Here is a 341,394-nt window from a genome sequence, read left to right on the forward strand (position 1 = left end):
CTGCACAAGGGATTCGTCCCGCTCGCCGACTCCGGCAGCGTCCCGAGCTAGGGAGCAGCAAGCCAGCAGGCACCGGCAGGGCGCCGGCCTGAACCCCCAACCAAGTCCGCCCGAGGGCACCCCCTCGAGCGGAGAACCTGAACCACCAGGAGACATGAGCGTGGAGCTCCCCAAGACCGAACAGCGCCGGAAGGCGCGAAGCACTGTGGTGCCGGGCGGAACCGACGACCTCTTCGACGGTCCGAACTCCGACGTGCTGCGCGAGCGCCTCGACGCCGGATTGGCCGCGGTCGAGACCCGCCTCCGCGACGAAGTCCAGTACGCCGACGAGATCGCCGACGTCACCGCCCGATACCTCCTCAACGCCGGCGGCAAGCGCCTGCGTCCCATGCTCACCGTGCTCGCCTCGCAGTTCGGCGACACCCCCGGTTCGGACGAGGTCATCACCGCGGCTGCCGCGGTCGAGCTCACCCACCTCGCCTCGCTGTACCACGACGACGTCATGGACGAGGCGGAGCTGCGTCGAGGCGTCGCCGCCGCGCACCTGCAGTGGGGCAACTCCATCGCGATCCTCGCCGGTGACCTGCTGTTCGCCCGCTCGAGCCTCCTCTTCTCGGAGCTCGGCCTGCGCGCCGTTCGCCTGCAGGCGACGATCTTCGAGCGGCTCGTGCTCGGCCAGATGCGCGAGACGACAGGGCCGGCCGCGGATGTGGACCGTATCGACCACTACGTCGGGGTCCTCGCGGACAAGACCGGCTCCCTCATCTCCGCTGCAGCCCAGTTCGGCGCGATCGTGTCCGGCGCACCGGAATCCGTCGTCTCGGCGCTCGCCGAGTACGGTGAGCGCGTCGGCGTCGCCTTCCAGCTCGCCGACGACGTCATCGACCTGCAGCAGAACCCGGACGCGACGGGGAAGCTGGCCGGCACGGATCTGCGAGCCGGCGTCGAGACGCTGCCCGTGCTGCTGCTCGAGCGCCAGGCCGCGACCGACGAGGCGAGCCGCGACCTGCTGGAACGCATCCGGTCCAGGGTCGCCGGCGTCAACGAGCAGCCCGAGGAGACTCGCGCGAGCGAGGAGGAGATCTCGGGCATCATCCGCGAGCTCCGCGAGCACCGCGTGACGCAGCTGACGGTCGACGAGGCCCAGAACTGGGTAACGCTCGCCGTCGAGGCGCTGCGGCCAGTCAAGGCCGGCCCCGCGAAGAACGCCCTCGAGCGCTTCGCCGCGGAGGTCGTCAGCCGCGACCGCTGACCGAGCTGTTCGCGAGACAGCTCACCCCCTGACCCCTTCTCTGGAGGACATGTGACCACGCTCCGCCTTGCCATCGTCGGCGCAGGACCAGCCGGGATCTACGCGGCAGACATCCTGCAGAAGATGGAACGGCAGTTCGATCTCTCGATCGACCTGTTCGACAAGCTGCCGGCGCCGTACGGGCTCGTCCGGTACGGCGTGGCCCCTGACCACCCCCGCATCAAGGGCATCATCAACGCCCTCCGCGAGGTGCTCGAGTCGGGTGTCATGCGGGTCTTCGGTGGGGTCGAGTTCGGCAAGGACATCACGCTCGACGACCTCAAGCAGCACTACCACGCGGTGATCTTCTCGACCGGGGCCATCCGCGACGCCTCCCTTGACATTCCCGGCATCGACGCCCACGGCAGCTTCGGGGCAGCCGACTTCGTGAACTGGTACGACGGGCACCCCGACGTGCCGCGCACCTGGCCGCTCGAGGCGCGGGAGGTCGCCGTGATCGGGAACGGCAACGTCGCGCTCGACGTGGCCCGCATGCTCGCGAAGCACCCCAAGGACCTCCTGTCCACCGAGGTGCCGCAGAACGTCGTCGACGGGCTGGAGGCGAGCCCCGTGACCGATGTGCACGTGTTCGGGCGTCGAGGACCTGCGCAGGTGAAGTTCACGCCCCTGGAGCTGCGCGAGCTCGGGGAGATCCCTGACGTCGACATCATCGTCGACGAGGACGACTTCGATCGCGACCCAGCCGCGGCCGAGCTCGCGAAGACCAACAAGCAGCTCATGGTCATCGGCCGGATCATGGGCAAGTGGCGGGGCGAGCGCGAGCTCACCGCATCGCGGCGCCTGCACCTTCACTTCTACTCGAAGCCGGATGCGGTGCTCACCGAGGATGGGCCAGATGGCGAGCGTGTGCGCGCGATCCGCATCGAGCGCACGGAGCCCGACGCCGAGGGTGGCGTGCGGGGCACTGGGGAGTTCATCGAGCACCCGGTGCAGGCCGTCTACCGGGCCATCGGGTACTTCGGCTCGCCGCTTCCCGGGGTTCCCTTCGACGAGCACCACGGCGTCATCCCGAACCATGAGGGGCAGGTGTGGGACGACGACAACCAGCAGGTCAACGGCATGTACGCGACCGGGTGGATCAAGCGCGGCCCCATCGGCCTCATCGGGCACACCAAGTCGGATGCGCTCGAGACCGTCACGCACCTCGTCGCCGACCAGGGCAACTGGTGGACTCCGGCCGACCCGAGCGAAGCCTCCGTCGTCGAGCTCCTCGAGTCACGTGATGTGCGGTTCACTGACCTCGAGGGTTGGCGTCGTCTGGATGCACACGAGCTCGCGCTCGGCGAGGCGGCTGGTCGCGAGCGGATCAAGGTCGTGGACCGCGAGGAGATGACGCGCATTTCCCGCGGCGAATAGGGGTTCCACCCCCACCTGAGGAGGAGGGGAGTTCTCCCCATCGCGGAATGACGGTTCACCTCGTACGCTCGGAGTACACGCAGAGAGCGGAAGAAATTCCCGGGCGAGAATGGTCCGGGGCACAGACTTCAGCCGGCGGTTGAGCCGCGTCGCATCGGTCGTTCTGACCGCGGCGCGAAACTGGGGGAGCTCGCCGTCGGCTGAAGGTACTTTCGATCGTCCGGGTGGCCTCGATCGAGAAACGCGACTTCGAGCGGGTTCCTATTGGATGACGCTCGTCAGGCGGGCGACGTTGTCGAGCGCGCGCGTCAGGATCGGTCGCTGCCGCCACTCCTCGAGGGTCAGCTCGTAGCTGCGCTGCCGGTACCCGTTCTCGACCTCGCGCATCCGGTTCACGAACTCCTCGCCGTGCACCATGAGCATGAGCTCGGCGTTGAGGGTGAAGGAGCGCATGTCCATGTTGCTGGAGCCGATGAGCGTGACGGAGTCGTCGAAGGTGATGTGCTTCGAGTGGAGGATGTACGGGCGCCGGTACAGCATGATCTTCACTCCGGCCCTCAGGAGCGCCTCGTAGTAGGAGCGCTGCGCGTGGAAGACGAAGAACTGGTCGGCGATCTCGCCGACGAAGAGCTCGACGCTCAACCCTCGCTGCACGGCCGTCGTGATGGCGTACATGAGCGAGTCGTCCGGCACGAAGTAGGGGCTGACGATGACGATGCGCTCTCGGGCCGCGTAGAGCAGCTGGTTGAAGAGGCGGAGGTTGTTCTCGTTCTCATAACCTGGTCCGCTCGGCACGAGCTGGCAGGGGAAGACGTCTTCCTGGTCGCCCGCTTCGATCTCTGCTTCCGCTTCGTCGGGCTCGGGGGTGACGGGGTCGTTCTCGAAGACGTCGGTCAGCAGCTCCTCCGTCTCGGCGTACCAGTCGGAGATGAAGACGGCGTTGACTCCCGTCACCATGGGGCCCTCCATGCGGAGCATGAGGTCTTTCCATCTGAGGGCGTCGGTGCCGGGCTTGGGGCCACGGTGGTAGTCGCGGGAGATGAGGTTCTGCGAGCCGAGGTACGCGGTGCGTCCGTCGACGACGAGGAGCTTGCGGTGGTTGCGCAGGTCGACGCGCTGCATGCCGCCCTCCCACGGGTACAGCGAGAGCATGCGGTGCCAGTCGGCGCCGATCTCGGTGAGGCGCTGCTTCATCTTCTTGTAGCCCCGGTACCGCATGGAGCCGATGTGGTCGAAGAGCACCCGCACCTTCACGCCGCGTTGCACGGCGCGTTCGAGGGCATCGAAGAACGGGGCCGTGGCGTCGTCGTGGCTCATGGCGTAGAAGAGCACGTTGACGTAGCTCTCCGCCTGGTCGATCTCCCGAGCCATGCGCCTGATGGAGCGGTTGTAGCTGCCGTGGAGCTCGAGGCGGTTGCCGTCGGCGAGGGGGACCGCGGTGAGGTGCTCACCGAGCTTCGTGACCTGCTCGAACCAGGAGGGGTGCGTGATGGCGCGCTCCGCCGGGGCGATCTGGTCGGTGGCATCGCGGATGATGCCGTCGACCTGCGCCTGCATTCGCCGCCGCCTCGTCGGCAGCTGGTTGGTGCCGAACAGGAAGAACAGGATCACCCCGGCGTAGGGGATGAGGACGATCGTGATGATCCAGGCGAGCGCCGTCGTGGGCCGTCGGTTGCGGGGGATGACCACCACTGCCGTGACGATGATGAGCACGTAGATGGTGGCGACGAGCCCGAACCAGAACCCGGTCAGACCGAGTTCCGGGTACCACGGCATCAGCGCCCCGACGGCCATGCTCGGGTCGTAGCCGGCGCGGCCGCCTGCGACCCCGGGTGGCACTAGCGGCGGTTGACGAACTGGAGGTCGACCTCGACGTCGGCGGCCTTGAGCAGTGCCATGGTGGCCTGCAGGTCGTCGCGGCTCTTCGAGGAGACGCGGAGCTCGTCGCCCTGGATCTGCGCCTTGACGCCCTTGGGGCCCTCGTCGCGGATGAGCTTGGTGAGCTTCTTCGCGCTCGGCTGGTCGATGCCCTCCTTGAGGGAGGCCTCGATGCGGTACTCCTTGCCGGAGGCGTAGGGCTCACCGACATCGAGCGTCTTCAGCGAGAAGCCGCGCTTGATGAACTTGGTCTGCAGGACATCGAGCACCGCCTTCACGCGCTCTTCACTGGAGGCCTTGAGGAGGAGCTTCTCGCCAGACCAATCGACCGAGGCGCCGACGCCCTTGAAGTCGTAGCGCGTCTCGAGCTCCTTCTGCGCTTGGTTGACGGCGTTGTCCGCCTCCATCTTGTCGACCTTGTTAACGACGTCAAACGAGGAATCTGCCATGCCGTCCATGGTAGCGAGGCCCGCCGACAATCTCGCGAGCGTGGCGGTTCGTCGGGTCGTTTCGACAAACCGGGTGGAAGTCGGTAGTCTCTAGCCTGCACGTTTGCGCTTCGCGCTGTGCACTGGCGAGTTACCCAAGCGGCCAAAGGGATCTGACTGTAAATCAGACTGCTCAGCATTCGGGGGTTCGAATCCCTCACTCGCCACGAACACCATGACGCGAGACATCTTCGAGATGTCTCGCGTCATTTGCGTCTCCGGGATCATCCCCATCCCCATCCCCATCCCCATCCCCGCCCCCGCCGCCGAGGGCTGACTTGTGGTCGCTTCCGGGCGGTGTTGACGACCACTACTCAGCTTTCGGCGGCGGGGGCAGGGGCGGGGGCGGCGGGGGTAGCGCGTCGACGGCGCACCTTCGTCGCCGGGGCCTCGCTCGGCAGCCGCGCCTCGAGGAGCGGCATGGACTCGATGCGGCCGCGTTCGACATGAGCGGCCGTCAGCAGCTCTGCCACGTCGGCTTGGCCCGCCACGATCGCGTCGACGATCTCGCGGTGCTCGACCCACATCGCCGCGGTGTCGCGCTGCGGCGTGAGGCGGAAGAGCCAGCGCACGCGTCCGCTCATCAGCTTCGTGACCCGGCGCAGGAGCGCGTGGTCGGCGAGCGCGATGATCTCCTCGTGCAGATCGGAGTTGCGCGTCGAAGGCGGTGCGTCCGACTGGGCGTCGGAGATCGACCCGCCGTGTGCCGACTGCAGGGCCGCCAGCATCGGGCCCACGTCGGCGCCGGCCTGCGCCCGCCTGGCGGCGAAGGCGGAGGCCATCGGCTCGAGCTGTCGGCGCAGGTCGAACACCTCCATCGCGTCGGTGACGGTGAGGATGTGCACGACGGCGCCGCGACGCGGCTGCGAGGTGATGAACCCCTCGGACTCGAGGATCGGCAGCGCCTCCCGCACGGGGATGCGCGATACCTCGAGTCGCTCCGCGATCTCGCGCTCGTTGAGCTTCGACCCCATCGCGAGCTCGCCCGTGATGATCTGCTCGCGGAGGGCGTGCGCGATGCGTGCTGGGGTCGGCTCGAGGCTCATGGGGACCATTCTGGCACGGTCGCGATGTCACTTTTGGAATGCCAATGCCCCCTTAAGGCGGCCCTGGCAGCGCTGAATTGCCGTTTTGGTATGCAAACGTGACGCCAGGGTAAGAACTGTGTGACGAGCGTGTTACTTCGTGCCGAAGCGCGCAGGTGGTCGCATAGCGTCGCCGACGTGCTCCCGTTTATCGCCCGCCGACTGGCCCTCGCCGTCGCCACCGTGCTCGCCGTGGTGACCATCGCTTTCGCGCTCGGCCGCGCCACCGGTGAGCCCGGTGCGCTGCTCCTGCCCGACAACGCGACGCAGGCCGAGGTCGATGCGCTCAACACCGCGCTCGGCTTCGACCGCCCCCTCATCGTGCAATACCTCGACACCCTCGCCGGTCTTGTCACCGGCGACTTCGGCAGCTCGTACCGGCTGCACGAGTCAGCGCTCGGACTTGTCCTCGAGCGGGTCCCCGCGACGCTCGAGCTGGCCTTCTGGGCCTTCGTCATCGGACTCGTGCTCGCCGTCGCCGCAGCGCTTGCCATCCAGCTCACCGGCAGCCGGACCCTGCGCGCCGTGGTGGGGTGGGCCGGCGCCGTGCGCCAGTCGGTGCCGGACTTCTTCTTCGCGCTGCTCCTGGTGCTCGTCTTCTCGGTGCTGCTCGGCGCGCTGCCCTCGCTCGGGCGGAACAGCTACGCCAGCCTCGTGCTGCCCGTGCTCACGCTCGCCACTGGCCAGTTCGTCATGTACCTGCGCCTGCTCGACTCGTCCCTCAGCGAGCAGGCCGGTCAGGACTACGTGCGCACCGCCATCGCGCAGGGACAGCGGCGCTCCACGGTGCTATTCACCCGCATGCTGCCGAACGCGGCGCTGCCCGTGCTCGGCATGGCGGGTCTCAACCTCGGTGGACTGCTCGGCGGCACCGTGGTGGTCGAGGTCGTGTTCGCCTGGCCGGGACTCGGCCAGCTCCTCACCACGGCAGTGAGCCAGCGTGACTTCCCGATCGTCCAAGCCGGCCTCGTCTTCGTCGCGCTTGCCTTTGTCATCGTCAACACCGCGGTGGACGTGCTCGTCCGCCGAATCGACACGAGGACGGCCGCAGCATGACCGCTCAGATCACCCCCGTCACCCCCGTCAGCCCGGTCGCACCCGTGCCGCGTCGCCTGCGCCTGCGCCCAGGCGCCGTCGTCGGCGCGATCATGATCGGCGCCGTGCTGCTCCTCACGGCCATCGTGCCGATGCTGCCCGGCTTCGACCCGATGGGGCAGGACCTGCGCGCCGCGATGCTGCCCCCGTTCACCGATCCGGCGCATCCGCTCGGCACCGACGCTCTCGGCCGAGACCTCCTCGACCGCATTGCGCTCGCCTCGGCGGTCACGCTCGGCATGACCGTGCTCATCGTGGTGATGAACGCCCTCATCGGCAGCACCGTCGGCATCCTCGCCGGCTACTTCGGCGGGCGACTCGAAGCGCTCGTGACGCTGCTCAGCAACGTGACGCTGGCCATGCCCGTCGTCCTGCTGCTCATCGCCATCTGCGCCGTCCTGCGTCCGAGCGCTGGGCTCACGATCCTGGTGCTCGGCTGCACCTGGTGGGTCGGCTACGCACGGGTCACGCGCAACGTCGCTGCCTCGCTGCGACGCCAGGACTTCGTCGTCTCGCCACTGACCCAGGGCGGCGACACCATCTGGGTGCTCACCCGCCACATCGTGCCCAACATCTGGCCGCACACGCTCATCATCGCCGCCACCGACCTCGCCACGATCGTGCTCATCACCTCCTCGCTCGAGTACCTCGGTCTCGGCGTGCAGCCCCCGGTGCCGAGCTGGGGCGGCATGATCTTCGACGGCCAGCGCCACCTCGGCAGCGACCCCTGGCTGTCGCTCCTCCCAGGAATCGTCATGCTCCTCGCCGTCGGCGGAGTGCAGTTCCTGAGCCAGCAGTTCACAGCAGAGACCCGCGGCTCGCTGCTGCGGAAGGGAGGCATGCGATGAATCCGGTACTGCGCATCGAGGACCTGCGTATCGAGACGACAGGCGAGGCGCCACGCAGGCTCGTCGACGGCGTCACGCTCCAGGTCGACCGCGGCGAATCGCTCGGAGTGGTCGGGGAGTCCGGTTCGGGCAAGAGCCTGACCGTGCTCGCCGCGCTCGGCCTGCTGCCCGCTGGCACCCGCATCGCCGCCGGCCGCATCCTGCTCGACGAAACGGTGCTCGTCGACACGGAGGCCGACATCTGGATGCGCGAGCGCGAGCTGCGCGGTCTGCGCGGACGCACCGCCGCGATGGTGTTCCAGGACCCGATGTCCTCGCTCGACCCGCTCCGCGCGGTCGGCGCGCAGGTCGCCGCCGCGGTGCGGGTGCACCAGCCCATGAGCCGACGCGCGGCGCGCGAGCGCGCCGTTGAGCTGCTGACCGCGGTCGGCGTGCGGGATGCTGCCGAGCGTGCCGCCGCCCGACCCCACCAGTGGTCCGGCGGCATGCGCCAGCGAGCCATGATCGCGATGGCGATCGCCCACGACCCGCTCCTGCTCATCGCCGACGAGCCCACCACCGCCCTCGACGTGACGGTGCAGGCGCAGGTCATGGACCTGCTCGCCGAAGTGCGCGAGCGCACCGGTTCGGCGCTCGTGCTCATCACCCACGACCTCGGCCTGGTCGCCGAGAACAGCGACCGGCTCGCCGTCATGCACCACGGCCGGGTCGTGGAGACCGGCGTGACACGCGCCGTGCTCGACAACCCCGCCGAGGACTACACCAAGCGCCTCATGGCGGCCATCCCCGCCGAGAGCGAGCGCTCCGCGAGCGCCGTGCGCCCCGGAGAGCCGGACGCGCTGGTCGCCGACGGCGTCGTGGTCGAGTACCGAGTACACGGCCGCCGGCAGCCGGTGCGGGCTGTGGACGGCGTCTCGCTGCGGATCGCGGCAGGTGAGACGGTCGCCGTCGTCGGGGAATCGGGATGCGGCAAGTCGTCGCTGGCCAAGGCCGTGCTCGGCGTGCAACCCGCCGCCGCAGGCAGCATCGAGCTCGGCGGGGTCGCAGTGCACAACGAGCTCGCGGCGCGCAGCGCGGCGGAGCGGGAACGCGCGCAGATCGTCTTCCAGGACCCGTACTCGGCGCTCGACCCGCGACTGACCGTGCACGACCTCGTGGCCGAGCCCCTGCGCATCCGGCACGCCTACGACCGAGGGACCGTGACCCGCCTGCTCGCCGATGTCGGCCTCGACGAGCAGCACGGCGCCCGCCTCCCTGCTCAGCTCTCCGGGGGTCAGCGCCAGCGTGTGGGCATCGCGCGCGCCCTGGCGCTTCGCCCACGGCTGCTCGTGCTCGACGAGCCCGTCTCGGCCCTCGACGTGTCGATCCAGGCGCAGGTGCTCGAGCTGCTCGACGCACTCCAGCGCGAGCACGGGCTCGGCTACCTCTTCATCTCACACGACCTCGGCGTCGTGCGCAGCATCGCCGACCGCGTCGTCGTGATGCAGGAGGGGCGAATCGTCGAGGAGGCCCCGACTGCTGAGATCTTCACCTCCCCGAAGCACCCGTTCACCCGACAGCTCCTCGACGCCGTGCCCCGCCTCGACGGGGCGCGCCGCGGAGCGCATCCGCTTCCCGTCTCCTGACCCACCGACCCCCCCCCACCGAACTGAGGAACTCCATGCCCAAGCACGCCCTCCGACGTCGCCTCCTCGCGACCGGTGCATTCGCCGCCACCGGCACCCTCCTGCTCACCAGCTGCGCAGGTGGCTTCGAACCCACCAGCGCCGAAGGCGAGACGCCCACCAAGATCGTCGCCGCCATCCCCACCGACCCGAGCTCCATGGACCCGATCCGCTCGGGAGCTCTCGTCGTGCTGTCGGTGTTCTTCCACACCTTCGACCAGCTCGTCGCGATCACCGCCGAGGGCGAGCTCGCACCGAAGCTCGCCACCGAGTGGACCTCCAACGACGACCTCACGCAGTGGGACTTCACGCTGCGCGAGGGTGTCACCGCCAGCAACGGCGAGGCCATCACCGCCGAAGACGTCGCCTTCTCGTACCAGACGATCCTCGACGACCCGACCGGCGAGAACTTCGCCTACCTCAGCTCCGTCGCGTCGGTCGAGGCTGTCGACGAGCTCACCGTGCGCTTCACCCTCAACTCGCCGTTCTCGGCGTTCCCGCGCAACACCTCGCTCATCTCGATCGTGCCCGCCGACACCTACCAGGAGGCGGGCGCCGACGCCTTCGCCCAGGACCCCATCGGATCCGGCCCCTACGTCTTCGACAGCATCCAGACCGGTGTCTCCTACGACCTCGCTCGCAACGACGACTACTGGGGCGAGGCCCCCGCCATCGAGCAGATCTCGCTGCAGCCCGTCTCCTCCGACGAGTCGCGCGTCAACGGGGTGCTCTCCGGCAGCCTCGATGTCGCGCCGATCGGACCCACGCAGGTCTCCTCGGTCGACGGGCAGGGCTCCGCGCAAGTGTTCTCCGCCCTGTCGAACGGCGTCGTCTTCCTCGGCGTCAACTCCACCAGCGGAGTGCTCACCGACGTGCGCATCCGCGAGGCCATCGCCCTGGCCATCGACAAGGAAGCCATCACCGGCGGGCTGCTCGGCGGCCTCGCCGAACCCGCCAGCGCCATGCTCGCGCCGGCCGTCGAAGGCTACAGTGACGACGTGACTGACCCCGGCTACAACCAGGAGCGGGCTCGCGAGCTCCTCGCGGAAGCCGGCTACGCGGGTGAGTCGATTCCCTTCGACTACGCGACCGACGGACGCATCCCCCTCTCCTCGGAGGTCGCGCAGACCATCCAGGCGTCGCTCGCCGAGGTCGGCATCACCGTCGAGCTCCGCGGCGCAGACCAGCAGGCCCACACGCTGAAGGTCCGCAGCAAGGAGATGCAGGGCATCTACCTCAACACCTGGGCGCCCTCGACGGTCGACGGCGACCTCCCGCTGACCGACTTCTACGAGACCGCAGGCAACAACAACTACGCGCAGGACCCGCGCACCGCCGAGCTCGCGGCCGAACAGCGGGCCGTCACCGGCGAGGAACGCCTCGACGTCTTCGCCGAGCTCCTCAACTACAGCAACGAACAAGGATACTTCGTGCCGCTCTACGTGCCCATGAACAACTACGCAGCAGACCCCGACCTCGACTGGACGCCCCGCGCGGACGGCCTGTTCGACTTCACCCAGACGAGCTTCCGTTGAGCGCCGCGCTGATCCGCGACGCCCGCCCCTGGGGTGGTAAGCCGGCCGACGTCCGGCTGCAGGACGGCAGGATCGCCGCCATCCTGCCGCCCGGCACAGCACCGGAGCCGGGCGAGACGGTGATCGAGGGTCGCGGCCGCATCCTGCTGCCCTCCTTCGCCGACGTGCACGTGCACCTGGACTCCACGCGCATCGGCCTGCCGTTCCGCCCGCACACCGGCAGCCCCGGCGTCTGGGGAATGATGCTCAACGACCGCGTCAACTGGCGCGAGGCCGAGGCATCCATGGAAGAGCGGACGAGCGGAACGCTGGCGCGCATGATCGCCCACGGCACGACGAGCGCCCGCAGCTACGCGCAGGTCGACGTGGATGCGGGACTCGAGCGGCTCGAGGCGGTGCTCGCCGCCAAGCAGCAGCACCGCGACCGCGCCACCGTGGAGGTGATCGCCTTCCCCCAGGCCGGTCTGCTCCGTGAGGAAGGCTCCTTCGAGCTCCTCGAGGAGGCCATGCGCTCAGGGGCCGACGTGGTCGGCGGCATCGACCCGTGCCAGCTCGACCGCGACCCCGCCAAGCACCTCGACCTGGTCTTCGGACTCGCCGAGCGCTACGACGCCCCCATCGACATCCACCTGCACGAGCCCGATCAGCTGGCTCGCTTCTCCGCCGAGCTCATCGTGGAGCGCACCCGCGCGCTCGGCATGGCCGGACGAGTGACCATCTCCCACGGCTACGGCCTCGGCGAGCTGCCGCGCGAGCAGCTCGTCCCCCTCGTCGAGCAGTTCGCCGAGCTCGACATCTCCTGGGCGACCATCGCACCGGCCAAGCCCCTGCCGACGCTCCTGCTGGCGGAGCACGGCATCCGTCTCGGCCTCGGCCAGGACGGTCAGCGGGACTACTGGTCGCCGTACGGCAACGCCGACATGCTCGATCGCACCTGGCAGCTGGCCTTCACGAACGGCTTCCGTCGCGACGACGACATCGAGCACTGCATCGCCATCGCCACCATCGGCGGCCGCTCCGTGCTCGGCACCGCGCCAGCGCTGCAGGGCGCGCTCGACCGGCCGGGCGTGGCCGTCGGCGACCCCGCCGACCTGCAGCTCATCGAGGGGGAGACCGTGACCAGCGCGATCATGGACCGCCTCCCCGATCGCACCGTGCTCTTCGGCGGCGTGGTCGTGGCAGACGCGCTCGAACTCGTGGGCACCGCGTGATCGTGCTCACCGCCTCGCAGCTGGAGCCGCTGGTCGACCGACCGGCCACCGAGCGTGCCGTGGCGAAGATCTTCTCCGAGATCGCGCGAGGCAGCGCCGACCAGCCGCCGCCTACCTCCATGAAGACGGAGGCTGGCACCGGCCGCTACGTGCTCATGTCGGCACTCTCGGAGGCCACCGGCACCGCCGCGGTCAAGCTGCTCGCCGACGTCCCCGACAACGCGGCGCGGGGGCTGCCGACGCAGCGTTCCATGATCACCGTGCTCGACCGCGAGTTGGGAGCCCCGGTCGCCTTGCTGCACGGCGGGGTGCCGACCCGGGTGCGCACGGCAGCCGCGAGTGCCGTCGCCACGCGGGCCCTGGCCCGCGACGACAGCCGCGTCCTCGGCCTTGTCGGCGCCGGCGGGCTCGCGCGGGAGCACGTCGAAGCGCTGCGAGGCGTGCGCGACTGGGATCGCCTCGTCATCTGGTCGCGCACCAGAACGCGGGCGGTCGCGCTCGCGGAGTCGCTCGACTGGTCGGGGGCCATCGAGGTCGTCGACTCGTGCGAGCGCGTCTTCGGGGTGGCGGACACGGTGTGCACGCTCACCCCATCGGTCAGCCCGATCGTGCGAGGCGAGTGGCTGCGCCCCGGACAGCATCTCAACGTCGTCGGCGCCAGGCCGCGAGCCGACGAGCGCGAGGTGGATGCGCTGACCATGTCGCGATCGTCCGTGTGGGTCGACGACCTGGCGACGGCGCGCACGAAATCGGGCGATCTGATGCTTGCGGTCGCGGAGGGTGCGCTCAGCCTCGACGACCTCGTCGGAACCCTCGGCGAGGTGCTGGCTGGGCTGCGGCCCGGGCGGACGAGCGCCGACGAGATCACGTTGTTCGACTCCGTCGGCATCGGCGCTCAGGACCTCGCCATCGCGGACCTCCTCGTGCGTGAGGCCCGCGTGCGGGGTGTCGGGATCGAGCTCGATCTCAACGGCTGAGGATCGGCCAGGGCTCGGCTATCTGGCCCCGGCCATCACGGTCGCGTGCCAGGCATCCAGGAGGCGCGCGACCGTGCGGGTCTGCTCCCACGGCATGGCGCGCGACTCGAGCCGCCCGCCCCTGAGGGCGCGGGAGACCGCGTCAGCCTCGGCCGCGAACGGGTGGACCTGCGCCACCTCGATCGTGTCCCGCTGCCCGTCGTGGAAGTGGTCGAGGGTTTTCGGCGAGTGGTTCCGGTCGCCGAACGCGTTCTCGAGCGTGATCCAGCCCCCATCCCCGACGATGTCGGCCCGCTTGGACAGCTGGGTGCCGATGGAGCAGTCGACGTAGGCGGTGAAGCCCACCGCCGCCAGCCGTGCGGAGGCGTCCACGTCGACGCCCCTCTCGACTCGTCCGTGCGCGGCCTCGAGGGTTAGGCCCTCGAGCGCGACGCCAGCTGCAGCGGCCGCCGCGACCGCGAAGGAGACGGGGTAGCCGCCGACGTCGAAGATCGCCCCGCCTGCAAGCGCCGGGTCGAACAGCCGGCCGTCACTGCCGCCCGCTGCGAAGCCGAACTCTGCGCGCACCTGCATCGGGGCGGCGACCTGCCGCCGTTTCAGATGCTGGTCGATCGCGCGAGCGAGCGGACTGAAGCGGTGCTTGTACGCCTCGACGACGGGCAGGCCCGCGCGCTCGGCGGCGGCGAGGACACGCTCGGTCTCGGCGGCGCTCGGCGCGAGCGGCTTCTCGCAGAGCACGGCCTTGCCCGCCTCGAGCGCCGCGATCGCGAGCTCGGCGTGGGTCGTGTGCACCGTGGCGACGTACACGGCATCGACATCGTCGCGCGCCAGGATGTCCGCGTAGCTGCCGGAGACCTCCGCGTCGTAGCGCGCCGCGAAGGCCGCCGCGCGATCCGGGTCGCGGCTCGCGACCGCCCGCAGCTCGCCGTGCTCGGAGCTGGGCAGCCACGTCGCGAACGACTCCGCGATCGCACCCGGTCCGAGGATCGCCCACCTGGTCTTCTGCATGACGCGAAACTACCGGAGCAGGCTCGCACTCATCCACAGCCCGACCGCGAGCGTCGTGTTTGGCGGTAGGTTCTGGATGCAGCGGTGCAGGGGCAGGCGCCCCGATGGGAGTCAGGGAAGGGGCGGCGACGTGGCCGAGCCGAGACAGCAGGTGGTCGCCGTCGACCTCGCCAAGCGCGACCTGACGCTCGACCTCGCGCGCGTGTTCTGCGTGCTGCTCGTGGTCCTCATCCACCTCCTCATGGTCGGCCTCGGTGCGGATGCGAGCGGGCAGCTGGTCGCGTCCCGTCCGCTCGAAGCCCAGCCCTGGTTCGCGCTCGCCACCTGGGCCGGGCAGATCATGCCGCTGTTCTTCGTCGTCGGAGGCTTCGCGTCGATCACGGCCTGGCGCAGTGCCGTGCGTCGCGGCTCGACGCCGGCGGACTACGTGCGCTCGCGGGTGCTCAGGCTGGCTCAGCCGGCGCTGCCCCTGTACGCCTTCTTCCTCGTCGGCATCGGTGCGGCCACGCTCGCCGGACTCGACCCGGCGCTCGTCGACCTGGCCGCATCCGGTGCCGGCACACCCCTGTGGTTCCTCGCCGCGTACACGCTGTGCCAGGCAGTCGTGCCGTGGATGGCTGGCTGGCACGCCCGCGCCCCGCGGAGCACCCTGGGCGTCCTGCTCGCCAGCGTGATCGCGGTCGACGCGGCCCGCTTCGCGACTGGCGTTGCCGAGGTGGGCCTCCTCAACCTGTTCTTCGTGTGGGTGCTCGTGCAGCAGCTGGGATTCTGGTTCGCCGACGGGTGGCTCGACCGGCGGCACCCGCTCACGCTCCTGGCCATCGCCGTCCTGGCGTACGCGTCGCTCGCACCGCTCACGACGCTCGGCCCCTACTCGCCGGACATGCTCTTCAACCTCAACCCGGCGACGCTCCCGCTCGTGGTGCTCGCCGTCGCACAGGCGTGCATCCTGCGTCTCCTGAGGCCGGCGCTGGCGAGGCTCATGGAGACGTCGGGAGCGCGCGCGGTCGTGTTCCTCGTCGGGTCTCGGCTCATGACGATCTACCTCTGGCACCTGCCCGTGATCCTTCTCGTCTCAGGTCTCGCGCTCCTCATCCCGGGCGCGGCACCCGAGCCTGGCTCCACGGCGTGGTGGTGGAGCCGCATCCCGTACTTCCTCGTCGTGCTCATCTCGGTCTACGGGCTGTCGTTCATCGTGGGGCGGTGGGAGATGCCGCGGGAGGTGGGGCGCACTCCGCCGGGGTTGGTGGTCGCACTGGCCGTGGCCTGCGCCTTCACGCCGTCGTTCCTCGTGCTGCAGTTCCTCATGGACCTGCCCCTCGCCGCGACCGGCACGGTGCTGCTGAGCGCCGCCATCCTCCTGCTCGGGCGCTGGCCGTCACGCGCGCCTGTGCAACGGCCGAGGGGAACCTGACGGTTCGCCGCCACCGCTCGTGGGCAGGGCGATCGACCCGCCAGACTTGGCGCACAGCTCTCGACGAGGACCGGAGGCGACCGTGACCGCACCGAAGCAAGGCGAAGACCCCGTCAGCAGCTACCGTCCCCGCCTCGTGCCGTGGGCCCTCGGCATCGCGATCGGTGTTGCGATCGGCGCCGTGATCTCCGTCATCCTCTCGATGAGCGCCGGGTTCACGATCGCGTTCCTCTTCATGGGCGTCGCGATCGGCGTCGGCTTCGCGATCGCCCTGCAAGCCGCGTTCGACGACCTGGCGCGCAAGAAGAAGTAGGCGTCAGATCGTGGCCGCGAGGGCCAGCGTCGCGAGCGGGACGATGATCGCGACGCCGACCAGCCCGAGGGCCACGAAGCGGAGCCACGAGATCGTCACGCCGAGCGCCACGAGACGCTCGTGCCAGAGCAGCGTCGCGAGCGACGCCCACGGGGTGACGAGCGGGCCGAGGTTGACCCCGATGAGCAGCGCCACGAGGCGAGCCGGGCTGTCGGCCACCGGCTCGAGTGCCAGATAGGCGGGCAGGTTGTTGATGCCGTTGGCGCTCGCGGCACCGATCGCGGAGAGCTGCAGGAGACTCAGCGGGTCGTCGCCGCTTCCCGAGACCGCGGCGAGCAGCTCGCTCAGGCCGTGCGCGTGGGCCGCCTCCACCAGCACGAACAGCGAGCCCGCGATGCCCAGCGCCTGCCACGGCACGAGCCCGAAGCGCAGCGCCCCGCGGCGGCGGACGGCGAAGGCGACGATGAGCAGCAGCGCGGCGACTCCAGCCGGGATCGCCACCTCGACGCCGGTGACGAGCGCCGGGAGGAGCAGGGCGGTGACCACGGCGGCGAAGATCAGAAGCGGGCGGTCGTGGATGCTCGTCGGGGTCGGCATCCGGTAGCAGCGGTCGAGTTCCCTCCGGAAGACGAACGACAGGATGGCTGCGCTCGCGAGCACGCCCACGAGTGCAGGGGCCCACGTGATCGCAAGGAACTGCAAGGGCCCACCCTCGAAGGAGCGGGCAGCGAGCAGGCTCGTGAGGTTCGAGACCGGGAGGAAGAGGGAGGCGGTATTCGCGAGCCACACCGTCGCGAGCGCGAACGGGATCGGCGAGACGCCGACGTGCACGGCGAGCAGCACGACGACGGGCGTCACGAGCACGGCGGTCGTGTCGAGCGAGAGGAAGGCGGTGCTGACGGTGGCGAGCAGCAGGACGAGCGTCCACAGCAGCCACAGGCGCCCTCGCCCGAGCTTCGCGAGCCGATCGGCGAGCACAGAGAAGACCCCGGCGTCGCTCGCGAGCTCTGCGACGATCGTGATGCCGACGACAAAGGCGAGGACGGGGACCACACGCTCGCCCAGCTCCAGCAGCTCAGGGGCCGGGAGCACTCCGAAGGCCGCGACGACGACCGCCGCGACGACGAGCACGGCGGTGGCGATGATGGGGGCGACGCGGGCGACGCGGGACTGTGCCATGGCGGAGCAAGCATAGGCCCGCGAGGCGCTTGGGATGTCGGAGTCCGCTCGTAGGATTCGAGCATGACCTCGAACGGGGATGTTCCTGCGCGGAGAGCGGCCGTCATCGTGAGCGGGCTGCGCGTCCGTTCCCGGCCCGGCCTATCCGACCCGCCCGTTTTCGCTCGCGGATGCGCCGGGAACGCGGGGAGCGCGGGAAGCGCGGCTACTTCGCGGCGACGCTGTCGAGGTGCTCGCGCAGCGCGATGATGATGTCGTCGCGCGTCGCGTTGCGCGCATGGGCGAGCTCCTCGATGAGCCAGTCGAGGGTCATGTAGTTCGCGTGGAGCAGGTTCGAGAGCTCGATGTTGACCTTCACCTGGTTGGGGCCGCCGTCGGCGGGCTGCTCCGCATCCGGGTCCGTGTCGGCGTCGAGTCCCTGCCCCTGCTCGACCTTCACGACGAACGCGCCGACCTCGACGAGGCGCTCGTAGGCGAGCGCCGCCGCGTCCGGAGAGACCTCCGTGACGGAGACGGCGTCGAGCAGCACGTGCGCTGCTTCTCGACTGGTTGCTGGAGTGGACATGCAACGAGGATAGGCGTGCACTTCGCGCAGACAGTCAGGGTCCATCCATGCAAGGCACAATCGGGGGCATGAGCAGCAAACCCACAGCGAAGACCCGGCCGACCTCGGACGCGCCAGTCGTCGTCGTCGGCGATGCCATCGTGACCGAGCTGCGGGAGACCGAGGCGCGCGGCGGGCTCACGAGCCGCAGCTACGTGAGCGGCTCCGCGCTCAACGTGGCGATGGCGCTCGCCCGCCTCGGCGTGCCCATCGCGCTCATCGCCAGCATCGGCGATGACCCGGACGGGCTGCGCATCCGCGACCACCTCCACAGGTGTGGCATCCAGTTCGCGCCGTCCGTCTCGCTCGCCGGAACCGGGCGAGCCGTCGGCGAGTCCGCCGACGGGGAGCCCCTGTACACGTTCGACGACGCCGCGAGGGCGCGGCGCATCCGCTTCGACGACGAGCAGGTCGCTCTCATCCGGGCCGCGCCGTTTGTCGCGATCTCCGGCTTCGCGTTCGACGACAAGAAGCAGCACCGGCGCCTGCTCGAGGCGGTCATCCGACCGCAGGAGCGGCTGCTTCTCGACCCCAACCCGCGGCTCGGGCTCGTGGAGGACGCGGGCGCGTTCCTCGACAACTTCGAACGGCACGTGTCGAGTGCTCTCTTCGCGCACCTGTCCGACAACGACGCCGACCTGCTCTTCGACGCGCCCCTCGACGAGGCGACCAGCGACATGCTCGACCTCGGCGCGACCCACGTCCTCGCGACCGAGGGCACGCGCGGCGGCCGCTGGGTGAACCGGGCCGGCATCGACGTCGCCGAGCCGATCGTCGACCTGCCCGGTGACATCGTCGACACCATGGGCGCGGGCGACGCGGTGTTCGCGACCGCTGTCGCGTCGATCGCGCAGGGCGGCATCCCGAAAGATGTGGCGGATGCGCGGCGCATCCTGCAGCGCGCCATGACGGTCGCCGCCGCGACGGTCCGCGTCACGGGCAGCTTCCTCGCGGCCGACGACGACCTGCCGCCCGCCGCGGACGCGTAGGCCGCCCGCCGCTGCCGCTGCCGCTGCCGCTGCTGCGCTGCCGCTGCTACCTCGCGCCGCCGCGCGCCGCCGCGCGCCGCCGCGCGCCGCCGCGCGCCGCCGCGCGCCGCCGCGCCCGTCTCCCTGCCCGCCGTCTCGAGATGGCTTTCACGCCTGCGGATGGCTTGCAACCCATCCGCATGCGTGGAACCCATCCCGAGAGAGCTGGCCCCGCGAGAGCCGGCCCTCGAGAGAGCTCGCGGCGTGAGGCATCCGGACGCGCGGGGCGCATCCCGATTCGAGCTTTTCACTCACCCGAGTCGGGACGTCTGCCGATCTCTCTGCCGATCTCCCCACTTTCGGGATGGCTTTCACGCCTGCGGATGGTTTGCAACCCATCCGCATGCGTGGAACCCATCCCGAGAGAGCTGGCCCCGAGAGAGCCGGCCTTCGAGGGAGCCCGCGGCGTGAGGGATCCGGACGCGTGGGTCGCATCCCGATTCGAGCTTTTACTCTCCCGAGTCGGGACGTCTGTCGATCTCTCTGTCGATCTCCCCGCCTTCGGGATGGCTTTCACGCCTGCGGATGGCTTGCAACCCATCCGCATGCGTGGAACCCATCCCGAGAGAGTCGGCGCCCGAGACAACCGACCCCGAGAGGGCTACCGCCGCAGGAACCCGGGCGCCGCAGGAACCCGGCCCCGGGTGCATCGCTCGACCCCGAGAGAGCGCACCTTGGAGAGAGATCGCTGCGGGGGACGAGCTACTCCGCAGAACCCGCCGAGCCCGAGCCCGAGGAACGCGAAGCCACGGCCGCCGCCGCGCGCTCGCGCTTCTGCTTGCGCTGCACGTAGACGCCCGCGACGATCGAGATGCCGGCGATGACGAAGCTCGTGGTCACCTCGATGAGGCGCGTCTCTCCCGCGAAGAACATGTAGATGAGCAGCGCCGACAGGGCGATGATGACCACCCAGGTGAGCCACGGGAAGCCCCACATGCGGATGCTTCCCTTCGCCGCTTCGTTCGGGTCCTCGCCGGCCGCGACGGCGTCTTCCGCGAGGATCCGGCGCGAGCGGAGCTGGGAGACGGCGATGACGATCCACACGAAGATCGCGACGGCGCCCGTCGAGTTCACGAGGAACGAGAAGACGTACTCGGGGGTCGTGTAGTTGAGGACGACCGAGAGGAGGCCGACGACGGCGGAGGCGAGGATCGCGACGTACGGGGTGCCGCGCTTCGAGACCTTCCGGAACGCCTTTGGGGCTTCCCCGCGGCGGGAGAGGGAGAACGCCATGCGGGATGCCGTGTAGAGGGAGGCGTTGAGGGTGGAGAGCAGCGCGGAGAGCACGATGATGTCCATCGCGAGGGCCGCCCAGCCGATGCCCGCCGCGTTCAGCATGGTCACGAAGGGGCTCACGCCTGCCGTGATCTGGTCCCAGGGCAGCACGATGAGCACCACGAGGATCGACCCGATGTAGAAGAGCAGGATGCGCCAGACGACCGAGTTGACGGCCTTGCGGACGGCCTGCGCCGGCTGCTCGGATTCGCCGGCGGCGATCGTCGCGACCTCGGCGCCGAACATCGAGAAGATGACGGGGAGGAGGGCAGCCAGGATGCCCGCGACGCCGAACGGCGCGAATCCGCCGTCTGCTGGTGCGAGGTTGCCGAACGTGGCTGTGTTGTTGGGGATGACGTGCGCGATGAGGAGCGCGCCGACGATGATGAAGATGATGATCGAGACGATCTTGATCGACGCGAACCAGAACTCGAACTCGCCGAACGACTTCACGCTGATGAGGTTCGCGATGAGGAACACGAGCGTGATGATGAGCGCGGGGATCCACTGGGGGACCTCAGGCAGCCAGCCGCTGATGATGACGGCGGCCGCGGTCGCCTCGATGCCGACGACGACCACCCAGAACCACCAGTAGAGCCAGCCGATGGAGAGGCCGGCCCACGGGCCGATGAATCGCGTCGCGTAGGCGGAGAAGGAGCCCGTCTCGGGGGAGATCGATGCCATCTCGCCGAGCATCCGCATGACGAGGACGACGACGACGCCGGCGAGGGCGTAGGCGAGGATCACGGCGGGTCCGGCGGCGAGGATCGCGGTGCTGGAGGCGACCAGCAGGCCAGCGCCGATGACGCCGCCGAGCGCGATCATCGACAGGTGGCGCGGTTTGAGCGTGTTCGCGAGGGCCTCGCCCTGCTCGACGGGGCGGCCGTTGCCGCGCTGGTGGCCGCGTTCGCTGAGATCGCGGCCCTTCTCGGTGAAGACGGCCTCGGTGTGAGGCGCTGCTGCGCCTTCGGGAATCTTGCCGTCAGCGCTTGGGGACGTCATGGATCACGTTTCTCCTGGTGAAGGGGGCCCCGGGCGTCACGTGCTCGCTGAGGACTCAGCACGTGGGGGAGGAGCGCGGCGGGCGCCTCGAGGTCGGTACCGAGCAAGGGTAGGGCCCTGCGCGTGTCCCGTTCACCTTGTGTTCATAAGTGACGCGGCGGGGTGGGACTGGGCCCGTCCGGGATGGCGGTGCGCGTCAGCTCGCGGGCGAGTCGCCCGGCAGCATCTCGGGGTCGCTCGGCGCGACGCTGCCGCGCACGTCACGCTCCAGTGGAGTCTCCGACTTGGCCGCGTCTCCCACGTCGACCGTGAACCAGCGGATCGTGACGCCGCAGATGGGTCCGATGAGCAGCGCGAACGCGACGGTGCCGATGCCCACGTCTCCGCCGAGCATCCACCCGATGGCGAGCACGACGACCTCGATGCTCGTGCGCACGATCCAGATGCGCCATCCGGTCACCCGGTGCAGGCCCGTCATGAGGCCGTCGCGCGGCCCCGGCCCGAAGAGGGCGCCGATGTAGAGGCCCGTCGCGAGGCCCAGGGTCAGGATGCCGCCGGCGAGCAGCAGGATGCGCCACCACAGGTCGAGGCCGGGTGGGATGATCCACAGCCCCAGGTCGGCGAAGGGGCCGACGAGCAGCGCGTTCGCGAGGGTCCCGAAGCCGGGCCGCTGCCGGAGCGGGATCCACAGGCACAGCACGACGACGCTGATGAGCACCGTGATGAGCCCGAACGGCAGCCCGGACTGCACCTGGACGCCGAGCGTCAGCACGTCCCAGGGCGAGACGCCCAGCTCGCCGCGCACGATCATGGCGATCGCGAAGCCGTAGAGGAAGAGGCCGACGGTGAGCTGCGTGGCGCGGCGGGGCAGGCGGACGATGGAGCGCATCCGTGTATCTAAGCCTCAGCGCGCGCGGGTATCGCGGTCCACTCCGGAAGAGTGGATGGGTGGGTGCTCGTGCCCGCGTCCGGCCTAGCTGACGGCGCGCACCTAGCTGACGGAGCGCACCGTCGAGCGGATCTCCTCAGCCGAGGCGAGGAACTTCTCGAGCTCGCTCGGCGACATGGGGGTGTCGAGGATGCGCTCAACGCCTCGAGCGCTGACGATGACGGGGGTGGAGATGGCGACGTCGTCGATGCCCCACTGCCCCTGCAGGAGCGTGGAGACGGGCATGATGGCGTGCTCGTCGTTGACGATCGCCTCGGCGATGCGCGCCCCGGACAGGCCGATCGCGTAGTTCGTGGCGCCCTTGCCCTCGATGACCTTGTAGGCGGCGGTGCGCACGTCGTTCGTGATGCTCTCGAGTGTCTCCTCGGTGAAGGGGCGCTCGCCGTCGCGCTCCCAGTCGAGGATCGGCACGGGCCCGATCGTTGCCTGCGACCACAGGGCGAACTCGCTGTCGCCGTGCTCGCCGACGATGGTGGCGTGCACGCTCGTGGGGGCGAGGCCACCGGCGAGCTTCGCGATGATCCAGCGGAGGCGGGAGGTGTCGAGCACGGTTCCGGAGGAGATGACGCGCCCCGGCGGCAGGCCGGAGATGCGCTGGGCGACGACCGTGAGCACGTCGCAGGGGTTCGTGACGAGCACGAACACGGCGTCGGGGGCGAGCTCCACGAGTCGCGGCATGAGCGACTCGAGGATGCCGACGTTCACGCCGACGAGGTCGAGCCTCGTCTGCCCCGGCTTCTGCTTGGCACCGGCAGTGATGATGACGACGTCGGCGCCGGCCACGGTCGTGATGTCGCTCGAGCCGGTCATGACGCTCGAGCCCGTGAACTGGGTGCCGTGGGCGAGGTCGAGCACCTCCGCCTCGACCTTCTTCGTGTCGATGTCGTAGAGCGTGATCTCACGCGCGACACCGCGGATGAGGCAGGCGTACGCGAGCGAGGTGCCGACGCTGCCGGCTCCGACGATGGCGACCTTGGACTGCTTCTGCACTGGCATGGTGCTTCCTTCCACGAAGCCTCCGCGACGGAGACGCTGACTGAGGAGACCGTCACGGGCAGACGAACGCTGAGCAACGCGGCGTCGACCGTCGCTTCGGTCGGCAACGCTCTGATCGTATGGGCGCGGCCCGGCGCACTGCGGCGTGTCGCGGCGCGGCTCGGGTTGGCCCGAAGGTGCGCTGGTTACGCTCGTTCGCATGCGCATCCCGTCGGACCCCAGTGAAGAATCACGGCACGACGGCGCGACTTCCCCGAATACCGGTGCGAACGACCGTGGCACCGGTACGAACGACCGCGGCGATGGCGACCGCCGCGCTCGCGGACTCGAGGAGGTCGACGCCAGGCGGGTGCAGCGCGCCGATTTCGTGAAGCAGGTGCTCGCGAAGCGCGACGGCGGAGCGGATGCAGACCCCGAGTCGTCCGTGTCCGCCTCGAGCGAGTCGGCGCTCCCGGGGGCCGGTTCGCCCGCCGGGCAGCTCTCGCCGGACGAGACCGTGACGGTGGACGACTCGATCGTGCGTGCACTGCGCGCAGAGGGCCGGACGGCCTCGAGCGACCGGGACGCCGCGAGCGACGGTGCCGATGGCGTGGGTGTCGCCGGCACCGCTGGTCCCGACGCCGCTGGTCCCGTCGCAGAGCGCACCGTCGCCGTCGACGACTCGATCGTCGCAGCCCTGCGAGCCGAGGGGCGCACGGCGACGGGCGACCGCGACGCGAGCGACGCGTCCCGAGCCGCATCGCGAACAGCGGGCCCCGCAGCGCCGGGGACCCCGCCCACCTCGGCAGAACCAGCCGCCCCAGCGCGCAAGGCTCCGGTCGACGCCGCCCCGCCCACCGCGGCGATGCCCGTCGTGACGCAGCTCCGCGACGTGCCCGTCTCGGAGGCCCTGCCCGCGGCCCTCGCGACGCTGCGCGGCTGGCGCGAGCAGCTCGCCGCCTCCGACGCGCAGCGCGCGGCCGCAGTCGAGGCCGCCTCGAGCGCCAGGGCGAGACGCCGCGCCGACACGACCTCCGAGCTGGATCGCGTGCTCAGCGGACCAGACGGAGCAGACTTCCTGCGCTCCCTCATCGACGACGTCATCCGACCCGACGACGCCATCGCAGCCGGCAACGGCCTCGGCGACCTCGCGCCGAAGCTCCCCGCGAGCCTCTCGCCTGGCACGAAGCGCGCGTTCCAGCTCGGCGCCTTCGCGGGTCCCGGCGTGCCGTGGCTCGCAGTCCCGCTCATGCGCCGCGCCACGTCGGCGTTCTTCGGCGACGACACCGTCCGCAACGTGCCCGCCGAGATCTCCGCCGCCACCGAGCGCGCAGCCTCCAGGGGAGCGGTGCCGCGCATCCGCCTCCTCGGTGACGCTGTGCTCGGCGAGCGCGGCTCGAACGCGAGCCTCGAGACCTACACGCAGCTGCTCGCCGCTGGTCAGGTTCGCGAGCTCGAGCTGCGCGTCGCGGACATCGAGGCGCAGCCGGCCCTCTGGGACTTCGACGGCACCCTCGAACGGGTCGTCTTCAAGCTCGCCGCGCTCGGACGCGCGGCGCTCACTGCCCCGACCCCGCCGCTGATCATGCTGCGCACGCAGTCCTCGGCCGACCTCGAGCTGACCGTGCAGGCGTTCATGCGCGCCTTCGAGCAGGAGGAGCTGCGCGGCCTGCACGTCGGCATCTCCCTGCCGGCGCAGTTCCCCGAGACGACCGGCCTGCTGCGCCGCATCGGCGGGTGGGCGCACATGCGACGCGAGGACCTCGGCTCCGACATCACGGTCGCCATCACCAGAGACGCGAACCACGAGCTCGAACGCGCCGACGCCGTGATCAACGGCTGGCGCCTCGCGACCTACGCGTCCGAGGCCGACGTCGACGCCAACTTCGCGCGCCTCCTCGACGAGGCTCTCGCCATCGACCACGCCGCGGCGTTCAGGGTCGAGGTCGAGGCGGATGCACTCCGCGACGTCGCGCTCGCCGCGGCCATCGCGAAGGCGCGAGGCCTGCCGAGGCCGGTGCGCGTCGTCTTGCCGCGATCGAGCGACGAGGCGACGCTCGGTCGCATCCGCTCGGCAGAGGTGGAGGTCGTCGAGCGAACGCCCGTCATCACGGGCAGCACGCAGCGCCACGCGGCCAGCTATCTGCAGCACCGGGTGGACGTGCGGGCCAGGCAGCTCGGGGCCGACCCAGCCGAGGGCGCACCCGCCGCCACTGCCGGCCTCCCGGCCGACGCCGTGCATCCCGACGACGAGCGCCTCCTCAGCGCGACGGCGCGCATGCGGCAGATCGATTCCGGGCCCAACCGCGAGCAGGACCGCGTGCTCGCGGACGACGCCGCGACCGTCACGGCCAGCATCCAGCTCGAGCTCTTCCCCGAGGGCCTCTTCGAGGACGAGGAGCCAGCGGCCGAACGGCCCGCGCGAGTGAAGAAGCTGAAGCCAGCCTCGAAGCCCGTAATCGACGACGAGGAAGAGGTCACCGAGAACCCTGCCGACACCGGGCCGAGCCCCCGCCTCACCGAGGTGGTGCTCGGCCTGAAGCGCGGCAGGCTGCTGCGCAACACGTTCAGGAACGCGCCAGGCACCGACCCTTCGCTCGCCAGCAACCGCGAGTGGCTCCTCTCCATCCAGCGCCGCGTGCCGCGCAGCGAACTCGGCATCGACGAGGTCGAACGGCACCTGCTGCACGAGCCGGGCGACGTGGATGCGCTGCTCTCGCGGGCAGAGCGTGCGGCCGAGCCGTGGGCACAGAAGCCGGGCTGGGAGCGGGCAGCGGTGCTCGAGAAGGTGGCGAAGGCCCTCGAAGCGAACCGGGCGCGACTCATCGAGGTGGCCGTCTCCGAGACGGGGACCCCGCTGCCCGACGTCGACGCCGACGTGAGCCGCTGCGTCGACCTCGCGAACTACTACGCGCACCTCGCACGCCAGCTCGACCGCATGCAGGGGGCCGACTTCGAACCCGTCGCGGTGACCGTCGTCACGCCCTCCTGGGTCCCGGCAGTCGCAGGCAGCGCAGGCCACACGGCGCAGGCGCTCGCCGCCGGCAGCGCGGTCGTGCTGAAGCCGTCGCCTCGAACGCGCCGCACGGCGGCGGTCTTCGCGGAGGTGCTGTGGGACGCGGACATCCCGCGCGACCTCGTGCAGCTCGCGATCTGCGACGAGAGCCTCCTCTCCGACGAGCAGCTCGGGCAGATGCTCATCACCGACGACCGCGTGCAGCGGGTGCTGCTCAGCGGCAACTGGGAGACGGCCCGCTCGTTCCTGCGCTGGCGTCCCGACCTGCCGCTCATCGCCGCGACGAGCGGCAAGAACTCGATGATCATCACGCCGAGCGCCGACCTCGACCGGGCCGCGCTCGACGTCGCACGCAGCGCGTTCCTGAGCGCGGGACAGCGCCCGGGGCATGCGGGCACCGTCATCCTCGTCGGCTCCGTGGCCCGCTCGAAGCGCTTCCACGAGCAGCTCGCCGACGCCGTCGCCTCCCTGCGCATCGGCTACCCGAGCGACCCCGGCGCCGTCGTCGGCCCCCTCGTGTCCCCGCCGGACTCGCAGCTGCGCTTCGCGCTCAGCTCCCTCGGCGAGGGAGAGTCGTGGCTCGTCGAGCCGAGGCAGCTCGACGACACCGGGCGCCTGTGGTCGCCCGGCATCCGCGCCGGCGTGAAGCCAGGGAGCTACCAGCACGTCACCGAGTTCTTCGGTCCTGTCCTGAGCGTCATGCACACGCTCACGCTCGACGAGGCGATCCGCCTGCAGAACTCGACCCAGTACGGGCTGACGGCGGGCATCCACTCGCTCGACCGGACGGAGATCGCCGAGTGGCTGCGGCGAGTGGAGGCCGGCAACCTCTACGTGAACCGCGACATCCTCGGCAACACTCCCCAGCGTCAGCCGTTCGGCGGCTGGCTGCGCTCCATGGTCGGCACGGCGACGAAGTTCGGCGGCCCCAACTCGCTGCTCTCCCTCGGCACGTGGCGTCCGAACCACGGCGAGCAGTCGCAGACGCTGCACCTGAGGGGCATCGACGAGCAGGCGACGGCCCTCATCGAGTCGGCGGCTCCCTTCATGGACTACGAGACCTTCGACCGGCTGCGTCGAGCCTCGCTGAGCGACCAGATCGCGTTCAACGAGGAGTTCGGGGAGGTCTCCGACGTCTCGAATCTGGGGTTCGAGCGCAACCTCATGCGGTACATCCCGGTGCAGGCGACGGTCCGCGCCGCCGAGGACGCGACGCTCGCCGACCTCATCCGCATCGTCGTCGCGGCTCGCATCGTGCGTTCGAAGCCGCTCATCACGTCCGGCATCGAGGTGCCAGACGCGGTGCTCGCCGAACTGCAGGCCCAGAACCTGACGGTGCGGCGAGAGACGGACGCGGAGTTCGCCGACCGGGCGAGGGCCGGCGGCATCGAGACGCTGCGCGTGCGCCTCGTCGGCGGCAAGCGGCGTGAGTTCTGCGACGCCCTCGAAGGCGATCCGGACATCTCGATCTGGTCGGATGAGGTCACGCCGGCTGGTCGTATCGAGGCGCTCCCGTTCCTCCGCGAGCAGGCGATCTCCATCACGGCGCACCGCGGTGGGCATCCGGACCCGCGCATGCAGCAGCTCTTCCCGTACGAGCAGACGTTCGATCCGGACGCGCCCATCACGCAGGGCCCCACGAAGTCCCGCGGGTAGGCGCGCTGACGCAGCGGGCAGCGATGCAGGGGTCAGCTGTCAGCTGCCCAGCTGCCCAGCTGCCCAGCGACGCAGCGACGCAGCGGACTCCGGGGCGTGGGTGCTCCGTTCCGCGGGGCATCGCTGTTGGTCCTGCACGCTGTCGGCGCCACCGCTGTCCAACATGAGTGCGATTTCGGCGTTTGAGGCCAGTTGGAGGGGGTGGGGCGCTGTTTCTGCACTGATGTTGGTCAGCGGGGTCGACGCTGCGCGGGGTAGCTGCTGCGCGTGGCGGCGAGATGCGCGGCTCGCGAGGGCGCATCCGCTTCGCCTACGATCGGGCGCATGTCTGCCGATGTCGCCGGAGCGCCAAACACCCTGCACGCACTCGAATCTCTGCACCGTGAGCTGCCGGGACGGGTGGTGACGGACCCGGCGGCGCTCGAGCCGCTGCGCGTCGATCGTTCCGGTGTGGTCGCCGCTGGCGTGCCGGTGGCGCTGGTCGAGGCGGAGTCCGTCGCGGATGTGCAGGCCGTGTGCCGCATCGCGAGCGAGTTCGGGGTGCCCATCGTCACGCGCGGGGCCGGAACCGGCCTCGCTGGCGGGGGCGCGGGCGGCGCTGGCGAGATCGTGCTGTCGACGCTGCGCATGAACCGGGTCCTTGAGATCTCGGCGGCGAACCAGCTGGCCGTCGTGCAGCCGGGCATCCTCAACGGCGCTCTCAACGAGGAGCTCGAGGGGCACGGCTTCTGGTGGGCGCCGGACCCGGCGTCGAAGCACATCTCGTCGGTCGGCGGCAACATCGCGACGAACGCTGGCGGGCTGCTGTGCGCGAAGTACGGGGTGACTCGCGAGGCGGTGCTCGGTCTCAAGGTCGTGCTCATCGACGGTTCGGTCATCGACGTCGGCCACCGCACGGTCAAGGGGGTCACGGGCCTCGACCTGTGCGCGCTCATGGTCGGTTCGGAGGGCACGCTCGGTGTGATCGTCGAGTGCACGCTCAAGCTGCGTCCGCTGGTCGATGGGGTCGTCCCGACGATCGGCGCGTACTTCCCCGACGTGGGGAGCGCGGCCCGCGCGTCCGCTGCGGTGACCGCGTCTGGCATCCAGCCGGCCATCATGGAGCTCATGGACGGGGGCGTGCTTCGCGCTGTCTCGGCGTACACGGGTGTCGACCTCGCGTCTCACGGCGACTCGTACCTGCTCATCCAGACGGATGGGGCGAACGCGGTGGCGGAGGCGGAGGGCATCGTCGAGGTGCTGCGCGCCAACGGCGGGGCGGCGGAGATGACGACGGACCCGCAGTCGGCGCTCACGCTCGTGGATGTTCGGCGGCAGGCGTACGCCGCGAAGGAGGCGCTCGGGCAGGTGCTCGTGGAGGACGTCTCCGTGCCGAGAGACCGGCTGCCAGACATGTTCGCGAAGATCGACGAGGTCGCCGCCCGCACCGGGACGACGATCGTCACGGTCGCGCATGCGGGCGACGGGAACCTGCATCCGACGTTCATCTACGACCGGGCGGAGCCTGTCGTCCCGCAGGCGGTGTGGGATGCGGCCGACGAGCTGTTCACCTACGCCATCTCGATCGGCGGAACCCTCACGGGCGAGCACGGGGTCGGTGTGCTCAAGCGGCAGTGGCTCGGTGCGGAGCTCGGCGAGCGTCAGTATGAGCTGCAGCGCGGCATCAAGGGCCTCTTCGACCCGAAGGGGCTCCTGAACCCTGGCAAGGTCTTCGCCGAGTAGCGGGGCGGCGCGCCGCCCGGCCACGCACGTCTGCGGCTCTGCAGCCCACGCGGTCAGGTTTCGAGATGAGTTCCACGCTTCGGGATGGGATGCAAGCCATCTGCAGGCGTGGAACCCACCCTGAAACGGCGCGTCGGACGGGAGGATGCGTGCGGCAGGCGGACGCCACCCGTCCGCGCCCGGCCCGGCCCGCCTTGCCCTGGCCAACATCCGTGATGATTGGCCGCTTCGCCGCCTCGGGAGGCGAGCTCGGACGAAACGATCACGCAAGTCGGACGCGCGCCGCCCCAGGAAACTGCTCGATTGACGGGAAATTCTGCGGGACCCCGGGCGTGCCGTCCAGGCGAGCCCTCCGCGAAACAAGCGCGTCACATTGCGTCCACTAGTCTCGGGGCATGGGTGACCTCTTCGACGGCTACAGCCAGGCTCTGACCAGGCAATCCCAAGCGGCGCTGTCGCCGCCATTCGACGAGATGTTCATGGGGGAGGCGCCAGAGGGCGAGCTCGATCCGCGGCGCACGTACCGAGATCTCTACGACGTCCTCTCGGGGATGACGCAGGAGCAGATCCGGCACCGCTCCGACTCGCTCGCCGACTCGTACCTCGCCCAGGGCGTCACGTTCGACTTCGCCGGCGAGGAGCGCCCGTTCCCGCTCGACGTGGTCCCGCGCGTCATCGAGCGCGCCGAGTGGCAGAAGACGGAAGCCGGCATCAAGCAGCGCGTCCGCGCTCTCGAGGCGTTCCTCGACGACGTGTACGGCGACCAGCGGGCCATCGCGGACGGCGTCATCCCCGCGAGCCTCATCGCCTCCTCGGTGCACTACCACCGGGTCGCGAAGGGCATCCGCACGGCCAACGGCGTGCGCATCCACGTGTCGGGCATCGACCTGATCCGCGACGAGCACGGCGAGATGCGCGTGCTCGAAGACAACGTGCGCGTCCCGTCCGGCGTCTCCTACGTCATCTCGAACCGCCGTGCCATGGCGCAGACGCTCCCTGAGCTGTTCTCGCGCATGCGCGTCCGCCCGGTCGGCGACTACCCGAACCGCCTCCTCGGGGCGCTTCGGGCCTCCGCCCCAGACGGCATCGAGGACCCGACGGTCGTGGTCCTCACCCCCGGCGTCTACAACTCCGCGTACTTCGAGCACACGCTGCTCGCGCGCCTCATGGGCGTCGAGCTCGTCGAGGGCCGCGACCTGTTCTGCTCGGGCGGTCGGGTGTGGATGCGTACCACGGCCGGCCCGCAGCGAGTCGACGTCATCTATCGCCGCGTCGACGACGACTACCTCGACCCGCTGCAGTTCCGCCGCGACTCGATGCTCGGCTCGCCCGGCCTCATGATGGCGGCGCGCCTCGGCAACGTCACGATCGCGAACGCGGTCGGCAACGGCGTCGCGGACGACAAGCTCGTGTACACGTACATGCCCGACCTCATCCGCTACTACCTGTCGGAGGAGGCGATCCTGCCGAACGTCGACACGTGGCGCCTCGAGGAGCCGGACGCGCTCGAGGAGGTGCTCGACCGCCTCGACGAACTCGTCGTGAAGCCGGTCGACGGCTCGGGCGGCAAGGGCCTCATGATCGGGCCGAGCGCCTCGAAGACGGAGCTCGACGAGATGCGGGTGCGGCTGCTCGCCGACCCGCGCGGCTGGATCGCGCAGCCCGTCGTGCAGCTCTCGACCATCCCGACGCTCGTCGACGACGGGATGCGGCCGCGCCACGCGGACCTGCGCCCGTTCGCCATCAACGACGGCCACGACGTGTGGGTGCTGCCGGGTGGCCTCACTCGCGTCGCCCTCCCGGAGGGACAGCTGGTCGTGAACTCCAGCCAGGGCGGCGGGTCGAAGGACACGTGGGTGGTCGGCGCCGAGCGGAGCTTCTCCAAGCCGCAGCCGCACGGCGTCGAGGAGCTCCTCGACGACCAGGCCGACGTGTCGGAGACGCCGCACCCCGTGACGGGCGTGCTGCGCGTCATCCCGCACCGCCAGGACCACATGCCGCAGGACGCCCCGAAGCGCGGCGACCAGCAGCAGGTGCAGCAGCAGACGCAGGGCCGTCAGCCGCAAGCCCAGTCGCACTCGCATTCACAGTCAGAGCAGGTGCAGCAACAGCAGCAGGCGCGCGCTGAAGCGTCGCCGGCAGCCGCATCCGCCGGCAAGAACCCGAAGGGAACGGACGCATGCTGAGCCGTATCGCCGAGTCGCTCTTTTGGATCGGCCGCTATGTGGAGCGTGCCGACGGCACCGCCCGCATCCTGGACGTGCACCTGCAGCTGCTCCTCGAAGACCCGTGGGTCGATGAGGCGACGGCCTGCCGCTCGCTCCTCAGCGTCATGGGGGCGGCGGATGTGCACCCCGACACGGAGCTCACCCGCTCGGACGTCCTGAACCTCCTCGCGGTCGACCGCTCGCAGCCCGCATCCATCGCCTACTCGGTGAACGCGGCCCGCGAGAACGCTCGCCGTGCTCGCGAGATCGTGTCGACGGAGCTGTGGGAGTGCCTCAACGCCACCTACTCGCGCATGCCGTTCAGCGTGCGGCAGGAGAAGGTGCACGACCTGTTCGCGTGGGTTCGCGAGCGTTCGGCGCTCGCGGTCGGTGTCGTGAACTCGGCGGCGAGCCGTGACGACGCATACCAGTTCATGATGCTGGGGCGTTCCCTGGAGCGTGCCGACATGACGGCGCGGCTGCTCGCGACGCGTTCGCTCACCGAGGCCTCCGGGGCGTCGTGGACGACGATCCTCCGCTCGTGCGGTGCGTACGAGTCGTACCTGCGCACGTACCACGGCATGCCGTCGGCGGCCAACGCCGCGGAGTTCCTGCTGCTCGACCGCCTGTTCCCGCGGTCGATCCAGTACTCGGTGTCGACGGCCCTCTCGAGCCTCTACGACATCCAGCCGCGCCACGAGCGCGGTGGCCGCGTCGGCGTCACCGACCAGGCCCAGCGGCTCCTCGGGCAGATCTCCTCTGACCTCGAGTACCGCCCCATCCACGACACGCTGGCCGACCTGCCCCGCTACATGGATGGTGTGCAGGACGCGGTCTCCCGGGCTTCCGAGGCGATCCGTCAGCGCTACTTCCCGTCGATCACGGCACCGAGCTGGGTGGGAGACAACTCATGAGCCGCATCCGCATCCGCCACTCCACCGGTTTCCGGTACGAGGGCGACGTCACGACCTCGTACAACGAGGCCCGCATGCTGCCGATGGCCAACAACGGCCAGTTCGTGCTGTTCGGGCACCTCGATGTCACGCCGCATTCGTCGACGCACAACTACTCCGACTACTGGGGCACGAAGGTGACGGCGTTCGAGGTGCTCAACCCGCACTCGGAGCTGTCGCTGACCGCGTCGAGCCTCGTCGAGGTGCGCCAGCGGCCCGAGGCGGGTCAGCTGTCGCTCAGCTGGGATGAGCTCGCCCGCGAGCGGCTGCGCAGCGTCGAGCTCGTGGAGCAGACCGCGCAGACGCGCCTCACGATGCCGCCCGACGACGTGAAGGCGCTCGCCGCTGAGGTGAAGGGCGCCAACGCCGGACCCGCGTCCACCGCGATGGAGATCCTCCACCTCGTGTACGAGGCGGTCGCCTACGAGGGCGGCGTGACGGGTGTCCGCACGACGGCGGCCGAGGCGTGGGAGCACAAGCGCGGCGTGTGCCAGGACATCTCGCACATCGCACTCGGTGCGCTCCGTGCGGCGGGAATCCCGGCCATCTATGTGTCCGGCTACCTGCACCCGCGGCCGAACGCCGAGATCGGCGAGACGGTCAGCGGCGAGTCCCACGCGTGGATCGAGTACTGGGACGGCGAGTGGCGCGGCTGGGACCCCACCAACGACATCCCGATCGGCGAGCGCCACGTGCTCGTGGGCCGTGGCCGCGACTACAACGACGTGCCTCCGCTGCGCGGCGTGTACGCGGGCCCGTTCTCCTCGCAGCTGTTCGTGAAGGTCGACATCACTCGAGAGGCGTAGCCATGACGGGGTCGGGCACGGGTTCGCAGGGCGGTTCCGCCGGTGGGTCGCACGGCGGCTCGCAGGGGCGGGCGGATGCGCGCGGCCCAGCCTCCCCGAAGCCCGACCCGTCCGGCGCGCCGGCCTCGTTCGTCGTGCCGGTCGGTCATGGCATCGACGTGCACGTCTACGAGTGGGCGTGCGAGTCGCCGCGAGGCGTCATCCACCTGTCGCACGGCTCGGGCGAGCACGCGATGCGCTACGACGCGTACGCGCGCGATCTGGTCGCGGCCGGCTACGCGGTCGTCGCGCACGATCATCTCGGCCATGGGCAGACGGGCCTCGGCGCGCACGGGCTGTCGGTGCTTCCCACGACCGAGAACCGGGCCGCGCTCGAGGCGCTCGAGGACATCTCCGCGTGGGTGCGCGACCGGTACCCGAAGCTGCCGCTCATCCTGCAGGGGCATTCGTGGGGTTCGCTGCTCGCGCAGCAGCTGCTCGCCCACGACTCGGCGTTCTTCTCCGCGTGCATCCTGACCGGGACGACACTCGCGGTGCCGGGCTTCATCAACGCCGGGAATCTGAACAAGCGCTTCGAGCCGGACGAGACCGGCCTGCTCTGGTTGAGCCGCAACCCGGATGCTCGCCGCGCGTTCGCGTACGACGAGCTGTGCTTCGACATCGCGAAGATGCCCGTGTGGTCGGCGCGGGGTGCGCTGCAGCTGGCGCACATTCCGCCTCGGGCCGCCTCGGGCAAGCTCGATGACGTCCCGGTGCTGATCATGGCCGGGTCGGAGGATTCGATCGGATACGGTGAGCGGGGGCCACGCGCGCTCGCAAGGCTGTACCGGAAGCGGTCGAAGCTGAGCGATGTGACGCTGAGGATCTACCCGGAGGCGCGCCACGAGCTCCTCAACGAGCTGAACCGCGACGAGGTCATCGCCGACATCGTCGCGTGGCTGGACACCCGCATCCCGCTCCCCGCCTGACCCCGCGCGGCCTGCCCGCGCTCGCCTGCCCGCGAGCCTGCGCATCCGCCCGCCCGCCTGCGTGCCGACCTGCCCGCGCACCGGCACCTCCGCCTGCCTGCCTGCTCGCGCGCGCCCGCCTGCCTGCTCCCGCTCGCCTGCCCGCGAGCCTGCGCATCCGCCCGCCCGCCCCACCGCCAAATGGGGCGTTTTCGCCCCGTCTTCCGGGCCGCGGAGGGGCTAAACCGACCTATTTGGTGGTGGTGCGGAGATGGCGCGATGGCGGTGGCGGGAGGAGGCATGCGGCGGCCGGGTGAGCGCGGATGGGGCGTTTTCGCCCCGTTTTCGGGGCTTCGATGGGGTGAGACTGACCTATTCGGTGTGGCGGAGGCGGGAGGGGGGCAGGCGGTGGTTGGGGTGTGCGCGGCTGGGGCGTTTTCGCCCCGTTTTCAGGGCTGCGAAGGGGTTAAACCGACCTATTCGGCGATGGCGATGGCGGTGGCGATGGCGCGCGGAGGCAGGCGGCGGCCGGGTGGGAGCGGATGGGGCGTTTTCGCCCCGTTTTCGGGGCTGCGATGGGGTGAAACCGACCTATTCGGCGGTGGCGGTGGCGGTGGCGACGACGGTGGCGGTGGCGGGAGGAGGCGGGCGGAGGGCAGGTGCGAGCGGAGCGCCGTAGAGTGCTCTCATGCACGGTGAGTACAAGGTTCCTGGCGGGAAGCTCGTCACAGTCGACCTCGAGGTGGAGGGCGGTCGCATCGTCGATCCGCACCTCGCCGGCGATTTCTTCCTCGAGCCCGATGAGGCGCTCGACGACATCAACAGCGCACTGCGGGGGCTCGCCGCCGATTCGTCGGCGGAGGACATCTCGGCGGCGGTTCGGGACGGCCTGCGGGAGGACGCGACACTGCTCGGCGTCACGCCGGAGGCGGTCGGCGTGGTCGTGCGCCGTGCCGTCCTCGGCGCCAGGGACTGGCGCGCGTACGACTGGCAGATCCTGCATCCGGGCCCCCTGTCGCCCCGCGAGCACGTCGCGCTCGACCAGGTGCTGACGGAGGAGGTCGGCGCCGGTCGTCGGCCGGCGACGCTGCGGCTGTGGGAGTGGGATGAGACGGCGGTCGTGCTCGGCTCGTTCCAGTCGGTGAAGAACGAGGTCGACCAGAAGAACCTCGACAAGTACGGGGTGCAGCTGGTGCGGCGCATCACGGGCGGCGGGGCCATGTTCATGGAGGCCGGTTCGGTGGTGACGTACTCGCTGTACGTGCCGAGCGATCTGGTGCATGGCATGTCGTTCGCGGAGTCGTACGCGTTCCTCGACTCGTGGGTGCTGGATGCGCTGCACGGCCTGGGCATCAACGCGAGGTACGAGCCGCTCAACGACATCGCGAGCCCGTCGGGGAAGATCGGCGGGGCGGCGCAGAAGCGGCTCGGCTCGGGTGCGGTGCTGCACCACGCGACGCTCAGCTACGACATCGACGGCGACCGCATGACGGAGGTGCTGCGCATCGGTCGGGAGAAGCTGAGCGACAAGGGCACACAGTCCGCGAACAAGCGTGTGAGTCCGCTCCGCTCGCAGACGGGACTCGAGCGTTCGGCGATCATCGACCATTTCAAGCAGACGTTCGTGGAGCATTACGGCGGCACGCCGGGTGAGCTCACCGAGGACGAGCTGGCGCGTGCGCGCGAGCTGGCGCAGTCGAAGTTCGCTTCGCGGGAGTGGACGCACCGGGTTCCGTAGCCTGCGGGAGCGTTCCTCGTCAGAGGAGGGTGAGGCGCCAGCGGGCGTGACGTTCCTCGCCGGCTGGGCGCGCGAGGCATGTCGCGAGCACACCGGCCGGTCCGGCCCGGAGGAGCACCTCCGTGTGGTCCCCGTCCCTGGGCTCGACCAGCACGTTGCCGGCTGGGGTCGGGAACCGGAACGCCCGCGTCCAGGTGCGCCATGGCGCTCCCGCGATGCTCAGGCGCTTCGCGTCCGGCCCGTCGCCGAGGTCGATGTGCTGGGCGGTCGCCGGCACGAAGACGAAGACTGCGAGCTCGTCGGTGCCGGGTGCTCCTGTCAGATCGCTCAGGGAGATGTCGATCGCTGAGAAGTCGGCGTTCGGCTGAACGCCCCAGCGTCGTTCGCCTGCGCTGGCACCGTCGAGGGTGAAGCTGGCGTCGTGCGGCGCCCACTCGACGCCGTGGTCTGGCGTCGTCCGGTCGCGGAGGCTCGCGACCCAGGCTGCTGCTGGCAGGCGGTAGAGGGGCCCGATGGAGCGACTGCGTGGCTGGGAGGAGTCCAGCACGTGGATGCCGCGGTGCCGCCATGCGTGGAGGCCCGTCGCGGCTGACACGTCGAGGCCGCTCGCGGGAGTGAGGACGCCGGCCTCGTGTGCGGCTCGCGTCCATAGCCGCCGAGGCCGAGGCAGAGACAGAGGCGTCGGCGTCGGCGTCTGCGCCGCCATGGGCATGCACGTCTGCTGCCCGTCGCGGAGCTCGACGCGGTAGGCGATGGTGCCGCCGCTGCCGATTCGGGCCAGGTGCGGTCCTTCGACTCGCCAGGCGCCCGAGGTGAGCCCGGTCACGTCGATGCCGATTCCGCTGTGCTTCTCGTGCCAGCTCGCTCGCATCCCGAGCGCTTCGTACGTGTGGGCAGCGCCGACGGCGGGTTCGAAGTCGGTGGCCTCGGGAGGCCAGATCCCGCGCACGACGTGGGCCGAGCGCTTGTCGCGTCCGCGCGCCGCGATGCTCAGCTCGGCGTCGCGGAACCCGCTCCAGGGGGAGGCGGTGAGGAGGTGGCCGCAGTTCTGCGTGACGGTGAGCTCGATGCTCCCGCGCCGGAAGCTGACGACGCGGGTGAGGTGCTCCGAGGTGGTGGTCCACGTGCCGCCGTGCTGGCTGACGCTCACCCGCGTGACCGCTGGTCGCCGCACGCCTGCCGGGGTGTCGCCGCAGACGGGGAACGCATCGACGAGCAGCGGGCCGAGCCGGTCCCTGTGTCGAACGGTCAGGGCGCCCGTCTCGACGTCCAGCTCGGCGCTGAACCCGCCGAGCTCGTGGCGAAGCGGCGGATGCACGGCTCGGGAGGGAGGGGCGAGTTCCGCATCCGGAATCTCGGCTGGGTCGCCGTCGACCCTCCCGGAGACGAGTTCGCCCGTCTGGCCGTCCACGACCGCCTCGATCCGGCTCGTGCCGATGCGCAGTCTGTAGTCGATGACGGTCCGCCCGGCTCCGTCGATGCGGACACCGCCGGTGAGCGACTCCGCCCGAGCCTCCCGCAGCGATCGTGTCTCTGATCCTGGCGCGCTCGGGCCCACGAGGCCGGCCTCTCCGGGGACCAGGGCCGACGAGATCCCAGGGAGGTGGTTCACGAGTTCCAGGTAGCCGTCTTCGTCCGGCCTCGGGGAGGAGACGTTGCGGAAGCCGACGCGCACGTAGAGCGGGAACGCTCGCTGGTTGGCGGGGTCGACCTCGAGCCGCAGTGTGCGCAGGCCGAGCGAGGGGAAGCGTCGGAAGGACTCGGTGAACAGCTCGCCGACGAGGAAGCCGCCTCGCAGGGTGCGCTCGACGACGAACATGACGGCGAAGAGGTGGCCTTCTGGCGCCACCCGGCGTCCGGACATGCGCGCGTAGCCGAGGGTGCCGACGATCGTGTCTCGGCTCTCCGCGACGAGGAGGAGGCGCACCCCGGTCTCCTGGATGCTCGCGAGCAGGGATGCGCCGTCCAGCGGCAGTCCCGTCGCGGCGGGCCCGCTCCCGTGGTCGTTGATGAAGCGGGCGACCCGCTCTGCGTCCGTCGCGGCGTCGAAGGGTCTGATCCTGGTGGTCATCGGATCTTCGCGGAGAGGCGCCACACGCCGAGGCCCAGGAAGAGCGCGAAGACGGCGGCGAGGGCGAGGCTCGCGATGCTCGCGGTCAGCTCGAGCGTGCCGACGCTCGCGGTCATCCCGTAGAAGTCCCGGAGCCCGTCGAGCGCGGCTTGGTCGCCGCCGGCCAGGGCGCTGGCTGCCTGCTCGGTGTACGGACGCCGGATGAGCATGGCGGCCTGGGCGAACGGCAGCGTGTTGATCATCGTGACGACTCCGGCCGGGAGCGTGCCGGCTGGCACGTACGCGCCGGAGAAGAACCCGATGAGCGACCCGATGACGGTGGACACCGCGGTGAAGGCGCCGGCCGTCTTCAGGAAGGTGACGATGAAGGCGCCGAGTCCTGAGAAGGTCGCGCTCGAGAGGAGGACGAAGGCGAAGGTCGTCCCGAGGTTGCCCGGTGTCAGGGGCGGGTGCCCCTGCGCGAGCAGGTAGAGCTGGCCGATCACGATGATGACCGTGGTCATGATCACGGAGATGATGAATCCTGCGATGAGGTAGCCCAGCACCACCTGGGAGCGTCGGAGGGGCGACACCATGAAGTCCCGGAAGCGACCGGTGACGTTGTCGTCGACGAAGACGCCGAGTCCGGCGATGGCGGTCGTGAGGGTGGTGATCATCGTGATGCCCGCGAAGACCCACGAGTCGACGAACCAGCGCACGTCGGCGTCGGCGGCCTGCGGGAACGTGGTGCGGAGGATGTCGACCTGCAGTCCGCCGAGGAAGAGCGCGTAGAGCGCGATCAGGATGATCGCGGACAGCAGCGAGAAGAAGACGCCGATCCGGTCTCGGAAGAACAGACGGAGGTTGCGTCCCGTGAGGAGCCAGATGCTGCTCATGCGGCGACCCCCTTGAGGAGGGCGAGGAAGACGTCGTCCATGGTGCCGTGTCGGAACTCGAAGTCTCGGACTCGGAGGCGACGCAGGAGGTCGAGCGCCTCCGTCGATGACGAGACGGTGACCCGGAGGTCGTCGCCCTCTCGGCGCACGTCGATGCCGGAGGCCGCGCAGAGGCGGAGGGCTTCCGCGGGGTCGTCGAGGCGGAGCGTCAGCACGCTCGAGCTGAACTGGGCGCGAAGCTGAGCCGGTGTGCCTGCGGCGACGATCCGCCCCTTGTCGATGACGCACACCTCGTCGGCGTTCTCCGTCTCCTCCATGTAGTGGGTGGTGAGGAAGATGGTGGTGCCCTGTTCTCGGCGGATGTCGTGGATCGTCGACCAGATGAGCTCTCGCGACTGCGGGTCGAGTCCGGCGGTGGGTTCGTCGAGGAACAGCACGGTCGGTCGGTGCATGAGTGCCCGCGCGATGTCTGCCCGGCGCCGCTGCCCGCCGGAGAGCGGGCCGTACCGTCGGTCCAGGATGGGCTCGATGCCGACGAGGCCTGCGAGCTCGGCCGTGCGGGTTCTGGTCTCCTGCTTGCTGAGACCGTAGAACCCCGCCCGGATCTCGAGGTTCTCCCGCACGGTCAGGAGGGGGTCGAGCAGGGACGACTGGAAGACGGCTCCGATGGTGCGCTTCACCCGCTGCGCTTCCGTCTGCACGTCGAAGCCGTTGACGGTGATCGTGCCCGAGGTGGGCGTGAGCGTCGTCGTGATGCACCCGATGGTCGTGGACTTGCCTGCGCCGTTCTCCCCGAGGAAGGCGAAGACCGAGCCTCCGGGGACGGAGAGCGACAGCTCGTCCACTGCGACGAGCTCGCCGTACGTCTTGCTGAGTCTCTCGACCTCTACCGACACCAGTTCTCCTTCGTGCTTCGCGCCATGGCCGTGTGATGCTCTCGGCGGTCCGGCCCCGTCTGCGGGCCGTCGTCGTGGGCGGGGATCCAGCTGCCGTGCAGCCCCAGCGGGATCCGCGCGGGGAGGTGGATGCGCGCGAGCTCGTCGCCGCCGAAGTCCTGAGCGCTCAGGATCAGGAGGTCGCTAGCGTTCCGCTGCGGGTTGTGGACGTAGCAGAGCAGGTAGCCGTCGTCCTCCTCGGTACTCCCGGCTCGCGCGACGAAGATCGCCTCGCCGACTGCCGCATCCGTGCCGAGCCGCCGCGCCTGCGCGGAGCCGCGGTCCAGGTCGTGCTTGAAGAGCACGTTGTCGAACTGCGAGTCTGGGACGTCGTCGAGCTCTCTCGGCCCGGTCCGCCAGGTCGCGACGAGCTCGCCGGCGCTTGACGTGTAGGCGAAGCGGTTCCGGCGGCCGGAGCGGCGGTCGTCGATGCGCGGGAACTCCTGCGGGGTGTCGTCGAGTCGACGCCGGACCACGGTTCCGCGGGTGAGGTCGAGCGTGAATCGCTCCAGCGACGGGGTGCCGTGGCCTTCGATGGAACCGCGACGCGTGGCGAACATGGAGGGGTGCGTGATGGCGTCGAGGGTGATGACGTTGTCCGCCTCGAAGGCGTTGACCGTGTGGTAGATCCAGACGGGGTCGATGTCGAACCACGTCACGTCTGCGCGCTCGTCGCCTCGGGACAGGACACCGAGGCGCGCCTTCGCCGCCGAGCTCCATCTGAACGGGAAGGGGTCTCCGGCGGCGGCGGCCAGCGCGCTGAACTTGGCGGGCAGGTCGAAGAGGATCACGTGCTCGCTCGTGAGCGCGAAGTCGTGCATCATCGTGGCCGTGGGCAGCTCGATCGACTGCGAGCGGACCAGCTGACCGCGCGCGGACACGACGCAGTACTCGACGGAGGGCGACCCGGAGAAGTAGCCGACCGTATGGAGGTCACCGGTTTCCGGGTCCGTCTTGGGATGCGCGGACAGGCCGGCCCGCAGCGTACCGTCGAAGTCGTACGGGCCCACCGTCTCGAGGCTCGCGTCGAGCTCGAACGGGAGCGTCCCGCCTTCGCCGAGGGACAGGATCCTGCCAGCGTGCCCGACGACGTTGATGTTCGAGGCAGTGTCGACGCCGCCGAGCACCGAGTACGCGCGTCGGGGTTCGCCGAGCGTTCGCGTGACGGGGCTCTGCCGGACCCAGCGGTTGCGGTACCACTCGGCGCGGCCGTCCCTGAGGCGCACGCCGTGGATCATGCCGGCGCCGAGGAAGTAGTGGAACCTCGCGTGCTCGACGCCGATCGGATTGGGCCCGTTGCGGAGGTACCGGCCGTCGAGGTCGGTCGGGATGGATCCGGTCACCGCCAGATCGAAGGCGGTCACCTCCTCGGCGACCGGGGCGAACGACCCCTTCCGGAACGGGGAGCGAGCACCCGTGTTCCTCATGCGGCTTCCGCCATCTGCACCGGTGAGCGGGAGAGCAGCTTCCGGGCGGCGAGCGCGTTCGCCGCCTGCTGCGCGGCGATCATGAGTCCTCCGGTGAGCAGGACGTCCGAGGCCTTCAGTGAGGGTCGGAGCGTGTCGCCCCCGAACAGCTGCTGCCCCTCCCCGATCGGGATGCCGACGGCGCCTGCGATCGCGACGGCGACGATGGCCGCGACAGTGCCGATGATCACCATCCCGAGCCCGATGAGCAGGACCTGCATGGCGTACACCGTCTCGAGGTCCCTCGCGCTGAAGCCCATCGTCCGCATCGTCGCGAGTTCGCGTCGGTCGCGACGCAGGGAGAACCCGACGACGTTGCCGATGAGGACCGCGCAGATGAGCGCCGCGACGATCACGAGCGCCCACATGATCGCCTGCTGCGCGGCGAGGACCGTGAAGATCAGCCCGGCCGTCTCCTTCGACGTGAGGAACTGCAGCCCAGGAGCGTCAGCGCCGAGGGAGGCCGCCGCTGTCGCGGGGTCCACACCCGGGTCGAGGGTGATGAGCATCTGCGTGATGGCGTCTGGCCGGTCCAGGATCTCCTGCATGCCGGCGATGTCCATGACCACGGAGCTGGAGCGGAAGAGCCCGAATCGGCTGTTGTCGTACACGCAGACGACGTCGGCGGTGACGGGACCGGCATCGACGGGCGCGCCGGCGACCGAGAGGAGCACGCTCGTGCCGATGTCGATGCCGAGCTCGTCCCGCTGCGCGATGTTGATGCAGACCTGCGCGGCGCCCGCGGGCGCCTGCCCTGCGACGATCTCGTAGCCCTCCGCGGCGACGTCCGAGCCCACGAGGACGACCCCGGCATCCTGCGCCTCGGCCGTCATGCTCGCGCCGGCCGTGAGGCGCGGCCGCACCTGCTCGACGCCCTCGGCTCCCGCGACGCGTTGCACCGCGGACTCGGCGTCCGGGATGTAGGTGACGACGTCGGACTCGGGGTTGAGCATCGAGTACTCGTACCCGTCTGCGAATGCGGAGACGTCGCCGCTGATGATGTCGCTGGCTGACTGCGTCATCATGGTGCCCATCGCGGTGATCGCCGCGAACGAGAGCAGCAGTCCGAAGGTCGCGACGGAGACGCTCGTGAACGTCCGGGCGTTGCGGGGGTTCGCGCGGATCATGGACACCGCCATGTGGAGCTTGTAGCGCAGGTCGAGGCTCGCGCCCCGCCCTGGCGTCTCGCGCCTCGCAGCCGATCCGGGGCGCTCGGTGGGTTCAGGGTCAGTGGCTCGCGTCATCTGTCGGACTCTCCTTCGTCGTTCGGTCCTGCTCCGCGAAGTACCGCTCATCGCTGCGGAAGAGCCGCTTCGCGACTTCCGGGTGCTCGCGAAGCGATCTCCGGATGTCGACGCCGAAGGTCTCTTCCGGCACGTGCTCGCTCGGCGATTCGACGGCCGAGACGAAGGCGTCGAGGGATGCCCGCATGGCCTTGCCCGCCGCAGTGTCGCCGTAGTCGAACACGATCATGGGGCTGCCGATGTTGCAGACGTCGACGACGCTGGCACCGTAGCTTCCGAGCACTCGCCTGAGGTACTCGGCCGCGTACGGGGCATCGAACGGACTCGCGGACGTCGACATCGCGAGCGCCCCCTTGCCCGCCAGGAGCTGCCGGTGGCTCAGGCGCGTCGTCCGCTCGATGAAGCGCATCATCGTCGAGTTGACGTTCGCGCAGTAGTTCGGGCTCGCGAGGATGACGCCGTCCGCGGCGAGCATCGCGTCGATCAGGCTCTCCGCGTCGTCGACGAACGTGCAGCCATCTCGACGGAAGCAGCGGCCGTTGCCGTCGCACGTCGTGATCTCCAGGTTCCACAGCGCGGTCTCCTCGTACCGCCAGGCAGGGCGCCGCTCGGCGAGGTAGGAGCGGGAGGCTTCGAGCATCACCGCCGTGTGGCTGAGGTTCCTCGGCCGCGGGCTGGAGTGGATGGCGAGGATCTTCACGCCGCGAGCCGCCCATCGACGAGGTGCACGATGCGTCTCCCCGCTGCCAGGACTCGGTCGTCGTGGGATGAGACGACGATCGTCGTGCCGTCCCGTTCGTTGAGCAGGCGCAGGAGGTCGAGGACCCCGTCAGCGTTGCGCCCGTCGAGGCTCGCCGTCGGCTCGTCCGCGACGACCACCGCGGTTCCGCTCGTGACGGCGCGGATGATGGCAGCGCGCTGCTGCTGGCCTCCCGACAGCTGCCGTGGAAGCGCCGTGAGCTTGTCGCCGAGGCCGACTGCGGCGAGCAGCTCGCGGGTCCTGGCCGCCGCTCCTCGCGTGAGCCGGCCCTGGACCCGGAGCTGCAGGACGGCGTTCTCGTAGACGGAGAGGGAGCCGACGAGGTTCGACTTCTGGAACACGTAGCCGATCTGATCGCGGCGGAAGTCGGAGAGCTCGCGAGGCGAGAGGCGGGTCAGCTCAGCGCCGTTGACCGTGATCGAGCCCGAGGTCGCCGTGTCGAGTCCTCCGATGAGGTTGAGCAGGGTGGTCTTGCCCGATCCGGAGGGGCCCGCGAGCACGACGAACTCGCCGGCCGCGATCTCGAGGGAGATGCCGCGGTTCGCGCGCACCTCGCTCGTGCCCTCGCCGTAGGTCTTGGTCAGGTCATGCGTCGTGATCATGCGGTACGTCCTTCGAGGAAGCTGTAGGTGATGTCGGCGCTCGCGACGATGCGGTCGTCGACGGTCGCGGTCGCCTCGACCTTCCCCATGGAGGCGAGCGTCGCGATCGCCCGTGCGTCGAGGATGAGTCGGTCGCCGGGGATCACGGCGTTCCGGAAGCGGACGATGTCGATTCGGGCGAGGACGCAGAGCCGATCCCCGATGTCGAACAGCTGGCCTCCTGCCTGGGCCATCGCCTCGAGGATCAGGACTCCGGGCATGATCGGGTTCCCTGGGAAGTGGCCCGCGAAGTGCGGCTCGTTGACCGTGACGTTCTTGATCGCGCGGACCGAGGTTCCGGGATCGAGCTCCTCGATCCTGTCGATCAGGAGGAACGGGTACCGGTGGGGGAGCCTCGCCATGAGGTCGCGCGTGGTCGTGGTGCCACTCATGCCACTCATGCCGTGAGCCCGCCATCGGCGACCAGGCAGTGCCCGTTGATGTAGGAGGCACTCGGCCCCGCGAGGAACTGGACGACGTCCGCGATCTCCTCCGCCCGCCCGAAGCGGGCCTGGGGGATGAGCTTCAGGTACTCGTCGCGCGTCGGCTGAGGCAGCGAGTCGAGCATGTCGGTGTCGATGAAGCCGGGGGCGACCGAGTTCACCCGGATGCCGAACGTCGCGAGTTCCTTCGCGAGGGTCTTGGTGAGGGCGATGACGCCGGCTTTCGCGGCCGCGTAGTTGGCCTGCCCGATGGGGCTCGTGAGGGCGCTCACGGAGGCGATGTTCACGATGGTCCCGTGCTTGGCGGCGGCCATCAGCCAGGCTGCCTGCCTCGAGCAGGAGAAGGTCCCGGACAGGTCGGTGTCGACCACGGACCGCCAGGACTCCTCGCTCATCATGAGCGCGTACCCGTCCTTCGCGTGGCCAGCGTTGTTGACCTGCACGTCGAGCCCACCCCACGCGGTCTTGATCTCGGCGAACATGGCCTTCACCTCGGCGAAGGAGGAGACGTCCGCCTTGACCGGCAGCACCTGGCCCGGGTAGCGGTGCTCGAGGCGGTCGAGCACCGACATGGTCTCGCTCCGAGTGCTGCGGTAGTTCACGGCGACGCGAGCCCCGCTGTGCAGGAAGCGCTCCGCGATGGCGAGGCCGATTCCGCGGGTCGCGCCGGTGACGCAGACGCGGGTCGTGCCTGCGGGGTGACGATGGGCGTTCATGCTGCCGCCTTCCGGGTGATCGTCGAGGTCACGCCGCCGTTGACGGTCGCCACGGTCGTGAGGATGCTCGAGCCAGGCGCGGATGCCTGCAAGCCGATGACGTGGGCGAGGGCCTCGTTGCCGCCGAAGCACTCGCCGGTCGCGAGTCGCGGCAGCAGCACGCTGCCGCGGTGGCCGATGGCGCGGATGGCCGAGAGCTCGCTCCGCGTGAGGCCCTCGAGGCCGTTCGCGGTGCCGACGACCGTGTCGACCTCGTCGATGGTGAGGTTCGCGCGTTCGAGCGCCTGCCGCATCGAATGCTCGATGGTCGTGTCGTCTGGCTGCCAGTCCAGGTAGCTGACGCCTGCGCCTGCCGCCGAAGCCGAGGCTGTGCTCAGAAGCGTCGCGAGCGGCGTCGCACCGCGTGCCTCGGCCGACCGGGCCGACTCCAGGACGACGACGGCTGCCGCTTCCCCCGTGGCGAAGGTGAAGGCGACCCCTCTGGGGTACTCGAAGACGCGGTCGAAGTACTCGGTCATGATCTGGTTGGTCTCGTCGAGGGAGATGGCGAGCAGCGCATCCGCCTTGCCGGAGGCGAGCAGCAGCTCGGCGTAGGCAAGCGCTGACCCGCCGACGAGGGTCGAGTTGGCCCCCTTGAGGCCGAGGGCGAGGCTCGCCTGGCCGTTGGCCACGTTGTAGACGGTCTGCGTGAAGAGCCCGGGACTCGCCTGCTGGAGCCCGCCGCCGAGGAGACCGTCGAGGTACTCGCTGACGACTCGCTGCGGCCCGTACTCGGTGCCGGTGACCACGCCGACTCGCTCGAGGTCGGCTGGCCGTTCGCCGAGGCGGGCCGAGGTGAAGGCGACGGTGGCGGCCGCCATGGCGATCTGGCTGAAGCGCTTCTTGCGGCGGAGCCCAACGGGCTTCACGTAGTCCGTGATGCTGAAGCCCTCCGGAATCGGCCGGGTCTCGTGTCCGTGCTGCGTCGTCGAGCGGGACGCGAGGCGCTCGGCTTCGTCGATGTCGGCGAAGGCCCAGCCGAATCGGTCGAGCGCGCCGGCGGACGCCGCGTGGTCCTCGAGGCCCAGGCCGAGCGGCGAGATCGCCCCGAAGCCGGTGATGAGCGTGGGTGCTGTCATTGCTGTGCTCGCTTTCTCAGCCAGTTCTCTGCGAGGGAGATGGATCTCGCAGCGGATGCGATCAGCTGCGGGAGGCCCGATCCGTACTCGCCCCACTGGCCGGTGATGAAGGTGTTCTGCAGGCCGGTGCGCTGGCTGATCCGGCGCACCAGGTAGTTGTCGACGTCGTGGGCCCAGCCCGTCGCCGATCCGCCTCGGTGCCCGAACCAGCGCAGGTAGTCGAGCGGGGTCACGACCCTGCGGTAGACGCAGTGCTCGCGCAGCTCTGGCACCAGGCGCCTCGCGACGAGAGCTTCGACGACCTGCGCGTACTCGTCGTAGAAGGCCTCGTCGTGGGCTTCCTCGTCGTGGTACATGTCGACCTCCACGCGCAGGAGGTCTCGGCCCGGTGCCGCCAGGGAGGGGTCGATGCGGCTCGGGAAGTGCAGCTTGATCACCGGGTGGTGCGGCAGCCTGCCGGTCTCGAGCACCCGATAGGTCTCGAACACGTCGTCGGTGTCCGTGAGGTAGTGGCGGGCGGCGCCCGCGAACCGTGAGAGGTCGGCGCCCTCGAGCGTGAGGAACAGGCTCAGCGAGGAGTGCCCACGTCGTCGCCCCTCGACGGCGATGCCCGTGCCTCCGTGCTCGGCCAGCATCGTCTCGAGCGCGAAGACGTCGCCGTTGTAGAGGACGACGTCCCCTGCTCTCGTCGAGCCGTCCGCGAGCCGCACGCCATGCGCGACTCCGTCGGCGGCGAGGATGGCGGTGACCTCCGCGCCGAGCAGCACCTCGCCGCCCGACTCGGTGATGTACCCGACCAGGGCGTCGACGAGCGTGCGCATGCCTCCTCGGAGGGAGACCATCCCCTTCGCGTAGCACTCGGTGAAGAACCCGGCCATGATCATGAGCGACGACTCGTCGCACTGGATGCGCATGGCAAGCGCCGTGCGCAGCAGCGGGTCGGCGACGGTGGCCGTGCAGAACTCCTCGAAGCCCCGCCGGTAGTTCCGCATCATGAACCGGCCTTTGTCCTCGGAGCCGCCGTCGTCGCCGAGGAACTGGCGCATGAAGCCGAAAAACGCCGCCAGGTCGTCCGTGGACTCCGGGAACTGGACTCCGAGGCTCGTCTGGAGCCGGTCGAGGCCGGTCGGCAGGGTGACGCGTCGATCGCCGATGACCATGACGTCGGCGATGTCGACGGGTTCGAGGTGCACGGCGTGCTCGAGGTCGAGCTCGTGGAGCAGGGTGTGGAGTGCCCCTCCGGGGTGGCCGCCGAGCAGGTGCGAGACGGCGAGGTCGAAGTGGTCGCCGGCGTCGTTCCGGAACCCACCGAAGTAGCCGCCAGCCTGCTCGCGCTGCTCGAGGACGGTGACGTGGTGACCGTGCGCCGTGAGGCGGGCCGCCGCGACGAGACCGGCCATGCCGCTGCCGACGACGATGCACTCAGAGCCTGGCATCGAATTCCCTTCCGTCGGTGACCGCGTGCGGGTGCTCCGCGAAGAAGCTGTCCATGCGGTGCCTCGTCGACTCCGGCCACCTGAAGAGGAACCGGTTGGTGCCCCGGAGCACGACGTGCTCGGTCAGGCCGATCGCCACGGGGCTGCCGTCGCGCACCTGAGTGAGGCGGTAGTAGAAGACGAGCTTCGTGGTCGCCTGCGGCTTCAGGAAGGTCTCGAGACGGAGCTCGTCGCCGAAGCGTCCGAGGCCGAGGAACGAGACTCGCGTCTTGGTGACGGGGACGAAGAGCGTGTCCCCCTCGAGTTCGAGCAGGCTCCCGCCGCGGGTGAGCTCGTCGATGAGCGCGAAGCGTCCGACCTCGAACCAGGTGAACAGGTTGCTGTGGTGGAAGACGCCGGCCATGTCGGTCTCGCTGAAGCGCACGGAGAACCGGGTCTCGTTCACGCTGCGGCCGCTCATCGGAGCTCCAGCAAGGTGAGCGCGGGCTGCTTCGACACCCCATGGACCGGGAACCAGAGCACTGCCACGGTCAACGTGAGGCCGATGGCGAAGGGGGCGGCGAACGCCCACCAGCTCGGGTCGAGGTGGAGCTTCGTCGAGCCGACGGCGAATGCGAAGGCCGAGTCGGTGGAGGAGACCTCCAGGAGGTTCACGACGGCGACCGTGGCGGTGGCGAGGAGGGCGCCGATGGCGTATCCGACGATGAACTGGGCGACCACCTCCGCGAGGTACATCCGCCGCAGCGTCCCGCCGCGCGCTCCGACGGCTTTCAGCACGGCGAGATCGCCGACGCGGGAGAGCATGGCCGAGTAGATGAGCGAGGTGAGGCCGATGCAGATGACGACGTAGGTGAACGTGAAGACGGACACCAGGAGGATGCCCCAGATCTTCGGGCCGAGCATGAGAGCCGACCAGCTCGTCTCCGACCAGGAGGACACCGTGGTCGGGGTGCCCAGCGCGGCGGCGGCGGTTGTGATCCCGACTCGCGCCGACTCGTCGTCAGCGGCGTCGACGAGGATCGCGTTGACGCTGTCCGGGTCGCCGTGCACACGCTCGGCGAGGCTGTCTCGGTCGACGATCGCCCAGCTCTCCATGACGAAGCTCGGGGTGTCTGGGGTGACGACGTCGTCGACGGTGTAGGTGATCTCGACGCCGGCAACGGAGATGCTGACCTCGTCTCCCGCCATGACCCCGAGGCGGCTCGCGGTCTTCTCATGGAGTTCGATGTGCTGCGTGCCGATGCGCTCCGGTGGGAGTCCGAGGTTCTCGGCGAGCTGCGGTTCCGCGGAGAGATCGGCGCCGATGAGGCTCACCGATGCGCTCTCGGGGCGTGCGCTCGAGCCGTTCGGGTTCGAGACGTTCGCGGTGAGCTGCAGCCGGGGCCGCACGGATTCCGCGTCGCTCGCGGACGAGAAGCGCTCCGCGGTCGCTGCGTCGAAGCTGAGGGCGCCGCCGCTGTCGGCGCTCGGCTCGACGAGCCACGTCGCCCCGACGCTCCCGAAGACGAGCCGGTCGGCGTTCTGACCGATGGAGCCGACGAAGGACAGCGCGATGACGAAGAGCGCGATGCCGATGGCCACCTGGCTCACCACGCCCGCTGCTTCGCGCCGGTAGTGGACGACGTCGTGCAGCGCCAGTCTGATCATGCGGCTCGTTCCTTTCGATCGGTGGCTGCCGCGGCGGCGAGCTGGACAGCGGTCGGGGTGCGCCGGAGGACCGTGATCTCGCTGCCCACGGGGTGGGCCAGGATGCAGACGGCACCAGGGATGGTGAGGCGCGTGAACTCGACATCCGGGTGAGACGCGCGCAGTGCGGCTTCGTCGAAAGCGCCGAATCCGATGCCGAGCCCGCGCCCTGCGCGCTTGCCCCAGGACTCCTTGAGGACGAAGATCTCGAGCAGCCGAGCCGGTGACGTCGCGATCTCTCGGCGTTCTGCGGGGGTGAAGAACCCCGACCGCAGCGACGGCAGCTCACGGGTCAGCCGGTGCTCTCTGGGTGAGCCGACGGCTTCGAGGTCGATGCCGATGGGCTCGCGGGCGACCGCGCAGACGGACAGCTCGCCCGAATGCGACGTCGAGAAGTGGAGCCCGCTCGTCTCGAGCCGGGGCTTCTCGGGAGACCGCCTGGTCACCCGCGCATCGTGCACGCCGAACTCCGCGAGGGTCTCGGTCAGGAGTGCACGGCCCGCGGCTCGGCGCAGCTGCCAGCCACCGGTCGGCGCCGCTGCGCGTCGCATCTCCGCCCGGTCCAGCCAGCTGACCGCGATCACGAGGTGCCTCGGAGGAGGCAGTCGGCGAGCGATGAGAGCCGGGAGACGGCCTCGAGTTCCGCGCGGCGCAGTTCGCGCATCCGAGAGACGAGGTCACTCCAGCCGTCTCTCGGGTCTTCGGCCCCGGCATGTGCGCGGAGTGCCCTCGCGAACGCACGCCACCCTCGTCCGAGGCTCGCGTACTTGTCGGCGATCGGGTCGAGGTCGCCGTGTCCGAGGTGCCGCGCGCTTGCGCGCAGCCCGCGTGAGAAGAGGTGCCGACCGGCGCCGCCGCCGGTCCCGATCTTCTCGAGCATGGTCGAGATCGACAGCAGCTCTCCCCGCATCTGCTGGGTCGTGAGCACGTCGGGCATGGAGGACAGCTCGCGTTCGAATGCCTTCAGCGCCCGTTCTCCCTGCGTGTTGTTGGCGGGGTTGAGGAACAGCTCGGCGCTCTCCGCGAGGGAGACGATCAGCACCTCGTCGAGGTCGGGGACGAGCCTCGGCGGAACGATTCGCCCGACGGCGAACTTCCGCGCCGGCGCCGCCATGAGCAGGGACCCATCGCTCGGCATCGAGGCCGCGGCCGCCGCGCTCGCGGCGGACACCTCGACCGGTGTCGACCAGAGGTAGTCGTTGCAGATCAGGTCGCCGTTCGGCAGGACGGCCCTGACGGGAAGCGCGTGCTCGCCGAACGCATGGACCTCGTCCCAGGGGAGGACGCCCGCGAAGCTCGGGAGCTCGCGCGCCTCGCAGTACAGGTAGGGGAGGAGCCCCTGCTCCGACCATTCCCGTGCGCGCTCGGTCATCGTGTGCGCGTCCGGATGCGAGAGGAACTCGATGCGCGAGCCCGTGCGCCGCGCGAAGAAGTGCTCGAGGTCGTGCATGCGCGCGTTGACGTAGACGTTGCTCTCCTCACGGTGGAAGAGGAACCCGAAACCGCCGCCGATGACGTAGCAGAGCCCCTCGTCGAGGTCGAACCCGGTGCCCTGGAAGACGTTCGAGAGCATGGTGGAGAAGCAGTGCGACCCGCGGCGGTAGGTCTCGGGCCACGTCGTGCGCGCGGTGAGGTTCACGACTCGGTCTCCGCTGCTCGCCAGACGCGGACTGTCTCGAGGGCGGCTCGTTCGACCGCGACGATCGCGGTGAGCGCGGTGTCGTCACCGTCGAGGAATGCCCGGTGCAGTCCAGCGGACCGAAGGAAACCCAGCCTCGTGGCGTCGTGCGCGTTGGCACCGCCGTAGGTGTCGAGGGCGTCGACGAGGCGCGTGCGCCCGTAGCTGCTGTCGCCGCAGGAGACCGCGCGGAGTCGGTGGCGGTAGGCGGCGACGTCGCCCCGGCTGGGGCGCGTGGCCAGCCAGTCCGACAGCATGGACAGCCCGTCCTCCGCGACCCGCATGCGCTGGAGCGCGAGGCCGAGGGAACGCGCGGCCCGCCGTTCGAACGAGAATCGGCTCGGCGCGATGATCGCCCTGAGGGAGGGGACCGGCGCGGCGTACCCCCAGGACGTCAGGGACGCGCTGCTCAGCTCGCGGTAGCTGAGCGAGCGGTCGGCGTAGATCGACGTGACGCGGACCGACGCGGCGTCGAACTCGCTGAGTGCGACGGGGAGGAGGGCCCTCGAACCCGTCGCGGGATCCGTCTCCGGGTGGATGGCGTACATCGGCGCCGCTCGCCAGCGTCGCTCCGTCAGCGCATGCTCGCGCCGTGCGGCTTCGAGGAACTGCGCGCTGTCTGCGGTGCGGAACTGCTCGCAGTTGAACCCCGCGGCTTCGAACAGGTCGAAGGCGGCCTCCAGCCCACCGAACTCGTCTCGACCGTCGGCGATGGGCCGGACGTAGCGGAACGTGGAGGCCATGGCGCAGACCGCCACTGGCTCGATCTCGATGCCGAGGTGGCCGAAGACGAGCTGCGCAGGTGCGATGACGGGGTGCGCGATCTCTGCGATCTCGGAGGCCCTGATCTCGGAGGCCTTGATCTCGGAGGCCGGGACGGCGGAGCCCATCGGCTGAACGTGGGCCATCATGCCGGCGGCCGGAAGCTGCGCACGGCGATGCAGGTGTTGTTGCCGCCGAAGCCGAACGAGGTGGAGATGGCGACGTCCACGCGGTGATCCTCGAGGGTGCGCGTCGGCAGCTCGAGGTCTCCGAAGCCGCTCATGGCCTCTCGGAGGCCGAAGTTCCCCGGTACGAAGTCGCCTTCCATCGCGGCGAGGCAGGCGAGCAGCTCGATGCTGCCCGCGCAGCTGAGCGTGTGGCCGTGCAGCGGCTTCGTCGAGCTCACGGGGATGGCGCGGAGCCCGTCGCCGAAGACGCTCCGCAGCGCGGTCAGCTCCATGACGTCGTTGTACCGCGTGCCTGTGCCGTGCGCGTTGACGTAGTCGACGTCGGCGGGCAGCACGCCCGCCTGCTCGAGGCACTGTCGGATCGCGAGCTCCGCCCCTCGTCCGCTCGGGTCGGGAGCCGTCGCGTGGTGCGCGTCGTCGGAGAGCCCGTACCCTGCGACCTCGCCGTAGACGCTCGCGCCTCGTGCGAGGGCCGACGCCTCGGACTCGAGCACGAACATGCAGGCGGCCTCGCCGAGCCCGGTGCCGTCTCGGAGCTCATCGAAGGGCCGGAGCGCGTCGTGCGTCAACGACTTGAGCAGCGTGAAACCGGAATAGGAGAGCATCGAGAACGGTTCGGCACCGCCGGCGAGAGCCAGTTCGGCGTGGCCAGATGCGATGAGGTCGCAGGCGAGTCCGACGGAGTTGCTTCCTGCGGCACAGGCTGTCGACACGGATGCCTGGGGGCCGCGGAGCCCGAACTCGGATCGTATCGACGCCGCGACGGTCCCCGGCGTCCGCACGATGGTCGCCCCCGTCTCGAGAGTTCCCGCCAGCGACCGCTCCGCGTATGCCTGGTTGGTCTCGACGCCGGCGTTCGACGAGGCGACGACCACCGCAGTGCGAAACGGGTCGAGATCTTCGGAGGACAGGCCGGCGTCTGCGAGGGCGCGGCTCGCGCAGAATGCTCCGTAGTGCTGGGCCGTCTCCCATCCTGGTCGGTCCGCGACGAATGCCGCGAACGCGTCGGGCAGCTCTCTGATGGTCGCGCCTCGGTCGTAGGGGAACTCGGTGGTGTCGAAGGCCGTGATCGGCGCGAAACCTGAGTCGCCGTTCCGAAGCGAGTCGCTGAATTCCGTGAAGCTGTTGCCGATCGGGCTGAGCAGCCCGACGCCGGTGATGAGGATGCGCACTGCCGGACCAGCCGTCGGGCGACGCAGGCTAGGACGTGCTCGCGTCGAGGGGACGCGGCTCGCGGATATAGGCGGCGATGGCCCGCACGGAGCCGAAGATCTCAGGCTGGTCGTCCGGCAGCTCCACGTCGAATGCGCTGCCGAGGGCGAGGACGACCTCGAGGATGTCGATGGAATCGAGGTTCAGGGAACTCTCCTCGAACTCGGTCCCCTCGGCCAGGGCGGCGAAGATCGGCGCGTCGACGTCGACGTCGGCCGTTTCGATCTCCAAGCCCAGCCGGGCAACGATCGCCGCGATGATGTCGCGCTCGAGGTCAGTGTTCGCCATGATGGATTCCTTCTTGTCCGCCGCCCAGGAGGCTACGTTTAAGTAGCACTCCGGACAGTAGCAGGAAGAATGGCGAGTAACAAACCCGGCTTCGTGGCTGTGGAGGAGGCCGCGCTGTGCGGGGCGGCCGAGCGGCGGTGGCGGTGTTTGCGTGGGGCGGTCGATCGGCAGGGGAGAACTGCCCTTCGGGTGTCGCCGTTCTGCAGATAATCTGGCGATTCGTCCGAGTGCCCCGGAGGTTCCCAAGTGCCGCACCAGTCCCACGTGCCGTGCCAGCTCAGCAAGACCAGAGCCTGCCAGGAGGTGACCGCGTGACCGCGTTCATCGACCCGCTCTCCGACGAGCGAGGTGCTGACGGGGCCGGCGGCGGCTACACGGTCTACTGGGCGTCGGCGGAGCGCGTGACGCTCTCCAGGCCGTTGCAGCGCTTCCTCATGGACGCCCACGCCGCACGACTCCGGCCCGTTCTCGTCACCACCGACCACGCGCACGTCTCCACCTTCGTTGCGGATGCGTTCCAGGCCGCAGGCGGGTACTGGGCCGTCTCCTTCGAGGGCGCGATGTTCGACGCCTTCCGGGGAACACGCATCTCCAGCTTCGGCGACTTCTGGGCGCCAAGGGCCGACCGAGTGCCAGAAGCGCACCCGACGCTCTCTCGCCTTCGCGAGCACACCGTCCCCTCGTTCGTCTTCGACGTGTACGTGCGAGACCGGGCCGACGAGCGCACCCTGATCGGTGGTGTCGCCGACCAGCTCGTCGCTGGTCTCGGCGGGACCGGGCTCGAACGGTGGGGTGTGGTCGAACCGCTCGCCGGGCGCTGGTCTCATGCTGCCGTCACCGAGTCGATGCGGCGGCAGATGCCCGTCACCGAGCGCCACTACGCATCCGGTGACGACGGCGCGGTCGTGAGCCTCGCAGCGTCCCGGACCAAGACGGGACTGCTCGAGCACGTGCGGGGCACCGTGCCGATCCGCGACGCGGAGCTCTCCCCGCTCGCCAGCGTGCCGGGCGGTGCGCTCGCCGCGCATCCGCGAGTCCTCGACACCCTCCAGGCGCTGGCAGAGCGGGCACGCGTGAACGTCGCGCTCCTGTCCTGCGGCGAGGTCGAAGAGCGAGCTGGCTCCTCCGGGCGGCTCCCAGGCGTACGCAGGCCAGAGCAGCCATTGGCCGTCCTTCTCGGCGCCCGCGCCGTCCGCGACCTCGCGGTCGACGTCGAGGCGCTCGCCGAGCGACACGACGTCACGACCGTCGGCCTCCGCCGGGCTCCTGCGCTCGTCGTCCGCCTCTCCGGCGGCGACCCGCTGTGGCACCAGCTGCGCGCGTTCGCCTCCGACCTCGACCAGGAGCGCCTCGCGTCCGCACTCGCCCTCGAGTTCGCCACGGGCGACACCAAGGTCGGGAGGAGCTGAGCATGCCGATCGAACTGGTCCTGTTGAGTGAGGTGGCGCCGAGCGACGAGGTCGTCGCGCGCGCCATCGCGGAGACGCACCCGGAAGGGCAGCTCATCTCGTTCGAGGGCGGCGCGGTCCGCCACGCCGTCGACGGTGACGGCGCGTCGCTGCTCACGCTCTTCGAGAGCCAGCCGATCGTGGACGCGACGAGCGCGGCCGCGGCGCTGGCGCATCCGCCTGCCGCGTTCGGGCTCTGGACGGAGGTGACCGTGCCGAGGGGCGCGGCGCAGCAAGGGCGTGAGCTCGCCGAGCGGCTCGCCTCGGCGATCGGCGGCTCAGTGACAGAGAGGGTGTGACGTGTCCGACTGGAAGATCGATCCGACCGGCGTGCAGGGCGTGCTCACGAGCGTGCAGGCCACGCAGGGTGAGCTCGCGACCGTCATCACGGAGGCCGGCATGAACGGCGTCATGGCCGGGGTCGCGTGGGGCGGCGGCATCACCGCCGGAGTCTCCGAGGCACTCGCCGGGCTGCTCACGGAGCAGCAGTCGAATGTCACCGCGGTCGGCAACACCGTGAACGCGAGCGTCGCGGGTGTCGCCAACGCCGTCTACGCCTACAACAACGGGCAGGAGCAGATGGCGCTCGAGTTCCAGGGTGCCATCGCCGACGGCTCGAACGGCGACTTCAGCTTCTTCGAGCAGCACGGATACCAGGGGGACGCATGACGATCGAAGTCTGCACCGGGGACGGCCTCATCGACCCGTCTGCGTTCGTCTGCAAGAGCGCGGACCTCGACACCTCGGTCATCGAGGGTTCGGCGACCTCGCTCGAGGGCATGGGGAGCGGCCTCGTCGAGAAGGTGTCGACGATCAGCACGACCTGGGCGGGCATCGGCGCCTCGTACCAGGCCCCAGAGCAGGAGTCCGTGTACGCGGCGATCTCGCCGGCGACCAACGCGGCCTCCGACGTCGAGACGAGCTTCTCGAGCGCGGCCGGCTACCTGCGCACCTACGCTGAAGAGCTCGAGGGCGTCAAGACGACGCTCAAGGACCTCGAGGATCGAGCCGCCGCCTTCCGGCAGGAGGCGCTCCGGGGCTACAACGTTACGGTGTGGGATGCGCACGGGCTGTCGTGGGAGTGGGCGACGACCGACATCACGAAGCTGGGCGACAAGACCGAGCACATCTCGTGGACCGAGCACGGCCCCGCGCGGGACAAGAACGAGGAGCTGCTCGCCGAGTACGCCGCGATCATCGAGACCGTCTCCGCCGCCGCGACGACCTGCGCGGCCGGGCTCGAGACGCTCAGCACGGGCAGCTACGTCACGGAAGACGAGGCCATCACCGCCGAGGCGATCATGGCGTCGACAGAGCTGCCCTGGGGCTACCCGGCCGACGAGGACCGCAACTGCTCCGAGTCGGTCGCGCACGGCGCCGGCAATTTCTGGCACGGCACGTGGACGGGCGCGGCGTCGCTCATCGGCCGCGACCCCGTCTCCGGCGAGTGGGGCTGGGACAAGGCGGGCGCGGCCTGGGGAGGGCTCGGCAACTTCGCCCTCTCGACGGCCGTCGTGCTGTCGCCGACGACCTGGGCCGTGAAGCTCGTCGCTCCGGGATCGGAGGCCGATCAGTGGTTCGACGATCGCGTGAACGTCGCCGCGACCGGCTGGGGGAGCCTCATCGGCTGGGACCACCAGGCTGCGCTGGCAGGAGAGAACGGCTTCCACGCCTGGGAGGAGGACGCCGTCGCGACGGGCACCGAGACGCTCGCGAACATCGGCACGTTCTTCATCCCAGGGGCGAACATCGCCAAGGGCGTCTCGACGGCGGGCCGGGTCGGCTCGATCGTGACGCGTGCCGGTGCCTTCGCCGCCGACTTCGCCATCCCCGGCGGCTCGCTTGCCGTCGGTCTCGCGACGCGGGGCATCCGGTTCTCGCCGGACGGCCTGCGCATCACGCCGTACGTCGGGGCGACCGGGGTCGTGGATGCGCTCGCTCCCACGGGAGGGGTTCCTCCCGTGTCGAACGCGTTCGGCCTCGAGGCGCCCGGCTCGACAACCCTCCCGGGAACGGGAGCTGTGCCGGGAACTGGAACCCTCCCGGGAACGGGAGCTGTGCCGGGAACTGGAACTGTCCCGGGAACGGGAGCTGCCCCGGGAACCGGAACTGCCCCGGGAACAGGGACCGCGCCTGGCACCGGAACCCTCCCGGGCACCGGCCCGGGGTCGCCGACCGCGCCCACTTTCGACCCACCGCCTGCGCACGCACCGGATGGGCCGGGTTCGGCGGTGCCTGGCGGCGATGCGCCTGGCGGCGATGTGCCTCGCGGCGAGTCCCCGCGGACGGGCGCTCCGGTCAACTCGCCCGGCGTGGAGCCCTCGAGCATCGACCCGCACTCCGCGCACCGCACTCCGACGGACATCGGCGTCGACCGCTCGGCGGACTTCGACGGGCACCACAGCACGCGCTCCGAGCAGGAGGCGATCCGGCATGAGGCGCTCGAGACCCGCAACGAGCAGCTCGAAGCCCTGAATGACCTCGATCTCACGGTCGATGTCGACGGCGGGGCGCTCAACAAGAAGAACATCATGGCGACCATCGACGAGCTCAACGACCAGCTCGATGAGCTGGACCTGCCGCCGGAGGAGCACGCCGCCGCGGCGCAGGCGATCGCCGACCTCGAGGTCGCGGCCAGCGCCGAGCGCGAGGCCTTCGGGGCGCAGGTGGGCGCATCCGAGCAGATGGGCGACCAGGCGGCACGTGACGCGATCGCCACGCAGGGCGGAACGGTTGTGGTCGACGGCGACGGGGCTGGCCCCGGGACGTTCGATCAGATCGGTCTGCGCGTCGGCGAGGACGGAACGCAGACGCTCATCGTCGCCGAGGCGAAGGGCGGCAGCGCGCGCCTCAGCACGACGGGCCGGATACTCCCAGACGGCACGACGCTGTCCGACGGCACCGTGCTGCCGAACGGCAGCCGCGCGGCTCAGGGGTCCACGCTGTACTTCAACGATGTGTTCCGCAACGACGCCAACCTCGCCGCGTACCTCCGCGACAATCCGGCCCTCGCCGCGGGCCTGGCCGACGGCTCGGTCAGGGTCGACTACCAGCTCGTCAAGGCGAGCCCGGGTGGCAGCATCTCCGTCCAGAGGCTCGGCCTCAACCCTGCCGAGCTGAACCTCGGCCTGCCTCGATAGGATCAGCCCATGGATGCACTCTCGCGCGCGACAGACGAACAGGTGCGGGCGGTCTGCGCGGCCTTCGACGCGGTCGAGTGGCCGCTCGGTCGCGACGGCTACGCGGCGCTGGCTGAGGAACTCGGCTGGCAGCCGAAGCTGGAGACGTCGAGCGGCATCCAGCATCGCTCCGGTTACCCCGTGAGCCTCCCGACCGTGCGGTCGCTGGTCGCCGACGAGGCGGTCTCGCAGATCACGATCGCCGCGAGCGACAAGAGCGACGACTCGGCGGCCCTCTCTCAGGCGGCGAGCGCCCTTCGCGACGCGGTGCACTCGCAGCTCGGGGCCCCGTCGGGCCAGCAGCAGGGAGACCCCTACTGGGAGCTGGGCAACGGCGGACGCATCTGGCTGAAGTCGGTGCCGAAGAAGGTGCTCCTCGTGGTCCAGGACCAGCGCTTCGCCGACATCGAACGCGTCGAGGAGCGTCTCGGCATCGACCCGAGCCGCAATCCGGGCACTGCGGACGACAACCGGTAGCAGCCCGCTGCGTACTGCGCAGCGACACGGGACGACAGGAGACGGCGGCACGCGTGAAGCGTGCCGCCGTCTTGGGTGCGGGCGTCCCGTGCTCTGCCGAGCGGAAACTCGGCCGAGCACGGGAGGCGCGGCCTAGCTTGGGATCGAGGCGCGCGCAGCCGACAGGGCGCGGCGTGCGACGTCGTCGTTCTCGACGAGCGAGTTGCGGATGGCGGCGATCACGTCGCGCACCTGCTGGCCTGCGGAGTTCCACTGCTGCTCGAGGTGCGCGTACTCCTCGGAGACGCCGTCTGCCTGGTAGTCGCCCATGGCCTGCTTGACGTCGGCGTCGCGGCGGTCGAGCGCCGACTCGAGGCGCGCGGCGACCTGCTCGAAGTTCGCCTGCGTCGCCTCGGAGGAGCCGATGTTGTAGTCGTTGCGATCCATCTGGTTCGTGAACATGCGTGTTCTCCGGTTCTCGGGAAGGCTAGGCCTGCGGGCGGATGCGCGACAGGAAGGATTCGGAGCTGAAGTCGGTCGAGTTCGACGACGCCTCGTGGGTTGCCGCGCCGTCATCGGCGGCAGCGACGAACGCCTTGTTCTGGCCGCTGATCGACGTGACGATGCCGGCGAGCGCCGAGTTGAGGGCGTTCGAGATGTCGTCCGTCTTGGCCTTGAAGTTGTTGAAGCTGGCCTTCGCCGGTCCGTTGAAGGTGGACGCGAGCGGCTCCGCAGCATCGAAGAGCTGCTTGACGAGCTCGCCGAGGTCGTCCGATTCGGTCTGCGACTTGTTCCCGAGCGTGACCAGTGTCTGGTCTTCCATTGCGAACTTCATGGCATCCTCTCCAGCACCGCGGTCGGCGCGCGTTGTCCTCCGGAGACGTCAGTTCAGCATGATCGCACCGCCCTCGTCCAACTTTTTCGAGGGGAGTTCTCCCCTCCCGGGGTCAGGTTCGTCCGACTAGCCTTGCCACTCGTGTGGAAACAGGCCGATCTCCCAGCGGCGACCCGCCAGCGCGCCTGGTCGGTCGTGGTCGATGTCGCGCTCGGACTCGTCCTCGTGGCTGGCCTGTCGCTCTTGGCCGCGCGGATCAGCGGCGCGTTCGCCGCGCTTGTCGGAGCATCCGCGGCTCTTCTGATGCTCGGCCTCTGGTGGTGGCTGCGGTCGGCCCTCGGCACGAGCCCTGGCCACACGCTGCTCGGTCTGCGCACCGTCGCGCGCTCGACGGGGATGCCAGCGCGGCCGCTTGCCGGCGCGCGTATGACGCTCGACATCCGCGGAGGCCTCGACCCGCTCGAGCTGATGCCGGCTCCCATCGAGCTCGCACCGCCCACGCGTGTTCCCCAGCGCTTCTCGAGCCCGGACCTGGAGCTGCACTTCGACGACGGCTCGCGTCACGTCGTGCGCGGCGTCATCATCGTGGGTCGTGCGCCGCAGGTCACCTCGAGGGGGCAGCGGCCCGTCGCGGTCCCCGACTTCTCGCGGAGTCTCGCGCCGACGCACGTGCGCCTCGAGCCGAACTTCGACGGCGTGCTGGTCACCGACCTCGGCAGTATCGGCGGCACGTGGGCCTTCGCCGGCGGCGACCCGAGGCGGCTCCAGCCGGAGACCGCCATCACGGTTCCCTTCGGCACCGTGCTCGCCCTCGGGTCGCGGCGCGTGCGTCTCGGACGGCCCGGCGCGAGCATCGCAGGATCGGGGGTGGCGGCATGAGCGACACCGACCGCACCCTCATCGACACGACTCGCGCCCACCGCGAGCGGATGCTGGGCGCGCTCGCGCACGGACCGCAGGCGACGCGGCGGTCGGTCAACACCAACGTGGGGCGACTCCTCGGCTCGGTCATCCTCGGAGCCGTCATCTGCTGCGCGTGCCTCGGCACGAGCTTCGTCGTGAACCTCCTCGAGGACCGGAAGCAGCAGGAGGCGATCTCCGCGTTCCAGGCCGCGGCCGCCGCGAACCCCGTTCTGCCCGGCGGCACGGTCGTGAAGGATGAGGCCACGGGCTTCCTCCTCGACCAGGCGACGGGCGAGTACACGGACCCTCGGACTGGATTCGTCGTCGATCCCGTGACCGGCTACGCCACCGACCCGGAGGGCAAGCTCATCGACACGAGGATCGGCTGGTACATCGACCCCGCGACGGGCTACTACACGAACCCGACGAGCGGCATCACGATCGACCCGCAGACGCTGACGGTCGTCGAGTGAGCGGCCTCCGGATGATCACCCGTCGCACGACCCCTGAGGAGCACTGAGTGTCGTACACGCGACTCACCGTCATCGGCAGCGAGCGCAAGGCCGAGCTCGCACTCCCGAACAGCGAGCCCGTCGGGGTGCTCCTGCCGCACGTGCTCGAGCTCCTCGAGGAGACCCCGAGCGGGGGCGCCGTGCTGACGCTGACGACACTGACGGGCGCATCCCTCGACTTCGACGCGACCCTCGAAGAGCAGGGCGTGCGGCCTGGGGCACTGCTGCGGGTCACGACCGTGGATGATGCTCCGCAGGCGCCGGAGGTCATCGACATCACGGACGCCATCACCGAGGCTGGCGCTGCGAGGCGGGACGCCTGGACGCAGGCGCACACACGTTCCGTGCTCGCGGTGGCCGCCGGTCTCGCCGCCGCTGGAGCCGGGTTCTGGGTCATGAGCGCGTTCGCGCTGCCCGCCGAGTGGATGCTCGCCGCGGTCGCGCTGCTCGCCGCCGCTGGCGCGGGTCTGGCGCGGTCTGGCCAGCGGGCCGCGGTGGCTGGGGTGGCGAGCGCTGCGCTCGGCCTCGCCGTGCCCGCCGCTTTCGGCCTTGCCGCCGAGATCGGTGCGGCGAGTGGCCGCGAGGGCGGCTGGGACGCGCTGCCGACCGGCGTGCTCGTCGCGGCGATGGCGGCATGGTTCGTGCTCGGCCTCGTCTGGGGTGTCGGCTTCCAGCGGACCTCCGCGAGGTACGGGGCTGGGGTCGGGCTGCTGCTCAGCGCCGGGCTGTTCTTCGTCGACCTGGCGGGCTTCGACCGCGGTGGCGTGGCCGTGTTCGCCGCGGTGCTGAGCGTCGCTGTGCTCGGTCTCCTCCCCGGCGCGGCGCTCTCGCTGAGCGGGCTCACCGCCTACGACGACCGCATCATGCGCGGCGCGCGCGCCACGACGTCGGATGTCCGGGCGGCGATCGCGGAGTCGTTCGCGCAGCTCACCTGGACCGTCATCGCGGTGTCGGCCGTCGCGCTCCTCTCGCTCTCCGAGCTGCTGCTCTCGCAGGACCCATGGCGGCAGGGACTCGCCGCGTCCCTCGCCGTCATCGCGCTGCTCCGCATGCGGACGTTCCCCCTCGCGCCGCCGCGGATCGCACTTCTGCTGGCGGCCGCGGTGCCGACCGCGCTGTGGCTGCTCTCGACGACGCTCGTCAGCGACGAGGGGAAGGCGCTCATCGCGGGCGTCGCTGCGCTCGTCGCCGTCGTCGTCGCGGCGTGGGAGCCCAGCGAAGTCGTCGCCGCGAAGCTCAGGAGGTGGGCGGACATCCTCGAGCTGCTTGTCGTGCTCACGGTCGTGCCCCTCGCGCTCGGCTCGTTCGGCGTCTTCGCCGACCTCCTCGAGGCCTTCCGTTGAGTCGCCTCGACGGGTTCAGGCAGGCGCTCACGGCTCGCGGCGCGGCCGAGCTGCAGGACCTGCGCGAGCGGGCAGCCGTGCCCCTCGCGCTCCGGCGACGTGTCGGCGTCGCCTCCCTGGTGCCGGGCTCGGGATGCACGACCGTCGCCGTCGAGCTCGCGCGCTTCCTCTCCTCCGCGAGAAACGACCGGGTCCGCTTCGTCAGCGCTCAGGGTCCCAGCCCACGACCGGAGCGCGGCCTCGAGGGCACGAGCGTCGAGGCCCTCGAGCTCGCCCCGACCGAGTGGCCGGCGGACGTCGAGGCGTGGTGGCGGCTGCACCGCGCCTCGAGCGACCGGTACGACCTCACCGTCACCGACTGGGGTACCTCCCCGCTCGCGCGCATCCGCGACCTCGCCGAGCATTCTCACGTGCTCTGCCTCGTGACGACCGCCGAGCGCGCGAGCATCCAGCACGCCCTGGACATCGCCGCCGCCATCGGCGAGCGCACACGCGTCGTGCTCGTCGCCGTCGACGTGCATCGGAGGGCCGGCCTCGCCACCGAGAGGCTCGTCAGCAGGCTGCCGTTCCCCGCGGTGCTCGTGCGGCACGACCGGGCGCTGGGAGCGGGCGCGGCGCGCGGTCTCGACGGCGTGCGGATGCTGCGCCTCGGCGCCAGGGTCATCGACGCCGCCGCGGGCATCGCGGTGCCGCCTGCTCCTGTTCCTGTGCCTGCTCCTGCCCCCACGCCCCAGGCCCCGCCCCAAGCTCCGCCTCGCGTCCCGGCCCCGGCCCAGGCCCAGGCCAGTCAGGCTCCGCCGCAGGTCCCGCCGTCGGCGCCCCCGCACGTCCCCGCACCCGCCCAGGTGTTCCCGCCAGCACCCCACGCCGACCGACCAGGAGCGCGATCGTGAGCATCCGCGACGCCCACCGCCCCACGCGAACGGTCTTCCCCGCGCCCAGGCCCGAGGCAAGGCAGCTCGCCTCGCCCCCCACGCTCAGCGACGAGGCGAGCGCGACGCCGTTCCAGTTCCTCCTGCCGGTCGTCGGCGCCCTCACCTCCGTGACGATGATGGTCGTCATGCGCAACGGGCAGCCGCTGTTCCTCTTCATCGCGGGCATCGTGTTCGTCGTCGCGATCGTCTCGGGCGTCGGCTTCGCCGTCTCCGCGCGGGGCCGCGCCGGGCGCGCGCTCCGCCTCCGCCGCAAGCGCTACCTCGACTACCTCGAACGGCAGCGCAGCGAGCTGCGTGACGAGGCGACGGATGCGGTGCGGGCCGCGAGGCTCGTGCACCCCGACCGCAGCGGGCTCGCCTCCCTTGTGCACGACCCCGCGCGCCTCTGGGACCGCCGCAGAGGCGACGCCGACCACCTGCAGGCGCGCGTGGGAACGGCGACCGTGCCGTGGTTCCAGCTCGCGGTGGCCGCCGAGGATTCGCCCACCGAGCCCGCCGACCCCATCCTGCTCCGCGAAGCGCAGCTGCTCGCCGAGACGCACAGCGAGATCCCCGGCATGCCCGCCATAGCTGACCTTCGCGGCGCATCCGTCGTCGCCGTCATCGGGCCGCGGGAGCGGACCGTGCCCCTCGCCCGCGGCCTCGTCGCCCAGCTCGCAAGCCACCAGCTGCCCGACGACGTGCAGCTCGCCGCCGCCTTCGCCCCAGATCGCGGCGACGACTGGCGGGGCTTCGACCTGCTGCCGCACGCGCAGAACCCCCGGCTGTTCGACGGGCCCGTGCCCGCGCGTCGCGTCGCCCCCGAGCTGCGGCAGCTCGCCGCCGTGCTCGGCAGCGAGCTCCTCGACCGCACGCAGACGGCGGCCGCCGCGAGGCGCCGGGGCGGCAAGGCCACCGCGCTGACCAGCCTCGTCGTCATCGACGACCGCCACGGAGAGCCCGCCCGACCGTTGCAGCTGCCCGACCGCAGCTACACGCCGAGCGAGATCGGCGTCACCGTCATCCACCTCATCGACGATCGCCTCGACGAGCCCGACGACGTCGACGTCCGCATCGAGCTCGACGCGGACGGGGCCGCGCGCCTCACCCACGATGCCGGCGGCAGCGGACAGCGGACGGTGCAGTTCGACGCCGACGAGCTCACCGCGACCGCCTTCGACGGCCTCGCCAGGACCCTCGCCGCGAAGCGCACCTTCGCGGCGGCGGGCGCTCGCGACGACGAGGGCCCAGCCGCCGACATCGCCGAGATCCTGGGCGTGCCCCTCGACAGGCCCGTCTCCCTCGACCGCGTCTGGGCGCCACGGCAGCCAGCGGAGTTCCTCCGCGTCGCGTTCGGCGTCAACGACCAAGGGCGACCCGTGCACCTCGACCTCAAGGAGAGCGCGCAGCAGGGCATGGGCCCGCACGGCATCTGCATCGGAGCCACCGGGTCCGGCAAGTCCGAGATGCTGCGCACCCTCATCCTGTCGCTCGCCGTCTCCCACCCGCCGGAAGACCTCGCGATGATCCTCGTCGACTACAAGGGCGGCGCCGCCTTCGCGCCGTTCGAGGGACTGCCGCACCTGGCCGGCCTCATCGACAACCTCGCTGACGACCCGCAGCTCACGGTCCGCGCCAAGGCCTCACTGCAGGGTGAGGTCGTGCGCCGCCAGCAGCTCCTCAAGAGCGCCGACTCGTCGCCTTCGATCTCCCACTACCGCGAGCTGCGGCGCACCCGCCCCGAGCTGGCGCCCATGCCGCACCTGTTCGTCGTCATCGACGAGTTCGGCGAGCTCCTCACCGCCGAACCCGACTTCATCGACCTCTTCCTGCAGATCGGCCGCATCGGCCGCTCCATCGGCGTCCACCTCCTCCTCTCGAGCCAGCGCATCGAGGGAGGGAAGCTGCGGGGGCTCGACACCTACCTCTCCTACCGACTCGGCCTGCGCACCTTCAGCGAGGCGGAGTCCCAGGTGGTCCTCGGCTCCAACGATGCGTTCCACCTGCCGCCAATCCCCGGCTACGGCTACCTGAAGGTCGACACGAGCGTCTACCAGCGCTTCCACGCCGGCTACGTCTCCGGGCCGGTCGACGAGGTCGCCGAGGCGCGCCCTGCCTCCGACGACGAGCATCCGCGCATCGTCGAGGTCCCCGCCTACAACGGCATCGAGAGCGGGGGAGACCCGGATGCGCCGCTCGTGCTGCGTGCGCCGGAGACGCGGCGCACCCTCATCGACGACCTCGTCGCGCAGCTCGACCGGCCGCAGAAGGTCCGGCCGGTGTGGCTGCCGCCACTCGCCGAGCGCATCTCGCTGGGCGACGCCTTCGCCGCCGGATCCGGGCCCGCCGCCGAGCCGACGATCGCCGGCGCCGCCTCCCTCGCCGACCCGAGCGACGGGCATCCGCTGCGCATCGTCGTCGGCGTCGAGGACGAGCCCGCGAACCAGCGCCAGGAACCCTGGGTGCTCGACCTCACCAAGTCCGGCGGCCACATCGCCATCATCGGCGGGCCGCAATCGGGGCGCAGCACCGCGCTTCGCACGATCGCGGCCTCCCTCGCGCTGAGCGGGTCGCCGGGGGCCGTCGGCATCTACGGCATGGACCTCACGGGTGGTGGACTGCGCAGGCTCGAAGCGTTCCCGCACGTCGGCGGTGTCGCCGCTCGGGGCGACGACTCTCGCCTCGTGCGCCTCGTCGAGGAGCTCACCGCCATGCTCCGCATGCGCGAGGAGCTGTTCAAGCGCCACAGCATCGACAGCACGGCGCAGCTGCGGGCCGTGCACGCAGCCGGCAAGCTGCCGGAGCTCCCGACCGCCGACATCGTGCTGCTCGTCGACGGATACGGCGCGCTCCGTCAGGACTTCGAGCACCTCGACGGCCCCTTCACGAAGCTCATGCTGCAGGCCTCCAGCTACGGTATCCACCTCGTCGCGACGCTCGGTCGCTGGAGCGAGCTGCGCATGGCCCACCAGTCGCTCTTCGGCACGCGCATCGAGCTGCGCCTCAACGACCCCGCCGACTCCGCCATCGACCGGAAGCTCGCGAAGTCCGTGCCGCCCGACTCCCGTGGGCGCGCCCTCACCGACGCGAAGACGCTCGCCCAGTTCGCCCTCCCGGCGCTCGAAGCGGTCGACCCCGACCAGGTCGGCGAGGCTCTCGAGGAGCTCGCGGCTCGCGCCGCGGAGTCCTGGAGCGGGCCGGCGGCGGCCCCCATCCGCCTCCTGCCGAACACCATCGACCCGTCGACGCTCCCGGATGCCGCCGACGAGCCGACGGCCGTGCCCCTGGGGCTCCGACAGGACACCATGGACACCGCCCTCTGGGATTTCCTCGACTCCGACCAGCACCTGGTCGTGCTCGGGGACGCGAAGAGCGGCAAGTCGACGGCGCTGCGCGTCATCGCGAAGGGGCTCGTCGAGCGGTTCACGCCGGACGAGCTCGCCATCGCGGTCGTCGATCCGCGTGGCAAGGTGCCGAGCGTCATCCCCGAGGAGTACCTCGCGGCGCACGCCAGATCGGCCGCCCAGGCCAGCGGGCTGGCCGCCTCCATCGCGAGCGAGCTCGCCGAGCGTCCCGGACGCACCGCCGAGCAGCTGCGCAAGACGCCAAGGGTCGTGCTGCTCGTCGACGACTACGACATCGTCGCGGCGGGTGGCACGGACCCGCTCGGCGCGCTCGTGCCGCACCTGCCCGCGGCCCGGGACCTTGGCATCCACATCGTCGTGACGAGGCCGGTGGCCGGCTCGACGAGGGCCATGTACGCGCCGTTCCTCCAGAGTACGCGCGACACGGGCGGTGCGCTGCTGCTGCTCTCCGGCGACCGCAGCGAGGGCCAGATCGCGCCTCGCGTCTACGCCGAGCGGATGCCCCCTGGGCGCGGCAAGTACCTGCGCCGCGGCGAGGCACCCACGGTCGTGCAGCTCGCGAACCTCCCCGAGGCCCTCTGACCCCTCCGCCCTGCCCCCGCCCCGCCGAGGTCAGCGGGTGGTGAGGGCCTGGAACTCGGGGTTCTTGCGGATGAACGAGGCGACGTACGGGCACTGCGGCACGATCGTGAGGGCCGACTGCTCGCCGAGGGCCGTGAGCGCCGCATCCGTCAGGACGGCGGCGAGACCCTGCCCCTGGTAGGCGGGGTCGACGACGGTGTGGTCGATGACGATCGCATCGGCCGTCGTGACGTAGCTCAGGTAGCCGAGTTCGTTGCCGTCGCCGTCGTTGAGGGCGAAGCGCGAGCGATCCTGCTGGTGCTGGACGGTGTTTGACATGGCCAGAGGGTACGCCGTGCCGCGAACAGCCACCTCGATGTCGGCTGTGCCAGTCCCGTGCGCCGCTCGCGGCGAGGCCGTCCCTTGTATCCGCGCCACTCGGCCAGCCCCTGGGGCGCGTGCGCAAGGCTGTGCGAGGGTTGACCGGTGACTGAGGAGCAGCAGGGCCAAGCACCCGACGATCAGGGGCGTCGTGCTGAGCGCGCTGAGCGGACGGAGCGCACCAAGCGGGGAGTCTCCGCGCGGGTTCGCCGCAACAGGAAGATCGCAGCGGCGGCGCTGGCCGTGGTCGTCCTGCTCGGCGGCGGCTTCGTCTACTGGGCGGTCACCGCGGCATCGAACGGGGATGCGAACGTGCCGACGATCGCATCCACGACGCCGCCCGCGACCCCATCTGCCTCGGCGACCTCGACACCGACGCCGGAGTCCACCCCGACGGCAGACCCCACCCCGACGGAGACGCAGCCCCCTGCGGCGGCCCTGAACATCACGGACCCCAACAGCATCACGGTGCTCGTCAACAAGCAGACCCCGCTCTCCCCGGCCGATTATGCGCCGGGCGATCTCGTGGCGATGTCCGACATCGGCGTCCCCTCCGCCAACGGCCACTCGCTCCGCTCGGAAGCGGCAACCGCAGTGCAGACCATGTTCGCGGCGGCCAGCGCCGAAGCCGGCCTCACCCTCGACATGACCAGCGGGTACCGCGACTACGGGCTCCAGACGGAGCTGTACACCGGCTACGTCGCCGAGTTGGGGCAGGAAGCCGCCGACCTCACCTCGGCCCGGCCCGGCTACAGCGAGCACCAGACGGGGCTCGCCGCAGACATCTCCTCACAGGGAGAGGGCTGCGTCCTCGAGCAGTGCTTCTCGACGACCGCCGGTGGGCAGTGGCTCGCTGCCAACGCGCACCGGTTCGGGTTCATCCTGCGCTTCCCCGACGGAGCCACCGCGACCACCGGATACGAGTTCGAGCCCTGGCACTACCGCTACGTGGGCGCCGAGACATCGGCCGCGATGCAGGCGGCCGGCGCGACGACGTACGAGGAATTCCTTGCCGCTCCCGCGGCACCGGGCTACTGAGAAGACGATGCTCGGTAGAGTTCTGCCAGAGCTTTGGAAGCAGAAGCACTCCAAGACCAGGAGGTCGAGATGGCAACGTGCCCCACGTGTGGTGCCGAAGCGCAGGTCGGACAGAGATTCTGTGCCGAGTGCGGTACCAAGCTGACGGTCGCGCGTCCTCGCGCCACTGAGGGCGAAGGCAGCAACGCGGCGCCTCGCCGTCCCGCGGATATCGGTGCTGGGGGGTTCCGCTGGAACGCCTCCGCGCCCACTCCGCCCTCCGAGGTGGTGGGTCGTGCTCGCGAGGAAGCGCAGCAGGCGGCTCCACCGTCGAGCGACGGCGACGACTTCTTCGCACGGTACCGGCCGAAGGCCGCGTCGCCGAGCGCACCGGAGGCTGACGACGACGAGGCTGACGACGCCGAGTCGGCTGCCCCGGAACCGCAGTCGTACCTCCGCTCGCGCCGCCGGTTCAACCCCGACCTGCGTGCCACGGGTGAGCGCGACATCGTCGCCCCGAACCCGGTCGCAGCGGAGCCCTTCTCTCCCCCGACCCCCGCGGTCCCGAGGAAGCCGGCCGTTCCCACAGCGGTCGAGCCCCCCGTCGAGGAGCCGACGCCCGCATCGACGCCTGCCGCGGCGGATGCTCCAGCGGCGCCGGGCGCCACGGGTCCGGTTCGCGACGCGTTCGCCTTCGAGCCGCCGACCACGGAGTTCGATGTGCTTCCCATGAGCACGCCGACGCGCGCCGCCGGTCTGACCGGATCCTCTGGCAGCGACGACGAGGCCCGAGGCCAGGTCCCGAGCTGGTTCTCCGGCCTCGAGGGCACTGGCGACCCGGCTCCCGTGGCCTCGGCACCCGCCGAACCCGCAGCACCCGCAGCACCCGCAGCACCCGCAGCACCCGCTGCGCCAGTCGAGCCCGCAGCACCCCCTGCCGCAGTGCCGACAAGCGCGGCGCCGCAGTTCGGCCGCCCACCGGTGCAGGCCGAGGACTCCACGTCGGCAGCACCCGCGAACGCGGGGCCGCGCGAGGCCACGACGGCCGAGCCGCAGGCTCCCGCGAGCAGCCCCAGGATCCCGTCCTTCCGCGCTGACCCGCCGGCTGCACCCGCGCCGAGGGTGGTCCCGTCTTCGCCGCCGATGCCGGCGACAGGCGACCCCTTGCGAGGCGCATCCGCAGCCCCTGTCTTCCCGAGCGGGCCTGCAGTCGTGCCGGGCGAGCCGCCGCGCGCAGCACCCGCGGAGAGCAGCGCCTTCGATGAGCTCCTCGCCGGAGAGCGCAGCGACGGCAGCGTCCTGGACGACTCGGATCGCCCCATCGTCTCCCGCGACTTCGAGCAGACCGGTATCGTGCCGCTGCCCTCGCGAACCCGGGATAGCTTCGGAGGCGCACGAGAGTCCGAGCGGCAGGATGCGGCCGATCTCTTCGGCGCGCCAGCCACGCCAGCTGCGCAGATCCCGCCAGCGCCATCCGCCCCGCAGGCGCCCCAGGTCCCACAGCCACCCGTGGCCGAGCACGCGCCAGACGCCGAACCGCGGACTCGCGCGCTGCCGCGACAGGGTGCGAGCCAGGAGTTCGACCACGCCCCTGCTGACGACCGCGATCGGCAGGCAGCCGCTGGCACCGCAGCTGCGACCGCCGCCGGAGCCGCAGTTGCTGGGGCTGCTCCATCACTGCCCTCCGAGCGAGGCACGACGCGGCCGCCGCGGTCCGACGATGGCCAGCGCGAAGAGGACCCGGCCAGGGAACTCCTCTCGAGCTGGTTCGACGAAGACGACGCAAGCGAGCAGCCGTCGGCGCCCGCATCCGCCGGAGCGCGCGCGTCTCGCCGGCCCGCTCAGGCCGCCACGGCGTCTGCCGCACCGGCGGGAGCCCCGCCCAGGTCTCCTGCACCCACCTCCGCCGGACCGGTCGGCGACGGGCCAGACCTCGAGCCCTCCGACCGCAACCCGTTCGATCGGGTCGGGGCGGCCCTCGGCGGCGGCAACGGCGGTGGCGGCGGTCGCATGGGAGCGGCCGTCCGCGGCCTCGACAACCGCAACCGTCGCCGTCTCGGCGTCATCGCGCTCTCGGTGGTCGGCTCGATCCTGCTGATCCTGTCCGCCATCATGATCGGCAATGTCGTCGGCGCGAACCGCGACGAGCCGACAGCGAGCGAGACTGCGCAGGAACAGCCAGCGACCGAGGATCCGACGACGCCCGCCGTCCCCGCCGCCGTTGCCGACCCCAACTTCGCCCCGGTCACGTTCACGAGCGAGACCGGCAACATCCGCTGCCAGATCACGCCGGAGACGGGTGTCACCTGCCAGCAGTACACGGTTGGCTTCGAGGTCCCGGAACAGGCCTGCGAGGCGGGAGCGACGGGCGTCGTGGTCGGTCTCGACTCGAACGGCTACACGTTCCCCTGCCTCATGGACGACATCCCGACCGAGGGCGCCGTCGTACAGCCCTACGACTCACCCGTGGCGCTCGGCGAGTTCGTGTGCGAGATCACGTTCGAGACCGGCGTGACCTGCTTCAACGCATCTGGTGACATCGTCAGCGTCGAGTACTCGGCGGGAGTCGGTCAGGCCGGACGCCTGAGCGCGACGAACCCGACCCCAGCGGCAGGGCAGTAGCGGCCCGCACGGCACGACGAAGAACGCTGCCTGCGTCCGCACCTCCCGAGCTTGACCGGAGGTGCGAGACGCAGGCAGCGTTTTCGTGCGAGGACGCGCTGCTAGGAGCCCAGCGCCGCGTCGACGATCGCCTTCGCCTCCGCCTGCACGAGCTTCAGGTGCTCTGGCCCCTTGAACGATTCGGCGTAGATCTTGTACACGTCCTCGGTGCCGGATGGGCGGGCAGCGAACCACGCGTTGGCGGTCGTGACCTTCACCCCGCCGATCGCCGCACCGTTGCCTGGGGCGTGGCTGAGGCGCGCCGTGATGGGGTCGCCGGCGACCTCGACCGCGGAGATGGCGTCGCCGTCGAGCTTGCCGAGCACGGACTTCTGCGCCGGCGTGGCCGGGGCGTCGACTCGCTCGTAGGCGGGGCGGCCGAACTCCGCGACGAGCTCCTCGTAGCGCTGCGACGGGGTCTTTCCGGTGACGGCGATGATCTCGGCCGCCAGGAGGGCGAGCAGGATGCCGTCCTTGTCGGTGGTCCAGACGGTGCCGTCCTTGCGGAGGAACGAGGCCCCTGCGGACTCCTCGCCGCCGAACACGATCGAGCCGTCGATGAGGCCGGGCACGAACCACTTGAAGCCGACGGGCACCTCGACGAGCGTGCGGCCGAGCGAGGCGGCGACGAAGTCGATCATGGTGCTCGACACGAGCGTCTTGCCGATGCCTGCCGTCACCGACCATTCGGGGCGGTGCGCGCACAGGTAGTCGATGGCCACGGCCAGGTAGTGGTTGGGGTTCATGAGGCCAGCGTCCGGGGTGACGATGCCGTGGCGGTCCGCGTCTGCATCGTTCCCGGTCAGGATGTCGTAGTCGTGGCGGCGCGCGAGCACGGAGGCCATCGCGGACTGCGACGACGGGTCCATGCGGATCTTGCCGTCCCAGTCGAGTGTCATGAACGGCCAGCGCGCATCCACGTCCGGGTTCACGACGGTGAGATCGAGGTCGTACTCGTCTGCGATGGCCTGCCAGTAGCGCACGCTCGCGCCGCCAAGGGGGTCTGCGCCGATGCGCACGCCCTCGCGCTTGATGGCGTCGACGTCGATGATGTTCTTCAGGTCGCGCACGTAGTCGCCCTTGAAGTCGTGGCGGCCCACGTTGCTCGTGTCCGGAGTGCCGCGCTTCACACCGTCGAGGCCCGCTTCGATGAGCTCGTTCGCTCGATTCGCGATCCAGCCCGTCGCGTCGCTGTCAGCCGGCCCGCCGTGCGGGGGGTTGTACTTGAAGCCGCCGTCCTGGGGAGGGTTGTGGCTCGGGGTGACGACGATGCCGTCGGCCTGCTCGGTGTTGGCCGGGTCCGCGTTGTAGCGGATGATCGCGTGGGACAGCGCCGGGGTCGGCACCCATTCGTCGTCGAGGTCGGCGAGCACGGTGACGCCGTTGCCGACGAGCACCTCGAGGGCGCTGCGCTCGGCCGGCTCGCTGAGCCCGTGCGTGTCGCGGCCGATGAAGAGCGGACCCGTGATGCCCTGCGCCTCGCGGTACTCGACGATGGCCTGCGTGATGGCGAGGATGTGGGTCTCGTTGAAGGACGAGGTGAGGCTCGAGCCGCGGTGGCCGCTCGTGCCGAACGCGACGCGTTGCGTCGAGACGGCGGGGTCGGGGATCTTCTCGGCGTACGCAGCGATGAGTGCGTCGAGATCGATGAGGTCAGATTCAAGGGCGAGGCTGCCAGCGCGATCGTGCATGTCCACAGTCTGGCACCGCGAGGTGTCTCGTGGGGAGGAAGTCGAGCATCGGCATAGGCTGATCTCCATGACCGAAGCCAGTGCCGTGCCAGATGAGCGAGAGACGTACTCCTACCTCGGGCCGGCGGGCACCTTCACGGAGGCGGCGCTCGGCCAGGTCGAGGCGGCCCGGGGGCAGATCTGGCGGCCGGTGAGCAACGTCGGCGAGGCGCTCGCCGACGTGACGACGGGGCGCAGCGTCGCGGCGATGATCGCGATCGAGAACAGCATCGAGGGTGGGGTCACGGCGTCGCAGGATGCGCTCGCCACGATTCCGGGGCTCCGGATCGCGGGGGAGTACGAGGTCTCCATCTCCTTCAGCCTCGTGGTGCGCCCTGGAACCCGTCTCGAGGATGTCCGCACCGTCTCCGCGCATCCGGTGGCGTACGGGCAGTGCCGGAGGTGGCTGCACGCCCACGTCCCGGGCCACGAGCACGTCGCCGCGAACTCGAACATCGCCAGCGTCAATGCGCTCTTCGATGAGCGGGGTGACATCGACGCCGCGATCGCGCCGCGGGGGGTCGAGGGCCGCTTCGACGTCTCGGTGCTCTCCGAGGACATCCAGGACAACAAGATGGCGCGCACGCGCTTCGCGCTCGTCAGCCTGAGCCGCGAGCTGCCCGCCAGGACGGGCGCCGACAAGACGAGCCTCATCGTGGAGCTGCCCGAGGAGTTCCCGGGATCGCTCATGGTCATGCTGGAGCAGTTCGCGACTCGCGGTGTGAACCTGTCGATGATCACCTCGCGTCCGCTGCCCGACCGCATCGGCTCCTATCGCTTCGTGCTCGACCTCGACGGCCACATCGACGATGCGAGGGTGGCGGATGCGCTGCTCGGGCTTCGCCGGTTCAGTCCGCACGTCATCTTTCTCGGCTCGTACCCGCGTGCCGACCGGAAGCCGGTCGTCGTCGACCCCAAGTGGGGCGACGAGCACTTCGGGGAAGCGGTCGACTGGCTGAACTCTCTGCGCGGCTAGCGCGAGCCGGGATCGGGACCGCAGCTCTCGAGCAGGCTCGCCGCGAGGCGTCGGGCGCTGTCGACGGTGATGTCGAGGACGGGCCCGCCGTGGAGGAGGAGTGCGAGCCACGAGACGCGCTCGTGTGCCTCCTGATGCTGCACGAGCACAAGCGGGTCGACCGCGAAGGCGTGCTGTCGCCCGCCGGGGGATTCGTGGTCGGGCCTTCGCGACACGACCGACACCTCGCGGCTGAGGCTGTAGTGCAGGGTCTCGTCGGCGTCGAGGTGCAGTGCGACGCACCATTCTGGGCATCGCTGCGTGCCGGATGTCGTGGTCATGCGCGGGGTCTCCCTGCTTGCGTGCGACGATGGCGCTCCCGGTCCGGCACAGCCGGGAGAGTCGTCGCGTGTGGCGTACTCGGTCTGTCCGGACACCGTAGAGGCGACCACCGACGTTTCGCGCCCGACCGGGCGCCCGGGTCCGCGTCGCGAGGTCCAGGTCCCGAGCGGTCGCCTCTGAGAGACTTGGGTGCCCGCCCCGGCCTGGGGTCGCGTGCATTCTCGTGTCTGGAGGAGAGACAGCCATGTCGCCCACCACTCAGCGCCTGAGGCGTCTGCTGCGCACCGCGTGCCTGCTCGTCGCAGCAGCCTTCGCCGCCGTGCTCGTCCCCTGGGAGCCCGCGACGGCGCAGGCCATCGAGATCGGGACAGCTCAGACGGCGACCGTGCAGTCTGTTCCCCAGGCGGCCATCGTCACGATCGCGGTCCTCTCGACGCTCATCATCGTGCTGCTCATCGCCTTCGTCGTCTGGATGCGTCGGCGTGGGCACGCCGAGGACGTGGATGACGCGGACGCCGCGGGGAGCGACGGCGGCGTCGACTCGAACGAGGGAGTGTCAGACACGCGCTAGGCGCTGGTGTCCTCGGCGAGCGCCTGCAGGGTGCTGCCGAGGCGTGCGGCGCTGGCTGCGGTGAGGTCGAGGACGGCTGCCCCGTCGCGCAGGACCGCCACCCAGGTCTCCGATTCTCCCGCCTCCCGGTGCGTGACCAGCTCGAGCGTCGTCGGGGTGGCTGGGACCTCGGGTCGGAAGCGAAGCTCCGCGGAGGTCGGTCGCTGCAGGAGCTCGATGGCAAGACTCTCGCCGTAGTGCAGCGTCTCGCCGTCGAGGTGCAGCGAGACGCACCAGGTGGGGCAAGGGGTGGTGCCGGTGGGGTGCTTCATCGGTCGCTACAGGTGTCCGCGAGTCAGCGGATTGGCGTCGAGCAGACCCGGATGCTGAGGCGCGGAGCTAGGCGACCGGCGATGCCGTCGGCCCGGTGTCGCCTGCGTCGGCAAGGAGGTCCATCGGCGGCACGCCGAGGAGTTCCGCCATGCCCTCGAGGGTCTGCAGCGTGATGTTGCGCTCGCCGCGCTCGACGGATCCGATGTAGGTGCGGTGCAGCCCCACCACGTCGCCGAGCGCCTCCTGGCTGATACCGCGCGAGAGGCGGATTCGACGGATGTTCTTGCCCACGCTTCGCTGGAGTTCACCGACCATGCCCCAAATGATGGAATGCCGCTACTCATGAGTCTACAGAGTTATAAGTAGCATTCTCTGCCCCGAACGAACCAGGGTCAAGCGAAACGCGGCGGTCCGTGAGACAAGTGAGCTGCGGTACGCGCGGTCTGGGCCCCTCGATGCGGGGTTCGGGCGTGTCGTCCCTAGAGCGACGGCCGGCTCGGGCTGTTCTCAGGTCCGGTGATGCCGAGGCGACGCGCGAGGGTGCGGAGCCCCTCGTTCTCGGGCATGGGCTTCGGGGTGCGCACCGTGAGGCTGGCAGGCTCGATCCAGATGCGCGCAGCGGTGATCTGCCCCGCCGCATCCCCGTCGACCTCGAACTCCTCCGGGCCGGAGTCGAGGCGGAAGGTGACCTCCTCGACCTGCGCGTAGGTGAGGGCGCGCACGTGCTTTCGGCCCTCGAGGAGGATGCGCCTGCCGACATCGGTGCGCCGCATGATGCCGGACTGCACGACGAGGCGGCCGTAGATCTGCAGCCAGCCGATCAGGCCGTTGGGGCGCATGATGGCGAGGTCGAGCCTGCCATCGTCGATCTCGGCGTCGGGCAGCAGGTGCAGCCCGCCGGGCATGAGCCCGCAGTTGCCGACCATGACGGTGGCCGCCCGGAGCGACCGCGCATGCGTCTTGCCGTCGACGCGGAGACGCAGGTGGAAGTTCGGTCCGTTGGCGACGGAGCGGGCGATGCCGCCGAGGTACGCGACCCAGCCGACCTTCTTCTTCAGGTCCTCCGAGGTATTCGCGATCATGCCGGCGTCGACGCCGACGCCGCCCATGACGGTGAACGCCATGCGCTCGCGGGTCTTGTCTTCGCGTTCGACGGCGGCCCAGCCGACGTCGATGCGCGCATCCACACCGCCGAAGGCGACTTCGACGGCTCGGGCGAGCGTTGTCATGGGGAGCGTCGAGGGCTTCGCGCCGGGCAGGAGAGTGGATGCGTTCTGCACCATCTCGGACACCGTGTCGGTCACGCCTCCCGCGACCTCGATGCCGATGTTGCGCGCGAGGAGGTTGCCGGTTCCGCCCGGGACCACGCCGAGTGCGACGTCCGTGCCCGCCAGGGTCTCGGCGACGAGTCGAACGGTTCCATCGCCCCCGGCGGCGATGACCATCGTCGCGCCAGCTTCGATGGCCTCCTTCGTCTGCCCGGCTCCGGGGTCGTCCGCGGTCGTCTCGAACCACAGGGGCTCCGGCCAGCCGTACCGTTCCGCGCTCTCGGCCGCGGCTGCGCGGAGGGCTTCTGTATCGACCTTCACTGGGTTGACGACGATGGCGGCGAGCTTGTCTGAACCCTGTCGGGCGGTATGCGGCATGCAGTGAGCCTAAGTCAGCGGCGGTGTGCGTCTGCGGCGAACGCGCTCCTCTGCTCGCGGCACCCTCGACGACTAGGCTTGGACCGTGATCGACGCCCAGCTTCTCCGTGACCAGCCCGACCTCCTCAAGCGCTCTCAGATCTCGCGCGGCAACGACCCCTCGACGGTCGATGCGGCGCTCGAGGCTGACGCTGCTCGCAGGTCTGCGATCTCCGAGTTCGAGCGGCTGCGCGCCGAGCAGAACGCCGCCTCCAAGCTGGTCGCGAAGGCCAGCAAGGAGGAGAAGCCGGCGATCCTCGCCTCGGTGAAGGACCTGGCGGTGAGCGTCAAGGCGGCGAGCCAGGCCGCGAACGAGGCGAGCGCGGCTGCGGATGCGGCCATCGGGCGCATCCAGAACCTCGTCATCGAGGGCGTGCCGGCGGGTGGCGAGGAGAACTTCGAGGTCCTCAAGACGGTGGGCGAGCGCCCGGCGTTCGACTTCGAGCCGCGCGATCATCTCGAGCTGGGGGAGCTGCTCGGGGCGATCGACATGCAGCGCGGGGCGAAGGTCTCCGGTGCTCGGTTCTACTTCCTGCGCGGCATCGGTGCCCGCCTCGAGCTGGCCCTCATGACGTATGCGCTCGATGTCGCGATCCGCAACGGCTTCGTGATGCTCACGACGCCGACGCTCGTGAAGCCGGAGATCATGCGCGGCACTGGCTTCCTCGGCGAGCACGCCGACGAGGTGTACCACCTGCAGGACGACGACCTCTACCTGACGGGCACCAGCGAGGTGGCGCTCGCGGGCTACCACTCCGACGAGATCATCGACATCGAGGCAGCGCCGATGCGCTACGCCGGCTGGTCGACCTGCTACCGCCGCGAGGCCGGTTCGCACGGCAAGGACACGCGCGGCATCATCCGCGTGCACCAGTTCAACAAGCTCGAGATGTTCGTCTACGCGAAGCCGGAGGACGCGGAGGCGGAGCACGAGCGGCTCCTCGGCTGGCAGGAGGAGGTGCTGCAGTCGCTCGGCCTGAGCTACCGCGTCATCGACACCGCCGCCGGCGACCTCGGCTCCTCGGCGGCTCGCAAGTTCGACGTCGAGGCGTGGGTTCCGACGCAGGATGCGTACCGCGAGCTCACCTCGACCTCGAACTGCACGACCTACCAGGCCCGTCGCCTGTCGACGAGGTATCGCACCGAGTCCGGCAAGACCGCGCCGGCTGCGACCCTCAACGGCACGCTCGCGACGACGCGCTGGCTCGTGGCGCTGCTCGAGACGCACCAGCGCGCCGACGGGTCGGTGGTCATCCCCGAGCCGCTGCGTCCCTACCTCGGCGGCCTCGAGGTCATGGAGCCCGTCAAATGAGCGCGGTGAACCTGCCAGAGCAGGGCGCTGCGGGCGGGCGGATGCTCGTCGCGCTCGACATCGACGGCACGATCCTCGGCATCGACGGTGCGATCCCGGACGCGACGTTCGAGCAGGTTCGGCGGCTGCAGGCCGCGGGCCACGAGGTCATGCTCGCCACCGGCCGCAGCTGGGCGGACACGCGACCCATCGCCGAGCGGCTCGGCCTCGACTCGCAGTTCCACGTGTCCGCGAACGGCGCCATGACGCTCGAGCGCGACGCGGTCGCGCAGGGCGGGTACGCGACTCGCTGGATCGAGACGTTCGACCCCACCGAAGTGCTCGTCAGCCTGCGGGGAGCGCTGGAGAACGCGATGTTCGCGGTCGAGGACCCGCAGGGTGTGTTCAAGTACAGCGGGCACTTCCCCGACGGGAGCTTCGAGGCGCGCGGCGAGGAGGTTCCCTTCGAGGGGCTCCTCAACGCCGAGGCGACGCGACTTGTCGTCATCTCCCCTGACCATTCGATCGAGGAGTTCACGGCGGTCATCGAGCGTCTCGGTCTGCACGAGGTCAGCTACTCCGTCGGCTGGACCGCGTGGCTCGACATCGCGCCGGAGGGCGTCAACAAGGGGACAGCGCTCGAGCGGGTGCGCCGCGAGCTCGGCATCCCGATGGACCGGGTCGTGGTCGCCGGCGACGGGCGCAACGACATCGAGATGCTGCAGTGGGCGTCCAACGGCGGCACGGCCATCGCCATGGGCGACGCCCCGCAGGAGGTCATCGACGCTGGCACGGTGCTGGCGCCGGACTTCGCGCACGACGGACTCGGCGTGGCACTGAGCAGGCTCAGCTAGGCGACGGCATGACCGTCGACGTGCCGCGGAGGCGCCCGCTCGCCGCCATCGGCCAAGCGCTCGACGGCTTCTTCTTCGTCTTCGCAGGACTGGCAGCGATCTGGCTCGCGGTGCTCGTCGCCGATGACTCGTTCCAGGTCGGCTGGTGGGGGATCCTCCTGCTGCTCGCCTTCTGGGGCCTGCTCGCGTACCTCGTCCTGCCGCGCATCCACCGCATCCTGACGACCGTGTACGTGCCCGACTACTTCATCGGCAGGGCGCGGACCAGCGACGGCCTGCTCGGCGACCCCATCAACCTGGGGCTGCTCGGACACGAGGCCGAGCTGCATGATGCGATGCGCGCTGCCGGCTGGACGCGAGCCGACGACATCTCGCTGCGCACGAGCCTCGGCATCATCTCCTCGACGGTCACCCGTCGCAGCTATCACGAGGCGCCGGTCAGCCCGCTGTTCCTCTTCGGTCGGCAGCAGGACTTCGCGTACCAGCAGGAGGTCGCAGGCAACCCGGCGAAGCGGCATCACGTGCGCTTCTGGAAGTGCCCGGACGGCTGGCTGCTGCCCGGCGGCACCCGGGTCGACTGGCTCGCGGCCGGCACCTTCGACCGTGCTGTCGGCTTCTCGCTCTTCACGCTGCAGGTGACGCACAAGATCGACGCCGACACCGATATCGAGCGCGACCACATCGTCGCCACAGTGCTCGAGGGCACGCCTCGGGCGTCCGTCGCGGTGCTCAAGGACTTCTCGACGGGCTACCACTCGCGCAACGGCGGCGGCGACTCGATCCGCACCGACGGCAACCTGCCGGTGCTGCAGCTGCCGAGCACCTCCGATGCGCCGCTGACCGTCCCCGAGCCCGTGCTGCTGCCCTCGGCCAGCGGTGCTCCCGCAGATCGCCTCGAATCCGCTCCCCGCGACTCGACTCTCCCGGCGCCATCGGCGCCATCGACGAAGAAGCGCGCCGCCTTCGAGGCCATGAGCACCTCGAGCCCCATCGAGAGCTCGGTCGCCGAGGAGGTGCGCCGGCATGGGCGCCCCATCACCATCACGTTCGGCGCGATCGTCGTCTTCGGTCGGGCGCTGCTCGCTCTGCTCCTCTTCGGCGTGCTGGCGCTCATCGGGCCGGACGGCATGCGCGAGGTGCTGACGGATGCCGAGCTCTCCGGGACAGACGCGACGGCCCTCGCGGAGCCGGCCTGGATCGCCAGCATGGTCGTGGGCGGGATCGTCGTCTCCTCGACGCTGCTGCTCGGCATCCTCGTGCTGCGTGGCGTGAACTGGGCGCGCATCACGCTGCTGCTCTACGCGGCCGGGTCGATCGCCCTGCAGTTCGGCGGCTGGTGGGCAGGAGATGAGGAAATCAGGTTCAGCACTACCCTCGCGTTCACCGCTCTGGATATCCTGTCCTTGCTGGCTCTGTCAGGGAAGCCGGCGCGTCAGTACTCGCGGCAGCGTCCGTGAGTCTGCGTCGAACGTCCGGGTAACCAGATATTTCACTTTCGGTTACCATGGACACGCGAAGAGCTCGAAAACGATACTGAATCGTTGTCTGAGCACTTCTGGAGGGCTGTCCGAGCGGCCGATGGAGCTGGTCTTGAAAACCAGTGGGCAGCAATGTCTCGTGGGTTCGAATCCCACGCCCTCCGCCACCAATCCCCTGACGTGAGGAACACCGCCTGTGACGCATCCCGGACCATCCCGCGCTCGGCGCGGCTACGTTCCGGGCAAGGGCGTGCAGGAGGAGACCCCGAAGGTGACCTCTGCGCGCCACGGCAAGCAGCACGTGACGACGCCCACGAACTCGGTCGTCAAGACCGGGACGATCGCCCTCTGCGTCGCACTCGTCAGCGTCATGTTCGTCGGTGCGCTCGCCTGGATCAACCTGCAGTCGAAGGTCACGACCTTCGACATCGCCGACCCGTCCGGCTCGGAGGAGCCGGCGAGCTTCGCCGAGATCGAGGGCGGCATCAACGTGCTGCTCGTCGGCAGCGACGACCGAACCGGTCAGGGCGCGGAGTTCGGCGAGGGAGAAGCCGATGCGGACGGCGTGCTCAACGACGTCAACATGCTGCTGCACATCGCGGAGGACCGCTCGAGTGCGTCCGTCGTCAGCATCCCGCGCGACACGATCGTGAACCAGCCGGCCTGCACCAACGACCAGGGTGTTGCCATGGAAGAGGCCATCGAGGTCCCCATGAACAGCATCCTCGGCGAGGGCGGCATGAACTGCGTCGTGTCGACGGTCGAGGCGATGAGCGGCATCGAGATCCCCTACGCGGCGATGGTGAAGTTCCGCGGCGTCATCGAGATGTCGAACGCCGTCGGCGGCGTCGACGTGTGCGTCGCGAACGAGATCAGCGACGACTATGTCGGCCTGTACCTGCAGCCGGGCGACTACACGCTCCAGGGTGAGGATGCGCTGAAGTTCCTCCGCACCCGCCACGGCGTGGGCGACGGCAGCGACCTGACCCGCATCGCGAACCAGCAGGTGTTCCTGTCGGCGCTCATCCGCGAGGTGAAGAGCGCTGGAACGCTCACGAACCCCGTCAAGCTGTACGGCCTGGGCGTCGCGGCGACGCAGAACATGACCATGTCGAGCTCGCTGACCGACCCGAACACGCTCGTCAGCATGGCGATGGCGCTCTCGCAGGTGCCCCTCGACAAGATCACCTTCGTGCAGCTGCCGACCGCGGCGTACGACTCGGCGCGCGTGCAGCCACTCGAGCCGGACGCCTCCGCCATGTGGGAGCTGCTGCGCACCGACCAGTCGCTGGAGGTCGCGGGCGCGCCAGAGCCCACCGAGACGCCGGCCGACCCGAGCGCGACGGTCTCCATCGACCCGGCCACGGGCTGGGAGATCGACCCGACGACCGGCTTCCCCATCGACCCGGCGACGGGTATCCCCGTCGACCCCGCCACGGGGCTGCCGGTCGAGACGCCGCCGACGAGCGCCGTGCCGCAGCCCACGCTCGCGGGCCAGCGGGCCGACGAGGAGTCATGCTCCAACGCGAGCTCGTCGCTGTTCTGATCATCGACGCTTCCTGACCACCCGCGTCTGCTGGCATCCTGCGCGGGGTCAGGAGATCCATGTTCGCGCGCTCTATGCTGACGAACTCGACGTACGCTCCGGGGGAGGCCCGCACCTGTGACGACTTCTCGACGACGGGGAAGCAGCGCCCAGCGCTTCGACCGTGCCGGTGACGATGGCATCCTGCACCCGGATGCGCGGGGTGGGGTCGCCCAGCATGGCCGCCTGCCCGTCACCTCCGCCGCTCGCTCGCTCGGCAAGGGGCTGCTCGTCGCGCTCTCCGCGGCGCTCGTGAGCGTGCTCGCGATCGGCGGGATCGCAGCGGCGAACCTCGGCGGCAACCTGCAGCTGCTGCCGGACCCGGGCGGGGATGAGCCGCCCGTCGCGTTCGACGAGATCGAGGGCGGCTTCAACATCCTCCTCGTCGGCAGCGACGACCGCACGGGTCAGGGCGCCGAGTACGGGGAAGGCGACGAGGCGGCCTCCGGGGTGCTCAACGACGTGAACATGCTGCTGCACGTCTCGGCGGACCGCACGCACGCCTCCGTCGTCAGCATCCCTCGCGACACGATGGTCGACCAGCCGGCGTGCACCAACGACGAGGGGGTGCAGATGGAGGAGCGCTACGAGGTCCCCATGAACAGCATCCTCGGCGAGGGCGGCATGGGCTGCGTCGTCGAGACCGTCGAGGCGATGAGCGGCCTCGACATCCCGTACGCCGCGATGGTGCAGTTCCTCGGGGTCATCGAGATGTCGAACGCCGTCGGCGGCGTCGACGTGTGCGTGGCGAACGAGATCAGCGACGACTACGTCGGCCTCTACCTGCAGCCGGGCAACTACTCGCTGCAGGGCGAGGATGCGCTGAAGTTCCTCCGCACCCGCCACGGCGTGGGTGGCAGCGACCTGCAGCGCATCGCGAACCAGCAGGTGTTCCTTTCGTCCCTCATCCGCGAGGTGAAGAGCGCTGGCACGCTCGCGAACCCGACCAAGCTGTACGGACTCGGGGTCGCGGCGACGCAGAACATGAAGATGACGAAGTCGCTCGCGGATGTGCCGACCCTCATGGGCATGGCTACGGCGCTCAACAAGGTCGACCTGTCGAAGATCTCGTTCGTGCAGCTGCCGACGGGCGACTACGACGGTTCGCGGGTCATTCCGCTGGAGCCGGATGCGACGGCCATGTGGGACCTGCTGGCGGCAGACCAGCCGCTGTCCGTCGCCGGTGCGCCGGGCGATGAGGGCGCGGTCGCCGACGATGGGACCACCGGCGATGGCACGACCGGCGAGGACGCGGCGACGGATGCGCCCGTCGACCCGAACGCCCCCGTCGCGACCCCCGCGCCCACCTTCGCGGGCCAGGCCGCCGACCAGGAGTCCTGCTCGAACCCGACGACCCTCTTCGGCTAGCCAGCGCGTACCCTCCCCGCGCACCCGCGCTCCCGCCCGCCCCTCCGCTGCCCGAATGGGGCGGTTTCACCCCGTGTTGCGGCCGAGGACGGGGTGAAACTGCCCCATCCGCGGGGTTGGTCGTGCGAAATCTCGCGCTCAGTTCGGAAGTTGCGCCGCGACCCGCTACGATAGGTGAGTCTTGGAGACGTCGCATAGTCCGGCCGAGTGCACCACCCTGCTAAGGTGGAGTCCCCTTTGAGGGGACCAGGGGTTCAAATCCCCTCGTCTCCGCTCTGCAGAGAACACCAAGATGAAGCCCCGGTACGAGCCCAGCTCGGAGCCGGGGTTTCGTGCATTCGCGTGCACGTGCGTGCATCCACCTGCGTGCACCGCCCAGCCGGCTCGCTCCCCGCGCTTGCCGTCGAGCCTGGCGCAATACAATGCCCATCATGGGCGAATCCCGCAGGAGGAGCTCCTCGAAGGCACAAAGCTCCCCGACTCCTGGCATCTCGAAGGTCATCAACAACAACGTTGTGATCCAGATCGATGGGGCCGGGCAGGAGCGTGTGCTGATGGGGCGCGGTCTCGGCTTCCAGTTGAAGCCGGGTGACCTCATCGACCCCTCGAGGGTGGAGAAGACGTTCGTGCTCGCGACGGGCAGCGAGGGCGACCAGGCCCTGCAGCTGCTGAGCGCCGTGCCGTACCCCGTGGTCGAGGCGGTCATGAGCGCGGTCGACGAGGCCGAGCGGATGCTGGGACGCGACCTCGGCAAGCGGCTTCCCCTCGCGGTCATCGACCACATCCAGTACGTGCTCGAGCGGCTCGATCGGGGCATCCGCATTCCGGCGACGTCGATGCCGGAGCTGCGCGTGCTGCACCCGCAGGAGTTCGCGGCGTCGAAGCACATGGCGAAGGTCATCTCCTCGGCCCTCGACCGGGAGCTCCCGCCGGAGGAGGCCGTGTTCCTGACGATGCACGTGCTGAACTCGACGCGCGACGAGCCCGACGGCACTTCCGCCCTGCTCTTCCGCCGCGTCCAGCACGTGGTCGTGACCGTCGAAGCCGGCCTCGGCGTCGACCTCGACGTCGACAGCCACGACTACGCGCGCTTCGTGCTGCACATCCAGTTCCTCCTGCAGCGGCTCGTGTCGCGCAGCATGCTCCGCTCCACGGACTCGTCGTTCTTCGACTTCACGAAGCGCACCTACCCGCGCTCGTTCGCGATCGCCGAGCAGGTGAAGGGGTACGTGCGGGAGGCGACGGGGGTCGAGCTGACCGACGAGGAGCTCCTGTACGTGACGGTCCACATCGAACGGCTCGCGCAGCACATTGCCTATGGCACAGACGTGGAGCCGATGCTAGAGTGACTGCCGCAGGGCAATGAAGTCCTGCGGAATCCTTGGATTGTTACCGGTCAAGCGGGCAAAACCTGAACTCATATCGCCGAAATGGCGGTGTTCGAGTTCAGGTTTTTTTGTTGCCCAAAATCTGCCGGTTCGGCCCAGGGGCTCCAGACCGAATTGCCGCCGATGGCGGGAGAAGGAGAGCGGTCCCATGGATCACTCAAGAGTTGCAGCGGATGTGCTCAAGGGCGTCGGCGGCGAAGAGAACGTCAAGTCGGTCGTGCACTGCATGACCCGGCTGCGCTTCGCGATCAGGGATGACGCGAAGATCGACAAGGCCGCTGTCAAGGCCATCCCGGGCGTCATCACGACGGCCGAGGCCGGCGGCCAGTACCAGGTCGTCATCGGCAACGAGGTCCCGGAGGTGTACGCCGAGCTCGGGAAGATCTCGAACCTCGTCGCGGGCACGCAGACGGCGACGGTCGATCCCGACGAGCCGAAGAAGAACCTCTTCAACCGCTTCATCTCGATGATCGCGGCGCTGTTCACCCCACTGCTGTGGGCGCTCGCCGGCACCGGTCTGCTGAAGGCATTCCTGTCCGCCGCGGCGACCTTCGGCTGGATCGCCACCGACACGTCGACGTACCTCGTCCTCAACGCGCTCTCCGACGCGTTCATCAACTTCCTGCCGATGGCGCTCGCGATCACGGCGGCACGCTACTTCAAGGCCTCCGAGTGGACCTCGTTCGCGATCGCCGGCGCGCTGGTCTATCCGACGATCACTCCGCTGGTCGGAGCCGAGGGACTGACGTTCTTCGGCATCCCGTTCACGATGGTCAGCTACGTCTCCAGCGTCATCCCGATCATCCTCATCGTGTGGCTGCAGAGCTACGCGGAGAAGTTCCTCTACGCGAAGCTGCACTCCTCGGTCCGCCGCTTCCTGACGCCCATGATCGTGGTTCTGATCGCGGTGCCCCTCGTGTTCGTCGTCGTCGGCCCGATCTCCGCGCTCCTGAGCGGATGGCTCGGCGAGGGCATCGGCTGGATCTTCGCGAACGTCCCGTGGCTCGGCGGCGCGATCATGGGTGGTCTGTGGCAGGTCTTCGTCATCTTCGGACTCCACTGGGGCTTCGTGCCGCTGTTCACTCTCGAGTTCCAGGCAACAGGTCAGATCCTGCTGATCGGCCCGGTGTTCGCTGCCGTCCTCGCGCAGTCCGCTGCCGTCGCCGGCGTGTGGGTCCGCACCCGCGACAAGAAGCTCAAGTCGCTCGCCGCACCCGCCACGCTGTCCGGCTTCCTCGCCGGCATCACCGAGCCCGCGATCTACGGCATCAACCTGCCCCTCAAGCGCCCCTTCATCTTCGGCGTCATCGGCGGCGCACTCGGCGGGGCGATCATCGCCATGGGCGGCGTCTTCTCCACCGCCTTCGTCGTTCCCTCCGGGCTGGCGCTGCCTGCGCTCTTCGGCAACGGCAACATGGTCTTCCTCGGCCTCGGCCTGGTCGCGGCGATCGTGGTGTCGTTCCTCCTCACCGTCATCCTCGGCTTCAAGGACCCGGTGGAGGAGGAAGCTCCGGCCAAGGCCGCAAGCAACGACCTCGAGATCCTCAGCCCCCTCGACGGCACCGCGGTTGCGCTGTCCGAGGTCTCCGACCCCGTCTTCGCCGGCGGTGTGCTCGGCAAGGGCGCGGCGGTCATCCCCAGCTCCGGCGCCGTCTACGCACCGTTCGACGGTGTCGTGGCAGCCGCCTTCCCGACGGGCCACGCGGTGGGCCTGCGCCACGCGGACGGTGCCGAGGTGCTCATCCACATCGGTGTCGACACGGTGAAGCTGAACGGCCAGCACTTCACGATGAAGGTCGAGTCCGGCCAGGCCGTGAAGGCTGGCGAGCTGCTCATCGAGTTCGACGTCGACGCCGTCAAGGCGGCGGGCTACGACGTGACGACGCCCGTCATCATCACGAATTCAGAGCTGTACCCGGAGATCACGAGCCAGGTGACCGGTCCCATCTCGCACGGAGAGTCGCTGTACCTGGCCAAGTCGGTCGAGACCGTGGCGCTCGCCAAGTAGCCGCATCCACACCGCACGACTTCACGCACCAACGCATCGCAGAACGAAGGAGACACGCGAATGACGACAACGAACTTCCCAGACGGATTCCTCTGGGGCGGCGCGACCGCAGCCAACCAGCTCGAGGGCGGCTACCTCGACGGGGGCAAGGGCCTCTCCATCCAGGACGTCATGCCGAAGGGCATCATGGCGCCGCCGACCGAGGGGCCGACGGACGACAACCTCAAGCACGTCGGCATCGACTTCTACAACCGCTACGCGGAGGACATCGCGCTCTTCGCCGAGATGGGGTTCAAGACGTTCCGCTTCTCGATCGCGTGGAGCCGCATCTTCCCGAAGGGCGACGAGCTGGAGCCCAACGAGGAGGGCCTCGCGTTCTACGACCGAGTGCTCGACGAGCTGGAGAAGCACGGCATCGAGCCGCTCGTCACGATCTCGCACTACGAGACGCCGCTGCACCTCGCGCAGCAGTACGACGGCTGGGTGAGCCGCGAGCTCATCGGCTTCTACGAGCGCTACGCCCGAGTGCTGTTCGAGCGCTACGGCTCGCGAGTGAAGTACTGGCTCACGTTCAACGAGATCAACTCGGTGCTGCACGCCCCGCTCCTGAGCGGTGGCATCCTCACACCGAAGGAGCAGCTCAGCGAGCAGGACCTGTACCAGGCCATCCACCACGAGCTCGTCGCCTCGGCGCTCGCGACGAAGATCGCGCACGAGGTCGCCCCGAATGCGCAGGTCGGCTGCATGCTCATCGCCATGCCCGTCTACCCGCTCACGCCGAGCCCCGCGGATGCGCTCAAGGTCATGGACGTCGACCACTCGAACCTCATGTTCGGCGACGTGCACGTGCGCGGCGAGTACCCGGGCTTCGCGCTGCGCCTCTTCAAGGAGAAGGGCATCGACCTCAACATCACGGATGAGGACCGCGAGATCCTGAAGAACACGGTCGACTTCATCTCGTTCAGCTACTACATGAGCATCGCCGAGACGGCGGATCCCGCTGCCGGCGCCGGTGAAGGCAACATCATGGGCGGCGTGCCCAACCCGACGCTGGAGAAGAGCGAGTGGGGCTGGGCGATCGACCCGACCGGCCTGCGCATCGTCATGAACCAGTTCTGGGAGCGGTGGCAGAAGCCGCTGTTCATCGTCGAGAACGGGCTCGGGGCGAAGGACCAGCTCGTCGAGATCGACGGCGTGAAGACCGTCGATGACGGCTACCGCATCGCCTACCTCAACGACCACCTCGTGCAGGCAGGCGAAGCGATCGCTGACGGCGTCGAGCTGCTCGGCTACACGACGTGGGGCTGCATCGACCTCGTCTCGGCGAGCACGGCGCAGCTGAGCAAGCGATACGGCTTCATCTACGTCGACCGCAACGACGACGGCTCCGGCACGCTCGAGCGCTACAAGAAGAAGTCGTTCGACTGGTACGCCGAGGTCATCCGCACCAACGGAGGAAGCCTGCAGGCGTAACGGCCAGCATCCCGAGCTCCCGATATCCAGGTCCCTGCGACCCGGACGCCGGGGCCGGCACTCGCAGGAGGCGGGTCGCGCACATCGCGCGGCCCGCCTTTTCGCGTCGAGCGGGCGGGCGCGCGGGCGCGCAGGCTCTGCCGAACGGGTGCCGGGCGGGCCTGTCCAACATCAGTGCAATATCGGCCGTTGCAGGCCCCCAGGGCCGAGTTCGGCCACTTTCTGCACTGATGTTGGACAGTCGACGCGGGAAGCGACCGGTCGTCTTGGACCGCGCGACCGGATTCTCCGCGGCGCGACCCGCCGCGCGTGTTGCCTGTGAGGCAACTCGGGGTCGAGCGTGCGCCACTTCCTGACGTGGTTGATGACGCACCGTGACGCCGCCTGAAGCCCGACAACGTTCGGCGAAGGGAAGCGACGACGGTGCCTGTTCACGCGATGGGCGCTTCCGTACCTTTCGAGGGATCCTCCCGCCTCCCGTCGAAAGGCCAGCATGCCCACCGAGCTCGCCACCCCCGCGCCGACCGCGCCGCTCTCCTCGCTCGAGGGAGCGCAACCGCTGCAGCGGCTCATCGGCGAGCTGCAGGCGGAGCTGCCGCAGCTCGAGGTGCGCGTTCCCTCGGCGCTGACACGCGAGTACGCGGTGGATGCGAGCACCAGGGGCCGTCTCGCCGGCATCGACATCGGCCCGGCCGTCGCGTTCCCGAGCACGGCGGCGGAGGTGCAGGTGATCGTGCGTACGGCGGCCGAGCTTGGCATCGCGGTGGTGCCGCGCGGCGCTGGCTCCGGCCTCGCAGGAGGCGCGACCGCCGACGAGCGGCAGCTGGTCGTCTCGACGGAGCGCCTCGACCGGGTCGTCGAGGTGAGCCCGCTCGACGAGGTCGCCGTGGTCGAGCCGGGCGTCATCAACGCCGACCTCAACCGCCACCTCGAGCCGTACGGCCTCTTCTACGCCCCGGACCCGGCCAGCTGGGACATCTCGTCCATCGGCGGCAACATCGCCACCAACGCCGGCGGGCTGCGCTGCGCGAAGTACGGGGTGACGCGCGAGTCGATCCTCGCGCTCGACGTCGTGCTCGCCGACGGCGCCCTCGTGCACGTCGGCCACCGCTCCATCAAGGGCGTCACGGGCCTCGACCTCGTCTCCCTCTTCGTCGGCTCGGAGGGCATCCTCGGCATCGTCGTCGCGGCGACCGTGCGCCTGCGTCCGATCCCCGTCGCCCGCCGCACGGTGTCGGCGTTCTTCGCGACGACGGCAGCTGGCGCGGATGCGCTCGCCGCCATCACCCGCAGCACCGTGCGCCCGAGCGTTGTCGAGTTCTTCGATTCCCGCACGCTCGCGAACATCGACGCGCACAGCGGCAGCACGCTCACCGCCCGCGGTGGCGCCCTGCTGCTCATCGAGCTCGACGGCTACGGCATCGACGAGCAGTCCGCCGACCTCCGCGCGGCGCTCGAAGCCGTCGGCGGGCTCGTCACCGAGGAGAGCGTCGAGGACGGCGAGGCGCTGTGGGAGCTGCGCCGTTCAGGGCGCGGCTTCGATCCCGCCGAGTGGTTCGCGGGCGGCGACATCGCCGTTCCCAAGTCACGCATCCCCGAGATCTTCGCCCACTTCCCGGTCGTCGAGGAGCGCTTCGGCGTCACGGTGGGCGCTGTCGCGCACGCCGGCGACGGCAACCTGCACCCCGTCATCACGTTCCGCATCCCGGAGGGAGCTGACCCGGCCGTCGTCCCGCCGCAGCTGCACGACGCGGCCGCCGCCCTCGCCGAGTTCGCGCTCGAGCTCGGCGGAACCGTGAGCGGTGAGCACGGCATCGGCTCGTCGAAGCTCGACCTCGCAGCCCTCGAGCTGTCCGAGCGGAGCCGGGAGGCGCAGCACGCCATCAAGCACGCGCTCGACCCCGCCGCGCTCTTCAACCCGGGCAAGGCCATCTGACCCGGCGCCGCGAGCGCCCCATCCCGAGCATCCGCTCACCAGCACCAGCACCAGCACCAGCACCAGCACCAGCACCAGCGCCAGCACACGCACACGTACACGCACCCACCGACCGACCACCCGCAATCCCCAACGCAGACCCCGAGAAAGCAGCCACCACCATGTCGACACGACACCCACGACTCCGACGGAAACTCGCCGCAGCCATCGGCGTGCTCGCCAGCATGTCGCTCCTCGCAGCCTGCGCGACGTCCGACGCCGCCCCGGGAGCCGCGGGGGAGGGCGAGCCGAAGAACGGCGGCGACATCACGTTCCTCATCGACTCCCTCGGCGACAGCTGGATCCCCAACAACAGCGCCATCTCCAGCTACCAGGGGCACGTCTGGGGCCACGTCACCGACAAGCTCGTGTACGTCGACGGCGAGGGCAACGTCAGCCCGTGGGTCGCGGAGAGCTGGGAGCAGAACGACGACGCGACGGAGTACACGCTGCACCTCAAGGACGGCGTGACCTTCTCGGACGGCACCCCCGTCGACGCCGCGGCGGTCGTCGCGAACCTCGACATCTGGGCCAAGGGCGACCCCGACCGCGGCATCAACCGCATCGGGCTGTTCCCCGCCGCGAACTACGACGGTGCGACCGCGGTCGACGCGGCGACCGTCGAGGTGAAGTTCTCGAAGCCCACCCTCGGCTTCATCCCGACGCTCGGCTACCACGGCTCGATCCTCACCTCACCGGCCGTCATCGCGCTGCCGGCCGAGGAGCAGGCCGACCTCAGCAACTTCGTCGGCAGCGGCCCGTTCACGGTCGAGTCCTGGCAGGAGGGGCAGGACGTGGTCCTGACCAAGCGCGAGGACTACACCTGGGGTCCGGAGGCGCTCGAGCACACGGGCCCCGCGTTCCTCGACTCCATCACCTACCAGATCGTCGCCGAGCCGTCGCTGCGCACCTCCTCGGTGCAGGCTGGCCAGGCGGACGTCGCCTACAACACCTCCCCGCAGGAGCTGGATGCGCTCGCCGACGAGGGCCTCGAGGTCGCGGTTCCCCGCTACCTGGGCTTCGTCAACGGCTACGCGCTGAACACGCAGGTCGCCCCGTTCAACGAGACCGAGGTGCGTCAGGCATTCCAGCACGGCATCGACCGCGACGAGATCCTCTCCACCGTGTACACGGAGGACTGGGAGGCCGCGGAGTCGTTCATCCAGAGCAACGTCCCCGAGGCGACGGACCACAGCGACGCGTTCGCGTTCGACCCGGAGGAGTCGAAGAAGCTGCTGGATGCGGCCGGCTGGACGGCAGGCGCTGGCGGCATCCGCTCGAAGAACGGCGAGACCCTCGCCGTGACGCTCTACCCGAACCCCTACCTCGCCACCTCGCAGTCGGTCGACGAGCTCGTGGCGCAGCAGCTCAAGAAGATCGGCTTCGACGTGAAGATCGAGGCGTACGACGTCGTCACGTACGGCGAGCGTGTGCTCAACAGCGGCGTCGAGATCCAGGCCACCGAGATCACGCGCAGCTTCATCGACGTCGGCACGGTCGCGGGCATCCTCACCAGCCTCAACGAGGGCGACGAGGACTGGTTCGGCGTGGGAACGAGCGACGCGAAGCTCAACGAGTACGCCGAGGGCATCTCGAGCTCGAGCGACACCGAGGCACGCGCGGCGCTCGCCGACGAGCTGCAGGGGTACGTGCTCGAGCAGGGCTACTTCGCCCCGATCACGCAGATCGTGCAGCGCGTGTACGTGCAGTCGCCGAACCTGCACGGCGTCACGTACAACGGCGTCGCGTACGCCAACTACGCCACGGCCTGGGTCGACTAGGCCCCGGCCGGCGGGAGGGGACCAGCATGAGACAGAACTACACGCGCTTCGCGCTGAGGCGCACGGGCCAGGCGATCATCGTCGTGCTGCTCGCCTACGTCTTCACGTTCTTCGTCATCAGCGTGCTGCCGGGGGACCCGGTCACGAGCACGCTGCGCAACCCCGACAACGGTTTCACGGAGGAGGAGATCGCCCGCATCGTGGCCTACTACGGCCTCGACCAGCCGCTGCTCGTGCAGCTGTGGGGTTCGCTCACGAGGTTCGTCGTCGGTGACTTCGGCGTCTCGCTGCGCTCGAACCTGCCCGTCGCCGACCTCATCGGGGATGCGCTGCCCTCGACGCTCGCTCTCGCGGGCAGTGCCCTCCTCGTGGCGGTTGTGCTCGCCGTGCTCATCGCGTTCGGCACGCAGGTGCTGCCGGTCCGCTACGGCCAGGGCGTCCTGCGCGCCTTCCCGTCGCTGTTCCTGTCGGTGCCGAACTTCGTCATCGGCCTGCTCCTCATCAACGTGTTCGCGTTCGGCCTCGGCCTGTTCCGCATCGTCGACCCGGAGAGCGCGTGGGCGACGTTCTTCGCCGCCGTCGCCCTCGGCATCCCGGTCTCGGCGCAGATCGCGGAGGTGCTCATCACGAACCTCGACCACGCGTCCTCGCAGGAGTACGCGTCGGTGGCGCGCTCCCGCGGGCTCACGCAGCGGCGACTCTTCACGCGGCACCTCCTGAAGCCGTCGGCGCTGCCCGCGGTGACGGTGCTCGCACTCACGGTGGGCGAGCTGCTCGGCGGTTCCCTCATCACGGAGGCCGTCTTCGGGCGGAGCGGCATCGGCAGCATCGTGCAGCGGGCCGTCGCCAGCCAGGACCTGCCGGTGCTGCAGGCGGTCGTCGGCCTCGCCGCCGTCGTCTTCGTGCTCGTCAACCTGCTCGCAGACCTGGCCTACCCGATCCTCGACCCGCGCGTCGACATCGAAGGGAACCGCAAGAAGGGCGGGCCCGTCATCGGGGACGCGGACGCTTCGGCACCCAAGTCCTCCTCCACACCGTCCGACTCCCCGCTCAAGGAAGAGGCGAGCATCGTATGACCTCCGCAGTTCTGAACGCCGCACCGGGCGCGACCGGCTCCCGCAGTCCCAGGGCCGCGTTCAAGGTTCGCGCGATCGGCGTCTTCCCCCCGACGGTCGTGCTGTCGTTCGTCGTCATCGCCCTGGTGCTCGCCTGGTCGCTGCTGCCCGGCGTCTTCACCTCCTCCAGCCCGGTCGACGGCGTCCCCGCCGACAAGTTCCTGGCGCCCAGCCCGCAGCACTGGTTCGGCACCGATCACCTCGGACGCGACCAGTTCGCCCGGGTCGTCTTCGGCACGCAGTCCTCGATCTCGTCGGCGCTGGTCGCCGTCATCATCGGCGTCGTCGTGGGCGGCGCGATCGGTCTCATCGGCGGGTTCATCGGCTCCTGGACCGACACGGTGCTCGCCAGGTTCGTGGATGTGCTGCTCGCCATCCCCAGCTTTCTCCTGGCCGTCGTCATCGTCTCCTCCCTCGGCTTTCAGACCATCAACGCCGCGATCGCCACGGGCGTCTCCGCCGTGGCGGTGTTCGCCCGCGTCATGAGATCCGAGGTGCTGAAGACGCGGCGGGCCACGTTCGTGGAGGCCGCCTACCTCCAGGGCGGGTCGAAGTGGCACGTGCTCGGCCGCCACGTCCTCCCGAACGCGTCTCGCTCCGTCCTGGCGCTCGCGGTGCTGCAGTTCGGGCTCTCGATCCTTGTCATCGCTGGCCTCGCGTTCCTCGGCTACGGCGACCCGCCGCCCGCGTCCGACTGGGGGCTGCTCATCTCCAACGGCAAGGACTACCCGCGGGCGCCCTGGCTCGTGCTGTGGCCTGCCCTGGTAACCATCGCGACGGTGCTCTCCGTCAACCGAATCAGCCGGTGGCTCCGGCAGACGTCCTGACCGAACGCACGAGAGGCGCGCAATGACCCACGCATCTGCATCTGCATCCGCACCCGCTCCCGAATCCTCCGCCCAGCCCCTCCTGCAGGTCGAGAACCTGTCGGTCGCGTACGGCAGGAGCGAGGTCGTCTCCGACGTCAGCTTCACCTTGAATCGTGGCGAGAGCCTCGCGCTCATCGGCGAGTCCGGGTCCGGGAAGTCCACGATCGCCCGCGCGATCCTGCGTCTCCTGCCGGACGGCGGTCGAGCGGCTGGGAGCATCCGCTTCGAGGGGAAGGACGTGCTCGCGTACTCGCCGCGCCAGTTCCGCCCCCTGCGCGGTACCCGCATCGGCTTCGTGCCGCAGGACCCGGCGAACGCCCTCAACCCGGTGCGCACCATCGGCTCCCAGGCGCACGAGGCGGCCGACCTCGTCGACGGCCTCTCCCGCGACGAGCAGCGGGAGCTCATCTTCGCGACGTTCGAGCGGGTCGGCTTGCCCGACCCGAAGCGCGTGTACGAGTCCTACCCCCACCAGCTCTCCGGCGGCATGCTGCAGCGTGTGCTCATCGGGCTCGCCGTGCTGCCGAGCCCCGAGCTGCTCATCGCGGACGAGCCGACGAGTGCGCTCGACGTGACGATCCAGAAGCGGATCCTCGGGGTGCTCAGCGAGCTGCAGAGCGAACTCGGCATCGGGCTCGTGCTCATCACGCACGACCTCGCGATCGCGGCCGAGCGCACGCAGAAGATCGTCGTCCTCAAGGGAGGCGAGGTGCAGGAGGCCGGCGCGACGGAGCACGTGTTCACCGAGTCCACGTCGCCGTACACGGTTCGTCTGCGGCAGGATGCCCCCGCCCTGAACCCCGACCGCTACGGTTCGCTGCTGCAGCGCGACAGCCGCGGCGCCGCGACCGAGCAGGTCGCGCTCACGGGCGTATCGAAGAGCTTCTCGGTCGGGGAGCGACGGGTCGCGGCGTTGGACGACGTGTCGTTCGCGGTGAGGGCAGGCACGACGCACGCGCTCGTGGGGGAGTCCGGCTCGGGCAAGACCACGGCTGTCCGCATCCTGCTCGGCCTCGAGGAGGCGGACGCCGGCGAGATCCGCGTCGGCGACGAGCGAGTCGACGGCAGCTCTCCCAAGCAGCTCCGCGAGATCCGCCGCCACCTGCAGCTCGTCTATCAGAACCCGTTCACCTCCCTCGATCCGACGTGGCGTGTGGAGCGCATCGTGCGCGAGCCGCTCGACCGCTACAAGGTCGGCGACAAGCGAGAGCGCGCCGAGAAGGCTCGGGCCACCCTCGCGTCCGTCGGCCTGGGCGCGGAGTTCCTGTCCAGGAAGCCGTCTGCCCTCTCCGGCGGCCAGCGCCAGCGTGTCGCCATCGCGCGCGCCCTCGTGCTCCGACCGGACGTGCTCGTGCTCGACGAGCCGACCTCCGCCCTCGACGTGACCGTGCAGGCGGAGATCTTCGAGGTGCTGTTCCAGCTGCAGGCTGAGCTGGGGCTCACCTACCTGTTCGTCTCCCACGATCTCGCACTCGTCCGCCAGGTCGCAGACACGGTGTCGGTGCTCCAGGGCGGCAGGGTCGTCGAGTCCGGACGGGTTGCCGAGGTGCTCGCGCATCCCGAGCAGCCATACACGCGGGCCCTCATCGATGCCATCCCCACGCCCCGGTACGGGCATGCGGCTCCGCCGGCGGATGCGAACATGACGCCCGCAGTCCAGGTCCCGGCGCTCGTCTGAGCGAGCCGCACCTCCGAACTTCCAGCTGAACCGATCGAGGCCGAGCGCCTCGTGCGAGAGAGAACGACGACACCATGACAAGCACCGCCAGCACGCAGACCCTCCTGCAGAGCACGCCGCAGACCTCCCCGCCGACCTGGACGTCGACGGAGCTCGCGCGTGCCTTCAACGCGCCGAAGGGCTTCGGCGACGCGACCCTGCGCGACCGGCACCCTGACTCGATCGAGCTGCTCGGCGGCATCCCCGACCCGTCGGTGCTCCCCTCCGCCGAACTCGCCGAGGCGACCGCGCGGGTCCTGTCCGTGCCGGGCGTGCCGGCGCTGCAGTACGGGCGAACCGAGGGCGTGCCCGCGCTCCGGGAGTGGATCGCCGCACGCGAGGGCGTGCCGGTATCGCGTGTGCTCATCACGAACGGCGGGTTCCACGGCATCTCCCTCGCCGTGCAGCTCGTGGTCGAGCGGGGCGGCCTCGTCGCGGTCGACAACCCGATCTTCCCGCTGTTCCTGCGCGGCCTCGAACTCTCCGACGCGAGGATCCTGCCGATCACGGTCGGCCGCGATGGCTTCGACGTCGCCGAGCTGGAGGCCCATCTGGTCGCTGGCGCGCGTCCGGCGGCCGTCTACACGGTGCCCGACTTCCACAACCCCTCGCAGCACAGCTTGACTCTCGAGGGGCGCCGTGAGCTCGTGCGCCTCGCGGAGCGGTACGACTTCATCCTGCTGGCCGACAACCCGTACCGGGAGCTGCGCTTCCGCGGCGATGAGCTCGACTTCGAGATCTTCAACAGCTCCTCGCACGTGATCCACATCAACACGTTCACGAAGACGCTCGGCCCGGGCCTGCGCCTCGGCTGGATCGTGCTGCCGGAGCGGCTTGTCCCCGACTTCGTGTCGCTGCGCGCGCGTCAGGACTCGCACTCCTCGCAGCTCGTGCAGCATGCGGTCGCCGAGCTGCTCGGGACGACGCCCACGTTCTTCGACGACACGCTCGCGTCGGCGCGAGAGCTGTACCGGGAACGGGCGGATGCGCTCTCCGCCGCGCTCGAGGCCCACGCGCCCGGGGCCTTCGAGATCGACGCGCCAGATGGCGGCCTGTTCCTGTGGCCGCGCCTCGTCGACGACGCGATCGACGCGGACAGGCTCGCCGAGGATGCCAGCGCTGAGGGCATCGGCTACCAGCGCGGCTCGTTCTTCCCGTCTGGGCCGGGCACCGACGCGCCTCGCCGCCTGCGGCTCGCCTACGGAGACACCCCCGTCGAGCGCCTGCAGGAGGCGGCCGCGCGCCTCGGCCGCGCACTCGAGAAGCAATAAGCGGACTCGTGCCAAAATATTCGGGTGGCTTCTCCGCAACGATACCGGCGTCGGGGCAGGGGTGCGGCTGAGTTCGCCGAACTCAGCGGCTACCGCGTCGAAGGTGCGCAGGCGGAGTTCGCGGTCGATGTCACGGCCATCGACCTCGGCGATGTCGCCATGTGGCGGCTGCACCTCACGCCCGTGCAGGCCACGATCGCGGACGTCCTGCCTGGGGAGCTCGAGACGGTGCAGGTGCTCTCCACCGTGTCGGGGACGATGACCGTCAGGATCGCAGGAATCTCCCACGAGCTGACTCCGGGCTCGTACCTCCTCTTCGACCCGCGGCGGCCGCACGATGTGTCGAGCGCGGATGAGACGACCTCGTTTCTCTACTCGGTCCGGCGCTCCGCGGTCGAGCCGATCATCCGGGAGTTCCCCCTCAGGGTCGACGCAGACCCTGTCTACAGTCGCGCCCTGCGCGCGCTCGTCACGAGCATCCTGGACTCCGAGAGGGACTACTCCGGGCCTGGCGCGGGAAACCTGCGCATCGCGATCGAGTCGGCGCTGCTCGCGAGCATCGCGGAGGCGGTGGGGCGTTTCCGGGCGACCACGAGCGAAGGCGGCGACCGGTTCCTGGTCCTGATCGAGGGGGCCAGGCAGATCATCGCGGGAGAGTTCGCCGACCGCTCGCTCTCGGCGACCACCCTCGCGCGGCGCCTCAGCGTCTCGCGTTCCCTGCTGCACAGGGCGTTCGAGAGCGTCGGCATGACGCCAGCGGTGGAGCTGCGCAACGCTCGGGCGAGGCATGCCAGGCACCTCCTGGCTACGGGCGATTCGCCGACGCAGCGCAGGGCCGCGGCCAGGGCGTCGGGCTTCGCATCGGTGACATCGATGCTCGCGGCGATCGAGGCACTCGGCCGCGACTGACGCCGGAGCGGCCTGTTCTGTCGCGAGAATCGTCGATTCCGTCGCCGGACCGACCGGAAGGTCTATCCCTGCGCATAGAGTCGCGAGGTCGAACGCTCGTGTGCCCCCAGGCGACGTAGCGCGACCACGGACGCGAATCGCTCAGATGCGGTACGCCCACTCCCAGCACTCCGCAGCACCGCACTCCCACGCGGTGCTCGCTCGTGTGCCCAATTTTCGGAACCCAGAAAGTCGCGCAATGAACACCTCCCCCGAACCCGCCAACGTCGCAGCAACGCCCACGACGACCACCCGCCGCACCCTGCTCACCGCAGCCGCCTGGTCGGCGCCGGTCGTGGCCACAGCCATCGCGGCTCCCCTCGCAGCCGCCTCCACGCTGTGCGTCGACCCCGACGTCGGCATCAACTGGGGGCTCGCGACCGTCAGCGGAACCGCGGCGACCCTCGGCGCATCCTCGACCCTCGACCGCACGGCCGTCTTCCGCCCGCAGAACTCGACCCGGCCCACGACGTCCAACATCAGCGCCACGGTGCGCCACACCTTCAGCGGCAACATGCGGGCGGAGACGAACGACGGCACCGTCTCGGCGCAGAACGTCGGCGGCATCGGCCAGCGCGGCTACCAGATCAACCAGTTCAACGGCCCGAACGCCCTGACGCAGCCGTCTGCAAACGACTTCCAGACCGTCGTCTTCACCTTCGCTGAGGACCTCTGCAACGTGCGCTTCTCCATCACCGACATCGACCGGCTCTGGCGAGCGGGGAACGGCCTCACGCGCGACTTCCTCGACGGTGTTGTGCTCGAGTCCGCGGCGCCGAGGACGTTCTCGATCCCGAGCGGCTCCACGGTCACGGGCGCCGGGACCGCCACGAGCCCCTGGTACAACTCGGTCGACGGCAACAAAGCCGAGGACGCCCCCGGTGGCCAGGTCGACGTCGTCTTCGCCGGCCCGGTGCGCTCGTTCACGGTGCGCTACTTCAACCTCGGGTACATGCTCGGCACCACGAACAACACGGTGAACACCGACAACGACCAGACGATCTTCGTCACCGGTCTGCGGGTCGAGCGCCGGGCCGCCTGCTAGGGCAGTCCAGCTCGGTCGCCTCTCACCCTCCTCCGGCAGGCGAAGCTGAACCGTCGGTCGTCCCAGCCTCGGGCCCGGGACGGCCTGCGGTTCGCGGCCGCACACCGGGAGGCGCGCGACGTGGCGCTCGAGGCAGCGGGCCGCGCACTCGCCGAATCGGCGAGCGGGGCCCGCTGCTGCGAGCTGCTGCTGCGAGCCGCTGGACCAGTCGCTCGGTCCAGGCTGCTGAACCAGGCAGCGGAACGGAGGCGCCAGCACCGGCCGACGTCGGGGCGTTCTGCCCTGGATTTACTGCTCGGCGCTTGCGGGCGAGCCTGCGCGGGTCAGCCCGCGCTCGTCGAGCAGGCGGCGAGCCAGCACCGTCGAGCCGGCGACGGCAGCAGGCATCGTGAAGACGGCCCCACCAGGCACCATGAAGCAGAGCTGCGTCGCGACGCCGAAGCCGAGCAGCTGCGCACGATTCCCGCGGATGACGGAGGCGCGCTGCTCGCCGAGCAGCCGGCGCGCATCCAGTGCCCTGCCGGTGAGCTCCCGCGACAGGACCGTCCCGTTGAGCGTGACGCCGACGACCGCCGCGGCGACCGAGCCGATGAGCGGGATGACGCCCACGATCGCGACGGCGATGGCCGCGAGGATGCCCATGCCGACGAGCCACAGGCTGCCTCTGACCGCCGCGAGGAGCCCGAGCCCCTCGCCCGGGTTCTCGTCACCGAGGTCGCGCTCGACGGACAGCCAGATGCGCTCGTAGAACGGATCGCCGACGGTCAGCGTGATGGCGGTGAACGTCGTGACCGACAGGAAGACGCCGCCCGCGACGATGAGGGTCATGAAGGCGATGCGCAGGACGTTGCGCCACACCTCGTCCCACGACGCCGCCCAAGGGGTGGCCCACTCGACGAGGTCGTCGACGAAGAACAGGAGCGTGACGAGCGCGGCGCCAACGAGCAGGAAGACGATGAGCGCCGGGATGAGCCCGAGCAGCATCAGATGCGGCTTCTTCTTCCAGTACCCGAAGCCCAGGAAGAGCGCGCTGACGCCTGAGAAGAACTGCCCGATCATGCCACCGAGACTACTGAGGCGCGGCAGGGAAGCGGATGCGTGCATCCGTTCCCCCGCCGCGCCTCAGGAGGTGTGCGGTTCGAGCGAGGAGGACCTAGAGCGTGATGAGGCCGTTGGTCTTCGTCGTCGCGGCGTCGTAGCGCTGCTGCACGTTGTCCCAGTCCGCGATGTTCCAGAACGCCTTGATGTAGTCGGCGCGAACGTTGCGGTAGTCGAGGTAGTAGGCGTGCTCCCAGACGTCGAGCATGAGCAGCGGGACGAGCCCGAACGGCACGTTGCCCTGCTGGTCGAAGAGCTGGAAGATGGCGAGCTGCTCGCCGAGCACGTCGTAGGCGAGGACAGCCCATCCGGAGCCCTGCACGCCGAGCGCCACTGCCGTGAACTGCGCGACGAACGCATCGAAGGAGCCGAACTGCTCGTCGATCGCCGTGGCGAGCGAGCCAGTGGCCTGGCCGCCGCCGTTGGGGGAGAGGTTGGTCCAGAAGATGGAGTGGTTGACGTGGCCGCCGAGGTTGAACGCGAGGTCCTTCTCGAGCTTGTTCACGTTGGCGAGGTTGCCGCTCTCGCGGGCCTCGGCGAGCTGCTCGAGCGCCGTGTTCGCGCCCTTCACGTAGGTGGCGTGGTGCTTCGAGTGGTGCAGCTCCATGATCTCGCCGCTGATGCTCGGGGCGAGGGCGGAGTAGTCGTAGGCCAGGTCGGGAAGGGTGTATGCGGTCATGGTGTGACCCTCTTTCTGTCGTGTTCTGCGGTATTGGTGAGTTTGGGTGGTGTGAGGGGCGTCCGAATCGCGGGTTCGGTCGCGGGTTGATGCGGCGGGTTGCGGCGCGGGTCCAGTCGCGGGTTCAGTCGCCGAACGTGGCGGCGTCGAGGCGGCCGAAGCGGCGGTTCTGGTACATGAGCGGCGGGACCGTGCTGCCGTGCAGGACCTCGAGGACCTCGGCGAGCACGATGGTCGAGCCGCCGACCTTGACGGTGCTGGCGATGCGGCAGCGCAGCGTCTCGCGAGCCTCGGGGAGGAAGGGCTCGCCCGTGGGGAAGTGATCCCAGCCCTGTTCCGGAGTGAAACGGGGGGCGCCGCTGCGGGCGAAGTCGAGGGCGATCTGCTCCTGCTCGTGGCTGAGGAGGTTCACGGTGACGTCGCCGGCTTCGAGGAGTCCGCCGGCGCTGCCGGTGGCCCGCGTCACGGAGAACGAGAGCGTGGCGGGGTCGACGGCGACGGAGCTCACGCTCGATGCGGTGAGGCCGACGGGGCCGTTCGCGGTCTGGGCCGCGATGATGGCGACGGCTGCGGGGTGCTCCCTGAAGGCGGCCTTGAACTCTTCTGCCAGCGCTGCTTGGGGCAACGCCGCTGGGACTGGTGCCTCGGGGGCGGGTTCTGTCATCGAGTGGGCTCTCTGCCTGTTCTGGAGGACGGTGATCGGAGTTGCGTGTGCGTTTCCTCTTCGAGGCTAGAACCTAAAGTAAGGTTGAAGTCAATTCGAACGGTGGGATTTCACTGTGAGCGAGACACGCAAGGACACAGAGGCGCTCGATCGGGCCCCGGGGCAGCCGCACATCTCCGACGAGCTGCTCACGGTGAGCGACATGGTTCGTCGGACGGGCGTCGCCGCATCCGCGCTGCGCTTCTACGAGGAACTCGAGCTGATCGCCGCGGTGCGCACCGCTGGCAACCAGCGTCGCTACGCCCGCCACATGATTCGGCGAGTCTCGCTCATCTCGGTCGCGAAGCGCCTCGGCATTCCGCTGTCTGACGTGCAGGACGCGTTTGCCGACCTGCCGAGCGATGCGACGCCCAGCCAGGAGGACTGGCAGCGCGCTTCGCGGCGGTGGAAGCGGACGCTCGAGGAGCGGCGGCGCGGCATCGAGCGCCTCGAGCACGAGCTCATGGGATGCATCGGCTGCGGTTGCCTGTCGATGAAGGCCTGCGGGCTCCTCAACCCCGACGATGCCCTCGCCGGCGGAGGAGCCGGCCCTCGCCGCCTCGACTGAGCGCCGCCCCGCGCCGCGCCGCGCCGCGCCGCGCCGCCCCGCGCCGCGCCGTGCCGGCCCGCCCATCCACCTGCCCAATCCTGCGCACCCCCTCCGCTGCCCAGGGCTGACTTGTGGTTGTTTCGGGCCCGGAATGACGACCACAAGTCAGCCCTGGGCGCCGGAGGGGGCAGCGAGGGCCAGCGCGAGGGCGAGGGCGAGCGCGAGGGCGAGGGCGAGGGGGCTGGAGGCAGGGCGGCGGCTGAGGCGTCGAGTCGGTCGCGGGTCGAGAGGCGCGAGTCGAGAGGCGGGAGTTGAGAGCCGCGAGTCGAGAGGCGCGAGTTGAGAGGCGCGGGTCGGGAGGTCGGATTCGGGGTTCGCTAGCTGGGAATCGGAATCGGGATCGGGATTCCGAATTCGGGGTTCGCGAGCCGGGACTCGGGATCGCGGGTCGGGACTCGGGAGGCTGCAGCGGTATGGCCGTGGACGCAGGCGGTCGGGCCGTCGAAGCTCAGGCGTCTGCTGCGCGGAAGATCAGGCGTCTGCCGCGTCGAGGCCGTCGAGGTAGGCGTCGGTGGTGCGTTTCTGCGCGGCGCGAGCGTCTGCCTCGTCCGAGCCGGCAGCGATGGAGGCATCCGCCCACGATTCGGCGCTCAGCATGAGGAAGCTCCGCGCGTCGTCGCCCCGCACCCACGAGGTTGTCTCGAGGGGAACGGTCGCGCCAGCTTCGAGGTGGTGGGCGAGGCTCGCGAAGCTCAGATCCCAGCCGACTCCGGTCGCGCCGACGCCGAACTTGGGCCACGTCTCCTCGTCGGTCGGGGAGTGGTGTTCGAGGGTGAGCGTGGCGTGGGCCTCGTCGACCTTCGTGAAGTGGGCCTCGATGTGCGTGTGCTCGCCGTCGTACTCCCAGGTCAGCGTGAACGAGTCCGGGGCGTGGCAGCCGGTGATGTGCCCGTGCGCGTTGTCCTGGATCTGGTAGGTGCCGCCCTGGCGCAGGCTGCCGTCGACGGGCGCGAACCATTGGGCGAGGCGGGCGATCTCGGTGGCCGCCGACCACAGCGAGCTGCGCTTCGCGGCGAACGTCTGCGTGAGGGTGATGACGAAGCCGTCGTGGCCGTCGAGTTCCTGCATCCGCACCGAACGGGTGACGGCGGCCAGCTGGGTGGCGCTGTCGAAGGTCGATGTGCTGGTAGAGGTGGGCGCCTTCGTCATGTGCCCTCCTTCTGTGTCGGTGCTGGGTTGGGATGCGGTGCTGGGGCAGCGTGCCGGTGCCGCGTGCGTGGGGCGGCGTGTGCGCGCGTTCCTAGCGTCGCACTTCGGCGTTCACCTTGGCAGGCCCCGCGCGGGGTTGCCTGTGACGATTACGTGAAGTTGCGGTTGCGGACGTGCGACGACGCTGCGCGTTGGCGGGTCAGGGGACGCGAACCGCCTGGGTGGCGGCGGTCTCACCCTTCCAGGGGAGCAGGAAGAGGGCGAGGAGCCCGGCGATGATGGTGAGGCCACCGACCATCCAGATGACGCCCGGCCAGTCGAAGTGCTGGAAGAAGACGCCGCCGAGGAACCCGAAGAGGCTTGAACCGCCGTAGTAGCCGAGGTTGTAGAGCGCGGTTGCCTGGGCGCGGCCGCGGGTCGGGTAGGCGCCTGCCCAGCCGACGGCGACGGAGTGCGCGCCGAAGAAGGCGGCCGTGAAGATCGCGAGGCCGGTGATGACGAGCCACAGCTGCGGCGCGAGGGTGAGCGCGAGGCCGCCGAGGGAGACGGCTGTGGATGCGAGGAGCACGACCTTGCGTCCGTGGCGGCCGGCGAGGCGAGCGATGAAGGGCGAGGAGAACGAGCCAGCGAGGTAGGTGACGAAGACGAGCGACACGAGCCAGACGGGGAGGAAGTAGGGCGACTGGGTGAGGTGGAAGCCGAGGAAGTTGTAGACGGCGACGAATCCGCCCATGAGGAAGAAGCCCTGCGCGAAGAGGCCGAGCATCCTGGTGCTGGAGAGGTGCGCGGCGATGGCCTTCCATGCTCGGCCGATGCTCGCGCCGAGGGTTCCACCCGCGTGCTTGGCGAGCGGGGCGAACCCGCGCGGCTTGGGGATGAGCCAGATGAAGAGCACCGCCATGGCGACGGAGATGAGGGACACGGTGAGGAGGCCCAGCCGCCAGTCGAGGAGCTCGGCGACGGGGGTCGGCACGATGCGGCCACCGAGTCCACCGAGAGTGTTGCCGGCGACGAAGGTGCCGGCTGCTCCTGCAGCGGCAGTGGGGTGCAGCTCCTCGTTGAGGTAGGCGATGGCGCAGGCGGGGACGCCGCCGAGCGCGAGCCCCTCGAGGAGGCGCAGCGCGAGCGCCAGCTCGAAGCTCGGCATGAGGATCATGAGCAGACCGAGCACGGTGGCGCTCGAGATGGAGATCGTGATGGCGCGAACGCGCCCCATCCGGTCGGCTGCTATCGACCAGGGCAGGACGGAGATGGCGACGCCGAGGGTGCCCATCGACACCATGAGCGCCGCCGTCGCGGGGTCGATCGCGAAGGTCGTCGAGATCTCGGGCAGCAGCGCCTGTGGGGCGTAGAGCTGCGCGAACGTCGCGAACCCCGCGCAGAGCATCGCGAGTTGAATGCGTCGGTAGTCGCGGGACCCGCCGAGGTGTCCGAGCCAGGGGTTGCCGGTGGATGGGGGCTTCGGGGTGCTGGCGCGGTCAGGGGTCACTCGTTCGAGGGTACTCCGGGGGTTTCGTCCGAGCATTGTGCGTCTGCATGGGCGCGCGCGGATCGTTCGTGGTCTTGCCCGAAATGGCGGGCGACCCGCCGGGTTTGCGGTGCGCCAGGGTCGTGTGTAAGCTATCCCCTGGTCAATCGCGCAAGCGAAAGACTGGGCGCCCGTAGCTCAACGGATAGAGCATCTGACTACGGATCAGAAGGTTAGGGGTTCGAATCCCTTCGGGCGCACGGTACCAGAGCTTCCAAGCTCGAGTACGAAGCTCTGTGTTGAGACAGATGCAGGAAAGGCTCGCGAAAGCGGGCCTTTTTTGTTTGCCGTCGTGGGGCCGTCTCAGTCGCTCGAGGACGGAGAGCGTCGTGCGGCCCGGTTGGCTGACGCGTCCGTGCGTGCGATGCGCACGAGGGCGATCAGGCCAAGGACAAGCAGCACGAGCGCGCTCGCGGGCACCAGCATGAGGCCGGCGTAGCCGAGGCCCACGAGGAACTCGGCAGTGCCCGGGCCGGCCGTGTCCGGGTGGGCAGCCGCGAGGGCGCCGGCAGGACCGAAAGCGGCGGCAGCCGCGAGGGCGGCGAGGCTGAGCCCCAGCACGACGGTGACGATGGCGAGCGCACGCTTCATGCTCTCGAGCCTCCCACACAAGCGTCCCGAGCGAGCGGCCGAGCGCCTCGAGCCTCCCAAGCGAGCCTCCCAAGCGAGCCTTCCGCTCGAGCCGGAGGAGGTGTCCGAGTACTTCCCGTGGAGGCACGGATTCGGTAGCGTTCCCTCATGATCATCGTGACGACCAATGACGTTCCCGGCACATCCATCTCGAGCGTCATCGGCGAGGTCTCGGGCCTCACTGTGCGCTCGCGGAACATTGGTGCGCAGTTCGCTGCCGGTTTCAAGTCGCTCGGCGGCGGTGAGCTGAAGGGCCTCACGACGCAGCTCGAGCAGGCCCGGGCGGAAGCCGTCGCTCGCCTCAAGGCGGCAGCGGAGGCGGCCGGAGCGAACGCCGTCGTCGCGATGCGCTACGACTCGAACGAGATCGACCAGAACTACCAGGAGATCGTCGCCTACGGCACGGCCGTCGTCATCGCCTGAGCCTGAGCCTGAGTGAAACCCGGCCAGCACCTCTCGCGAATCGCCTCACGCTACGCGCGGCCCTTGAGGATGAGGTTCCAGTAGACCCACGGCAGCACGCGTCGGTCGAAGACCCAGGTGAGCCGACGCTCGCGCGCGAGTCCCTTCCAGAAGGGGATACTCGGGCGCTGCTGCCCGTCGGCGTCGAACTCCGCGAAGACCACGCGCGAGCGTGAGACCGTGAACGGAGCGACGGTGTAGCCGTCGTACTCGCTCCGCGCGCCGTTTCCGCCGAGCACGCCGACGAGGTTCTCGGCGAGGGCCTTCGTCTGCTTCCGCAGTGCCCCGCCGGAGCGCTGGCTCCCCGAGACGGCGGCGTCGCCGAGCGACCACACGTTCGGGTAGCGCCGGTGCTGCAGGGTGCGCCCGTCCACGTCGACGAATCCACCCTCGCTGCCAGTCAGCGGCACCGCCGCGGCGAGACCCGCCTCGGCGATCCAGGCGGGAGCCCGTTGCGGGGGTTCCACGACGAGGGCGTCGTAGTGGATGCGCTCGGGCTCGCCTTCGACGCCGGCCGTGGTGCCGAGAGTCGCCCTGCCGATGACCGCGGTGCTGCTGTCGGCGATCACCTCGCTGAGCCGCGATTCGCGGCGCACCTCGATGCCGTATTCGGCGACCTTGCGCTCGAGTTCCGCGTCGATCTCCGGCACGCCGAGCGGCGTCGCGTCCGGCAGCACCAGCACGACCCGAATGCGGTCGAGCACGCCCCGTGCGCGCCAGTAGTCGCACGCCAGGTACATGGGCTTCTGGATGGCGCCGGCGAACGAGGCAGGCTCGGGGGCCTGCACGAACACGGCGGTGCCGTCCCGCAGGTCGCGGAGAAGGTGCGAGGTCTTGTCGGCGAGCCTGATCTCATAGCTGGATGCGACGCGCGGCGACTGCAGGGCTGCGCGCAGGCCGGGGATCGCATCCCAGTCCTGCACGATGCCCGGGCAGACGATGAGGTGCTCGTAGCCGACTCGTCGGCCGGATTCGAGGACCAGCGATGAGGTCTCGGGGTCGACGGAGGCGACGGCGTCGCGGAGGAGCGTCACTCCCGTCGGCATGACGTCGGCCTGCGGTCGAGTCGCCTGGCTCGCCTTCGCGGTGCCGCCGGCGACGTGCGAGAGCATGGGCTGGTAGACGTGGTTGACGCGCGGCTCGATGACGGTGATGTCGGGGATGCCGGCTCGCTGCAGCCGGCCCGCGACGGAGAGGCCCGCGTTTCCGCCGCCGATGACGAGCACGCGGTACGTGGTGAGCGTGGGCTGCTGCGCTGCCTGCTGCGCAGGCTGCTTCGTTGGCTGGGCGTCGCCGTTCGAGGTGGTGGTCATCAGAGCGACGCTAGCCGCCGGACGGCGTCGCGGACCCGTGACCGGGGCATGGTCACGCAACTCCCAGCCTGCTGCCACGCTCAGGAAACAGCATCGTCAAAACATGCGGGTCGCTGCCGGGCGCCGGCCGCCGGCCCACCCCGGCCACTCCCTGCCTACGCCCGGCCGAGCCACCAATCGGGGGAGGCGGCGATGATCGTGCGGGCTGCCGCATCCACGTCGTCGACCTCCCCGGACCGGAGCCACTCCTCGATGGCGCTGACGGTGCCTCCGCCGGCGTAGGCGATGAGGAGGCGCGCGTGGCGTTCGCGGTCGATGCCGGGCTGGGCTGTCGGCGCGATCTCGGGGTGGCGGTCGAGGTGCGTGCGGAGGCCGGTCTCGATGCGGTCGACGAGGGTGTCGCGGACGGCCCCGGTGAGTCGCGGCGACATGGCGTTGCGGTAGATCTTCGCGTGGCGAGCGACGTGCCGCAGGAGCTCGCGCTCCGGTTCGTCGAAGACGCTGAGCTCGCTGCCGCTGCTGGCCGGCAGTGATTCGAGGGGTGCCATGAGGGTGTCGATCTCCTCGCCAAGGAACGCCGCGAGGAGGTGCTCTGGCGTCGCCGCGTGCCGGTAGAAGGTGTCGCGGGTGATGCTGGCGACTCTGGCGACTTGCGCCACGGTGACATCGGCGATGGGCTGCGCGGCCGCGAGCTCGTAGATCGCCGCGCGGAGGGCGGCGCGTGTTCGTGCCTGACGCGGATCCATCCGCCCACCCTATGGGCTGAAGGGTGGGTCCACAGCAAACTATCTGACAGGTGCCTGATAACCGGCGTACGCTGGAAACGCACGCCAACGACGGCGGGCAGAACGGAGTGAGCAATGTCGCAAGCAGCAGACAGGACGGCAACCGGCGCGGGCCGATTCGCCGGCAAGGTCGCGATCGTCACGGGAGGCGTCTCGGGCATCGGGGCGAAGATCACGGAGCGCCTCGTCGCCGAAGGCGCCAGTGTCGTCGTCGCCGACATCAACGCCGAGCTCGTCGCCGCAGCAGGCGAGACCTTCGGCGGCGATGTCATCGGCCGCCGCACCGACGTGACCGACGAGGACGACTTCGCAGGTCTGATCGCCGAGACGGTCGAGAAGTTCGGCACGCTGGACGCGCTCTTCAACGTCGCGGGAGGCTCCCGCTCGGGCACGCTCACCGACATCTCGTTCGCCGACTGGGACTTCACGGTCCGCCTCAACCTCTACAGCGCCTTCAACGGCACCCGCCTCGCGGCCCGCCAGTTCCTCGCCGAGGGCAAGGCTGGGGCGATCGTCAACGTCGCCTCCCTCAACTCGCTCGTGCCGATGCACTTCGGTGTCGGCTACACGGCTTCCAAGGCCGCGGCTGTCATGCTCACGAAGCAGGCGGCGCTCGAGCTCGGCGAGCACGGCATCCGCGTGAACGCCGTCTCGCCCGGCCTCGTCGCGACCCCGCTCACGAAGGGCCTCACCGACATTCCCGGCGTGCAGGAGGCGTACGACGAGCGCATCCCCTTCCGCCGCGCGGCGCAGCCGGAGGAGATCGCGTCGGCCGCGCTGTTCCTCGCGAGCGACGATGCTTCCTACATCTCCGGCGACAACCTGGTCGTCGACGGCGCCTGGTCGACGACCGGCTACCCCGACCTGCGGAAGTTCCTCGCATGAAGGCCGCGGTGTTCCACGGCAAGGAGGACGTGCGCGTCGAGGAGGTCGCCGAACCCACGCCGGGCCCGGGCCAGGTGAAGCTGCGCAACGCGTACGCCGGCATCTGCGGCTCCGATCTGCACGTCTACTACGCGCCGGAGAGCTCGGGCCTCGACTTCGAGCATCCGCACCCCGTCACGGGTTCGCTGCCGCCGCAGATCCTGGGCCACGAGTTCTCCGGAACCGTCGTCGAGCTCGGCGAGGGCGTCGACTCGGTGCAGCTCGGCGACCGCGTCGCGGTGTGGCCGATCTACGCGTGCGGCGAGTGCGCGGCCTGCCGTCGCGGCAAGCCGAACGTGTGCACGAAGATCGGCTTCCACGGCCTCTCCTCGCACGGTGGGGGCATGGCCGAATTCACGACGGTGGATGCGAGCAAGCTGCACGTGCTGCCCGAGAACGTCGACCTGCGCCTGGGGGCGCTCGTCGAGCCGATGGCGGTCGCATGGCACGCGGTCGAGCAGAGCGGCGTGCAGGCTGGGCAGACGGCGCTCATCTCGGGTGCCGGCCCGATCGGCATCGGCGTGTGGTTCGCGTTGCGTGCCAAGGGCGTCGAGACGGTCATCGTGTCCGAGCCGAGCGAGGGTCGCCGGTCTGCGATCGCCGGGGTCGGAGCGGCGAACCTCGTCGACCCGACGACGGAGGACCTCTCGGCTCGGGTTGCTGAGATCACGGGCGGGGATGGCGTGGATGTCGCCTTCGACGCTGCCGGAGTCGGGCCGGCTGTCGCGGCCTCGCTTGCGAACCTGACTCCCGGTGGGCGCGTGGTGGTCGTCGCCATCCACGAGCGGCCCATGGATTTCCTGCCGACGCAGCTCGTCATGGGCGAGACGGCGATCGTGGGCACCCTCGCCTACCTGCAGAGCGACTTCGACGCGGTCATCGCCGCGATGGCGGCTGGCGGATACACGGCTGACGGCTGGGTCGACGACGTCGCCGTCGACGACGTGGTCGGGGCGATCGAGAGCCTCCGCGCGGGCAAGGGCATGAAGGTGCTCGTGCGGGCTTAGCGTTCGTGCGGGCCTGATCTGCGTGTGGGCCTGGCCGGAGCGCCGGGAGCCGCGTCGCTACCCGCCGTGCACCCGAACGGTGCTCGGCGGGTTCGCGGCGAGCTTCGAGGCCGGGCGCACGGGGCGACGCTCGAGGTTGCCGCCGCAGTTCGGGCACGCCCGACCCTCGAACGTGGCCGCGCAGTCGCCGCACCACGTGCACTCGAAGGTGCAGATGTAGGCCTCAGCGTGCGGGGGCAGGTCGATGTCGCAGCATTCGCAGTTCGGGCGCAGCTCGAGGGCCATCAGGCGAGTCCGTTCTTCTCGGCGAACGGGTCCCAGCTCGCGTCCGTGTGCACGTCGAGTTCGGCGGCGTCGCTGACCCTCGCCGCGACGTCAGCGCCGTGGATCGAGGCGATGATGGCGGCGGTCATGTCCATCCCCGCGGCCACCCCGGAGGATGTCCACCGGTTTCCGTCCTCGACCCAACGCGCCTGCGGGATCCAGTCGACCGAGGTGCCGTGCGACGCCGCCCAGGCGAACGCCCGCTTGTTGGAGGTGGCCCGGAACCCGTCGAGCAGACCGGCCGCCGCGAGCAGCGCGGAACCGGTGCAGACGGACGTCACGAGGCGCGCATCGGCCGCCCACTCAGCGAGCCAGCCGAGGAACCCGGCGTCGACGGCGAGGGCTCGCGTGCCCTGCCCACCGGGGACGAGCACGATGTCGGGCCGCGTGGCGTCGGCGAAGCCGCTGGTCGCGATGACCTCGGGTCCCTGCGAGCTGCGCACCGGCCCAGCGTGCGGTGCGATCAGCTCGACGTCGAAGAGCGACGGGTCGAGCCGGAACAGCTCCACCGGGCCGAACACGTCGAGGAGCTCGAACCCCTCGAACAGGACAACGGAGATGCGACGCTTCGCTTCAGGCATGTCCGCATTCTCGCAGGAGGACGATCGTTCTGCGCTGGATTGCGGCGTTCGGCGATGGTTGCCCTGTGACGAGCCGCCTGCGAGGGAAATGTCCGAGTCGGGATATCTCCGAGACGGGGCCGCCGAGCGTGGACTCCTCCGAGCAGGTTCGTCTCTGAGCAGGGTCGTCTCTGAGCAGGTTCGTCTACGAGAAGAGCGGTGACGCTGGGCTTTCGCTGACACTCGCGACGAAGCTGGTGAGCAGCTCGCGGTCGCTCGCTGCGCTGCGATTCGCGTGGTCCGCCCCGAAGAGCAGATGCAGGGTGCGCACCTCGCGTCCCGTCTGCTCGTCGAACTTGATCTCGTCGACCGCTTCCCGCACGGACCAGCTCGTGGACCGCGCCGACATGTGGCCCGCGCGGCCGAACGTGTACGCGGCCGCGAGGTTCGCGAAGAACAGCCAGTCGTCGCCGGCCACCTTCACCGCGTACCCGCGCTCACGCGTCCACGTGTCTCCGGACCTCGGCCTCGGCAGAGAGTCGGCCTCCACGATGTGGTCGTAGTCGGCTTCGGATGTGCGGCTTCCGCCTGCAACTCGGCACATGGGACCCCCCCGGAATCGATGTCGATGCCGTGGACTCTATGCTCCTCGCGAGCCTTCCGGAACGTGCTGCCGGGTCTCTCCCGCATAGCCTGCGCAACAACGCGAAAGCGGCCAGGCCCGGTGCCCGCGTGCCTCCCCCTCCACGCCCCGCTCGCCGAGTCGCCTCACGCCCCGCTCGCCGAGTCGCCTCACGCCCCGCTCGCCGAGTCGAGAAGTGAGTTGTGGTCGTCAAGCGATGGCCTGAGCGACCACAAGTCGGCCCTGGGCATCTCGGCGGACGCTCAACTGCTTCCGCCAGCATTGCCCGCATGAGCGATTCCACCAAGACCCAGCCCGCCGGCGACCTGCCCAGCGAGGCGATCGACTTCGCCGACTTCAACTTCAAGCTCGCCGTCATCCAGGAGCTGATGTACGAGCAGGAGCTGCTGACCCCGCAGTTCGTGCTCGCGGATTTTCTCGAAGAGCACGTCGACCGCGAGATCGACCTCTCGCAGGAGATCACCGAGCCGATCCCCGAGGTGCTCGAGTACTTCCGCTCGCTGCCCGTGCCCAGTGAATATGCGCCGAGCGTCGAGGAGCTCTTCCAGGATGGCGGGAACGACATCTACCTGGAGATCGCCCCGCAGTGGGGCGGCGACGACTCCACCTTCGATATCGCCGACTTCACCGACACGCGCCACTTCCCGAACCTCACGTCGATGACCCTGCTCGGGGTCGACGACGAGGTCATCGAGGGGCTCCGTCGGAAGGGCATCGACGCGCAGCTGCTCTGAGGTCAGCCGACGCGCACCGGTGGATGAGCGTCGGTCGGCACGCGTCGGCCAGTGCGCGTCTGCCGCTCCGCATCGGTGGATGAGGGTCGGGTGGCGCGCACGGGCGGATCAGCCTCGGGTCCTGCACGCCGGTCAGCGCACGGCGAGGAGGATTTTGCCGATGTGCTCGCCGGACTCCATGCGCTGGTGTGCTCGATGCGTGAAGTCGAGGGTCTCGACGGTGTCGAGGAGGGGGCGCACCTTGCCGGCCTCGACGAGCGGCCACACGTGCTCGCGCACCTGGGCGATGACCGCACGCCGCTCTTCCAGGGGGCGGGCGCGCAGGGTCGTGCCCCAGATGCGGCCGCGCTTCTGCATGAGGCGGCCGACGTTGATGGTCGCTTCGTTGCCGCCCTGCGCCGCGATGACCATGATCCGGCCGCCGGTGGCGAGCGCGTTGACGTCGCGGGCGAGGTAGTCGCCGCCGATCATGTCGAGCACGACGTCGACGCCGCGGCCTCCCGTGGCTTGCGCGATGACGTCGACGAAGTCCTCGTCGCGGTAGTTGATGCCTCGGGTCGCGCCGAGCTGCTCCGTCATGGCGACCTTCTCTGGCGTGCCGGCGGTGGCGTAGACGGTCACTCCGAGGGCGGTCGCGAGCTGGATGGCGATCGTGCCGACCCCGCTCGTGCCGCCGTGCACGAGGAGCGTCTCGCCAGCTTCGAGGCCAGCGCTCATGAAGAGGTTCGACCAGACGGTCGCGACGGCTTCCGGGAGCCCGGCGGCTTCGACGAGGTCGACTCGCCGCGGCTTGGGGAGCACGAGGCCCTCGTCGACCGCGACCCGGTCGGCGTAGCCGCCGCCGGGGAGGAGCGCGACGACGTAGTCTCCGACCTTCCAGGCGGTCACGGATGCTCCGATCTCGACGACGGTTCCACTCACCTCGAGACCTGGCCAGGCCGGGGCACCATCGGGGGAGGGGTACCTGCCTTCGCGCTGCGCGACGTCGGCGCGATTCACGCCGGCAGCTGCCACGTCGATGATGACGTCGAACGGCCCGGGGGTCGGCTCGTCGACGTCGGAGAGGACGAGGGCGTCTGGCCCGCCGGGGGTAGGAACCGTGATTGCACGCATGCTGGTCAGTGTTTCACGCGGACGTGTACCCTCCGTCTCATGTCAGGGCCAGTGCATGATCCAGAGCGGCTGCGGGGCGTGACCCGCCCGGAGCTGAGCGTGCTCGCTCGCGTGCGCGCCGCATCCGCCGCCCTCGGCCCGAGTGAGCGCAAGGTCGCGCAGATGGTGCTCGCCAGGCCGGATGAGATCGTGGAGTGGTCGACTGCGGAGCTCGCGGACGCCGCGGGCACGTCGACGGCCACGGTCATCCGCGCCTGCCAGAGCCTCGGGTTCCGCGGCTTCCAGCACCTCCGCCTCGACCTCGCCCGATCGGCGCCGCTCGCCCCGCGGGAGCAGGGGACCGTGCGAGAGGCGAGCACGTTCGACGATGCGATCGACGCGGTCCGGCTCGCGCAGGAGAGCGTCGACCCTGAGCGCATCGTCGCGGCTGTCGCGGCGCTCCGGGGCGCCCGCCGCGTCGTGCTCGTCGGCAGCGGCTTCTCGGGGCCCCCGCTGCAGGACTTCGCGATGCGCCTGAGCACGCTCGGTCACTCCGTCGAGGCTCCTGTGGATGCGCTCGCGCAGCAGTTCGCGGTGCGCTCGCTCTCGAGCGGCGACGTGTGCCTCGCCCTCAGCTACTCCGGTGCGAACGTGCAGTCGCTGCGGGCAGCCGAGGCTGCGAGTGCGCAGGGCGCCACCGTGGTGCTGGTCACGAGCTACGCGCGCTCGCCGCTCGGACGGGTCGCCGACGTGGTCGTGACGACCGGACCCGCGGGCACCGCCCACGACATCGATCCGTTCCTCGCGCGGCTCGGCCACACGATCGTGCTCCACGCGTTCCATTCCGCCCTGTCGGAGCTCATCGGCGGCGACGAGGTCGTCGGCATGCGGCACGTCGTGGCCGACGCGCTCTCGGAAGACTGACCTCCGAGGTGTGGCCTCCGAGGCCTGGCCTGTGAGGCCTGATCTGCGACGACTGGCCTCCTGGGACTGGCCTCCTGGGACTGATCTCCGGAGACTGGTCTGCGACGAGTGACCTGCGAGGGTTGGCCCGCGAGGACTGACCTCCGAAGTGCGCTCGCACCCGCAATCCCAGCGCATGCCAGCCCGTTCGCGTCGCCGTCTCCCGCGCCGCGTCGTGCCGGCTGGGTCGTGGCGGCCGGGTCGTGCCGGCTGGGGCCCAAGGGGTGGAGTCGATGCGTGGAGTCGCTTCGTGCGGGGTTTTCACAACCGTGATGGGTTCTGCGGAGGCGCGTGCGGGGTTTCGGTGACTGGTGATGGGTAAAAACCCATCACGGATGCGAAAAGCCCGCACGGCCCGGGTGGCGGGGACGAGGACGCAGGCGGGGACGTGCCGGAGAGCGGGACGGGACGGGGATCAGGCTGCGCCGCGCCGGGTCGCGCCGGCTGGGTCATGGCGGCTGGGTCCCGAGGGGTGGAGCGGATGCGTGGAGTCGCTTCGTGCGGGGTTTTCGCCACCGTGATGGGTTCTGCGGAGGTGCGTGCGGGGTTTCGGTGACCGGTGATGGGTAAAAACCCATCACGGTTGCGAAAAGCCCGCACATCCCATTGGTTGTGGACGTGGACGTAGACGCAGACGGAAGCGGGGACGCGGACATGGACCTAGGCGGGGAGCAGCCCACGCCGCGCCGCCTGAAGCTGTGGAACCACGCCACGCCGCGCCGCGCCCGCATCGCGCCGCGCCCGCATCGCGCCGCGCCCGCATCGCGCCGCGCCCGCATCGCGCCGTCCCGCACCGCACCGCACCGAACCGCGCGCAACCTGACCGTTCTCTCACGCTTCCGCAGTCCAGCACCTGCACGCGCGGCGATCTGGCTGGTCATCCTCCGCCCCTCAGTCCCTTGCGCGCACTCGTCTCCCGGAGTTCATCCGCGCGCTCGACGCTCGTCACCGCGCGTTCACTCTCGCTCGTCACACTCCCGATGTAACAACGTTCCAGGCCCTGCGGAATCAATGTAACGGGCCGGATTCCACGCAACGGGAGGTGCTCGTGAGGGCAATCGAGATCGACGGGCTGTTCAACGCCCGCGCAGCCAGCACGACGTCACCCTGGATCGTTCGCGCCGGATCACCGGACGCGCTCGCCGCCGACGGCGAGGCCGCGCTGCGTGCGCTGGGCGTCTCGCTCATCCTCGACCTCCGCGAGCGCGCCGAGTCCGGCGAGCGCGCGCACGGTGTCCCGGTGCGCCAAGTGCCGCTGTACGGCAGCGAGCCCCCCGTTGCGGGTCGCCTCGAGGACATCTACGAGACGCTCCTCCGGGGGCGGGGAGGTGCGCTCGCCGAGGCCGTCGCGGTGCTCGCCAACGCGGAACGCGGTGTGCTCGTCCACTGCACTGCCGGCAAGGACCGCACCGGGCTCGTCGTCGCCCTGGCCCAGCTCGTGGGCGGTGCGAGCGAGGCCGACGTGGTGGCCGACTACGTGCTCTCCGGTGTCGAGGTTCGCTCCGTGCGCGAGCCGTACGCGCTCGCCGTCGCCGCCGCCTATCCCGCAGCCCAGCGGGACGAGATCCTCCGCCTGCACCTCGACAGCCCGCCGGAAGCCCTCGAGCATGCGCTCACCATCATCCGCGAGCTCGGTGGCGCCGAAGCGTACCTGCGCCGCCACGGACTCATCGACGAGCAGGTGCTCGCCCTGCGCAGCAAGGCCGCCCAGGCAGCCTCGGTTCGGTCGTGAGCGCTGACGTGCACGCGAGCACTGCGGCGAACGCGAACACCGACGTGAACGCAGGCACCGCGACGAACGCAGGCGCAGGTGCCGAGGCGACCGGCGCGGCACCGAACCGCACCACGGTGCTCCACCTGAGCGACGTCCACGCCACGGTCGGCGCACCCCTCTATGGGGCGGTCGACGGCATTCGACGGATGCACGCGGCCAGCGACTACGCGCAAGCGGCAGGCGTCACCCCGGAGGTCATCGTGATCAGCGGCGACCTCATCGAACGGCGCAACGAGGGCGCCTACCCGGCGCTTCGCGAGGCGCTCCTCGAGCTCGAAGCGGCGTGGGGCGTGCCAGTGCTCACGGTGCTCGGCAACCACGACGACCGGGACGCGGCGCGCATCCTGCCCGGGCATGCCCTGCCCGACGACACCCTGCCCAGAACTGCCGTGCCGCGGGCCGTGCACGTCGGCGAGTGGCGCTTCGTGCTGCTCGACTCGTCTCCCGGGCGCCTGGGCTCGGAGCAGCTCGCGTGGCTCGACGCGGAGCTCGCGCAGCCGTTCGGCTCCGGCTCGATCGTCGTCATGCACCACCCGCCGCTCGGGTCCCCGCTGCCGATGCTCGCCCGCGCCGGTCTCGGCGACGCAGCAGACTTCCTCGACATCGTCGAGGGCACCGACGTCCGGATGATCCTGTCCGGCCACTTCCACCATCCGCTCGCCGCCACGATGCGGGGCGTGCACGTCTCTGTCGGGCCTGCGCTCGCCTACCACCAGGTGATGGACGCAGAACCCGGCACGGTCAGCGGCTTCGACCGCTCGATGTTCTCGCTCGTGCACCTCACGCCGGACGGCGTCAGCGCCTCCAGCGTCACCGTCGAGCATCCCTCCCCGCTCTTCACCCTTAGCCCTTCCCCCGCAGACCCGCTCTCCCCTCGAACAGTTAGGTCATCATGAACTCCCTCCGCACCCCAGCCGCGCTCGCGGCCTTCGGCCTCGCCGGCGTCCTCCTCGCCGGCTGCGCGAGCTCCCCGAGCACCGCGGCGAGCGGCGACGCCAGCCCCTCGGCGGCATCCGCGCTCGAAGCCGCCACCATCACCCTCTACACGTCCGAGCCGCAGGAGAAGGCGGATGCGCTCGTCGCGGCGTTCGCCGAGATCCACCCGGAGGTCACGGTGGAGGTGTTCCGTGCCGGCACGGGCGACCTCACGACGCGTGTCGCGACCGAGCAGGCCTCGGGTGGCGTGCAGGCGGACGTGTTCCTCGCCGCCGACGCGGGCACCTTCGAGGACTACGCCGCCGACGAGCTGCTGCTGCAGTACTCGCCGACCGACGTCGAGTCGCTCAACCAGGACGTCGTCGACCCCGAGGGCTACTACACGGGCACGCGCATCATCCCGACCGTCATCGCCTACAACACGGGCCTCGTCACCGAGCCGCCGACGTCGTGGGCTGAGCTCACCGACGCCGAGTACGCGAACAAGCTCGTCATGCCGAACCCCGACGTGTCGGGCGCGGCCGCGTACAACGCCGCCGTGTGGCTCGACGAGCCGGCGCTCGGCGAGCAGTGGCTGACGGACCTCGCCGCGAACGAGCCCGTGATCGCCGACAGCAACGGCCCCGTCTCCCAGGCCATCGCGACGGGCGCGCAGCCCGTCGGGATCGTCGTCGACTACCTGGCCCGCGAGCTCGCCGCCCAGGGCTCGCCCATCGCCGTCTCCTACCCGACGGAGGGCGTGCCGTACGTGTCGCAGCCCGTCGGCATCTTCGCGAACACCGAGGAGGAGGCCGCCTCGAAGGCGTTCGTCGACTTCCTCGTGAGCGCGGAGGGCCAGGAGCTCGCCGTCAGCCAGTCGTACCTGCCGGTGCGCGCCGACGTCGGAACCCCGGAGGGTGCCCCGGCGATGGATGAGATCACGATCCTCTCCCCGGAGCTCGAGACCATCCGCGCCAGCCAGGACGCCGCGGTCGAGAAGTTCCGCACGCTGTTCCTGTAGCGAGCACGCTGTCCCTCTCATGAGCACACTCGCAACAACACCCGGGAGCGGTGCCGCTGTCAGCAGCGGCACCGCCTCCGCGGCGCCCCGCAGCTCGGGCCGGGCCACGCTCGACGGGGTGCACGGGCTGTCGCTGGCGCTCTGGGTCGCCGTCGCCGCGGTTGTCCTCGTGCCCATCGGCGCGATCCTCGTGCTCGCGGCCGGCGGGTCCCAGCTGCACGTCCTCTGGCAGGCCGACGTCGTCGAGGCCGCGACGAACAGCCTCGTCTCGGCGGGCGCATCCGCGCTCGGTGCCGTCGCGGTCGGCACGGCGCTCGCGGTGCTGCTCGATCGCACCGACCTCGCCGGCCGTCGCGGCCTGCGTCTCCTCGCGCTCACGCCGCTGCTCGTGCCGCCGTTCGTGGGCGCGATCGCGTGGCTCGGTATCGCGGGCCCGACGAGCCCCGTGAACCTGTGGTGGACGCAGGCGTTCGGCGGCCCGCTCTGGTCGATCTACGGCGCTGACGGAGTCATCCTGCTCCTCACGGTGCACAGCTACCCGATCGCGATGCTCATCGTCTCGGCTGCCCTGCGCCGGGTGCCGTCCGACCTCGAGCAGGCGGCGCGCATCGCCGGGGCCAGCCCGGCACGCAGCGTCTTCACGATCACGGTGCCGCTCCTGCGGCCCGCACTGCTGTCGTCGTTCGTGCTCATCGCCGTCGGCAACCTCGCCGACTTCGGGATCCCCTCCATCATCGGCCTCCCCGAGCAGTACACGACCCTCGCGACGCTCGTCTACCGCTACCTGCAGTCGGGCACCGTGGATGAGCCGCTCGCGGTCGTCGCGACCATCGGGGTCGTCCTGCTGGTGCTCGCCCTCGCGGCGCTTGTCGTCGACTTCGTCATCGGCAGGAGTCGCTGGGAGCTCGACTCGTCGTCGTCGGCGCCGCAGCTCCTGCCGCTCGGGCGGGGGCGCGTCCCCACTTCCGTGGTGACGTGGGTGCTTGTGCTCACCGTCACGGTGCTGCCGCTGCTCGCCCTGCTGCAGCAGTCGCTGCTCCGAGCGCCCGGCCTCGCCTTCACCCCGGAGAACCTGACTCTCGACAACGTCGTGAAGGCCGTGACCTCGGCCAACGCGGTCAAGGGGGCCACGAACTCGGTGATGCTGGCGGTGATCGCGGGCCTCATCTGCGGGCTCCTCGGCCTCGGCATCGCGGTGCTCGCCACTCGAACGCGGATGCGCGGCAGCGGCCCGCTTCGGGCGCTCGCCATGCTGCCGCAGGCGGTTCCCGGCATCGTCATCGCCGTCGCGTGGCTCGTGCTCGCGCCGCACATCGGCCTGTTCAACACGCCGTGGCTCATCCTGTGCGCCTACATCACGTCGTTCACGGCGCTGGTCGTGCAGGCCGTGGCGGCGCCGCTCGCGAGCACCCCGGCGAGTGCCGAGGAGGCCGCGAGGATCGGCGGAGCCGGGCGGATGCGCGCCCTCTTCGACATCTCGAGCCGCATGGCGGCGCCCGCCGCGATCTCCGGGGCAGTGCTCGTCGCCGTGACCGCGGTGCGCGAGCTGACGCTCTCCGTGCTGCTCCTCTCACCGGGGTCGCAGACCCTCGGCGTCGCGATCTTCAACCTGCAGCAGGCCGGGGCATTCAACACGGCGGCCGCGCTGTCGCTCATCGTGGCGCTCCTCGGAGTCGCCGTCATCGGCATCGCCACGCGGGCGCCGAAGTAGCACCGCTCGGTCTCGCTGACTCCTGCCTCGATCGCGCCTGACTCGCTGACCCCTGCCTCGCTCATCCCTCGCTCCAGTCCGTGCCGGCTGCGCTCCCAGCGCCAGCCGCTCTCCCGTCCCGTTCGATCTCCCAGAAGGGCACCCCGTGGCATCCGTCACCCTCGACTCAGTCTCCGTCCGCTTCCCGAGCGGCACCGTCGGCCTCGACGACATCGACCTCGCGCTGCGTGACGGCGAGTTCCTCGCGCTCGTCGGGCCCTCGGGGTCGGGCAAGACAACGCTCCTGCGCACGATCGCGGGGTTCCAGGCGCCCACCACGGGGCAGGTGAGCATCGGCGATCGGGTGGTTGCGGGGTCCGGGGCGACGGTGCCGCCGGAGGCCCGCGAGCTCGGCATGGTGTTCCAGCAGCACGCCGTGTGGCCGCACTGGAACGTCGGACGCAACGTCGACTATCCGCTGCGCCGCGCGCGAGTCGAGAAGGCGGAGCGCATCCGCCGCGTCGACGAGGTGCTCGACATGGTGGGGCTCACGGGGTTCGCGAAGCGCAACCCGGCGACGCTCTCCGGCGGGCAGCGGCAGCGTGTGGCGATCGCGCGCGCACTCGTGGCGCGACCGCGGGTGCTGCTGCTCGACGAGGCGCTGTCCGCGCTGGACGAGCCGCTGCGGGACAGTCTCCGGCTCGAGCTGCACACCCTCACGCGTGAGCTCGGCCTGACGGTGGTGCACGTCACCCACGACCGCTCCGAGGCCCTCGCCCTCGCCGACCGGGTGGCCGTGCTCGACGGTGGGCGCATCCAGCAGCTCGGCACGCCGGAGGAGCTCGTCACGCGGCCCGCCTCGCCGTTCATCGCGAAGTTCCTCTCCGACGCGACGATCGTCGACGGCGCGATGGTCTCTGGTGCGGCCGGGTTCGCTGCGGATGCACACCCGCTGCGCGTGGAGCAGGCTCGGCTCGACTTCGGGGAGCGGGGCAGTGAGAGTGCGGTGCAGGCGGCCATCCTCCCGAGCGATGTCGAGGTAGAGGTGCAGGTCGAGGTCCAGGGGGCCGAGGCCGGCCGAGACGATGCTGCCCTCGCGACGGTCAGGTCGGCGCTCTTCACCACGGAAGGCAGCGACCTCGTGCTCGACTGGGCCGGCCTGCGGCTGCGTGCGCGGACGCGCGGAGTTCGCCCCAGGGTCGGCGACCTGGTCGTCGTGCGTATCGCGCGGGCCCGCGTCTACGGCGTAGCCCCGGAGCCTGCTGCCGCCGACCCCGGCGCCAGCACGGACGCTCGCTCGGATGCTCGAACTTCCGCCGACGGCACGCTCGCCGGCACGTTCGCGCGGACCTCAGCGTGACGCTCGCACTCGTGCGGCATGGCCGCACCGCCTGGAACCTGGAGCGTCGGCTGCAGGGGCGCAGCGATATCGCGCTCGACGCGCATGGCGAACTGCAGGCGCACGCCGCCGGTCGGCTCCTGGCGCGGGCGCGGTGGGGGAGCGTGATCACGTCTCCGCTGACGCGCGCGGCGCAGACGGCGGCGATCGTCGGCTCGCACCTCGGCGTTCCCGAACCCGCGGTCGAGCCCGGACTGCTCGAGCGCGACTTCGGTCGGGCTGAGGGGATGCGGGTGGCTGAGGCCGCCGAGCGCTGGCCGGGCGGGGACTACCCCGGTTCGGAGACGGCGGCGCAGCTCGCGGAACGGGCGGGCGAGGCCCTCACTGCCCTGCTCGGGGCTCCCGGCACTGCGGTTGTCGTGAGCCACGGCGTCTTCCTCCGGGCAGGGATCGAAGCTGTCACCGGGGCGACGTGCCCGCGCATCCTGAACGGGCAGGTGGTGCTGCTCGAGCCGACGGCCGGTCGGCCGACGGCGCGCTTCCTCGGGGAATAGCTCGAACCTCGGCGACAGCTCGCCCCCGTCGCCCTGACGATCGGGTCACGGTGCCCTGGTTACAGTGGATTCCGTGGCCCACGACTCTGCAGCGACCTCCGCCCGCGATCACATGCGGAAGCGCGTCGATGTCCGGTACATCCGCCACGGCGAGGTCCGCGCGCGCGTCTCGACGATCGGCGCCGACGGCGACCGCGCCTTCGTGCTCATCGCGGGCATCGGCGTCGCCTCGAACTACTACGAGAACCTCGCTCCCGGCCTCGGCGAGTTCGGGCCAGTCCACGCCCTCGACCTGCCGGGGTTCGCGGGCGTCCCGTACCCGAAGCGGCCCATGAGCATCCAGCGGTACGCGGCCGTGGTCGGCACCGTCATCGACGAGCTCGGACTCGAGGACCCCGTGCTCGTCGGCCACTCGATGGGAACGCAGGTGGTGTCCGAGCTGGCCTCGCAGCGGCCCGAGCTGAGCACGGTCGTGCTCATCGGGCCCGTCACGAACCCGCGCGAGCGGTCGCTCCCCAAGCTCGCGTTCCGCTTCCTCGAGTCGTCCGCGCGCGAGCCGTTCCGTGTGGCGATGCTCGCCACGGGCGCGTACCTGCTGTGCGGGTTCCGCTGGTTCTCCGCCGTGCTGCCGCGGATGATGCGCTACCGGATCGAGGACGTCCTGCCGCGCATCCAGGCCCACACGCTGCTCATCCGGGGCGAGCACGACTCGCTCGTGCCGCGCCAGTGGCTGCGCGACATGGAAGGCCTCCTGCCTCACGCCTCCACGTGGGAGATCGAGGGTGCCGCGCACTCCGTCATGTACGACCACGCGAAGGGTGTCGCGGAGCTCTGCGTCGACCATGCCAGGGACCCCTTCGACACCCGCGGAGCCGACGGAGCGGGGCGAAGCGGGACGGCTGCGCCCGCCGGTGAGGGTGACGCCGGTTCCGTCGTCGACGCCGAGGCCGCCGCAGCGGCGGCCGCCGGCGAACTCGTGCAGCTCGCCGACGAGGATGCCCGCAACCGTCGAGTGCACGTCACCCCGCGCCTCGTGCTGCAGGTGCTGCGCTCGCGGTGGAACGAGTTCTTCGCGAGCGCGGACAACCGCCCGCGGGACATCGCGGAAGCCAAGACCGAGCACTTCCGGGCGCAGGTGGAAGCGTTCCGCGACGCCGAGCTGCGCGAGGTGCGCGACGAGCGCGAGACTGGCCAGCCGACGCGTTGACCCGCGTTCCGGCGCCGGTGCCTGGGTCTGGGTCTGGGTCTCGGGTTGGGACTACGCGAGCGTCAGGCCCCGGTGCGCCCCGTCGGCTGGGCGGGTCCGAGCACGGCGTCCAGGAGTCGCTGGATGCTGGCCTCGCTCGACTCGGTCCTGCTCAGGGCTCGGAGCAGGAGCGCGCCGATGATGGCTTCGCCGATCTCCTCGAGGCGCGCATCCGGTGCCAGCTGGCCGTGCGCGATGGCGATCTGGAAGCGTTCCGTGAGGGATCGGCTGGCGCCGAGACTCTCGTGGAGTCGCCTGCCGATGTCCTCGTTCTCGACGGATGCGGCGATGAGCGAGCGCACGAGCAGCTCGCCCTGTGGTTGGCCGAGGAGCGCGAGGACTGCGCCGAGCCAGGCGGTGAGGTCGTCCCGAAGCTCGCCCGTGTTGGGCACGGTGAAGCGGTTGGGGAAGAGCTGCCCCTGGAGGAGGCAGTCGGAGACGAGGGCTCCCTTGGAGGGCCACCAGCGGTAGATGGTCTGCTTCGAGACGCCGGCCTCCGAGGCGACTCCCTCCATGGTGAGGCGCTCGTAGCCGCGTTCGGCGAAGAGCTTCGACGTGGCTTCGAGGACCGCGACGCGGGCGGCCTCGCTGCGCACCGGGCCCTGCTTGTGGCCGGTGGTCGCGCGTTCCTCGACACCGGCGTCTCGCTCTGACATGACGGCCATCATATTCACAAACTGAGTAGACGAGACGTTGCGTATGATCTAGGGCGGCGCCCCTCGAGCAGTCGGGTCGGTTCGGGCGCCGCAACGAGCGTGCGCGCATGATCCTGCGCGTCGAGAGGATGCTGATGGCCGAACTGCTGTACCGCCTGGGGACCTTCGCGACCCGCCGAGTTTGGGTTGTCGTGGGGGCGTGGCTGGTGATCCTGGGGCTCGCCGTCGGCGGGTTCCTCATCGGCTTCAAGGGGCTCTCGTCGAGCTTCGACGTGCCTGGCACGGCCTCGGGTGAGGTCATCTCGGAACTCGAGGAGCAGCTGCCGGCGTTCGCAGGCGCATCCGGCACCGTCGTGTACTCCACGGAGGACGGGTCGGCGCTGACGGAGGCGCAGCGGGCTGACATCAGCTCCGTGATCGCCGACCGTGGCGACCTCACCGACGTGGCCGATGTCATCGACCCGTTCTCGGCGACGGCCGAGCTGGAGGGCCAGGCGGCGCAGGTCGAGAGCGGCCGCACGCAGATCGCCGACGGGCAGGCGCAGCTCGACGCGGGCCAGGCGCAGCTCGACGGCGGCAAGGCGCAGCTCGACGCGGCGCAGGCGCAACTGGATGCGGCGAAGCAGCAGCTCGAGGCGGCCGGGAACCCGGCGGCGCAGCTCGAGGCGCTCGAGGCTCAGCAGGCGCAGCTCGACACGCAGGTGCAGGCGATCGTCGATCAGCAGGCCACTCTGGATGCGTCGCAGGCTGAGATCGACACGCAGCTGCAGCAGCTGGAGAACGGCGCGAAGCTCGTCGATCTCTCGGATGGCATCAGCCTCGTCTCGGAGGATGGCTCGACGGCGATCGTCAACGTCTCGTTCACGGAGCCTCGCCTCGAGTTGAGCGAGGACGCGAAGCAGGGCGTCATCGAGTACTTCGAAGCGCACCCCGTCGACGGGGTGAACGTGGCGTTCTCGACGGATATCGCGCAGAGCGTCCCGCAGATCTTCGGCATCGGCGAGGCGATCGGCCTCGTGTTCGCGGCCATCGTGCTGCTCGTGCTGCTCGGGTCGGCGCTCGCCGCATCCCTGCCGATCCTGACGGCGCTCGTGGGCGTCGCGATCGGCGTCGTCAGCGTGCTCGCGTTCTCCGGCGTCGTGCAGATGGCGTCGGTCACCCCTGTCCTGGGCATCATGCTGGGGCTCGCGGTCGGCATCGACTACTCGCTGTTCATCGTGAACCGGCACCGCAAGCAGCTCATGCAGGGCATGGACGTGCGCGAGTCGATCGGGCTCGCGAACGGCACCGCCGGCAACGCGGTCGTGTTCGCCGGTGCGACGGTCATCGTGGCCCTCCTCGCCTTGAACGTGACGGGCATCCCCTTCCTCGGCCTCATGGGCACGGCTGGCGCGGTGTGCGTCCTGATCGCGGTGCTCATCGCCGTCACCCTCACGCCGGCGCTGCTGGGAAAGCTCGGGATGCGGGTGCTGAACAAGCGCAGGCGGGCGCACATCCGCAAGCTGCACGGCACCGGCCCGGAAGGGGCGGCGACCGGCGGTGTCGGCGTCGTGACGGGTCAGGTGCGGGCAGCTCACGCCCAACCGTTGAAGGCCATGCCGACGTGGCGGGCCATCGTGACGGTGCTCGCCGGGGTTGCGGTGCTGCTGACGGTCGCGATTCCCGCGCTTTCGATGCGGGTCGGCCTGCCCGACGGTTCGTCGGAGCCTGAGGAGTCGGCGTCGTACCAGGCGTTCACGATCACCGAGGAGCAGTTCGGGGCCGGCGCGACCGGTCCGCTGCTGGTCACGGCCACGCTTCCCGAGGGGCTCGACGATGCGGGTGTGCTCGACAAGCAGGTGCTCGTCGGCGAGAAGCTCGCCTCGCTCGACGACGTCACCGCGGTCGCCCCGATCGGCGTCTCGGACAACAAAAGCCTCACGGCGTTCCAGGTGATCCCGGCGGAGGGGCCGAACAGCGTCTCCACCGAGCAGCTCGTCGGCGAGCTCCGCGCTCTGCCCGAGATCGAAGACGGCATCACGCTCGGCGTCGCCGGGCAGGCGGCCATCAACATCGACATCTCCGAGGGACTCAACTCGGTGCTGCCCCTCTACATCGCGCTCGTCGTGGGCCTGTCGCTGCTCATCATGATTCTCGTGTTCCGGTCGATCCTCGTGCCGCTCATCGCGACGGGCGGGTTCATCCTGTCGCTGTTCGCGACCTACGGGGCCGTGGTCGCGGTCTTCCAGTGGGGGTGGTTCGCGGACCTCATCGGCTTGCACGCGACAGGCCCGATCCTGAGCTTCCTGCCGGTCATCCTCGTCGGCATCCTCTTCGGACTCGCCATGGACTACCAGCTGTTCCTCGCCTCCGGGATGCGTGAGGCGTACGTGCACGGGGCGGAGGCACGGGTCGCTGTCGTGCAGGGCTTCCGGGCCGGCCGAGCCGTCGTGGTCGCCGCGGCGCTCATCATGGTGTCCGTGTTCGGCGGGTTCGTGTTCGCCGAATCGACCATGATCCGGTCCATCGGGTTCGGGCTCGCGTTCGGCGTGCTCCTCGACGCGTTCATCGTGCGCATGCTCATCATGCCGTCGCTCATGCACCTCCTCGGGAAGTCAGCCTGGTGGCTGCCGAAGTGGCTCGACAAGATCATGCCCAACGTTGATGTCGAAGGCGCCGCGCTGGAACGCAAGCACCCCGCGCACTAGCGGGACAGGTTCACGCACCGAGCTGCTACCCCGCACGCTGACGTTGAAAACGTCGGCGTTGCGGGGTCGCGGCGTCGCGTGAGGCAGCTGTCGATGGCGTGGTCGTGGTTGTGGTTGTGGCTACGGGCGTGGGCTTCAGCGCTCGCGCAGTGCCTCGTCCATGTCGGCCGTCTCAACGGGGCTGCCCGGGCCGTACTTGAGCAGCACGCATCCGCGCCCCGATGCGACGGGCGGTTCGAGGAGGCTCAGCCCGAGCGGTGGTCCATCGTCCGGGAAGAGTCGCTTTCCTGCGCCCAGGACCACCGGATACACCCACAGGTTCAGCACGTCGAAGAGCCCCTCCCGCACCAGCGTCTGGGCGAAGTCGACGCTCCCGATCACGTGGATGCTGTTGTGGCGGTCCCGGAGGGCGGACACCTCCGCCGCAAGATCGGCGCCCACACGATGCGATTCCGCCCAGGGCAAGTCGGGGGTGCCGCGGGACGCCACGTACTTCGGGATCCTGTTGAAGACCGCGGCGATGCCATCGGACGGGCCATCCGCGTAGCGCGGCCAGTACGCCGCGAAGATGTCGTACGTCTTGCGGCCCAGCAGCAGCGCATCCATGGTCCGCACACCACTCTCGACCTGCTCGCCCTCCGCCTCGTCCATGAGCGGCGCCTGCCAACCCCCGAACCTGAACCCACCCGCCGGATCCTCCTCCGGCCCGCCCGGTGCCTGCTGCACCCCATCCAGGGTCGTGAAGAGGTCGATGATGATCTGACCGGCCATGGCGTCTCCTTTGATCGCAGGTGTGGTCGCCCTGAATTCGCTGAAGCCGTCGAGTTGGCTCAGCCCAGTGAGTTGACTGAGCTCAGTGAATTGACTCAGCTCAGTGAATTGACTCAGCCGTCTCCTTGGTCAACGTCGTCGGCCTGCTCGATCTTGCGGACGTTGGAGAAGCCGCGGGTGTCATCGCGCTCGTTTCTCCCTCAATGTACGACGAGCTCCAAAGCTCCTCCATGCGAGCCAGGTGGGAATCCGAGGGGCGCTCAGGGACAACAGATGGGATGGGCGCCTGGCTCGGTCACGAGGGAGCGTCGGGTCTCAGGCGAGCCAGCCGGGCTCAGAAGGGCGGCGGATCGTCCGACGAATCCGAACGTTCTCCCCGAGAGCTCTCGGCGTGCATCTGGTCGCCACCTCCCTCGTCGCCCCGTTGCCCGGTTGGATGAAATTCAGGTTGATCCCGACGCGACGACCCCGACTCGATGGCCGCCTTCTTCGCCGCGCGCTCCCTCCTGAACTCCTCGAGGAAGCCAAGCTTCGGGAACCGCGACCGCAGGTCGTCCTCGTCCTCGTGCCTGTCCTTGTCCTCGTCCTCGTGCCTGTCCTCGTCCCTGTCTTCGCGCTCGCACTCGTGTTCCCCTGGGCAGTGCTGGTGGCGAGCGTGGATCGGGTCGCGAACGTCGCTGACGTCGCCCACTTGTGCTGCGTCGCCCGCGTCCTCAAGGTCGCCGCCACCACCACCAACCTCCTCAAGGTCGCCGCCACCGACCGCGCGCTGAGCAGCGGCGGTGTCGTCGGCGCGGCCAGAGCTGCGTGAGTCGCCGAGGCCCGGAGCAGTCGACGGGAGGGCGACTTGGCCGCCGCTGTCGGTACTGGGTTGGGTGGCGCTCGACTGCTCGCCGCGGTCAGGGTTCGAAAGTGCGGTGAGCCGGCCGAACAGCACTGGGGCGTCGCGGAAGACGAAACCGCTAGGAGATCGCCACTCGTAGACGCCATCGGGCAGCTGTCGTACCTCCCAATCACCGTGGTGCTTGCCCGTGTGGTGGCCTCCACAGAGGTGGCCGAGGTTCGCAAGACTCGTCGGGCCGCCCTCCTCCCAGGCCTTCGTGTGGTCGATATCGCAGCGGCTCGCCGGCATCATGCATCCCACGAAACGGCAGCGACCATCGCGGACAGCGATTCGGCGGCGCATCGCACTCGTCGGCCGGTACGTATCGACCTCGACCAGCGTGCCCTTGAGGGGATCCGTGAAGATGCGCTCGAACTCGGGCGCCGCGTCGATGAGGCGCCGCACCTCCGCAGTCGGAACAGGGGTGTAGCCGTTCAGAAGGCCAGGACCGGGGTTCCCCCGGCGTGCAGCATCTCCGCGGTCTGTGCGGTCGGGGCTGCCTGGGCTGCCTGTCCGGGCTGCGCCGGCTGTGCCGTCGGTGCCGGCTGTGCCGTCTGCGCCGTCCGTGCTGGCTGCGCCGTCCGTGCTGGCTGCGGCGTCTCTACCGACTCTGTACCCGGTGGGTGCGAGCAGCGTCTCAGCCGGAATGACGATCGAGATCTTTGCCTTGATCGGAGCCCTGCCCCGCAACTCCTCCGGCGTCGTGCGAAGGAAGCTGTCGGAGAGCACATCCGCGCGCACCTCGTCCAGCGAACGGGGCTCAAAATGCGGATCGTCGCCTCTGCTCCCGGCGTCCAGCGCACTGGCTGGCTCACTATCGCAACCATCGGCGTGGCCGTTGGCAGGACCTTGGGGGTCTCCGTTGGCTCGCGCCTCGTCTTGACCGTCGGCGTCGTTGCCGGTCGGGTGCGCGTCGGCGCGTTCCTTTGCGGCCCGTCGCTCGCCGTCGCTGATGACGAGCGCCTGCCTTGTCGTCCGGTCGAAGATCGCCACGAGCTTCGCGTAGGAGTCGATGACCGACAGCTCGCCGAGGCCGTCCTCGAGCTGCGAGAGCATCACCCGTCGGGTTCGGCGGGCTCTCTCGAAGCGCTCGTCGAGCGACTCCTCCGTCAACTCCTCGGCGACCCGCTCCGCGAAGGACTTGATTCGACCGGGGGTCGTCGAGACGGCCTTCTCGAGCACCACGCGCGCAAAGTGCTCTCGGCGACGCTCGAGCTCAGCAGGGTCGGGATGCGTGATGCGAAGACCCGCGTCGACGATCACCAGCGCATGCGCGCGGCTGATGGCCCCAGCCTTCATCGTCTCCTGAACGGGCTCGAAACGATTGGCGATCGCATCCGCTCGACCGAATTCGATCTGCACCGACCGCTGCGACCTGCCCGACACTGCCGCGATCTCGGACGCGAGCGACCGCACCTCCAGGGCGGGACTCGAGGTGCCGGCCAGCTCGTCGCCCCGGAGCCCCATCTCGAGCGCCCGTGCGTGCAGCTCTGCCTGCTCACCGTGGAGCCGATTCAGGTGCCGCTGGTTGTCGGCGAGGGCGAGCACAAGCAACGCTCGGCGCGCGCCGAGCGTGCGATCTTCGGCGCGCTGGCAGGCGTCGTCGACGACGCCCTGCTCGACACCGAGCCCGGCCGCGAGGCGCCGGCGCATCTCACGAAGCCGAGCCGCGCGACCAGGCGCCGCGGCCCGCGGAGCCTCATCTTCGATCGGTTCGTTCTGCATACCTGCATCGTCTCTCGAACCACCGACATTCTGTGATCGGCGTGTCACTTCCTGCACAGCGCACCGCAACGCTCACTGCGCATTCCGCGGCGCCGTCCGCGACGAGCCGCGGCCAGAGCCGGCCCGCCGCGGCGCCGAACACAGCCTCCGTACGCTCGCTCCGGTTAGCGTTGCCGCATGACAACACCGGCGACGGCCCCGACGCTCGAGATCCAGCGGACGCTCTGGGTGTGGTGCGGCGTCTACGTGTCCGCCTGGATCAGCGGGTTGCTCGTCGGCGCCCCAGACATCACCCCGGCCGATAGCTCAGCCGCCGTCGCCGAGGCCTACGCGACCTCGCCGAGCGTGCTCGTCAACGCCGCCCTCGTGCACGGCCTAGCAGCCGTCGCCCTCTACGGCATGTCCACGCTGCTCGGCAGCCAGCGGCTGCGCAGGGCCACGCGAGGCGCGGGCCTCGCGACCCTCGTGCTCTCGCTCATCCAGCTCGCCGGCGAAGCACTCCTCACCTTCGGGCTCGCCTCCGACGGCTCCTCACCGCTGCTCGGGCTCGACTCCGGGCAGGTCTGGGCCACCATCCAGGTCGTCGACGGCGTCAAGATGCTCGCCCTCGCCGCGCTCGTGCTGGTCGTCCTGCTCGGCCAGGCCCGCCGCCCCGTCTGGGCGACGCTCGTCAGCGGAGCGACCATCCTCGCGCTCCTCGCCTCAGCCGCCGGCTTCCTCACCCTGAGCGCACCGCTCATGACCGCTGCCTACGTCGCGCTGCCGCTCCTCCTCATCTGGGCCGTCGTCGCCGCGCTCCGCTTCGGGACGCCCGCAGCCGTGCCAGGCGACGCGCAGCTGGTCTAGCGTCTGCCGGCACTTCACCCCAAGCCCGACGCCAGGTCAGAGCTGCAGCAAGGGCCCACGACACGAGGGCCCGGCGCAGCGCCCTACGACCGGATCGCGTCGATCACGTTGCTGCGCGTCGCGATGACCGCCGGGATGAACCCCGCGAGCAGGCCGACTCCGACGCTCACGACGATGCCGAGCACCGCCGCATCCACCGGGAACGGCACCGAATCGGTGAGACCCAGCCCGCCCGTGATCGCCCCCTGCACAAGCGGGTTCTGCAACGTCACGATCGCGCACCCGATGCCCACGATCCCCGCGAGCAGCGTGCCCACGACGCTCTCCAGCAGGATCGAGAAGAACACGCGGCCACCGGTGGCGCCGAACGACCTCCGGATGCCGATCTCCCGCACCCGCTGCTTCACCGTCACGATCGACAGGTTCACGAAGCCGATCGTGCCGACGAGCAGCACGATGCCGCCGACCGCGGTCACGAGGATCTGCACGGCAAGGAACGGGTCCTCACCCCAGGCCAGGTAGTCGGTGCGCTGCGCGTCGACCGCGCCTCCCTCTCCAAGCGCCGCCTTGAGATCGCGCACGATCTGGCTCGACAGCTCCTCGTGGTTCTCGAGTGGCAGCCAGAGCTCGTAGGTCGGGAACGTCGCGGTGGACCCCTCGTCGCCGCCCATCGACGGCGGGGCGTAGGCGCCGCCCATCACCATCCCGCCCATCATGCCGCCGCCCGAGCTCGCCCCGAGGAGGTGCTGGGCGTCGCTCAGCACGTACATCTGCTCTGGGTAGTCCGGGTAGATGTTGGCGGAGACGCCGACGACCACGGCCGTCGTCGGCGCAGCTCCCGCGACCTGCAGCGTCGGATGCTCGGCCACAGACGGGTTGCCCAACCGGTTCCACATGGTCTCGTTGATGACGACCGCGGGAGCCAATCGGTCAGCGTCGTCCGACGTCAGCCACGACCCCTCGATGAGCTTCACCCGGTGCATCTCGCCGTACGCCGGATCGACGATCGTGGACTCGACGTCCGCGACACCGTCGACGAACTGGATGCGCGTCATGGCGGACCCCGATGTCGACTGGTAGGTGATGCCGTACCGCTCGATCGCAGCCTTGTAGGCCGCCTCGTAGATAGCGACCTTGTCGTCGGTCGCCGCACTGCTCACCATCAGCTGGTAGCTCGCGGGGCGCCCGCTGGATCGTTCGGAGATCTCGATCGACGACTGCCGTGTGATCGACCCGAGCCCGGTGACCGCGACGATCGCGAACACGGCGATGCCGATGCCGACCAGCGCGAGCGTCACCCGAACGCGGTGCACTCGCAGCTCGTCCCACGCTTCGATGAAGGCACCGGCGATCTGCGTGAACCAGCTCATGCGGGTGCTCCTTCCGCGGGCACGACGGCCGGTTTCGAGGGTGCGAGCAGGCCAGCGTCGAGGCGCAGCATCCGGTCGGCCCTGGCCGCGACGCTCTCATCGTGCGTGATCGTGACGAGCGCGGCCCCGGTCTCCTTGGAGATGTCGGCGAGCAACGTCATGACGCGGGCGCCGGTCTCGACGTCGAGCGCGCCGGTCGGCTCGTCGGCGAGGATCACCCGCGGGCGTCGGACGATGGCGCGCGCGATCGCGACGCGCTGCTGCTCCCCGCCGGACAGCCGAGTCGGCAGCGAGTCGAGACGATGGTCGAGTCCCACATCGGTGAGCGCTTCCCTGGCGAGAGCGTCACGCCGCCAGAAGGAGCTGTCGCGCGCGTAGAGGAGGGGCATGGCCACGTTCTCCGTCGCCGTGCGCCCCTCGAGCAGGTTGAACTGCTGGAACACGAAGCCGATCTGAGCACCCCGCATCCGGTCGCGCGCCCGCAGGCGCAGGGCGGCGGTGGGTTTGCCGTCGAAGAGGAGCTCCCCGCTCGTCGGCGCGTCCAGCAGGCCCAGGATGTTCAGCAGCGTCGACTTGCCCGACCCGGACCGCCCGACGATCGAGAGGTGCTCGCCCTCCTCGATCTGCAGGTTCACGCCGCGCAGGATGTGGAGTTCGCTGTCGTCGGCGGCCCGCACCGACTTCGAGATTTCGCGGAGCTCGATGAACGCCACGTCAGCCGCCCAGCATCCCGCAGATCTCTGCGCCGCTCATCGGGTCGATGTAGCACTCTTCCGGGCTCGCCTGGTCGGCGCCGGGCACGAACTCGAGCACGATGTCGGTCTCGGTGACGCCTTCAGCGATCTGCACGAGCGTGCCGTCGGTGAGGCCGAGCTTCACGGGCCGCTCCTCGATCGCACCGTCAGCGCCCTGCACGAAGACGACCCCGGTCTCCGCCTGCCCCTTCACCGCCGTGATCGGCAGGGTGAGCACGTTCTCGGCGACGCCGCCGTGCAGCACGACGTTCGCTTCGAGCCCGGGGAACACCGTGACCTCGGCGGGGACCTTGCACGTGACCGTCGTCGTGTCGGTCGTCTCAGCTGCACCGGATGCGCCGCTCGGGTCCTCCGCGGCGCTGCTGCTCTTCGCCGCGGCGCCAGAGGCGATGCGGAGCTCGGTGCACGTGAAGGGGGCTGGGCCCGCCGTGATCGTGACCTGCGCATCCGCTGGCGTCGTCGCCAGACGGTACAGCTGGGCCGGTGGGATGGTGCCCTTCACGATGAAGCTCGCCGGGGTGATCGAGACGGGAGCCTCGCCCACCGTCACCTGCTGCTGCTCGATGAGGTTGAGCTTCGTGATGGTGCCGGCCGTCGGGGCGACGATCTCGTTCCACTCGTACTCGGGCTCGACCGCGGGAGCCGCCTGCGGCTCGCCGCTCGCCTCCGGTGACGACGGTGCTGCTGCCGTCGGGGTCTTCTCGTTGCGGATGGCGGCGATCACATCGCCCGCCTCGACTCGCGCGCCCTGCGTCACGTACACCGTGTCGATCGTGCCCATCATGGGCACCTTCGCGTCGACGGCCGGCGACTCCTGCACGTTCGCCGTCAACGTGACGTCGTTCGTGATCGTGCCGAGCACGGGACTGATGACGGGTTCGACGACCTGACCCGTGGGCAGCGCCGCCGACTCCTCGGGGGCCGAGCTGAAGAACGCGATCTTGACGAGTGCGACGGCGATCACAGCCACGAGAGCGATCTTGATGCCGGGCCAGATCCATGACTTCCACACGCGCACGCCGATCCCCATTCTGTCCACGCCACCGAGTCGCGACGAGTTCTCCGAGATAAGGGTTGCCTTTCCCATGGCCGCCCCAGCGCACAACGTAGCAGGAGCCAACGACATCGCCCGCCCCCGTCCTGGACCCGGACCCGGCCCCCCTGCCACAATGAGACGTGACCACTTCACCCCAAGACCTCGGCCTGCTCCTCGACGTGGACGGCCCCATCGCGAGCCCCGTGACCCGCACGATCGCGATCCAGAGCATCCTCGACGACCTCGTCACCCTCGCCGCGGCGGGGGTTCCCATCGCGTTCATCACGGGACGCTCCGAGGAGTTCATCCGCGACCGCGTCATCGAGCCGCTCTTCGAGAACGGCCTCGCCGACGCGCTGCGTCAGCCGGGAGCCCGCATGTTCGGGGTCTACGAGAAGGGTGGAACGTGGTCGGCGATTTCACCCGAAGGGATGAGCGAGCTGCAGATCGACGAGTCGGTCGTGCCGCCCTCCGCGTACATCGCCGCGATCCGCGAACTCGGCGAGGGCGAGTTCAGCGATGTCCTCTTCTTCGACGAGACGAAGAAGGCCATGATCTCTGTCGAGCAGCGCACCGATGTCAGCTCCGCCGCGTACCTCGAGCGGCAGAAGGCCTTCGACGATGCCGCGTTCGAGCTCGCCGTGCAGCAGGGCGTCGGCATGCGCCACGGCGACCGCGAGGCGCCGGATGCGCAGGGCCTCGTTCCGTTCCGCATCGACCCGACGATCATCTCCACCGACATCGAGTCCGTGAACCTCGACAAGGACCACGGTGCGCGGCGAGCGCTCGCCGAGTTCGCGGCGGCCGGCGCGCTGCCGAAGCGCTGGCGTTCGGTCGGCGACTCCCGCAGCGACTACAAGATGGCCGACGAGCTGCATGCGACGGGCTACGACACGGCGCACGTCGATGTCCGGCCCGCTGACGGGATCCTCGAGAAGGAGTACGACGTCGTGACGTTCGGCGACCTCATCCACGACGACGCCGGGGCAGCGTTCCTGCGCGAGTGCGTGCGCGAGCTGGGCCTCGACGGCTAAGCAGCTCCGAGCGCGCGTGCGCGGGCGCACGCAGGCCTGGGCCTGGATCTGCCAGAGTGAGCGGATGCAGAATCTGGGAGAGCGAAAAGGCATTCGTCAAGCGGTCGCCGTGATCGGTGCGAGCGTCGTCCTGCTCGTCGTGACGACCGTCCTGCTCGTGCCGCACTCATGGACCAGCATCTGCATGTTGTCAGGCTCCGAGTCCGACGGCAGCTTCGACCTCGGTTCGCTCATCGGCTTCGGCGTGCAGCTCGGCAGCTGCTCGACGGCCTGGACGTCACTCGTCGGCATCCCCACCGGCTACGTGCTCTGGGGTGGCGTGCAGCTCGTGATCGTCGCCGCGGCCCTCGCGGCACAGGCGTCGCTGCTGAGTCGCCGACGCTGAGCTGAGCACTCAGCTCAGCTCAGCTCAGCGTGATCCTCAGTGCCGCCGCGGCTTCCCGAGCCCGCTCTCGGGCCTGGTCGACGTCGGCACCGCGCGCGAGAGCGACCGCCACCCGGCGCTTGCCCGCGACGTTCGGCTTCCCGAAGAGGCGCAGCTGCGATGTCGGGACCGCGAGCGCCGCATCCACGCCAGAGATCGTCGGCACACCGGTGCCCTCGGCGAGCACCGCGCACGATGCGGCAGCCGACTCCCCGGAACCAGCCCCGATCCGCAGCGGCTCCGACACCGGCAGGCCGAGGACGGCTCGTGCGTGCAGCGCGAACTCCGACACATCCTGCGACACCAGCGTGACGAGGCCCGTGTCGTGTGGGCGCGGAGACACCTCGGAGAAGAGCACGTCGTCGCCGACGATGAACAGCTCCACACCGAACAGGCCGAAGCCGCCGAGCGCATCCGTCACCGTCTTCGCGACGACCTTCGCCTTCTCCAGCGCCGCCGCGGGGAGTGCCGCCGGCTGCCACGACTCGCGGTAGTCGCCGTCGACCTGCGTGTGCCCGACCGGCTCGCAGAAGACGGTGCCGCCGACGTGACGCACCGTCAGCAGCGTGATCTCCGAATCGAACGGCACGAAGCCCTCGACGATGACGCGGCCGCGGCCCGTGCGCCCACCCTCCTGCGCGTAGTCCCACGAGGCCTGGACATCGTCCGGCTCCCGGATCACCGACTGCCCCTTCCCCGACGAGGACATGACCGGCTTCACCACGCAGGGCAGGCCCACCGCCTCGATGGCCGCCGCGAACTCGGAGAACGTGTCCGCGAATCGGTACGGGGAGGTCGACAGGCCGAGCTCCTCGGCGGCAAGCCGGCGGATGCCCTCACGGTCCATCGTGAGCTGCGTCGCCCGGGCGGTCGGCACGACGCGGGTGCGTCCCTCCGCTTCGATCTCGGCGAGCACCTGCGTCGCGATCGCCTCCACCTCGGGGATCACGATGTCGGGCTGCTCCTGCGCCAGCACGGCGCGCAGGGCCACCGGGTCGAGCATGTCGACCACGTGACTGCGGTGCGCGAGCTGCATCGCCGGGGCGTTCGCGTAGCGGTCGACGGCGATGACCTCGACGCCGAGGCGCTGCAGCTCGAGCGCGACCTCCTTGCCGAGCTCGCCCGCGCCGAGGAGGAGCGCGCGCGTCGAAGCGGGGGTGAGCGGGGTGCCGAGGGTGCCATCCGTCATGCAGGCATTCTCGCACCGTCGCGTTTCGGACGGGCGCGTCGCAGCCCGGATGCGCGGAGATCAGCGGGGAGCAGCTGGTGGTGGTGGGGGTGGTGAGGCAGGGGGTGGTCGGGCAGCGGGAGCAGTGCGGGATGGAGTCGGCGCGCCGGGCGTGAACCCGTGGCGCAGAGGTCACCGAGATGCAGGCGCGCGGCGCCGGGAACCTGCTTCTTGCTCATTCTTGCTGCGTCCGGTCACTCTTGCCGTGCGGGAGCAGGGAGGGCAGCTGGGGCAGGGGCTTCCACCGCTGCGCTCTCCCATGCGCCCCACAGGCGGGCGTACTCGCCGCGGAGGCGGAGTAATTCGCCGTGACTGCCCTGCTCCACGATGCGTCCACGCTGCATGACGACGATGCGGTCGGCGACGCGGGCCTGCGACAGCCGATGCGCGACGACCACCGAGGTGCGCCCGCGCGTCGCGGCCGTCAGGGCCGCGTCGAGGCCGAGCGGGTCGTCGCCTCCGCCCTCAGCCGTCGCCTCGTCGAGCACGACGATGGCCGGGTCGCGCAGCAGCACCCGCGCGAGCGCGAGCTGCTGCGCGGCGGCGCCATCGAGGGCGAGACCGGATGCGCCCACCCGCGTGTCGAGCCCCGCATCCAACTCGAGCAGCCAGTCTGCCCCCACCGCCCGCACCGCCGCCGCGAGGTCCTCGGCGCTCGCGGACGGCGCCCCGAGCCGCAGGTTCTCGGCGATCGTCGCCGCGAACACGTGGATCTCCTGCGTGACGAGCACGACGTCCGTGTCCCGCTCGCGTGACGCCGCGGGCCGCCCATGCACCGTCACGCTGCCGCCCGTCGGATCGAACGCCCCGACGATGAGCTGCGCGAGGGTGCTCTTCCCCGATCCGCTCTCGCCGACCAGCGCTACCCGTTCGCCCGGCGCGACCCGCAGGCTCACGTCAGCGAGCTGCATCCGCTGCCCGTCGTAGCTGAAATCGACCGATTCGACGACGATCGCGGGGGAGTCCGCGGCGACGCCCGCGCCGTCTTCGTCTTCGTCTTCAGCCGCCCCGTCTTCACCCGCTTCGTCTCCGCCTCCGCGGAGCGCCCCCGATTCATCCCGTCCGTCGTGGTCGCGCGCGCCGACGACACCGACGAGCCTCGCGAGGCCGACCCCGGCGAGCTGCAGCTCGTCGATGCTCGAGAGCAGCGAGCCGATGGGGCCGAACAGGGCGAGGAAGTAGAGGGCCGCCGCCGTCGCGCCGCCGATGGACACCACGCCCGCGTGCACGAGCCAGAAGCTCACGGTCAGGATCGCCGCGACGCCCAGGTACTCGCCCGTGTTGAGGTGGGCGAAGAACGTCGTGCGGATGCGGGCCGCCTCGTACTGCAGATCGATGGAACGCAGGCTGCGCGCATCCACCTCGGCGAGCTGGCGGCGTTGCCTGCGGTGGGCGCGGATCGTGTCCGCCCCGCTGACCCCCTCGATGATGACCTGCCCGCGCTCCGCCTCGGCGACCCGCATCTTCGTGTACACGGGGCGGGAGCGGCGGATGAACGACCTCGTCGCGAGTGCCTGCACGGGCACGGCGACGAGCGCCGCGAGACCGAGCCACGGGTTGATGGCGGCGATCCCGGCGAGCGACAGCACGATCATGAACGACGACTGCGTCACCGCTGGCAGCACGCCGGAGGCGGCCTCGGTGACCGACTCGACGTCGCCGGTCACGCGCGAGACGATGTCCGATGAGTCAGAGCTCTCGGCCTGACCGGCCCGCATGCCCAGGACAACGCTCATCGCGTCCTCGCGAAGCCCGCTCACGAGCTCCTGCACGAGCGCCACGAGGAGGCGGATGCCCGCGTAGGCGAGCAGCGCAGAGACTGACGTCACGACGAGCAGCAGGACTCCGGGCAGCACCAGCGCCTGGACACCCGCGCTGCCGGTCACGAGGTCGACGAGCCAGCCCAGGAGCCGCGGGACGAGGAGCGTCGACGAGGAACCGCCGAGCAGCAGCAGGATCACGGCGAAGATCCGAGGACGGGATGCGCGCAGCCGGTCGGCGGTGGCGCGCGCCGTCTCGCGGCCCGACGCGATGGGGAGGAGCGTGGCGGTGGATGGGGCTGTTGCTGTTGCTGTTGCTGCTTGCGGTGCGTCGTGGCTCATCGGCGTGCCAGCTCCTCGTCGGGGCTCGTGGCTGGGGTGTCGGGGTCGGTGTCGCGCTGGGCCTGCGCCTTGGGCTGTGTCGGGGTCTCGGGCTGTGTCTGGCGCTGGGCCTGTGTCTCGTTCTGAGTCTCGGGCCGGGTCTGCGTGACCGCACCTGCGGCGGTGGATGCGTTCGGCGTTTCGGGCCGTCGAGTTTCGGCCGGTCGAGCGTCGCCCGTGCCGCAGGGCGAGTGCGCCTCGACGTCGATGACGCGGTCGCAGGCAGCGAGCAGGAGGGGGCTGCGAGTGACGAGCACGGTGGTCGTGGGGTGCGCGCGGAGGGAGTCCGCGATGCGCGCCTCGGTTGCCGGGTCGAGCGCGGAGGCCGGCTCGTCGAGTACCAGGACCCGCGCCTCGCTTGCGAACGCGCGGGCCAGGAGGACACGCTGACGCTGTCCGCCGGAGAGGCGCCTGCCGCGCTCGCCGAGCTGGCGGTGCCAGCCGAGCACGGTGACCTCGGTGAGGGCGGACCGTTCCGCGGCCGACTCGAGATCCGGGTCGATTCCGGGGCCTGCTCCGGCGCCAGCTCCGGTATCCGCACCCGCACCCGCACCCGCTCCGTCGACGCCATCCGCATCCGAATCCACGAGCAGGTTCTCGTGGAGCGTCGCCGAGAAGACCGTCGCGTCGTGGGGAGGCGCGAAGACGAGGTGTCGGTAGGCGTCCGGTCCGATGGTGTGGGCGTCCAGCCCGGCCACGGTCACCTCGCCGGCCTCGAGGGGAACTCGGTAGGCGAGCGTGGCGGCGAGCGCGCGGGCGGCTGCCGGGGTTGCCGGGCGGAGACCGACGAGCGTGCCAGGGGCCACGTCGATGTCGGTGCCGTCGGGCGCCCGCCACGTGAAGGCCGCGGGGGCATCGTGGGTGGAACGGACGGCCTCGGCCAGGCCCACGCCGCCGACGTGCGTGTCCTCGACGGGCACCGCGTGCTCCTCGCTGAGCACCGCGACGATGCGTACCGCGGATGCGCGCTTGTGCAGCCAGTTCGACGCGAACGTGCCGACGTGCGCGAGGGAGCCCTGCAGGTACTGGCCGAGCCCGACGACGGCGACGAGCTCGCCGAGCGTGATCTGCCCGAGGGCGGCGAGAGCTGCGGCCGAGAAGGCGAGAGCGGCCAGGAACGCGCCAGACGCGATGCCGCTCACGGCGAGGTAGCGCTGGATGCCGCGGTTGGACGCGATCGCACCGGTCTTCGCTTCGGCGCTCGCGTCGAGGTACCGGCGGGTGGCTTGCGGCTGGGCGCGGATGCCGCGGATGATGCGCAGTCCCGCGACGAGGTCGGTCGCCACGTCGCTTGCCGCGCTCGCGGACGCCTGCTCGCGGGCGCCGCGGGCCTCGATGGGCTTCGAGGCCGCGTGCATCCCGACGAGGATCAGCACGGAGGCCGCGAGGACGCCGACGCCCAGAGGCACCGAGATCGCGAGCAGCGCCGCCGACGAGACGAGGATCGCGGCGGTGCTCGCGCCCTGCTGCACGACCGACCAGGAGACGCCCGCGACCCGATAGCTGTCCGAGGTCGTGATCTGCAGCAGCTCGCCGGGACTGCGGCGGCTCGTCACGCCGTTCGGGTGCAGGACGCGGGTCAGGAGCGAGCGCCGCAGCTCGAGCTCGCCGTGCCCGTAGACGCGCACCATGAGCCTCGCCGCCCAGCGGTACGAGAAGGAGAGCACGAGGAAGTTCGCGAGGAGGATGCCCAGCCAGAGTGCGAGCTGGGCGGCGTCGTTCGTGACGATGGCCCGGTCGATGATGACGCCCACGAGGACGGGGACAAGCGCTTCCGCGGCCTCGTGCACGATGTAGCCGAGCGTCGCGAGGGTGAGCTTCCAGCTGCGCCCTGACGCGAAGAGCGCGTCCCGCATGACGGATGCGGGGGTCGGGGTTCTGGGGTTCTCACGGGGCATCAGTCGATAGTAAGGTTCACCTAAGTCCCGTTAGTGATGCGTTCGGCCAACTTCTGTTGCGTTCCGGACAACCAGGAGATGCACCGTGTTCCAGGCGCTCGAGCTCAGCCCCGCACCATCGACCCTCGAGGTCCGTCCGGTCGGCATTCCCGCACCCTTCCTCCTCACCACGGCCGTGCTCGACGGCCCGAATCTCGGAGACCGGGTGCCGCACGTGCATCCAGAGGGCATGATCATGTGGCCGTCGCGAGGGAGCGTTGTGGTGCTCGTCGAGGGTGCCCTGCGCACGCTCGCCGTCGGCCAGGGCATCTGGGTGCCGCCCTTCACGCCCCACACCATGGAGGTCGACGCGTCGTCGGTCGGGTGCTGCACGTACTTCACGAGCGAGGTCGCCCCCGACTGGCACGCCGTCGGCACCGTGCAGCTGGGCGCCGCGTTCCGCGAGCTGCTGCTGCACCTCGCCGAGTCACCCATGGAGACCGATCAGCGTCTCCGCGCGCAGGCCGTCGTCATCGAGCTCCTGCCCGCGGCGACGAGCTACGTCGAGACCGTTCCCGTGCCCCGCGATGAGCGCCTCGAGCCGCTCGTGCGCCGAGTCCTCAGCGACCCCGCCGACGATCGAGGCGTCGAAGCGTGGGCGTGGCAGCTGTCGCTCAGCGTGCGCACGATCGCCCGCATCTTCGCGGCAGAGGTCGGCATGACGTTCTCGCACTGGCGCACCATGGTGCGCATGGCGGCGGCGGCGCGGATGCTCGCCGACGACATGCCCGTCGGCACCGTCGCCGGGCGCGTCGGCTACGCCACGACCAGCGCGTTCAGTGCGGCCTTCAGGCGCGCGATGGGGTCGAAGCCCAGCGACTGGCGGCCGTAGCTCGCCCGGCCCGTCCGGGCACTGCGTCTCGCCCAAGCTCCGGGTCTCGGGATGGGTTGCTCGCCTCGGGATGGGTTGCAACCCATCCGGAGGCGTGGAAGCCATCCCGAAACGGGCCCCAGGTTCGGAGACGCGGCGCAGCGGCGTTCCTGCGTTCCGGCGCTGCTGCGCTGCTCTGCGTTTCGCTCTAGCCCCAGGTTTCCGCTCGATTCTGCGCGGTATCTCGCCCAAGCTCCAGGTCTCGGGATGGGTTCCACGCCTCCGGATGGGTTGCAACCCATCCGCAGGCGTGGAAGCCATCTCGAAACGGAAGAGTGGCGGGGCGGGGCGGGGCGGACGTGCGGCGGGGCGAGGCGAGCGCCAGGAGTGGCCCGGCTCGACGTCAGTCTTCGGTGTCGCGGCGCAGGGGGCCCGGCAGGAAGTGCATCTGCTCGAGTCGGCCGTACTTGACGACAAGCGCCTCGACGAGGTCGCGCTGGTCCTCGTCGTCGATGCGGATCTGCGTGTGCCCGTTGTACAGGAGCAGGTCGTGGGCGTTGGAGAAGATAAGGCGCTCCCAGCGGCTCGACCAGAGCCTGCGCCCCCGCTCGTCGAACGCGACGACGTCGTCCGCGGTGAGGGTCATCATCGCGACGCCATCGCTGCCGCGCACGATGAGGCCGACGGGGAACTCGCTCTTCTCGTAGTCCTCGAAGTAGGCGTTGAAGCCCACCAGGGCCAGCGGATACACGGAGCGAAGCTCACGGGAGACCCTGGAGACCCGCAGCTGACGCGTCTCCGCTGGTTCTGCTGGCTTGGCTGGCGAACTCTCGGCCCCGGTCTCGTCCCTGGCCCCGGTCTCGTCTCCGCTACCGGTGTCGCCCTCGGCGGGCACGGCGACCGGGGTGGACGCCTGCTCCTCGACGGGGACGGCGACGAGCTTCCCGGGCTTGTGGCTCTCGACCCACAGTTCCCAGAGGCGCTGCTCGTTCGCCGGGAACGACCCGCTCGAGGTGACGAACGGCTGGTCCCTGCCGATGACGCGGTGCGTGTACTGCCACAGCGGGAGGCGCCTCGGGCGGGGGCGGATGCTGAGGTCGCCGAAGACGACGATCGCACCGATCGCGATCACCGCGAGCACGAAGATGGCGAGCAGCCCCCCGAACAGCTCGTCTTGATTCACCTTCGAAGAGTAGCGCGGCGAGAGGGCACCCGCGCGACGCCCGAGGTGGCAGGAATGCGATGCCGAGTGACCGCGAAGCGATACGCCGCCTCCGTAAGCTCGGTGTGTTCTGAGGTAAGCCTTACCTCTAGCGTCTGCACTTCTGTCGAATGGAGCCACCTTGACCTCGGCTGTCACCCGTCGCTTGTCCACCTCATCCCGTCCCACCCCGCGACGCTCGACGCATCGCCGCTGGACCGGAGCGCTCGCCGCGGCCACCGTCGCGGTCCTCGCGCTCGCGGGCTGCGCATCCGGTGACGCCGCAGCGGCTGACGGAGTGACGGCGACGGCAGCCGAGGAGGGTGCCCTGCCCGTCACGATGACGCACGTCTTCGGCGAGACCACGATCTCGGAAGCACCAGAGCGGGTCGTGACGATCGGCTGGGCGACGCAGGACGTCGTCGCCGCGTTCGGCACCGTGCCCGTCGGGATTCCCGAGACGTGGGGCGGCGACGAGGAAGGCTACTCGCCCTGGTTCCGCGCGGAGGTCGAGGAGCTCGGCGGCACCATGCCGGAGATCCTCAACTACAACGACGCGAACGAGCTCGACTTCGAGCAGATCCTCACGCTCGAGCCCGACGTGATCCTGGCCCCGCACTCCGGCCTCACCGAGGTCGAGTACAACCGCCTCTCCGAGATCGCCCCGACGGTCGCGTACCCCGAGAAGCCGTGGGCCTCCGAGTCGTGGCAGTCGCTCGTCGAGATCGTCGGCGACAGCCTCGGACAGCCCGCGAAGGCCGACGAGATCATCGCCGAGACGCAGGGCCAGCTCGACACCGTCAAGGAAGAGAACCCGCGGTTCGCCGACACGACCTTCGCGTACGGGCTCACCCTCAGCGATGGGGCGACGGAGGCCGGCATCTACATCCCGAGCGACCTGCGGGTGCAGTTCCTCACCGAGCTGGGCCTCAAGAACACCCCGGCCATGGACACGGTGCTCGGCACCGTCGAGGGCGACAACTGGTACGGCGCCGTGAGCCTCGAGGAACTCGACACCATCCCCGCCGACATCTTCGTCGCCTGGTCGAACAGCCAGGAAGAGCTCGACTACACGCTCAACCACCCCACGTTCAGGCTGTGGGAGCCCATCGCCACCGGCCACTACCTGTTCCTCGAGAGCGAGCCGCTCGCCATGGCGACCAACGCACCCACGCCCCTCTCCATCCCGTGGGCCATCGACGAGTTCGTTCCCATGCTGAACTCCGCCATCGACGGCAACGGAGTCGGAGGCGCGGAATGACCGCCCTCACCGAAGCCGGAACCGCAACGGGAACCGAATCCACAACCGAGTCCGGAACCGAGTCTGAGACAGCAGCGAGCGTCTACGTCGAGCGCATCCACCGCGCCGTCGTGACGGGCGTGCGGCAGCTCGGGCCGGGGATGCTCCGGGTCACGTTCGGCGGCGACGACCTGCTCGACTACCCCACGACGGGGATCGGCGACGAGTACGTGCGCCTCTTCTTCCCCGGCGAGGCGCACCTCGAGCCGCGCCTGCCGTTCGTCTCCGGCCGCGGCTGGGACTACGAGGAGGGTGTCGAGCCGTCGCAGATGCGCACGTACACGATCCGCGACCACCGGCCTGGTGAGATCGACATCGACTTCGTCGTGCACGAGGGCGGGATCGCGAGCACGTGGGTGCTCGGCGCGAAGCCCGGCTACGTGCTCGGGATCAACCCGCCGCGCGACCTGTACGCGCTGCCCGAGGGCGTCGCCAAGCAGGTGCTCATCTGCGACGAGCCTGCCCTGCCTGCCGCGCTGCGCATCGCCGAGCTGACGCCACACGTCGAGACGGAGATCGTCTGCGAGATCCGGGATGCGGGCTACGAGCTGCTCCCGTCGGTAGAGCTCAAGGCGACGCACTGGGTGCGCGGCTCCGGCAACGGCCACCGGCCGAGCCGGCTCGTCGAGGCCGTGCGCCGCCTCGACATCCCGAACGACGGCAGCGTCTACGTGTGGGTGGCCGGCGAGACGCGCGTCACGCGCGAGGTGCGCAGCCACCTCCGCCACACGCTCGGCCTCCCCGGCTCCGCGTACAAGGTCGTCGGCTACTGGACGTACGAGGTCGAGGCCTGGTCGGCCAAGTGGGAGGCACTCGACGAGTCGATCAAGCAGCAGATCATGGACCTCTACGGCGAGACCGGCGACGGCGAACCGGAGATGGATGAGGAGACCCGCATGGACGAGGTCTTCCGCATCTACGCCTCGGTCGGCCTCTAGCCGCGCCGTGGCGACGATCAGCACGGCGGGTCCGAGGGTCGGGGCGGCTCGCTCGAACCCCCGGGACCCGAGCGGGAGCGGCCTGGCGAGCAGCAACGCCAAGCGCACCCTCGCGCTTGTCATCGCCCTCGCGGTGCTCGTCGGCACGGTCGTGCTGAGCATCTTCGTCGGCGCGCGAGCCATCTCGCCCGAGGTGGTCTGGGAGGGTCTGCTCGGCTCGCGCGCCACCGAAGAGCACGTCATGGTGCTCGACCTGCGTATCCCGCGGACCCTCGTGGGGCTTGTCGTCGGGCCCGCGCTCGGGCTGTGCGGCGCCCTTATCCAGGCGTTCACCCGCAACCCGCTCGCCGACCCCGGCATCCTCGGCGTCAATGCCGGCGCGAGCTTCGTCGTGACGCTCGCGGTCGGCCTCTTCGGCTTCACCGCCCCCGGCCAGTACGTGTGGTTCGCGCTCATCGGGGCGTTCCTCGCGACCATGCTCGTCTACGCCATGGGCTCGGTCGGCGGCGGCAAGGCGACGCCCCTCACCCTCACGCTCGCGGGCGTTGCGATCAGCGCCGTGCTCGGCGGCTTCACCTCGGCCATCGTGCTGAAGAACATCGACGCCCTCAACGTGACCCGGTTCTGGGGGGTCGGGTCCATCGGCGGGAGGTCGATGGACGTGGTGCTCACGTGCCTGCCCCTCATCATCGTCGGGGTGGTGCTCGCGCTGTTCTGCGCCCGCTCCCTCAACGCGCTGTCGCTGGGTGACGAGCTCGCAGCCTCGCTCGGGGTGCGCATCCGCTCGACCCGAGTGCTCGTGGTCATCGCCGTGACGCTGCTCGCTGGCACCGCCGTCGCGATCGCCGGCCCGATCGGCTTCGTCGGCCTCATGGTGCCGCACGTCGTGCGCTGGTTCGTCGGGCCCGACCAGCGCTGGATCATCGTCATGTCGATCGTCATGTCGCCCATCCTGCTGCTGGCCGCCGACATTCTCGGCCGCATCGTGCTGCCGTCCGGAGAGCTGCGGGTGGGGCTCGTGACCGCGATCATCGGAGCCCCCGTGCTCATCGGCCTCGTGCGTCGCAAGAAGGTGAGCGGACTATGACCGCGACACGTGAGAGAACTGTCTCCGTCGCCGTCGAGGCTGCTGCCCGGGGCATCGACTTCGGCGACCGCACCTACGCCGTGCGCTTCGGCCGCTTCTCCAACCTCCACCGCCGCCGCGCGGTCGTCGTGTGCGGCGCGATCGTCGTCACCGTGCTGGCGCTCGGCGTCGTCTCGCTCGGCTACGGCACTCTCGCCCTCTCGCCCTGGGAGGTGCTGACGGCGCTCTTCGACGTGGATGCGTCCAGGGCGCACCGGCTCGTCGTGTTCGAGTGGCGCCTCCCGCGGTTCCTGTTCGCCGTGCTGGCCGGCCTCGCGCTCGGCGCAAGCGGCGCGATCTTCCAGTCGATCACCCGCAACCCGCTCGGCTCGCCTGACATCATCGGCTTCTCGACGGGCTCCTACACGGGCGCGATCATCGTGATGCTCTGGATCGGCTCGACCTCGTACTACGCCATCGGAGCGGGGGCCCTGCTCGGCGGGGCCGTCGTCGCGGCGGCCGTCTACCTGCTCGCCTACCGGAAGGGACTCCGTCCGTTCCGGCTCATCATCGTGGGCATCGGCGCGAGCGCCCTGCTCGCGTCTCTCAACGCGCTCATGATGATGCGGGTCAGCCAGGAGCAGGCGATGCTCGCCGCCGTCTGGGGCTCCGGCTCGCTGAGCGCGCTCGGCTACGCGCAGCTGCTGCCGGCGACGCTCATCTTCGCCGCGCTGGTGGTGGGATGCGGGGTCCTCGGGCGTCCGCTCGCGGCGCTCGAGGTGGGTGACGACGCGGCGCTGTCGCTCGGCGTGCATGCGAACCGCACGCGCGCCTTCTCGACCCTCGTCGGGGTCGCGCTGACGGCGCTCGTCACGGCAGCGGCCGGACCCATCTCGTTCATCTCGCTCGCCGCCCCGCAGATCGCGCGCCGGCTGACCAAGGGTGCAAGCCTGCAGCTCCTGCCGTCGGCGCTCGTGGGCGCACTCCTCCTCGTCTCCGCCGACCTCGTCGCGCAGCTCGTCGACCTCCCCGTCGGCGTGCTCACCGTCTGCGTCGGCGGCATCTACCTCGCCTGGCTGCTCGTGCACGAGCAGACCACGAAGAAGGGACGTCAGTGATGACGATCGAAGCGGATACAGCGAGCCTGGTAGGCCCCGCGACGGGCCTGGTCGCGGCTGAGCTCAAGGCCACCTCCGTGCACGTCGGCTACGACGCGCAGCCCATCATCGAGGGCCTCGACTTCGAGGTGCCGGCGCATTCGTTCACCGTCATCATCGGGCCGAACGCGTGCGGCAAGTCGACGCTGCTGAAAGCCCTCGCCCGGCTCCTCAAGCCGAGCGACGGCAGTGTGCTGCTCGATGGCAGCGACATCTTCACACTCAAGACGAAGGACGTCGCGAAGCGCCTCGGCTTGCTGCCACAGACGTCGCTCGCCCCTGAGGGCATCCGGGTCGCCGACCTCGTCGCGCGGGGCCGGTTCCCGCACCAGGGCATGTTCGACCGCTGGTCGGAGGCCGACGAGCGCGCCGTCACCGACGCGATGGCCGCGACGCGGGTGGATGCGCTGTCGTCGCGGTTCGTGGACGAGCTGTCCGGCGGTCAGCGGCAGCGCGTGTGGGTCGCGATGGCGCTCGCGCAGGAAGCACCCGTGCTGCTGCTCGACGAGCCCACGACGTTCCTCGACATCTCCCACCAGTACGAGCTGCTCGAACTGTTCCGGCGGCTCCGCGGCGAGGGGCGCACGCTGGTCGCCGTGCTGCACGACCTCAACCAGGCGGCCCGTTTCGCGACGCACCTCGTGGTCATGCGCGACGGCGAGATCGTCGCCCAGGGCAAACCGGGCGAGGTGCTCACCGCAGAGCTCGTCGAGGACGTCTTCTCACTGCCCTGCCGCATCATCGACGACCCGGAGACCGGCACGCCGCTCGTGATTCCGCGCGAAGGGGTGTGGACGGAGTAAGGGGAGCGGTTCGGCAGGGCAGTGCGCTCGACAGCGATGATGGACTGCGGAACGACCTGATGGCGCGCACGCTCGACCTGGGCTGCGCGTGCCGCCCCGAACCGAACCGAGCCGAGCTGAACGGAGTCGATGATGACGGAACTGAACGCGACGAGCATCCCGTGGGGTGACGGTCACTGGACCAACGAGCCGGTTGCCGCGGAGGCGAGCGAGGACGGGCTCCGCGTCACCGCAGTCGAGGGCAGCGACGCGTGGCGCACCACGTCCTACGGGTTCATCCACGACTCCGAGCACGCGCTGCTGCGTCCGTGCGAGCAGGATTCCGCCGTCGAGGTGGAGTTCGTCGTGGACTTCACCGAGCAGTTCGACCAGGCGGGGATCTTCCTCAAGGTCGACGACGAGACCTGGATCAAGGCCGGCATCGAGCTGAGCGACGGGCAGGAGCAGCTGGGGGCCGTGGTCACCAGGTCCGAGTCGGATTGGTCGCTGGCTCCAGTGCCCGAGTGGGGTGGCCGCCGTGTCACGGTGCGCGCGAGCCGGGAGGGCAACGCCGTCACCATCCGCGCCCGGGTGGACGCCGAGCCGTGGCGCCTCGTTCGAGTGGCACCGCTGGCTGCCGATGCGCGCGTCGCGGCTGGCCCGTTCTGCTGCGCGCCGTCGCGGAGCGGCCTGGTGGTGCACTTCACCTCGTGGCGGACGACGCCGGCGGACGACTCGCTGCACCCGTGAGGCAACGGCCCGCTGGCGCTCCCGTCTCGGGATGCGACAGCGGGCCGTGCTCTGTTGCGGCCGTGTGCTTCTGTGGGCAGAGCTACCCGACCGCGTTGGGGATGATGACGAGGATCAGCCAGCAGAGCAGCGGGGCGATCGCGACGACGGCCACCGCGTTGAGCAGCAGGTGCTTGTAGAAGACGCGGCGGTCGATGCCCTGCGCGTTCGCGAGCACCAGCGCGCCGTTCGTGGAGAACGGTGAGACGTCGACGACGGTGGCCGAGATGGAGAGGGCCGCGACGACTCCCACGATGGGGAGCGCGCCCATCTCGAGCAGCGGCATCGCCAGGGGGATGATCGCCGTCAGGAGGGCAGTTGAGGAGGCGAAGGCGGACGTCAGGCCGATCACGTAGCAGAGCACCAGCGCGACCACGATCGGAGCTCCGATGAGGAGGGCCATGTCGGCGAGGTGGTCGATCGTGCCGAGCTCCTGGAGGATCGACACGTAGGTGATCATGCCGGAGACCAGGAGCACGGTGGACCAGCTGATGCCGGCGATCGCGTCGCTCTGCTTCTTCAGATCGGTGAAGGCCAGCACGACGCCCGCCGCGATGGCGATGAAGCTGATCGGCAGGTGGAAGACCAGGACAAGGACCAGGATCACGGCGATCAGCGCGAGCGTGAGCGCCTGGACGCGGTTCGCCTTCGATGGCCCTTCGTCGTCGATGTCGTGGGCGCCCGCGGTGGTGATGGAGCCGGTCGCCGTGTACTCGAGTGTGCGCACCCGGCTCGCGACGGCGTAGACCACGACGGTCAGGATCGACAGCAGCGTGTTGATGCCGTAGCTGGCGAAGAAGAGCGACCAGGGCTCGATGGCGAGGCCGTTGCCCTCGACGAGGTCGCGCACGATGATCCCCGAGACCGAGATCGGCGAGAACGCCCCGGCGTGGGCGCCGTTGATGGTCATGATGCCCATCACCAGCGGGCTCATGCGGCTGCGGGCTGCGAACGTCATCGCGGCGGGTGCGATCAGGGCCACGGCGGCCGGGCTGAACGTGCCGAGCGCGGTCAGGAACGATGCGACCGCGAAGAAGACCCAGGGGATGAGGGAGACGCGGCCCCGCACTGCGCGGATGCACACGTTGACCAAGAGGTCGATCGTGCCGTTCTTCTTGGCCATGCCGAAGAAGTACGTGACGCCCACGATCGTGAGCACGATCGAGCCGGGGAACGCGGACAGGATCTCCTTGTCGTCGTAGCCGAGGTAGATGGCTCCGACGGCGAAGGCTCCGACGAACCCGAGGAAGCCGATGTTGATGGGGAAGATCGTGGCGATCACGAACATCGCGATCAGTGCGATGAGAGGAAGGATTTCAGTGGACGACATTGTCACGCTTTCGGATCAGGATGGAGAATATGCCAGTGGGGGCGTGCTCACCGCACGTAGAGCTGCGAGTCGGCGAGCCGGCGGGCAGCGCGTCGCAGGAGGACGCGTGAGCCGTCCGCGGAGATCTCGACCTCGCAGCGGAGGGTGCCGCCGAGCGTGCCGATGGTGATCACCCGGACGTCGAGGGCCGAAGCGGAGGACGCAGCATCCGCCGGCTGGCCGACTGGTCCGAGGACCGAGTCGGTGGCGGTCGTCGCGAGGGCGATGGCCACCGCGCTGGTCAGGCCGATGGTCGGATGCGGGTTGTTCATCGAGAGCATGCGGACCGAGACGTCGTAGTCGTTGGCGCTGACCGGCTCCCCGAGCGACGTCACGTAGTCGACGGGCGGGCCGACGATGCCGACCTTCGGGATCGCGTCGAAGGCCTCGTCGATGGAGGGTGCGATGCCCATCGCCACGGCGGCGCGGGCGCGGATCTTGCGCAGCATGGGAACGTACTGGCGCACCTGCTCCTCGGTCGCGGCGGCCGAGACTCCGAGCGAGTCTGCCTCGACAAGCGCGACCGGGGCTCCGGCATCCGCCATCGAGACCGCGACTGTGAGTCCGTCGACGGTGAGCTCGTCACGGTGGTTGCCTGTGGGCCAGAGGCTTCCCGTGGTCGAGCCGACCGGGTTGATGAAGGCGAGGTCGACGGCGGTGCCGGCTCCCCGGACGCCGGGGACGCTCACGATCGCCTCGTGCTCCTCGGTGTCCACCCGGGCGGTCACCTCGGCGCCCGTGTTGAGGTTGCGCATCCGCACCTCGGTGCTCGGAGCCCCGTGTGCGAGGTCGAAGGTGTCGACCGCCCAGAGCGCGACCGCGGTGGCGCAGTTCCCGCAGTTGCTGCCCCACTCGACGACGGATTCGCCGACGGCGACCTGCGCGAAGAGGTAGTCGATGTCGAAGGCGGGGTCGGCGCTCCTGGACACGATGGCGGCCTTCGAGGTGACGGAGGTGCCGCCGCCGACGCCGTCGAGCTGCCGCGGGTCCTCTGCGCCGAACGTGTCGACGAGCAGTGCGGTGAGCGCCGCTCGGTCCGCGGGGACATCGCGGGAATCGAAGATCCAGCACTTGCTGGTGCCGCCTCGCATGAGGGTTGCTGGGGTTTGCATCGTGGAGCCTTTCGTCTGACTCCCTCCAAGCTAGGAAGCGAAAGGCTTCACGTAAATTGAATGTTGCTACGCTCGGCTTTAGCCAAACTGAAAGGTGAGTCATGTCGGACCTCTTCGACGCCGCAACGCTGTCCCTGCTCTTGGACGTCGTGGATGCTGGCAGCATCACCTCGGGAGCCGAGCGCGCGAACATGACGGTGTCCGCCGCCTCTCAGCGCATCACCAAGCTCGAGAAGTCGATCGGCCAGCCCGTCCTCGTCCGCCTCCCCCGGGGTGTGCAGGTGACGGAGGCGGGGGCCGTGCTGGTCGAGCGCGCGAGACTCTTCCGGCGAGAGATGCGGGCCGCGAGGGGTGACCTCGAGGCGCTTCGAGGTCTCGAGCGCGGCACCGTCCGCCTCGGCTCGTTCCCCACCGTGAGCGCGTCACTGCTCTCCGACGCCCTCAAGAGCTTCCATCACTCGCAGCCGAGCATCACCGTGCAGGTGCGGTCAGCGCTTCGGCCGCGGCTCGTCGAGATGCTGCACAGCAGCGAGGTGGAGCTCGCGCTCATGTGGAGCTACGCCTGGACGGAGGCGGCCGAGCAGTCGCTGTCGCTCGTGCCGGTCGCCACGGATCGGACGGTGCTCCTGGTCGCGGCCGACTCCGAGATCGAGGACAACGTGACCGTGAGGTCGCTGCGTTCGGCACAGTGGATCATCCGCAACGACCGGCATCCCGCCTCGGAGGTGCTGTTCCGAGCCTGCGCGGCGGCGAGGTTCGAGCCGCGAGTCGTCTATGAGGCGCACGACTACCAGGAGATCGAGGCGATGGTGGCGGCCGGTGTGGGGATCGCGATGGTGCCGGAGCTCGCGATCGCGCACCACCGGCCGGACGTGCGGATGGTCCGCTTCGCCGGTCGTGACGAGGTGCCGTCCCGTTCCATCACGATCGCGTCGCTCGCGCGGCGGCAGTACACGCCGGCGATGTACGCCATCTCGCGGGCGATCCACGACGCGGCGCGGAGCATCGCGCAGCGGGGCCAGGTCCAGCGGGTGTGACCGCGGCGCGGCATGCCGAGGAGAGGTGCCACGGGGTGGCGCCGTTGGCCCTCTCCGAACAAGAGCGGCGCCACCTCGTGGTCGTCGTTCGGTGCCGCCGCGAGGAGCCGCGGCGGCACCGGGGTCGGTCGAGAACCGTCCGCTCTACAGCCCCTGCGCGAGGCGGTAGTAGGCCTGGTTCCAGCGCACTTCCTTGCTGAACTCGCGCAGGGTGGTGTCGGCGTCGATGCGCAGCAGCTCGGTCTTCGCGATGGTCGCGAAGTCCTCGAACACGTCGATGCCGACGGCGGTCGACATGACCGTGTGGTGCGCGGCGCCGGCGGTGAGCCAGGCTGCGGCCGACACCTCGAACGAGGGCTCCGGCTTCCAGACGGCCCGGCCGACGGGCAGCTTCGGCAGGGGAGCGGTGGGCTCCACGACCTCGACGACATTCGCGACGAGGCGGAACCGGTCGCGCATGTCGCTGAGTGCGACGACGACCGCGGGGCCCGGGTCGGCGGTGAAGACGAGGCGCACGGGGTCGTCCTTGCCGCCGATGCCGAGCGGGTGCACCTCGAGGCTCGGCTTGGCGGTGGTGAGGGAGGGGCTCACCTCGAGCATGTGCGCGCCCAGGATGAGCTCGCTGCCCTCGGTGAGGTCGTACGTGTAGTCCTCCATGAGGCTCGCCCCGCCGGGCAGGCCGGCGCCCATGACGTTCGCGGCCCGCACGAGGATGGCCGTCTTCCAGTCGCCCTCGGCGCCGAAGCCGTAGCCCTCGGCCATGAGGCGCTGCACGGCGAGCCCCGGGAGCTGCTTGAGTGCCCCGAGGTCCTCGAAGCTCGTCGTGAACGCGCTGAAGCCGCCGGCCTCGAGGAAGGAGCGCAGGCCGAGCTCGATGGCCGCGCCGTCGCGCAGCGACTGGTGGCGCTCGGCGCCGCGCCGCAGCTCGGGGGCGACGTCGTACAGCTCCTCGTACTCGGCGACCAGCGCATCCACCGCCGCGTCGTCGACCGCGGCGACGGCGTCGGCGAGCTCGTTGACGCCCCACGTGTTGACCTGAACGCCGAAGCGCAGCTCGGCCTCCGTCTTATCGCCCTCGGTGACGGCGACGAAGCGCATGTTGTCGCCGAAGCGGGCGAGCTTCATGGTGCGCACGGCCTGCCAGGCGGCCGCGGCGCGCGACCAGCTGTCGATCTGCCGCGTCACGCTCGCGCTCGACGCGTGGCCGACAACCGTCTTGCGGGGGATGCCGAGGCGGGTCTGGATGTACCCGAACTCGCGGTCGCCGTGCGCCGCCTGGTTGAGGTTCATGAAGTCGAAGTCGATGTCCGCCCACGGCAGCTCCACGTTGGCCTGCGTGTGCAGGTGCAGGAGCGGCTTCGCGAGCGTATCGAGGCCCTGGATCCACATCTTCGCGGGGCTGAAGGTGTGCATCCACGCGACGATGCCGATGACGTTGTCGTTCGAGTTGACCTCGAGGGCAGCGCGGCGGATGGCGTCGGAATCGGTGAGCACCGGCTTCCAGACGATCTTCACGGGCGTCTTCGGCGACTCGTTGAGGATGTCGACGATGGCCTGCGACTGCTCGGCGACCTGGCGCAGCGTCTCCTCGCCGTAGAGGCCCTGGCTGCCGGTGAAGAACCAGATCTCGAACTCGTCGAAGGAAGTGGTGAGTGCGCTCAACTGAGGGCTCCTGTCGGGTCTTGTCCGTAGACGTTCTGATAGCGGTCGAACAGCGAGTCGACGGCCTGCTGGGGGATGGCGTTCGGAGTGCCGAGCTGTCGGGAGATGTGCACGGTGCGGGCGACGTCCTCGACCATGACGGCCGCCTTCACGGCGTCGCGGGCGTCCTTGCCGATCGTGAACGGCCCGTGGTTCTTCATGAGCACGGCCCGCGAGCGGTGCCCGCGCAGCGTCTCGACGATGCCGCGGCCGATCGAGTCGTCGCCGATGATCGCGAATGGGCCGACGGGGATCTCCCCGCCGAACTCATCCGCCATCGCCGTGATGACGCACGGGATGGGTTCGCCCCGCGCCGCCCACGCCACGGCGTAGTCGGAGTGCGTGTGCACGACCCCGCCCACCTCTGGCATGTTGCGGTACACGTACGCGTGCGCCGCGGTATCGCTCGATGGGGAGCGATCGGAGCCGGGAGTGCCGGGCACGACCTCGCCGTCGAGGGTGCAGAGGATCATGTTGTCGGCGCTCAGCTCGTCATAGCTGACGCCGGACGGCTTGATGACGAACAGCTCCGTGCCCGGCACGCGGCCGGAGATATTGCCGCCCGTCCAGACCACGAGACCGTAGCGCACGAGCTCGTCGTGCAGCGAGGCGACCTCGGCGCGGATGGTGTCGATGCTCGCCTGAGTTTCAGGCGTGATGACGGGCGTGGTGCCGGAGGTCTGGATGCTCACGCGTTGACCTCCTCGCGGGTTGCCGGGGCCGGGGCAGCGGATGCGCTGGCGAGCGCCTCGCGGCGGCGTCGCTTGAGGCGCTTCATGACCTGGTTCGCGCCCCGCCCGAAGTGGTCGTGGAGCTCGTCGTACTCGGCGTAGAGCTCGTCGTACGCGGCGACCGCCTCGGGATTCGGCACGTACTTGGCTTGGGTCACGCGCCCCATGGCGGCGGCCGCGGCGCGCGCATCCGGGTACGCGCCTGCGGCGATCGCCGCGTGGATGGCGGAGCCGAGCGCCGGCCCCTGCGCGCTGTCGATCGTGGAGATCGGCAGGCCGAGGATGTCGCTGTAGGTCTGCATGAGGAACGCGTTCTTGAGCAGTCCGCCGGCTGCTATGAACTCCGTCACGGGAACCCCGGAGGCGTTGAACGTCTCGACGATCTTGCGCGTGCCGAAGGCCGTCGACTCGAGCAGCGCACGGTAGACGTCCTCCGCCTTCGTCGCGAGCGTCGCGCCGACGAGCAGGCCGGAGAGCTCGTGGTCGACGAGCACGGAGCGGTTGCCGCTGTGCCAGTCGAGCGCGATGAGGCCGTGCGCGCCGACGGGCTGCGCTGCCGCGAGGTTGGTGAGGTGCTCGTGCACGGAGATGCCGAGTTCGGCCGCGGCGCGCTCGTAGCGGGCGGGCACCTGGTTCTCGACGTACCAGGCGAAGATGTCGCCGACGCCAGACTGGCCGGCCTCGTAGCCGTAGAGGCCCGCGACGATGCCGCCGTCCACGACCCCGCACATCCCCGGCACCTCGGCGAGGGTGCCGGAGCTCATGACGTGGCAGGTGGAGGTGCCCATGATGGCGACCATCTGGCCCGGCTCGGTCGCGGCCGCAGCAGGGGCGGTGACGTGCGCGTCGACGTTGCCGACCGCGACCGCGATGCCCTCTGGTAGGCCCGTCCACGCCGCGGCTTCCGCCGAGAGCGTGCCGGCCGCATCGCCGAGCTGGCCGATCTCGTGGGCCAGCTTGGCCTCGGCGAAGTCGGCGAACTCGGGGTTGAGGGCGGCGAGGAACTCGCGGCTGGGGTACTCGCCGTCCTGCAGGATGCCCTTGTAGCCGGCGGTGCAGGCGTTGCGGATGTACGTGCCCGTGAGCTGCCAGACGATCCAGTCGGCCGCTTCCACCCAGTGGTCCATGGCGGCGTACACCTCGGGGTCCTCCTCGAGGAGCTGGAGGCCCTTCGCGAACTCCCATTCGCTCGAGATGAGGCCGCCGTACCGGGGCAGCCACTTCTCACCTCTCAGCTCGGCGAGGTCGTTGATGCGGTCGGCGTGCGGCTGCGCTGCATGGTGCTTCCAGAGCTTCACGTAGGCGTGGGGCCGCGTCTCGAAGCCGGCGACCTCGTTGAGCGGGGTGCCGTCGGCGAGCGTCGGCACCATGGTGCAGGCCGTGAAGTCGGTGCCGATGCCGATGACATCCGCCGCGTCGATGCCAGCATCTGCGATGGCAGCTGGCACGGCGACCTTGAGGACGTCGACGTAGTCGCTCGGCACCTGCAGCGCCCACTCGGGCGGGAGCTGCTCACCCGTCGCCGGGAGCCGCTCGTCGACCACGGCGTTCGGGTACGCCAGCTCGCCGACGCCGAGCTCGGCGCCGTCACGCACCCGGACGACGACCGCCCGGCCGGAGAGGGTGCCGTAGTCGACGCCGATGACGTAGCGATCCGCGGTGTCTGCCCTCGTGCGATCGGCGTCCTGCATGCGCGATTCCGAGTTCGTCGAATGACTCATCCTGGCGGTCTCCTTTGGCTCGACCGGATGTAATGTGATCGATCACACCATGCAGACGCCGTGAGCGCAAGCCCAGAGTTGTGGACGCGGTCCGGCTAGCTCTCGAGGGTCATCCGACGAGTCGACGCGCGGCTGATCAGCTTCGGCAGCACGTTCGGGATGCCCTCGTCGCCGTCGAGGAGTCGCGCGACGCACTGGGCCCCCGCGGCGGCGAAATGCTGCCGGACGGTCGTCAGCGGGGGCCAGAAGTGCGCGGCCTCCGGGATGTCGTCGAAGCCCACGACACTCAGGTCGTCCGGCACGGAGACGCCGGCATCGTGCGCCGCGTGGAGCACGCCGAGGGCGGTCTGGTCGTTCGCGCAGAACACGGCTGTCGCGTTCGACTCGAAGATCTGGGCCGCGGCCAGATAGCCAGCGCCGGGGGACCAGTCCCTGGCGTCGATGTGTCGCGCGTCCAGGCCCCGCGACTCCATCTCGAGACGGAAGCCCCGGAGGCGGGAGGTGGCGTCGATCCAATCGCTGGGGCCTGCGAGGTGCACCACGTTGATGTGCCCCAGGTCGAGCAGGTGGGCCGTCGCCACGCGGGCGCCCTCGAGCTGATCCTGAGCAAGGTCGGCCCCTCCCTCGGTGGCCCATGCCTGCAGCGTCACGAACGGGATGCCCGACTTCATGCTGCTCAGCGCCTCGAGGAGGGGGGTCTGCGGAGCGACCGCGACGATGCCCTCGACGTTGAGGCTCGCCAGGTTCCCGAGGGCCTGCTCGATCGATGCGACATCGAAGCCGTCCGTCTGTTCGACGATCGTCGTGTAGCCCCGTGCGCGCGCGGCTTCCGTGATGGCGATGATGCTCGACGACGGGCCGTACTCGCCGTTCGCGGTCGAGAGGACCCCCAGTGTTCGGCTCCGCTTCGAGGAGAGTGCCCTCGCGGCGAGGTTCGGGCGGTAGTCGAGCTCGCCCATCGCATCCAGCACCTTCTGCCGAGTGGCCGGGCGGACGCTCGAATGGTCGTTGAGGACCCTCGAGACGGTCTGGTGGGAAACCCCGGCGGCACGCGCGACGTCGAATACGCTTGCGGCCCGCTTGGGCTTCATCGCATCCACAGGTCCGTTCGTCATTCCGCAATTATGCCCACAGCCAGCGAGTGGCGGTGCCCGAATAACGATTGAGATTGGCGGTTGCGCTCCCCGGATGTGATCGATAACATTTCGGCAGATGCGAGGAAGCATCCCACGGCGCAGCATCACGACGGCCCAGGCACGAGTGAACTGCTCTCAACGAGGAGAGACAAGCGTGAACAAGTCAACGATCAAGACCATCGCCGGGATCGCGATGGCAGGAGCACTCACTCTGAGCATGGCGGCCTGCTCCGGAGGTTCAGGAGACACGGCCGCAGGCAGCGACGGAGAGCTCATCACCGTCGGCTTCGTCGCCGTCGGACCAGAAGGCGGCTGGCGCACCGCGAACGAGCAGAACATCCAGGACTCGTTCTCCACCGAGAACGGCTTCGAGCTCAAGTACGCACCCGCGACCAACGGGGACCAGAACTCGCAGATCACCGCATTCACCTCGTTCATCGACGAGGGCGTCGACGCCATCCTGCTCTCCGCCACGGAAGCCACCGGCTGGGAGAGCGTCCTCGAACGAGCCCAGGAGGCCGAGATCCCCGTCATCCTCCTGGACCGCGGCATCGAGCCGAACGACGAAGCCCTCTACACGAGCCACATCGCCCCTGACAACGTGGGGATCAGCTCAGCCGCAGCCGAGTGGGCGAACGGGCAGTTCGCAGACGGAGGCAACTACGTCGTCCTCGAAGGTCCCCCCGGACTCTCCGTCGTCAACGACCGCAACAAGGGCTGGGACGAGAGCATCGACTCGAAGCTGACGAAGCTCGAGAGCCAGTCGGCGAACTGGTCGACCGAAGAGGCCAAGAGCGTCTTCGAGACGATCCTCAAGTCGAACAGCAACGACGTGCAGCTCGTCTTCGCACAGAACGACGAGATGGGACTCGGCGCAGCCCTCGCCGTCGAGGAAGCCGGACTCAAGCCGGGCACCGACGTGAAGATCATCACGATCGACGGCACCAAGGCCGCCCTCGAAGCGCTCGCAGCTGGCCGCCTGTCCTTCGTCGCCGAATACAACCCGCTGTTCGGTGACGTCGCCGTCGACGTCGTGAAGTCCGCGGTCGCCGGCGAGAGCGTCGAGAAGAACATCGTCGTCGAGAGCGTGACCTTCGACTCGCCGGAGGCCGCGACCACCGCCCTCCCCGACCGCAAGTACTGACAGCGCTCGTGCCCCGGTGCGCCGCCGCTCTCTCGGCGGCGCACCGGGCGCACCCACCCCACACACTCGACGCCGGCCCACCGGCAGAACGCTAGGCGATCATGGCAGCGAACCAGCCAATCGTTGAGATGAGCGGCATCTCAATCGAGTTCCCCGGAGTGAAAGCACTCCAAGACGTGAACTTCCGGCTCTTCCCCGGCGAAGTGCACACCCTCATGGGCGAGAACGGCGCGGGGAAGTCCACCCTCATCAAGGCACTCACCGGCGTCTACAAGATCGATGCAGGCGCCATCCTGATCGGCGGCGAGGAGCGGCAGCTCAGGGGCACGGCAGACGCCCAAGCCGCTGGCATCTCCACGGTCTATCAAGAGGTGAACCTCTGCGACAACCTCTCCATCGGGGAGAACGTGATGCTCGGGCACGAAGTGCGTGGGCCCCTCGGAATCAACTGGCGCAAGACGAACGCGGCAGCGCGCGACGCACTCGCGGCACTCGGGCTCGACCACCTCGACCCGAAGCGCTCCCTCTCGAGCATCTCGCTCGCGATGCAGCAGCTCGTCGCGATCAGCCGAGCGATGGTCATCAGATCGAAGGTCCTCATCCTCGACGAGCCGACGTCGAGCCTCGACGCGCAGGAAGTGGATGGGCTCTTCGCCGTCATCCGCCAGCTTCGCGAGCAGGGGGTCGCGATCCTGTTCGTCTCCCACTTCCTCGACCAGGTGTACGCGATCAGCGACCGGCTGACCGTGCTCCGCAACGGCCAGTTCGTCGGCGAGTACGCCACCGCCGAGCTCAGCAGAAGCGATCTCATCTCGAAGATGATCGGCAAGGAGTTCTCGACCCTCGAGTCGCTGGGCGCCAACCGACGGGTCGACGCTCGCGACGGCGACGACGTCCCCCTCTACCGCGCTCAGGGCATCGGCCGAAAAGGCTCCATCGATCCCGTCGACATCGAGGTCCACCGCGGAGAGGTCGTCGGTCTCGCCGGACTGCTCGGATCGGGGCGCACCGAGCTCGGGCGCCTGATCTACGGGGCAGACAAGCCAGACGCCGGAACGGCACACCTGAACGGAGCGCCTGTCGAGGTGCATTCGCCCGCCGCCGCGCTCGGCAAGCACATCGCCTTCTCGACCGAGAACCGTCGAGACGAGGGCATCGTGGGCGACCTCACCGTTCGCGAGAACCTGATCCTCGCCGTCCAGGCCAGACGAGGCTGGGCCCGCCCCCTGTCCAGAAGAGAGCAGAACGAGCTCTGCGCCAAGTACCTGACCGAGCTCAACGTCCGCCCCGCCGACCCGGAGCGCGCCATCCGCAACCTCTCCGGAGGCAACCAGCAGAAGGTGCTCCTCGGGCGCTGGCTCGCCACGAAGCCCGAGCTGCTCATCCTGGACGAGCCGACCCGCGGCATCGACGTGGGAGCCAAGGCCGAGATCCAGGAGACCATCGCGCAGCTCGCCGAAGACGGCATGTCGGTCATCTTCATCTCGTCGGAGCTCGACGAGGTGGTCAGGCTCAGCGAGCGGATCGTCGTCCTCAAGGACCACAGGAAGATCGCGGAGATCGCCAACGGCCCCGACGTCACCGCGGACCTCATCGTCCAGACCATCGCCGCCGACGGAGTCGACGCGCAGCTGCCGGACACCCCGTCCACCCCACCCGCATCCACTGACGTCGAGGGAGCCCACGCATGAGCCAGACCACGGCCCCGCTCGGCACACCGACCACCGATGGCCCCGCCGAACCGCCCCAACGCCGACGAGACACCGAACACCCGGTGCGCGGCGCGCTGCGGCAGCCCTACATCTGGGCGGTCGTCGCACTCGTGCTGCTCATCATCATCAACCTGCTCAAGGACCCGGGCTACCTGGGCATCTCGGTCAACCAGGCGACCGGTGACCTCAACGGCAACATCATCGACATCCTCCGCGCAAGCGCACCCGTCATGATGATCGCCGTCGGCATGACCCTCGTGATCGCCACGCGCGGCATCGACCTGTCCGTCGGCTCCGTCATGGCCGTGGCGGGTGCCGTCTCGATGGAATTCATGGCGTCCGCGCAGAACTCCTTCGGCTCTGCACTGACCGCCATCGGCCTTGCGCTGCTCATCAGCGCGCTCCTCGGCACCGTCAACGGACTCCTCGTCTCCGTGGTCGGCCTGCAGCCCTTCATCACCACGCTCATCATGATGCTCGCCGGTCGCGGGCTCGCGAAGGTCATCACCGCCGGCCAGAACACGTCGGCGAGCAACGACTCGTTCCGCTGGATCGCCAACGGCACGATCGGCGGGTTCCCCGTGATCTTCCTGCTGGCCGTCGGCATCGTCGTCCTCGTCGCGCTGCTCGTGCGACGCACCGCGCTCGGCCTCATGATCGAGTCCATCGGCATCAACCCCAAGGCCTCCCGCATGGCGGGCATCCGCCCCATCGGGCTGCTCTTCTTCGTCTACATCTCGAGCGCGATCCTCGCTGGCGTCGCGGGCATCCTCAGCACCGCCACCGTCATGACGGTCGAAGTCGCCAAGACAGGATCGGCGTCGGAGATGGATGCGATCCTCGCCGTCGTCATCGGCGGCACGTCGCTCGCCGGGGGCAAGTTCTCGCTCACGGGCAGCGTCATCGGCGCCCTGCTCATCGCGACGCTGGACAAGACCGTCGTGTTCCTCTCCATCCCATCCTCAGCCACGCCCGCGTTCAAGGCGATCGTGATCGTCCTCGTCTGCCTCCTGCAGTCGCAGCGCGTCCGCGACTTCTTCAAACGGCGACGAGCCAAGACCCCCACCGGACCCGCGAGTTCCGCACCAGCCCAGAAGGCGGTTGCCGCATGACCACCATCGTCGAACAGACCAGCGAGGTCACCAGGCTCGCGAAGTTCAAGCCGAACCTCGACTCCCTCCCGACGCTCGCCGCAGTGGTCATCTTCGTCGGGATGCTCGCATACGGGGAACTCGCGTACGGCGGGATCCTGCAGTCCAGCACCCTCTCCAACCTCCTCATCAACAACGCCTACCTGATCGTCCTCGCCATCGGACTGACCTTCGTCATCCTGACGGGCGGCATCGACCTCTCCGTCGGCGCGGTCATCGCCGTCAGCAGCCTGATCGGGGTCATGCTCTCCAGCGCAGGTCTCCCCGCGATCCTCGTGATCGTGCTGATGATCGGCGTCGGCTCGCTCTTCGGCCTCGCCTCCGGAATCCTCATCCACTCCTTCCGAGTGCAGCCGTTCATCGCGACCCTCGCGATGATGTTCCTCGCCCGCGGGCTCGCCTCGATGCTCAGCACCGAGCCCCAGCGACTCGCGGACGACTCGCCCATCCGCGGCCTCTCCACCGAGATCAAGATCATCGACGGACCGAAGATCAACGACCTCGTCGTCACCCCCGCCGTCGTCATCGCGGTTCTCCTCGTCGGTGTCGCCTTCTTCATCCTGCACCGCACCCGCTTCGGGCGGACCGTCTACGCCATGGGAGGCTCGGAGCAGTCCGCGCTGCTCATGGGACTCCCCGTCGCTCGAACGAAGATCATGATCTACGTCATCAGCGGCACCCTCGCGGGCATCGCGGCAGTGCTCTACACCTCGAAGCTCGGGATCGCGCAGAACATCACGGGCGTCGGATGGGAACTCGACGCGATCGCGGCGGTCATCATCGGCGGCACGCTGCTGACCGGCGGCGGTGGGTTCGTGCTCGGCTCAGTGGTCGGCGCACTCGTGCTGGGTCTCATGAACGTCCTCATCACCCGCGACGGCAGCATCCCTCCCGAGGCGACGACGATCATCACCGGCGGCATCCTGCTCGTGTTCGTGCTGCTGCAGCGGGCCGTCACCTCCCGGAAGCGACGAACGCAATAGCGGCGGGCGCTGTGCCTGGCGAGCCTCCCTGCGCGAGCCTAAACTCAGCCCATGACCGGCATCACCGCACGGGGAGCGCGCGTCTGCGCGGCGGTCCTCGCGGCGGCTGCGCTCGCGTCGCTGAGCGCCTGCTCGGCGAGCCCGGCCCTCACGATCGGGGCGGATGCGCCTCCCGCGGTCACCGAGACCCCATCGGCCGCCGCACCTCCGGCGGCGAGCGGCGAGCAGTTCACGCCCGTCGTCGTCTCCGCCCTCGCTGCGCCCATCCCCGTGCTCGGAACGGACGAGCGCATCCACCTCGCCTACGAGCTGCAGCTCACCAACGGGTCGCCCTCCAAGGTGAAGATCCAGGCAGTCGAGGCGAGCAGCGGCGGAACGGTGCTGCAGGAGCTCGAGGGCGACGACCTCAACGACGTGATGCGCGTCGCCGGTGCCACCGATGGTGGAGGGCTCGAGCTCGGGCCTGGGCAGAACGCGACGGTGTGGATGGACGCGACCGTCGCATCCGGCACCGACGTGCCCGACCTCATCGACCACACCGTCACCGTCGAGATGCCCAAGGCGCAACCGCCGCTGTACGAGAAGACCATCGCCGAGACCACGCAGGCCGTCGCCGTCGACAGACGCGAGGTCGCCGTCATCGGCCCGCCCCTCACCGGCAGCGGATGGCTCGACGCCAACGGCTGCTGCGGCCTCACCGCCCACCGCGGCGCCGTCAGCCCCATCAACGGCGCCTACTGGGCGCCGGAACGCTGGGCCATCGACTACGTCAAGCTCACCCCCACCATGCGGCTCTACGAAGACTCTCGCGACAACGCGCGCAGCTACCCCGGCTTCGGCGAGAACGTCATCGCCGTCGCCGACGGCCCCATCGTCGCCATCACGAGCGACCGTGCCGAGCAGGAAGCAGGCACAGCCCCCGGCCCGACCCTCACCCTCGACGAATACGGCGGCAACTACGTCGTGCAGGACATCGGCGGCGGCAACTACGCGTTCTACGCCCACCTCAAGACCGGCAACCCCTTCGAGCTCCGGGTCGGTCAGCAGCTCGCCCGCGGCGACCGCCTCGGGCTGCTCGGCAACAGCGGGAACAGCGACGCCCCGCACCTCCACTTCCATGTCATGGACTCCCCGAACCCCCTCGCCTCCAACGGACTGCCGTTCGTCTTCGACACGTTCACGCTCGACGGCCAGGTCACCTCGCAGGCCGCGCTCGACGCCGGCGAACAGGGCAAGGCCTACAAGGTCGACAAGGCGAACGCCGGAGAGCGCACCAACCAGGTGCCGCTCACCGGCGACCTCATGACCTACCCCGCCGCGTAGCTCCGCCCCTCCCGCCCTCCGCTCCGCCCCTCCCGCCGCCCCATCCGCCCCGCCCTCCCGCCACCGGGATCGCTGCCCGGCGTTTCGCCCTCCGGAGCCTCGCGTCGAGGGGGCTTTGTCGGGCCGTGATGGGCTCCGATTCGCCCGGACCTCTGCGAGGGCGGCGACTCGCGGGGGCTCTCAGGATGCGGGGCGTACGGTCGTGCCGTGAGCGTGCACATCCGCAGCATCGGCACTGCCGTCCCCCCGACCGAGCTGCCCCAGACGAAGGCCCGTGACCTCTTCGCTGCCCAGCCCGGCATCAACCGCCTCGGCGCGCGCCTCATCGGCGCGGCGTTCGACGGCTCCGCGATCGAGACGAGGCACACGGTCGTGGATGCGCTCGCCGGCGGCACCGACTCGGCGCTCGTCGCCGAAGGCCTGGTGCTGGACGCCTCCACCGGCGCCCGCAATGCGGTCTACGCCGAGCGCGTGCCCGAGCTGCTGCTCGGCGCCGCCCGTGCCGCGCTCGAGGGCAGCGGCCTCGAGACCGGCGACATCACGCACGTCGTCACCGTCTCCTGCACGGGCTTCTACGCGCCCGGCCCCGACTACGAGCTCGTGCGCGGCCTCGGCCTGTCGCCCCGCGTGCAGCGCTTCCACCTCGGTTTCATGGGCTGCTACGGCGCCTTCCCGGCGCTACGTGCAGCGGATGCCTTCGCCAGGGCCGACCCGAACGCGGTCGTGCTCATCGTGTGCGTCGAGCTGTGCACCATCCACTTGACGAGCTCGAACGACCCGGAGCAGATCGTCGCCACCTCGGTCTTCGCCGACGGGGCCGCGGCAGCCCTCGTGACGGCACGCCCCGCCCCGGCCGGCACGCGCATCCTGACCATCGACGCCCTCGCGAGCACCATCACCGACGAGGGCGAGTCGGAGATGGCGTGGACCATCGGCGACAGCGGGTTCCGGATGCGCCTCTCGGGGTACGTGCCGAGCATCATCGGGGCGTCGATCGAAGACGTCGTCGCTCCTCTGCTCGCGCCCACCGTGCCCGCCGAGACGCCGCTGTGGGCGATCCACCCAGGTGGGCGGAGCATCCTCGACAAGGTCGAGCAGGCCCTCAGCCTCACCGAGGAGCAGCTCGCGCCGTCGCGAGGCGTGCTGCGCGACCACGGCAACATGTCGAGCGCGACGGTGCTGTTCATCCTCGAACGGTTACTCGGCGGGAATGCCAGCGGCTCGAGGCGCGGCATCAGCGGCGGCGAGTCGAGCATCGACGGCCAGGGCGTTGATGGCCCCGACTCCGGTGCCCCGGCGGTCGGCGCCCCGACCGTTGGTGCCCCGACCGTTGGCGGCCCGAGTGTCGGCGGCCCAGGCGTCGGCGACCCGAGCGCCGGCGATCCGACTATCGAGAACGCCAGCGACCGCGGGCAGGCGCTCTGCGCGATGGCGTTCGGTCCCGGACTCACGGTCGAGGTCGGACGATTCACGCGGACGCGCGCGTGAGCGCACTCCGCGCGGTCGCCTCGGCGGCCGCCCTCCCGCGCGATACGACGTCGCTCGAGCTCATGGACGACCCCGATTGCGACCGCGATCGCCTCTTCGCGACGTACCGGCAGTTCCGCGCCGTCAACGCGCTGGTCGCGGGCTGGCGTCGCGTGTACCTCCGCGACGTGCGGCCCGTGCTCGATCGGACGCGCGCATCCAGACTGCTGGACATCGGCTTCGGGGGCGGCGACATCCCACTGGCACTCGCCCGGTGGGCCGCGCACGACGGGCTGCGCCTCGAGGTGACCGCCATTGACCCCGACGAGCGAGCGCACGAGTTCGTCGAGACGCGCGGCCTCACGGCGAGCGGCGTCGGCTTCCGGGCGGCCTCGAGCAGCGAGCTCGTCGCCGCGGGGGAGTCCTACGACATCGTCACGTCCAACCACCTCCTGCACCACCTCGACGCGGATGCGCTCACCGGCCTCCTCACCGACAGCGCGGCCCTCGCCCCGCTCACCCTGCACAGCGACATCGAGCGCGGACGCCTCGCGCTCGCCGCGTTCGGCGCCGCGACGAAGCCCCTCGACCGCGGGTCGTTCGTGCACTTCGACGGGACGCTCTCCATCCGTCGCAGCTACACGGCGACCGAGCTTCGAGCGGTCGCACCGCAGGGATGGACGGTGCGGCGCGAGTTCCCCTACCGCCTGCTGCTGACCCGAGACCAGACGCTCACGCCGCAGGGCTCGCCTCAGCCCGCCGGTGTACCGTCGGCGACGTGAACGTGCCCCCGCTGCTGGTCGCCGCGACGACCAGCTACGCCGCGAACTGCGCCCTCGGCGTGAGCGTCGCGACGGGCGTCGTGCGCACCGGCCGCTGGCATTGGATCCACCACGCCCTCTACATCTGCACGTCGGCGCTCACGCTCGCCGCCGGCGTGACGCTGCTCACGAGCGGCGACGAGCACCACCGCCGCGCGGGCACGCTGCTGCTGCCGACCGCGCTCCCGCTCGCCGCGATCCCGTACGCAGGCACCCACTCCCGACGGCACCCCGCCATCGCGCTCGCGGCCGCACCCTTCTACGCGCTCGCGGTGCGAGCATCCGCTCGCCCGGCATCCGCCCGCCGCTGAGAAGCCCAGCCCTGCCGGGTTGCCGCCCGGTCCCACCGCTGCCGCGTTGCCGCCCTGCCCTGCCCGCCAGCGCCCCGACCGGTCAATCGCTGCCAGTCGAATTGCCTTCCAGGATGAGCGCTGGATGGGTATTCGACTGGCAGCGATCTTGCGGGCGCGGGCGCGGGCGCGGGCGCGGGTGACTGCGATGTAGGTGGGGCCGCCAGACCGCGCGGCGGCACATCTGGCGCCGAAGCGCCTCAGCCTTCGCCGTTGTAGTACGGCCACGGGTTGATGCGGCGGTCGCCGCGGCGGTCCGGTCCGGTGAGCGTCACCTCGCCGGTCGCTGCCCACTCGACGCCGCGCGGGAACATCCGGATGAACTCGATGCGGCGGAACGTGTCGATGTCGTGCCCGATCGTGATCGTGAACGAGCGGCCAGTGCCGTACTCGTTGATCCAGGCGAGGGGCTGGTCGGTGTTGATTCCGGGCAGCGCGGCGATGCCCTCGGGCGGGATCGCGACGGGGTAGTGCGGCATGGGCCACATGGGCGCCTTCTCGTAGGACTCGAGGTCGTCGAAGGTCGTGAGGAGCACCTGCGCGCCCTCGTACATTTCGACGCCGACGAGGATGTCGTCGCCCGTGACCGTCCAGGTGTCGTTGATGCCGTCGGTGATGGCGTGGCGGGGTTCGGTCGTGCGCAGCTGCGCCTCACCCCAGGGGCGGGGACGGATGCCCGTTGGCACGCTGAGCTTCGAGCCGCGCATCGCGTTGTACTCCTCCGGGTACCCCCAGTCGTCTTCCTGCACGGCAGAGCCGTGGAACCAGACGATGCCCTTGCCGTCGTCGTGCACGAACTTCAGGATCGCCGCGTCCGTCTCCGGACCGAATCCGGTGCCCTGGTCGTGGTAGCCGTCGCGACCTTCGAAGACGATGAGCAGCACGTCGTACTTGTCGATGATCTCGGAGGTGAGACCGCGAGGGTCCTCGGTGACGCGCACCTTGAACCGACCCGTGTCTTCGAGGAGCGTCGTCAGCCACTGGTTGTGCTGGCGGAAGCTGCGGAACTCGTTGTCATGCTCGGACGTCATGTGTCCCGAGAGGATGAGCACGTTGAGGGGCTTGGTCACTGGTTCTCCTTTGAGCCGGGTGGTCAGTCCAGGCTTCCACCCTTCTGTCGAAATCGCACATAAGGAGTTCGGATCACCGGCATCAGGCTGAGGGGCTGGACTTTCGGCCCCCGAGGTCCACCCGCAGGCTCGGGCATACGTTTCAGGCGGATGCGCCAGACTCAGCGCATGGAATTCCTCGACGTCCTGCGGCGCCGCAAGACCACCAACGGCCCGTTCCTCCCAGACCCCGTCAGCGAGGAGCATCAGCGCCTCCTCATGGAGGTCGCCGGCCGTGCCCCATCGCAGCTCAACAGCCAGCCGTGGCGGTTCGTGGTCGTCGAGGCGCGCGAGACGATCGAGGAGATCGCCAGCATCAGCGGCGAGAGCATGACGACGGCAATGAGCAACGGCACGTTCTTCGAGCGGTACAAGCCGTACTTCCGCTTCAGCAAGCAGGAGATGGAGGAGCGGCGAGACGGGATGCTGTTCGACAAGCTCCCCGCGCCCCTCCGGCCCTTCACGAGCCAGGTGTTCACGAAGCGCGGGCAGTTCCTCATGAACTCGCTGCGCGTCCCCAACACGCTCGGCGAGGAGAACCGCAAGCTCGTCGCCGGCTCACCGCTGCTGCTCGGCGTGATGCTCGACCGCGCCGAGTATCGGCCGGGGGAGCTGTCCTCGTTCTACTCGGTGTTCAGCATGGGGGCGGCCATGGAGAACATCTGGCTCACCACGGGTGAGATCGGGATGGGCATCCAGTTCGTGTCGTTCCCCATGGAGGTGCCGGGGCAGTGGGACAAGATCGTCGACCTCCTCAAGGTGCCGGACGAGTTCGAGCTCATGGCCGTGTACCGCCTCGGCTACCTCCCCAAGGAGCAGCGCCGCCCCGCCATCGACTGGTCGTCGCACCAGCGCAAGCTGCCCTCGCAGTACGTGTTCCGCGACACCTGCGAGACCCCGCAGCGAGGCTGGGACGAGGCCGAGCCGACGACGTAGCCTTTGCGCCGACTCTCGGGATGGAAAAGTCACTTCGTGCTGGAGAACTTCCCCGAACGAAGTGACTTTTCCATCCCGAGAATTTGGATGAGCGGATGAGCGGGTCAGGCGGCGGTGGAGTTCGCGAGGGCTGTCCGCGCCACCTCTCCCGCGAGCACGAGCTCGGCGACGGCTTCCATCTCGGGGCTCAGGAAACGGTCGGGACCGGCCCCCTCGGAGACGGCGGAGACGAGGCTCAGGACGGCGCCGGTGGCCCGGCCTGGCTCGAGCGGAGCGCGGAGCTGGAGCGCGCGGGATCCTGTGAGCACCTCGATGGCGAGCACCCGCCCGAGCCCGTCGACGGCGCGGCGCAGCTTGCGCGCTGCAGCCCAGCCCATCGAGACGTGGTCCTCCTGCATGGCCGATGACGGGATCGAGTCGACGGACGCGGGCACCGCGAGCCGCTTGAGCTCCGAGACGATGCCCGCGGCCGCGTACTGCGCGATCATCAGACCCGAGTCGACGCCGACCTCGTGCGCGAGGAACGGCGGGAGCCCACGGTTGCGGGACGGGTCGAGGGCGCGGTCGGTGCGGCGCTCGGAGATGCTGGCTACGTCGGCGACCGCGATGGCCAGGAAGTCGAGGACGTAGGCCACGGGTGCCCCGTGGAAGTTCCCGTTCGACGCGACCCGACCATCCAGCGTCACGACCGGGTTGTCGACGGCCGATGCGAGCTCCCGCTCGGCGATCATCGCCGCGTGCGCCAGCGTGTCGCGGGCGGCCCCGTGCACCTGGGGCGAGCAGCGCAGCGAGTAGGCGTCCTGCACGCGGCCGTCCTCGGGCCCGCGGTGGCTGGCGACGATGGGGGATCCGGCGAGGAATCGGCGCAGGTTCGCGGCGGACTCGCCCTGGCCATGCTGCGGGCGCAGCGCCTGCAGGTCGGCGGCGAAGACGGCATCGGTCGCGAACTGGCTCTCCACCGACATCGCGGCGGCCAGGTCGGCCGTCGTGAGCAGCATCCGGATGTCGTGGATCGCGAGCAGCAGCATCCCGAGCATCCCGTCTGTGCCGTTGATGAGCGCGAGGCCCTCCTTCTCGCGCAGGACAAGCGGCTCGATGCCGGCGGCCACGAGTGCCGCACCCGCATCCACTTCGGTGCCGCTCGCGTCGCGGACGGTGCCCTCGCCGGTCGCGGCGAGGGCCAGGTGCGAGAGCGGGGCGAGGTCACCCGAGCAGCCGAGCGAGCCGTACTCGCGCACGATCGGGGTGATGCCCGCGTTGAGCATGGCGGCATACGTCTCGACGACCACGGGCCGCACGCCGGTTCGCCCCGTCGCGAGGGTCTGCAGGCGCAGCAGCTGCAGCGCTCTGACCACCTCACGTTCAACCTCCGGCCCGGTACCAGCCGCGTGCGAGCGGACGAGGCTCGCCTGCAGTTGCACGCGCCGCTCGGGTGCGATGAACTTCGTCGCGAGCGCGCCGAAGCCCGTCGAGATGCCGTAGTGCGGGTTCGGGTCGTCGGCGAGGCGTTCGATGAGGTCGCGGGTGCGCGCCACCTCGGCGAGCGCGGCCGGTGCGACGTCGACGCGCGCGCCGTGCCTCGCGACAGCGACGACTTCCGAGGGCTCAAGCGGGCGAAGGCCGAGAGTGACGGGCGCGAGCGGCGCTGCCTGTCCCGAGCCGGGCCCGGCGGAGCTGGACGAGGGGTGGCCGGCGGCGGATGCGGGTGTGCTCATGACCTCGATTTCACCCCACCCGTTGCGCATCGTCAGCGCCGGGAGGAGACTTGGTGTCTGTGATCCCAGACAGAATGCCCGCGCTGGCGGGCCAGCTCGCGCGTGCGCTGCCGACGGTCGACCCGGTGTCCAACATTCGTGAGATAACCGCCACTCGGGACCCCGTAGCGCGGGTCGGGCCGCTTTCATCACTGATGTTGGTCACGCGCGCCCGGGAGCCGGACCCGGCGGACGCGGCGGGCCCAGCGGAGTCGCCTGCGCGCCTGTCCAACTTGAGTGCAATATCTGCCGTCCGGGGGCTCTTGGCGCGTCCCGGGCAGTTTTTCGCACTGATGTTGGTCACGCACGCGGCCAGGTCGAGGTCGCTCGAGGGCATTGCCGAGATGAGCCCGTGACGGCAGCCGGCGGCAAGGCTGCCGGTCGCGCCCAGGTGCCGGCGGCCGACCAGACGCTCGCGATCCTCAGCTTCCTGAGTCGCCAGCGGGGGCCGGTAGCGGCGAGCACGATCGCGACGCAGCTCGGCATCCCGCGCTCGAGCGTCTACCACCTGCTGACGACGCTGCTCGAGCACCGCTTCGTCGTGCATCTGCGCGGCGAGCGTCGCTGGGGTCTCGGCACGGCCGCGTTCGAGTTGGCTGGCGGATACGCGCGGCAGGAGCCGCTCGCGCGGGTCGGCCATCAGGTGGTCGCCGACCTCGTCGACCAGGTGGGGGAGAGCGCGCACCTCGCGGTGATGAGCGGCCGGGATGTGCTCTACATCGTCGACGAGCGCGCACCACGTCGGCCGGTTCTGGTCGCCGACGTGGGGGTGCGTCTGCCGGCGCACCTCACCGCGTCCGGTCGTGCGATGCTCGCGGCCCTGCCGCAGAAGCAGGTGCGTGCGCTGTTCCCGGATGCGTCCTCATTCGCGGATCGCACGGGTCGCGGCCCGAGGACTCCGCGCGAGCTGCGGGCGGTGCTCGACGGGGTCCGCAACGGGTCGCTGGCGTCGGAGAACGGCGAGGTGTCGGTGGGGATGCGCTCGGTGGGGATGCCAGTGCTCGACCACACGGGGTGGCCGGCGGCTGCGATCGCGGTCACCTGGTCGGAGGATCGCCCTCAGGATGAGCCGCGCCTGCGGCTGCTCCTCGAGAGGTCCGCTGCCGAGATCACCCGCCGCATCTTCGGCGGGTAGCCCGGCCGCGGGGACTCAGGTGAGGTGCGGCGGGTTGCTCGTGTCCGGCTCGTAGTCCTTGGTCCCGAGCGGGTGCCGTCGGCGCTGTCGCGCGCTCTTGATGATCGTGATCAGGCCGTAGCCGCCGGCGAATCCGCCGACCCAGGTGAGGGCGTGCAGGTAGGCGGGTCCGCCCATGAGGTCTGCGATGACGGCGATCACGCCGAGCGCGAGTCCCGCGATGAGGTATCCGAGGGCGAGAACTTCTTGTCGTGTCATGTGCGTCTCTTCAGGCCAGGGAAGCGAATGGGGGGTCACGGCGACCGGGTCGACCGCGTCAGTTTCCAGTGAATATACCTCCTGCGCCGGGCCCCGACGGAGTATGAGCGCGCTGAGCGGTCGGGGTGTGAGGATGGGGCGATGACACGCATCCTCATCACCGGTTCCACCGACGGCCTCGGATACGCGACTGCGGAGTCGCTCCTCGATCAGGGGCACGAGGTCATCGTGCACGCGCGGAGCGCGGCTCGGGCGGAGGCCGTGTCGGCGCTCATCGACCGCGGCGCGGACCTGGTGATCGCCGACCTCGCCGACCGCGGGGCAGTGCTCGACGCGATGGACGAACTCAACGATGGGCGGGCCATCGACGCGGTCATCCACAACGCCGGTGTGCTGACGGGGCCGAGCCTGCTGCCTGTCAACGTTGTCGCGCCGTATCTCTGCACGGCTCTCCTGACGACTCCGAGCCGGCATGTCTACCTCAGCAGCAGCATGCACCGAGACGGCAAGGCACAGCTCGCGGGGCTCGACTGGTCGGGCGGTTCCGTTACGGCGAGCTATTCCGATACGAAGCTGCTCGTCGCGGCCTTCTCGGCGGGCGTCGCCGAGCTGTGGGCTCCGCGAGTGCTCGCCAACTCCGTCGACCCGGGCTGGGTGGCGACGAAGATGGGCGGGTCAGGGGCGCCAGATGACTTCGATCTCGGCCATGAGACGCAGGAGCGTCTGGCGGTCGACCCGAGCCTGCAGGTCACGGGCGGCTACTGGCACCACGGCGCCGAGCAGCAGCCGGCGGTCGGTGTGCGTGACGCGGACTTCCGGGCGCGCCTCATCGCGGAGCTGGCCGAGGCCACCGGGGTCGCCCTGCCGAAGCGCTGACGCGCACCCGCAGATTCGATCCGGAGCTGACGCGCACGCACAGATGAGATCGCGCGCAGACGCGGGCCCGCGCATCGGGAACCAGGAAAGGAGGAACCTGGTGGATGCGGGGCCCGCGCGGATCGTGCGAGTGCGGTGCTCAGCTCGCCGGTGGAGCAGCCGACGAGCTGGGCACTGCCCGGAGCGGAGTGACCTAGCCGCGGCCCTGCACTGCGTACGGGTTGAGGATGGCCTCTTCGGTTCCGGGGAGGATGCCCTCCTCGGTCGCGGTGGGGCGTCCGGCGTCCGGCGGGAACGACTCGGTCATCGAGATCGGCATGGCGCCGTTGCGGTAGAGGTTGTTGGAGCCGGTGGAGGGCTTCCAGTCGTTGGGCTCCCAGTCGGGCACGTAGTTGCGGTAGCCGCCCGTGTTGACCTCGATGCGCATGCCGCTGGGGTCGCGGAGGTAGAGGAAGCTCTGCTCGCCGATGCCGTGGATGGAGGGGCCGTACTCGATGGGGATGTTGTTCTCCATGAGCACGTCGGCGCCCTGGAGGAGCTCCTCGCGGGTGTCGACCCAGTACGCGTAGTGGTTGATGCGGCCGGGGCGCGACGAGCTGTCGAGGACGACGCCGAGGTCGTGCGACTTCTCGTTGGTGGTGAGGACGGAGAAGACCGTGACGGGGTGGTCGTCGAGCACCGTGTAGGCCATGATGCGGAAGCCGAGGACCTCGTTGTACCACTTCGCGAAGCCGCGAACGTCGGAGGCGGCGACGGTGACGTGGTCGAGCTGGCGGGGGCCGACGGCGTGCTTCGAGCGCTTCTCGGGGCGGTCGGGGAAGACGGAGGCGTGCTCGGCGTCTGCCTGGTACTTCTCGACGTCCCAGTAGAGCTCCATCGTGTGACCGTACGGCCCGGTGAAGGTGTACGACTTGCCGTGGCCGACGCTGCGGTCTGCCCATTCGCCGTGCACGCCGGCGGCTTCGATGCGCTTGGCCGCCTCGTCGAGTGCCTCGGCGCTGGAGGTGCGCCAGCCCATGACGTTGAGGGCGGCCTCTGGGCCTTCGGCGATGACGAGGCTGTACGTGTAGTAGTCGCCCCACGAGCGGAGGTAGACCTTGCCGTCTTCGCGTGCGACGACGCGGAGGCCGAATTCGTTCTCGTAGAACGTGACCGAGGCTTCGACGTCTGGCGTCGCGATCTCGATGTGCGAGAGGTGGGAGAGCAGTTTGATCATCGTCGATCCTTTTCGTCTGGTGCGGTGCGTCTGTGGCGGTTCTCGGCCGCGGCTTGCATGTGCCGTCGCGGGCACAACACCACTTTCGTCCGGAACCCACATATCAGGGAAGCTGAAGTTCATGATGGCGAGCATCATCGATGTGGATGGTCCGCTCGCGGCTACCATTGCGGCATGTCCGGTGGCGGTGGTGATGAGCGCAGTGTGGCGCAGAAGCTGTTCGCGATCGTCGACGCGTTCGCGGCTCGTGAGGAGCTGACGCTCACGCAGGTCGCGGCGGCGGCGAACCTTCCGGTGTCGACGGCGCACCGCATGCTCGCGTCCTGGACCGAGTGGGGTGGGCTCGAGCGTACGGAGTCGGGCACCTACCGGGTCGGCATCAAGCTGTGGCGCCTCGGGGCGCGGCGGACGACGGTCGAGCGTTTGCGCGCCATCGCGCGGCCGTATCTCGAGGATCTCCTGGAGGCAACGGAGGAGAACGTGCACATCGCGGTGCGGGACGGCCTCGGCGCGGTCTACCTCGAGCGCATCTCGAGCCCGAACGCGGTGCGGGTCATCTCGGATGTCGGCACGCGGCTGCCCCTGCATGCGACGGGTGTCGGGCTGGTGCTGCTCGCGCATTCGCCCATCGAGGTCTTCGACGAGGTCGTCGCGTCGAAGCCGCGGCAGTACCTGCCGAACACGATCACCGAGGAGAAGGCACTTCGGCGCCGGCTCGCGGAGATCCGGGCGACGGGCCTCTCCAGGTCGGTCGAGGAGATGACGCCTGGTGCGTTCTCGATGGCCGCTCCGGTGGTGGATGCGCACGGCGAGGTCGTCGCGGCGGTGTCGATCATCGCGCACGTCGAGCGGCTCGCCGAGCCGCAGTTCGCGCTCGGGGTGCGGATGGCGTCGCGTGGGATCTCGGGTGCGCTCGGGCGTTAGGGACAGCCCCCGACGGGAGCTTTGTGGTGCACATGCTGAGGCACGACGGGGCGTGCACCACAAAGCAGACCGGGAGTCAGAACGCCGTCAAGACGTTCTTGAGATGCTCGACACGAGGCGGTTCGGCGAGGTGTTCGCCCACGAGGGCTCGCCATTCCTGGAATTCGGGAGACTCCCGGAAGATGACCATGTGGTGGTCGACGGACTCCCATCGCACGATGAGCCGGTACTCGGTGGCGTCCTCTGCGACAGACTCGAGCGCGAAGGTGCGCGCACCGGCAGTTCGCTGGAACAAGGGGGCTGCTCTTGCGACGGCGCGCTCGAACGCCGCCTGGTGTCCGTCATGGACTCTCAAGGTCGCGACTTCGGTGACCGAGTCGAGACCGGAGGGGCCAGCGCTGTCGGCCGATTCCCCGTCGATTCGCCCGTGCTCACCGCTGTCGATGAGCGTGCGTGTGGAATCGATCGATCCGTAGGTCCAGAGGATTCTCATGGGCTCGGTGGCCGAGATGTTCTCGAAGTGGTGGGGAATGTTCGCGGGCACGAAGGTGGTGTCAAAGGTGTTGAGCTCCGAGCGTTCACCGTCGATGTCGACGATGGCGCGGCCTTCGATGACCATGACGGATTCGGCGACGTTGTGGGTGTGGTGGCCGATCTGGGCGCCGGGGTCGAAGATCGTCATGCCGTTGAGGTAGGAAGTCGCGCCTCGGCCGTAGGTGACGAGGGGGATGGTGCGTGCACCACCGCCGCGATTCTTTGAGGGCAGCTCTTCCGGTCGAAAGACATGGGGCTGGTAGGAGCTGATGGGGCTCATTCGCTGACCGGTCCGATCCAGATCGTCTTGACGTTCACGAACTCGCGGATGCCGTATCCGGAGAGCTCGCGCCCGTAGCCGGATCGCTTGATGCCGCCGAAGGGCAGGCGCGGGTCGGAGGCGACCTGGCCGTTGATGAACACGGCTCCCGAGTCAACTCGTCGTGCGGTGGCTCGAGCAGCGTCGACGTCGCGAGAGAAGATCGTTGCCCCGAGCCCGTATTCACTGGAGTTTGCGAGCTCGACGGCCTCATCGATGTTGGCGACGCGAGTGACGGAAGCGACGGGGCCGAAGGTCTCTTCGTCGAACGCGGCGCTGCCCGGCTTGACGTGGTCGAGGATCGTTGGCGGGTAGAAGTAGCCAGGGCCGTCCGGGATCGCGCCTCCGATGAGCGCCGTTGCCCCGGACTCGAGCGTGCGCTCGACCTGCTCGTGCAGAGCGTCTCGGAGGTTGCCACGTGCCATGGGGCCGATCTGCGTTTCCTCGCGGCGAGGGTCTCCAACGACCAGAGCAGCAGCTTTCTCGGTGAAGAGTCTCACGAACTCGTCCGCGATGCTCTCGTCCACGAGGAAGCGCTTCGCGTTGACGCAGGACTGCCCGGTGGTGTTGAAGCGGGAGCTGACGGCAACAGTGGATGCGGCCTCGAGGTCTGCATCTGCTGCCACGATGAAGGGGTCGGAGCCGCCAAGCTCGAGGACCTGCTTCTTGAGGACGCTGCCCGCCTGCGCGGCGACGAGTGCGCCGACTTCGGTAGAGCCGGTGAGGGTGACCGCGGCGATGCGCTCGTCCTCGATGATGCCCTTGACCTCGGACGCGTTGATGATGAGCGTCGAGAAGAGTCCGGCTGGGGTGCCGGCCTCGTCCATGATCTTCTGGATGACGAGAGCACTGCCGGGGACGTTGTTGGCGTGCTTGAGGATCGCGCCGTTGCCAGCAGCGAGGGCGGGCGCTGCGAAGCGGAAGAACTGCCAGAACGGGTAGTTCCAGGGCATGATCGCCAGGACCACGCCGAGCGGATCGAACTCCACGCCGGAGGTTGTGGCGTTCGACTCGATCTCCTCGAATGCAAGGTACGACGCCGCGTGCTCGGCGTAGTAGTCGAGGGTCTTGGCGGACTTGAGGATCTCGCCGCGCGCCTCAGCGATGGGCTTTCCCATCTCATCGGTGATGAGTGCCGCGTATTCGTCGACACCGCTGCGAAGTGTCGCGGCGATGCGAGTGAGCAGCTGCGTGCGCTCTTCGAGGGGCGTCGTCCGCCAGGTCCGCTGCGCGGTGACCGCTGCGGTTAGAGCGCGGTCAACGTCCTCAGGGGTGTGCAGCGGGTAGTCGGCAATGTTCTGGCCGGTCGTCGGGTTGATAGCGGTAGGCATTGTTCTCTTCCGTTCTTCTTTGAAGTGAGTTAGCTGCGGTGGGGGAGCGCGATGCGCGCTTCGCTCGCGAGTTCCGCCAGGTCGTCCCAGGTGTTCGCGGGGAGGATGATGCCGCCAGCAGCGGCGTTCGCTGCTGCCGATTCGTCCTCGATCTCGCCGGGGTAGTAGATGCGTTCATGCCCCTGCGCGAGCGGGGTGTCGTGGACCTCGTCGATCATCTGCTGAACCCTGGATTGGAACTCGTCCGGGGAGCCCAGGGTTGCGACGTCGATGGCGAGGAAGAGGTGCCCAGCCCCGGAGGCCTTGTCCGCCTCGTACGGCCCGTGGACGCTCCGGCCAACTTTGCTCCCCGTGAGCGCGCCGGAAAGCACGTCCATCATGAAGCTGATGGCGTATCCCTTGTGGCCAGCCATAGGCAAGATCACGCCGTGTACGGCTTCGCCAGCGTCAGTGGTCGGAGCACCGTCCGGCGTGAGCGCCCAAGTGGAGGGAATCGGCTCTTCCCGCTGGCGGGCAAGGTAGATCTTCCCGCGCGCCACGGCGGTGTTCGCGATATCGAGCGAGATCACACCGTCGCCATTCGGCGCCGCGATCGACCATGGGTTGGTGCCCACACGCTTCTCGCGGCCACCCCACGGCGCCATCGCCGGGGACGCATTGGTGGTCAGGATGGAGACGCAACCGTCGTGCGCCGCGCGGCGGGTGAAGTACATGGCCGTCCCGAAGTGGTTCGAATTGCGAACGCCGACGGCGCCGATGCCATGCACACGAGCCCGAGTCACGGCCTCCTTGCGTGCACGCTCAGTCAGGACCTGTCCAACTCCATCGTGCCCATCGATCAGGAGGAGACTGCCCGTGTCCACGAGCGTCGTGGGGGTTGCGGAGGCCCGCATCGCTCCGGTTCTCAGGCGAGCCACGTACCAGGGAAGGCGCAGCAGCCCATGCGACTGATGCCCCCACATATCGGCCTGCACCAAGCTGTCCGCGACCAGATCAGCGTCGGCTTCCTTCAAGTGGTGGAACTGGAGCACACTCGACGCGAAAACACGCCACACCGCGGCTTCAACGCGAACTCCCTGGGGGCTTATCGTCTGCATTCTTCGACCTCTCGGAACCAGCACCATCGTTGGTGCATGAGTTAGGGTACACCCTCAGGTATACCTAGCAAGAGGGAGAGTACATGTTCAGCGTCTGGGTCACGGTTGAAGTGCAGGAACAACACGTCAGCGAATTCCTGGCAGCGATCACGGAGAACGCGGAGTCCTCCGTACGCGACGAGGTCGGCTGCCTGAGTTTCGATGTCATCGAGATCGACCGAGAGGCTCGTCAGTACGGGTTCTACGAGATCTACCGCGACGAGGTCGCCTTCACCCTGGAGCACCGTCGTGCGGCGCACTATGCGACCTGGAAGGACGTGGCGGCTCGAGCCCTCGTCCCCGGCTCGCAGGTCATCACGACTGGCGACCGCTTCGTTGCGATCACGAGTCGCTGACGGCGATCAGCCGTCGATGTCCACCATCGCGTCAGGGCGGGTGGAGTCGAGCAAGGCGGTGAAAATCGCCTGATCCACGTGGAAGAGGTGGTTCATGCAGGCTGCCGCGGCTTTGTCTCCGTCGCCCTGCGCGATGGCGCGGCACATCTCGATGTGCTCTCGTACGGACTCCGCGAGACGGCCGACGTCGGCATGGGCAATTCTCCGCAGGCGGGAAGCGTGCGGTCGAAGCTCCGTGATCGCTCGAGCGAGGTAGTCGTTCGAGGTGAGCGACACCACGGTGTCATCGAACTTGCGGGTCAACTCGGCGAAACGGGCTGCGAACTCCGGGGAGTATGGCTCGTCCACGAGCTCGGCGAATGCCGCTTCAAGGTCGAGAAATCGCACGCTCAGCGCCGGGTCTTTCACTTGCCGTGCAGCAATCGCCTTCATCGCCGCCGGCTCAAGAATGCGTCGATAGTCGAACAGTGCTCGGGCGCTTCGCAACGAGAGCCGCGTCACCGTCGGGGCGCGTCGGGGCTCGATCTCGACGAGCTGATCCACTGCCAGCCGCCGGAGTGCTTCACGGACCGGCGTGCGTGAAGCGCCGGTGTGCTCCACAAGCATCGCCTCGGGCAACGCCTGCCCAGGGGTGAATGTCCCGTTCTCGATGTCCTCACGCAGGTGGCGATACACGCGCTCGGTCTTCGCAAGCTGCTCCGGCACCGCACCGGCAGATGAATCAGCTGAACGGGGTTGCGCGATTTCGACCATGGGTACATATTAGGTTCTCAATAGGTATACCTGTGTGTATATACTCCGTGTACCTAGCCTGGCTGGGTTGTGCTGCGCAACCGCAGGCGACCTAGAGTCCCCGTATCGACAATGAGGAGCAACGATGCTCGTAGTCCTCGGCTTTCTGATGATCGCCGTCTTCATGTACCTCGTGATGAGCAAGAGGGCGACCCCCATCGCCACGCTCATCCTCGTCCCCCTGATCTTCGGGGCGTTCACTGGGGCTGGCCTCGGCATGGGTGACATGGTGATCGAGTCTTTGCTCAAGCTCGCACCAACCGCGGCACTGCTGTTCTTCGCAATCATCTTCTTTGGGACGATGATCGACGTCGGCCTCTTTGACCCACTGATCCGACTCATCCTGCGCTTCGTGAAGGACGATCCGGTGCGTCTGGTCATCGGGACCGCGCTGCTGACGAGCATCGTCTCGCTCGATGGGGATGGCTCCACTACCTTCATCATCGTCACCTCGGCGTTTCTGCCTCTCTACCTGCGTCTTGGGCTCAGCCCTGTCGTGCTCACCGTCGTCGCGGCACTTTCCAACGGTGTCCTCAACACAGTGCCGTGGGGCGGTTCGACTGCTCGCGCCGCGGCGGCCCTTGGGGTGTCGCCGATCGACATCTTCGTCCCCATGGCCCCTGCGATCTTCGCGGGCGTCGTCACCGTGCTGGTCCTCGCATACTTCCTGGGCCGTTCCGAGCGCAAGCGCATCGGCAGGCTGTCCCTGCCCGGCGAAGGCGGCGGCGTGTCACCCTCAGTCGACAAGAACTCCAGCCGGCAGCTCGTGCACAGCATCGCCGCCGCAGAGGGAATGCCCAAGACGGGCTCATCGGTGGTCATCGAGAACGACTTCGCTCGTGAGGTCACGGAGACCGGCACCATCCAGACCCGCCCCAACGCACGTCCGAGGCTGATCTGGTTCAACCTCGTCCTCACCCTGGCCGTCATGACGCTGCTTGTCATGGATGTCGTCGAGCCGGCCGTTATCTTCATGGCCGCCGCCGGTATCGCCCTTGTCGTGAACTTCCCGAAGATCAAGGAACAGTCCGCGCAGATCAAAGCTCACGCCGACAGTGTGATCAGCGTCGTCGGCATGGTCTTCGCCGCATCCGTCCTCACCGGCATCATGAACGGCACCGGCATGATCACCGAGATGGCCGCGTGGCTCGTCTCGATCATCCCGGACTGGATGGGATCGTTCATGCCCGTCATCGCGGGGCTGCTCAGCATCCCGCTCACGTTCATCATGACCAACGACGCGTTCTACTTCGGAGTGCTTCCGATCCTCGCGGAGACGGCGAGCCATTACGGGATCGCTCCCGTCGAGATGGCGCGCGCTGGGCTCGTTGGACAGGCGCTGCATCAGTCCAGCCCACTCGTGGCTTCCTTCTTGCTGCTTATCGGGCTTGCGAACGTCAACCTCGGAGACCACTTCAAGAAGGTCATCGTGCGGGGCATCCTCGTGGCGCTCGTGATGCTCATCGTGGGCGGCCTGATCGGTGCTTACCAGCTCTTCTGAAGACTGCTGCGGAAGCGAGCCACCGGTGCTTGACGCGCCGGTGGCTCGTTCTGGTTCGAGCTGCAGTTCGCACTCGGGGTGGGGAGTTCTCACCTTGTTGCCCTCCGTGAACGTAGCTAGGCTAACTACATGACTTCCCTCGCTCCCACCTCCGCCTCTGAGAAGTCAGCCAAGCGCTCCACTTCGGACCGCTACTGGGACGCCTACCAGCGACGCACGCTCCCGAAGGAGTTTCTCGCCCTGTCCGTCATCGGTGCGACGCTCAGCGTCGGCTGCATCGCCGCCGTCTCCGCGTTCCTCTGATCGGGTCGGTGACCACAGCTCATGACTGACGTCTCAAGGAACCGCGAACAGAACTCGACGACCCGTGAGCGCCCCTCCGCGACTCCAGGGGACGAGGCCTCGGAGGCCGTCGACGAACTCCGCCGAGCGGAGGCGCGCCTCGGGCGGCGCCGCCAGGCGACCGGTGAGCTGAGCGAGACCCACCGGTCCGCGATGCGGTTCATCCTCGAGCGCACCGGTGAGGGGAAGCGGACCAGCCCCGGCGAGCTGGCCGACTGGCTCGACGTCACGAGCGCGTCGGCGACGATGCTCGTGCAGCGCCTCACCGAATCGGGCCTCGTGCGAACGGCGCCGGACCCGGACGACCGCCGACGCAAGATGATCGTTCCCGTCGACACCGACCTCGACGCCGACGAGATCGACCCCGTCTCCGGCCAGATCCGCAGCCTCTCCGAGGACCTCTCGCCGCAGGAGGCGAAGCTCGTCTCGCTGTACCTCGACCGCGTCACCGCGGTCGTCGATGGGGAGTCGTCGAACAGCTGACGCTGGAGGCTGACCTTCGGCGCACGACCTCGGCATTCGGTGGCACGGGGCGGCAGCAGGTGACGGCGGAAACCACGACGCCGCCCGAGGCTGTCGCGATGACAGCTTCGGGCGGCGTCGTGGTTTCCGACGTCGATACCTACGCTTCGACGTCGCCGCGGATCGGGAAGGAGACGCGAACGAGGCCTTCGACGGCACCGTCTGCGCGCACGAGCGTCACCGTGTCACCGTCAACGCGGGAGGTCGCGCCGACGACCTCCGCCCCCGCGAGGTCGAGCCGATCGGACAGTGCCTCGAGGATGACGGTCTCGCCGACAGGCAGATCCACGAAGGCGTTCGCGATGCCACCCGTGCGCGTCCAACGCACCCACGGAGTGTCGCTCTCTGCGCCGAGCATCGAATCCAGCGGACGTGAGCCGAAGACGGCCTCTCCGTGCACCGCGTTCCAGGCCCCGAGCACCTCGAGCGTGTGCCGCTGCAGCTCTGGCACCTCGCCTGAGGCCGTGAGCCCGATGTTCAGGAGGAAGTTGCCGCCACGGGACACGATGTCGACGAAGTTCCGAATCGCGTCGACGCCGCTGAGCGAGTTCGACTCGTCCTCCAGCGTGTTGTGCCCGAACGAGAACCCGACGCCGCGGCAGTTCTCCCAGGCGCCGTCACCTTCCTGGGCGCGTCCCTGCTCGTACTCGCTGGTCCGGAAGTCCCAGTGGGTCTCGCCCCACCGGTCGTTCGAGACCCCATCCGGACGGCTTGCGTAGAACTTCTCAAAGATGTTGACCAGGCTCTTCTCGCCTGGCCCCTTGCCAGCGTCCGGCCACTCGATGTCGCCCCACAGCACCTCAGGCTGATACTTCTCGATGAGGTCCACGACGTGGTCGTGCGCGTAGTCGGCGTACTCCTTGTCGACGGGGCGTCGGTCTCCCTCGATGGGGCCGTCGATGACGGCAGCGTCGGTGAAGTGCCAGTCGAGTCCGCCCGAGTAGTAGACGCCGAACCTCACGCCGCGAGCCTCGGCGGCGTCCTTGAACTCCGCGACGAGATCGCGGTGGGGGCCGCGCTGCACGGTGTTGCGGTCGCCGGTTCCCGGAGCGTCCCACAGCGCCACGCCGTCATGGTGCTTCGTGGTGGGGACGAAGTAGCGAGCCCCGGTCGACTTCACGAGGTCCATGACCGCCCCCGCATCGAAGTTCTCCGCCTTCCACAGGTCGATGAACGCGTCATACGGGGCACCGTCGAACACCTCCTGCTGATGCTGGTGCGCCGTGCTGCCCTCGATGCGCACCGTGTTGTAGTACCACTCGGCGTAGGGGTTGTGCCGGAACCAGTACTCCTCGTCGAACGTCCCGAGCGGACCGATCGGCTCGGCCCAGGCCGGCACCGAGTACGGTCCCCAGTGCACGAAGATGCCGAGCTTCGCATCCTGGTACCACTCGGGTGTCTCGCGTTCGAACTTCTTGTAGGCCTCTGGGCGGACGGGCTCTGACTTGAACATTGCCATGGGAAGCGGCTTCCTCTCTGAAGCGGTTGCTGTTGCCTGGTTGGGGTGGGGGAGGGCCGTCGGTGGGCGACGGGAGTCGCGGTCAGCGGCCGCCCATGCCGGACGTGACGACACCTCGGACGAGGTGCTTCTGCAGCGCCACGAGCAGGACGGTCGTCGGGAGCATCGAGATGACGGACGCCGCCATGAGCAGATGCCACTGGGTGCCCTGCTGGCCGAAGAACTGCTGGAGTCCGAGCGGGATCGTCCCGAGGGCGCTCACATCGTTGACGATGATGAGTGGCCACAGGAACGAGTTCCAGTACGTGATGAAGGTGAAGACCGCGAGCACGGCGAGCGTGGACCGGGAGAGGGGCAGCATGATGCGGAAGAAGATCGTCACCGTTCCAGCGCCATCGAGGCGGGCTGCGTCTTCGAGCTCCTGCGGCACCGTCATGTAGAACTGGCGGAGCAGGAAGGCACCGAGCGCGGTGAACGCCCAGGGGATGATGAGCGCCTCGTACGAGTTCACCCACCCCAGCGAGCGCATGAGCACGAATGCCGGCACGATGATGACCTCCTGCGGGAGCATCATGGTCGCCAGGAACACGGCGAACGTGGCGCCGCGACCCTTCCACTTGAGCCGAGAGAACGCGTAGCCGGAGAGCGCGGCGACCGCGAGCGTGAGCGCGGTCCCGAGCACGGCGACGATCATGCCGTTCATCAGGTACTGGCCGAAGGGGGCGTACTCGAAGACCTCGACGAAGTTGCCCCATTCGAGGGTCGAGCCGAAGAGGCTCGGGGGAGTGGAGAAGATCTCGTTCGGCTTCTTGAGAGATGACCCGATCATCACGAGAAGCGGCGAGATGAAGATGAGCGTGACGATCCCGAGCAGCACGTAGCCGATGGCGGAACGGATGCGCTGACCTGCTCGACTCGGAACTGCGGCCCTGCGTCGGACCTGGGTGGTGCCGCTACTCATAGTGCACCCACTTCTTCTGGCCGATGAACTGCACGGCGGTGATGACCAGGATCATGATGAACAGCACCCAGCCGGCTGCGGCGGCGAGCCCGAGCTGCTGGAACGTGAAGCCCTGGTTGTAGATGAACTGCACGAGCGTCAGCGTCGAGGTTCCGGGCCCTCCCTTGGTGAGGATGTAGGGCTGGATGAAGACCTGGAACGACGTGATGAGCGTCATGATCGTGGCGAAGAACACCGACGGCGAGATCAAGGGCAACTGGATGCGCCAGAAGATCGTCCAGGGGTTGGCGCCGTCGAGCTGTGCGGCTTCGATCTGGTTCTCGGGCACCGAGTCGAGGGCGGCCGAGAACACCAGCATGTTGTAGCCGAATCCCTGCCACACGCTCATGACGACGATCGCGGCCATGGCCCAGTTGGGATCGGCCAGGAAGTTCGGCAGCTCGATCCCGAAGAGCGTCTGCGACGTCGCGTCGAGCGTGCCGCCGGGCTCGTAGATGAGACGCCAGACGACCGCGTTGGCGACGATCGGCGTGACGGTCGGCAGGAAGAACAGCACCCGGAAGAACTGGCGTCCCTTGATGCGCGGTGACAGCCATGCGGCCATGCCCATCGAGACGATGAGGTTCAGCGGAAGGTAGAGGACGACGAAGAGGAGCGTGTTGCCGAACGCGGCCCTGAAGGTCTCGTCAGCGAACAGGCGCTGGAAGTTGTCCACGCCGGTGAACGTCGGGCTGCCGATCATCGGCCAGTCGTGGAAGCTCATGACGAGCGCGATGACGATGGGGGTCAAGGTGAAGAGCCCGAGCCCGATCGCGTGGGGGGCAGCGAATGCCGGCCCCCACAGGTTCGGGCGCTGCCTGCGCGGCGGCGCCGGCTCTCGCTTCGCCTCGGTGGTCAAGGGAACCGCGGGCGTCGTCGCCTCCGGTTCAGTGGTGAGCGTCATGATCCGAGCTGCGTCGCGATCTCGGGCAGGACTTCATCCGCCGGCTTGTCGCCGTTCACCATCTGCGGCCCGTACTGGACGAGCAGCTGGTTGAACTGGTCGCCCTTCGCGGAACCCGGGAGAGGGATCGCCGTCTCGAGCGCCGCATCCATGGCCTCCTGGAGGCCGTCGATGCCGGCGTTGTCGAACCACACCTGCTGCGCGGCGGTGCGTGCCGGGAAGGCGCGGCCCTGCTCAGCGAGCGAGGTCAGCACCTCCTCGGAGGTCATGCCTGCGATGGCAGAGAGGGCGGCTTCCGGGTCTGCGCACTCCGAGGAGATGCCGAAGCCGCTGCCGGCCGAGAAGGTGCCTCCGCCGTTCGGGCCGGCGGGCAGCGTCGCGACGCCGATCTCGAAGTCCGTCTTCGCGTTGAAGTCGAGCAGCAGCCACGGGCCTCCGACGACGGAGGCGGCTGAGCCGTTCACGAAGGCGTTGTCGTCCGCGGTGTTGTCCGGTCCGTTGGCGACTGTCGCGCGGCCGTCCTGGACTGCTTCCGCGATCCATTCGACTCCCTCGCCGAAGGCTGAGTCGTCGAAGGTGAACTCGCCGTTCTCATCGAGGACGCGGCCTCCGTTGTAGGCGAGCACGCTGCTCTCGAGGAAGAGGTCCTCGACCGTCGATGCGAAGCCCACCTGGCCGGCGTCCATGAGCTTCGCGGTGGCCGCATCGAACTCGTCTGCGGTCCAGCCGGGAGCCGGGTCGGCGACGCCCGCCGCGGCGAAGGCGTCCTTGTTGTAGAAGAGCACCATGGGGCCTGTGTCGTAGGGAATCGCGTACTGCTGGCCGTCGACCTGCATCGCGTCGAGCGCGCCCTGGTCGAATTCGGCGAGGTCGATGTCGGAGCCGGCGATGAGGTCGTCGAGCGGCAGGAGGCCGCTGTTGAACTGGTTGATGCGGAGGCTCTGCATCGAGACGATGCACGGGGCGGCGGAGGTGCCGAGCTGCGTGGACAGCTTCGTCCAGTAGTCGGCGAATGGTGCTCCCTGCAAGGTCACGTTCACCCCTGAGGCGGCGGCTCCTGCTTCGCCGACGGCCTGCCAGGCTGTCTGGTCTTCCGTGGATCCGATCCACATCGACCAGACGAGCCCGTCAGCGGATTCGGCAGAGTCTCCCGACGCGCATCCTGCGAGGGCCAGCGACCCGATTGCCAGGACGGCGGCGGCAGTCTTCGTGCGTCTCTTCATCGTTATCTCCTTTGATGTTGCGATGTTGGGGCGTGCGGCCCCGAAGCTTCGCCTGAGGCGATCTAATCATCCGATGTTTAGATGGTCAAGAGTGAGTTTGAGTCAATTCAATGGATGGAATGCGGGTAAACATCGGTTCAACTCGCAGCAGGTGACACGCGGAGTCCGGCCATCCCGCCGTCGACCGCGAGGCTCGTGCCCGTTGTCGAACGTGCGGCCGGACTCGCGAGGTAGGCCACGGCCTCGGCGACCTCGTCGGCGTCCACCAATCTGCCCTGTGGCTGCCTCGCCTCGAGCGCGGCGCGCGCCGCGTCGGGATCGGCGGAGTCGGCGAGCAGTCGCTGAACCCACGGTGTGTCCGCGGTGCCCGGGTTCACTGCGTTCACGCGTACCCCGTCGGCGAGGTGGTCCGCGGCCATCTGCAGCGTCAGTGCCAGGAGCGCTCCCTTCGTCGCTCCGTAGACCGCGCGCTGTGGGAGGCCGGCAGTCGATGCGATCGAGCAGGTGTTCACCACCGCTGCGCTGGGCGAGCGGCGCAGGTGTGGCAACGCGGCTCGCGTGACCCTCACAGCCCCGAGCACGTTGACGTCGAACGCGCGGTGCCACTCTTCGTCGGAGTTGGTCTCGATGGTCCCGACCGTGCTGATGCCGGCATTGTTGACGACGATGTCGACCCGCCCGTGCTGCTCGATGACCCACTCCACGCCCGCCCGCACAGCCGCGTCGTCGCCGATGTCGACGACGGTGCCTCCTTCGCTCGGTGCGAGATCGAACGGCACGGCGATCGCCCCAGCTTGCTGGAGTCGCGTCACGATCGCGGCGCCGATCCCAGAGGCGCCGCCGGTCACGATCGCGACAAGGCCCTGCATGGATCCGCTCACACGATCACCTGCCGCTGCGTTCCGAGGCCATCGATGCTGAGCTCGACAACGTCGCCGACCTGCAGATACGGGAACCGTCCGGAAAGAGCGACCCCTTCCGGAGTGCCCGTGAGGACGACATCGCCCGGCTCGAGCGTGAGGTATTGGCTCAGTGTCCAGATGATGTGCGGGACATCGAAGATCATGTCGGCTGTCGAGGAGTCCTGCCTCGGCTCGCCGTTGACGAAGCTGCGAAGGCGCAGTGCTCGGAAGTCGACTTCGTCCGGAGTCACCAGCTCAGGCCCGAGCGGCGAGAACCGAGGGGCCGACTTGCCCTTGCTCCATTGCCCACCCGGGGCTTCGAGCTGCCAGGCCCGCTCGGAGAGGTCGTTGCCGATGAGGAAGCCGGCGACCGCATCCAGTGCTTCGTCGCTGCTCTCGAGGTAGCTGACGCGCTTCGAGATGACGACGCCGAGCTCGACCTCCCAGTCCGACTTCTGTGAGCCCCGCGGCAGGGGCACGTCGTCGAACGGCCCGGAGGCCGTGTTGGGTGTCTTGAGGAACATGACGACGTCGCTCGGGGGTGCGGCGCCTGACTCTGCGGCGTGGGCTGCGTAGTTCATCCCGACGCAGATGATCGCCGATGGGCGCGCGACGGGAGTGCCCACGCGGAGTGCTTCTGCTCCGTCGAGCTCGGGGAGCTCCCCGGCCTCGTGCGCCGCTCGGACGCGAGCGATGCCACCGTGCTCGAAGAACCCGCCGTCGAGGTCTTCGGTGACCCCTCGCAGGTCGAAGTCCGTGCTGGCCGCGCGAAGGACGGGGATCTCTGCCCCCTCGTCACCCAATCGAAGAAAACGCATACATACGCTCCAAACATCTGAAGATTACGACCTCTGAGGGCCTACGACGCGGCTACTGTAACACTTGACGCGGTATTGATCCGATGTTTACAGTTCTCGGCAAGGAGGAACAATGAGCAAAGTTCAGTCACTGACGACTGTCGACGTCCGGTTCCCGACGTCTCTGACCGCTGACGGCACCGACGCGATGAATCTCGACCCCGACTACTCGGCGGCGTATGCGGTGATCGAGACCGACGCCGCAGACGGCCTCACGGGCCACGCGTTCGCCTTCACGATCGGCCGCGGCAACGACGTGCAGGTGGCCGCCATCCGGTCGCTCGAGCAGTACCTCATCGGGCGGGACGTCGAGGAGCTGCTCGCCGATATGGGCGCCACCTACCGAGGGTTCGTGTACGACTCCCAGCTGCGCTGGCTCGGCCCCGAGAAGGGCGTCATGCACATGGCCATCGGCGCCGTCGTCAACGCCCTGTGGGATCTCAAGGCCAAGCGCGCCGGTGAGCCGCTCTGGCGGCTCCTGTCGCGCATGTCGCCAGAAGAGCTCGTGCAGCTGGTCGATTTCCGCTACCTGTCCGACGCGTTGACCCGCGAGGATGCGCTGCAGATCCTTCGAGCCTCCGAACCGGGAAGAGCAGAGCGGGAGGCGACCCTCCTGCGCACGGGCTACCCGGCCTACACGACGACCCCCGGATGGCTCGGCTACTCCGATGAGAAGCTTGCGCGACTCTGCAGGGAGGCGCTCGACGACGGCTTCCCGCAGATCAAGCTCAAGGTGGGCGGAGACCTGGATGACGACATCCGGCGGATGCGCATCGCCCGCGAGATCTGCGGCCCCGACTTTCCCATCGCGATCGACGCGAACCAGCGTTGGGACACGCGGGATGCCATCGAGTGGATCACCGCGCTCGTTCCCTACGGGATCGCCTGGGTGGAGGAGCCGACCAGCCCGGACGACGTCCTCGCGCACGCCGCCATCTCCCGCGCCATCGCACCCATCCCCGTCGCCACCGGCGAGCACGCGCACAGCCGGGTCATGTTCAAGCAGTTCCTGCAGGCCGATGGCATGCAGGTCATGCAGATCGACGCGAGCCGTGTCGGAGGCGTCAACGAGAACATCGCGAACCTCCTGCTCGCCGCGAAGTTCGGCGTGCGTGTCTGCCCGCACGCGGGTGGAGTGGGGCTCTGCGAGGCTGTGCAGCACCTCTCGATGTTCGACTTCGTCGCCGTGAGCGGCACGATGGAGAATCGGATGATCGAGTTCGTCGATCACCTGCACGAGCACTTCGTGAGCCCGACTGTCCTCGAAGACGGGCACTACGTCACCCCGCTCGCCCCCGGCGCCGGAACGGAGATGCTCTCGCAGACCCTCATCGACTACGCGTTCTCCTCAGAGCCGGTCGTGGTCGCGTGATCGACCGGCTGGGCTTCGGGGCCGCCTCTCTCGGCAATCTCTACCGGGAGGTCAGCGACGAGCAGGCCCGTGCGGCTCTCGCGGCGGCATGGGACGAAGGCGTTCGGGTCTACGACACGGCGCCGCATTACGGGCTCGGCTTGTCCGAGCGAAGGCTCGGGGCGTTCCTGTCCGGCCTTCCTTCGGACGAGTACGTGCTCTCCACGAAAGTGGGGCGTCTCCTGGTGCCCAACCCGGATTTCGATGGCAGGACAGACGAAGCCGATGGGTTCGCTGTGCCCGCCGACCGCATCCGCCGGTTCGACCCGTCGAGGTCGGGCGTCGAGCGAAGTCTCCATGAGTCGCTCGAGCGGATGGGCGTCGACCGGGTCGATGTGGCCTACCTCCACGACCCCGACGTCTATGACCTCGACGCCGGCATCTCCCAAGGGCTGCCTGCTCTTGTGGAGCTGCGCGAGCAGGGTGTCGTCGCGGAGGTCGGCATCGGCGTCAACGACGTCGGTGCGGCGCTGCGGGCCGTCGAGGAGAGCGACATCGACGTGGTCATGATCGCCGGCCGCTACACGTTGCTCGAGCAGCCAGCAGCCAGCGAGCTGCTGCCTCGTTGCCTCGCGCGCGGCGTGAGGGTGGTGACGGCTGCGGTCTTCAACTCCGGACTGCTTGCGACGGCGACCCGCGCGGCTGATGCGCACTACAACTATGGGGCTGTGCCAGAGGAGGTCGCCGCACGCGTCGACCTGCTCGCGCAGGTCTGCGAGAGGTACGAGGTGACGCTTCCCCAGGCCGCCATCCAGTTCCCCCTCCGCCACCCTGCAGTCTCGACGGTGGTCGTCGGCACCTCGCGGGCTGCCGCCGTGCGCGAGAACGCACGCCACCTGCGAGCATCCATCCCCGAAGAGCTGTGGCTCGAGCTCGAGCGGCTCGGCCTCATTCCTGCTCCAGCATTCGAGCGCTGACGCCGATGACCTGATGGCGGTGCCGGCTGGCACCGCCATCAGGTCATCGCCGCAGTCGATAGGCCCGCGCCGCCGTCTCCGTCCCGACCTGCAGCCACTCGGCGTCCGACAATCGCGCGCGTACGAACTCCAGCCACTCGGCTGTCGTGAGTCCGGCGGCGCCGACGGCACTCACCGGCCAGTCGCTCCCGAACATGCAGCGGTCTGGGCCGAAGACAGCCAGTGCTGTATCGACGACTCGTCCGACCCGAGCGGCGAAGCTCGCCTGCGAGCTCGGGCCAGCCTCGGCAGACAAGCCGCTCAGCTTGACGGAGACGTTCGGCAGGGCGCCGAGCCTGCGCAGGCCGCGCTCCCAGGACGCCCAGCTCGCGTCGCGCTCGTCGTCGGCGAGCGGGGGCTTGCCGACGTGGTCGAGAATCACCGGCAGCGAAGCGGCGCGGGACACCGCGTCCGCCAACTCCTCGAGCTGCCACCAGCGCACGCAGGCATCGAAGCTCGCACCGCGCCGGGCGAGCACGCCAAGGCCCGAGACGAGTGCGTCTGACGCCACGGCGCCACGGGGGAGGTCCTGCAGCAGGTGACGAACGCCGCGATAGAGCTCGAGCTGCTCGAGGGCGTCGAGGTGTGCCTCGAGTGCGGGGACGCCGCGCAGGAGGTCGGCGTCCGCGACGATGCCGGAGAGCGCCGGCCACTTCGGCGCAAGCGACTGCACCCAGCTGGCCTCCGTCAGTGCGTCTTCTGGGGCGGCGCCAGCCTGCACGAAGACGGCCGCGTGCACGTCGCCTCGCTGAGCGTCGTACTCCGCGGGCAGTCGCGACGCGGAGAGGTCCGGCAGTGCGTCGAGCCAGTCGAACCGCACCCGCGCCCGGTCCCAGACGTGCACGTGCGCATCCACCGACCCTGAACCGCGGACTCCGCTCATGTCAGCTGCGCCGCTTCTGAGCCTCGAGATCCCACATCAATTCGAGCGGCGAGTACCCGTCTTCGCCGTCGGGGCCTCGGAACAGTTCGACGAAGCGTCCGATGTCTTCCTGCCAGCGCGCGTTCGCGGCATCTCCGTCGAGTGCTGCGTTCGCCGCTTCCCAGTCGTCGCAGATCACGTCGTGGAACAGCCGATGCCCTGAGCGGTAGATGGTCCAGCTGCGGATTCCGACGCGGTCGAACGTCGCAACGAGCTCGGTGGGAATCACCGCATGGCTTTCGCGATACCACTCGATGGCGCCCGGCTTGATCTCCGAGTGCAGCGCGACCCTCATCGAGCGTCTCGCAGCCAGCGCTCGACACCGGACACGTGGGCGAGCGTGAGTGCCGCAGTGAGCTCCGCGTCTCCTGAGCGGAGCGCGTCCAGAATGGCCCGATGCTCGTCGATCGTCCGTGCAACTGCTCCAGCCTGAGTGATGCCGCGCCAGACGCGGGCCCGCACGGTCCGGCTGGACAGCGAGTCGATGAGGCTCGTCAGGTACTTGTTCCCGGTGCTCTCGACGATGTGGCGATGGAACTTCAGGTCGTGCTCGATGAGCCCCTCGACCTCGGTGTCGTCACCGATCTCACGGAGAATCTCCTCGAGGTTCTCGAGCTGCTCGGGCGAGGCCTCCCGCGCGGCCACGGCCGCAGCCTGAGGCTCGAGCATGCGTCGCACTGCGAGGATCTCGAGCACGCTGTCATCCTGGTGCAGGTCGACGACGAAGTTCATCGCCTCGAGCAGCAGGCGTGGCTCGAGACTCGTGACGTACGTGCCGTCGCCCCTCCGCACATCCAGGACCCGGATGACTTCGAGCGCCTTGACGGCCTCGCGAAGCGAGCTGCGCGACAACCCGAGTCGATCGCTCAGCTCCTTCTCTGGGGGGAGTTTGGACCCAGGCACGAGATCGCCGGAGACGATCATCTCCTTGATCTGCAGGATAGCTCCGTCGGTGACTGCCATGATCGGAGTGTAGTCGCATTCATCCGATGTCTGCTAGCTCGACGTGGGCGCGGTGTCCAGTGGCGCGAGGTGGCGCCCCGCGTGATCCGTCTCGGGGTGCGGATGAGAGGAGCGCCCCTCCGCAGACCAGCGGAGGGGCGCTCTTGGGTGATGACTTCAGGTGTTGTCGGCGGGCTCAGGCGTTCTTTCTCCGAGCCAGGAGTGCCGCACCGAGCAGGAGCAGCGCACCGGCGGCCCCGAAGGCGAGCCACGGCAGGTCGGCGCCGGTGGTTGCGAGCTCGGAACCGCTGTCGGCCTCGGCGGAGCCCGGCGCGGATGGAATCGTGCCTGGCCCCTGGCCCCCGGTCTCGGTCGTCTCCGTCGGCTGGACTGAGATCGGCGGCAGCGCGGTGGCGGTTGCCGTCGCCGTGGGCTGCGAAGTGGCCGTGGGGTCGATCGTCTCCGGCGGAGTCTCCGACGCTGCTCGGAGCAGCAGCACGGAGAGCGTCGATCCACCTTCTGGCCATTCGTCCCGCGGCAGGTCGCGGTTCTGACCGAGGCTCTCCCACCGGAGGACGTATCGGCCATTGTCCGTGTTGCCGCCTCGGTCCTGCTGCACGTTCACCTGCAGTCCCGGATACGTGCCGGCGAGCTCTGCGACCTGCGCCGGGTACGGCGGGGTCGACACCTGGGTCACCGGCTGCTGATCTCTGTCGATGATGATGCTCATCGGCTCGCCTGAGCACAGGTAGTTGACCTGCACGTCGCCGTCGGACAGCACCTCGGAGCCCAGCATCTGCACCTCGAAGACGAGGCTGCCGCCGCCACCGAAGCTCCATCGCCCCTCCCAGTCGGACACCTGGTCGATCTTCCAGGCTGGGTCGGAGGAGGTGCGGTCTGGCGTGGCCGTGAAGACCTGCGAGTTCCCCGCTTCGTCGTACTTGTGGTAGCTGATCAGCACTTCATCGTCGGCAGTGAAGCCGATACGCGCGTTGCCGTTGAGGAGCCCTGCGTAGTCTGGAATCGGGTCGACGACGTCGCCGGCTCCATACGTGAATGGGGTGGTGAGCGGTTCGCCCTTGCTGTCCTGCCAGGTCACGAGGTCGTCGCTGCTCGCGTAACTGAGCATGCTGTTCGTGGCGGCGTCTGGGGTGTCTCGCCAGACCCAGAGCAGGTGGAACTTTCCGTCGGGGCCCAACGTGGGGCCCTGATAGTAGGAGTTCCAGGTGCCTTCCGGGTTCTCGGTCGTACCGGCGCCGTCGAAGAGGGGCTGGTCGATCAGGCGCGACCATGACTGCGTCGTCTCGTCGAACAGGTTGAAGTAGGTGACACCCGAGCCCGAGCCGCCGTTTCGGTGGCTGAACACGAGGCTGCCGTCCTTGCGGTTGACGAACTCCGGGTAGGTCACGGAGTCTTCTGTCGCTGGGTCGACCATGGTCGGGACCGCGGTCAGGGTCGTCACGTCACCGGATACATCGGTGCGGTAGTAGTTCAGCGCGACATCGTGCATGTTGCCGGCGACGTGGAGCGCACCGTCGCGGTCGAGGCCCAGCGAGATGTAGTTGTGGCTGTCCCATTCGAGCGTCTCTGGGAGGGGCTGGTAGATCCAATCGCCTGCGCTGGTCCCGTCGGTGCGGAGGGCGCGCTGGGCGATGACCATCTCGCGGTCGTCGGTGTAGAAGCCGACGTATTGGCGATCGTCCTGGGTCAGGAGGTCCTGGAGGACGTACATGCCCGCCCAGGTGAGGCCGAGCTCCGATTCCTCGATGACGGTCTCGGAGGTATCGGCGAAGTCGTACGGTGCGCCCCGGTCGTCGCAGACGAGTGGGCCGGGTGTTGGGGAAGTCGTCGCGGACGCGCTCGCCGATGGCAGTGGGGAGGCGCTTGCGGTGGGGGTCGGGGTCGCAGCGGCTTCTGCGGTGGAGGAAGCCGCGGGTGGTGGGGTGTCGATCGGGCTGGTTGTCGCCTGCGCGGGCGCGGCGAGCAACGGCAGGCCGATGAAGGCGGCAGTGAGAACACTGGCGCTCGATAGCAGCGGGAGGCGGCGTGTGCGTTCAGCCATAGGGGCGGGACTCCTTCGTCTCGTGGTCCGTTGACTGTATCGTTTCAATCAACGCGGGGAAAGGCCCAAACCCCCAAAATGCCCCGATTCATCCGATGATTAACCGAAATTTACAGTGTTTGTCGCGGAAAGCACGCGAATATTGTCCGCTGCTCGCACTCAGGTCTGACCTCTCGCGGTTGAGGTGTTGGGGTCGCGCAGTGCACAGAAAGAGCCCGCGGAGTCGGCTCGGACGTCCAGATCGAAGCCGATCCCGCGGGCGGGTCGGCCGCTCGCAGAAGCGGCCGAGTCGTGAATTCTGTGGTGGCTAGCGGGTCTTTCCGAGCACGTGGATTGCTCCCGTCGTGACGCCGACCTCGAGCTTCTCGAGGGTCACCCCTCGGGTCTCGGGAACCTGCGTGATCGTGAAGAGCAACGCGACCGCCCCGATTCCGGCGAAGAGGAAGAACACCCCGCTGATGCCCATCCCGGCGATGAGGCTCGGGAAGTAGAGCGCCAGGAAGCCGTTGGTCATCCAGCCGAAGAACACGGACACGCCGATGCCGAGGCCGCGCATGTGCAGCGGGAAGATCTCCGCCAGGTACACCCAGACGGCGACGTTCAAGAAGGTCTGCATCGAGGCGACGAACGCGACGACGAGGATGAGGATCACGAACGGGCGGGCCGGGTTGCCGACCGGGAGCAGCAGGGAGGCAGCGCCGATGAGCAGGTGGCAGGTCGTCGTCAGCGTGAGGCCGATCGCGAACGTCTTTCTGCGGTCGACGCGGTCCATCATGTACAGCGCGATGAACCCGCCGATGACGGCGACCACACCGGGCGCGATGTTCGCGATGAGAGCCGCATCCGCTTCGAAGCCTGACTCGATGAGCACGACCTGGCCGTAGTACATGATCGAGTTGATGCCCGTCAGCTGCTGCATCATGGAGACGCCGATGCCGATGAGCAGGATGCGGATGAGCCACTTGTTCGTGAGCACCGCGCCGAGGCCGACCTTCGCTTCCGTCTGCTCCTCCTTCGTGACCTGCTCGACCTCGCCGAGCTCGGCGATCGCGCGTTCCTCAGATCGCACCGTCTTGAGCACGGTGAGCGCGTCCGCGTGGCGGCCCTTCTCGACCAGCCAGCGCGGCGACTCGGGCATGCGCAGCATCCCGAAGAAGAGGGCGATGGCGGGGATCGCGCAGACGGCGAACATGATGCGCCAGACCCCGTCGATGTGGCTGAGCGTGTTGCCGAGGATGGCGTTGATGACAAACGCGGAGAGCTGGCCCGTGACGATCGCGACCTCGTTGCGGCCTGTGATCGAACCGCGGATCTCGAACGGCGCCAGCTCTGCCAGGTAGACGGGCACGACGGTGGATGCGCCGCCGACGGCGAGCCCCAGCATGACGCGCCCGACGACGAGCAGCGCGAAGTTCGGCGACGCGACGACGACGACCGTGCCGAGGAAGAACAGCACGGCGAGGATGATGATCGTGTGGCGGCGGCCGATGGCGTCCGAGATGCGTCCTCCGAAGAGCGCGCCGAAGGCGGCGGCGAACACGAGGGAGCTGGTGACGACGCCCTCCGTGAAGGCATCGAGGCCGATCTCCGCGGCCATGGGGCGCAGCGCGCCGTTGATGACACCCGTGTCGTAGCCGAAGAGCAGTCCGCCGAAGCAGGCGACGATCGAGATGAGTCCGAGCCGCTTGCGGTACGGGCCTGGCGTGAGTTTGGGCAGGGTCGTCTCTGACGCTGATGCCCCATGCGTGGAAGTGATGAGAACTCCTTTGTCTCCGCGGTTCGTCGCGCTCCTGGGTGATCTCTGCGCGATTCTGGCCGGGTCTCCCGGCCGATTGGAGGCAACCTTATACGTACTAGACGCAGGGCGCTAGTACGTAATAGTCTGTGCGTGCTGGGCGCACCCAGCAGCACAGTGTCGTGTCGGCACCGCCGTCCTCAGGAGAAGCACCATGTCCAAGACCCCCCTCATTCGTGTCGCGCTCATCGGCGCCGGCCGCATCGGCAGCAACCACGCCGTGCTCATCGCCCGCGACATCCCGAACGCCGAGCTCATCGCCATCGCCGACCCCGTCGAGGGCGCCGCGGCGAAGCTCGCCGAGACGCTCGGTGTCGAGCAGTCGTACACGGACATCGCCGAGCTGCTCGCCCGTCCAGACCTCGACGCGGTCGTCATCACGGCCCCGCCCCGCTTCCACACGGCGCTCGTGGAGCAGGCGGCCGCGGCAGGCAAGGCCATCTTCTGCGAGAAGCCGACGGGTGTCTCGCTCGAGGAGCTTCGCCGCGTCGAGGCCGCCGTCGAACGCCACGACGTGATCTTCCAGGTCGGCTTCAACCGCCGCTACGCCAACGGGTTCCCCGAGCTGCGCTCCGCCCTCGACGCGGGAGCCCTCGGCACACCGCAGCTGCTGCGCTCGGTGACCCGCGACCCGGGCCTCGCGAACCCCGCGGCGATCCCGCCGTTCACGATCTTCCTCGAGACCCTCATCCACGACTTCGACACCCTCAACTTCTTCAACCCGGGCGCCCGCGCCACCCGGGTCTACGCGGTCGCGGATGCGCTCGTCGCGCCGGACTTCAAGGACAAGGGCCTCCTCGACACCGCTGTCGTCACGATCCGCTACGACAACGGCGCCATCGCAACTGCGGAGGCGAACTTCTCCGCCGCCTACGGCTACGACACCCGTGCCGAGGTCTTCGGCAGCGCCGGCATGGCGACCGCGGGTGAGCTGGCGGCGTCGAGCCTGCGCCTCTATGGCGCGGCGGGCGCATCCTTCGACACGGTGCGCGCCGACACGCAGCTCATGCGAGCCGCCTACACGGGCGAGCTGCAGGCGTTCGTCGACGCCGTCGCCGGCGTCGAGAGCCCCCGCCCCGGCACGGAGGCCGCGCTCGAGGCCATGGTCATCGCTCTCGCCTGCATCGAGTCGGTCAAGACCGGCGCACCCGTCGAGGTCGTCCGATGAGCGGGACCGTCGCCGGCGCTGGCTCGAGTGCTGGTTCGGGCGCTGCCGAGTCGCCGTTCGTGCTCGCCGCTTGCGCGGAGATGCTGTTCCTCGACCTCCCGTTCGAGGAGCGAGTGCGGCGCATCGATGAGGCCGGCTTCGAGGTCGAGATCTGGCGATGGTGGGAGAAGGACCTGGATGCGCTCGTCGCGACCGGCGCGACGTTCGGCTCCATGTCGGGGTACATCCGCGGAGAGCTCATCGACCCGGACGGGGCCGACGCGATCGTCGCCACGGCGCGCGAGTCGCTTGAGGCAGCCCAGGTGCTGGATGTGCCGCGACTCGTGATCCACGGGACCGGCCTCGACGACAACGGCCTGCCCGTGCGTCCGAGCGCGCACACCACTCCGGCTGATTGGCTCGCAGCCCTGCGCACCTTGGAGCGCCTCGCGAAGCTCGGCGAGGAGTACGGCAAGGTGTTCACGCTCGAGAACCTCAACCACGCCGTCGACCACCCCGGCGTGCCCTTCAACCGGGCGAGCGACACGATCGCGCTCATCGCTGCGGTCGACAGCCCGCACCTCCGGCTCAACCTCGACCTGTACCACGCGCAGATCGGCGAGGGTGACCTCGTTGACCTGTGTGGGCGCGCGCTGCCCTACATCGGCGAGATCCAGGTCGCGGATGTGCCAGGGCGCTGCGAGCCGGGAACGGGCGAGATCCACTACCCGCGGGTCGCTCGGGAACTCGACGAGCTCGGCTACCGCGGGGTCGTCGCGATGGAGGCCTTCGCGTCCGGTGACTCCGACCTCGCGCTCCGCAGGTTCCGGGAGGCCTTTAGCATCGAGGTATGAGCGACGTTGACGCACGAGACGCCCGCCGCCCGGCGAGACCGGGCGGCGGCAAGCGCGTCACGATGCGCGACGTCGCCGACGCGGCTGGCGTCTCGCAGCCGCTCGTGTCGATTGTCATGCGTGACGTGCCCGGCGCGAGCCCGGAGTCTCGCGCGCATGTCCTCAAGGTCGCGGCCCGTCTCGGGTACCGGCGAGACGAGCGGGCGAGGATGCTCAAGCAGGGCCGTTCGCGCCTCGTCGGCATCGTCTTCCACGCGGCGCAGCCGTTCCACGGCGAGCTCATCGACGAGCTCCAGCTCGCGGCCCGGTCTGCTGGGTACAACGTGTCGCTCGCCGCGGTCACGAAGCGGCGGGGCGAGGCGGATGCGATCGAGGCGCTGCTGGGGGAGCGGGTCGAGGGGCTCGTCCTGCTCGGAGCGTCGCTGCCCGAGGAGCAGCTCGAACGCATCGCCGAGGAGGTCCCCGTCGTCACGGTCGCCAGCCAGTACTCGTCGGCGTCGTTCGACAGCGTGTCCATGGACGACGCGCGCGGCATGGAGCTTGCGGTGCGGCACCTGCACGAGCGCGGGCACTCGCGCATCCTGTACCTCGGGGCGCCTGGCGTCTCGGGTGATGAGGTGCGCACGGCCACGTTCCTCGCCGCCACGACTGCTGCCGGGCTCGGCGACCAGGTCGCGATCGTCGCGGGCGGAGCTTCCGAGGCCGCCGGCGCGAAGGTGATCGAGGAGGCGCTGGCGCGCTACCCGGACGCCACCGCGGTTGTCGCCTTCAACGACCGGAGCGCGCAGGGCGTCGTCGCCCAGGCGCGCCTCCTCGGCAAACGTGTTCCCGAGGACCTGGCCGTGGTCGGCTTCGACGACTCCGAGCAGGCCGAGCTGCCGTACCTGCAGCTCACAAGCCTCGCGCAGGACCCGGCGCAGCTCGCATCCGCGGCCGTCGAGATGGTGGTGGGGCGCGTCGACGCGAGCGCCGAAGGCGAGCAGCCGCGGAGCGGGGAGCACCGCATCCTGCCGACGAGGCTCGTCGTGCGCAGCAGCACCAGCAACGGCAACTCGGTCGAGCGCTCGAGGTGACGGACCATCGGCCGCCCGGCTTCGACGGGGCGAGTCCGTCCCGTCCCAGCGGTTCGCTGCCCGGGCTGCGCGACGCGGCCCGCCGCCAGTACTTCTCGCTCGGCACCGGCGAGCTGGCGTCGGTCCTGACCTTCACGATGCTGGGCGTGTGGGCCGTGCCACCCATCTTGCCGTCGGGCAGTGACGTGGCCGCGTTCTGGTCGGCGCTCGCACCCCTGCTGCTTGTGCTCCTGCACGGTGGTTCGTACTGGCTGCTCGCCCGCCGCTGGGTCGGCACCTCCAGGATGCCCGTCGGGCTCGCGCGCACGTTCTGGGTGCTGAAGTGGCTGAACCTCGCGGTGCTCGTCGGCGGCCTCGTCGGCATCGTGGCCTGGTGGCCCAGCTCCTGGCTGGTCGCGGTGCTCGTCCTGTTCACATGGGCATTTGGGACCGTCGAGTACCTCAACTACTTCGTCGTGCGGCTGAGCTACCCGGCCCGGGCCTGGCTGCCAGAGGTGCGACGCTTTCGGACTCCGCGCTTGGTGAGGGATATCAGGCAAGCCACGCATCGGTAGGCTTCCCGGATGCCACTCGGTCGCGGATTTCGTGTGCTCTGGAGCGCGAACGCCCTGTCGAACCTGGCAGACGGCATCGCGTTCGTGTCGATGCCGCTGCTGGCCGCCTCGGTCACCGACGACCCGCGCCTCGTCGCGGGCTTGGCGACGCTCTACGCCCTGGTCCGCCTCCTGGTCGCGCTGCCCATCGGCGTCTGGGTCGATCGGGTCGACCGCCGGACCCTGATCGTCGCGGCGAACGTGCTGCGCGGCTGCGCCCTGCTGGGGCTCGCCCTGGCGATCCAGCTCGGCTTCTCCTCCCTCATGGTTCTGTATGCAGCGATGGCGGTGGTCGCGACGTTGGAGAGCGCGGCGGACAACGCCGCATCGGCCATGCTGCCGTCGCTCGTCGACCGAGAGCGACTCGATTCCGCGAACGGGAGGGTCGCGGCGGCGCAGCTCGTCGCGGACGAGTTCGCTGGCCCTCCCCTCGGGGGATTGCTGTTCGCCCTCGCCGCAGCGGCTCCTGTCTTCGCGATGGGTGGGCTGTGGGCTGTCGCGGGCCTCGTCGCCCTCGCGCTGCCGATTCGGCGACTGTCGAGGCCAGGATCGGATGCGCGCGACGCACGACGTTCGGTCTCCGTCGAGGTGCGCGAGGGCATCGCCTGGCTGGCACGCCACCGTGTGGTCGGGAGCCTTGCGCTCATCGGAGCGCTCGCGAGCGTCGGCTACATGCTGCCCTTCTCTATTCTCGTGCTGTTCGCCGAGGAGCGCCTCGGCCTGGACAGCACCGGATACGGCTTGCTGCTCGCGGCGTCGGCCCTCGGTGGCTTGCTCGGCTCCTTCCTCGCAGCCCGGCTTCGCGCATGGCTCGGATACCGATGGACGATCGTGGCAAGTCTGGCGCTGGGGGCGCTGACACTCGGTGGGTTGTGCCTCACGACGAACCCGATCGTCGCCGGCGTGCTCTTGGCGCTCTACATCCTGCACGCGACGGTCTGGAACATCTGCTCGCAGTCCCTCCGCCAGCGCCTCATCCCGGACGAGCTGCTCGGACGCGTGGGCGCCAGCACGCGCGTGCTCGGTCTCCTGGGGCTTGCCATCGGGGCGACGATGGGCGGGCTCCTGGGGGTGGTCGACCTCGCGATACCGGTCGCCACCGGGGCCGGAGTGTTCGTGGTCTGCAGCTTGGTTGCTGCTGGCGCGCTGCGGGGCGGCGTGTCCGGTCGGTCAGGCTCCGACGTCAGGCCTTGGCGCTGCGCCCCGCAGGCACGACGAGGGGAGAACCCGAGTAAGGATCGCTGAGGATCGTCGACTCGACGCCGAAGACCTCCTGCACGAACTCGGCCGACACGACCTCACGGGGGTTGCCCTCGGCGACCAGCGATCCGTCCTTCAAGGCGATGAGGTGGGTTGCGTAGCGGGCCGCGTGGTTGAGATCGTGCAGCACTGCCACAAGCGTGCGCCCCCGGCGGTTCAACGCAGCGCACAGTTCCAGCACGTCGATCTGATGCGCGATGTCGAGATACGTGGTGGGTTCGTCGAGCAGCAGGTACGGGGTCTCCTGGGCCAGTGCCATGGCGATCCACGCGCGTTGTCGTTGCCCACCCGAGAGCTCGTCGACGAACCGGTCCGCAAGAGCGGCGGTCTCCGTCAGCTCCAACGCCTCATCCACTGCAGCCGCGTCTGCCGCACTCCACTGCTTCAGCATTCGCTGGTGCGGGTAGCGGCCGTGGGCGACGAGGTCGGCGACCGTGATGCCGTCCGGAGCAACTGATGTCTGCGGGAGCAACCCGATGGTCTTCGCGACCTCGCGCGTGGGAAGAGACAGGATGTTGCGCCCGTCGAGGACGACTGCCCCCTCGGTCGTGGGTAGCAGGCGGGCGAGGGCCCTCAGGAGCGTTGACTTGCCGCACGCGTTCGCGCCCACGATGACGGTGAACGACCCGTCCGGGATAGCGACGGTGAGATGCTCGCTGACAACCTTGCCGCCGTAGCTGAGTCGAGCTCCGTCAGCGGCGAGCCGTGGTGTGGTCATCGCGCGTGCCTCCATTCGTTGATGAGCAGCCAGATGAAGTAGCTCCCGCCGAGCACGAGCGTGGCGATGCTCACGGGCAGGCTCGACGTGGTGGGGGCGACGAGGACGGCCACGTCCGCGCCCAGCAGGACGAGTGAACCCATGAGCGCGGCGGGCAGCACAGCGAGCGGTCCGACCCGGGTCAGCTGGCGTGCCAGGTGTGGAGCGGTGAGCGCAACGAACGCGATCGGCCCGGCCACCGCCACCGGCACGGCGACCAGCGCCACGCCGATGGCGAGAAGGGCGAGTCGGACGGGGCGGACGCTGACCCCGAACGCCGCGGCCGCATCGTTGTGGAGCTCGAGCATTCGACCGGGTCGGGCTGCCAGAACGGCCAGCACGAGGAGCACGGCGATGACGCAGGTCGCTGGCACCAGGCGCTCCCAGCCGATCGAAGCGAGGCTCCCGAGCGTCCACGAGCTTGCGCGCATCGCTTCCTCGAGCTCGGCGCGTTGGATGAGCAGTTGGTTGATCGCGAGCAACATGGCGCTCATGCCGATGCCGACGACGATCAGGCGGATGCTGCCGCTCCCAGATGACAGGCCGAATGCCGCTACGACCACGGCCGTGGCGAGACCGCCGACGAGGGCGCCGATGGTGAGGCCGGTCTGCCCCGCGCCGAGCACCAGAGTCGCGACGAGGGCCCCGGTGACCGCCCCGGCATCGAAGCCGAGGACGTCGGGGCTGCCGAGGGGGTTCCTCGTCAGCGATTGGAAGAGCGCGCCGCTTGCGCCGAGGGCCGCGCCGAACACGACGGCAGCCAGAACCCTGGGGAGCCGCCATTCCATCACCACGAGCTGGCTGCGGCTGTCGCCCTGCCCGAGGAGGGCAGCGAGGACCTCGCCGGGTGAGAGGACGAGGCTGCCGACGCAGAGGGCAGTGACGCCGAGAAGGACGATCGCGGCGACCAGGCATGCGCCGACGATAAGGGTGCGGATGCGGACGCGGATGCTGAGGGCCGCCCGCCGCAGGACCAGCGTGCCCGTGGGCGTGGTCCCGGGCCTGGAGCCGCCGCCCTCGTTCACAGCGAGATCACCCGGCGCCTGGCCATCATCGCGATCAGCACGGGCGCGCCGATGATCGCCATCATGAACGCGACGGGGTATTCGCCTGGCTGCGCGACGACCCGGCCGAGGATGTCTGCGGCGAGCAGCACCGCCGGTCCGTAGATGAGTGACGAGGCGAGGATCCAGGGCTGGCTCGGCCCCGTGAACCTCCGTACGACGTGCGGGATCATGAGTCCGATGAACGCAACCGGCCCGATGAGCGCCGTGGCGCATCCCGCGAGCAGCGTCACCGACACGAGCGCGGCCCCGCGGACGAGCCGCACCCGCGTTCCGAGCGCGCGCGCATGATCGTCGCCGAGCGAGAGCGCTCCCAGACCGCGACTGATGCAGACCGCGACGATGAGGCCGACCACGATGACGGGCAGAACTGGCATGGCACCGAGCAGGTCGTGCCCGACCAGCGACCCGACGGTCCAGGCGCGGTAGCCCGCAAAGACAAGGGGGAAGAGCATGGTGAGGGCCATGCTGATGCCGGAGAAGACCGCGGCTAGGGCGACGCCCGCGAGGACGAGCCGAGCGGGGGAGGCGCCGTATCTTCCCGTGCGGCCGATGGCTAGCACCACGAGCGTCGCAACGACGGCGCCCACGAACGAGAAAACGCTGTACTCGCTCGGCGTCGTGATGCCGACAAGCGCTATGCCGAGCGCGACGGCGAGCGCGGCACCGGCGTTGACGCCGAGCAGCCCGGGGTCAGCCAGGGGATTGCGCGTAAGCGCCTGCATCAGAGCGCCCGACACGGCAAGCGCCATGCCCGCGAAGATGCCGACCACGGTTCGTGGAATGCGCAAGGTGAAGAGGATCTCGGAGGCCTCTGAGCCGTCTGGGTTCGCCAGCGCCGAGATCATGTCCGGGATCGGGAGCGGCTTCGCGCCGATGAGGACCGAGAGCACGACCGTCACGAGGAGCAGCGCGACCCCGATTGCGAGACCGAGCATCCGCATCCGGCGTCGCGCGCCCGCAGGGGAAGGGGCAGCGCCCGTCAGCGCCGCCCCTTGCGTGTCGGTGAGCTCAGCTGGCAAGGGCTGCCTCGAAGGTCGGAGTCACCTCGTCGAGCATGTACGTGATGCTGAGCGGGCCGGGCACGTTGGTGGCAACGGCGAGGGCATAGTCGAGCCAGACGACCTTGCCGCTCTGCACGGCGGGCAGTGCCTGGAAGCGCGCATCCGCTTCGAGGGCGGCCTTGTCTGCGTCGGTCATCGCCCAGATGCTGAGCACATCAGAGTCGAAGTCACTCACATTCTCGAGCGAGATGACGGTGAACTCCTCGTGGCTGTTGTCCTGGCCGTCGGCGGGGGCGAGCCCGAAGTCCTCGAGCCAGGTCCCGTTTCCGTACCAGAAGCCGCCCTGCTCGACTGAATAGCCGAGGTACGAGTAGCTTTCGCCATCGAGTGCGGAGAGCCCCTCGGTTGCTGTCGTGATGGAGGCTTCCGTCTCAGAGATCACACGCTCGCCCTGGTCGGCGACTCCGAGCGCGTCCGCGAGGAAGGTCGTGCGTTCTTGCCAGCTCTGCGCGGCTTCGACGTCACTGGTGAGGGTCGGCGCGATGGCGCTGAGGCGGTCGTAGGCCTCTCCCTCCGCTGCCGTCCAGTAGTCGACGACAATCAGATCGGGGTCCGTTGCCAGGATGGCTTCGAAGTCGAGTGAGCCGTCGGCGCCGATGAGACCAGGTTCGAAGGCGCCCGTCAGGGCCCCGTCGAGCCAGGGCAGCGTCTCGAGGCTGTCGCTCGTGCCGATGTCGTAGGCAACCGGTTCGACACCGAGGGCAGCGGCGACGTCGGCGCTCTGAGAATCGAGGACGACGATGCGCTCCGGCTTCTCCGTCAGTTCGACATCGCCTTGGATCGTCGTCACGGTTCGGGGGAACTCGCCTGAGAGTGCCGAACTGTCGTTGCCCGCGGCAGGGCTGGACTCCGTTGGTGCCGAGCAGGCCGCGAGGGAGAGGGCGGTCAAGGCCGCGAGACTGACAGCGGCGATGCGCGCAATGGGAAGCGTCATTGAGGGGAGGGCTTTCTCTGATGCGGGACAGTACGGCTGTCACGGAGGCTTTTGTAAGGGAATGCTAACCTAAGTGCAGTGTCGTGGGAGTGCGTCCTGTCCGGCGCCTCTCATCCCCAGAGGAAGGCCTTCATGGCAACGATCCGTGACCGCATCCGGGAGCTCTCCCAGGGGCGAGCGATCCTGATCGACGACTTCGTCGAGGTGGTCGCGAGCCGTCGTCTCACTCCGGGGTTCCAACGGGTCACGCTCGGGGGCGCGTGCCTTGCGGACTACACGGAGCCGCTGCCTGCAGATGCCTTCAAGATCGATATCGGCTCGGAAGCGAACCCGCTTATCCGGGGCTTCACGGTCCGTGATTTCCGGGCAGAGCGCTTGCAGTTCGACTTCGACGTCGCCCTGCATGAGGCGGGTCGTGCCAGCGACTGGTCGCAGACGGTCGCGGTCGGTCAACGGGTGCGCTTCCTCGGCTTCCGGCGAGATTTCGCCGTCGGTGACGGGGTCACAGAGCACGTGTTCATCGCCGACGCCAGCGCTCTCCCCGCAACCGCCGCCATCCTCGAGTCGCTTCCCACTGGCCACCGAGTGGCTCTGCTGGCGGAGACGGGCAGTCCAGAAGATCGTGCGCTTCTCTCCGCGGCGATCGAATCGCTGGGTGACCGACTGCGTGTCGTCTGGCTCACCGGGAGGTCGTCCCAGGGGTTGGAGAGCGCCCTCGTGAGCGCCGCCCGCAACCTGACCGTACCCCCGCATGCGCAGGTGTGGCTGGCCGCTGAGTCGGCGACCGTTCGCAGCATCCGCCGCCACCTCATCGAGGGTCTCGGGGTGCCTCGGGGGAATCTGCACGCCACGGCGTACTGGATCTCGGGGCTCACGAGCAGCCAGAGGGATGGCAGGGAAGCGGTCATCTACGGGGAAGCCGTCGACGCGGGCCTCGATGTCATGGATCCCGTCGTCTACGACCGGCTGGAGTTCGAGGACGCCTGAGCCCGTGCTCCTGTTCAGGTCCAACGGGCAGGGGCCGAGAGGCTCCTGCCGGGGCTGCGACGAGCGGATGCGTCGGTAGGGTCGCTCTATGTGGGAGACGGATACCGAGGACTTCGCGGACATCAAGAGCGCTGAACTCGCGCTGCTCTCGTCGGCCGTGCGAGCCGACTCCGCCCAGACGTCCGCGTTCCTATCTGAGGACTTCGCAGAGATCGGGCGCTCCGGGCGTCGCTGGACGTACGCGGAGTCGGTGGCGGCCCTGGCCGGCGAGGAGGAGCGCCCTCTTCCGCGCACCTCCGAGTGGCTCTTCAACCGGGTGAGTGCGGAGCTCGTGCTCGTGAACTACGTGCTCCATGAGCCCGGCCGGAGCAGCAGGCATGCGTCGCTGTGGGACACGCGAGGCCCAACCCTCCGATACCACCAGGGGACGATCATCCCCAGCTCGCCGACTGAGCTGTAGTTCACGAACCTCGTTCGGGGTGCCCACTGCCGCGAAGGCGCCACGCCCGAGCGGGATTCGTCGTGAACATCGCTGTGGCGACGACGTCGCCGACGTGCGAGGCGATCGTCCGCCTCGTCTGGCTGAGGAGGCCGCGCATCCCGGCCCCGCCGCCGGCTGCCGTCGCCGAGCGCGTCGTGGTGTCGCCGCCGATGAGGAGCGAGTCGGCGTGGCCCGTGTCAACGATCCGGCTGATGACGGACAGCAGGGCGGAGTCCGTGCGGGCGTGGTTGGGCGAGGGCCCGTCGACGCACAGGAACGCGCCGGTGGCGCTGACTTCGGCGATGTACTCGAGGTCGGGGTTGCGGCCCAGGTGTCCCAGGACGACGGCTTCAGGCGTCACCTCGAGCTCTCGGAGCAGGCCGACGACCTCGAGGGCGCACCTTCCTCCTTCCAGGTGGACGGCGATGGGTGCACCGGTCGCGTGATGCGCGGCCGCAGCCGCAGCCAAGCTGGTCCGCTCGAACGGCGTCACGCCCGCCGGTCCGGTCCCGACCTTGATCAGGCCGCACCGCCGGTCGATCACGTCCTCGACGAAGGCCGCCGCGAGTTCGACGTCACTGGCGTCAAGCAGTGGATGCCCGGGCCGGTAGACCTCCCGGCGGTGCCGGCCGGTCGCGGCGACGATGTGGACTCGGGACGCATGCCCGAGTTCGTGCAGTGCGGCCAGCTGTCGACCGAGGCCGCGCGGGGTCCACTGCACGATCGTGGTTCCGCTGGCCTCGCGGAAGAGGTCAGCCTCGAGCACCGCGGCCCCGAAGTCGGTGAGCTCCTGGCCCGGGAGGGCGGGCGTGGAGAGGAAGAGATGGTCGTGCGAATCCACGACGCCGAGGCTCGCCGCGTCGAGGTCGCCGGCAGTCGTTCGGACGACCTCCCCGGTCACGCTGTCGCGCTGTTCGGGGAGACCGTGTCGAGTGCGCGCAGGGCCGCCATGGTGCGGGGCAGGCCGACGTAGGCGACGAGGTGAACGAAGGCCTCGGCGACCTCCTCCCGCGACATGCCGATCCTGATCGAGGATGCGATCTGTCCCTGCAGTTGAGGATCCACGCCGCCCAGTGCCGCGAGGGCTCCGAGGTTGAGGAGCTGCCGATCGCGGGGGCTGAGCCCGGGGCGCTGGTAGGTGCCGCCGAAGACCGCACCGACGATCCACTCATCGAAACCGGGCGCCGTCGCGTCGACGGTCGTGCGCCATCCCTGCGTCGTCTCGGGTTCCTGCAACGCGGCGAGCGTATCGAGGCCTGCCTCTTGGTCGTACTGCCTGTCCATGGCGACTCCATTCTGTAACGGTTCACACGTTACACTTGTCGAGTGGCCGACAAGACAGCATTCAGGACAGATGGTGGAGCGGCGTGGCTCAATCTCCTCGCCACTCGGGGGCAGACATTCGGTGCGCATCCCATCGAGCGCCTTCGCGCCCCTGAAGACCTCCAGCGGTGGCTCACGCTGATGGGCCTGCGACCCCGAGAGGCGCCCAGTGGAGGCGACCTGAAGGAGGCGGTGCGGCTCCGCGAGACCCTTCGTGGGCTGGCGATGGCAGCCGTGGAGCCCTCGTCACCCAGGGAGCTGAGCATGGATGCGCTCCTCGAGTTCTCCACGAAGGGGAATCCGGCTCTAGCCGGGGCACCGCTCGGCGATGTCGCGTCCGCGCTGTCAGCGCTCGCCATCCAGGCGACCCTCACGTTGCGTGGGCCCGACCGAGCGCTCCTCCGCCAGTGCGACGAGGTCGACTGCCGCTGGGTCTTTCTGGATTCATCCGGCCGCAGGCGGTGGTGCCCGGCGGCTGCGTGTGCATCCCGCGGACGTGTGCGCGCGCACCGCGCGGCGGCGGCAGCATCGTCCGTTTCTTGAGCACGGTGTTCAGCACGGCGTTCGAGGCGGCGCTCGACTCGGCTAGCTTGGCGGCCGGTCCTGTTCCGAATGGTGCCGTTCTCGCCAGGAGGGGTCGGCGATACCGGTCAGGACGCTGAGCACCGTGCGCTCGGCGAGCTTCGCGTCGATCGGCTGGTGGCCGAAGAACGCTCGGTAGTAGAGCGGTGCCGCGAGGAGGTCGAGGGTGAGCTCCATGTCGAGTCCCGCCCGCAGATCTCCTCGCTCGATGGCGTGCTCGAGGACTGTCCTGGTCGTCGCGCGGCGAGCCTCGAAGTACTCGCGGAGGAACAGCTCGCGGAGCTCCGGGTCGGCCTCCAGGTCGGCGAGGAGTCCCGGGAGTGCGCGGGTGATGGGGGAGTTGCCGAACCCGTCGGCGATGTTCGAGATGCCGCTGACGAGGTCGCAGTGCACGCAGCCGGTGTCAGGCGTCGGCGTCGTTCCGAGCACCGAGATGAGCGTGTGCACGACGATGCCGGGCAGGCTCTTCCAGCGCCGTCGAAGCGCGGGCTTGCTCGTCCCGGCGGACGCCGCGACGTTCTCCATCGTGAGCGAGCGGTACTGGCCGGTCTCGAGGAGGCCGATGACCGCCTCGGTCGCCCTGGCGTCGATCGTCGCGTCGCGGGGGCGGCCGTGCGGCAGTGATCGGGTCCGGGGTGCGGCGTGCGGCTCTGGTTGCGGCATTGCCTCACCGTACCCTACATTCATTACGTTCCGGTGTGGAATGTAATGAATGGGAGTGCGCATGCAGCAGGATGAATCGCGTTCGACGGCGGAGGCGACGACACCCTCAGTGGTCGAGGCCGGAGGTGTCTTCTCGCCCCGTCTGCGCGGGTCCACGATCGGGATCCTCGTGAGCGTCGGGGCGGTGGCCTTCGAATCGCTTGGGGTCGCGACCGTCCTCCCGACCGTCGCCGAGGAGCTGGGAGGCCTGCGCGGATACGGCTGGGGGCTCTCGGCGCTCATGCTCGCCAGCATCGTCGGCACCGTCGTCGCCGGGAGCGACATCGACCGGAGGGGGCCCGCCCGGGCAGTGGTGGTCGGAAGCCTGGTCTTCGCGTTCGGCTGCCTGCTCGCTGGCCTCGCCCCCGGGTGGGGAGTGTTCGTGGCCGCGCGAGCGCTCCAGGGGTTCGGGGTCGGAGCGATCATGGCGTACGCCTACAGCCTGGTCGGCCTCGCGTATCCGCCTCGGCTCCAGGCCGTCATGTTCGCGTTCCTGTCGTCTGCGTGGACGATCCCGTCGCTCCTGGGCCCGGTCTTCGCCGGGGTGCTCACGACGGTGCTCGACTGGCGCGTCGCGTTCTGGACCATCGCGCCGATCACGATCCTCCTCCTCCCGCTCGTCTTGCCGGGTGCACGCCGGGTCTCGGCAAGCCCGAGGGTGCGGAGTGGCCGGTTGTTCTCCGCGCCCGTCTGGTTCTCGGTGCTCCTGGCGGTCGGGACGGGGGCCGTGCTCTTCGGCCTCGAGGTGGATGCGCTCCCGCTGATGCTCGCGCTGCTTGTCGTGGGCCTGGTGGCCGCGGCCATCGGCTTGCGCAGCACCCTGCCCGTGGGATCATTCCGTGCGCGCCGCGGTGCGCCGGCCGGGGTCGTCGTGCGCTTCATCCTGTGCGGCGTGTATTTCGGGTCGGAGGCGTTCCTGCCCCTCGGGCTCACGAGCATCCACGGCCTCGACGTCACGATCGCAGGGCTGGGCCTCGCGGCCGGCGCGCTCGCCTGGACGGCCGGGTCGTTCGTGCAGGCGCGGATCGACGCAGCCCGGCCCGGACAGCGCGCTCGCTCGACGAGGGTCGGGATGCTCGTCCTGGTGGGTGGCCAGCTGCTCATGGGGGCGGCTGTCGCGCTTCCGGCGGTCTGGCCGGGCTGGGCCGTCGTCGGCTGGGGCATCGCGGGAATCGGGATGGGGATCGCGTTCAACGCGTCGACGGCGGCGACCGTGTCGGCCACGCCGACCTCGGCCGCGGGGAGCATCAGCGCGAGCCTGCAGCTCGCGCAGACCCTCGCGACGGCGGTCATCGCCGGCCTCGGTGGGGCGGCCGTCGCACGGCTCGGCGCCACGACGCCCGCGTTCCTCGCGGTCTTCGGGTCCACCGCCGCACTCGCCCTGGTCGGTGTGTGGGTCGCGGGTCGCCTCCGGGGTCAGGCGGCCGAAGCCGGGGACCGACGCCGGTAGGAGGGATGGGGCGCCGCGTTCATCTCCCTACTCCGGCGAGGCGCGCGCGATGTGCACTGCGAGGAAGGCCACTTCCTCGTCGGGAAGCTCCACGCCGTGCGTCTCGCGGATGAACGTGCGCACGCGTTCCGCGGTCGCGATCGCACGAGGGGCGCGCTCGCTGAGGTTCCGGAACAGGAAGTCGTCGCCGCCCAGCAGCTGGCCCGCGAAGAATCGCTCCGCGAAGAACTGCAGGTGCGTGAGGAACCGCGAGGCGTGGAGGTCCTTCCTGGAGACCCGGACGGCGGAGGTCATCGTCACGATGCTCGTGACCTTCGCGACCAGGTCGACGACGCGCATCGAGTCGACGCCGAGCTTGCCCGTGTCGGCGTTGACGAGGTGGAAGGCGACGTTGGCTGCCTCCTCCTCGCCGAGCCGCACGCCGAGGCGTCGTTCGACGTCGTCGAGGGCGCGGACGCTCACGGCGTGGTGGTCCGGGTAGACGGTGCGCACCTCCCACGCGAGCCGGTTCGTGAGGGCGATGCCCTTCCGGTAGCGCTCCACCGCGAAGTGGAGGTGGTCGGTGAGGGTGAGGTACACGTGCGGGTCGAGGGTGAGTCCCGCTCGACCCGCATCCGCGACGATCTCGCGGGTCAGCTCGACGTACTCTGCCGGGATCTGCGCGAGCAGCTCGACGAGGTTCCGGTGATCCGAGTCAGGGAGGGAGATGAACTCCTGGTCCGTGATCGTCGCCGAAACCTCGTCGCCCGGCTTCTGGCCGTACCCGATGCCCTTGCCCAGCAGGACCCGCTCGACGCCGCGGTCGTCGACGACGAGCACCACACTGGAATTGAGGACCTTCTTGATGGCGGGCACGGTGGTCTCCTTTGACGCCGCTGGGAGGGGAGGGGGTTAGCTGAGGTCTGCGCCGTTGGACTCGATGACCTGGCGGTACCAGTGGAACGAGTCCTTGCGTCGGCGCTCCAGTGTGCCATTCCCGAGGTCGTCGAGGTCGACGTGGATGAACCCGTACCGCTTGCTCATCTGCGACGTCGACGAGCTGACGAGGTCGATGGGCCCCCAGCTGGTGTAGCCGAGCAGGTCGACGCCCTCGTCCACGGCCTGGATCATCTGCTCGAAGTGCGCTCGGAAGTACTCGACGCGGTAGTCGTCGCGGATCCGTCCGTCCTCGTCGACCGTGTCGCGCATCCCGAGCCCGTTCTCCACGATGAAGAGGGGCTTGCGGTAGCGGTCGTACAGGTCGAGGAGGGAGATGCGCAGCCCGATCGGGTCGATCTGCCAGCCCCACTCGGACGAGCCGAGGTAGGGGTTCTTGACGCCGAGGACCGTGTTGCCCGGCGTGCGCTCGGCGTCGGGGTCGACGGATTCGGTCATCGACATGTAATAGCTGAACGACACGAAGTCGGCCGTGTGCTCGCGCAGGAGCTCCACGTCGCCGTCCTCGAACGGCACGGTGACGCCCATCTCCTCGAGCTGGCGGAGCACGATCGGCGAGTACGACCCGCCGGCCTGCACGTCCGAGCACATGTAGAGGAGGCGTTCCTTCGCGCGCGTCGCGGCGACGTCGTTCGGGTGGCAGGTGCGCGGGTAGGTCGTGAGCATGGTGATCATGCAGCCCATCTGCGCGTCCGGGTGCAGCTCTCGCAGCATGCGGGTGACGGATGCGCCTGCGATGAACTGGTGGTGCAGGGCCGTGTAGCAGGCCTGCGTGATCGAGGTCCCCGTGACGGTCTCCTCGATGATGCCGCCCGAGGTGAACGGGTGGCGTTCCATGCCATCGATCTCGTTGAACGAGATCCACCGCTTCACGATGTGCCCGAACCGTTCGAAGCAGGTGCGGGCGAAACGCTCGAAGAGGCCGATCGTGGCCCGGTCGAGCCAGCCGTTGCGGGTGACCGCGAGCTCGAGGGGCGCGTCGAAGTGCGACAGCGTCACGAGGGGCTGGATGCCGTGGCTCTGCATCTCCTCGAACAGGTCGAGGTAGTAGGCGATGCCGTCCTCGTTGGGCTCGAGCTCCTCGCCGGTCGGGTAGAGCCGCGACCAGAGGATCGACACCCGCAGCACGCTGAAGCCCATCTCGGCGAACAGGGCGAGGTCTTCCTTGTAGCGGTGCACGAAGTCGATGGCGCGCCGCTTCGGGAAGTACGTGGGGTCCGGGTCGCGCTTGGCCTCGGCGATGCTCTCGAGGGTGACGGCGTGCAGCGCGGCGAAGTCGTCGTTGTTGGCGTTCGGGTGGCGGCGGAGCACGTCGGTGACGACCCAGCCTCGGCCATCCTCGCCCCAGCCGCCTTCGGCTTGGTTCGCGGCGATTGCGCCGCCCCAGAGGAAGTGATCAGACAGTGCCATGTGCGGTCTCCTTGATGTTGGTGAGTGAGATGAGGGATGCGCCCCGGTTGACGTGCTGGCCGGTGTCGAACTGCGCGTCGCCCCCGGCCGTGTTGACGACGACGATGGGGGTGATCGTGTCGAGGCCGGCCGCGGCGATGGCGTCGAGGTCCGCGTCGATGACGGGCTGGCCCGCCTCGACCCGGTCGCCCTGCGCGACGTGCGTCGTGAAGGGGGCGCCTTCGAGGACGACGGTGTCCATGCCGACGTGCACGAGCACCTCGACGCCGTCGTCAGTGCGGATGCCGATCGCGTGCTGCGAGTCGAGGAGGGACGTGACGGTGCCCGACACGGGGGCGACGACGCGTCCATCCGCGGGGCGAATCGCGACGCCGTCACCGAGCACACCCGTCGAGAAGACCCCGTCGCCGAGCGAGGCGAGTTCGACGACCTCGCCCTGCATGGGGGAGACGATCGTGAGCGCGCGAGGCTGTGCCGAGACCGCTGCGGCATCCGCCCCCGCGTCCGCCCCCGCGTTCGCGTGCCCGTCGGTCTTGCCGAGCACGCGCAGGGTGCCGGAGTCGGAGTCCTTCCAGAGCACGACGCCGACGATGAACGACACGGCCGCGCCGATCACGAGGCCGATGAGGGCGTGGATGAGGTTCCACGGGTCGAGGGCGTCGATGAACATGGAGAAGCTCGCGAGGCCGGGGCTGACGATCGCGAAGGTGTCGACGAGCGTGATGCCGAGGTACGCGCCCGAGGTGATGGCGCCGGCGAGCACCGCGATGAGTGCGCGTCGGTTCTGGAGGGTGACGCCGTAGAGGGCCGGCTCGGTGACGCCGAACAGCGCCGAGAAGCCTGCGGAGACGGCCGTGGCGCGGAGCACCTGGTTGCGGGTGCGGACAGCGACGGCGAAGCTCGCGCCGGCTTCGGCGATGTTGTGCGCGAGGGAGGCGGTCAGGTAGAAGCTCTCCTTGCCGTACGTGGCCATCGTCGTGATCGTCGGCGGCAGGAGCGGCTTGTGCATGCCGACCGAGATGAGGAACGGCAGGATGGCGGCGAGGAGCGCGACGGCGATCCACCCGAAGGTGTTGTGGAAGTTGAAGAGCAGGCCTGCGAAGAGGTCGCCGATCTCGAAGCCGAACGGACCGATGAGGAACACCGTGGCGGGCGCGACCACGAGGTAGCACATGAGGGGCACGTAGAAGGTGCGGATGGGCGGCCACGAGAACTTCGTGAAGAAGCGCTCTGCACCCCAGAGGAGCAGCACGGCGAGGATCGCGGGGAACACCTGCGCGTTGTAGTTGACGACGGGCACGGGGATCCCGAAGAGCGCCGCGCCGCCATCCTGGGTCACGAGGCTCGTGAACCCGGGGAAGAGGAGCAGCGCGACGGAGCCGAGGGCCACCGGCCGGTTCACGTCGAGCTTCTTCGCGGTGGTGTAGGCGACAAGCAGCGGCAGGAACGCGAACACGGCGTCGGGGACGGCGGCGATGAGCGCGTACGAGTCGCTCTCCCGGTCGATCCAGCCGAGCGCGGCCGCGAGGACGAGGAGCGACTTGAAGATTCCCGCGCCGGCGATGGCAGGGATGATGGGCACGAAGACGCTGACGACGAAGTCCAGCACCTTGGAGCCGACCCGCTTCACGGTCCACGGGGTCCGGGGCTTCTCGGCCGCGGCGGCGGTCGGCGACCCGGAGCGGAGCTTCTCGACCGCTCGGTAGTACTCGAGAACTCGTCCTCCCACGATGACCTGCGTCTGGGGTCCGCGGACCACGCCGAGCACGCCGGGGATGGACTTGAGTGCCGCCTCGTCGACGGGGCTGTCGTCGCTGAGGGTAAACCTCAGGCGGGTCGAGCAGTGCTGCAGGGCAGACACATTGCTGCTCCCGCCGACGTGCTCGAGGATCTCTGCCGCCTCTGAGCTGATGTTCATGTTGTGCTCCTCCATTGGAACTCGGGGGACAGCTTCCGGGCAACAAAAAAGGACCCGACCGTAGCTCTGTAGAGCAACAATCGGATCCTGCCTGCATGACCAGTCACATGTCCGTTGCATGAACTTACACGGATCCTGGGGCGGTGTCCACCGGCGGTTCGGAGGTACACTCGGGCTCAGCAGGGTGTGCGCGTGGCACCCGCGCGCCAGGTGACCTTCGGGGCCTTCGCGATCCGATCGGTGAGCGACATCTGGAGTCCCCTTGACGAAAATCCGCCCCAGGGAGCGTGCGCTGGCTGCGTTCGCGGCCATCGCCTTCGGCTTCGTGATCGCCGGCGCCAACAGCATCAACCCGCTGCTGCCCATGCTCCGGGTCGAGGTGCCCCTGACCCCGCTCGGTGTGTCGCTGACGTTCGTGGTCTACGTGTCAGCAGCGGTTGCCACCCTCCTGGTCGTCGGCTTCTCCCGGCTGCGAGTGACACCCGGTTCGGCCGTGGTCGCGGCCCTGCTCATCGCGGCGCTCGCGAACCTGCTCCTCGCGTCCTCGAACGAGGTGCAGCTGCTCGTCGGGCGGGCGGCGACCGGGGTCGCGGTCGGGCTCGCGACGGGCGGTGCGGCCGGTCTGGTGGTGGATGCGCTCAAAGGGCGTGGGCGGGGACTGGCCGCGACGGGGAACCTCGTCGGCGCTGTCGTCGGCACCGCGATCGCCCAGGGGGTTGCGGCGCTCGAGACCATCGCCGGGGCGATGTCCATGTACGTCGCTGGCGCCGCGATAGCGCTCCTGCTCGCACTGGCCCTTGTCCTGTTGCTTCCCCGGAGCTTGCCACGGGCTGCGCGCAAGCGTGGAGTCGCGGCTCCGACCTCCCGTCGGCTGACGCGCGGCGACGTCCGGACGATCGCGCGCGCCGCGGTGGTCTGGACGGGGCTCAGCGCTGGCGTCGTCTACGCGCCGACGGTGTTCTCCGATGCCGCGATGCCGCTGGCGCAATTCGGCGGCAGCGTCACCATGCTGGTTGCTGCGGCCGTCGCTCAGCTCGCGAGCGTGCCGCTCGGTCGGCTGCTCCCCGCAGCCAGCGGTCACCTCGCGTTCGCCGTCGGCTGTGCGCTCGCGGTCACGTCGGTGCTGCTCTCGAACAACCCGCTCGCGTTGCTCGCGATGGCGCTGCTCGGTGCGGGAGGGGCTGTGGCCTACCGGACGTCGCTGGTGCATCTGACGCGCGGAGCGGCCGCGAGCCAGCAGAGCTCGCTCGCGTCGAAGTTCGCCGTCGCCACCTACGCCGCATCCGCGTCGACGGTGCTGGCGATCGGAGTCCTCGGGAGCGTGGTGCGGACCGAGGTCGTACTCGCGGTGTTCGCGACGCTGCTGAGCGTCGCGGCCTTCTGCATGCATCTGGGCGCGCCCCGGTTCAGGGACCTCGCCGAGGGACCCACCGGCAACGGAGCGCTCTGAGTCCTGGCGACGTCGGCTGCCGCGCGCCCGGTGTGTTCAGCGCTCGCTGGCGACGACGAGGGAGCGGATCGCGCTGACGAAGGCGGCGGGTGCTTCGATCGGGAGGAGGTGTCCGCTTCCGACGACGGGGTGCAGGCTGACGCGGCTGAAGTGATCGTCGAGCCGGTCGGCCCACTCGATCGGGAACAGGGGATCCTCCGTCGGCCAGAGCATGACGGTCGGGGTCTCGATCGGTGGCAGTTCGCCCGCGTACCCGCGATTCGCGAGGTACCACTGGATGCTCGCGGCGAACGCTCCCGGCCGGGAGTAGGCCGCGATGAGCTCCTCGCGCTGCGGGTGACGCTGGGGTGCGGCGGCTCCGCTCCAGGTGCGCCAGAGGTAGTCGAGGTAGCTGGCGACCGCGTCGGGTCTGCCATCGATCAGCTCGGCAGCGATCGGCTCGCGTTGGAAGTGCTGGTACCAGAATGTCGGTGCGAGGGACGGCGCCGTCGCGCGGTCGCCGATGCCCGGATACGCGGGGGTGAGGACGGCCCCGTCGAACCGCGACGGGTCGAGGCGAAGCGCTGCCTGAGCGATTCGGCTGCCGATGTCGTAGCCGGCGATGATGGTGCGGCCGCCGCTGGCAGGGTCCGCAAGTCCATCGAGGAGACGGCGGGCGTGCGCTTCCGCAGTGGCCTCAGCGAGCGGGAGCTCGCCCGCGAACGCGGCTCCGAATCCGCGGAGGTCGGGCACGATCGTCGTCGCAGGCTGGAGGGCGTCTCGCACCGCGTCGTAGTCCGACGGGAGTCCCGGCCACCCATGGACGAGGATCACCCGGTCGTCGGCGCTCAGCTCCGACATCCGCTGTCCTTCTTCGTCGCCAGTCCGATCAGCTGGGCGTACGTCGCGATCGCCTCGGCCTCCGTGATCGCCCCCTTGAGGGTCGAGGCCGACAGGGACTCGCCCGCGCCGACAAGGGCGATGCAGAGGCGGTGGAGTTCCGGGTCGGGCATGCGGACGTGCGGCCGAAGGATCGCCTCGAACATCTGCACGCCCGTCTCCTCGAGCTCGCGGTAGATGCTGGCACGTTCTTCGTTGCCCGTCATCGCAGCCCCGACGGCGAAGAACTCGCTGCTGGCATCCGTCGCGCACCGGATGTACGTCTCGGAGAGGGCGTCGATCGTGGGCTCGTGGGCGAGACCGTCCTGGGCCATCCCCTCTTGGAACGCCCGCTTCCGCTCCGCGTCGATCCACCGGTACAGGGCCGTCAGCAGCGACGAGCGCGACTCAAAGTGATCGTAGACGACGGGCTTCGACACGCCCCCGTGCTGGGCGAGGGTGCCCAGCGTCAGGGCGTCCACCCCGTCCTGCCGCACGATGGCCAGCGCCTTCTCCAGCAGGTCCTGGTGGCGAGCATCCCAGGGGAGGCGACGCTTCCGTGGTTCTTCGGGGGGCGGTGTTGCTTGGGCCGTCATTAAGCTACCTTCAGTAGGTTACTGTTGCTACAGAAAGTAGCTTATCGAGTCGAAGGCACCGATGGGGCGTTTCTGCGCCCAACCGCTTCGGCTCGGCCACGCAAGAGAGAAGGAGGACCACCGTTGAACCGAGGAGAAGGAAACAGGCCGCCGTTGCGCGAGCGGCAGATCGACGTGAACGGCCACCCGTTCCGAGTGCTCGATCAAGGAGATGGGCCCACTGTCCTGTTCGCCCACGGGTTCCCTGACGTGGGGGAGACCTGGCTCGGTCAGATGGCCGGAGTCGCTGAGGCGGGATACAGGGCTGTGGCTCTCGACATGCGAGGGTTCGGAGCCAGCTACTCCCCAAGCAGCGTCGAGCTCTACAGCGCTCTCCACACGGTGGGGGACCTCGTCGGGGTTCTGGACGCGCTGGAGATCTCCGAGGCCGTGCTCGTCGGCCACGACTGGGGTGCGGACGTGGCGCAGCGCGCGATGGTGCTCCGTCCAGACCTGTTCCGCGGACTTGTCAGCTTGAGCATCCCGTTTCTGCCCCGCGGGGAAGCGAGCCTGTGGAGCCAGCTGAAGAAGGACGGCTTGGGCGACAGCTACTACGCGTTCGAGATGATGAAGCCTGACGGGCATCTCGCCTTCGAGCCCGCGGCTGCATCCATTCCGAGTGCGCTGTACTGGCTTTCTGGAAGCCCCGCCGTCGGGGAAGGGTGGGATCCCGTCGACTCCTCCCGAGGCATGCTCCGACCTGCGCCAGTCGGCGTCCCCGCTTGGGCCGACCCCACGTATGTCTCGCGCTCCATCGCCGCCTTCCAAGGGAGCGGCTTCGCGACGGGTCTGAACTACTACCGCGCATCCGACATCACCTTCGAGCAGATGTCGGCGTTCAAGGGGGTGCCGATCCGGCAGCCCGCGCTGTACATATGGGGCGCTGAAGATGGCCTCTGCCAGCTCTTCCACCCCGAACCGCCGACCGTCGAGCAGTTGCGCGTATCCGCCCCTGGGCTGGTAGACGTCGTCCGTCTCGAAGGGGTCGGGCACTGGCCGCAGCACGAAGCGGCCGAACGGGTGACGGCGGAGATCTTGGCATTCCTTGCCGGTATCGAATGGCAATGCACCAGTGACATGGGTGCTGAAAGTGAGAGCGAACGATGATGAACCTCGACCAAGCTGTCCGAGCGGAAGACCTGTCCAGGGTCGCTGACCTTCTTCGCACGGGAACAGACGCCAGCCAGCCCCTGCCAGACGGCCTCACGCCCCTGATGGTCGCCGCCGCTTTCGGGAACGCGCAACTCGTCGACCTGCTGCTGACCGCAGGAGCCGACCCGCTGACAGTGGAACGTCACATGGGGGCCACAGCTCTGCACAAGGCAGCGCAGGGCGGCAACGGCGATGTGGTGTCGCTGCTCCTCGATCACGGCGCGTTCATCGATCAGCAGTCACCGTCTCTCGGCAACACCGCGCTCATGGACGCTGTCCTGCAGAAGCAGCCGGAAGCCGTCCAGGTTCTCCTGAACCGAGGAGCTCGAACCGACGTGATGAACCACTGGCACCAGACGGCAGTCCAGCTCGCCCGCGAGGATGGCTTGGGTACCATCGAAGCGCTCATCCTGGACCATGACAGTGCCAACGAGCGGCATGTGGCTTCCCTTGCGCTGTTCGCCGCCGCGAGCGCGGGGGATCTCTCCGCGGTGGAGCAGCTCATCGCAGGCGGCGCCGCGCTCGACGAGCGCCACCCGATCGTCGGTGGCTTCGACGACGACTACACGCCGTTGGGTGTGGCCGCTCGCGAAGGTCACGTCGATGTCGCAGATCGTCTCCTCGATGCCGGCGCAGACCCGCGCCTCACGATCGGCCTGATGAAGGGCACCGCGGTTCACGATGCCGCCTACTTCGGACATGCCGACGTGCTCCGCTGCCTGCTTGCGCCACGCCAGACAGGCCTGTCGGCAGACCTTGACGCCCAGGGGTTGTACAACGGCCTCACTGCGCTGCACGACGCGGTCTGGCACGGCCACGTCGACTCGGCTCGGGTGCTCCTCGAGGCGGGGGCCTCACTGGTGCTGCGAACACACGCAGGGCTCACGCCGAAGGATCTCGCCCGTCTCTACGGATACGAGGAGCTCGTGAACCTGCTGGCAGCAGAAGAGGTTCGCCGATGAAAGGGAGCATCATCATTTCGAAGCCCATCCACTCAGCTCCCACTTCTGCGGATGAGCAGTCGAGCTCAGCGCCGAAGCGGGCGGTGCCTCCTCGCGTCTTCATCTTCGGCATCTCAGGCAGGGTCGGTCGGCTGCTCGCGGCCCGCCTCCAAGGTCAGGGCGTGCCCGTTTCCGGTCTCGTTCGGACGCGGCGGCAGGCCGCAGCGCTCGAGCGGGCCGAGGTGTCGCCGCTGCTCGGGGACCTCGGAGCCTCCACCGCAGACGAGCTCGGGGCGATGATCCGGGACTGCGATGTCGTCGTGTACGCCGCTGGCTCGAATGCTGGCCCCCAGCGCGTGACGGACGACATCGACCTCGCCGCTCTCGGTCGCGTGGCGGAGGCGGTCGAGCGCGTCCGAGGGGTGCGGCTCATTCTGCTCTCCGTGCTTCCCGAAGCGTGGCGTGAACGAGCGCTGAGCGACGACGAGGAACACTACTTCGCGGTCAAGAAGCGGGCAGAGGTGAGCCTGACCCGACAGGATGTCGATTGGGTGATCCTCCGCCCATCGCTCTTGACGGATGACGCTGGAACCGGGGAGGTCTCCCTCGGGCCCGCAGAGGAGCACGGCGAGATACCCCGCGAGGATGTGGCCGCTGTCCTCGAGGCGCTGGTGCTCGAGCCGTCCGTCAGTCGGCAGATCCTGGAGTTGAACGAGGGGCAGACGCCGGTCGCCGAGGCTGTTCGCGGGTTCGCGCGCGAGCTCTGGGGTCGGGAGCCCCGAGCTCTGGACTCACCGAGGTAGGTGGGCGTGGTCGCCGTCGCTCGTGAGGATCGTGAGGATCTCGACCGGGCCTGGCCCGTGTGCGCCGAAAGCGTGGGGGATCATCGTCGAGAACTCGGCGGCGCTTCCCGCTTCGACCAGTATGAGTCGATCGCCCAGTCGAAGTTCGGCGGTGCCCGATAGCACGGTGAACCAGTCCCGTCCCGGGTGGACGCCAGCTTCTTCCGTCGGCGGCGCCGGCGTCGTGATGCGCATCTTCGCGACGGTGAGTCCGTTCGGGGCGCGGTTGCTGGCCAGCGTCCAGAGGGTCGTGCCGCGTTGCTCATCACGGCGTGGGCGGATCACCACGTCGGCGTCATCGGCCGGCTCGATGAGCTGATCGAGGCTGGTGTCGAGAGCTCGAGCGATCGGGATGAGCTGATCGAGTGCGATGCGTCGACCACCCGTCTCGATGCGGCTGAGGTTCGAGGGGCTGAGGAAGCTGCGTTCGGCCAGCGTGTCAAGAGACCACCCGCGCGACCGTCGGAGGGCTCTGATGCGCTGCCGGACGAGGCGGTCAACGTCAGTTTCTTGCGTCATAGACAAGAGTGTATGCGCTTGACGCAGGTTCGATCTACGTTGGAGACATGCCTCACACCGCGAGTACCCACGCTCACCACGACCAGCTGTCTCGCCTTCTGGACCTCGACGCGATCATCCATCGGTCTGTCACCGAGCGAGCAGTGCGGGCCCTCGCCCGTCATGCACGCAAGGCAGACGTCGCCACTGTCCTCGATATCGGCGCCGGGACCGGGGCGGGGCTCTTCGCCCTCGCCGCAGAATACGAAGGTGCAGAGCTCGTCGCGATCGATCTCGACGAACGGATGCTCGATGACATCCGCGGGCGTGCAGACCGGCAGGGGCTCGGGGGTCGAATCACCAGCATCCGCGCCGATATGGGCGACCGGCTCTTCGATGCCGGAGTCGCTGACGTGATCTGGTCGTCCAACGCGCTGCATGAAGCGCCGGATCCGGCGCTGGCCTTGTCGAACATGTTCCGCAGCCTCCGCCGCGGAGGCGTGCTCGCGATCGTCGAAATGGTTGCTCCGCCGCTCGTGCTCCCCAGTGAGCACGCGTCGTTGGAGACGGCTCTCCGCCTCGCGGCCGGAGCAGACCGCAACGCCCCAGACTGGGCGACGGACATCACCGCGGCCGGCTTCGAGCTCCTCGAGACCCGCCTGCTCACGAGCGGCCAGCGTCACGCCGCTGACGGGCCAGGGGGCGAATACGCGGCGCTCGAACTCCGGCGACTCGCACAGCACGCGCAGTCCGAACTCAGCGACGAGTCGGCGCGGTCCATCCGAGAGATCGTCGCCGACCTGTCGGGTGAGCATCGACTCATCGAGCGCGTGCATGTTCGCGGCGCACGAGCCCTCTGGATCGCCCGCCGCCCCTGAGGCGCGGCCCGATCGTAGCTCTGGCCTTTGCGCCTAGCGGCGCCGGAAGTCGCCGGCGACGGGGCAGTCGAACGGGTCGCGAGCCTGCAGCCCCACCCGGTTGAGGTACTCGATGACGATGCGGTACGACTCCAGGAGCGAGGTCTCCGCATACGGCACGTCCTGCTCTTCGCAGTAGGACCGCACGATCTCGCGAGCGCGGGCGAGGTGCGGCCTCGGCATGCTCGGGAAGAGGTGGTGCTCGATCTGGTAGTTGAGTCCGCCCATGAGCGCACTGGCCCACCAGCCGCCCCGCACGTTGCGCGAGGTGAGGACCTGCCTGCTGAAGAAGTCGAGCTTCACGTCGGCGGGGATGAGCGGCATGCCCTTGTGGTTGGGCGCGAACGACGCCCCCATGTAGACCCCGAACACGGCCATCTGCACGGCGACGAAGGCGAACGCCATGCCGAGCGGGAGCATCCAGAAGATCGCGCCGAGGTAGATCGCGAAGCGGACCGCGATCATCGTCAGCTCCACCCACCGACCCGTGATCTTCTCCCTGGCGAAGAGCGACTTGATGGACCGGAAGTGGAGGTTGTAGCCCTCGAAGGTCAGCAGCGGGAAGAAGAGGTACCCCTGCTTGCGGGTGATCAGTGCCAGCAGACCCCGTTGCTCGCTCGCCGACTCCTCCGTGAAGGAGATCGTGTCGAAGTCGATGTCGGGGTCCTTCCCCTTCTTGTTGGGGTTGGCGTGATGACGCGTGTGCTTCGTCATCCACCAGCTGTAGCTCATCCCGACGATGCCGGCCGCGAGGAAACGACCGAGCCGGTCGTTCGCCCTGCCCGAGGTCAGAACCTGGCGGTGGGAGGCTTCGTGAGCGAGGAACGCGAACTGCGTGAAGATGACCCCGAGTGCCGCCGCGATGAGCAGCTGGAACCAGCTGTCCCCGAGCAGGATGAACCCAGTGATCGCGGCGGCGAGTGCGACGAGAAGGCCTGCTGCGAGAGCGCCGTAGAACCCGAGCGTGCGATCGAGGAGCCCCTCTCCACGGATCGCCTTCGAGACTGCGCCATAGCTCTGCGTGATCCGGGGAGTCTTCTCTCCCTTGGTCGTCCGGCGAACCGCGCCGTAGCTGCTTGGGGTGAGTTTTGACTCGGGCGACTGCACGGCCGGCTCCTTGCTCGGTCGGCACGAGGCATCATGCGAACCTCGTGACATGGCTAGCAATTCCGAGCAAGGATCTTAGTAGAACGGTGACGGCGGAGCTAACCGGTCACTCCGCGTTGGCGACTTCAGGCACGGACAGGGCCCACGCGTTCATGGCGTCGAGGACCGTCCGCAGCTGCTCACCGACCTCGGTCAGCTCGTAGACGACCCTCGGCGGGATCTCCGGGTAGGACGTCCGTGTGACAAGCCCGTTGGCCTCGAAGCGCCGCAGTCGGTTCGTGAGCGTGTGCGCACTGATGCCGGGGAGGCGGTCTTTGATCTCGGTGAATCGGAGGGGGCCGTGGAGCAGTTCCCGCACGATCAAGGTGGCCCATGGCCCCTCGAGAAGTACGAGGAATCGGGCGACACCGCACTCGGGGAGATCGTCGCATCTTGACATGAGTTTGAGCATATCCCTTTAGTGCAGTTGACGTAACCGATGCATCCTGTGCACTAATGGACGTATGACCTACTTGATTCATGGCGCCACTGGTGCCCAGGGCGCCCCCGTCATCGCAGCCCTCGCCCAGGCCGACCTCGATGTCACTGCCGCGGTTCGCACACCGAGCTCCTATGTCGGCCCGGGAACGGCGGTTGCCGTCGACTTCACCGACGCCGCCTCGCTGGCCGACGCGTATCGCAGAGTTCAGGGGATCTTCGTCCACCTGCCGATTGGATCGCCTGCCGACCAGCTGTCCGCAGCGAACGCGGTCGCCGACGCCGCCGAGGCGTCGACTCCGGCCCGAGTCGTGGTCTCCACGAGCGGGTACACGCTGGAGGACCCGGAGAGCGCGCTCGCCGTGCTGGTGCGCAGGCTCGAGGAAGCCGAGATCTCGACCGCCATCGTGCAGCCCCGCCTCTACCTCGAGAACCTCCTGCTGCCGTTCGTCGTCGAGTCGGTGCAGGAGCGTGGCATTCTCAGCTACCCCATCCGTGCGGACTACGCGGTCTCCTGGAGCTCCCACCTCGACGTCGCTGACGTCGTCGTCGGACTGCTGCAGGACGACGCGATCACCGGAATCGTCGGCGTCGGCGCCCTCCCCGGTCTCCTCGGCGACGATCTCGCGCAGAGTTTCGCAGCGCACCTTGGTCGTCCGGTCAGGTTCGACAGTCGTGATCCGGATGCGTTCGGAGAGGACCTCGCGCGTGTCATCGGTCCCGGTGCTGCGCCCGTCGTCGACTCCTACAAGTGGCGAGCCACGCAGCCCCACGAGGTCATCGACGAGGCGACGAGTGCGCAGAGGCGGCTCGGCATCACGCCTCGCTCCGTCACAGAGTGGCTGGGGCAGCTGGGCGTCTAGTCCAGGCGTCGCCTCCAGGTCGGGCGGCTGGCCCAGCGTATCCGTCGCTGAGGCCAGCCGCCCCAGGTCCTTCTCGGTCAGCGCTTCTTCGGCATGACTAAGACAGGGGCTTTGTGTGTCGGAGTTCGACGAGCGCGCGTGCGCTGCCCTCATCCGCGATCTTGCTGGCGCCGTCCGCATGCCAGCCCTGTCGCTCGTAGAAGCCGATTGCCCGCTCGTTGCCCGTCAGCACCCACACGTAGGCGTCCGAGTGGCCGGCCGTGCGGAGTTCTTGTTCGGCGCGACGGATGAGCGAAGCGCCGACCCCAGTCGACCAGTGGTCTGGATGCACGTACAGGCCACCGAGCTCCCCTCGGTGCCCATCGTCGGGGTCTCTCCCAGGCCCGAACGCGGCCCAGCCGACGATGCGTTCCCCGTCCTCGGCGACGAGCAGCCGATGCGGGCGCACGGCGTCGAGGTCCGTCGCATCGCCGCGCAGGGAGGCGGCGATCCACCGTGTCCAGCCGGCGGTGCGCTGCTCGACGCTCAGGGCGGCCAGCACCTCCGAGGGGATGAGGCCCGCGTAGGCCGCTCGCCACGAGTCGACGTGCACGATGGCGACTGCCCGCGCATCAGCTTCGGTCGCCCAACGCAGAGTGCCGCCTGTCATGCGATCACGCTATCGCTGATCGGGTCACCGGTTCCGAGGGGACGCTCTGCGAGCGTGCTCGGCGAGATAGGTGTGGCCCACCCAGGAAATCCTGCGCAAACGACCCACTGCGGACGGCGCGCTTCTCAGGCCCTCCAGACGCCGACATCGCGCCAATCGCCGGGAAACCCCATCTCACTGACATCCCGCCCGGGCAGCGCCGCGAACCCGCGCTCGACTTCCGACGCGACCTTGAGTGCCCAATTCGAGTCGGGCGCGGAAGCTGTCAAGATCTGCGCGATGACCGCGAGCGCTCCGTAGAGATCTTCGCTCTGTCCAGGAGGAAGGCTCTCCAACTCTTCGATGGTCCTCATCGCCCCTGTCGCAGCCGGGACGAGGGAGCGGTTCCAAAGGCGTCCATGATGGGCAGAGATATTGCGGACGACCGTCAGCTGCTCGAGCCACCGGGCGAACGGATGATGCTTGACGGCTTTGCCGCGTTGCCTGTGCGACAACCGGTCAAGTCGGAGACGTATACCCATGCCTTCAGCCACATCGAACTGGTCTGTTGCGCGCATTCCGTCGTAGAGCATCGATACGTCCGAGAAGTCGAGGACGTCGACGAGCACCCAGATCGGAATCACCCCAGCGTGATTCTGCATGTGATGGTTGATGAACATCGATCTGCGGGCCGCCCGCTTCACCCGTTCGTGCGTCTTGTCGACCCACGACGAGTGGTTGAAGGCATCCCGAAACAGGGACTTGTCCTCGTAGGACAAAGGGCCGTAGCGCCCGAGGACGTAGCTGACCTGACTGCGGAGCGCTACTTAGACCCGCTCGAGCCCGACGTGTACAAGAGAGCGAAGTTTGCGGTCAAGCTCGTACAGTGCCGCAACCTCTGAGAACTTGGTCCCCGGTTGGAACTGATCGGATCGTGAGGGCGCGCCCTCAGCGGTTGTCTCGAATCGACGCGACGTGTACCAGTACCCGCTCAACCGGTAGTAGTTGATCGACTTCAGCCACTGCTCGGGGTTGCCGTCGAGCTCCATGCCCCGGCTCTCGAGGAGCTGAGCCTGCTCTCCGATCGTGAGGTACTTCTTCGGTGAAGGTGACACTCTCGGCATCCTCTCGGACAAAAAAATCCAGCCCACACCGGTGGACCGGGCGGGCTGAACGATTGCCCCTAACTTAGCAGGGTTCGGCAGGGAGGCGTTAGCGCCCAGATGCGCGAGACCCGTGGGGTCCGAATCGTCTCGATGGTGGGATGCTCAGCGCAGCACTCCGCAGGCGGTGACCACGCGAAGCAGGACCTGTCCTTCGGTTCCAGCTGGGTAGCTCAGGAGGTACGACCCGGTCTCGTCTTCGATCAAGGTGTGCGAGCCAGTCGCAGGCCATGTGGAGCCGTCGGCATACTCGACCGTCTCACTCGCGGTGCCCGTGGAGGTCACGGCGTCGCCATACTCCTCTTGGAGTTTCGTGACGGTGTTCACGAGGTCGGTGGACGAGAACGTCGTCGCCCACACCCAACGACCGATTCTGGGTTCCTCGCCGGCGCAGGCTGAGACGTTGGGATCGGCTTCGATGAGCCCCGTTGCTTCCGGGAACTCCGCGACCATCCCCTCGGCCACCTCCCGCGATGCGTCGCGTACCTCGTTGAGGGAGAGCTTGAACTTCGGCGGCTCCGGTTCCGTGGGCGCAGTGGGCGAGCATCCAACGAGTGCTGCGAGCACGAGGGGGACGAGCAGCACTGGAGTGAATCGACGGAGGCGCATACCGGCATTCTCCTCCAGAGTTCGGGTCATCGGTCACCGGCAGAGCTGTCGAGCTGGGCCAGATCGGGCCGGGTGTGCGTCGGATCTAGTGCTGGCCGGGCAGTGCCCAGCGGCGGCGGAGGTAGTCGGCGACGAAGATGTTGCCGAGGAGCGGCAGCACAGCGAAGATGATCACGCCGACGACCCACGCTTCTGTCCCGCGGAACGCGAAGATGCCGATGGTCGAGACGGTGATCACGGCGACAGACGCGAGGATGCCGTTCCTGCGCACTCGCGACGACCAGTGCTGGCTCGCGCCGATCATGATGAGTCCGGCCACCCAGCCGAGCACTGGCACCAGGTACCAGCCGGCGATGAGGACGATGGACATGATGATCGGGTACGCGCGGCTCGGCCCGGTCCCTTCGGGCGAGGGCGTCTCCGCCATGGCGTCGGCTGCGATCGTGCTCGGTGCCCCGAGCTCTCGGATGCGGACTCGAGTCTCGTCGGCATCGAGGCCGCGGAGCGTGTCCGCGATGTCGTTGAGCACCTCGTCCCGGACCTGGGGCGCCCCATCGCGAAGTGCTGCTTGGAGCTCCTTCAGGTAGCTGCCTGCGATTTCGTTCTGCGATTCGAAAGGCTTCATCGGTCTCCTGCTTCCGTCTGGTCGCGTGAGCGGATGCTGTCGCTCGCGGTCGTGGTGGTGGTCGTTCGTGATTGCGTGACTTCCTCCACGGCGGAGGCGAACGGCGCCCACTGGGACCTGAACTGCTCCAACTCGGCGTGTCCCTGACTGGTGATGGCGTAGTACTTCCGGGGTCGCGCCGAATCGGAGTCGTCGGCGTGCGCGGCGATCAGCTCGCGCTCGCGCAGTCGAGTCATCAACGGGTAGAGCGTTCCGATGCTGCCGATGAGCCCGAGGGAGACCAGTCGTTCTGAGATCAGCCACCCGTACATGGGCCCCTGTTGGAGGAGTCCGAGGACGCAGTACTCGACGACGCCCTTGCGGAGTTGCGCACCGACTGAGGTTGTCATGCATTGCACTTTACTTTGTAATGCAAGGTATTGCAATGCATGCTGTTCGATGCGGGTCGCCAGGAATACGGGAGTGGCGGAGTGCGGGAATGCGGTCAGCGCAGCTCGCGCGCCCGGTAGAAGCGTGCAGCGAGACCGGTGCCCACGGTGATGCCGATGATGCCGATGGCGGCGCACGCCGCGACGATGCCCTCGAGGGGCAGGGCCGAGAACGTGTCGTCGCCGAGGACGCCGGTGGCCTGGCCCACCCAGGCTCCGCCCGCGATGACGATCACCGGGGCGTAGACCATGAAGCGTCCACGGGTGTAGCCGACGCGGAAGAGCACGGGGAGCTGCACGCCGACCGCCAGGCCGATGATCGCGAACGCCGCCGCGTAGTTCACGAGAAGCAGCTCTGGTGCGAGCTCGCGGTTGCGCACCCACGCCATGACGAACGTCACTGCTGTCGCGACGGCCACCGCGGCGAGGCCGTAGAGGAGCACCGAGATCGCGCGCCCGACGACAACTGCGCCCCGCGAGATCGGGAGCACTCCGTAGAGCGTGTCGAGTCGATCGCGTTCATCTCCCAGGAAAGGGGCGGACAGGATCAGGGATGTGACGAGGGCGGATGCGGCGATGGCCATCCCCGGTAGCGGGAGCACGATGCCGACCAGGGCGATGAACGCGAGCAGCAGCAGCGTCTGCTTCTTGACGGCCCAGGACATCAGGTCGAAGCGAGTGAATGCGAGCGTCATGCCGTTGCCTCCTCGTGTGCGGCGGCCAGGTGGATGATGATGTCGTCGATGGTCGCCTCGTCGATCACGACCTCGGGCCCGTACTGGGGGGAGTCGTCGACGCGGATGAGTGCGGACCATCCCTGGCCCGTGTGCTGGGGGCCGAGTGCGCTCGCGGGCACGGTGCCCGTGCCGCGCGCGATGGCGTAGCTCTCCTTGACGTCGGGGAGTGGGCCTCGGCGCGCGATGTGCCCGCCCACGAGCACGATGAGGTCATCGGCGAGCTCGTCGAGGTCGGTCGTGATGTGCGTGGAGAACAGCACCGCGTGCTGCGGATCGACCATGAACTCGCGGATCACGTCGGTGATCTCCCGGCGCGATGCCGGATCGAGTCCGCTCGAGGGCTCGTCGAGGATGAGGAGCTCCGGCTGCTGCGCGAGGGCGCAGGAGAGCGCGAGCTTCACGCCCTGGCCGCGGGAGAGCTCACCGACTCGCCGCTTCTCGGGGATGCTGAACCGGTCGAGCAGCCGCGCGAAGCGGGCGTGGTCCCACCTCGGGTAGAACGGGGCGAGCCTCCGGCCGAGCGACGTCACGCGCCAGTCCTCGGCGGCTGTCGGCCGGTCGAGGACGATGCCCGTCTTCGCGAGGGCCGTGCTCGCTCCAGCTGGGCCGCCGAAGACCTCGATGCGTCCCGCGTCGGGGGTGATCAGGCCAAGCAGGGAGCGGATGATCGTGGTCTTCCCGGCGCCATTCGGGCCGACGAGTCCAACCACGGAACCGCGCGGGATGCTGAATGAGATGTCCTTGACCGTGAAGTCGGGTCGAGTGATGCGCAGGTCTGAGATCTGCGCTGCGTCGTCAGTCATTGTTCCTCCAAGCCTCATCAAGGCGTCGGTGCATTTCGTCGATGTCGATGTGGGCGCTTCGAGCCGCGATGAGCAGCTCGTGCAGTGCGGCGGCGACTCGCTCCTCCAGGGCTCCGGAGGCGATCGTGGGGTCGACCTCCAGCACGACGAATCCGCGGCCGTGCTCGTTGCGGACCAGGCCCTCGTGGACGAGGTCGTTGTACGCGCGAGTCACGGTGATGACACTCACTCGGAGGTCTGCCGCCAACTGGCGCAATGAAGGCAACGTCTCGCCTGCCGCGGCATCTCCGGACAGGATCGCGGACCGTACCTGCGTCTTGATCTGTTCGTAGATGGGCAACGAGGCGCTCGTTGAAATCAGTACTTTCCGCATGCGAACTCCACTGTACATAAACACCATAACACCAGAACAGTTCTCATTCTAGACCCCGCCGTCTCCGGCTCGGATCGACTGCGAACTTGTACCTTCCGCAGCGTCATGTGGTGCAGTGGATGCATCCAGCCACCCCCGAGGAAGGCCCCACATGCTGTCGTCGTTCATCCCGCCCCGCCAGGTCACGATCGGCGGAGCCGCCGAATTCGTCGGGACCACGCCCCGCGCGATTCGCCACTACCACCAGCTGGGGCTGATCCCGGAGCCGGCGCGGGGGAGCGACGACCGCCGCCGCTACGGCTACGACGAGATGATCCAGCTGCTGTGGATCCGTCGGATGGCCGACGCCGGTATCGCCCTCGACGACATCCGCGATGCCTTCGCGGACGCGGACGTGGCCGACTCAGCCGACACCGGCGGCGATGTCGCGCGCATCCTCGAGCGGCTGGAGGAGTCCCTCGTCGCGCGGCAGGCCGAACTCGAGCGGCAGCGGACGGCGGTGCAGCGCATGCGCGCGCAGGGCAGCAGGTTGGGTTTGCTCTCCGATGTCGTGAGCGACCGCCTGGCAGAGCTGCCAGAGGGGGCCCTGCGACAGGACGACCTGGACACCCTCCTCGTGACCGAGCGGATCTTCGGCGCACTCGGTGCTTCCGTCCAGGCATCCCGGTTCATCGCCCTGGCCACCCACCCGGAGCTGCGGGAGGAGGCCGACCGCATCGACGCCGCCGAGGAGGCGCTGGACGATACCGTCGCCGTCGACGACCCCCGCGTGGCTGAGGTGGCCGCTGAACGGGCCGCCTTCGAGGCCACCCTCAACGGGGTCATCGAGAGCTCCGGCCTCGCGCAGGCCGACAACGACCGCTTCGACGCCTGGGAGGAATCACATCCTGCTCCTGCCGATGACCACGAGGGCGCGGAGGACGCCGCCGAAGATGCCGAAGACGCCCGTGCGGCGCGCGGAACGAGCCTCGCCGAGGCCGTCCAGATGATGCCGTACGACTTCTCCCCAGCGCGCTGGCGGAGCATGGAACTCGCCCAGGAACTGGCGCTCGAGCTCTACTGACCCACCACGACGCGAGTCAGCGTCGCGAACCCTGCCTCTGCGCAGGTCGAGGTGTGGTGAGGTATCTGAGAGCTGCAACGAGGAGAAGACCATGAGCAGTCCCCGAACTCCGCGCGCGTCCCGGACACCGAAGGTCGGCGCCAAATGGTGGGTGCCGCTTGCGCTGGTCTCGGCCCTCGGCGGGGTTCTGGTCTGGCTCAACCAGGGGCTCTGGTGGGCCTGGCTGCTGGTGGCCGCCAGCGTGCTGCTCGTCGCGCTCGCGGCGCACACGTGGGGCTCTCGCCGGTGGTTCGTGCAGGTGCCGGCATGGCTGGTGTCCGCCTCCCTCGTCGCGGCGATCGCCATCGCGGCTGGTCCGCCGATCGTGACCCGGACCATCGATGGTCCGCACACCGCCGCCGTGACGACCGAGCAGGGAGCGGTGGTCGGGGTGCGCGACGAGGAAGCCGGGGTCGAGGCGTTCGCCGGCATACCGTACGCGGCCCCTCCCGTCGGCGACTTGCGCTGGGCGGCGCCGCAGCCCGCGCGTCCTCGCGCTGAGACCCTGATCGCGGACGATTTCGGCCCTTCTGCTGTCCAATCCGAGCCGTCGTTCTTCGTCCGCGCGGCGACGCAGGTGATGGATGTGCCGCTCGAGAACACCCTGCTCGGCGGCTACGCCACGGACGAGGATGCGCTGCGGCTCAACATCTGGCGCAGCAGTGCGGCGCAGCCCGAACAGCGGCTCCCGGTGCTGGTGTTCGTGCACGGTGGCTCATTCACCGGTGGGTCTGGGGCGCTTCCCGCCTACGACGGTGCCGCGCTGGCTGCTCGCGGAGAGGCCATCGTCATCACCATCAACTACCGTCTCGGCGTGTTCGGCTTCTTGGCGGATGAGGAGCTGGGGGACGAGGGCGGCAACCAGGGTCTGCGCGATCAGATCGCCGCGCTGCACTGGGTGCAGGACAACATCGCCGCGTTCGGGGGCGATCCCGGCCGGGTCACCGTGGCGGGGGAGTCGGCGGGCTCCGGCAGCGCCTGCATCCTCGGCGTCTCCCCGCTTGCTGCGGGGCTCGTGCACGGCCTCATCGGTGAGAGCGGCAGCTGTCTCGGAACGGCCGGCGACAGAGACGCCGGCGACCTGTACGACACCGCCGAGAACGCCCGCGCGGCCGCAGCCTCGTTGCAGGAAGCGCTCGGGGTCGCGAGTCTGGCCGAGCTGCGCGCACTGCCCTCCGAGGTGATCCAGGAGGCTGCGGCTTCGCTGTCGGCGCACTGGTGGCCGCACATCGACGGTGCGCTGCTCCCCGCCTCGCCCACCGAGATCTACGCCGCCGGCGCGCAGAATGACGTCCCGCTGCTCTTGGGCAGCAACGCGGACGAAGCCTCCCTGTCGTTGCTGGGGAGCCTGGACACGGACCCGGGCACCTACGAGCAGGAAGCCCGCGAGACCTATGGCGCGGAGGCGGATGCCTTCCTGCAGCTGTACCCGGGCGAGACCGCCGAGCAGGTGCTCGACTCGCGTGTGCGGGCGGAGACCGACAGGTCCATGATCAGTCCGACCCACGAGTGGGGCGTGAGCGCGGCGGAGACGGGCACCGGGAACGTCTATCCGTACTTCTTCACGCGGGTGCCTCCGGACCCACCGCTCGAGCGATTCGGCGCGTACCACGGGGCCGAGGTCATGTACGCGTACGGCAATCTTGGGGCCGATGGGGACGTCGACTACGAGGCGATCGATCATCGTCTCGAGGCCGAGATGACCGGCTACTGGCTGGCCTTCGTCAGGACCGGCGACCCGAACGGCGATGCGCGCCCTGCCTGGCCCACGCTCCGGGCCTCTCCCGATCACGTCCTCGAGCTCGGCGACGAGACCAGGGTCGTTCCGAGGCCGCGCCAGCAGGAGGTCGACTTCTGGCTGGCTCAGGGCTGATCCCGCTGCACGCGGAACTCGTCACTGTGGTGTGAGCGCAGGCAGCGACACTTCGAACCGGCTGCCCTCGCCGAGGGTGCTCCGCGCCTGGATGGTGCCGCCGAGCGCTTCGGCGAGGCTGCGGGCGATCGAGAGGCCGAGGCCGGTGCTCTGCCCTGCGCGGACCCGAGAGGGCTCCCCGCGCCAGAGGCGATCGAAGACGCGGGGGAGGTCGGCTGGGGCGATCCCCGTCCCGGTGTCGATCACGGCGATGCGCACCGTGCCGTCTGCTGTCGCCGCCTCGACGTCGACGCGTCCGCCGGACGGCGTGTGCCGGAGCGCGTTCGAGAGGAGGTTGTCGAGGATCTGCCGCAATCTGGCGGGATCGGTGGTGAGCGGCAGCTGCTCGGGGGTCGTGACGTTCAGCTCGACGCCTGCGGTGGCCGCGCGGGCTCGGTACGCTTCGGCGAGCTCCTGCACGACGGCGGCCGCATCGCACCGCGTGCGCTCCAGCACGAGGTCGCCGGACTCCGCGAGCGCGAGGAGCTGGAGGTCGCCGGTGATGCGTTCCATGCGACTGGCCTCGTCGAGCACGAGCCGCCGGAGCGCCTCATGTTCGAGGCCGAGTCCATCGTCCGCAGCCTCGACCCATCCGCGGATGTTCGTGAGCGGGCTGCGCAGCTCGTGAGCGATATCGCCGAGCAGGCGCCGGCGGGACGCTTCGTGTCCGGCGATCTCGCTGGACATGCGGTCGAATGCCGCACCGATCCCGGCGAGATCGTCGCGGGCATGCAGGCCCGTGCGAGCGTCGCGGTCACCGGCGCTGAAGCGATCGACGGCGGTCTCGAGTCGGCGCGCGCTCCGCAGGGTCGGCCCGATGATGAGCGCGGCAGCTGCCGACAGGAGCGCGAGCAGCACCACGATGAAGACTCCGAAGCGGGCGATCGATCCTGGGCTCGCGTCGAGCGGACCCTGCGGGCCGCCACGCTCGTCGGTGAGGACCACGTGCACCGCGGGCGCGGTCGTCGCCTCGGACTGGTCGATGCGCGCCTGCAGGAGGCACTCGTCTGCGGTATCGCCGCTCGCCGGGACGGTGCGCAGCGCGAGATGCGCGGAGTCGCTCGACGGGGGCAGGTCGAGCTCGACGTCGGCGACGAGAGGTGCATCTGCGGCGAGCAGGCACGCGTTCGTGCGATCGCGGAGCTCGTCGAGGGCGGTCCGCTCGCTCGGCAGTGGCGTGTTCAGGGCCGCACGGCCGCAGTCTGGGGCGTCTTCTCCGCCGACGACCACAGGGCGACCGCTCGCCCACACCGTCGTGTCGACGAGCGCGTCACCCAGGCACTCCACCACCGCGCTCGCCTGCCCTGTGAGCTGGTCGCGCTGCGTCTGATCGAGCAGGAAGGGCCCGGTGATTCCCTCGTGCAGCTGCGGCTCGAGCGTCACCGGGTCGGAGAGCGGCTCGAGCGGGTCGAGCAGCCGAGTGGAGCTCGCTGGGCGGGGCAGATCGGGCGCCGTGTCGGCGATGACCGTCCCCGCGGCGTCGATGACGGCGATGCGGCGCCCTGTCTCGTTGCCCAGGAGCAGCAGCGTTGGCCCGACGGTGCTCCAGTCGGTGTGGCTCCCAGCCCAGTTCGTGAGCTCGTCGATCACCTGCTCGTCCCGCATGAGCGCGGCGCCGGACGCCTGCTCGTCGTAGCGGTACTCGGAGGTCTCCGCGAGCCAGATCGTGCCGCCCGCCGACGCGATGACGAGCAGTACTCCAGCCGCGAGGTAGCGGGCGAGCAGCCGGGGCACACGTCGGGCGCCCGCGGCCCCGGCTCTTCTGCTTCTGCTCATGTCGTCTGCCATGCTCTCATCGCTGTTCGCCCGGAATGGTATCCGCGCACGGTCGACGCCCTGCCTGCTCACGTCGCGGCGAGGGCCGCCGTCGGCGACTGTCGCGCGGCGCGGATCGAGGGGGCGAGTCCGGCGACTGCGCCTGTCGCAAGCGCCGCTGTCATACCTGCCACGATCGTCTCCACCGGAACGACCAGCGGCCACCCCTGCACGACGCTCCATGCTGCGGTGCCGAGCAGCCCGAGCGGCACTCCGGATGCGCCGCCCAGCGCGCAGAGCAGGATCGCCTCCAGGAGGAACTGGGCCCGGATCTGCCCGCGGTGTGCGCCGAGCGCGCGTCGCAGGCCGATCTCCCGGCGACGCTCGAGCACGGAGACGAACATCGTGTTCGCGATGCCGATGCCGCCGATCACGAGCGCGACCGCGGCGAGCGCGAGGAACAGCCCATCGAAGTTGGAACGGGCGGCGTCCTTCGCGGCGAGGACGGCCGAGGGCTGACTCACCTGCACGAGCCCGCTCGCCCCCGGGGAGAGGGTCGCGGCGACGACCGGACGCAGCGCCTCGATCGACGCCTCGTCTCCGGTGACGTAGGCGACCGTCGGTGCGCCATCGAAGCCGAGCCAGCGCTGCGCCGCAGCATCGTCGACGAGGACCGCTGACTGCAGGTCGCCGGAGAGCGGCGTCGCTGAGAGCACTCCGATGACGGTGAACGCGACGCCGCCGACGTCGATCGTGACGGGACGGTCGGGAAGCTGGGACAGGCCGAGCCGCTCAGCGGCGTCGATGCCGAGCACCGCTGTGGGCAGGTCGCTCTCGGCCAGCCAGCGACCGGAGGTCACCTCCGCCCTGAGCACCCCGGGGAGGTCACCGCGAACGGCGAGCGTCGTCAGCCCGGTCTCCGGGTACTCGCGGAGCTCGTTGCTGCGAATGGGGGCGTGGGCATTGCCGACCGTCGCGGCATCGGTCACGGCCCCGATGCGCTGCAGCATGCCGAGCGCCTCGGCCGGAAGCGGGACGGGGTCTCCGTCGGCACCTGCACGTGGGTCGGCGCGCAGCAGGTCCGCGCCGAGCGCGGTGAGCTGTTCGTCGAGCGCGGCCTGCGAGGACGCGGGCACCGCGGTGACGGTCACCAGCGTGGCGATGCCGATGGCGATGCCGATGGTGGAGAGCACGGCGCGCAGCGGCCGAGTGCGAAGCCCGACCGTGCCCACCTCGAGCAGGTCTCGGAGGCCGAGGCGTCTGCGGCGCTCACGCATGCTCCACCGCCTCGGTACCGGCATCGGTGGTGGTGGCGGTGTTCGTGTCGGCGACGATGCGGCCGTCTCTCAGCTCGACCCGGCGCGGCAGTCGCGTGGCGAGCTCGACGTCGTGGGTGATGACGACGACGGTGGTGCCCTCGTCGTGCAGCCGCTCGAGCAGGCTGAGCACACGTTCGCCGTTCGCGGTGTCGAGGGCGCCGGTCGGTTCGTCGGCGAGGACGACGAGCGGATCGGTCACGATCGCCCTGGCGATGGCGACTCGCTGCCGTTCGCCGCCGGAGAGCTCCTGCGCCGCGTGCCCCATGCGGTGCTCGAGCCCGACGCGCTCGAGCGCCGCGCGTGCGAGATCGCGGCGCGCTCGCCTCGGAACGCCGCTGTAGAGGAGCGCCATCATGACGTTCTGCTCGGCGGTCACGCCGTCGCTTAGGTGGAAGCCCTGGAAGACGAACCCGATCGTGCTGCCTCGCAGGGTGGAGAGCGCACGATCCGTGAGATTTCGGGTGTCGGTCCCGCCGATGCGAACCGCACCGCTCGTGGGGCGGTCGAGCGTGCCGAGCACGTTGAGCAGCGTTGACTTGCCGGCGCCGGAGCGTCCGACGATCGCGGTGAGCTCACCGGGGTCGATCTGCACCGAGACGTCGTCGAGGGCGACGACTCCACCGGGGTGGATGCGGCTGACTCGCTCGAGCTCGAGTGCAGGCGTCGTCGTCATCGTGCCGACACCACCGTCATGCCGGCGTCGATTCCCTCGCCGCTGACCTCGACGCGGTCGTCCGCGATCAGACCGATCTCGACGCCGTGCAGTCCGCCCCGGTCGTCCTGCAGGGCGTACCCGCCTTCGGCGAGGGCGACAAGCGAGGCCACGGGGACGATCAGCACGTCCTGCACCGATCTGGTGACGATGCGGACGGTCACGGCGGCAGCGTCGACGCCGTCGAGGGCGGCCTGATCGTCGATCGCGACGATTGCGTCGACCTTCGCCTCGGCCCCCTCGCCGGTCGTGTTCACGCTGTCGATGGAACCGTCGACGACGCGTCCATCCGGCAGCTCGATCGTGGCTCGTGCACCGGCGCCGATCACGCCCGCATCCTGCGCAGGGACGGACGCCTCGACGACGCGCGTCGTGAGCGTCACCGTGTATGGCTGGCCAGCCGCAGTGTCGCCGAGGCGGGCGCTCACGGCGGCGACGCGACTCGACGCGCTCAGGACGACCACGTCGGCGGGTCCGAGGATGCCGGTGCGCTCGACGCCGAGCGACTCCTGCCAGTCCCGCACTGCCTGCTTGAAGTGCTTCCCCGTCTCGAACGTGTCGATGTCGCTGGGATACAGGTAGCCGAGGTCCATCAGGTTCGACGCGACCATGCTGACATCGGCCCCCTCCATCTTCGGCTTGTCGATCGCGCGGTAGAGCGGAACCTCGCCGATGAGCACGGGCACCGGGCGCTCGTTCGCGCGCAGGGCCACCGACCCCCGATCAAGGACTTCGCCCGCCTCGGGCAGCCAGGTGATGATGCCGTCCGCCTTCGTCGTCACGGGGGCCGCGGCGCCGAAGCCGACGGCACCGTCGAGGCGAGCGGTCTGCACGAGCTCGCCACGCTCGACGACCGTGGTGGACGGCGCGGCTGTCTCCTCCACGGGGGCTGCCTCATTCGCGGGCCGGAGCACCAGGGCGGCACCGCCGGCGCCCGCGGCGAGCGCGGAGCAGACCGCGAGCGCGACGATGAGCGCGGTGCGGCGACGACCTCTCGTCATGCAGCGCTCCCATCCGATTCGGAGGCCACACAGGCATCCACGTACTGCATGCCAAGCGAGATCGAGGTGGCATCGTTCGTCTCACCGCCGAAGGCGATATTGATCCGGCCGAACTGGTCCGCCTCCGCGATCTCGACCTCGCGGACGCCGCGATCGTGCAGGCAGTCCACCACGCCCTGCGCGAACCGCAGCGCATCCGGGTTCTGCACGTCGAGCTCCCACGGAGGCAGCGGCGCCACGCGCAGGCAGAGAGCCTCGGCCTCGGCGGCCTTCACCGGATCCCCACCGTCGCTGGCGCTGACCGAGTCTCCGCCGCCGCCCACGGGGGCGTCCTGCGGTGCATCGGTGTGGTCCTCGAGGCAGCGATCCCGCGCCTTCCAGGCGTCCGCCTCCTCTTCGTCCGACATGTCGAGACGCAGGCGCACCGGCTCGCCGTACTCCGCGATGAGCGCATCGGCTGCCTCGGTCGGGGCCGGAGCGGTCGTCTCCAACGTCGCGATGCCGGTGTCACCCTCAGGGCTCTGGTCGGCTGAGGGTGCGGAGCACGCGGCGAGCACTCCGACGAGCGCGATGGCGCCTGCTGCGGCGGTCAGGGATCGGTGGGTGATGCGGAGCATGAGTCCTCCTCGTGTCGTGAGCGGCCGTGACCCACGCTCGTCCTCGGATGTGAGGGACTTGTGAGCGTTCAGTGCAGAGCCAGACCGCATGGCGGACGCGTGCTTAGGGTTGGGTCGTGACCAGAGTCTTGATCGTCGAGGACGATGCGCTGCAGTCCGAGCTCGTCCGCCGTTACCTCGAACGCGAGGGGCATGACGTGACGGTGCTGGCCGACGGCGCCGAAGCGCTCTCCGAGGTGCGTCGCTCTGCGCCCGACCTGCTTGTCCTCGACGTGATGCTCCCCGGGGCCGACGGCCTCACCGTCTGCCGCACGCTGCGCGAGGAGCAGTTCGAGCTCCCGATACTCCTGCTCACCGCACGCTCCACGGAGAACGATCTGCTCCTCGGGCTCGAGCTCGGCGCCGATGACTACCTCGCCAAGCCGTACAGCCCGCGCGAGCTCGTCGCCCGAGTCCGCGCGCTTCTGCGGCGAGTCCACCGCACGGCGCCGGCCACGAGGGTCGTCGCCGTCGGCGACCTGGAGATCGACCCGGAGCGGCGTCGAGCCACCCTCTCCGATCGGCTCCTCGACCTCACCCGCGCGGAGTTCGACCTGCTCGAGGAGTTCGCCCTGCACCCCGGTATCGTCCTCAGCCGCGCCCGCCTGCTCGACCGCCTGCATGGCACAGATCGCTGGATCGGAGGCCGCACGATCGACACCCACGTGAAGAACCTCCGGGCCAAGATCGAGGCCGATCCGCAGACGCCGTCGAGGCTCCTCACCGTCTACGGGGTCGGGTACACGCTCCACGAGGGCTGAGCCGGACACGCATCACGACCACACCCAACCGCGCTTCAACCAAAGGAACACTGCATGCGACTTCTCGGAACGATTCTTCTTGCCATCGGATTCATCGCGCTCGCCTCGGCGGTCCTCATCACCGACCCGACCGCACTCGACGCGAACATCGGTGCCGGGATCCTCCAGATGGCGGGGTTCGTCGCCGGAGGCGCAGGTCTCGCCGTTCTCCTCGTCAGCCTGCTCGTTCCGAAGCGCACATCTCGCTGAGGACTTCGCGGACGGAGACCGCCGTCGGTCTAGGTGAGCGAGCCGAAGGCCAGCTCTCCTTCGAACAGGACCGCCGACGGGCTCACCTGGCCGAGCTGGTCGAGCTCCACGTCGAAGAGGTCCCTGTCGAGGACGACGAGGTTCGCGTCCTTCCCGACCTCGAGGGACCCGACTCTGTCATCGATCCGGAGCTGTCGAGCCGCCTCGATGGTGTGCCCGCGCAGGAGCGCGGTGACCTCGAAGCGCGATTCGCGGCTCGGCCGGACGCTCCCCGGGTAGCGGTCGGGATCGAGGGGCAGCTCCGGGTCGACCCGCGTCGCGGCCACCTGCATGCCGAAGAACGGGTTTCCTCGGTGGAGCTCGAAGTTCGTCACGACGTCGCTCGCGAAGGTCATCGAGGCGCCGGCCTGCAGGACGCCCCGGAAGTCGTACATCCGATTCCATCGCTCGTCCCCGAGGTAGCTCTTCGCTTCTTCACCGAAGTACCCCGCCGACCAGTGGTTCGTCCAGTTCACGATGATGCCGAGCTCGGCTGGCCGGTGCATGTCCGCCGGGTCGATGAGCTCGCAGTGCGCGAACGTCACCTGCGTCCGCCAGGCACCGCCCGTCTCGGCGAGCGACTCCTTGGCGGCCGCGACGGCATCGCATCCAGCCCGGAAGGCGCGGTCGCCGACCATGTGGATGTGCACGTCGATCTCCGCCTCGTTCGCCAGCAGCAGGCAGCTCACGAGCTCGTCGGTCTCGATCTGCATCTCGCCGAGGCTGCCGGAGTCGTCGTGGACCAGCGGAGCGAGGACCGCGCTGTTCCCGCTCTCGTTCGTGCCGTCGAGGAAGAGCTTGAGCGTTCGCACGCGGATGTGATCCGTGCCGTGCTCGCGGTCGAGGCGCTGGGCTCGCTTGATCGCGTCGGGGAGGTCGGCGAGGGTCCGGAACCGAACGGCGCCTTCGTACCTGGTGTGCAGCTCCCCGCGTCGGTGGAGCTCGCGGAGCGCGGGGAGCACATCCTCGTCCTCGATGAGTGCCTCGAAGAGGGACGTGACGCCGTGCCGGGTCATGAACTCGAAGAACGGCTTCAGGCTCTCGGCGGTCAGCTCCTCTGGTGGGCGCCACCCGATGGAGTCGTACAAGCGGTCGATGAAGCGGAGGTGCGCGAACTCGAGGATGTGCCCCGTCGGCACGCCGTGTGCGTCACGGACGAACATCTCGAGGCCAGGCACGGGGTCTGGCGTGTGCTCGTCGACCTCGAGCAGCTCGAGCATCTTCGAGTTGACCCAGTGCGCGTGGTCGCTGAAGTCCTGGCAGAGCACGGGGCGGTCGCTGATCGCCGAGTCGAGGAGCTCCTTCGTCGGGGCGTTCCCCGCGAACAGCGTGCTCGGGTAGTACTCGAAGAACAGGTAGGGCGCCTCCTCCTTGGGGTGCCGCTCGCCGTGTTCGCGGATGAAGGCGAGGATCGCGTCCACGTCGTCCGTCTGCGGGAGGGAGACGTGCCAGGCGCTCTTCGCGACGCCGCTGGGATGCGTGTGGGCGTCGATCAGGCCGGGCAGAACGAGTCGTCCGCCCAGGTCGTAGCTGGGAAGCCCCTCGGCTGGGAGGGCCAGCGAGTCCTCCTCCCTGAGCATCTGCGCGATCCGGCCGTCACGGATGACGGCTCCGCTCGCCCACGGAGCGGCCTCGTCGGCGGTGAAGAATCTGCCGTTCGTCAGGATCAGGTCCACGATGAGCGCTCCTTGCGGGTAGAGACGTAACAACTTGGAAATGCAGTCTGGCATAAATTAGCAATGTTGGTAATCTATTCGCCAGAGGGCACGCTTCGTGCCCCACTCCACGCGACAGTGCAGTCGACGGAGACCCCCAGAGGAGCACCCGTGAGTCAAGCCACCCAGTTCGTTCGATCACTCAAGCTGCGTCACCTCCTGGCGTTCGGGCTTGCCTACCTCGCCCCGACGGCCATCTTCAACTTCTACGGCATCGCCACCGAGCTCAGCGGGGGCATGATGGCCCTCGCGTACCTCGCGTACCTCGTGACGCTGGTCGTCATGTTCTTCACCGCGTACTCGTATGCGCAGATGGTGAAGGCCTTCCCGGTCGCCGGGTCCGCGTACACCTACGTGCAGAAGAGCGTGCATCCCTACCTCGGCTTCGCGACCGGCTGGGTGTTCCTGCTCGACTACATGCTGCTCCCGATGATCTGCTACCTGCTGTTCGGGATCTACATGGAGGAGTACGTTCCCGCCATTCCGACCGCCATCTGGGTGATGCTCGCGGCCGGCTTCGGCGCGGTCATGAACATCCTCGGAGCACGGGTCTCCGGGCGACTCAACATCGCCGTCGTCTCCGCGCAGATCATCTTCGCGGTTGTGCTCATCGGCCTCATCACGAGCTACGTCCTGCAGGGCGGTGGAGCCGGTGGCCTCTTCGTGCCGGAGGCCATCTACAACCCCGAGACGTTCAACTTCGGCAACGTGATGTGGGCGGCCTCGATCCTCGCCGTCTCCTTCCTCGGCTTCGACGCCGTCTCCACGCTCGCGGAGGAGACCCACCAGCCGACCGTCACGATCCCGCGAGCGATCCTGATCATGTGCATCGGGGCGGGCCTCGGCTTCGCGACGATCGCCTACTTCCTGCAGATCGCCTGGCCCACCGGGTACGCGGAATTCGAGGATCCGGATACCGGCATCTTCGAGCTCCTGCCCCGGATCGGCGGAGAGGCACTGAACATCACGTTCTTCGTCGCCGATCAGGCCGCGAGCATCCTCTGCGCGATGGCGGCCGTCGCCGCCGTCTCCCGCGTGCTCTACGGCATGGGCCGCGACGGTCTGCTCCCGAAGCGGTTCTTCGGCAAGCTCTCGCCGCGGTTCGGAACCCCGGTCAACAACATCGTGCTCGTCTCCGTCGCGGCGCTCGGCGCCGTCTTCTTCACCGACAACCTCCTCGGCGCGACCTCGCTCACGAGCTTCGGCGCCATCACGGGCTTCATCATGGTCAACATCGCCGTGATCAACCACTACTTCGTTCGCCAGCGCCGGCGTTCGCGGATGGATGTGGTGCGCTACCTCGTCCTCCCGCTGATCGGCGTCGCCACCAATGTCGCCCTCTGGGTGAGCATCGATTCCTCAGCGAAGATGCTCGGCATCACCTGGCTGATCATCGGGGTGATCTACCTCGGCTTCCTGACCAAGGGCTTCCGCCGTCTGCCCGCGCAGATCCGCGCGGAGGACGAGGTCGGCGACGACGAGAGCACCCGCAGTCTCGAGGTGCCGAGCGCCGACCGCAGTTGAGCCACGATCGGGCGGCGGCGGCGCTCAGGCAGCCGCCGCCGCTTGGATCATCGACGCCGCCAGGTCGCGAAGCGGACTGGTCTGCGCGTCCGGGAACTGGAGAACGCTCATGCTCGAGGACCCGATGGTGAGGCACAGCATGGCATAGCCGAGCGCCTCGCTCCGTGCGACGTCCATCTCCCGGTGCGTCGCCCTGATCGCCGCGGCGACCTCGGTGACCACGGTCGCGTAGCTGTCGAGCAGGCGCCGCCTGACCTGCTCGTCGTGCTGGGACCAGGCCAGGAATGCATCGAACACGGCATCGTCTGGACTCGCTTCGACACCGGTGCCGAAGAGGAAGTCGAGCACCCCCTCGAGCCCCTGGCCGGAGCGCGCGGCCTGCACCCGTTCGTGCATCTCCTGCGCGTACGGGTCCATCGTCGAGTTCCAGACGAGCTGGATGAGCTCGTCGCGGTTGCCGACGTAGTGACGGATGTGCGCCCGGCTCAGCTGAGCTTCGGAGGCGATGCGCTCCTGGGTCGCGCCCTCGACTCCGTACTTCCCGATGACTCGCTTCGCGGCCGCGACGATCTGCGGGCGCCGCTCATGCACAAGACTCGGTCGGCCCATGTGGTCCCTCCTTCAGCTTCCCACCTGGAGTGGGCGTCGCCCGGGCTCTCCGGTTTCGAGCGACGGTCCCACCACAGTACGAGATCGCCGCCCGGGAAGCCGGACCGCCAACACCGGGTCGGGGTCGCGGGGGTGCGACCGTCCCCGCGACCGCGATTCCAGTCGCTCAGGCGATGATGTGCATGGGCTGTTCGAGGAGCCCCGTCAGCGTGGCGAGGAACGCTGCGGCAAGGGCTCCGTCGATGATGCGGTGGTCGGCGGAGAGGGTGTATCGCAGGCGGTGACGCACCTCGACTGCCCCGTTGATCGCGACGGGTTCTGGCTTCGCTGCGCCGACGGCGAGGATCGCCCCCTCTGGCGGGTTGATGATGGCGGTGAACTGCTCGACGCCGTACATGCCGAGGTTGCTGATCGTGAACGTGCCGCCCGCCATTTCCGAGGGGCCGAGCTTGCGTTCCTTGGCGAGCCCGGCCAGTCGCCGAGACTCGCGCGCGATGTGCGATGTCGGCCTCAGGTCGGCGTCGCCGATCACCGGCACGACGAGGCTAGTCGGGGAGGCGATGGCGATGCCGATGTTGACGCGCCCGTGGAGCAGGGTCTCTCCGCGGCCCTCGGGGGAGTAGGAGGCGTTGACTCCCGGATGCGCGCGAAGCGCGATGGCGCAGGCGCGCACGAGGAGATCGTTGACGCTGATCTTGGGGCGCCCCGTCGATTCGAGGTTGCCGTTCAGCTCGGCTCGGAGCGCCAGGAGGGCCTCGACGTCGGCCGCAGCCGTGACGAAGAAGTGCGGCACCGTGCTGCTGCTCTCGCTGAGGCGCCGAGCGATCACTTCGCGGGTCTTGTCGAACGGGACTGCAGTCGGCTGTCGCGCATCGGGAGCGCTGGTGCTGGTGCGGGTGCCGCCGCCGGTGGCCTGGCCCGCCGTCGGGCTCGATGCGCATCGAGCTGACGAAGCGATGGCCGTGTCCGCGGGGGAGGCCTGACGTGCGCGTGCATCCTCGATGTCGGCGCGGACGATCCGGCCGCCGGGGCCGGATCCCAGCACGCCAGACAGGTCGATCTCGTGCTCGCGAGCGAGTCGGCGCGCGAGCGGCGTAGCGAACAGCCGCTGTCCTGCTGCGACCTGGGAAGCGACCTCCCGAGCGGCGGCGCTCGCGTCCGCTGCGCCAACCGCTTCCGCTTCCGCGGGCGCGACAGCGTCGGATGCGCTCGCTGGTGCGTCGTCGTTCGCGTCGTCGGTGCCGTCATCGAGGCGCGCGATGACCGTGCCGATGGTCGCCACCTCGCCTTCGGCGACCAGGATGTCGCGCAGGACGCCGGCGTCGTAGGCCTCGTACTCCATGGTGGCCTTGTCGGTCTCGATCTCGACGAGGAGGTCGCCCACGGCGACGGCGTCGCCTGGCTGCTTGTGCCACGCGGCGATGGCGCCCTCCTGCATGGTGTCGGAGAGGCGGGGCATGAAGATATCGATCATGGGGTGTCCTTAGATGCGGCGGGAGACCGCGGCGAGGGTCTGCCGGATGGCGGTGGCGGCGTCGTCCGCGGAGGGGAGCGCGGCGGTCTCGAGCGGCTTGGAGTAGGGCATGGGCACCTCGGCCATCGCGACCCGGCGCACGGGTGCGTCCAGCCAGTCGAAGGCGCCGTCCGAGATGGTTGCGGCGATCTCGGCACCGATGCCGTAGGTGAGCCAGTCGTCTTCCAGGACGACGGCGCAGTGGGTCTTCTTCACGGATGCGATGACGGTGTCGCGGTCGAGCGGGCGCAGGCTGCGGAGGTCGACGACCTCCACGTCGATGCCCTCGGTCTCGGCGAGCCGCTCGGCCACTTCGAGGGCGACGGCCGCCATGCGCGAGTAAGCGACCACGGTGATGTCGGCACCCTCGCGGGTCACGGCGGCCCGGCCGATCTCGGCGGGGGTGTCGTCGTCCGGCACCTCGCCCTTGGTGTTGTAGAGCGCTAGGTTCTCGAGGAACAGCACGGGGTCGTCGTCGCGGATCGCGGCCAGCAGCAGCGCTTTCGCGTCAGCGGGGCTGGACGGGGCGACGACCTTCATTCCTGGCACGAACGCGTAGTACAGCTCGATGTTCTGCGAGTGCGTGGCGCCGAGCTGCTGCCCGCCTCCGCCCGGGGTGCGGATGACGAGGGGGACCCGGGCCTGACCGCCGAACATGCCGTAGATCTTCGCGGCGTGGTTCACGATCTGGTCCAGGGCCAGCAGCGAGAAGTTGATGGTCATGATCTCCACGACCGGGCGCAGCCCGAGCATCGCGGCGCCGATGGCGGCTCCAGTGAACCCCTCCTCGGCGATGGGTGTGTCTCGCACGCGCTTCTCGCCGAACTCCGCGAGCATGCCGGCGGTGATCTTGTACGAGCCCTCGAAGACACCGATCTCCTCGCCGATGAGCAGCACGTTCTCGTCTCGCAGCATCTCGGCGCGGAGAGTGTCATGGAGCGCCTGACGGTAGGTCATCATGCTCATGCGGATGCTCCGATCGTGGGTGAGGGGGATGGTTCGAAGAGCGGCTGGCCGGGCAGCCTGCGGGAATCGTTGGGAACCGGTGTGGCGTAGGTGTAGTCGAAGAGCGTGTCGACCGACGGGTGCGGGCTCGCCTCGGCGAACGCGACGGCCTCCGCGACGGCGGCCATGGCGGCAGCGTCGATGTCGGCGATTGCCTCGTCAGTCAGGAGTCCCTGCTCGGCGAGGCGAACCGCGAACGCGGCGATGGGGTCGCCGGCCTTGAGAGCCTCAGCCTCCTCGCGGGTGCGGTACTTCGCGGGGTCGACGACCGAGTGGCCCTTCAGCCGCTCGCTCACCGTCTCCAGCAGGAACGGCTTGCCGGCCCGGGCGCTCGCGAGCGCGCTGGCCGCGGCGTCCCGGACGGCGACCGGGTCGTTCCCGTCGACGCGGGCGGATGCCATCCGGTACGAGGATGCCCGCTTGTGCAGCTCGGGCTCGCCGGAGGCGCGCTCGACCGTGGTGCCCATCCCGAGGCCGTTGTTGACGACCACGTAGGCGACCGGCAGGTCCCACAGGGCAGCGATGTTCAGCGACTCGTGAAACGCCCCGATGTTCGTGGTGCCGTCTCCCATGACGCAGACCACGGCCTCTTGGCCGCTGCGGTAGTCGATCGCGAGGGCCGCACCGGTGGCGAGCGGCACCTGCCCGCCGACGATGCCGTACCCGCCGAGCAGGCGCGACTCCAGGTCGAAGAGGTGCATCGACCCGCCCCACCCCTTCGACACGCCGCCGCTGCGCCCGTAGAGCTCTGCCATGATCCGCCCTGGCGCGATGCCTCGCCCGAGCGCGTACCCGTGCTCCCGGTAGTTCGTGAAGAGGTAGTCGGTCGACTCCATCGCTGCCATCAGGCCGACCACCGTCGCCTCCTCGCCGAGGTTCAGGTGGCAGTAGCCACCGATCTCCGCCTGCGTGTACGAGCGGGCGGCGCGCTCCTCGAACCGCCGGATCAGCACCATCTGGCGGTAGAACTCGACGAGTCCCTCGCTGTCGAGGGCCGTGGTGTGTGCTGAGGGTGGATTCGACGCTGTCTTCCGCGGGGTTGCGGATCTGCGTGCAGCCATTGGGAGCTCCTCTCGCCTGGCCCTTCTGGGGCTCGGCGCGATCGACCGCGAGGGATGACCACGCGAGTAATGAAACGAATACGTCTCATTATAGGATGGTTGTCGTCGAGGGTCGACATGCGAAGCACGAGGTGGGGAGCACTGCGGATGAGCGAGACCGTGTCGAGCACGAGCCGCAAGCGGGGCCGCCCGACCGCCCAGGAGCGGGAGGAGCGCCGAGACCAGATCCTGGACGCCGCCGTCGCGCTGTTCGTGTCGAATGGCTACGGCCAGGTCACCGTCGACGAGATCGCAGCAGCCGCACGGGTCACCAAGCGCACGATCTACACCTACTTCGGCGACAAGGCGGAGGTATTCACCGCGGCGATCGAGCGGTTCCGCGCTCGCGACCTCGCGAACCACGGGGTGACCGCCGAGTCGCTGCTCGAGACCGCAGCGCGGCTCGTCTTCGTCCTGCACTCGGACAACGCCGTCGGCCTGCACCGGCTCATGATCGGAGAGGCGGCGCAGTTCCCGGAGCTCGCGTCGGGCTTCTACTCCAGCGGGCCACGGGGGTACGTGGCTCTGCTTGCGCAGCACCTCTCTCCTGCTAGTGGGCTCGTGGAGGTGAAGACGGACGCGGAGGTGCTGGCGCTGGCGGAGGCGCTGTTCGGGCTGCTCCTCGGTGAGCCGCACCGACGCCGCCTGCTCGGCCTGGCGCCCGCACCGACTGTGGCGGCTGCTCGCGCGCACGCCGAGCAGGTCATCGCCCTCCTCGGGCTGACGGAACGCTCGCGCGACGACGGCTGACGCGGCCCTTCTCGCGGAAGCCTGCGGGAGTCGTCAGCGGGGATCCGTCACTCGGCGTCGTCGGCCCCTTCGGCGTCATCGTCGTCGAAGATGCTCTCGATCGGGCACTCGAAGACGCGCGCGATGCGGAACGCGAGGGGCAGCGAGGGGTCGAAGCGGCCGCGCTCGATGGAGATGACCGTCTGGCGGGAGACGCCGAGCTCCTCCGCGAGGCGCTGCTGCGACCACCCGCGTTGCTTGCGAAGGTCGGGGAGCTCATTCTTCACCGACTAGCCTCGCCTTCGCTCGAGGCCATACCGGATGCTCACCGATCCCATCGCGACGACGATCACGGCGACCAGGGCAAGGAGCGCGGGAATATCGAGGTTCCCGACCGCGATGACCGCGGTGCCGAGACCGGTCACGAGCAGGGTGTCGCCGAACGCTCCACTTGTCGCACGTTCGATCCATGCCGACTCCACCGACTGCTCGGGGCGCGGGGTGGCTCCTCGAAGGCTGTCCCGGTCGACGGACAGCGCCCACACGAGACCGGCACAGGCCCAGAACGACACCAGCACCGTCGCGAACCACCCGACGAGCGGGTGCGGGCCGGCGGACCCTGTCAGCACCAGAATCGTTGCGATGGCGCAGGCGAGGAGCAGGCCGGAGGGGATCGCCAGCCAGAGTGCCGACCAGCGCCCACCGAACTTCACTCGGCCCCACCGGCTTCGAGTGTCCGCTGTGTACGAAGAACGCTCGGTGTCCATGTTGCACTCCCATGTGTAAAGCTAACTTGACTGTTGAGAGAGTTATACACGTCAAGCACGCTTGACACAAGGCAGGGGCTGCCAGATGCTCAGTCAGGCGCGAGCGAGGGTCGGCAGATGACAGCGCCGTGCGGTCTGTGGGTTCTGCTCGTTCGCCGATGGGACTCGAGCACTTCGAATCCGGATGCCTCCAGGGCTTGCTCGAGCTCGCTCGCCGGCCACCGGTACGCGGTTGTGATGGCGTGATCGAACGCTTCGCACGCGGGACCTTCGAAGTACCCGACGACAAGCAGGCCGCCCGGGCGCAGGACTCGCGCGAACTCGGTGAGGGGTTCGGAGATGCGAGACGGGTCGTGGTGGATCGTCGAGTACCAGGACAGGATGCCTCCGAGGGAGTCGTCGGGCTCGTCGATCTCGTCGATGCTCCCCACTTCGAATCGCACGCCGGGATACGAGGATCGCGCACGCTCGATGAAGGCCGGGACCAGGTCGATGCCCCGGACCTCGAGCCCCCGATTGGCCAGGTAGTTCGTCCAATGCCCGGGCCCGCAACCCGCGTCCAGCACCTGACCTTCAACTGCCGCCGCCCAGCTGTCGATGAGCTGACGGTCGGAGTCGTGCACCGACTCCATCGAACCCAGAAGGCTGCTGTACTCATCAGCTCGGAGGGAGTAGGCGTTCGCGGTCTTCGACATTCAGCCGATGCTAGCGAAACGCGACCCAGCGCCGAGACTCCTGGGAGGGCACACGGGAAGACGGGTACGGCAGGCCTGGAGAATGCGGCGCCCGTCACCACGCTCGGGACAGGGCGATGATGCGCTAGCCTTCACGCAGAGGGAAAAAACCCGTCCTGCTGAGGCAGACGGAAACGCACAAGCGGTCTCGTCGGAGTCGCCACTTCTTCATCGAAGGAGTGCGCTCATGTTCGAATCGACGACGCCTGCCGCCGTCCAGGCTCCCCCGCCACGTCTGCGCGATGCGTGGGTTGCGCTGACCGGCCTCTCTGCGGTGTTCCTGTTCGAAATGCTCGACAATTCTGTCCTGAACGTTGCGCTCCCCTCCATCGGGCGCGAGCTCATCGCACCCGCCGCCTCGCTGCAGTGGGTCTCCGGGGCGTACTCGCTCGCCTTCGGCGGCCTCATGCTTCTGTTCGGTTCGGTCGCTGACCGGTTCGGTCGCCGCCGCATCATGCTCGCCGGTCTGACGTTGCTCGCGATCGTCAGCGCGCTGACCGTGTTCGTCACGTCGATCGAGCAGCTCATCGCCGTACGCGCGCTGATGGGCGTCGCCGCGGCGATGACAGCCCCAGGCTCGATGGCGTTGGCTTTCCGGCTCTTCGCTCGAGACGAGTTGCGCGTGCGGGCGCTGACGGTCATCTCGACTGCTGGGTTGGTGGGCCTCGCCGCCGGGCCCACGATCGGCGGGTTCGCTCTTGCCGTGTCACCGTGGCAGGCGCTGATGGTGGCCAATGCTCCGATCGCAGCGATCGCCTTCGTTGGCATTCGCGCGGGGATCGCCGCTGACCAGCAAGCAGATCTTCACCGCGACCGCATCGATGTGATCGGCGCGATCCTCGGCACGGCAACCGTCGTCGGCGTCCTGCTCACTCCGACCCTGTTCGTCGCTGGTGCCGACGTCACTGTGGAGTGGAGCACGGCCACGGTCGCCGCAGCCGTCGCATTCGTGGTCCGTGCCCGCACGGCGCGCCGTCCGCTGCTGGACTTGCGACTCGTCGTACAGCCTCAGGTCGCGAGTGGTCTGGCCTACAAGGCCGCCGCGGGCCTTGCGATGGCGGGGCTGTCGTACCTGGTCACAGTGCAATTGCAGCTCGCGTGGGGGTGGTCGCCCGCCCTCGCCGCGATCGCTACGCTGCCGCAGGTCGTGGTGCTTCTCGTGAGCGGCCGCTTCGTCGGCCCGGTTGCCAGACGGCTGGGTCTTGATCGAGCAGCCTGGATGAGCGCGACCGCTGTCGTCGCGGGCCTTGCCGTGTTCGCGCTCCTGGGTCGCTTCGGTTACGCCTGGATCCTGCTTGCGCTCGTGCTCGTCGCCGCCGGGATGCGGATAGTCGGCGCCGTCGCCGGGAACAACGTCCTGCGCGGCCTCCCCGAGAACCGCACCTCCATCGGTGCCGCCCTCGTCGACACCGCGAGCGAGATCGCCACCGCAGCCGGGATCACCGCTGCTGGCACGATCCTGGCCGCCCATGTCGCCGGCACTATCGCGACGGTGACCTGGACCCCGGACCGACTCGCATCGTTGCAAGACGCGACGCTCATCGCCGGTCTGAGCATCACCGCCCTCGCTGCGGCGCTCGTCGCCATCGGCATCCAACGTTCGCGTCGCACCCTTCCCACGTCGATCACCACACAGGAGTCCACCGATGTCTGACCTCACACCTCGCCCGGCCTTCGATCCCGAGCTGGCCACCTTCCTCACCGCACTCGAAGCGCACGGGCCTCTCACCCTCACGACCGAGATGCTCCCGCACCTGCGCGGCCTCGACATCACGGAAGATGAACTCGACGAGCGGCTGCGGGCTCGCGGGTACGAACGGCGGACGCTCACCGTGCCAGGCCACCTCGGTGATCCGATCACCCTCGCCGTTGTCCAGCGCATCGGTCGCACCGGGATCACGAGCGCGTTCTACACGATCCACGGCGGTGGCATGGTGTTCGGCCACTACCTGGGGAATCTGGACTCATACGAGGACTGGCTCCTGAACGACCACGACGTGGTGCTCATCAGCGTCGACTACCGCCTCGCCCCCGAGTATCCCGACCCGTATCCGGTCGAGGACTGCTACGCGGGGCTGGCCTGGGTCGCAGCGAACGCCGATGCGCTCGACATCGACCCAGAACGCATCGTCGTCGTCGGCCAGAGCGCCGGCGGTGGGCTCGCCGCAGGTACAGCCCTTCTCTCCCGGGAACGGAAAGGGCCAGCCCTGATGGCGCAGATCCTGGTGTCGCCGATGCTCGACGACCGGGACTGCACGGTGTCGACGAGGCAGATCGACGGCATCGGGGTCGCGGATCGGCAGATGACCCGCTTCGGATGGGACGCCTATCTCGGATCCCGCCGCGCCGGCGAGGATGTCTCCGTCTTCGCCGCCCCCGCCCGAGCAACCGACCTCTCCAACCTCCCGCGCACCTACATCGACTGCGGCAGCGTCGAGGTCTTTCGTGATGAGACAGTCGCGTACGCGAGCGGCCTCTGGGCAGCCGGCGGTGACGCTGAGCTCCACGTGTGGCCGGGTGCCTTCCACGGATTCACGAGCATGATGCCGGGCGCGGTCATCTCTCGATGCGCCACCGCCGCGCTGGCCGACTGGACGAGGCGACTTCTCGACATTTCGACGCGATGACGATGAGGGACATGCACATCGTTCGGGGAGGGTCGGAGCTCTCCGAGCAGGCTCAGCAGCTGGAGTCGATCACGCTCGCACTCGTCCCATCGGCGAGGAGGGCCTGGTCGTCGGCGAGGGGGAGCAACGGGTAGTCGGCTCCGTACGTGTCCAGCGTCGTGCGAATCAGGTCCGGTGGGTAGGGCGGCAGGTGCCCATCCGCATGCGGGATGACGGTCTGCTCGACCAGCCCGAGGCCAGTGAGATCAGTGAGCAGGGGCCCGTCTGCAGGGTCGTCCATCAGGGATGCGGGCGTGACATCGGGCCCCGCGATGATCGATCCGGCGCTGGACCCGACATAGGGGAGCCCCGCTCGCACGTGCTCGACCAAGGGGGCGTCGCAGCCAGACACGCGCAGCGCCTCAAGGAGCGCGAAGGTGCTCCCGCTCGCCACGTACAGCGCATCCAGCCCTCCGAGCACGCGCTCGAACTCGGCGACGCTCAGGCCCCGAACAGTGATGCCGACGACCTCGTGGCCCAGCTCCTCCACAGAGTCGCGTTCTGCTCGCAAGAACGGAGCCTCCGAGAACGCCACCTGGGCGTCGTCGATGTAGCCGAGGCGGAGCGGGCCTTCGTGATCTGTCGACTCCGCGAGGAAAGACGACAGCGCACCCGGACAGCGAGAGAGCAGGAGGATCTTCACGCCGGGCACGGTATCAGCCACCGCCGACAGCTCCATCGAGCCCAGGGTGCGGTGCTCCTCGCAGCGGTAAGCAGCTCACGCGGGCGGCGAGCTCAGAGACCTGGGATGCTGGGGGTGTGGCTCTCTACGACGCGACGCTCTCGCGGACTCCTGGCTTCGTCTCTCGGCGTTCGCTGCCGCGCACGATCGTGGCGACGGGTGCGCTCATGCTGTGCATAGCAGCGGTGGTGTTCGCGGTGGTGAACTTCGCCGGGTTGATGGAGTACTCGAGGGACAGCGCTCAGGAAGCGTCGCGCCCGCGCTATCAGGCGCTGCGGGGGCTGGGCATTCTTCCGATCGCGATCGTCATCCTCGCCGTGACCTTCGGAGTATTCGCCGTCGGTGCGATCGCGGGGTCCTGGTCGCGAGTGTGGGTCCGCGAGCAGACCGGCACACCGCTTCGGAAGCGATTTGAGGGGTACCACTCGCTCAGCCCGGACGCGTTCGAGCGACTCCACGCGGCGTTCGCATCCGGAGACCCGACCCGGTACGTGCCGCTGCCCGAGCAGACCCGCGGAGGTGACGGCGTCGTCTTCATCTGGACCGCCGACGCCGACCAGCTCGCATTCGTCGGAATGACCTGGGGGAGCAAGCGGAAGGCCACCCGCAACGCACCCCTCATCGTGCTCAGCGGTCGTCCGTTCGGCGACCTCGATCGTGCCCTCCGCGTGGGTCTCACCGCTCCGTGGGTCGCCGGCTAGAAACCTGACGAGTCGAACGGGGTCACCAAGCCGGTCGACCGGCAGTCGGATGCGGACGCTGCCGAGCTGAGTCGACAGCGATCAGTGCCAGGCCTGTGAGCTCTGCACGGCGGCGACGGTGAACGGGCGATCCGTGACGATCGTCGACCATCGCAGCGCGCGGTGAATGCTGTGCCAGAGGACCGAATCGTGACCCGCCCCGAGGGGCCGCCCCGCCACATCCACCGTGCTCGCGACGTATCCCAGTGGTTGAAGTTCACCTGGCCACAGGCGCGCAACGCGACCACCCATGACGACCGCGCGCTTCTCGAGCAGCGTCAGGCTGGTGTACCCCATGGGCACGTTCTCGAACAGGACGTCTTGCCTGAAGTCGTCCGCCGTTCCACACCGGGAGACTCCGCTTCCGGTCTCGGCGAAGAGGAGCGTCTCGTCGTGGTCTGTGTCGAAGACCGATGGATGGCCCCGCAGCCAGGTCGCGGGCCCGGCAGGTTCGTGATCGATCTTGGGCACCTCGACCCCCTCGTCCCACCACGAGCTGGAATCGACGATCATCGGAACGTTCACGCTCTTCACGAGGCGTGATCCTACGGGCTCAGCTCTTGCACTGGCAGAGGAAGCTCAACTCCTGGCGCCCGCAGCTCGTTCTCGGTCGGTGGGAGCCTGCGAGGCCGTCGCCGTGATGCTCCGACTAGGCAATTACTCGTGGAAGGCGACCGTGTCGACTGAGATAGTCCTCGACGAGCTCCTCTTCGGTGACTCGCCCGCCAGCATGCAGTCGCCGAAGGTAGGGGACCAGCCAGCTCCCTTCGGCTTTCATGATGTGCGCCAGCGAGCGCGTCTGGAGGGCCTCTTCAACGCTGACGACACGTCCGGCAGCCCCGTGACCCACCCCCTCGCTCAGACCGATGGTCCACAACCCGCCCTCGTTCAGCACGAAGTCGACGTCGTAGGGCCATGCCGGCGAGCCCGCATCTCCCTGCCGCGGCGAGCTGGAGGCCAGGCGCAGAATGCGCTTCTTCGGTTCGCTGCTCACCATCACAACATCATGACCGAGAAACCCCGTCATCGCCGCCGCCTCGCAAAACCCCTGTGCTGCTGAGCCCCGAGGCGACCAGCAGCGCGTTCCCGGTCAGAGCCCCGGTTGGCGGGCGGTGTCGAGGGTGAGCTTGAACCCGGTGTGCGAGGGCCGGAAACCGAGGCGGTCGTAGAAGCGGTGCGCGTCGGCGCGGGCGCTGTCGGACGTCAGCTGCACGAGCGTGGCGCCGAGTGCCGGCGCAGCCACGCTGACCGTCCAGTTCATGAGGGCCGTGCCGATCCCGGACGAACGATGGTCGGTCGCAACCCGAACCGCCTCGATCTGGAGCCGCCAGGCTCCTCGGCGGGCCATCCCGGGGATGAGGGTGAGCTGCAGGGTGCCGACGGGGGCTCCGGCCAGGTCGGTCGCAAGAATGACCTCGTTGCCAGGGTCGGCGATGATGCCCTCGAGCGCCCTGCGGTACAGCCTCTCGTCAGCGTGATCGGCAACGTCGCCCCGAGACGCGCTGATCGGGTCATCGGAGAGCAGCCCCATGAGCGCGGGCAGATCTCCGAGCGTCGCTCGCCGGATCGCGATGGGCTCGGCTGCCGTCGGAAGTTCGGCCGGAAGCGTCAGCAGATTGAGCATGGCCTCATGCTCGCACTGTGAGATCCACCCAGCACTCGGAGGCCGCTGGCCGTGCTCGGAATGCTCTAGGCGCAGGTCCCCGAAACTTCTCAGTCCCCGATGGCTGCGGAGCGCTGCGCGTGCGGGGAGACTGGGGAGATGGGTGCCGGAGACTTTGAGTAGGTTCGGAGTCGAATCGCCGAGTCGAGTTCGCTCACGAGTTGTGCCACCCGTGAACTGCCGGACGGTGCCGATGAGTATCGCCGAAGTATCTCCCGAGAGTGGTCAGCGTGTGACACTGCGGGCGGCCTGCTCGGCAGGGGCGATGGCCGCAACGGCCACGGTTGTAGGATCCCGGAATGAGACGAGCTCGCATTGTTGCTGTCATCGCCTGGGGGCTGGCCGCGGTAGCAGCCTGCGTCGTGATTCTCGCCCTCACGCTTCCCGCGTCCGTCGTCGTGTCCACGCAAGATCCCGTCAAGGTCATCTGCACCCCCGTCCTCGGCGCTGACCCGGATTACCGACTCGGTGTTCGCGACACGGGTGGGAACGGGATGCAGGAAGCGATCGGTGCCTGCGCGGCGTCACGCGACCGCAGCTTGGGGACCGCATTGGTGCTGGGAGTGGCGATCACGGGATTGACGGCCGTTGGCCTGGGTTCCCGCCGTCGCAGCGAGGCCTGACGGGCCCACAATCTTCAGTCGCCTGACCCGACCAGAGTGATCGCTTGGGGGCTGCGCTCGCGGGCAGCTTGGCTCAGGCCTTGGAGCGGCGTGCGTGCGTGCGCGCCTTCATCCGGTTGCCGCAGACCGCCATCGAGCACCACTTCGCGGTGCCGGGGCGACTGTGGTCGACGAGGAACTGGGTGCATTCGTGGTTCGCGCAGGCGCGGAGGCGCCCGGGGAACTCCGTGATCACGCTCGACCACGCCAGCACGGCCCCTGCCGCAAGGCGGTCGTCGTCGGGAGTCTGAAGCTCCCAGGTCACGCCATCCGGGGTGACGCGCGGCGTCTGCACGGCATCGTCGAGGATGCCCGTGAGCTCTCCGATCGCCCCTCCGTCGTCTCCACGGGCGACGGCCTGCAGCGCCTGTCGTACGCGTCGGAGGCGGGCCAGTTCGTTCGCGGATCCTGTCCCGCCCCAGCTGCGAGCGATATCTCGCCCCGGAGCGCCCTGGAGGCTGTCGGTCGGGGTGCCCTCGATGACCGGTGCGCTGTTCAGCAGGCTCAGCAGCAGTTCCTCGTTGCGAAGCACCTCTCCTCGCTTTCCCGCACTGTCTGGTGCGACGAATCCATGCTACCGTCCTGCTAACCAGTAAAACAAGCCAAAGGGGTTAGTCATGGTCACCGTCCACCACCGCACCGTCTCCGTCGATGGGCTCGACGTCTTCTACCGCGAAGCCGGCCCCGCCGACGCTCCCGTGCTCCTGCTCCTGCACGGGTACCCGAGCAGCTCCCACATGTTCCGGCACCTCATCCCCGCGCTGGCCGATCGGTACCGCGTCATCGCTCCGGACCATGTCGGCTTCGGCCGTTCTGCTGCGCCTTCCGTCGACGAGTTCGAATACACCTTTGCGGCCCTCGCGCAGGTGACGGGTCGGTTCCTCTCGACCATCGGGGTCACGCAGTACACGATGTATGTCCAGGACTACGGCGCCCCGGTCGGCTGGCGCCTCGCTCTCGCCGACCCCGCTGCGGTCGTCGGGGTCATCTCCCAGAACGGCAACGCGTACGAAGAGGGCTTCGTGCCCGGCTTCTGGGACCCGATCTGGGCCGACGCCGCCGAACGGACCACCGAGACGCGCGACGCGCTCCGTCCCGCCCTCGGCCGTGAGGCTGTCGAATGGCAGTACACCCACGGCGTGCCGGACATCACGACCGTCGACCCCGACGCGTGGGAGCACGACCTCGCGCTCCTCGCCCGGCCGGGGCAGGACGACGTGCAGCTGTCCCTCTTCCGCGACTACACCACCAACCGTGACCTGTACCCAGCCGTGCACGCCTGGCTCCGTACCTCGCAGGTGCCGGTCCTCGTGGTCTGGGGGCGCAACGACGAGATCTTCGACGCAGCTGGCGCCGAGGCGTTCACTCGCGACGCTCCGCACGCTCGCGTCGACCTCATCGATGGCGGACACTTCCTGCTCGAATCTCACCTGGATGAGGTCGCTGACGCTATCAAGGGCTGGCTCCAGACCAGCGAGCGAAGCGCATAGAACGTCGGGTGGTGCGATGCCTGCTCCGGCTCGACCTCTATCCCGGTCGTCAGTGCCAAAATCGTGCTAGGCGCCTGACCGCGCGGTCGCTATATTTTTCACCATGACCGCACCCGAACCTGAGGCTGTCTCGCGTCGCACCGTGATCGGTCTCGCGTGGGCCACTCCAGTTCTTGCTCTCGGCGTCGCCGCGCCTGCCATGGCAGCGAGCCCAGCGCAGCCGGTCACCCTCTCTGCGAACACGAGTGACTCCACGCGGTTCCCGATCTCCCTCACGACGACGGAGAGCCTGACGGCAGGCACGACCTTCGACGTGGACATCGACGGCACTGCGAATCAGTGGGCCCTCAACTCCTCGGGAACGACTCCCGGCACGTGGGGTTGGTCTCGATTGGGTAGTCGCGGCGCGCGCTTCACCTCGACGGGAGCAGTTCCCGGTACGTACGAGTTCGTTCTGGGTCTCGCAGGCATCGCTTCCTACTCAGGCACGATCCTCACGGTCACCACCCCGGAAGGGCAGGAGCTCACAAGGGTCGTTCTCTGATTCCTCGCACTGGATGACTTGCCACGTTCGCAACTCACTGGATAGAGTTGCGAGCATGGCAAGTGACTTCGAGGATCAGACACCGGATAGCCGGGCTAAGTCGCCCAGCCGGGATCAGGCACAGGCTGCGCTCGACGACCTCGGGCACGACAGTCAGGGGTTGGCCGCTCGCATCGTCACGCCGTGGTGGTATCACCCAGCCCTCGGGGTGATCACCGCGATCTTCGCGGGTGCGCATGCGCTTCCCGGGGCATGGCCAATGGTGCTGTTGGTGCTCGGGATCGTCGCGATCCCGATCCTGACCACGACCTACTCCCGACGCTTCGGAGTTGTCGTGACGAAGCCGGCCGGCCCGCGAAGCAAGCGCCTGCTCCTGGCAACGCTCGGTATGCTCGTCGCCGCGATGATGTCGAGTCTGGCCTTCAAGTTTCTGAGCATCGATCCGTGGTGGGCGCTCATCCCTGCTGGGGTCACCTTCATGGCCACCGTCATCCTCGGCCGCCGCTATGACGAGGCTCTCCGCCAGGAGGTCGCCGCTCCGAAGGTGGCGGGAGCGTGACGGCCGGTCGCGCTCCCGTGTTCAACGAGGTGATCCATGCCCCGCTGCGGCTGCGGATCTGCGGACTGCTCCGGAGCGTCGACGAGCTGGAGTTCTCCGTCGTTCGCGACGCGCTCGCCATCGATGATGCCAAGCTCTCGAAGCACATCAAAGTGCTGACCGACGCCGGTTTCGTGTCGCTCCGTAAGGAGAGGTCAGCCAGTCGAGCCGACTCAAGGCGTCTCACCTGGGTCAAGCTCACACCGGTCGGGTCCACCGCGGTGGAGGCTCACCTCGCCGCATTAGCCGCTATCGCCAATGGCGCCGACTTCGACGCCCTTCCGGGGCAGGCGTAGTCCCCAAGTCATGGCGGCCCGGCGCTCGTGACCGGGAAGCGGCTCCCGAGCTCGAAGTCCCGGGTTGTTGTCCTTAGGTGGGGTGGTTGATCGCCGGGCTTCGTTGTCATCTCCCCGGTGGGCAGCGGTCTCGCCCATCTCCACTTCGTCGTCCGGCGGCGTTCTTGTGAGCACCACGACCCTCTTAGCGAGGAGGCGGATTAGGGTGACTTCATGAGTTCAGTGACCGTCATTCCGAGTGTGTGCGAGGCGGTCAGCGACCCACGGATCCTTCTCTTCGGCCGACTCCTTGGGGCCGCCAATGGGTGGGAGCATCTCCTCGCCAAGGCGCTCCAGGACGAGACGGGTCTTGAGCACACCCTGTTCGAGCTCCTGGTCGTCGTCGGGAGGGCTGGCCCAGACGGCATCGCGGTCCGAGATGTCGCTCAGGCGCGCGTGCTCACGTCGGGAGGTGCGACTCGGCTCGTGCAGCGCGGCGTGCAGCGCGGCTTCGTCACGCGCAAACCCTCGACGGAGGATGCGCGCGTCCAGCTGGTCAACCTCACCGAGGAGGGGGAGCGGATGCTGTTGCACTCGAGTGCTGTGCACGCTGCCAACATCGAGCGGACGCTGCTCGCGGTGCTTCCGGAAGAGCACCGCGCGGCATTCGCTGCCTCGGTCGAGGCGCTCAGCAAGGAAGCTGCGCGGGCGCTGCCCATCATGCCCTGACCGGGGCGGAGTCATGCCGCGAAAGTTCCGGGAATAGCTGACTGCTCAGCTAAGTTGCTTCTTGTGTGCGGCAGACGCTGCACAGCCAAAGAAAGCGATCACCGACCATGACACTCTCCTTCGAAGTCTTCGATCTCAACTTCCCCGTCGGCTCCCTCAACAAGTCCGCCGTGCTCGTCACCGGGCCAACAGAGGCGGTCCTCGTCGACGCTGGCTTCACTCGAGCTGACGGGCACCGGCTTGTGGCTGCGATCCTCGACTCCGGCAAGACCCTCACGACCGTGTTCGTCAGTCACGCGGACCCGGACTTCTACTTCGGCCTTGAAGTCATCGCCGAGGCGTTCCCCGAGGCAATCGTCACGGCGACCCCGATCGTCATCGAACACATCTCGGCCTCCTTCGAGGGCAAGCTCAAGGCCTGGGCCACGCTCGGCACGAACCTGCCGACACGCTTCCCCGAGATCTCACCGCTCACCTCCGACACCATCACGGTCGACGGCGAAGAGCTCGAGCTCCGTGGCGGCTCCGAGCTCCTCCCCGACCGCCACTACCTCTGGTACCCCGCGCAGCGCGTCATCCTCGGCGGTGTTCTCGTGTTCCAGCAGGAGCACGTCTGGACCGCAGACACCGCCACGCCCGAACTGCGCTCGGCCTGGGTCGACCAGCTCGACGCGATGTCGGCCCTCGACCCGATCACCGTCATCCCAGGTCATCGCCTGCCCGACACGGCGAACGACGCGAGCGCACTTCGGTACACCCGCACCTACCTCGACACGTTCGAGAAGGTACTGGCTGAAACCACGGACGGCGCTGCCGCCACTGCACTGCTGAACCAGAAGTACCCCGACTCCGGGATGGGCATCGCAGCTCAGATCGGGACCAAAGTTGCCAAGGGAGAGATGACATGGGGCTGAACCAGAGCACAAACGACGACGAAAACGAGACGACGAGCGCTGCACCGCGGGATGTGGTCCGCCGTCAGTACCTCGCCTCAGCGGCGGGCGACCTCGACGCGCTCCGGGCCACCCTGGCCCCCGACGTCGAGTGGACCGAAATGGCAGGGTTCCCACTCGCAGGGACGTACCGAACGCCCCGAGGGGTGACCTCGAACGTCATGGAAGTCCTCGGCCGCGACTGGGAGGACTGGACTGCCCACGACGATTCCTACATCGTCGAGGGGGAGAATGTGGTCGTGCTTGCGCGGTACACCGCAACCCACCGAACCACGGGCAAGGCGCTGAACGCACGGGTTGCCCACCATTTCGTGGTTCGCGGCGGACTCATCGTGCGGTTCGAGCAGTTCGTCGACACTGCCCTGGTCGCGGAGGCGGCAGCAGGTTAACTCGGCGCAACGGTCGACGTGAGCTGGGGCGTCTTGTGCTGTGCACGAGGCGCCCTGGCCTCGGGGTCGGGTCCCTAGAATCACCCCATGACGCAGCCGACCTTGCCGCAGTCACCTCGCGACGTGGCAGAGCCGAGGCGGGCTCATGGGTGGGAGCCACGCACGTCCTCCCTCTTGGGCATCCGATGTGAGCGGCGTCACTCGCTGATGCACTCGCGCATGTCGTCCCAGACCGACGTCACGCACTCCTCGAGCGGGCGATCCGTGGGTCCCGCAAGCCATCGGTCCATCGCGAGGTCGAAACAGGTCACGGCAAGAGCGGCCAGCGTGCGCGACCAGCGAGGGGCGGTGCCACGTTGCTTCAGTGACTCCTCGATCGCGAGGGTGAGGTGGTGGCTCTGCAGGAGCTCGCGCTCGTGCAGCGCCGGCTGGCTGCGGACGATCAGGCGCCGACGAGCGATCGACGCTCGCCAGTCTTGAATGCCGCGGGATGCCGCAACGAGCCCCGCAAGTACCGTGGCGGCCCCGGTGGTGTCGGGCGGGACCGAGCTCATGAAGTCGCTGACGGCTTGGGGGAACTCGCGATCTCGGAGAAAGAGCACGTCGCGCTTGTCGGCGAAGTGGCGGAAGAACGTCCGAGTGGTCAAATCCGCTGCTGCGGCGATCTGGGGCACTGTCGTTGCGGTGAAACCCTGTTGTTCGAACAGGAGTATCGCTGCACTTTCGAGCCGAAGCGCGGCGTCGGGGGACCATCGAGGCATACGAACATGATGTCACGAAGTGTCATCAGGTGTACAGTGACGGCACGAGATGTCATCACCTGTGGAGAGCGAACGGTCATGAGAGAAAACACTGCGGCGTGGATCGATGCCCCATACGCCGATCTGACGATTCGGGACGCACCCGCACCCAAGCCGGGCCCGGGGCAGCTACTGATCGCGGTGCACGCGCTGGCGGTGAATCCGCTGGATGCGATCATCCAGTCCAACGGCCGCCTGATGTACGGGTGGCTGCAGTACCCGGTGATCCTCGGCGAGGATGTCGCGGGTGTCGTCGTCGAGGTCGGAGAGGACGTGGGTGCCTTCGAGGTCGGCGATCGCGTCACGGCGTACGCGATCGGTCTGGAGAAGGGCCGCGATGCTGTCTCCGAGAGTGGTTTCCAGGCATACGTCGCCGTCGACGCGAACCTCGCCGCCGCTCTGCCGGACACCATGGCGTTCGAGGAGGCCGCCGTCCTCCCACTCGCGCTGTCCACTGCTGCAGCCGGCCTCTTCGAAGCCGCGCAGCTGGGGTTGGACTACTCCAGCCTCGGGGACTCAGGATCTCGCGACGAGGTCGTCGTGGTGTGGGGTGGTGCGACGGCCGTGGGAGGCAACGCGATTCAACTCGCCCGAGCGGCGGGCTATCGAGTCGTCACGACTGCCTCTGCCCGCAATCACGAACAGATGAAGAGGTTGGGGGCCGAGGCGGCATTCGACTACCGCGATGCGGACGTTGTCGACCGGATCATCGAGGCTGTCGACGGTTCCGTCGTTGCGGGTGTCCTGGCCATCGCCGTGGGGTCAGCCGAACCGTGCCTGAAGATCGCTCGGGCGACCGGCGCGACGAAGATCGCGATGGCGAGCCCGCCCGTGTCGTTCTACGAGCAGCCCCGTCGAGGTGGCCTCTCCCTCGCCCGGATCCGCCTGCTCCTGCGCTTGGGAACACGGAGCGCGCTGCTGCAAGTACGCAGCCGTGCCCGCAACATCAGGGCCTCGTTCATCTGGGGAAGCGCCATCTCGACCTCTCCCGTGGGTGCGGCCATCTGGGGCAGCTACCTCCCTGAAGCGCTTGCAACTGGCCGGCATCGCGCCTACCCGAATGCCCACGTTGTCGGAGACGGCCTTTCTGCTCTCCAAGGAGCGATCGACACGCTCCGCGGTGGCGTGTCCGCTCAGAAGCTGGTCGTCACACTGCACGACGCTGCGTCGGGGGACTCCTGATCACCCACAGCGGGGCGAGAGTGGCAGCCCGTTTGAGCGGGGCCAGATGCGTGGAGCCTCGTGCTGCGGATGCGAGGCCCCCATCTACCTTCACCACCGCCACGTTCGTTTCGACACCCTTGGGGTTTGCAATGTCTTACTGGCAGTTACAGGCTGCACGACGGACGAGATGTCAAATGGGGGCGCGGGCTTGCTGCTCCCCGTCGAGGTCCGCCCCGTCGTGCCCGTAGATCGCACCGCGGGCGTCACCATCCTCGAGAACCACGGGGCAAGCGCCTGTGGTCAGTAGGTGATGCTCGGGAGAAGCAATCCGCCGACGACAGCCACGTACCCGAGTCCACAGAATGCGAGCGTCAGAACAATGCGTCCGGTGATGCGGAGGGTGTGTGCCCCTCTGGACCGCCACGGCGAAGGATTCTCCGCGTTGCTCTCCGTTGGTTGCGCGCGGTGGATTGCGAGGAGCGCTGCGGGAAGCGCGCCCAGAACGGCCGCGAAGGTGAGTGCTTGTGCTGAACGCAGGATCACTGCGGACGGTGGAGCTCCGTCCGAGAGGAGCGTCGCCGCGACGGTCGCCCAGAGTATGCCCGCAAGAGCAAGCGCCACGAGGGCGGCCGCTCGAAGACGGCGCAGCAGCCGTTCCCGACGCGGGGCCTCCTGAGCGACCTTGTACCAGCGACGGATGCCCCACCGCGCAGGAAGCGCGAGTACCGCGGCAGCAAGTACAGCGAGCGAGAGCGTCGCGATGATCGGCAACGCCGCCCGACTCGGCGACATCGGCTGGAGCGCGAACGCCGGGTTGAGGCCGATCGCGACCACGCGTCCGTCCTGCTGGTCGACGGCGAAGCGTCGTTGCCCATCAACCTCTTGCCATACCCAGGGCTCCACCTCGACGAGATCCACGGGGGTACCGGCCAAGTCGGTGACCGCCGATATCGTCACCGCATTGCCCGCGCTTGGAGACACTTCCACGGTGGAGAGGGCGGCGAAAAGGCGCACGAACGTGGACTCGCTGCGTCTCGACACCTGATAGGTGCCGACGATCTCGTCTGCATGCTCGGCTGCGGTCGTCGTTTCCACGACGGCTGCGTCGCGCTGGTCGGGAAAGTACCGGTCTGCGAACCCGCGAGACAGGGCGTCTCGGATCGCAGTCGACGCGTCCCCGTTCAACCCGGTGCTGTTCAGGGAGATGTAGACGCCAGCTTCGTCGTCTGGGTAGAGGTCGAGTTGCGCGTGGAACGCGGTGAGGTCGCCTCCGTGGCTGAGGATCCGGTGCCCGTTTCTGTCCGCCTCGAAGTAGCCCAGGGTCATGCGAGGTCCTGCAGCGAGACCGCCGAGCTCCTCGGTGCTGAGGGCTGGCTCGTGCATCTGCTCCAGAGTGCGTTCGCTGAGCAGCGGACTGCTGTCCCCGAGTTGCGCGAGCATGAACGCGTTCATGTCTGCAGTCGTCGCGGAGATCGCACCGGCAGGGGCGGGCGCGTTGATCTCGAACGGCACTTCGGCGGAGCCGGTGAACGAGTAGCCCTTGGACATCGACGACTGCATTTCATCGGGCAGCGGCTGGGCGAGCGTTGCTGTGGACATGCCTACCGCGTCGAAGACGTGCTCCTGGACGTAGTCGGCGTAGTCGACGCCGACGGTCCGCTCTACGACATACGCGGCGAGCCCGTTTGAGTAGTTGGAGTACGCGGGGGTCGTGCCAGGCTCTGCGATCTGCTCGGGCGGGTCGATCGTGACGGCATCGCGGAGCGATGTGGCATTCTCTCCGGGGCCAGCGATGACTCCGGCGATCTTGTCCTCGAAGCCGGCGGTGTGGGTGAGGAGATGGCGAAGCGTGATGGGTTTCTCGAATGACGTGTCGAGTGTGAAGTCGAGATAGTCCTGAACTGGCGCATCCAGGGCGAGACGTCCTTGCTCGACGAGCTGCATCACAGCTGTGGCGGTCACGATCTTGGAGATCGACCCGATGCGGAAGAGCGTGTGCTGCGGATCCACGGGCACCGGTTCCTCAGCGTCCGAGCCGGTGTCCGCGTAGCCATACCCACGCTGCGTCATCACCTGTCCCTTGCTGACGACTCCAACCGTTGCACCAGCGATTCCCTCACGCTCGAGAGCGGAAGGGAGCATCCCGTCGAGCCACGCGTTCACGTCCTCAGTTGTGAGCTCATGCGCGGCGCTCGTGAGCCCGACGGGCGCGGCTGCTGCGCTTGTCGCGCCGAGCATCGCGAGCACCCCTGTCAGGGCGATAGCGCTCAGGCCGCGAACGAGGAAAAGGGGAGAGCTGAGCAATTTTGATCCTTCAACGGAGTACATAGCTGGCAGAGCGAGGCCGGAGTATCGGCCAGACTCCCGAACGGTCCCTTCAATGGGCTTTCCCTCTCAACATAGGACCGGGACTGATGCGACGAAGTCGCAGTCATGTCCCCATTCCTCCCGGGACCTTGTCGTCCCCGGGATCTCGATGGCTTCACGTGACGCACTGCGCGTGCTGTCGGATGGCGGTCGCGATCGCCGCAGGGTTCTCCCACGCCGTGAAGTGACCACCTCTCTCCAGTCGCTGGAACGTCCGGACGCCCGTGTAGCTCTTCTCGGCGAGGGATCGAGGGTAGTCGCGCTCGTGAGTGTTGATGAGGATCGAGGCCGGCGCGGCAACGAGCGGATGATCGTCGAAATCGCTGGGCTCTGCGTAGCTGCGGAAGCTCGTTCCGATCGACCGCGTGTGCCAGTACAGAGAGACGAGGTCGAGAACCGCGTCATCGCTCAGGCCGCCGAACTCGCTCGCATGACCACCGTCACTCCAAGCTGCGACCTTCTCGGCGAGCCAGGCGAGCAGCCCGACCGGAGAATCGAGCAATGCGACGGCCAAGGTGTCGGGGCGGGTGCCTTGCTGATGCGCGTATCCGCTTTCGAGGGGGTCCCGAGCTTGCCGAAGGAACGCGCGCTCGTCTTGGTTCAGCAGAACTCCTGGTCTCGCTTGAGCGGAGTACGACGGATGCGACGCGACGATTCCGGCAACGGGGCCTGGGTGCAGGCCAGCGATCCAGTCTGCGACGGGGGCACCCATGTCCTCGCCGTAGACGATGTAGCGGTGGTGACCCAGGCGGTCGACCATCAACGAGTGCAGTGCTTCCGCGATGCGCCTCGCGCTGAACGGCTGCGTGGAAGCGGGCGAGTGAGCGAACCCGGGCAGCGAGGGAAGTATCACGGTGTGCTCGCCGTTCAGGGCATCCGCAAGAGGGAGGAGCTGCGCGTAGGAGTACGGCCAGCCGTGGATGGCGAGGAGCGGCAACTTGGCTTCGTCACCACTGCGCTGGACGTAATGGAGAGGGCCGATGGCACTGCGGTAGGAGTCGTGCGCCTCGCGATTCAGCAGGCGTTCGTGTGCGCGCCAGTCGTAGTCTCCGGCCCACCTTTCGATGAGTCGTCGAAGGACGCGCGTTGGGATGCCGCGGGACCAATCCTCGCCCGGTGACTGGTCCGGCAGCACCGCGCTACGAAGTCGGCGGTGGAGGCTCTCGAGGTCGGCGTGCGAGACGTGGAAGAAGGCGTTGGGAGGAATCGTCATGCTCTCAGATCTGCCGGTTCGTGAGCAGCCGTGTCTTCTCTCGGCGGCGCCGTTCGGTTTCCAGCGTCAAGTTGAGTTCGTATGCGTTGCGGTGCGCCTCGCGGCTTCGCGTGACGTCGGATGCGTGGGTCACGCGCAGCAATGCAACGCCGAGTGCGTGGGCCACGCGCGTGAACCAGCTTCCGGCCGGAGGGTGGGTGCACTGAAGACACGTCTGTGCAGCGATCGTCACTGAGGCGCTCTCTCTGCCCGATGGCGGCGCACTCGTGCCCGCGTGGCGCATCGCGCGCAGCAGTACTCTCGGCCCCCACCGGACGAGTCGATGAATGGGGTCACGCACGGCGCACTCGCGCAGCGCTTCGTTCGCCCTCGAACGCCGGAGGCGAGAGCCAGGAGAAGTGGTCCCGCAACCTGCGCCCACAACGAGCTCACCGCATCCGAGCGACCCGAGCGGTACTGCACGCCAGACGCATCCACGAACGGCATCACCGCGTGCTCCGTCACGACACCGTTCAAAGTCCTGTAGGCCTCGGCATCGGATCCGTCGAGCAGGATCGAGGCAAGTCGGTCACGAACGGACCGAGCAGCTTCCAGATCTTGAAGGTCCCGGGATACGGGCGCAACGTCTGCGAGAACGCGGTGGAACCGAGCCATGTCCAACTGTTCCGGCCATTCGCCCTCTGGGCGCGTGGCGGCAAGGTCGACCAAGGGCCGGATGGGGTCATCATGCATGACTCGACCCTAGCAGAGATGTAACGCACAGCTTGTGCCATAGGCGTTACGTCATGTGGGCTCACGTCAGCGGAGGTGCAGATTCCGGTGAGAAGTCAGCGAGCATGCGTCGCGGCGTCGCGGCCCCCAAGTCGACTTTTGGATCCAAACGCGAGATCCGACGCCCGCGCACTCGCTGAGACGAATCACGCTCTCGAGTTCCTGGAGTTTTGGCACAGCGGGCTTTCCAACGAGGAAGCGCAGTTCCGGATCTGCGTCTATTCGATGGATGGTTCCCTCGAAGGGGCCATCCCAACGCCCGGATGCCTGGACGAATCGGGTCCGCCATCAACGTGGGCGGCGAAACAGGACGAGCTTGCTCAGTCCCCTCCAGTTGTCTCAAAACCCTAGAGTCCCGCCGTCGCGCATGGCAGCCCGTTTGAGTCGGGCCAGATGCGTGGGGCCTCGTGCTGCGGGCGCGAGCCCCCCTAGCTCCACTGCCACGCGGGCGCGACGTCGCGTGGTGCTACAGCTCTATTGATCCGCGGTCGACTGGGCTTCGCGCCGCGAGTGCGCACGCGCCGATGAACGCGATCTGCAGCAGTGTCCTGGGAAGGAGGGGCGAGTCTGGCGCGCTTGCCTCCTCAACGCCTTTTGCGGCAATCACGTTGGCGGGGTACATCGCCAGCAACAACCCGATGGCCGCGATTGCGGACCTTCTTCTGGTTCGGGGGACGCTCAACCCCACCGCGAGCACCGCCTCGACAACTCCGGTCACGGTGACCACCCAGCCCGGGAACGGAATCCAGGTCGGCACGATCGCCAGTAACCCCGAGCGCTGCGGCTCAACAAAATGCGTCGCCGAACCAGCGAGCAACACGGCACTCATGGCCACGGCGGAAGAAGACGACCATGTCGCCCACGGCCGTGCCCAAGCGACTCCGCGGCGACGCGCACCCCCCATGCTCACGCGCGTACCGAGCAGGCACAGGACGAACGGGTAGATGAGAGACATGAGACCTCCGCGGACGGCGACGCAATGTGACACTGACACATCAGGGCTAACGTTACACTGACACAATGCTTGTTCGAGACCGCGAAGCCCTCCACGCCCGACTCCTGGAGCTCGCCGCTACGACCGTTGCCGAGCATGGCGTCCACGCACTGAGCCTGAGAGAAATCGCACGGCAGGCGGGGGTCTCTCATGCCGCGCCAGTCCACCACTTCGGCTCTCGAGAAGGCCTGCTGACAGAACTCGCAGCCGGAGGGTTCGAAGCACTGAGCCGCGCACTCGACGAGACCCCTGGCGACATCTATGACAAGGGCGTCGCGTACGTGAAGTGGGGGACCAGCAACCCTGGCCTCTACAACGTCATGTGGCAGACGGAGCTGCTTGACCTGGCCCACCCCCGCCTGTCCAGCGCACGCAAGAGCGCCTGGGCTCACCTCGCCACTGGAGAAAACGAACCTGAGCGCACTGACGCGCTCGCCGCGTTCGCACTCGTCCACGGCATTGTGCACCTCGCGCTCAGCAACACCCAACCTGCCCTTCCCCACGACGACGCCGCCCTGCGGAACCTCCTCAGCAGACTCTCCTGAACAACCGCTTCCGGACCGCGAATCGAACTCGTTCCGCAACAGAGGCGGCATCGGGAGACCCTTGGGTTTCGCGGCGTCTCATGACGGCATCTCAGACGCCGACGCCGACGTCGTCGCGGAGGCGTGACCACCGGGAAAAGCTAGGCAACCCCTTCTCGGACTCAGCGCACCATCAAGAGCACGTCGCGAACGAGTCGCCGCGCATAGTCCTCGTCGGCAGGAAGGGCGAAGACGACATGGTGATAGAGCGGTGCGACGATGTGGTCAAGGATCTGCCCGACGGTCGGCGCTGCTTGTCCCCGCCCTGATGCCCGACGCACCATCTCCGCCGCCTGGTCGCGCCGCCGCTCCATCACGGGGCAACTCGAGACGATCTCAGCGCGCGCTGCCACCATCGCTCGCAGATACCGTGTGCGGTGTGGCCGCGCGATGTCCTCGGTGATGATGAGTGCCCACTCCGTGAGATCCGTCTCAAGGGCGCCTGTGTCGGGAATCTGGTCACCCTCTCGCGTCAGCGCCGCGACGGAGACCTCTTCGAGCAGAGCGTCTACGTCGTCCCATCGGCGATACAGCGTGGTCGGGTTGACTCCGGCGCGCTCGGCGATGAGCGGAAAGGTGATCCTCTCTGTTCCTTCGCCGACGAGCTCGCCGACGGCGGTGTAGATCGCGTTCAGAACTCTTGCGCTCCGGCCACCGGGCCGGGTCGACGCTGCAGTAGATGGCATGATCAGATTATCGCAAAGAAATTTGCTATAACCAACACCGACGCCTATGTTTAAAGCAAAAATCATTGCTTTACGACGGAGGTATCGTGCTCTCACGCCCCATCTCATTTGCGCTCGCTGGCCTCGCCGGTGCGGCGACGCTGACTGCCGCATCGGCTCCGTCTCCGCTCTACCCCGTCTACCAGCAGCTCTGGGGCTTCTCATCGTTCACCTTGACGGTCATCTTCGCGGCCTACGTCGTCGCGTTGCTCGTCGCTCTGCTTACGGTCGGTTCGCTGAGCGACCGGATCGGGCGTCGCCCCGTGGCGTCGGCCTCTCTTGTTCTGCTGACCCTCGGCATGGTTCTCTTTGCAACGGCCGACAGTACGGGCGCTCTGGTAGCGGCGCGACTCGTGCAGGGTTTCGCGGTCGGCGCCGCCACCGGCACCTTCACGGCGATGATCATCGACAAAGCGCCGAGCGCCCGCTCCGGTTCGCTGGTCAGCAGCGCGGTCCCGTCATTGGGAATCGCGTTCGGAGCCGTGCTCGCCGGCGCGCTGGTCGAATTCGCGCCCTTCCCTCGGCAGCTGGTGTTCTGGATCCTGGCTGTCAGCTATCTGGTCATCGCCGCTCTCATCTGGCTGGTTCCAGAACACGTCCGGCCAGACAGTCCCACAGCCCGCTCGATCTGGCGGTCGCTCCTGCCGAGCATCGGGCTTCCTCCCGCCGCAGGAAGCATCTTCTTCGCCCTTGTCCCGTCGATCGCCGCGACCTGGGCCCTAGGCGGCCTTTACCTGTCACTCGGGTCGTCGATCCTCGGCACCGTACTCGGCGTGCAGAGCCACTTCACCGTCGGCCTCGTGCTCGGGGTCTTCTTCGTCGCCGGTACGGTCGGCACAGCCATCTCGGCATTCCTCCCCCCGCGCCTGGGCACGCTGTTCGGCTACGGAACACTGGTTCTCGGGGTGCTGATCACGATCGCGGCGCTCGTCATGGCCGGTACGCCGCTGTATATCGTCGGTTCGGCGATCGCGGGTCTCGGTTTCGGTGCGACCTTCCGCCTCGCCGTCGGCGCGCTGGGTGAGGCAGCTCCGGATGCCGAGCGTGGACAAGTTTTCTCGACGATGTACATCGTCAGCTATATCGCTTTCAGCGTCCCCGCGCTGGTGGCGGGCCTCGCCGTCGAGCGCTTCGGTCTCGAACCCACCGCGGTCGTGTACGGGGCGCTGGATGTCGCCTTGGTTGTGATCGCGATCGTGGCTGGTCTCGTCAGGGCTCGTCGTCAGGCTGTGGGGGTTCCGGATGGCGCCAGCGCCTCCCACCCACAGCCCGTTTCGCGCTAACCGATCAGTGGTTCACCAAGCCACGCCACACGACGCACGTGCCCGCAAGACGCTCAACGTCTTGTCGAAATGGGTGCTCACCGTCCCATGCTCTCGCCCGACCTAGCCACGGGCGGACACGGCCAGGCGGCGTGTCCACGACGAAGTGCGGGAGGTGGGCGCGGGAACACGTACTTATGGGGCTCACCCTCATTCTCACAACCCACGGGTTTTGCGATGTCTCACTTGGCCAGACTGGGGGAGCGAGACACTCCGAACTCGTCTCCACCATCCCGGGCTGCGCCCGATGTCGATCAGCCGGCCGTACGCGAACAGCTCGCGCGCTGTTCGGCCTACGCTCGTCAGATGAGCCCGTTCCTTCCTGGCGCCCGCGGAATGCAGCCCTGCCCGAACTGCGGCACCCAAGTCGTCCAATCCGATCGGTACCCCGAATACTTGTGCCTCGAATGCGAGGCTCGCGCAGTGGATGCGAACGGTGCACGAGTGACTGGATCGAACGCGTCGTTCAGCGGCGGGTTCGTGTTGCACTGGCCGAACGGCGAGCACGAACCGCTGCCCTGCATTTCGGCGCGGGTGTGGGTTGATGGACGCGAGTGGGACTACTCCGAAGCACGATTCGGCGGAGTCCTGATCACGCCAGTGCGAGCGCGCTAACCAACGTCACGCCTGTGAGATTCCCCGCTACGAGCGATTGACCACACATCTTCCGACCGGTCTGGATCGACAGCGTTGCATTCAGAACTTGAACGATGGGTTTGAGGTGCCTCACGCGGGAGGGCACGAGATCGACACGTCTCGGCGTGCGAAGGCAACACGACGACTGCTCATCGCGTCTCGCAACACTTGTGGATTCCCTCAGGTGCAGAGCATGCAAGCTGGTGTCATGCCATCAAACGAGGACAAAAAGATGCTCACGCTGCTTGTGAGCCTAGGAGCAGCGGTCACGCTTGTATGGCTCACGCTGACCAGCGGAATTCTGGGGCACGTCTTCGATCCAGGCTAGGGCGACTCGCTGCAAAAGTCTGCTCGCGAAACCCATGGGTTTGGAGACGGTCTCACTACGTTCTCCAGGCGCCCCAGTCAAGGCTGACACGAGCCGTGCTATACCTACGGCGCTCGGGACCCGCTGTCTGGGGAACAGTCACTGAGCATAGGATTTTCGGGTGCCAGTAGCGATACGAAATGCAACTCACTCAGACCTATCTCAAGCGGCAGCTACCCTTGCTGCCGCCTTCGATTCGTACCCGTGGACGCGCTGGAGCATTCCAAGCGACGACTACTCAGCTCGACTCAAGCAACTCCAGGCCATCTACCTGACGCATGCGCTGCAGCACGGCGCCGTCGTAGTCAGCGACGATCTCGCCGGAGTCGCCGCCCTGCTCCCACCCGGGGTCCCCGAACCTGCCGAGTCTCTACAGGTTGAAATCACCGAGCTCATGGGCGATCGTCTCGACCCTGTATTCGGGGTCGAGTTGCCCCCCAGGCTCGAGAAATCATGGGACCTCGCGACGATAGGAGTGCGTCCTGAGCAGGCTGGGCAGGGCTTGGGTTCTCGACTCCTTGAAGAATGTTTGCGTCAGGTAGCCACGTCGCCATCCCCACGCATCTCCCTCGAAACATCTGCAGAACGGAACGTCTCCCTCTACAGGCGACACGGCTTCGAGGTCAGTCACGAGACGCAAATAGCGGATGGGCCTCTCGTCTACACAATGAGTATCGAGCTCTAGCCAGGGACGCACGGCGAGCTTCGCGGCGCTCAACCCGGTCCCACGTTGTCGCAGAACCCCTGGGTTTTGCGATGTCTCACTGGCAGGTACCTGCGCCCGAGACCTCGACCGAGGAGGAGCGATGACTTGACCGGCCGATCTGACAGCTGACGTGGGACCCTGTTCTCATGATCCGAGTGACGTGCAGCGTGACAGAACTCGAAGAAGATGGCGAGATAATCGCAGTTGGCGACAGAATCGAACGCCTAGCCGAGAAGGCCACCTGGCAGTACTACGGCAACGAACTCGACGAAATCTGTTGGCACTTCGACCAGTACGCTCCACTACGCAGCGCGTCGCCATGGTCGATCCTTGGAACCGTTGCATCGATAAGCGCTGTCTACGTCAGACTCGCCCTGACAGGTGCTCGAGAGCAGATCCTTCGTCCGGAACCCGGATCAGCGCATCTCGAGGAAGTTCTTAGAACACGGAACACGCGAAACCCTCAACGAGAACACGAGCAACGCGAACTGGCAAAGCATGACCCTCCGGCGGGTGCGACTGGCTGGTACGGGCCCGACACTCTCCAAGCGCATGAAGGTGACGAGAGTCTGACCGGGTGGCTCATTACGCTCGTCGACGAGCGGGTACAGCCAGCCGACCCCTGGGTCCTCTGATTCTCAGAACCCATGGGTTTCGAGACGAAGGAGGTTCTGAGACAGATGCACCGCCTACAAGGAGCTGCATCGACCACATTGCTTCACGCGGCCGAGTAAACCCCAGCGATGAGCCTCGACTGCAGGCACCCGAGGCACGGTGGGGTCGGGTAGACCCGGCAGGGTTCCCTCGGCCCGGGCACGCTACCGTCGCTTGCGTGACGCTTCTCAACGCACTCGGTCCCTCGTCGATGTTCGCCGAGTTCATCGGGCTGGCTGGGTACGCGGTCGGCAGCGACGATGAGGACGTCGAAGTGTGGAGCAGGGGTGGCGAGGAGCGCCACCGAGTCCGATCAAGCGATGCCGGCTATCTGGTGGCCGGAGCGTCGCGATCGGGAAGCTATGTCACGGAGTTTCAGGCGTCACGGCTCGAGGACGTCGAGCGCTACCTGACCTTCCTCATCGGCAACGCATCAGTCCGGGGGACGCGTGGATTCGGGCTGCTGGCGACAAGCACTCAGCCAGCGCTCGCCGCTGGCACCGAGTCGGCGACCGACGGCAAGGGAAACGTTCGTCTCTGGAACGTGGCCGATCCGAGCCGAACAGTGATCTTCCTTCGCGGGGTTCCCTGGGAGCCCCGAACGTTCAGTCACCTCATGGCCGTGCCCCTCGGGACCCTTCGACGAGCACTGCTGGACCCACACGGATCTCCCGTCTTCGACGTCGGTCAACCCCAGGTGAACCCGCCCGTCGTTCTGTCGTGGTCGCCCGAGTGGCTGTTCTCGACGGCCTTCCGGGAGTTCGTCGCGCTCGGCGGCGCCGAGGTGACCGCACGTGGCGACACGGTGCTCGTCGGTGACTTCGAGACCGGCTATGAAGTCTCGGACGCTGACGGATGGTGGTGCGTCCGCCGGTACTCCCGTGGCCTACATGACACGAGGATGCGAGCTCGCGGCGTCGAAGACGTTGAGCGCTATCTGCTGCTGCAGTTCGGTCCGGCTGCCCGGCACGCTCCCCAGCTCAGGCTCCCCCTCCTCGTCGAGCCCGCTCCTCCCGTCGAGATCGCGGAAGGCCTGCGGTTTGAGCCCGTCGCACCCGGGTGGGTGTCCGTGCGCGGGACAGACGGCTCCGAACGGGGCATCGAGATCGCCGATGCTGGAATCACCGCAGCAAGGGATGCCCGCGACTTCACCCACCTGCTGCGCTCGACGCCGCAGGAGATCCGCGAGTCGTACCTCGACGCGGCGGGATCACCGGCCCTATCGCCCATCCTCGTTCCCGTCAGCCGTGGGGATGCCGTGCCACCCTCGGTCGATTGGGGACGGCTCTCGGCATCGGACCGCCGACTCGCGGACTCGGGATTTCGTCTCTTCTGCTCCCTCAACGAGAAGCGGGGGAAGGTCTTTGAAGATCCCGTGTCCGCGGCCCCGTTCGATGGGGGAGTCGCGGTGTTCCGATCGATTCGCGGCGGCGGCATGATCCTCGTCGCGCACGATCGATCCGTGCTCTACCGGTCCTCGTCGTACTCCTTCGAGCGGGCCCTAGACGAGTTTCGAGAAGGGCAGCGGACACCGCTGGACTCGTTCGGCGGCTGATCGGCTCGCTCAGTCTGCTGGTCGAGTGCCGGGGCGCAGCAGTGGATTGTGCTCGTCGGGCAGTGGCTTGTACAGCTTGTTCCGGAGCGCGGCGTCGAGTGCCTGATAGCGCGGGCCAGTGTGCGAGATGAGTGGCAGATTGTGCGTGCGTCGCCGATTCTGGTCCCAGGAGATGCCGACGAACGCGGTCTGGTCGGCGTCGGCTGTCCAGATCATCACGACCGTCTGCCCGCCATCTACTTGGTGAGGAAATGGCGCGAACACTGACGGATCACCGGTCGCGAATCGCCGGTGCGCCTCGTGAAAGAAGGTCTGATCGCTGAGATGGAAGCCGTAGTAGCGCTTGCGCAGCCGGGTCCCGGTCGCAGCGACATGCCACGGGCGAGCGCCGACGATGAGGAGGTACACCCCCCAAGCGATGCCAACGAGTTCGATCGCGATCATGACAAGCGGCGTGATGCCCGCCATGCGATTGCGAACCAGTGCCGAGTCCTCGCCTCCCTCGCGGGCCCACTCGGCGAGAGGGATGAAGTTCTGCGCAGTGAACACGATGCAGACGAAGCCCGCCAGGATGAGCGCGATCCCGAACCAGGTGAGACCTGCGACTCGTTTGCGCGCAAACCGCGGATCGGCCCGGAACGTTTTGTCGAAATGGGTGCTCACCGCCCCATACTCTCCCTCGAGCTGGCCTAGGGCGGACACGGTCCGGCGGTGTGTTCACGACGACTAGCGGGAGGTGGTGCGGAAACGCGTACTCGTGGGGATCACCCTCGTTCTCGCAACCCATGGGTTTTGCGATGTCTCACCGGGCCACAAGACTGGACTGAACGTCGCGGCTGACCTTCGACTCGTGCAAGCAGTCCGGTCGGGCGTTGCCGTGCCGTCACAGTCGCTTTGAGTCAGTGACCGGAAAGGTCCTTGAAGTACCTCGCGACCGGCCAGCGCTCAAACCCGTCAGCTTCGTATGCTCGTCGAGCGGGTTCGTGGCCCGGATCGTCGCCAGTCTCGACCATCACCATGCTCATGCCGGCCGATTTTGCCCGCCGCGTGGAGTGCTCGAGAAGAGCCCGACCGATCCCACGTCGTTGCAAGTCTGGGTCGACCGCAAGCACGTAGACCTCACCCATGCGGTCCTCTGGATGAAGCCGCGTGCACACCCACCCAGCCACCTGGCTGCCTGAGAACGCGACGTCGATGTTCTCGGGCTCCTCATCGAGGACTGCCGAAATGTCTGCACGCTGTCGCGCGCGCCATCCGTCTGGATAGAACGCGCGGTAAACGAACGGCGAGACGGCTTGCTCAGTCAGAGGAAACACCGGCTCCCAGGCGCGCAACGCGAGCGAGATCAAGTCCTCGCGGTCGTCTGGCAAGAAAGCTCGTATCCGCAGCATGGGACCACGCTATCGCCGTTGAGTCCTCGACTCCGGCCGACCACGGAACCGACTCAAAACCCTAGGGTTCCAAGACGTCTCACCTCGCAGTGGCCCCCCGGCGCGGCTTTCGCGTGGGTCCGTGACACACGACTCTCAAAACCATGTGTCACAACTCCCTCCGCGGAGACGTGTATCCGCCGTCGGTTTTGCGACAGCGCTGACCTGTCACGAGCGGCGCTTCATTCCCGCCGTCCTCGGTGCCCGGTAGCTTCCCGAAACCTTCCACTCAGCGGAAACCCCCGCCCACCGCATCCACCCGCCCCGCACACTCGTCTCATCCTTCCCAACGACGAGAGGCGTTCGATGACGAGCGACGAGAGCCACGGCCAGAGCGCCGAGGCAGGCGAGAGCACCGCAACGGGCGTGCGCCAGTCCACGCAGGTGGCCATCATCGGAGCGGGGCCCGCTGGCCTGCTGCTCGGCCACATCCTCGGCCAGGCGGGAATCGACTACCGCATCCTCGAGGCGCGCGACAAGGACTACGTGCTCGGGCGCATCCGCGCTGGCGTGCTCGAACAGGACTCCGTCGACCTCCTCGGCAAGTACGGCCTCGACGCCGACCTCAAGACCAACGGCCTCACCCACCACGGCATCTACCTGCAGCACGAGGGCGAACGCCACCACATCGACTTCGCCGAGCTGACCGGCCGCACCGTCACCGTCTACGGCCAGCAGGCGCTCGTCCACCACCTCGTCGCCGAACACGAGCGGCTCGGCTCGCAGCTCATCTTCGAAGCCACCGACGTTCAGCCGACCAAGATTGAATCGGCGCAGATCGACGGGGAACGCGCATCCGTCGCCTACACGGCCCCGAACGGCGAGCGCATCACCCTCGACTGCGACTACATCATCGGCGCCGACGGCTACCACGGTGTCTGCCGCCGCACCTTCCCCGAAGGCACCCTCGAGGTCGCCGAGCGCGTCTACGACTTCGCGTGGCTCGGCATCCTCGCCGACGTGGCCCCCTCCACCGACGACCTCATCTACGCGCTCCACCGCGACGGCTTCGCCATGCACTCCATGCGCTCCACCACGGTCTCGCGCCTCTACCTGCAGGTCAGCCCCGACGACGACATCGCGAACTGGAGCGACGAGCGCATCTGGGAAGCCCTCCAGACGCGCCTCGGCACCGAGGGCTGGACCCTCACCGAAGGCCCCATCACCGAGAAGTCGATCCTGCCCATGCGCAGCTTCGTCGTCTCCACCCTCAACTACGGGCGCCTCTACCTCGTCGGCGACGCCGGCCACATCGTGCCCCCGACCGGCGCGAAGGGCCTCAACTCGGCCATCGCCGACGTCGCCCTCCTCGCCGAAGCCCTCCAAGCCCACTACGCCGGCGACGACACGGGCCTCGAGCAGTACAGCGACAAAGCGCTCGACCGGCAGTGGAAGGTGCAGCACTTCTCGCAATGGATGACCGACATGCTCCACGTGCACCCCGCCGACGGATCCGCCGAGCAGAGCGCCTTCGACTTCCAACGCCAGCTCGGGCAGATCCGCTACGTCACCTCCTCGCACGCCGCCCAGGTCAGCCTCGCCGAGCAGTACGCCGGCCTCCCGTTCGTGGATGCACGATGAGCGCCCCGCAGGAACAGTCCGAGCAGCTGGACGGCCCCGTCGACTCGCTGGTCACCCAGGCGCACATCTCGCAGCAGATCTCCGACATGCACGCTGCGCACGCCGACGACACCCGCAGCCACCCGCAGCGCGACTTCGCGCCCTACCGATCCGTCGCGCTGCGCCACCCCACGCACGAGCTCGTGCGCGCCGACCCCGAGGAGATCGAACTCGTCTCTCCCGCGTTCGGGCACACCGACGTCGCCGCCGAGGAATCCGACCTCACGATCCAGCACAACGGCGAGCCCATCGGCGAGCGCATCATCGTCTCCGGCCGCATCCTCGACGGCGAAGGCCGCCCCGTGCGCGGCCAGCTCGTCGAGATCTGGCAGGCCAACGCCGCCGGACGCTACGTGCACAAGCGCGACCAGCACCCCGCCCCCCTCGACCCGAACTTCACGGGCGTCGGCCGCATCATCACGGGCGACGACGGCGAGTACCGGCTCACCACCATCAAGCCGGGCGCCTACCCGTGGAAGAACCACCGCAACGCGTGGCGCCCCGCGCACATCCACTTCTCGCTGTTCGGCACGCAGTTCACGCAGCGCCTCATCACGCAGATGTACTTCCCCGGCGACCCGCTCTTCGCGCTCGACCCCATCTACCAGTCCATCGTCGACCCAGCCGCACGCGCAAGACTCGTCGCGAACTACGACCACGACGTCAGCGAGCACGAGTGGGCGATCGGCTACAAGTGGGACATCGTGCTCACCGGCTCGAAGTCCACGTGGATGGAACCGGAGGACACCGACCATGCCTGAACCCACCACGACCGAGGCGGCACCGCTCGGCCAGACGCCGTCGCAGACCGTCGGCCCCTTCTACGGCTACGCCCTGCCCTACGAGCGCGGCGGCGAGATCGCCGCCCCCTGGCGCCCGGACGCGATCCGCCTCCACGGCACCGTCACCGACGGTGCAGGCGAGACGGTTCCGGATGCCATCCTCGAGCTGTGGGGGCTCGACGCCGACGGCCAGCCGGTCGCGCAGCGTGGCAGCCTCGAACGAGACGGCTACACGTTCACGGGCTTCGGCCGCGCACCGGCCGACCGCGACGGCCACTACTCGTTCACGACCATCAAGCCAGGGCGACGGGATGTGGGAGCCGCCCCCTACCTGCTCGTCACGATCTTCGCGCGGGGCCTCCTCCACCACCTCTTCACGCGCGCCTACTTCGGCGACCAGCCCGCCGAGAACGAGACGGACCCCGTGCTCGCCGGTCTGGCCCCCGAGCGCCGCGCCACCCTCATCGCGACACCGGATGCGCCCGGCAGCTACCGCTTCGACATCCGCCTCCAGGGCGACGGCGAGACGGTCTTCTTCGACTTCGGCCAGGAGCTGTGACCGTGCGCCGGGAAGGTGGGGACGAACAGGGCTCGCTCGTGCGCGGCATGCTCCGTGTCGAGGCCGAGCTGCTGCTCGCCTGGGCGGCGCTCGAGACGAAGGACGCCACCGCATCCGCACGTGCCGTCGAGACTGCCGACCTCGATGCCGACGCGCTGCGCGACGGCCTCGAGTCGGACGGCGTGATGGTTCCGGAGCTCGTGCGCCAGCTGCGCGCCTCGCTCGCCACCGCCGGCGTCGAGGCCCCGCGCCTGCACGCCGGCGCTACGAGCCAGGACATCGTCGACTCCGCCAGCATGCTGCACTCGCGCGACGCGCTTGCCGCCGTACGCGCCGACCTCGCCGCGACCGGCACCCGCCTCCAGGGCCTCGCCGACGCCGAACGCCGCTCGCCCCGCGTCGCCTACACGCTCGGCCGGCAGGCCGCCGCGAGCACACTCGGCGTGCAGTTCGCGGGCTGGCTCGACGGCGTCACCTCCGCCATCGCGGCCATCGACGCCCTCGACTACCCCGTGCAGTTCGGCGGTGCCGTCGGCACCGGCGAGGCAGCCGACCGGCTCGGGTCCGGCGCGCAGACCACGAGCATCCTGCGGGCGCACCTCGCTGCGGGCCTCGGCCTCGACGACCCACGCCGCTCCTGGCACGCCGAGCGCACCCCGGTGCTCGCCGTCGCGAGCGCCGCGACGGCCGTGTGCACAGCCCTCGGGCGCATCGGACGCGACCTCGTCACCTCCTCCGGCGAACGCGTCGGCGAACTCTCGCTTGCCGGCGGCGGCGCCTCCTCGGCGATGCCCCACAAGCAGAACCCCGTCGCCCCCATCGTCGTCGTCTCGAACGCGCTCCAGGCGCCCGGCCTCCTCGCGACCGTCGCCTCCGCCGCCATCTCCCAGGACGAACGACCGGCTGGCGAATGGCACGCCGAATGGGATGCGCTGCGCCGCCTCCTCGAGCTCGCCAGCGTGTCTGCCCGACGCCTCGCCGCATCCCTCGACCGCGTCACCGTCGAGCGTGAGACGGCGCGGCACCACCTCGCCGACTCCGCCGTCGCGGGCGCCGACCAGGTCACGCTGCAGGCCGCGAACCGCGTCGTCAACGCCGCCATCAGCCGGTTCCTCTACCAGGACGCCAGCCAGGATCGCGATAGCGACACCGACACCGACGCGGACAGCGACAGCGACAGCGACGCAGACGACAGCACGAACAGCGAGGAGACGGCATGACGATCCCACGGCTCAAGGGTGCCTTCGCCCCCGGCACGCAGCCCGCGGCCCAGAACGAACTGCTGGTGCTGCTCCCATCGCTCGGCACCACCATGGCGCTCTGGGATGGCACCGTCGAAGCTCTGCGCGCCTCGACGCCCGGCAGCACGCTCCGCATCCTGCGCGTCGACCTCCCCGGCCACGGCTCCAGCCCCGCCGTCACCGAGCCGTTCACGATCGCCGAGCTCGCGGATGCGGTGCTCGGGGTCGTCGAAGAAGCCGGCGGCGGCGCATTCCACCTCGCGGGGCTCTCCCTCGGCGGGGCCATCGCCCTCGAGCTGGCCCTCGCGCACCCCGAGCGCGTCAAGAGCCTCGCGCTCTTCTGCACCGATTCGAAGATCGGCACCACCGAGGGATGGGAGCAGCGGGCCGCCGCGGTGCGCGCATCCGGAACCGCATCGCTCGTCACGGGCAGCGCCGAACGGTGGTTCGCGCCCGGCTTCCTCGAGCAGCACCCGCTCTCTCCCGCCGCGCGATCCCTCTCGACGCTCATCGACATCGACGACGAGTCGTACGCGCGCTGCAACGAGGCACTCGCCGCCTTCGACCGCACCGCATCGCTCGGCTCGCTGCGCGCACCCGTGCTCGTCGTGAGCGGCGAACACGACGCCGTCACGACGCCGGAAGCCATGCAGACGCTCACCGAGCGCATCCCGAACGGCTACCACTCGACCATCGCCGGCACCGCCCACCTCGCCGCGCTCGAAGACCCGGACGCCGCGGCCCGCCTCCTCACGACGCACCTGCGCGCATCCGCGTTGCCGGCGCAGCCCGGCGCGACGAGCGCGCACGAGCAGGGCATGCGCGTGCGCCGCGAGGTGCTCGGCGACGCGCACGTCGACCGCGCCGTCGCCGGAACGACCGCGGAGACCGCGCCGTTCCAGGACTTCATCACCCGCTACGCGTGGGGCGAGATCTGGGCGCGCGACGAGCTGTCCCGCCGCGAGCGGTCCATCGCGACGCTCGCGAGCCTCGTCACCGGATCGCACGAGGCAGAGATCCGGATGCACGTGCGCGCCGCCCTCACCAACGGCCTCACGCGCGCCGAGATCGCCGAAGTCATCCTGCACACGGCGCTCTACGCCGGCCTGCCTCCCGCCAACGGAGCCCTCGGCATCGCCAAGCAGGTGTTCGCGGACCTCGATGCCGCAGGCACCGCAGACACAGCAGAGTCTCCAGAATCCAGCCCCAACGAAGGAGCAGAACGTGGATAAGACCTACGCCTCGGCGGCCGATGCCGTCGCCGACATCCCGGCGGGCGCATCGCTCGCGGTCGGGGGATTCGGCCTCTCCGGCGTGCCCATCACCCTCATCCGCGCCATCCAGGCACTCGGCGTCGACGGCCTCGAGGTCGTCTCCAACAACTGCGGCGTCGACGGCTGGGGCCTCGGCGAGCTGCTCTCCGAAGGGCGCATCCGCCGCGTCATCGCGAGCTACATCGGCGAGAACAAGGAATTCGCGCGCCAGTACCTGTCCGGCGAGATCGAGGTCGAGCTCACCCCGCAGGGCACCCTCGCCGAGCGCCTGCGCGCTGGCGGCGTCGGGGTCCCCGCCTTCTACACGGCGACCGGGGCCGGCACCATGGTCTCCGAGGGCGGGATGCCCATCCGCTACAACTCCGACGGCACCGTCGGCCTCGTGAGCGACCCCAAGGAGCAGCGCCCCTTCGACGTGTTCGGGGCTGCCAAGGAGTACGTGCTCGAGACCGCCATCAGCACCGACTTCGGGCTCGTGCGCGCCGCCGTCGGCGACCGCCACGGTAACCTGCGCTTCGAGAAGTCGACCCGCAACTTCAATCCCCTCGCCGGCATGGCCGGGCGCATCACGATCGCCGAGGTCGACCGACTCGTCGAGCCAGGCGAGCTCGACCCCGACGAGATCCACCTGCCCGGCATCTACGTCGACCGGGTGGTCGTCCTCACGCCGGAGCAGTCCGGTGAGCTGCCCATCGAGAAGACCACCATCCGGCCGCGCGAAACCGCCGCAACGACCGCATCCACCGACTCGAGGGGACACGCCTGATGCCGCTGACCAGGAACGAGATGGCCGCCCGCGCCGCCAAGGAGCTCAAGGACGGCTCGTACGTGAACCTCGGCATCGGGCTGCCGACGCTCATCCCGAACTACATCGACGACGGCATCGAGGTGGTGCTGCACTCCGAGAACGGCATCCTCGGCGTCGGCCCGTACCCGTGGGAGGGAGAGGCAGACCCGAAGCTCATCAACGCCGGCAAGGAGACCGTCACCGTGCTGCCCGGCGCGTCCTTCTTCGACTCGGCCGCGAGCTTCGGCATGATCCGCGGCGGCCGCGTCACCAACGCCGTCCTCGGCGCCATGCAGGTCTCCGCGCAGGGCGACATCGCCAACTGGGCCGTGCCCGGCAAGATGGTCAAGGGCATGGGCGGAGCCATGGACCTCGTCAACGGCGCCGAGCACGTGCTCGTCGTCATGGAGCACGTCGCGAAGGACGGCTCGCCGAAGATCGTCGAGCAGTGCACCCTGCCCCTCACCGGCAAGGGCTGCATCGACCGCATCATCACCGACCTGGCCGTCCTCGACGTGACGGACTCTGGGCTCGTGCTCATCGAGCTCGCGCCCGGCGTGACGGTCGACGAGGTTCGGGACGCAACCGGGGCCGCCTTCACGGTCGCCGATTCCCTGCAGGAGGTCTCGGCGTGACCGAGCTCCGCGAGGTCGTCATCTGCTCACCGCTCCGCACGCCTGTCGGGCGGCTCGGCGGATCGCTCGCGCCGCTCGACGCGCGGGCGCTCGGTGTCGCCGTCCTCGAGGCGCTCGTCGCGCGCAGCGGGCTCGACGTCACTGCCGTCGACTCCGTCATCGGCGCGCAGGGGTACCCCTCCATGGAGTCTCCGGCCTTCGGGCGGGTCGCGGCACTGGATGCGGGCTTCCCCATCACCACGACGGGGTACCAGCTCGACCGCCGCTGCGGCTCGGGGCTGCAGGCCGTCATGAACGCCGCGATGGAAGTGCAGACGGGGGTCGCCGACGTGGTCGTCGCCCTCGGCGCCGAATCGATGTCGAACGCTCCCCTCTATACGGAGCAGGGACGCCGCGGCACCCCGCCCGCCGGCCTCATGCTGCACGACGCCCTGGCCCGCGGCCGGGAGACCGTCGGCGGCGTCAACTACCCGAGCCCCGACGGCAACGTGGGTAGCGCCGAGCTGCTGCGTTCCGAGTACGGCATCAGCCGTGAGGCGCAGGACCGCTTCGCCCTGCAGTCGCACCAGCGCGCCGTCGCCGCTCAGGAATCGGGCGCGTTCGACGCCGAGCTCGTGCCCGTCACCGTGCCTGGCCGGAAGGGCGACGTGCTCGTCGACCGGGACGAGCATCCGCGCGCCGACTCGTCGCTCGAGGCCCTCGCCCGACTGCGGCCGATCCTCGGGAAGAAGGACCCGGCATCCACCGTCACGGCCGGCAACTCGAGCGGACAGAACGACGCGGCCGCCGCCTGCATCGTGACGACCCCGGAGCGGGCGGCTGCGCTTGGGCTCACGCCTTCGGTTCGGCTGGTTTCGTGGGCGGTAGCGGGCAACGACCCGCGCCTCTTCGGTGTCGCACCAGTGCCGGCGACCTCCCTTGCGCTCGCGCGCGCAGGCATCGGCTTGGCGGACCTCGACGTGATCGAGCTCAACGAGGCCTTCGCCGTGCAGGTGCTCGCGTGCCTCGCCGACTGGGGCATCGACGCCGAAGACCCGCGCCTCAACCCGCGCGGCTCCGGCATCTCCATCGGCCACCCCATCGGCGCCACCGGCATCCGCATGCTCGCGACCCTCGCGAACGAGCTGCCGGCCCTCGACGCCAGCCTCGCCCTCGAGACCATGTGCATCGGCGGAGGCCAGGCGCTCGCCGCCGTCTTCGAGCGCGTGTAGGGCGCGCGGCGGTGCGGCGGTGCCGCGCTGCGGCGGTGCGGCGGGGCCGCGCTGCGCTGCCCACCCGCTTTCGTTTCGGGATGGGTTTCGCGCTTGTGGATGGGTTGCATCCCATCCCGAGGCGTGTAACCCATCTCGAGAAGCTGGGGTGGGGCGCGTTGTCCGGCTGCGTCCGTTTCGGGATGGATTCCTCGTCTGTCTTCCCAGCCCCACCTTCGTCTCGCTGCCTGCCCCCTGCGGTTTCGGGATGGGTTTCGCGCTTGCGGATGGGTTGCATCCCACCCCGAGGCGTGTAACCCATCTCGAGAAGCTGGGGTGGGGCGCGTTGTCTGGCTGCGTCCGTTTCGGGATGGATTCCTCTTCAGCCTTTCCACCCCACCTTTGTCTCGCTGCCTGCCCCCTGCGGTTTCGAGATGGGTTTCGCGCTTGTGGATGGGTTGCAACCCATCCCGAGGCGTGTAACCCATCCCGAATCGGGGCTGGCCGTGGCCGTCGCCGTCGTATCCAGGGAGCGGATGGGCCGGATCAGCGATTGCCGCTGTCCGCCTGCCGCGCTCCCTGCTTGAGTTGAGGTGGATGCGCAGAGCCGCGCGCCGAGAGGAGCCCCGTGCCTGAGACCACCAGTGCGTTCGCCGCAGCCGTCGTCGTGACGGGGGCCGCTTCCGGCATCGGCGCGGCCGTCGTGGAGCGGCTCATCGAGGGCGACGTCCCGGTCATCGCCGCCGACCTGGCATGGCCCGCGGATGCCGCCCAACCGTCGAACGTGCGACGCGTTGTCCTCGACGTGCGCGACCCGGAGGGCTGGGCGTCGCTCGCCGAGCTCGCCGCGACCACCGGCGCGCTCGCGGGTCTCGTGAACGCGGCCGGCATCACGAGGCGCGCCCGGCTCGAGGCAGCGACCGCGGAGGACTTCGAGGCGGCCTTCGCGGTCAACGCGACGGGCCCCGCCCTCGGAATCCAGGTGCTTGCCCCGCTCATGGCGAGCGGCGCATCCATCGTCAACGTGGGTTCCGCGGCGGCGGTCACGGCCCACTACGCGGTGGCGTACGCGGCAAGCAAATGGGCGCTGCGCGGCATCACGAAGACCGCGGCGATGGAGCTGGGGCCGCGGGGGATCCGCGTGAACATCGTGCATCCCGGGTACATCGAGACGCCAATGACGGCGAGCGCCTCGGCGGTGTTCCGCGACATCAACGTCGAGCTGACACCGCTCGGCCGGACGGGATCGCCGGCCGAGGTCGCCGACGTGATCGCGAGCCTGCTCTCGCCCGAGACCTCATTCGTGACGGGCGCCGAGCTCGCGATCGACGGCGGCCTCACCTCGCACGGCGTCGGCCTCCCGATCGCCCGCGCGATCAGCTGAGGTGGCCGGCGCTCCCGTTCGCTGCACGGCGAGGGACGCCCGGGAGCTCGCGACGCCGAACCCGAGCTCGAGCAGCGCGACGGCAGCGAGGCCGACGATGATGACCGGCCAGCCGATGCCCGCTCCGGCAAGCAGGCCGGAAAGCAGGGGGCCGGCCGCCGCGGCCCCGTAGCCGATGCCCTGCACCACGGCCGAGAATGCGGCAGTGGATGCGCCGCTCGGTGCCGTGAGCACGATGAGCGCGACGGAGATCCCGAACGCCGAGCTCAAGGCGACGCCGAGCACCGCGACGACCACGGTCATCGCCGCGAGGGGTGCGATCGCGAGGCCCAGCAGGCTCGCGGCGCCGAGCAGTGCGGTGACGACGAGCATCGGCGTACGCCAGCCGGCTCGTGATGCGAGCATCGGTGCGAACAGGGCCGCCGGGAGCCCGGCGACGCTCATCCACGCGAGCAGCAGTCCGGCCGCGGCGGGGGTGGCCCCGCGGTCCATCGCGATCGTGGGGAGCCACGCGGTCATGGAGAAGTAGAGGAGCGCCTGGCAGGCGAAGAACCCCGTCACCGGCCAGAGCCCACGGGCGCGCAGGATCGGCTGGCGCTCGCCAGCCGAGGTCGGCCGTGGCCCAGCGCCGCGGGTCTCGATGCGGCGACCGAAGGCGAGGGCGAACGCGAGAGCGATGAGGAGGGGGACTCCCCACGCTGCGAGCGCCGGCCCGACCTCATCGCCCAGGGCGTGGAAGAGCTGCACCGAGAATGCTGCGCCGGTCGCGGCGCTGACGCCGAACGATGCCGTGTAGACGCCCGTCCAGAACCCGCCGCGCGTGGCGAGCGCGCTCCGGATGATCTGCGGGGCGAGGATGCCGAGGATCGCGATGGAGGCGCCGATGAGGACGGTCGACACGAACAGCGGCGCGGGTCCGAGGGGTCGCAGCAGGGTCGCGCTCGCGAGCACCGCGAGGAGCAGCGCGATCGATCTGGGCAGTCCGAGCCGGCCGACGATCAGCGGGGCGAGGGGCGCGGCGAGCGCGAAGAGGAGCACTGGGATCGAGCTGAGGACGGCGAGCGCCGACGGCGAGAGCGAGTAGCCGGTCCCGATCTCACCGAGCAGCGCGGAGGGGTTCGTGATCGGGAACCTGACGCTCAGCCCGACGGCGATGACGAGGATGCCGGCCGCGACGCCCTGTTGGCGCTGAGCGTTCACCGCAGCACCCGGCCGTCGTGGAGCACCCGGCCGTCGCGGAGGACGCGAAGGGGAGCCGGCCGGTCGACGACGAGCTGAGCGAGATTCTCGGCAGCGAACTCGAGTCGGGTGCCACTGCGCTCGTCCCACTCCGCGACGCTCGCGAGGCCCATCATCTCGCCGCCCGAGATGGAGGCGATGCGGAACGCCCGCTCCAGCTCTTCGTCGGTCATCGCACCGGTTCGGTAGGCGAGGAGGTGGGCGCGGTCGACCATGCTGCCCGTGCCGAACGGGCTCCACGCATCCCGAACCCCATCGGAGCCGGCAACCGCCCGCACGCCGTGGGCTTCGAAGCGGTCGAGGTCGGGCACCGGGTCGGGGCCGAGCGCGCACACCGCGATCCAGAGGCCCGCCTCGGCGACGAGATCGAGTGTCTCGCCGAGCGACGCGAGTGTGGGATCGCAGAGCGCGAAGGCGTGGCCGATGGTCACGCCGCCCTGCCGGCCGCCGGCGATCGTGCGCCGCGCGATCTCCCGGATCTGCGCCAGGCCCTCCTCGCCGCCGTCGTGCAGGTGGATGTCCAGCTCGCGTCCGGCGCGATCGGCGAGCCCGAAGATCGCGTCGAGATGCCCGTGCAGGTCGCCTTCCAGCCCCGAGGGGTCGATGCCCCCGACGAGGTCCGCGCCCGACTGCAGCGATGCCGCCATCGCCTCCAGGGTGCCCGGGTTCGAGAGGAGCCCGAACTGGGGGAACGCGACGATCTGCACGGTCAGGTCGCCGGCGAGGCGCTCGGCCGCGGCACGAACCCCTTCCACGTTCCCGATGCCCAGCTCCGAGGAGACGTCGACGTGGGCGCGCATCCCGAACGTGCCGTTCGCGAGCGCCTGCGAGAACAGGCTGAACGCGCGCTCCTCGACGCTCGTGTCGTAGGCCGTCTGCGTCGCGCGGTCGTTCTCGATCAGCTCGGCGAGCGTGGCCGCTCCTCGACGCGACTGCCAGGGCCGACCCCACGAGGTCTTGTCTGGATGGATGTGCGCGTCGACGAGCCCGGGCGTGCGCAGCGTCTGCGTGGGCGTGGAATCGGTCATGGTGCTGCTTTCCCCGGGATGGTCGTGAGCTCCCGGACTGCCCTGGCCTGCTGGAGGCCGGGTCACTGCTGGTAGGGGATCGTGGGCATGGCCTCCGTCGATGAGCCGTCGAGCCGGAGCGCAAGGGGTCCACCCCGGCGCTTGCGGCGAACGAGGTACACCATGACGCCGATGAGGAGCCACGCCGTGCCCAGCACGAAGGTGAACGGGGCCAGCGAGGTCCACAGCCAGGCGACGGAGACGAACCCGATGATCGGCATGATGAGGTGCCGCAGCATCCCCCATCCGCTGCGCAGGCGGAGGTCGAAGAAGAGCACCTTGGCGGTGGCGAGATTCACCATGGCAAACGCCACGAGTGCGCCGAAGTTGATCATGTAGACGGCCTGGTCAAGCGTGACGAAGAGCGCGACCAGGGCGATGACGGAGACGACGATGGCGGCAACGTATGGGGTGCGGAAGCGTCGGTGCAGCTTCGCGAGCACCGGGGGCAGGATGCCGTCACGGCCCATCGCGAACAGCACCCGGCTCACGCTCATCTGCGCCGCCGTGCCGCAGAGCACGATGCCGACGGTGTTCACGATCACGAACACGACCATCAGCACGTCACCGCCAGCCTGCTGCATGAGCTCCGTGCCGGCCGCGTCGAGGTTGTCGAGCTGGGTCCAGTCGGGGGCGATGAGACTGCCGGCGATCGAGAAGGCCAGGTAGCCGAGGCCCGCGAACAGCGTCGCGAGCACGATGCCCTTCGGCACCTTGCGACGCGGATCGTGCGTCTCCTCGGCAAGCGTCGAGACCCCGTCGAACCCGAGGAAGGCGAACGCCACGATCGCCGCCGCCGCGAGGATCGGCGCGAGCCCGCCTTCGCCGATCGAGAGCGGACCGGTCAGCGAAGCCAAGGTCAGATCTGGGGCGTTGAGCACCGCCAGGACGAGGAAGACGACGATCACGAGCACCGATGCGATGATCACGACGAAGTTCATGCGCTTGAACCACTTGACGCCGATGATGCTGAACAGGGCGACGACCAGGATGCACACGAGCGTGCCGACCCAGGCCGGCACCGCGGTGAAGAGGCTGTTGAAGTAGAGGCCGAAGAGCAGGAAGTTCACCATCGGCAGGAACAGGTAGTCGAGCAGCATCACCCAGCCGGTGACGAAGCCGACCGCAGGTCCGAAGCCGCGCGTCACGTAGGCGTAGGCGCCACCCGTGATCGGCACGTGCGCGGCCATGCGTCCGTAGCTGTGGGCAGTGAACAGCATGATGATGATCGCCGCGACGTACGCGGCGGGGAGGTGCCCGTCGCTGAGCTCGGTGGCCGGGCCGTAGACGGAGACGACCGAGAGCACGCCCATGGAGGCGAGTCCGTACCCGATGAGGGCGGGCAGCCCGAGGGCGCGCTTGAGGGTGCGCGGCCGCGCTTCCTCGACTGGTGTGACGGTATCGGTCATGCTCAGGCTCCTTTGCGTGGGGGATGCACCGATGTCGGGCTGAACCCGAACACGAGCGATGGTATGCCAAAACTTGGAGAACGGGAAGTTGTTTCCATTCGTTTCGTGCATCCTGAGGGCCTTGTTTTAAGTTTTGGCATACTAAAAACGTGAAGATGTGGTACTCGTCGGACTGGCCGCGGATGCACGAGCATCCCCGCCTCTGTGGGGTGCGTAACGTAGCCAGTCAGTGGATCGAGGAGGGATGTTCGTGGCGATGACGAGTCCGAACGTGACGGAGGAGCCCTCGGGGGCCTCGGTGTCTCATGGCGAACGGGTGTACGAGTTCGTGCGCGATCGCATCATCGACGGCAGATTCCCCACGGGCAGTCGGGTGCGTGAGCGCGAGGTCGCCGAGGCGCTCGGCGTCTCGCGCATCCCGATCCGAGAGGCGCTGCCCAGGCTCGAGGCGGAGGGCTACATTCGCACGCTGCCGCGTCGCGGTGCCGTGGTGGCCCCCATGGAGCTCGCCGACGTGATCGAGCTGTTCGATGTCCGCGCGTCCCTCGAGGTGCTCGCCGCGCGCCTCGCCGCCGCACGATGCGCCGACGGGGAGTCGGGGGAGGGGCTCATGGTGGCCCTTGCAACCGCAGACGCTGCCGTCGACTCCTCAGACGAGTCGAGGATCGCCGACGCCACCTCTGACTTCCACGATGCCGTCGTCGCGCTCGCGGGCAGTCGTCTCCTTCGGGACCTGCTCCTCCCCGTGCAGGGGCGAGTCAAGCGGCTCTTCCACATCGCCAGCGAACGCGACGACGACGACGTCCACCGTGAGCATCGCGACCTCTGCGACGCGATCGTGCGCGGCCAAGTCGAACGAGCGGCCGCGCTCGCGCTCGCACACGTCGAGCGCAGTCGGGCGGAGACCCTGCCGCTGCTCGCCGCGCCGGTCCTGCCTGCCTAGCGGGCTCGAGGCTCGAGCTTCGGGCACCTGCTCGGTTGCCAGGCGTCAGCGGACGTGCGCGTCCGAGTGCGAGGCGTCTGGTGACGAGGTGGTGCACGATTCCGTGCGGGCTCGTCCCCCTACCCTCTACCCACCAATCGCACGTGAAATAAGTCAGAATCTCTCGAAATAGGGGATATAGGACTTGCGTGAGTTCGGCTGCGGCTGTGCCAGAAGTGTTCCTCAATTGAGTCGGGAAATTTCTGAGGTGATTTTGTCTGCTAAGTTGCTCTTCGCTGCGTTCCGCGGCGGCGACGAAATTAGGGAGAATGTTGCATTGGAATACGGCTTTCACCCCTCGCGGATTCCTGTCGCGACGGGTCGGAGGTGCCCTCGTCTCGGCTCTTGTTCCCGAGGTGCCCACAAATCGTGTAGCGGACGTGGCTTCAGTCGTGGGCTGCCTCGGCGAGCGTGGTCACGGCCGGGCTCGTGGCGTTTCCGTCGCCTACATCCATTCTGAAGCCTCGTTGCCAGTTCGGGTCCAATTCACGAGGTTCGAGTCGAAGCTCTCAGAAAGGAATCTCAAGGGTGATCGATTTTCTCTCGAGTAATGCCGCCGCCTACATCGGCGTACTCCTTGCCGCCGTTGGGCTTGGTCTGATGGTGAATGTAGAAGAACGACTCTCGACAGTCGGTTTCATTGCTGCCAATATCTCGTTCGGGTTCCTCTACGACAATTTGGGTCTTGATGTGCCGTTGGTGATTCCGATTCTGGTGACCGTGAGCGTGCTCGTCGGTTCCATCCGGAATATTTGGGGATATAGGGACAGCCCCCTGCTGGCCGGGGAGTCTCCGGCTCGAAAGATCCTCATCTCAATCGGGCATCCGGCACGTGTTCGTGCGGCGGCGCTTGATCGACGAGCGCAGGCTGATGTCTAAGGTCACAGATTGACGAGTCGTCGAATCCTGTCTCGAAGTTCAACGCGAGACGGCGTTCGGGGCGGATTCCCGAGCTACCGTGGACCGGTATGGCTGAGATGAGCGCGTCCACAGGGCTGGCGACTGGCGGCAGGTTCCGTGCGCGCGGGTGGCTCGTGGTCGACCCGGCGCGCGCAGCGTCGTATCTCACTCCGTTTCGTCCATCGGAGGTGTTCGTCTGGGATGAGCGTCTCCTGCCGCTCCGGCTCGACGAGGCGGCGAGGGTCGGGCTGTCCCTCTTTGAGGGGAGTGTGGAAGTAGAGGGCTCTTGGGACGGAGAAGCCCTGCTGGTTTCCCGCTGGAATAAGAACGCTGCCGTCGATCCGGCCGTGGCCTCCCTCCGAGTCCTTGCACAGCGGGTCCGGGAGGCTTACGTGCCCACACACACGGAGCATCCAGACTTCGAGGCATTCGCCGCCACGTTGGGGAAGCATCCGTCTGTGCTCGCCATGACTCACATAGCCCTGGCCGAGCACGGTCGGGTCTACGTCCTCTCCGCACCCGAGCCGGAGCGAGTCGAGGCGCTTGTGGCGCAGGGGCCGGCGGGCCCCGTCGTCGTCTTCCCCAGTCGGTGGAATGAGGCGCAGCTCGAAGACGCGCGAGCCCTCGTCGACTCGGTGCCGGATGATCATCTTCTGAAGATCGGGGAGGGAACGACCGACCGAGGCGAACGCTACGCACACGCTCTGGTGACCCAGCTGCCAGACGGTTTCGCATCCGCCAGAGCCCTGTTGCCGGAGGGGATCGTCGACGTTCGCCCCTGGATCGAGAGCGTGAGCTGCCCCATCACCAGCCCTGATGCCCTGGATAACGGATCCCCGCTTGGCTGATGGCGCCGGACACGGTTGACTTATGTCACGAACGCACCGAAGCGTCGTGAATTGGAGACCAACCGTGACATCGTCGTCCGAAGGCCTGACCGCCGACTTCGCTCTTGCCCGCTTCAGTGTGGGGGAGGGGAAGCCGCAGCTCGGACTCGTCGCGGCTGGCCGCATCCGCCCGCTGAGCAGCGAGGAGCTCGGCGCAGACTCCCTCAACGACTTCCTCGCTGAAGCGCCCGCCTCCTGGGACCGCCTCGCGCAGCTCGCAGCAGCACGCGATGGCGCCGACTGGCTCGCCCTCGACGACGTCACTCTCGAAGCGCCCGTCGAGCCACGCCAGGTGCTGCAGACGGGCGCCAACTACCGCACGCACGTCATCGACCTCGTCGCTGCCGGCCGGGCGAAGAACGACCCGCGCCCCATCGAGGAGCTGCGCGAGTGGGCGGCCGAGATGATGGATGCACGCGCCAGGGACGGCGAGCCGTACTTCTTCATCGGCCTCCCCACGGCCGTCGCCGGTGTCGACGCCGAGCTCGAGCTGCCCGGCTACAGCGACCAGCACGACTGGGAGCTGGAGCTCGCCGTGGTCATCGGCAAGCGTGCACACCGCGTCTCCCGCGAAAATGCCCTCGGCCACGTCGCCGGGTACACGATCGTCAACGACATCTCGACGCGCGACCTCATCTTCCGGAAGGACATGAAGGAGATCGGCACGGATTGGTACCGAGGCAAGAACGCGCCGGGCTTCCTCCCGACGGGACCCTTCCTCGTGCCAGCGCAGTTCGTGACCGACCCGCACTCGCTCACGCTGAAGCTCACGCTCAACGGCGACACCATGCAGGACGCCGTCAGCGACGACCTCCTCTTCGACATCCCCGCGCTCATCTCGGCCGCATCCGAGACCATGCCGCTCCTCCCCGGAGACCTGCTCCTCACCGGCAGCCCGGCCGGCAACGGCATCGTGCACGGCCGCCTCCTCCGTGATGGCGACGTCATGGTGAGCGTCATCGAGGGTCTCGGGACGCAGACGACGCGGGTGCGCGCAGAAGCGGTCTCCTCGTGACCTCCCTCACCGACACTGGGGACACCACCGACACCGGCAATACCACGGGCACGGGCGACGTTGGGGGAGCCCCTGAAGTCACGGGAGCCCCAACCGCGAACCCTGCCGAGCTCGACCGCACCGACCCCACCACCGAAGTCGCACGCGCGGCGCAGGCCTACCGCAACTGGGGCCGTTGGGGCGACGACGACCGCATCGGCACGCTCAACTTCATCGACGACGCCAAGCGCGCCGAAGCGGCGAAGCTCGTGCGCGCGGGCCGCAGCTTCTCGCTCTCGCAGCCCTTCGACATGAACGGCCCTCAGATGGGGTGGCGGCGCCGCACGAACCCCGTGCACACGATGCTCGACACGGGCACGGATGCGCAGCTCGCGAACCAGGGGTTCCCGCACGGTCTCGGCGGGGCCGACGACGTCATCGCCATGCCGCTGCAGTGCTCGACCCAGTGGGACGGCCTCGGCCACATCTTCGACCACGGCTACGCGTGGAACGGCCGCCGCTCGGGCGAGGTCGTGACGAGCGAGGGCGACCTCGTGACGGGCATCGAGCACACCGCGGCCGAGATCGTGAGCCGCGGCGTGCTCCTCGACCTCGGCAGGCACCTACGTGACAGCGGGGAGCTCGAGGACGGCTACGCGATCACGACCGCCGACCTGGAAGCGTGCATCCACGCGCAGGGCGCCACGGCGGCGGTCGGCCGCGGCGACATCGTGCTCGTCCGCACGGGCCGCTACGCCCGCGCGCAACGCGACGGCTGGAACGGCTACGCCGGCGGGCCAAGCGCCGGGCTGTCGTTCACGACGGCCGGCTGGCTGCACCGCTCCGAGATCGCGGCCATCGCAACCGACACGTGGGGCTTCGAGGTGCGCCCGAACGAGTTCGACGAGGCCTTCCAGCCCCTCCACCAGGTGGTCATCCCCAACATGGGACTCACCATCGGCGAGATGTGGGACCTCGAAGCCCTCGCATCCGCGTGCCAGGCCGACGGCGTGTACGAGTTCCTGCTCGTCGCACCGCCGCTGCCCATCACGGGTGCCGTCGGCTCGCCCGTCAACCCGATCGCCATCCGCTGAGCACCCACTCGTCCATCTCAGAGGCAACCCCGCCGCTGCTGACCCAGACACCTTCATCGTCAACGCAGACGCAGAAAGCAGGACCATCATGAGTGCAGTTTCCAAGGTCGCCATCGTCGGAGGCGGAGTCGCGGGCATGGTCTCCGCGATCATCCTCGCCGACGGCGGCGTCGAGGTCGACGTCTACGAGGCGAAGTCCGAGATCACGGCCCTCGGCTCCGGCATCACCCTGCAGGGCAACGCCCTGCGCGTCTTCGACCAGGTCGGCGTCTGGGAACGCATCCAGGAGCAGTCCTACTCGTTCGACGACGTCAGCATGCGCGCCCCCGACCCGGCTGGCACGGTCATCGCGAGCCTCACCGAGACCCGCACCGGCGGCCCCGAGTACCCCGCGACGGCCGGCATGTACCGCCCGGACCTGGCCAAGATCCTCGCCGAGCGCGCCCTCGAAGTCGGTGCGCGCATCCACTACGGCACCACGGTCACGGGCCTCGAGCAGGACGCCGACGGCGTGACCCTGACGACGGATGCAGGCGACACGTCGCGCGTCGACCTCGTCATCGGCGCCGACGGCCTCAACTCGCCGACCCGATCGCTCATCGGCATCGAGACGAAGCCCGAGCGCACCGGCATGGGCATCTGGCGCGCCTTCGTGGCCCGCCCCGCCGAGGTCACGCACACCGACCTCTACTACGGCGGCCGCTGCTTCATCGCCGGCTACTGCCCGACCGGCGAGAACAGCATCTACGCGTACCTCGTCGAGAAGGCGCAGGACCGCAGCGGCCTCACGCCCGCCGAGAGCGTCGAGATCATGCGCGACCTCGCCGGCAGCTACGGCGGACCGTGGCAGGAGATCCGGGACTCGCTCACCGAGTCGGCCCGCGTGCACTACACGCTCTTCACCTCGCACGTCGTGCCGGACGCATGGAACCGCGGCCGCGTCGTCGTCATCGGCGACGCCGCCCACAGCTGCCCTCCCACGATCGCGCAGGGCGCGGCCCAGGCCGCCGAGGACGGGCTCGTGCTCGCGACGATGCTGCTCGAGCGCGAGCAGCTCGACCAGCCGTTCTGGGACGACTTCCACGCCCGCCGCCTCCCTCGCGCGGCCCACGTCGTCGAGGCGTCCACGACCCTCGGCCAGTGGCAGCTCGACGGCAAGCGCGACGGCAACGTGCCCGCCCTCATGGGCGGCGTCGCGCAGCTCGTGGCGGTGCCGGCATGACCGCCGCGAGCGTTCCCGGCCGTGCTTCCGGCGCTGCCGGCCAGATCGTCGACGTGCACGCGCACCTCCTCCTCCCCGCACTCCAGGGCGCCGTTCAGGGACGCGACCCGGAGGGCTTCGCCGCCGCCGGCGAGCTCGAAGCCAAGCGCAACGGGCCAGAGAGCCTCGCCGCCTCCGGCGCCATGATCAAGTCGCGCTTCCCGAAGCTCATCTCGCTCGAAGAGCGCCTCGCGGTCATGGATGTGCAGGGCGTGGACATGCAGCTCGTGTCCCCCTCGCCGAGCCACTACTACCCGTGGGCGGGCGAAGAGCTCGCCGTCTGGGCGGCGAAGGAGGCCAACGCGGCCATCGCCGCGCACGTCGCCGGTGCTCCCGACCGCCTCCGCGGGCTCGGCCTCGTGCCGCTCCAGCATCCGCACCGCCTCGTCGAGCTACTCGAGGATGCCGTGCTCGCCAACGGCCTGGCCGGCGTCGAGCTATCGTCGTTCGCGGGCGATGTCGAGCTGAGCGACGCGCGCCTCGACGACTTCTGGCGCCGCGCCGAGGAGCTCGAGGCCATCGTGTTCCTGCACCCGTTCGGGTGCAGCCTCGACGAGCGCCTCGACCGCTTCTACCTCTCCAACACCGTGGGCCAGCCCGCCGAGAACGCGGCCGCGATCTCGCACCTCATCTTCGGTGGCGTGCTCGACCGCTTCCCGAACCTCGTGCTCATCGCGGCCCACGGCGGCGGCTACCTGCCGACGTTCATCGGCCGCTCCGACCACGCCTGGGAGGTGCGGCCCGAAGCGCGCACGTGCCTGCGCGCGCCGTCCACGTACCTGCGGCAGCTGAGCTTCGACTCGCTCGTGCACACGCCGACCGCGCTGCGGAACCTCATCGCCGCCGTGGGCGCCGACCGGGTGCTCCTCGGCTCCGACTACCCGTTCGACATGGGCGTCGAGAACCCCGTCGAGCGGGTGCACGACGCGGAGCTCGGCGCCGACGACGAGGCGCAGGTCCTGTTCGGCAACGCCGCGCGACTGCCGCGCCTGTGGAACTCCGTGGAGGCGACCCGATGAGGTACGCCAGGTGGATGCACGACGGCAGCGCACACGACGGGATTGTCGTCGCGCACGAGGGCGGTGACCGGCTGCTCGCCTTCGCCGATGGGCTCACCGTGCTCGGGGCGACCAGGCTCGGGCTCGAGCGCGCCAACGCGGCCGCGACCTCGCTCATCGAGCGGGCCCGGGCGGATGGCTCGCTCGGCCTCGCGCCGTCGGTGTCCGACGTCGAACTCCTCGCGCCCATCGAGGCGCCGAGCGTGCGCGACTTCGTGGCGTTCGAGGAGCACGTCGAGGGCGTCGTGAAGTCCATCGACGGCGACTCGGGAGTCGTCGCCGAGTGGTACGACGCCCCCACCTTCTACTTCACGAACCCGCACTCGCTTGTGGGCAGCGGGGCGAGCATCCGCCCGCCCGTGACCGAGCGGCTCGACTTCGAGCTCGAGGTGGCCGTCATCGTGGGCGCGGTCGACGTCAGCGACGGGGCGAACCTCGACGAGGCCAGCGCCGCCGGGCACGTCTTCGGCTACAGCGTCTTCAACGACTGGTCGGCCAGGGACATCCAGTCGCGCGAGATGAAGGTGCGCCTCGGTCCCTGCAAGGGCAAGGACTTCGCCGCGACGCTCGGCCCGTGGATCGTCACCGCAGACGAGCTCTCGGACGCGCACGACGCCGACGGCTTCCTCGAACTCGAGCTGCAGGTGCTGGTCAACGGCGAGCTGATCGGCAGCGACCTGCTCTCGAACATGGGCTGGTCCTTCCCTCAGCTTCTGGTCTACGCGTCCCGCAATTCACGGGTCGTGCCGGGCGATGTGCTCGGCTCCGGCACCGCCGGCAACGGCGGGTGCCTCGCCGAGCTGTGGGGCCGCGCGGGCTCCCTCACACCGCCCCCGCTCGCCGAGGGCGACGTCGTCGAGCTGCGCGTCGAGCGCATCGGCGAAGTCAGCAATGTCATCGGCGCGGCCGTGGAAGCCGTGCCGGTTCCCCGCGCCCGGGCGGCGTCGCGGGCACGAACGAGAGGACGCGTCAGCGCATGAGCAGCACGAACCGCGACGACGGACTCGACGCAGGCGGCTCGCTCCGGAGCGGTGCGATCGGCGGCGAAGCCGGCGGCTCCGTCGACATCGCGGGCGGTCCTCCCGCTGGTGGAATGGCGAGCGTCCCGAGTCCGAGTGACATCGTCATCGTCGCCGCCGCGCGCACCCCGCAGGGCAAGCTCAATGGGCAGCTCTCGACGCTGACCGCTCCGCAGCTCGGTGCCGCCGCGATCAGCGGCGCGCTCGCGCAGGCCAGCATCGACGCCTCGCAGGTCGACGCCGTCCTCATCGGGCACGTGCTGTCCGCCGGCGTCGGGCAGAACGCGGGACGTCAGGCGGCGCTCGCCGCGGGCATCCCGGCCTCGGCGCACGTCGCATCCATCAACAAGGTGTGCCTCTCGGGCCTGACCGCCGTCATCGACGCCGCTCGCCTGCTGAAGACGGGCGACGCGCAGCTCGTCGTCGCAGCCGGCATGGAGTCGATGAGCCAGGCGCCGCACCTCCTCGCCGGTTCCCGCAGGGGCTGGGCCTACGGCTCTGTCGAGGCGCTCGACCACATGGCCCACGACGGGCTGACGGATGCGGCCTCCGGCCTGAGCATGGGCTTGCTCACCGAGCAGCACAACACGAGCCTCGGCATCACGCGCGAGGCGCAGGACGCCGTCGCCGCGCGCTCCCATCAGCGTGCCGCCGCGGCCGTGGATGCTGGCCTCTTCGACGCCGAGATCGTCGCCGTCGACGTGCCGGTGCGCCGCGGCGAGCCCGTGCGAGTGACGCGCGATGAGGGCATCCGCCCCTCGACCACGGCTGAGTCGCTTGCCGGGCTGCGCGCCGCATTCGCCGCGGACGGCACCATCACGGCCGGCAACGCCTCACCCATCTCCGACGGTGCTTCGGCGGTTGTGCTCACGACCCGCGCCTTCGCGGACGCGCACGGCTACGACGTGCTCGCCGTCGTCGGCGCGGCCGGCCAGGTCGCCGGCCCTGACTCGTCGCTGCAGTCGCAGCCGTCTCGCGCCATCGCCCGCGCCTGCGAGAAGCAGGGCATCGCGGCTTCCTCGTTCGATCACATCGAGATCAACGAGGCCTTCGCCGCGGTTGTCGTCCAGTCGCAGGCCGAGCTCGGTGTGTCCGACGAGGTGGTCAACCCGCACGGCGGCGCGATCGCCCTCGGCCACCCGATCGGCGCATCCGGTGCCCGAGTCGTCGTGCACGCCGTGCACGAGCTCGCCCGCCGAGGCGGCGGAACCGCGGCCGTCGCCCTCTGCGGCGGAGGCGGCCAGGGCGACGCCCTCATCCTGACCCGCTGACCCGCTGACCCGCTGATCCGCTGATCCGCTGATCCGCTGATCCGCTGATCCGCCGATCCGCCGACCCGCCGATCCGCTGATCCGCTGGCGGCAGCCAAACTGACGCTGGTCCGCTGGTCCGCGGCGCACTGATGGGGTGCCCCGTTGCCCCGCGTTTCCGCCGATCCGCTGACTACTCCTGTTTCGGGATGGCTTTGGCGCTTCGGGATGGCTTGCAAGTCATCTGCGTGCGTGGAAGCCATCCCGAAATTGCGGGCGGGTGCTGGCGGAGTGGCTGGGCAAGTCTCGGGATGGGTTTGGCGCTTCGTGCGGGTGGCCTTCTTGCGCCGAGGTGAGGATCCCATCCCGAGGAGTTTTCGCGCGGTGTTGACGTTGGCGAGCGAATCTCGGGATGGCTTTGGCGCTTCGGGATGGCTTGCAAGCCATCTGCGTGCGTGGAAGCCATCCCGAGACAGGGGGCGGGTGCTGGCGGAATGGCTGAGCAAGTCTCGGCATGGATTTGGCGTTTCGTGCGGGTGATCTTCTTGCGCCGAGGTGAGGAACCCATGCCGAGGAGTTTCCGCGCGGTGTTGACGTAGGCGAGCGAACCTCGGGATGGCTTTGGTGCTTCGGGATAGCTTGCAAGCCGTCTGCGTGCGTGGAAGCCATCTCGAGAATGGGGGCGGGTGCTGGCGGAGTGGCTGAGCAAGTCTCGGGATGGGTTTGGCGCTTCGTGCGGGTGGCCTTCTTGCGTCGAGGTGAGGATCCCATGCCGAGGAGTTGCCGCGCGGTGTTGACGTTGGCGAGCGAACCTCGGGATGGTTTTCGCGCTTCGGGATGGCTTGCAAGTCATCTGCGTGCGTGGAAGCCATCCCGAAATGAGCGCCGCCGCGCCGCCGCCGCCGCCGCCGCCGCCGCCGCCGCGCCGCCGCCGCCGCCGCCGCCGCCGCGCCGCCGCGCCGGCCTGCCGCCTACGCCGCGCCGACCTCCGCCTGCATGGCCTCGCCGGCTTGCGCGAAGAGGCGGCGCATCCACGCGTGCTCTGGGTCGCTGTTGTGGGTGGGATGCCACCAGAGGGCGGCCGAGATGGGGGTCGCGTCGAAGGGCGGCTCGAGCACTCGGAACCCCTCGCTCGGGATGAGCACGTCGGTGAGCCGCTTCTGCATGAGGGCGAGCCGGTTGGTGCCTTCGACGAAGTGGGGGAGCACGTGGAAGCCCTCGACGACGGCGGCCACGGTCGGCTCGATGCCGAGTTCACGGATCTGCCTGCTCGCCGAGGTGAACGCCGACCGGGAGAGGTAGTTGAACACCCACGGCAGCTCGGCGATGTTCTCCATCGTGATCTGCTCGCCGACGTGCGGGTTGTCGTCGGTGCAGATGATGCGCCACTCGTCGGTGAAGAGGTCGTTGTATGGGAGGTCGCTGAGGAAGCCGTGGGGGATCATCATGGCGTCGACCGAGCGGAGCTGCGCGATGGCGTCCTCGACGATGGAGGGGTTGTGCATCCGGAACCGGAAGCGCACGCCCGGGGCGGTCTCGGCGGCGAGCTTGGAGACGGCGGCGCCGATGGTCGCGAAGCCGTAGTCGGAGCCGAGCACCGTGAACTCGCGGGTCGACTGCGTCGGGTTCCATTCGGCTTGGCTGTCGAAGACGCGCCTGGCCGAGTCGAGGGCTGTGGCGGTGAGCTCGCTGAGGCGCACGGCGAGGGGCGTCAACTCGTACGTGTTGCCGGTGCGGGCGAGGATCTTGTCGTTGAAGTGCGTGCGAAGACGACCGAGGGATGCGCTGAGCGCGGGTTGGCTGAGGTGCAGTCGCTCTGCCGCTCTGGTGACGCTGCGTTCCGTGAGGAGGGCGTCGAGTGAGACGAGCAGGTTGAGGTCGAGCCTGGAGAGCGGTGTTTCTGTGGTCACGTCGTTGTGCCTCCGGATCGGGGGTGTGGCGCCAGCATATCCGTCTCGGTGATGCGCTCGGCGGGTTCCGGGCCGTGAGTTATGCGGAGCATCGCAACTACTTATGTGTGTTTTGCGCACAAGCCTGCCAGACTGAACCCAGCTCCGGTACGGCCGGAGGATCTTCGACAACGCTGTCAAGAAAGGCAAAAAATGTCTCACTCCCGTAACCAGCGGATGCGCCTCAGCGCAGCACTCGCCCTCCCGGTTGCCGGTGTCCTCGCTCTCTCCGGTTGCGCAAGCGGCGGCGGCGGCGACACCGCAGGCGGCGGCGCCACCGAGTTCTCCCTCACCTACGCAACCTCGAACAACCTCGAGAACCCGTACGAGGCGCTCGCGAACGCGTACATGGAAGCCAACCCCGACGTGACGATCACGCTCAACCCGCAGCCGAACGACCGCTACGGCGAGACGCTCCGCACGCAGCTCCAGGCGGGCAACGCCCCGGACGTCATCCAGACGGCCCCCGGATCGGGCCAGGGCCAGGCGGTCCTCAGCCTCGGCGAGGCGGGCTTCCTCGCACCCCTCGGCGAGACCGCATCCGGTGTCATCCCCGACGGCAGCGAGGCGCTCTACACCTACGAGGACCAGGTGCTCGCGCAGCCCGTCGACTTCACCGTCGCAGGCTTCGTCTACAGCAACTCCTCGGCGGAGGCCGCTGGCGTGACCAGCTACCCCGCCGACACGGCCGAGCTCATCGGCAAGTGCGGCGACCTCACCTCGCAGGGCAAGTCGATGATCGTCATCGCCGGAGCCGCAGGCCCCAACACGGGCATGACCGCCATGTCGATCTCGGCCACCCGCGTCTACGCGGAGACCCCCGACTGGAACGAGCAGCGCGAAGCCGGCGACGTCACCTTCGCCGACTCGCAGGGCTGGAAGGACACGCTCGAGACGATCATCGACCTCAAGGATGCGGGCTGCTTCCAGCCTGGTGCCGAGGGTGCTGGCTTCGACGTCATCACGAACAACATCACGCAGGGCACCTCGCTCGGCGGCTTCCTCCCCGGCTCCTCCGCCAACGAGCTGGCCGAGGCCAACCCGGACCTCGACTTCTCCATCGAGCCCTTCCCGTCCGCTGACGGCGGCAAGCCGTACGTGCTCGCCAGCTCCAACTACTCGCTCTCCATCAACGCGGCGAGCGACAAGCAGGAGGCCGCCCAGGCGTTCCTCGACTGGGTCGCGGGCGATGAGGGCGCGAAGCTCTTCTCCGACGTGTCCGGCGCGCTCCCCGTCTCCGGCATCGAGAACTACGAATTCGAAGGCTCCGCGTACGCCAGCGTCGAGCAGGTCCTCACCGACGGCTCCTACACGCCGCTGCCGAACAGCCTCTGGCCGAACCAGGCCGTCTACGACGAGCTGCAGAAGGGCGTGCAGGGTCTCTTCACCGGTCAGACCACGGTCGACGGCGTCCTCTCGGCAATGGATGCGGCCTGGGACAGCTGACCTTCAAGGTCAGGCACCCACCGCATCCACACGTAGCAAAGGAGCCAGTTCATGACTGCGACACTGCACAGCGACGGCAAGACCGAGTCAGCTGCTGAAGACCAGTCGCCCACGGGGGAGGGTGGCAAGAAAGCCGCCCTCCCCCGCAAGGGGCGTCCCCTTCTCCAATTCGGTCACTGGTGGTGGGTGCTGCCCGGCCTCGTGCTCGTGGCGTTCATCCACTACGCCGCGACGGCCGCCGGAGGCTTCTTCGCGTTCACGAACTGGTCTGGCATCGGCTCGTTCACGTTCGTCGGGTTCGACAACTTCGCCGATATCTTCGCCGACCCGAGCAAGATCGGCGCCGTCGGCAACACGCTGTTCCTCGCGTTCGGCTCGGTCATCCTCACCAACATCGCCGGCCTCATCCTGGCCCTCGCACTCAACCGCGGGCTCAAGACGCGCTACATCCTCCGCACCCTGTTCTTCATGCCGGTGGTGCTCAGCCCGCTCGCGGTCGCCTACATCTGGAAGTTCATCTTCGAGTTCAACGGCCCGCTCAACGCGTTCCTGGGGATGCTCGGCTTCGCCGAATACCAGAAGGCCTGGCTGGCAGACCCGCAGTGGTCGATCTGGGCGGTCCTTATCGTCATCGTCTGGCAGAACACGGGCTTCACGATGGTCATCTACATCGCCGGCCTCGCCAGTGTGCCCGTCGAGATCGAAGAGGCCGCCGCCATCGACGGCGCCAGCATGCTCCAGCGCTTCTGGTACATCACGCTCCCCTCGATCCGCTCGGCCGTCGCCATCGCGACGACGCTCGGACTCGTCAACGGGCTGCGCATCTTCGACCAGGTCATGGCCCTCACTGGCGGAGGGCCAGCAGGTGCCACGGAGACGCTCGCGACGGAGGTCTACAAGCAGACCTTCTCGCTCGGCAACTTCGGCTACGGAGCGGCGCTCGCGCTCATCCTCACCGTCATCATCCTCATCTTCGCCGTCCTCCAGCAGAAGCTCACGGCCGAACGCCCCGAGAAGGGACGCTGACATGTTCAGGTACACCAAGTTCACGCTGATCAGGGAAGTCGCGGTCTGGCTCGTCGCCATCGTGTTCCTGCTGCCGTTCTACTTCCTCGTCATCACGGCGTTCAAGAGCGACCAGGAGGTCTTCTCAACCTCTGCCACCGAGCTCCCCGCAACGTGGACGGTCGAGAACTTCGCCAACGTCATGACGGCGACGGGGCAGTCGAACGTGCTCATCGGCCTGCTCAACAGCATCATCATCACGGGCGGCACGATCCTCTGCATGGTGATCCTCGGGGCGCTCGCGGGCTACGTCATCACGCGCAGCACCCGCCGCTGGACCCAGGTTTCGTACTACATCTTCCTCATCGCGATCATCCTGCCCACGCAGCTCGGCACCGTTCCCCTCTACATGGGGGCCCGCGCGCTCGGCCTGACCGGTTCGCTGTGGGGCATGATCGTGCTCTACACGGGGATGCTCCTCCCGCTCGCGATCTTCCTGTACGCCAACTTCTTCCGCGGACTCGGCACCGACTATGAGGAGGCTGCGGCCCTCGACGGGGCGAGCCCCACGCAGGTGTTCTTCCAGATCATCCTCCCCCTCATGGCGCCGGCCACCGGAACGGTCGCGATCCTCGCCGGCCTCATCGTGTGGAACGACTTCTTCACGTCGCTCATCTTCCTCGGCGGCTCCGACTTCCAGACGTTGCCCGTGGCGATGTACTACTACGTCGGCGCGCTCGTCTCGCAGTGGAACCAGATCTTCTCCATCGTCATCATCTCGATGGTGCCGATCCTCATCTTCTACCTCGTCGCCCAGAAGCAGTTCATGCAGGGCTTCGCAGGCGGACTCAAGCACTAGGAATCGAGACCCCACATGGCAACGCAAGACACCCTGCTCAGCGAGCAGAGCCTCTTCCCCCACCCGGATGGCGCAGCGCTCAGCCTGCAGCTGCCCTGGTACCGCAGCGTGTGGCTCTCCTCGGTCACGGGCCTCGCCCTTGAGATCGACGGCGCCGCGATCGACGCCTCGAAGCTGCGCCTCGAGCACCGTGGCGAGAGCTACCGCCTCGACGAGATCGCCGAGCAGTCGGAGGTGCTGTGGTTCCTGCAGGACCGCCCGCGCCTCGTCGTCGAACTCGACGAGCCGATCGCGGATGGCAGCGAGCACGAGGTCCGCCTCGTCGCCGACCTGCGACTGCCGTACATGCAGATCAAGCCGGGCAGCGAGACCGAGCCGGGCCTCTACGTCCCGAACCACGTCGACGTGACCCGCACGCTCGTCGCGAGCGAGGCCGTCGAGGCTGCGACCACCCCGTACTTCGAGGCGTCGGCGGCGGATGCACTCGGCGAGTTCGCCGAGCCCCGCGACAGCGACCCCTTCAAGCTCGGCCTCACCCTCTACTCGGCAACGGCCGAGTTCGCGGCGGGCTGGTACGACTTCGACTCCCTTCTGGCGCGCGTCGCCGAGCTCGGCATCGGGCCCGGCATCGAGATCGTCGCCTCGCAGATGGTGCCCACGTACCCGCACGTCTCCGACGAGTTCGTCGCGAAGTGGCGGAGCGCGTTCGACAAGTACGGCTTCGACGCCAGCTCGTTCGGCGCGAACCTCGACATGGGCCGCAACCGGTCGCGCGACATGAGCCTCGACGAGGAGTTCGAGTTCACCGAGACGCTGCTGCAGTCGGCGAAGAAGCTCGACTTCCCGCTCGTGCGCATCCAGAGCGCGAAACCGGAGCTGCTGCGGCGCATCCTGCCCATCGCGGAGCGCTTGAACCTCAAGCTCGGCTACGAGATCCACGCGCCGCTCGGGCCGAACGCCGAGCCCATCGTGAAGGTGCGGGAGGTCTTCGAGGAGTTCGACTCCCCGCTGCTCGGCTTCGTCGCCGACTTCTCGTCGACGATGCACAGCATGGCGCCGACGCTGCTGCGTTCGGTGAAGAAGCGCGGCCTCGACGACGCCGCGGTGGAGAAGCTCCAGGAGATCTGGCGCACCGGTGTGCCCATGCGCGAGCGCCAGCAGGCGTTCATCGCGTACCTCGAGGGGCGGGGCATCAACCCGGGCATCCTCGGCTCGCTCGCGCACCTGTCCTTCAACATGCAGGGCCGCGTGGATGTACGCGAGTGGTCGGACATCATGCCGCAGATCCTGCACGTGCACGCCAAGTTCTACGACATCGACGAGCACGGCGACGAGCCGGCGATCGACTACCGCGCGATCACCGAGGAGTTCGTGCGCGGCGGCTTCTCCGGCTACATGTCGAGCGAGTGGGAGGGCCACGCCTTCGCTGACCTCGGCGAGGTCGACCCGCTTGTGCTCGTGCAGCGCCAGCACGCGCTCATCCGCCGCAGCATGCGGGAGGTGCAGGCGCTGGCCTGAGCCGCCAGCCGCGCTCTGAGCTGAGCAGACGTGGGGGTTGCGCACGTGAATCCGTTGATTCACATGCGCAACCCCCACATCTGCGCTTGGAGGGAGTGGGCGGAGGCGCGGGGAGTGGGTGGAGGCGCAGGTATGTGTGGTCTCGGGCGTCGCGCAGACCTGGGCGTTGTGCAGGCTGTGGGGCGCCAGTAGGTGCGCAAGGCCCAGGTCTGTGGGCGTGTGGGCGCGCGGGCAGGGATCTGCGGAGACCTGGGGGTTGCGCAGGCTGTGGGGCTCCAGTAAGTGCGCAAGGCCCAGGTCTGTGGGCGTGTGGGCGCGGGGAGGCGCGCGCGTGGGCGGGGTTCTGCGGAGACCTGAGGGTTGTGCAGGCTGTGGGGCTCCCGAAGGTGCGCAGGGCCCAGGTCTGTGGGCGCGTGGACGGGGTTCTGCGTAGACCTGGGGGTTGTGCAGGCTGTGGCGCTCCCGGAGGTGCGCGTGGCCCAGGTCTGCTGGGCGCGTGGGCGCGCGGGCAGGGATCTGCGTAGACCTGGGCGTTGTGCAGGCTGTGGGGCTCCCGAAGGTGCGCAGGGCCCAGGTCTGTGGGTGCGTGAGCGGGGTTCTGCGGAGACCTGGGGGTTGTGGAGGCGGAGGGGTGCCCGCAGGTGCGCATGGCCCAGGTCTGTAGGCGCGCGGGCGGGGTTCTGCGTAGACCTGGGGGTTGTGGAGGCGGAGGGATGCCCGAAGGTGCGCATGGCCCAGGTCTGTGGGCGCGTGGTTGGGGGCGCGCGGGTGTGGGCGGGGTGCTGCGCAGACCTGGGGGTTGCGCAGGCGAAAGGGCGCCCGCAGGTGCACAAGCCGCAGGTGCACAAGCCCCAGGTGTGCGGACCGACTGAGGCGAGGGTGGCCGGGCGGCGGCCGTGCGGCGGCGGATTCCGGATGCTCGGGCGCCGCTCTTGCGGCCGGCCCGCCGGCATCCGCAGCACCTAAGGCGCGCATCAGTCTTTCTTATGACTGAAACCGACATAAGTGCGTAGAGTGGACGCACAGACACAGAGAGTGAGCAACGATGCTTCTCGAGAGAGACCTCATCCAGTCCGTCGGCTTCCGCAACGTGCGCGAGGGCGACACGGTCACCGGGTTCCAATTCCAGCTCCGCATGCCGTCGTACCGCGGCATGGCGGCCTCGCTCATCGACGGGGTCGGCGTTGAGATCCCCGGCGTCGTCGACGTGGACCCGACCGTCCCGCTCTGGACGCTCCAGGGGAACACGTACACGCTCGAGGAGCTGTGGGTGTCGAAGGATGTGCGCTGGCAGCTCGACGAACCCGCCACCGTCACCGTCCCCCTCGAGGGTGGCCTGCCGGACGGCGTGCACGAGCTCTCGGTCGACCTGCGCCTGCGGATGTCGTACATCCCACTCGAGCACCAGCCGAGCCGCTACCAGGTCTCCAAGCACGTGACGCTGACCCCAGAGGCGCAGGGTGCCCAGTTCGCATACGGCGTCTCCCTCTACAGCTACATGGGCGACTACGGCACGGTCATGGACCTCGAGACCGCGCTGCGCTCGATCGCCGACCTCGGCGCCACCGGCGTCGAGATCCTCGGCGAGGGGCACATCCCCAACTACCCCAACCCGAGCGACGAGTGGGTCGACGAGTGGTTCGCGCTTCTCGACAAGTACTCGCTCGAGCCGACGAACTACGGCTCCTGGATCGACACGCGGCTCTTCTCGAGCGGAGCGCAGGCGCGCGACCTCACCGCGGCGGAGGGCGCACAGATCCTGCAGCGCGACCTGCGCCTCGCCAAGCGGCTCGGCTTCAGGTTCGTGCGCCCGAAGATCGGGGTCGTCACGAGCGACCTCGTGCCGCACCACAGCTGGACGGAAGCCGTCGAGCTGAGCCTTGCCCTCGCCGAGGAACTCGACGTCATCATCTGTCCGGAGATCCACTCGCCGACGCCCATCAAGCACGAGGTCGTGGACGACTACATCGCGCTCATCGAGCGCACCGGCACGAAGCACTTCGGGCTGCTCCTCGACACCGGCATCTTCCAGGACCGGCCGATCCCGCTGCGTCCGGGCGAGCTGCCGGGCAAGCGCCCCGACTTCCTCGACGGCATCGGCGTCGACCCGGCCGACATCGCCGGAATCATCGAGCACGTCGTGTTCATCCAGGCCAAGTTCCACGACATCGACGAGCACCTCGAGGACCAGCAGATCCCCTGGGAGCCGGTGCTCAAGTCCCTCAAGGACGCCGGGTACACGGGCTACCTCTCGAGCGAATACGAGGGCGAGCGCGAACCGTGGCGCTCCATCGAGCAGGTCCGCCGCCAGCACTCCCTCATCCGTCAGCTCGCCGACCGCCTCTAGCGCATCGCCCGCCTCGGGCTTCGACCTCCACGCGTCGACCCCTCACTCTTCGAACCCCGCAAAGGACCAGCCATGTACCAGCTCGCACCGAACATCGAACTCCTCTTCACCGAAGCCGGCGACTACCACGACCGAGTCCGCGCCGCCTCGGCTGCCGGCTTCGACGCCGTCGAGATGTGGGGGCCGACGGGCAAGGATGCACCCGCCAAGCCCAAGGACCTCCCCGCGCTCAAGGCGGCGCTGGAGGAGACAGGCACGCAGCTCACGGCGCAGCTCGCCGAGCCGCGCACGCAGTTCATGATTCCGCCGAAGGACCACTCCTTCTTCTACCAGTGCCTGGACGAGGGCGTCGCCATCGCGCAGGACCTCGGCTGCCCGCGCATCGTCGTCGGCAGCGGCACGGGCTTCGGCGGCTCGAAGCGCCAGACGCAGCTCGACGAGCTCATCGCCATCTACGAGAAGGCCATCACCCAGATCGAGGGCTCCGGCATCACGCTGGTGCTCGAGCCGGTCAACGTCCGCGTCGACCACCCCGGCTCGCTCCTCGACCGCACCTCGGAGGCCGTCTACGTCGCCCGCGGCGTCGGCTCCCCGAACTTCGGCGTGCTCTACGACATCTACCACTCTGCCGTCGAGGGCGAGGACATGGCGGCCGAGCTCGCCAACGCCGGAGACATCGTCAAGTACGTGCAGCTGGCGGATGCGCCGGGCCGCGGCGAGCCCGGCAGCGGCTCGCTCGACTGGGCCGAGAAGTTCTCCGTGCTGCGCGCATCCGGCTACGACGGCCCCATCGGCCTCGAGTACTACCCGACCACGGAGTCGGCTGCATCGGTGGCCTTCGTGAAGGAAGCCGCGGCGTCGGCATGAGCCGCTACCCGGAGCGCGTCGACGTCGCCATCGTCGGCAGCGGACCAGCCGGCGCGAGCTACGCGCGCATCCTGAGCGAGACGGCACCCGAGCTGCGCATCGCGATGTTCGAGGTCGGGCCGACCGTCTCGAACCCGCCAGGCGCGCACGTCAAGAACATCGAGGACCTCGAAGCTCGGAGCTCCGCCCAGCGGCGTTCCGAGGGGCCGGGCGAAGCGGCCTCCAAGCTCAACAGCCCCGTCGCCCTCGCGCAGGGGAAGCGACAGTCGCGCCCGGGCACGTACATCCTTCCCGACGGCGACTTCTCGGTCGACGGCGGCGACGGGATGCCCGTCGCGGCCATGTCGAGCAACGTGGGCGGCATGTCCGCCCACTGGACGGGCGCCTGCCCGCGCCCGGGCGAGAGCGAGCGCATCAGCTTCCTCGACGCGACGGGCGAGCTCGACGAACTCCTCGGTGAGGCCGAGCGCCTGCTCGGCGTCACGACCGACGCGTTCGAGGGGGCCCCCTTCAGCCAGGTCATCCGCGACCGGCTCTCACCGGTGGTCGACGGGGGCCGCGAGCCTGCCGCCCGCGTGCAGCGGATGCCGCTCGCCGTGCGGCGCCGTGACGACGGGCGCCTCGTCTGGTCGGGCTCCGACGTCGTCCTCGGCGACGTGACACGCGAGAACCCCAACTTCGAGCTCTTCGATGAGTCCCTCGTCACCAGGACCGTGCTCGGCGACGACGGCGCGGTCGCGGGAGTCGAGGTGCGCGACCTCAGCGAGGCCGGCGCAGCGCAGCTCAGCGTGGTCGCGGCCCGAGTGGTCGTCGTGGCCGCCGACGCGCTCCGCACCCCGCAGGTCCTGTGGGCCTCCGGGATCCGACCCGATGCGCTCGGCCGATACCTCAACGACCAGTCGCAGGTCGTCTTCGCCGCCCGGATCACGGGCATCGAAGCGCCGGAGGCGTCGGCAACAGCGGTGCAGGACAAGGCCGCTGGCGCCATCAGCGAGACGAGTGGCGTCAGCTGGGTGCCGTACACCGACGCGAAGCCGTTCCACGGGCAGATCATGCAGCTCGACGCGTCCCCCGTGCCGGTCGCGGTCGACGACGCCGTCATCCCCGGCTCCATCGTGGGGCTCGGCATGTTCTGCGCGAAGGAGCTGCAGCGCGACGACCGCGTGCTCTTCACCGAAGGGCACCTCGACAGCTACGGGATGCCGGCCGTGCGCATCCACTACACCGCGACGGACAAGGACCGGGCGGTGATGGATGCGGCGGAGGCCGAACTGCGCGTGCTCGGCGACGCCGTCGGCGAACCCCTCGACGAGCGCGTCATCCGCCTCCCCTTCGGCGCATCCCTGCACTACCAGGGCACAACCCGCATGGGCGAGACCGACGACGGCGAGAGCGTCTGCTCGCCGACAAGCGAGGTCTGGGGCGTGCCGGGGCTCTACGTCGCCGGCAACGGCGTCATCCCGACCTCGACCGCCTGCAACCCCACCCTCACGAGCGTCGCGCTCGCCGTGAAGGGCGCCCGCGACGTCGCGGCGAGGCTCACCACCGCACCAGCGCTCGCGTCGCAGACGACCGAGCACTGACCATGACTGACAACTGGCTAGGAGGCCACCATGATTCCTGATCGGATCATCGAGCAGGACACGCTCAAGACGAACGGCACACGCACCTCGGTGGAGGTGCGCCTGCCCTGGTACCGCTCGCTGCCCGCATCCTGCATCTCCGAGTTCGGCCTCTCGGTCGACGGCATCGCCGCCCCACTCGAGTCGCTGCGCTGGACCATGAACGGCAGGACCTACGCACCGGATGAGCTCGCCGGCGACACGAGCGAGTGGTGGTTCCCGACCGACTCGGTTGTCGTCGAAGGCGACATCCCCATCACGGCGGGAGACGGAGACCACACGGTCGACGTCGACCTGAAGCTCTACATCCCGTACATCATCACCGACCACGGGGTGCTCCGCATCGAAGAACACAACTCCAAGACGATGAAGGCGGTCTCCGCATGAGCAGCGAGCTCGGCACCCCCATCCAGGGGGTCACCCTCTACAGCTTCACCCGCGCGTTCCACGGGCGCGAGTACGACCTCGAAGGGCTCATCCGCAAGGTCGCGGCCGAGGGCTTCGGACCCGGCCTCGAGCTCATCGGGTTCTCGAGCATCCGAGGCTTCCCGAACATCACCGACGAGTTCGCCGGCTGGTTCTCCGACCTCGTCGAGGAGCTCGACCTGGTCCGCACCTCGCTCGCGGTCAACGCCGACATCGGCATCCACCGCGACCGCCTGCTTTCGCAGGACGAGCTCGTCGAGTACATGACGCGGCAGATCGAGGCGGCCGCCAAGCTCGGCTTCCCCGTCGCCCGCGTGCAGATCTCCATCACGCCGGACTCGATGGAGCAGCTCGCGCCGATCGCCGAGAAGCACGGCGTGACGCTGGCCCTCGAGGTGCACGCCGACCAGTACGCCTCGCACCCCCGCATCCTCGCGCTCCGCGACCGCTTCGAGCAGGTCGGCTCCCCGTACCTCGGCTTCACCGCCGATTGGGGCGCCACCACCAAGGCGTTCGCCCCGTCCGCCGTCGAGGCCTACCGCCGCCGCGGCGCCTCGGAGGAGCTGCTCACCGAGCTCGTCGAGCTGTGGGACGGCTACTACGCGGAGGGCCCGCCAGCAGACCAGGGCGTGCACGGCAAGCGCTTCGGCTCCTTCATCGGCCTCGCCGCGAAGCACGGGCGCCCCGATTTCGGCATCGACTTCGCCATCAACGGCACCGGCCTCTTCGGCCCGGCCCGGGTCGAGGACTGGCTCGAGATCATGCCGTGGGTCAAGCACGTGCATGGCAAGTTCTTCGGCATCGACGAGCACGGGGAGGAGCCCTCGGTTCCCGTCCGCGAGCTCATCGCGCTGCTCGTCGAGCAGGGCTACTCCGGCGCCGTCTCGAGCGAGTACGAGGGCTGGCACTGGAACCACTGGCAGAGCCCGTTCGACATCATCCGCGCCGAGCACGCCGTCCAGCGCTCCGCGGCAGCGGATGCGGGCTCGCGCATGATCACCGACCCCGCTGAGGCGCGGCGCATCCTCGCCGCCCACCATGCACTGCCCGTACGCAGCTGACCGCCGCGACCAGAAGGAGAACACCATGACAGATGGCATCGCAGGAACGGGCATCAAGCTCGGCATCACCCTCTACTCGCTCACCTCGGAGTTCGCGGCCGGCCTCTACACGCCGGAGACGCTCGTCGAGGCCGTGCACAAGGAGGGCCTGGGCACCGGCGTCGAGTTCAACATCGCGCAGCTGCTGCGCACCTACCCGGACACCGACCACGAGTTCGTGAAGTTCTGGCGCGACACTCTCGAGCGCTACGAACTGGAGCCCAGCGCCGTCGGCACGAACCTCGACATGGGGCGCCGCAAGGACCGCGACATGACGCCGGATGAGGAGTACGAGTTCTTCGCCCGCCAGCTCGCAACGGCGAACGACTTCGGGTTCCGCACCGTCGTCATCCGCTCGGCAGGCAAGGAGCTGCTCGCGCGACTCCTGCCGCTCGCAGAGAAGTACGACCAGCGCCTCGGCTACGAGATCCACGCCCCCTCCGGCCCGAACGCCCCGCAGATCCACGCGATCCGCGAGATGTACGAGGACCTCGGCAGCGACCGCCTCGGCTTCACCGCCGACTTCAGCTCGACGATGCACAGCCTCTCCCCGCGGCTGCTGCGCACCCTGAGCAGCATGGGCATGCCGGAGGAGTACTTCCCCGTCATGGACGAGATCTGGCGCCGCCCGCAACCGATGCACGTGCGCAACCAGGCCTTCGAGGACTTCCTCACGGCCGAGAAGTTCGACTTCGCCCGCCTCGGCCCGTTCACGCGCCTCGCGTTCAACATGCACGGTCTCGTCGAGCCGGAGGAGTGGCTCGACATCATGCCGCAGATGTTCCACGTGCACGCGAAGTTCTACGACATCGACGAGCACGGCCAGGAGCCGGCCATGGACACGGCGCGCATCGTGCGCCAGTTCGTCAAGGGCGGCTACCAGGGCTACCTCTCCAGCGAGTGGGAGGGCCACGCTTTCGCCGACCTCGGCGAGAGCGACCCGGTCGAGCAGGTGCGTCAGCAGCACGCGCTCATGCGCCGTGCCATCGAAGAGACTGCGGCCGAGGCGAACAGCCTCACGGTCGCCTGAGGCTAGGGAACAGACACATGGCAACTCACAATTCGCTCTTCGCCGAGAAGGACGTCACCCGGCGCGAGGACGGCATCAGCGTCTCCGTGCAGATCCCCTGGTACCGCAGCCTCTGGCTGTCGGCCGTCGACAACGTCGAGGTCAACGTCAACGGGGTGTCCGTCCCGAAGGACAGGCTGCGCTTCGACCTCGCCGGACGCTCCTACGCGATCGACGAGCTGCCCGAGCAGTCGGAGACCCTCTGGTTCCTCTCCGACCGGCCCGACATCGTCATCCAACTGGATGAGGTGCCCGCCGCCGGCGACAAGCTCACGGTCGAGGTCGTGCTCACGATGCGACTCCTCTACATGCAGATCGCGCCGGGCCGCTATGTCACCAACCGCGTCCCCGTCGAGCGCGAAGTGGTCCTCGCATGACCCGGCCGTTGCGCGTGGCCATGATCGGCTACGGCTTCATGGGGGCCGCTCACTCGGTCGGCTGGCGGCAGGCGCCTCGCGTCTTCGGCCTGCCAGCCGAGGTCGAGATGGCGGTTGTGGTCGGGCGCAACGGCAACGCGGTCGCGGAGGCCGCGAAGCAGTGGGGCTGGCAGGAGTCGGCCACCGACTGGCGTGAGGTCATCGGGCGAGACGACATCGACATCGTCGACATCGTCACGCCGGGTGACTCGCACGCCGAGATCGCCATCGCGGCGCTCGAGGCGGGCAAGCACGTCATCGTCGAGAAGCCGCTCTCCAACACGGTCGCCGAGGGCGAGGCGATGGCGGATGCGGCTGCGCGCGCAGCAGAGCGCGGCGTGAGGTCGATGGTCGGCTTCACCTACCGCCGCGTGCCGGCCGTCACCCTGCTCCGCGACCTCATCGCCGAGGGCAGGATCGGGCGCATCCACCGGGTGCGTGCGTCCTACCAGCAGGACTGGCTGGTCGACCCGGACGCACCGCTCTCGTGGCGCCTGCAGAAGGAGCTCGCGGGTTCGGGCGCGCTCGGCGACATCGGGGCGCACGCCATCGACCTCACGCAGTTCGTCACGGGCCAGAGCGTCGACCGGGTCTCTGGCACGATCGACACGATCATCGCCGAGCGTCCGCTCGCCGACGGCTCTGGCACTGGGGCGGTGACCGTCGACGACATCGCGATCTTCACCGGACGGCTCTCGGGCGGGGCGCTCGCCTCGTTCGACGCGAGCCGCTTCGCCACGGGCCGCAAGAACGCGCTCGCCATCGAGGTCTCCGGCGAGTTCGGCGCCCTCGCCTGGAACTTCGAGGACCTCAACTCGCTGCAGTACTACGACCGTACGGCGGACAGCCGGGCGCAGGGGTTCGCGCAGGTCCTCGTGACCGAGCCCGAGCATCCGTACGTCGCAGCCTGGTGGCCGGCCGGTCACATGCTCGGCTACGAGCACGGCTTCACCCACCAGGTCGTCGACCTCGTCACCGCCATCGCAGACGGTACCCCGCTGCACTCGAGCTTCGAAGAGGGGCTCAGCGTGCAGCGGGTGCTCGACGCCGTCGAGCGCAGCTCGGCCGCGGAGAGCGCGTGGGTCGAGACCCGCTCCGCCGTCGGCGTCTGAGCAGCGCGGCCCAAGCATTCGAGAACGTTAGTTCAGCATTCGAGAACGTTAATTAAGAGGAGAAGCATGTCTCGTCCTGTCACGTTGTTCACCGGTCAGTGGGCCGATCTGCCGTTCGAGGAGGTTGCGCGCCTCGCGGGGGAGTGGGGCTACGACGGCCTCGAGATCGCCTGCTGGGGCGATCACCTCGACCCGTGGCGGTGGGATGACGCCGAGTACGTCCAGGGCAAGCTCGACATCCTCGAGCGCAATGGTCTCAAGGTGTGGACGATCTCGAACCATCTCAAGGGGCAGGTGGTGTGTGACGACCCGATCGATCAGCGCCATCGGGACATCGTGTCCGACCGGGTGTGGGGCGACGGGGAGCCGGAGGGCGTGCGGCAGCGGGCGGCGGAGGAGCTGAAGAACACGGCCCGCCTCGCGGCGGCGCTGGGTGTGAAGACCGTGACCGGCTTCACGGGCTCGAGCATCTGGAAGTACGTGGCGATGTTCCCTCCTGCCACGGAGGCGATGGTGGATGCCGGCTACCAGGACTTCGCCGACCGGTGGAACCCGATCCTGGATGTGTTCGAGGAGGTCGGGGTCCGGTTCGCGCACGAGGTGCACCCGTCCGAGATCGCGTATGACTACTGGACCACGAAGCGTGCGTTGGAGGCGATCGGGCACAGGGAGTCGTTCGGCCTGAACTGGGATCCCTCGCACATGGTGTGGCAGGACATCGACCCGGTGGGGTTCTTGTGGGACTTCCAGGACCGCATCTATCACGTGCATTGCAAGGACACGAAGAAGCGCCTCAGCAATGGTCGGAATGGGCGGTTGTCGTCGCATCTGCCGTGGGCGGATCCGCGCCGGGGGTGGGACTTCATCTCGACCGGGCACGGGGACGTGCCGTGGGAAGACTGCTTCCGCATGTTGAACGCGATCGGCTACGAGGGTCCGCTGTCGGTGGAGTGGGAGGACGCGGGCATGGACCGTCTCGTGGGCGCCCCGGAGGCGTTGGGGTTCGTGCGCACGCTGTCCACGTATCGCCCGTCGGAGGCGGCGTTCGACTCGGCGTTCTCCACGAAGCAGGACTAGGCAGCCCCTGCCCGGCCACAAGAGTGCGGCAGATGCGTGCTCCCGAGAATGGGAGCCTGCATCTGCCGCACTTCTCTGCGTGGGCTGGGCAGCTCAGGCAGGCGCCGGCGCGGAGGCGCCTTCCGAGATGGCCTCGCGGGCGAGGGCCAGGTGGGCGCGGGTTGCCTGCTCCGGCGTGAGCGAGTCGATCCACTCGTGGCCGCCCCACTCGCTGCAGAGCGTGCCCGTGAAGCCGACGGCGGCAAGCTCGGCGGAGGTCTCGCGGATGGGGTTCGAGATGCGGCCACCGGTGTCGTCGAGGTCCCAGAACTTCAGGTGCACGCCGCCGACGAGGGGCAGGATCTCCCGCAGCTCGCGCGCGTCCGACCGCCCAAATCGGATGACGAGGTTCATGAACAGGGTGTGCACCTGCGGCGGCACGGTCCCGCCGCGGAGCGAGGCCTGGACGGCGTCGAGCGTCGCCGGGCTCCGCCACTCGTGCTCGAGCGCGTCCACGAGTGACGCATCCACCCCGCCCGCGCGCAGCCTCGCGAGGTAGCTGGGCGGCAGCGACGGCATGAGCATGCTGATGTCGAGGAGCAGGCGGATGCTCGTGTCGTCCATCGCCGCGACGGCCTCGACGGCAGCCGCGTTCTGCGGCTTGTCGAGCGACTGCTGGCCCTGCAGCTCCTCGTAGAGCGTGAGGCCGTGCTCGTGCAGGCGGGGGAGGAGGCGCTCGAGGAGGGCGGGGCCCGCCTGTCCCAGCGGAAGTCGGATGCCCTCCGCGCCGAGCCGCTCGGCTGCCCGAAGCTGGGGGAGCAGGAACGCGTAGCGCTCGTCCTCGGAGCGGCGTGTGGTGGCCGTGAGCCAGTCGTCGAGGCTCGCGCCGACGATGCTCACCGAGGTGCCCGTGGCGTCGAGGGCGGAGCGGATGCTGGAGGTCTCCGCATCCGACGGATCAGGGAATGTGCGCCACGTCTGGGCTGCCTCGAGCTCGATGACGTTCGCGACGCCGGATGCCCCGATGGAGGCCGCGATCTCGGGGGAGGTGCGGTCGGCGACCATGAGCTCGGGCGACCAGTTGAACGCCGAGGCGGCGAGCGTCCATCCCTCGGGCAGCTGCGCGCTCACGCGGGGCTCCCGACGGCTTCGAGTGGCAGGTCGCGGGATGCGCGCGGCGGTGCCAGCGGTGCGTCCAGTTCCAGGCGCCGGGCGGCGGCGAAGGGCAGGATGAGCGGCTGGTTCGGGCCTGCGCCCATATTGGGGATGAGGAGCTTGAAGCCCGCGAGCACCTCGTGCTGGCCGGGCTCGAGCCGCACGTTCGAGTGCACGACGATGCGGTCCTGCACGAACCACCACGTGGGGCTCGGCGCCAGCTCGGGGAGCGGGGCGCTCTGTCCGTCGATCGTGACGCGCAGCTCGTGGAGGCTGGCGAGGGGGAGGGATCGGATCCAGGGCAGGGAGACGCGCAGCGAGAAGCCGTCGCCATCGCTGCGGAGGGCGTCGTCGAGCAGGATCGCGAGGCTCACGGGCGTGCTCCCCGGCGGTCGGGGCTGCACGGGTCGATTCTGGGCATGACACTCCTTCGTGACGGCCGTTACCGGCTTTAGGAGTGAACCTACAGGCTTATGTCGAAAATCGGAAGAAGTGCCGAATGCGCCCGGGCTGCGTACCGGTGTCAGCGACCGAGGGCGAGCCCCGCGATCGTGGGGCGCCCGTCCGCGAACCAGCGCGTGAACGTCTCCTCGAAGAGCTGTTCACGCACCATCGCGGCGCCCCCGCGCAGTGGTTCGCGGACATCGTTCGCGGAGACCACGATGTTGAGGTCGCGGGTCGCGAGCGGGAGTGAGTGCTCGTAGACCCGCTGCCGGACCTCGGCGAGGAAGATCTCGCCGGCCGAGGCGAGGGCGCCGCCGACGACGATGACCTTCGGGTTGAACATGTTGACCAGCGCGGAGATCGACTCGCCGATGATCTTCGCCGAGCGCTGCGCGAGCTGGATGGCCAGCGCGTCGCCGTCCTCGGCGCACAGTGCGATGAGCTCCGGGTTGAGCTCCTCCCCCTCCTTCGAGCGCCGCGCGAGGAGTCCGTCGTCGCCCGCTTCGATCGCGAGCTGGGCATCCCGAACGAGGGCCCATCCGCCGGCCTCCGCCTCGAGGCAGCCGATCTTCCCGCAACGGCACTGCGAGGTCGACCCGAACACCTTCACGTGCCCGATGTCTCCCGCCGCGCCGTTCGCGCCACGGTGGATGCGCCCCCGCGAGACGAGGCCGGCGCCGATTCCCGAGCCGACCTTGACGTAGATGAGATCGACCGACGGGACCTGGCGGTTGGTGCGCTCGTTGAGCGCAAGCAGGTTGGCGTCGTTGTCCACCCAGACGGGCGCGTCGAAGCGCTGCTCGAAGCGGCGGCGGATGTCGAAGCCGTTCCACCCGGGCATGATGGGCGGTGCAACGGGCCTGCCGGACTCGAAGTCCACAGGGCCGGGGACGCCGACCGCGATGCCCCAGACGGGGAGCTCGCTGCCTCGGCTCTTCGTGTCTGCGGCGAGGAGTTCTTCGACGAGCCCGAGAGCTGCGTCGAGGGTCGCGGCTGGTCCGCGCGAGATCTCCCAGTCGAGGTGCGCCTGTGCGATGACATCGCCTTCGAGCTGTGCGAGGCCGACGTGGATGTGCAGCGCGCCGAGGGCGCAGACGACGATGAGTCCGTTCTCTCCGCGGAAGCGCAGCGTGCGTGGCGCCCGCCCTCCCGAGGAAGGGCCGACATCGCCCTCTTCGAGGTAGCCCATACTGATGGCCTGCTCGACGCGCTGGGTGACGACGCCGCGGCCGAGGCCGGTGACGGTGCCGATCTGCGGGCGGGTCAGTGCCTCGCCCATGCGCACGAGGTTGACGACTCGGAGAAGGCTCGTGACCTCATCGGTCTGGGCACCGAAGCGCAACGTTGACTCTCTCATGGCCGAACTGTACCCAATATGTCGACCTTGCGCCGCAGAGAACGCCCAGATACGTTCGTGCACAGCAAACTTTCGTATCAAACACACAAAAGCGCACAAGGAAGTGGTCGCATGTGGTCAGTCGGCGTCATCGGGGCCGGGCCGGGCGTCTCCGCGCTCCACCTCCCCACGCTCGCGCGTTTCCCCGAACTGTTCCGGGTCGTGCACATCGCGGACTCCGGGAGCGGCCGTGCGGAGGAGCTCGCTCGGCGCATCGGCGCACGCAGCAGCTCCGGCATCGGCGAGGTGTTCCAGGACGAGCGGGTGCAGCTCGCCTTGATCTGCTCCCCACCCGCCGACCACGCGAGCCACGTGCGGGCCGCGCTCGATGCGGGGGTCGCTGGCATTCTGTGCGAGAAGCCGCTCGCGACGTCCGTTGCCGAGGCGGAATCGCTTGTCGTCGCCTGCCGGGAGCGGGGGGTGGCGCTGCTGATCGGCACCAACCACCTCTATGACCCCGGCTGGGTGCAGGCGCGACGACTCATCGGCGAGCTGCGGGCTCCCGTCGACAGCGTGCGGGTCACGCTGTCGCTCCCGCCGAACGGGCGGTACCACCGGCTCGTCACCGAGTTCGCCGAGGGTGTCGAGTCTCCCGTGCGTCATCCCCCATCTGGACTGCCCGCACACGTGCAGGCCGGCATCGTGCGGCAGCTCGTCTCCGGCCTCGCGGTGCATGACCTGCCCGCCATCCGCGACCTCGTGCCGGGATTCGATGGCGTCGACTTCGCTCGCTTCGTCGCACCGCTCGGCTACGCAGTCGGGTACCGGGCTGGCCGCGCCCGAGTGCAACTCGGTGCCGTCATGCGCGCAGAGGGGGCGGATGCTCGCTGGCGTCTCACGGTCTCGGCGGGGGAGTCGCGCGTCGACGTCGACTTCCCGCCGGCGTTTGTGCACGACGGCGCGGCGAGTGTCAGTGTTCGCGGGCCGGAAGGTGGGGTCGCGGTGCCCCCGAGGTCACAGCTCGACGGCTACGAGGCGGAATGGCTGGCGCTTGCCGAGCTGCTCTCGGGTGAGGCGCCGCTCGAGTACGAGGAGCAGCTCGAGGACACGCGCTACGCCATCGTGCTCGCCGAGGCAGTCGCCGCCCACATCGAGGGGGCTTCGTCGTGAGTCTTCGAATTCCCGTCCTGGTGTCGAGTGTGCCGGGCCCGCGAGGGGTGGATGGTGACCGGCTGGCGTCCTATCGCGTCGCGGTTGCCGAGCTGCCGCTGAGTGCGCAGCTCGCCTCGAGCGCGACCGGCGCGGTCGTCGTGATCGACGCTCGCAGTTCCGGGGGCTGGCTGTCCGCGGTCGAGGCGGCGCTGGCCGATGGTGCCCGAGGTGTGGTCGTCGACGAGGCCGTCGTGCCCGATGTCGGTCGCCGCGATCGACTGCCAGCAGGTGCCGCGCCCGTTCTGACTGCGCGGCGCTTCCTCCCGAGAGATCTCGTGGAAGCGGCTCGGGCGCTCGTGGCCCCGCCCGGGGCGGAGGCTGTCCTCGTCACGGTCGAGGCTGGCGGTCCGTCCTTGAGCGGGGTGCTGCGGGACGCGCTCGGCTGGGCGCGTGTCCTGGCCGGTGGGGGTGAGCTCGGGCTGGGATCCGCGCATCCGGAGAACGACGGCGGCCCGACCGTGTCCCTTCTGCTCGAATCGCACGACGGCATCCCCGTCCTCTTCTCCTGGGCCCCGGCCGCGGGGGTGCCGTGGCTGCGAGTCTCGGCGCTCGGCGCGGTCGAGGTCGAGGTTGCCATCGATTCCGGGGCTGGGGTCGCACGCCTCACGAGTCGCTCCGCGGAGGGGGAGCGAGTTGTCCGGGAGGCGCTCGAGGGTCGTGCCCGTCGGGAGCTGCGGTGGGCGCTCGAGGCGCCGCGTGCATCCGACTGGCCCGATGAGCTGTCGTGCCTGCTCGAAGATCTCGAGCGGAGTGGAGAGATCGAACGCGGGTGCTCGTCGGCGTGACGTCTGCAATTGCCGCTCGTGGACACTCTTTAGTTGATTTCAGACATAAGCCTGGGTAGGCTGACCTCGACGCAGGGGTTCCACGAACCCGTCACCGGTCGCGACGCAGCGGCCGGAGGCACACCATGTCGCGTAGATCGTCCGATCGTTCGGGCCCTTTTATGCCACTCTCACCGGCGAGACTCCGCCTCCTTGTTGCTTCCCTCCTCACCGTCTCCTTCCTCGGCGCGCTCGACCACACGGTCGTCTCGACGTCGCTCGCGACCATCGCCGGCGACCTCGGCGCGCTCGAGCAGATGGGCTGGGTCGTCGTCAGCTACACGCTCGCGAGCACCGTCCTCCTGCCCGTGCTCGGCAAGCTCGGCGACATCGTCGGCCCCCGAGCGGTCTTCCTGACCTCCCTCGTGCTCTTCCTGCTCGCCTCGCTCGCCTGCGGTTTCGCGCCGAACATGGGCCTGCTCATCGTCGCCCGCGTCTTCCAGGGGATGAGCTCGGCGGGCCTGCAGCTCATGTCGCAGACGATCATCGCCCAGGTCACGAGCCCGAGGGCCCGGCCCAAGTACATGGCCGTCATCGGAGCCGCGTTCCCCGTCGCTATCCTCATCGGCCCGTTGCTCGGTGGCCTCATCGCCGACAAGTGGGGCTGGCAGTGGGTGTTCTGGGTGAACCTCCCCGTCGGCGTCGCCGCGCTGATCTTCGCGCTCGTCGCGATCCCGAGCATCCCCCGCACGTCCGCCCCGCGCTTCGACGTGCTCGGCTCACTGGCCTTCACGATCGCGCTCGTCGCGCTCGTGCTCGGCGTGAGCTGGGTCTCAGACGCGGAGCTCCTCACGTCAGCGCTCTCGGCCTTCGGCGTCGCCCTGGCATCGTTCGCGCTCTTCTTCTGGGCGGAGGTGCGCGCCGAGAACCCGGTCGTGCCCCTGCACATCTTCAAGAACCGCACCGTCGCGGCAGGCACGGCACTCTCCGCCATCATCGGCGTCGGCCTCTTCTCCATCACCGCCTACCTGCCCACCTACGTGCAGATGGCCTACAGCACCACGGCGACCGTCTCCGGGCTCGTGCCCATCGCGACCGTCATGGGGATGCTCGTGAGCAACCTCCTCACGGGTTTCCTCGCCAGCCGATCGGGTCGCTACCGCGTCTACCCCATCGTCGGCACCGCCCTGGGCGCCGTGGGCCTGCTCATCATGGCCACGCTCCCCGTCGGGCTCCCGCTCTGGGTGCCCATGGTCGTCATGTTCGGCCTCGGCCTCGGCACGGGCTCCTTCATGAGCCTCATCGTCGCCGTCGTGCAGAGCGCCGCCCCCAAGAACGCGACGGGCGCCGTCACCGCGAGCGTCAACATCGTCCGCCAGGTCGGCTCCACCGTGACGACCGCCATCATCGGCGGCGTGATCGGAGCCGGTGTCGCGGCGCTGCTCCCTATCGGCTTCGACGCCGCCAACCTCACCCCGCAGCTCGTGCACGCGAGCGACCCCGCCTTCCAGGCGACTGTCGCGGAGATCTACCGCGACGTGTTCGCGCCCATCTTCATCGGCCTCTCGATCGCCTACGCCATCGGCTTCGTCGCGGCGCTGCTGCTGCCGCCCGGCCGCCTGTCCAACGAGACGGGGAGCATCCCCGTCGTCGAACCGCAGAGCCTCCCGGCGTCGCGCGCCTGACCGCGTCCGCCGCATCCACTCACCAGCCGCTCTTCCAAGGAGGAAGCACATGACCACCAATCCAGTCGTCGCGATCGTCGGCAGCGGACCCATCGGGGCCGCCTACGCGCGGACCCTCCTCGAGCAGAACCCGGACGTGCGCGTCACCATGTTCGAGGCGGGCCCACAGCTCACCGACATCCCGGGCGAGAGCGTGCGCAACATCGCCGACCCCGACGAGAAGGAGCGCGCCCGCGAGCGGTCGCAGGGGCCGCAGGCCGGCGACTTCCGCGACTCACTGGGCATTCCGAGATCGGCCGTTGTGGAGGGGATGTTCACGGCCCGCCAGGGCACGCACCTCCTCGACTTCGGCGGCGAGGGGTCGGCCCACACGGACACGTTCCCCGCGGCGGCCGCGTCGACCAACGTCGGCGGCATGGGCGCGCACTGGACCTGCGCGACCCCGGCCCCCGAGTTCAGCGAACGCGTCGACTTCATCGAGAGCGGCGAGTGGGATGACCTGCTCGCGAACGCAGAGCGGCTGCTGCACGTGCAGTCCGCCGCGTTCGCCGACTCCGGCGTCGGCGGCGCCATCCGCTCGATCCTCTCCGAGGAGTTCGCCGCCGAGCTGCCGGAGGGCTTCGGTCCGGGCACGCTCCCCGTCGCGGGAGACGCGCAGCCCGACGGCACTGTCCGCTGGGCTGGCGCCGACGTCGTCTTCGGGCCGCTCGTCGAAGCGGGCAACCCTCTCGCCGAGCGCTTCGAGCTGCGCGACCTCCACCTCGTGCGCCGGGTCGAGCGCGACGGCGATGGAGCAGACGCCCGCGTCACGGGCGTCACCGTCGAAGACCTCCGCACCGGAGCGACGGGCTTCTTCCCCGCGGACGCCGTGGTCGTCGCGGCCGACGCGTTCCGATCCCCGCAGCTCCTCTGGGCATCCGGCATCCGCCCGGCAGCTCTCGGCCGCTACCTCACCGAGCACCCCGTCGTCATCTCGACCGTCGCCCTCGACCCCGCCGGCATGAGCCGCTTCGCCACCGACGCCGACCTCGAGGAGGAGCTCGCCCGCCGCGCCCTCAACCCGGCCGATCCCGTCGGTGCCGTCAACCGCATCCCCTTCTCCGAGCCAGACCACCCCTTCTCCTTGCAGGTCATGTACGCCGAGAACCCGCCATTCCCGCTCGACCCCGCGCACCCCCATGCCGGCAACCGCTGGGGCTACGTCAACATGGGGTACGGCATGCGCAAGCACCCGCGCGTCGAAGACGGCATCACGTTCCACGACGACGAGCTCGACTACCGCGGCTTCCCCAACATGACCGTCGAGTACGCGCTCACCGACGTCGAGAAGGCGGAGATCGCCGACGGCGAGGCGCACCTGCGACGGGCCGGGCAGGCGCTCGGCACGTTCATCGCCGAGCCGCGCCTCCTCCCCAACGGCTCGAGCCTGCACTACCAGGGCACGATGCGCGCCGGGGCGAACGACGACGGCACCACCGTCGCCGACCCGTACTCGCGCGTCTGGGGCATCGACAACCTCTACGTCGGCGGCAACGCCCTCATCCCCACCGCGACGACCATGAACCCCACCCTCATGAGCGTCGCCATCGCGGTCCGCGGAGCCAGGAAGCTCGCGGAAGAACTGGCGTAGCGCGAAACTCCGCGGGAGGCTCGGAATGGGCTTCTCGGTTCCGGATGGGTTCTTCCTCATCCCGAACCGAGAAGCCCATTTTCGTTGGGAGCGGATGCTCCTCTGGAGGCAGGGCCGGCTCGCGGCCTAGCCAGCGAGCTCGGCCTCGCCGGTGGCGGCGTCGTGGCGAGCGTGGCGTCGCGAAGCGTAGAGATCTGCTGCGGTGACGAGGAGTCGCGGTGTGACCTGCAGATCGACGCACCACTGCCCCGGATCAGGCGACTGAGCGGCGACGGCCCGGAAGTCCTCGATGCTGATGAGCCTCCGAGCCGCCCACCGGTCCGCCTGCCGTTCTGCCTTCGGGGTCGAGGAGTCGTGGCCGAGCACGGCGTGAGCGATCTCGTGCGCGAGGACAGAGCGCTCGATGAAGAACGGCAGTGAGTCGAGGATCAGGATCGTGGTCTGCTTCGGGTACCAGCGCCCGAGGTCCCCACCGAGCTCACGGCAGAACTGAACGCTGATTCCCAGATCACGTGCGCACTCGAATGGCTCCCAGTTGGTCATGTGTCCATCGTGCGACGGGCCACCGACATTCAGACCAGGTCGTCGTCGAGGTCTCCGCCGATGTCGGTGCTGTGCGCCGCGAATGGCTGTGCTGAGACGGGTTCGCTGCCCGCGCGTTTCGTGCGCCGCGCAGACGCCTCGGCCAGGGGGGTGACTGTGGCTGTAGGGGCGCCCATGGCTGCGGTGAGTCGTCGGTGGGCGTTCTCGACGAGTTGCGCTGGGTCGACGCCGACGATCTCGCTCGCTTCGTAGAGCACCGCGAGGGGAATGGCCACGTGGCCGTTGAGCCACCGGCTGAAGGCCGCAGGGGAGCGCTTCATGGTGGTCGCAACGTGCGTTGCGCTCATTCCTCGCTCGACGATGGCGCCCTTGAGTGCGAGTCCCACATAGGTCGTGAACGTCTCCGCTCGCTGCTGCATGTTCATAAGGGCAGTCTATGTCCCCGAATCAGCAACAGCAATGCTCGATCCGATAACACCTGCGGCTTGCGCATGTTTGTTTGGGTATGTAGATTGTTCATATGAGCAACGACGGACCGAGGGGGTGTGCAGTGAGAGTCAAGAAGACGATCGACCAGACCGGTCGATCCAGGAGATTCGTGGCCGAGCAGGTTGGGATCCCGTACTCGACCATCAACAGGAAACTCGCGTTCGGCGCCCACTTCGGTCTTCGAGAGCTCCTGCTCCTCGCGGAAGCACTCGGCATCTCGCCCAGTCAGTTCATGACCGATGACGACCCGGTCAGTCCGATGCTGACTCCGCACCACAGCGGCGCCGGCCGAAGCTCCACCGGGTAGCTCGAGCACCAGCGACGCGGAGAGCCCCAGCGGTGTGCGAGTCACCGCCGTCGCACTGATCCTCATGGATCACGTCCACGCAGAGCAGGGTGAAGCGTCACCTCTCGCGTGCATCCGTTCGCATTCTGCGAACTGATTCCGGGCACTCGTGCCCGTCCCGTCGATCGACCGAACGGGCTGATCGGCATACCCGTCTATTCCCATGCCCAAAGGAGGCATCAATGGATATTTCCACCCTCGTCAGTGTCGAGGGGCACCTGTTCACCAGAGATCTCGCACGCCGAGTCCGCTGGGTCGCAGCACAGGTCCGCTCGAGGGGGTTCACCCTCAAGATCACCGAGGGCTACCGCCCCGTCGGTGTCCCAGCTGACCAATACGTCCTCGTCGAGTCCAAGACCTCGACGGGCGGCTCAAACCAGTGGTTCCAGTGGGGCCGCATGAACCGCGGGGAGACGCCGGAAGCGGCGTACCCCGGCACTTCACCACACGGTCGCGGCGAAGCCGTCGACTGGGACACCAACAACATGGCCGTCCGCTCCGAGTACATGCGCCTCGCCGGACTCGGCCAGACCATCGCATCCGAATCATGGCATGCCGCAATCGTCGGCCCGCCTCTCGTCAACATTCCCGAAGAAGGGGGATTCCTCATGGCACTTACCGATGCCGAACAGAACAAGCTCAAGTCCGACGTGGTCGCGATCAAGAAGATCACCGGGTTCCGACTCCTGCGCAACGAGCAGACCGGGGAGACCTACGCGGTCAATCCGATCGCGGGAGGCTACTGGCACATCCCGAGTCCCGCCGCCCTCAGCTCGCTGAACATGCTCGGGATCATCCCCGGAGCGGACGCGATCGAGACGGTCCACAAGGACAACCTCGCCTGGATGTTCTCCGTCTACCGCGAACTCGGCACCCCCGAGTGACCCGCAGCTACCAGCGGGCGCACCGCTCGCGGAAGAGAGAGGAGCGTCGCGTATGACCTTCTCGAAGCTCACGACCTCGACTTCCGGCAACGGCAACCAGTTCAACGCCCGCTCGCGGGCCGTCGACCACTTCGTCGTGCACCATGCGGCCGACTCATCGCTCGCCAACGTGCTCGCGATGATGTCGTCCGGCTCGCGACAGGTCAGCGCGAACTACGTCGTGAAAGACGCCCAGATCGTCGGTGTCGTTCCCGAGGAGCACCGGGCGTGGTCGCTCGGCAGCGATGAGTGGGATGGGCGCTCGATCACCGTCGAGACCTGCAACTCGGCAACCGGGGACGCATCCGGCTGGCCGATCTCGGAGGCCTCGTATCAATCACTCGCACGACTGATCGCCGACTGCGCGACCAGGTACGGGTTCCCCATCAACCGCAACACCGTCATCGGGCACAAGGAGGTGTACACGCGCCACGGCGCCTCGTACGCCACCGCGTGCCCCGGTGGCATCAACCTCGACCGACTCGTCAACCTGGCGATCGGCATCCAGCAGAACAACAACGGAGGATTCCTCATGGCACTGACCGATGCAGAACAGAACAAGCTCAAGGCCGATGTGGCCGCGATCAAGAAGATCACGGGGTTCCGGCTCCTGAAGAACGAGCAGACCGGTGCTATCTACGCGGTCAACCCGATCGCGGGAGGCTACTGGCACGTTCCGAGCCCGGCAGCTCTCAACTCGCTCAACATCCTCGGGATCATCCCAGGGCAGGACGCGATCGAGACCGTCCACAAGGACAACCTCGCGTGGATGTTCTCCGTCTACCGCGAGCTCGGCACCGCTGAGTAGTTCGACGGAACTCGTGGGGGCCGGGGCGCCGCAATCGCCCCGGCCCCCACGGGCCTTCGCCCGCGTCACTGGGCAGAGCCCAACGATCGAGAGCGTTCAATGACCTTCTCAGAACTCACCACGAATAGCTCACCGCACGCCGATCAGCTCGGCCCCAGACGCGTGCAGGTCGACCGGTTCGTCGTGCACCACGCAGCAACCGAGTCACTTTCGGCTGTGCTCAGCATGATGGGCACCAGATCGCGCGAAGTGAGCTCGAACTACGTGATCAAAGATCAGCAGATCGTCGGCGTCGTGCCCGAAGAAGTCCGCGCGTGGTCGCTGGCGAGCCCTGAGTGGGATGCCAGGGCAATCACCGTCGAGGTGTGCAACGAACGCACGGGGGACGCGAGTGGCTGGCCGATCTCTGAGGCGAGCTACACGTCGTTGGCATCGCTGGTCGCGGACTGCGCGCAGCGCTTCGGCTTCCCCATCGATCGTGTCGCTGTGCTCGGCCATCGAGAAGTCTTCCAGAGGCACGGCGGCTCCTACGCGACTGTCTGCCCCGGAGGCATCGACCTCGATCGAGTTGTGGAGCTCGCGAAGATGCACGCCGCGGGCGGAGCAAGTGAGAGCGAAGGGGGCAGAGGCAACGCAGAACAGGACAAGGAAATGTGGATAGCAGAAGTGCCCGAACTCGGGCGCCAGTACATCGTCACCGCGAACTTCGTGAGGTGGACGGGGAGCCCCGAGGCCGTATCCGGCATCGTCAAGCTGACCGGCCGCCCGGTCGTGAGGTTGGGATTCGCTGAGTTCTTCGCGATGTGGCAGGAGATCAACGCAGGCAATGCCGACGACAGTGCGCTGAGCGGCGAGCGCGAACTGCTCGAGCTCGCGGCGCAGATCCGAGGCATCAGATGATCGGCTGGGTTGGGCCGGAGGCTGCTATCGCCATAGCGGCGGGCTTCACTGCGGTCGGTGCCATCTTCGGGCATGCGACGGCCGGGCGGTCAGCGCGCCGGGCGGACGCCCAGGACCTCGTCGACCAACTTCAGGAAGAGCTCGCCAGCTACCGCGAGCAGCAGGCCGCCATCCGTGCATCCGATGTCGAGCGCCTCAACAGGCTCGATACCTACGTGGACGGGTACCGCACGCACGCTCATGAGCTGCGCGCCCACATTTGGGACGGCAAGGAGCCGCCCCCTCCGGTGTGGCCGTCTCACCTGCCGAAGTGAGCCGGGGCCGCCTCTGCCGGGGCCGCAACATCTCAAAGATCTAAAGGGAGCATCATGTTGAAATATTGGTCCATCAGTTTCCTGGACTACGCCGGAGAACGCGCGTTGAAGACGATCATCCAAGCGTTGTTCGCCGCTGGGGTCCTCGGGGAATCGTTCCTCGGCCTTGACTGGGCAGCGGTCGCGTCCATAAGTGCAGGAATGTTCGTTGCCTCGCTCCTGACCAGCGTCCTGTTCTATCGGGGCGATGGTTCGGACAACCCGGACGACACGAGCGTTGGCCCGGCGAGTCACGACCGCGCTGCATGATTCACGGATGCTGGGCTCCGCGCGCCGCCGGCGAGGGCGATCCGCTCGGTGGAACCGGCAGGAGATAAACGTACATCGTTCGTTTTATGGCGCTAGAGTAGGAAAACGCAGGATCCGGGCTGCGGAACGAATCCGTTCTGCGAGCTCTCGGCGTGAGCGGCAGCAGCGAGTCCCGGAACCGGCCGCTGAGCCTCGACGCAGCGAAAGGCGGAGACATGGGGCGACCCACAACGAGCATCCTGACGAAAGACGGCATCGTCGACGCTGCCGTGCGCCTCATCGACAGGGAAGGCTCCGAGGCAGTGAGCATGCGCCGCATCGCGTCGCACTTCGGCGTCGCCCCCTCGTCGCTCTACAACCACATCGCCTCGCGCCTCGAGCTCATCGAGGAGGTGCGCACGCGCATCTGCGGCCGCATCGACGGCGAGGCGTTCGACCGGCTGCCGTGGGAGGACGCCGTCCTCGTCTGGGCGCACTCCTACCGCGACGCGTTCGCCGCGCACCCGCGCAGCATTCCCCTCCTCATGTCGTCGCAGGTGCGCTCTCCCGCGATCCTCCGCGTGCACGAGAGCTTCACGAGGGGCGCGCTCGCCGCAGGCTGGCCCGAGGAGGAGATCGTGCGGATGCTCACGGCCTACGAGTCGTTCATCCTCGGCTCGGTGCTCGACATGTCGGGCCCGAGCGTGCTCTTCGACCCGAGTGGTCAGGAGAGCGAGGTGCCCGCCTTCGCCTCGGCCGTCGCGCGCGTGACCAAGGAGGGGCTCGACGACCCCGTCGCCGGCCCGGCCTTCGATCTCGGGCTCGCCGCACTCGTGCGCGGCCTGGCGCGGTGAAGACCCCCGTCACGCGCGGCGGCGCCCACATCCATCCACTCGCACTGCACTGACCTGACCGCTCGCCGGTCGCCGACTCGAAGAGGAGTAGCCATGCTCGAATCCCACGTAGGTCTTTCATCGTTCTCTGAGGGCCTGCCGCGCCCGAACATCGCCATCGACGAGGTTCGTCGCCTCGCAGCTGAGCTCTACGGGGTCTCCGGTGAGGTGCGCGAGCTCGGCAGTCAGCAGGACCGCAACTTCCTCTTCACCGAGCCCGCCTCGCCCGCGCAGCCGGCCGGCCGTCGGGTGCTCTTCAAGGTCAGCAACAGAGCGGTGCGCCGCGACGAGATCGAGGCGCAGAACGAGGCCATGCGGCGCATGCACGCCGCGGGCCACCCGTCGCCAGCCCCCGTCGCCAGCCTCGCCGGCCTCGACATCGAGACGGCTGACGTCGACGGTGCTCCCCACAGCATCCGCCTCCTGACCTTCGTCGACGGGACGCCGCTCATCGACTTCGAGCACTTCTCGGCGTCGACCATCGCAGCCATGGGCACGCTCGTCGGCCAGGTCGTCCAGGCGCTCGACGGTTTCGAGCATCCCGGCCTCGAGCGCGAGCTCCAGTGGGACCTTCGCGTCGGCGAGCGGCTGGTCGACGAGCTCATCGGCCACGTGACCGACCCTGAGCGGCAGGCGCTTGTCCTCGCCGCGCTCGAGGCGACCGCCGCGGCGCTGGCTCCGCTGAAGGGCCACCTGCCAGTGCAGGCCATCCACGGAGACCTCACCGACGACAACCTCGTCGCGACCTCCGGCGCGCTCGGCCGCCCCGAGCTCTCCGGCATCATCGACTTCGGCGATGTCGGCACCGGATGGCGCGTCGCCGAGCTGGCCGTGGCCTGCACGGCCGTGTTCCACCACGACCCCGCGCGACCACTCGCTGTGCTGCCGCTCATCCGCGCGTTCGACGCGGTCGTGCCCCTCACCGACGCCGAGATCGACGCGCTCTGGCCGCTCATCGTGCTCCGCGGAGCGACGCTCGTCGTCAGCGGGCTGCAGCAGGTCTCCATCGACGAGGGCAACGACTACGCCGAGGCGGCCCTCGAACGGGAATGGACGATCTTCGCCGTCCCTGCGGCCCTGGATGCGCGGGTCGCGACGGCCGCCATCCGCCGCGCCCTCGGCCGCGAGGCCGCAGCCGGCCCCATCTCCTCGCCTGACGGCGGCGCCGCGCTCCTCGACGCGGACCTCGCCCGCCGCGCGCGCGTCATCACCCTCGACCACACGAGCACGGCGCTGCGCGACGGCTCCTGGCTCGGTGAAGAAGGGGCCGAGGCGGAAGCGCAGCTGCTCCTGCTCGCCGCCCGCAGCGGCGGAGTCGCAGCGACCCGCTTCGGGGAAGCCCGCCTCACGCGCTCGCTCGGCGTCTCCCACGATGCGCCCGTCAACGTCGCGGCCGGGGTGGAGCTGTACAGCGCGAGCGACCTCGCGCTCACGGCGCCCTTCAGCGGTCTTGTCTCCGCGGCCGAGGGCCACGTCACCATCTCCGACGGCGCGCGCACCATCGTCATCGCGGGAGCCCGCGGGCTCACGGAAGCGCGAGCACTGGACGGTGAGAGCGCCGTCGCGCCGGCTCGAGTCGAGTCCGGCGAGCCGTTCGCCGAGATCGCGGGCTGGGCGCAGGTCACGCTCCAGGCGGGCGAGGTCTCCGCACTGGATGCCGCCGCCGCGCCCCTGCCGCGCTTCGTGACGGCCGAAGAGTTCCCGGCCTGGCTCGCCGTCCTCGGCGACCCGAGCGAGCTCATCGGGCTCGCTCCGAGCAGCGTCGGCGCAGCCGGGGCCGGGGCCGGGGAGACGCTCCGCGCGCGACTCGACGCCTACGCGCCGCTGCAGGGCCACTACTACGCGCATCCGCCGCAGATCGAGCGCGGCTGGCGCGAGATGCTCATCGACACCGACGGCCGCCACTACCTCGACATGGTCAACAACGTGACGGCGCTCGGTCACGGGCATCCCGTGCTCGCCGACACGGTGGCACAGCAGTGGCGCATGCTCAACACCAACTCGCGGTTCAACTACGCGTCGGTCGCCGAGTTCAGCGAGCGCCTCCTCGAGACGCTCCCGGACAGCTTCGACACCGTGCTGCTCGTCAACAGCGGCACCGAGGCCGTCGACCTCGCGCTGCGGCTGACGAAGGCCTACACGGGCCGCGACGACGTGGCCTGCGTCGAGGAGTCGTACCACGGCTGGTCCTACGCTTCGGATGCGGTCTCGACTTCCACCTCCGACAACCCCCTCGCCGCCGAACTCCGCGCCCCCTGGGTGCACGCCTTCGACGCCCCGAACGCGTACCGCGGCACCCACCGCGGAGCGGACGCCGGCGAGCGCTATGCGGCCGACGCGATCGCCGAGATCGAGCGCCTCGCCGCGGCCGGCACCCCCATCGGCACGTTCATCGCCGAGCCCCGCAACGGCAACGCTGGCGCCATCGAGGTGCCCGCCGGCTACCTCGCCGCGGTCTACGACGCCGTACGCGCCGGCGGGGGCGCCGTCATCGCCGACGAGGTCCAGGTCGGCTATGGACGCCAGGGCGACGTGTTCTGGGGCTTCGAGCAGCACGCGGGGCCGGGCGGCGATCCGATCGTTCCCGACGTCGTGACGGTCGCGAAGGCCATGGGCAACGGGCATCCACTCGGTGCCGTCATCACGCGCTCCGAGATCGCGCAGGCCCTCGCCGACCAGGGCACCTTCTTCTCGTCGGCCGGCGGTTCGACGCTGAGCGCGAAGCTCGGCGTGACCGTGCTCGACATCATGCGCGACGACCGCCTGCAGGAGAACGCGCACGAGGTCGGCGGCTACCTCCGGGAGCAGCTGGTGGCGCTCGCCGAACGGCAGCCGCTCATCGGCGCGCTGCACGGGCGGGGGCTCTACCAGGGCATCGAGCTCGTGCGCGACCGCGAGACCCTCGAGCCCGCCACGTCCGAGACGCAGGCGCTCTGCGACCGGATGCTCGCGCTCGGCGTCATCGTGCAGCCAACGGGCGACCGCGGGAACGTGCTCAAGGTGAAGCCCCCGCTCTGCTTCACGAAGGAGAGCGCGGACAGGTTCGTGGCGACGCTCGACGAGGTCCTCACGCGCGGCCTCTAGCCGCGGCGACTGCCCCGCCAGGGCGATCACTGCCCGCCGAAGTGCCCTCCACGCCGCCTTCGGAGCGGCACTTCGGCTGGCAGCGATTCCGGCACGGTGTTCCGGAGCGGCACTCCGGCCGGTGGCCGCTGGCGGTAGAATCAGCTCCGGTGTGCCGGGAAGTCTGGTCGGCGGCCCGGTCGGGATGCGACGGGTCCGAACTCTGAGGAGACCCCTTTTGAACGCACCGATCGAACCCACCTCGTCGGCCCAGCCGGGCCCGGAGGGCACGCCAGAGCAGCCCGAGCGCCCCTCATCGGCGCCCGAGTCGCCGGCCGCCAAGAAGCCGCTCGCCGCCCCTGTCTCCGTCGGCGGCCCCCTCACGAAGTTGAGCGAGTGGGTGTCGCGGGAGACGACCGGCGGCATCCTCCTGCTCCTCGCGGCGGCGTTCGCGCTCGCGTGGGCGAACTCCCCGTGGCGCGACGGCTACGCGGCGCTGTCCGGAGTGGTGGTGGGGCCCGCATCCCTGCATCTCGATCTCTCGCTGTCGACGTGGGCGGCCGACGGTCTCCTCGCGATCTTCTTCTTCGTCGTCGGCGTCGAGCTCAAGCAGGAGTTCGTGACCGGCAGCCTCCGCAACCCACGGGAGGCGGCGGTGCCCGTCCTGGCCGCGGTCGGTGGGATGGCAGCCCCGGCGCTGCTCTTCGTGCTCGCGGTGACGCTGCTCGGCGACCCGGCCGCCGTCGGCGGCTGGGCGATCCCGACCGCCACCGACATCGCCTTCGCGGTGGGCGTGCTCGCCATCTTCGGCAAGGGGCTCCCGCGCGGCCTGCGCACCTTCCTGCTGACGCTCGCCGTGGTCGACGACCTGCTGGCGATCGTCATCATCGCCGTCTTCTACACGGCAGGCGTGAACCTCCTGGCCCTCGGCGCATCCATCGCGGTCATCGCCGTCTTCGCCGTCGTGGTTCGCTCGAAGCGGCCCGTCTGGTGGCTGCTCGTGCCGCTCGCGGTCGTCGCGTGGGCGCTCATGCACGAGTCGGGGGTGCACGCCACCATCGCCGGTGTGCTGCTCGGGTTCACGGTGCCGGCGAAGCTCGTGCACGGTGAGGTCTCAGCGCGCACGCACCGCTTCGCGGAGCGCGTCGGGCCGCTGTCGGCAGGCTTCGCGCTGCCCGTCTTCGCGTTCTTCGCGGCGGGGGTCAACGTCGTCGACGGAGCTGGGGTCGGGGAGGTCGTCGCGCAGCCGGTGTTCGTGGCCGTCGCGGGGGCGCTGGTCGTGGGCAAGCTGCTCGGCGTGCTCGGCATGACGGCTCTCGTCACCAAGATCACGCCGCTTCGGCTCCCGGATGCGATCGGCCTCCGCGATCTGCTTCCCGTGGGGTTCCTCACGGGCATCGGGTTCACGGTGTCGCTGCTCATCACGGAGCTCTCGTTCCCGGATGGCGAGCACACGGCGGCGGCGAAGCTGGCCGTGCTCGCGGGGACGCTGATCGCTGCGACGCTCGCGGCGGTCACGCTGCGGCTTGACGCCCGCCGTGCTCGGAGCTCGGACATGAACGCGGACGGCGTCCCCGACATCGACACGACCCCCATCCGCTAGCCCCATCCGCGAGGCCGGGCGACACTCCGGCGCTCCGGCAGCTGACCAGATCGCGGGACGGTTCGGCGGGCTCGCGTCTGATCCGGACGGCACGGCCCGTTCGGTCACGGAAGTTGGCCGCCTGCCGCTGCCGCCCCGTTGCCGCCTCCGGCAGCCGGCCTTAACGAGAACTCGGGATGGGTTTCGCGCTTCGGGATGGGAAGCTACCCATCCCGAAGCGAGAAACCCATCCCGAGAAGTCGTGCGGGCCGGGCGCGGAGGCGTTGGCCTCCGCACCCGGCGGTCGTGGACTAGTGCGCCATCTCGCCCTGGAGCGATGCGGCGGCCGGCACGTCGGCGTCGACCGGCGCCTTGCGCACCCACTTCTTGAGGGCGACGACGGTGAGTGCCGAGATGACCATGCCGATGATGATGGCGAGGACGAACCAGAGCAGGTTGCCGATGGCGAAGAACACGAAGATTCCGCCGTGGGGTGCCTGCGAGGTGACGCCCATGGCCATGGTGATGGCGCCGGTTGCCGCGCCGCCGAGCATGCTGGCGGGGATCACGCGCAGCGGGTCGGCTGCGGCGAACGGGATGGCGCCTTCGGAGATGAAGGCGGCACCGAGCAGCCAGGCCGCGCGACCGTTCTCCTTCTCCACGGGGGAGAAGAGGCGGGGCGCGATGGACGTCGCGAGTGCCATGGCGAGCGGCGGGACCATACCGGCTGCCATGACGGTTGCCATGATCATCCACGGTGCCTGGTTGTCGAACGAACCAGCACCGAGGCCTGCGACGGCGAATGCGTAGGCGACCTTGTTGACGGGGCCTCCGAGGTCGAAGCACATCATGGTGCCGAGGATGATGCCGAGGAGGACCGCGCTTGCGCCGGTGAGGCCCGTGAGCCAGCTGTTGAGGCCGTTGGTGAGGGCTGCGATGGGTCCGCCGAGAAGGATGACCATGAGTCCGGAGGCGATGATGGAGGCGATGAGCGGGATGATGACGACGGGCATGAGGCCGCGCATCCATCGCGGTACGTTCCACGAGCCGATCCAGTAGGCCGCGCCACCTGCGATGAGGCCACCGACGATGCCGCCGATGAAGCCGGCGCCCATGATGCCTGCGACGGCACCGGCGACGAATCCGGGTGCGATACCTGGCCGGTCCGCGATGGCGTAGGCGATGTAGCCGGCGAGGGCTGGCACGAGGAAGCCCATCGAGGCCTGCCCGATGGCGGATGCGACGGCACCGAGGTAGACGAGGAGGCCCGAGCGGGTTGCCTCGTCCGGGGGCAGGTTGAAGAGGGAGTTCTGCAGGATGATGTCCGTGTTGCGGCCATCGCTGACGATGTCGTAGCCGCCGAGGAGGAATCCGAGGGCGATGAGGAGGCCGCCACCTGCGACGAACGGGATCATGTAGCTGACGCCGGTCAGCAGCCAGCGCTTGATGCGGGCGCCGACGCTCTCGTTTGCGGTGTTCTGGGAGGCTTCGCTGGAGTCCGCTGCGGGGACGCGCTTCGCGTTCGGGTCCTTGGCGGCGGCGACGGCCTCGTTGAGCAGCTCGTCTGGGTGGTCGATGCCGCGCTTCACGGGCGACTGCACGACGGGCTTGCCGGCGAATCGGCCCCGGTCGCGCACGTCGACGTCGTTGGCGAAGATGACGGCGTCGGCGCGCTTGATGATGGCGGGGTCGAGCGGCGTGACCTTCGAGGAACCCTGCGGCTCGACGTAGAACTCGATGCCCATCTCCTTGGCCTTCGCCGTGAGCGCATCCGCGGACATGAAGGTGTGGGCGATGCCGGTGGCGCAGGAGGTGACGGCGACGATGACGGGGCCGGTGGATGCGCCGCCCGCGGTGGGGGCTGCCTCTGCGGCTGCCGCTGCTGGCTTCTCTTCCTCCGGCTCGAGGGCCTTCTCGACGATCGCGACGATCTCTTCCGGGGTGGTCGCGGCGCGCAGCGAGTCGTTGAACTCGGGGACCATGAGGGAGCGGGCGAGCTTGGACAGCATCTGGAGGTGCTCGTCGTGGGCGCCGTCCGGGGCCGCGATGAAGAAGACGAGGTCGCTCGGGCCGTCGTGAGCGCCGAAGTCGACGCCTGGCGTGAGGCGCGACATGGCGAGGGTGGCCTCGGTGACGGCGCCGGAGCGGCAGTGGGGGATGGCGATACCGCCGGGGACGCCCGTGGCGCCCTGCTCCTCGCGGGCGAGGGCGTCGGCGGCGAGCGCTGCTGCGTCGGTCGCGCGGCCTTGCGAGACGACGCGTTCGGCCAGGTTGCGGATGACATCGGTCTTGTCCGCACCCAGGTCGACGTCGAGGGCGACGAGCCCTGGCGTGATGTAGGTGGTCATGATGCGTTCTCCTTGGTGCTGCTTGCGAGGTGGGTGATGCGGACGAGGTCCGGTCGTGTCTGTTCTGGGGAGGGGACTCCGCTGCCCGGCAGGGAAGCGGCGGCGCTTCCGTGGGCGACGGCTTGGGCGAGGGCGCGTTCGGGGGGTGCCCCGGTGACGCTCGCGAGCAGGTAGCCGGCGAGCGACGAGTCGCCCGCTCCGACGGTGCTGCGCACGCGAGTGGGTGGCGGGGCGGCGAAGAGGCTGGTTGTTGCGTCGCGGTAGATGGCGCCTGCCCCGCCGAGGGTGGCGAGGACGGCGTCGGCTCCGTTCTCGAGGGCCCAGCCTGCCGCGTCTGCGGCGAGCTGCGGGTCAGCTTCGAGGGCGTCTCCGTCGGCGATGCCGCTCAGCTCGGCGAGCTCGAAGGCGTTCGGCTTGATGAGCTGCACGCGGGTGCCGGATGCGAGGAGCGCCTTGAGCGGTGCGTCGGAGCTGTCGACGGCGACGCGTGGTGCGGCCTCGCCGAGCTCTGCGCGGACGGCCTCGATGAGGGCTGCGTAGAAGGAGGAGTCGAGGCCACGTGGCAGCGAGCCTGCGAGGACAAGCCATTCGGCGTCGCGGGATGCTGCGATGACAGCTGCGACGAGGGCGTCTGCTTCGTCTGCGCTGAGGTGGGGCCCTGGCTCGTTGAGCTTGGTGGTGGTTCCGTCGCTCTCGGTGATGGCGAAGTTGGTGCGCACTCTGCCTTCGATGGGCACGGGCAGCATCCGCAGGCCTTCGGCTTCGACGAGGTTCGTGAAGTCGTCGTCGGCGGAGGCCGGAAAGACGGCGAGGTTGTCGAGCTTGGAGGCGCGGAGGGCGCGGGACACGTTGATGCCCTTGCCGCCTGCCTGCGATTCGCTTCCGGTGAGGCGCTGGACGTCCCCACGAGCGAGCTCGTGGGGGAGGGCGAGGGTTCTGTCGATTGCCGGGTTGGCGGTGACGGTGACGATCATGCGAGCACTGCTTCCACGTCGTTCTCGGTGAGCGCGGCGGCGAGTGCCGTTCGCGGGGGCTGGTCCGTGACCAGTGCATCGACGCTGGAGAGCGCTGCGATGTGGGTGAGGGCATCTTGGTCGAACTTGGAGGCGTCGACGGCGACGACGACGCGTCTGGCTCCCCGGCACATGGCGGATTTCACCGCTGCTTCGTCGGGGTCCGGGGTGCTGAGCCCGAATTCGGCGCTGATGCCGTTGGTGCCGATGAAGGCGAGGTCCGGGCGAAGCGCGGCGAGCTGGGTGAGGGCACTGGGGCCGACGGCGGCGCTGGTGAGGCCTCGCACGCGGCCGCCGATGGCGATCGTGGTGAGTTCGCTGCGTGCGGCGAGGAGCGCGAGGATGGGGAGCGAGTTGCTGATGACCTGCAGCTTGGCGAGTTCGTCGGCGGGGCGTCGGACGAGGGCGGCGGCGATCTCGGCGGTCGTCGTTCCGGCATCGATGAGGATGGATCCGTTGAATCCGCGGGGGATGAGCCGCTCTGCGGCTTCGCCGATGCGGACCTTGGCGTCGTGGTTGAGGGGCTGGCGTTCGGCGACTGCGGTTTCGGCGAGGCTGCCGAGGGAGTTGCCGACGGCGCCGCCGTGGACTCGCCTGACGAGGCTCTCGAGCTCGAGCTGGTCGAGGTCTCGGCGGATGGTCTCGGGGGTGACGTCGAGGTCGCTCGCGAGTTCTCGCACGGCGACTTTCCCGTGCTGCGTGATGCGTTCGAGGATGAGCGCGTGCCGCTCCGTTGCGTACATGGATGCTCCTGTGCGATCCGGGTGTTGGTTCTGGTGGAGAGCGTACGCGGCAAACGGACGTAAAACAAGAGAAGCAAAGATAAACACAGAAACGCGCTCGTGGCCCGGCATTGCTACGCTCCAGGGCGTGCCAGAACTCGACGATGCTCAGACCGTTCACGACGCCGACCAGTTCACCGCCGAACAGCTCCGAGGGTTCCTCGACATCGCGGTGACCGTGGCGACGGAGGCTGCCGAGCTCGTCGCCGCTCGCCGCCTGGAGGGAGTGGCCGTCGCCGACACGAAGTCGTCGTCGGTCGACGTCGTCACCGCCTCCGACAGGGAATCGGAGGCGCACATCCGTCGTCGTCTCGAGGGGCTGCGCCCCGGCGACGGGTTCTTCGGAGAGGAATCGGACGCGTCTGCGAGCACGACCGGGCTCACCTGGGTCGTCGACCCCATCGATGGCACCGTCAACTACTTGTACGGCTACCCCAACTACGCGGTGAGCGTCGCCGTGGTCGTCGGCGACCCGGGGTCGGAGCCCTCTAGCTTCACGACCCTCGCCGCGGCCGTCGTGAACCCCGAGGGGCGCGAGACCTTCACGGCTGTGCGTGGCCAGGGCGCGTGGTGCAACGGCGGGCGGCTGCACGTGGATGCAGCCCCTCCTCTCGAGCTCGCCCTCGTCGGCACGGGGTTCAGCTACTCCGCCGAGCGCCGGGTGCAGCAGGCGGAGCAGTGGATGACGCTGGCTGGGCGCGTGCGCGACCTGCGCCGCGTGGGCGCCGCCTCCCTCGACCTGTGCAACATCGCGATCAACCGGCTGGATGCGTACTACGAGTCGGGGCTGAACCCCTGGGATCACGCCGGAGCTGCTCTGGTCGCCCGTGAGGCTGGAGCGGTCGTCGTGGGTGAGGGGCTCGGGCGCGAAGGGCATCGGCTGATCATCGCCGCGAGGCCGGGGCTGGAGCAGGAGCTCACGCGCTACGTCTCGGTCCTGGCGGACGAGTAGCTCTCCCTCTTCCACGTGGCTCCTGACGGCTCGGCGTGGTTGGTAACGGCCCAGACTGAACTCGGCTCGCCCGGGTACGGGGTGAATTCGGACGAGATCCGGTGAGTCCCGTCCTGCCCCTCTCCCGCGTGATTCCGGGCGAGACAGCCCGGGGTGCAGTCGCCTCGGTCGGGCATGACCGCGTAGGATTCCCTGGAGACCTTGAAGTTTCCGTGACCTGCGCGTTACTATTTACCAGTTCGTTATAAACCGCGGTAAGGATATGAATCGTTGACTTCCCTTCTCACATCGGGCCAGGAGCAGGCTCTGCCGGCGCCCATGACCCGTCGAGAACTCCGCGAAGCAGAGCGTCTCGCATCGCTCGCGACCATCGCACCGGCGGCAACTCCAGAGGCCTTCAGCTCGCGCCGCGCTCGGCGTGAGGCGGAGCGCACGACGGCTCCCGTCGCGTCGGCCCCAGTCATCACGGCAGCGCTCGCGCCGAAGATCGTCTCGGCCGGCCAGGCCGAGACTGCTCCGGTCGTCTCCGCACCCGCTCCGGCCCCGGCGTCCATCTCCACGCCGAGCATCGCCGAGGTTGCCCAGATCCGTTCGGACGACACCGAGTCGACGGCACGCATCGAGCGGGCTTCGGTCGCGGTGCTCGAGGTTCCGCTGAGCTTCGCTCGCAACGAAGAGGCGCTCCGCCCCGAGGTCGACAGCAAGACAGGCCGTCGCGGACTCGTCCGCGTCAAGAACTCGGAGAAGTCGCACAAGAAGCGCGGCGCGCTCCTCCGCGGTGCAGCTGGCGTCACGGCGCTCGGCTTCGCCGCAACCATCGCCGTCGTCTCGACGATGCCCGCGAACGCCACCTCCACGCAGGAAGACCAGGTCGCAGGCGACAGCTCAGCAGCGCTCGCCGACGCCGTCTCCTCGGTCCCCGGCCAGACCCTCACGGTCGCCGGCGGCGAAGCCACCACGGTCGAGCGGGAAGACGCCTACGCCGTCACGACCATGGGGTCGGCCACGGCGGCCAACCTCATGAGCCTCGTCGACCGCGGCACCTACAAGAACGACCTGTCCGCGACGGTCCAGTGGCCCTTCCCGGTCGGCGTCGCCATCACCGACGACTTCGGTCCTCGCGTCTCGCCCGGTGGCATCGGCAGCACGAACCACATGGGCATCGACTTCGCACCTGCGCAGGGCACGCCGATCGGCGCGATCGCCGGCGGCACGGTCACGAGCGTCACCCCGACCGACAACGGCGGCCTCGGCGTGCACGTCATCGTGCAGCACGTCATCAACGGCCAGAGCTACGAGAGCGTGTACGGTCACATGCTGACCGGCTCCATCGGGGTCAAGGTCGGCGACGTCGTCAAGGTCGGCGACGAGCTCGGCAAGGTCGGGAACACGGGCGCGTCGACTGGCCCTCACCTGCACCTCGAGGTGCACACGGCGGATGGCAACAAGATCGACCCGATTGCCTTCCTCACGCAGTTCAACAACGTTTCCACGGTCGTCACGATGCCCGGCGAAAGCGCCGGCGCGTAACACGCGGCACACCACGGGGGTGGTGTTCTCACGGGGTTCCGTGAGGTGCTATCCTCATCTGGTGCCATTCCGAGCCACAAGCTCGATTGGCATCTTGCCCCGATAGCTCAGTGGTAGAGCACTTCCATGGTAAGGAAGGGGTCGTCGGTTCAAACCCGACTCGGGGCTCTGATCGTGGGTGCGAAAGCATCCTCGACACCCATGGCTGGGTAGCTCAGTTGGTGAGAGCGCACGACTCATAATCGTGAGGTCGAGAGTTCGAATCTCTCTCCAGCTACAGATCAAGACCCGGTTGCCCTTCTGGCCACCGGGTCTTCTGCATTCCCGGGTCTTCTGCATTCCCGGTGCCTTTCTGCACTCGTTGCCTTCCTGCATTCAGACCGCACTTCCGCATTCCGACATGGTGCGCCGCGTTCCGGCACGCTCCTCGGCATTCCGTCCGGAACCTCTGCGTTCCGGGCGGCATAGGCTTGTGTGGCCGAGTCCCCGCTCCGCTGAATCATCGTGAGGTCACATGCCAGAACGCTCGTCCACTCCCAAGATCGCCTTCCTCGATGTCGACGGCACGATCCTCGACCACGGTCGCCGGATCGCGCCTTCCACCGTTCGAGCGATTCGGGAGGCTCGCGCCGCCGGCCATCTCGTCTACCTGTGCACGGGGCGAGCAGCGGGCCACATCCCTGAGTCGGTTCTCGAGATCGGCTTCGACGGTGCCGTGACGAACGGGGGTGCGTTCGCCATGGTGGGTGACGTGCTCGTACACGGAGAGACCATGCCGAGGGAAGAGCTCGACGCGCTGCTGGCCCACTTCGAGGAGCACGAGCTCCACTACCTCCTGCAGACCAACCGGCGGGTGTACGCCTCGGCCCGTACTCGAGGTGCAATCCAGGAGCACCTCGCGGCTGCCCGTGCCGACAAGCCGGAGCCGCAGACGTCGCCGCAGGCCGGCTTTTCTGCAGAGCCGATCGAGGATGCCCCGCTCGACGAGATCGCGAAGGCCGTCTTCTTCACCGAGGAAGCCGGTGCTGTGGAGCGCGCGCGGCAGGAGTTCGGCGAGCGGTTCCACATCGTGCGTGGGAGCATGCCCCTGCCTGGTGGTTCGGATGGCGAGATCGGGTTGCGCGGAACGACGAAGGGCGCCGCAATCGAGAAGGTGCTCGAGCACCTCGGACTCGACCGTGCTGATGCCATCGGCATCGGCGACAGCTGGAACGACGTCGAGATGTTCGAGGTGTGCGGCGTCGGAGTCGCGATGGGCAACGCTGCTCCTGAGCTGCAGGAGCTCGCGGATGAAGTCACGTCAACGGTGCTGGAGAACGGCATCTTCGACGCATTTGCGCGCCACGGTCTCGTGAGGGCGGATGCGTCTTCTCGGGGCTGACTCGCTCTCCGTCATGCGGGCATCGTCTGCTGGCTCGGCGTTCCTGCTCGGCACTCAACGGCCGAACCCGTGACTCGTGTGGTGCGCGACACGCCCGGGGTGTGGCCTGGTTTGACCCCAGGATCGGCGCGAGGGTAAGTTACACAGGTTGCTTCCGAGCGGCCGGGAAATCGGCTTGAAGGAGCACAACGAAACTGAACATCAGGAACTGGAATGTCCAGTGGCAATTGCGAATCTCGCACAGCCCAAGTTGACAAGGTTCCAAACCTGATGTAGGTTAGAGAGGTTGCTCTCGGGAGATGGTCGAATAGGCCGGAAACGAGAAGCGTCCGATTCTTGAGAACTCAACAGCGTGCACTATGTCAAATGCCAATTTGATCCTGTGCCTCTTCCTTTGGAGGGGGTAAGGATTCCTTTTGGAAACATATTTGGACAATACAAGTCAGTACTGAACTTTCG

The 341,394-nt window shown here is 69.0% G+C and carries 321 protein-coding genes, 6 tRNA genes and 1 pseudogene (1 of these 328 running past the window's edge); 184 read left to right on the plus strand and 144 right to left on the minus strand.

The features are described from left to right. The 3 genes from ITJ61_RS13835 to ITJ61_RS13845 form a co-directional block, all read left to right on the plus strand. A protein-coding gene (locus tag ITJ61_RS13835) for a class I SAM-dependent methyltransferase (RefSeq protein ID WP_104243417.1) crosses the window boundary here: on the plus strand, nt 1-51 show its 3' portion. 678 nt of this gene lie to the left of the window's left edge; 51 of the gene's 729 nt are visible here — the last part of the coding sequence; its start codon lies beyond the left edge, outside the window; the stop codon is at nt 49-51. Between the two features lie 103 nt (nt 52-154). Next, on the plus strand, nt 155-1,252 hold the full coding sequence (locus ITJ61_RS13840) for a polyprenyl synthetase family protein (protein WP_104243415.1): 1,098 nt from the start codon (nt 155-157) through the stop codon (nt 1,250-1,252). Between the two features lie 51 nt (nt 1,253-1,303). Then, nucleotides 1,304-2,668: an FAD-dependent oxidoreductase gene (locus tag ITJ61_RS13845; RefSeq protein WP_194686461.1), complete on the plus strand. Its 1,365-nt coding sequence runs from the start codon at nt 1,304-1,306 to the stop codon at nt 2,666-2,668. 261 nt (nt 2,669-2,929) lie between these two features. Here the strand turns inward: ITJ61_RS13845 and cls are convergent, their stop codons facing one another. Beyond that, nucleotides 2,930-4,444 (minus strand): cardiolipin synthase, encoded by a 1,515-nt coding sequence (gene cls, locus ITJ61_RS13850; RefSeq protein ID WP_194686762.1) that lies wholly within the window; start codon nt 4,442-4,444, stop codon nt 2,930-2,932. 62 nt (nt 4,445-4,506) lie between these two features. Next, nucleotides 4,507-4,995, minus strand: coding sequence for a YajQ family cyclic di-GMP-binding protein (locus ITJ61_RS13855; protein ID WP_104307651.1), 489 nt, complete (start codon nt 4,993-4,995; stop codon nt 4,507-4,509). Between the two features lie 124 nt (nt 4,996-5,119). Here ITJ61_RS13855 and ITJ61_RS13860 point away from each other — a divergent pair. Beyond that, nucleotides 5,120-5,201 (plus strand) — tRNA-Tyr (locus tag ITJ61_RS13860). A 147-nt stretch (nt 5,202-5,348) separates the two neighbouring features. Here the strand turns inward: ITJ61_RS13860 and ITJ61_RS13865 are convergent. Then, nucleotides 5,349-6,080, minus strand: a complete 732-nt coding sequence (locus ITJ61_RS13865; protein WP_194686462.1) for a GntR family transcriptional regulator — start codon at nt 6,078-6,080, stop codon at nt 5,349-5,351. A gap of 177 nt (nt 6,081-6,257) precedes the next feature. Between ITJ61_RS13865 and ITJ61_RS13870 the strand changes: the two genes are divergently transcribed. Genes ITJ61_RS13870 through ITJ61_RS13895 form a run of 6 tightly spaced genes read left to right on the plus strand, consistent with a single transcriptional unit; the run spans nt 6,258 to nt 13,449 of the window. Further along, a complete protein-coding gene (locus tag ITJ61_RS13870) occupies nt 6,258-7,175 on the plus strand; it encodes an ABC transporter permease (RefSeq protein WP_146080117.1) in 918 nt (305 codons plus the stop codon). After that, the gene (locus ITJ61_RS13875; RefSeq protein ID WP_104244204.1) at nt 7,172-8,062 is read left to right on the plus strand and encodes an ABC transporter permease; all 891 of its coding nucleotides are present in this window, start codon (nt 7,172-7,174) and stop codon (nt 8,060-8,062) included. The genes ITJ61_RS13870 and ITJ61_RS13875 overlap by 4 nt, the downstream gene beginning before the upstream one ends. Further along, nucleotides 8,059-9,687 (plus strand): dipeptide ABC transporter ATP-binding protein, encoded by a 1,629-nt coding sequence (locus tag ITJ61_RS13880; protein WP_194686463.1) that lies wholly within the window; start codon nt 8,059-8,061, stop codon nt 9,685-9,687. The genes ITJ61_RS13875 and ITJ61_RS13880 overlap by 4 nt, the downstream gene beginning before the upstream one ends. Nucleotides 9,688-9,722: 35 nt before the next feature. After that, complete coding sequence (locus ITJ61_RS13885; RefSeq protein WP_104300506.1) at nt 9,723-11,261, plus strand: ABC transporter substrate-binding protein; 1,539 nt, start codon at nt 9,723-9,725, stop codon at nt 11,259-11,261. Next, nucleotides 11,258-12,472: an amidohydrolase family protein gene (locus tag ITJ61_RS13890; RefSeq protein WP_228496677.1), complete on the plus strand. Its 1,215-nt coding sequence runs from the start codon at nt 11,258-11,260 to the stop codon at nt 12,470-12,472. Before ITJ61_RS13885 ends, ITJ61_RS13890 begins: the two co-directional genes overlap by 4 nt. Then, a complete protein-coding gene (locus ITJ61_RS13895; RefSeq protein ID WP_194686464.1) occupies nt 12,469-13,449 on the plus strand; it encodes an ornithine cyclodeaminase family protein in 981 nt (326 codons plus the stop codon). Before ITJ61_RS13890 ends, ITJ61_RS13895 begins: the two co-directional genes overlap by 4 nt. A gap of 18 nt (nt 13,450-13,467) precedes the next feature. Here ITJ61_RS13895 and ITJ61_RS13900 read toward each other — a convergent pair whose 3' ends face one another. Then, complete coding sequence (locus tag ITJ61_RS13900; RefSeq protein ID WP_194686465.1) at nt 13,468-14,457, minus strand: Gfo/Idh/MocA family protein; 990 nt, start codon at nt 14,455-14,457, stop codon at nt 13,468-13,470. Between the two features lie 130 nt (nt 14,458-14,587). Here ITJ61_RS13900 and ITJ61_RS13905 point away from each other — a divergent pair, with 130 nt between their 5' ends. Next, on the plus strand, nt 14,588-15,871 hold the full coding sequence (locus ITJ61_RS13905) for an acyltransferase (protein ID WP_323744368.1): 1,284 nt from the start codon (nt 14,588-14,590) through the stop codon (nt 15,869-15,871). An 82-nt stretch (nt 15,872-15,953) separates the two neighbouring features. Next, nucleotides 15,954-16,184, plus strand: coding sequence for a hypothetical protein (locus ITJ61_RS13910; RefSeq protein ID WP_104300512.1), 231 nt, complete (start codon nt 15,954-15,956; stop codon nt 16,182-16,184). 3 nt (nt 16,185-16,187) lie between these two features. Here ITJ61_RS13910 and ITJ61_RS13915 read toward each other — a convergent pair whose 3' ends face one another. Together ITJ61_RS13915 and ITJ61_RS13920 are read right to left on the minus strand one after the other, a co-directional pair. Beyond that, nucleotides 16,188-17,363, minus strand: coding sequence for an SLC13 family permease (locus ITJ61_RS13915; RefSeq protein ID WP_194686467.1), 1,176 nt, complete (start codon nt 17,361-17,363; stop codon nt 16,188-16,190). A 205-nt stretch (nt 17,364-17,568) separates the two neighbouring features. After that, the gene (locus tag ITJ61_RS13920) at nt 17,569-17,928 is read right to left on the minus strand and encodes a hypothetical protein (protein ID WP_194686468.1); all 360 of its coding nucleotides are present in this window, start codon (nt 17,926-17,928) and stop codon (nt 17,569-17,571) included. Nucleotides 17,929-17,996: 68 nt separating this feature from the next. Between ITJ61_RS13920 and ITJ61_RS13925 the strand changes: the two genes are divergently transcribed. Further along, nucleotides 17,997-18,956, plus strand: a complete 960-nt coding sequence (locus ITJ61_RS13925) for a carbohydrate kinase family protein (RefSeq protein ID WP_181058088.1) — start codon at nt 17,997-17,999, stop codon at nt 18,954-18,956. 741 nt (nt 18,957-19,697) lie between these two features. Here ITJ61_RS13925 and ITJ61_RS13930 read toward each other — a convergent pair. From ITJ61_RS13930 to ITJ61_RS13940, 3 genes are all read right to left on the minus strand, one after another. After that, a complete protein-coding gene (locus tag ITJ61_RS13930) occupies nt 19,698-21,272 on the minus strand; it encodes an amino acid permease (protein ID WP_194686469.1) in 1,575 nt (524 codons plus the stop codon). 196 nt (nt 21,273-21,468) lie between these two features. Next, on the minus strand, nt 21,469-22,161 hold the full coding sequence (locus tag ITJ61_RS13935; RefSeq protein WP_104244224.1) for a YczE/YyaS/YitT family protein: 693 nt from the start codon (nt 22,159-22,161) through the stop codon (nt 21,469-21,471). 102 nt (nt 22,162-22,263) lie between these two features. Further along, the gene (locus ITJ61_RS13940) at nt 22,264-23,217 is read right to left on the minus strand and encodes an L-lactate dehydrogenase (protein WP_104244226.1); all 954 of its coding nucleotides are present in this window, start codon (nt 23,215-23,217) and stop codon (nt 22,264-22,266) included. A 199-nt stretch (nt 23,218-23,416) separates the two neighbouring features. Here ITJ61_RS13940 and ITJ61_RS13945 point away from each other — a divergent pair, with 199 nt between their 5' ends. The 7 genes from ITJ61_RS13945 to ITJ61_RS13975 all read left to right on the plus strand — a co-directional run bounded on the left by ITJ61_RS13945 (nt 23,417) and on the right by ITJ61_RS13975 (nt 36,241). Continuing rightward, nucleotides 23,417-27,868: a proline dehydrogenase family protein gene (locus tag ITJ61_RS13945; protein ID WP_194686470.1), complete on the plus strand. Its 4,452-nt coding sequence runs from the start codon at nt 23,417-23,419 to the stop codon at nt 27,866-27,868. Nucleotides 27,869-28,192: 324 nt separating this feature from the next. Beyond that, the gene (locus tag ITJ61_RS13950; protein WP_104300520.1) at nt 28,193-29,590 is read left to right on the plus strand and encodes an FAD-binding oxidoreductase; all 1,398 of its coding nucleotides are present in this window, start codon (nt 28,193-28,195) and stop codon (nt 29,588-29,590) included. Between the two features lie 395 nt (nt 29,591-29,985). Beyond that, on the plus strand, nt 29,986-31,776 hold the full coding sequence (locus ITJ61_RS13955) for a circularly permuted type 2 ATP-grasp protein (RefSeq protein WP_104244233.1): 1,791 nt from the start codon (nt 29,986-29,988) through the stop codon (nt 31,774-31,776). Then, complete coding sequence (locus ITJ61_RS13960) at nt 31,770-32,711, plus strand: alpha-E domain-containing protein (protein WP_104244235.1); 942 nt, start codon at nt 31,770-31,772, stop codon at nt 32,709-32,711. The genes ITJ61_RS13955 and ITJ61_RS13960 overlap by 7 nt, the downstream gene beginning before the upstream one ends. Next, nucleotides 32,708-33,556 carry a transglutaminase family protein gene (locus tag ITJ61_RS13965; protein ID WP_104244237.1) on the plus strand — a complete coding sequence of 283 codons (849 nt, stop codon included), beginning with the start codon at nt 32,708-32,710 and terminating at the stop codon, nt 33,554-33,556. The genes ITJ61_RS13960 and ITJ61_RS13965 overlap by 4 nt, the downstream gene beginning before the upstream one ends. 2 nt (nt 33,557-33,558) lie before the next feature. Further along, on the plus strand, nt 33,559-34,524 hold the full coding sequence (locus tag ITJ61_RS13970; protein WP_104244239.1) for an alpha/beta fold hydrolase: 966 nt from the start codon (nt 33,559-33,561) through the stop codon (nt 34,522-34,524). Between the two features lie 667 nt (nt 34,525-35,191). Further along, the gene (locus tag ITJ61_RS13975) at nt 35,192-36,241 is read left to right on the plus strand and encodes a lipoyl protein ligase domain-containing protein (RefSeq protein WP_104244241.1); all 1,050 of its coding nucleotides are present in this window, start codon (nt 35,192-35,194) and stop codon (nt 36,239-36,241) included. 19 nt (nt 36,242-36,260) lie between these two features. Here the strand turns inward: ITJ61_RS13975 and ITJ61_RS13980 are convergent, their stop codons facing one another. Genes ITJ61_RS13980 through ITJ61_RS14065 form a run of 18 tightly spaced genes read right to left on the minus strand, consistent with a single transcriptional unit; the run spans nt 36,261 to nt 53,760 of the window. After that, the gene (locus ITJ61_RS13980; protein WP_194686471.1) at nt 36,261-38,312 is read right to left on the minus strand and encodes a GNAT family N-acetyltransferase; all 2,052 of its coding nucleotides are present in this window, start codon (nt 38,310-38,312) and stop codon (nt 36,261-36,263) included. Beyond that, entirely contained in the window at nt 38,309-39,187 is an 879-nt protein-coding gene (locus ITJ61_RS13985) for an ABC transporter permease (protein ID WP_194686472.1), read from the minus strand. The genes ITJ61_RS13980 and ITJ61_RS13985 overlap by 4 nt, the downstream gene beginning before the upstream one ends. Beyond that, complete coding sequence (locus ITJ61_RS13990) at nt 39,184-40,083, minus strand: ABC transporter ATP-binding protein (protein ID WP_194686473.1); 900 nt, start codon at nt 40,081-40,083, stop codon at nt 39,184-39,186. The genes ITJ61_RS13985 and ITJ61_RS13990 overlap by 4 nt, the downstream gene beginning before the upstream one ends. Further along, entirely contained in the window at nt 40,074-41,549 is a 1,476-nt protein-coding gene (locus ITJ61_RS13995) for a carotenoid oxygenase family protein (RefSeq protein WP_194686474.1), read from the minus strand. The genes ITJ61_RS13990 and ITJ61_RS13995 overlap by 10 nt, the downstream gene beginning before the upstream one ends. Continuing rightward, on the minus strand, nt 41,546-42,832 hold the full coding sequence (locus ITJ61_RS14000; protein ID WP_194686475.1) for an ABC transporter permease: 1,287 nt from the start codon (nt 42,830-42,832) through the stop codon (nt 41,546-41,548). Before ITJ61_RS14000 ends, ITJ61_RS13995 begins: the two co-directional genes overlap by 4 nt. Next, nucleotides 42,816-43,532 carry a flavodoxin family protein gene (locus tag ITJ61_RS14005; RefSeq protein WP_194686476.1) on the minus strand — a complete coding sequence of 239 codons (717 nt, stop codon included), beginning with the start codon at nt 43,530-43,532 and terminating at the stop codon, nt 42,816-42,818. The genes ITJ61_RS14000 and ITJ61_RS14005 overlap by 17 nt, the downstream gene beginning before the upstream one ends. Continuing rightward, nucleotides 43,529-44,194: an ABC transporter ATP-binding protein gene (locus ITJ61_RS14010; protein ID WP_194686477.1), complete on the minus strand. Its 666-nt coding sequence runs from the start codon at nt 44,192-44,194 to the stop codon at nt 43,529-43,531. The genes ITJ61_RS14005 and ITJ61_RS14010 overlap by 4 nt, the downstream gene beginning before the upstream one ends. After that, entirely contained in the window at nt 44,191-44,595 is a 405-nt protein-coding gene (gene fabZ, locus ITJ61_RS14015) for a 3-hydroxyacyl-ACP dehydratase FabZ (protein ID WP_416366858.1), read from the minus strand. The genes ITJ61_RS14010 and fabZ overlap by 4 nt, the downstream gene beginning before the upstream one ends. Before the next feature lie 35 nt (nt 44,596-44,630). Then, a complete protein-coding gene (gene fabG, locus ITJ61_RS14020) occupies nt 44,631-45,392 on the minus strand; it encodes a 3-oxoacyl-ACP reductase FabG (RefSeq protein ID WP_194686479.1) in 762 nt (253 codons plus the stop codon). Further along, nucleotides 45,389-46,510 carry a beta-ketoacyl synthase N-terminal-like domain-containing protein gene (locus ITJ61_RS14025; protein WP_104342107.1) on the minus strand — a complete coding sequence of 374 codons (1,122 nt, stop codon included), beginning with the start codon at nt 46,508-46,510 and terminating at the stop codon, nt 45,389-45,391. The genes fabG and ITJ61_RS14025 overlap by 4 nt, the downstream gene beginning before the upstream one ends. Beyond that, nucleotides 46,507-47,946, minus strand: coding sequence for a phytoene desaturase family protein (locus tag ITJ61_RS14030; protein WP_194686480.1), 1,440 nt, complete (start codon nt 47,944-47,946; stop codon nt 46,507-46,509). Before ITJ61_RS14030 ends, ITJ61_RS14025 begins: the two co-directional genes overlap by 4 nt. Next, the gene (locus ITJ61_RS14035) at nt 47,933-48,406 is read right to left on the minus strand and encodes an acyl-CoA thioesterase (protein WP_194686481.1); all 474 of its coding nucleotides are present in this window, start codon (nt 48,404-48,406) and stop codon (nt 47,933-47,935) included. The genes ITJ61_RS14030 and ITJ61_RS14035 overlap by 14 nt, the downstream gene beginning before the upstream one ends. Further along, nucleotides 48,403-49,593 (minus strand): ABC transporter permease, encoded by a 1,191-nt coding sequence (locus ITJ61_RS14040; RefSeq protein ID WP_194686482.1) that lies wholly within the window; start codon nt 49,591-49,593, stop codon nt 48,403-48,405. Before ITJ61_RS14040 ends, ITJ61_RS14035 begins: the two co-directional genes overlap by 4 nt. Further along, nucleotides 49,590-50,216 (minus strand): 4'-phosphopantetheinyl transferase family protein, encoded by a 627-nt coding sequence (locus ITJ61_RS14045; RefSeq protein WP_194686483.1) that lies wholly within the window; start codon nt 50,214-50,216, stop codon nt 49,590-49,592. The genes ITJ61_RS14040 and ITJ61_RS14045 overlap by 4 nt, the downstream gene beginning before the upstream one ends. Further along, complete coding sequence (locus ITJ61_RS14050; RefSeq protein WP_194686484.1) at nt 50,213-51,271, minus strand: DUF4872 domain-containing protein; 1,059 nt, start codon at nt 51,269-51,271, stop codon at nt 50,213-50,215. Before ITJ61_RS14050 ends, ITJ61_RS14045 begins: the two co-directional genes overlap by 4 nt. Then, the gene (locus ITJ61_RS14055) at nt 51,268-52,221 is read right to left on the minus strand and encodes a hypothetical protein (protein ID WP_194686485.1); all 954 of its coding nucleotides are present in this window, start codon (nt 52,219-52,221) and stop codon (nt 51,268-51,270) included. The genes ITJ61_RS14050 and ITJ61_RS14055 overlap by 4 nt, the downstream gene beginning before the upstream one ends. Next, complete coding sequence (locus ITJ61_RS14060) at nt 52,218-53,432, minus strand: beta-ketoacyl-[acyl-carrier-protein] synthase family protein (RefSeq protein ID WP_194686486.1); 1,215 nt, start codon at nt 53,430-53,432, stop codon at nt 52,218-52,220. The genes ITJ61_RS14055 and ITJ61_RS14060 overlap by 4 nt, the downstream gene beginning before the upstream one ends. Before the next feature lie 28 nt (nt 53,433-53,460). Then, a complete protein-coding gene (locus ITJ61_RS14065) occupies nt 53,461-53,760 on the minus strand; it encodes a phosphopantetheine-binding protein (RefSeq protein WP_104244277.1) in 300 nt (99 codons plus the stop codon). A 311-nt stretch (nt 53,761-54,071) separates the two neighbouring features. Between ITJ61_RS14065 and ITJ61_RS14070 the strand changes: the two genes are divergently transcribed. Genes ITJ61_RS14070 through ITJ61_RS14090 form a run of 5 tightly spaced genes read left to right on the plus strand, consistent with a single transcriptional unit; the run spans nt 54,072 to nt 58,864 of the window. Continuing rightward, on the plus strand, nt 54,072-55,169 hold the full coding sequence (locus ITJ61_RS14070; protein WP_194686487.1) for a DUF6177 family protein: 1,098 nt from the start codon (nt 54,072-54,074) through the stop codon (nt 55,167-55,169). Between the two features lie 2 nt (nt 55,170-55,171). Then, the gene (locus ITJ61_RS14075) at nt 55,172-55,507 is read left to right on the plus strand and encodes a hypothetical protein (protein WP_194686488.1); all 336 of its coding nucleotides are present in this window, start codon (nt 55,172-55,174) and stop codon (nt 55,505-55,507) included. A 1-nt stretch (nt 55,508) separates the two neighbouring features. Beyond that, nucleotides 55,509-55,877: a DUF6507 family protein gene (locus ITJ61_RS14080; RefSeq protein WP_104244283.1), complete on the plus strand. Its 369-nt coding sequence runs from the start codon at nt 55,509-55,511 to the stop codon at nt 55,875-55,877. Continuing rightward, nucleotides 55,874-58,348 (plus strand): hypothetical protein, encoded by a 2,475-nt coding sequence (locus tag ITJ61_RS14085; protein ID WP_194686489.1) that lies wholly within the window; start codon nt 55,874-55,876, stop codon nt 58,346-58,348. Before ITJ61_RS14080 ends, ITJ61_RS14085 begins: the two co-directional genes overlap by 4 nt. 9 nt (nt 58,349-58,357) lie before the next feature. Further along, the gene (locus tag ITJ61_RS14090; protein ID WP_104300568.1) at nt 58,358-58,864 is read left to right on the plus strand and encodes a DUF6301 family protein; all 507 of its coding nucleotides are present in this window, start codon (nt 58,358-58,360) and stop codon (nt 58,862-58,864) included. 132 nt (nt 58,865-58,996) lie between these two features. Here ITJ61_RS14090 and ITJ61_RS14095 read toward each other — a convergent pair whose 3' ends face one another. Continuing rightward, nucleotides 58,997-59,305, minus strand: a complete 309-nt coding sequence (locus ITJ61_RS14095; protein WP_194686490.1) for a hypothetical protein — start codon at nt 59,303-59,305, stop codon at nt 58,997-58,999. Nucleotides 59,306-59,330: 25 nt separating this feature from the next. Next, nucleotides 59,331-59,678, minus strand: a complete 348-nt coding sequence (locus ITJ61_RS14100) for a hypothetical protein (RefSeq protein ID WP_104244289.1) — start codon at nt 59,676-59,678, stop codon at nt 59,331-59,333. A gap of 141 nt (nt 59,679-59,819) precedes the next feature. Here ITJ61_RS14100 and ITJ61_RS14105 point away from each other — a divergent pair, with 141 nt between their 5' ends. Genes ITJ61_RS14105 through eccCa form a run of 5 tightly spaced genes read left to right on the plus strand, consistent with a single transcriptional unit; the run spans nt 59,820 to nt 67,297 of the window. Next, the gene (locus tag ITJ61_RS14105; protein WP_194686491.1) at nt 59,820-60,557 is read left to right on the plus strand and encodes an FHA domain-containing protein; all 738 of its coding nucleotides are present in this window, start codon (nt 59,820-59,822) and stop codon (nt 60,555-60,557) included. Further along, the gene (locus tag ITJ61_RS14110) at nt 60,554-61,054 is read left to right on the plus strand and encodes a hypothetical protein (protein ID WP_104244293.1); all 501 of its coding nucleotides are present in this window, start codon (nt 60,554-60,556) and stop codon (nt 61,052-61,054) included. The genes ITJ61_RS14105 and ITJ61_RS14110 overlap by 4 nt, the downstream gene beginning before the upstream one ends. Before the next feature lie 47 nt (nt 61,055-61,101). Beyond that, nucleotides 61,102-62,436: an EsaB/YukD family protein gene (locus ITJ61_RS14115; RefSeq protein WP_194686492.1), complete on the plus strand. Its 1,335-nt coding sequence runs from the start codon at nt 61,102-61,104 to the stop codon at nt 62,434-62,436. Then, nucleotides 62,433-63,329: a hypothetical protein gene (locus tag ITJ61_RS14120; protein WP_194686493.1), complete on the plus strand. Its 897-nt coding sequence runs from the start codon at nt 62,433-62,435 to the stop codon at nt 63,327-63,329. Before ITJ61_RS14115 ends, ITJ61_RS14120 begins: the two co-directional genes overlap by 4 nt. Next, nucleotides 63,326-67,297, plus strand: a complete 3,972-nt coding sequence (gene eccCa, locus ITJ61_RS20355) for a type VII secretion protein EccCa (RefSeq protein ID WP_194686494.1) — start codon at nt 63,326-63,328, stop codon at nt 67,295-67,297. Before ITJ61_RS14120 ends, eccCa begins: the two co-directional genes overlap by 4 nt. Before the next feature lie 30 nt (nt 67,298-67,327). Here the strand turns inward: eccCa and ITJ61_RS14130 are convergent, their stop codons facing one another. Further along, nucleotides 67,328-67,615 (minus strand): GNAT family N-acetyltransferase, encoded by a 288-nt coding sequence (locus ITJ61_RS14130; RefSeq protein ID WP_104244301.1) that lies wholly within the window; start codon nt 67,613-67,615, stop codon nt 67,328-67,330. A 147-nt stretch (nt 67,616-67,762) separates the two neighbouring features. On the opposite strand from ITJ61_RS14130, the gene ITJ61_RS20360 reads away from it, so the two are divergent. Continuing rightward, the gene (locus ITJ61_RS20360) at nt 67,763-68,695 is read left to right on the plus strand and encodes a M15 family metallopeptidase (protein ID WP_104300578.1); all 933 of its coding nucleotides are present in this window, start codon (nt 67,763-67,765) and stop codon (nt 68,693-68,695) included. Between the two features lie 267 nt (nt 68,696-68,962). Further along, nucleotides 68,963-71,296 carry a hypothetical protein gene (locus ITJ61_RS14140; RefSeq protein ID WP_228496678.1) on the plus strand — a complete coding sequence of 778 codons (2,334 nt, stop codon included), beginning with the start codon at nt 68,963-68,965 and terminating at the stop codon, nt 71,294-71,296. A 101-nt stretch (nt 71,297-71,397) separates the two neighbouring features. Here the strand turns inward: ITJ61_RS14140 and pgm are convergent, their stop codons facing one another. Continuing rightward, nucleotides 71,398-73,026 carry a phosphoglucomutase (alpha-D-glucose-1,6-bisphosphate-dependent) gene (gene pgm / locus ITJ61_RS14145; protein WP_104244331.1) on the minus strand — a complete coding sequence of 543 codons (1,629 nt, stop codon included), beginning with the start codon at nt 73,024-73,026 and terminating at the stop codon, nt 71,398-71,400. 67 nt (nt 73,027-73,093) lie between these two features. On the opposite strand from pgm, the gene pheA reads away from it, so the two are divergent. Then, nucleotides 73,094-74,041, plus strand: coding sequence for a prephenate dehydratase (pheA, locus tag ITJ61_RS14150; protein ID WP_104300583.1), 948 nt, complete (start codon nt 73,094-73,096; stop codon nt 74,039-74,041). Here the strand turns inward: pheA and ITJ61_RS14155 are convergent. After that, a complete protein-coding gene (locus ITJ61_RS14155) occupies nt 74,038-74,361 on the minus strand; it encodes a DUF6907 domain-containing protein (protein ID WP_104244309.1) in 324 nt (107 codons plus the stop codon). The two genes, pheA and ITJ61_RS14155, sit on opposite strands and share 4 nt — an antisense overlap. 245 nt (nt 74,362-74,606) lie before the next feature. On the opposite strand from ITJ61_RS14155, the gene ITJ61_RS14160 reads away from it, so the two are divergent. Next, the gene (locus ITJ61_RS14160; RefSeq protein WP_194686496.1) at nt 74,607-74,933 is read left to right on the plus strand and encodes a hypothetical protein; all 327 of its coding nucleotides are present in this window, start codon (nt 74,607-74,609) and stop codon (nt 74,931-74,933) included. On the opposite strand, the gene ITJ61_RS14165 is transcribed toward ITJ61_RS14160, so the two are convergent. The 3 genes from ITJ61_RS14165 to ITJ61_RS14175 all read right to left on the minus strand — a co-directional run bounded on the left by ITJ61_RS14165 (nt 74,930) and on the right by ITJ61_RS14175 (nt 76,891). Further along, entirely contained in the window at nt 74,930-75,244 is a 315-nt protein-coding gene (locus ITJ61_RS14165; protein WP_104307685.1) for a DUF6907 domain-containing protein, read from the minus strand. The two genes, ITJ61_RS14160 and ITJ61_RS14165, sit on opposite strands and share 4 nt — an antisense overlap. A gap of 67 nt (nt 75,245-75,311) precedes the next feature. Beyond that, on the minus strand, nt 75,312-75,560 hold the full coding sequence (locus ITJ61_RS14170) for a helix-turn-helix domain-containing protein (protein ID WP_194686497.1): 249 nt from the start codon (nt 75,558-75,560) through the stop codon (nt 75,312-75,314). 164 nt (nt 75,561-75,724) lie between these two features. Beyond that, nucleotides 75,725-76,891, minus strand: coding sequence for a diacylglycerol/lipid kinase family protein (locus tag ITJ61_RS14175; protein ID WP_104244317.1), 1,167 nt, complete (start codon nt 76,889-76,891; stop codon nt 75,725-75,727). Between the two features lie 85 nt (nt 76,892-76,976). Here ITJ61_RS14175 and serS point away from each other — a divergent pair, with 85 nt between their 5' ends. The 18 genes from serS (at nt 76,977) to ITJ61_RS14265 (ending at nt 99,096) form a co-directional block, all read left to right on the plus strand. Continuing rightward, nucleotides 76,977-78,242, plus strand: coding sequence for a serine--tRNA ligase (serS, locus tag ITJ61_RS14180; RefSeq protein ID WP_104307686.1), 1,266 nt, complete (start codon nt 76,977-76,979; stop codon nt 78,240-78,242). Next, nucleotides 78,239-79,075 (plus strand): HAD family hydrolase, encoded by an 837-nt coding sequence (locus tag ITJ61_RS14185; RefSeq protein ID WP_194686498.1) that lies wholly within the window; start codon nt 78,239-78,241, stop codon nt 79,073-79,075. Before serS ends, ITJ61_RS14185 begins: the two co-directional genes overlap by 4 nt. 8 nt (nt 79,076-79,083) lie before the next feature. Continuing rightward, entirely contained in the window at nt 79,084-80,532 is a 1,449-nt protein-coding gene (locus ITJ61_RS14190) for an LssY C-terminal domain-containing protein (protein WP_194686499.1), read from the plus strand. A gap of 100 nt (nt 80,533-80,632) precedes the next feature. Next, nucleotides 80,633-80,720: transfer RNA gene (locus ITJ61_RS14195), tRNA-Ser, on the plus strand. Nucleotides 80,721-80,749: 29 nt separating this feature from the next. Beyond that, on the plus strand, nt 80,750-82,099 hold the full coding sequence (locus ITJ61_RS14200; protein ID WP_104244323.1) for an LCP family protein: 1,350 nt from the start codon (nt 80,750-80,752) through the stop codon (nt 82,097-82,099). A 117-nt stretch (nt 82,100-82,216) separates the two neighbouring features. Next, entirely contained in the window at nt 82,217-83,506 is a 1,290-nt protein-coding gene (locus ITJ61_RS14205) for an LCP family protein (protein ID WP_194686500.1), read from the plus strand. A 183-nt stretch (nt 83,507-83,689) separates the two neighbouring features. After that, nucleotides 83,690-83,779: transfer RNA gene (locus tag ITJ61_RS14210), tRNA-Ser, on the plus strand. Nucleotides 83,780-83,937: 158 nt separating this feature from the next. Beyond that, complete coding sequence (locus tag ITJ61_RS14215; RefSeq protein WP_194686501.1) at nt 83,938-84,855, plus strand: PRD domain-containing protein; 918 nt, start codon at nt 83,938-83,940, stop codon at nt 84,853-84,855. A gap of 187 nt (nt 84,856-85,042) precedes the next feature. Continuing rightward, nucleotides 85,043-86,902: a beta-glucoside-specific PTS transporter subunit IIABC gene (locus tag ITJ61_RS14220; protein ID WP_104244336.1), complete on the plus strand. Its 1,860-nt coding sequence runs from the start codon at nt 85,043-85,045 to the stop codon at nt 86,900-86,902. A 60-nt stretch (nt 86,903-86,962) separates the two neighbouring features. Beyond that, nucleotides 86,963-88,375: a glycoside hydrolase family 1 protein gene (locus ITJ61_RS14225; protein ID WP_104244338.1), complete on the plus strand. Its 1,413-nt coding sequence runs from the start codon at nt 86,963-86,965 to the stop codon at nt 88,373-88,375. A 493-nt stretch (nt 88,376-88,868) separates the two neighbouring features. Next, nucleotides 88,869-90,311, plus strand: a complete 1,443-nt coding sequence (locus ITJ61_RS14230) for an FAD-binding oxidoreductase (protein ID WP_194686502.1) — start codon at nt 88,869-88,871, stop codon at nt 90,309-90,311. A 161-nt stretch (nt 90,312-90,472) separates the two neighbouring features. Further along, nucleotides 90,473-92,131, plus strand: coding sequence for an ABC transporter substrate-binding protein (locus tag ITJ61_RS14235; RefSeq protein ID WP_194686503.1), 1,659 nt, complete (start codon nt 90,473-90,475; stop codon nt 92,129-92,131). Between the two features lie 26 nt (nt 92,132-92,157). Beyond that, entirely contained in the window at nt 92,158-93,207 is a 1,050-nt protein-coding gene (locus ITJ61_RS14240) for an ABC transporter permease (protein ID WP_194686504.1), read from the plus strand. Next, nucleotides 93,204-94,073 (plus strand): ABC transporter permease, encoded by an 870-nt coding sequence (locus ITJ61_RS14245; RefSeq protein WP_104307692.1) that lies wholly within the window; start codon nt 93,204-93,206, stop codon nt 94,071-94,073. Before ITJ61_RS14240 ends, ITJ61_RS14245 begins: the two co-directional genes overlap by 4 nt. 22 nt (nt 94,074-94,095) lie before the next feature. Beyond that, nucleotides 94,096-95,793 carry a dipeptide ABC transporter ATP-binding protein gene (locus tag ITJ61_RS14250; protein WP_194686505.1) on the plus strand — a complete coding sequence of 566 codons (1,698 nt, stop codon included), beginning with the start codon at nt 94,096-94,098 and terminating at the stop codon, nt 95,791-95,793. A 74-nt stretch (nt 95,794-95,867) separates the two neighbouring features. Next, complete coding sequence (locus ITJ61_RS14255; protein WP_194686506.1) at nt 95,868-97,103, plus strand: PLP-dependent aminotransferase family protein; 1,236 nt, start codon at nt 95,868-95,870, stop codon at nt 97,101-97,103. A 24-nt stretch (nt 97,104-97,127) separates the two neighbouring features. Continuing rightward, nucleotides 97,128-98,012: a helix-turn-helix domain-containing protein gene (locus ITJ61_RS20365; protein ID WP_104244352.1), complete on the plus strand. Its 885-nt coding sequence runs from the start codon at nt 97,128-97,130 to the stop codon at nt 98,010-98,012. Nucleotides 98,013-98,250: 238 nt separating this feature from the next. Next, nucleotides 98,251-99,096 (plus strand): hypothetical protein, encoded by an 846-nt coding sequence (locus tag ITJ61_RS14265; protein WP_194686507.1) that lies wholly within the window; start codon nt 98,251-98,253, stop codon nt 99,094-99,096. A gap of 288 nt (nt 99,097-99,384) precedes the next feature. Here the strand turns inward: ITJ61_RS14265 and ITJ61_RS14270 are convergent, their stop codons facing one another. From ITJ61_RS14270 to ITJ61_RS14280, 3 genes are all read right to left on the minus strand, one after another. After that, nucleotides 99,385-100,155 carry an EI24 domain-containing protein gene (locus ITJ61_RS14270; RefSeq protein WP_194686508.1) on the minus strand — a complete coding sequence of 257 codons (771 nt, stop codon included), beginning with the start codon at nt 100,153-100,155 and terminating at the stop codon, nt 99,385-99,387. 94 nt (nt 100,156-100,249) lie between these two features. Next, entirely contained in the window at nt 100,250-100,873 is a 624-nt protein-coding gene (locus ITJ61_RS14275; RefSeq protein WP_104244356.1) for a superoxide dismutase, read from the minus strand. 124 nt (nt 100,874-100,997) lie between these two features. Further along, nucleotides 100,998-101,537 (minus strand): flavin reductase family protein, encoded by a 540-nt coding sequence (locus tag ITJ61_RS14280; protein WP_104307695.1) that lies wholly within the window; start codon nt 101,535-101,537, stop codon nt 100,998-101,000. Nucleotides 101,538-101,652: 115 nt separating this feature from the next. Between ITJ61_RS14280 and soxR the strand changes: the two genes are divergently transcribed. Further along, on the plus strand, nt 101,653-102,144 hold the full coding sequence (gene soxR / locus ITJ61_RS14285) for a redox-sensitive transcriptional activator SoxR (RefSeq protein WP_374953210.1): 492 nt from the start codon (nt 101,653-101,655) through the stop codon (nt 102,142-102,144). 513 nt (nt 102,145-102,657) lie between these two features. Here the strand turns inward: soxR and ITJ61_RS14290 are convergent. Next, nucleotides 102,658-103,335 carry an SRPBCC domain-containing protein gene (locus ITJ61_RS14290; RefSeq protein ID WP_104244486.1) on the minus strand — a complete coding sequence of 226 codons (678 nt, stop codon included), beginning with the start codon at nt 103,333-103,335 and terminating at the stop codon, nt 102,658-102,660. Nucleotides 103,336-103,534: 199 nt separating this feature from the next. After that, nucleotides 103,535-104,824: an MFS transporter gene (locus tag ITJ61_RS14295; RefSeq protein WP_258063545.1), complete on the minus strand. Its 1,290-nt coding sequence runs from the start codon at nt 104,822-104,824 to the stop codon at nt 103,535-103,537. A gap of 166 nt (nt 104,825-104,990) precedes the next feature. On the opposite strand from ITJ61_RS14295, the gene ITJ61_RS14300 reads away from it, so the two are divergent. Next, nucleotides 104,991-105,063, plus strand: a tRNA-Arg gene (locus ITJ61_RS14300). Nucleotides 105,064-105,166: 103 nt separating this feature from the next. On the opposite strand, the gene ITJ61_RS14305 is transcribed toward ITJ61_RS14300, so the two are convergent. Beyond that, nucleotides 105,167-105,454, minus strand: a complete 288-nt coding sequence (locus ITJ61_RS14305) for a hypothetical protein (RefSeq protein WP_104341787.1) — start codon at nt 105,452-105,454, stop codon at nt 105,167-105,169. Nucleotides 105,455-105,601: 147 nt separating this feature from the next. Here ITJ61_RS14305 and ITJ61_RS14310 point away from each other — a divergent pair, with 147 nt between their 5' ends. Next, nucleotides 105,602-105,916, plus strand: a complete 315-nt coding sequence (locus ITJ61_RS14310) for a heavy metal-binding domain-containing protein (protein WP_104244492.1) — start codon at nt 105,602-105,604, stop codon at nt 105,914-105,916. Between the two features lie 50 nt (nt 105,917-105,966). Here ITJ61_RS14310 and ITJ61_RS14315 read toward each other — a convergent pair whose 3' ends face one another. Both ITJ61_RS14315 and ITJ61_RS14320 read right to left on the minus strand, forming a co-directional pair. Next, entirely contained in the window at nt 105,967-107,268 is a 1,302-nt protein-coding gene (locus ITJ61_RS14315) for an NAD(P)/FAD-dependent oxidoreductase (protein WP_194686509.1), read from the minus strand. A 155-nt stretch (nt 107,269-107,423) separates the two neighbouring features. Further along, nucleotides 107,424-108,014 carry a TetR/AcrR family transcriptional regulator gene (locus ITJ61_RS14320; RefSeq protein ID WP_104301351.1) on the minus strand — a complete coding sequence of 197 codons (591 nt, stop codon included), beginning with the start codon at nt 108,012-108,014 and terminating at the stop codon, nt 107,424-107,426. Between the two features lie 114 nt (nt 108,015-108,128). On the opposite strand from ITJ61_RS14320, the gene ITJ61_RS14325 reads away from it, so the two are divergent. Then, complete coding sequence (locus ITJ61_RS14325) at nt 108,129-108,938, plus strand: SDR family NAD(P)-dependent oxidoreductase (RefSeq protein WP_194686510.1); 810 nt, start codon at nt 108,129-108,131, stop codon at nt 108,936-108,938. Beyond that, nucleotides 108,935-109,984: a 2,3-butanediol dehydrogenase gene (locus ITJ61_RS14330; protein ID WP_104244500.1), complete on the plus strand. Its 1,050-nt coding sequence runs from the start codon at nt 108,935-108,937 to the stop codon at nt 109,982-109,984. The genes ITJ61_RS14325 and ITJ61_RS14330 overlap by 4 nt, the downstream gene beginning before the upstream one ends. Before the next feature lie 57 nt (nt 109,985-110,041). On the opposite strand, the gene ITJ61_RS14335 is transcribed toward ITJ61_RS14330, so the two are convergent. The 3 genes from ITJ61_RS14335 to ITJ61_RS14345 all read right to left on the minus strand — a co-directional run bounded on the left by ITJ61_RS14335 (nt 110,042) and on the right by ITJ61_RS14345 (nt 111,472). After that, nucleotides 110,042-110,269: a DUF1272 domain-containing protein gene (locus ITJ61_RS14335; protein ID WP_194686511.1), complete on the minus strand. Its 228-nt coding sequence runs from the start codon at nt 110,267-110,269 to the stop codon at nt 110,042-110,044. Continuing rightward, a complete protein-coding gene (locus ITJ61_RS14340) occupies nt 110,269-110,889 on the minus strand; it encodes a DJ-1/PfpI family protein (RefSeq protein ID WP_194686512.1) in 621 nt (206 codons plus the stop codon). Before ITJ61_RS14340 ends, ITJ61_RS14335 begins: the two co-directional genes overlap by 1 nt. A gap of 184 nt (nt 110,890-111,073) precedes the next feature. After that, nucleotides 111,074-111,472: a hypothetical protein gene (locus ITJ61_RS14345; RefSeq protein ID WP_104244506.1), complete on the minus strand. Its 399-nt coding sequence runs from the start codon at nt 111,470-111,472 to the stop codon at nt 111,074-111,076. 308 nt (nt 111,473-111,780) lie between these two features. On the opposite strand from ITJ61_RS14345, the gene ITJ61_RS14350 reads away from it, so the two are divergent. Next, on the plus strand, nt 111,781-112,245 hold the full coding sequence (locus ITJ61_RS14350; protein WP_194686513.1) for a DUF6892 domain-containing protein: 465 nt from the start codon (nt 111,781-111,783) through the stop codon (nt 112,243-112,245). Between the two features lie 132 nt (nt 112,246-112,377). Here the strand turns inward: ITJ61_RS14350 and ITJ61_RS14355 are convergent, their stop codons facing one another. Beyond that, complete coding sequence (locus ITJ61_RS14355; protein WP_194686514.1) at nt 112,378-113,358, minus strand: NAD(P)H-quinone oxidoreductase; 981 nt, start codon at nt 113,356-113,358, stop codon at nt 112,378-112,380. Nucleotides 113,359-113,397: 39 nt separating this feature from the next. Between ITJ61_RS14355 and ITJ61_RS14360 the strand changes: the two genes are divergently transcribed. The 8 genes from ITJ61_RS14360 to ITJ61_RS14395 all read left to right on the plus strand — a co-directional run bounded on the left by ITJ61_RS14360 (nt 113,398) and on the right by ITJ61_RS14395 (nt 122,800). After that, nucleotides 113,398-114,261 (plus strand): MurR/RpiR family transcriptional regulator, encoded by an 864-nt coding sequence (locus ITJ61_RS14360; protein ID WP_104307705.1) that lies wholly within the window; start codon nt 113,398-113,400, stop codon nt 114,259-114,261. A 1,087-nt stretch (nt 114,262-115,348) separates the two neighbouring features. After that, nucleotides 115,349-116,032: a tyrosine-protein phosphatase gene (locus ITJ61_RS14365; protein ID WP_323744369.1), complete on the plus strand. Its 684-nt coding sequence runs from the start codon at nt 115,349-115,351 to the stop codon at nt 116,030-116,032. Continuing rightward, nucleotides 116,029-116,970, plus strand: coding sequence for a metallophosphoesterase family protein (locus ITJ61_RS14370; RefSeq protein WP_323744370.1), 942 nt, complete (start codon nt 116,029-116,031; stop codon nt 116,968-116,970). Before ITJ61_RS14365 ends, ITJ61_RS14370 begins: the two co-directional genes overlap by 4 nt. Continuing rightward, nucleotides 116,967-118,010, plus strand: coding sequence for an ABC transporter substrate-binding protein (locus ITJ61_RS14375; protein ID WP_194686515.1), 1,044 nt, complete (start codon nt 116,967-116,969; stop codon nt 118,008-118,010). The genes ITJ61_RS14370 and ITJ61_RS14375 overlap by 4 nt, the downstream gene beginning before the upstream one ends. Before the next feature lie 19 nt (nt 118,011-118,029). After that, a complete protein-coding gene (locus tag ITJ61_RS14380; protein ID WP_194686516.1) occupies nt 118,030-119,721 on the plus strand; it encodes an ABC transporter permease in 1,692 nt (563 codons plus the stop codon). 145 nt (nt 119,722-119,866) lie between these two features. Then, nucleotides 119,867-121,060: an ABC transporter ATP-binding protein gene (locus ITJ61_RS20370; RefSeq protein WP_194686517.1), complete on the plus strand. Its 1,194-nt coding sequence runs from the start codon at nt 119,867-119,869 to the stop codon at nt 121,058-121,060. Continuing rightward, on the plus strand, nt 121,057-121,593 hold the full coding sequence (locus tag ITJ61_RS14390) for a histidine phosphatase family protein (protein ID WP_194686518.1): 537 nt from the start codon (nt 121,057-121,059) through the stop codon (nt 121,591-121,593). Before ITJ61_RS20370 ends, ITJ61_RS14390 begins: the two co-directional genes overlap by 4 nt. Nucleotides 121,594-121,666: 73 nt before the next feature. After that, complete coding sequence (locus tag ITJ61_RS14395; RefSeq protein ID WP_323744371.1) at nt 121,667-122,800, plus strand: alpha/beta fold hydrolase; 1,134 nt, start codon at nt 121,667-121,669, stop codon at nt 122,798-122,800. Nucleotides 122,801-122,862: 62 nt separating this feature from the next. On the opposite strand, the gene ITJ61_RS14400 is transcribed toward ITJ61_RS14395, so the two are convergent. Further along, entirely contained in the window at nt 122,863-123,495 is a 633-nt protein-coding gene (locus ITJ61_RS14400) for a TetR/AcrR family transcriptional regulator (RefSeq protein WP_104244553.1), read from the minus strand. 134 nt (nt 123,496-123,629) lie between these two features. On the opposite strand from ITJ61_RS14400, the gene ITJ61_RS14405 reads away from it, so the two are divergent. Continuing rightward, a complete protein-coding gene (locus ITJ61_RS14405) occupies nt 123,630-126,182 on the plus strand; it encodes an MMPL family transporter (RefSeq protein WP_194686519.1) in 2,553 nt (850 codons plus the stop codon). Nucleotides 126,183-126,317: 135 nt separating this feature from the next. Here ITJ61_RS14405 and ITJ61_RS14410 read toward each other — a convergent pair whose 3' ends face one another. Both ITJ61_RS14410 and ITJ61_RS14415 read right to left on the minus strand, forming a co-directional pair. Then, complete coding sequence (locus ITJ61_RS14410; RefSeq protein WP_194686520.1) at nt 126,318-126,953, minus strand: dihydrofolate reductase family protein; 636 nt, start codon at nt 126,951-126,953, stop codon at nt 126,318-126,320. 334 nt (nt 126,954-127,287) lie between these two features. Then, the gene (locus ITJ61_RS14415) at nt 127,288-128,829 is read right to left on the minus strand and encodes an HNH endonuclease signature motif containing protein (protein WP_194686521.1); all 1,542 of its coding nucleotides are present in this window, start codon (nt 128,827-128,829) and stop codon (nt 127,288-127,290) included. A gap of 237 nt (nt 128,830-129,066) precedes the next feature. On the opposite strand from ITJ61_RS14415, the gene ITJ61_RS14420 reads away from it, so the two are divergent. Next, nucleotides 129,067-129,597: a hypothetical protein gene (locus ITJ61_RS14420; RefSeq protein ID WP_194686522.1), complete on the plus strand. Its 531-nt coding sequence runs from the start codon at nt 129,067-129,069 to the stop codon at nt 129,595-129,597. Nucleotides 129,598-129,738: 141 nt separating this feature from the next. Next, nucleotides 129,739-130,407 carry a hypothetical protein gene (locus ITJ61_RS14425; protein WP_104244530.1) on the plus strand — a complete coding sequence of 223 codons (669 nt, stop codon included), beginning with the start codon at nt 129,739-129,741 and terminating at the stop codon, nt 130,405-130,407. Nucleotides 130,408-130,490: 83 nt separating this feature from the next. Here the strand turns inward: ITJ61_RS14425 and ITJ61_RS14430 are convergent, their stop codons facing one another. The 3 genes from ITJ61_RS14430 to ITJ61_RS14440 are packed head-to-tail and all read right to left on the minus strand — an operon-like array spanning nt 130,491 to nt 133,562. Continuing rightward, nucleotides 130,491-131,777, minus strand: coding sequence for an ABC transporter permease (locus ITJ61_RS14430; protein WP_104244532.1), 1,287 nt, complete (start codon nt 131,775-131,777; stop codon nt 130,491-130,493). Continuing rightward, nucleotides 131,774-132,490: an ABC transporter ATP-binding protein gene (locus ITJ61_RS14435; RefSeq protein WP_104244534.1), complete on the minus strand. Its 717-nt coding sequence runs from the start codon at nt 132,488-132,490 to the stop codon at nt 131,774-131,776. Before ITJ61_RS14435 ends, ITJ61_RS14430 begins: the two co-directional genes overlap by 4 nt. A gap of 1 nt (nt 132,491) precedes the next feature. Then, on the minus strand, nt 132,492-133,562 hold the full coding sequence (locus tag ITJ61_RS14440; RefSeq protein WP_228497100.1) for a biotin/lipoyl-binding protein: 1,071 nt from the start codon (nt 133,560-133,562) through the stop codon (nt 132,492-132,494). A 146-nt stretch (nt 133,563-133,708) separates the two neighbouring features. Between ITJ61_RS14440 and ITJ61_RS14445 the strand changes: the two genes are divergently transcribed. Both ITJ61_RS14445 and ITJ61_RS14450 read left to right on the plus strand, forming a co-directional pair. Then, nucleotides 133,709-134,602 (plus strand): hypothetical protein, encoded by an 894-nt coding sequence (locus ITJ61_RS14445; protein ID WP_194686524.1) that lies wholly within the window; start codon nt 133,709-133,711, stop codon nt 134,600-134,602. A 64-nt stretch (nt 134,603-134,666) separates the two neighbouring features. Then, nucleotides 134,667-134,987 carry a hypothetical protein gene (locus tag ITJ61_RS14450; protein WP_194686525.1) on the plus strand — a complete coding sequence of 107 codons (321 nt, stop codon included), beginning with the start codon at nt 134,667-134,669 and terminating at the stop codon, nt 134,985-134,987. Between the two features lie 19 nt (nt 134,988-135,006). Here ITJ61_RS14450 and purT read toward each other — a convergent pair whose 3' ends face one another. From purT to ITJ61_RS14465, 3 genes are all read right to left on the minus strand, one after another. Beyond that, nucleotides 135,007-136,215 carry a formate-dependent phosphoribosylglycinamide formyltransferase gene (gene purT / locus ITJ61_RS14455; RefSeq protein WP_194686526.1) on the minus strand — a complete coding sequence of 403 codons (1,209 nt, stop codon included), beginning with the start codon at nt 136,213-136,215 and terminating at the stop codon, nt 135,007-135,009. 233 nt (nt 136,216-136,448) lie between these two features. Then, entirely contained in the window at nt 136,449-138,356 is a 1,908-nt protein-coding gene (locus tag ITJ61_RS14460) for an ABC transporter ATP-binding protein (protein WP_194686527.1), read from the minus strand. Next, nucleotides 138,353-140,293: an ABC transporter transmembrane domain-containing protein gene (locus tag ITJ61_RS14465; RefSeq protein ID WP_194686528.1), complete on the minus strand. Its 1,941-nt coding sequence runs from the start codon at nt 140,291-140,293 to the stop codon at nt 138,353-138,355. The genes ITJ61_RS14460 and ITJ61_RS14465 overlap by 4 nt, the downstream gene beginning before the upstream one ends. Nucleotides 140,294-140,378: 85 nt before the next feature. Here ITJ61_RS14465 and ITJ61_RS20375 point away from each other — a divergent pair, with 85 nt between their 5' ends. Continuing rightward, on the plus strand, nt 140,379-141,164 hold the full coding sequence (locus ITJ61_RS20375) for a helix-turn-helix domain-containing protein (protein WP_194686529.1): 786 nt from the start codon (nt 140,379-140,381) through the stop codon (nt 141,162-141,164). A gap of 382 nt (nt 141,165-141,546) precedes the next feature. Here the strand turns inward: ITJ61_RS20375 and ITJ61_RS14475 are convergent, their stop codons facing one another. Beyond that, complete coding sequence (locus ITJ61_RS14475) at nt 141,547-142,326, minus strand: hypothetical protein (RefSeq protein ID WP_194686530.1); 780 nt, start codon at nt 142,324-142,326, stop codon at nt 141,547-141,549. 160 nt (nt 142,327-142,486) lie between these two features. Here ITJ61_RS14475 and ITJ61_RS14480 point away from each other — a divergent pair, with 160 nt between their 5' ends. The 6 genes from ITJ61_RS14480 (at nt 142,487) to ITJ61_RS14505 (ending at nt 148,337) form a co-directional block, all read left to right on the plus strand. After that, nucleotides 142,487-143,605 (plus strand): ABC transporter substrate-binding protein, encoded by a 1,119-nt coding sequence (locus tag ITJ61_RS14480; RefSeq protein ID WP_228496679.1) that lies wholly within the window; start codon nt 142,487-142,489, stop codon nt 143,603-143,605. Next, nucleotides 143,602-144,582, plus strand: coding sequence for a siderophore-interacting protein (locus ITJ61_RS14485; protein ID WP_194686531.1), 981 nt, complete (start codon nt 143,602-143,604; stop codon nt 144,580-144,582). Before ITJ61_RS14480 ends, ITJ61_RS14485 begins: the two co-directional genes overlap by 4 nt. A 7-nt stretch (nt 144,583-144,589) precedes the next feature. Continuing rightward, on the plus strand, nt 144,590-145,669 hold the full coding sequence (locus tag ITJ61_RS14490; protein WP_323744372.1) for a FecCD family ABC transporter permease: 1,080 nt from the start codon (nt 144,590-144,592) through the stop codon (nt 145,667-145,669). Further along, nucleotides 145,666-146,766 carry a FecCD family ABC transporter permease gene (locus ITJ61_RS14495; protein ID WP_194686533.1) on the plus strand — a complete coding sequence of 367 codons (1,101 nt, stop codon included), beginning with the start codon at nt 145,666-145,668 and terminating at the stop codon, nt 146,764-146,766. Before ITJ61_RS14490 ends, ITJ61_RS14495 begins: the two co-directional genes overlap by 4 nt. Then, complete coding sequence (locus ITJ61_RS14500; protein ID WP_194686534.1) at nt 146,766-147,608, plus strand: ABC transporter ATP-binding protein; 843 nt, start codon at nt 146,766-146,768, stop codon at nt 147,606-147,608. The genes ITJ61_RS14495 and ITJ61_RS14500 overlap by 1 nt, the downstream gene beginning before the upstream one ends. 132 nt (nt 147,609-147,740) lie before the next feature. Further along, entirely contained in the window at nt 147,741-148,337 is a 597-nt protein-coding gene (locus ITJ61_RS14505; protein WP_194686535.1) for a DUF1349 domain-containing protein, read from the plus strand. An 82-nt stretch (nt 148,338-148,419) separates the two neighbouring features. Here the strand turns inward: ITJ61_RS14505 and ITJ61_RS14510 are convergent, their stop codons facing one another. Beyond that, nucleotides 148,420-149,706, minus strand: coding sequence for an SLC13 family permease (locus ITJ61_RS14510; RefSeq protein WP_194686536.1), 1,287 nt, complete (start codon nt 149,704-149,706; stop codon nt 148,420-148,422). Between the two features lie 47 nt (nt 149,707-149,753). After that, nucleotides 149,754-150,857 carry a PrpF domain-containing protein gene (locus ITJ61_RS14515; protein ID WP_194686537.1) on the minus strand — a complete coding sequence of 368 codons (1,104 nt, stop codon included), beginning with the start codon at nt 150,855-150,857 and terminating at the stop codon, nt 149,754-149,756. Between the two features lie 101 nt (nt 150,858-150,958). Here ITJ61_RS14515 and ITJ61_RS14520 point away from each other — a divergent pair, with 101 nt between their 5' ends. Continuing rightward, nucleotides 150,959-151,894: a LysR family transcriptional regulator gene (locus ITJ61_RS14520; protein ID WP_104239943.1), complete on the plus strand. Its 936-nt coding sequence runs from the start codon at nt 150,959-150,961 to the stop codon at nt 151,892-151,894. A gap of 144 nt (nt 151,895-152,038) precedes the next feature. Here ITJ61_RS14520 and araA read toward each other — a convergent pair whose 3' ends face one another. The 4 genes from araA to ITJ61_RS14540 all read right to left on the minus strand — a co-directional run bounded on the left by araA (nt 152,039) and on the right by ITJ61_RS14540 (nt 157,162). Continuing rightward, nucleotides 152,039-153,556: an L-arabinose isomerase gene (gene araA / locus ITJ61_RS14525; RefSeq protein WP_194686538.1), complete on the minus strand. Its 1,518-nt coding sequence runs from the start codon at nt 153,554-153,556 to the stop codon at nt 152,039-152,041. After that, the gene (locus ITJ61_RS14530; protein ID WP_194686768.1) at nt 153,553-154,254 is read right to left on the minus strand and encodes an L-ribulose-5-phosphate 4-epimerase; all 702 of its coding nucleotides are present in this window, start codon (nt 154,252-154,254) and stop codon (nt 153,553-153,555) included. Before ITJ61_RS14530 ends, araA begins: the two co-directional genes overlap by 4 nt. Nucleotides 154,255-154,283: 29 nt before the next feature. Next, nucleotides 154,284-156,017, minus strand: a complete 1,734-nt coding sequence (araB, locus tag ITJ61_RS14535) for a ribulokinase (RefSeq protein WP_194686769.1) — start codon at nt 156,015-156,017, stop codon at nt 154,284-154,286. 125 nt (nt 156,018-156,142) lie between these two features. Next, on the minus strand, nt 156,143-157,162 hold the full coding sequence (locus ITJ61_RS14540; protein ID WP_228496680.1) for a LacI family DNA-binding transcriptional regulator: 1,020 nt from the start codon (nt 157,160-157,162) through the stop codon (nt 156,143-156,145). A gap of 175 nt (nt 157,163-157,337) precedes the next feature. Between ITJ61_RS14540 and ITJ61_RS14545 the strand changes: the two genes are divergently transcribed. The 8 genes from ITJ61_RS14545 to ITJ61_RS14580 all read left to right on the plus strand — a co-directional run bounded on the left by ITJ61_RS14545 (nt 157,338) and on the right by ITJ61_RS14580 (nt 166,095). Beyond that, complete coding sequence (locus ITJ61_RS14545; RefSeq protein ID WP_308471441.1) at nt 157,338-158,327, plus strand: ABC transporter substrate-binding protein; 990 nt, start codon at nt 157,338-157,340, stop codon at nt 158,325-158,327. 128 nt (nt 158,328-158,455) lie between these two features. Continuing rightward, entirely contained in the window at nt 158,456-160,018 is a 1,563-nt protein-coding gene (locus tag ITJ61_RS14550) for a sugar ABC transporter ATP-binding protein (protein WP_374953247.1), read from the plus strand. Next, on the plus strand, nt 160,015-161,151 hold the full coding sequence (locus ITJ61_RS14555; protein WP_194686539.1) for an ABC transporter permease: 1,137 nt from the start codon (nt 160,015-160,017) through the stop codon (nt 161,149-161,151). Before ITJ61_RS14550 ends, ITJ61_RS14555 begins: the two co-directional genes overlap by 4 nt. Further along, nucleotides 161,148-162,173 carry an ABC transporter permease gene (locus ITJ61_RS14560; RefSeq protein WP_194686540.1) on the plus strand — a complete coding sequence of 342 codons (1,026 nt, stop codon included), beginning with the start codon at nt 161,148-161,150 and terminating at the stop codon, nt 162,171-162,173. The genes ITJ61_RS14555 and ITJ61_RS14560 overlap by 4 nt, the downstream gene beginning before the upstream one ends. A gap of 51 nt (nt 162,174-162,224) precedes the next feature. Next, nucleotides 162,225-163,496 carry a M23 family metallopeptidase gene (locus tag ITJ61_RS14565; RefSeq protein WP_194686541.1) on the plus strand — a complete coding sequence of 424 codons (1,272 nt, stop codon included), beginning with the start codon at nt 162,225-162,227 and terminating at the stop codon, nt 163,494-163,496. A gap of 207 nt (nt 163,497-163,703) precedes the next feature. Then, nucleotides 163,704-164,984 carry a type III polyketide synthase gene (locus ITJ61_RS20380; protein WP_194686542.1) on the plus strand — a complete coding sequence of 427 codons (1,281 nt, stop codon included), beginning with the start codon at nt 163,704-163,706 and terminating at the stop codon, nt 164,982-164,984. Next, nucleotides 164,981-165,745 (plus strand): class I SAM-dependent methyltransferase, encoded by a 765-nt coding sequence (locus ITJ61_RS14575; RefSeq protein ID WP_323744373.1) that lies wholly within the window; start codon nt 164,981-164,983, stop codon nt 165,743-165,745. Before ITJ61_RS20380 ends, ITJ61_RS14575 begins: the two co-directional genes overlap by 4 nt. Further along, entirely contained in the window at nt 165,742-166,095 is a 354-nt protein-coding gene (locus ITJ61_RS14580) for a hypothetical protein (protein ID WP_194686543.1), read from the plus strand. Before ITJ61_RS14575 ends, ITJ61_RS14580 begins: the two co-directional genes overlap by 4 nt. A 239-nt stretch (nt 166,096-166,334) precedes the next feature. On the opposite strand, the gene ITJ61_RS14585 is transcribed toward ITJ61_RS14580, so the two are convergent. Next, a complete protein-coding gene (locus ITJ61_RS14585; RefSeq protein WP_194686544.1) occupies nt 166,335-167,204 on the minus strand; it encodes a ThuA domain-containing protein in 870 nt (289 codons plus the stop codon). Between the two features lie 168 nt (nt 167,205-167,372). Here ITJ61_RS14585 and ITJ61_RS14590 point away from each other — a divergent pair, with 168 nt between their 5' ends. Further along, nucleotides 167,373-168,179: a nitroreductase family protein gene (locus ITJ61_RS14590; RefSeq protein WP_194686545.1), complete on the plus strand. Its 807-nt coding sequence runs from the start codon at nt 167,373-167,375 to the stop codon at nt 168,177-168,179. Nucleotides 168,180-168,283: 104 nt separating this feature from the next. On the opposite strand, the gene hutH is transcribed toward ITJ61_RS14590, so the two are convergent. Continuing rightward, nucleotides 168,284-169,894, minus strand: coding sequence for a histidine ammonia-lyase (hutH, locus tag ITJ61_RS14595; protein WP_194686546.1), 1,611 nt, complete (start codon nt 169,892-169,894; stop codon nt 168,284-168,286). 391 nt (nt 169,895-170,285) lie between these two features. Here hutH and ITJ61_RS14600 point away from each other — a divergent pair, with 391 nt between their 5' ends. Then, the gene (locus ITJ61_RS14600; protein ID WP_323744374.1) at nt 170,286-171,068 is read left to right on the plus strand and encodes an IclR family transcriptional regulator; all 783 of its coding nucleotides are present in this window, start codon (nt 170,286-170,288) and stop codon (nt 171,066-171,068) included. A gap of 15 nt (nt 171,069-171,083) precedes the next feature. On the opposite strand, the gene ITJ61_RS14605 is transcribed toward ITJ61_RS14600, so the two are convergent. Further along, nucleotides 171,084-171,326, minus strand: coding sequence for a hypothetical protein (locus tag ITJ61_RS14605; RefSeq protein WP_104239930.1), 243 nt, complete (start codon nt 171,324-171,326; stop codon nt 171,084-171,086). A gap of 141 nt (nt 171,327-171,467) precedes the next feature. Here ITJ61_RS14605 and ITJ61_RS14610 point away from each other — a divergent pair, with 141 nt between their 5' ends. Further along, nucleotides 171,468-172,202, plus strand: coding sequence for an SDR family NAD(P)-dependent oxidoreductase (locus ITJ61_RS14610; protein WP_194686547.1), 735 nt, complete (start codon nt 171,468-171,470; stop codon nt 172,200-172,202). Between the two features lie 193 nt (nt 172,203-172,395). Here ITJ61_RS14610 and ITJ61_RS14615 read toward each other — a convergent pair whose 3' ends face one another. After that, nucleotides 172,396-173,418 carry a VOC family protein gene (locus ITJ61_RS14615; RefSeq protein ID WP_104239928.1) on the minus strand — a complete coding sequence of 341 codons (1,023 nt, stop codon included), beginning with the start codon at nt 173,416-173,418 and terminating at the stop codon, nt 172,396-172,398. 174 nt (nt 173,419-173,592) lie between these two features. On the opposite strand from ITJ61_RS14615, the gene ITJ61_RS14620 reads away from it, so the two are divergent. After that, the gene (locus tag ITJ61_RS14620; RefSeq protein WP_194686548.1) at nt 173,593-174,342 is read left to right on the plus strand and encodes an IclR family transcriptional regulator; all 750 of its coding nucleotides are present in this window, start codon (nt 173,593-173,595) and stop codon (nt 174,340-174,342) included. A 76-nt stretch (nt 174,343-174,418) separates the two neighbouring features. Here the strand turns inward: ITJ61_RS14620 and ITJ61_RS19920 are convergent, their stop codons facing one another. The 3 genes from ITJ61_RS19920 to ITJ61_RS14635 are packed head-to-tail and all read right to left on the minus strand — an operon-like array spanning nt 174,419 to nt 177,650. Next, complete coding sequence (locus ITJ61_RS19920) at nt 174,419-175,156, minus strand: cupin domain-containing protein (protein WP_228496681.1); 738 nt, start codon at nt 175,154-175,156, stop codon at nt 174,419-174,421. Then, nucleotides 175,153-176,526 carry an NAD-dependent succinate-semialdehyde dehydrogenase gene (locus tag ITJ61_RS14630; protein ID WP_104239926.1) on the minus strand — a complete coding sequence of 458 codons (1,374 nt, stop codon included), beginning with the start codon at nt 176,524-176,526 and terminating at the stop codon, nt 175,153-175,155. The genes ITJ61_RS19920 and ITJ61_RS14630 overlap by 4 nt, the downstream gene beginning before the upstream one ends. 29 nt (nt 176,527-176,555) lie before the next feature. Then, the gene (locus tag ITJ61_RS14635) at nt 176,556-177,650 is read right to left on the minus strand and encodes an Ldh family oxidoreductase (RefSeq protein ID WP_323744375.1); all 1,095 of its coding nucleotides are present in this window, start codon (nt 177,648-177,650) and stop codon (nt 176,556-176,558) included. Between the two features lie 56 nt (nt 177,651-177,706). Here ITJ61_RS14635 and ITJ61_RS14640 point away from each other — a divergent pair, with 56 nt between their 5' ends. Then, entirely contained in the window at nt 177,707-178,018 is a 312-nt protein-coding gene (locus ITJ61_RS14640) for a putative quinol monooxygenase (RefSeq protein ID WP_194686550.1), read from the plus strand. 6 nt (nt 178,019-178,024) lie between these two features. Here the strand turns inward: ITJ61_RS14640 and ITJ61_RS14645 are convergent, their stop codons facing one another. After that, nucleotides 178,025-178,771 (minus strand): GntR family transcriptional regulator, encoded by a 747-nt coding sequence (locus ITJ61_RS14645; protein ID WP_104307323.1) that lies wholly within the window; start codon nt 178,769-178,771, stop codon nt 178,025-178,027. Between the two features lie 124 nt (nt 178,772-178,895). On the opposite strand from ITJ61_RS14645, the gene ITJ61_RS14650 reads away from it, so the two are divergent. The 3 genes from ITJ61_RS14650 (at nt 178,896) to ITJ61_RS14660 (ending at nt 181,136) form a co-directional block, all read left to right on the plus strand. Next, the gene (locus tag ITJ61_RS14650; RefSeq protein WP_104239922.1) at nt 178,896-180,311 is read left to right on the plus strand and encodes a CitMHS family transporter; all 1,416 of its coding nucleotides are present in this window, start codon (nt 178,896-178,898) and stop codon (nt 180,309-180,311) included. Between the two features lie 129 nt (nt 180,312-180,440). Then, nucleotides 180,441-180,614: a hypothetical protein gene (locus tag ITJ61_RS14655; RefSeq protein ID WP_181058150.1), complete on the plus strand. Its 174-nt coding sequence runs from the start codon at nt 180,441-180,443 to the stop codon at nt 180,612-180,614. A 21-nt stretch (nt 180,615-180,635) separates the two neighbouring features. Next, nucleotides 180,636-181,136, plus strand: coding sequence for a MarR family winged helix-turn-helix transcriptional regulator (locus tag ITJ61_RS14660; protein ID WP_104239921.1), 501 nt, complete (start codon nt 180,636-180,638; stop codon nt 181,134-181,136). A 139-nt stretch (nt 181,137-181,275) separates the two neighbouring features. Here ITJ61_RS14660 and ITJ61_RS14665 read toward each other — a convergent pair whose 3' ends face one another. The 6 genes from ITJ61_RS14665 to ITJ61_RS14690 form a co-directional block, all read right to left on the minus strand. Continuing rightward, a complete protein-coding gene (locus tag ITJ61_RS14665; protein ID WP_194686551.1) occupies nt 181,276-182,634 on the minus strand; it encodes an alpha-L-fucosidase in 1,359 nt (452 codons plus the stop codon). Nucleotides 182,635-182,716: 82 nt separating this feature from the next. Next, nucleotides 182,717-183,595 carry a carbohydrate ABC transporter permease gene (locus tag ITJ61_RS14670; RefSeq protein ID WP_104307326.1) on the minus strand — a complete coding sequence of 293 codons (879 nt, stop codon included), beginning with the start codon at nt 183,593-183,595 and terminating at the stop codon, nt 182,717-182,719. Then, nucleotides 183,588-184,538: a carbohydrate ABC transporter permease gene (locus ITJ61_RS14675; RefSeq protein ID WP_194686552.1), complete on the minus strand. Its 951-nt coding sequence runs from the start codon at nt 184,536-184,538 to the stop codon at nt 183,588-183,590. Before ITJ61_RS14675 ends, ITJ61_RS14670 begins: the two co-directional genes overlap by 8 nt. Next, complete coding sequence (locus ITJ61_RS14680) at nt 184,535-185,761, minus strand: ABC transporter substrate-binding protein (protein WP_194686553.1); 1,227 nt, start codon at nt 185,759-185,761, stop codon at nt 184,535-184,537. The genes ITJ61_RS14675 and ITJ61_RS14680 overlap by 4 nt, the downstream gene beginning before the upstream one ends. Before the next feature lie 137 nt (nt 185,762-185,898). Then, nucleotides 185,899-186,630, minus strand: a complete 732-nt coding sequence (locus tag ITJ61_RS14685) for an SDR family NAD(P)-dependent oxidoreductase (protein WP_194686772.1) — start codon at nt 186,628-186,630, stop codon at nt 185,899-185,901. Between the two features lie 8 nt (nt 186,631-186,638). Then, nucleotides 186,639-187,481, minus strand: a complete 843-nt coding sequence (locus ITJ61_RS14690) for a fumarylacetoacetate hydrolase family protein (RefSeq protein WP_194686554.1) — start codon at nt 187,479-187,481, stop codon at nt 186,639-186,641. A gap of 112 nt (nt 187,482-187,593) precedes the next feature. On the opposite strand from ITJ61_RS14690, the gene ITJ61_RS14695 reads away from it, so the two are divergent. Beyond that, on the plus strand, nt 187,594-188,892 hold the full coding sequence (locus ITJ61_RS14695) for an enolase C-terminal domain-like protein (RefSeq protein ID WP_194686555.1): 1,299 nt from the start codon (nt 187,594-187,596) through the stop codon (nt 188,890-188,892). Beyond that, entirely contained in the window at nt 188,889-189,848 is a 960-nt protein-coding gene (locus tag ITJ61_RS14700) for an aldo/keto reductase (protein WP_104239914.1), read from the plus strand. The genes ITJ61_RS14695 and ITJ61_RS14700 overlap by 4 nt, the downstream gene beginning before the upstream one ends. Nucleotides 189,849-189,891: 43 nt before the next feature. On the opposite strand, the gene ITJ61_RS14705 is transcribed toward ITJ61_RS14700, so the two are convergent. The 5 genes from ITJ61_RS14705 to ITJ61_RS14725 all read right to left on the minus strand — a co-directional run bounded on the left by ITJ61_RS14705 (nt 189,892) and on the right by ITJ61_RS14725 (nt 195,623). Then, a complete protein-coding gene (locus tag ITJ61_RS14705; RefSeq protein ID WP_104307328.1) occupies nt 189,892-190,770 on the minus strand; it encodes an amidohydrolase family protein in 879 nt (292 codons plus the stop codon). A 1-nt stretch (nt 190,771) separates the two neighbouring features. Then, on the minus strand, nt 190,772-191,104 hold the full coding sequence (locus ITJ61_RS14710; protein WP_194686556.1) for an L-rhamnose mutarotase: 333 nt from the start codon (nt 191,102-191,104) through the stop codon (nt 190,772-190,774). Then, nucleotides 191,101-191,772: a FadR/GntR family transcriptional regulator gene (locus ITJ61_RS14715; protein ID WP_104239911.1), complete on the minus strand. Its 672-nt coding sequence runs from the start codon at nt 191,770-191,772 to the stop codon at nt 191,101-191,103. The genes ITJ61_RS14710 and ITJ61_RS14715 overlap by 4 nt, the downstream gene beginning before the upstream one ends. A gap of 175 nt (nt 191,773-191,947) precedes the next feature. Continuing rightward, nucleotides 191,948-193,813, minus strand: coding sequence for a BNR-4 repeat-containing protein (locus ITJ61_RS14720; protein ID WP_219820216.1), 1,866 nt, complete (start codon nt 193,811-193,813; stop codon nt 191,948-191,950). Nucleotides 193,814-194,120: 307 nt separating this feature from the next. Next, the gene (locus tag ITJ61_RS14725) at nt 194,121-195,623 is read right to left on the minus strand and encodes a sugar porter family MFS transporter (protein WP_104307330.1); all 1,503 of its coding nucleotides are present in this window, start codon (nt 195,621-195,623) and stop codon (nt 194,121-194,123) included. 139 nt (nt 195,624-195,762) lie between these two features. Between ITJ61_RS14725 and ITJ61_RS14730 the strand changes: the two genes are divergently transcribed. From ITJ61_RS14730 to ITJ61_RS14750, 5 genes are read left to right on the plus strand one after another with little or no spacing between them, the layout of a single operon-like run. Further along, nucleotides 195,763-196,776, plus strand: a complete 1,014-nt coding sequence (locus tag ITJ61_RS14730) for a Gfo/Idh/MocA family oxidoreductase (RefSeq protein ID WP_194686557.1) — start codon at nt 195,763-195,765, stop codon at nt 196,774-196,776. Continuing rightward, nucleotides 196,773-197,609: a TIM barrel protein gene (locus ITJ61_RS14735; protein WP_194686558.1), complete on the plus strand. Its 837-nt coding sequence runs from the start codon at nt 196,773-196,775 to the stop codon at nt 197,607-197,609. The genes ITJ61_RS14730 and ITJ61_RS14735 overlap by 4 nt, the downstream gene beginning before the upstream one ends. Next, nucleotides 197,606-198,682, plus strand: coding sequence for a LacI family DNA-binding transcriptional regulator (locus ITJ61_RS14740; RefSeq protein WP_104307332.1), 1,077 nt, complete (start codon nt 197,606-197,608; stop codon nt 198,680-198,682). Before ITJ61_RS14735 ends, ITJ61_RS14740 begins: the two co-directional genes overlap by 4 nt. Further along, the gene (locus ITJ61_RS14745) at nt 198,679-199,236 is read left to right on the plus strand and encodes a hypothetical protein (RefSeq protein WP_323744376.1); all 558 of its coding nucleotides are present in this window, start codon (nt 198,679-198,681) and stop codon (nt 199,234-199,236) included. The genes ITJ61_RS14740 and ITJ61_RS14745 overlap by 4 nt, the downstream gene beginning before the upstream one ends. A 9-nt stretch (nt 199,237-199,245) precedes the next feature. Further along, the gene (locus ITJ61_RS14750; RefSeq protein WP_194686559.1) at nt 199,246-200,520 is read left to right on the plus strand and encodes an MFS transporter; all 1,275 of its coding nucleotides are present in this window, start codon (nt 199,246-199,248) and stop codon (nt 200,518-200,520) included. Here ITJ61_RS14750 and ITJ61_RS14755 read toward each other — a convergent pair. The 4 genes from ITJ61_RS14755 to ITJ61_RS14770 are packed head-to-tail and all read right to left on the minus strand — an operon-like array spanning nt 200,459 to nt 204,354. Continuing rightward, entirely contained in the window at nt 200,459-201,253 is a 795-nt protein-coding gene (locus ITJ61_RS14755; protein WP_228496682.1) for an ABC transporter ATP-binding protein, read from the minus strand. The genes ITJ61_RS14750 and ITJ61_RS14755 overlap by 62 nt on opposite strands. Beyond that, nucleotides 201,250-202,317 carry a FecCD family ABC transporter permease gene (locus ITJ61_RS14760; RefSeq protein ID WP_194686561.1) on the minus strand — a complete coding sequence of 356 codons (1,068 nt, stop codon included), beginning with the start codon at nt 202,315-202,317 and terminating at the stop codon, nt 201,250-201,252. Before ITJ61_RS14760 ends, ITJ61_RS14755 begins: the two co-directional genes overlap by 4 nt. Next, nucleotides 202,314-203,378 (minus strand): FecCD family ABC transporter permease, encoded by a 1,065-nt coding sequence (locus tag ITJ61_RS14765; protein ID WP_228496683.1) that lies wholly within the window; start codon nt 203,376-203,378, stop codon nt 202,314-202,316. The genes ITJ61_RS14760 and ITJ61_RS14765 overlap by 4 nt, the downstream gene beginning before the upstream one ends. Continuing rightward, complete coding sequence (locus tag ITJ61_RS14770) at nt 203,368-204,354, minus strand: ABC transporter substrate-binding protein (protein ID WP_194686562.1); 987 nt, start codon at nt 204,352-204,354, stop codon at nt 203,368-203,370. Before ITJ61_RS14770 ends, ITJ61_RS14765 begins: the two co-directional genes overlap by 11 nt. A gap of 132 nt (nt 204,355-204,486) precedes the next feature. Here ITJ61_RS14770 and ITJ61_RS14775 point away from each other — a divergent pair, with 132 nt between their 5' ends. Further along, nucleotides 204,487-205,341: a siderophore-interacting protein gene (locus tag ITJ61_RS14775; protein WP_194686563.1), complete on the plus strand. Its 855-nt coding sequence runs from the start codon at nt 204,487-204,489 to the stop codon at nt 205,339-205,341. Between the two features lie 88 nt (nt 205,342-205,429). Next, nucleotides 205,430-205,801 (plus strand): DUF4440 domain-containing protein, encoded by a 372-nt coding sequence (locus tag ITJ61_RS14780; protein WP_104239900.1) that lies wholly within the window; start codon nt 205,430-205,432, stop codon nt 205,799-205,801. A gap of 1 nt (nt 205,802) precedes the next feature. Here the strand turns inward: ITJ61_RS14780 and ITJ61_RS14785 are convergent, their stop codons facing one another. Both ITJ61_RS14785 and ITJ61_RS14790 read right to left on the minus strand, forming a co-directional pair. Next, the gene (locus ITJ61_RS14785; protein ID WP_194686564.1) at nt 205,803-206,723 is read right to left on the minus strand and encodes a phosphotriesterase; all 921 of its coding nucleotides are present in this window, start codon (nt 206,721-206,723) and stop codon (nt 205,803-205,805) included. Then, complete coding sequence (locus tag ITJ61_RS14790) at nt 206,720-207,106, minus strand: carboxymuconolactone decarboxylase family protein (protein ID WP_194686565.1); 387 nt, start codon at nt 207,104-207,106, stop codon at nt 206,720-206,722. The genes ITJ61_RS14785 and ITJ61_RS14790 overlap by 4 nt, the downstream gene beginning before the upstream one ends. Before the next feature lie 42 nt (nt 207,107-207,148). On the opposite strand from ITJ61_RS14790, the gene ITJ61_RS20485 reads away from it, so the two are divergent. Further along, complete coding sequence (locus ITJ61_RS20485; RefSeq protein ID WP_194686566.1) at nt 207,149-207,688, plus strand: ABATE domain-containing protein; 540 nt, start codon at nt 207,149-207,151, stop codon at nt 207,686-207,688. A gap of 42 nt (nt 207,689-207,730) precedes the next feature. On the opposite strand, the gene ITJ61_RS14800 is transcribed toward ITJ61_RS20485, so the two are convergent. Then, a complete protein-coding gene (locus ITJ61_RS14800) occupies nt 207,731-208,390 on the minus strand; it encodes a TetR-like C-terminal domain-containing protein (protein WP_194686567.1) in 660 nt (219 codons plus the stop codon). A gap of 61 nt (nt 208,391-208,451) precedes the next feature. Here ITJ61_RS14800 and ITJ61_RS14805 point away from each other — a divergent pair, with 61 nt between their 5' ends. Continuing rightward, nucleotides 208,452-209,879 (plus strand): MFS transporter, encoded by a 1,428-nt coding sequence (locus ITJ61_RS14805; protein ID WP_228496684.1) that lies wholly within the window; start codon nt 208,452-208,454, stop codon nt 209,877-209,879. A 27-nt stretch (nt 209,880-209,906) separates the two neighbouring features. On the opposite strand, the gene ITJ61_RS20385 is transcribed toward ITJ61_RS14805, so the two are convergent. Genes ITJ61_RS20385 through ITJ61_RS14820 form a run of 3 tightly spaced genes read right to left on the minus strand, consistent with a single transcriptional unit; the run spans nt 209,907 to nt 214,143 of the window. Next, on the minus strand, nt 209,907-210,734 hold the full coding sequence (locus tag ITJ61_RS20385) for a PRD domain-containing protein (protein WP_104239894.1): 828 nt from the start codon (nt 210,732-210,734) through the stop codon (nt 209,907-209,909). A 36-nt stretch (nt 210,735-210,770) separates the two neighbouring features. After that, entirely contained in the window at nt 210,771-212,225 is a 1,455-nt protein-coding gene (locus ITJ61_RS14815; protein WP_104239893.1) for a family 1 glycosylhydrolase, read from the minus strand. Beyond that, nucleotides 212,212-214,143, minus strand: coding sequence for a glucose PTS transporter subunit IIA (locus tag ITJ61_RS14820; protein WP_194686569.1), 1,932 nt, complete (start codon nt 214,141-214,143; stop codon nt 212,212-212,214). The genes ITJ61_RS14815 and ITJ61_RS14820 overlap by 14 nt, the downstream gene beginning before the upstream one ends. A gap of 262 nt (nt 214,144-214,405) precedes the next feature. Here ITJ61_RS14820 and ITJ61_RS14825 point away from each other — a divergent pair, with 262 nt between their 5' ends. Beyond that, entirely contained in the window at nt 214,406-215,593 is a 1,188-nt protein-coding gene (locus ITJ61_RS14825; protein WP_194686570.1) for an MFS transporter, read from the plus strand. Between the two features lie 36 nt (nt 215,594-215,629). Here the strand turns inward: ITJ61_RS14825 and ITJ61_RS14830 are convergent, their stop codons facing one another. Continuing rightward, complete coding sequence (locus ITJ61_RS14830; RefSeq protein ID WP_104307345.1) at nt 215,630-216,433, minus strand: alpha/beta fold hydrolase; 804 nt, start codon at nt 216,431-216,433, stop codon at nt 215,630-215,632. Beyond that, nucleotides 216,421-217,047 (minus strand): TetR/AcrR family transcriptional regulator, encoded by a 627-nt coding sequence (locus ITJ61_RS14835; RefSeq protein ID WP_219820217.1) that lies wholly within the window; start codon nt 217,045-217,047, stop codon nt 216,421-216,423. Before ITJ61_RS14835 ends, ITJ61_RS14830 begins: the two co-directional genes overlap by 13 nt. Nucleotides 217,048-217,200: 153 nt before the next feature. Between ITJ61_RS14835 and ITJ61_RS14840 the strand changes: the two genes are divergently transcribed. From ITJ61_RS14840 to ITJ61_RS14850, 3 genes are read left to right on the plus strand one after another with little or no spacing between them, the layout of a single operon-like run. After that, on the plus strand, nt 217,201-218,193 hold the full coding sequence (locus tag ITJ61_RS14840; protein WP_228496685.1) for an alpha/beta fold hydrolase: 993 nt from the start codon (nt 217,201-217,203) through the stop codon (nt 218,191-218,193). After that, the gene (locus tag ITJ61_RS14845) at nt 218,190-219,200 is read left to right on the plus strand and encodes an ankyrin repeat domain-containing protein (RefSeq protein WP_228496686.1); all 1,011 of its coding nucleotides are present in this window, start codon (nt 218,190-218,192) and stop codon (nt 219,198-219,200) included. Before ITJ61_RS14840 ends, ITJ61_RS14845 begins: the two co-directional genes overlap by 4 nt. Further along, nucleotides 219,197-219,982 (plus strand): NAD(P)H-binding protein, encoded by a 786-nt coding sequence (locus ITJ61_RS14850; RefSeq protein WP_194686572.1) that lies wholly within the window; start codon nt 219,197-219,199, stop codon nt 219,980-219,982. The genes ITJ61_RS14845 and ITJ61_RS14850 overlap by 4 nt, the downstream gene beginning before the upstream one ends. On the opposite strand, the gene ITJ61_RS14855 is transcribed toward ITJ61_RS14850, so the two are convergent. After that, nucleotides 219,971-220,540, minus strand: a complete 570-nt coding sequence (locus tag ITJ61_RS14855) for a helix-turn-helix domain-containing protein (protein ID WP_194686573.1) — start codon at nt 220,538-220,540, stop codon at nt 219,971-219,973. The two genes, ITJ61_RS14850 and ITJ61_RS14855, sit on opposite strands and share 12 nt — an antisense overlap. A gap of 47 nt (nt 220,541-220,587) precedes the next feature. Here ITJ61_RS14855 and ITJ61_RS14860 point away from each other — a divergent pair, with 47 nt between their 5' ends. Beyond that, complete coding sequence (locus ITJ61_RS14860) at nt 220,588-221,397, plus strand: class I SAM-dependent methyltransferase (protein WP_194686574.1); 810 nt, start codon at nt 220,588-220,590, stop codon at nt 221,395-221,397. Nucleotides 221,398-221,430: 33 nt separating this feature from the next. Here the strand turns inward: ITJ61_RS14860 and ITJ61_RS14865 are convergent, their stop codons facing one another. Both ITJ61_RS14865 and ITJ61_RS14870 read right to left on the minus strand, forming a co-directional pair. Continuing rightward, entirely contained in the window at nt 221,431-222,594 is a 1,164-nt protein-coding gene (locus ITJ61_RS14865; RefSeq protein ID WP_194686575.1) for an acyl-CoA desaturase, read from the minus strand. A gap of 55 nt (nt 222,595-222,649) precedes the next feature. Further along, nucleotides 222,650-222,982, minus strand: a complete 333-nt coding sequence (locus ITJ61_RS14870) for a winged helix-turn-helix transcriptional regulator (RefSeq protein WP_104332513.1) — start codon at nt 222,980-222,982, stop codon at nt 222,650-222,652. A 64-nt stretch (nt 222,983-223,046) separates the two neighbouring features. Here ITJ61_RS14870 and ITJ61_RS14875 point away from each other — a divergent pair, with 64 nt between their 5' ends. Further along, nucleotides 223,047-223,883, plus strand: a complete 837-nt coding sequence (locus tag ITJ61_RS14875; protein WP_194686576.1) for an SDR family oxidoreductase — start codon at nt 223,047-223,049, stop codon at nt 223,881-223,883. A gap of 97 nt (nt 223,884-223,980) precedes the next feature. On the opposite strand, the gene ITJ61_RS14880 is transcribed toward ITJ61_RS14875, so the two are convergent. The 8 genes and pseudogenes from ITJ61_RS14880 to ITJ61_RS14920 form a co-directional block, all read right to left on the minus strand. Beyond that, nucleotides 223,981-224,532, minus strand: a complete 552-nt coding sequence (locus tag ITJ61_RS14880; RefSeq protein ID WP_194686577.1) for a GNAT family N-acetyltransferase — start codon at nt 224,530-224,532, stop codon at nt 223,981-223,983. A 125-nt stretch (nt 224,533-224,657) separates the two neighbouring features. Further along, nucleotides 224,658-225,635: pseudogene (locus ITJ61_RS14885) on the minus strand (Abi family protein). A 144-nt stretch (nt 225,636-225,779) separates the two neighbouring features. Continuing rightward, the gene (locus tag ITJ61_RS14895; protein ID WP_104341722.1) at nt 225,780-226,283 is read right to left on the minus strand and encodes a hypothetical protein; all 504 of its coding nucleotides are present in this window, start codon (nt 226,281-226,283) and stop codon (nt 225,780-225,782) included. Nucleotides 226,284-226,368: 85 nt separating this feature from the next. Continuing rightward, a complete protein-coding gene (locus ITJ61_RS14900; RefSeq protein WP_194686579.1) occupies nt 226,369-226,908 on the minus strand; it encodes an HAAS signaling domain-containing protein in 540 nt (179 codons plus the stop codon). Beyond that, nucleotides 226,905-227,297, minus strand: coding sequence for a PadR family transcriptional regulator (locus ITJ61_RS14905; RefSeq protein ID WP_104239880.1), 393 nt, complete (start codon nt 227,295-227,297; stop codon nt 226,905-226,907). The genes ITJ61_RS14900 and ITJ61_RS14905 overlap by 4 nt, the downstream gene beginning before the upstream one ends. 95 nt (nt 227,298-227,392) lie before the next feature. After that, the gene (locus ITJ61_RS14910; protein ID WP_181059478.1) at nt 227,393-228,031 is read right to left on the minus strand and encodes an ABC-2 transporter permease; all 639 of its coding nucleotides are present in this window, start codon (nt 228,029-228,031) and stop codon (nt 227,393-227,395) included. Next, entirely contained in the window at nt 228,028-228,876 is an 849-nt protein-coding gene (locus tag ITJ61_RS14915) for an ABC transporter ATP-binding protein (protein WP_194686580.1), read from the minus strand. Before ITJ61_RS14915 ends, ITJ61_RS14910 begins: the two co-directional genes overlap by 4 nt. Then, nucleotides 228,869-229,216 (minus strand): GntR family transcriptional regulator, encoded by a 348-nt coding sequence (locus ITJ61_RS14920; RefSeq protein ID WP_228496687.1) that lies wholly within the window; start codon nt 229,214-229,216, stop codon nt 228,869-228,871. Before ITJ61_RS14920 ends, ITJ61_RS14915 begins: the two co-directional genes overlap by 8 nt. Nucleotides 229,217-229,400: 184 nt before the next feature. On the opposite strand from ITJ61_RS14920, the gene ITJ61_RS14925 reads away from it, so the two are divergent. Then, the gene (locus ITJ61_RS14925; RefSeq protein WP_194686581.1) at nt 229,401-230,312 is read left to right on the plus strand and encodes a MerR family DNA-binding transcriptional regulator; all 912 of its coding nucleotides are present in this window, start codon (nt 229,401-229,403) and stop codon (nt 230,310-230,312) included. 91 nt (nt 230,313-230,403) lie between these two features. Continuing rightward, on the plus strand, nt 230,404-232,224 hold the full coding sequence (locus ITJ61_RS14930) for a carboxylesterase/lipase family protein (RefSeq protein WP_194686582.1): 1,821 nt from the start codon (nt 230,404-230,406) through the stop codon (nt 232,222-232,224). 21 nt (nt 232,225-232,245) lie between these two features. Here the strand turns inward: ITJ61_RS14930 and ITJ61_RS14935 are convergent, their stop codons facing one another. The 5 genes from ITJ61_RS14935 to ITJ61_RS14955 form a co-directional block, all read right to left on the minus strand. Continuing rightward, the gene (locus ITJ61_RS14935) at nt 232,246-234,039 is read right to left on the minus strand and encodes a sensor histidine kinase (protein ID WP_194686583.1); all 1,794 of its coding nucleotides are present in this window, start codon (nt 234,037-234,039) and stop codon (nt 232,246-232,248) included. Nucleotides 234,040-234,107: 68 nt separating this feature from the next. After that, the gene (locus ITJ61_RS14940; protein ID WP_194686584.1) at nt 234,108-235,295 is read right to left on the minus strand and encodes an ABC transporter permease; all 1,188 of its coding nucleotides are present in this window, start codon (nt 235,293-235,295) and stop codon (nt 234,108-234,110) included. Beyond that, nucleotides 235,288-236,010: an ABC transporter ATP-binding protein gene (locus ITJ61_RS14945; protein ID WP_194686585.1), complete on the minus strand. Its 723-nt coding sequence runs from the start codon at nt 236,008-236,010 to the stop codon at nt 235,288-235,290. Before ITJ61_RS14945 ends, ITJ61_RS14940 begins: the two co-directional genes overlap by 8 nt. Continuing rightward, nucleotides 236,007-237,050, minus strand: coding sequence for a peptidoglycan-binding protein (locus tag ITJ61_RS14950; protein WP_194686586.1), 1,044 nt, complete (start codon nt 237,048-237,050; stop codon nt 236,007-236,009). The genes ITJ61_RS14945 and ITJ61_RS14950 overlap by 4 nt, the downstream gene beginning before the upstream one ends. Continuing rightward, the gene (locus ITJ61_RS14955) at nt 237,047-237,667 is read right to left on the minus strand and encodes a hypothetical protein (RefSeq protein ID WP_194686587.1); all 621 of its coding nucleotides are present in this window, start codon (nt 237,665-237,667) and stop codon (nt 237,047-237,049) included. The genes ITJ61_RS14950 and ITJ61_RS14955 overlap by 4 nt, the downstream gene beginning before the upstream one ends. 116 nt (nt 237,668-237,783) lie before the next feature. On the opposite strand from ITJ61_RS14955, the gene ITJ61_RS14960 reads away from it, so the two are divergent. Then, a complete protein-coding gene (locus ITJ61_RS14960; protein ID WP_104239871.1) occupies nt 237,784-238,467 on the plus strand; it encodes a response regulator transcription factor in 684 nt (227 codons plus the stop codon). Between the two features lie 54 nt (nt 238,468-238,521). Beyond that, the gene (locus ITJ61_RS14965; RefSeq protein WP_194686588.1) at nt 238,522-238,716 is read left to right on the plus strand and encodes a hypothetical protein; all 195 of its coding nucleotides are present in this window, start codon (nt 238,522-238,524) and stop codon (nt 238,714-238,716) included. Between the two features lie 29 nt (nt 238,717-238,745). Here the strand turns inward: ITJ61_RS14965 and ITJ61_RS14970 are convergent, their stop codons facing one another. Then, complete coding sequence (locus ITJ61_RS14970; protein WP_194686589.1) at nt 238,746-240,431, minus strand: amidohydrolase; 1,686 nt, start codon at nt 240,429-240,431, stop codon at nt 238,746-238,748. Between the two features lie 150 nt (nt 240,432-240,581). On the opposite strand from ITJ61_RS14970, the gene ITJ61_RS14975 reads away from it, so the two are divergent. Further along, a complete protein-coding gene (locus tag ITJ61_RS14975) occupies nt 240,582-241,994 on the plus strand; it encodes an APC family permease (protein WP_194686590.1) in 1,413 nt (470 codons plus the stop codon). A gap of 24 nt (nt 241,995-242,018) precedes the next feature. Here the strand turns inward: ITJ61_RS14975 and ITJ61_RS14980 are convergent, their stop codons facing one another. The 4 genes from ITJ61_RS14980 to pdhA form a co-directional block, all read right to left on the minus strand. Next, nucleotides 242,019-242,603 (minus strand): TetR/AcrR family transcriptional regulator, encoded by a 585-nt coding sequence (locus ITJ61_RS14980; protein WP_104239867.1) that lies wholly within the window; start codon nt 242,601-242,603, stop codon nt 242,019-242,021. Nucleotides 242,604-242,769: 166 nt separating this feature from the next. After that, on the minus strand, nt 242,770-244,077 hold the full coding sequence (locus ITJ61_RS14985; RefSeq protein ID WP_194686591.1) for a dihydrolipoamide acetyltransferase family protein: 1,308 nt from the start codon (nt 244,075-244,077) through the stop codon (nt 242,770-242,772). Nucleotides 244,078-244,086: 9 nt separating this feature from the next. Continuing rightward, on the minus strand, nt 244,087-245,082 hold the full coding sequence (locus ITJ61_RS14990) for an alpha-ketoacid dehydrogenase subunit beta (RefSeq protein ID WP_104301204.1): 996 nt from the start codon (nt 245,080-245,082) through the stop codon (nt 244,087-244,089). Further along, on the minus strand, nt 245,079-246,182 hold the full coding sequence (gene pdhA, locus ITJ61_RS14995; RefSeq protein ID WP_194686592.1) for a pyruvate dehydrogenase (acetyl-transferring) E1 component subunit alpha: 1,104 nt from the start codon (nt 246,180-246,182) through the stop codon (nt 245,079-245,081). The genes ITJ61_RS14990 and pdhA overlap by 4 nt, the downstream gene beginning before the upstream one ends. Nucleotides 246,183-246,329: 147 nt before the next feature. Here pdhA and ITJ61_RS15000 point away from each other — a divergent pair, with 147 nt between their 5' ends. Further along, entirely contained in the window at nt 246,330-246,971 is a 642-nt protein-coding gene (locus ITJ61_RS15000; protein WP_194686593.1) for a TetR/AcrR family transcriptional regulator, read from the plus strand. Nucleotides 246,972-247,018: 47 nt separating this feature from the next. On the opposite strand, the gene ITJ61_RS15005 is transcribed toward ITJ61_RS15000, so the two are convergent. The 3 genes from ITJ61_RS15005 to ITJ61_RS15015 form a co-directional block, all read right to left on the minus strand. After that, complete coding sequence (locus ITJ61_RS15005) at nt 247,019-247,237, minus strand: helix-turn-helix transcriptional regulator (RefSeq protein ID WP_194686594.1); 219 nt, start codon at nt 247,235-247,237, stop codon at nt 247,019-247,021. A 3-nt stretch (nt 247,238-247,240) separates the two neighbouring features. Further along, nucleotides 247,241-247,717 carry a hypothetical protein gene (locus ITJ61_RS15010; protein WP_194686595.1) on the minus strand — a complete coding sequence of 159 codons (477 nt, stop codon included), beginning with the start codon at nt 247,715-247,717 and terminating at the stop codon, nt 247,241-247,243. Between the two features lie 89 nt (nt 247,718-247,806). Further along, nucleotides 247,807-248,412, minus strand: a complete 606-nt coding sequence (locus ITJ61_RS15015; protein ID WP_194686596.1) for a class I SAM-dependent methyltransferase — start codon at nt 248,410-248,412, stop codon at nt 247,807-247,809. A gap of 226 nt (nt 248,413-248,638) precedes the next feature. Here ITJ61_RS15015 and ITJ61_RS15020 point away from each other — a divergent pair, with 226 nt between their 5' ends. After that, the gene (locus tag ITJ61_RS15020) at nt 248,639-250,105 is read left to right on the plus strand and encodes an MFS transporter (protein WP_194686597.1); all 1,467 of its coding nucleotides are present in this window, start codon (nt 248,639-248,641) and stop codon (nt 250,103-250,105) included. Continuing rightward, a complete protein-coding gene (locus ITJ61_RS15025) occupies nt 250,098-251,078 on the plus strand; it encodes an alpha/beta hydrolase (RefSeq protein ID WP_194686598.1) in 981 nt (326 codons plus the stop codon). Before ITJ61_RS15020 ends, ITJ61_RS15025 begins: the two co-directional genes overlap by 8 nt. Nucleotides 251,079-251,130: 52 nt before the next feature. Here ITJ61_RS15025 and ITJ61_RS15030 read toward each other — a convergent pair whose 3' ends face one another. Continuing rightward, complete coding sequence (locus tag ITJ61_RS15030) at nt 251,131-251,781, minus strand: Type 1 glutamine amidotransferase-like domain-containing protein (protein ID WP_323744378.1); 651 nt, start codon at nt 251,779-251,781, stop codon at nt 251,131-251,133. Nucleotides 251,782-251,876: 95 nt separating this feature from the next. On the opposite strand from ITJ61_RS15030, the gene ITJ61_RS15035 reads away from it, so the two are divergent. After that, nucleotides 251,877-252,500 carry a hypothetical protein gene (locus ITJ61_RS15035; protein ID WP_194686599.1) on the plus strand — a complete coding sequence of 208 codons (624 nt, stop codon included), beginning with the start codon at nt 251,877-251,879 and terminating at the stop codon, nt 252,498-252,500. 81 nt (nt 252,501-252,581) lie between these two features. Here ITJ61_RS15035 and ITJ61_RS15040 read toward each other — a convergent pair whose 3' ends face one another. From ITJ61_RS15040 to ITJ61_RS15050, 3 genes are all read right to left on the minus strand, one after another. Beyond that, complete coding sequence (locus ITJ61_RS15040; protein ID WP_194686600.1) at nt 252,582-253,073, minus strand: hypothetical protein; 492 nt, start codon at nt 253,071-253,073, stop codon at nt 252,582-252,584. Nucleotides 253,074-253,188: 115 nt separating this feature from the next. After that, nucleotides 253,189-253,566 carry a hypothetical protein gene (locus tag ITJ61_RS15045; protein ID WP_194686601.1) on the minus strand — a complete coding sequence of 126 codons (378 nt, stop codon included), beginning with the start codon at nt 253,564-253,566 and terminating at the stop codon, nt 253,189-253,191. 63 nt (nt 253,567-253,629) lie between these two features. Next, nucleotides 253,630-254,163: a GNAT family N-acetyltransferase gene (locus tag ITJ61_RS15050; protein WP_194686602.1), complete on the minus strand. Its 534-nt coding sequence runs from the start codon at nt 254,161-254,163 to the stop codon at nt 253,630-253,632. Nucleotides 254,164-254,501: 338 nt separating this feature from the next. On the opposite strand from ITJ61_RS15050, the gene ITJ61_RS15055 reads away from it, so the two are divergent. Beyond that, on the plus strand, nt 254,502-254,825 hold the full coding sequence (locus ITJ61_RS15055; protein WP_194686603.1) for a hypothetical protein: 324 nt from the start codon (nt 254,502-254,504) through the stop codon (nt 254,823-254,825). Nucleotides 254,826-254,898: 73 nt separating this feature from the next. On the opposite strand, the gene ITJ61_RS20490 is transcribed toward ITJ61_RS15055, so the two are convergent. After that, entirely contained in the window at nt 254,899-255,396 is a 498-nt protein-coding gene (locus tag ITJ61_RS20490; RefSeq protein ID WP_194686604.1) for a CGNR zinc finger domain-containing protein, read from the minus strand. 85 nt (nt 255,397-255,481) lie between these two features. Here ITJ61_RS20490 and ITJ61_RS15065 point away from each other — a divergent pair, with 85 nt between their 5' ends. The 7 genes from ITJ61_RS15065 to ITJ61_RS15095 all read left to right on the plus strand — a co-directional run bounded on the left by ITJ61_RS15065 (nt 255,482) and on the right by ITJ61_RS15095 (nt 259,842). Beyond that, the gene (locus ITJ61_RS15065) at nt 255,482-256,354 is read left to right on the plus strand and encodes an alpha/beta fold hydrolase (protein ID WP_194686605.1); all 873 of its coding nucleotides are present in this window, start codon (nt 255,482-255,484) and stop codon (nt 256,352-256,354) included. 103 nt (nt 256,355-256,457) lie between these two features. Next, complete coding sequence (locus ITJ61_RS15070) at nt 256,458-256,898, plus strand: hypothetical protein (protein ID WP_104341676.1); 441 nt, start codon at nt 256,458-256,460, stop codon at nt 256,896-256,898. A gap of 55 nt (nt 256,899-256,953) precedes the next feature. Next, complete coding sequence (locus tag ITJ61_RS15075; RefSeq protein WP_194686606.1) at nt 256,954-257,457, plus strand: hypothetical protein; 504 nt, start codon at nt 256,954-256,956, stop codon at nt 257,455-257,457. Nucleotides 257,458-257,474: 17 nt separating this feature from the next. After that, nucleotides 257,475-257,792 carry a transcriptional regulator gene (locus ITJ61_RS15080; RefSeq protein WP_323744379.1) on the plus strand — a complete coding sequence of 106 codons (318 nt, stop codon included), beginning with the start codon at nt 257,475-257,477 and terminating at the stop codon, nt 257,790-257,792. Nucleotides 257,793-258,005: 213 nt separating this feature from the next. Then, on the plus strand, nt 258,006-258,500 hold the full coding sequence (locus ITJ61_RS15085; protein ID WP_194686608.1) for a MarR family winged helix-turn-helix transcriptional regulator: 495 nt from the start codon (nt 258,006-258,008) through the stop codon (nt 258,498-258,500). A gap of 107 nt (nt 258,501-258,607) precedes the next feature. Next, the gene (locus ITJ61_RS15090; RefSeq protein ID WP_194686609.1) at nt 258,608-259,414 is read left to right on the plus strand and encodes an MBL fold metallo-hydrolase; all 807 of its coding nucleotides are present in this window, start codon (nt 258,608-258,610) and stop codon (nt 259,412-259,414) included. Continuing rightward, nucleotides 259,405-259,842: a nuclear transport factor 2 family protein gene (locus ITJ61_RS15095; protein ID WP_104239828.1), complete on the plus strand. Its 438-nt coding sequence runs from the start codon at nt 259,405-259,407 to the stop codon at nt 259,840-259,842. The genes ITJ61_RS15090 and ITJ61_RS15095 overlap by 10 nt, the downstream gene beginning before the upstream one ends. A gap of 197 nt (nt 259,843-260,039) precedes the next feature. Here ITJ61_RS15095 and ITJ61_RS15100 read toward each other — a convergent pair whose 3' ends face one another. Beyond that, the gene (locus tag ITJ61_RS15100; protein WP_194686610.1) at nt 260,040-260,603 is read right to left on the minus strand and encodes a TetR/AcrR family transcriptional regulator; all 564 of its coding nucleotides are present in this window, start codon (nt 260,601-260,603) and stop codon (nt 260,040-260,042) included. A gap of 78 nt (nt 260,604-260,681) precedes the next feature. Between ITJ61_RS15100 and ITJ61_RS15105 the strand changes: the two genes are divergently transcribed. Beyond that, nucleotides 260,682-261,824 carry a zinc-binding alcohol dehydrogenase family protein gene (locus tag ITJ61_RS15105; RefSeq protein WP_194686611.1) on the plus strand — a complete coding sequence of 381 codons (1,143 nt, stop codon included), beginning with the start codon at nt 260,682-260,684 and terminating at the stop codon, nt 261,822-261,824. Nucleotides 261,825-262,106: 282 nt separating this feature from the next. Here ITJ61_RS15105 and ITJ61_RS15110 read toward each other — a convergent pair whose 3' ends face one another. The 5 genes from ITJ61_RS15110 to ITJ61_RS15130 all read right to left on the minus strand — a co-directional run bounded on the left by ITJ61_RS15110 (nt 262,107) and on the right by ITJ61_RS15130 (nt 267,112). After that, a complete protein-coding gene (locus tag ITJ61_RS15110; RefSeq protein ID WP_194686612.1) occupies nt 262,107-264,110 on the minus strand; it encodes a serine hydrolase domain-containing protein in 2,004 nt (667 codons plus the stop codon). A 178-nt stretch (nt 264,111-264,288) separates the two neighbouring features. Beyond that, a complete protein-coding gene (locus ITJ61_RS15115; RefSeq protein WP_194686613.1) occupies nt 264,289-265,386 on the minus strand; it encodes an epoxide hydrolase family protein in 1,098 nt (365 codons plus the stop codon). Between the two features lie 4 nt (nt 265,387-265,390). Beyond that, complete coding sequence (locus tag ITJ61_RS15120) at nt 265,391-265,618, minus strand: hypothetical protein (protein WP_194686782.1); 228 nt, start codon at nt 265,616-265,618, stop codon at nt 265,391-265,393. Then, nucleotides 265,615-266,118: a CGNR zinc finger domain-containing protein gene (locus ITJ61_RS20495; RefSeq protein ID WP_194686614.1), complete on the minus strand. Its 504-nt coding sequence runs from the start codon at nt 266,116-266,118 to the stop codon at nt 265,615-265,617. The genes ITJ61_RS15120 and ITJ61_RS20495 overlap by 4 nt, the downstream gene beginning before the upstream one ends. A gap of 505 nt (nt 266,119-266,623) precedes the next feature. Beyond that, nucleotides 266,624-267,112 (minus strand): DoxX family protein, encoded by a 489-nt coding sequence (locus ITJ61_RS15130; protein ID WP_194686615.1) that lies wholly within the window; start codon nt 267,110-267,112, stop codon nt 266,624-266,626. A 65-nt stretch (nt 267,113-267,177) separates the two neighbouring features. Here ITJ61_RS15130 and ITJ61_RS15135 point away from each other — a divergent pair, with 65 nt between their 5' ends. Next, the gene (locus ITJ61_RS15135; RefSeq protein ID WP_194686616.1) at nt 267,178-267,696 is read left to right on the plus strand and encodes a TetR/AcrR family transcriptional regulator; all 519 of its coding nucleotides are present in this window, start codon (nt 267,178-267,180) and stop codon (nt 267,694-267,696) included. A gap of 161 nt (nt 267,697-267,857) precedes the next feature. Here ITJ61_RS15135 and ITJ61_RS15140 read toward each other — a convergent pair whose 3' ends face one another. Next, nucleotides 267,858-268,517, minus strand: a complete 660-nt coding sequence (locus ITJ61_RS15140; protein WP_323744380.1) for a TetR/AcrR family transcriptional regulator — start codon at nt 268,515-268,517, stop codon at nt 267,858-267,860. Between ITJ61_RS15140 and ITJ61_RS15145 the strand changes: the two genes are divergently transcribed. The 4 genes from ITJ61_RS15145 to ITJ61_RS15160 all read left to right on the plus strand — a co-directional run bounded on the left by ITJ61_RS15145 (nt 268,508) and on the right by ITJ61_RS15160 (nt 273,700). Beyond that, nucleotides 268,508-269,743: an MFS transporter gene (locus ITJ61_RS15145; protein WP_194686617.1), complete on the plus strand. Its 1,236-nt coding sequence runs from the start codon at nt 268,508-268,510 to the stop codon at nt 269,741-269,743. The two genes, ITJ61_RS15140 and ITJ61_RS15145, sit on opposite strands and share 10 nt — an antisense overlap. Before the next feature lie 1,436 nt (nt 269,744-271,179). Next, the gene (locus tag ITJ61_RS15150; protein WP_323744392.1) at nt 271,180-271,470 is read left to right on the plus strand and encodes a GNAT family N-acetyltransferase; all 291 of its coding nucleotides are present in this window, start codon (nt 271,180-271,182) and stop codon (nt 271,468-271,470) included. 188 nt (nt 271,471-271,658) lie between these two features. Then, nucleotides 271,659-272,126 carry a hypothetical protein gene (locus ITJ61_RS15155; protein WP_194686619.1) on the plus strand — a complete coding sequence of 156 codons (468 nt, stop codon included), beginning with the start codon at nt 271,659-271,661 and terminating at the stop codon, nt 272,124-272,126. Between the two features lie 197 nt (nt 272,127-272,323). Continuing rightward, nucleotides 272,324-273,700 carry an Imm61 family immunity protein gene (locus ITJ61_RS15160; protein WP_194686620.1) on the plus strand — a complete coding sequence of 459 codons (1,377 nt, stop codon included), beginning with the start codon at nt 272,324-272,326 and terminating at the stop codon, nt 273,698-273,700. Between the two features lie 9 nt (nt 273,701-273,709). Here the strand turns inward: ITJ61_RS15160 and ITJ61_RS15165 are convergent, their stop codons facing one another. Next, a complete protein-coding gene (locus tag ITJ61_RS15165; RefSeq protein ID WP_104239815.1) occupies nt 273,710-274,363 on the minus strand; it encodes a hypothetical protein in 654 nt (217 codons plus the stop codon). A gap of 236 nt (nt 274,364-274,599) precedes the next feature. Continuing rightward, a complete protein-coding gene (locus ITJ61_RS15170) occupies nt 274,600-275,070 on the minus strand; it encodes a GNAT family N-acetyltransferase (RefSeq protein ID WP_228496691.1) in 471 nt (156 codons plus the stop codon). Between the two features lie 366 nt (nt 275,071-275,436). Here ITJ61_RS15170 and ITJ61_RS15175 point away from each other — a divergent pair, with 366 nt between their 5' ends. The 9 genes from ITJ61_RS15175 to ITJ61_RS15215 all read left to right on the plus strand — a co-directional run bounded on the left by ITJ61_RS15175 (nt 275,437) and on the right by ITJ61_RS15215 (nt 284,602). Then, nucleotides 275,437-276,711, plus strand: a complete 1,275-nt coding sequence (locus ITJ61_RS15175; protein WP_194686622.1) for a 4-hydroxybenzoate 3-monooxygenase — start codon at nt 275,437-275,439, stop codon at nt 276,709-276,711. Beyond that, entirely contained in the window at nt 276,708-277,511 is an 804-nt protein-coding gene (gene pcaH / locus ITJ61_RS15180) for a protocatechuate 3,4-dioxygenase subunit beta (RefSeq protein ID WP_194686623.1), read from the plus strand. The genes ITJ61_RS15175 and pcaH overlap by 4 nt, the downstream gene beginning before the upstream one ends. Next, a complete protein-coding gene (gene pcaG / locus ITJ61_RS15185) occupies nt 277,504-278,091 on the plus strand; it encodes a protocatechuate 3,4-dioxygenase subunit alpha (RefSeq protein WP_104307403.1) in 588 nt (195 codons plus the stop codon). Before pcaH ends, pcaG begins: the two co-directional genes overlap by 8 nt. Before the next feature lie 2 nt (nt 278,092-278,093). Next, the gene (locus tag ITJ61_RS15190; protein WP_194686624.1) at nt 278,094-279,311 is read left to right on the plus strand and encodes a lyase family protein; all 1,218 of its coding nucleotides are present in this window, start codon (nt 278,094-278,096) and stop codon (nt 279,309-279,311) included. Next, nucleotides 279,308-280,564 carry a 4-carboxymuconolactone decarboxylase gene (pcaC, locus tag ITJ61_RS20390; RefSeq protein ID WP_194686625.1) on the plus strand — a complete coding sequence of 419 codons (1,257 nt, stop codon included), beginning with the start codon at nt 279,308-279,310 and terminating at the stop codon, nt 280,562-280,564. The genes ITJ61_RS15190 and pcaC overlap by 4 nt, the downstream gene beginning before the upstream one ends. Further along, nucleotides 280,557-281,372, plus strand: coding sequence for a CoA transferase subunit A (locus ITJ61_RS15200; RefSeq protein WP_194686626.1), 816 nt, complete (start codon nt 280,557-280,559; stop codon nt 281,370-281,372). The genes pcaC and ITJ61_RS15200 overlap by 8 nt, the downstream gene beginning before the upstream one ends. Next, nucleotides 281,372-282,028, plus strand: coding sequence for a CoA transferase subunit B (locus ITJ61_RS15205; RefSeq protein ID WP_194686627.1), 657 nt, complete (start codon nt 281,372-281,374; stop codon nt 282,026-282,028). The genes ITJ61_RS15200 and ITJ61_RS15205 overlap by 1 nt, the downstream gene beginning before the upstream one ends. After that, complete coding sequence (locus ITJ61_RS15210; protein WP_194686628.1) at nt 282,025-283,239, plus strand: acetyl-CoA C-acetyltransferase; 1,215 nt, start codon at nt 282,025-282,027, stop codon at nt 283,237-283,239. The genes ITJ61_RS15205 and ITJ61_RS15210 overlap by 4 nt, the downstream gene beginning before the upstream one ends. Nucleotides 283,240-283,846: 607 nt before the next feature. After that, nucleotides 283,847-284,602, plus strand: a complete 756-nt coding sequence (locus tag ITJ61_RS15215; RefSeq protein ID WP_323744381.1) for an SDR family oxidoreductase — start codon at nt 283,847-283,849, stop codon at nt 284,600-284,602. On the opposite strand, the gene ITJ61_RS15220 is transcribed toward ITJ61_RS15215, so the two are convergent. From ITJ61_RS15220 to ITJ61_RS15230, 3 genes are all read right to left on the minus strand, one after another. Further along, on the minus strand, nt 284,516-285,802 hold the full coding sequence (locus tag ITJ61_RS15220) for a hypothetical protein (RefSeq protein ID WP_194686629.1): 1,287 nt from the start codon (nt 285,800-285,802) through the stop codon (nt 284,516-284,518). The genes ITJ61_RS15215 and ITJ61_RS15220 overlap by 87 nt on opposite strands. Then, nucleotides 285,799-286,869 (minus strand): amidohydrolase family protein, encoded by a 1,071-nt coding sequence (locus ITJ61_RS15225; RefSeq protein WP_104307410.1) that lies wholly within the window; start codon nt 286,867-286,869, stop codon nt 285,799-285,801. Before ITJ61_RS15225 ends, ITJ61_RS15220 begins: the two co-directional genes overlap by 4 nt. 62 nt (nt 286,870-286,931) lie before the next feature. Beyond that, entirely contained in the window at nt 286,932-288,317 is a 1,386-nt protein-coding gene (locus ITJ61_RS15230) for an APC family permease (protein ID WP_104307411.1), read from the minus strand. A 256-nt stretch (nt 288,318-288,573) separates the two neighbouring features. On the opposite strand from ITJ61_RS15230, the gene ITJ61_RS15235 reads away from it, so the two are divergent. The 9 genes from ITJ61_RS15235 (at nt 288,574) to ITJ61_RS15275 (ending at nt 297,783) form a co-directional block, all read left to right on the plus strand. Next, nucleotides 288,574-289,260: a GntR family transcriptional regulator gene (locus ITJ61_RS15235; RefSeq protein ID WP_194686777.1), complete on the plus strand. Its 687-nt coding sequence runs from the start codon at nt 288,574-288,576 to the stop codon at nt 289,258-289,260. 567 nt (nt 289,261-289,827) lie between these two features. Beyond that, the gene (locus tag ITJ61_RS15240) at nt 289,828-290,178 is read left to right on the plus strand and encodes a hypothetical protein (RefSeq protein ID WP_104239802.1); all 351 of its coding nucleotides are present in this window, start codon (nt 289,828-289,830) and stop codon (nt 290,176-290,178) included. 89 nt (nt 290,179-290,267) lie between these two features. Then, on the plus strand, nt 290,268-291,047 hold the full coding sequence (locus ITJ61_RS15245; protein WP_194686630.1) for a hypothetical protein: 780 nt from the start codon (nt 290,268-290,270) through the stop codon (nt 291,045-291,047). 64 nt (nt 291,048-291,111) lie between these two features. Further along, entirely contained in the window at nt 291,112-292,101 is a 990-nt protein-coding gene (locus tag ITJ61_RS15250) for a fumarylacetoacetate hydrolase family protein (protein WP_258062980.1), read from the plus strand. Further along, on the plus strand, nt 292,098-293,174 hold the full coding sequence (locus ITJ61_RS15255; RefSeq protein WP_194686631.1) for a cyclase family protein: 1,077 nt from the start codon (nt 292,098-292,100) through the stop codon (nt 293,172-293,174). The genes ITJ61_RS15250 and ITJ61_RS15255 overlap by 4 nt, the downstream gene beginning before the upstream one ends. Before the next feature lie 88 nt (nt 293,175-293,262). Beyond that, the gene (locus tag ITJ61_RS15260; RefSeq protein WP_104332802.1) at nt 293,263-294,396 is read left to right on the plus strand and encodes an FAD-dependent monooxygenase; all 1,134 of its coding nucleotides are present in this window, start codon (nt 293,263-293,265) and stop codon (nt 294,394-294,396) included. Next, nucleotides 294,393-295,454, plus strand: coding sequence for an amidohydrolase family protein (locus ITJ61_RS15265; protein ID WP_194686632.1), 1,062 nt, complete (start codon nt 294,393-294,395; stop codon nt 295,452-295,454). Before ITJ61_RS15260 ends, ITJ61_RS15265 begins: the two co-directional genes overlap by 4 nt. Continuing rightward, complete coding sequence (locus ITJ61_RS15270; RefSeq protein ID WP_194686633.1) at nt 295,451-296,473, plus strand: fumarylacetoacetate hydrolase family protein; 1,023 nt, start codon at nt 295,451-295,453, stop codon at nt 296,471-296,473. The genes ITJ61_RS15265 and ITJ61_RS15270 overlap by 4 nt, the downstream gene beginning before the upstream one ends. A gap of 113 nt (nt 296,474-296,586) precedes the next feature. Continuing rightward, nucleotides 296,587-297,783: an acetyl-CoA C-acetyltransferase gene (locus ITJ61_RS15275; RefSeq protein ID WP_194686778.1), complete on the plus strand. Its 1,197-nt coding sequence runs from the start codon at nt 296,587-296,589 to the stop codon at nt 297,781-297,783. Nucleotides 297,784-298,733: 950 nt separating this feature from the next. Here the strand turns inward: ITJ61_RS15275 and ITJ61_RS15280 are convergent. Then, nucleotides 298,734-299,672, minus strand: coding sequence for a LysR family transcriptional regulator (locus tag ITJ61_RS15280; RefSeq protein ID WP_104239795.1), 939 nt, complete (start codon nt 299,670-299,672; stop codon nt 298,734-298,736). A gap of 192 nt (nt 299,673-299,864) precedes the next feature. Here ITJ61_RS15280 and ITJ61_RS15285 point away from each other — a divergent pair, with 192 nt between their 5' ends. The 13 genes from ITJ61_RS15285 to ITJ61_RS15345 all read left to right on the plus strand — a co-directional run bounded on the left by ITJ61_RS15285 (nt 299,865) and on the right by ITJ61_RS15345 (nt 314,575). Next, nucleotides 299,865-301,157: an ABC transporter substrate-binding protein gene (locus ITJ61_RS15285; protein ID WP_104239794.1), complete on the plus strand. Its 1,293-nt coding sequence runs from the start codon at nt 299,865-299,867 to the stop codon at nt 301,155-301,157. A 51-nt stretch (nt 301,158-301,208) separates the two neighbouring features. Then, nucleotides 301,209-302,183 carry a carbohydrate ABC transporter permease gene (locus tag ITJ61_RS15290; protein WP_104239793.1) on the plus strand — a complete coding sequence of 325 codons (975 nt, stop codon included), beginning with the start codon at nt 301,209-301,211 and terminating at the stop codon, nt 302,181-302,183. Nucleotide 302,184: 1 nt separating this feature from the next. Continuing rightward, entirely contained in the window at nt 302,185-303,021 is an 837-nt protein-coding gene (locus ITJ61_RS15295; protein WP_104239792.1) for a carbohydrate ABC transporter permease, read from the plus strand. 15 nt (nt 303,022-303,036) lie between these two features. Continuing rightward, nucleotides 303,037-304,539 (plus strand): C-glycoside deglycosidase beta subunit domain-containing protein, encoded by a 1,503-nt coding sequence (locus ITJ61_RS15300; RefSeq protein ID WP_194686634.1) that lies wholly within the window; start codon nt 303,037-303,039, stop codon nt 304,537-304,539. Between the two features lie 1,045 nt (nt 304,540-305,584). Further along, complete coding sequence (locus ITJ61_RS15305) at nt 305,585-306,886, plus strand: C-glycoside deglycosidase beta subunit domain-containing protein (protein ID WP_194686635.1); 1,302 nt, start codon at nt 305,585-305,587, stop codon at nt 306,884-306,886. 72 nt (nt 306,887-306,958) lie between these two features. Beyond that, nucleotides 306,959-307,753: a TIM barrel protein gene (locus ITJ61_RS15310; RefSeq protein ID WP_104307420.1), complete on the plus strand. Its 795-nt coding sequence runs from the start codon at nt 306,959-306,961 to the stop codon at nt 307,751-307,753. Then, nucleotides 307,750-309,336: a GMC oxidoreductase gene (locus ITJ61_RS15315; protein WP_104307421.1), complete on the plus strand. Its 1,587-nt coding sequence runs from the start codon at nt 307,750-307,752 to the stop codon at nt 309,334-309,336. The genes ITJ61_RS15310 and ITJ61_RS15315 overlap by 4 nt, the downstream gene beginning before the upstream one ends. A 30-nt stretch (nt 309,337-309,366) precedes the next feature. Beyond that, nucleotides 309,367-309,762 (plus strand): C-glycoside deglycosidase beta subunit domain-containing protein, encoded by a 396-nt coding sequence (locus ITJ61_RS15320; protein ID WP_104239787.1) that lies wholly within the window; start codon nt 309,367-309,369, stop codon nt 309,760-309,762. Next, nucleotides 309,759-310,862, plus strand: a complete 1,104-nt coding sequence (locus ITJ61_RS15325; protein ID WP_104332928.1) for a sugar phosphate isomerase/epimerase family protein — start codon at nt 309,759-309,761, stop codon at nt 310,860-310,862. Before ITJ61_RS15320 ends, ITJ61_RS15325 begins: the two co-directional genes overlap by 4 nt. 25 nt (nt 310,863-310,887) lie before the next feature. After that, entirely contained in the window at nt 310,888-311,931 is a 1,044-nt protein-coding gene (locus ITJ61_RS15330; RefSeq protein ID WP_104239785.1) for a sugar phosphate isomerase/epimerase family protein, read from the plus strand. A gap of 17 nt (nt 311,932-311,948) precedes the next feature. Next, entirely contained in the window at nt 311,949-312,347 is a 399-nt protein-coding gene (locus ITJ61_RS15335) for a C-glycoside deglycosidase beta subunit domain-containing protein (protein ID WP_104239784.1), read from the plus strand. After that, nucleotides 312,344-313,498 carry a Gfo/Idh/MocA family protein gene (locus ITJ61_RS15340; RefSeq protein WP_194686636.1) on the plus strand — a complete coding sequence of 385 codons (1,155 nt, stop codon included), beginning with the start codon at nt 312,344-312,346 and terminating at the stop codon, nt 313,496-313,498. The genes ITJ61_RS15335 and ITJ61_RS15340 overlap by 4 nt, the downstream gene beginning before the upstream one ends. Nucleotides 313,499-313,564: 66 nt before the next feature. Beyond that, nucleotides 313,565-314,575, plus strand: coding sequence for a sugar phosphate isomerase/epimerase family protein (locus ITJ61_RS15345; RefSeq protein ID WP_194686637.1), 1,011 nt, complete (start codon nt 313,565-313,567; stop codon nt 314,573-314,575). A gap of 93 nt (nt 314,576-314,668) precedes the next feature. Here the strand turns inward: ITJ61_RS15345 and ITJ61_RS15350 are convergent, their stop codons facing one another. The 3 genes from ITJ61_RS15350 to ITJ61_RS15360 all read right to left on the minus strand — a co-directional run bounded on the left by ITJ61_RS15350 (nt 314,669) and on the right by ITJ61_RS15360 (nt 317,510). Next, a complete protein-coding gene (locus ITJ61_RS15350; protein WP_194686638.1) occupies nt 314,669-315,685 on the minus strand; it encodes a restriction endonuclease subunit R in 1,017 nt (338 codons plus the stop codon). Continuing rightward, nucleotides 315,682-316,083, minus strand: coding sequence for a hypothetical protein (locus ITJ61_RS15355; protein WP_194686639.1), 402 nt, complete (start codon nt 316,081-316,083; stop codon nt 315,682-315,684). Before ITJ61_RS15355 ends, ITJ61_RS15350 begins: the two co-directional genes overlap by 4 nt. A 149-nt stretch (nt 316,084-316,232) precedes the next feature. Then, complete coding sequence (locus ITJ61_RS15360; protein WP_104239779.1) at nt 316,233-317,510, minus strand: ROK family protein; 1,278 nt, start codon at nt 317,508-317,510, stop codon at nt 316,233-316,235. A gap of 111 nt (nt 317,511-317,621) precedes the next feature. Between ITJ61_RS15360 and ITJ61_RS15365 the strand changes: the two genes are divergently transcribed. From ITJ61_RS15365 to ITJ61_RS15380, 4 genes are all read left to right on the plus strand, one after another. Continuing rightward, nucleotides 317,622-318,659 carry a Gfo/Idh/MocA family protein gene (locus tag ITJ61_RS15365; RefSeq protein WP_194686640.1) on the plus strand — a complete coding sequence of 346 codons (1,038 nt, stop codon included), beginning with the start codon at nt 317,622-317,624 and terminating at the stop codon, nt 318,657-318,659. Further along, a complete protein-coding gene (locus ITJ61_RS15370) occupies nt 318,656-319,486 on the plus strand; it encodes a hypothetical protein (RefSeq protein ID WP_194686641.1) in 831 nt (276 codons plus the stop codon). The genes ITJ61_RS15365 and ITJ61_RS15370 overlap by 4 nt, the downstream gene beginning before the upstream one ends. A gap of 161 nt (nt 319,487-319,647) precedes the next feature. Further along, complete coding sequence (locus tag ITJ61_RS15375; protein WP_194686642.1) at nt 319,648-321,150, plus strand: MFS transporter; 1,503 nt, start codon at nt 319,648-319,650, stop codon at nt 321,148-321,150. Nucleotides 321,151-321,199: 49 nt separating this feature from the next. Beyond that, nucleotides 321,200-322,780 carry a GMC oxidoreductase gene (locus ITJ61_RS15380; RefSeq protein ID WP_194686643.1) on the plus strand — a complete coding sequence of 527 codons (1,581 nt, stop codon included), beginning with the start codon at nt 321,200-321,202 and terminating at the stop codon, nt 322,778-322,780. 126 nt (nt 322,781-322,906) lie between these two features. On the opposite strand, the gene ITJ61_RS15385 is transcribed toward ITJ61_RS15380, so the two are convergent. Next, complete coding sequence (locus tag ITJ61_RS15385) at nt 322,907-323,323, minus strand: ImmA/IrrE family metallo-endopeptidase (RefSeq protein ID WP_104307432.1); 417 nt, start codon at nt 323,321-323,323, stop codon at nt 322,907-322,909. Nucleotides 323,324-323,352: 29 nt separating this feature from the next. Beyond that, nucleotides 323,353-323,748, minus strand: a complete 396-nt coding sequence (locus tag ITJ61_RS15390) for a helix-turn-helix domain-containing protein (RefSeq protein ID WP_104239773.1) — start codon at nt 323,746-323,748, stop codon at nt 323,353-323,355. A gap of 125 nt (nt 323,749-323,873) precedes the next feature. Here ITJ61_RS15390 and ITJ61_RS15395 point away from each other — a divergent pair, with 125 nt between their 5' ends. From ITJ61_RS15395 to nhaA, 9 genes are all read left to right on the plus strand, one after another. Then, a complete protein-coding gene (locus tag ITJ61_RS15395; protein WP_104307434.1) occupies nt 323,874-324,119 on the plus strand; it encodes a helix-turn-helix domain-containing protein in 246 nt (81 codons plus the stop codon). A gap of 221 nt (nt 324,120-324,340) precedes the next feature. Next, nucleotides 324,341-325,042, plus strand: coding sequence for a hypothetical protein (locus tag ITJ61_RS15400; protein WP_104239771.1), 702 nt, complete (start codon nt 324,341-324,343; stop codon nt 325,040-325,042). 52 nt (nt 325,043-325,094) lie between these two features. After that, nucleotides 325,095-325,889, plus strand: coding sequence for an N-acetylmuramoyl-L-alanine amidase (locus tag ITJ61_RS15405; RefSeq protein ID WP_104239770.1), 795 nt, complete (start codon nt 325,095-325,097; stop codon nt 325,887-325,889). Between the two features lie 99 nt (nt 325,890-325,988). Beyond that, nucleotides 325,989-326,789, plus strand: coding sequence for an N-acetylmuramoyl-L-alanine amidase (locus tag ITJ61_RS15410; RefSeq protein WP_194686644.1), 801 nt, complete (start codon nt 325,989-325,991; stop codon nt 326,787-326,789). After that, nucleotides 326,786-327,103, plus strand: a complete 318-nt coding sequence (locus ITJ61_RS15415; protein WP_104239768.1) for a hypothetical protein — start codon at nt 326,786-326,788, stop codon at nt 327,101-327,103. The genes ITJ61_RS15410 and ITJ61_RS15415 overlap by 4 nt, the downstream gene beginning before the upstream one ends. 54 nt (nt 327,104-327,157) lie before the next feature. Beyond that, nucleotides 327,158-327,412 carry a holin gene (locus ITJ61_RS15420; protein WP_194686645.1) on the plus strand — a complete coding sequence of 85 codons (255 nt, stop codon included), beginning with the start codon at nt 327,158-327,160 and terminating at the stop codon, nt 327,410-327,412. 215 nt (nt 327,413-327,627) lie between these two features. Then, a complete protein-coding gene (locus ITJ61_RS15425) occupies nt 327,628-328,245 on the plus strand; it encodes a TetR/AcrR family transcriptional regulator (protein ID WP_194686646.1) in 618 nt (205 codons plus the stop codon). 93 nt (nt 328,246-328,338) lie between these two features. Further along, nucleotides 328,339-331,368, plus strand: a complete 3,030-nt coding sequence (locus ITJ61_RS15430) for an aminotransferase (RefSeq protein ID WP_194686647.1) — start codon at nt 328,339-328,341, stop codon at nt 331,366-331,368. A gap of 217 nt (nt 331,369-331,585) precedes the next feature. Continuing rightward, nucleotides 331,586-332,950 (plus strand): Na+/H+ antiporter NhaA, encoded by a 1,365-nt coding sequence (gene nhaA / locus ITJ61_RS15435; protein ID WP_228496692.1) that lies wholly within the window; start codon nt 331,586-331,588, stop codon nt 332,948-332,950. Between the two features lie 290 nt (nt 332,951-333,240). Here the strand turns inward: nhaA and ITJ61_RS15440 are convergent, their stop codons facing one another. From ITJ61_RS15440 to ITJ61_RS15450, 3 genes are read right to left on the minus strand one after another with little or no spacing between them, the layout of a single operon-like run. Further along, nucleotides 333,241-335,277 (minus strand): PTS fructose transporter subunit IIABC, encoded by a 2,037-nt coding sequence (locus ITJ61_RS15440; RefSeq protein WP_194686648.1) that lies wholly within the window; start codon nt 335,275-335,277, stop codon nt 333,241-333,243. Further along, entirely contained in the window at nt 335,274-336,251 is a 978-nt protein-coding gene (locus tag ITJ61_RS15445; protein WP_104307440.1) for a 1-phosphofructokinase family hexose kinase, read from the minus strand. Before ITJ61_RS15445 ends, ITJ61_RS15440 begins: the two co-directional genes overlap by 4 nt. Next, entirely contained in the window at nt 336,248-337,033 is a 786-nt protein-coding gene (locus tag ITJ61_RS15450) for a DeoR/GlpR family DNA-binding transcription regulator (protein WP_104239761.1), read from the minus strand. The genes ITJ61_RS15445 and ITJ61_RS15450 overlap by 4 nt, the downstream gene beginning before the upstream one ends. 127 nt (nt 337,034-337,160) lie before the next feature. Between ITJ61_RS15450 and ITJ61_RS15455 the strand changes: the two genes are divergently transcribed. The 5 genes from ITJ61_RS15455 to ITJ61_RS15475 all read left to right on the plus strand — a co-directional run bounded on the left by ITJ61_RS15455 (nt 337,161) and on the right by ITJ61_RS15475 (nt 340,935). Continuing rightward, entirely contained in the window at nt 337,161-338,024 is an 864-nt protein-coding gene (locus ITJ61_RS15455) for an inositol monophosphatase family protein (RefSeq protein WP_323744382.1), read from the plus strand. 270 nt (nt 338,025-338,294) lie between these two features. Further along, nucleotides 338,295-339,554, plus strand: a complete 1,260-nt coding sequence (locus ITJ61_RS15460) for a M23 family metallopeptidase (protein ID WP_146080600.1) — start codon at nt 338,295-338,297, stop codon at nt 339,552-339,554. 96 nt (nt 339,555-339,650) lie between these two features. After that, nucleotides 339,651-339,722: transfer RNA gene (locus tag ITJ61_RS15465), tRNA-Thr, on the plus strand. A gap of 35 nt (nt 339,723-339,757) precedes the next feature. Next, nucleotides 339,758-339,831, plus strand: a tRNA-Met gene (locus ITJ61_RS15470). 237 nt (nt 339,832-340,068) lie between these two features. Continuing rightward, the gene (locus ITJ61_RS15475; protein ID WP_104239758.1) at nt 340,069-340,935 is read left to right on the plus strand and encodes a Cof-type HAD-IIB family hydrolase; all 867 of its coding nucleotides are present in this window, start codon (nt 340,069-340,071) and stop codon (nt 340,933-340,935) included. Nucleotides 340,936-341,394 lie beyond the last annotated feature (459 nt).

The organism is Pseudoclavibacter sp. VKM Ac-2888 (assembly GCF_015351285.1).
Lineage (GTDB): Bacteria > Actinomycetota > Actinomycetes > Actinomycetales > Microbacteriaceae > Pseudoclavibacter.

Excerpts from the sequence above, each read along its gene's own strand:
- ITJ61_RS13840 (WP_104243415.1), top strand. The coding sequence starts at position 155 with ATGAGCGTGGAGCTCCCCAAGACCGAACAGCGCCGGAAGGCGCGAAGC.
- cls (WP_194686762.1), bottom strand. The coding sequence starts at position 4,444 with ATGCCGTGGTACCCGGAACTCGGTCTGACCGGGTTCTGGTTCGGGCTC.
- ITJ61_RS13855 (WP_104307651.1), bottom strand. The coding sequence starts at position 4,995 with ATGGCAGATTCCTCGTTTGACGTCGTTAACAAGGTCGACAAGATGGAG.
- ITJ61_RS13865 (WP_194686462.1), bottom strand. The coding sequence starts at position 6,080 with ATGAGCCTCGAGCCGACCCCAGCACGCATCGCGCACGCCCTCCGCGAG.
- ITJ61_RS13875 (WP_104244204.1), top strand. The coding sequence starts at position 7,172 with ATGACCGCTCAGATCACCCCCGTCACCCCCGTCAGCCCGGTCGCACCC.
- ITJ61_RS13880 (WP_194686463.1), top strand. The coding sequence starts at position 8,059 with ATGAATCCGGTACTGCGCATCGAGGACCTGCGTATCGAGACGACAGGC.
- ITJ61_RS13885 (WP_104300506.1), top strand. The coding sequence starts at position 9,723 with ATGCCCAAGCACGCCCTCCGACGTCGCCTCCTCGCGACCGGTGCATTC.
- ITJ61_RS13900 (WP_194686465.1), bottom strand. The coding sequence starts at position 14,457 with ATGCAGAAGACCAGGTGGGCGATCCTCGGACCGGGTGCGATCGCGGAG.
- ITJ61_RS13915 (WP_194686467.1), bottom strand. The coding sequence starts at position 17,363 with ATGGCACAGTCCCGCGTCGCCCGCGTCGCCCCCATCATCGCCACCGCC.
- ITJ61_RS13920 (WP_194686468.1), bottom strand. The coding sequence starts at position 17,928 with ATGTCCACTCCAGCAACCAGTCGAGAAGCAGCGCACGTGCTGCTCGAC.
- ITJ61_RS13925 (WP_181058088.1), top strand. The coding sequence starts at position 17,997 with ATGAGCAGCAAACCCACAGCGAAGACCCGGCCGACCTCGGACGCGCCA.
- ITJ61_RS13930 (WP_194686469.1), bottom strand. The coding sequence starts at position 21,272 with ATGACGTCCCCAAGCGCTGACGGCAAGATTCCCGAAGGCGCAGCAGCG.
- ITJ61_RS13935 (WP_104244224.1), bottom strand. The coding sequence starts at position 22,161 with ATGCGCTCCATCGTCCGCCTGCCCCGCCGCGCCACGCAGCTCACCGTC.
- ITJ61_RS13940 (WP_104244226.1), bottom strand. The coding sequence starts at position 23,217 with ATGCCAGTGCAGAAGCAGTCCAAGGTCGCCATCGTCGGAGCCGGCAGC.
- ITJ61_RS13945 (WP_194686470.1), top strand. The coding sequence starts at position 23,417 with ATGCGCATCCCGTCGGACCCCAGTGAAGAATCACGGCACGACGGCGCG.
- ITJ61_RS13950 (WP_104300520.1), top strand. The coding sequence starts at position 28,193 with ATGTCTGCCGATGTCGCCGGAGCGCCAAACACCCTGCACGCACTCGAA.
- ITJ61_RS13955 (WP_104244233.1), top strand. The coding sequence starts at position 29,986 with ATGGGTGACCTCTTCGACGGCTACAGCCAGGCTCTGACCAGGCAATCC.
- ITJ61_RS13960 (WP_104244235.1), top strand. The coding sequence starts at position 31,770 with ATGCTGAGCCGTATCGCCGAGTCGCTCTTTTGGATCGGCCGCTATGTG.
- ITJ61_RS13965 (WP_104244237.1), top strand. The coding sequence starts at position 32,708 with ATGAGCCGCATCCGCATCCGCCACTCCACCGGTTTCCGGTACGAGGGC.
- ITJ61_RS13970 (WP_104244239.1), top strand. The coding sequence starts at position 33,559 with ATGACGGGGTCGGGCACGGGTTCGCAGGGCGGTTCCGCCGGTGGGTCG.
- ITJ61_RS13975 (WP_104244241.1), top strand. The coding sequence starts at position 35,192 with ATGCACGGTGAGTACAAGGTTCCTGGCGGGAAGCTCGTCACAGTCGAC.
- ITJ61_RS13980 (WP_194686471.1), bottom strand. The coding sequence starts at position 38,312 with ATGACCACCAGGATCAGACCCTTCGACGCCGCGACGGACGCAGAGCGG.
- ITJ61_RS13985 (WP_194686472.1), bottom strand. The coding sequence starts at position 39,187 with ATGAGCAGCATCTGGCTCCTCACGGGACGCAACCTCCGTCTGTTCTTC.
- ITJ61_RS13995 (WP_194686474.1), bottom strand. The coding sequence starts at position 41,549 with ATGAGGAACACGGGTGCTCGCTCCCCGTTCCGGAAGGGGTCGTTCGCC.
- ITJ61_RS14000 (WP_194686475.1), bottom strand. The coding sequence starts at position 42,832 with ATGACGCGAGCCACTGACCCTGAACCCACCGAGCGCCCCGGATCGGCT.
- ITJ61_RS14010 (WP_194686477.1), bottom strand. The coding sequence starts at position 44,194 with ATGATCACGACGCATGACCTGACCAAGACCTACGGCGAGGGCACGAGC.
- fabZ (WP_416366858.1), bottom strand. The coding sequence starts at position 44,595 with ATGGCGAGGCTCCCCCACCGGTACCCGTTCCTCCTGATCGACAGGATC.
- fabG (WP_194686479.1), bottom strand. The coding sequence starts at position 45,392 with ATGAACGCCCATCGTCACCCCGCAGGCACGACCCGCGTCTGCGTCACC.
- ITJ61_RS14025 (WP_104342107.1), bottom strand. The coding sequence starts at position 46,510 with ATGACAGCACCCACGCTCATCACCGGCTTCGGGGCGATCTCGCCGCTC.
- ITJ61_RS14030 (WP_194686480.1), bottom strand. The coding sequence starts at position 47,946 with ATGCCAGGCTCTGAGTGCATCGTCGTCGGCAGCGGCATGGCCGGTCTC.
- ITJ61_RS14035 (WP_194686481.1), bottom strand. The coding sequence starts at position 48,406 with ATGAGCGGCCGCAGCGTGAACGAGACCCGGTTCTCCGTGCGCTTCAGC.
- ITJ61_RS14040 (WP_194686482.1), bottom strand. The coding sequence starts at position 49,593 with ATGATCAGACTGGCGCTGCACGACGTCGTCCACTACCGGCGCGAAGCA.
- ITJ61_RS14055 (WP_194686485.1), bottom strand. The coding sequence starts at position 52,221 with ATGATGGCCCACGTTCAGCCGATGGGCTCCGCCGTCCCGGCCTCCGAG.
- ITJ61_RS14065 (WP_104244277.1), bottom strand. The coding sequence starts at position 53,760 with ATGGCGAACACTGACCTCGAGCGCGACATCATCGCGGCGATCGTTGCC.
- ITJ61_RS14075 (WP_194686488.1), top strand. The coding sequence starts at position 55,172 with ATGCCGATCGAACTGGTCCTGTTGAGTGAGGTGGCGCCGAGCGACGAG.
- ITJ61_RS14085 (WP_194686489.1), top strand. The coding sequence starts at position 55,874 with ATGACGATCGAAGTCTGCACCGGGGACGGCCTCATCGACCCGTCTGCG.
- ITJ61_RS14090 (WP_104300568.1), top strand. The coding sequence starts at position 58,358 with ATGGATGCACTCTCGCGCGCGACAGACGAACAGGTGCGGGCGGTCTGC.
- ITJ61_RS14095 (WP_194686490.1), bottom strand. The coding sequence starts at position 59,305 with ATGTTCACGAACCAGATGGATCGCAACGACTACAACATCGGCTCCTCC.
- ITJ61_RS14100 (WP_104244289.1), bottom strand. The coding sequence starts at position 59,678 with ATGAAGTTCGCAATGGAAGACCAGACACTGGTCACGCTCGGGAACAAG.
- ITJ61_RS14110 (WP_104244293.1), top strand. The coding sequence starts at position 60,554 with ATGAGCGACACCGACCGCACCCTCATCGACACGACTCGCGCCCACCGC.
- ITJ61_RS14130 (WP_104244301.1), bottom strand. The coding sequence starts at position 67,615 with ATGTCAAACACCGTCCAGCACCAGCAGGATCGCTCGCGCTTCGCCCTC.
- pgm (WP_104244331.1), bottom strand. The coding sequence starts at position 73,026 with ATGCACGATCGCGCTGGCAGCCTCGCCCTTGAATCTGACCTCATCGAT.
- pheA (WP_104300583.1), top strand. The coding sequence starts at position 73,094 with ATGACCGAAGCCAGTGCCGTGCCAGATGAGCGAGAGACGTACTCCTAC.
- ITJ61_RS14155 (WP_104244309.1), bottom strand. The coding sequence starts at position 74,361 with ATGACCACGACATCCGGCACGCAGCGATGCCCAGAATGGTGCGTCGCA.
- ITJ61_RS14160 (WP_194686496.1), top strand. The coding sequence starts at position 74,607 with ATGTCGCCCACCACTCAGCGCCTGAGGCGTCTGCTGCGCACCGCGTGC.
- ITJ61_RS14165 (WP_104307685.1), bottom strand. The coding sequence starts at position 75,244 with ATGAAGCACCCCACCGGCACCACCCCTTGCCCCACCTGGTGCGTCTCG.
- ITJ61_RS14170 (WP_194686497.1), bottom strand. The coding sequence starts at position 75,560 with ATGGTCGGTGAACTCCAGCGAAGCGTGGGCAAGAACATCCGTCGAATC.
- ITJ61_RS14175 (WP_104244317.1), bottom strand. The coding sequence starts at position 76,891 with ATGCCGCATACCGCCCGACAGGGTTCAGACAAGCTCGCCGCCATCGTC.
- ITJ61_RS14185 (WP_194686498.1), top strand. The coding sequence starts at position 78,239 with ATGAGCGCGGTGAACCTGCCAGAGCAGGGCGCTGCGGGCGGGCGGATG.
- ITJ61_RS14190 (WP_194686499.1), top strand. The coding sequence starts at position 79,084 with ATGACCGTCGACGTGCCGCGGAGGCGCCCGCTCGCCGCCATCGGCCAA.
- ITJ61_RS14215 (WP_194686501.1), top strand. The coding sequence starts at position 83,938 with ATGGGCGAATCCCGCAGGAGGAGCTCCTCGAAGGCACAAAGCTCCCCG.
- ITJ61_RS14220 (WP_104244336.1), top strand. The coding sequence starts at position 85,043 with ATGGATCACTCAAGAGTTGCAGCGGATGTGCTCAAGGGCGTCGGCGGC.
- ITJ61_RS14225 (WP_104244338.1), top strand. The coding sequence starts at position 86,963 with ATGACGACAACGAACTTCCCAGACGGATTCCTCTGGGGCGGCGCGACC.
- ITJ61_RS14230 (WP_194686502.1), top strand. The coding sequence starts at position 88,869 with ATGCCCACCGAGCTCGCCACCCCCGCGCCGACCGCGCCGCTCTCCTCG.
- ITJ61_RS14235 (WP_194686503.1), top strand. The coding sequence starts at position 90,473 with ATGTCGACACGACACCCACGACTCCGACGGAAACTCGCCGCAGCCATC.
- ITJ61_RS14240 (WP_194686504.1), top strand. The coding sequence starts at position 92,158 with ATGAGACAGAACTACACGCGCTTCGCGCTGAGGCGCACGGGCCAGGCG.
- ITJ61_RS14245 (WP_104307692.1), top strand. The coding sequence starts at position 93,204 with ATGACCTCCGCAGTTCTGAACGCCGCACCGGGCGCGACCGGCTCCCGC.
- ITJ61_RS14250 (WP_194686505.1), top strand. The coding sequence starts at position 94,096 with ATGACCCACGCATCTGCATCTGCATCCGCACCCGCTCCCGAATCCTCC.
- ITJ61_RS14255 (WP_194686506.1), top strand. The coding sequence starts at position 95,868 with ATGACAAGCACCGCCAGCACGCAGACCCTCCTGCAGAGCACGCCGCAG.
- ITJ61_RS14265 (WP_194686507.1), top strand. The coding sequence starts at position 98,251 with ATGAACACCTCCCCCGAACCCGCCAACGTCGCAGCAACGCCCACGACG.
- ITJ61_RS14270 (WP_194686508.1), bottom strand. The coding sequence starts at position 100,155 with ATGATCGGGCAGTTCTTCTCAGGCGTCAGCGCGCTCTTCCTGGGCTTC.
- ITJ61_RS14275 (WP_104244356.1), bottom strand. The coding sequence starts at position 100,873 with ATGACCGCATACACCCTTCCCGACCTGGCCTACGACTACTCCGCCCTC.
- ITJ61_RS14280 (WP_104307695.1), bottom strand. The coding sequence starts at position 101,537 with ATGACAGAACCCGCCCCCGAGGCACCAGTCCCAGCGGCGTTGCCCCAA.
- ITJ61_RS14290 (WP_104244486.1), bottom strand. The coding sequence starts at position 103,335 with ATGACGAAGGCGCCCACCTCTACCAGCACATCGACCTTCGACAGCGCC.
- ITJ61_RS14305 (WP_104341787.1), bottom strand. The coding sequence starts at position 105,454 with ATGAAGCGTGCGCTCGCCATCGTCACCGTCGTGCTGGGGCTCAGCCTC.
- ITJ61_RS14310 (WP_104244492.1), top strand. The coding sequence starts at position 105,602 with ATGATCATCGTGACGACCAATGACGTTCCCGGCACATCCATCTCGAGC.
- ITJ61_RS14315 (WP_194686509.1), bottom strand. The coding sequence starts at position 107,268 with ATGACCACCACCTCGAACGGCGACGCCCAGCCAACGAAGCAGCCTGCG.
- ITJ61_RS14320 (WP_104301351.1), bottom strand. The coding sequence starts at position 108,014 with ATGGATCCGCGTCAGGCACGAACACGCGCCGCCCTCCGCGCGGCGATC.
- ITJ61_RS14325 (WP_194686510.1), top strand. The coding sequence starts at position 108,129 with ATGTCGCAAGCAGCAGACAGGACGGCAACCGGCGCGGGCCGATTCGCC.
- ITJ61_RS14330 (WP_104244500.1), top strand. The coding sequence starts at position 108,935 with ATGAAGGCCGCGGTGTTCCACGGCAAGGAGGACGTGCGCGTCGAGGAG.
- ITJ61_RS14335 (WP_194686511.1), bottom strand. The coding sequence starts at position 110,269 with ATGGCCCTCGAGCTGCGCCCGAACTGCGAATGCTGCGACATCGACCTG.
- ITJ61_RS14340 (WP_194686512.1), bottom strand. The coding sequence starts at position 110,889 with ATGCCTGAAGCGAAGCGTCGCATCTCCGTTGTCCTGTTCGAGGGGTTC.
- ITJ61_RS14345 (WP_104244506.1), bottom strand. The coding sequence starts at position 111,472 with ATGTGCCGAGTTGCAGGCGGAAGCCGCACATCCGAAGCCGACTACGAC.
- ITJ61_RS14350 (WP_194686513.1), top strand. The coding sequence starts at position 111,781 with ATGAGCGATTCCACCAAGACCCAGCCCGCCGGCGACCTGCCCAGCGAG.
- ITJ61_RS14355 (WP_194686514.1), bottom strand. The coding sequence starts at position 113,358 with ATGCGTGCAATCACGGTTCCTACCCCCGGCGGGCCAGACGCCCTCGTC.
- ITJ61_RS14360 (WP_104307705.1), top strand. The coding sequence starts at position 113,398 with ATGTCAGGGCCAGTGCATGATCCAGAGCGGCTGCGGGGCGTGACCCGC.
- ITJ61_RS14375 (WP_194686515.1), top strand. The coding sequence starts at position 116,967 with ATGAACTCCCTCCGCACCCCAGCCGCGCTCGCGGCCTTCGGCCTCGCC.
- ITJ61_RS14380 (WP_194686516.1), top strand. The coding sequence starts at position 118,030 with ATGAGCACACTCGCAACAACACCCGGGAGCGGTGCCGCTGTCAGCAGC.
- ITJ61_RS14400 (WP_104244553.1), bottom strand. The coding sequence starts at position 123,495 with ATGTCAGAGCGAGACGCCGGTGTCGAGGAACGCGCGACCACCGGCCAC.
- ITJ61_RS14405 (WP_194686519.1), top strand. The coding sequence starts at position 123,630 with ATGGCCGAACTGCTGTACCGCCTGGGGACCTTCGCGACCCGCCGAGTT.
- ITJ61_RS14410 (WP_194686520.1), bottom strand. The coding sequence starts at position 126,953 with ATGGCCGGTCAGATCATCATCGACCTCTTCACGACCCTGGATGGGGTG.
- ITJ61_RS14420 (WP_194686522.1), top strand. The coding sequence starts at position 129,067 with ATGCGTGATGCGAAGACCCGCGTCGACGATCACCAGCGCATGCGCGCG.
- ITJ61_RS14425 (WP_104244530.1), top strand. The coding sequence starts at position 129,739 with ATGACAACACCGGCGACGGCCCCGACGCTCGAGATCCAGCGGACGCTC.
- ITJ61_RS14430 (WP_104244532.1), bottom strand. The coding sequence starts at position 131,777 with ATGAGCTGGTTCACGCAGATCGCCGGTGCCTTCATCGAAGCGTGGGAC.
- ITJ61_RS14440 (WP_228497100.1), bottom strand. The coding sequence starts at position 133,562 with ATGGGGATCGGCGTGCGCGTGTGGAAGTCATGGATCTGGCCCGGCATC.
- ITJ61_RS14450 (WP_194686525.1), top strand. The coding sequence starts at position 134,667 with ATGCAGAATCTGGGAGAGCGAAAAGGCATTCGTCAAGCGGTCGCCGTG.
- purT (WP_194686526.1), bottom strand. The coding sequence starts at position 136,215 with ATGACGGATGGCACCCTCGGCACCCCGCTCACCCCCGCTTCGACGCGC.
- ITJ61_RS14460 (WP_194686527.1), bottom strand. The coding sequence starts at position 138,356 with ATGAGCCACGACGCACCGCAAGCAGCAACAGCAACAGCAACAGCCCCA.
- ITJ61_RS14465 (WP_194686528.1), bottom strand. The coding sequence starts at position 140,293 with ATGCCCCGTGAGAACCCCAGAACCCCGACCCCCGCATCCGTCATGCGG.
- ITJ61_RS14485 (WP_194686531.1), top strand. The coding sequence starts at position 143,602 with ATGACCGCCCTCACCGAAGCCGGAACCGCAACGGGAACCGAATCCACA.
- ITJ61_RS14495 (WP_194686533.1), top strand. The coding sequence starts at position 145,666 with ATGACCGCGACACGTGAGAGAACTGTCTCCGTCGCCGTCGAGGCTGCT.
- ITJ61_RS14500 (WP_194686534.1), top strand. The coding sequence starts at position 146,766 with ATGACGATCGAAGCGGATACAGCGAGCCTGGTAGGCCCCGCGACGGGC.
- ITJ61_RS14505 (WP_194686535.1), top strand. The coding sequence starts at position 147,741 with ATGACGGAACTGAACGCGACGAGCATCCCGTGGGGTGACGGTCACTGG.
- ITJ61_RS14510 (WP_194686536.1), bottom strand. The coding sequence starts at position 149,706 with ATGTCGTCCACTGAAATCCTTCCTCTCATCGCACTGATCGCGATGTTC.
- ITJ61_RS14515 (WP_194686537.1), bottom strand. The coding sequence starts at position 150,857 with ATGCAAACCCCAGCAACCCTCATGCGAGGCGGCACCAGCAAGTGCTGG.
- ITJ61_RS14520 (WP_104239943.1), top strand. The coding sequence starts at position 150,959 with ATGTCGGACCTCTTCGACGCCGCAACGCTGTCCCTGCTCTTGGACGTC.
- araB (WP_194686769.1), bottom strand. The coding sequence starts at position 156,017 with ATGCAGGACGCCGATCGCACGAGGGCAGACACCGCGGATCGCTACGTC.
- ITJ61_RS14540 (WP_228496680.1), bottom strand. The coding sequence starts at position 157,162 with ATGACGAACGGACCTGTGGATGCGATGAAGCCCAAGCGGGCCGCAAGC.
- ITJ61_RS14550 (WP_374953247.1), top strand. The coding sequence starts at position 158,456 with ATGAGCGGCATCTCAATCGAGTTCCCCGGAGTGAAAGCACTCCAAGAC.
- ITJ61_RS14555 (WP_194686539.1), top strand. The coding sequence starts at position 160,015 with ATGAGCCAGACCACGGCCCCGCTCGGCACACCGACCACCGATGGCCCC.
- ITJ61_RS14560 (WP_194686540.1), top strand. The coding sequence starts at position 161,148 with ATGACCACCATCGTCGAACAGACCAGCGAGGTCACCAGGCTCGCGAAG.
- ITJ61_RS14565 (WP_194686541.1), top strand. The coding sequence starts at position 162,225 with ATGACCGGCATCACCGCACGGGGAGCGCGCGTCTGCGCGGCGGTCCTC.
- ITJ61_RS14590 (WP_194686545.1), top strand. The coding sequence starts at position 167,373 with ATGGAATTCCTCGACGTCCTGCGGCGCCGCAAGACCACCAACGGCCCG.
- hutH (WP_194686546.1), bottom strand. The coding sequence starts at position 169,894 with ATGAGCACACCCGCATCCGCCGCCGGCCACCCCTCGTCCAGCTCCGCC.
- ITJ61_RS14605 (WP_104239930.1), bottom strand. The coding sequence starts at position 171,326 with ATGACACGACAAGAAGTTCTCGCCCTCGGATACCTCATCGCGGGACTC.
- ITJ61_RS14610 (WP_194686547.1), top strand. The coding sequence starts at position 171,468 with ATGACACGCATCCTCATCACCGGTTCCACCGACGGCCTCGGATACGCG.
- ITJ61_RS14615 (WP_104239928.1), bottom strand. The coding sequence starts at position 173,418 with ATGATCAAACTGCTCTCCCACCTCTCGCACATCGAGATCGCGACGCCA.
- ITJ61_RS14620 (WP_194686548.1), top strand. The coding sequence starts at position 173,593 with ATGTCCGGTGGCGGTGGTGATGAGCGCAGTGTGGCGCAGAAGCTGTTC.
- ITJ61_RS19920 (WP_228496681.1), bottom strand. The coding sequence starts at position 175,156 with ATGAGCCCCATCAGCTCCTACCAGCCCCATGTCTTTCGACCGGAAGAG.
- ITJ61_RS14630 (WP_104239926.1), bottom strand. The coding sequence starts at position 176,526 with ATGCCTACCGCTATCAACCCGACGACCGGCCAGAACATTGCCGACTAC.
- ITJ61_RS14635 (WP_323744375.1), bottom strand. The coding sequence starts at position 177,650 with ATGGTGCTGGTTCCGAGAGGTCGAAGAATGCAGACGATAAGCCCCCAG.
- ITJ61_RS14640 (WP_194686550.1), top strand. The coding sequence starts at position 177,707 with ATGTTCAGCGTCTGGGTCACGGTTGAAGTGCAGGAACAACACGTCAGC.
- ITJ61_RS14645 (WP_104307323.1), bottom strand. The coding sequence starts at position 178,771 with ATGGTCGAAATCGCGCAACCCCGTTCAGCTGATTCATCTGCCGGTGCG.
- ITJ61_RS14650 (WP_104239922.1), top strand. The coding sequence starts at position 178,896 with ATGCTCGTAGTCCTCGGCTTTCTGATGATCGCCGTCTTCATGTACCTC.
- ITJ61_RS14655 (WP_181058150.1), top strand. The coding sequence starts at position 180,441 with ATGACTTCCCTCGCTCCCACCTCCGCCTCTGAGAAGTCAGCCAAGCGC.
- ITJ61_RS14660 (WP_104239921.1), top strand. The coding sequence starts at position 180,636 with ATGACTGACGTCTCAAGGAACCGCGAACAGAACTCGACGACCCGTGAG.
- ITJ61_RS14665 (WP_194686551.1), bottom strand. The coding sequence starts at position 182,634 with ATGGCAATGTTCAAGTCAGAGCCCGTCCGCCCAGAGGCCTACAAGAAG.
- ITJ61_RS14670 (WP_104307326.1), bottom strand. The coding sequence starts at position 183,595 with ATGAGTAGCGGCACCACCCAGGTCCGACGCAGGGCCGCAGTTCCGAGT.
- ITJ61_RS14675 (WP_194686552.1), bottom strand. The coding sequence starts at position 184,538 with ATGACGCTCACCACTGAACCGGAGGCGACGACGCCCGCGGTTCCCTTG.
- ITJ61_RS14680 (WP_194686553.1), bottom strand. The coding sequence starts at position 185,761 with ATGAAGAGACGCACGAAGACTGCCGCCGCCGTCCTGGCAATCGGGTCG.
- ITJ61_RS14685 (WP_194686772.1), bottom strand. The coding sequence starts at position 186,630 with ATGCAGGGCCTTGTCGCGATCGTGACCGGCGGCGCCTCTGGGATCGGC.
- ITJ61_RS14690 (WP_194686554.1), bottom strand. The coding sequence starts at position 187,481 with ATGCGTTTTCTTCGATTGGGTGACGAGGGGGCAGAGATCCCCGTCCTT.
- ITJ61_RS14695 (WP_194686555.1), top strand. The coding sequence starts at position 187,594 with ATGAGCAAAGTTCAGTCACTGACGACTGTCGACGTCCGGTTCCCGACG.
- ITJ61_RS14705 (WP_104307328.1), bottom strand. The coding sequence starts at position 190,770 with ATGAGCGGAGTCCGCGGTTCAGGGTCGGTGGATGCGCACGTGCACGTC.
- ITJ61_RS14710 (WP_194686556.1), bottom strand. The coding sequence starts at position 191,104 with ATGAGGGTCGCGCTGCACTCGGAGATCAAGCCGGGCGCCATCGAGTGG.
- ITJ61_RS14715 (WP_104239911.1), bottom strand. The coding sequence starts at position 191,772 with ATGGCAGTCACCGACGGAGCTATCCTGCAGATCAAGGAGATGATCGTC.
- ITJ61_RS14720 (WP_219820216.1), bottom strand. The coding sequence starts at position 193,813 with ATGGCTGAACGCACACGCCGCCTCCCGCTGCTATCGAGCGCCAGTGTT.
- ITJ61_RS14730 (WP_194686557.1), top strand. The coding sequence starts at position 195,763 with ATGTCCAAGACCCCCCTCATTCGTGTCGCGCTCATCGGCGCCGGCCGC.
- ITJ61_RS14735 (WP_194686558.1), top strand. The coding sequence starts at position 196,773 with ATGAGCGGGACCGTCGCCGGCGCTGGCTCGAGTGCTGGTTCGGGCGCT.
- ITJ61_RS14740 (WP_104307332.1), top strand. The coding sequence starts at position 197,606 with ATGAGCGACGTTGACGCACGAGACGCCCGCCGCCCGGCGAGACCGGGC.
- ITJ61_RS14750 (WP_194686559.1), top strand. The coding sequence starts at position 199,246 with ATGCCACTCGGTCGCGGATTTCGTGTGCTCTGGAGCGCGAACGCCCTG.
- ITJ61_RS14755 (WP_228496682.1), bottom strand. The coding sequence starts at position 201,253 with ATGACCACACCACGGCTCGCCGCTGACGGAGCTCGACTCAGCTACGGC.
- ITJ61_RS14770 (WP_194686562.1), bottom strand. The coding sequence starts at position 204,354 with ATGACGCTTCCCATTGCGCGCATCGCCGCTGTCAGTCTCGCGGCCTTG.
- ITJ61_RS14775 (WP_194686563.1), top strand. The coding sequence starts at position 204,487 with ATGGCAACGATCCGTGACCGCATCCGGGAGCTCTCCCAGGGGCGAGCG.
- ITJ61_RS14780 (WP_104239900.1), top strand. The coding sequence starts at position 205,430 with ATGTGGGAGACGGATACCGAGGACTTCGCGGACATCAAGAGCGCTGAA.
- ITJ61_RS14790 (WP_194686565.1), bottom strand. The coding sequence starts at position 207,106 with ATGGACAGGCAGTACGACCAAGAGGCAGGCCTCGATACGCTCGCCGCG.
- ITJ61_RS14800 (WP_194686567.1), bottom strand. The coding sequence starts at position 208,390 with ATGCCGCAACCAGAGCCGCACGCCGCACCCCGGACCCGATCACTGCCG.
- ITJ61_RS14805 (WP_228496684.1), top strand. The coding sequence starts at position 208,452 with ATGCAGCAGGATGAATCGCGTTCGACGGCGGAGGCGACGACACCCTCA.
- ITJ61_RS14815 (WP_104239893.1), bottom strand. The coding sequence starts at position 212,225 with ATGGCACTGTCTGATCACTTCCTCTGGGGCGGCGCAATCGCCGCGAAC.
- ITJ61_RS14820 (WP_194686569.1), bottom strand. The coding sequence starts at position 214,143 with ATGAACATCAGCTCAGAGGCGGCAGAGATCCTCGAGCACGTCGGCGGG.
- ITJ61_RS14830 (WP_104307345.1), bottom strand. The coding sequence starts at position 216,433 with ATGTCGGAGCTGAGCGCCGACGACCGGGTGATCCTCGTCCATGGGTGG.
- ITJ61_RS14835 (WP_219820217.1), bottom strand. The coding sequence starts at position 217,047 with ATGACGGCCCAAGCAACACCGCCCCCCGAAGAACCACGGAAGCGTCGC.
- ITJ61_RS14845 (WP_228496686.1), top strand. The coding sequence starts at position 218,190 with ATGATGAACCTCGACCAAGCTGTCCGAGCGGAAGACCTGTCCAGGGTC.
- ITJ61_RS14850 (WP_194686572.1), top strand. The coding sequence starts at position 219,197 with ATGAAAGGGAGCATCATCATTTCGAAGCCCATCCACTCAGCTCCCACT.
- ITJ61_RS14855 (WP_194686573.1), bottom strand. The coding sequence starts at position 220,540 with ATGACGCAAGAAACTGACGTTGACCGCCTCGTCCGGCAGCGCATCAGA.
- ITJ61_RS14860 (WP_194686574.1), top strand. The coding sequence starts at position 220,588 with ATGCCTCACACCGCGAGTACCCACGCTCACCACGACCAGCTGTCTCGC.
- ITJ61_RS14865 (WP_194686575.1), bottom strand. The coding sequence starts at position 222,594 with ATGTCACGAGGTTCGCATGATGCCTCGTGCCGACCGAGCAAGGAGCCG.
- ITJ61_RS14870 (WP_104332513.1), bottom strand. The coding sequence starts at position 222,982 with ATGTCAAGATGCGACGATCTCCCCGAGTGCGGTGTCGCCCGATTCCTC.
- ITJ61_RS14875 (WP_194686576.1), top strand. The coding sequence starts at position 223,047 with ATGACCTACTTGATTCATGGCGCCACTGGTGCCCAGGGCGCCCCCGTC.
- ITJ61_RS14880 (WP_194686577.1), bottom strand. The coding sequence starts at position 224,532 with ATGACAGGCGGCACTCTGCGTTGGGCGACCGAAGCTGATGCGCGGGCA.
- ITJ61_RS14895 (WP_104341722.1), bottom strand. The coding sequence starts at position 226,283 with ATGCGCCTCCGTCGATTCACTCCAGTGCTGCTCGTCCCCCTCGTGCTC.
- ITJ61_RS14900 (WP_194686579.1), bottom strand. The coding sequence starts at position 226,908 with ATGAAGCCTTTCGAATCGCAGAACGAAATCGCAGGCAGCTACCTGAAG.
- ITJ61_RS14905 (WP_104239880.1), bottom strand. The coding sequence starts at position 227,297 with ATGACAACCTCAGTCGGTGCGCAACTCCGCAAGGGCGTCGTCGAGTAC.
- ITJ61_RS14910 (WP_181059478.1), bottom strand. The coding sequence starts at position 228,031 with ATGACGCTCGCATTCACTCGCTTCGACCTGATGTCCTGGGCCGTCAAG.
- ITJ61_RS14915 (WP_194686580.1), bottom strand. The coding sequence starts at position 228,876 with ATGACTGACGACGCAGCGCAGATCTCAGACCTGCGCATCACTCGACCC.
- ITJ61_RS14925 (WP_194686581.1), top strand. The coding sequence starts at position 229,401 with ATGCTGTCGTCGTTCATCCCGCCCCGCCAGGTCACGATCGGCGGAGCC.
- ITJ61_RS14930 (WP_194686582.1), top strand. The coding sequence starts at position 230,404 with ATGAGCAGTCCCCGAACTCCGCGCGCGTCCCGGACACCGAAGGTCGGC.
- ITJ61_RS14935 (WP_194686583.1), bottom strand. The coding sequence starts at position 234,039 with ATGAGCAGAAGCAGAAGAGCCGGGGCCGCGGGCGCCCGACGTGTGCCC.
- ITJ61_RS14940 (WP_194686584.1), bottom strand. The coding sequence starts at position 235,295 with ATGCGTGAGCGCCGCAGACGCCTCGGCCTCCGAGACCTGCTCGAGGTG.
- ITJ61_RS14945 (WP_194686585.1), bottom strand. The coding sequence starts at position 236,010 with ATGACGACGACGCCTGCACTCGAGCTCGAGCGAGTCAGCCGCATCCAC.
- ITJ61_RS14950 (WP_194686586.1), bottom strand. The coding sequence starts at position 237,050 with ATGACGAGAGGTCGTCGCCGCACCGCGCTCATCGTCGCGCTCGCGGTC.
- ITJ61_RS14955 (WP_194686587.1), bottom strand. The coding sequence starts at position 237,667 with ATGCTCCGCATCACCCACCGATCCCTGACCGCCGCAGCAGGCGCCATC.
- ITJ61_RS14965 (WP_194686588.1), top strand. The coding sequence starts at position 238,522 with ATGCGACTTCTCGGAACGATTCTTCTTGCCATCGGATTCATCGCGCTC.
- ITJ61_RS14980 (WP_104239867.1), bottom strand. The coding sequence starts at position 242,603 with ATGGGCCGACCGAGTCTTGTGCATGAGCGGCGCCCGCAGATCGTCGCG.
- ITJ61_RS14985 (WP_194686591.1), bottom strand. The coding sequence starts at position 244,077 with ATGATCGATATCTTCATGCCCCGCCTCTCCGACACCATGCAGGAGGGC.
- ITJ61_RS14990 (WP_104301204.1), bottom strand. The coding sequence starts at position 245,082 with ATGAGCATGATGACCTACCGTCAGGCGCTCCATGACACTCTCCGCGCC.
- pdhA (WP_194686592.1), bottom strand. The coding sequence starts at position 246,182 with ATGGCTGCACGCAGATCCGCAACCCCGCGGAAGACAGCGTCGAATCCA.
- ITJ61_RS15000 (WP_194686593.1), top strand. The coding sequence starts at position 246,330 with ATGAGCGAGACCGTGTCGAGCACGAGCCGCAAGCGGGGCCGCCCGACC.
- ITJ61_RS15010 (WP_194686595.1), bottom strand. The coding sequence starts at position 247,717 with ATGGACACCGAGCGTTCTTCGTACACAGCGGACACTCGAAGCCGGTGG.
- ITJ61_RS15015 (WP_194686596.1), bottom strand. The coding sequence starts at position 248,412 with ATGTCGAAGACCGCGAACGCCTACTCCCTCCGAGCTGATGAGTACAGC.
- ITJ61_RS15020 (WP_194686597.1), top strand. The coding sequence starts at position 248,639 with ATGTTCGAATCGACGACGCCTGCCGCCGTCCAGGCTCCCCCGCCACGT.
- ITJ61_RS15025 (WP_194686598.1), top strand. The coding sequence starts at position 250,098 with ATGTCTGACCTCACACCTCGCCCGGCCTTCGATCCCGAGCTGGCCACC.
- ITJ61_RS15045 (WP_194686601.1), bottom strand. The coding sequence starts at position 253,566 with ATGACGGGGTTTCTCGGTCATGATGTTGTGATGGTGAGCAGCGAACCG.
- ITJ61_RS15050 (WP_194686602.1), bottom strand. The coding sequence starts at position 254,163 with ATGCTCAATCTGCTGACGCTTCCGGCCGAACTTCCGACGGCAGCCGAG.
- ITJ61_RS15055 (WP_194686603.1), top strand. The coding sequence starts at position 254,502 with ATGAGACGAGCTCGCATTGTTGCTGTCATCGCCTGGGGGCTGGCCGCG.
- ITJ61_RS15065 (WP_194686605.1), top strand. The coding sequence starts at position 255,482 with ATGGTCACCGTCCACCACCGCACCGTCTCCGTCGATGGGCTCGACGTC.
- ITJ61_RS15070 (WP_104341676.1), top strand. The coding sequence starts at position 256,458 with ATGACCGCACCCGAACCTGAGGCTGTCTCGCGTCGCACCGTGATCGGT.
- ITJ61_RS15075 (WP_194686606.1), top strand. The coding sequence starts at position 256,954 with ATGGCAAGTGACTTCGAGGATCAGACACCGGATAGCCGGGCTAAGTCG.
- ITJ61_RS15085 (WP_194686608.1), top strand. The coding sequence starts at position 258,006 with ATGAGTTCAGTGACCGTCATTCCGAGTGTGTGCGAGGCGGTCAGCGAC.
- ITJ61_RS15090 (WP_194686609.1), top strand. The coding sequence starts at position 258,608 with ATGACACTCTCCTTCGAAGTCTTCGATCTCAACTTCCCCGTCGGCTCC.
- ITJ61_RS15095 (WP_104239828.1), top strand. The coding sequence starts at position 259,405 with ATGGGGCTGAACCAGAGCACAAACGACGACGAAAACGAGACGACGAGC.
- ITJ61_RS15100 (WP_194686610.1), bottom strand. The coding sequence starts at position 260,603 with ATGCCTCGATGGTCCCCCGACGCCGCGCTTCGGCTCGAAAGTGCAGCG.
- ITJ61_RS15105 (WP_194686611.1), top strand. The coding sequence starts at position 260,682 with ATGAGAGAAAACACTGCGGCGTGGATCGATGCCCCATACGCCGATCTG.
- ITJ61_RS15115 (WP_194686613.1), bottom strand. The coding sequence starts at position 265,386 with ATGACGATTCCTCCCAACGCCTTCTTCCACGTCTCGCACGCCGACCTC.
- ITJ61_RS20495 (WP_194686614.1), bottom strand. The coding sequence starts at position 266,118 with ATGCATGATGACCCCATCCGGCCCTTGGTCGACCTTGCCGCCACGCGC.
- ITJ61_RS15130 (WP_194686615.1), bottom strand. The coding sequence starts at position 267,112 with ATGTCTCTCATCTACCCGTTCGTCCTGTGCCTGCTCGGTACGCGCGTG.
- ITJ61_RS15135 (WP_194686616.1), top strand. The coding sequence starts at position 267,178 with ATGCTTGTTCGAGACCGCGAAGCCCTCCACGCCCGACTCCTGGAGCTC.
- ITJ61_RS15150 (WP_323744392.1), top strand. The coding sequence starts at position 271,180 with ATGGGCGATCGTCTCGACCCTGTATTCGGGGTCGAGTTGCCCCCCAGG.
- ITJ61_RS15175 (WP_194686622.1), top strand. The coding sequence starts at position 275,437 with ATGACGAGCGACGAGAGCCACGGCCAGAGCGCCGAGGCAGGCGAGAGC.
- pcaH (WP_194686623.1), top strand. The coding sequence starts at position 276,708 with ATGAGCGCCCCGCAGGAACAGTCCGAGCAGCTGGACGGCCCCGTCGAC.
- pcaG (WP_104307403.1), top strand. The coding sequence starts at position 277,504 with ATGCCTGAACCCACCACGACCGAGGCGGCACCGCTCGGCCAGACGCCG.
- pcaC (WP_194686625.1), top strand. The coding sequence starts at position 279,308 with ATGACGATCCCACGGCTCAAGGGTGCCTTCGCCCCCGGCACGCAGCCC.
- ITJ61_RS15205 (WP_194686627.1), top strand. The coding sequence starts at position 281,372 with ATGCCGCTGACCAGGAACGAGATGGCCGCCCGCGCCGCCAAGGAGCTC.
- ITJ61_RS15225 (WP_104307410.1), bottom strand. The coding sequence starts at position 286,869 with ATGACCGATTCCACGCCCACGCAGACGCTGCGCACGCCCGGGCTCGTC.
- ITJ61_RS15230 (WP_104307411.1), bottom strand. The coding sequence starts at position 288,317 with ATGACCGATACCGTCACACCAGTCGAGGAAGCGCGGCCGCGCACCCTC.
- ITJ61_RS15235 (WP_194686777.1), top strand. The coding sequence starts at position 288,574 with ATGACGAGTCCGAACGTGACGGAGGAGCCCTCGGGGGCCTCGGTGTCT.
- ITJ61_RS15245 (WP_194686630.1), top strand. The coding sequence starts at position 290,268 with ATGGCTGAGATGAGCGCGTCCACAGGGCTGGCGACTGGCGGCAGGTTC.
- ITJ61_RS15260 (WP_104332802.1), top strand. The coding sequence starts at position 293,263 with ATGAGTGCAGTTTCCAAGGTCGCCATCGTCGGAGGCGGAGTCGCGGGC.
- ITJ61_RS15265 (WP_194686632.1), top strand. The coding sequence starts at position 294,393 with ATGACCGCCGCGAGCGTTCCCGGCCGTGCTTCCGGCGCTGCCGGCCAG.
- ITJ61_RS15270 (WP_194686633.1), top strand. The coding sequence starts at position 295,451 with ATGAGGTACGCCAGGTGGATGCACGACGGCAGCGCACACGACGGGATT.
- ITJ61_RS15275 (WP_194686778.1), top strand. The coding sequence starts at position 296,587 with ATGGCGAGCGTCCCGAGTCCGAGTGACATCGTCATCGTCGCCGCCGCG.
- ITJ61_RS15285 (WP_104239794.1), top strand. The coding sequence starts at position 299,865 with ATGTCTCACTCCCGTAACCAGCGGATGCGCCTCAGCGCAGCACTCGCC.
- ITJ61_RS15290 (WP_104239793.1), top strand. The coding sequence starts at position 301,209 with ATGACTGCGACACTGCACAGCGACGGCAAGACCGAGTCAGCTGCTGAA.
- ITJ61_RS15295 (WP_104239792.1), top strand. The coding sequence starts at position 302,185 with ATGTTCAGGTACACCAAGTTCACGCTGATCAGGGAAGTCGCGGTCTGG.
- ITJ61_RS15300 (WP_194686634.1), top strand. The coding sequence starts at position 303,037 with ATGGCAACGCAAGACACCCTGCTCAGCGAGCAGAGCCTCTTCCCCCAC.
- ITJ61_RS15305 (WP_194686635.1), top strand. The coding sequence starts at position 305,585 with ATGCTTCTCGAGAGAGACCTCATCCAGTCCGTCGGCTTCCGCAACGTG.
- ITJ61_RS15310 (WP_104307420.1), top strand. The coding sequence starts at position 306,959 with ATGTACCAGCTCGCACCGAACATCGAACTCCTCTTCACCGAAGCCGGC.
- ITJ61_RS15315 (WP_104307421.1), top strand. The coding sequence starts at position 307,750 with ATGAGCCGCTACCCGGAGCGCGTCGACGTCGCCATCGTCGGCAGCGGA.
- ITJ61_RS15320 (WP_104239787.1), top strand. The coding sequence starts at position 309,367 with ATGATTCCTGATCGGATCATCGAGCAGGACACGCTCAAGACGAACGGC.
- ITJ61_RS15325 (WP_104332928.1), top strand. The coding sequence starts at position 309,759 with ATGAGCAGCGAGCTCGGCACCCCCATCCAGGGGGTCACCCTCTACAGC.
- ITJ61_RS15330 (WP_104239785.1), top strand. The coding sequence starts at position 310,888 with ATGACAGATGGCATCGCAGGAACGGGCATCAAGCTCGGCATCACCCTC.
- ITJ61_RS15335 (WP_104239784.1), top strand. The coding sequence starts at position 311,949 with ATGGCAACTCACAATTCGCTCTTCGCCGAGAAGGACGTCACCCGGCGC.
- ITJ61_RS15340 (WP_194686636.1), top strand. The coding sequence starts at position 312,344 with ATGACCCGGCCGTTGCGCGTGGCCATGATCGGCTACGGCTTCATGGGG.
- ITJ61_RS15345 (WP_194686637.1), top strand. The coding sequence starts at position 313,565 with ATGTCTCGTCCTGTCACGTTGTTCACCGGTCAGTGGGCCGATCTGCCG.
- ITJ61_RS15360 (WP_104239779.1), bottom strand. The coding sequence starts at position 317,510 with ATGAGAGAGTCAACGTTGCGCTTCGGTGCCCAGACCGATGAGGTCACG.
- ITJ61_RS15365 (WP_194686640.1), top strand. The coding sequence starts at position 317,622 with ATGTGGTCAGTCGGCGTCATCGGGGCCGGGCCGGGCGTCTCCGCGCTC.
- ITJ61_RS15375 (WP_194686642.1), top strand. The coding sequence starts at position 319,648 with ATGCCACTCTCACCGGCGAGACTCCGCCTCCTTGTTGCTTCCCTCCTC.
- ITJ61_RS15380 (WP_194686643.1), top strand. The coding sequence starts at position 321,200 with ATGACCACCAATCCAGTCGTCGCGATCGTCGGCAGCGGACCCATCGGG.
- ITJ61_RS15385 (WP_104307432.1), bottom strand. The coding sequence starts at position 323,323 with ATGACCAACTGGGAGCCATTCGAGTGCGCACGTGATCTGGGAATCAGC.
- ITJ61_RS15390 (WP_104239773.1), bottom strand. The coding sequence starts at position 323,748 with ATGAACATGCAGCAGCGAGCGGAGACGTTCACGACCTATGTGGGACTC.
- ITJ61_RS15400 (WP_104239771.1), top strand. The coding sequence starts at position 324,341 with ATGGATATTTCCACCCTCGTCAGTGTCGAGGGGCACCTGTTCACCAGA.
- ITJ61_RS15405 (WP_104239770.1), top strand. The coding sequence starts at position 325,095 with ATGACCTTCTCGAAGCTCACGACCTCGACTTCCGGCAACGGCAACCAG.
- ITJ61_RS15410 (WP_194686644.1), top strand. The coding sequence starts at position 325,989 with ATGACCTTCTCAGAACTCACCACGAATAGCTCACCGCACGCCGATCAG.
- ITJ61_RS15415 (WP_104239768.1), top strand. The coding sequence starts at position 326,786 with ATGATCGGCTGGGTTGGGCCGGAGGCTGCTATCGCCATAGCGGCGGGC.
- ITJ61_RS15420 (WP_194686645.1), top strand. The coding sequence starts at position 327,158 with ATGTTGAAATATTGGTCCATCAGTTTCCTGGACTACGCCGGAGAACGC.
- ITJ61_RS15425 (WP_194686646.1), top strand. The coding sequence starts at position 327,628 with ATGGGGCGACCCACAACGAGCATCCTGACGAAAGACGGCATCGTCGAC.
- ITJ61_RS15430 (WP_194686647.1), top strand. The coding sequence starts at position 328,339 with ATGCTCGAATCCCACGTAGGTCTTTCATCGTTCTCTGAGGGCCTGCCG.
- ITJ61_RS15440 (WP_194686648.1), bottom strand. The coding sequence starts at position 335,277 with ATGACCACCTACATCACGCCAGGGCTCGTCGCCCTCGACGTCGACCTG.
- ITJ61_RS15445 (WP_104307440.1), bottom strand. The coding sequence starts at position 336,251 with ATGATCGTCACCGTCACCGCCAACCCGGCAATCGACAGAACCCTCGCC.
- ITJ61_RS15450 (WP_104239761.1), bottom strand. The coding sequence starts at position 337,033 with ATGTACGCAACGGAGCGGCACGCGCTCATCCTCGAACGCATCACGCAG.
- ITJ61_RS15475 (WP_104239758.1), top strand. The coding sequence starts at position 340,069 with ATGCCAGAACGCTCGTCCACTCCCAAGATCGCCTTCCTCGATGTCGAC.